Origin of the sequence: Pseudoduganella dura, from assembly GCF_009727155.1 — a bacterium.
GTDB classification, from domain to species: Bacteria; Pseudomonadota; Gammaproteobacteria; order Burkholderiales; family Burkholderiaceae_D; genus Rugamonas; species Rugamonas dura.
The window spans coordinates 5,567,185-6,028,557 of the sequence record NZ_WNWM01000002.1; the positions used below are offsets into that span (position 1 = coordinate 5,567,185).

The 461,373-nt window shown below is 66.0% G+C and carries 390 protein-coding genes, 3 tRNA genes, 2 pseudogenes and 3 riboswitches (2 of these 398 cut by a window edge); of the genes and pseudogenes, 219 read left to right on the forward strand and 176 right to left on the reverse strand.

The window, feature by feature from the left end; genetic code table 11:
• The 3 genes from GJV26_RS24290 to GJV26_RS24300 form a co-directional block, all read right to left on the reverse strand.
• Nucleotides 1-592 carry the 5' portion of a sensor histidine kinase gene (locus tag GJV26_RS24290; protein ID WP_155711230.1) on the reverse strand. The gene continues 494 nt to the left of window position 1, outside the view, so the window shows 592 of its 1,086 coding nt (coding positions 1-592); the start codon lies at nt 590-592; the stop codon falls past the left edge of the window.
• On the reverse strand, nt 592-2,232 hold the full coding sequence (locus GJV26_RS24295) for a Na+/H+ antiporter (RefSeq protein WP_155711231.1): 1,641 nt from the start codon (nt 2,230-2,232) through the stop codon (nt 592-594). The genes GJV26_RS24290 and GJV26_RS24295 overlap by 1 nt, the downstream gene beginning before the upstream one ends.
• A 160-nt stretch (nt 2,233-2,392) precedes the next feature.
• A complete protein-coding gene (locus tag GJV26_RS24300; RefSeq protein WP_155711232.1) occupies nt 2,393-3,331 on the reverse strand; it encodes a PEP-CTERM sorting domain-containing protein in 939 nt (312 codons plus the stop codon).
• Nucleotides 3,332-3,589: 258 nt separating this feature from the next.
• On the opposite strand from GJV26_RS24300, the gene GJV26_RS24305 reads away from it, so the two are divergent.
• The 3 genes from GJV26_RS24305 (at nt 3,590) to GJV26_RS24315 (ending at nt 5,733) form a co-directional block, all read left to right on the forward strand.
• Nucleotides 3,590-3,665 (forward strand) — tRNA-Gly (locus tag GJV26_RS24305).
• A 245-nt stretch (nt 3,666-3,910) separates the two neighbouring features.
• Complete coding sequence (locus tag GJV26_RS24310; RefSeq protein ID WP_155711233.1) at nt 3,911-4,873, forward strand: chemotaxis protein; 963 nt, start codon at nt 3,911-3,913, stop codon at nt 4,871-4,873.
• A 278-nt stretch (nt 4,874-5,151) separates the two neighbouring features.
• Nucleotides 5,152-5,733: a DJ-1/PfpI family protein gene (locus GJV26_RS24315; protein WP_155711234.1), complete on the forward strand. Its 582-nt coding sequence runs from the start codon at nt 5,152-5,154 to the stop codon at nt 5,731-5,733.
• 24 nt (nt 5,734-5,757) lie between these two features.
• On the opposite strand, the gene fghA is transcribed toward GJV26_RS24315, so the two are convergent.
• Nucleotides 5,758-6,600: an S-formylglutathione hydrolase gene (fghA, locus tag GJV26_RS24320; protein WP_155712693.1), complete on the reverse strand. Its 843-nt coding sequence runs from the start codon at nt 6,598-6,600 to the stop codon at nt 5,758-5,760.
• 195 nt (nt 6,601-6,795) lie between these two features.
• Between fghA and GJV26_RS24325 the strand changes: the two genes are divergently transcribed.
• Both GJV26_RS24325 and GJV26_RS24330 read left to right on the forward strand, forming a co-directional pair.
• Complete coding sequence (locus GJV26_RS24325; RefSeq protein ID WP_155711235.1) at nt 6,796-7,977, forward strand: cation:proton antiporter; 1,182 nt, start codon at nt 6,796-6,798, stop codon at nt 7,975-7,977.
• A 2-nt stretch (nt 7,978-7,979) separates the two neighbouring features.
• Nucleotides 7,980-9,101: a YbdK family carboxylate-amine ligase gene (locus GJV26_RS24330; RefSeq protein WP_155711236.1), complete on the forward strand. Its 1,122-nt coding sequence runs from the start codon at nt 7,980-7,982 to the stop codon at nt 9,099-9,101.
• Nucleotides 9,102-9,189: 88 nt separating this feature from the next.
• On the opposite strand, the gene GJV26_RS24335 is transcribed toward GJV26_RS24330, so the two are convergent.
• Together GJV26_RS24335 and GJV26_RS24340 are read right to left on the reverse strand one after the other, a co-directional pair.
• Nucleotides 9,190-10,125 carry a gamma-glutamyl-gamma-aminobutyrate hydrolase family protein gene (locus tag GJV26_RS24335; RefSeq protein WP_155711237.1) on the reverse strand — a complete coding sequence of 312 codons (936 nt, stop codon included), beginning with the start codon at nt 10,123-10,125 and terminating at the stop codon, nt 9,190-9,192.
• Nucleotides 10,126-10,135: 10 nt separating this feature from the next.
• Entirely contained in the window at nt 10,136-10,669 is a 534-nt protein-coding gene (locus tag GJV26_RS24340; RefSeq protein ID WP_155711238.1) for a MarR family winged helix-turn-helix transcriptional regulator, read from the reverse strand.
• 242 nt (nt 10,670-10,911) lie between these two features.
• Here GJV26_RS24340 and GJV26_RS24345 point away from each other — a divergent pair, with 242 nt between their 5' ends.
• Nucleotides 10,912-11,235 carry a hypothetical protein gene (locus GJV26_RS24345; protein ID WP_155711239.1) on the forward strand — a complete coding sequence of 108 codons (324 nt, stop codon included), beginning with the start codon at nt 10,912-10,914 and terminating at the stop codon, nt 11,233-11,235.
• 7 nt (nt 11,236-11,242) lie between these two features.
• Here GJV26_RS24345 and GJV26_RS24350 read toward each other — a convergent pair whose 3' ends face one another.
• Nucleotides 11,243-12,805, reverse strand: coding sequence for a class I adenylate-forming enzyme family protein (locus tag GJV26_RS24350; protein ID WP_189442226.1), 1,563 nt, complete (start codon nt 12,803-12,805; stop codon nt 11,243-11,245).
• 208 nt (nt 12,806-13,013) lie between these two features.
• Here GJV26_RS24350 and GJV26_RS24355 point away from each other — a divergent pair, with 208 nt between their 5' ends.
• The 4 genes from GJV26_RS24355 to GJV26_RS24370 all read left to right on the forward strand — a co-directional run bounded on the left by GJV26_RS24355 (nt 13,014) and on the right by GJV26_RS24370 (nt 20,404).
• The gene (locus tag GJV26_RS24355; RefSeq protein WP_155711241.1) at nt 13,014-17,147 is read left to right on the forward strand and encodes a CheR family methyltransferase; all 4,134 of its coding nucleotides are present in this window, start codon (nt 13,014-13,016) and stop codon (nt 17,145-17,147) included.
• A 119-nt stretch (nt 17,148-17,266) separates the two neighbouring features.
• The gene (locus GJV26_RS24360) at nt 17,267-18,322 is read left to right on the forward strand and encodes a chemotaxis protein CheB (protein WP_155711242.1); all 1,056 of its coding nucleotides are present in this window, start codon (nt 17,267-17,269) and stop codon (nt 18,320-18,322) included.
• Nucleotides 18,323-18,561: 239 nt separating this feature from the next.
• Nucleotides 18,562-19,518, forward strand: coding sequence for a manganese catalase family protein (locus GJV26_RS24365; protein ID WP_155711243.1), 957 nt, complete (start codon nt 18,562-18,564; stop codon nt 19,516-19,518).
• 1 nt (nt 19,519) lies between these two features.
• Nucleotides 19,520-20,404, forward strand: a complete 885-nt coding sequence (locus tag GJV26_RS24370; RefSeq protein WP_155711244.1) for a ZIP family metal transporter — start codon at nt 19,520-19,522, stop codon at nt 20,402-20,404.
• 60 nt (nt 20,405-20,464) lie between these two features.
• Here GJV26_RS24370 and GJV26_RS24375 read toward each other — a convergent pair whose 3' ends face one another.
• Nucleotides 20,465-21,112 (reverse strand): phosphoribosyltransferase, encoded by a 648-nt coding sequence (locus tag GJV26_RS24375; RefSeq protein WP_155711245.1) that lies wholly within the window; start codon nt 21,110-21,112, stop codon nt 20,465-20,467.
• Nucleotides 21,113-21,295: 183 nt separating this feature from the next.
• Here GJV26_RS24375 and GJV26_RS24380 point away from each other — a divergent pair, with 183 nt between their 5' ends.
• Nucleotides 21,296-21,715, forward strand: coding sequence for a response regulator (locus tag GJV26_RS24380; RefSeq protein WP_155711246.1), 420 nt, complete (start codon nt 21,296-21,298; stop codon nt 21,713-21,715).
• 23 nt (nt 21,716-21,738) lie between these two features.
• Here GJV26_RS24380 and GJV26_RS24385 read toward each other — a convergent pair whose 3' ends face one another.
• Nucleotides 21,739-23,442: a histidine kinase famiy protein gene (locus GJV26_RS24385; protein ID WP_155711247.1), complete on the reverse strand. Its 1,704-nt coding sequence runs from the start codon at nt 23,440-23,442 to the stop codon at nt 21,739-21,741.
• A gap of 153 nt (nt 23,443-23,595) precedes the next feature.
• Here GJV26_RS24385 and GJV26_RS24390 point away from each other — a divergent pair, with 153 nt between their 5' ends.
• Nucleotides 23,596-24,462, forward strand: a complete 867-nt coding sequence (locus GJV26_RS24390; RefSeq protein ID WP_155711248.1) for a phytanoyl-CoA dioxygenase family protein — start codon at nt 23,596-23,598, stop codon at nt 24,460-24,462.
• A gap of 25 nt (nt 24,463-24,487) precedes the next feature.
• Here the strand turns inward: GJV26_RS24390 and GJV26_RS24395 are convergent, their stop codons facing one another.
• Nucleotides 24,488-25,225 (reverse strand): HAD-IA family hydrolase, encoded by a 738-nt coding sequence (locus GJV26_RS24395; protein WP_155711249.1) that lies wholly within the window; start codon nt 25,223-25,225, stop codon nt 24,488-24,490.
• Nucleotides 25,226-25,335: 110 nt separating this feature from the next.
• Nucleotides 25,336-25,692, reverse strand: coding sequence for a hypothetical protein (locus GJV26_RS24400; RefSeq protein WP_229419424.1), 357 nt, complete (start codon nt 25,690-25,692; stop codon nt 25,336-25,338).
• A 309-nt stretch (nt 25,693-26,001) separates the two neighbouring features.
• On the opposite strand from GJV26_RS24400, the gene GJV26_RS24405 reads away from it, so the two are divergent.
• The 3 genes from GJV26_RS24405 to uvrA all read left to right on the forward strand — a co-directional run bounded on the left by GJV26_RS24405 (nt 26,002) and on the right by uvrA (nt 30,578).
• On the forward strand, nt 26,002-27,183 hold the full coding sequence (locus tag GJV26_RS24405; protein WP_229427989.1) for a dienelactone hydrolase family protein: 1,182 nt from the start codon (nt 26,002-26,004) through the stop codon (nt 27,181-27,183).
• A gap of 78 nt (nt 27,184-27,261) precedes the next feature.
• Nucleotides 27,262-28,035 carry an SOS response-associated peptidase gene (locus GJV26_RS24410; RefSeq protein ID WP_229427990.1) on the forward strand — a complete coding sequence of 258 codons (774 nt, stop codon included), beginning with the start codon at nt 27,262-27,264 and terminating at the stop codon, nt 28,033-28,035.
• Nucleotides 28,032-30,578, forward strand: coding sequence for an excinuclease ABC subunit UvrA (gene uvrA, locus GJV26_RS24415; RefSeq protein ID WP_155711250.1), 2,547 nt, complete (start codon nt 28,032-28,034; stop codon nt 30,576-30,578). Before GJV26_RS24410 ends, uvrA begins: the two co-directional genes overlap by 4 nt.
• On the opposite strand, the gene GJV26_RS24420 is transcribed toward uvrA, so the two are convergent.
• Nucleotides 30,551-30,982, reverse strand: coding sequence for a hypothetical protein (locus tag GJV26_RS24420; RefSeq protein WP_155711251.1), 432 nt, complete (start codon nt 30,980-30,982; stop codon nt 30,551-30,553). The genes uvrA and GJV26_RS24420 overlap by 28 nt on opposite strands.
• A 211-nt stretch (nt 30,983-31,193) precedes the next feature.
• On the opposite strand from GJV26_RS24420, the gene GJV26_RS24425 reads away from it, so the two are divergent.
• The 5 genes from GJV26_RS24425 to GJV26_RS24445 all read left to right on the forward strand — a co-directional run bounded on the left by GJV26_RS24425 (nt 31,194) and on the right by GJV26_RS24445 (nt 34,135).
• Nucleotides 31,194-31,442, forward strand: a complete 249-nt coding sequence (locus GJV26_RS24425) for a YgjV family protein (RefSeq protein WP_155711252.1) — start codon at nt 31,194-31,196, stop codon at nt 31,440-31,442.
• Nucleotides 31,439-31,879, forward strand: coding sequence for a thioredoxin TrxC (trxC, locus tag GJV26_RS24430; protein ID WP_155711253.1), 441 nt, complete (start codon nt 31,439-31,441; stop codon nt 31,877-31,879). The genes GJV26_RS24425 and trxC overlap by 4 nt, the downstream gene beginning before the upstream one ends.
• Before the next feature lie 64 nt (nt 31,880-31,943).
• Entirely contained in the window at nt 31,944-33,155 is a 1,212-nt protein-coding gene (locus tag GJV26_RS24435) for an MFS transporter (protein WP_155711254.1), read from the forward strand.
• A complete protein-coding gene (locus GJV26_RS24440) occupies nt 33,155-33,775 on the forward strand; it encodes a helix-turn-helix transcriptional regulator (protein ID WP_155711255.1) in 621 nt (206 codons plus the stop codon). Before GJV26_RS24435 ends, GJV26_RS24440 begins: the two co-directional genes overlap by 1 nt.
• Nucleotides 33,776-33,874: 99 nt before the next feature.
• The gene (locus GJV26_RS24445; protein ID WP_155711256.1) at nt 33,875-34,135 is read left to right on the forward strand and encodes a hypothetical protein; all 261 of its coding nucleotides are present in this window, start codon (nt 33,875-33,877) and stop codon (nt 34,133-34,135) included.
• On the opposite strand, the gene GJV26_RS24450 is transcribed toward GJV26_RS24445, so the two are convergent.
• Nucleotides 34,136-35,302, reverse strand: a complete 1,167-nt coding sequence (locus tag GJV26_RS24450) for a multidrug effflux MFS transporter (protein ID WP_155711257.1) — start codon at nt 35,300-35,302, stop codon at nt 34,136-34,138.
• A gap of 195 nt (nt 35,303-35,497) precedes the next feature.
• Here GJV26_RS24450 and epsC point away from each other — a divergent pair, with 195 nt between their 5' ends.
• Nucleotides 35,498-36,418 (forward strand): serine O-acetyltransferase EpsC, encoded by a 921-nt coding sequence (gene epsC / locus GJV26_RS24455; protein ID WP_155711258.1) that lies wholly within the window; start codon nt 35,498-35,500, stop codon nt 36,416-36,418.
• A 12-nt stretch (nt 36,419-36,430) separates the two neighbouring features.
• Here epsC and GJV26_RS24460 read toward each other — a convergent pair whose 3' ends face one another.
• The 8 genes from GJV26_RS24460 to GJV26_RS24495 form a co-directional block, all read right to left on the reverse strand.
• Nucleotides 36,431-36,700, reverse strand: a complete 270-nt coding sequence (locus GJV26_RS24460) for a putative signal transducing protein (protein ID WP_155711259.1) — start codon at nt 36,698-36,700, stop codon at nt 36,431-36,433.
• A gap of 83 nt (nt 36,701-36,783) precedes the next feature.
• Entirely contained in the window at nt 36,784-37,599 is an 816-nt protein-coding gene (locus GJV26_RS24465) for an ABC transporter ATP-binding protein (RefSeq protein ID WP_155711260.1), read from the reverse strand.
• Nucleotides 37,596-38,423, reverse strand: coding sequence for an ABC transporter permease (locus GJV26_RS24470; RefSeq protein WP_371866572.1), 828 nt, complete (start codon nt 38,421-38,423; stop codon nt 37,596-37,598). Before GJV26_RS24470 ends, GJV26_RS24465 begins: the two co-directional genes overlap by 4 nt.
• Before the next feature lie 38 nt (nt 38,424-38,461).
• Complete coding sequence (locus tag GJV26_RS24475; RefSeq protein WP_155711262.1) at nt 38,462-39,445, reverse strand: aliphatic sulfonate ABC transporter substrate-binding protein; 984 nt, start codon at nt 39,443-39,445, stop codon at nt 38,462-38,464.
• Nucleotides 39,446-39,558: 113 nt separating this feature from the next.
• Nucleotides 39,559-40,410: a MetQ/NlpA family ABC transporter substrate-binding protein gene (locus tag GJV26_RS24480; RefSeq protein ID WP_229419426.1), complete on the reverse strand. Its 852-nt coding sequence runs from the start codon at nt 40,408-40,410 to the stop codon at nt 39,559-39,561.
• Nucleotides 40,411-40,418: 8 nt separating this feature from the next.
• The gene (locus GJV26_RS24485; protein WP_155711263.1) at nt 40,419-41,081 is read right to left on the reverse strand and encodes a methionine ABC transporter permease; all 663 of its coding nucleotides are present in this window, start codon (nt 41,079-41,081) and stop codon (nt 40,419-40,421) included.
• Nucleotides 41,074-41,952, reverse strand: coding sequence for a methionine ABC transporter ATP-binding protein (locus GJV26_RS24490; RefSeq protein ID WP_155711264.1), 879 nt, complete (start codon nt 41,950-41,952; stop codon nt 41,074-41,076). The genes GJV26_RS24485 and GJV26_RS24490 overlap by 8 nt, the downstream gene beginning before the upstream one ends.
• A gap of 17 nt (nt 41,953-41,969) precedes the next feature.
• Complete coding sequence (locus GJV26_RS24495) at nt 41,970-43,157, reverse strand: acyl-CoA dehydrogenase family protein (protein ID WP_155711265.1); 1,188 nt, start codon at nt 43,155-43,157, stop codon at nt 41,970-41,972.
• Nucleotides 43,158-43,380: 223 nt separating this feature from the next.
• On the opposite strand from GJV26_RS24495, the gene ssuE reads away from it, so the two are divergent.
• The 8 genes from ssuE (at nt 43,381) to GJV26_RS24535 (ending at nt 51,041) form a co-directional block, all read left to right on the forward strand.
• On the forward strand, nt 43,381-43,983 hold the full coding sequence (gene ssuE, locus GJV26_RS24500; RefSeq protein ID WP_155711266.1) for an NADPH-dependent FMN reductase: 603 nt from the start codon (nt 43,381-43,383) through the stop codon (nt 43,981-43,983).
• A complete protein-coding gene (locus tag GJV26_RS24505; protein ID WP_155711267.1) occupies nt 43,980-44,963 on the forward strand; it encodes a sulfonate ABC transporter substrate-binding protein in 984 nt (327 codons plus the stop codon). The genes ssuE and GJV26_RS24505 overlap by 4 nt, the downstream gene beginning before the upstream one ends.
• Nucleotides 44,964-45,035: 72 nt before the next feature.
• Nucleotides 45,036-46,196: an FMNH2-dependent alkanesulfonate monooxygenase gene (ssuD, locus tag GJV26_RS24510; protein ID WP_155711268.1), complete on the forward strand. Its 1,161-nt coding sequence runs from the start codon at nt 45,036-45,038 to the stop codon at nt 46,194-46,196.
• A gap of 1 nt (nt 46,197) precedes the next feature.
• A complete protein-coding gene (ssuC, locus tag GJV26_RS24515; protein ID WP_155711269.1) occupies nt 46,198-47,019 on the forward strand; it encodes an aliphatic sulfonate ABC transporter permease SsuC in 822 nt (273 codons plus the stop codon).
• Nucleotides 47,020-47,082: 63 nt separating this feature from the next.
• On the forward strand, nt 47,083-47,895 hold the full coding sequence (locus GJV26_RS24520; protein ID WP_155711270.1) for an ATP-binding cassette domain-containing protein: 813 nt from the start codon (nt 47,083-47,085) through the stop codon (nt 47,893-47,895).
• A gap of 311 nt (nt 47,896-48,206) precedes the next feature.
• A complete protein-coding gene (locus GJV26_RS24525; RefSeq protein ID WP_155711271.1) occupies nt 48,207-48,773 on the forward strand; it encodes a YceI family protein in 567 nt (188 codons plus the stop codon).
• A 90-nt stretch (nt 48,774-48,863) separates the two neighbouring features.
• On the forward strand, nt 48,864-50,624 hold the full coding sequence (locus GJV26_RS24530) for an amidohydrolase (protein ID WP_155711272.1): 1,761 nt from the start codon (nt 48,864-48,866) through the stop codon (nt 50,622-50,624).
• Between the two features lie 15 nt (nt 50,625-50,639).
• The gene (locus tag GJV26_RS24535; protein ID WP_155711273.1) at nt 50,640-51,041 is read left to right on the forward strand and encodes a DoxX family protein; all 402 of its coding nucleotides are present in this window, start codon (nt 50,640-50,642) and stop codon (nt 51,039-51,041) included.
• A gap of 3 nt (nt 51,042-51,044) precedes the next feature.
• On the opposite strand, the gene GJV26_RS24540 is transcribed toward GJV26_RS24535, so the two are convergent.
• The 11 genes from GJV26_RS24540 to GJV26_RS24585 all read right to left on the reverse strand — a co-directional run bounded on the left by GJV26_RS24540 (nt 51,045) and on the right by GJV26_RS24585 (nt 68,228).
• A complete protein-coding gene (locus tag GJV26_RS24540; protein WP_155711274.1) occupies nt 51,045-51,644 on the reverse strand; it encodes a chromate transporter in 600 nt (199 codons plus the stop codon).
• Entirely contained in the window at nt 51,641-52,204 is a 564-nt protein-coding gene (locus GJV26_RS24545) for a chromate transporter (RefSeq protein ID WP_155711275.1), read from the reverse strand. The genes GJV26_RS24540 and GJV26_RS24545 overlap by 4 nt, the downstream gene beginning before the upstream one ends.
• A 99-nt stretch (nt 52,205-52,303) precedes the next feature.
• A complete protein-coding gene (locus tag GJV26_RS29830; protein WP_173346262.1) occupies nt 52,304-52,468 on the reverse strand; it encodes a hypothetical protein in 165 nt (54 codons plus the stop codon).
• Nucleotides 52,469-52,880: 412 nt separating this feature from the next.
• A complete protein-coding gene (locus tag GJV26_RS24550) occupies nt 52,881-53,591 on the reverse strand; it encodes a response regulator (RefSeq protein ID WP_229419427.1) in 711 nt (236 codons plus the stop codon).
• Between the two features lie 321 nt (nt 53,592-53,912).
• Entirely contained in the window at nt 53,913-54,506 is a 594-nt protein-coding gene (locus GJV26_RS24555) for a phosphohydrolase (protein WP_155712699.1), read from the reverse strand.
• A 91-nt stretch (nt 54,507-54,597) separates the two neighbouring features.
• On the reverse strand, nt 54,598-55,203 hold the full coding sequence (locus GJV26_RS24560; protein ID WP_229428001.1) for a YceI family protein: 606 nt from the start codon (nt 55,201-55,203) through the stop codon (nt 54,598-54,600).
• Between the two features lie 231 nt (nt 55,204-55,434).
• Nucleotides 55,435-57,441 carry a methyl-accepting chemotaxis protein gene (locus GJV26_RS24565; RefSeq protein ID WP_229419428.1) on the reverse strand — a complete coding sequence of 669 codons (2,007 nt, stop codon included), beginning with the start codon at nt 57,439-57,441 and terminating at the stop codon, nt 55,435-55,437.
• 683 nt (nt 57,442-58,124) lie between these two features.
• On the reverse strand, nt 58,125-59,006 hold the full coding sequence (locus GJV26_RS24570; RefSeq protein WP_155711278.1) for a CheR family methyltransferase: 882 nt from the start codon (nt 59,004-59,006) through the stop codon (nt 58,125-58,127).
• Nucleotides 59,006-63,892, reverse strand: a complete 4,887-nt coding sequence (locus tag GJV26_RS24575; protein ID WP_155711279.1) for a hybrid sensor histidine kinase/response regulator — start codon at nt 63,890-63,892, stop codon at nt 59,006-59,008. The genes GJV26_RS24570 and GJV26_RS24575 overlap by 1 nt, the downstream gene beginning before the upstream one ends.
• A gap of 10 nt (nt 63,893-63,902) precedes the next feature.
• Entirely contained in the window at nt 63,903-65,831 is a 1,929-nt protein-coding gene (locus GJV26_RS30760; RefSeq protein WP_189442327.1) for an EAL domain-containing response regulator, read from the reverse strand.
• A gap of 342 nt (nt 65,832-66,173) precedes the next feature.
• Nucleotides 66,174-68,228 (reverse strand): prolyl oligopeptidase family serine peptidase, encoded by a 2,055-nt coding sequence (locus GJV26_RS24585; protein ID WP_155711280.1) that lies wholly within the window; start codon nt 68,226-68,228, stop codon nt 66,174-66,176.
• 122 nt (nt 68,229-68,350) lie between these two features.
• Here GJV26_RS24585 and xth point away from each other — a divergent pair, with 122 nt between their 5' ends.
• The 4 genes from xth (at nt 68,351) to GJV26_RS24605 (ending at nt 71,730) form a co-directional block, all read left to right on the forward strand.
• The gene (gene xth / locus GJV26_RS24590; protein ID WP_155711281.1) at nt 68,351-69,169 is read left to right on the forward strand and encodes an exodeoxyribonuclease III; all 819 of its coding nucleotides are present in this window, start codon (nt 68,351-68,353) and stop codon (nt 69,167-69,169) included.
• Nucleotides 69,170-69,586: 417 nt separating this feature from the next.
• On the forward strand, nt 69,587-70,153 hold the full coding sequence (locus GJV26_RS24595) for a helix-turn-helix domain-containing protein (RefSeq protein WP_155711282.1): 567 nt from the start codon (nt 69,587-69,589) through the stop codon (nt 70,151-70,153).
• Nucleotides 70,150-71,106, forward strand: a complete 957-nt coding sequence (locus GJV26_RS30350) for a GNAT family N-acetyltransferase (RefSeq protein WP_229419429.1) — start codon at nt 70,150-70,152, stop codon at nt 71,104-71,106. The genes GJV26_RS24595 and GJV26_RS30350 overlap by 4 nt, the downstream gene beginning before the upstream one ends.
• Nucleotides 71,107-71,280: 174 nt before the next feature.
• Nucleotides 71,281-71,730 (forward strand): hypothetical protein, encoded by a 450-nt coding sequence (locus GJV26_RS24605; protein ID WP_155711283.1) that lies wholly within the window; start codon nt 71,281-71,283, stop codon nt 71,728-71,730.
• A gap of 128 nt (nt 71,731-71,858) precedes the next feature.
• Here the strand turns inward: GJV26_RS24605 and udk are convergent, their stop codons facing one another.
• Nucleotides 71,859-72,500, reverse strand: a complete 642-nt coding sequence (gene udk / locus GJV26_RS24610) for a uridine kinase (protein WP_155711284.1) — start codon at nt 72,498-72,500, stop codon at nt 71,859-71,861.
• Nucleotides 72,493-73,128, reverse strand: coding sequence for an MOSC domain-containing protein (locus GJV26_RS24615; protein WP_229419430.1), 636 nt, complete (start codon nt 73,126-73,128; stop codon nt 72,493-72,495). Before GJV26_RS24615 ends, udk begins: the two co-directional genes overlap by 8 nt.
• Between GJV26_RS24615 and GJV26_RS30355 the strand changes: the two genes are divergently transcribed.
• On the forward strand, nt 73,123-73,269 hold the full coding sequence (locus tag GJV26_RS30355) for a hypothetical protein (RefSeq protein ID WP_189442323.1): 147 nt from the start codon (nt 73,123-73,125) through the stop codon (nt 73,267-73,269). The genes GJV26_RS24615 and GJV26_RS30355 overlap by 6 nt on opposite strands.
• 101 nt (nt 73,270-73,370) lie before the next feature.
• Here the strand turns inward: GJV26_RS30355 and GJV26_RS24620 are convergent, their stop codons facing one another.
• Complete coding sequence (locus tag GJV26_RS24620; RefSeq protein ID WP_229419431.1) at nt 73,371-75,092, reverse strand: CehA/McbA family metallohydrolase; 1,722 nt, start codon at nt 75,090-75,092, stop codon at nt 73,371-73,373.
• A gap of 330 nt (nt 75,093-75,422) precedes the next feature.
• Between GJV26_RS24620 and GJV26_RS24625 the strand changes: the two genes are divergently transcribed.
• The 4 genes from GJV26_RS24625 (at nt 75,423) to recD (ending at nt 87,619) form a co-directional block, all read left to right on the forward strand.
• Complete coding sequence (locus tag GJV26_RS24625; RefSeq protein ID WP_229419432.1) at nt 75,423-78,482, forward strand: CHASE domain-containing hybrid sensor histidine kinase/response regulator family protein; 3,060 nt, start codon at nt 75,423-75,425, stop codon at nt 78,480-78,482.
• A gap of 137 nt (nt 78,483-78,619) precedes the next feature.
• Nucleotides 78,620-82,009 carry an exodeoxyribonuclease V subunit gamma gene (gene recC / locus GJV26_RS24630; protein WP_155711287.1) on the forward strand — a complete coding sequence of 1,130 codons (3,390 nt, stop codon included), beginning with the start codon at nt 78,620-78,622 and terminating at the stop codon, nt 82,007-82,009.
• The gene (gene recB, locus GJV26_RS24635; RefSeq protein WP_155711288.1) at nt 82,006-85,650 is read left to right on the forward strand and encodes an exodeoxyribonuclease V subunit beta; all 3,645 of its coding nucleotides are present in this window, start codon (nt 82,006-82,008) and stop codon (nt 85,648-85,650) included. Before recC ends, recB begins: the two co-directional genes overlap by 4 nt.
• On the forward strand, nt 85,640-87,619 hold the full coding sequence (recD, locus tag GJV26_RS24640; protein ID WP_308807640.1) for an exodeoxyribonuclease V subunit alpha: 1,980 nt from the start codon (nt 85,640-85,642) through the stop codon (nt 87,617-87,619). Before recB ends, recD begins: the two co-directional genes overlap by 11 nt.
• A 57-nt stretch (nt 87,620-87,676) precedes the next feature.
• Here recD and GJV26_RS24645 read toward each other — a convergent pair whose 3' ends face one another.
• On the reverse strand, nt 87,677-88,090 hold the full coding sequence (locus GJV26_RS24645) for a BLUF domain-containing protein (RefSeq protein ID WP_155711289.1): 414 nt from the start codon (nt 88,088-88,090) through the stop codon (nt 87,677-87,679).
• A 466-nt stretch (nt 88,091-88,556) separates the two neighbouring features.
• On the opposite strand from GJV26_RS24645, the gene GJV26_RS24650 reads away from it, so the two are divergent.
• Nucleotides 88,557-89,309, forward strand: coding sequence for a carbonic anhydrase (locus tag GJV26_RS24650; RefSeq protein WP_155711290.1), 753 nt, complete (start codon nt 88,557-88,559; stop codon nt 89,307-89,309).
• A gap of 40 nt (nt 89,310-89,349) precedes the next feature.
• Here GJV26_RS24650 and eutC read toward each other — a convergent pair whose 3' ends face one another.
• The 4 genes from eutC to GJV26_RS24670 form a co-directional block, all read right to left on the reverse strand.
• Nucleotides 89,350-90,159, reverse strand: a complete 810-nt coding sequence (gene eutC / locus GJV26_RS24655) for an ethanolamine ammonia-lyase subunit EutC (protein ID WP_155711291.1) — start codon at nt 90,157-90,159, stop codon at nt 89,350-89,352.
• Nucleotides 90,160-90,169: 10 nt separating this feature from the next.
• Complete coding sequence (locus GJV26_RS24660; protein WP_155711292.1) at nt 90,170-91,561, reverse strand: ethanolamine ammonia-lyase subunit EutB; 1,392 nt, start codon at nt 91,559-91,561, stop codon at nt 90,170-90,172.
• A 138-nt stretch (nt 91,562-91,699) separates the two neighbouring features.
• Nucleotides 91,700-93,088, reverse strand: coding sequence for an ethanolamine permease (gene eat, locus GJV26_RS24665; RefSeq protein WP_155711293.1), 1,389 nt, complete (start codon nt 93,086-93,088; stop codon nt 91,700-91,702).
• 274 nt (nt 93,089-93,362) lie between these two features.
• Nucleotides 93,363-94,340, reverse strand: coding sequence for an AraC family transcriptional regulator (locus tag GJV26_RS24670; protein WP_229419433.1), 978 nt, complete (start codon nt 94,338-94,340; stop codon nt 93,363-93,365).
• 204 nt (nt 94,341-94,544) lie between these two features.
• Here GJV26_RS24670 and fabF point away from each other — a divergent pair, with 204 nt between their 5' ends.
• On the forward strand, nt 94,545-95,864 hold the full coding sequence (fabF, locus tag GJV26_RS24675; protein ID WP_155712703.1) for a beta-ketoacyl-ACP synthase II: 1,320 nt from the start codon (nt 94,545-94,547) through the stop codon (nt 95,862-95,864).
• Between the two features lie 48 nt (nt 95,865-95,912).
• On the opposite strand, the gene modA is transcribed toward fabF, so the two are convergent.
• Complete coding sequence (gene modA, locus GJV26_RS24680) at nt 95,913-96,707, reverse strand: molybdate ABC transporter substrate-binding protein (RefSeq protein ID WP_173346263.1); 795 nt, start codon at nt 96,705-96,707, stop codon at nt 95,913-95,915.
• Between the two features lie 288 nt (nt 96,708-96,995).
• Between modA and GJV26_RS24685 the strand changes: the two genes are divergently transcribed.
• Complete coding sequence (locus GJV26_RS24685) at nt 96,996-97,493, forward strand: FxDxF family PEP-CTERM protein (RefSeq protein ID WP_155711295.1); 498 nt, start codon at nt 96,996-96,998, stop codon at nt 97,491-97,493.
• 399 nt (nt 97,494-97,892) lie between these two features.
• On the opposite strand, the gene GJV26_RS24690 is transcribed toward GJV26_RS24685, so the two are convergent.
• Nucleotides 97,893-98,321: a VOC family protein gene (locus GJV26_RS24690; protein WP_155711296.1), complete on the reverse strand. Its 429-nt coding sequence runs from the start codon at nt 98,319-98,321 to the stop codon at nt 97,893-97,895.
• A 252-nt stretch (nt 98,322-98,573) separates the two neighbouring features.
• On the opposite strand from GJV26_RS24690, the gene GJV26_RS24695 reads away from it, so the two are divergent.
• The gene (locus GJV26_RS24695) at nt 98,574-101,375 is read left to right on the forward strand and encodes a glycosyl hydrolase (RefSeq protein ID WP_229419434.1); all 2,802 of its coding nucleotides are present in this window, start codon (nt 98,574-98,576) and stop codon (nt 101,373-101,375) included.
• 80 nt (nt 101,376-101,455) lie between these two features.
• On the opposite strand, the gene GJV26_RS24700 is transcribed toward GJV26_RS24695, so the two are convergent.
• Nucleotides 101,456-102,379 (reverse strand): serine hydrolase, encoded by a 924-nt coding sequence (locus tag GJV26_RS24700; protein WP_155711297.1) that lies wholly within the window; start codon nt 102,377-102,379, stop codon nt 101,456-101,458.
• A 230-nt stretch (nt 102,380-102,609) separates the two neighbouring features.
• Complete coding sequence (locus GJV26_RS24705) at nt 102,610-103,659, reverse strand: sulfate ABC transporter substrate-binding protein (protein WP_155711298.1); 1,050 nt, start codon at nt 103,657-103,659, stop codon at nt 102,610-102,612.
• A gap of 201 nt (nt 103,660-103,860) precedes the next feature.
• On the opposite strand from GJV26_RS24705, the gene GJV26_RS24710 reads away from it, so the two are divergent.
• Nucleotides 103,861-104,382 carry a GNAT family N-acetyltransferase gene (locus GJV26_RS24710; RefSeq protein ID WP_155711299.1) on the forward strand — a complete coding sequence of 174 codons (522 nt, stop codon included), beginning with the start codon at nt 103,861-103,863 and terminating at the stop codon, nt 104,380-104,382.
• A 58-nt stretch (nt 104,383-104,440) separates the two neighbouring features.
• Here GJV26_RS24710 and GJV26_RS24715 read toward each other — a convergent pair whose 3' ends face one another.
• Together GJV26_RS24715 and GJV26_RS24720 are read right to left on the reverse strand one after the other, a co-directional pair.
• Nucleotides 104,441-105,310, reverse strand: coding sequence for a protein phosphatase 2C domain-containing protein (locus GJV26_RS24715; protein ID WP_155711300.1), 870 nt, complete (start codon nt 105,308-105,310; stop codon nt 104,441-104,443).
• A 66-nt stretch (nt 105,311-105,376) separates the two neighbouring features.
• Complete coding sequence (locus tag GJV26_RS24720) at nt 105,377-106,066, reverse strand: class II glutamine amidotransferase (RefSeq protein ID WP_155711301.1); 690 nt, start codon at nt 106,064-106,066, stop codon at nt 105,377-105,379.
• Between the two features lie 250 nt (nt 106,067-106,316).
• Between GJV26_RS24720 and GJV26_RS24725 the strand changes: the two genes are divergently transcribed.
• Nucleotides 106,317-107,138: an EAL domain-containing protein gene (locus GJV26_RS24725; protein ID WP_155711302.1), complete on the forward strand. Its 822-nt coding sequence runs from the start codon at nt 106,317-106,319 to the stop codon at nt 107,136-107,138.
• Between the two features lie 143 nt (nt 107,139-107,281).
• Nucleotides 107,282-107,911 (forward strand): YcbK family protein, encoded by a 630-nt coding sequence (locus tag GJV26_RS24730; protein WP_155711303.1) that lies wholly within the window; start codon nt 107,282-107,284, stop codon nt 107,909-107,911.
• A gap of 300 nt (nt 107,912-108,211) precedes the next feature.
• Here GJV26_RS24730 and GJV26_RS24735 read toward each other — a convergent pair whose 3' ends face one another.
• Nucleotides 108,212-108,400 (reverse strand): DUF3460 family protein, encoded by a 189-nt coding sequence (locus GJV26_RS24735; protein ID WP_155711304.1) that lies wholly within the window; start codon nt 108,398-108,400, stop codon nt 108,212-108,214.
• A 58-nt stretch (nt 108,401-108,458) separates the two neighbouring features.
• On the opposite strand from GJV26_RS24735, the gene GJV26_RS24740 reads away from it, so the two are divergent.
• Entirely contained in the window at nt 108,459-108,863 is a 405-nt protein-coding gene (locus GJV26_RS24740; RefSeq protein ID WP_155711305.1) for a hypothetical protein, read from the forward strand.
• 171 nt (nt 108,864-109,034) lie between these two features.
• On the forward strand, nt 109,035-111,212 hold the full coding sequence (locus tag GJV26_RS24745) for a putative bifunctional diguanylate cyclase/phosphodiesterase (protein WP_155711306.1): 2,178 nt from the start codon (nt 109,035-109,037) through the stop codon (nt 111,210-111,212).
• Nucleotides 111,213-111,293: 81 nt separating this feature from the next.
• Here GJV26_RS24745 and GJV26_RS24750 read toward each other — a convergent pair whose 3' ends face one another.
• The 12 genes from GJV26_RS24750 to flgB form a co-directional block, all read right to left on the reverse strand.
• Nucleotides 111,294-112,124 (reverse strand): hypothetical protein, encoded by an 831-nt coding sequence (locus tag GJV26_RS24750; RefSeq protein WP_229427904.1) that lies wholly within the window; start codon nt 112,122-112,124, stop codon nt 111,294-111,296.
• A gap of 450 nt (nt 112,125-112,574) precedes the next feature.
• On the reverse strand, nt 112,575-113,471 hold the full coding sequence (gene flgL / locus GJV26_RS24755; RefSeq protein WP_155711308.1) for a flagellar hook-associated protein FlgL: 897 nt from the start codon (nt 113,469-113,471) through the stop codon (nt 112,575-112,577).
• 10 nt (nt 113,472-113,481) lie between these two features.
• On the reverse strand, nt 113,482-114,852 hold the full coding sequence (gene flgK, locus GJV26_RS24760) for a flagellar hook-associated protein FlgK (RefSeq protein ID WP_155711309.1): 1,371 nt from the start codon (nt 114,850-114,852) through the stop codon (nt 113,482-113,484).
• Nucleotides 114,853-114,945: 93 nt separating this feature from the next.
• Nucleotides 114,946-115,380 (reverse strand): rod-binding protein, encoded by a 435-nt coding sequence (locus GJV26_RS24765; RefSeq protein ID WP_229419435.1) that lies wholly within the window; start codon nt 115,378-115,380, stop codon nt 114,946-114,948.
• Nucleotides 115,380-116,486, reverse strand: a complete 1,107-nt coding sequence (locus tag GJV26_RS24770) for a flagellar basal body P-ring protein FlgI (RefSeq protein WP_155711310.1) — start codon at nt 116,484-116,486, stop codon at nt 115,380-115,382. The genes GJV26_RS24765 and GJV26_RS24770 overlap by 1 nt, the downstream gene beginning before the upstream one ends.
• Before the next feature lie 7 nt (nt 116,487-116,493).
• Complete coding sequence (gene flgH / locus GJV26_RS24775; RefSeq protein ID WP_155711311.1) at nt 116,494-117,162, reverse strand: flagellar basal body L-ring protein FlgH; 669 nt, start codon at nt 117,160-117,162, stop codon at nt 116,494-116,496.
• Nucleotides 117,163-117,194: 32 nt separating this feature from the next.
• Nucleotides 117,195-117,986, reverse strand: a complete 792-nt coding sequence (gene flgG / locus GJV26_RS24780; protein ID WP_173346264.1) for a flagellar basal-body rod protein FlgG — start codon at nt 117,984-117,986, stop codon at nt 117,195-117,197.
• A 218-nt stretch (nt 117,987-118,204) separates the two neighbouring features.
• A complete protein-coding gene (locus GJV26_RS24785; protein ID WP_155711312.1) occupies nt 118,205-118,936 on the reverse strand; it encodes a flagellar basal body rod protein FlgF in 732 nt (243 codons plus the stop codon).
• A 13-nt stretch (nt 118,937-118,949) separates the two neighbouring features.
• Complete coding sequence (locus GJV26_RS24790) at nt 118,950-120,161, reverse strand: flagellar hook protein FlgE (protein WP_155711313.1); 1,212 nt, start codon at nt 120,159-120,161, stop codon at nt 118,950-118,952.
• Between the two features lie 14 nt (nt 120,162-120,175).
• The gene (locus tag GJV26_RS24795) at nt 120,176-120,880 is read right to left on the reverse strand and encodes a flagellar hook capping FlgD N-terminal domain-containing protein (protein ID WP_155711314.1); all 705 of its coding nucleotides are present in this window, start codon (nt 120,878-120,880) and stop codon (nt 120,176-120,178) included.
• A gap of 2 nt (nt 120,881-120,882) precedes the next feature.
• A complete protein-coding gene (gene flgC, locus GJV26_RS24800) occupies nt 120,883-121,299 on the reverse strand; it encodes a flagellar basal body rod protein FlgC (protein WP_155711315.1) in 417 nt (138 codons plus the stop codon).
• Between the two features lie 145 nt (nt 121,300-121,444).
• Nucleotides 121,445-121,807 carry a flagellar basal body rod protein FlgB gene (flgB, locus tag GJV26_RS24805; RefSeq protein WP_155711316.1) on the reverse strand — a complete coding sequence of 121 codons (363 nt, stop codon included), beginning with the start codon at nt 121,805-121,807 and terminating at the stop codon, nt 121,445-121,447.
• 123 nt (nt 121,808-121,930) lie between these two features.
• Here flgB and flgA point away from each other — a divergent pair, with 123 nt between their 5' ends.
• Complete coding sequence (gene flgA / locus GJV26_RS24810; RefSeq protein WP_155711317.1) at nt 121,931-122,641, forward strand: flagellar basal body P-ring formation chaperone FlgA; 711 nt, start codon at nt 121,931-121,933, stop codon at nt 122,639-122,641.
• A 164-nt stretch (nt 122,642-122,805) separates the two neighbouring features.
• Entirely contained in the window at nt 122,806-123,435 is a 630-nt protein-coding gene (locus tag GJV26_RS24815) for a PEP-CTERM sorting domain-containing protein (protein WP_155711318.1), read from the forward strand.
• 82 nt (nt 123,436-123,517) lie between these two features.
• Here GJV26_RS24815 and GJV26_RS24820 read toward each other — a convergent pair whose 3' ends face one another.
• From GJV26_RS24820 to fliE, 17 genes are all read right to left on the reverse strand, one after another.
• Entirely contained in the window at nt 123,518-124,270 is a 753-nt protein-coding gene (locus tag GJV26_RS24820) for a glycoside hydrolase family 73 protein (protein WP_229419436.1), read from the reverse strand.
• A 15-nt stretch (nt 124,271-124,285) separates the two neighbouring features.
• A complete protein-coding gene (gene flgN / locus GJV26_RS24825) occupies nt 124,286-124,726 on the reverse strand; it encodes a flagellar export chaperone FlgN (protein WP_229427905.1) in 441 nt (146 codons plus the stop codon).
• Nucleotides 124,727-125,026 (reverse strand): flagellar biosynthesis anti-sigma factor FlgM, encoded by a 300-nt coding sequence (gene flgM / locus GJV26_RS24830; protein ID WP_155711319.1) that lies wholly within the window; start codon nt 125,024-125,026, stop codon nt 124,727-124,729.
• Nucleotides 125,027-125,031: 5 nt separating this feature from the next.
• Entirely contained in the window at nt 125,032-126,006 is a 975-nt protein-coding gene (locus GJV26_RS24835) for a flagellar motor protein MotB (protein WP_189441704.1), read from the reverse strand.
• Nucleotides 125,990-126,871, reverse strand: a complete 882-nt coding sequence (gene motA, locus GJV26_RS30765; protein ID WP_503826604.1) for a flagellar motor stator protein MotA — start codon at nt 126,869-126,871, stop codon at nt 125,990-125,992. Before motA ends, GJV26_RS24835 begins: the two co-directional genes overlap by 17 nt.
• A gap of 35 nt (nt 126,872-126,906) precedes the next feature.
• A complete protein-coding gene (locus tag GJV26_RS24850) occupies nt 126,907-127,689 on the reverse strand; it encodes a FliA/WhiG family RNA polymerase sigma factor (RefSeq protein WP_155711321.1) in 783 nt (260 codons plus the stop codon).
• Nucleotides 127,690-127,703: 14 nt separating this feature from the next.
• Nucleotides 127,704-128,195: a flagellar basal body-associated FliL family protein gene (locus tag GJV26_RS24855; protein ID WP_155711322.1), complete on the reverse strand. Its 492-nt coding sequence runs from the start codon at nt 128,193-128,195 to the stop codon at nt 127,704-127,706.
• Between the two features lie 7 nt (nt 128,196-128,202).
• Nucleotides 128,203-129,444, reverse strand: coding sequence for a flagellar hook-length control protein FliK (locus GJV26_RS24860; RefSeq protein ID WP_155711323.1), 1,242 nt, complete (start codon nt 129,442-129,444; stop codon nt 128,203-128,205).
• On the reverse strand, nt 129,441-129,752 hold the full coding sequence (locus GJV26_RS24865) for a hypothetical protein (RefSeq protein WP_155711324.1): 312 nt from the start codon (nt 129,750-129,752) through the stop codon (nt 129,441-129,443). The genes GJV26_RS24860 and GJV26_RS24865 overlap by 4 nt, the downstream gene beginning before the upstream one ends.
• Complete coding sequence (gene fliS / locus GJV26_RS24870) at nt 129,745-130,134, reverse strand: flagellar export chaperone FliS (RefSeq protein WP_155711325.1); 390 nt, start codon at nt 130,132-130,134, stop codon at nt 129,745-129,747. Before fliS ends, GJV26_RS24865 begins: the two co-directional genes overlap by 8 nt.
• 28 nt (nt 130,135-130,162) lie before the next feature.
• Nucleotides 130,163-131,542: a flagellar filament capping protein FliD gene (fliD, locus tag GJV26_RS24875; protein WP_155711326.1), complete on the reverse strand. Its 1,380-nt coding sequence runs from the start codon at nt 131,540-131,542 to the stop codon at nt 130,163-130,165.
• Between the two features lie 87 nt (nt 131,543-131,629).
• Nucleotides 131,630-132,064 carry a flagellar FliJ family protein gene (locus GJV26_RS24880; RefSeq protein WP_155711327.1) on the reverse strand — a complete coding sequence of 145 codons (435 nt, stop codon included), beginning with the start codon at nt 132,062-132,064 and terminating at the stop codon, nt 131,630-131,632.
• Nucleotides 132,061-133,371, reverse strand: a complete 1,311-nt coding sequence (gene fliI, locus GJV26_RS24885) for a flagellar protein export ATPase FliI (protein ID WP_155711328.1) — start codon at nt 133,369-133,371, stop codon at nt 132,061-132,063. The genes GJV26_RS24880 and fliI overlap by 4 nt, the downstream gene beginning before the upstream one ends.
• Nucleotides 133,368-134,066: a flagellar assembly protein FliH gene (fliH, locus tag GJV26_RS24890; protein ID WP_155711329.1), complete on the reverse strand. Its 699-nt coding sequence runs from the start codon at nt 134,064-134,066 to the stop codon at nt 133,368-133,370. Before fliH ends, fliI begins: the two co-directional genes overlap by 4 nt.
• Nucleotides 134,063-135,106 carry a flagellar motor switch protein FliG gene (locus tag GJV26_RS24895; protein WP_155711330.1) on the reverse strand — a complete coding sequence of 348 codons (1,044 nt, stop codon included), beginning with the start codon at nt 135,104-135,106 and terminating at the stop codon, nt 134,063-134,065. Before GJV26_RS24895 ends, fliH begins: the two co-directional genes overlap by 4 nt.
• The gene (fliF, locus tag GJV26_RS24900; protein WP_155711331.1) at nt 135,090-136,805 is read right to left on the reverse strand and encodes a flagellar basal-body MS-ring/collar protein FliF; all 1,716 of its coding nucleotides are present in this window, start codon (nt 136,803-136,805) and stop codon (nt 135,090-135,092) included. Before fliF ends, GJV26_RS24895 begins: the two co-directional genes overlap by 17 nt.
• Before the next feature lie 97 nt (nt 136,806-136,902).
• Entirely contained in the window at nt 136,903-137,271 is a 369-nt protein-coding gene (gene fliE / locus GJV26_RS24905) for a flagellar hook-basal body complex protein FliE (protein ID WP_155711332.1), read from the reverse strand.
• Between the two features lie 539 nt (nt 137,272-137,810).
• Between fliE and GJV26_RS24910 the strand changes: the two genes are divergently transcribed.
• The 7 genes from GJV26_RS24910 (at nt 137,811) to GJV26_RS24940 (ending at nt 144,168) form a co-directional block, all read left to right on the forward strand.
• A complete protein-coding gene (locus tag GJV26_RS24910; RefSeq protein ID WP_155711333.1) occupies nt 137,811-138,653 on the forward strand; it encodes a FliM/FliN family flagellar motor switch protein in 843 nt (280 codons plus the stop codon).
• A 5-nt stretch (nt 138,654-138,658) separates the two neighbouring features.
• Nucleotides 138,659-139,039 (forward strand): FliM/FliN family flagellar motor switch protein, encoded by a 381-nt coding sequence (locus tag GJV26_RS24915; RefSeq protein ID WP_371866573.1) that lies wholly within the window; start codon nt 138,659-138,661, stop codon nt 139,037-139,039.
• An 83-nt stretch (nt 139,040-139,122) separates the two neighbouring features.
• Nucleotides 139,123-139,863: a flagellar type III secretion system pore protein FliP gene (gene fliP, locus GJV26_RS24920; RefSeq protein ID WP_155712710.1), complete on the forward strand. Its 741-nt coding sequence runs from the start codon at nt 139,123-139,125 to the stop codon at nt 139,861-139,863.
• A gap of 15 nt (nt 139,864-139,878) precedes the next feature.
• A complete protein-coding gene (gene fliQ / locus GJV26_RS24925; RefSeq protein WP_155711334.1) occupies nt 139,879-140,151 on the forward strand; it encodes a flagellar biosynthesis protein FliQ in 273 nt (90 codons plus the stop codon).
• Between the two features lie 9 nt (nt 140,152-140,160).
• Entirely contained in the window at nt 140,161-140,955 is a 795-nt protein-coding gene (locus GJV26_RS24930) for a flagellar biosynthetic protein FliR (protein ID WP_155711335.1), read from the forward strand.
• Entirely contained in the window at nt 140,948-142,081 is a 1,134-nt protein-coding gene (locus GJV26_RS24935; protein WP_155711336.1) for an EscU/YscU/HrcU family type III secretion system export apparatus switch protein, read from the forward strand. The genes GJV26_RS24930 and GJV26_RS24935 overlap by 8 nt, the downstream gene beginning before the upstream one ends.
• Nucleotides 142,078-144,168, forward strand: coding sequence for a flagellar biosynthesis protein FlhA (locus GJV26_RS24940; RefSeq protein WP_155711337.1), 2,091 nt, complete (start codon nt 142,078-142,080; stop codon nt 144,166-144,168). Before GJV26_RS24935 ends, GJV26_RS24940 begins: the two co-directional genes overlap by 4 nt.
• Before the next feature lie 169 nt (nt 144,169-144,337).
• On the opposite strand, the gene GJV26_RS24945 is transcribed toward GJV26_RS24940, so the two are convergent.
• The 3 genes from GJV26_RS24945 to GJV26_RS24955 form a co-directional block, all read right to left on the reverse strand.
• Nucleotides 144,338-145,324, reverse strand: coding sequence for a hypothetical protein (locus GJV26_RS24945; protein ID WP_155711338.1), 987 nt, complete (start codon nt 145,322-145,324; stop codon nt 144,338-144,340).
• Nucleotides 145,325-145,420: 96 nt separating this feature from the next.
• Entirely contained in the window at nt 145,421-146,293 is an 873-nt protein-coding gene (locus GJV26_RS24950; RefSeq protein ID WP_155711339.1) for a flagellin N-terminal helical domain-containing protein, read from the reverse strand.
• A gap of 281 nt (nt 146,294-146,574) precedes the next feature.
• A complete protein-coding gene (locus GJV26_RS24955) occupies nt 146,575-148,203 on the reverse strand; it encodes an electron transfer flavoprotein-ubiquinone oxidoreductase (RefSeq protein WP_155712711.1) in 1,629 nt (542 codons plus the stop codon).
• Between the two features lie 319 nt (nt 148,204-148,522).
• Here GJV26_RS24955 and GJV26_RS24960 point away from each other — a divergent pair, with 319 nt between their 5' ends.
• Complete coding sequence (locus GJV26_RS24960) at nt 148,523-149,299, forward strand: SDR family oxidoreductase (RefSeq protein WP_189441709.1); 777 nt, start codon at nt 148,523-148,525, stop codon at nt 149,297-149,299.
• A 12-nt stretch (nt 149,300-149,311) separates the two neighbouring features.
• On the opposite strand, the gene GJV26_RS24965 is transcribed toward GJV26_RS24960, so the two are convergent.
• Entirely contained in the window at nt 149,312-150,244 is a 933-nt protein-coding gene (locus tag GJV26_RS24965) for a LysR family transcriptional regulator (RefSeq protein WP_155711340.1), read from the reverse strand.
• Nucleotides 150,245-150,365: 121 nt separating this feature from the next.
• Between GJV26_RS24965 and GJV26_RS24970 the strand changes: the two genes are divergently transcribed.
• Nucleotides 150,366-150,770: a RidA family protein gene (locus GJV26_RS24970; RefSeq protein WP_155711341.1), complete on the forward strand. Its 405-nt coding sequence runs from the start codon at nt 150,366-150,368 to the stop codon at nt 150,768-150,770.
• Between the two features lie 24 nt (nt 150,771-150,794).
• Here the strand turns inward: GJV26_RS24970 and GJV26_RS24975 are convergent, their stop codons facing one another.
• A complete protein-coding gene (locus GJV26_RS24975; RefSeq protein ID WP_155711342.1) occupies nt 150,795-151,355 on the reverse strand; it encodes a LuxR C-terminal-related transcriptional regulator in 561 nt (186 codons plus the stop codon).
• Between the two features lie 141 nt (nt 151,356-151,496).
• Between GJV26_RS24975 and GJV26_RS24980 the strand changes: the two genes are divergently transcribed.
• Nucleotides 151,497-152,195: a CoA transferase subunit A gene (locus tag GJV26_RS24980; RefSeq protein WP_155711343.1), complete on the forward strand. Its 699-nt coding sequence runs from the start codon at nt 151,497-151,499 to the stop codon at nt 152,193-152,195.
• 10 nt (nt 152,196-152,205) lie between these two features.
• Nucleotides 152,206-152,856, forward strand: coding sequence for a 3-oxoacid CoA-transferase subunit B (locus tag GJV26_RS24985; protein WP_155711344.1), 651 nt, complete (start codon nt 152,206-152,208; stop codon nt 152,854-152,856).
• A 103-nt stretch (nt 152,857-152,959) separates the two neighbouring features.
• Here the strand turns inward: GJV26_RS24985 and GJV26_RS24990 are convergent, their stop codons facing one another.
• The 4 genes from GJV26_RS24990 to GJV26_RS25005 form a co-directional block, all read right to left on the reverse strand.
• Nucleotides 152,960-155,140, reverse strand: a complete 2,181-nt coding sequence (locus tag GJV26_RS24990; RefSeq protein ID WP_155711345.1) for a hypothetical protein — start codon at nt 155,138-155,140, stop codon at nt 152,960-152,962.
• Entirely contained in the window at nt 155,137-155,799 is a 663-nt protein-coding gene (locus GJV26_RS24995; protein WP_155711346.1) for a hypothetical protein, read from the reverse strand. Before GJV26_RS24995 ends, GJV26_RS24990 begins: the two co-directional genes overlap by 4 nt.
• Nucleotides 155,800-155,979: 180 nt before the next feature.
• A complete protein-coding gene (locus GJV26_RS25000) occupies nt 155,980-157,302 on the reverse strand; it encodes a dicarboxylate/amino acid:cation symporter (RefSeq protein ID WP_155711347.1) in 1,323 nt (440 codons plus the stop codon).
• 131 nt (nt 157,303-157,433) lie between these two features.
• Nucleotides 157,434-158,216 carry a 3-hydroxybutyrate dehydrogenase gene (locus tag GJV26_RS25005; RefSeq protein WP_276530008.1) on the reverse strand — a complete coding sequence of 261 codons (783 nt, stop codon included), beginning with the start codon at nt 158,214-158,216 and terminating at the stop codon, nt 157,434-157,436.
• A gap of 177 nt (nt 158,217-158,393) precedes the next feature.
• Here GJV26_RS25005 and GJV26_RS25010 point away from each other — a divergent pair, with 177 nt between their 5' ends.
• The 3 genes from GJV26_RS25010 (at nt 158,394) to GJV26_RS25020 (ending at nt 162,097) form a co-directional block, all read left to right on the forward strand.
• Entirely contained in the window at nt 158,394-159,314 is a 921-nt protein-coding gene (locus GJV26_RS25010; RefSeq protein ID WP_229419440.1) for an alpha/beta fold hydrolase, read from the forward strand.
• A gap of 43 nt (nt 159,315-159,357) precedes the next feature.
• Nucleotides 159,358-159,711: a RidA family protein gene (locus GJV26_RS25015; protein ID WP_155711349.1), complete on the forward strand. Its 354-nt coding sequence runs from the start codon at nt 159,358-159,360 to the stop codon at nt 159,709-159,711.
• Nucleotides 159,712-159,853: 142 nt separating this feature from the next.
• Nucleotides 159,854-162,097 (forward strand): RelA/SpoT family protein, encoded by a 2,244-nt coding sequence (locus GJV26_RS25020; protein ID WP_155711350.1) that lies wholly within the window; start codon nt 159,854-159,856, stop codon nt 162,095-162,097.
• Nucleotides 162,098-162,243: 146 nt separating this feature from the next.
• Here GJV26_RS25020 and GJV26_RS25025 read toward each other — a convergent pair whose 3' ends face one another.
• Nucleotides 162,244-163,149: a cation diffusion facilitator family transporter gene (locus GJV26_RS25025; protein ID WP_155711351.1), complete on the reverse strand. Its 906-nt coding sequence runs from the start codon at nt 163,147-163,149 to the stop codon at nt 162,244-162,246.
• Between the two features lie 166 nt (nt 163,150-163,315).
• Between GJV26_RS25025 and GJV26_RS25030 the strand changes: the two genes are divergently transcribed.
• The 12 genes from GJV26_RS25030 to GJV26_RS25085 all read left to right on the forward strand — a co-directional run bounded on the left by GJV26_RS25030 (nt 163,316) and on the right by GJV26_RS25085 (nt 174,569).
• A tRNA-Val gene (locus GJV26_RS25030) sits at nt 163,316-163,392 on the forward strand.
• 92 nt (nt 163,393-163,484) lie between these two features.
• Nucleotides 163,485-163,561: transfer RNA gene (locus GJV26_RS25035), tRNA-Val, on the forward strand.
• A 242-nt stretch (nt 163,562-163,803) separates the two neighbouring features.
• The gene (thrS, locus tag GJV26_RS25040) at nt 163,804-165,711 is read left to right on the forward strand and encodes a threonine--tRNA ligase (RefSeq protein WP_155712713.1); all 1,908 of its coding nucleotides are present in this window, start codon (nt 163,804-163,806) and stop codon (nt 165,709-165,711) included.
• 37 nt (nt 165,712-165,748) lie between these two features.
• The gene (gene infC, locus GJV26_RS25045; RefSeq protein WP_260117443.1) at nt 165,749-166,306 is read left to right on the forward strand and encodes a translation initiation factor IF-3; all 558 of its coding nucleotides are present in this window, start codon (nt 165,749-165,751) and stop codon (nt 166,304-166,306) included.
• 401 nt (nt 166,307-166,707) lie between these two features.
• A complete protein-coding gene (gene rpmI / locus GJV26_RS25050; protein ID WP_057262756.1) occupies nt 166,708-166,905 on the forward strand; it encodes a 50S ribosomal protein L35 in 198 nt (65 codons plus the stop codon).
• Between the two features lie 24 nt (nt 166,906-166,929).
• A complete protein-coding gene (gene rplT, locus GJV26_RS25055; protein WP_130188793.1) occupies nt 166,930-167,292 on the forward strand; it encodes a 50S ribosomal protein L20 in 363 nt (120 codons plus the stop codon).
• A 119-nt stretch (nt 167,293-167,411) separates the two neighbouring features.
• The gene (gene pheS / locus GJV26_RS25060) at nt 167,412-168,428 is read left to right on the forward strand and encodes a phenylalanine--tRNA ligase subunit alpha (RefSeq protein WP_155711353.1); all 1,017 of its coding nucleotides are present in this window, start codon (nt 167,412-167,414) and stop codon (nt 168,426-168,428) included.
• A 61-nt stretch (nt 168,429-168,489) separates the two neighbouring features.
• Nucleotides 168,490-170,916 (forward strand): phenylalanine--tRNA ligase subunit beta, encoded by a 2,427-nt coding sequence (gene pheT, locus GJV26_RS25065; RefSeq protein WP_155711354.1) that lies wholly within the window; start codon nt 168,490-168,492, stop codon nt 170,914-170,916.
• 344 nt (nt 170,917-171,260) lie between these two features.
• Complete coding sequence (locus GJV26_RS25070) at nt 171,261-171,608, forward strand: integration host factor subunit alpha (RefSeq protein ID WP_155712714.1); 348 nt, start codon at nt 171,261-171,263, stop codon at nt 171,606-171,608.
• Nucleotides 171,609-171,621: 13 nt separating this feature from the next.
• Nucleotides 171,622-172,008, forward strand: a complete 387-nt coding sequence (locus tag GJV26_RS25075; protein ID WP_155711355.1) for a MerR family transcriptional regulator — start codon at nt 171,622-171,624, stop codon at nt 172,006-172,008.
• 193 nt (nt 172,009-172,201) lie between these two features.
• A complete protein-coding gene (locus GJV26_RS25080; RefSeq protein WP_155711356.1) occupies nt 172,202-172,834 on the forward strand; it encodes a response regulator in 633 nt (210 codons plus the stop codon).
• Nucleotides 172,835-173,042: 208 nt separating this feature from the next.
• Nucleotides 173,043-174,569, forward strand: a complete 1,527-nt coding sequence (locus GJV26_RS25085; RefSeq protein ID WP_155711357.1) for a CHASE3 domain-containing protein — start codon at nt 173,043-173,045, stop codon at nt 174,567-174,569.
• On the opposite strand, the gene GJV26_RS25090 is transcribed toward GJV26_RS25085, so the two are convergent.
• A complete protein-coding gene (locus tag GJV26_RS25090; protein ID WP_155711358.1) occupies nt 174,466-175,260 on the reverse strand; it encodes a Crp/Fnr family transcriptional regulator in 795 nt (264 codons plus the stop codon). The two genes, GJV26_RS25085 and GJV26_RS25090, sit on opposite strands and share 104 nt — an antisense overlap.
• Before the next feature lie 712 nt (nt 175,261-175,972).
• Here GJV26_RS25090 and GJV26_RS25095 point away from each other — a divergent pair.
• From GJV26_RS25095 to GJV26_RS25125, 7 genes are all read left to right on the forward strand, one after another.
• The gene (locus tag GJV26_RS25095) at nt 175,973-176,395 is read left to right on the forward strand and encodes a type IV pilin protein (protein WP_155711359.1); all 423 of its coding nucleotides are present in this window, start codon (nt 175,973-175,975) and stop codon (nt 176,393-176,395) included.
• The gene (locus tag GJV26_RS25100; protein ID WP_155711360.1) at nt 176,383-177,015 is read left to right on the forward strand and encodes a pilus assembly FimT family protein; all 633 of its coding nucleotides are present in this window, start codon (nt 176,383-176,385) and stop codon (nt 177,013-177,015) included. The genes GJV26_RS25095 and GJV26_RS25100 overlap by 13 nt, the downstream gene beginning before the upstream one ends.
• Nucleotides 177,012-177,422: a type IV pilus modification PilV family protein gene (locus GJV26_RS25105; RefSeq protein WP_155711361.1), complete on the forward strand. Its 411-nt coding sequence runs from the start codon at nt 177,012-177,014 to the stop codon at nt 177,420-177,422. The genes GJV26_RS25100 and GJV26_RS25105 overlap by 4 nt, the downstream gene beginning before the upstream one ends.
• Nucleotides 177,423-177,430: 8 nt before the next feature.
• Nucleotides 177,431-178,591: a PilW family protein gene (locus tag GJV26_RS25110; protein ID WP_155711362.1), complete on the forward strand. Its 1,161-nt coding sequence runs from the start codon at nt 177,431-177,433 to the stop codon at nt 178,589-178,591.
• Nucleotides 178,588-179,178 (forward strand): pilus assembly PilX family protein, encoded by a 591-nt coding sequence (locus GJV26_RS25115; RefSeq protein WP_155711363.1) that lies wholly within the window; start codon nt 178,588-178,590, stop codon nt 179,176-179,178. The genes GJV26_RS25110 and GJV26_RS25115 overlap by 4 nt, the downstream gene beginning before the upstream one ends.
• Nucleotides 179,179-179,193: 15 nt before the next feature.
• Entirely contained in the window at nt 179,194-183,789 is a 4,596-nt protein-coding gene (locus tag GJV26_RS25120) for a pilus assembly protein (protein WP_229419441.1), read from the forward strand.
• Nucleotides 183,790-184,112: 323 nt separating this feature from the next.
• Nucleotides 184,113-185,756 carry a peptide chain release factor 3 gene (locus GJV26_RS25125; protein WP_155711364.1) on the forward strand — a complete coding sequence of 548 codons (1,644 nt, stop codon included), beginning with the start codon at nt 184,113-184,115 and terminating at the stop codon, nt 185,754-185,756.
• A gap of 79 nt (nt 185,757-185,835) precedes the next feature.
• Here GJV26_RS25125 and GJV26_RS25130 read toward each other — a convergent pair whose 3' ends face one another.
• Nucleotides 185,836-187,032 (reverse strand): IS4 family transposase, encoded by a 1,197-nt coding sequence (locus tag GJV26_RS25130; RefSeq protein ID WP_155709600.1) that lies wholly within the window; start codon nt 187,030-187,032, stop codon nt 185,836-185,838.
• A gap of 242 nt (nt 187,033-187,274) precedes the next feature.
• On the opposite strand from GJV26_RS25130, the gene GJV26_RS25135 reads away from it, so the two are divergent.
• From GJV26_RS25135 to GJV26_RS25145, 3 genes are read left to right on the forward strand one after another with little or no spacing between them, the layout of a single operon-like run.
• Nucleotides 187,275-187,667 (forward strand): GntR family transcriptional regulator, encoded by a 393-nt coding sequence (locus GJV26_RS25135; RefSeq protein ID WP_155711365.1) that lies wholly within the window; start codon nt 187,275-187,277, stop codon nt 187,665-187,667.
• A 17-nt stretch (nt 187,668-187,684) separates the two neighbouring features.
• Complete coding sequence (locus tag GJV26_RS25140) at nt 187,685-188,539, forward strand: ABC transporter ATP-binding protein (RefSeq protein ID WP_229419442.1); 855 nt, start codon at nt 187,685-187,687, stop codon at nt 188,537-188,539.
• A complete protein-coding gene (locus GJV26_RS25145; RefSeq protein WP_155711367.1) occupies nt 188,536-189,915 on the forward strand; it encodes a hypothetical protein in 1,380 nt (459 codons plus the stop codon). The genes GJV26_RS25140 and GJV26_RS25145 overlap by 4 nt, the downstream gene beginning before the upstream one ends.
• On the opposite strand, the gene GJV26_RS25150 is transcribed toward GJV26_RS25145, so the two are convergent.
• The 3 genes from GJV26_RS25150 to GJV26_RS25160 form a co-directional block, all read right to left on the reverse strand.
• Complete coding sequence (locus tag GJV26_RS25150; RefSeq protein WP_173346266.1) at nt 189,916-190,314, reverse strand: cupin domain-containing protein; 399 nt, start codon at nt 190,312-190,314, stop codon at nt 189,916-189,918.
• 145 nt (nt 190,315-190,459) lie between these two features.
• A complete protein-coding gene (locus GJV26_RS25155; RefSeq protein ID WP_155711368.1) occupies nt 190,460-190,804 on the reverse strand; it encodes a hypothetical protein in 345 nt (114 codons plus the stop codon).
• A gap of 26 nt (nt 190,805-190,830) precedes the next feature.
• Nucleotides 190,831-193,704 (reverse strand): nSTAND1 domain-containing NTPase, encoded by a 2,874-nt coding sequence (locus GJV26_RS25160; protein WP_155711369.1) that lies wholly within the window; start codon nt 193,702-193,704, stop codon nt 190,831-190,833.
• A 146-nt stretch (nt 193,705-193,850) separates the two neighbouring features.
• Here GJV26_RS25160 and GJV26_RS25165 point away from each other — a divergent pair, with 146 nt between their 5' ends.
• Both GJV26_RS25165 and GJV26_RS25170 read left to right on the forward strand, forming a co-directional pair.
• Nucleotides 193,851-194,606: a hypothetical protein gene (locus GJV26_RS25165; protein WP_155711370.1), complete on the forward strand. Its 756-nt coding sequence runs from the start codon at nt 193,851-193,853 to the stop codon at nt 194,604-194,606.
• 5 nt (nt 194,607-194,611) lie between these two features.
• Entirely contained in the window at nt 194,612-195,643 is a 1,032-nt protein-coding gene (locus GJV26_RS25170) for a hypothetical protein (protein WP_155711371.1), read from the forward strand.
• A 70-nt stretch (nt 195,644-195,713) separates the two neighbouring features.
• Here the strand turns inward: GJV26_RS25170 and gcvP are convergent, their stop codons facing one another.
• From gcvP to gcvT, 3 genes are read right to left on the reverse strand one after another with little or no spacing between them, the layout of a single operon-like run.
• Nucleotides 195,714-198,608 carry an aminomethyl-transferring glycine dehydrogenase gene (gene gcvP / locus GJV26_RS25175; protein ID WP_155711372.1) on the reverse strand — a complete coding sequence of 965 codons (2,895 nt, stop codon included), beginning with the start codon at nt 198,606-198,608 and terminating at the stop codon, nt 195,714-195,716.
• 59 nt (nt 198,609-198,667) lie between these two features.
• Nucleotides 198,668-199,051, reverse strand: coding sequence for a glycine cleavage system protein GcvH (gene gcvH / locus GJV26_RS25180; RefSeq protein ID WP_155711373.1), 384 nt, complete (start codon nt 199,049-199,051; stop codon nt 198,668-198,670).
• A gap of 34 nt (nt 199,052-199,085) precedes the next feature.
• Nucleotides 199,086-200,216: a glycine cleavage system aminomethyltransferase GcvT gene (gcvT, locus tag GJV26_RS25185; RefSeq protein WP_155711374.1), complete on the reverse strand. Its 1,131-nt coding sequence runs from the start codon at nt 200,214-200,216 to the stop codon at nt 199,086-199,088.
• An 85-nt stretch (nt 200,217-200,301) separates the two neighbouring features.
• Nucleotides 200,302-200,422: riboswitch (glycine riboswitch) on the reverse strand.
• Nucleotides 200,423-200,432: 10 nt separating this feature from the next.
• Nucleotides 200,433-200,519: riboswitch (glycine riboswitch) on the reverse strand.
• A gap of 452 nt (nt 200,520-200,971) precedes the next feature.
• On the opposite strand from gcvT, the gene GJV26_RS25190 reads away from it, so the two are divergent.
• Nucleotides 200,972-201,592 carry a DUF4304 domain-containing protein gene (locus GJV26_RS25190; protein ID WP_155711375.1) on the forward strand — a complete coding sequence of 207 codons (621 nt, stop codon included), beginning with the start codon at nt 200,972-200,974 and terminating at the stop codon, nt 201,590-201,592.
• Nucleotides 201,593-202,131: 539 nt separating this feature from the next.
• Here the strand turns inward: GJV26_RS25190 and GJV26_RS25195 are convergent.
• On the reverse strand, nt 202,132-203,286 hold the full coding sequence (locus tag GJV26_RS25195; protein WP_155711376.1) for an acyltransferase family protein: 1,155 nt from the start codon (nt 203,284-203,286) through the stop codon (nt 202,132-202,134).
• Nucleotides 203,287-203,383: 97 nt separating this feature from the next.
• Entirely contained in the window at nt 203,384-204,343 is a 960-nt protein-coding gene (locus tag GJV26_RS25200) for a LysR family transcriptional regulator (RefSeq protein WP_155711377.1), read from the reverse strand.
• Between the two features lie 133 nt (nt 204,344-204,476).
• On the opposite strand from GJV26_RS25200, the gene GJV26_RS25205 reads away from it, so the two are divergent.
• The 6 genes from GJV26_RS25205 (at nt 204,477) to GJV26_RS25230 (ending at nt 210,020) form a co-directional block, all read left to right on the forward strand.
• Complete coding sequence (locus GJV26_RS25205; protein ID WP_155711378.1) at nt 204,477-205,580, forward strand: porin; 1,104 nt, start codon at nt 204,477-204,479, stop codon at nt 205,578-205,580.
• A gap of 17 nt (nt 205,581-205,597) precedes the next feature.
• A complete protein-coding gene (locus tag GJV26_RS25210; RefSeq protein ID WP_155711379.1) occupies nt 205,598-206,713 on the forward strand; it encodes an aryl-sulfate sulfotransferase in 1,116 nt (371 codons plus the stop codon).
• A 2-nt stretch (nt 206,714-206,715) separates the two neighbouring features.
• Nucleotides 206,716-207,693 carry an ABC transporter substrate-binding protein gene (locus tag GJV26_RS25215; RefSeq protein ID WP_229419443.1) on the forward strand — a complete coding sequence of 326 codons (978 nt, stop codon included), beginning with the start codon at nt 206,716-206,718 and terminating at the stop codon, nt 207,691-207,693.
• A complete protein-coding gene (locus GJV26_RS25220; protein ID WP_155711380.1) occupies nt 207,690-208,445 on the forward strand; it encodes an ABC transporter ATP-binding protein in 756 nt (251 codons plus the stop codon). The genes GJV26_RS25215 and GJV26_RS25220 overlap by 4 nt, the downstream gene beginning before the upstream one ends.
• Nucleotides 208,442-209,248, forward strand: coding sequence for an ABC transporter permease (locus GJV26_RS25225; RefSeq protein WP_229419444.1), 807 nt, complete (start codon nt 208,442-208,444; stop codon nt 209,246-209,248). The genes GJV26_RS25220 and GJV26_RS25225 overlap by 4 nt, the downstream gene beginning before the upstream one ends.
• A 211-nt stretch (nt 209,249-209,459) precedes the next feature.
• The gene (locus tag GJV26_RS25230) at nt 209,460-210,020 is read left to right on the forward strand and encodes an ATP-dependent Clp protease proteolytic subunit (RefSeq protein ID WP_155711381.1); all 561 of its coding nucleotides are present in this window, start codon (nt 209,460-209,462) and stop codon (nt 210,018-210,020) included.
• A gap of 167 nt (nt 210,021-210,187) precedes the next feature.
• On the opposite strand, the gene GJV26_RS25235 is transcribed toward GJV26_RS25230, so the two are convergent.
• Nucleotides 210,188-210,376 (reverse strand): hypothetical protein, encoded by a 189-nt coding sequence (locus tag GJV26_RS25235; RefSeq protein ID WP_155711382.1) that lies wholly within the window; start codon nt 210,374-210,376, stop codon nt 210,188-210,190.
• Nucleotides 210,377-210,691: 315 nt separating this feature from the next.
• On the opposite strand from GJV26_RS25235, the gene GJV26_RS25240 reads away from it, so the two are divergent.
• From GJV26_RS25240 to GJV26_RS25285, 10 genes are all read left to right on the forward strand, one after another.
• Entirely contained in the window at nt 210,692-212,776 is a 2,085-nt protein-coding gene (locus GJV26_RS25240) for a DUF1631 family protein (RefSeq protein ID WP_155711383.1), read from the forward strand.
• Nucleotides 212,777-213,090: 314 nt separating this feature from the next.
• Nucleotides 213,091-213,738, forward strand: a complete 648-nt coding sequence (locus tag GJV26_RS25245) for a phosphatase PAP2 family protein (protein WP_155711384.1) — start codon at nt 213,091-213,093, stop codon at nt 213,736-213,738.
• A 114-nt stretch (nt 213,739-213,852) separates the two neighbouring features.
• A complete protein-coding gene (gene smc, locus GJV26_RS25250; RefSeq protein ID WP_189441810.1) occupies nt 213,853-217,389 on the forward strand; it encodes a chromosome segregation protein SMC in 3,537 nt (1,178 codons plus the stop codon).
• Entirely contained in the window at nt 217,386-218,789 is a 1,404-nt protein-coding gene (locus tag GJV26_RS25255) for a cell division protein ZipA C-terminal FtsZ-binding domain-containing protein (RefSeq protein ID WP_155711386.1), read from the forward strand. Before smc ends, GJV26_RS25255 begins: the two co-directional genes overlap by 4 nt.
• 10 nt (nt 218,790-218,799) lie before the next feature.
• A complete protein-coding gene (gene ligA / locus GJV26_RS25260) occupies nt 218,800-221,157 on the forward strand; it encodes an NAD-dependent DNA ligase LigA (protein ID WP_155711387.1) in 2,358 nt (785 codons plus the stop codon).
• A gap of 186 nt (nt 221,158-221,343) precedes the next feature.
• Nucleotides 221,344-222,228, forward strand: coding sequence for a UTP--glucose-1-phosphate uridylyltransferase GalU (gene galU, locus GJV26_RS25265; protein WP_155711388.1), 885 nt, complete (start codon nt 221,344-221,346; stop codon nt 222,226-222,228).
• Entirely contained in the window at nt 222,225-222,761 is a 537-nt protein-coding gene (gene def / locus GJV26_RS25270) for a peptide deformylase (RefSeq protein ID WP_155711389.1), read from the forward strand. Before galU ends, def begins: the two co-directional genes overlap by 4 nt.
• Before the next feature lie 230 nt (nt 222,762-222,991).
• Nucleotides 222,992-224,983, forward strand: a complete 1,992-nt coding sequence (locus GJV26_RS25275; protein WP_155711390.1) for an OPT family oligopeptide transporter — start codon at nt 222,992-222,994, stop codon at nt 224,981-224,983.
• A 7-nt stretch (nt 224,984-224,990) separates the two neighbouring features.
• Nucleotides 224,991-225,698: a hypothetical protein gene (locus GJV26_RS25280; protein ID WP_155711391.1), complete on the forward strand. Its 708-nt coding sequence runs from the start codon at nt 224,991-224,993 to the stop codon at nt 225,696-225,698.
• A complete protein-coding gene (locus GJV26_RS25285; RefSeq protein WP_155711392.1) occupies nt 225,695-226,525 on the forward strand; it encodes an aldo/keto reductase in 831 nt (276 codons plus the stop codon). Before GJV26_RS25280 ends, GJV26_RS25285 begins: the two co-directional genes overlap by 4 nt.
• Before the next feature lie 185 nt (nt 226,526-226,710).
• Here GJV26_RS25285 and GJV26_RS25290 read toward each other — a convergent pair whose 3' ends face one another.
• From GJV26_RS25290 to GJV26_RS25315, 6 genes and pseudogenes are all read right to left on the reverse strand, one after another.
• Nucleotides 226,711-227,607 (reverse strand): PilZ domain-containing protein, encoded by an 897-nt coding sequence (locus GJV26_RS25290; RefSeq protein WP_229419445.1) that lies wholly within the window; start codon nt 227,605-227,607, stop codon nt 226,711-226,713.
• Between the two features lie 84 nt (nt 227,608-227,691).
• The gene (locus GJV26_RS25295; protein WP_173346267.1) at nt 227,692-228,441 is read right to left on the reverse strand and encodes a pseudouridine synthase; all 750 of its coding nucleotides are present in this window, start codon (nt 228,439-228,441) and stop codon (nt 227,692-227,694) included.
• A 7-nt stretch (nt 228,442-228,448) separates the two neighbouring features.
• A complete protein-coding gene (locus GJV26_RS25300) occupies nt 228,449-231,043 on the reverse strand; it encodes a [protein-PII] uridylyltransferase (protein WP_155711394.1) in 2,595 nt (864 codons plus the stop codon).
• A gap of 4 nt (nt 231,044-231,047) precedes the next feature.
• Nucleotides 231,048-231,953 (reverse strand): annotated as a pseudogene (gene map, locus GJV26_RS25305) (type I methionyl aminopeptidase); the annotation flags it as partial.
• A 72-nt stretch (nt 231,954-232,025) separates the two neighbouring features.
• Complete coding sequence (locus GJV26_RS25310; protein ID WP_229419446.1) at nt 232,026-233,531, reverse strand: extracellular catalytic domain type 1 short-chain-length polyhydroxyalkanoate depolymerase; 1,506 nt, start codon at nt 233,529-233,531, stop codon at nt 232,026-232,028.
• Between the two features lie 83 nt (nt 233,532-233,614).
• Nucleotides 233,615-234,022, reverse strand: a complete 408-nt coding sequence (locus GJV26_RS25315) for a ribbon-helix-helix domain-containing protein (RefSeq protein ID WP_216643160.1) — start codon at nt 234,020-234,022, stop codon at nt 233,615-233,617.
• Between the two features lie 451 nt (nt 234,023-234,473).
• Between GJV26_RS25315 and GJV26_RS25320 the strand changes: the two genes are divergently transcribed.
• Nucleotides 234,474-237,359, forward strand: a complete 2,886-nt coding sequence (locus GJV26_RS25320; protein ID WP_155711396.1) for a TonB-dependent receptor domain-containing protein — start codon at nt 234,474-234,476, stop codon at nt 237,357-237,359.
• Here the strand turns inward: GJV26_RS25320 and GJV26_RS25325 are convergent.
• Nucleotides 237,268-237,957, reverse strand: a complete 690-nt coding sequence (locus GJV26_RS25325; protein ID WP_155711397.1) for a hypothetical protein — start codon at nt 237,955-237,957, stop codon at nt 237,268-237,270. The genes GJV26_RS25320 and GJV26_RS25325 overlap by 92 nt on opposite strands.
• Before the next feature lie 213 nt (nt 237,958-238,170).
• Between GJV26_RS25325 and mrtJ the strand changes: the two genes are divergently transcribed.
• From mrtJ to dsbD, 7 genes are all read left to right on the forward strand, one after another.
• On the forward strand, nt 238,171-238,542 hold the full coding sequence (gene mrtJ, locus GJV26_RS25330) for a JDVT-CTERM system glutamic-type intramembrane protease MrtJ (protein ID WP_155711398.1): 372 nt from the start codon (nt 238,171-238,173) through the stop codon (nt 238,540-238,542).
• An 80-nt stretch (nt 238,543-238,622) separates the two neighbouring features.
• Nucleotides 238,623-240,830 (forward strand): choice-of-anchor D domain-containing protein, encoded by a 2,208-nt coding sequence (locus GJV26_RS25335; protein WP_155711399.1) that lies wholly within the window; start codon nt 238,623-238,625, stop codon nt 240,828-240,830.
• An 8-nt stretch (nt 240,831-240,838) separates the two neighbouring features.
• Nucleotides 240,839-241,354: a TlpA family protein disulfide reductase gene (locus GJV26_RS25340; protein ID WP_155711400.1), complete on the forward strand. Its 516-nt coding sequence runs from the start codon at nt 240,839-240,841 to the stop codon at nt 241,352-241,354.
• A complete protein-coding gene (locus GJV26_RS25345; RefSeq protein WP_155711401.1) occupies nt 241,351-241,572 on the forward strand; it encodes a DUF4266 domain-containing protein in 222 nt (73 codons plus the stop codon). Before GJV26_RS25340 ends, GJV26_RS25345 begins: the two co-directional genes overlap by 4 nt.
• Nucleotides 241,573-241,581: 9 nt before the next feature.
• Nucleotides 241,582-242,739: a DUF3570 domain-containing protein gene (locus GJV26_RS25350; RefSeq protein ID WP_155711402.1), complete on the forward strand. Its 1,158-nt coding sequence runs from the start codon at nt 241,582-241,584 to the stop codon at nt 242,737-242,739.
• Nucleotides 242,733-243,644 (forward strand): FAD:protein FMN transferase, encoded by a 912-nt coding sequence (locus tag GJV26_RS25355; RefSeq protein WP_155711403.1) that lies wholly within the window; start codon nt 242,733-242,735, stop codon nt 243,642-243,644. The genes GJV26_RS25350 and GJV26_RS25355 overlap by 7 nt, the downstream gene beginning before the upstream one ends.
• Nucleotides 243,641-245,470, forward strand: a complete 1,830-nt coding sequence (dsbD, locus tag GJV26_RS25360) for a protein-disulfide reductase DsbD (RefSeq protein ID WP_155711404.1) — start codon at nt 243,641-243,643, stop codon at nt 245,468-245,470. Before GJV26_RS25355 ends, dsbD begins: the two co-directional genes overlap by 4 nt.
• Nucleotides 245,471-245,554: 84 nt before the next feature.
• Here dsbD and GJV26_RS25365 read toward each other — a convergent pair whose 3' ends face one another.
• Nucleotides 245,555-245,878: a hypothetical protein gene (locus GJV26_RS25365; RefSeq protein WP_155711405.1), complete on the reverse strand. Its 324-nt coding sequence runs from the start codon at nt 245,876-245,878 to the stop codon at nt 245,555-245,557.
• A 367-nt stretch (nt 245,879-246,245) separates the two neighbouring features.
• Between GJV26_RS25365 and rpsB the strand changes: the two genes are divergently transcribed.
• The 17 genes from rpsB to GJV26_RS25450 all read left to right on the forward strand — a co-directional run bounded on the left by rpsB (nt 246,246) and on the right by GJV26_RS25450 (nt 263,406).
• Nucleotides 246,246-247,001 (forward strand): 30S ribosomal protein S2, encoded by a 756-nt coding sequence (rpsB, locus tag GJV26_RS25370; protein ID WP_155711406.1) that lies wholly within the window; start codon nt 246,246-246,248, stop codon nt 246,999-247,001.
• A 162-nt stretch (nt 247,002-247,163) separates the two neighbouring features.
• Nucleotides 247,164-248,078: a translation elongation factor Ts gene (gene tsf / locus GJV26_RS25375; protein ID WP_155711407.1), complete on the forward strand. Its 915-nt coding sequence runs from the start codon at nt 247,164-247,166 to the stop codon at nt 248,076-248,078.
• Nucleotides 248,079-248,246: 168 nt separating this feature from the next.
• The gene (pyrH, locus tag GJV26_RS25380) at nt 248,247-248,963 is read left to right on the forward strand and encodes a UMP kinase (RefSeq protein ID WP_155711408.1); all 717 of its coding nucleotides are present in this window, start codon (nt 248,247-248,249) and stop codon (nt 248,961-248,963) included.
• A 191-nt stretch (nt 248,964-249,154) separates the two neighbouring features.
• A complete protein-coding gene (frr, locus tag GJV26_RS25385) occupies nt 249,155-249,715 on the forward strand; it encodes a ribosome recycling factor (protein ID WP_155711409.1) in 561 nt (186 codons plus the stop codon).
• Nucleotides 249,716-249,860: 145 nt separating this feature from the next.
• On the forward strand, nt 249,861-250,604 hold the full coding sequence (uppS, locus tag GJV26_RS25390; RefSeq protein ID WP_155711410.1) for a polyprenyl diphosphate synthase: 744 nt from the start codon (nt 249,861-249,863) through the stop codon (nt 250,602-250,604).
• Nucleotides 250,605-250,620: 16 nt separating this feature from the next.
• The gene (locus tag GJV26_RS25395; protein ID WP_155711411.1) at nt 250,621-251,454 is read left to right on the forward strand and encodes a phosphatidate cytidylyltransferase; all 834 of its coding nucleotides are present in this window, start codon (nt 250,621-250,623) and stop codon (nt 251,452-251,454) included.
• Nucleotides 251,455-251,502: 48 nt separating this feature from the next.
• On the forward strand, nt 251,503-252,705 hold the full coding sequence (gene ispC, locus GJV26_RS25400) for a 1-deoxy-D-xylulose-5-phosphate reductoisomerase (protein WP_155711412.1): 1,203 nt from the start codon (nt 251,503-251,505) through the stop codon (nt 252,703-252,705).
• Between the two features lie 22 nt (nt 252,706-252,727).
• A complete protein-coding gene (gene rseP / locus GJV26_RS25405; protein WP_155711413.1) occupies nt 252,728-254,086 on the forward strand; it encodes an RIP metalloprotease RseP in 1,359 nt (452 codons plus the stop codon).
• A gap of 135 nt (nt 254,087-254,221) precedes the next feature.
• Nucleotides 254,222-256,555 (forward strand): outer membrane protein assembly factor BamA, encoded by a 2,334-nt coding sequence (gene bamA, locus GJV26_RS25410; RefSeq protein WP_155711414.1) that lies wholly within the window; start codon nt 254,222-254,224, stop codon nt 256,553-256,555.
• A gap of 29 nt (nt 256,556-256,584) precedes the next feature.
• Complete coding sequence (locus GJV26_RS25415) at nt 256,585-257,109, forward strand: OmpH/Skp family outer membrane protein (RefSeq protein WP_229419679.1); 525 nt, start codon at nt 256,585-256,587, stop codon at nt 257,107-257,109.
• A gap of 73 nt (nt 257,110-257,182) precedes the next feature.
• Nucleotides 257,183-258,253 carry a UDP-3-O-(3-hydroxymyristoyl)glucosamine N-acyltransferase gene (gene lpxD, locus GJV26_RS25420; protein ID WP_155711416.1) on the forward strand — a complete coding sequence of 357 codons (1,071 nt, stop codon included), beginning with the start codon at nt 257,183-257,185 and terminating at the stop codon, nt 258,251-258,253.
• Nucleotides 258,250-258,720, forward strand: coding sequence for a 3-hydroxyacyl-ACP dehydratase FabZ (gene fabZ, locus GJV26_RS25425; protein ID WP_155711417.1), 471 nt, complete (start codon nt 258,250-258,252; stop codon nt 258,718-258,720). Before lpxD ends, fabZ begins: the two co-directional genes overlap by 4 nt.
• A gap of 13 nt (nt 258,721-258,733) precedes the next feature.
• Nucleotides 258,734-259,534, forward strand: coding sequence for an acyl-ACP--UDP-N-acetylglucosamine O-acyltransferase (gene lpxA, locus GJV26_RS25430; RefSeq protein WP_155711418.1), 801 nt, complete (start codon nt 258,734-258,736; stop codon nt 259,532-259,534).
• Nucleotides 259,518-260,702, forward strand: coding sequence for a lipid-A-disaccharide synthase (gene lpxB, locus GJV26_RS25435; RefSeq protein WP_371866526.1), 1,185 nt, complete (start codon nt 259,518-259,520; stop codon nt 260,700-260,702). Before lpxA ends, lpxB begins: the two co-directional genes overlap by 17 nt.
• 25 nt (nt 260,703-260,727) lie before the next feature.
• Nucleotides 260,728-261,354, forward strand: coding sequence for a ribonuclease HII (gene rnhB, locus GJV26_RS25440; protein WP_155711419.1), 627 nt, complete (start codon nt 260,728-260,730; stop codon nt 261,352-261,354).
• A 36-nt stretch (nt 261,355-261,390) separates the two neighbouring features.
• A complete protein-coding gene (locus tag GJV26_RS25445) occupies nt 261,391-262,185 on the forward strand; it encodes a TrmH family RNA methyltransferase (protein WP_189441812.1) in 795 nt (264 codons plus the stop codon).
• A 9-nt stretch (nt 262,186-262,194) separates the two neighbouring features.
• Nucleotides 262,195-263,406: an EAL domain-containing response regulator gene (locus GJV26_RS25450; RefSeq protein WP_229419447.1), complete on the forward strand. Its 1,212-nt coding sequence runs from the start codon at nt 262,195-262,197 to the stop codon at nt 263,404-263,406.
• Between the two features lie 82 nt (nt 263,407-263,488).
• On the opposite strand, the gene GJV26_RS25455 is transcribed toward GJV26_RS25450, so the two are convergent.
• Both GJV26_RS25455 and sigJ read right to left on the reverse strand, forming a co-directional pair.
• Complete coding sequence (locus tag GJV26_RS25455) at nt 263,489-264,622, reverse strand: mechanosensitive ion channel family protein (protein WP_155711420.1); 1,134 nt, start codon at nt 264,620-264,622, stop codon at nt 263,489-263,491.
• Between the two features lie 164 nt (nt 264,623-264,786).
• Entirely contained in the window at nt 264,787-265,662 is an 876-nt protein-coding gene (gene sigJ / locus GJV26_RS25460) for an RNA polymerase sigma factor SigJ (protein ID WP_155711421.1), read from the reverse strand.
• 159 nt (nt 265,663-265,821) lie between these two features.
• On the opposite strand from sigJ, the gene GJV26_RS25465 reads away from it, so the two are divergent.
• On the forward strand, nt 265,822-266,871 hold the full coding sequence (locus tag GJV26_RS25465) for an SDR family oxidoreductase (RefSeq protein ID WP_155711422.1): 1,050 nt from the start codon (nt 265,822-265,824) through the stop codon (nt 266,869-266,871).
• Between the two features lie 283 nt (nt 266,872-267,154).
• Here the strand turns inward: GJV26_RS25465 and ppsR are convergent, their stop codons facing one another.
• Nucleotides 267,155-267,994 (reverse strand): posphoenolpyruvate synthetase regulatory kinase/phosphorylase PpsR, encoded by an 840-nt coding sequence (gene ppsR, locus GJV26_RS25470; RefSeq protein WP_155711423.1) that lies wholly within the window; start codon nt 267,992-267,994, stop codon nt 267,155-267,157.
• Nucleotides 267,995-268,161: 167 nt separating this feature from the next.
• Here ppsR and ppsA point away from each other — a divergent pair, with 167 nt between their 5' ends.
• From ppsA to GJV26_RS25495, 5 genes are all read left to right on the forward strand, one after another.
• On the forward strand, nt 268,162-270,624 hold the full coding sequence (gene ppsA, locus GJV26_RS25475) for a phosphoenolpyruvate synthase (RefSeq protein WP_155711424.1): 2,463 nt from the start codon (nt 268,162-268,164) through the stop codon (nt 270,622-270,624).
• A gap of 206 nt (nt 270,625-270,830) precedes the next feature.
• Nucleotides 270,831-271,265, forward strand: coding sequence for an NfeD family protein (locus tag GJV26_RS25480; protein ID WP_155711425.1), 435 nt, complete (start codon nt 270,831-270,833; stop codon nt 271,263-271,265).
• A 26-nt stretch (nt 271,266-271,291) separates the two neighbouring features.
• Nucleotides 271,292-272,236: an SPFH domain-containing protein gene (locus GJV26_RS25485; protein WP_155711426.1), complete on the forward strand. Its 945-nt coding sequence runs from the start codon at nt 271,292-271,294 to the stop codon at nt 272,234-272,236.
• 30 nt (nt 272,237-272,266) lie between these two features.
• On the forward strand, nt 272,267-272,689 hold the full coding sequence (locus GJV26_RS25490; protein ID WP_155711427.1) for a DUF4259 domain-containing protein: 423 nt from the start codon (nt 272,267-272,269) through the stop codon (nt 272,687-272,689).
• Between the two features lie 41 nt (nt 272,690-272,730).
• Nucleotides 272,731-273,870 carry a hypothetical protein gene (locus GJV26_RS25495; protein ID WP_155711428.1) on the forward strand — a complete coding sequence of 380 codons (1,140 nt, stop codon included), beginning with the start codon at nt 272,731-272,733 and terminating at the stop codon, nt 273,868-273,870.
• A 69-nt stretch (nt 273,871-273,939) separates the two neighbouring features.
• On the opposite strand, the gene GJV26_RS25500 is transcribed toward GJV26_RS25495, so the two are convergent.
• The 4 genes from GJV26_RS25500 to GJV26_RS25515 form a co-directional block, all read right to left on the reverse strand.
• Nucleotides 273,940-274,614 carry a TorF family putative porin gene (locus GJV26_RS25500; protein ID WP_173346268.1) on the reverse strand — a complete coding sequence of 225 codons (675 nt, stop codon included), beginning with the start codon at nt 274,612-274,614 and terminating at the stop codon, nt 273,940-273,942.
• 65 nt (nt 274,615-274,679) lie between these two features.
• Nucleotides 274,680-275,990 carry a S8 family peptidase gene (locus GJV26_RS25505; RefSeq protein WP_229419448.1) on the reverse strand — a complete coding sequence of 437 codons (1,311 nt, stop codon included), beginning with the start codon at nt 275,988-275,990 and terminating at the stop codon, nt 274,680-274,682.
• The gene (locus GJV26_RS25510; protein WP_173346269.1) at nt 275,987-276,625 is read right to left on the reverse strand and encodes a zf-HC2 domain-containing protein; all 639 of its coding nucleotides are present in this window, start codon (nt 276,623-276,625) and stop codon (nt 275,987-275,989) included. The genes GJV26_RS25505 and GJV26_RS25510 overlap by 4 nt, the downstream gene beginning before the upstream one ends.
• Nucleotides 276,622-277,221: an RNA polymerase sigma factor gene (locus GJV26_RS25515; protein ID WP_155711431.1), complete on the reverse strand. Its 600-nt coding sequence runs from the start codon at nt 277,219-277,221 to the stop codon at nt 276,622-276,624. Before GJV26_RS25515 ends, GJV26_RS25510 begins: the two co-directional genes overlap by 4 nt.
• 88 nt (nt 277,222-277,309) lie before the next feature.
• Between GJV26_RS25515 and GJV26_RS25520 the strand changes: the two genes are divergently transcribed.
• A complete protein-coding gene (locus GJV26_RS25520; protein WP_155711432.1) occupies nt 277,310-278,140 on the forward strand; it encodes an NAD-dependent protein deacetylase in 831 nt (276 codons plus the stop codon).
• A 70-nt stretch (nt 278,141-278,210) separates the two neighbouring features.
• On the opposite strand, the gene GJV26_RS25525 is transcribed toward GJV26_RS25520, so the two are convergent.
• The 3 genes from GJV26_RS25525 to smpB all read right to left on the reverse strand — a co-directional run bounded on the left by GJV26_RS25525 (nt 278,211) and on the right by smpB (nt 280,044).
• Entirely contained in the window at nt 278,211-278,765 is a 555-nt protein-coding gene (locus GJV26_RS25525; RefSeq protein ID WP_155711433.1) for a FlgO family outer membrane protein, read from the reverse strand.
• A complete protein-coding gene (locus tag GJV26_RS25530) occupies nt 278,765-279,454 on the reverse strand; it encodes a hypothetical protein (RefSeq protein ID WP_155711434.1) in 690 nt (229 codons plus the stop codon). The genes GJV26_RS25525 and GJV26_RS25530 overlap by 1 nt, the downstream gene beginning before the upstream one ends.
• Before the next feature lie 140 nt (nt 279,455-279,594).
• Nucleotides 279,595-280,044: an SsrA-binding protein SmpB gene (gene smpB, locus GJV26_RS25535; RefSeq protein WP_155711435.1), complete on the reverse strand. Its 450-nt coding sequence runs from the start codon at nt 280,042-280,044 to the stop codon at nt 279,595-279,597.
• Nucleotides 280,045-280,147: 103 nt separating this feature from the next.
• Here smpB and GJV26_RS25540 point away from each other — a divergent pair, with 103 nt between their 5' ends.
• Both GJV26_RS25540 and GJV26_RS30640 read left to right on the forward strand, forming a co-directional pair.
• Nucleotides 280,148-280,579, forward strand: coding sequence for a type II toxin-antitoxin system RatA family toxin (locus GJV26_RS25540; protein ID WP_155711436.1), 432 nt, complete (start codon nt 280,148-280,150; stop codon nt 280,577-280,579).
• Nucleotides 280,572-280,934, forward strand: a complete 363-nt coding sequence (locus GJV26_RS30640; RefSeq protein WP_155711437.1) for an RnfH family protein — start codon at nt 280,572-280,574, stop codon at nt 280,932-280,934. The genes GJV26_RS25540 and GJV26_RS30640 overlap by 8 nt, the downstream gene beginning before the upstream one ends.
• On the opposite strand, the gene GJV26_RS25550 is transcribed toward GJV26_RS30640, so the two are convergent.
• The 3 genes from GJV26_RS25550 to GJV26_RS25560 all read right to left on the reverse strand — a co-directional run bounded on the left by GJV26_RS25550 (nt 280,865) and on the right by GJV26_RS25560 (nt 282,770).
• Complete coding sequence (locus GJV26_RS25550; protein ID WP_155711438.1) at nt 280,865-281,737, reverse strand: hypothetical protein; 873 nt, start codon at nt 281,735-281,737, stop codon at nt 280,865-280,867. The two genes, GJV26_RS30640 and GJV26_RS25550, sit on opposite strands and share 70 nt — an antisense overlap.
• A gap of 98 nt (nt 281,738-281,835) precedes the next feature.
• The gene (locus GJV26_RS25555; RefSeq protein WP_155711439.1) at nt 281,836-282,168 is read right to left on the reverse strand and encodes a helix-turn-helix domain-containing protein; all 333 of its coding nucleotides are present in this window, start codon (nt 282,166-282,168) and stop codon (nt 281,836-281,838) included.
• Nucleotides 282,169-282,272: 104 nt separating this feature from the next.
• Nucleotides 282,273-282,770, reverse strand: a complete 498-nt coding sequence (locus tag GJV26_RS25560) for a DUF4124 domain-containing protein (protein ID WP_155711440.1) — start codon at nt 282,768-282,770, stop codon at nt 282,273-282,275.
• A gap of 145 nt (nt 282,771-282,915) precedes the next feature.
• Here GJV26_RS25560 and guaB point away from each other — a divergent pair, with 145 nt between their 5' ends.
• Complete coding sequence (guaB, locus tag GJV26_RS25565; protein WP_155711441.1) at nt 282,916-284,376, forward strand: IMP dehydrogenase; 1,461 nt, start codon at nt 282,916-282,918, stop codon at nt 284,374-284,376.
• Between the two features lie 82 nt (nt 284,377-284,458).
• A complete protein-coding gene (gene guaA / locus GJV26_RS25570; protein ID WP_155711442.1) occupies nt 284,459-286,069 on the forward strand; it encodes a glutamine-hydrolyzing GMP synthase in 1,611 nt (536 codons plus the stop codon).
• 437 nt (nt 286,070-286,506) lie between these two features.
• On the opposite strand, the gene GJV26_RS25575 is transcribed toward guaA, so the two are convergent.
• Entirely contained in the window at nt 286,507-286,941 is a 435-nt protein-coding gene (locus GJV26_RS25575) for a winged helix-turn-helix domain-containing protein (RefSeq protein WP_216643161.1), read from the reverse strand.
• Nucleotides 286,942-287,290: 349 nt separating this feature from the next.
• On the opposite strand from GJV26_RS25575, the gene GJV26_RS25580 reads away from it, so the two are divergent.
• Nucleotides 287,291-290,143, forward strand: coding sequence for a sensor histidine kinase (locus GJV26_RS25580; RefSeq protein ID WP_155711443.1), 2,853 nt, complete (start codon nt 287,291-287,293; stop codon nt 290,141-290,143).
• Nucleotides 290,144-290,230: 87 nt separating this feature from the next.
• Complete coding sequence (locus tag GJV26_RS25585; RefSeq protein WP_155711444.1) at nt 290,231-290,872, forward strand: response regulator transcription factor; 642 nt, start codon at nt 290,231-290,233, stop codon at nt 290,870-290,872.
• A gap of 76 nt (nt 290,873-290,948) precedes the next feature.
• On the opposite strand, the gene GJV26_RS25590 is transcribed toward GJV26_RS25585, so the two are convergent.
• The 4 genes from GJV26_RS25590 to GJV26_RS25605 all read right to left on the reverse strand — a co-directional run bounded on the left by GJV26_RS25590 (nt 290,949) and on the right by GJV26_RS25605 (nt 294,828).
• The gene (locus tag GJV26_RS25590; protein ID WP_216643162.1) at nt 290,949-291,911 is read right to left on the reverse strand and encodes a proline iminopeptidase-family hydrolase; all 963 of its coding nucleotides are present in this window, start codon (nt 291,909-291,911) and stop codon (nt 290,949-290,951) included.
• Nucleotides 291,912-292,116: 205 nt separating this feature from the next.
• Nucleotides 292,117-292,743, reverse strand: a complete 627-nt coding sequence (locus tag GJV26_RS25595; RefSeq protein WP_229419449.1) for an isochorismatase family protein — start codon at nt 292,741-292,743, stop codon at nt 292,117-292,119.
• Nucleotides 292,744-292,949: 206 nt separating this feature from the next.
• Entirely contained in the window at nt 292,950-293,801 is an 852-nt protein-coding gene (locus tag GJV26_RS25600; RefSeq protein WP_229427925.1) for an alpha/beta fold hydrolase, read from the reverse strand.
• Nucleotides 293,802-294,036: 235 nt separating this feature from the next.
• Nucleotides 294,037-294,828, reverse strand: a complete 792-nt coding sequence (locus GJV26_RS25605; protein ID WP_155711448.1) for an SDR family NAD(P)-dependent oxidoreductase — start codon at nt 294,826-294,828, stop codon at nt 294,037-294,039.
• A 200-nt stretch (nt 294,829-295,028) separates the two neighbouring features.
• On the opposite strand from GJV26_RS25605, the gene GJV26_RS30770 reads away from it, so the two are divergent.
• Together GJV26_RS30770 and GJV26_RS25615 are read left to right on the forward strand one after the other, a co-directional pair.
• Nucleotides 295,029-297,983, forward strand: coding sequence for a sensor histidine kinase (locus GJV26_RS30770; RefSeq protein WP_155711449.1), 2,955 nt, complete (start codon nt 295,029-295,031; stop codon nt 297,981-297,983).
• A 45-nt stretch (nt 297,984-298,028) separates the two neighbouring features.
• Nucleotides 298,029-298,655, forward strand: coding sequence for a response regulator (locus GJV26_RS25615; RefSeq protein ID WP_229419450.1), 627 nt, complete (start codon nt 298,029-298,031; stop codon nt 298,653-298,655).
• A 75-nt stretch (nt 298,656-298,730) separates the two neighbouring features.
• Here the strand turns inward: GJV26_RS25615 and GJV26_RS25620 are convergent, their stop codons facing one another.
• On the reverse strand, nt 298,731-299,672 hold the full coding sequence (locus GJV26_RS25620; RefSeq protein ID WP_155711450.1) for an alpha/beta fold hydrolase: 942 nt from the start codon (nt 299,670-299,672) through the stop codon (nt 298,731-298,733).
• 303 nt (nt 299,673-299,975) lie between these two features.
• Between GJV26_RS25620 and GJV26_RS25625 the strand changes: the two genes are divergently transcribed.
• The 7 genes from GJV26_RS25625 (at nt 299,976) to GJV26_RS25655 (ending at nt 313,862) form a co-directional block, all read left to right on the forward strand.
• Nucleotides 299,976-302,204, forward strand: coding sequence for an AAA family ATPase (locus tag GJV26_RS25625; RefSeq protein ID WP_155711451.1), 2,229 nt, complete (start codon nt 299,976-299,978; stop codon nt 302,202-302,204).
• 175 nt (nt 302,205-302,379) lie between these two features.
• A complete protein-coding gene (locus GJV26_RS25630; protein ID WP_216643164.1) occupies nt 302,380-306,204 on the forward strand; it encodes an NACHT domain-containing protein in 3,825 nt (1,274 codons plus the stop codon).
• 427 nt (nt 306,205-306,631) lie between these two features.
• Nucleotides 306,632-309,457 carry a TonB-dependent receptor gene (locus tag GJV26_RS25635; RefSeq protein WP_216643165.1) on the forward strand — a complete coding sequence of 942 codons (2,826 nt, stop codon included), beginning with the start codon at nt 306,632-306,634 and terminating at the stop codon, nt 309,455-309,457.
• 93 nt (nt 309,458-309,550) lie between these two features.
• Nucleotides 309,551-311,092, forward strand: a complete 1,542-nt coding sequence (locus GJV26_RS25640) for a tryptophan halogenase family protein (RefSeq protein WP_155711452.1) — start codon at nt 309,551-309,553, stop codon at nt 311,090-311,092.
• 25 nt (nt 311,093-311,117) lie between these two features.
• A complete protein-coding gene (locus tag GJV26_RS25645; protein WP_173346270.1) occupies nt 311,118-311,852 on the forward strand; it encodes a SapC family protein in 735 nt (244 codons plus the stop codon).
• 20 nt (nt 311,853-311,872) lie between these two features.
• Nucleotides 311,873-312,676: a DUF6445 family protein gene (locus GJV26_RS25650; protein ID WP_155711454.1), complete on the forward strand. Its 804-nt coding sequence runs from the start codon at nt 311,873-311,875 to the stop codon at nt 312,674-312,676.
• A 127-nt stretch (nt 312,677-312,803) separates the two neighbouring features.
• Nucleotides 312,804-313,862 carry a glycosyltransferase family 4 protein gene (locus GJV26_RS25655; protein WP_155711455.1) on the forward strand — a complete coding sequence of 353 codons (1,059 nt, stop codon included), beginning with the start codon at nt 312,804-312,806 and terminating at the stop codon, nt 313,860-313,862.
• 81 nt (nt 313,863-313,943) lie between these two features.
• On the opposite strand, the gene GJV26_RS25660 is transcribed toward GJV26_RS25655, so the two are convergent.
• The 3 genes from GJV26_RS25660 to GJV26_RS25670 all read right to left on the reverse strand — a co-directional run bounded on the left by GJV26_RS25660 (nt 313,944) and on the right by GJV26_RS25670 (nt 319,078).
• Nucleotides 313,944-316,568 (reverse strand): TonB-dependent receptor, encoded by a 2,625-nt coding sequence (locus tag GJV26_RS25660; protein WP_173346271.1) that lies wholly within the window; start codon nt 316,566-316,568, stop codon nt 313,944-313,946.
• 570 nt (nt 316,569-317,138) lie between these two features.
• The gene (locus GJV26_RS25665) at nt 317,139-318,455 is read right to left on the reverse strand and encodes a cyanophycinase (RefSeq protein ID WP_155711457.1); all 1,317 of its coding nucleotides are present in this window, start codon (nt 318,453-318,455) and stop codon (nt 317,139-317,141) included.
• The gene (locus GJV26_RS25670) at nt 318,452-319,078 is read right to left on the reverse strand and encodes a hypothetical protein (RefSeq protein WP_155711458.1); all 627 of its coding nucleotides are present in this window, start codon (nt 319,076-319,078) and stop codon (nt 318,452-318,454) included. The genes GJV26_RS25665 and GJV26_RS25670 overlap by 4 nt, the downstream gene beginning before the upstream one ends.
• Nucleotides 319,079-319,835: 757 nt before the next feature.
• Between GJV26_RS25670 and GJV26_RS25675 the strand changes: the two genes are divergently transcribed.
• From GJV26_RS25675 to GJV26_RS25700, 6 genes are all read left to right on the forward strand, one after another.
• Nucleotides 319,836-320,636 (forward strand): DUF8189 domain-containing protein, encoded by an 801-nt coding sequence (locus tag GJV26_RS25675; RefSeq protein WP_155711459.1) that lies wholly within the window; start codon nt 319,836-319,838, stop codon nt 320,634-320,636.
• Between the two features lie 546 nt (nt 320,637-321,182).
• The gene (gene proV, locus GJV26_RS25680) at nt 321,183-322,430 is read left to right on the forward strand and encodes a glycine betaine/L-proline ABC transporter ATP-binding protein ProV (RefSeq protein WP_189441814.1); all 1,248 of its coding nucleotides are present in this window, start codon (nt 321,183-321,185) and stop codon (nt 322,428-322,430) included.
• Entirely contained in the window at nt 322,427-323,539 is a 1,113-nt protein-coding gene (gene proW / locus GJV26_RS25685; RefSeq protein ID WP_155711460.1) for a glycine betaine/L-proline ABC transporter permease ProW, read from the forward strand. The genes proV and proW overlap by 4 nt, the downstream gene beginning before the upstream one ends.
• A 25-nt stretch (nt 323,540-323,564) precedes the next feature.
• Complete coding sequence (gene proX, locus GJV26_RS25690) at nt 323,565-324,614, forward strand: glycine betaine/L-proline ABC transporter substrate-binding protein ProX (RefSeq protein ID WP_155711461.1); 1,050 nt, start codon at nt 323,565-323,567, stop codon at nt 324,612-324,614.
• 61 nt (nt 324,615-324,675) lie between these two features.
• Entirely contained in the window at nt 324,676-325,611 is a 936-nt protein-coding gene (locus GJV26_RS25695; RefSeq protein ID WP_173346272.1) for a porin, read from the forward strand.
• 56 nt (nt 325,612-325,667) lie between these two features.
• Nucleotides 325,668-326,318 carry a TetR family transcriptional regulator gene (locus tag GJV26_RS25700; RefSeq protein WP_155711463.1) on the forward strand — a complete coding sequence of 217 codons (651 nt, stop codon included), beginning with the start codon at nt 325,668-325,670 and terminating at the stop codon, nt 326,316-326,318.
• A 91-nt stretch (nt 326,319-326,409) separates the two neighbouring features.
• Here GJV26_RS25700 and GJV26_RS25705 read toward each other — a convergent pair whose 3' ends face one another.
• Together GJV26_RS25705 and pdxR are read right to left on the reverse strand one after the other, a co-directional pair.
• Complete coding sequence (locus GJV26_RS25705; protein WP_155711464.1) at nt 326,410-328,857, reverse strand: membrane-bound PQQ-dependent dehydrogenase, glucose/quinate/shikimate family; 2,448 nt, start codon at nt 328,855-328,857, stop codon at nt 326,410-326,412.
• A gap of 357 nt (nt 328,858-329,214) precedes the next feature.
• Nucleotides 329,215-330,645 (reverse strand): MocR-like pyridoxine biosynthesis transcription factor PdxR, encoded by a 1,431-nt coding sequence (gene pdxR / locus GJV26_RS25710; RefSeq protein WP_155711465.1) that lies wholly within the window; start codon nt 330,643-330,645, stop codon nt 329,215-329,217.
• A gap of 104 nt (nt 330,646-330,749) precedes the next feature.
• Here pdxR and GJV26_RS25715 point away from each other — a divergent pair, with 104 nt between their 5' ends.
• The 4 genes from GJV26_RS25715 (at nt 330,750) to GJV26_RS25730 (ending at nt 334,638) form a co-directional block, all read left to right on the forward strand.
• Complete coding sequence (locus GJV26_RS25715) at nt 330,750-331,184, forward strand: carboxymuconolactone decarboxylase family protein (RefSeq protein ID WP_155711466.1); 435 nt, start codon at nt 330,750-330,752, stop codon at nt 331,182-331,184.
• A 33-nt stretch (nt 331,185-331,217) separates the two neighbouring features.
• A complete protein-coding gene (locus GJV26_RS25720; RefSeq protein ID WP_155711467.1) occupies nt 331,218-331,835 on the forward strand; it encodes an FMN-dependent NADH-azoreductase in 618 nt (205 codons plus the stop codon).
• A gap of 307 nt (nt 331,836-332,142) precedes the next feature.
• Complete coding sequence (locus tag GJV26_RS25725) at nt 332,143-333,990, forward strand: pectate lyase family protein (RefSeq protein WP_155711468.1); 1,848 nt, start codon at nt 332,143-332,145, stop codon at nt 333,988-333,990.
• Between the two features lie 15 nt (nt 333,991-334,005).
• A complete protein-coding gene (locus GJV26_RS25730; RefSeq protein WP_155711469.1) occupies nt 334,006-334,638 on the forward strand; it encodes an NF038129 family PEP-CTERM protein in 633 nt (210 codons plus the stop codon).
• 74 nt (nt 334,639-334,712) lie between these two features.
• Here GJV26_RS25730 and GJV26_RS25735 read toward each other — a convergent pair whose 3' ends face one another.
• The 7 genes from GJV26_RS25735 to GJV26_RS25765 all read right to left on the reverse strand — a co-directional run bounded on the left by GJV26_RS25735 (nt 334,713) and on the right by GJV26_RS25765 (nt 340,945).
• Nucleotides 334,713-335,282, reverse strand: coding sequence for a hypothetical protein (locus GJV26_RS25735; protein WP_155711470.1), 570 nt, complete (start codon nt 335,280-335,282; stop codon nt 334,713-334,715).
• Nucleotides 335,283-335,422: 140 nt separating this feature from the next.
• A complete protein-coding gene (locus GJV26_RS25740; protein WP_155711471.1) occupies nt 335,423-336,445 on the reverse strand; it encodes a hypothetical protein in 1,023 nt (340 codons plus the stop codon).
• Between the two features lie 280 nt (nt 336,446-336,725).
• Nucleotides 336,726-337,181 (reverse strand): acyl-CoA thioesterase, encoded by a 456-nt coding sequence (locus GJV26_RS25745; protein ID WP_155711472.1) that lies wholly within the window; start codon nt 337,179-337,181, stop codon nt 336,726-336,728.
• Nucleotides 337,182-337,401: 220 nt separating this feature from the next.
• Nucleotides 337,402-338,184, reverse strand: a complete 783-nt coding sequence (locus GJV26_RS25750; protein WP_229419451.1) for a GntR family transcriptional regulator — start codon at nt 338,182-338,184, stop codon at nt 337,402-337,404.
• Between the two features lie 57 nt (nt 338,185-338,241).
• Nucleotides 338,242-339,459 carry an amidase gene (locus GJV26_RS25755; RefSeq protein ID WP_155711474.1) on the reverse strand — a complete coding sequence of 406 codons (1,218 nt, stop codon included), beginning with the start codon at nt 339,457-339,459 and terminating at the stop codon, nt 338,242-338,244.
• On the reverse strand, nt 339,456-340,460 hold the full coding sequence (locus GJV26_RS25760) for a polysaccharide deacetylase family protein (RefSeq protein WP_155711475.1): 1,005 nt from the start codon (nt 340,458-340,460) through the stop codon (nt 339,456-339,458). The genes GJV26_RS25755 and GJV26_RS25760 overlap by 4 nt, the downstream gene beginning before the upstream one ends.
• Before the next feature lie 11 nt (nt 340,461-340,471).
• Complete coding sequence (locus tag GJV26_RS25765) at nt 340,472-340,945, reverse strand: nuclear transport factor 2-like protein (RefSeq protein ID WP_155711476.1); 474 nt, start codon at nt 340,943-340,945, stop codon at nt 340,472-340,474.
• Between the two features lie 205 nt (nt 340,946-341,150).
• On the opposite strand from GJV26_RS25765, the gene GJV26_RS25770 reads away from it, so the two are divergent.
• From GJV26_RS25770 to GJV26_RS25790, 5 genes and pseudogenes are all read left to right on the forward strand, one after another.
• A complete protein-coding gene (locus GJV26_RS25770) occupies nt 341,151-342,332 on the forward strand; it encodes an ABC transporter substrate-binding protein (RefSeq protein ID WP_155711477.1) in 1,182 nt (393 codons plus the stop codon).
• Between the two features lie 58 nt (nt 342,333-342,390).
• A complete protein-coding gene (locus GJV26_RS25775; protein WP_155711478.1) occupies nt 342,391-343,266 on the forward strand; it encodes a branched-chain amino acid ABC transporter permease in 876 nt (291 codons plus the stop codon).
• On the forward strand, nt 343,263-345,851 hold the full coding sequence (locus GJV26_RS25780) for a branched-chain amino acid ABC transporter ATP-binding protein/permease (protein ID WP_229419452.1): 2,589 nt from the start codon (nt 343,263-343,265) through the stop codon (nt 345,849-345,851). Before GJV26_RS25775 ends, GJV26_RS25780 begins: the two co-directional genes overlap by 4 nt.
• A gap of 17 nt (nt 345,852-345,868) precedes the next feature.
• Nucleotides 345,869-346,246: pseudogene (gene hpxZ, locus GJV26_RS25785) on the forward strand (oxalurate catabolism protein HpxZ); the annotation flags it as partial.
• Nucleotides 346,247-346,301: 55 nt separating this feature from the next.
• Nucleotides 346,302-347,885: a gamma-glutamyltransferase family protein gene (locus GJV26_RS25790; RefSeq protein WP_155711480.1), complete on the forward strand. Its 1,584-nt coding sequence runs from the start codon at nt 346,302-346,304 to the stop codon at nt 347,883-347,885.
• Nucleotides 347,886-347,997: 112 nt separating this feature from the next.
• Here GJV26_RS25790 and GJV26_RS25795 read toward each other — a convergent pair whose 3' ends face one another.
• The 3 genes from GJV26_RS25795 to GJV26_RS25805 all read right to left on the reverse strand — a co-directional run bounded on the left by GJV26_RS25795 (nt 347,998) and on the right by GJV26_RS25805 (nt 351,291).
• Entirely contained in the window at nt 347,998-349,677 is a 1,680-nt protein-coding gene (locus tag GJV26_RS25795; protein ID WP_155711481.1) for a cation acetate symporter, read from the reverse strand.
• The gene (locus GJV26_RS25800) at nt 349,674-350,036 is read right to left on the reverse strand and encodes a DUF485 domain-containing protein (RefSeq protein WP_155711482.1); all 363 of its coding nucleotides are present in this window, start codon (nt 350,034-350,036) and stop codon (nt 349,674-349,676) included. The genes GJV26_RS25795 and GJV26_RS25800 overlap by 4 nt, the downstream gene beginning before the upstream one ends.
• Nucleotides 350,037-350,223: 187 nt before the next feature.
• Nucleotides 350,224-351,291 (reverse strand): LacI family DNA-binding transcriptional regulator, encoded by a 1,068-nt coding sequence (locus tag GJV26_RS25805; protein ID WP_155711483.1) that lies wholly within the window; start codon nt 351,289-351,291, stop codon nt 350,224-350,226.
• Nucleotides 351,292-351,980: 689 nt separating this feature from the next.
• On the opposite strand from GJV26_RS25805, the gene GJV26_RS25810 reads away from it, so the two are divergent.
• On the forward strand, nt 351,981-353,207 hold the full coding sequence (locus tag GJV26_RS25810; protein WP_155711484.1) for a maltoporin: 1,227 nt from the start codon (nt 351,981-351,983) through the stop codon (nt 353,205-353,207).
• A 193-nt stretch (nt 353,208-353,400) separates the two neighbouring features.
• On the opposite strand, the gene GJV26_RS25815 is transcribed toward GJV26_RS25810, so the two are convergent.
• The 5 genes from GJV26_RS25815 to GJV26_RS25835 all read right to left on the reverse strand — a co-directional run bounded on the left by GJV26_RS25815 (nt 353,401) and on the right by GJV26_RS25835 (nt 359,429).
• A complete protein-coding gene (locus GJV26_RS25815; protein WP_155711485.1) occupies nt 353,401-353,655 on the reverse strand; it encodes a hypothetical protein in 255 nt (84 codons plus the stop codon).
• Between the two features lie 16 nt (nt 353,656-353,671).
• Nucleotides 353,672-355,045 carry a sigma-54-dependent transcriptional regulator gene (locus tag GJV26_RS25820; RefSeq protein ID WP_155711486.1) on the reverse strand — a complete coding sequence of 458 codons (1,374 nt, stop codon included), beginning with the start codon at nt 355,043-355,045 and terminating at the stop codon, nt 353,672-353,674.
• Complete coding sequence (locus tag GJV26_RS25825; RefSeq protein WP_155711487.1) at nt 355,042-356,943, reverse strand: sensor histidine kinase; 1,902 nt, start codon at nt 356,941-356,943, stop codon at nt 355,042-355,044. Before GJV26_RS25825 ends, GJV26_RS25820 begins: the two co-directional genes overlap by 4 nt.
• 186 nt (nt 356,944-357,129) lie before the next feature.
• Nucleotides 357,130-358,119 (reverse strand): porin, encoded by a 990-nt coding sequence (locus GJV26_RS25830; protein ID WP_155711488.1) that lies wholly within the window; start codon nt 358,117-358,119, stop codon nt 357,130-357,132.
• A gap of 23 nt (nt 358,120-358,142) precedes the next feature.
• Nucleotides 358,143-359,429, reverse strand: coding sequence for a dicarboxylate/amino acid:cation symporter (locus tag GJV26_RS25835; protein WP_155711489.1), 1,287 nt, complete (start codon nt 359,427-359,429; stop codon nt 358,143-358,145).
• A gap of 328 nt (nt 359,430-359,757) precedes the next feature.
• On the opposite strand from GJV26_RS25835, the gene GJV26_RS25840 reads away from it, so the two are divergent.
• From GJV26_RS25840 to GJV26_RS25860, 5 genes are read left to right on the forward strand one after another with little or no spacing between them, the layout of a single operon-like run.
• Entirely contained in the window at nt 359,758-360,807 is a 1,050-nt protein-coding gene (locus GJV26_RS25840; protein ID WP_155711490.1) for an ABC transporter substrate-binding protein, read from the forward strand.
• Nucleotides 360,808-360,838: 31 nt separating this feature from the next.
• Nucleotides 360,839-361,441: an SCO family protein gene (locus tag GJV26_RS25845; RefSeq protein ID WP_229419453.1), complete on the forward strand. Its 603-nt coding sequence runs from the start codon at nt 360,839-360,841 to the stop codon at nt 361,439-361,441.
• A gap of 3 nt (nt 361,442-361,444) precedes the next feature.
• Nucleotides 361,445-361,876 carry a cupredoxin domain-containing protein gene (locus GJV26_RS25850; RefSeq protein ID WP_155711491.1) on the forward strand — a complete coding sequence of 144 codons (432 nt, stop codon included), beginning with the start codon at nt 361,445-361,447 and terminating at the stop codon, nt 361,874-361,876.
• A gap of 18 nt (nt 361,877-361,894) precedes the next feature.
• A complete protein-coding gene (locus GJV26_RS25855; RefSeq protein ID WP_229427924.1) occupies nt 361,895-362,653 on the forward strand; it encodes an ABC transporter permease in 759 nt (252 codons plus the stop codon).
• Complete coding sequence (locus GJV26_RS25860) at nt 362,643-363,389, forward strand: ABC transporter ATP-binding protein (protein ID WP_155711492.1); 747 nt, start codon at nt 362,643-362,645, stop codon at nt 363,387-363,389. The genes GJV26_RS25855 and GJV26_RS25860 overlap by 11 nt, the downstream gene beginning before the upstream one ends.
• Before the next feature lie 30 nt (nt 363,390-363,419).
• Here the strand turns inward: GJV26_RS25860 and GJV26_RS25865 are convergent, their stop codons facing one another.
• A complete protein-coding gene (locus GJV26_RS25865) occupies nt 363,420-364,247 on the reverse strand; it encodes a MipA/OmpV family protein (protein WP_229419454.1) in 828 nt (275 codons plus the stop codon).
• 177 nt (nt 364,248-364,424) lie between these two features.
• Between GJV26_RS25865 and GJV26_RS25870 the strand changes: the two genes are divergently transcribed.
• Entirely contained in the window at nt 364,425-365,432 is a 1,008-nt protein-coding gene (locus GJV26_RS25870; protein WP_216643166.1) for a formylglycine-generating enzyme family protein, read from the forward strand.
• A gap of 52 nt (nt 365,433-365,484) precedes the next feature.
• Here GJV26_RS25870 and GJV26_RS25875 read toward each other — a convergent pair whose 3' ends face one another.
• The 3 genes from GJV26_RS25875 to pulA form a co-directional block, all read right to left on the reverse strand.
• Nucleotides 365,485-366,888 (reverse strand): arylsulfatase, encoded by a 1,404-nt coding sequence (locus tag GJV26_RS25875; RefSeq protein ID WP_155711494.1) that lies wholly within the window; start codon nt 366,886-366,888, stop codon nt 365,485-365,487.
• A gap of 196 nt (nt 366,889-367,084) precedes the next feature.
• On the reverse strand, nt 367,085-368,617 hold the full coding sequence (locus tag GJV26_RS25880) for a CitMHS family transporter (protein ID WP_155712734.1): 1,533 nt from the start codon (nt 368,615-368,617) through the stop codon (nt 367,085-367,087).
• Between the two features lie 246 nt (nt 368,618-368,863).
• Nucleotides 368,864-371,944 carry a pullulanase-type alpha-1,6-glucosidase gene (gene pulA, locus GJV26_RS25885; protein WP_229419455.1) on the reverse strand — a complete coding sequence of 1,027 codons (3,081 nt, stop codon included), beginning with the start codon at nt 371,942-371,944 and terminating at the stop codon, nt 368,864-368,866.
• A gap of 427 nt (nt 371,945-372,371) precedes the next feature.
• Here pulA and GJV26_RS25890 point away from each other — a divergent pair, with 427 nt between their 5' ends.
• The 4 genes from GJV26_RS25890 to GJV26_RS25905 all read left to right on the forward strand — a co-directional run bounded on the left by GJV26_RS25890 (nt 372,372) and on the right by GJV26_RS25905 (nt 378,590).
• Nucleotides 372,372-375,233, forward strand: a complete 2,862-nt coding sequence (locus GJV26_RS25890; RefSeq protein WP_173346273.1) for a sensor domain-containing diguanylate cyclase — start codon at nt 372,372-372,374, stop codon at nt 375,231-375,233.
• 196 nt (nt 375,234-375,429) lie between these two features.
• Entirely contained in the window at nt 375,430-377,256 is a 1,827-nt protein-coding gene (locus GJV26_RS25895; protein WP_173346274.1) for a putative bifunctional diguanylate cyclase/phosphodiesterase, read from the forward strand.
• A 94-nt stretch (nt 377,257-377,350) separates the two neighbouring features.
• Nucleotides 377,351-377,578 carry a hypothetical protein gene (locus GJV26_RS25900; protein ID WP_155711498.1) on the forward strand — a complete coding sequence of 76 codons (228 nt, stop codon included), beginning with the start codon at nt 377,351-377,353 and terminating at the stop codon, nt 377,576-377,578.
• A 49-nt stretch (nt 377,579-377,627) separates the two neighbouring features.
• Entirely contained in the window at nt 377,628-378,590 is a 963-nt protein-coding gene (locus GJV26_RS25905) for an alkaline phosphatase D family protein (protein ID WP_173346275.1), read from the forward strand.
• A 30-nt stretch (nt 378,591-378,620) separates the two neighbouring features.
• Here the strand turns inward: GJV26_RS25905 and GJV26_RS25910 are convergent, their stop codons facing one another.
• Nucleotides 378,621-380,831 carry a glycoside hydrolase family 3 protein gene (locus tag GJV26_RS25910; RefSeq protein WP_155711500.1) on the reverse strand — a complete coding sequence of 737 codons (2,211 nt, stop codon included), beginning with the start codon at nt 380,829-380,831 and terminating at the stop codon, nt 378,621-378,623.
• A gap of 287 nt (nt 380,832-381,118) precedes the next feature.
• Here GJV26_RS25910 and GJV26_RS25915 point away from each other — a divergent pair, with 287 nt between their 5' ends.
• The 7 genes from GJV26_RS25915 to GJV26_RS25945 all read left to right on the forward strand — a co-directional run bounded on the left by GJV26_RS25915 (nt 381,119) and on the right by GJV26_RS25945 (nt 386,158).
• Nucleotides 381,119-381,472: a nuclear transport factor 2 family protein gene (locus GJV26_RS25915; protein ID WP_155711501.1), complete on the forward strand. Its 354-nt coding sequence runs from the start codon at nt 381,119-381,121 to the stop codon at nt 381,470-381,472.
• 215 nt (nt 381,473-381,687) lie between these two features.
• Nucleotides 381,688-382,881, forward strand: coding sequence for an RNA ligase RtcB family protein (locus tag GJV26_RS25920; protein ID WP_155711502.1), 1,194 nt, complete (start codon nt 381,688-381,690; stop codon nt 382,879-382,881).
• Nucleotides 382,881-383,585 carry a peptide chain release factor H gene (gene prfH / locus GJV26_RS25925; protein WP_155711503.1) on the forward strand — a complete coding sequence of 235 codons (705 nt, stop codon included), beginning with the start codon at nt 382,881-382,883 and terminating at the stop codon, nt 383,583-383,585. The genes GJV26_RS25920 and prfH overlap by 1 nt, the downstream gene beginning before the upstream one ends.
• 165 nt (nt 383,586-383,750) lie before the next feature.
• Entirely contained in the window at nt 383,751-384,227 is a 477-nt protein-coding gene (locus GJV26_RS25930; protein WP_155711504.1) for a hypothetical protein, read from the forward strand.
• A 244-nt stretch (nt 384,228-384,471) separates the two neighbouring features.
• On the forward strand, nt 384,472-385,020 hold the full coding sequence (locus tag GJV26_RS25935) for a hypothetical protein (RefSeq protein WP_155711505.1): 549 nt from the start codon (nt 384,472-384,474) through the stop codon (nt 385,018-385,020).
• Nucleotides 385,021-385,091: 71 nt separating this feature from the next.
• A complete protein-coding gene (locus GJV26_RS25940) occupies nt 385,092-385,616 on the forward strand; it encodes a hypothetical protein (protein WP_155711506.1) in 525 nt (174 codons plus the stop codon).
• Between the two features lie 155 nt (nt 385,617-385,771).
• A complete protein-coding gene (locus GJV26_RS25945; RefSeq protein WP_155711507.1) occupies nt 385,772-386,158 on the forward strand; it encodes a GNAT family N-acetyltransferase in 387 nt (128 codons plus the stop codon).
• 248 nt (nt 386,159-386,406) lie between these two features.
• On the opposite strand, the gene gudD is transcribed toward GJV26_RS25945, so the two are convergent.
• From gudD to GJV26_RS25965, 4 genes are all read right to left on the reverse strand, one after another.
• Nucleotides 386,407-387,747 (reverse strand): glucarate dehydratase, encoded by a 1,341-nt coding sequence (gene gudD, locus GJV26_RS25950; protein WP_155711508.1) that lies wholly within the window; start codon nt 387,745-387,747, stop codon nt 386,407-386,409.
• A gap of 48 nt (nt 387,748-387,795) precedes the next feature.
• Nucleotides 387,796-388,872: a porin gene (locus tag GJV26_RS25955; RefSeq protein ID WP_229419457.1), complete on the reverse strand. Its 1,077-nt coding sequence runs from the start codon at nt 388,870-388,872 to the stop codon at nt 387,796-387,798.
• Between the two features lie 192 nt (nt 388,873-389,064).
• Nucleotides 389,065-391,266: an OsmC domain/YcaO domain-containing protein gene (locus tag GJV26_RS25960; RefSeq protein WP_155711510.1), complete on the reverse strand. Its 2,202-nt coding sequence runs from the start codon at nt 391,264-391,266 to the stop codon at nt 389,065-389,067.
• A 145-nt stretch (nt 391,267-391,411) separates the two neighbouring features.
• On the reverse strand, nt 391,412-392,584 hold the full coding sequence (locus GJV26_RS25965) for a pyridoxal phosphate-dependent aminotransferase (RefSeq protein ID WP_155711511.1): 1,173 nt from the start codon (nt 392,582-392,584) through the stop codon (nt 391,412-391,414).
• Nucleotides 392,585-392,948: 364 nt separating this feature from the next.
• Here GJV26_RS25965 and GJV26_RS25970 point away from each other — a divergent pair, with 364 nt between their 5' ends.
• Nucleotides 392,949-394,304, forward strand: coding sequence for an MBL fold metallo-hydrolase (locus GJV26_RS25970; RefSeq protein WP_155711512.1), 1,356 nt, complete (start codon nt 392,949-392,951; stop codon nt 394,302-394,304).
• 30 nt (nt 394,305-394,334) lie between these two features.
• Here GJV26_RS25970 and GJV26_RS25975 read toward each other — a convergent pair whose 3' ends face one another.
• A complete protein-coding gene (locus GJV26_RS25975) occupies nt 394,335-395,045 on the reverse strand; it encodes a hypothetical protein (RefSeq protein ID WP_155711513.1) in 711 nt (236 codons plus the stop codon).
• A 163-nt stretch (nt 395,046-395,208) separates the two neighbouring features.
• On the opposite strand from GJV26_RS25975, the gene GJV26_RS25980 reads away from it, so the two are divergent.
• The 15 genes from GJV26_RS25980 (at nt 395,209) to GJV26_RS26050 (ending at nt 407,342) form a co-directional block, all read left to right on the forward strand.
• Nucleotides 395,209-395,979, forward strand: coding sequence for a hypothetical protein (locus GJV26_RS25980; protein WP_155711514.1), 771 nt, complete (start codon nt 395,209-395,211; stop codon nt 395,977-395,979).
• Nucleotides 395,980-396,037: 58 nt separating this feature from the next.
• Nucleotides 396,038-396,246: riboswitch (cobalamin riboswitch) on the forward strand.
• A 140-nt stretch (nt 396,247-396,386) separates the two neighbouring features.
• On the forward strand, nt 396,387-397,067 hold the full coding sequence (locus tag GJV26_RS25985; RefSeq protein ID WP_155711515.1) for an energy-coupling factor ABC transporter permease: 681 nt from the start codon (nt 396,387-396,389) through the stop codon (nt 397,065-397,067).
• Nucleotides 397,064-397,363 (forward strand): energy-coupling factor ABC transporter substrate-binding protein, encoded by a 300-nt coding sequence (locus tag GJV26_RS25990; protein WP_155711516.1) that lies wholly within the window; start codon nt 397,064-397,066, stop codon nt 397,361-397,363. The genes GJV26_RS25985 and GJV26_RS25990 overlap by 4 nt, the downstream gene beginning before the upstream one ends.
• Nucleotides 397,353-398,087: a cobalt ECF transporter T component CbiQ gene (gene cbiQ, locus GJV26_RS30375; RefSeq protein ID WP_155711517.1), complete on the forward strand. Its 735-nt coding sequence runs from the start codon at nt 397,353-397,355 to the stop codon at nt 398,085-398,087. Before GJV26_RS25990 ends, cbiQ begins: the two co-directional genes overlap by 11 nt.
• The gene (locus GJV26_RS26000) at nt 398,084-398,956 is read left to right on the forward strand and encodes an energy-coupling factor ABC transporter ATP-binding protein (RefSeq protein WP_229427996.1); all 873 of its coding nucleotides are present in this window, start codon (nt 398,084-398,086) and stop codon (nt 398,954-398,956) included. Before cbiQ ends, GJV26_RS26000 begins: the two co-directional genes overlap by 4 nt.
• The gene (gene cobM / locus GJV26_RS26005; RefSeq protein WP_155711518.1) at nt 398,953-399,744 is read left to right on the forward strand and encodes a precorrin-4 C(11)-methyltransferase; all 792 of its coding nucleotides are present in this window, start codon (nt 398,953-398,955) and stop codon (nt 399,742-399,744) included. The genes GJV26_RS26000 and cobM overlap by 4 nt, the downstream gene beginning before the upstream one ends.
• A gap of 14 nt (nt 399,745-399,758) precedes the next feature.
• Entirely contained in the window at nt 399,759-400,766 is a 1,008-nt protein-coding gene (locus GJV26_RS26010; protein ID WP_155712736.1) for a sirohydrochlorin chelatase, read from the forward strand.
• Nucleotides 400,763-401,452 carry a precorrin-8X methylmutase gene (locus tag GJV26_RS26015; protein ID WP_155711519.1) on the forward strand — a complete coding sequence of 230 codons (690 nt, stop codon included), beginning with the start codon at nt 400,763-400,765 and terminating at the stop codon, nt 401,450-401,452. Before GJV26_RS26010 ends, GJV26_RS26015 begins: the two co-directional genes overlap by 4 nt.
• A complete protein-coding gene (locus GJV26_RS26020) occupies nt 401,449-402,645 on the forward strand; it encodes a cobalt-precorrin-5B (C(1))-methyltransferase (RefSeq protein WP_189442275.1) in 1,197 nt (398 codons plus the stop codon). Before GJV26_RS26015 ends, GJV26_RS26020 begins: the two co-directional genes overlap by 4 nt.
• Nucleotides 402,646-402,670: 25 nt before the next feature.
• Nucleotides 402,671-403,996: a precorrin-6y C5,15-methyltransferase (decarboxylating) subunit CbiE gene (gene cbiE / locus GJV26_RS26025; RefSeq protein WP_155711520.1), complete on the forward strand. Its 1,326-nt coding sequence runs from the start codon at nt 402,671-402,673 to the stop codon at nt 403,994-403,996.
• Nucleotides 403,993-404,799 carry a precorrin-2 C(20)-methyltransferase gene (cobI, locus tag GJV26_RS26030; RefSeq protein ID WP_155711521.1) on the forward strand — a complete coding sequence of 269 codons (807 nt, stop codon included), beginning with the start codon at nt 403,993-403,995 and terminating at the stop codon, nt 404,797-404,799. Before cbiE ends, cobI begins: the two co-directional genes overlap by 4 nt.
• The gene (locus tag GJV26_RS26035; RefSeq protein ID WP_155711522.1) at nt 404,796-405,551 is read left to right on the forward strand and encodes a cobalamin biosynthesis central domain-containing protein; all 756 of its coding nucleotides are present in this window, start codon (nt 404,796-404,798) and stop codon (nt 405,549-405,551) included. Before cobI ends, GJV26_RS26035 begins: the two co-directional genes overlap by 4 nt.
• Nucleotides 405,548-405,961 carry a cobalamin biosynthesis protein gene (locus GJV26_RS26040; RefSeq protein ID WP_155711523.1) on the forward strand — a complete coding sequence of 138 codons (414 nt, stop codon included), beginning with the start codon at nt 405,548-405,550 and terminating at the stop codon, nt 405,959-405,961. Before GJV26_RS26035 ends, GJV26_RS26040 begins: the two co-directional genes overlap by 4 nt.
• Entirely contained in the window at nt 405,958-406,971 is a 1,014-nt protein-coding gene (gene cobJ, locus GJV26_RS26045) for a precorrin-3B C(17)-methyltransferase (protein ID WP_155711524.1), read from the forward strand. Before GJV26_RS26040 ends, cobJ begins: the two co-directional genes overlap by 4 nt.
• Entirely contained in the window at nt 406,968-407,342 is a 375-nt protein-coding gene (locus GJV26_RS26050; RefSeq protein ID WP_155711525.1) for a (2Fe-2S) ferredoxin domain-containing protein, read from the forward strand. Before cobJ ends, GJV26_RS26050 begins: the two co-directional genes overlap by 4 nt.
• A 3-nt stretch (nt 407,343-407,345) precedes the next feature.
• Here the strand turns inward: GJV26_RS26050 and bluB are convergent, their stop codons facing one another.
• Nucleotides 407,346-408,014, reverse strand: a complete 669-nt coding sequence (gene bluB, locus GJV26_RS26055; protein WP_155711526.1) for a 5,6-dimethylbenzimidazole synthase — start codon at nt 408,012-408,014, stop codon at nt 407,346-407,348.
• A 186-nt stretch (nt 408,015-408,200) separates the two neighbouring features.
• Here bluB and GJV26_RS26060 point away from each other — a divergent pair, with 186 nt between their 5' ends.
• Nucleotides 408,201-409,820 (forward strand): GGDEF domain-containing protein, encoded by a 1,620-nt coding sequence (locus GJV26_RS26060; protein WP_229419458.1) that lies wholly within the window; start codon nt 408,201-408,203, stop codon nt 409,818-409,820.
• A 50-nt stretch (nt 409,821-409,870) separates the two neighbouring features.
• Here GJV26_RS26060 and GJV26_RS26065 read toward each other — a convergent pair whose 3' ends face one another.
• The gene (locus GJV26_RS26065; RefSeq protein ID WP_173346276.1) at nt 409,871-410,905 is read right to left on the reverse strand and encodes a family 43 glycosylhydrolase; all 1,035 of its coding nucleotides are present in this window, start codon (nt 410,903-410,905) and stop codon (nt 409,871-409,873) included.
• A gap of 403 nt (nt 410,906-411,308) precedes the next feature.
• Here GJV26_RS26065 and GJV26_RS26070 point away from each other — a divergent pair, with 403 nt between their 5' ends.
• Nucleotides 411,309-413,885, forward strand: a complete 2,577-nt coding sequence (locus GJV26_RS26070; protein ID WP_229419459.1) for a family 20 glycosylhydrolase — start codon at nt 411,309-411,311, stop codon at nt 413,883-413,885.
• 21 nt (nt 413,886-413,906) lie between these two features.
• On the opposite strand, the gene GJV26_RS26075 is transcribed toward GJV26_RS26070, so the two are convergent.
• Together GJV26_RS26075 and GJV26_RS26080 are read right to left on the reverse strand one after the other, a co-directional pair.
• The gene (locus GJV26_RS26075; protein ID WP_155711529.1) at nt 413,907-414,323 is read right to left on the reverse strand and encodes a tellurite resistance TerB family protein; all 417 of its coding nucleotides are present in this window, start codon (nt 414,321-414,323) and stop codon (nt 413,907-413,909) included.
• 116 nt (nt 414,324-414,439) lie between these two features.
• A complete protein-coding gene (locus tag GJV26_RS26080; RefSeq protein WP_155711530.1) occupies nt 414,440-415,402 on the reverse strand; it encodes a TerC family protein in 963 nt (320 codons plus the stop codon).
• A 225-nt stretch (nt 415,403-415,627) separates the two neighbouring features.
• Between GJV26_RS26080 and nhaR the strand changes: the two genes are divergently transcribed.
• Nucleotides 415,628-416,524 carry a transcriptional activator NhaR gene (nhaR, locus tag GJV26_RS26085; protein WP_155711531.1) on the forward strand — a complete coding sequence of 299 codons (897 nt, stop codon included), beginning with the start codon at nt 415,628-415,630 and terminating at the stop codon, nt 416,522-416,524.
• A 45-nt stretch (nt 416,525-416,569) separates the two neighbouring features.
• Here the strand turns inward: nhaR and GJV26_RS26090 are convergent, their stop codons facing one another.
• Together GJV26_RS26090 and GJV26_RS26095 are read right to left on the reverse strand one after the other, a co-directional pair.
• Nucleotides 416,570-417,325: a substrate-binding periplasmic protein gene (locus GJV26_RS26090; protein WP_155711532.1), complete on the reverse strand. Its 756-nt coding sequence runs from the start codon at nt 417,323-417,325 to the stop codon at nt 416,570-416,572.
• A 99-nt stretch (nt 417,326-417,424) separates the two neighbouring features.
• Entirely contained in the window at nt 417,425-418,531 is a 1,107-nt protein-coding gene (locus GJV26_RS26095; protein ID WP_155711533.1) for an Lnb N-terminal periplasmic domain-containing protein, read from the reverse strand.
• A 352-nt stretch (nt 418,532-418,883) separates the two neighbouring features.
• Here GJV26_RS26095 and GJV26_RS26100 point away from each other — a divergent pair, with 352 nt between their 5' ends.
• Nucleotides 418,884-420,308, forward strand: coding sequence for a methyl-accepting chemotaxis protein (locus tag GJV26_RS26100; RefSeq protein ID WP_155711534.1), 1,425 nt, complete (start codon nt 418,884-418,886; stop codon nt 420,306-420,308).
• A 43-nt stretch (nt 420,309-420,351) separates the two neighbouring features.
• Here the strand turns inward: GJV26_RS26100 and GJV26_RS26105 are convergent, their stop codons facing one another.
• Both GJV26_RS26105 and GJV26_RS26110 read right to left on the reverse strand, forming a co-directional pair.
• Nucleotides 420,352-422,073 carry a diguanylate cyclase gene (locus GJV26_RS26105; protein ID WP_173346278.1) on the reverse strand — a complete coding sequence of 574 codons (1,722 nt, stop codon included), beginning with the start codon at nt 422,071-422,073 and terminating at the stop codon, nt 420,352-420,354.
• Between the two features lie 72 nt (nt 422,074-422,145).
• Nucleotides 422,146-424,467, reverse strand: coding sequence for a DOMON domain-containing protein (locus tag GJV26_RS26110; protein WP_189441888.1), 2,322 nt, complete (start codon nt 424,465-424,467; stop codon nt 422,146-422,148).
• Nucleotides 424,468-425,337: 870 nt separating this feature from the next.
• Between GJV26_RS26110 and GJV26_RS26115 the strand changes: the two genes are divergently transcribed.
• The 6 genes from GJV26_RS26115 to GJV26_RS26140 all read left to right on the forward strand — a co-directional run bounded on the left by GJV26_RS26115 (nt 425,338) and on the right by GJV26_RS26140 (nt 435,059).
• Nucleotides 425,338-430,410 carry a DUF6531 domain-containing protein gene (locus GJV26_RS26115; protein WP_155711536.1) on the forward strand — a complete coding sequence of 1,691 codons (5,073 nt, stop codon included), beginning with the start codon at nt 425,338-425,340 and terminating at the stop codon, nt 430,408-430,410.
• Nucleotides 430,407-431,273 (forward strand): hypothetical protein, encoded by an 867-nt coding sequence (locus GJV26_RS26120; protein ID WP_155711537.1) that lies wholly within the window; start codon nt 430,407-430,409, stop codon nt 431,271-431,273. The genes GJV26_RS26115 and GJV26_RS26120 overlap by 4 nt, the downstream gene beginning before the upstream one ends.
• Nucleotides 431,274-431,713: 440 nt before the next feature.
• On the forward strand, nt 431,714-432,502 hold the full coding sequence (locus tag GJV26_RS26125) for a hypothetical protein (RefSeq protein WP_155711538.1): 789 nt from the start codon (nt 431,714-431,716) through the stop codon (nt 432,500-432,502).
• A 208-nt stretch (nt 432,503-432,710) separates the two neighbouring features.
• Nucleotides 432,711-432,944 carry a hypothetical protein gene (locus GJV26_RS26130; RefSeq protein ID WP_155711539.1) on the forward strand — a complete coding sequence of 78 codons (234 nt, stop codon included), beginning with the start codon at nt 432,711-432,713 and terminating at the stop codon, nt 432,942-432,944.
• Between the two features lie 190 nt (nt 432,945-433,134).
• Entirely contained in the window at nt 433,135-434,001 is an 867-nt protein-coding gene (locus tag GJV26_RS26135; RefSeq protein ID WP_173346279.1) for a hypothetical protein, read from the forward strand.
• A gap of 203 nt (nt 434,002-434,204) precedes the next feature.
• On the forward strand, nt 434,205-435,059 hold the full coding sequence (locus GJV26_RS26140) for a hypothetical protein (RefSeq protein ID WP_155711541.1): 855 nt from the start codon (nt 434,205-434,207) through the stop codon (nt 435,057-435,059).
• A gap of 89 nt (nt 435,060-435,148) precedes the next feature.
• Here the strand turns inward: GJV26_RS26140 and GJV26_RS26145 are convergent, their stop codons facing one another.
• Nucleotides 435,149-437,098, reverse strand: coding sequence for a methyl-accepting chemotaxis protein (locus tag GJV26_RS26145; protein WP_155711542.1), 1,950 nt, complete (start codon nt 437,096-437,098; stop codon nt 435,149-435,151).
• A gap of 334 nt (nt 437,099-437,432) precedes the next feature.
• Here GJV26_RS26145 and GJV26_RS26150 point away from each other — a divergent pair, with 334 nt between their 5' ends.
• Nucleotides 437,433-438,020: a LysE family translocator gene (locus GJV26_RS26150; protein ID WP_155711543.1), complete on the forward strand. Its 588-nt coding sequence runs from the start codon at nt 437,433-437,435 to the stop codon at nt 438,018-438,020.
• A gap of 72 nt (nt 438,021-438,092) precedes the next feature.
• On the opposite strand, the gene GJV26_RS26155 is transcribed toward GJV26_RS26150, so the two are convergent.
• Nucleotides 438,093-438,905 carry an AraC family transcriptional regulator gene (locus GJV26_RS26155; protein ID WP_155711544.1) on the reverse strand — a complete coding sequence of 271 codons (813 nt, stop codon included), beginning with the start codon at nt 438,903-438,905 and terminating at the stop codon, nt 438,093-438,095.
• A gap of 13 nt (nt 438,906-438,918) precedes the next feature.
• Nucleotides 438,919-440,013: a sensor histidine kinase gene (locus GJV26_RS26160; RefSeq protein WP_155711545.1), complete on the reverse strand. Its 1,095-nt coding sequence runs from the start codon at nt 440,011-440,013 to the stop codon at nt 438,919-438,921.
• 393 nt (nt 440,014-440,406) lie between these two features.
• Between GJV26_RS26160 and GJV26_RS26165 the strand changes: the two genes are divergently transcribed.
• Nucleotides 440,407-441,996 (forward strand): ATPase domain-containing protein, encoded by a 1,590-nt coding sequence (locus GJV26_RS26165; RefSeq protein WP_155711546.1) that lies wholly within the window; start codon nt 440,407-440,409, stop codon nt 441,994-441,996.
• Nucleotides 441,983-443,692 carry an ATP-binding protein gene (locus GJV26_RS26170; protein ID WP_155711547.1) on the forward strand — a complete coding sequence of 570 codons (1,710 nt, stop codon included), beginning with the start codon at nt 441,983-441,985 and terminating at the stop codon, nt 443,690-443,692. Before GJV26_RS26165 ends, GJV26_RS26170 begins: the two co-directional genes overlap by 14 nt.
• A 25-nt stretch (nt 443,693-443,717) precedes the next feature.
• Here GJV26_RS26170 and GJV26_RS26175 read toward each other — a convergent pair whose 3' ends face one another.
• The 6 genes from GJV26_RS26175 to GJV26_RS26200 form a co-directional block, all read right to left on the reverse strand.
• Nucleotides 443,718-445,253 carry a class I SAM-dependent methyltransferase gene (locus GJV26_RS26175; RefSeq protein ID WP_155711548.1) on the reverse strand — a complete coding sequence of 512 codons (1,536 nt, stop codon included), beginning with the start codon at nt 445,251-445,253 and terminating at the stop codon, nt 443,718-443,720.
• Nucleotides 445,254-445,347: 94 nt separating this feature from the next.
• Complete coding sequence (locus GJV26_RS26180; protein WP_155712738.1) at nt 445,348-446,964, reverse strand: phosphoethanolamine transferase; 1,617 nt, start codon at nt 446,962-446,964, stop codon at nt 445,348-445,350.
• Between the two features lie 165 nt (nt 446,965-447,129).
• Nucleotides 447,130-448,452: a sensor histidine kinase gene (locus tag GJV26_RS26185; protein ID WP_155711549.1), complete on the reverse strand. Its 1,323-nt coding sequence runs from the start codon at nt 448,450-448,452 to the stop codon at nt 447,130-447,132.
• Nucleotides 448,445-449,143: a response regulator transcription factor gene (locus tag GJV26_RS26190; RefSeq protein ID WP_155711550.1), complete on the reverse strand. Its 699-nt coding sequence runs from the start codon at nt 449,141-449,143 to the stop codon at nt 448,445-448,447. Before GJV26_RS26190 ends, GJV26_RS26185 begins: the two co-directional genes overlap by 8 nt.
• A gap of 93 nt (nt 449,144-449,236) precedes the next feature.
• Nucleotides 449,237-450,052 (reverse strand): MipA/OmpV family protein, encoded by an 816-nt coding sequence (locus GJV26_RS26195; RefSeq protein ID WP_155711551.1) that lies wholly within the window; start codon nt 450,050-450,052, stop codon nt 449,237-449,239.
• 179 nt (nt 450,053-450,231) lie between these two features.
• The gene (locus GJV26_RS26200; protein WP_155711552.1) at nt 450,232-450,870 is read right to left on the reverse strand and encodes a DUF2306 domain-containing protein; all 639 of its coding nucleotides are present in this window, start codon (nt 450,868-450,870) and stop codon (nt 450,232-450,234) included.
• A 355-nt stretch (nt 450,871-451,225) separates the two neighbouring features.
• Here GJV26_RS26200 and GJV26_RS26205 point away from each other — a divergent pair, with 355 nt between their 5' ends.
• Complete coding sequence (locus GJV26_RS26205) at nt 451,226-451,867, forward strand: hydrolase (protein ID WP_155711553.1); 642 nt, start codon at nt 451,226-451,228, stop codon at nt 451,865-451,867.
• 38 nt (nt 451,868-451,905) lie between these two features.
• Here the strand turns inward: GJV26_RS26205 and GJV26_RS26210 are convergent, their stop codons facing one another.
• The 3 genes from GJV26_RS26210 to GJV26_RS26220 all read right to left on the reverse strand — a co-directional run bounded on the left by GJV26_RS26210 (nt 451,906) and on the right by GJV26_RS26220 (nt 454,266).
• On the reverse strand, nt 451,906-452,778 hold the full coding sequence (locus GJV26_RS26210; protein WP_155711554.1) for an AraC family transcriptional regulator: 873 nt from the start codon (nt 452,776-452,778) through the stop codon (nt 451,906-451,908).
• A gap of 127 nt (nt 452,779-452,905) precedes the next feature.
• On the reverse strand, nt 452,906-453,901 hold the full coding sequence (locus GJV26_RS26215) for a zinc-dependent alcohol dehydrogenase family protein (protein ID WP_155711555.1): 996 nt from the start codon (nt 453,899-453,901) through the stop codon (nt 452,906-452,908).
• A 62-nt stretch (nt 453,902-453,963) separates the two neighbouring features.
• Nucleotides 453,964-454,266 (reverse strand): ArsR/SmtB family transcription factor, encoded by a 303-nt coding sequence (locus GJV26_RS26220; protein ID WP_155711556.1) that lies wholly within the window; start codon nt 454,264-454,266, stop codon nt 453,964-453,966.
• 164 nt (nt 454,267-454,430) lie between these two features.
• Between GJV26_RS26220 and GJV26_RS26225 the strand changes: the two genes are divergently transcribed.
• The 3 genes from GJV26_RS26225 (at nt 454,431) to GJV26_RS26235 (ending at nt 457,609) form a co-directional block, all read left to right on the forward strand.
• Nucleotides 454,431-455,471 (forward strand): hypothetical protein, encoded by a 1,041-nt coding sequence (locus GJV26_RS26225; RefSeq protein ID WP_155711557.1) that lies wholly within the window; start codon nt 454,431-454,433, stop codon nt 455,469-455,471.
• Nucleotides 455,468-456,457, forward strand: a complete 990-nt coding sequence (locus GJV26_RS26230) for a DUF1176 domain-containing protein (protein ID WP_155711558.1) — start codon at nt 455,468-455,470, stop codon at nt 456,455-456,457. The genes GJV26_RS26225 and GJV26_RS26230 overlap by 4 nt, the downstream gene beginning before the upstream one ends.
• Nucleotides 456,458-456,520: 63 nt before the next feature.
• Nucleotides 456,521-457,609, forward strand: a complete 1,089-nt coding sequence (locus tag GJV26_RS26235; protein ID WP_155711559.1) for a DUF1176 domain-containing protein — start codon at nt 456,521-456,523, stop codon at nt 457,607-457,609.
• Between the two features lie 36 nt (nt 457,610-457,645).
• On the opposite strand, the gene GJV26_RS26240 is transcribed toward GJV26_RS26235, so the two are convergent.
• On the reverse strand, nt 457,646-457,858 hold the full coding sequence (locus GJV26_RS26240) for a DMT family transporter (protein ID WP_155711560.1): 213 nt from the start codon (nt 457,856-457,858) through the stop codon (nt 457,646-457,648).
• 94 nt (nt 457,859-457,952) lie between these two features.
• Between GJV26_RS26240 and GJV26_RS26245 the strand changes: the two genes are divergently transcribed.
• A complete protein-coding gene (locus GJV26_RS26245; protein ID WP_155711561.1) occupies nt 457,953-458,870 on the forward strand; it encodes a LysR family transcriptional regulator in 918 nt (305 codons plus the stop codon).
• Here GJV26_RS26245 and GJV26_RS26250 read toward each other — a convergent pair.
• A complete protein-coding gene (locus tag GJV26_RS26250) occupies nt 458,858-459,070 on the reverse strand; it encodes a hypothetical protein (protein WP_155711562.1) in 213 nt (70 codons plus the stop codon). The genes GJV26_RS26245 and GJV26_RS26250 overlap by 13 nt on opposite strands.
• A 217-nt stretch (nt 459,071-459,287) precedes the next feature.
• Between GJV26_RS26250 and GJV26_RS26255 the strand changes: the two genes are divergently transcribed.
• Nucleotides 459,288-461,373, forward strand: the 5' portion of a protein-coding gene (locus tag GJV26_RS26255; RefSeq protein WP_229419460.1) for a PAS domain-containing hybrid sensor histidine kinase/response regulator. 620 nt of this gene lie beyond the right edge of the window; 2,086 of the gene's 2,706 nt are visible here — the first part of the coding sequence; the start codon lies at nt 459,288-459,290; its stop codon lies beyond the right edge, outside the window.

Below are 461,373 nucleotides of genomic sequence, written 5' to 3' on the forward strand. Positions count from 1 at the left end.
CGCGCTCGACGTCTTCATGCATGACGGCGGCGATCGTGTTCAGCGCATTGAACAGGAAATGCGGCTGCATCTGCTGCGTCAGCTGGTGCAGCTGGGCGGAGCGCAGCTGCGTGGCCACCCGCTCGGCGCGCAGCCGTTCGCCCAGCATGAGCTGCCACGACAGCACGCCGAACGTGATGCAGACGAAGATGGCGAAGAAGATCGTCATCTTGATGTTCTCGTAGACCAGTACGCCCGGCCAGGCGCCGTGGGGATAGATCTCGCCCATCATCGCGTAGACGGCGTGGCGGATGCCGAACGCGATCGGCACGAACGCCACCCAGAACAGCAGCAGCCATGGCGCCTGGCGGGCGAACCAGGCGCGCGGGTGCGCCACGAGGCCGTCGTGGCGGCGCGTGAAACGGCGCTGCACCAGCAGCAGGAGCGTGCCGGTGACGGCGGACGAGCTTTCCCACAGCAGCGGGTGCCACAGCGGGCCGTCGTCGTTGCGCAGGAAGTCCTGCACGGCCGTCACGATCATCAGGCTCCAGAACAGGATCCAGGCCGTGGCGATGACGAGGCGCACGCGCCGGGGCAGCCGCGGGTCGTCCATCAGTGCTTGTGCCGCGCCTCGACGAGATCGATCTCGCGCACCAGCTTGCGCGAAATCTCGTCGGAGATGTGTTCATGGCGCGCCAGGCCGAAGATGGTGCGGCGCTCGGCCTGCAGGGCGGCCATCCGCAGCAGGCGCTCGGCCGAGTCGAGCTTGCGGTAGCGCGCCACGTCCTCGTCGTCGACGGCGGCGGTCGTGTCGAGGCGGTGCTGGTACAGCGCGATCACGCGCGCCGCCGCCTCCGGGTACATGTCGCTGTCGGCACCGCTCTGGAGCTGCTCCATCTGGGCCCGCTCCACGGCGGCGATGGCGGCGCTGGCGGCTTCGCGGCGCGCCAGGTCTTCCTCCTTCTGCTCGGCCGGCTCCTCGGGGAAATCCATGCCCGCCAGCAGCCGCGGCAACGCAACGCTGGCCAGCACCAGCGAGATCAGGATCACGGTGGAGGCCAGGAAGATCGTCAGGTCGCGTGCGGGGAACGGCGCGCCGGAAGGCAGCGCCAGCGGCAGCGTCATCACGCCGGCCAGCGTGATCGCGCCGCGCACGCCGGCCAGCGACGTGGCCAGCAGCAGCCGCAGCGGCGGCTTGGGGGCATCCTCGCCGCGCCGGTTGCGCCGGTACAGCGTGATGCGCAGCGCGGCCCATACCCAGATGAAGCGCAGCACGAGCAGGCCGAACGAGATCGAGAACGCGTACAGCACCAACCACCAAGGGTTCAGGTGGCCGCTCTGGTCCAGCGAGACGCGGGCGCCGTGCAGGATATCGGGCAGCTGCTCGCCCAGCAGTACGAACATCACGCCGTTCAGCGCGAACTGCACCGTGTCCCACACGGCCGAGCGCTGGATCCGTGTGGCGGCCATCGCCTGGCCGGACAGTTCCACGTAGCTCATCGTCACGCCAGCGGACACGGCGGCCAGGATGCCCGATGCATTGGTGTGTTCGGCCGCCAGGTAGGCACCGAACGGGATCAGCAGGTTGACGAGAATCGGCGAGCCGGCCGGCTCGCCGAATTGGCGCACCAGCCAGCGCTGCGACCAGGTCACCAGCATCGTGACGCCGACGCCCGCGGCAATGCCGCCGGCTACCAGCCATACGAATGTCAGCGACGCCTGGGTCAGCGAGAACGTGCCCGTCATCGCGGCGGCCACCGCGAAGCGGAAGCACACCAGGCCGCTGGCGTCGTTGAGCAGCGATTCGCCCTCGAGGATGTGCATCAGCCGCTTCGGGATCGGCGCGCGCGAGGCGATCGACCCCACGGCCACCGGATCGGTCGGCGACACGATCGCCGCCAGCGCGAACGCCACCGGCAGCGGCATCGCCGGGATCAGCCAGTGGATCAGGAAGCCCGCGCCGACCACCGTGAAGATGACGAGACCGAACGCCAGTTCGAGAATGATGCCCTTGTCGCGGAACAGGCCGCTTTTCGGGATCCGCCAGCCGTCGAGGAACAGCAGCGGCGGCAGGAACAGCAGGAAGAACAGCCCGGGATCGAGCTGCACGCCGTGGCCGGTATAGCCGGCGATCGCGGCGCCCAGCCCGATCTGCACCAGCGGCAGCGGCAGCGATACCGGCAATACCCGGACGAGATAGGCACTGGCCACCACGGCCAGCAGCATGGCCAGTACGATTTCGATCGAATCCATTGTTGCGTGTTGCCCCTTATTGCGTGATTACCTGTGCGTGCGCTTTGCTTACGCATTTGTTTATTAAGCCATTGCAATTATAGGGGACGGGGCGAAGCCGGCAGGGCGGGCAAAGGCAAAGAGCCCGCGGAGGGGCCGCGGGCAGGCTTGAGGGCAATGCTCAGCTGCGCGGCTGCCGGCGCCGCCCGATACGGGAGTGGCGGCCGGCAACCATGGCGAACAGGCCCGTGCCGAGGATCGCCATCGAGCCGGGCTCGGGGATTTCCTGCTGCAGCGCGCTGACGAGCGTATTTTGCTGCACCGTGATCTGGTAGTCGCGGTTGGCCTTCAGCTGGGCCGAGGTCTCCTTGAGCTGGAACGTCTTGGCGGGGGAGTACAGCGACGTGCCGTTGTAGCCGTGCGTGCGGCTGACCGTTGCCATGCCGTTGATTTCGTTGGGTGCATAGGCCAGCATGGACTCTCCCGTGAGGATGTCGATGATGTTCACGCTCCACGAAATGCGTGCGTTGGCGGTGGTGACGGGCCGGCCTCCCGGCGACGAGTAGGCCATCGCGAACGGCGTGGCGTCGAACGACACGGTCATCGTATCGCTGCTGCCGAGGCGGAACATCATCGTGTTCGAACTGCCGACGGAGGAATTACTGTTCGCAAACTGCATGTTCAGCGACGTTGCCACGTCGGCCCGCGTCTGCGAGTGCGCGCCGGCGGCTCCGCCGTTCATCGAAATGGCGGAGCCCTTGAAATACTGGTCCGCATAGCCGAAGTTGCCGCTCATCGGCAGCAGCGCGTTGTGGGCCGTGAAGTTGTTTTCCCCGAAGGCGGGGCAGGGCGCGCCCACGCACTGGTGCGCCACGTCGGGCGCGGTGCCGATCGCGGACAGGGCTTTGTACTGGTGGTTCAGCGATGCCGTGGCATGCGCGTCGTTCATGCCGATGAGCTTGGAGAAATCCGTGTTCTTGAACACGTTGCCGTTGGAGCGCGTGAGCTTGAAATTGTTGATGTCCAGTATCGCCGAGGCGAATGTGCTGGCCGCAGCGGTCTGCATTCCGAAGGTCGCAATCGCCGCTGCGACGAGAAGACCCTTGTTGATGACGATCATTTTGAACCCCTGGAGTAGATTGGCGTATCTCCGGTCCGTGACCGGCTGCTATCTCAAGAGCATTATTGGTGCCAGGGGAATTTATATTGCAATTTCAACCACTTGGCACTGCAGGGGCCGCTTATAGCAGGAACATGCCAAGAATTCCGACGCTGCCCTCGCGGATCCGGGCTCCGGATCGGTACCCCGCTGTCGTCCAAATAATTGCATTTCACTCTGGTTTTTATCAAAACGGTCTGGCATAATCATGCCTCTTCTGCGGGAGTAGCTCAGTTGGTAGAGCGCAACCTTGCCAAGGTTGAGGTCGAGAGTTCGAGACTCTTCTCCCGCTCCAGGATTCAAAACGGCAGCCTTCGGGCTGCCGTTTTTCGTTGGCGCATTCGTTTCCCGCACGTCGCTTCCCCGCATGCGTGCCGCGCTTCGCGCCGCAGCCGATCCGATCCCGTTCGCACTGTTGTTTCTCGGCACTATTCGGTGTTGATGTAATGTACAGGAACGGCTGTTCCACCGGTTTTCTCCCCTATACTGCGACGAATCGCCTGCTGCAAGCGGGCAGCTCACACCCATGGGGACCCCAGCATGAAAAGCGTGCAACAGGAAATCGACGAACGTACCAATCTGACCAACACGAACAAGTTCGAGCTGCTGCTGTTCCGCCTCGGCGGCGACGAGAACGGCGACCGTTCGGAGCTGTACGGCATCAACGTTTTCAAGATCCGCGAAATCGTGGCGATGCCGCCGGTGACGGCGGTGGCCGGCGCGCAGCCGCACATGCTGGGCGTGGTCAACCTGCGCGGCCAGATCATTCCCGTGATGGACCTGCCGGGCATCATCGGCGTGAAGCCGAAGACGGGCCTGAACATCATGCTGGTCACCGAATTCGCCCGCACCACGCAGGCGTTCGCCGTGGAATCGGTCGAAGAGATCGTGCGCCTGGACTGGAGCCAGGTGCTGACCGCCGAGGGCAGCAACGCCACCGGCATGGTGACGTCGATCGCCCGCCTCGATGGCGACACCAGCGGCACCCGCCTGGCCCAGGTGCTGGACGTGGAAACGATCCTGCGCCGCATGGTGCCCGCCGAAGGCAAGGAAGTGGACCCGGAATCGATCCCCACGATCGCGCTGAAGCAGGGCGCGTTCATCCTCGCGGCCGACGACTCGGTGGTGGCGCGCAACCTGATCGAGCAGGGCCTGCAGGCGATGCACGCGCCGTTCGTGATGACGAAGTCCGGCAAGGAGGCGTGGGACAAGCTCAACAGCATCGCCGTCGGCTGCAAGGCCGAAGGCATCGAGGTGAGCGAGCGCGTGGCGCTGGTGCTGACTGACCTGGAAATGCCGGAAATGGACGGCTTCACGCTGACCCGCAAGATCAAGCAGGACCCGCGCTTCGCCAAGATCCCGGTGGTGATCCACTCTTCGCTGTCCGGCAAGACCAACGAGGATCACGTCAAGGGCGTGGGCGCCGATGCCTACGTGGCGAAGTTCGTGGCCGAGGACCTGGCCGCCACCATCAAGAGCGTGCTGCACAAGAAAGACGCATGAGCCGCGTCCGGCGTGCGCCGGACCGCAGCCGCAAGCCGGGCCGTCGCCCGGCTTTTTTTTCGATGCTATGATTGCCTTTCCGCTAAGGAAGCGCTGATTTAATTCTGGCGGGAGGGAATGGTTCCGAAAAATGTGTCAGGCAAGGCGTAAATCATCGTCAATACCTGGGTATTGACGATGATTTGCAACGCAGCATGGCGCTTTTTCTCGGGACCAGGCCCCCCTCCACGAATAAATCAGCGGTTCCCAATGCAGTAATCCAGCTCAAGGAGGCAAGCATGGCAGCAAAAACCATTCTGTTCCTGACCGGCGACTTCGCCGAAGACTACGAGACCATGGTGCCGTTCCAGGCGCTGCAGGCGGTGGGGCACACGGTGCATGCGGTCTGCCCCGGCAAGGGCGCCGGCGACACGATCAAGACCGCCATCCACGATTTCGAGGGCGACCAGACCTACACCGAAAAGCCCGGCCACCGGTTCACGCTGAACGCGGCGTTCGACGACGTCGACGTGGCGAACTACGAGGCGCTGGCGATCGCCGGCGGCCGTGCTCCCGAATACCTGCGCCTGAATCCCCGCGTGATCGAGATCGTGCGGCAGTTCGCCGAAAGCGGCAAGCCGGTCGCCGCCGTCTGCCACGGCGCGCAATTGCTGGCGGCGGCGGACGTGATCCGCGGCCGCAGGATCTCGTGCTACCCGGCCTGCGCGCCGGAGGTGAAACTGGCCGGCGCGGAGTTCGCCGATATCGCCGTCGATGCCGCCGTCACCGACGGCCAGTTCGTCACCGCGCCCGCCTGGCCCGCGCACCCGCAGTGGATCGCCCAATTTCTGCGCAAGCTGGGCACGGAAATCAGGCTGTAGCCGGGCCCCGCCGGGCCCGGAGCGTCACGCGGCCAGCTGCGGCGCGTGCCAGCGCAGGTGGTCTTCGACGAACGTGGCGATGAAGTAGTACCCGTGGTCGTACCCCGCGTGCCGGCGCAGCGTCAGCGGCTGGCCGGCGCGGGCGCAGGCCGTCTCGAACAGTTCCGGTTTCAGCTGCTCGTGCAGGAACTTGTCGGCCAGCCCCTGGTCGACCAGGATCCCGGCGGGGAAAGGATTGCAGCTCTTCGACATCAGCACGCTCGCATCGTGTTCCGCCCACGCGAATTCGTCGTCGCCCAGGTAGCCGGTGAATGCCTTGCGGCCCCACGGGCACTGCACCGGCGCGGCGATGGGCGCGAATGCCGAGACCGACCTGAACAGGTCCGGCCGGCGCAGCGCCAGCGTCAGCGCGCCGTGGCCGCCCATCGAATGGCCGAAGATGCCGATCCGGCCGCCATCGACGGGCAAGTCGCGCGCGACCAGCTCGCGAAGTTCGTGGATGTAGCTCTCCATCCGGTAATGCCGCGACCAGGGTTCGAGCGTCGCGTCGAGGTAGAAGCCGGCGCCCGCGCCGAAGTCCCACGCGTCGGTTTCGCCGGGCACGCCGGCGCCGCGCGGGCTGGTATCGGGCGCCACCAGCACCAGGCCCAGTTCCGCGGCCACGCGCTGGGCGCCCGCCTTGGTCATGAAGGTCTCTTCGTTGCAGGTCAGTCCGGCAAGGTAGAACAGGGCCGGCAGCCGCGCGCCGTCGGCATGCGGCGGGATGAACACCGAGAAGCGCATCGGCAGGCCGATGGCCGCCGATGCGTGCTTGTAGAAGCGCTGCACGCCGCCATGGCAGGCGTGTTCGCTGACCAGCTCCAGCATGGATTTCCCCTTGGCTCCGTGATAGTTGCCCGCATTGTACTGCACGCCCTTGCAGTGCGACACCATGGTCAATCTTGCTATATAGTCATCTACGGATGAGTTTCCTTGCATCCCCGGTCATTATCAATTACATTCGCGCAAATGTAATTACTGCCGATCCTGCCCGGCTCAAGCATTCATAATAGGAGGAACCTTATGCCAGATTTCCTGGTCATTTCGGCCGAACTCGCGTGGCCGCTCGCTGTACTCCTCGCCTGGCTTGCCGGCGAGTTCATCCACCGCTGGACCAAGCTGCCCCGCATCAGTGTCTATGGCCTGGTGGGCTTCCTGTGCGCCCAGGCGTTTCCCGACCTGTTCGCCACCGAATCGTCCAGCCCCGTCATCGTGCTGGCCAACGTCGCGTTCGGCCTGATCCTGTTCGAACTGGGCTACCGCGTCAACCTGAACTGGCTGCGCGTCAATCCGTGGGTGGCCGTCAGCGGCCTTGCGGAAGCGTTCGCCACGTTCGCCGTGGTCTACCTGATCGCCAGCGCCTGGGGCATGGACACCATGCCGTCACTGCTGCTGGCGTCACTGGCGATGTCCACGTCCCCGGCCGGCGTGCTGCGCGTGGTCAACGAACAGCGCAGTTCCGGGCAGGTCACCGAGCGGGTGCTGCACCTGGTGGCGATGAACTGCGTGCTGGCCGTGCTGACGTTCAAGGTCATCGTCGGCTTCTGGGTATTCAATACGTCGGGCAGCCTGACGCAGGCGATCTCCCTGAGCGCCATCGAACTGGTGGCGTCCGCGCTGCTGGGCGCGGTATGCGGCATGCTGGTGCCGGCCGTGCTGCGCCACCTGGGCAACCTGGCGCGCGAAGGCACGCTGGCGTTCGCGCTGGTGGTGGTGATCCTGGTCGCGATCACGCACGCCTACGATCTGTCGCCGGTGCTGGCCACGCTGGCCTTCGGCCTGACGGCACGCCACCGCCGCGTGGCCTTCACCCGCACGCAGCGCAACTTCGGCGCGATCGGCGAGCTGCTGACGATCCTGCTGTTCGTGTTCGCCGTCTCCACGCTGGACTGGAACAACGTCGTCAACGGCGGCATGCTGGCATTCGTGCTGCTGATCGCCCGCTTCATCGTGAAGACCGCCGGCGTGGCCGCGTTCTCGCAGCTGTCGGGCATCCCGTGGCGCAAGGGCCTGGCGACCGGCATGGCGCTGGCGCCGATGTCCGTGTTCGTCGTGCTGCTGCTGGAGCAGACCAAGAATTCCGGCGTCGTCTTCATCGACGAACTGGCCGCCGTGGCCGCGATGACCGTGTTCATGGAAGTGCTCGGCCCCATCATCACCCAGCGCGCCCTGATCTGGGCCCGCGAAACGCCGAAGGAGGAATAATCATGGCACTGGGACCGTTCACCGCGTCGACTCCGCTGACGATGGGCGTCGAACTCGAGCTGCAGCTCGTGAGTTTTTCCGATTACGACCTGACCGCATCGAGCCCCGATCTGCTGCACCTGCTGGAGCAAAAGCCGTTCCCCGGGCACGTGACGCCGGAGATCACGGAAAGCATGATCGAGATTAACAGCGACATCCACACCCGCCACACCGAGTTGCTGGCGCAGCTGCACGAGGTGCGCGACACGCTGGTGCGGGCCGGCGAGAAGCTCAACATCGGCATCTGCGGCGGCGGCACGCACCCGTTCCAGAAGTGGGTCGAGCGCCGCATCTTCGAAAAGCCGCGCTTCAAGGAAGTGTCGTCGCTGTACGGCTACCTGGCCAAGCAGTTCACCGTGTTCGGCCAGCACGTGCACATCGGCACCGGCAACGGCGACGATGCGCTGTACCTGCTGCACTCGCTGTCGCGCTACCTGCCGCACTTCATCGCGCTGTCGGCCTCGTCGCCGTTCGTACAGGGCGGCGACACGCTGTTCAACTCGGCGCGGCTGAACTCCGTGTTCGCGTTCCCGATGAGCGGCCGGGCGCCGTTCCTGCTGTCGTGGGACGAATTCGCGGACAAGTTCTTCGCCAAGATGGAGCACACCGGCGTCATCAAGAGCATGAAGGACTTCTACTGGGATATCCGCCCCAAGCCGGAATACGGCACCATCGAGCTGCGCGTGTGCGACACGCCGCTGACCGTGGAGCGCGCCGCGGCGCTGGCGGCCTACCTGCAGGCGCTGTGCGCCTACCTGCTGGACCGCAAGGAGGAGCCGCCGGCGGAGGACGACTACCTGGTGTACAACTACAACCGCTTCCAGGCCTGCCGTTTCGGCCTCGACGGCGTCATCGTGCACCCGAAGACCTACGAAAGCCTGTCGCTGCGCGAGGATATCCTGACCACGCTGCGCAAGATGGACCCGTATGCCGAACGGCTCGGCGGCAGCGCCGCGGTGAACCACCTGATGCAGGTGACGCACGTGGGCAGCGATGCGCAATACCTGCGCGACCAGTTCGCTTCCAGCGGCAGTGTCGAGGGGATCGTCGACGCGGCGGTGCAGCGGTTCCGCGGGCGGCGCTGACGAAAATCGGGGACGGACCCTGTTTTTCAGGAAATTTCCTGAAAAACAGGGTCCGTCCCCATTTTTTTGGTCCGTCCCATTTACTATTTTAGAACCGCGTCTCCCGCGCCACCCGCAGGAAGTTGTCGAGAATCCCCGTGCAGTCGAGCAGTTCTTGCCCGCCGGCGCGGTGGAATTCCGGGTGCCACTGCAGGCCCATCACGAACGGCGCCTTGCGGTAGCGGATCGCTTCGATCATCCCGTCCGGCACCGACAGCGCTTCCACGTCCATGTCGCGGCCCAGCGTGCGCACCGCCTGGTGGTGGATCGAGTTGACCACGCCGCCGGCGGTCTCCCTGAACAGCTTCGACAGGGAGGAGCCGGGCGGGAAGGCGATCTCGTGGCGGTGCCGGTCGTAGTCGTCGTGCACGTGCGCCATCGCGGTCGGCACGTCGGTGGCGATGTCCTGGTACAGCGTGCCGCCGAAGGCCACGTTGATCAGCTGGCAGCCGCGGCAGATGCCCAGCACCGGCTTGCCCGCCTCGACGAATTCATGCAGCAGTTCCAGCTCGTACATGTCGCGCGCGCGGTCGCCGCTCCACTCGGGGCGCGTGGGCGCCTCGGAATAGGTTTGCGGCGACACGTCCGCACCGCCCTGCAGCACCAGCCCGTCCAGGTGGCGCGCATAGTCGCGCAGCCGGATGTTCGACGGGTGCAGCAGGCCGCTCGTGTTCACGGTGGGGATCATGAACACCAGCACGTCGCGCGACATGACCCAGTGCGCGATCGACTCTTCCAGGTATTGCAGGTTCTTGCTGCGCAGCCCCGTGGCGCCGGCCTCGGGGTGGAAGATGCGCGCCGAGATGCCGATGCGCAGCGGGCGCTGCATCACATGCCGCGTCAGCGCGGCGGCCACGCGCTGGTAACGCGCGCGGATCACGCGGCCCCACAGCGAGAACACCGAGTCGCCGGGATCGAGGTAGCGCGGTGTGTCGTCCTTCCTTCGCGAGTGTTCGCGGTCCGCGCCGCGCTGCTCGTCTTCCATGCTGTTCCTTCTACATTGTGAATGGCATCGGCTGCAGGCCGAACGTCACATCCAGGTCGTCGATCGATTCCAGCAGGCCCTGCAGGCCCGCGTTCAGGCTGGCCAGTCCGGCCACGTCCAGCTTCGCCAGCGCTTCCGGCAACAGGCCGCGCGCCGGTTTCGGGGCGGCATCCAATAGTGCCTGCCCCGCATCGGACAATGCCAGTTTTACCACACGCGCGTCTTCACGGTCGCGCGTCTTGACGACGTAGCCCTTCCTGGCCAGTCCTTCGAGCAGGTTGCTGGTGGTGGTTTGCGCGATGGCCAGGCGCGCCGTGATCTCGCCCACGCGCAGCCCCGGCACGTCGGCCAGCTCCTGCATGATCCACAACTGCGCGCCGTTGACGCCGCACTGTTTCTCGATCCACAGCGAATGGCGCTGCGCCGCGCGGATCACGATGCGCAGCTTCTGCAGCGCCTCCAGGTTCGGTGCGGGCGCGCGCTCCGGCTCCCCGCCGGTGCCCGGCTGCCTGCCGCGTAGATTGTTCTTGGTGGTGCTGCTCATGGCTGCCCGTCTCCCTTGCTGCATGGCATAAATACATTTTTAGGAATATAATTTCGCTTTCGCCCATCGGGCGTCCGCCCAGCCGGGGTTCGTCGCGGCTGTTCGAAAGGTAGAGAACGCGCGGGCATACCGAATGGTTTACTCAGCCGCACGGATGGCACGCCGGCCCCGGTCCGGTTCCGAGGCCTCGCGTGCGACACCACCCGCGAGTGCACCCGCCGCCGGCCACCAGTAAAGAATCGATGAAGGAGATCAGCCCCGACCTGCGCAGTTTCGTGCTGACGCTGCCATCCGTCCCGTTCCTGGAAGCACTGCTGCTGCTGCACGGGGCGCCCGGCACGATCTGGACCGCCGAAGCGATCGCGCAACGGCTCTACCTGCAATCGGTCGCCCGGGCCGACGCGATCGTTCGCGAGCTCGCCGCGCGCGGCTTCTGCGCCTGCACGGCGGACGGGCTGCTGATCTACCGGCCGGCCGACGACGCGCTGCATGCGCTGATCGCCGAACTGGCGCGGGAGTACCAGCAGCGGCTCATCGAGATCACGCAGCTGGTGCACGCACGATAAGGCGCCGTCACGCCAGCGCGAGCGCCATGTCGCGCAGCGCCGCCTTCAGCACCTTGCCGGTGGCGCCGGCGGGCAGGGCGGGCACCACCACGATGCGCGCCGGCAGCTTGTAGGGTGCCAGCTGCCCGCGCAGGCCGGCCGACAGTTCGCCGGCCAGGGCGGCAGCGTCGCCGGCACCGCTGCCGCCGCCCTCGCCACGGGCCTCGACGAACGCGATCACTTCCTCGTCCCCGTCCGGGCCGGGGCGGCCCACCACGGCGGACTGCACCACCCGCGGATGCGCATTGAGCAGCGTTTCCACTTCCAGCGGGTAGACGTTGAAGCCGGCGCGCACGATCAGTTCCTTCGTGCGGCCAATGATGAACAGCGCGCCGTCCGCGCCCCGGCGTACCACGTCGCCCGTGTTCAGCCAGCCGTCCGGCCGCAGCACGGCGGCGGTTTGCGCCGCATCGCGGTAGTAGCCGAGCATCACGTTCGGCCCGCGCACCCACAGCTCGCCCCCCGTGCCGTCGATGCGGATCGCCACGCCCGGGATGGGAAAACCCACCGAGGTGTCGGCGCGCGGCGCGTCGACGGGGGTCTGGCTGATCGTGGGCGCGGTTTCCGTCATGCCGTAGCCGTTGTGCAGCGGCAGGCCGAACGCCGCTTCGATGCGCGCCTTCAGCGCCGGGGTCAGCGGCGAGCCGCCGGCGTAGATGAAGCGCAGGGTGGAGACGACCGGCCCGGCGGCCGCGTCCAGCAGCCGCGCGTACAGCGCCGGCACGCCCTGCAGGATGGTGATGCCGTCGTCGCGCAGCATGCGCAGCAGGCCCGCCGGCGTGAAGCGCGGCACCAGGTGCAGGCAGGCGCCCGCGTGCAAGGTACCGAGCAGCACGGAGGCCAGGCCGTACACGTGCGACACCGGCAGCACGCCGCAGGCGCGGTCGCCCGGCACCAGCCGGCGCAAGGTGGCGGAGACGGCGGCCACGTGCAGCAGGCTGCGGTGCGACAGCATCACCCCTTTCGGCTGGCCGGTGGTGCCGCTGGTGTACAGCAGCGCCGCGCATTGGCGCGCACCGTCCGCGTGCACCGGCTCGGGCCGCGCATCCGCATTCAGCGGTCCGGCCAGCCAGCGCCCGACGGGCGCCGGCGCGGGCAAGTGCACCGCACCGTGCCGCGCGCCGTGCGCCGCGGCCTCGGGCGACGCGCCGTCCAGGTAAAAGGCGCGCCGTGCGCCGCTATGCGAGGCGATGCCGTCGACCTCGCGCGCCGTCAGCCGTGGATTGACGCACACGAACCACGCGTCGCACAGCCCCGCGGCGAAGATCAGGCACGCCTGCGCCAGCGAGTTCTCGCCCACCACCAGCACGCGGTCGCCGGGCCGCACGCCGAGCGCCGCCAGTTGCCCGGCCGTTTCGCGCACCGCGTCCCACAAGGCGCCATAGCCGATGTCGCGCCCATGTTCGCGCAATGCCGGCGCCAGCGGATGGCGCGCGGCCCGTTCTGCGAGCAGGCCGGCAAGGCGCTCGGGCAGTGCCGGCGGGAGGGCGCCGGCGCTGGTGGCCGGTGCAGGCGTGGCTTGCATCGTGATTGTTCCGGGCATGGTGGCGGGTATGCGAAGGGCGCGCAGTGTGCAGCGGGATGCATGCCGGTGTCAACCCTCGCCTGCCCCGCCAGGAAAGCTTTTCGGAATTTGTGCTCAAACGCTTCTTTCCGCGTAAAGACTCACGGCGATCCTTAAACTTGTAACATGATTGGAGTAGACTTCAGTGCCCTCCAAAACAACTCCACCTCTTTCCATGTCGCACTCCGGCACGCCCCTGGCAGTAGACCCCGCTCCGGCCGTGAGGCCCAGCGACCTGCATTTTCCCATCGTCGGGCTCGGTGCATCGGCCGGCGGCCTGCCGGCGCTGCTGCAGTTTTTCGAGAATATGCCTGCCGGAAATGGCATGGCGTTCGTGGTGATCCTGCACCTGTCGCCAACGCACCAGAGCTCGGCGGACAACGTGCTGCAGCGGGTCACCCCCATGCCGGTGATCCAGGTGACCGAACGGGTGCACATCGAGCGCGAGCACGTGTACGTGATCGCGCCGAACCAGCAGTTGTGGATGGACGACGGCAGCCTGGGCGTTTCCGAGCTCACGCGCAACCCCGGGCAGCACGTGGCGATCGACGTCTTCTTCCGCACGCTGGCCGAGGCGCACCGCGAGCGCGCGTTCGCCGTGGTGCTGTCCGGCACCGGCGCCGATGGCGCCGTCGGCATCGAGCGGGTGAAGGAGCACGGCGGCCTGACGCTGGCGCAGGATCCGCACGATGCCGAACACGACGGCATGCCGCAGGCGGCGATCGGCACCGGCATGATCGACTTCGTGCTGCCCGCCGCCGATATTCCCGCCAAGCTGATCGAACTTTGGGACAACGCGCGCCAGATCCATCTGCCGCCCACAGGCGATGGCGACGGTGCGATCGGTCCGGCGCCCCAGGAGCAGGAAAAGGTGCACGACGAGGAAGCGCTGCAGAGCGTGATCTCGATGCTGTGCGCCCACACCGGGCACGATTTCAGCTATTACAAGCGCGCCACCGTATTGCGCCGGATCGAGCGCCGGCTGCAGGTCAAGGGCGTGGCGACGCTGCCGGATTATGCCCTGCTGCTCGGCCGCGAAGAGGGCGAATTCAAGGCGCTGCTCAACGACATGCTGATCGGCGTGACGAATTTCTTCCGCGACCGCGACGCGTTCGAGGCGCTCGAGCGCGACGTGATCCCGGAACTGTTCCGCGACAAGGCGCGGGGCGAGCAGGTGCGCGTGTGGGTGGCCGCCTGCGCCACGGGGCAGGAAGCCTACTCGGTGGCGATGCTGCTGGCCGACCAGGCTGCGCAGCAGGAGCGGCCGCCGGAAATCCAGGTGTTCGCGTCCGATATCGACGAGCATGCGATCGGCACGGCGCGGGCCGGCGTCTATCCGGCATCGATCGTGATGGATGTGCCGCCCACCCGGGTGCGGCAGTTCTTCACGAAGGAAGACGACCGCTACCGCATCCGCAAGGCGGTGCGCGACCGCATCCTGTTCGCCGCGCACAACCTGCTGCGCGATCCGCCGTTCTCGAAGCTGGACATGATCTCGTGCCGCAACCTGCTGATCTACCTGAACCGCGATGTGCAGCTGCGCGTGATGGAGATGTTCCATTCGGCGCTGAAGCCGGAAGGTTTCCTGTTCCTGGGCTCGTCCGAGTCGGCCGACGCGGCGGCCGAGTTCTTCGTGCCGTTCGACAAGAAGAACCGCATTTACCGGGCGCGGCCGCTGTCGCGCGCGGCGCGTTACCTGCCGGCGCTGTCGAATGCGCAGGCCAGCCGGGCGCAGGAGCAGGTAGCCGTGGGCGGGGTCGTGCGGCGCGAGTTCTCGTACGCCGACGTGCACCAGCGCGCGCTGTCGCGGTTCGCGCCGCCCAGCCTGGTGGTGGACCGGGAAGCGAACATCGTCCACATGTCCGACTCGGCCGGCAGGTTCCTGCGGCACGTGGGCGGCGAACCGTCGCGCAACGCGCTGGCGCTCGTGCTGCCGGAAATGCGGCTCGAACTGCGCACCGCGCTGTACCAGGCGCACCAGAGCGGCAACAGCGTCGAAGCCCAGCGCGTGCTCGTCAGGCGCGACGACAAGGCCTGGTTCGTCAACATCATCGTGCGCCCGTTCAGCGACGAAGTGGCCAACCGGGATTTCACGCTGATCCTGTTCGAGGAGATCGCCCAGTCGCTGAACGACGAACGGCCCGAGGTGCTCAGCCAGCACAAGGACCTGGTGCTGAACCAGCTCGAAGCCGAACTGCAGCGCAGCAAGGAAAAGCTGCAGGAAACCATCGAACATGCCGAGGGGTCGAACGAGGAACTGCGTGCCTCGAACGAGGAGCTGCAGGCGATCAACGAAGAGTTGCGCTCGACCACGGAAGAACTGGAAACGTCGAAGGAAGAGCTGCAGTCCGTGAACGAAGAGCTCATCACCGTCAACTACGAGCTGAAGGTGAAGGTGGAGGAGACCGGCAAGGCCAACGACGACCTGAACAACCTGATCGCCTCCACCGACATCGCCACCATCTTCGTCGACCGGGCGCTGCGCATCAAGCGCTTCACGCCGCGCGCGGCGGACATCTTCTCGATCATCCCCAACGACATCGGCCGCTCGCTGCTCGACATCACGCACCGGCTCGACTACGACGAACTGTCCGGCGACGTGTCGTCCACGTTCGACACGCTGCGCCTGGTCGAGCGCGAGGTGCGCAGCAACGAGGGGCGCTACTACATCGTTCGTCTGTTGCCATACCGCACCACCGAGGACAAGATCGAAGGCGCGGTGATGACGTTCTTCGACATTACCGGCCGCCGCGAAGCCGAGGAAAAGGTGCGCACCGGCGAAGTGTGGATGCGCCTGGTGGCCGAAAGCACCGACGACTACGCGATCGTCACGGTCGATGCGGCCGGCTTCGTCACCGGCTGGAACAAGGGCGCCGAGCGCAACTTCGGCTGGTCGGAAGAGGAAATGATGGGCCGCAGCCTGGACCCGATCTTCACGCCGGAAGACCGCGCGGCCGGCGCGCCGGCGGACGAGCGGCGCCGCGCCGCCGAGGATGGCCGCGCCGAGGACGAGCGCTGGCACCTGCGCAAGGACGGTTCGCGCTTCTTCTGCGCCGGCATTACCACGCCGCTGCAGCACAGCCAGTTCCACGGCTTCGCCAAGATCGCCCGCGACCAGACCACGCGCGCGCAGCATGACAACCGCCGCGAGGCCGCGCTCACATCCGAGCAGGCCGGGCGTAGCCAGGCCGAGAGCGCCAGCGCGATGAAGGATGAATTCCTGGCCGTGATGTCGCACGAGCTGCGCCATCCGCTAAACCTCATCTACATCAATGTGGAACTGCTGTCGCGCCTGCCCGCCGTGCGCCAGTCACCGCCGGCGCTGCGCGCCGCCTCGATCATCCGCAATTCCGTGGCCAGCCAGGCCAAGATCATCGAAGACCTGATGGACATGTCGCGCGTTTCCACCGGCAAGCTGGCCCTGGCGTGCCGCGACGTCGACCTGACCGATATCGCCGTACGGCTGATCGACATGATGCGCGCCGACCCGGTGGTGGCCGGCCTCACGCTGCGCCTGCTGCCGCCGGACGAGCCGCTGGTGGTCTCGGTGGACCCGGTGCGCATCGAGCAGGTGATGCTGAACCTGCTCAGCAACGCGGTGAAATTCACCCCGGCCGGCGGCACCGTGGCGCTGAAGCTGTGGCGCGACGACCGCATGGCGGTGGTGGAGGTGGAAGACAACGGTGCCGGCATCGATCCCGAGCATCTGCCGGACGTCTTCCGCATGTATCGCCAGGGCGGCGCGCAGCCGGTGCGCAGCAAGGCCGGGCTGGGCATCGGGCTGGCACTGGTGCACCAGCTGGTCGAACTGCATGGCGGCAGCGTGGCGGCAGCGTCCGACGGGCCGGGCCGGGGCTGCCGCTTCACCGTGCGGCTGCCCCTGGTGTCGGAGCTGCACCCCGAGGATCCGTCCGGCACCGGCGCCGACGGCGCCCTGGCGGGCCGCCGGATACTGATCCTCGACGACACCGAAGACACGGCGGAAACCTTCCAGGCACTGCTGCAGCTGGAAGGGGCCGAGGTGCTGCTGGCCACCACCGCCCGGCGCGCGCTCGACCTGCTGCGCGAACACGGCGCCGACCTGGTGATTTCCGACCTGTCGATGCCGGACATGGATGGCTTCGAGTTCATGCGGGCGGTGCGGGCCGAGCCGGCCCTGCGGCACGTGCCCGCGATCGCCCTCAGCGGCCTGGGGCGGGAGCAGGACATCCAGCGGGCGCGCGAAGCGGGCTTTTCCGATTTCATGACGAAGCCGGTGACGCTGGAACTGCTCAGCGAGCGCGTGGACCGGTTGTTGCCCCGGGGCTGAGACCCGGCTGAAACTCGGCTGAAACCCGGCTGAAACCCGGCGGCTGATACGTAAACGACGGCGGGGCCTGTGTGTCCTGGCGTACCGACCGGCGGGGCGCGAGCGCGCACGCTTGGTCGATGAGCCCAACTCCCATCTTCGCCGCGGACGACGTGGTCGTCATCGGCACCTCCACCGGAGGCGTCGAGGCATTGCGCATCCTGGTCGGCGGCATGCCCGCGCAATTCCCGGCCGCCGTGCTGATCGTCATGCACGTGGGGCACCACGACAGCATCCTGCCGTCGCTGCTGGCCAACTCGACGCGGCTGCCGGTGCGCCATGCGCGCGCCGGCGATGTGCTCGAGCCGGGGCGGATCCTCGTTGCGCCGCCGGACTTTCACCTGGTGGTGACGCGCGACGAAGGCAGTGCCGACGGCCCTGGCCGGTTCTGCCGCGCCACGCTCACGCGCGGCGCCCGCGAAAACCATGCGCGGCCGGCGGTCGACCCGCTGTTCCGGTCCGCCGCCACGGCTTATGGCCCGCGTGCGATCGGCGTGGTGCTGACGGGGATGATGGACGACGGTACCGCCGGCCTGCAGGCGATCAAGGCCTGCGGCGGCCAGGTAATGGTGCAGTTGCCGGACGAAGCACAGGCGCCGGAGATGCCCGAGAGCGCGTTGCGCAACGTCGAGGTCGACCGCGTGCTGCGGCTGGCCGACATGGGGCGAGCGCTGGAGCAGATGGTGGAGGAGAACATGGTCGCAGCCCGCAACGCATCGCGCGAAGCGCCCGAATGGGTGCGCCTGGAAAACCGCTTCGCACTGGAGGACGGCGGCATGGAAACGCTGGCCCGCATCGCCGCTCCATCGACGTTCACCTGTCCCGAATGCCATGGTACGCTGTGGGAACTGCAAGGCCTCTCGCCGAAGCGCTTCCGCTGCCATACCGGGCACGCGTTCACCGAACGGCACCTGTGCGCACAGCAGAGCGAGGCGGTCGAGGAATCGTTGTGGTCGGCGGTGCGCGCGCTGGCGGAAAAGGAAAAGCTGCTCAGGCAGATGGCCGACAGCGCGATGAACGCGGGCTATCCGCAGACCGCCGGCGAATACCTGGAACAGGCGGGCTCGGCGCAACGCAGTGGCGAAGTGCTGCGCCGCCTGCTGATGACGCCGGGCCCGGAGCCGGCGGCTGCCTAGCCCGCCACGGCGTGCGAGCCGAAGTGTTGCAAAATGGACGGCGGTTATCCTACAAGCGCTGTCGTCGCGTTCCTATACTTGCAAGTTTTCTAAACGTTCATGATGTCCCTGCTGCTGTAACACGAGTACGACATACGCGATTGCATACGAGTACTTCATACACGGGTACGACGTACACGAGTACGACAGGCGAGCACACCGCAATCCGCGGGCGTTCATGAACCGATTAGGAGTGAGTAATGTTTGCACATAACAAGCGATTGCAATATACCGTACGGGTCAGCGAACCGAACCCAGGCCTGGCCAATCTGATGCTGGAACAGTTCGGCGGCCCGCAGGGCGAGCTGGCCGCGGCGATGCGCTATTTCACCCAGGCCGTTGCCGAGGATGATCCAGGCCGCAAGGACATGCTGTTCGATATCGCCACCGAGGAGCTCAGCCACCTCGAGGTGATCGGCAATATCGTCGTCATGCTCAACAAGGGCGCCAAGGGCCGCCTGTCCGAGGCTGTCGACGAGGAAGGCGAGATGTACCGCCAGATCACCGGCGCCGGCAACGACAGCCACATCACCCAGGTGCTGTATGGCGCCGGCGCTCCGCTGACCAACTCGGCCGGCGTGCCGTGGACGGCGGCATACATCGATTCGATCAGCGAACCTACCGCCGACCTGCGCTCGAACATCGCCGCCGAGGCACGTGCCAAGATCGTCTACGAACGCCTGATCGCGTTGACGCCCGATCCGGGCGTGCGTGAAGCGCTGGGCTTCCTGATGACGCGCGAGATCGCCCACCAGAAGTCGTTCGAGAAAGCCCTGTATGCGATCCAGCCGAACTTCCCGCCGGGGAAAACCGCCGGACGTCCGGAATTCGCCAGCGTGTACTACAAGATGTCGCAGGGCGGTCCGGATCTGAGCGGCCCGTGGAACAGCGGCGAAAAATGGCAGGTGGTTACCGACCGTGTCGAGCAGGCCGACGTGGATGGCGGTGGCGGCGATGCCAGCGTCACGCTGGACAAGGCCGATGCGGAACTGCTGAACCAGCTGGCGGCCCGCACCATGTCCGATCCGGGCACGGATCCGCTGACCGGTGCCGAACTGGGCATGATCGCGGACCCGGGACAGATCGCCTCGGCTTCCGCGACCGGCGGCTCGGTACCATCGACGCCGGACGGCTCGGCGCCTAAACCGCTGGCCTGACATGCGGCTGGCGCGCGTTCCTCCCAGCTGGCGTTATGCGCTCGGCGCCGCGATCTGCCTCGGCGGAGCGCTGGCGCTGTTGCAGGATATCGTCGGCGGTGTGCAGGCATTCGACGCCAGCGTGCATGGTGCATTGATGGGCGGCGCCACCGCCGCCCTGGCGACGGCACTCGGCACGCTGCCGGTGCTGCTGTCGCAGAATTTTTCGCAGCGTACCTATGACGGCTTCCTCGGTTTCGGTGCCGGCGTGATGCTGGCCGCCACCGCGTTTTCGCTCGTGATCCCGTCGATCGCGGCGGCGAAGGGCGGCGGGGCGGGCGCGTTCGAAGCGAGCGCGATCGCCGGCGGCGGTATACTTCTGGGCATGGGCCTGGTGCTGCTGCTCGACAGCATGGTGCGCCAGCAGACGATCCTTGAAGGGGTCGATACTGCGCGCAGCGATTCATTGAAGCGGGCGTGGCTGTTCGTGGCCGCGGTCGCCATCCATAATTTGCCGGAAGGTCTCGCCATCGGCGTGGCCTATGCCGGCGTCGATGTGGCCAAGGCGCACAGCCTGGCCACCGGCATCTCGATCCAGGATGTCCCCGAAGGCCTGGTGGTGGCGCTGGCGCTGCGCACGGTCGGCTATGGCCGGCTGTTCTCGTGCGCGCTGGGCATCGCTTCCGGGCTGATCGAGCCGGTCGCCGCCGTCGGCGGCGCCGTGCTGATCGAGTATGCGCGGTGGATGCTGCCATGGGGCCTGGCGCTGGCCGCCGGCGCGATGCTGTTCGTGATCGCGCACGATGTGATTCCCGAAGGGCATCGCAACGGCAACGCGAAGACGGCGTCGTGCGCCGTCGTGGGCGGCTTCATCGTGATGATGGTGCTCGATACGGCGCTGGCCTGAGATTGCCCGGCCGGCCGACGGGCCGGGCCGGACACATGCCGGTTACCTCTTCATGCCTCTTCAGCCTACCTTGTCCAGCAGCCGGATCACTTCCGCTTCCTCGACCTGCTGGAAGACTTCGTAGTGCCGGCTGACGGAAGTGAAATTGTGCGGCGCCGCCAATACCTCGGCATCGTCGCACAACGGCCCGATCACCGACACCGCTTCCGGCGCGGCGACCGGCGCGCAGGCGACCAGCCGCCGCGGCTGGCGGTTGCGCAGCACGCGCAATGCCGCCGCCATCGTCGACCCGGTAGCCAGGCCATCGTCGACCACCAGCACCACGCGGCCGCGCACATCGGCCGACGGGCCGTAGGCGGCCCGGCGGCGCTTCATCAGCGCCATCTGCTCGCGCACCTGCGCCTCCACCCATTCCATCCCGGTGCGGGTGCGGTGGAAGTAGGGCGCCAGTTCCACGGTGCCATGTTCGTCCACCGCGCCCACCGCCAGTTCGGGATCGAACGCGGAGGGAATCTTGCGCACCATGACCACGTCGAGATCGCCTTCGAGGCGGTCGGCAATGATGCGGCCCATCGGCACCGCGCCGCGCGGGATCGAAAGAATCAGCGGCCGGCTGCCGCGCCATCGCAGCAGGTGCTCGGCCAGCAGTTCGGCCGCCTGGGCGCGATCGCGAAAGGGGAGTATGACCGTGTCGTCCGTAACTTCCATGGCTGCCTCGCGGGTTGGCATGACGTGTTTTACCGTCTCGTTCCAGAATAACGCGATCCGCCGATGGCCCGCGCGAGGTTGGTTGCATGATGCGGATCGGCCTGTTCCCACGCGGGTACGAGGCGTGTGCCTACAGCGCGCCCGGCCGCCCGTGCCAGAATCGACGGTGTGGAGGGGGACAAGATGACGAACGCGACACTGATTACACCGTTCCGGCCCGGCGACCGGGTGCTCGTCGCCAGCGACGACCATGCGCTGGCCGAGGCGCTGGCGCGCACCTTCGGCTCCGCCGGCTTTTCCGTGCGTATCGCGTTCGATGGTGTGGCGGCGCTCGACAAGGCGCGCGCCTTCTTTCCGACCGCCGCCGTGCTGGGGCTCGACCTGCGTTACCTGGACGGCTTCCAGCTGGCCCGTGCGCTGCGCACGATACCGGGTTGTGCCCGGATGCGCGTGCTGGCCTTGCTGCCGCCCGCGGTCGGCCTGCTGGACCGTCACCGCTGCTTCGACTACGTGCTGCGTACCCCGCGCACCGCGCGCGGCGCACGGCCGCTGTGGATCGTCGACACCGACAGCCTCGGCATCCGTCCCACGCTGCTGACCTGACAGGCCTGCCAGGCTGACATTCATTACACGCTGGCAGGATGCGGCCTGGCGCCATGGCCCGCCAGCGCATCGGCGATCCGGCCCAGCAGTTCGCTTTCCCTGTAGGGTTTCGGCAGCACGGGAAAGGCCGGGTGCCGCGCATCCGGCAACTGCTCCATGTAGCCCGTGGCCAGCAAGATCGGCAGGCCCGGCCGCTGCCGGCGCGCCTCGTCGGCCAGTTGCAGGCCCGTCATCCCGCCGGGCATGATGACGTCGGAGAACAGCAGGTCCACGTCCGCATGCTGCTCCAGCAGCTGCAGCGCCTCTTCGCCGCTGGCGGCCGTGACGATCGCATAGCCGTGCGCTTCCAGCATCGCCTGCCCCAGCTGCCGTACGTCCTCGTAGTCGTCGACCAGCAGGATCTTCGCCTTGCCCTTGCCGGGCCCGGCGCGGTTCTCCGCCATGGCGGGCGGCGCGGCCGCTTCCTGCTCGGCGACGGGGAAGATCATCCTGACGGTCGTGCCGGCGCCCGGCGCGCTGTCGATTTCCATCTTGCCGTGCGATTGCTGCACGAAGCCGTGCACCATCGCCAGGCCCAGTCCGGTTCCCGGGCCCTTCGTCGTGAAGAACGGCTCGGTCGCGCGCCGCAGTACTTCCGCTGTCATGCCGCTGCCGCGGTCCACGACGCAGATCGCCACGTACTGCCCCGGCGGCAGGTGGTGGCCGGCGACCTTGCGCGGGTCGCCGATCAGCGATGTGCCGACGGTGACCTCGCCGCCGGTGCCCATCGCGTCGCGGGCATTGATCAGCACGTTAAGGAGGGCCATCTCGAGGTGGGTGGGATCCAGCACGCAGGCCGGCAGGCCCGGCCGCAGGTCCAGTTGCAGCCGGATTTCCTGCCCGAGCGTGCGCACCAGCATTTCGGAAAATTCGAGCACCAGCGCGTTCAGGTTGATGCGGCGCGGGTCCAGCCGCTGCTTGCGGGCGAATGTGAGCAGCTGCTGGGTCAGCGCGCCGCCTTTCATCGCGGCGCGCTGCGCGCGGCCGATCGCCTGCAGCGCCTGGGCCTTGTTGTCGAGCAGGCGCTGGGCCAGTTCGAGGTTGCCGTTGACGACCTGCAGCAGGTTGTTGAAGTCGTGCGCCAGGCCGGCCGTCAACTGGCCGATCGCTTCCATCTTCTGTGCCTGCAGGTAGGATTGCTCATGGATGCGGCGCTGCGTGATGTCCATCTGCGAGGCGAAGAAATACAGCAGCTTGCCGGCCTTGTCGAAGATGGGGCCGATGAACAGCGCATTCCAGAACGGCGTGCCGTCGGCCTTGTAGTTCAGGATGTCGACGGCCACCGCGCGCTGCCCGCGCAGCGCGTCGCGCACTTCGGCCACCGTGCGCGGATCGGTGTCGTGCCCCTGCAGCATGCGGCAGTTGCGGCCCACCACCTGCCGTTCCTCATAGCCGGTGAGGTCGAGGAAGGCGCCGTTGACGAACACGATCGGATCGTCCGGCTGGTTGGGATCGGTGATCAGCATCGGCATCCGCGTCATCTCGACGGCGGCAAAGAAGATATTGCCGCGGTCGGCCAGGTCCGCGTGGTCCAGGTAGGTGGCCTGCCAGTGGCGCACGCCGGGATTGCCCAGCGTGGATACCGCATTGCCTTCCAGTTCGCCGCACGCAAGCTTGCCGATGACGCGGCCGTCCGCCTGCAGTTCGGTGGGCACGCTGGCGTCGTTCTTCTCCCGTCCGGTCGACATGGTCTTTCCTCCCGTGCTGTTTCTGGTCCGTACCGGCAAATGCTAACGGGGGAAAAGGGCGACTTGCTGTTCGCGCACGCACACTTCGCGCATGGTCAGGCGTGCCGCGCGCGCCGCGACTTTTGCCTACAATGGCGGCAACGGAGGGACAAGATGAACGATACCCGCACTGATACTGACACCAACGCCGACGGCGCCGGCTACGACGTGGCCACGATCATGGGCGCGCTGTATGGCGATGGTTTCACCGCGCTGAAAGGCGCGTTCCCGCGCGACTGGGTGCAACGGCTGCGCGAAGACATCGACACGCTGTTCGCCGAGGCGCAGCAGAAGCCGGGCGGCGCGCTGCCGCGCGGGCCGAACCGCTTCTATGTGGAGATCCACCCGGAACGGCTGCGCGGCTTTGCCGACATCATCACCCACCCCTGGGTGGTCGCCGTGTGCACCGCGATCCTGGGGCCGGACTACAAGATCGTCGAAGCCGGCTTCGACGTGCCGGGCCCCGGCGCATTGCACCAGCCGTGGCACCGCGATTTCCCGTCTCCCGCGGCCACGCTGACCGGCCGCCGGCTCGATTCGCTGGCGTTCAACATCACCACGGTCGACGTGACCGAGGACATGGGCCCGTTCGAGATCGCGCCCGGCACCCAGTGGGACGATCTGGCGGGCGGCAATCCGATGTTCCCGGAACAGGCGCTGTGGCCCCGCTACGAGGCGCGTGCCCAGCGCAAGCTGGCGCAGATGGGCGACATCTCGGCACGCTCGGCGCTGACGATCCACCGCGGCACGGCGAACCGGTCCGACAAGTCGCGTCCCGTGTTCGTGCTCGGCGTGGACGCGCCGGATGGCACCAACGCCGACAAGCACGACCTGCAGGTCACGCGCGCTTACTGGGACAGCCTGCCGGAAGACGTGCGGCGGCACTTGTCGTGCCGGGTCGTCGACCGGCTCGAAACGGTGGTGCAGGGCCACGCGATCGAGGGCTTGCTGACGGGGGCGCCGGCGCCGACGATGGGGTAGGCCGGCGGGGGGCGCCTGCGTTCGTTCAGCCGGCGTCGCGCAGCCGGGCCACCAGTGCCGGCAACTCCGCCATCGTTCCGAACACGTGGGCGGCGCCTGCGTCGCGCAACAGTTGTGCCTGACCGGCAGGGCTGTGCTCGCCGCCGCCGTAGCCCAGCACCGTGGCGCCGGCCGCCACCGCCGCATGCACGCCGGTGACGCTGTCCTCGATCACGATGCAGCGCGACGGCGCCGCGCCCATGCCCGCCGCGGCCGCCAGGTAGACGGCGGGATCGGGCTTCGGGCGGCCGGCGATGTCGGCCGTGTAAATGCCCCCGTCGAACAGCGGCGCCAGGCCGGTGCGGCCCAGCAGGGCCTGCACCCGCGCATGGCGGCTGTTGCTGGCCACGGCCTTCGACAGGGGAATTGCCGCGTAGGCTTCACGCACCCCCGGGATGGCTTGTGCCTTGCGGTCGCATTCGCCTTCGACCACCGAGCGCATCACGGCCAGGTCCGGCACGGTGGGTTCGGGCAGGCCCAGCTCGGCGCACACGCCCAGCACCAGCGCTTCCAGCTTCAGGCCGAGGCGCGGCCTGATCAGGGCGGTCAATGCCTCGCGGTCCGCATGCAGCGGCGACAGGTAATCGGCCAGTGCCGCCAGCGCCACCGCTTCGCTGTCGATCAGCACGCCGTCGCAGTCGGAAATCAGGTGGGTGAAGGAGGGCGGATTTGCGGTCGAACTCGCGGTCGAACTCGCAGGGAATTGCGTGGGAGGATTCGTCATGCCCGGTCTGCCAGAGTGAAGTCGGGCAATCATGCCATATCGGCATCGAGCAGGTCGTCCCGGTCGATCGCGGACGCATCGAGAGGTCCCGCGCCGCATTGTGCGTGGATCTACGCGCGGATGTCGATCAGCGTGCCGAGGCGCTCGTCGGCTGCCTGGATCAGCCTGGCGGACAGGTCGAAGCCGGCCTTGTACACCAGTGAATTGGTGATCGACGATGCCGGGTCGGTGCCGGACGGTGCGCCGCCGACATTCTCCGCGGCGGACTGGGCGCGCGCCGCGACCGACAGCGTGACGCCGGTACCGACCGGCCGCGCTTCGGTGAAGCTGGCCGATTGCGGGATGAAATTGTCGGTGTTCATGTTGGCGGTGTTATGCGCCTCCATGTCCAGTGCCTTGACATTGGCCTGCAGTCCCGTCAAGCCGATGCCCAATGCCGAAATCGCCACGCGCTGTTCCTTCTGCAAAATTCGTTCCGAAGACAGGCCAGTTTATCGAAGCCGCGCCGCGTGCACGGTTGGCGGCAGGGAAAAACGCGCCCCCATGCAACAGCCGTGTCGCAAAATCGGAACGACCGTGAACACTCCTGCAACGAGTTGGGCGAATGCCATCGCCGCCGGGCTGCCGGCTACCGGATGGACGTTCCGGAAAGCAACAGAATTGACCCATGCGGCGCTTAAAAATTGCCTGGATTAATCATTTGGGATTGCAATGGCTGAGGTTTGACACGAGAATCGGGATATTGCCTAGCGCCAATTATTCCCGAGAGTGCCGCCGTGTCCGCCCTGTCCAGACTCCGCCAGTTCGCCGTTGCCACCGTCATGTCGTGCGCCGTGCTGGCACCGTGCGCCGGCGCCCCGCAACTGCCGCTGGATGCCCGCCTCAACGAACAGATCGTCATGGTGCCGGCCGGACCGCGGATGACCGTGAAGCTGGAAACCACGCTGTACAAGCCGGCCGGCCCCGGTCCGTTTCCGCTGTTGATCATCAATCACGGCAAGTCGCCGGGCGACCCGCGCGCGCAGGGGCGCGACCGCTTCGTCTACATGGCGACGCAGTTCGTACGGCGCGGCTATGCGGTCATGGTGCCGATGCGCACCGGCTTCGCGCAGTCGGGTGGCACCTATTCCGACTTCGGCTGCAACATGAAGGCGAACGGCTACCAGCAGGCCGGCGACATCGCCGACGTGGTGGCCTATGCGCGCGAACAGGCCTTCATCGACCCGGACCATATCGTGATCGCCGGGCAGTCGTACGGCGGGCTGGCCAGCATCGCGCTGTCGACCCAGGACCTGCCGGGCGTACGCGGCATCATGAATTTCGCCGGGGGCCTGAAGGTGCACGGCGGCAGTTGCGACTGGCAGGGGTCGCTGGTCAGCGCGTTCGCCGAATTCGGCCGCAGGAACCGCATCGAAACCCTGTGGATGTACGGCGCCAACGACAGCTATTTCAGCCCGGCGCTGGTGAACCGCATGTACGACGCGTTTTCCGCCAACGGCGGCAAGGTGCAGCTGGTGGCCTACGGCCCGTTCAAGCACGACGCCCACACGATGCTGGGCAGCCGCGACGGCCAGCCGGTATGGCTGCCGGAAGTGGAGCGCTTCCTGCGCCAGGTGGGCATGCCGACCGGGCAGGTGTACGCGGTGGCCGAACCGGCACCGCAGCCGCGCACCAACTTCGCACCGCTCGACGACGTGGCCGCCGTGCCGTTCCTGCCGGAGAAGGGACGCCAGCAATACAAGGCGTTCCTGACGAAGCAGACGCCGCGCGCCTTCGCCGTCTCGTCCAGCGGCGCGTGGGGCTGGGCCGAGGAAGGCGAAATGCCGAACGAACGCGCCCTGGCCGCCTGCCAGGCCGCCAGCCGCGAGCCGTGCAGGCTGTACTCGGTCGACGACTACGTGGTCTGGGGCGACGTGGCCGAGCAGCCGAAGGACACGATGACCGGGCGGACCGACTGAGCTTGATCTTGCTCAGGTTTTGTCCTGGGGCCAGCCCTCAGGGCATTCGTTGATCTCGCACAAATCGTCGGCTGGCCCGTGACCCGGCTGCACCGCGTGCCTGCGGTGCGCGGCGGCCGGGTGGCATGCTGCTACGATGGCAACATGTGTGGACGATTCGATCAAAATGACATCGCGCGGCGCTACGTCGCCGCCTTCGGCTGGGCCGACGCCGTCTATGACAGCGAGGCCCGGCCGACCTTCAACGCGGCGCCCGGCACGTACCGCCCGGTGCTGCATCTCGTGGACGGCAAGCTGCACGTCGACGATCTGCACTGGGGCTACCGGGCCTCGTGGGCGGCCGACAAGCTGCCCGTGTCCGTCAACGCGCGCATCGAGAAGATCACCAACAACTACTGGGGCCGCCTGCTGAAGAGCGGCCGCGCCGTCGTGCCGGCCAATGGCTGGTACGAGTGGACCGGCGCGAAGGGCAAGCGGCAGCCGTGGCACATCCACCGCAAGGATGGGGAGCCGCTGTTCATGCTGGCGCTGGCCAGCTTCGCCCCGCTGCGCGACGACGACCCGGCGCACAAGGCCGAATCCGGCTTCGTGCTGGTGACGGCCGATGCCGAAGGCGGCATGCTCGACGTGCACGACCGCCGCCCCGTGGTGCTGAACGCCGCCGATGCCGCCACCTGGCTCGACCCCGACCTGCCGCGCGAACAGGCCGAAATGCTGGCGCGGCAGATGGCGCTGGAACCGGATGCCTTCGCGTGGTACCGCGTCAGCACCGAGGTCAATTACGCGGGCCGCGACGGCGCGCATCTGGCCGAGGCTCTCGCCGAGCCGCCGGCCGACGAGGACACCCCATGACGGGCAAGGGCAAGGCAGGAACAGTCACCGTCCGGGGCGCGCGCGAACACAACCTGAAGAATGTCGACGTGGACATCCCGCGCGATGCGCTGGTCGTGTTCACCGGCGTGTCCGGCTCCGGCAAATCGTCGCTGGCGTTCGGCACGCTGTATGCCGAGGCACAGCGCCGCTATCTCGAATCGGTGTCGCCGTATGCGCGCCGGCTGTTCCACCAGATGCCGGTGCCGCAGGTCGACGAGATCGACGGCCTGCCGCCCGCGGTGGCCCTGCAGCAGCAGCGCGGCACGCCCACCACCCGGTCTTCGGTCGGCAGCGTGACCACGCTGTCCAATTCCCTGCGCATGCTGTACTCGCGCGCCGGCGATTACCCGCCCGGCCAGGAACTGCTGTATGCGGAATCGTTCTCGCCCAATACGCCGGAAGGCGCCTGCTCGCAATGCCACGGCCTGGGCCGGGTGTACGAAGCGACCGAAGCGTCGATGGTGCCGGACGATGCGCTGACGATCCGCGAGCGCGCGGTGGCCGCCTGGCCCACCGCATGGCATGGCCAGAACCTGCGCGACATCCTCGTCACGCTGGGCTACGACGTCGATACGCCGTGGCGCGACCTGCCGAAAAAAGTGCGCGACTGGATCCTGTTCACCGACGAACAGCCGACGGTGCCCGTGTACGCCGGCCTGTCCCCGGAAGAAACGAAGCGCGCGCTGAAGCGCAAGGAAACGCCGAGCTACCAGGGCACGTTCACCGGCGCGCGCAAGTACGTGCTGCAGACGTTCGCCACCACGGAAAGCGCGTCGATGAAGAAGCGCGTGGCGCGCTACATGGTCAGCACCGAGTGCCCGGCATGCCGCGGCAGGCGGCTGCGGCCCGAGGCGCTGTCCGTCACGTTCGCCGGGCACGACATCACGGAACTGGCGCGCCTGCCCCTGCAGCGGCTGGCGCAGCTGATGGCGCCGCATGCCGAAGGCACGGCGAAAGTCAGCGCGAAGGAGCGGGCGGCGCACCCGGAAAAGCTGATCGTCACCCAGCGCATCGCACAGGACGTGCTGGCGCGGCTCGACGTGCTGCTGGACCTGGGCCTGGGCTACCTGGCGCTCGACCGCGGCACCCCCACGTTGTCCCCCGGCGAGCTGCAGCGCCTGCGCCTGGCCACGCAGGTGCGCTCGAACCTGTTCGGCGTGGTCTACGTGCTCGACGAACCGTCGGCCGGGCTGCACCCGGCCGATACCGTGGCGCTGCTGCGCGCGATGGCGCGGCTGAAGGCGGCGGGCAACTCGCTGTTCGTGGTGGAGCATTCGCTCGACGTGATCCGGCACGCCGACTGGATCGTCGACGTGGGCCCGGCGGCCGGCGAGGGCGGCGGCCATGTGCTGTACAGCGGCGAACCGGCCGGCCTGAAAGTCATCGACGCATCGCAGACGAAGCGTTACCTGTTCCCGGCGGCGCCGCCGCCGGCACGCGAGCCGCGCGCACCGCAGGGCTGGCTGAAGCTGGCGGGCGTTACGCGCAACAACCTGCATCGCCTGTCGTGCCAGTTTCCGCTGGGCGTGATGACCACGGTGACGGGCGTTTCCGGCTCGGGCAAGTCGAGCCTCGTCAGCCAGGTGCTCGTCGAACTGGTCACGCGTGCGCTGGGCCACGAGCCGGCAGCAGAACCGGAAGAAGAAGACGCGCTGGAACAGCAGGGCCCGGCCACGCTGGAGGGCCGGATCACGGCGGGCCTCGAGGACATCCGGCGGCTGGTGCGCGTGGACCAGAAACCCATCGGCCGCACGCCGCGCTCGAACCTGGCCACGTACACCGGCCTGTTCGACCATGTGCGCAAGCTGTTCGCCGCGACGAAGACGGCGAAATCGCGCCGCTACGACGCCGGCCGCTTTTCGTTCAACGTGGCCAAGGGCCGCTGCGACAATTGCGAGGGCGAAGGCTTCGTGATGGTGGAACTGCTGTTCCTGCCAAGCGTGTATGCGCCATGCCCGGTATGCCACGGCGCGCGCTACAACGCCAAGACTCTCGAAGTGCAGTACCGCGACCGCAACGTGGCCGAGGTGCTGGCCATGACGGTCGACGCGGCCCGGGAATTCTTCGCCGACGAGCCGGCGCTGCGCCGCGCGCTGGACATGCTGCACGACGTGGGCCTGGGCTACCTGCGCCTGGGCCAGCCGGCCACGGAACTGTCCGGCGGCGAGGCGCAGCGGATCAAGCTGGCGACCGAACTGCAGCGCGCTGCGCGCGGCAGCATGCTGTACATCCTCGACGAGCCGACCACCGGCCTGCATCCGGCGGACGTGGAGCGGCTGGTGGCCCAGTTGCAGAAACTGGTCGATGCCGGCAATACGGTCATCGCCGTCGAGCACGACATGCGCGTGGTGGCGGCGAGCGACTGGGTGATCGATATCGGCCCCGGCGCCGGCGACGAGGGCGGGCGCATCGTGGCCGCCGGGCCGCCCGCCACAGTGGCGGGCACGGCGGAGAGCCGCACGGCGCCTTACCTGGACGGTTTCCTGCGCGGCCTTCAGAGCCAGCCGCAGATCCAGCCATAGGCCGCCAGCGACAGCGCAGCGCTGGTCCACACCATGGGCTGCACGGCGGCCCGGATGCTGTGCGCGATCACCGCGCTGGCGCGATGCAGGCGCATCAGTGCCGTCACCGCCAGCAGGTTCTGCGCCGCCACGACGATATTGAGCAGCATGGCAACGCCCAGGCACCAGGCCACGGCGTCGCCGCGGCCATGCGGGTCGTCCGGCGCCAGCTCGCCGCCGGCCAGCGCGAGCAGGGCGCCATGTGCCACGGCAAGCACCAGCCCGTTCAGGCTCACGTTCAGGAAACGCGGCTGGTACCAGCCGGCACGGCACTGCGGCACGAGCGCAAGCACGTGCAGCGCGATCGCCAGGATCACGCCGATGCGCAGCACGCCGGCAAATTGGGCAAGCAGGGCAACATTCATCGCAGCACTCCTGGTACCCCGGCCGGCATCGGCGCGGGCCCGCATGCTGCCGGGACCGCCTGGCGCCCGCGGGACGGCGCCCGATACCGGCGTGGGGGCATCCGAACATAGCGGCGTTCGACGCGGATCGGCGCACGATAGCGTCATCATGCGACACCGGAAACGAACCGGCGCTACACTCGTTACTCGACGGATGAGCTTGGAGTGCCGGATGGGTGACTGGATCGATTTTCTGCAATGGCCGGCGATGGCCGCATCGTTGCTGGCGGCATGGCTGGTGGCGTCGCAGCGGGCGCGGCGGCGCCTTTCCGGGTTCGTGGTCTTCCTGGTCAGTAACGCGATGTGGATCACCTGGGGCCTGCATGACGACGCCTGGGCGCTCATCGTATTAAACTGCTGCCTGGCCGCCACGAACGTTCGCGGCATCGTCAAGAACCGCAATTCACAGGATACGCCATGACCACGTCACTGCACATCGTCTGCCCGCATTGCGATGCCGTCAACCGGGTGCCGGACGAACGCCTGGGCGAGGGCCCCACGTGCGGCAAATGCCAGCTCGGGCTGTTCACCGGCCAGCCCGTCGACCTGTCGAACGCGCGTTTCCAGAAGCATATCGAACGCAGCGATATCCCGGTGCTCGTCGACTTCTGGGCGCCCTGGTGCGGCCCGTGCCGGACGATGGCGCCGTTCTATGCGCAGGCCGCGCAGCGGCTCGAGCCGCGCGTGCGCGTGGTCAAGGTGGACACCGAGGCCAACCAGGACCTGGGCGCGCGCTACGCGATCCGCAGCATTCCCACGCTGGCGCTGTTCCGCGGCGGGCGGGAGGTGGCGCGCCAGCCGGGTGCAATGGATGCGGGCAATATACTGGCCTGGGTGCAGCAGCAGTTGAACCGGTAATGCACCCTCGCTATTAGTAAATTAAAAAGTTTACTTATTGTCGGGTTCGCCGTATAGTCGGCCCATGAACCATCTACTCCTCCTTTCGGCGGCCTGCCTCCTGGCGCTGCTGTCCACGGTCGGTGCATCGCTGCCGTACCCGATCCTGCCGCCGCTGTTCGCCTCCGGCACCGTCAATGGCCTGAATACGTTCATGGGCCTGCCGCCGAAGCTGCTGTTCGGCATCGCGCTGACCGTCAATCCACTGGGCCTGCTGATCGGCGCCACCCTGCTGGGTCCGCTCTCGGACCGCTACGGGCGCCGCCGGATCCTGCTCGCCACGGCATACGGCGCCGCGGCGGGGCATGCGCTGACGGCCTGGGCGCTGGTGCTGGAATCCTTCCCGCTGTTCGTGCTGGCGCGCTTCGCGACCGGCCTGCTGGAAGGTAACGGTTCGGTGTGCCGCGCGCTGATCGCGGAAAAGTTTACCGGCGCCGAGCGGGCCCGCGGCCTGTCGCTGGTCAATGGCGCCTTCCACCTGGGCTGGCTGGTGGGCCCGATGCTGGCCGGGCTCACGCTGGGCTTCGGCATCGTGGTGCCGTTCGCCGCCGCGATCGCCGCGCTGGTGCTGGCAGGAGTGCTGGCCGCGCTCGCCCTCCCGCGCGAGGCCGCATCGGCCGAGACCACGTCGCTGTGGCACGTGGCGCGCCATCGCCATTCGCTGAACCTGCTGCGCCACGCCGAGCCGCGTACGCTGTTCTTCATCCAGCTGGCAGGCTTTTGCGGCGTGGCCGCGTTCTACGAGTTCTACCCGTTGTGGCTGGTGGAAGAGGGCCGGTACGATGCCGCGCGGATCGCGCTGATCAACATGACGATGTGCGGCATCATGACGGCCGCTTCCGTCGTGGCCGGGCGCTACGCCGGCGGCGATGCGCTGCGCCGCGCCGGCTGGTTCGCGTGGGGCATCGCGCTGGCGGTAGGCTGCGTCGCCGTCGGCAACCTGTGGACAGGGCTGGCGGCCATCGCCCTGTTCGGCATCCCCAACGCGTTCTTCAATGCGACCGTGCAGCCGTGGGCGGCCGAACGGTTCGCCGCCCACGGGCAGGGCGCCGTGATGGGCCTGATGTCGACCACCTTCTGCCTGGCCACGATCCTGATGGCGCTGCTCGGCTCCGTACTCGTGCTGGTCGATACGCGCCTGGTGCTGGCAGTGGGCGCCGCGGCAAGCCTGTGGGCCGGCTGGCGGCTGCACAACTGGCGGCACGAACTGGCGCCGGCACTGAAAGGAATCGGCTGATGAACACCTCCGACCGCATCCTGTTCCTGCTGAAGACGCGGGGGCCGAAAACGGCGCAGCAGCTGGCCGGCATGGTGGAACTGACCTCGATGGGCGCGCGGCGCCATCTCGAGGCGGCCGAGGAAAAGGGGCTCGTGGCGTTCGAGGACGTGGCCGAGAAGGTGGGGCGGCCATCGCGCCGCTGGCTGCTGACCGATGCCGGCCATGCACGTTTCCCGGACCGCCATGCCGATCTCACCGTGGCGTTGATCGACCAGGTGAAGGCGCTGTTCGGCGACGAGGCGATGGACCGGCTGATCGTTTCGCGCGAGGCCGCCAGCGAAGCGTTCTACCGCGACACGGTCGGCACGGCCGGCGCGCTGCCCGAACGCGTGGCGGCGCTGGCCCAGGCGCGCGACGTGGAAGGCTACATGGCCGAAGTGGAAACGCAGCCGGACGGCAGCCTGCTGCTGGTGGAAAACCATTGCCCGATCTGTGCCGCCGCCCGCGTCTGCCAGAACTTTTGCCGCTCCGAACTGGAAGTGTTCCGGCGCGTGCTGGGCCCGGGCTGCAGCGTGGAACGCACCGAGCACCAGTTATCCGGCGCGCGGCGCTGCGCATACCGGATCGTGCCGGTATAGAGCTGCGAAAGTGCCGGCGGCCGGGAGTCCGGTGTTCCGGACAGGCTGCGCGATTTTCGTCCGTGGTGTACAGTAGCAAAAAACACAACGGAGGATGCCATGGCATTGGAAGACGAAGTACGCCGCAAGTTCGTGGCGGAAGTATGGAAGCGGTATGAAGAAGTGCAGAACTGGGCGATCGCCAACTGGCCCGATGCGGAACACCCGCTATCGACCAGCGATTTTGTCGAAGGCCGCAAGGAAATCCTCAGCCTCGGCCTGCCGCCGGGGCAAAAGCTGACGCAGGAACCGCAGGCGGCACCCGAGCCGGAGCAGGGCGGCCCGCAGTACCTGGACGTGACCCCCGCCCCGTGGCCCTGATCAGCCGCGCCGCGCCGGGATCCAGCACAGCAGGCTGACCACCAGACAGCCAAGCACACCGCACGCCAGCTTGAACGCGCTGTCGAACAGCAGCGGCGCGACGAGGCCGGAGACCAGTGCGAACAACGTCATCTGGATGAACGACTGCAGCGAGGCGGCCAGCCCGCTGTTGTCGGGGAACAGGTTCAGCGCCAGCAGCGACAGCGGCGGCATCGCCAGCGCCAGCGCCAGCGAGTAGAAGAACAGCGGCAGCACGGCCCACGGCACCGCGGCGGTGAACCAGTACGTGTAGGCCACGTTGGCCAGCACCGCCACCGTCATCCCCGCATAACTCAGCCAGATCAGTTGCGCCTGCGAGTACCTGCGGGCCAGCTTGCCGGACAGCGCCGAACCCACCACCATGCCCGCCACGAGCGGGATGAACAGCCAGCCGAACGCCGTTTCCGGCAGGTGCAGGATGTTCATCACGAAATACGCGGCCGAGCCGATATACAGCGCGAAGCCGCCGAACGCCACCCCCAGCGCCGCCGACAGCAGCAGGAACCGGCGGTTGCGCAGCACCTTCAGGTAGTTCGCCGCGATCAGCTTCACCTCGAACGGGTGGCGTTTTTCCTGTGGCAGGCTCTCCGGCAGCCAGCGCCACACGGCGAACAGCATCAGCACGCCGAACAGCGCGAGGAACCAGAAAATCGAACGCCAGCCCAGCGATACCTGCATCCAGCCGCCGATGATCGGCGCCAGCGCCGGCGCCAGGCCGAATACCATCATGATGTGCCCCAGGATCTTTTGCGCATCGGCACCGTCGAACCGGTCCTGCACGATCGCGCGGCCCACCACCGAGCCGGCGCCGGACGACAGGCCCTGCAGCACGCGGCAAGCGAGCAGGAACCCGAGCGAGCCGGCCAGCGCGCCGCCCACCGAGGCGATGATGTAGGCCACCAGCGACCACAGGATCACCGGGCGGCGGCCGAGCGTGTCCGACAGCGTGCCGTAGAACAGCATCATGAAGGCGAAGCAGAACAGGAACAGCGACAGCGTCTGCTGGATCGCGATCGGCGTGGCACCGAACTCGCTGGCAATGGCCGGGAACGACGGCAGGTAAGTGTCGATGGCCAGCGGCCCCACCATCGTCAGGCCGGCCAGGAGCAGCGTCAGCAGGATATTCATGGAAAGAGTATCGTTATTGTTTTTCGGGCGCGTATTTTACGTCAAGGCGGTACGCCGGCCCGGTTCGCCTGTCGGGCCAGCACGTCTGCGGGGAATCCGGTATATCGATATGAAGTTATTGCATGACCGGGACGGCGGGGATTTTGTAGAATGCGCGTGCGCGCAGCCTGCGCGACATATGAGTAAGTGAAGAACATGACAATCGATATCTTCGACGGCACCGGCGTGAAGCCCGCCCATTGGGACCTGGATGCAGTGGTCGCCGCGCTGCGCGTTTCGCGCGAGGCCACGCACAACATCCGCCACCAGCGCCGCGTGCGCGAGCTGCCTTCGCGCGAGGCGCTGTCCACCATCGTCAACGGCCTGTCGGCCGTGCTGTTCCCCACCCATTACGGACGGCCGAACCTGACGGACGAGAGCATCGATTATTTTGTCGGCGATACGCTCAACACCACGCTGAACCGCCTGACCGAACAGGTGCGGCGCGGCCTGCAGTTCGCCGACGATGCCGACATGGCCGAGGACACGCTGACGCAAAAGGCGCACGACATCACCCGCGCCTTCGCCGCCAGCCTGCCGCAGATCCGCGGGCTGCTGGTGTCGGACGTGCAGGCCGCCTACGCGGGCGACCCGGCGGCCACGTCGATCGCCGAGATCATGCTGTGCTATCCCGGCACCATGGCGATCCTGCATTACCGGCTGGCGCACCAGCTGCACAAGCTCGGTTCGCCGTTCCTGGCCCGCATGATCTGCGACATCAGCCATTCGCTGACCGGCGTCGACATCCACCCCGGCGCACAGATCGGCGCCAGTTTCTTCATCGACCACGGCACCGGCGTGGTCATCGGCGAAACGGCGATCCTGGGCGAGCGCGTGCGGCTGTACCAGCACGTGACACTGGGCGCCAAGCGCTTCCCGGCCGATGCCTCGGGCATGCTGATCAAGGGCACGCCGCGCCACCCGATCGTCGAGGACGACGTGGTGGTCTATGCCGGCGCCACCGTGCTGGGCCGCATCACGATCGGCGCCGGTTCCACCATCGGCGGCAATGTGTGGCTGACCCAGAGCGTGCCGCCGAACAGCAACGTGTCGCAGGCGCATACGCGCAGCGACTGAGCTGGCAGCCGGCTACTCCGGCACTTCGTCATCCTTCAGCGCGAAGTCGCCGCGCTCGTACGCCGCCAGCACGTCGCGGGCGGCGGCGAGGTCGCGTTCCAGCACCAGCACGCGGGCGCCGCCGAGGGCCGGCGAGATCAGCTGGTCCACCTGCGAGTGCTGGTCGTCCGTCACCACGGCGGCGATGCCGGCCGCCTCGAGGCAGCCGCGCAGCACGTGCGCCTGCGTGGGCACCAGGCAGCGCGCCGCGATCGTGTAGTCATCCTTTATCTGCTCGGTCATGACGGTCTCCTGTGTTTGCAGCCATTATGGATGGCGCTGGCAAAGGAGGGCGCAGGAATGGCAACTGCGTAACGGCAGCGCGGCTACAGCGCGTGCGTGGCGTACAGTTCGTCGAGGATGCTGCCTTTCAATGCCGCCTGGGCCGGGTCGCCGCGCGTGCGGGCACCGGGCGGCGGCGTGTATTCGGCGCGCAGGCCGCCCGTTTGCCCGTCGAGCAGCACGATGCGGTCGCTGAGGAACAGCGCCTCGTCGAGATCGTGCGTGACCATCAGGATCGTCAGCGCGTGTTCGCGCGCCACGCGCCGCAGCAGGTCCTGCAGGCGGATGCGGGTAAAGGCGTCGACGGCGGAAAACGGTTCGTCGAGCAGCAGCACGCGCGGCCGGTTGAGCAGGCCGCGGGCGATGGCGGCGCGCTGCGCCTGGCCCCCGGAGAGCTGGCGCGGCAGGTAATCGCCCAGCCCCGCCAGGCCCACCTCGGCCAGCAGCGCCGACGGGTCGGCCTCGCCGCCGAACGCCACGTTCTGCGCCACCGTCAGCCACGGGAACAGTCGCGGCTCCTGGAAGATCAGGCCGATGTCCGGCGATACGCCGTCCAGCGGCGTTCCGGCGAGCGTGACGCGGCCCCGCCAGTCGCGGTCGAGCCCGGCCACGATGGACAGCAGGCTGCTCTTGCCGCTGCCGCTGGCGCCGATCAGCGACACGCATTCGCCCTCGATCAGGCGCAGCCGCACGTCGCGCAGCACGGTGCGGTCGCCGAACGCCTTGCGGACGACGTGGATGTCGAGCAGCGGATGATCGGGCGAGGTCGCGTCGTGCAAGGTCGAGTGGGCCAAGGTCGAGTCGTGCAAGGTCGGGTGGGCCAGGTTGGTATCGGGCCGGGTCGTGCCGGGAAGCGTCATGCGGACCTCGCCAAGTCGTCGCGCCAGGCCAGCAGCCGCGTTTCGAAGCGCCGCATCAGCGTGTCGCTCAGCTTGCCCAGCAGCGCCAGCAGCAGGATCGCGGCCAGCACGATGTCGGCACGGCCCGTCTCGCGGCCGTCGCTGAGCAGGTAGCCCAGGCCACGGCTGGCGGCGATCAGCTCGGCCGCCACCATGAACATCCACGCCAGCGACAGGCCGTTGCGCAACCCCGTCATCAGCGACGGCAGCGCGGCCGGCAGCAGCACGCGCCGGGCCAGCGCCACGCCGCTCAGCCGGTACAGCCGGCCCACCTCGACCAGTTTCCGGTCGACGCCGGCGATGCCGGATGCGGCCCCCATGTAGACGGGGAAGAACGCGCCGATCGCGATCAGCACCAGCTTCGGCGCCTCGTCGATGCCCAGCCACAGCAGCAGCAGCGGCACCCAGGCCAGCGACGGCACCGCGCGCAATGCCTGGAACGTGGGATCGAGCAGCGTGGCGATGCGCGCATCCAGGCCGACGGCGGCGCCGACGACGATGCCGAGCAGCGCGCCCGCGGCAAAACCGGCGGCCACGCGCAGGGTGCTGGCGAGCACGTGCCACAGCAGGTCGGCATGAACCAGTTGCGCCAGCGTGGCCGCGATCTCCGAAGGCGGCGGCAGCAGGTGCGCGGGCACGGCGCCGGTGCGCACCAGCACCTCGACGCCCGCCAGGGCCAGCGCCGGCAGCAGCAGGCCCCACGCCGGATGCGGGCGGAAGCGCCCCGGCGCGACGCCGGGCGCCAACGCGGGCGGCAGCGGGCCGGCGGCGGGCGTGTCGCCCACCATCTCGATGCTCGATTGCAGGGTGGGGGGCGCCATGCTCATGCCCTGGCGGTCACCGCCCGGGCGAAGCGGGTATCGACCAGGTCGGCGATGGTCCTGTTCAGGTCCGTGCCGGGCTTGACCAGTGCTTCTTCCTTCAGGATCGGCGCGGCCTGCTTCAGCGCCGCCACGTGTTCGTCGCCCGGCTGCGGCTGCGAGAAATCGCTGCGCAGCTTCACCTGCAGCAGCGCGACCGGCAGCGAGACCTTGGCTTCCTCGGACAGGATGCGCGCCGCTTCGGACGGGTTGGCGATGATCCATTTGCGCGCCCGCTCGTAGGCCGCCAGCACGCGCGTGGTTTCCTCGGGCCGCTGCGCCAGGAATTCCTCGCGCACGTTCAGGAAGCCGTAGGTATTGAACGCCACGTTCCGGTAGACCAGCCGCGAGCCGCCTTCCAGCTCGCTGGCGGCCATGTGCGGATCGAGCCCGGCCCATGCATCCACGCGGCCCTGTTCCAGCGCCGCGCGGCCATCGGCGTGCTGCAGCGCCACGTGTTCGATGTCGCCCCGCTTCAGGCCGGCCTGTTTCAGGGAGCGAAGCAGGAACAGGTAAGGGTCGGTACCCTTCGTGGCCGCGATTTTTTTACCTTTCAGGTCGGCCACCGAGCGGACCGGCGAATCCTTGCGCACCACCAGCGCCGTCCATTCCGGGCGCGAGTAGATGTACGGCGTGCGGATCGGATTGCCGTTGGCGCGCGCCAGCAGGGCCGCCAGGCCGGCCGAGGAGCCGATGTCGATGCTGTTGCCGTTCAGGTATTCGAGCGCCCGGTTGCTGCCGGCGGACAGGACCCACTTGATGTCGGTGCCGGCCGGCTTGAACGCTTCTTCCAGCCAGCCGAAGCGTCGCAGGACGAGGCTGGTCGGCGAGTAATAGGCGTAATCGAGGCGCAGCTCCTTGAGCGGCCCCGCGGCGCGCACCAGCGACGGCACGGCCAGCACCGCGGCGGCACCGGCCACGGATTTCAATAACGTACGGCGTTTCATGGTTCGATCTTCCTTCATGTGATGTATTCGGTGCCTTGCCTGCAGATCAGTTGTGAGTCAATTGCAGATACAGTTGCAGATTCACTTGCAGATTCAGCCGCGACTCTTGCGCTTCACTTGCCCGCTTCGAGCGCGAGCTGGTAATCGGTCTTCGCATAATCGGCGAAATGCTTGTTCGTCACCGCGAGGAATTCCCGCGAGCGGTAGGCGGCGGCGATGTCCTTCGCGAACTGCTTGTCCTTGTCGGCGGCCTTGACGGCCACCAGGTTCACGTAGTTCGGCGAGATCTTTTCCGTCTTCAGCGCGTCGCGCAGCTTCAGGCCGGAGGCGAGCGCATAGTTGCCGTTGACGAACGAGTAGTCGGTATCCTGCAGCGAGCGGGGCAGCTGGGCCGCTTCCAGCGGCACCAGCCTGATTTTCTTCACGTTCTGCGCCACGTCCCGCTCGGAGGCGCGCACCGGGTCGATGCCCGGGCGCAGCCTGATCCAGCCCAGCTGTTCGAGCACCACCAGGGCGCGCGCCCCGTTGGTGGGATCGTTCGGCAGCGCGACGGTGGCGCCTTCCTTCACCTCGTCCAGGCTCCTGTGCTTCTTGCTGTAGATCGCGATCGGGGCAGTCGGCACGGTCACCAGCGGCACGATGGCCAGCTTTTTCTCGGCGGCGAACTTGTTCAGGTAGACGACATGCTGGAACACGTTCGCGTCCAGCGACCCTTCGGCCAGCGCGAAATTGGGCTGGATGTAATCGTTGAATTCGACCAGCTTCACCTTGTAGCCCTGGCGTTCCAGGATCGGCTTGATGCCCAGCTTCACTTGGTCGGCGTAGGGGCCGGCGCTGGTGCCGATCACCAGTTCCTTCGGGTCCTTCGCGTGGACGGGGACATGCGCCGCCAGCGAAGGGAGCAGCAGGGCGAACAGGATCGGCCGGAGATTGAATGCGGGGCGTGGCATGGTCTTGACGGTCATGAAAACTCCTAGCGTTTGTCGAGGCGGCGCGCGAGGCGGGCGCCGGAAAATTGAACCAGCTGCACGATCAGCACCAGCAGCACCACGGTGGCGACCATCATCTCGGTCTCGAAGCGGTAGTAGCCGTAGCGGATGGCCAGGTCACCGATGCCGCCGCCGCCCACCACGCCGGCCACCGCCGAATAGGACAGGAAACTGATCGCCAGCACCGTCAGGGCCAGCACCAGGCCGGAGCGCGCTTCCACCAGCAGCACGCGCAGCACGATCTGCAGTTCGCTGGCCCCCATCGCGTGCGCCGCCTCGATCACGCCGCGCGGCACTTCGCGCAGGTTCTGTTCGACCAGCCGGGCGAAGTAGGGGATTGCCGCGCACGACAGCGGCACGCTGGCCGCCAGCGGGCCGATCGAGGTGCCGGCGATGATCCGCGTGAGCGGCACCAGCGCCACCAGCAGGATGATGAACGGGAACGAGCGCACGGTGTTGACGAACCAGCCCAGCACGGCCGCGGCGAAGCGGTTCTGCAGCGGCTTGCCGCTCGAGACGAGGAACAGCACCACGCCCAGCGGGCCGCCCAGCAGCACCGCCGCCGACAGGCCGATCGACAGCATCGTCAGCGTCTGCCCCAGCGCCGTCCACAGCTCGGGCAGCAGTTCGATCCACTTGTCAGGCATGGTGGACCTCCCGGGCCGGCGAGCGCGAAGGCGCCGAAGACGGGGATGAAGCCAGGGCCGAAGACGGAGCCGAAAACAGCGACACGAGCTCGCGCCCCAGTGCGGTGATGGCGTGCGGCGTTTCCGGGCTCACGATCTCGGCGACTTCGCCACCATCGATCACGGCCACGCGGTGGCATAGCGCGGCCAGCACGTCGAGCTCGTGGCTGACGATCACGATCGTCACGTTCAGCCGCGCGTTCACGTCGCGCAGGGTCGCCAGGATGCTGCGCGTGGTCTCGGCGTCGAGGGCGGAAGTGGGTTCGTCGCACAGCAGCACGGCCGGTCCGCTGGCCAGCGCGCGGGCGATCGCCACGCGCTGGCGCTGGCCGCCGGAAAGCTGGGCCGGATACGCCTGCGGCTTGTCTTCCAGGTGCACCAGGGCCAGGCAATCGGCCACGCGCCGCGCGATCTCCTCGCGCGAGCGGCCGCCGTGGATCTCCAGCGGAAAGGCCACGTTGCCGGCCACGGTGGCGTTCTGCAGCAGGTTGAAGCCCTGGAAGATCATGCCGATGTTCTGGCGCGCCGCGCGCAGCGCGCGCTTGTCCAGACGCGTGAGTTCCTGGCCGTCGACGGTCACGGTGCCGGCGTCGGGCTGTTCGAGCAGGTTGAACAGGCGCAGCAGGGTCGACTTGCCGGCGCCGCTGCGGCCCGCGATGCCGAAGATCTCGCCGGCGCCGATATCGAGCGACACGTCGCGCACGGCGGCCACGCCGCCGTCCCGGTCACCGCTTTTGCCGCCGTTCCGGCCGGCCGTCCTGCCGAACGACTTCGACAGGCCGCGCAGCCGGATCAGCGGTTCCGCCGCCGGCAGGCTGTGTAATGCATTCATGGGATGAGGCTTTCGGATTATGAATAGGGGCTCGGCTCGGGCAGCGCGCCGGTCAGCGCATAGCGCCCCAGGTCGCGGTACTTGTAGTCGACCGGGTCGTGCAGCGTGTGCACGCGCGCGTTGCGCCAGTAGCGGTCGAAGCCGAAGCGGGCGGACGTCGACCGCGCGCCCGTCAGTTCGAACAGCTGGCTGCCGATCTCGATGGCGGCGCGGTGCGCCAGCACTTTCGCCTCGGCGCCGGCCACGGCGAGTTCGCCGCGGTCCCGCGCCGTCACGCCGTCTCCCAGCCGGAATACGCGTTCGAGTTCGCGGCCGGCATGGTCGGCCAGCACGACGGCGGGGCGCAGCAGCGTCCACAATTCGCCGTAGCGGTGCTGCACGAACGGGTCGTCCACCGCGCTGGCCACGCCGGAAGCGAACCAGGGCCGCGCCTCGCCGGCCGTGTAGTCGCGCGCGGCGGCGAACGCGCCCTCGGCGATGCCCAGGTACAGGTTCGTCATGATCAGCTGCGCGACCTGCGAGCGCACGGTGGACAGCGGCGTGGCCGCCTGGCCCGGCTGCTGCAGCACCAGGCCCACCGGCAGCAGCGTGCCGTGGAACTGCACGGTGCCGCTGTCGGTCTGCTTCTGGCCGAACGCATCCCAGTCGGCCCGCACGTCCACGCCGTCGGCGCCGGTCGGCAGCACGCCGATCAGCGACGATTGCGTCGGTTCGTGCCAGGCCGAGATCGTCAGCCAGTCCGAGCCGACCGAGCCCGAGGCGAAACTCTTCGTGCCGTCGAGGATGAAGTCGCCTTTCGCGTCGGTGGCGGCCAGCCGGCGGTCCAGCGGATTCAGGGCATTGCCCCAGAACAGGTTGTCGTCGACGCTGGCATGCAGCAGGTGGCGCTGCTGTTGCTGGGTGCCGTATAACTGGATGCCGGCCAGTTGCAGGTGGTGGAATGCGAAGACATGGGCCAGCGCGCTGTCGGCCCGCGCCAGGATGCGCACCGCCTGCAGGGTGGTGTCCCAGCCGGCGCCCTGGCCGCCGAAGTCGGCCGGGATCGACAGCGTGAGCAGGCCGGATGCGCGGATCAGCTGGCGCTCGTGGCGCGCGTGGCCGCCGGCCGCATCGCGTTCGACCGCCGTGGCGGCCAGTTCGGCGGCCAGCGACGCGGCGACGGCGAGCGGATCGGCATGCTGCAGGGCGGGTTCGGGTGCGTTCATGGGTATACGAAGGAATGACAATGAAAAAAATGACAGCGCGGCCAGTATTGCGCCCGGCCCAAGTGTCAGTCCACGAAGAAAAGCACGCTTCCATATGCGATAAAGTCATGTTGAGAAAATCACATATCGAAGTGCGAAACCATTCGTTCTGTAACCGGTGGCGCTGCCGTAGCCTTGCTGACATTGAATTGTTATATCAACTGGCAAAAGAAGGCGAACATCCATGAGCATCCTCCTGATTTCCGGCAGCCCCGCGGTACCTTCCTCGTCGAGCCGCCTGCTGCACCACATCGGCGACAAGCTGGCCGCCCACGGCTACCGCACCACCCGCCTGAACGTGCGCGACCTGCCGGCGCAGGCACTGCTCGCCGCCGACAACACCGACGCCGTGATCCGCGCGGCGCTGGCGGAAGTGGCCGAGGCGCATGCCGTGATCGTCGCGACGCCTGTCTACAAGGCCGCCTATTCCGGCGTGCTGAAAGCCTTCCTGGACCTGCTGCCGCAGAACGGCCTGGCCGGCAAGATCGTGCTGCCGGTGGCCACCGGCGGCAGCCAGTCGCATCTGCTGGCGCTCGACTACGCGCTGCGCCCGGTGCTGCATGCGCTGGAAGCGGACCAGGTGCTGACCAGCATCTACGCCACCTCGCAGCAGGTGCAGTGGAGCGAGCACGAAGGCGTGCTGCTGGCGCCGGAGATCGCCGTGCGCGTGGCCGCCGGCGTGGCCGTGCTGGACCGTGCGCTCGGCTACCGCACCGCGGCCGAGGAGGCCGAGCGCGCGTCCGTGCGTTCGCTGCAGGATCATCCGTACACGTCGCAGGCCGCATGATGGCGCAACAACATAAACTCCTGGCCCGCCGCCGCACGATCGGCCTGTTGCTGTCCACCGCCTTCGCCGCCGGGTTTTCCGGGCTGGCGCCTGGCCTGGCGCACGCGCAGGCGGCGAAGGTGGTGCGCATCGGTTACCAGAAATACGGCACGCTGACCTTGCTGAAAGGCCGCGGCACGCTGGAAAAGCGCCTGGCGCAGCAGGGCGTGACGGTGCAGTGGACCGAGTTCCCGGCCGGCCCGCAGCTGCTCGAAGGCCTCAATGTCGGCAGCATCGACTTCGGCACGGTGGGCGAGGCGCCGCCGATCTTCGCGCAGGCCGCGGGCGCCGCCCTGGTCTACGTGGGCAACGAGCCGCCGTCGCCGCACAGCGAGGCGATCGTCGTTCCGAAGGATTCGAAGCTCACCAGCGTCGCCCAGCTGAAGGGCAAGCGTGTGGCGCTGAACAAGGGATCGAACGTGCATTACCTGCTGCTGCGGGCGCTGGAACAGGCCGGCGTGGCGTACAAGGATATCCAGCCGGTCTACCTGCCGCCGGCCGACGCCCGCGCCGCGTTCGAGCGCGGTTCGGTGGACGCGTGGGTGATCTGGGATCCGTTCTTCGCCGCCGCGCAGAAGCAGATCGGCGCCCGCGTGCTGGTCGACGGCAAGGGCCTGGTCTCCAACCACCAGTTCTACCTCGCCGCGCGCGACTGGGCGCGCGGCAACCCGGCGCTGCAGCAGATCCTGCTCGAGGAAATCGCCAAGGTCGACGACTGGGGGCGCGACAACGCCAGGGAAGTCTCGGCGATCCTGTCCGCGCAGACCGGGCTCGATCCGGCCGTCGTCGAACTGGCCGCGTCGCGCTACAGCTACGGCGTGAAACCCGTGTCGGACGCGGTGCTGCGCGAACAGCAGAAGATCGCCGATGCCTTCGCCGGTTTGAAGCTGATCCCGAAACCCATCGTCATCAAGGATGCCGTGCTGGCATCGGCAAAGTAAGCGGCGCAGCCAGGCGCTCGCCGCCGGCTGGCCGCGGAAGCAGTCAAGCATAAATATTCAGGAGTTTCATCCATGTCGTTGAATTTGTTCTGGTTCATTCCCACCCACGGCGACAGCCGTTACCTTGGCACGTCGAAAGGCGCCCGCGCCGTCGATGCCGACTACCTCCGGCAGGTGGCCGTGGCGGCCGACACGCTGGGCTACGACGGCGTGCTCCTGCCCACAGGGCGCTCGTGCGAAGATGCCTGGGTAGTCGCATCGTCGCTCATTCACGCGACGAAGAACCTGAAGTTCCTCGTCGCCGTGCGACCGGGGCTCTCCACGCCCGGCCTGGCGGTGCGCATGGCATCCACGTTCGACCGGCTGTCGAACGGCCGGCTCCTGATCAACGTCGTCACCGGTGGCGATCCCACCGAACTGGCAGCCGACGGCCTGACGGCCGATCACGCCGAGCGCTACGAGATCTCGGATGAATTCATCCGTATCTGGCGCGGCGCGCTGTCGGGAGAAGGCGGCGATGCCGGCTTCGACTTCGAGGGCAAGCACCTGCAGGTGAAAGGCGCCAGGACACTGTACCCGCCGGTGCAGAAACCTTACCCGCCGCTGTACTTCGGCGGCTCGTCGGAGGCGGCGCACGAGCTGGCGGCCGAGCAGATGGACGTGTACCTGACGTGGGGCGAACCGCCCGCCGCCGTGGCGGAGAAGATCGCCGATATCCGCCGCCGCGCCGCCGAGCATGGCCGCACCGTGAAGTTCGGCATCCGGCTGCACGTGATCGTGCGCGAAACGAACGAGGAGGCATGGCAGGCGGCCGACAAGCTGATCTCGCACCTGGACGACGACGTGATCGCCAAGGCGCAGGCCTCGTTCGCCCGCATGGATTCGGAAGGCCAGCGCCGCATGGCCGCGCTGCACGGCGGCCGGCGCGACAAGCTGGAAGTGTCGCCGAACCTGTGGGCTGGCGTGGGCCTGGTGCGCGGCGGTGCCGGCACGGCGCTGGTGGGCGATGCCGAAACGGTGGTGGCGCGCATCCGCGAATACGCCGATCTCGGCATCGAGACGTTCATCTTCTCGGGCTATCCGCACCTGGAGGAATCGTATCGCTTCGCCGAGCTGGTGTTCCCGCTGCTGAAGGATGGGAAAGTGCGGGGGAAAGAGCAGGGCGAAGTGTCGATCACCGGGCCGTTCGGCGAAGTGATGGCTACCGATATCGTGCCGAAGAAGGCGGCGTGACATGAATAGCGCCGCTATCGCAAATACACTGGCCGCGGCCGGGCGGGCACCGTCGCGGGCCTGGGCCCGCGTGCGCTCGGCGCTGGCACCCTGGCTGCTGCCGATCGTGCTGCTGCTGGCATGGGAAGTGTCGGCCCGCGCCGGCTGGCTGTCGAGCCGCATCCTGCCCGAGCCGCTGGCCGTGGCCACCGCGTTCTGGACGCTGGCCGCGTCCGGCGAGCTGTGGGAGCATCTGAGCACGAGCCTGTGGCGCGCCGCTTCCGGCTTTGCCGTCGGCGCCGGCCTCGGCCTCGCGCTCGGCCTGCTGACGGGCAGCTTCCGCCAGGCCGAAACGCTGCTCGACACCACGCTGCAGATGGTGCGCAACATTCCGGCGCTGGCGCTGATTCCGCTGGTGATCCTGTGGTTCGGCATCGACGAGACGGCCAAGCTCTTCCTGCTGGCGGTCGGCGTGTTCTTCCCCGTGTACCTGAATACCTTCCACGGCATCCGCGCCACGGACGCGGGCCTGATCGAAATGGCGAAAAGCTACGGCCTGAAGGGCTGGCCGCTGTACCGCGACGTGATCCTGCCGGGCGCGCTGCCGTCGATCCTGGTCGGCGTGCGCTTCTCGCTGGGCCTCGTCTGGGTGCTGCTGATCGTGGCGGAAACGATTTCCGCGCAGGCCGGCATCGGCTACATGACGATGAACGCGCGCGAATTCCTGCAGACCGACGTGGTGCTCGTCGGGATCCTGCTGTACGCGATCCTCGGCAAGCTGGCCGACCTGGTGGCCCGCGCGCTGGAACGCCGGCTGCTCCGCTGGAATCCGGCTTATAGCTGAACTTTAGCTGAACCCAAGCTGAACCCGGCTGAACCATCGCTGAATCATCACTGAAAGAACAATATGCTGCATGCGACCTTACCCCTCGATACCGAACCGTTCGCGTTCACCCCGGAGCCCGTGGAAGCGGCACCGGCACGCCGGCCGCTGCAGCGCCAGGGCGTGGGCGTGCACCTGCAGGGGCTGACCAAATCGTTCGGCGAACGCCGCGTGCTCGATGGCATCGGGCTGGAACTGAAGGCGGGCGAATTCGTCGCCATCGTTGGCCGCAGCGGTTGCGGCAAGAGCACGCTGCTGCGCACGATCGCCGGCCTCGATGCGGTCGACGGCGGCCGCATCACGGTCGGCAACGGTGTCGCCAGGGATGCGCAGCGCGACGGACCGCCGCTGCGGATGATGTTCCAGGAAGCGCGCCTGCTGCCATGGAAGACGGTGCTGGAAAACGTCGCCCTCGGCTTGCCGAACGGCCTGCACGCCGCAGCCGGCGCGCTGGCCGCCGTGGGCCTCGCCGACCGCGCCGACGCCTGGCCGGCGCAGCTTTCCGGCGGCCAGCGGCAGCGCGTGGCCCTGGCCCGTGCACTCGTGCACGAGCCGTCGCTGCTGCTACTCGACGAACCGCTCGGCGCACTCGATGCGCTGACCCGGATCGAGATGCAGCAACTGATCGAATCGCTGTGGCGGCAGCGCGGCTTCACCGCCGTGCTGGTCACGCACGACGTGCAGGAAGCGGTGGCGCTGGCCGACCGCGTGCTGCTGATCGAGGACGGCCGCATCACGCTGGACCTCGCCGTCGACCTGCCACGGCCCCGCACGCGCGGCAACCCGGCGTTCGCCGCGCTGGAAGAAAAGCTGCTGGACCGGCTGCTGGCCCGCTGACCTTCTCGGTACGATACGGTTGAGCCCGTGTCACTTTGGTGCCAGGCACCAAAGTGACACGGGCTCAACCGTAGCCGCAGTGCTCGCAACACGCCACGCTTCACTCCCCAACCCGGTAGCTCCCGCCTTTGCCATTTGGCAGATGTGAATACGGCCGCGCGCCGGCTATCATGCATTCACTTCCGGCGAGTACTGCACTATCGATTAATTCGATAACACAACGGTAAATTTTCCGTTTTACTTCTTCTCCCGGTCGCGGACATAATGCCGCATCGATAACTTGCATCGACAACCACCGGAGAAATACAACCATGAAAAAACTGATCGCCCTCGTACTCGCCGCCGGCTTCTCGACCGCCGCCCTGGCCGCGCCTGAAACCTACGTGATCGACGATTCGCACACGTTCGCGCGCTTCTCGTACAGCCACCTGGGGTTCTCGACGCAGGAAAGTCGTTTCGACAGCACCAAGGGCAAGATCACGCTGGACCGCGCCGCCAAGACCGGTTCCACCGAGATCACGATCGACACCAATTCGGTGAACACCGGTAATGCCACCTTCAACAGCCACCTGAAAGGCGCGGACTTCTTCGACGTGGCGAAATTCCCCACGATCACGTTCAAGTCGACCAAGTTCAATTTCAGCGGCGACGCGCTGGCGTCGGTGGACGGCAACCTGACGATCAAGGGCGTCACCAAGCCGGTGAACCTGAAGATCACGTCGTTCAAGTGCCAGCCGCACCCGATGGCCAAGAAGGATGCCTGCGGCGCCAACGCGACCGCCACGATCAAGCGTTCCGAATTCAACGCCGGCAAATACGCGCCGAACGTGAGCGATGACGTGACGCTGACGTTCTCCGTGGAAGCCATCAAGGAATAAGCGCCAGGCAGTCACCGCCTGGCCCGGCGGGCAGCGGTCGCCCGGCAATTTTTGCTGTAATTGGTACAGCGCCACACAAGGAAAAAAAGCATGAAGCGACTGATGCTCGCTGCCGCCATCGCGGCGGCAGGGACGAACACATCCATGGCGACCGACCTGATCGTCACCAACGCCAAGGTGGCGACGATGGTCAAGGAAGGGCAGTTCGCCCAGGCCGTGGCGATCGACAACGGCAAGATCTCGGCGGTGGGCACCAATGCCCAGGTGCTGAAGAAGAAAACCGCCAACACCCAGGTGATCGACGCCGGCGGGCGCACGGTGATACCCGGCCTGAATGACTCCCACCTGCACATCATCCGCGAAGGCCTGAACTACAACGCCGAGCTGCGCTGGGACGGCGTCACGTCGCTCAAGCGCGCGCTGGAAATGCTCAGGGAGCAGGCCGCCCGCACGCCCGATGGCCAGTGGATCAAGGTGGTCGGCGGCTGGAACGAATACCAGTTCGACGAAAAGCGCCTGCCCACGCTGGCCGAAATCAACGAAGCGGTGCCGGACAAGCCCGTGTTCCTGCTGTACCTGTACGGCCTGGGTTTCCTGAACAAGAAGGGCGTCGAGACGCTCGGCTACGATGCGACAACGCGGTACAAGGAAGGCGTCGTCGAGCTGGGCGCGGACGGCAAGCCCACGGGCCTGCTGGTCGCCAAGCCGAACGCGCTGATCCTGTATTCCACGCTGGCCAGGACGGGCATGTTGCCGCGCGACCAGCAGCTGAACTCCACGCAGCAGTATTATCGCGAGCTCAACCGCCTGGGCATCACCAGCGCGATCGACGCGGGCGGCGGCGGCCAGGCCTATCCGGACGATTACGCCGTCAGCCTGGAGCTGGCCAGGAACGGCAAGCTGACGGTGCGCACCTCGTATTACCTGTTCGCGCAGAAGCCCGGCAAGGAGCTGGAAGACTACCAGCGCTGGCTCACCCAGACGAAACCGGACAGGAACGACCACCTGTTCTACGCCAACGGCTACAACACCGAGGGCGGCGGCGAGAACCTGGTATGGAGCGCGGCCGACTTCGAGAATTTCCTGGAACCGCGGCCGGACATGCCCGAACACATGGAAGGCGAGCTGGAAGCCGTGCTGCGCCTGCTGGTCAAGAACCGCTGGCCATTCCGCATCCACGCCACCTACGGCGAATCGATCGAGCGCGACCTGGCCGTGATCGAGAAGGTGAACAGGGACCAGCCCCTGAACGGCCTGCGCTGGTTCTTCGACCACGCCGAAACGATCTCGGACGACCAGCTGGCGCGGGTGAAGAAGCTGGGCGGCGGCATCGCCGTGCAGAACCGCATGTATTTCCAGGGCGAGGCGTACTGGAAGCGCTATGGCGCGCAGACCCGCCAGATGCCGCCGATCCGCACGATGCTGAAGATGGGCCTTCCCGTGGGCCTGGGCACCGATGGCACGCGCGTTTCCAGCTACGGCCCGTGGCCGTCGGTCTACTGGGCCGTGACCGGCAAGACGGCCGGCGGCCTGCAGATCTGGCAGGAGCAGGACCGCCTGTCGCGCCACGAGGCGCTGCAGCTGATGACCCGCGGCAGCGCGTGGATGAGCGGCGAGGAAAAACTCAAGGGCACGCTCGCCGTGGGCCAGTATGCCGACCTGGTGATCCTGCCGCAGGATTACTTCACCATGCCGGCCGAGGGCATCCGCAACCTCGAAGCGGCGCTGACGGTCGTCAACGGCAAGGTGGTGTACGCCGGCGAGGCCTTCGGCAAGTACGCGCCGCCGGCACCGGCCGTGCTGCCCGAATGGAGCCCCGTGAAGCATTACGGCGGCTACCAGAACAAATAAGCCGGGGAGGGCGGGATGCTGAAAAAACTCATCGGAACCTCCACGCCGGATGCGGGCCTGCTGTTCGCCCGCCTGGCGGGCGCCGCGCTGCTGCTGTGGGTGCACGGCTTGCCGAAGCTGCTGCACTGGCAGGGCGAGCTGGCGCATATCGACGACCCGCTGCACATGGGACGCGGCATCACGCTGGCATGCGCGCTGTTCGCCGAGGTGCTGTGCCCGTTCCTGATCGCCGCCGGCCTGTTCACCCGGCTGGCCTGCCTGCCGGTGCTGTTCCTGCTGGGCGTATCGATGGTGCTGGTGCACCCGGACTGGAGTATCGAGCAGGGCCAGTTCGGCTGGCTGCTGCTGATCGTGTTCGGCACCATCGCGCTGGCCGGCGCTGGGCGCTGGTCCGTCGACCGGCGGCTGGCGGGGTGATCCCTACAGCAGTCCCAGGGCGCCGAGCAGCGCGCCCGCCGCCAGCAGCCACAGCAGGTGGATGCGGGTGCGCCAGATCACCAGCGCGGCCGTCACCGATACCGCGTACAGCGGCCAGTCGGTGGCGAAATCGCTGTTGGCGCTGCCGAGGATGATGCCGGTCGAGACCAGCATCGCGATCACCAGCGGCGCCATGCCCTGCTTGAAGGCGCGCACGGCGCGCCGTTCGCGGTTGCGGTGGCCCCAGTTCGCCGCCAGCAGCATCAGCACGCTCGATGGCAGCAGGGCGCCCACCAGCGTCACCAGCACGCCCAGCGCCGCGGCGGCGTAGCTGCCGGCGTTCAGCCCCACGTTCCACCCCATCAGCGCCACGAACAGCACGTTCGGCCCCGGCGCGGCCTGCGCGATCGCGATCGAGTCGTTGAACTGCGTCTGCGTCAGCCAGCCATGCTGCTCGACGAGGTAGCGGTGCATCTCCGCGGTGGTGGCGATCGTGCCGCCCACCGACATCAGCGAGATCATCAGGTAGTGCGCGAACAGGTCGAGCCAGTCGTGCCACGCCAGCACGATCGCCAGGTCCTGGGCCGGAAGCGCGCCGGTCATGGCTTGAGCCTGCGCCACGTGAGCACGCAGCCGGTGCCGCCCAGCACGAGCAGCGCGGCCAGCATCGGCAGGCGCAGCACCACCAGGCCGAACACGCCCAGAGCCGCCAGCGGCAGCGTGACGGCGAGCGGCAGCGGGTGCCGGCGCAGCGTGGCCGCCAGCTTGATGCCGGTCGCCACGATCATGCCGGCCGCCACGGCGGCCATGCCGCGCAGCGCGCCGGCCACGCGCGGATGATCCGAATAATGGGAATAGATCGAGCCGAGCGCCAGCACGACGAGGGCCGGCACCAGCAGCAGCCCCAGCAGGGCCGTGGCGGCGCCGCGCAGGCCGAAGAACCGGCTGCCGATGACGAGCGACAGGTTGCACACGTTCGGCCCGGGCATCGTCTGCGCGACGGCCCATTCCTCGATGAACTCTTCCTGCGTCATCCAGCGCCGCCGTTCGACGATTTCGCGCTGTACCACCGGCAGCACGCCGCCGAAGCCCTGCAGGGCGAGCACGGTAAAAGCGACGAACAGTTCGGCGAGGGAGCGGGGGCGGGCGGGCGCGTCGGTCATGGGGCGCCATTATCCGCGCCCGACTGCCGCGTGTCCATGCGGCGGCGGATCAGCCGCCGATGGCCTTGCGGATCAGTTGCCGCCCGACCGGCCGGCGGTTCAGCCGCCGCCGATGGCTTCCTGGATCACACCGCTGCCACCGCAGTTGGCGCACGGCTTGCCGTCCGCCAGCTTGCCGCTGCCATGGCAGGCAGGGCAGACATCTTCGCCGCTGCCGGGGGTGCCGGGTGGTACTTCATCGCCAGGATTGAGAGGTTCGGTCATGGTGGTCTCCTTGGAAAGATACTGGAGCTTAGCGCGCTACCGCCCTGCGTACTGCGCGGCACCTAACACTGGGGTGGTGCCAGGATGCCTGCGACCGGTTATGCACAAAGATTGTCGGACAGAATGTCCCGTAAATTTTTTCGACAGCTTGATGCAGAATCACCGATGGGCTCGCAAGTCATTGATTTCATTGAGGGCCGGGGCTGCCTTTTGAATGGGCATTTTAAGGAATCTGGCGTCATTACGGGCTGTTTGCCTTGTCAAGGGCGCCTTATCAACAAAGTTATCCACAACTGATGTGGATATTTAAAAAAGTTCTTTGTAATCCGTAACTTAGCGCCACCGATTGATGCAGCTCAAAGAAAGCTTGTACCTAACGGGCGCTCACCCTGCGCATAAGATGGCTGTATGCCTATACAGCCCGCTGGGGCGGCAGGCAGCCGGTGACGGTGAATTGCCCGGGATCGGCGCCCGGTGCCGCCTGCAGGCGTACCGGCGTGCCCGAGCCGTCGAGCGGCACGTCGCCGCTCCATCCGTGCCCGGTGCGCAGCGCGTCGAGGGCCTGTTCGACCGGTTCGCGCAAGGCACGCAGTTCGGCTTCGGCGCGGCCGATTCTCTGCTGCGCTTCGTACAGACTGTGATAGCCGCGCAGCGAGGCGATCACGGTCGTGAACAGCTTGCGCGTGGTCAGGTCCGTCTTGCACCAGAAATCGTTGATGTCGTAGTCGAGGATGATGCTGTGCTCCAGCGCCTGGCCAGGCTGCCCGGTGCGCAGCACGATGCGTACGAGCGGATTGCGCAACTCGTCGCGGATGCGCCTGGCGACCTTCAGGCCGGCATCGGCCGTTTCCATGATGACGTCCAGCAGCACCAGCGCCACGTCGTCATGGCTGCGCAGCACGGCCAGCGCTTCCTCGCCGCTGTACGCGTGCAGGAACGACAGGCGTTTCCCCATGAAGTGGGCATTACTGAGGGAAAACTTGGTAACCACGTGCACATCGACATCGTCGTCGACGATCAGCACTTTCCACGGCGCCGGCGCGGGGGGAGCCTGGGTTTCCGGCTCCGACATGTCGTCTTCTATCATCCAGCCTTCGCTGGCATCTTCCGTCTTGACTTCCATGATGGTCTCGCTGCAACGGTTAAAAGCCACACTATTCCTCGACAGCATTTTTGTCAAAGGTTCTGGTTGCAGCGGTGCAAGGTGCTGCGCTGCGAATATATTTTGCTGCTGTCCGCCAGGCTGCGACGGTACTGCCGAACTGATCTGTAAGTACTTGATTCTACAGGCCGAAAATTTTGCCTCAAGAACGGGCATTTTGTTGAAACCCGCATCATTACTGGCTCTCCGGCTTGTCAAGGCCCCATTGTCCACATCGTTATCCACAACTGAAGTGGATAAGTGCAAAATTAGCTTTAAAAACTGTCGCTTAGCAAGCCTCTGTCAGTTGCTGCATTCTTTCAGCCGCTGCAACTCTTCGAGGAACCGGACACAGGCCAGCGATGGCGGCCAGGGTTCCCAGGCCGTGCCGCCATACAACGGCAGCAGCGGATCGTCGGCCAGCGGCGGCATGCGGATCTTCAGCGTGCGGCGAACCTCGTCGGCCGACCAGCCGACCGCATGCACCGCTTCGCTGGCGGCCGCCAGCCGGTCCGCGCGCTTGTGCGCCAGGTAGCTCGCCGGCGTCCAGGCCGGCAAACCGTAGCGCAGGAACACGGCCCGCTCCAGGCGCTGCGTCAGTTCGCGAAATGCTCCGCCGAGAAACGGTTTCAATACCGAAATGCAGTCGAAGCCCAGCAAGCCTTCCTCGGCGTCATGCAGCAGTTCGCGTAATTGTGTCACCGGATCGAGCGGCGCCGCCGCCGCGTTGCGCCGCAATTGCAGTACCGTCAACGAATGCTGGGCCACCGACAGCGGCAGCGGCCAGGCCGAATGGCCGCCCCAGCGATAGGTGCGGGCCAGTCCCAGCGCCAGGTCGGCGTCGTCCCAGTCGAACGGTGTCGGGTCGAGCAGGTCGAGGCGCTTGCCGGAAGGCATGCGGACCCAGGCGCGGGTGCCAGGCCTGGCCACCGGCAGCGAGGCCGCCGGGCCGGCGCGCGACCCGCGGTGCGTGTCGGATTCCATGGTGCTATCGTACCGCGTCCGGCGCCGCCGGGCGAGCCGGCAGCACGAAACGGATCTCGAGCGTATCCTGCACGGCCATCGCGCCGCCCAGCACCGAGAACGGCGTAATGCCGAAATCGGTCTGCTTCAGCGTCAGCGTGCCCCGTGCCACCAGGCCGGGCGGGGCCGGCTCGATCGTCACCGGCACGGCGAAGGAGCGCGTTACGCCATGCAGCGTGATGTCGGCCTGCAGCGCTCCGGCGTCCCCTGTCCGCCGCGCCCGCACCTCGACCAGCGGGTAGCGCCCGGCCTCGAGCACCTTGGTCAGCATGTTGACGCGGGTGCCCGCAATCGCGTCCGCCGAAGGCTGCTTCGCCAGCCCGGCCTCCTCGCGCAGCGCGGCCTCGTCGACCGTCATCTCGTCGAGGCGGAAGCGCAGCGCGGCCAGGCCGGCCGCCGGGTCCACATGGCCATCGATACGGCGCGCCGCCACCACGTGATCGTGGCCCAGCCGGGCCAGGGCGCCGCCGCGGCGCACGGTGACGGCGATCAGCGCATCGTCGGCGATGCGCAGCACCGGCCCCGCGGCGCGGCCCTGGAGCAGCGCCGCGAACGGATCGGCCGGTTGCACAGCGGCGGGCTGGGGAGGGAGGGACGGCGGCGCGGACGGCGCAGCCGCCGGCGGCGGCACGGGGGCGGCGCAGGCCGCCAGAAGCAGGCAGGCGGCAATGCAGCACGCCGTCGCGCGGGCGGAAGCAACCGGATAATTGCCGGGAACGCCCGTGCCGGGTGGGTTGGCCGGGTTGGCCGGGTTGGCTGGGGTAGCTATTTCCGGCCTCCTGCGCTCGATGTCATTGCCGTGTCATTTCAACGTGAGAAGATGATCCCGCTCTTTCAAATCTCTCCCGATTTGAATCCTTTCACCCGCGTCCCGGACGCGGGTTTTTTTTGCCCCGGCGTCGTCCAGCCTGAACTGGCGCACCACCTGGGCCAGGCCGGCGGCTTCTTCCTGCATCGCGGCGGCCGCGGCGGCGGCCTGTTCGACCAGCGCCGCGTTCTGCTGCGTCACCTGGTCCATGTGGGTGATCGCCACGTTCACCTGTTCGATGCCGGCGGACTGTTCATCGCTGGCCGTGCGGATCTCGGCCATGATGCTGGTCACGCGCCGCACGCTGTCGACCACTTCCTGCATGGTGGCTCCGGCCTGTTCGACGAGCTTTCCGCCCGCTTCGACCTGCGAGACGGAGTTGCCGATCAATCCCTTGATTTCATGCGCGGCGGCCGCACTGCGTTGCGCCAGCGTGCGCACTTCGCCGGCCACGACGGCGAAACCGCGGCCCTGTTCGCCCGCGCGGGCCGCCTCCACGGCCGCGTTCAGTGCCAGGATGTTGGTCTGGAATGCGATCCCGTCGATGACGGCGATGATGTCGACGATCTTGCGCGCCGAGGCATCGATCGAACCCATCGTGTCCACCACCTGCGAAACCACGGCACCGCCGCGTGCCGCCACGTCGGAAGCGTTTTGCGCCAGCGTGTTGGCCTGGCGCGCGTTCTCGGCGTTCTGGCGCACGGTGGCCGTCAGTTCTTCCATCGAGCTGGCCGTTTCCTCCAGGTTGCCGGCCTGCTGCTCGGTGCGGTTCGACAAGTCCTGGTTGCCGCTGGCGATTTCATTGGACGCGTGGGCGATCTGGTCGGCACCGCTGCGCACCTGGCCCACCACCGCGGACAGGCTGGCGCTGATGCCGTTCATCGCGCGCGTCAGGCCGGCGATCTCGTCCTTGCCGTTCACAACGAGCTGCACGGTCAGGTCGCCGGCGGCGATCTGCGTGGCGGCCTGTTCGACCTGCCGCAGCGGCTGCGTAATGTAGCGGCGCACACCGAAGAACATGATGCACGAGAAGCCGAGCAGCGCGGCAAGGCCGGCAGCGGTATACCAGTTGCGCAGCCGCGCCGCCTCGGCAGTGATTTCCTCACGGTAAGCGCCGCCGGCAATGACCCAGTTCCAGGGTTTGAACGTCGCGTAGGCAACGATTTTTTCCCGCGCCCTGGTCTCGTCCGGGTTGAGCCACGGATAAATGATGGTGCCTTCCTGCTTTTCCAGGATCTCGCGGATGAACAGGCGGCCGTCGGCATCTTTCGAATCGAGGATCACATCGCCTTCGCGTTTCGGATGAACCACCAGTTTGCCGTAGTTGGCGCCCGGCGTGCCGTCGAGCACATAGAAATAGCCGGTGGTGCCGATCTTGATCGACTTGATGCGCTCCTTCAGTGTCAGGATCTCCTGCGATACATCCGCGCCCACGTACAGGACGCCAATCACCTTGCCCGAAGCATCGCGTAGCGGATCGTAACGGGTAATGAACGGCTTGCCGAACAGCGTGGCAAGGCCGATGTAGCTCTTGCCGCTGCGCAGCGGTGCGTAGCCGGGATGCTTGTGATCGAGCGCCGTGCCGACCGCGCGGCTGCCGTCTTCCTTCTTCGTGGTCGTCGATATGCGGATGAAATCCTCGCCCGAGGCGACGAAGACCGTGGCGCCGCCGCCGGTGATCCGGGTGAACTGGTCGGGAAGCGTGAAATTATTGTTCAGTATTGTCTCGCCGATCTTCAGCGTCGGCGTGCTTTTCCCCCCGACCTCCACCGTGGCCGAAGGATCGAGCGTGAAAGCGCCATCGAACGAAGCGGCAAACACCTTGGCAAACGAATTGACTTCGCTCACACCCGCTGTATTGAACAGTTCCACCATGTTCTTCACGCCCGTCAGGTCCTGCTGCAGGCTGGCCATGGCGCGCTGCTCGAGCAGCCGGCTGGTGCTGACGCTGATGAACATGATCAGTCCCGTCAGCGTGAATGCCAGCAAAGCGAAGGACATTGCCGTCGTGCGCGAGCCGACACTCCAGTTACGCGGGTTGAAAGTGGTGTTGTTCATTTTATAGTGAATGAAGTTGAAATATTAATTCAGGCGAATTGCCGGTAATTCGGATCAAACCGGAATCATCCCATTATCGGCATTCCAAGCGGAAACATAAATAAAGAAAGTCACCCGCGAATTCGCCCGTTGTATTACGCCAACGTCACGCATTATCGTTTCTGCAATCGGCAGGATAAAAAAGATAACAAAATTCCTTAATGAAGTCCTAAGCCTGATGGCCGGCAATGATGGCAAAGTATCACCTGTACCGCGCGACGCTGTTGCGCGGCAGGTTGCCGGATTCCTCAATCCGGCACGGATTCACGGTCACGATCTCGGCACGATTCGGCATGCAGCCACGATGCATGGTCGATATTGCGGTAAATGCCATTTAATTCCCCGCGCTCTCGACAGAAAGCGTTTTAACCGGTCCCCTCCTCAGATTGCGGCCGGTTTTTTTTTGTCCGCCAGCTTTATGGCCTGCATATCCTCGAATGGCCTGCATATCCTCGAATGGCCGGCATTTCCGCGGGCCGCGATTCTAAGAGATTCGCCGGCATCCGGCAATACCGCGAGGGGCGATGGCGCATTCGGCCGCGGGCATGCGCATTGCCACGGTGGCATGCCTGCACGGGAAGCCGGCATCAACCGACGCGCTTGTACCAGGACCGGCCCTCCATCAATTCCTGGTACTGTCCCGCCAGTCCGTCGCCCGGAGCGCGGTCGATGCCCAGCACGCCGAGCACGGCCAGGCTGTCGTCGAACAGGTGCAGCACGCGCCGGCGCAGCAGCGGGCCGAAGTCGGGCAGGGCGCGCCGGCAGACGATCAGCTGGAATTCATTGAACGACGCGTCGGTGACGAGGTTGTACTGCGCCCACGTGATGCGGCTCTTCAGTTGCGGCACCGGTACCAGCCGGCCGCCCTCGAGATGGAAATACTCGGACAGCCGGCCGCTGCCGCCGACCTGTTCGTAGCGGCGCTGGTACTCGCCCATCTTCTCGAGCGGCAGGGAAGCTGCCAACGCTTCCTCCAGCAGTTCGTCGCTGGACACGGTCGCATGGATCTCCGTGCGCCACAACAGCTGGCGCTCGGCCAGCATCACGGCAACCGTCCAGGCCTGCTCGGCGCCGGCGCAATCGACCAGCCAGACCTTCGGCAGCGGCGCGCCGGGCAGGCACTTCTCGGCCACCGCCACGAGCTCGAGCGCTTCCTGCGGATCGTCGAACATCGACGCCGGCGCCACGCCCAGCGCAAGCAGCAGCGCGCGCGACGCGGCCGGGTCGTGCAGCACGCGGTTCTGCAATTGCGACAGCGTGCGCAGCCCGCGCCGCGCCATCAGCGCATGCAGCTTGCGCTTCATCGCTGCCCGGTCGTGGCTGCGGAAGTCGAAGCCGAAGCGTTGCGCCACCGCTTCGAGCAGCAGCGACAATTCCAGTTCCTCCACCGCCGGATCGGGCGAGCGCCGGCGCTCGCCGGTTTCCCGGTCCGCCGGTACCCCGGCCCGCGCACCCGTTGGCGCCGCCATCAGTGCAACCAGACCCGCATCAGCGACAGCAGCTGCGCCACGTCCACCGGTTTCGTGATGTAGTCCGAGGCGCCGGCGGCGATGCACTTGTCGCGGTCCCCCTTCATCGCCTTCGCCGTCAGCGTGATGATCGGCAGCGACTTGAACTTGGGGATGCGGCGGATCGCCCGCATCGTGTCATAGCCATCCATCTCGGGCATCATGATGTCCATCAACACGATCTCGATCGTCGGATCGCGCTCCAGCACCTCGATGCCGTCGCGGCCGTTCTCGGCGAACGATACCTGCATCTGCTCGCGTTCGAGCAGCGACGACAGCGCGAAGATGTTGCGCAGGTCGTCGTCGACGATCAGCACCTTGCGCCCCGCCAGCCCGGAGTCGAGCGCGTGCACCTGTTCCAGCATGCGGCGCTGCGGTTCCGGCAGGCTGGCCTGCGAGCGGTGCAGGAACAGCGCCGTCTCGTCCAGCAGCCGCTCGGGCGAGCGGGCATCCTTGATCACGATCGTCTTCGCATAGCGTTTCAGCTTGGCCACCTCGCGGCGGTTCAGCTCCTTGGCCGTGTTGATCACCACCGGCAGGTCGCGCAGCGTCATGTCCTTGCCGATGATGTCGAGCAGGTCGAAGCCGGAAATGTCGGGCAGGGTCAGGTCCAGCACCATGCAGTCGAAATGGCTGGTGCGCAGTGCCGCCAGCGCCTCTTCGCCGGTGCCGACGGCGGCGATGTCGACGTCCGTGGCGCCGATCAGCGCCACGATCGCATCGCGCTGGCTCGCTTCGTCATCGACGACGAGCAGGCTGCGCTTGCCGCCCAGCAGGAATTTCTGGATGCGCGCGAACTGCTCCTGCAGCGCTTCCTTGCTCACGGGCTTGTTCAGGAACGAGATCGCACCCGAACGCAGCGCCCGTTCGCGCTCGCGCGAGGCCGACATCACGTGCACGGGGATGTGGCGCGTGCCGGGATCGCGTTTCAGGCGGTCCAGCACGGTGAAGCCGTCGATGTCCGGCAAGTCCAGGTCGAGCAGGATCGCCGATGGCGCGTAATCGCGCGCCAGCGACAGCGCCGAATCGCCGTGCACCGTGACGATGCCCTTGAAGTTCTTCTCGCGGGCGAAATCGAGCACGATCTTGGCGAAGCGTTCGTCGTCCTCGATGATCAGCACCGACGGATCGCCGGGCGCCGTCAGGCCGCGGTCGTCCAGCGTGGACCCGTACACGGCGCCGTCGGCATCCCCGTCGGTCGACGCATCGCCCGGCTCGTCGGCCAGCGGCGGCGTGTAGATGACCTTCGGCGGCAGCGGCACCGTGCGCAGCGTGGCGGGGCGGGGCTGGTCGTAGTTGATGAAGCCGGCGCGGTTGTACGGCAGGTAAAGGGTGAATGTGGAGCCGCTGCCCACGGTCGACTCGACACGGATCTCGCCGCCCAGCAGCCTGGCCAGCTCGCGCGAGATCGACAGGCCCAGGCCCGTGCCGCCGTACTTGCGGGCGGTGGAACCATCGGCCTGCTGGAATGCCTCGAAGATCAGCTGCAGCTTGTCGGCCGCGATGCCCACGCCGGTGTCGCGCACCGAGAACGCCAGCACCGCGTCGGCATTGGCGAGATTCGGATTGTCCGCGCTCCAGCCGTTTTCGACCAGGCCGATGTCCAGCGATACCTGGCCGTGCGAGGTGAACTTGAAGGCGTTGGACAACAGGTTCTTCAACACCTGCTGCAGGCGCGTGGTGTCCGTCATCAGCGAGGCGGGCAGGTTTTCCTTCAGCGCCACCGTGAAGCCGAGGTGCTTGGCCTCGGCCATGTGGCGGAACGTGCGGTCCACGTAGTTGCGCAGGTTGCCGAAGCGGTATTCGGACACGTCCAGCGTGACGGTGCCCGATTCGATCTTCGACAGGTCGAGGATGTCGTTGATCAGCGTGAGCAGGTCGGAGCCGGAGCCGTGGATCGTCTTGGCGAATTCCACCTGCTTGCCCGACAGGTTGCCGTCCGGGTTGTCGCCCAGCTGCTGCGCCAGGATCAGCAGGGAATTGAGCGGCGTGCGCAGCTCGTGCGACATGTTGGCCAGGAACTCGGACTTGTATTTCGACGACAGCGCCAGCTGCGTGGCCTTTTCCTCCAGCGCCAGCTTGGCCTGTTCCACCTCGCGGTTCTTGCGCTCCACCTCGATGTTCTGCTCCGACAGCAGCCGGGCCTTTTCCGCCAGTTCCTGGTTGGTCTGCTGCAGTTCCTGCGCGAGCGACTGCGATTGCGTCAGCAGCGATTCGGTACGGCTGTTCGCCTCGATCGTGTTGAGCACCACGCCGATCGATTCCATCAGCTGGTCGAGGAAGGAGAGGTGGGTCTCGGTGAAGCGGTCGAGCGAGGCGATCTCGATGACCGCCTTGACCTGCTGCTCGAACAGGATCGGCAGCACGACGATATTGGTCGGCGGCGCCGACCCCAGGCCCGAGGACACCACGATGTAGTCGCGCGGCACGTCCGTCAGCCAGATACGCACCTTTTCCAGCGCGCACTGGCCCACCAGGCCTTCGCCGGGCAGGAACGAGGTGGGCAGCTTGCGGCTGGACCGGTAGCCGTAGCTGGCGATCATGCGCAGCCGCGCATCGTCCATCTGCGAATCCATCATGTAGAACACGCCGTGGTGGGCCGACACCAATGGCGCCAGTTCCGACAGGATCAGCTTCGTTACCGCCTGCAGGTCGCGCTGGCCCTGCAGCAGTCGCGTGAAGCGCGCCAGGTTGGTCTTCAGCCAGTCCTGCTGCGCGTTCTTCTGCGTGGTTTCCTTCAGGTTGCGGATCATCTCGTTGATGTTGTCCTTCAGGTACGAGACTTCGCCGCGCGCTTCCACCTGGATCGAGCGGGACAGGTCGCCCCGCGTGACGGCCGTGGCCACTTCACCGATCGCGCGCATCTGGTTCGTCAGGTTGGCTGCCAGCTGGTTGACGTTTTCCGTCAGGTCCTTCCACGTGCCGGCGACGCCCGGCACGTTGGCTTGCCCGCCCAGTTTGCCCTCGGTGCCCACCTCGCGCGCCACCCGGGTCACTTCGGAGGCGAACGACGACAGCTGGTCGACCATCACGTTGATGGTGTCCTTCAGTTCGAGGATCTCGCCTTTCACGTCCACCGTGATCTTCTTGGACAGGTCGCCGCGCGCCACGGCGGTGGTCACCGCCGCGATGTTGCGCACCTGGCCGGTCAGGTTCGATGCCATGAAGTTCACGTTGTCGGTCAGGTCCTTCCACGTGCCGCCCACGCCCGGCACGTAGGCCTGGCCGCCCAGCTTGCCCTCGGTGCCGACCTCGCGCGCCACGCGCGTCACTTCGGAGGCGAACGAGGAAAGCTGGTCGACCATCACGTTGATGGTGTTCTTCAGTTCGAGGATCTCGCCCTTCACGTCCACCGTGATCTTCTTGGACAGGTCGCCGTTCGCCACCGCGGTGGTCACCTCGGCGATGTTCCTCACTTGGCCGGTCAGGTTGCCGGCCAGCTGGTTGACGTTTTCGGTCAAATCCTTCCACGTGCCGGCAACGCCGGGCACGTTCGCCTGCCCGCCGAGCTTGCCTTCCGTCCCGACTTCCCGCGCCACGCGCGTGACCTCGGAAGCGAAGGAGTTCAACTGGTCGACCATCACGTTGATGGTGTTCTTCAGTTCGAGGATCTCGCCCTTCACGTCCACCGTGATCTTCTTCGACAGGTCGCCGTTGGCCACGGCGGTGGTCACGTCCGCGATGTTCCTCACCTGGCCGGTCAGGTTGCCCGCCATCGAGTTCACCGAGTCGGTCAAGTCCTTCCACGTACCGGCCACGCCCTTCACCTGCGCCTGGCCACCGAGTTTGCCCTCGGTACCGACTTCCCGCGCCACTCGGGTCACTTCGGAAGCGAACGAGGAAAGCTGGTCGACCATTACGTTGATGGTGTTCTTCAGTTCGAGGATCTCGCCCTTCACGTCCACCGTGATCTTTTTCGACAGGTCGCCGTTCGCCACCGCGGTGGTCACCGCCGCGATGTTCCTCACCTGGCCGGTCAGGTTCGACGCCATGAAGTTCACGTTGTCGGTCAGATCCTTCCACGTGCCGCCCACGCCCGGCACGTAGGCCTGCCCGCCGAGCTTGCCTTCCGTGCCCACCTCGCGGGCCACCCGGGTCACCTCCGATGCGAACGAGCGCAGCTGGTCCACCATCACGTTGATCGTGTCCTTCAGCTGCAGGATCTCGCCGCGCACGTCCACCGTGATCTTCTTCGACAGGTCGCCGTTGGCGACCGCCGTCGTCACCTCGGCGATGTTGCGCACCTGCGACGTGAGGTTGCCCGCCATCGAGTTGACCGAGTCGGTCAGATCCTTCCACGTGCCGGCCACGCCCTTCACCTGCGCCTGGCCGCCCAGCTTGCCCTCGGTGCCCACTTCGCGCGCCACGCGCGTCACTTCGGACGAGAACGACAGCAGCTGTTCCACCATCGTGTTGGCGGTGGTGGCGGCGCGCAGGTACTGGCCCTTGAGCGGATGGCCGTCCACTTCCAGCGCCATGGTCTGCGACAGGTCGCCCTTGGCCACCGCGCCGATCACGCGCGCCATCTCGGTGGTGGGGCGCACCAGGTCGTCGATCAGCGTGTTGACGGCGCTGATGATCGTGGCCCAGCCGCCGGACACGTTGGCGACCGGCGCGCGCTGCGTCAGCCGGCCCTCGCGGCCCACCACGCGGCTCACCTCCGTGACCGACTTCACGATGCGCTCGTTGGTCTCGATGATGTCGTTCAGGGTGTCGGCGATCTTGCCTGAAACGCCCGACCAGTCGGACGGCATGCGTGCCGAGAAATCGCCTTTTTTCAGCGCCATCAGGGTTTGCAGGATCAGCTTCAGATCCAATTCCTCGGGCAGTTCGGTCATGTCGTTCATCGACGGGTCCTCAGTGTCTAATAGTATGTGGTTCGAGTACTTCGGGCAGCAGTTCCGCCAGTTCCTGCGCGGTGCGCGGGGCGCTGAACAGCGCGCCCTGCCAGTCGTCGCAGCCCAGCGTGGCCAGCACGGCCAGCTGGTGCGCATGGTCGACGCCGATCGCGGCGACCTCCATCGACAGCGCGCGGGCCAGGTGCACGATGGCGGCCACCAGGTCGGTGCCGCCGGCATTGTCGCCGATATTGCGCACGAAGCCAGGTTCGATCTTCAGGATATCGAGTCCCAGTTTCTTGCAGGCGGCCAGGCTGGTGCCGGAATGGCCGAAGTCGTCCAGCGCCAGCGTCACGCCGCCCCCCTGCAGCTGGCGCAGCAACGGTTCGACCGTGGCATTGTGGGCCGCCAGCAGCGACTCGGAAATCTCCAGCACGATCGCACCGGCGGGCAAGTGATGCCGGCGCACTTCGGCCAGCAGGCGCGCCGGCAGGTCCGGGCCCAGCGCCGGCGCGACCAGGTTCAGCGCCACGCGGGCGCGGGCCAGCGGCGAATCGCCGGTGCGCCAGGCTGCGGCCTGCGCGCATACGGTGGCCATCACCCACGAATCGACGCGCTCGAGCAGGCCGCGATCCTGCACCACCGGCAGGAACGCGGCGGCCCCGATCCGGCCCAGGCGCGGATGCTGCCAGACCAGCTGCGCCTCGACGCCGCGCACCTGGCCGCTGGCCAGCGCCACCTGCGGCTGGTATTGCAGGTCGAGCTGGCCGGCCGCCAATGCATGGCGCAATTCGCCAGTCCACTGTTCGCGCTCGTGTTCGCGGCGGTTCATCTCTTCGTGGAAAAAGCGGATGTTGCCGCCCTGGGTATCCACCTTGCCGCCCGCGTTGCTGCCTGCATTGCCACCCGCATTGCCGCCGACATTGCCGATATTCTGCTTGCGTTCTTCCTTGGCGCGGTACATCGCCAGGTCGGCGCTTTTCATCAGCGCCCTGGCGCTGGCGCCATCGTGCGGATAGACGGCGATGCCGATGCTGGTGGACGTGTGCACCCGGTGCTCGACGATGGTGAACGGGCGCGCATGCGCGCTGGCGATCTTGCGCGCCACCCGCGCCGCGTTCTCGGCGGGCGCCTTGCCCTCGATGAGGACCACGAATTCGTCGCCGCCCAGCCGCGCCACCACGTCCGACGCGCGCACCGCGGCGGACAGGCGCGCCGCCACCTGGCGCAGCAGTTCGTCGCCGACATCGTGGCCGAAGCCGTCGTTGATCTGCTTGAATTCGTCCAGGTCGAGGAACAGCAGCGCGAACTGGCTGCGCCGGCGGTCGCTCGATGCCACCGCGTGTTCCAGGTGCTGGATCAGCGAACGACGGTTGACCAGGCCCGTCAGCGCATCCTTCGTCGACAGCTCGTGGGCGCGCTGTTCGGCCTGCTTGCGCTCGGCCACTTCCAGTTCCAGTTCGCGGTTGGCGCGCTCCAGGTCCTGCAGCCGCTGCGAGCGCAGCTCGGCGTTGACGCGGCGGGTTTCCTCGGCCTGCGCCTGCAATTGCTGGTGCTTGCGGATCAGCTCGACGAAGACCCCCACCTTGGCATGCACCACCTGCGGCACCAGCGGTGCGCTCAGGTAATCGGCGGCACCGTGTTCGTACGCGCGCAGCCGGTGCTGCTCGTCCGCATCGGTGGTGGTGACGAAGATGACCGGCAACGCCGCCGAGCGCGGGTGCGAACGCAGCGCGGCGGCGGTTTCGAAACCGTCCATGCCGGACATGTCCACGTCCAGCAGGATCACGGCGAAATCCTGGCGCAACACCTCGCGCAGCGCCTCGTTCCCCGAGCGGGCCTTGACGAGTTCATAGCCGAACCCGTCGGCATGCGGGGCCAGCAGACTCTCCAGCGCCAGCAGGCTGGCGGGATCGTCGTTCACGAGGAGGACTTTGGGAATATGCACGACGACGTCACCCGGTATTTTTCGTTGTAGAAGATACGCTTGTGCGGGCGCGAGTCAAGAAAAAACGACGGACATGTCCGCTTGCCCGGCTATCAATATAGCAAAAATACAATACCACTGGGAAACGAATTCTCGGTAGCCGCGCGACCGTTACTGCCGGGCTCATGTTGTTCGCCGGGCGTCATGCCGATCCGCCGAGGAAAACCGGTGTCCGACACCTGTTTTCCGGATGACGCCCCGGAAAAAGGTGTCCGACACCAGGTGCATCTGCCGCGAAAAGTGTCCGTCACCAGGTTGAATCTGCCGGGGGAAGCGCCTGGCACCCGGGGACGCCGCTGCCGGCTACCCCAGCTGCTCCAGCAAGAACGTATAGGTCAGCGCCCACATCTTCGCCTGCTGGTCGTTGTTGGCGGCGCCGGCATGGCCGCCCTCGGTGTTTTCCCAGTACAGCACGTCGTGCCCCTGTTCCTGCATCTTCGCCACCATCTTGCGGGCGTGGCCGGGATGGACCCGGTCGTCGCGGGTCGACGTGGTAAACAGCACGCGCGGGTAATGCCGGTCCGGGAACACGTTATGGTAGGGCGAGTACCCGGCGATGACCTGCCACTGCGCCGGATCGTCGGGGTCGCCGTACTCGCCCATCCACGACGCGCCAGCCAGCAGCTTGCTGTAGCGGCGCATGTCGAGCAGCGGCACCTGGCAGACGACCGCGTTGAACAGGTCCGGCCGCTGCGTAAGCGCGGCGCCCACCAGCAGGCCGCCATTGCTGCCGCCCATGATGCCGAGGTGGTCCGGGCTGGTGATCTTCCGCCTGACGAGGTCTTGCGCCACGGCGATGAAGTCGTCGAAGGCGCGCTGGCGGTTCTCCTTCAGCGCGGCCTGGTGCCAGCGCGGCCCGAATTCGCCGCCGCCACGGATGTTGGCCAGCACGTACACGCCGCCGTGCTTCAGCCAGGCTTCGCCGGTCACGCCGCTGTAGGACGGTTTCAGCGACACTTCGAAGCCGCCATAGCCGTACAGCACGGTGGGATTGCCGCCGTCCAGCTTCACATCGCGGCGCTGGACCACGAAGTAGGGCACCAGTGTGCCGTCCTTCGACGCCGCGTGGAACTGTTTCACCTCGTACGGGCTGGCATCGAAAAAGCCCGGCAGCGATTTGAGGGCGGTGCGCTCGTCGCTGCCGGCATGGGCCAGGTGGACCGTGGTCGGCGTCAGGAAATCCGTCACGACGAGGAAGTAGTCGTCGGAAGCGATGGCGTCCAGCGGCATCACCTCCAGGGTGCCGAAGGCCGGCGCATCGACATCGCGCCGCTGCCAGCGGCCATCCACGTGGCGCAGTTCGACGAGCCGGTTCTTCACGTTGTCGAGCACGTTCAGCAGCAGCGCCGAACGGGTCGAAGCCACGCCGTCGAGCGATGCCGTCGCCGTCGGCGTGAACAGCACCTCGAAGGCGCGCTCGCCCGCCATGAAGCGGCGGAAGTCGGTGGCCAGCAGCGCACCCTGCGGGTACGCCTGGCCGTCGACCGTCCATTCGGAGCGCAAATCGATGACCAGCTGGTCGCGCACCGTGTAGGCATTGGCGTCGAGCGGCTTGTCGACTTTCGTCAGCCGGTCGCCTTCGCGCAGGAACAGCTCGCTGCTGTAGAAGCCGATCTGGCGCGACACGAACTGGAACTCGTGGCCCGGCGTGAAGTCGCGCCAGGCGCCCACGCCCAGGTCTTCCGGCAGGGCTTCGTAGACGGTGCGCGCCGCGGCCAGCGGCGTGCCGCGCTTCCATTCCTTCACGATCCGGGCGTAGCCGGAGGTCGTCATCGACCCGGGGCCGAAATCGGTGGCCACGAACAGCGTGTCGGCATCGATCCACGCGATGTCGCTCTTCGCCTCGGGCAGGTTGAAACCGTCGGCGACGAAGCTGCGCGACGGCATGTCGAATTCGCGCACGACGACCGCGTCGCCGCCGCCGCGCGACAGCGACAGCAGGAAACGCTCGCCGCGCGGGTACAGCGAGGAAACGCCGCTCCACACCCAGTTCTCTCCTTCGTCGGCGGCCAGCCTGTCGATGTCGAGCACGGTTTCCCAGCGCGGTTCGGGCAGCCGGTACTGGTCGAGCGTGGTGCGGCGCCAGATGCCGCGCACGTGCTGCGCGTCGCGCCAGAAGTTGTACAGGTAATCGCCATGCTGGCGCACGAAGGGAATGCGTTCGTGCGAGTTGAGGATGGTTTTCAGGCGATCGTGGATCGCGCCGTACTGCGGCCGGGCCTCCAGTTCGTCCAACGCCACGCCGTTCTGTTGCCGTACCCAGTCCAGCGGCCGTTCGCCGCCCACGTCTTCCAGCCACTGGTGGGGGTCTTCCGGGGTGGCGGCTTGCAGGCCGGGCTGCTGGGGGGACGAACGCATGCGTGCTCCTGTATTGGTGGAACGCGTACTCTACACCAACGTTGCCGCAGCGGCATTCGTGTGGCAATCGACGCGCCGTGCTGTCACAATCGCAACTCGTCAAGTCAACCGTGGAGTCTCCCATGCGCATCGCTACCTTCAACATCAACGGCATCGGCGCCCGCCTGCCGGCCCTGCTGCAATGGCTCGAGGAAGCCCGGCCGGACGTGGCCTGCCTGCAGGAGTTGAAGGCGCCGCAGGAAAAGTTTCCCGCGGCGGCGATCGAGGCGGCCGGCTACGGCGTGATCTGGCATGGCCAGAAAAGCTGGAACGGCGTGGCGATCCTGGCGCGCGGCACCCAGCCGGTCGAAGTGGGGCGGGGCCTGGCGGGCGATCCGTCGGACGAGCAGAGCCGCTACATCGAGGCGGTGGTGGGCGACGTGGTCATCGCCGGCCTGTATCTGCCGAACGGCAACCCGGCGCCGGGGCCGAAGTTCGATTACAAGCTGAGCTGGATGGAGCGGCTGATCCTGCGCGGCGAGCAGTTGATCGCCACCGGCGCGCCGGTCGTGATGGCCGGCGACTACAACGTGATCCCGACCGACCTGGATGTCTACAAGCCGGAACGCTGGGTCGACGACGCGCTGTTCCGGCCCGAGACGCGCGAGGCGTTCGAGCGGCTGATGGCGCAGGGCTGGACCGATTCGCTGCGCGCCATGTACCCGGGCGAGAAGATCTACACGTTCTGGGACTATTTCCGCAACGCGTACGGCCGCGACGCGGGCATCCGCATCGACCACCTGCTTCTGAGCCCGTCCCTGGCGCCGGCACTGAAGGCTGCCGGAGTCGACCGCGATGTGCGCGGACGGGAAAAGCCCAGCGATCATGCGCCGACGTGGATCGAGCTGGATGCGAAGAAGATCCCGAAGGTAGCCAAGGTGAAGGCGAAGGAGGTGCCGTAGAACGCTGGTGACTGGGTGACACCGCATCTGCCGGATCGCGTGGCAGGCGTCCCGTTTCCGGGCCCTTGCCCGCCTGGCCCGGAGCGAAATGGCTGCTCCGCGCAGGGCGGCGGCTGCCCCGGTCTCGCCGGGATGGTTACTGCTGCCGCTTTTTCTCCTCCTTCTTCACCTTCTTGATTTCCTTTTTTTCCTTCACGGTCTTGGCCGGTTCTTTTTTGGTGGATTTCTTGGCATCCTGGCTTTTACTCATTGCATTGCTCCTGCGGTGGGTTGGGGAGGGCCCGGGCATCGTGCAACATTGCCGGGCGCGCTATGACACAGCTATGAAGCAGGTTACATGGTTTGACCGCTTACGTCCGTCCGCGTGGTTGCCGGCGCCCTTGCGTTTCATCTCAAGTATGAGATACATTCCCATATATGGGAAATGAACACACATTCGACGCAAAACTCGTTGCCCGGCTCGCCGCGTTGCGCGAAGCCCGTGGCTGGTCGCTGGAACAACTCGCGCAGTTTTCCGGCATCAGCCGCGCCACGCTGTCACGCCTGGAGCGCGGCGAGTCGAGTCCCACGGCCGCGCTGCTCGGCAAGCTGTGCAGCGCCTATGGCATGCCGATGTCGCGCCTGATCGCCGAGGTCGAGGAGGGCGGGGCGCAGCTGATCAGGGCAGCCGACCAGCCCGTGTGGACCGATCCCGCCAGCGGCTTCACGCGCCGCATGGTATCGCCGCCGGCCAGGGGCCTGCGCGGCGAACTGATCGAAGGCCGGCTGCCGGCCGGCGCCGTCATCGACTACGAACAGCCGTCGCAGCCGGGCCTGGAGCAGCACATCTGGCTGCTGGACGGCCTGCTCGACTATACGCTCGACGGCGTCACGCACCGGCTGCAGCCGGGCGACTGCCTGCGCTTCCGCCTGTTCGGTGCCACGCGCTTCGCCTGCCCCGGCGCCACCGGGGCCCACTACCTGATCGCCATCTGCGAACCATGATCACCATCGAAGAACTGTCCGGCGACGCCATCCGCGCGGTCGCGCATGAACTGGCCGACGTGCTGCACGACTGCGTGGCCGATGGCGCCAGTGTCGGTTTCCTGCAGCCTTTCACGGCGGCCGATGCGCGGCGCTTCTGGGAGGATGTGGCGGCCCAGGCCGATGCCGGTGCGCGCACGCTGTTCGCCGCACGCGGCGACGATGGCGTGGTCTGCGGCACCGTGCAGCTGGCGCTGGCCACGCCTGCCAACGGTGCCCACCGTGCCGAAGTGAACAAGATGCTGGTGCACACGCGCCATCGCCGGCAGGGCATCGGCCGGCTGCTGCTGCGGGCCGCCGAAGCGCGCGCCCGGGCGCTGGGCCGCACGCTGCTGGTGCTCGACACGTGGGTGGGCAGCGGCGCCCAGCACCTGTATGCGGGCCTCGGCTACCGCACCGCGGGCGATATTGCGCAGTACGCGATCCTGGAAGGGAGCACGCTGGGTGCCACGCGCGTGATGTACAAGGTGCTTGGGCCGGTCATCGACGTGGCGGCCGCCGATCCCGCGTCGGGCGATGCCGTGTCGCTGATGCGCGAACTGTCCGAGGTACTGCGCGGCATCGCCGGCGACGACGGCACGGGCTCGTTCGATCCGGCGATGTGTGTCGCGTTCGCCATCGCGCGCGATGACCGGGGCAGGGCGGTCGGCTGCGGCGCACTGCGCGCCATAGACGGCGAGATCGCCGAGATCAAGCGCATGTATGCCCGGCCCGGCAGCGGTGCGGGGGCCGCCGTGCTGGCGTTCCTGGAAGCGCAGGCCGGTGCGCTGGGGTACCGGGGCCTGTGGCTGGAAACGCGCAAGGTCAATACGCGGGCGGTGCGCTTCTATGATGCCCAGGGTTACCTGCGGATTCCGAATTTCGGCAAATACATTGGGAACGATGGCGCGGTATGCTTCGGCAAGCGGCTTTGATCATCTGACAGTACCTTCCGCCCCGGCGCCGGCAGACGAGCGAGCACGCTGGCGCAAGAAAGACCTGTTGAATGCCATCGCTGCATTCATACGCTTCCACTTGGCGTCGACGTCCGGCTCGGCCACTCCATATCGCTGAACGTCGACCCGCCGGGCGAATGGACGGAAGCGGCCGTGGCCGCCGCCTGCCTCGACGATGCCCGTCGGCGATTCGGCATCGAGCGCAATCCCGATGAATCGGGCAAGAGCTGGGAACTGGGCGCCGAATGGCTGGAGGAGGCGATCGAGTTCGCCCTGTCGGACGAACGGTGGCCCAGGCAGAAGGCGGGGCCGCTCAGTCTGTTTGCAGCATATCACTTCAATTGGCGCGATCTCTCGAACGAGTTCCCCGAGCCGTTGGCCAGCCGGGATCGCGGCACGTGCAGCGTGATGTTGAACTTGCACCGTCGTGCATTATCGGTCGCGCCATTCTTTATCTTCCCGATGGCGTACGAGAGCCCGGCGTTCCAGCCATTCGTCGACCGGCTCGCGGCGGCGCTCCCGTTCGAGATCAAGAGCAGGCACCTGCGCCGCATGCTGGTCAATCCGAAAAACGGCGCCACGCGTTACCTGCGTCTCGCATAACGTTTCTGGTCAGTTGTTCGGGAGCGAACGCAGCGGCTCCAGCCACGCGCGAGGATCGTGGCCGATGCCATGCAGGTCCGGCATTATCCGGCGCCTGGCAGGAAGCGATAACCCTGCCGGCGGCAGGATCACGACCGCTTCACCTGCCCGATCACGCTCGCCACCTTGGTCGTGATGACATCGACCGCCGGCACATTCGCGCCGTGAGGAAGGATGACATCGGCATGGCGCTTGGTCGGTTCGATGAACTGCTTGTGCATCGGGCGTACCGTTTCCATGTACTGGCCGACGATGCTCTCGACCGAGCGGCCGCGTTCGGTGATATCGCGCTGCATGCGGCGGATGAAGCGCACGTCGGGCGCGGTGTCGACAAAGATCTTCAGCGACATCATCTCGCGCAAGTCCGCGTCATACAGGGCGAACAGGCCTTCGATCACGATGACCGGGGCCGGCTTGACCAGGATGGTCCTGCTGGAGCGGTTGTCGATCGTGAAATCGTACTCCGGCATCTCGATCGCCTCGCCATTGCGCAATGCCTGCACGTGCCGGACCAGCAGCGGCCAGTCGAACGCTTGCGGATGGTCGTAATTCTGCCTGCGGCGCACGTCCGGAGGCAAGTCGGACTGGTCGTTGTAGTAATCGTCCTGCATGACGACCGACACCATATCGGCGCCGAACGACGCAAGCACCTGCTGGGAAACCGTCGACTTGCCGCTGCCGCTGCCGCCGGCAACCCCGATGACAAACGGGTGGTAATTAATTTCATTCATCCCGGAATGATACCGGAGCGGCGGCCGGACCGACAGGGTCCGCATCGAACAGGCCGTGTCCTTCCCAGCGCGCAATGCCCGGCTGGCCGCCCGCTGCAACGGCCGCGTGGCCGAAGCCAAGGCTGCGGGCGAGCCGCGGAAAGGCGCGGCAATACACGGGCTGCACGCCGGCCAGCCGCGCCAGTTGCCGGTATTCGACCACCATGCCCGGCGGTATCCGCGCGAGGATCGCGGCGACCCGTTCGCGCCAGTCGTCGGACCACGCCGTTGGCCGGCCCGGCAGGGAGCCGGCCAACGGCGTGGCCGGCAGGTCCGGCAACCGGACGACCGGATCGCCCGTGCGGATGGCGCCGCCGTGCAGCACCCGCGCCAGCATGCCGCGCTCGCGGCCGATCGCCGCCGCGATGCCCGGGCGGCGCGCATCGAGGTAGCCGCAAGCCTCGCACCCGAACGTCAGCCACAGCACCGCTTGCGTGCCCACCCGCAGCAGCGTGCCGGATGAAAAGTGCGAGGTGTCGATATCGAGCAGCAGGTTTTCCCGCAGGGTGTTCGGCGCCAGGCCGTGCCGGCCATACGCGGGCGCGCCTGCCAGCAATACCTGGCGTGGCGACAGCGCATCGGCATGCATGTCGCCCGCCAGGCCGACGCCGGCATCCGCGGCGACGGCGTCGACGGCGCGGATGGCTTCACGTGCATGGGAGCGCAAGGCGATGGCCTGCACGCGGCCGATGGCGGCGCCGGGCAATTGACCGGAGAATGGATCGGCTGATGGATGGGCTGGCTCGTCGGACGGAGCAGCCGATCCGGCGGAGGGCGGTAGTATGGACAAGGCGGCGGGCAGGGCAGGCACGGAAGACCCGGCCGAGTGTATCAGGGATGCCGCATGCCGGACTGCCGGGCCAGTGGGTCCGGTTCCCGCGCGCCCGTGTTCCCCATGCCTGGTCCCGGCATGCCGCCTTCCTGCATGACCGCCTGCTGCGTGACCCAGACCGGCGCGGACCACAGCAGGCTGCCGTCGTCCTGGGTCACCCGCGCATAGTAATAATGTTCGCCGGGCGCCGGGGCGATCGTGACGGCGCCGGCAAGCAGCGTCATCGTCTCCGGGGTGCCGTTGCGGCCGGGTATGCCGGAAACGATGACGAGTTCGCCGAGACCGCGGTCCGCATTGCCGCGGTATTGCACGGCCAGCGTCAGCGTGCCCCGGTTGACGATGCGTTCCCCCATCATTGCGCCGTTCGCGGTCAGCACCACGGATGCGGCCTTGTCCGTCGTGGCGAATACGCGCCGGGCCCGGATCGCGTCGAGCAGGCTGGCCGTCGTCAGCGGCGTGCCGCGCGGCAGCAGCACGCCGGTGCGGTTGGGGGCCGAGGCACCCCAGTTGGCGCAGTGGTTGTCCTGGTTGCTGCTGAAGGCCACGTGCCAGCCCGCTTCGAGCGCCCGCTGGCAGGTGCGTTCGTAGCTGCTCATCCGGGTTTCGCCTTCGTCGGTGCGGTTCGAGAACGCGGCGCTGTTCATCACTTCGCACAGCGCCATCGCCGCATCGCCCTCGGCGCTGTGGCCGAAAGGCTGGCCGTTGGCGTGGAACTGCTGCCGGCCCGGATGGTTGAACTGCCCGAGCCAGCCGCGGCGGCCCAGCAGCGAATACAGCGCGCCGTAGTCGTTCTTCGCGGTAAACGTGTCGCCGATTACCTCGCCTTCGGCATTGCGCTCCCAGCCGAGCAATTCCGGGTTGTCCAGGATGTTCAGGTGGCCGCCGTTGGCGATCACGCCCCATTCGAGCCCGTACAGCGCCACGAAACCGGGATGCGCGGCGGTGAACGCCGCCGCCTGCGCGAGTCCGCCACGATACAGCTGGCGGGCCCGTTCCGGGTCCGCCTGGGGGTCGCTGCCGTCGGAACCGTCATACATGTGGTTGTGTTCGGACACCAGCAGGAAGTCCAGGCCATGTTCCCGCGCGAATGCGTACGCCTGCGCCGGCCCGGCCGGCATGCTGCCGGGATGGCTGCCGCCGCGGCAGTCGGCCACCGGCACGCCGCCATCGCTGTGGCCGGACTGGCTGTGCAGGTTACCCAGGTAAATGTCCCAGGCTTGCCGGGTTTCCGGTACCGGGGCTGCCGCCGACCGCATCCGCTGCGGCGCGGCCGGCGCGGGGCCGATCCGGACGGTGCGCTCTTCTTCGACGGCGGCGGCGGGTTCGCCGCGCGGCGATGCCGTCATCCGCAAGCGGTAGATGCCGGGCGCCATGCCACGCGGACGCCAGGCCACGACGTGCCGACCCGTGCCATCTAGCAACTTTACTCTGCCGCGCCAGCGTTCGACGGGGCGGCCGTCGGCCGCGAACAGTTCCAGCCGCCAGTCCACGCGTTGCGCGGGCGCCGCAGTGGGATTGTTGAAGGTCAATATAAAACGGTGCCCGCCGGCCGTTTCCGATGGCGAGGCGGCCACGCGCCAGGGGGCTTCCAGCCATGCCGAAAATGCATCGTGGTCGGCCGGTCCACCAGGCTGCGCCGCGGCGGGAGACACGATTGCGGCCGCCGCCAGCAGCAGTGCGGACCATCCGGACAGGCATTCGTGCGCGCGCGCCGTTACCATTGCCAGGAGCGGCGCGGTGTGCCGTACGGGAGAGCGGACACACCCGGGCCGCAGGCGGACGAACCCGGATAACGCACTGGACAAGAATCGGACGAATTCCGATGGCAAACTGCCAATGGACGCGCGCATGAAAGCCTCCTGCTCTTCCGTTGGAAACGGATTTTGCCAGTTGGTTCCATCATAATAGTTATCGGGATTTGCGCAACGCCAGGCGCGCGGCCGCGGTGACTGGCCGGGTCTTTCAAGGTATGCTGCCGTATTGCAATAAATTCTCAGTGGATTCACTCGATATCAATGCGCAAGACAGGCGAATACAGGAAGGCACCCGCGATGTCCCGGCTCCTGCAATGGGGTATCGGGCTGATGCTGGCCGCGGCGGTGGGACTGACGCTGTATGTGGCCACCGTCAAGTCGGTGCACGACAATGCGCGGCTGCGCTTCGACAATGCCGCACGTGCCACGCAATACAGCATCGGCACCAGCGTGAAGGCCTATTCGGATGTGCTGCGCGGGCTGGTGGCGCTGTTTCAGGCATCGGACGACCTGTCGCGCGCCGGATTCCGCAGCTATGTCGCCAGCCTGGACGTGCCGCGGCATTTCCCCGCGATCGAACTGATCAACTATGCGCCCGATGTGCGCGCCGAAGAGCGCAAGGCGTTCGTGGCCGTCGTTCGTGGCGACCGCAGCGTGGATCCGGCCGGCTATCCCGCCTTCGACATCCGCCCGCCGGGCCAGCGGGGCCGATATGCGCCGCTGACCTGGCTGGAACCGATGCTGAAGGAAAAGATGGGGGTCGACATCGCCGCCAACCCGGCGATCGCGCGGGCCATGGACCTGTCGCGCGATACCGGCCAGATGAGCGCATCCGGCCAGCCCGTCCGGGTGCAGGGGCCGGTGCCGCACATCGGCCTCGGCATGCGCCTGCCCGTGTACCGGCGGGGCATGCCGGTCGATGACGTGGCCGGCCGCCGCGCCGCGTACCTGGGCTCGGTGGGGATCGGCTTTTCCGTGTCGGCGCTGGTGCAGGGCGCGATCGACGAGATGGCCGACCGCAAGGTGCGCCTGATCCTGTATTCCGATGGCAACACCGCGCCCGACCAGCGGCGCCTCGAAATCGAAAGCGACGACCGGCTCCTGTACAACGATACGGGCGTGCTCGACGCGCCGCCGCGCCTGCCAGGCGACCTGGACGACTATTTCATCGCCGTGCTGCCGATCGATTTCAACGGCTCGCTGTGGAAGGCCCGTTTCTACACGCGCAAGGTGGACATGATCAGCGGCTTCGACCGCCACCTGCCATGGATCGCGCTGCTGACGGGGGGCGCCGGCACGATGCTGTTGTACAGCTACGTGTTCATGCTGACCTCGCAGCGCCGCAACGCGCAGGAGCAGCGGCGCCTGCTCGACAGCGTGCTCGACAACGTGGATGCGCACGTGTACATGAAGGATGGCGAACGCCGCTACATCTACGTCAATGCCCGCATGGCGCAGGTGATGGGGCGCCCGGTCGAGCAGATCGTGGGCCGGACGGACCGCGAACTGCTGCCCGCCCGCGAGGCAATCCGCGCCTGGGCGGAAGACCGGCTGGTGCTGGAAGACGGCATCAAGCGCAGCAGCGAAGGCCAGTTCGTCGACGCGCAGGGCAACACCCGGCACCTGTGGACGGTGAAGGCCGCCGTCGACCTGGAGCGGGGCGCGGCGGTGATCGCGCTGTCCACCGACGTGACCGAGCTGCACGAACTGAAGGAGGCCGCGCAGGCCGCCAGTCGCGCGAAGAGCGACTTCCTGTCGAACATGAGCCACGAAATCCGCACGCCGATGAACAGCGTGATCGGCATGGCGCACCTGGCGCTGAAATCGGTGGCCGATCCGAAGCAGCGCGACTACCTGCAAAAGATCTACCACTCCGGCCAGCACCTGCTGGGCATCATCAACAACATCCTCGATTTCTCGAAGATCGAGGCCGGCAAGCTCGATCTCGAGCTGCTCGACTTCCCGCTCGACGCGCTGTTCGGCAACGTGCTGACCCAGCTCGGCGACGCGGCGACGCGCCGCGGGCTCGAACTGGTGTTCGAAGCGTGGCCCAACGTGCCGGCGCAGCTGCGCGGCGATCCGTTGCGGCTGGAACAGGTGCTGCTGAACTTCACCAGCAACGCGATCAAGTTCTCGGAAAACGGCCGCATCTGGCTGCGCGCCCGCGTCGTCGAGGAACGCGACAACCGGCTCACCGTGCGCTTCGAAGTGCAGGACGGCGGCATCGGCATGACGCCGGCCCAGGTGGACAGCCTGTTCCAGTCGTTCCACCAGGCCGACACGTCGACCACGCGCAAGTACGGCGGCACCGGCCTCGGCCTGGTGATCAGCAAGCAGATCGCCGAGCTGATGGGCGGCACGGTCGGCGTCGAGAGCACGCCGGGCCTGGGCAGCACGTTCTGGTTCACCGCGCAGCTGGAAAAGGGCACCGAGCTGCCCGCCGCGGCGCCCGCCGGCCTGCGGGAGGAACTGCTGGCGCCGCTACGCGGCGCCGCCATCCTGCTGGTGGAAGACAATGTGTTCAGCCAGCAGGTGGGGCAGGAGCTGATCGAGGATGCCGGCGCCACCGTGGTGATCGCCAATAATGGGCAGGAAGCGATCGACCTGCTGCAGAAGGGCCATTTCGACTGCGTGCTGATGGACGTGCAGATGCCGGTGATGGATGGCTACGAGGCCACGCGGCGCATCCGCGGCCACGCCACGCTGTCGGGCATGCCGGTGATCGCGATGACGGCCAATGCCGGCCGCGACGACCAGGTGCGCTGCCAGGAAGCCGGCATGGACGATTTCCTGACCAAGCCGGTCGTGCCGAACCTGCTGCTCGCCACGCTGTCCAAGTGGCTGAGCCTGCGCGCGGCGGACGGGCGCACGGCGCAGGTGCGCACCGTGACCGCCACGCCGGCGGCCGGGCAGGGCGCCGGGCCGGTACCGGCGCGCCGGTCGACCGACATGATGCCGCACCCCGTGCCGCAACCCCTGCCGGTGGAAGCGGCACTGTTCGACTTGAGCGTGCTGGGCCAGACCTTCGGCAACCGGCAGGACAAGATGCGCAAGTATACGGCGATGTTCCTGACTTCCGCGCGCGACGGCCTGGCCGAGATCGACGCGGCGCTGGCGGCTGGCGACCTGAAGCGCCTGTCCGAGCTGGGCCACCGCATCAAGTCGTCGGCACGTGCCGTCGGCGCGCTCGGCTTCGGCGAGCTGTGCCTGGCGCTCGAACGGCTGGAGCCGGACGACGACCCGGCGCGCGCGGCGCAGATCGTCGCGCACATGGGAACGATGCTGCAGCGGCTGCAATGCTTCGTCGAAGTCGACCTCGAACCGCTGCTGCAGGAGCTCGGCGACCAGCCTGGCTGAGGGGCACCTGCCGGAACAGCCGATGCCGGCACGAACCCGGCGCCGCGCCGCGTTGTCCGTGCCGCTACCAACGCCTGTGCCAATTCTTAAGTCGCATGACTGAGCGATAATAGCGAACCGTTCTTCAATTGAAAACCATGGCAACTGGCATCGCCCCCGGCTTACTGATCCTGCATGGCAACCAGCTCGAACAGCTGCGTGCCGCCGTCTTCCAATGGCTGCACAGCCACCCGCTCGCCCCGCTCGAGACGGACGTGCTGCTGGTGCAGTCGAACGGCGTGGCCGAATGGCTGAAGATCGCGCTGGCCGAAGAGGCCGGCGTATGCGCCGCCACCCGCGTGGCGCTGCCGGCGCGCTTCCTGTGGGAAGCCTACCGCACGATGCTGGGCCGCGACCGCGTGCCGCGCATGTCGGCCTTCGACAAGGGCCCGCTGACGTGGCGCCTGATGCGCCTGCTGCCCGACCTGCTGCGCGACGACGCGTTCGAGCCGTTGCGCCATTTCCTCAAGGGCGGCTGCCCGGAACGGCGCATGCAGCTGGCCGAGCGGCTGTCCGACCTGTTCGACGGGTACCAGGTCTATCGCGCCGACTGGCTGGCCGACTGGGCGGCGGGCCGGGACCGGATGTGCTGCCCGCGCGGCGTGCATTACCCGCTGCCGGAAGGCCAGCGCTGGCAGGCCGCGCTGTGGCGCGCCATCATCGCCAGCGTGCCGCAGGAAGAGCGCACCCTGGGCCGCGCCGGCGTGCACACGGAATTCATCCACGCCGTCGAGAGCGGCGCCTTGCCGACACGGCCGCTGCCCCGCCGCGTCGTGCTGTTCGGCGTCTCGGCGCTGCCCTACCAGACCCTGCAGGCACTGGCCGCGCTCGCCCGTTTCACGCAGGTGATCGTGGCCGTGCCGAACCCGTGCCGTTTCTACTGGGGCGACATCATCGACGGCCGCGACCTGCTGCGCGCCGCCCGGCGCCGCCAGCCGCAGCGCAACGGCGTGGATCTGGCGCAGGTGCCGATCGAGGCGCTGCATGCGCACAGCCACCCGCTGCTGGCGAGCTGGGGCCGGCAGGGCCGCGACTACATCCGAATGCTCGACGAGTTCGACGAGGCGTCCGGCGAGGGCGCGGAGCACCTGCGCGTGGACCTGTTCGGCGACGACGAAGGCGACACGCTGCTGGCGCAGATGCAGGGCGCGGTGCGCGACATGCTGCCGCTGTCCGAGCATCATTTCCCGGTGCCGGATGCGCATGACCGCTCGGTGGTGTTCCACATCACCCACAGCGTGCAGCGCGAGGTGGAAGTGCTGCACGACCAGCTGCTGGCGCGGTTCGCGCAGGATCCCACGCTGCGCCCGCGCGACATCGTGGTGATGGTGCCGGATATCGGCGTGTTCACGCCGGCCATCCACGCCGTGTTCGGCCAGTACGGGAAGAGCCGGGGCCGGGGCGATGCCCGCTACATCCCATTCGAGATCGGCGACGTCAACGACCGCAGCGTCAACCCGCTGCTGGTGGCGCTGGAGTGGCTGCTGCGGCTGCCGCAGCAGCGTTGCCGGCAAAGCGAAGTGCGCGACCTGCTTGACGTGCCGGCGGTGGCGGCCCGCTTCGGCCTCGTCGAGGACGACCTGCCCACGCTGGGCCGCTGGATCGAGGGGGCCGGCGTGCGCTGGGGCCTGGACCGCGACCATCGCACCGGCCTGGGCCTGGGGCCGACAGGCGAGCAGAACGCGTGGATCTTCGGCATCCGCCGCATGCTGCTCGGTTATGCGAGCGGCGCCGGCGGCGCGTTCGGCGACATCGAGCCGTACGGCGAAGTGGGCGGCCTCGATGCCGCGCTGGCCGGTTCGCTGGCGCAACTGGTCGAGGCGCTGCTGGCCTGGCGCGAGCGGCTGGCGCAGCCCCGCACGCCGTTCGAATGGGGCGAACTGGCGCGCGCGCTGCTCGTCACGTTCTTCGACGCCAGCGAAGAGGGCGACAGGCTCACGCTGAACGCGCTGGGCGAAGCGCTCGATGCCTGGCTGGAAACCTGCGACGGCGCCGGCTTCGACGAGCCGGTGCCGCTGTCGGTGCTGCGAGAAACATGGCTGGGCGCGCTGGACGAACCGTCGCTGGAACACCAGTTCGTTTCCGGTGGCGTCACGTTCTGCACGCTGATGCCGATGCGCGCGGTGCCGTTCCGCGTGGTGTGCCTGCTGGGCATGAACGACGGCGATTTCCCGCGCCGCACCAGCCGCGCCGACTTCGACCTGCTGGCGCTGCCCGGCATGGCGCGCCCGGGCGACCGCTCGCGCCGCGACGACGACCGCTACCTGATGCTCGAGGCGGTGCTGGCCGCGCGCGACGTGCTGTACGTGAGCTGGTGCGGCCGCAACGCCCGCGACAACAGCGAACAGCCGCCATCGGTGCTGGTGTCGCAACTGCTCGACTACCTGAAGGCCGGCTGGCACATCGACTTGCACGACCGCACCACCGAGCATGCGCTGCAGCCGTTCTCGCGCCGCTATTTCGAGGAAGGCGGCCTGTTCACCTATGCCGCCGAATGGCGTACCGCGCACGCGGAAGGAACGGCGCCCGGGCTGCCCGCCGGCCTGCCGCCGTATGAACTGGACGAGCGCTTCCGCCTGAAGCTGGCCGGCCTGGCCGCGTTCCTGCGGCAGCCGGTGAAGTACTTTTTCCAGCAGCGGCTGGGCGTGCGCTTCGCCGACTCGGCCCTCGTCGGCGAAGACGAGGAACCGTTCACGCTCGATGCGCTGGAGCGCTATTTCCTCGAAGATGAAATGCTCGACGACGACGGCGCCGAAGAAGAGGACGACGTGCGCGCCAGCCTCGCGGAACGGGCGGCCCGGCTGCAGCGCGAAGGCGTGCTGCCGATCGGCCTGCTCGGCGACCGGGTGCGCGACGGCCTGATCGAGGCGCTGCTGCCGGTGCGGCGCGCGTGGCTGCAGCTGCGCGGCGCCTTCCCGGAAGCGGCGCCGAAGCTGCCGATCGGCCTGGAACTGAACGGCGTGGTGCTGGAAGACTGGATCGACGGCCTGCGCGCGGACGGCAGTGCCAAGGTGTGGCTGGGGCAGATGTCGTCCAAGGCGCTGGACAAGGCCGGCCAGCCGCGCGGCGACAAGCTGGCCGGCGCCTGGCTGCGCCAGCTGGCCGCCGCCGCGCAGGGCGTGCCCGTGACCGGGCTGCTGGTGGCGCGCGATGCCGTGCTCTCGATGGCCCCGCTCGACACCGAAGCGGCCCGCGCCACGCTGGCCGACCTGGTCGCATTGTGGCGCCGCGGCATGGACGGGCCGCTGCCGGTGGCCAGCAAGACGGCGCTGGCGCTGGTGTCGGAAGGCGACCCGCGCGAGATCTACGAGCACGGGTTCGACCGGCGCGGCGAGAAGGACGACCTGTGCCTGTACCGGCTGTGGCCCGAATACGGCGACCTGGCCGCCGAGCCGGACTTCAGGGCCACCGCCGAGGCGCTGTACGGCCCGCTCGTGGCATGGCTGGCGAACGTGGAAGTGCAGCCGATCGAAGGCGGTGCGGCATGAGCCGCCTGCTCGAACCGATGACGTTCCCGCTGCACGGCACCCGGCTGATCGAGGCCAGCGCCGGCACGGGCAAGACGTGGACGATCGCCGCGCTGTACCTGCGCCTCGTCCTGGGCCATGGCGGCGACGACGCCTATGCGCGCCCGCTGCTGCCGGCCGACATCCTGGTAATGACGTTCACCCGGGCGGCCACGCGCGAGCTGTCGAACCGCATCCGCGAACGGCTGGTCGAGGCGGCCGCCTGCTTCCGCGGCCAGGTCGAGAGCTGCGACCCGTACCTGGAGGGCCTGCTGGAAGCGTATCCCGACGACACGGGGCGCCAGCAGGCCGCGCACCGGCTGATGCTGGCCGCAGAAACGATGGACGAAGCGGCGATCTTCACGATCGACGCCTGGTGCCAGCGCATGCTGCGCGAGCACGCGTTCGACAGCGGCAGCCTGTTCGACGAGGAATTGATCACCGACGAGGCGGCGCTGTTCGAGGATGCCGCGCACGATTACTGGCGCCAGCAGGTGTACCCGCTGCGCGACCCGGCCCTCGGCGCGCTGCTGGAATGCTGGCCCGACGTGGAGCGGCTCAAACGCAGCCTGCGCGAACTGGTCCGGCGGGCCGACGAGACTTGGAACTCGCGGGAACCGCTGGGCGTGCTGATCGCCCGTTCGCTGCGCGAACGGCAGCAGCTGGCCGCGCTGAAGGAAGGCTGGAGCGGACGGCTCGAACGGATGGAACTGTGGCTGGAGCGGCAGAAGGCCGCGAAGCAGCTCGACGGCAAGCTGATGAAGTCGAACTGGCTGGCCGGCTGGTTCGGCAGCCTGAAGGCATGGGCCCTCGACCCGGAGATGGTGGATCCCGGCATGTCGGCATCCGGCTGGAAGCGCCTGGTGCCATCGGGGATCGAGGAAGCGTACAAGGGCTCCGGCATTCCGGACGATTTCGAAGCGCTGGCGCAGCTGAAGGAAGCGCTGGACGCCTGCGAACCGCTGGCGCACCGCCTGTACCGCCATGCGGCCGGCGTCATCGCCGCCCGCATGGCCGAGCTGAAGGCGCGCGACCGGCAGTTCGGCTTTGCCGACATGCTGGTACGCCTGCAGCATGCGCTCGAAGGCGAGAACGGCCCGGCGCTGCGCCAGCGCATCACCGAACAGTATCCGGTGGCGATGGTGGACGAATTCCAGGATACCGCGCCGTCGCAGTACCGCATCTTCGATCTGCTGTACCGCGTGGCGGACAACGACCCGGCACTGGGGCTGTTCCTGATCGGCGACCCGAAGCAGTCGATCTACGGCTTCCGCGGCGCCGACATCCACAGCTATCTCGCCGCGCGAAGCGCCACCGAAGGCCGCCACTACCAGCTGGGCACCAACTACCGTTCCACGCGCGACGTGGTCGACGCCGTCAACCGCATCTTCCTGCACGCGGAAAACGCGGCCGGCGGCAGCGGCTTCGCGCAGGGCGCATTCCGCTTCCGCCGCGGCGCCGAGAACCCGCTGCCGTTCGATGCCGTCGACGCCAGGGGGCGCGGCGAACGGCTGGTCGGCGTCGACGGGCAGCTGCAGGCGCTCACCGTGTCGTGCAGCGAAGTGCCGGACCTGAAGGCGGACGGCTACCGCGACTTCTTCGCGCAGCACTGCGCCGAACACATCGTGGGGTTGCTGAACGATCCGAAGACCGGCTTCGACGGGCCGGAACGATTCCACCGGCTCAAGCCGGCCGATATCGCGATCCTGGTGCGCGACAGGAAAGAGGCCGCGGCCATACGGCGCGCGCTGCAGCAGCGGCGCGTGCCGAGCGTCTACCTGTCCGACAAGGATTCGGTGCTGGAAAGCGACGAGGCGAAGGATGTGCTGCGCTGGCTGGCGGCATTGGCCAATCCACTCGACGGCGCGCTGGCCCGCGCCGCGCTGGCCACCCGCACCGCCAACATTCCGCTGGCCGAGCTGGCGCGGTTGTCGATGGACGAGCTGGCGTGGGAAAGCCGTGTCGAGCAGCTGAAGAACCTGCACGCGATCTGGCAGCGGCAGGGCGTGCTGGCGATGCTGCGGCGCTTCATCCACGAACTGGGCCTTCCGGCCGCGCTGCTGGCGCCCGGAAACGTGGGCGGCGAGCGCAGCCTGACGAACCTGCTGCACCTGGCCGAGCTGCTGCAGACGGCCAGCCGCCAGCTCGACGGCGAACAGGCGCTGATCCGCTGGATGGCCGAGCAGGTCGAAGGCGAGGGGGCGATGGGCGACGAACAGGTGCTGCGGCTGGAATCGGACGCGGAACTGGTCAAGGTCGTCACCGTGCACAAGTCCAAGGGCCTGGAATACCCGCTGGTCTACCTGCCATTCGCGGTCACCGCCCGCAAGGTCGACAGGCGCAACCGCAGCTTCTTCGAGTACACCGACGGCGGGGGGACGCGCCGCATCGACATGGCGCTGTCCGAGGAGGCGCAGGCGGCCGTGGAGGCGGCCCGCATCGAGGAAGACCTGCGCCTGCTGTACGTGGCGCTCACGCGCGCCCGCCACTTCCTGTGGCTCGGCGTGGCCGCGCTGCCGGCCAGGAAGGAGGGCACCAACGTGCTGCACGAGTCGGCGCTCGGCTACCTGCTCACGGGCGGCGCGCAACTGCCCGCCGAAACGTTGCAGGAGCGCTGGCGGGAAGTGGCCGGCGACTGCGGCGCGATCGGCATTGCCCCGCTGCGCCATCCGGAGCGGGTAACGCGCCTCGACCGCGTCGAGGAACGCGCGGCGCTGGTGGACCCGCGGCCATACGGCGCGCAGTTCGAACGCAACTGGTCGGTCGGCAGTTTCACGTCGCTGGCGCGCGGCACGCTGGCCGCGCCGCGCCATGCGCAGGAAGAAACGCTGCTCGAAGGCGAGGGCGCGGACGTGACGCCCGGCCGCGTGGACGATGCGCCATGGCACCGCTTCCCGCGCGGCTCCGTGCCCGGCAACTTCCTGCACGACCAGCTGGAATGGCTGGCGCAGGAAGGCTTCGGCTGCATGGACGATGCCGCGTGCGAGCAGCGCATGGCGCGCCGCATCGAGCGGGCCGGCTGGGGCCACCGTTCGGCCGATACGATCGCCTGGCTGCGGGCGGCGGTGACGACGGCGCTGCCGCCGCTCGGCGCGTCGCTGTGCGACATCGGTACCTTGATGCCAGAAATGGAATTCTGGTTCCCCAGCGAGCACCTGGCGACCGGCGCGCTCGATGCGCTGTGCCGTCGGCACCTGCTGGGCGGCATTTCGCGGCCGGCGCTGCCGCAGCGGGCCCTGCACGGCATGCTGAAAGGCTTCTCGGACCTGGTGTTCGAGCATGAAGGGCGCTACTGGGTGCTGGACTACAAATCCAACATGCTGGGCGGCACCGATGCCGCCTACCATGCGAAGGCGCTGGCGCAGGGCATGGCGGAACACCGCTACGACGTGCAGGGGGCGATCTACCTGCTGGCGCTGCACCGGCTGCTGGCGAGCCGGCTGGGCGACGCGTACGACCCGGCGGAACAGCTGGGCGGCGCTGTGTTCTTCTTCCTGCGCGGAATCGGCAACGCCGCCACGCACGGCTGCCACCTGCTGAAACCGGACCCGCAACTGCTGGACGAACTCGATGAACTGCTGCGCAGGGGCGCCGCCGAAACCCTGGGAACCGATGATGACTGACCATACGGCGCTGTTCGAGACGATCGGCGCGCTGACCGAAAACGGCAAGCTGCGGCGGCTGGCGGGCGCGTTCGCCCGCTTCGTGGCCACGCTGGGCAACACGCCGCCGCCGCTGCTGCTGGCCAGCGTGCTGCTGTCCGAACTGGAAGGGCGGGGGCACAGCTGCCTGGTGCTCGCCGACCTGGCGGGCGATCCGTCGCCGCAGCTGGGCTGGCTCGATGGCGAGTGGGCGGCATTGCGCGCCGCCGCGGCCCGGGAAGGCGCCGCGTTGCCGAAGAACGCCAACGGCTGGCGCAAGGCCCTGCACGACTGCGAGCAGGTCTGGTCGGTGGGCACCTTCGACTTCAACCAGCCGCTGGTGCTCGACGGCGAACGCCTGTACCTGCGCCGCTACTGGCGCGACGAGGCGACAGTGGCCGCTTCGGTGCGCTCGCGCGCGCAGGCCGGCACCGAAGCCGGTGCGAGTACCGCTGCCGACACCGGCGCCATTCGCGGCTGGCTCGACAAATTGTTCCATCATCCGGTGCGCGACGGCGGGCCGGACTGGCAGAAGATCGCCTGCGCCGCCGCGCTGCGCGGCCGGCTGGCCATCATCACGGGCGGTCCGGGCACCGGCAAGACGTACACCGTGGCGCGGCTGCTGGCGCTGCTGCTGGCGATGGCCGGCGACGAGGCGCATGGCCTGCGCATCGCCCTGGCCGCGCCCACCGGCAAGGCCGCCGCGCGGCTGAAGCAGTCGATCGACTCGGCGCTCGACGAGCTGGCGGGCAGGCTCGGGTCGGCGCTGCCGCTGCGCGAACTGGCGGCGCGGATGGGGGCCGCGCGCACCCTGCACAGCCTGCTGGGCGCGCGTCCGGATACCCGCAGCTTCGCCTACAACGCCGGCAATCCGCTGGAAGTCGATGTGCTGATCGTCGACGAGGCGTCGATGGTGCACCTCGAGATGATGGCGGCCCTGCTGGCGGCACTGCCGCCGCATGCGCGGCTGATCCTGCTCGGCGACAAGGACCAGCTCGCGTCCGTGGAAGCCGGCGCCGTGCTGGGCGACCTGTGCGCCCAGGCCGAAAGCGGCAACTACGATGGCGCCACCTGCGACTACGTGCTGGCCGCCGCCGGCGAGACGATTCCCGCCGCGTTCCGCGAACGCGATGGCGGTCCGCTGGCGCAGCGCATCGTGATGCTGCGCCAGAGCCGCCGCTTCGGCGGCCCGATCGGCCAGCTGGCCATGGCCGTCAACCGCGGCGACAGCGATGCGGCGCGCGATGTCCTGCGCGGCGACAGCGGCGGCCGGCTGCGCTGGATCGAAGGCGCGCGTCCGGGCGACGTCCTCGCCCTGGCGCTGCAGGGCCGTCCCGGCACCGGCGCCGGCTACCGCGATTACCTGGAACGGATACAGGCCGGCCCCGGCGACGATCACGAAGCCTGGGTGCGCGACGTGCTGAAGCGCTTCGAGCAGTTCCGCCTGCTGTGCGCGGTGCGCGTCGGCGAGTGGGGCGTCGCCGGCCTGAACGAGGCGATCGAGCAGAAACTGGACAGCGCAAGGCTGATCCGCCGCCGCGGCGAATGGTACGTGGGGCGCCCCGTGATGGTGACCCGCAACGATTACGCGACGGGCGTCTACAACGGCGACATCGGCCTCACGCTGCCCGACCCGCTGCGCCCCGGCTCGCTGCGCGTGTGGTTCTCGGACGGCGAGGCGGTGCGCAGCGTGCTGGCGACCCGGCTGCGCAACGTGGAAACGGCGTTCGCGATGACGGTGCACAAGTCGCAGGGCTCCGAGTTCACGCACACGGTGATGGTGCTGCCGCCGCAGGCCAATGCCGTGCTGGCACGGGAGCTGGTCTATACGGGCATCACGCGGGCGCGGGAGTTCTTTACCCTGGTGTCGCCCAACGCGGCGGTGCTGGCCGAGGCCATCGGCGAGCGCACGCAGCGTGCGAGCGGGCTGCGGGAGGCGCTGGGAACGTGACGTCGGGGCCGGTCGCGGCGAAGTGCGAACGCGCGACGGCCCCGTGCCGCCATGGGGTCAGCTCTTGAAGATGTTCAGCAGCGTCACCGCGGCGGACAGGGCATGGATCTTGCGGCCCGCCTTCGCGGCCTCGATCACTTCCACCAGTTCCTCGTACCTGTCCGCCTGCCGGTCTTCCAGGTTCGTCATGTTCATGGTCCAGCGCACGAAGGTGCGGTAGGCCGCCGGCTCGTTGTAGAGAAGGCGCAGATCGCGGTGACGGGGATCCTTCGCGATCTTGTCATACAGGGAAGCGAGGGTCGGCGCCGGGCCTTCGAGCACCTGCATGAACCAGCCGCCGTTGTAGAACAGGCTGCCCGTGACGTCGATGGTTCCGTTGTTGGCCTTGGCCTGTTTCCAGAGTGCGAACAATTCCTCCTTGTCCAGCTTGCGGGTGGATTGACTCAGGTAGACGAGTTGGTAGAGTGACATGTCGGATGGCCGCGAAAAGTTAAGGTGATGTTGCCGTGTGGAATATAACTTACCTTGGGGCCGACGGTATGGACTATCGACGGCGTTGTTGGTTCCACGCGACTGTGCCTACGCCATGAAGGCCGGCAACCCGGCAGCAGCCTCATTCAACGCATTGACCCTTGCCGATCCTGCAGAATTGTATACAATATTTGTATTCGATTTATGAAACGACCACGTGATCCGGCCGGCGCCTGCTTGCCGGAACACGCCATCCGCTGCAGCCCGGCATCCCAAACGGAGCAGGGCCACCGAGCGCGATGATGGGTGGCCATCGCCACTTTCCCGGAATCGCCCATGTGCCGGCCACCGCCGGACACGACACCGTCGCGTTTCAGGCAACCCTCGCGCCATGGGCGGCGATGGGTTGCCGTCGCGCCCGGTCGGCGAACCGGCAAGCAGGCGTCATCCATTGAACAAGGTTTCCATGAAAGCGACAGTAAAGCTGGTGACGGCGGCATTGGCGGCGTTGGCCGTCACGACAGGTGCGGGGGCCGCCGGTACAGGGGCCCGCTGGGAATACCAGGGCAAGGCGGGTGCCGCGCACTGGGGCGAACTGGCGCCGGATTTTTCAGCCTGCCGGCAGGGCAGGGCGCAATCGCCCGTCAATATACGCGCGGCCAGGACGGGCACGCACGCGCCGATCGGCTTCGGCTACCGTGCGAGCAGCGCCGATATCGTCAACAACGGCCACACGGTGCAGGTCGACCTGGCCGATGCCGGCGGCATCGACGTGGGCGGCACTACCTACCGGCTCGTGCAGTTCCACTTCCACACTCCGAGCGAGGAAATCGTCAACGACCGGCGCTATCCGCTGGTTGCCCACCTGGTGCACAAGAGCGACGCGGGCGAACTGGCCGTGGTGGCCGTCCTGTTCCGGCAGGGACGGGACAATGCCGCGCTGGCATCGGTGTTCGCCAACATGCCGGCAACGGCCGGCGGCAGGCACGCGGCCGGTGCCGATTTCGATCCCGCCGCGCTGCTGCCGGCACGGCGCGGCTACTACGGCTACACCGGTTCGTTGACGACGCCGCCCTGCAGCGAAGGCGTGCGCTGGCATATCCTGAAGCAGCCGGTGGAAGTCTCGCCCGTGCAACTGGCGGCATTTCGCAAGCTGTACCGGATGAACGCGCGTCCGGTGCAGCCGCTGAACGGCCGCGTGGTGGTGGTCAATCCATAGGACCATCGCTTTCGCGGCCCCCTCCAGGGAAACCCCGGGCTCACAGCAGGAACTTTCTGCCTCCGGCCTGCGGCAGCGCGGCCAGCCCGCCCGACTCGTCCTTCAGGCCCACGCCGGTCAGCTGCCGCGTGCGCGCTTCGGCCAGCAGGTAATGCAGCCTGGCCGCCGCGTCCTCGTAGCGCAGCCCGGCCGGCCGCACGTTGGAAATGCAGTTGCGCCGTTCGTCCGTGAGGCCCACGGCGGGCGCCCATGTGATGTACAGGCCCATGCTGTCCGGCGAGCTCAGGCCCGGCCGCTCGCCGATCAGCACGACGACGATCTTCGCGCCAAGCAGCTCGCCCACCTCGTCGCCGACCGCCACGCGCCCCTGGAGCACGACCGATGGCGGTGCCAGCGACCAGTGTTCGCCCTGCAGCCGGTCGCGCATCGCCGCCAGGAACGGCGCGGCGTTCTGCGCCACGGCAAGCGCGGAGAGGCCGTCGGCGGCGACGAACGCCACGTCGTGGGGGCGCGGCCCGGCGCCGGAGCGTGCGCCCGCCGCCAGGGCGCGGGAAGGCTCGTCCAGCCGGCGGCCGAGGTCGGGCCGCTGCAGGTATTCGTGACGGCTCGCCGCCGCACTGTGCAGCGTGAGGCAGGGGCCCGCTTCCGGCCATGCCGCCCCGATGGACCGTGCCAGGGCCTCGCTGTCCAGCGCGAGATGGACGGCATCGCGCGCCCGCGCATGGGCGAGCTGGAAATCGAGCTGCGCGGCGGTGGGCTGGCTGATGCCCGTGCGGCCGAGCGCGATGCGCGCGGCGGTAAACTGGCGCAGCGCGTGCCACGGGTCGCGGTTGTCGATGGGTTCCGTCATGGCGGCTCCTTCACGATAGCTGCAGCAGGGCACGCTGGAACGGCGCCGGCAGCGTGCGGCCCAGGCGCACTTCGCCGTTGCCCGCGAAGATGCCCATGTCGCGCAGCCAGCGCTCGAACTCCGGCGCCGGACGCAGCCCGAGCACGCGGCGCGCATAGAGCGCATCGTGGAACGACGTGGTCTGGTAGTTCAGCATGATGTCGTCCGACCCGGGAATGCCCATCACGAACGTGCAGCCGGCGGCGCCGAGCATCGTCAGCAGCACGTCCATGTCGTCCTGGTCGGCCTCGGCATGATTCGTGTAGCAGACGTCGCAGCCCATCGGCAAACCCAGCAGCTTGCCGCAGAAGTGGTCTTCCAGGCCGGCGCGCGTGATCTGCTTGCCGTCGTACAGGTACTCCGGGCCCATGAAGCCGACCACCGTATTGACCAGCAGCGGCTTGAATGCGCGGGCCACGGCGTAGGCGCGCGCTTCGCACGTCTGCTGGTCGAGCCCGTGGTTTGCGTTGGCCGACAGGGCGCTGCCCTGGCCCGTCTCGAAGTACATCACGTTGTCGCCCACGGTGCCGCGCCCGAGCGACAGGGCGGCGGCGCGGGCTTCGCCGAGGATCGCCAGGTCGATGCCGAAGCTGGCGTTGGCGGCCTGCGTGCCCGCGATCGACTGGAACACCAGGTCGACCGGCGCGCCCCGTTCGATGGCGGCGATCGTGTTCGTCACGTGGGTCAGCACGCACGACTGGGTGGGAATGTCGTAGCGGGCGATGATTTCGTCGAGCATGCTGACGATGTGGATCACCTGGGGCACGTTGTCGGTGGCCGGATTGATGCCGATGACGGCATCGCCGCTGCCGTACAGCAGGCCGTCGAACAGGCTGGCGGCGATGCCCGACGCGTCGTCCGTCGGATGGTTCGGCTGCAGGCGCGTCGACAGCGTGCCCGGCAGGCCGATCGTGTTGCGGAACCGGGTCACCGGCCGGCACTTGCGCGCCACCAGCACCAGGTCCTGGATGCGCATGATCTTCGAGACGGCGGCGGCCATTTCCGGCGTGATGCCCGGTGCGGCCCGCGCCAGCGCCGCCGTATCGGCCTCGTCGCTCAATAGCCAGTCGCGGAAGTCGCCCACCGTCAGGTGACGGATGGGCCCGAAGGCGGCGGCGTCGTGCCCGTCGACGATCAGGCGCGTGACCTCGTCCGTTTCGTAGGGCACCACGGCCTCGTTCAGGAACGTGGCGAGGGGCAGGGCGGCCAGGGCCATCTGGGCCGCCACGCGCTCCTCGGCGCTGCCGGCCGCCACGCCGGCCAGGTGGTCGCCCGAGCGGGCCGGCGTGGCCCTGGCCATCAGCTCGCGCAGGCCGGCGAAGGCGTAGGTCCTGGCGCCGACGGTATGGGAATATTCAGGCATGGTTCATCAGGCTCCCGTTGCAGGATGAGATCAGAAAAGCCGCGCGGCGCTGATCACCAGCGACGATCCTGCCACATGTTTGCCGTGGCCGTGCGTCTGGCGTGGCGGTGGCGAGGGCAGGGGCACCGGCACGGCGCATCAGATGGTCTCCACGGTGGGTGCGGCGGGGTGCTTGTCACGGCTCAGCAGAAATACGGCGTAACCGCCGGCCATCAGGCCCAGGTAGACGCAGAAGATCAGGAAGTTGTAGTACACCATGGTCACCAGGCAGACGCATGCGGCAGCGACGGCGAATGCCGGGAACCATGGATAGCACGGCGCGCGCCACGGGCGCACCATGTCGGGCGCCGTACGGCGCAGCTTGAACAGGCTGAGCATGCTGACGATATACATCGTGATGGCGCCGAACACCGACATGGTGACGATGTTCGCCGTCAGCGTCTGGCCGCCGAAGCTCACCAGCTGGTCGCTGAAGATAGCGGTCATGCCGACCGCGCCGCCGGCCAGCACGGCCAGGTGCGGCGTGCGGAAACGCGGGTGGATGCGTGCCAGCGAGCGTGGCAGGAAGCCTTCGCGCGCCAGGGCGAAGATCTGGCGCGAGTAACCCAGGATGATGGCGTGGAACGAGGCGATCAGGCCGAACAGGCCCAGCCATACCAGCATGTGCAGCCAGCCGCTGTCGGCACCGACGATGGCTTTCATCGCCTGCGGCAGCGGGTCGTTGATGTTCGCGAGCTTCGTCCAGTCGCCCACGCCGCCGGCGAACACCATCACGCCGATCGCCAGGGCCACGAGCGTGAGGATGCCGGCGATGTAGGCGATCGGGATCGAGCGGCGCGGGTCCTTCGCTTCCTCGGCCGCCATCGCCACGCCCTCGATCGCCAGGAAGAACCAGATCGCGAACGGGATCGCCGCCAGCATGCCCGGCACGGCCGCCATGCTGAACCCGTCCTGCCCGGCCCACCCGCCGCGCACGAAGTTGTCCATCGAGAATCCGGGCGAGACCACGCCCATGAAGATCAGCAGTTCGCCGATCGCCACGATGGTGATCAGCAGCTCGAACGTGGCGGCCAGCTGCACGCCGACGATGTTGAGCGTCATGAAGACGAGGTAGGCGCCGGCCGCGATCCACTTCGGATTCAGGTCGGGGAACTGCACGTTCAGGTAGGAGCCGATGGCCAGGGCGATCGCCGGCGGGGCGAACACGAATTCGATCAGCGTGGCGGCGCCGGCGATGTAGCCGCCCGTCGCGCCGAACGCCCTCTTGCTGTAGGCGAAGGGACCGCCCGCCTGGGGGATCGCGGTCGTCAGTTCCGTGAAGCTGAAGATGAAACAGGTGTACATCAGCGCCACGAAGATCGCCGTCACCGCGAAGCCCAGCGTGCCGGCCGATGCCCATCCATAGCTCCAGCCGAAATACTCGCCGGAGATCACCAGCCCCACGGCGATCCCCCAGAGCTGGACAGTGCCGAGTGTCTGCCTGAGCGCCGGTGCGCCCGCTATTGCGTTGCCCTTCGCTGCGGTCATGTGCTTCCCCTTTCCGGTGGCTCGCGCAAGCCCGATTCTCCCATCGAAATGCGTGCTGGCGCTGTCGTGTTACGCGATCGCCCGACCGAATGCAGAAAATCCGGGCTCGAAGTGCTGGAAGAGTTCTGCAAAGTTCATGCCAACACGTCTGATGCCACTTCGTCGCCGCGTCGCACCGGAACCGTGAATTTGTTCGGGATAAAAACGCTCGTGCACCAGATCGATACCCCATCGCGCGCCTCGCGCCGGCGCGCGAGCCTGCGATGGCGGGGGCTCACTCGCCATGGCGGGTGCCCTTCCGGTAGTCGGAAGGGCTGCTGCCGGTCCACTGCCTGAACGCGCGGCAGAATCCGGTGGCGTCGGCGAAGCCGAGGTCGGATGCCAGCGCCGCCACGGCCGTGTTCGAATTGGTCAGCCGGTGCACGGCGATATCCCGCCGCAGCCCGTCCTTCACCGCCTGGAAGTGCGTTCCTTCTTCCGCGAACCGGCGGTTGAGCGTGCGGACGGAGATATGTAACGCCTGCGCGAGATCCCGGACCGTCACCGCCTGTGCGACGTTCCGCCCGAGATACTCGCGCGTTCTGGCTGCAATCGAAGCGTGGTGGAACGCGCTGAAGGTCCAGTCTTCCGGCGCGCGTTTCAGGAAGGCCCACAGCTCGTGTTTTTCGCGCTTGAACCGCTCCGCGCAGTCCGTGTAGGCGAAGTGAATGCTCGTCGTGCCCGTATCAAAGCGCAGCTCGCCGGGATACAGGAACGCATAGTCTTCCACGTGCCTGGGCCTGGCGAAGCCGAACTCGACACGGTGCAGGCCGATTTCCCTGCCGAGCAGCCAGGAGGCGATGCCATGGATCAGCTTCATCATCAGCTCGTGCGCGAGCGGCGTGACGTGGGTGCCGGGCGTTCTTTCCACGAGCGCCAGCCGGACCAGGTTGTTCTTCGTTGAAATCTGCAGCCGGTAATCGTCGAGCAGCAGGTTCCAGAAACGCACGAAACGATTCAGGGCAACCAGTACGGTCGGCGCATCCAGCAGGCTGAGCATCAGGTATTTCAGGGTGCCGGTGCGGATCGGCCGCGACCACAGGCCCAGCATTTCATCATCGAGTGCCGCCGCGACGGTCCGGTACAGCGCGACATATTGCTGGCGCGTCAGCCGGGCATCGGGCTGGTCGAGAAGGGACTGGGGAATCGCGGCGCCGGCGAGTACCTGCGCCGCCGCCTTTTCGCCGCGATGGGTGCGGACGAAGTGGAGCATCCCGTGCAGGAAGTGAGCCGAAACGGTGAAAGCGCTTTGCCAGGGTAGCTGCATGGTGCCGTCATTATGGCGCATTTTGCATATTCGTTGGCGCGATGTGCCAGCCTTTGCAATGCAGCTTCCCTATACTGGCGCCTGATTTCGATAGCGCCTGGCGGGTGCAACAGCCGCCGCATGGCGCAATTTGCCTATCGCTATCCTTCAATGGTCGAAAAGGAGCATCACTTGAGTACGAGCACGAGTACTAGCACAAGCACGAGCACGAGACGAATCGTCGTGACGGGCATGGGCGTGGTGTCGCCCCTGGGTTGCGGGGTCGAGGCCGTATGGCGCCGCCTGCTGGATGGTCATTCGGGACTGACGGTGCTGCCCGACGACGTCACGGAAGGGATTGCATCGAAGGTTGCGGGCGTCGTGCCGGGCCTGGCGCCGGACCGGCCATGGGGATTCGATCCCGCGCTTGTCGTGGAACCGAAGGACCACAAGAAAATGGACCGGTTCAGCGTGTTTGCCCTGGCCGCGGCACAGGAGGCCTTGACCCAGGCCGGCTGGCAGCCCGGCACCGACAGCGCGCGCGAAAGGACGGCCACCATCGTGGGCTCGGGCGTGGGCGGTTTTGGCGCGATCGTGGAGGCCGTGCGAACCACCGATGGCCGCGGGCCGAGACGGCTTTCTCCGTTCACGGTCCCCGGTTTCCTGGCCAACATGGCCGCCGGGCACATCTCCATTCGCCACGGCTTTCGCGGCCCGCTCGGCGCGCCCGTCACCGCATGCGCCGCCAGCGCACAGGCCATCGGCGATGCGGCGCGCCTGATCCGTGCCGGCGAAGCCGATGTCGCCGTGTGCGGCGGCGCCGAGGCCTGCATCGATCGCGTCAGCTTCGGCGCCTTCGCCGCCGCACGGACGATGTCCACCGGCTTCAACGAGCATCCCGCGCAGGCATCCCGCCCGTTCGATGCCGGACGGGATGGCTTCGTCATGGGGGAGGGTGCCGGCATGCTGGTCATCGAGGAGCTGGAGCACGCATTGCGCCGCGGCGCCACGCCGATCGCGGAGCTGCTGGGGTATGGCACGAGCGCCGACGCGTATCACATGACGTCGCCGCCCGACGACGGCGCCGGCGGACGGCGCGCCATGGAGCTGGCGATCCGTCAGGCCGGCCTGGCACCCGGACAGATCGGGCACCTGAACGCCCATGCGACGTCCACGCCGGTCGGCGACGCCAGCGAGCTGGCCGCGATCCGGGCGATCTTCGGCGCGGGCCGCGGACCGGCCGTGTCGGCCACCAAGTCGGCGACGGGACATTTGCTCGGGGCGGCCGGCGGCGTGGAAGCGATCTTCACCGTGCTGGCCCTGCGCGACCAGGTTGCGCCGCCGACGCTGAACCTGGCACAGCCCGATCCGGCTGCCGAAGGCGTCGACATCGTCATCGGCTCGGCCCGGAACTTGGCGACCGATTACGCCATCTCCAACGGCTTCGGTTTCGGCGGGGTCAACGCCAGCCTCGTGTTCCGGCGGCTTTGACGTGGGTTGAGGAAAAGGCCATGTGCCGGGCGCCAGGCGCAGTGACAGCTACCTGATGTCCACGCTTTCCGGCGGCGGCTTCATGAAGCCGCCGGGTAGCAGAATCGCTTGTGCCCTGGCGGTTCTCAGAAAGCGGATGAACCGGTGTGCCAGGGGATTCTGCCTGCCGTGCAAGGTCACCACCGCGGCGTGGCCGGGAATATCGTCCTTGTATTCGTTCTCGGGGATAAGGTAATACCGGCCAACGCCTTTCATTGACGGCGCGAGAACCGTGTCATAGGACAGTATGGCCAGCTCGGCCTTGCCGGCCCTGACCGACTTGACCATCTCCTGCATGCTGTGGCTGTCGAGCAGGCGCGGCTGCAGTTTTTCCAGCAGGCCGGCGTGATGGAGCGCGGCCAGCGAGGGAGCCATGTAGGGACTGCCTCCATCGGCGACGGCCACTTTTTTCACGGCCGGATCGGCGAGCAGCCGGAGGCCCTTCGCGACATCGAAGCGTTTGTCCATCGACCACAGCACGATGCGCCCGGCCGCATACATGGTCCAGGTATCGTAGACCATTTTTCCGTCGGCCAGCAGCTGCCCCTGCAACCGCAAATCGTCCGACATGTAGACGTCGAGCGGCTCACCCGCCGACACCTTTTCATACAGGTTGCCGCTGGTATCGAGGACAAAGCGCAGGCGGGCGCCTTTCTCCCCGGCGATAAAAGCGGACGACAGGGCGTCGACATATCCGGCAAGCTCGGACGGGGCGCCCACCACCAGCTCGGCGCAGTGCACCTTCGCGGTGGAAAATGCCATGGCCAGCAATGCCAGCGTCAGGGAAGAGAATAATTTCATCATGTTCGTGAATCGTGTAAGCAACGGTGTCATCGAATGATACCTTGATTGGCATCAAGGTTAATAAAAAAGCATTTCTCAGTGCCCTTGTCAGTACAGGATTCGGCAGCTTTATGACAGCGCCCATGGGCCTGAAGACATGTGCATCGATGCGAGAGCACCCGTCCTGCGCCGGCGGCGGGATTCCGACATCATGAAATTGCTATTTATTACTTAAAATTAGATATTGACAACTTCTTAAAGGTAGCTTAACTTAGCGGCACGACAATTCTTGTTTAAGAAAATCAACACATGAAACTGCAATCACTGGTACTCGCGGCCGCACTGACCGGCACCTTCGGCGGCGCTTCGGCCGCGACCATCGACATCGAACTGAAGGGCGGTCCGGTCTTCTGGACGACGCACGAGATCGGCGCTACCCATACCGCAGGCGCCTTCAGCGATACGTTCACGTTCTCGGATTACAGTGCCGCGGCCAGCTACGTAACGGGCGGCCTGGTCAACACGGCCACCTTCGTCAGCGACATCACCTTCACGGGCGCGACGCTGAACGGCATCAACGTCTCGTACGGCAACCTGTTTGCCTGGTCGGGCGTCGGCTTTGCCGAAAAAGTGACGGGACCGTTGACGCTCACCATCGAAGGCTTCGTCAAGGCCAAGGGCAGCAACACGGCCAGCTACGGTGGCGTGTTCACCGCCATCAGCGCGGTACCGGAGCCGTCCACGTATGGCATGCTGATCGGTGGCATGGGCGTGCTGGCGTTCGCCGCGCGTCGCCGCAAGCAGTAAGTAAGCCCGGCGGTTCGGCAGTGATGGAGGCGCTTCGGCGCCTTTTTTGCGTCGCTCGCGACAACGGGGGCGGACGACAGGCACGCATGCCCGCGGCGGCATATCGGTGTGCAGCGTTACGGAAAGAACAGGAATGGGAACGGCAGGAGGCTGTGCGGAAGACAAAGCGCCCGGCCGGACCGCGCACACGGTCCGGCCGGGCCTCGAGTCACCGTAACGGTGAACGGGCGGGGCCTTGCATCCTTCGACGGGATGGATGTATTCTACCGCGCGGCAATAAATAATTCAATTTAGAAATTTCCTGTTCTTACTTTTATTGCCTGGGCGTCGCGCCGAAGATACGCTGCGGCGTGTCGTCATCCCGCGGCGACCGCGTCGTCGGCAACGCCCGCTGCACGGTCACCACGTGATGTGCACCGATGGCGCGCTGCGCTTCGATTCGCCGTGGTATACGGCCTCGATGTTGTTGCCATCCGGGTCGAGCACGAACGCGGCGTAGTACCCGGGGTGGTAGGGCCGTTCGCCGGGAGCGCCATTGTCCTTGCCGCCGTTGTTCAGTGCCGCCTTGTGGAACGCATCGACCATGTCGCGGCCGCGCGCCTGGAAGGCGAGGTGATGGCGGCCGGTCAGCTTGCCCTGGGCCGCTTCGCTGTCCCGGCTCGAGACGAACAGCTCGTCTGCCCAGAAGTAATCCCCGGCGCTGCCGCCGATCGGGATGTTGAGCACTTCGAAGATTGCGGTATAAAACTTCTGCGATGCCGGCAGATCCTGCACGACCAGCTGCAGGTGATCGATCAGACGACCGCGGTGGACTTCCTGGGCTTCCATGATGGGCTCCTCGACGGGGTTCATGAGCCTTGCAGTATCCCGGATTTTGCCACCGGCGGTCGCGCGCCGCGCCTCTTGCTGCTAACGGCAAACGATCAATTCCCTGAGTATTCGGGCTTGCAAGGCACATGCGCGTAGGAAAATTGGCGCAAGGTCATCATCATGACTGCGGGCGGGGCGTGCTTCGCCGCTACCGCCGTCACGCATACCCCGTCACGCATACCTTTACGCAGACACCAAGGAGACCGTTTCATGCCCCAGCGCCACGCCAGCCGATCCCCCGCTACCGCTTTCACGGGGGCATCGCCCGGCCGCCTGCGCCGGGGTGCGCTGGCCGCCGCGCTCGCTGCCGGTATGGCCCAGGCGGCTGCGCAGGAGCCGGTCGCGCAGGAGCCGGTCATTTTCCAGCGCATCGGCGAGGTCGCCAGCCACCTGGCCCATCCGCCGGCCGATGCCCGGCCGATGATGCGCTGGTGGTGGTTCGGCCCCGCGGTCGAGAAAAAACAGCTGGCTTTTGAAATCGACCGGATGAAGGAAGGCGGCATCGGCGGCGTGGAAATCCAGGCCGTATACCCGATGGCGCTGGACGATCCGTCGCGCGGCGTGAAGAACCTGCCGTTCCTGTCGACGGAACACCTGGACGCGGTGCGCTTCGCCAACGAGAAAGGGCGCGAAGCAGGCCTGCGTGTCGACGTGACGCTGGGCAGCGGCTGGCCGTTCGGCGGCCCGCACATCGGCATCGCGGACGCGATCGGCAAGATGCGCGTGGTGGCGGTCGACGTGCCGGCCGGCGCGACGGGCTATGCGGCACCGGTGGTATCGGAAGGGGAGAAGATCGAAGCGGTCTTCGTCGGCGGCGGCACGGCGAAGGAGCATGACGCCACGCGGCTGCAGCCCTTGAAAAGCGATCACGCGCAGAACGGGCGCGGCAGCCTGGCAGCGCTTGCCGCGCCGCGCGTGGTGGTGTACTACATCGCCAGCCGCTCCGGCATGCAGGTGAAGCGCCCGGCGGTGGGCGGCGAAGGTTTCGTGCTCGACCACATGAGCCGCCGCGCCATCGACAACCACCTGAAGAACGTGGGCGAGCCGCTGCTCAAGGCGTTCGGCGACAAGCCCCCGTATGCGATCTTCTCGGACAGCCTGGAAGCCTACGGCAGCGACTGGACCGACAATTTCCTGGAAGAGTTCCAGCGCCGCCGCGGCTACGACCTGCGGCCGTACCTGCCGGTGGTTTTCAGCGGCCAGGGCGCCAACGCGCCGGCCCTGCGGCACGACTGGGCGCTGACCCAGACCGAGCTTGTTGAAGACAATTACCTGAAGCCCGTCACGGCCTGGGCGCGCCGGCACGGTACGCGGTTCCGCTCGCAGACCTATGGCGAACCGCCGGCATCGCTGTCGAGCTTCCGCCACCTCGACCTGATGGAAGGCGAGGGCGCCCAGTACCGGCAATTCTCGTTTACCCGGCTGGCCTCGTCGGCCGCGCACCTGTATGGCCGGCCGGTGGTGTCGGCCGAAACGTGGACCTGGCTGCGCTCCCCGGCGCATACGGCCAGCCCGCTGGACATGAAGGCCGAGGCCGACCGCATGTTCGTGCAGGGCGTCACGCAGATCATCGGCCATGGCTGGCCGTACACGCCGCCGGACGCGCCGGAACCGGGCTACCAGCTGTACGCGGCGGCGGTGTTCAACCACCACCAGCCATGGTACATGGTGATGCCGGAAGTGAGCGGCTACCTCACGCGCGTCAGCTACCTGCTGCGCCAGGGCGAACCGGCCAACCAGGTCGCCGTGCTGCTGCCGAACGACGATGTCTACGCGGTCAACCGGCCCGGCAAGACGTCGCTGTCGGCGGAGCTGCCGCATTTCATCACGCCCGAGCTGGTGCAGCAGATCATGGACAGCGGCCACAACCTCGACTACATCGATCCGGAAGCGGTACTGCGCGTGGGCCTGGCGCGGTATCCGGTGCTGGTGATGCCGAACGTGACGCGCCTCGCGCCGGAAGTGCTGGCGAAGCTGGAGGCATACGTCGAAGGGGGCGGGCGCATCATCACGATCGGCGCCACGCCGTCGCTGGCGCCAGGCTTCAAGGACGCGCAGCGCATCACCGCCGAAGTGAAGCGTGCCGCCGCCGCGCTGTTGGCCCGCGGCCGCAACGTGACCGGCGTCGGGACGGACACGGAGCTCGGCCGCGCCTTGCAGGCCGTGCTGCCCGGCGACGTGCGCCTTTCCGCGGCGCAGAACCGCGTCAGCTTCGTGCGGCGCAAGCTGGCCGATGCCGACATTTACTTCATCGCCAACACCAGCAACGAACCGGTATCCGCCAGCGCGACGTTCCGCCAGCCGCGGCGCCATGCGGCGCTGCTCGATCCCGATACCGGCAAGCTGGCGCAATCGCCGCTGGCGCCCGAGCTCAGGCTGGCGCCGTATGAATCGGTGGTGGTCGTGATGAGCGATGCGCCGCTGCAGGCCGCCGCGCCGGCCGCGAACACGGGGGAAGCGAGCGTGCTGGCCGACCTGTCGTCCGGCTGGCAGGTGCGTTTCCCCGGCGGGGCACCGGTCGCCATGGACAGGCTGGCCTCGTGGACCGACAGCGCGGCAACCCGGTACTTCTCGGGGCAGGCCACCTACGGCAAGCAGGTCACCGTCACGGCGGACCAGCTGCGGGGCCGGCGCGTGTCGCTCGATTTCGGTACCGGCACGCCGTTGCCGGACAGCGGCGTGCACGCCCACCACTCGGGCATGCGCGCGATGTACGAGCCGGCGCTGCGCGATGCCGCGATCGTGACCGTGAACGGCCGGCGCGCCGGCACGTTGTGGCATCCGCCGTACCGCCTCGATGTCACGCCGTTCCTGAAGCCCGGCGCCAACCAGGTCGAGGTCAGGGTGGCGAACCTGGGCGTGAACACGCTGGCCGGCCGGGAACTGCCGGACTTCAAGCTGCTGCGGCTGCGCTACGGCAACCGCTTCGAGCTGCAGGATACCGCGAAGATCGCGCCGCAGCCGGCCGGCCTGCTGGGGCCCGTGACGCTGGTGGGGGAAGTGCTGGAATGAGCATGCCGCGGTGAGGCCGCGCGTTCGTGCCCATGAAAAAAGCCGGCACAAGGCCGGCTTCCGGTGCGAACGGGCTACGCTCAGGCGTCGGCGCGGCGCCGGCGCGGCTTCTTCTTGATCACGGCCTTCTTGCGGCCGTTGTCCTTGGCGACGCGCATCTCCCGTGCCTTGGTGGCCTTGGCCCGCATGACCCTGGCCGGCATCACGCGCGGTTCGTCGTTGCCCGTCATGAGGCGGCGAATGTTGAGCGCGTCGGCGATGCGGGCGGAGGAGCCGCTGGCGTTCAGCAGCACCATGGTCGCGTTCTTGCCGGCGGCCGTGATGCGCATGATCAGGCAGCGGCCCGCTTCCTCGGTGTAGCCGGTCTTCGACAGGCCGATATCCCAGCCCTTGGCGCCGACCAGGCGGTTGGTGTTGTGGTACTCGACCTGGCGGCCCTTGATCTGCATGATGTCGCTCTTGTCGGTCGTCATGCTGGTGATCGTCGGATAGCGCGCGGCGGCGGTGGCCATCTTGACGAGATCCGCGGCGGTCGACATGTTGTTCGGCGACAGGCCGGTCGGCTCGTCGATGCGCGTCTGAGTCATGCCCAGCGCGCGGATCTTGGCGTTGACGGCGGCCTTGAATGCCGCCGGGCCGCCCGGATAGGTGCGGGCCAGCGAGGCGGCGGCGCGGTTATCCGACGACATCAGCGCCAGGTGCAGCACGTCGGCGCGGGACAGCGTGGTGCCGACCGGCACGCGCGAGGTGCTGTGCTTGAGCGTATCGACATCCTGCTTGTCGATACTGATCTGCTCTTCCATGTCCAGCCTGGAATCGAGCACGACCATCGCGGTCATCAGTTTGGTCAGCGATGCGATCGGCACGATGGCATCGGCGTTCTTTTCTACGAGGATTTTCCCGGTGCCGTCTTCCACGACCAGCACGGATTGCGAGCCCAGGGGCACGGCGATCGCGGCTGCGGAAAACGATACCAGCAGGGCGGCTGCGAGTTTCTTGATCATCTTGTTGTTGGCGGGGTGGCAATGGAATGGGTGGACGTGCACCGGCACCAGTGTGTGTGCCGTGCAGCAATATTCCAGAAGGCGAAACGATAGCATGCGCTCGACGGCACAGTCCAGACTATCCCAGCCGTGCGGGACGAATTGACGTGAAAAAGGGGCCAAGTGGCCCCTTTGTCGGGTTACTACTGTCTATATGAACAGTACTTCTGCTGCGGCCTGGCGTCTGGCGCTTATTTGGCGCCGTAGATCTTGTCGAACTCGCCGCCATCGTCGAAGTGGCGTTTCTGCGCTGCGCGCCAGCCGCCGAACACGTCGTCGACGGTGAACAGCTTGATCGGCTTGAACTGCGCCGCGTATTTCTTGGCGACGGCGGCCGAGCGGGGGCGCAGGTAGTGCTTCGCGATGATTTCCTGGCCGGCTTCGGAATACAGGAAGTTCAGGTAAGCCGTGGCCTCCTTGCGCACGCCGCGCTTGTCGACCACCTTGTCGACCACCGCCACCGGCGATTCGGCCAGCACGGAGGTGGACGGATAGACGATGTCGAAGTTGTCGCCGAATTCGCTGCGCACCAGGTTGACCTCGTTCTCGAACGTCACCAGCACGTCGCCGATCTGGCGCTGCGTGAAGGTGGTGGTGGCCGCGCGGCCGCCGCCGTCCAGCACCGGCACGTTGCGGAAGATCTTCGTCACCAGGTCGCGCGCCTGCGCGTCGTTGCCGCCGGCCTGCGTCACCGAGCCCCAGGCAGCCAGGTAGCTGTAGCGGCCGTTGCCGGAGGTTTTCGGGTTCGGAATCACCACCTTCACGCCGGGCTTGGCCAGGTCGGCCCATTCCTTGATGCCTTTCGGATTGCCCTTGCGCACCAGATAGATCAGCGTGGAATACATCGGCGCCGCGTTGTTCGGGAACCGCTTGGCCCAGTCCTTCACCACGAGTCCGCGGTCGGCCAGCATGTCGATGTCGTTGGCCTGGTTCATCGTGACGACCGACGCTTCGAGGCCGTCAGCCACCGAGCGCGCCTGTTTCGACGAACCGCCGTGCGACTGTTTGACTTCGATGCTCTTGCCGGTCTGCTGCTTGTACTGGGCTTCGAACACGGGGTTGACGTCCTTGTACAGCTCGCGCGCCACGTCGTACGACACGTTCAGCAGCGTGACGTCGGCCGCGTGGGCCGGCGCCATGCCCAGCGCCGAGGCGGCAACGGCGGATGCCAGCAGCAGCCTGCGGGAGCGGCTGAATGTTGCACTGAATGCTGCGCTTAATGCGGTTTTTTTATTTGCCATGGTTTGCTCGTGTAAGAAACAGATATCAATAGTCCGTCAAATCCCATCGGGAGAGAAACGATATTTTTGTAATTTGCTTAGATCCGGGCATCGCGACCGGTGCCGGCGGCTTCTTGCCGACTGGTGTATAGTCCGCCTAATCCGTCCGCCCGACCAGCCCTTTGCAATGCGCCCGCCTGCCACAAGTTGCTACGAGTTTTCATGAGTTTCGAGATCCGTCCTGCCGCCCCTCCCGACGCCGCCGCCGTTTGCCAGGTGCTGCGCCGCTCGATCGCCGAATGCTGCGTGCTCGATCATCACAACGATCCCGACATCCTCGCGGCATGGCTCGGCAACAAGCATCCCGCGATGGTCAATTCGTGGTTCGAATCATCCACCAATTACTCGCTGGTCGCCGTGCTGGGCGGTGAAGTCGTCGGCGTGGCGCTGCTGACGGGCGCGGGCAAGCTGGCGCTGTGCTACCTGCTGCCGGAAGCGCAGCGGCAGGGCGCCGGCACGGCGCTGCTGCTGGGCATGGAAGAGCGGGCGCTGGCGCTGGGCATGAAGGCGCTGTACCTGCACAGCACCGCCACCGCGGAGGGGTTTTTCGACGCGAGCGGCTACCGGCGCGACGGCAACGTGCGTTCGCCGTATGGCGTGGAGACGATCCTGTTCTGGAAGCCGCTGGTGCAGAACGCCGAGCCCGATGCGCGCAAGCGGTTCTGCAACTGCAATTCGGCCTGAAGGCCGGGGCCGGCGCCGGAACCAGGGCCCGACTACGCCAGGCCGTGGCCGGCGGGAGCTACCGCGCGGGCCGGGACACCGGCCAAAGCACCGCCGAAGCATCGTCGGCGCGCTTCACCGAGTTGCCGGCGGTCATCAACGCCTCATGCTCGCGCAATTGCACCAATAGCGGCTCCAGCCCGCGGTGTGCACATGCTTCCGCCAGCGATGCGGGCGTGTGCAATGCATACGGGTCCACCAGCCTGTAAAAGCCATCGGTCATGCAAAGGAGCATTGCGCCCGCCGGTGCCGGCACCGCGCGCCGCCGCGCGGCAAAAGCGCCGTTCGGCTGCAGGCACAGGATCGATGGCCCCGCCATGCCGTTCTGCTGTTCGCGCCGTGCGCGCAGCATCGGCAGCAGGCGCGCGTGGCGCGTGGCCGGGTCGTCCAGGCCCGCCGCGCGCAGCTTCGCTATTTCCGCCCGCAGCACCGCTTCCTGGGGATTCTTGTACGGGTCCAGGTCGACAACGCCGCCATCGGGCAGCCGCATCAGCGTGATGCAGTCCCCCAGGCAGTAGAGGTGCAGCATGCCGTCGGAGCCGGCGCGGATCCACGTCAGCGCGGCGATGGGCCAGGCGTATACCGGAATATCGGCCCCGTGCGAGCGGGTCAGGCAGGCGTCGCGTACCGTGTCGATCGCGTGGCGCACCGCCTCCGGCTGGTCGAAACCGGCGCGGATCGCCGGTTCCAGCGCGGCGGCGAAACGGTGGACGAACCAGGCAACGTCGCCGCGGGCGTCAATGTAATCGCGCTCGGCAACGGATGTGGCGCCGTCCAGCACGATCAGGTCGGTGGCGTCGGCGGATTCGAAGACGGCAACGTAATCTTCGTTATGACCGGCGGTGGCGCCGTGGGAGATGGTCTGGAGGCGGGGTTGGCAAGCATTCATGGCGCCCGATTATACGGGTGCCAGGATACCGGGCGGCAGGCTCGGGCATCGAACGCAGCCGGCGGTTCAGGGGTGCAATGTGCCGCTGCCGAACGCCTTCAGCTCGCCGGACGAGAAGGCCACCCAGCCTTCGCGCGTGTCGACCGGCTGGGTGGCCACCATCGCGCGGCCGGCATCCAGGCGGTAGTGCAGGTGCGTCGAGCAGTGCGCGAACAGCGTTTCGCCGTTGGACAGGATGAAATTGAACGTACCGTGCGAAGCGATCTCGGCAGCTACCTCGGACAACGCGTCGCGCAGCACGTGTGCCGCGGGCTGGCCATGCGGGAAACGCGAAGCCAGGCGCGACAGCAGCAGGCAGAAAGCCGCTTCGCTGTCCGTGTCGCCCTGCGGGGCGAAGCGGCCCGGCGCCGGTGCGAATTCCTTCAGGTCGCCGTTGTGGGCGAAGCACCAGGTGCGGCCCCACAACTGGCGGGCGAACGGATGGACGTTCTCGATCGCGATGCGGCCCTGGGTGGCCTTGCGGATGTGGGCCAGGATATTGCGGGCGCGCAGTGCCCCGCGGCGCACGCGCACCGCCAGCGGCGAGTCGATCGCCGCGCGGTGGTCCGTATAAAGCCGGCAACGCTTGCCGCTGTGGAAGGCGATGCCCCAGCCATCCTTGTGCTCGTCGGTACGGCCGCCGCGTTCGGCGAATACGTCGAAGAACGGTCCGAGGCCGGCGGGTACGCTGCTGTTCAATCCGAGGAGCTGGCACATGATGGAATGGGAAATCGTTGAGGTTGGAAAGACGATACCTGCGCACGCCTGGCGATAGAACGAATCTTTTTCAATATGCTTATATGCCAGCGCGATGCTCTTGGGAAATTGTCATGGTTTCCGCCGCTTCGCCGCAACCCGTCGGCGCGGTGATATGCACGGGCCGCATAACAATCGGTAAAACGATTCGTTCTGAAATTCCATCGCCGGCCTTAGCCTTGGCGGATCGCTTCCGCTTCAGAAAGGCTGTATGAGCTTTCCCGTCCTGCAACAATATCTCGCCCGGCTGGCCGATCCGGCCACCGCGTCGTCGTCGTTATGGCTCGATGCCACGGGCCGTGCGCATGGCCGCTTCTTCAATTGCACGATGACGAGCGTGTTCCACCCGATCCGCGAACTCGGTAGCGGTGCCGCCGTCGCCTGCGAAGGGCTGGCGCGCGGGATTTCCGCCGAGGACGAGGGCCTGTCGTTGTGGCGCCTGCTGGAAAACGCCGCCAGCGACGATGAATCGGTCGAGCTCGACCGATTGTGCCGGATGCTGCACGCGATTAATTTCTTCCGCCAGCCGGATTGCGAAACGCTGGAATTGCACCTGAACGTGCATGGGCGCCTGCTGTCGGCCGTCAGCAGCAACCACGGCCACGCTTTCCGCCGCATCCTCGATTCACTGGAGCTGCCGCTGGACCGTATCCTGCTGCAGCTGCCGCCGACCACGCCGCAGCAGGGCTGGCTGCTGGGCTACGTGGCCGACAATTACCGCCGCAACGGGTTCCGTTTCGCGGTGCATGCCGGCAGCGTGCAGGAAGGCCTGGCCCTGCTGGAGCGCGTACGGCCCGACGTGATCCGCTACGACGCCCGCGATGCGCGCGACTGGGAAGGGCTGGCGCGCCTGCTGACCGCCGCTGCCGGGAAAGGCGCGCGCGTGTTGTTCCATCATGCGGAAGGCGCCGCCGCGCTGTCGGCGCTGCAGGGCATTGCCGACCTGGCCGGAGTGCAGCCGCTGGCGCAGGGCCATGCCCTCGACATGCCGCGCGCGCTGCTGCCGGCCCAGCCGGTGCGGGCAGCTGCCTGATACTGATCACGTGGCTTAATCGAGGCTTAAATGTTGAGCCATAATTGATACAATTTAGGCCACACAGTTAAAGAGCTTTCTCAACTCTTCGTCTCATCGGCTATTATCGCTCGCATCCGCTTTACGAGCATCAAGGGATGGCCATGGCAACACGCAGAGATTTTCTACACAAGACACTGGGGGCGGGTGCCGCCAGCCTCATCGGGGCGCCGCTGGTGGGACTGGCGCCGGCACGGGCGCAGGCCCTGCAGCCGCCGCCCGATATTTTCGACGCCCAGGCACTCGACCTGGAATTCTGGATCAAGCCCCGCACGCTGACGGTGACACGGCCGCAAAGCGGCGAAAAGGCGTCGGTGCTGTACTGGAAAGATGGCGAGCTGATCGATTCGGCCTACCAGCAACTGTGCCACCTGCTGCGCGACGTGAACGGCAAGTCCACCGCGCCGATGGACCCGAAACTGCTGGAAACGCTGTGGGGCGCGCAAGCCTTCGTGGCGCGCTACGGCATCGAGAGTCCGATCGAGATCCTGTCCGGCTACCGCACGCCGGCATCGAACCAGCGCCTGCGCGAGCAGGGCATCCCCGCCGCGCGCCAGTCGCTGCACCTCGAAGGCAAGGCGGCCGACATCCGCATCGCGAACCTGAACGAAGAGGTGGTCGGCGGGCTGATCAAGAGCTTCCAGCAGGGCGGCGTGGGCTTCTACTACCGCGGCGGCCCGCGCGGCGGGTGGATCCATGCCGACACGGGCCTGAAGCGAACATGGAAGGGGTGAGACAGGACGTGGAGCCATGGCTCCACGCCTGTCGAACGGCTCTGCCTTGCAAGGCAGAGACTGGGGAAGGGCAGGACATGGAGCTATAGCTCCATGCCTGCCGAACGGCTCTGCCTTGTAAGGCAGAGACTGGGGAAGGACAGGACATGGAGCTATAGCTCCATGCCTGTCGAACGGCTCTGCCTTGCAAGGCAGAGACTGGGGGAAGGACAGGACGTGGAGCCATGGCTCCACGCCTGTCGAACGGCTCCGCCTTTCAAGGCAGAGCCGCCAAACCACCGCTAACCAGCGCAGCCCCGCTCAACTGTAGTAATAAGGCCTGGTCCGCACCGAGTCCCGTTTCTCCCGGGCGGCCGCGTCCGGATCCTGCCGGTGATCCCACCAGATCTTCCAGCCGCGCCGCTGTTCGGCTTCCATGTCCGGGTGCTCTTCCTTGTACTGGCTCAGGAACTGCTCGAATTCCGATACGTATCCGGTAAGTTTCATCATCCCTCCGGTGATTCGGTTACACTGCCGGGCCGATACCGATACCGAATATTGAACACCCATGCAGCAAGAAAATGACGATGGGGCGAAACCGCGGTTCCGCCCCGTGCCGTGGACGGCACTGGAAACGCCGGCCGATGCCGAACTGTGGATCGCCGAACACGACCTGGCCTTGCAGGAACATATCCGCAAGAACGAGACCGGCTATGGCGTGTGCTTCACGCTTGCCCCGGGGGGCGACATCTACATGCAGACGTCGGATGACGCCGTGATCCTCGATGTTACGCCGGATGCCGAATGGGTAGCGCCGCTGATCGCCGCGGTCGCGCAGGCGGAGCCGCCGAAAGGGTCGATGTGGATCCTGCCCGACGACAAGCTGGTGCAGCTGATCCTTGGCCTGTCCACCCTGGTTGCCAGCACCACGCTCGTGGTCGGCCACAACTTCGGCCGCCGGCGCCACCCCTGACGCGGCACACCGCGCGCGCGTGCGGCGTGTGCTCGACTTGCCAAGGCGTGCATGCTAGGCTGTTTTGCATTCTCGACAGCCGCCACCTTAGCGAGGGTCTCATCAGCCATGGTCAACCTCAGGGATAGTGCCAACGACGACAACGCTCGGAACGATCCCGGGGATGACGCCATGCCCGCACTCGATCGGACGCAGCTGATGCCCGCGGCGCTCGCCCAGTTGCCCGGCCTGGCCACCGGCCTGTCGCACGAAGGCTTGCTGGCAGCGCTGGGCGGCAGCGACGCCTTCCCGCAGGTGCCGCCCGGCGCTGCGGCCGGGCCCGAGCGGTTCGACGACCTGTACCTGCTGGCGCCGGTCGGTGTCTTCCTTCTCGACACCGATTCCACCATCCTGCAGGCGAACCTGGTCGGCGCCGACCTGCTGGGCCTCGACCGCGCCGCTCAAGTGCGTCAGCGTTTTCGCGGCTATGTCGCGCAGCGCTTCCTGGCCGATTTCGATGCCTTCGTCACGCGTGCCCTGAACAGCCGGGAGCCACTGCGCTGCAGCCTTCAGTTGCAGCGCAGCCGCGGCGAGCGCGGCGTGCCGGTCACGCTGCTCGGTTGCGAGGCGGCCGGCGTGCTGCGGCTCACGGTGGAACCGGCCGAGGGCCGCCTGGCCTTGCTGGAAAAGAGCGAAGAGCGTTTCCGGCGCATCGTGCAGACCGCGCGCGAAGGCATCTGGGAATTCGACGCCGAGGCCCGCACCAGTTTCGTCAACCCGCGGATGGCCGAGTTGCTGGGCTATCCGGTCGAGGAAATGGCGGGCCGGCCGCTGCTCTCGTTCCTCGACGCGGAAGGGCGCTCGGTGCTCGAGCGTAACCTCGCGCGCCAGCAGGAAGGCATGCCGGGCCGGCACGAGTTCAAGTTCATCCGCAAGGATGGCGCCGCGCTGTGGGTGCACCTGGCGGCCAATCCGCTGTTCGACGCGGGCGGCGGCTTCCTTGGCGCGCTGGCGCTGGCCTCGGACATCACCGAGCATCGCGAGTCGGCGGAGCTGGCCTGGCAGCAGGCCAACTTCGATGCGCTGACGGGGCTGCCGAACCGGAACATGTTCCAGGAGCGGCTGCGCCACGAGATGAAAAAGGCGCGCCGCGAGCGCAGCTTCCTGGCGCTGCTGTTCATCGACCTCGACCAGTTCAAGCAGATCAACGACCGCTTCGGCCACCAGCAGGGCGACTCGGTGCTGGTGCAGGCCGCCGCCCGGCTGGGTGCCTGCATGCGCGCGAGCGATACGCTGGCCCGCATCGGCGGCGACGAGTTCGTGGCGATCCTGCCCGGCCTGGCCCACGTCGAGGATGCCGAGCGGGTGGCGCAGGACATTATCGCCATACTGAACCGCCCGTTCGAGCTGGCCGGCGGCCAGCAGGGGCTCATTTCCGGCAGCGTGGGCCTCGCGCTGTATCCGTCCGACGCGGCCGATGCCGAGGAACTGCTGCGCCATGCGGACCAGGCGATGTACGCGGCCAAGAATGGCGGCCGCAACCGCTACAGCTACTTCACCGACGACATGCAGTCGGCGGCCCAGCAGCGCGCCCGGCTGGCCACCGACCTGCGCCGCGCCGCCGCCGGACACGAGTTCGAGCTGCATTACCAGCCGATCGTGAACCTGAAGACGGGCGAGGTCGCGCGCGCCGAGGCGCTGCTGCGCTGGCGCCACCCGGAGCGGGGGCTGCTCAACCCGGCCGAGTTCATCGCCGGCGCCGAATCGTCCGGCGTGCTGCTCGATATCGGCGACCGCGCATTCCGCCAGGCCGCCGACCAGGTGCTGGCCTGGCAGCGCGCGCTGGGCCGCCCGTTCCAGGTCAGCATCAACCTGTCGTCGGCGCAATTGCGCGACGACGCGCACGGCTGGCTGAGCTACGTGGAAAGCCTGCAGCTGCCGCCGAAAAGCCTGGTGGTTGACGTGTCGGAAGATTTATTGAGCGAACCGGCCGGCCAAGTGTTCGAACGCCTGGGCCGGCTGCATGCGATGGGCATGCAGGTTGCACTGGACGACTTCGGTACCGGCCATTCGGCGCTGGCGCAACTGCAGCGGTTCGATATCGATTTCCTCAAGATCGACCGCAGTTTCGTCGCCGGACTCACCGGCAACTCCGGCGACCTGGCGCTGTGCGAGGCCATGATCCTGCTGGCCCACAAGCTGGGACTCGAAGTGGTGGCGGAAGGCGTGGAAACACAGGCGCAGCTGGCGCTGCTGAAGGCGGCCGGCTGCGATCATGCGCAAGGCTATGTATTCGCCCGGCCAGCGCCGGCGGAGGAACTGCTGGCGCTGGCGCGGCAGGGGACGCTGGAGGCGCTCGGGTCGGGCTGAGCGGGCGCAGCGGCTGAAAACCGGTGTCAGACACCATTTTCCGGGAAATTCACCCGGGTAATAGTGTCTGACACCGGACCATCAGCGCAGGCTGAGCAGCGATACGACCCGGTCGCGGTTGATGCCGACCAGCGCCGATGTCAGCGCCATCAGCGACTGGTAGCCCGGTTCGCCGGCGATCTTGGCGAAGCGCGTGGCCAGGTCTTCGACGCCGGCCGTTTCGAGTTGCGGCATGGCGCTTTGCGCGCGCTGCGTGGCGACGTTGAGTTCCTGCCGCACTTTCGACAGCGCCGCTTCCACGTGCGACAACGCGCCCATCACCTGCTGCAGCGTATCGCGCATCGATTCGATGTCCTCGACACCCCAGTTCTCCGGCATCACCGCGGGCTGTTCCGGTTCCGCCCGCAGGCGGTTCAGCTGCCCGGTGGGAAAGCGCACGCCGCTGCCCTGCACGGCGATCGAGTCACGCACCGCCGGCCAGTCGCTTTCGCCGGTCGAGAAGACCAGTTCACCATCGTCGTTCGACGATACGCGCACGCCGGCCGGCGCCAGCGCGCCATCGAAACGGGCGACGATTTCCCCGTCCGACAAGCCGGGCGAGAGGTGCACCGAGCGCAGCCCCTGCACGCCGCCGCCGACCGAGATCGCCAGCGTTTCGCGCGCGCCGCTGCGCAGGTTCGCCAGCGACATGCCGCGCACCGTGAAGCGCTGGCTGGACGGTTCGCCACCGCTGAAGTTCAGCCGTGCGTCGAGCGAGCCGCCGGACGCCTCGCGGCGCGTGCGCCACGTGTCGCTGAACTGCCGCACCTGCTGTTCGAGCTGGCCGTCGCGCAGCTGGCGGGCGGCCAGCTTGGTGGCCAGGTCGGTCTTCAGCGTGCGCAGTTGCGCGGCGCTTTGTTCAAGAAAATCCACCGCCTGTTGGGCGCTGGAAATATCGTTCTGCAGGGGCTGATCCCAGTTGCTCAGCCCGCGCCGCAGTGGCGCGGCTCCAGCTGGAGGCGCAGCTGACGCCCCCGGCGCCGGCCCATTGGCCGACGTGCTTCCCTGGGCAGCGCCTGCCAGGCCAGCCTGGTCCAGCCCGGTCGCCGAAGCCGACGAATCCTTGCTGATACCGGCACTGCTGGAGCGCTGTATGATTTGCATTGCGATGATGGGGTTGGTTTAGGACCCGTGAAAAAGGATTTAACTGCGAAGGTCTGACTGTAAACAACGAACCGCGATTTCACCGGGGGAAGATGGCTTCCGCGCTACAGCGTCGAGACTATAACTTCCAGGCTGCAACATCGGGGCAAGACTTCCAGCTTTGAACCGCGTGAAAAATTTGCTAACTGGTTTGACAAAAAAAACCGGCCGCGAGGTCGATTAAAGCACATTGAACAGCGACAGGGCGCTGATCTTGGAATACGACTGGTACGTGGCTTGCAAGGCCATATTGTAGCCTGACAGTTGCGTGGAGGCGATACCGTAATCGAGCTGCCCCAGTTCGGTCATCGCCGTCTTGTTCGACAGGCTCACGTTGGCATGGTTGCTGTCCAGCGTGGCCAGCACGTTCTGCGCGCCGCCCAGCTTGGCCACCTTGCCGGACAGGCCGTCCTGCGTCGACTGCACGAGCGACATCGTTTCGGCGATCAGCGATTTCATCGGTTCGACCGACGAATCGGTGGTCGTGTTCGCCAGCGCGTCGATGGCCTCGTTCATCTTGTTCAGCAGCACGTCGAGGCCGCCCACGTTGACGTTGACGGTCTGCGTGATGCCGTTGCCGACCACCACCTTCTGCTCGCCGGCGTTGCCCGCATAGCTGTACGTCGCACCGTCGAACGCGAGCGGCGGCGTATCGGTCTGCGTGCCGGAGAACAGGTACTTGCCTTCCTGGTCGCGGGTATTGGCCGTGTAGGCCATGCTGTCGCGCAGTGCCACCAGGCTGTCGACCATCGACTTCAGGTCGTCGGGCGTGTTGCTGCCGTCGGCGGCCCACACGAGCAGGTCGCTCGCCTGGCTCAGGTCGCCGATCATGCCGGACAGGTAGCTTTCGTTCTTCGACAGGCGGATCTTCACCGCGCTGATATTCTCGCGATACTGGTCGATGATGGCTTCCTCGCGCGTCAGGCGCGAGAGCCGCACGTTGGTGACCGGATCGTCGGACGGGACCATGACGCGCTTGCCGCTCGCCATCTGCTGGGTCAGGCGGGTTACGGCGGTCTGGTTCAGCTCGAGCGAGCGGTTCAGCGTGGCGTGAAACTGGGTGGTGGCGATACGCATCGCTGCTCCTCTAGCCGAACATCGCCAGCGTGGAGTCGAACAGCGTGTTCGCCACCGCGATGACCTTCATGTTGGCCTGGTACATGTTCTGGAATTCGACGAGGTTCATGGCTTCCTCGTCCCGGTTGACGCCCGACGTGGCCGCCCAGTCGTCTTCCGCCTGGTAGCGGATCGTGGAGGCGGTGTTGAGCAGGGATTTGTTCTGCTGGCTGTCGATGCCCAGCTTGCCCACCAGCTGGGTGTCCGCGTCGCCAATGATCACGCTGCCCACCGAGGGCAGGGTGATGGCCTGGTTCTTGATGTCCACCAGTGCCTGCAGGTTGCCGGAATCGCCCGGCGTGCCGTCCGACGACAGGGCCAGGTCGTTGGCGTTGTAGCCTTCGGTCACCGCCATGATGCCGCCGGCGCCGCCGCCGTTCACCTGGAACATCGGCTGGCCCGGGTTGCCGGCGCTGTCCGTGCCGGCCGCCAGCTGGGCGTTGACCATGGTGCCCAGCTGCGTGGCCATCGACACGATCGATTCCTGCAGCGGCTTGAGCGTGTTCTTTTCGAACGTGGCCAGGCCGCCGAGCTGGCCGCCCAGCGCCGTGTCGTCCACCGCGTACACGGAGCGGGCGAACGTGACCTGCATCTGCGGCGTGCCGCCGCTGGTATCGATGCCGATTGACGCCGCCACGTTGCCGGCCACCAGCGGCTGGCCCGATTTCAGCGACACCGAGCGGCTGCCGTCGGGCTGTTCCAGCACTTCGATCGCCGTCAGCTGCGACAGGCTGTCGATCGCCATGTCGCGCTCGTCGACCAGGCCCGACACGTTGGTGCCGGTGGCGCCCGCCGCCACGATGCGCTGGTTCAGCGAAGCGATGTTCTGCGTCAGCGTGTTGAAATTGGGCAGGATCGCATCGCGCTGCTGCTGCACCGAAAGCTGCTGGTTGCGCGTGACCTGGTAGATGCTGTTGAAGCTTTCCGCCAGCGCGCCGGCCTGCGCCACCACCTGGCCGCGCAGCGGCGCAGACGTGGGCTCTTCGCCCACCGCGTTCAGCGCCTTGAAGAAATTGTCCACGCCGTTCGACAGGCTCGACTTGTCGTCGCCCATCACCTGCTCCAGCTGCGACAGGTAAGGCTGCTGCGTCGTGTAGCGGCCCAGTTCGGAATTGGCGCGCCACAATTGCTGCGTCTTGTAGGAATCGGCAAAGCGCAGCAGCGAGCTCACTTCCACGCCATTGCCGGCCTGTTTCGTGCCGAGGCCGGGGGCCACGGCCGTCAGCAGCACGCCCTGGCGCGTATAGCCCTTCGTCTGCAGGTTGGCGACGTTCTGGCTGGTGGCGTTCAGCGCGGCCTGGGCAGCGATGGCGCCGGACAATGCGTTGTTGATGATAGGCATGGACGGATCCGGTTGAAGTGCATCCGCCAGGGCACAGCCTGGCGGACGTTTACATTCTCTTAACTGAACAAGGCGACGATAAGCCGCCGCGCATTAAGTCTTTGAGGAAATATTTTGCTGAGGAGCATCAGCAGCGGCGGTCACCGGTGTCGTCATCGGCTTCGCCGGCGGCGCGGCCGGGGCGGGCAGCAGCTGGCGCAGGATCGCGTCGGCGATGCCGAACGCGCGCTGGTGCGCCATCTGGTCGGCCACCATGTTGTCGGCCATGTCGAGCATGTCGCTGTTGACCGAATCCTTGTAGATGCTGTCGTCGCCGGCCAGCTCCTTGGTCGAGCTGCGCATCTGTTTGAGCATGTGGCCGATGAAGAAGCTTTCGAACTTGACGGCCGCTTCGCTGGCTTTCTTCTTGTACGCGGCGGCGGCGGGGTCGGCATCGACCGGCGCGGCCACCTTCGGCAGCGTGGAGCTGGCCTCGTTCAGGCCCAGCGCGCCGCCCGCCGGCATGGTCGAAGTGAAGCGCGGGTCCATCAGATCACCACCAGTTCGCCTTCGATCGCGCCGGCCTGGTCGAGCGCCTGCAGGATCGCCATGATGTCGTCCGGCGTCGCGCCCAGGCTGTTGACCACGTCGATGATCGACTGCAGCTTGGCGCCGGCCGGCCACTTGAACATCTGGCCCGACCCCTGGTCCACCGACACGTTCGACTGCGGCGTGACAGCCGTCTGGCCGCCGGCGAACGCGTTCGGCTGGCTGACCTTCGAGCTTTCCGAGATCACCACCTTCAGCGAGCCATGGGTGACCGCGGCCGCCTTGACCCGCAGGCCGTCGGCGATGACCACGGTGCCGGTGCGCGAGTTGAACACCACTTTCGGGTTTTCCAGCCCGGCCTCGATCGCCAGGCCTTCCAGCTTGGCCATGAAGGCCACGCGCTGGGTCGGATTTTCAGGCGCCACGACGGCCACGCTGGTGGCGTCGTCGGTGCTGGCGATGCCGCCGAATTTCCTGTTGATCGACTCGACGATATTGGTGGCCGTCTCGAAGCTGGGGCGCTTCAGCGACAGGCGCACCGTGTTGTTGGTCGAGAAATCGGTGGCGATCTCGCGCTCGATCATCGCGCCGTTCGGGATCCGGCCCGTGGTGGGGGTGTTGACGGTGACCGACGAGCCGCTCTTGCCGGCGGCGGACAGGCCGCCGACCACCAGGTTGCCCTGTGCCAGCGCGTAGACTTCATTGTCGGCCGCGCGCAGCGGCGTGAGCAGCAGCGAGCCGCCGCGCAGCGACTTCGCATCGCCGAGCGACGAGACGGTCACGTCGATCGGCTGGCCGCGGCGATAGCCGGGCGGGAACACGGCCGACACCATCACGGCCGCCACGTTCTTGCTTTTCGCATCGGCGCCATCCGGCATCTTCACGCCGAACTGCTTGAGCATGTTGACCACGGACTGGCTGGCGAATTTCACCTGGGTCGAGTCGCCGCTGCCGTTCAGGCCCACGACGAGGCCGTAGCCGACCAGCGGGTTTTCCCGCACGCCTTCGATCGATACGAGGTTGCGCAGCGGCTGGGCGGCCTGCGCGGGCATGACGCCCAGGAGAAGGGATGCGGCGGCCAGCAGGGAAGTGATCAGTTTTTTCATGGTCGCGTCAGAACGGCATCAGGGGGCCAAGGAAGAAACGCTGCAGCCAGCCGGGCTGGTTGGTATCGGCCAGCGTGCCCTGCGCCGAGTAGGCGATGCGGGCATTGGCGATGCGCTGCGACGACACCTGGTTGTTGGCGTCGATGTCGGCCGCGCGCAGGTAGCCGCGCAGGCGCAGGAACTCCTCGCCCTGGTTCAGCGTCACGCCCTTTTCGCCGGCCACTTTCAGCAGGCCGTTCGGCATCACTTCCTGGACCACGACGGTGATCGCGCCGGTCAGCGCGTTCTGCTGCGTGGCGGTGGCGTCGCCCTGGAACGAGTGCCCGGCCGACAGGTCCACGCCCGCCTTGCCGAACGTCTTGCCCAGCAGGTTGGGCGCGGCGACGGCAATGCCGGAATCCTTGCCCAGCTTGGTGCCGGCGCTTTTCGATGCCTGGGTGGTTTCCTGCAGCAGCACGGTGACGACGTCGCCGACGCGGAACGCGCGGCTGTCCGACGTCAGCGACAGGCCGGCGTCGCCGGAGAACACGCCGCCGGACGTACCGCGCGGCGCGGCCGAACGCAGCACCTGCGGCGGTTCGTCGAACGGACCGGGACGCACGGCGGGAGGAGCCAGGGAGGAAGCGCAACCGGCCAGCAGCATCGCGGCCATTGCGCACAGTTGCGCTTTGATCATCGGTTTGAAACCCTCGGTAGCGTGAAGGTGAATCAGCGGGCGGCCTGGGCCAGGTACTGCAGCATGTTGTCGGCGGCCGACAGCACTTTCGTGTTCATCTCGTAGGTACGCTGCGCGGCGATCATGTCGACCATCTCTTCGACCACCTGCACGTTCGATGCTTCCAGCGCGCCCTGCTTGATCTTGCCGAACTGGGCATCGCCCGGGCGGCCTTCGGTCGGCGCGCCGGACGACGCGGTTTCCTGGAACAGGTTTTCGCCCAGCGCCTGCAGGCCGGCCGGGTTGATGAACGAGGTCAGCGTCAGCTGGCCCAGTTCCGTCGGCGTGGTATTGCCGGGGATCGTGGCGGTCACGGTGCCGTTCTCGCCGATCGTGATCGACGTGGCGTTGTCGGGCACGGTGATCTGGGGCACGACCGGCAGGCCCTGTGCATTGATCAGCACGCCGTTCGCGTCCAGGCCGAGCTGGCCGGCGCGGGTGAAGGCGGCTTCGCCGTTCGGGCGGCGCACCTGCAGGAAGCCGTTGCCGACCACGGCCACGTCGTACTGGTTGCTGGTGATCTGGGTGCTGCCGGTGGTGAACACCTTCTGGGTGCCGACCATGTGGGTACCGTTACCCAGCTGCACACCGGTCGGGGACAGCGTGTTGTTGTCCGCGCGCTGCGCGCCCGGCTGGCCTTCGACCGAATAGAACAGGTCTTCGAAGACCACGCGGTCCTTCTTGAAGCCGACCGTGTTGGCGTTCGCCAGGTTGTTGGCGATGGCTTGCAGCTTGGCATCCTGCGCTTGCACGCCGGTCTTGCTGATCCACATTGCTGGATTCATACGATACTCCTGGAGATGTTCTGTGAGCTGGGAAACTTGAACCGGTTACGACAATCCGTACGGCAACTTTAGTGCTGTCTGGAAAAATAGGACGCACGATACGCACAAAGCGTTGCTGCCCGGCCACGGCTGGGCCGTGCGGGGCGGGCGCTTGTTCCATTACTTGTGCAGTACGGCCCAGCATGTGAGTGGCCACCGGGTTGCCGCTTGGTTACCGCTTAGTTACCACTTACCAGCCGGTTGCCGGCCTGCGTCATGTCGTCGGCGGCCTTGAACAGTTTCATCTGCACTTCGAACGTGCGGTTCAGGCTCATCGTGGCGACCATTTCTTCCACGGCGGAAACGTTGGAACCTTCCAGGTGGCCGGAGCGCACCTGCACCGTGTTATCGGTCATCAAGGGCTGGCCGTCGCGCGCGACGATCAGGCCCGCTTCGTTCTTGGTCAGCTCGCTGCCTTCGGCATTGACGAGCTTGAGCTTGTCGATGACCTGCATCTCGCCGCGGCCGCCCGGGCTCTGGATCGACACGGTGCCGTCCTGGCCGATCTCGACCTTGCTGTGGATCGGCAGCGTGATCGGACCGCCTTCGCCCAGCAGCGCCATGCCGTTGACCGTCATCGTGCCATCCTGGTTCAGCGTGATCGCGCCGGCGCGGGTGTACGCCTCGCCGGTCGGGCCTTCCACGGCCAGGTAGCCGGCGCCGGAGATCGCCACGTCGAGGTCGCGGCCGGTCGGGCGCAGCGTGCCCTGCTTGGTCGAGATCGCGTTGGCCTGCAGCGTGGCCATGTGGCGGTCGTCGTAGCCGTAGCCGGGCGCCGCCTGGGCGGTCGCCAGCTCCAGGTTGGCCCGGAAGCCCCCCGTGTCCATGTTGGCCAGGTTGTTGGCGTGCACCTGCTGGCCCCGCAGGGCCCGCTCGGCACCGCTCATTGCGGTATAGATCAGTGCGTCCATGGCGGTCCGGCCCTTACAGTGCCTGCATCAGCGATTGCAACATCTGGTTCTCGGTCGTGATGACCTTCGAGTTCGCCTGGTAGTTGCGCTGCGAACCCATCAGGTTGACCAGTTCGGCCGTGATATCCACGTTCGAGCCTTCCAGCGACGACGTCGCCAGGCTGCCGGCCACGCTCGTGCCGGGGTTGTCCAGGCTGATCGTGCCGACGTCGCCGTTGGCCGTCCAGCTGGTGTCGCTCACGGGAATCAGCGCATCTTCGTTGGAGAACGTGGCCAGCTTGATCTGGCCCACGGCCTGCTGTTCGCCGTTCGAATACTTGGCGATCACCTTGCCGTCGCCGGCCAGTTCCACGCCGACGAACTGGCCGGTGGTGTAGCCGTCCGCCACGTTGACGGACGTGGTGGCTTCGCCGGCCTGGAACGTGGTGCCCAGGTAGTCGAGCGTGATGGCCATTTCCGCCGCCGGGGCCGGGTTGTATGCCAGCTCCAGCGTGGTCGGCGTGGTGGTCAGCTTGCCGTTCGCGTCGAACGTCAGCTTGACGTTCTCGCCCGCGGAAGGCTGCTTGCCATCGACCAGCGTGTGCACGGTCACCGAGTTCAGGTTGTCGTCGTCGCGCACGAAGTACTGGCTGATCGTGTGGCTCTTGCCCTGGCTGTCGAACGCCAGCGTGACCTTGGTCATGTTGTAGCTGGAAGCGTCCGGCGGCACGGCCGGGTCGGACGAATCGAATGCCACGATGGGCTTTTTCCAGTCGGCCGACAGGTTGGCCGCGAAATCGATCGACGACGTCGCCTTGGCTTCCAGCGTCTGGGTCGGCACCTTGATGTCGCCCGGCACGCCTTCGGATGCCGAGCCCGGCGTCAGCTGGTTGCCCTGCACGCGGCGGCCGGCGCTGTCCACCAGGAAGTCGGAGCCATCCTTGGTAAAGATGCCGACGCGGCTGTACACGCTCTCGCCCGAGACGGTCTTGCTGACGAAGAAGCCGCGGCCGTTGATCGACGCATCCAGTGCGCGGCCGGTGGACAGCACGCCGCCGGTCAGGCCGATGTTCTGCGTGGTGGAACCGATCTGCGTGCCGGTCGCCTGGGTGCCCGCGTACATCGACGAGAAGTTGGCGCGCTGGGCCTTGTAGCCATAGGTGCCGGCGTTGGCGATGTTGTTCGAAATGCTGGTCAGCTGCTCGGTGATCGACTGCAGGCCGGACATTGCAATATTGAAGCTCATGGGAGATTCCCTGCTTAAAGAGTGGTGTTGGCAGCGCCGGCAGCGGCGACAGCGGTGGTGGATTTACCGTTGAAGGCGGTAACTGCGCTCGGTGCCACTTCGCCCACGTTGGCGATGTTCAGCACAATGCTGCCGGTCGAGCTGAGGCGCACACTGTTCAGGCGGCCGGCGATATCGACCGGCGGGTTTTCGCCCGAAGAGGTAACGACCTGCATCTTGTAAGTCCCCGCCGGCAGGCCCATCGCCGTCGGATCGATCGAGAAGGGCGTGGTGCCCGCGGTCATCGGGCCCAGCGCCAGTTCATGGGCAACGCCATCGGTGCCGGTCAGCACGAGCTGCGTCTTGCTGCTGTTCGAACCGAGCGTCAGCGCGCCGCCCACCTTGGCGCCGTCGAGCTGCACGGCGGTGGCGGAGGCCATCACGTCCGACCCGACCTGGGCACCGAGGCCCAGCACCTGCATGCTCTGCAGGATACTGGCGTTGTTGCTGGTCAGCGAAGCCAGGCTCTGCATGGCTTCGGTCTGCGACAGCTGGGTCAGCTGCTGGACGAACTGCGACGGGTCGGACGGCGCCAGCGGATCCTGGTTCTTGATCTGCGCCACCAGCAGCTTGGTGAACATTTCCTGGGTTTCGCTGGCACCGTTCGTTTTCGGCGTGCCGCCGGAAGCGGTGGAAGCGGACGCCGCGCTGGCGGAATTGGTAAAGAGATTGGTTTCCATGATCAGCTTTCGCCCAGTTTCAGCAGGGATTGCTGCATGCCGCGGATACGGCCCAGCACTTCGACATTCGTTTCAAAGGCCCGCGAGGCGGACATCATGTCCGTCATCTCGGCCACCTGGTTGACGTTCGGGTAGAACACCATGCCATCGGCGTTCGCCATCGGGTTGTCCGGTTCGAATACCTTGCGCAGCGGCTCGGCGCTCTCGACCACGTCCAGCACCTGCACGCGGCCACCGGAGGCGGCGTTCGGGCCTTCGTTCATTACCGTGGCGAACACGGGTTTGCGCGCGCGGTACGTGTCGTTTTCATTGGGGGCCACCGAATCGGCGTTCGCCAGGTTCGATGCCACCGTATTGAGGCGCACTGTCTGCGCCGCCATCGCGGAACCCGCGATCTGGGAAATGTCCTTGAAGCTCATTGATACTCCTGCTGGGCTGACTTGACGGTTATCGACATGCTGCCGGCTTTCTGAATGGCAAATTCACCATGACTGGTGGAAATATTTTGCCATCGAATGCTGGCCGGCCTGTCATCCACGGGCGGCCGGTACCGATAGCAAACGCTTACTGGCCGGCGATCGCCTTGGCCAGCCCGCGCAGCTTCATGTTGATGAATGTGAGGCTGGTCTGGAAGTCGGTGGCATTCTGCGAGAACGCGGCCTGCTCGACACCGATCTCGACGGTATTGCCGTCGGCGGTAGGGTGGAATGGCACGCGGTACAGGGGATCGCTGTCGCTCAGCAGCGAGAGGCCGCCCGCGTCCTGGGACTGCTGCTGCGCCATCGAAGCGGCAAAGTCGATGTCCTGGGCCTGGAAGCCCGGCGTATTTTCATTGGCGATATTCGATGCCAGGACGCGGGTCCGTTCGGCCCGCAGGTGGAGCGCATCGGCATGCGCGCCCATCGCTTCCTTGAAATTGATTGCCATTGTTTCTCCTGTGAGATCGACCGCCTTCCATGGCGGGCAGCCCATGTAAAATGGCCGCCGGCAAGCGCAGAAACATGCATGCCGTCCAGTCATCCGTATTGAGCCAAGTCTAAGGTGTTGCCCATGTTCAACAAACGAATTGTACCCCGGATCGTCACGCTGTTGCTCGTCGGCACCACCAAGTTTTCGATGGCGGCGCCGGTGACGCCCGAGCAGCTTGTCGCCCAGGTACAACAGGCGGCGCAGGACCAGCTGCAAAGGCATGCCGGATTGGCAAACTGGAGCGAGCCGCGCTTCACCGTGGAAGTTGTCCGTAATACCAGGCCGATCGGCGCATGTACGCAGCCGCCCAGAGTGGAACCGGCCGATGTTCGCACACCGGCGCGGATGCGCTTCGTGGCAATCTGTCCAGACCAGGGCGGCTGGCGCCACGAATTCGTCACACGCTCGAAAATTTCCGCGAAGGTGGCAGTTGCGGCAACAGACTTGGCAACAGGGAAAACCTTGTCTGCAGAAGATGTGTTGCTGGAGCGCCACGACATCAGTGGAATGCCGGACAGTTTCTCGGATTTGACGGTCGTGCAGGAGATGGCGACGCGCCGTACCATCCGCGCCGGCGATGTATTGCGGCAGAACATGCTGGTGGCGCCCACCCTGGTGAAGCGTGGCGATGCGATACGGATCGTGGCGAAGAAAGACCAGATCGAGGTCAGCATGGCCGGCGAAGCGCTCGATGGGGGAGGGCGCGGCGCCGCGGTCCGGGTCAAGAATGCCAGCGGCGTCGTCATCCGGGCCCGGGTCACGGAACAGGGGCAGGTCGAACCGTTGGAATGATTTCGCAGTAGAAACCAAGTTTCCTTTGTAAAACAACGACTTGGAGTTTTGTCAAACCTCGGTCCGGTTGAGGTGTCGCCCCTGGCGCTGCCTGCTAAGTTGAATGCGTATGCCGTAGCGATCGCAACCGCGATTCCGGCGTTCAACTTTCGGGGAGCACCACCATGACAAAATTGAGACAGCGCCTGGCCATGGCCGCGGCCATTTTCGCCTTCGCACTGAACGCCCATGCCGCGATCGGCAGTGCCAGTGCCGCCGACGTGACGCTCGACGGCCAGCAGGCCGACGCGTTCGTCTATCAGCAAGGCTGGAATCCGCATGCGGGGCCACAAGGCGACCCGAGCGGCATCGGCACGGCGTTCGACGCATTCGGCTCCGGCAGCTACAACCTGCTCGACAAGTACGACAGCAACCAGGGTTTCTCGAATACGGGAACGCTGACGTTCACGTTCACGGAAACCACCGGTACCAACGGCCTGTGGACGGTCACCAATACCAGTGCGACGTCGATCGTCACGCTCGACCTGGTGTTCGCGATCCATGCCGGCAACCAGGGCGGCGCGTGGCTGTTCGACGATGAAACGATCCAGCCGGGCGAGACGCTGCAGGGCGATTGGCAGATCCTGTGGACGGTAGGCAACAACAACGCCCACCCGGACTTCTCGAACCTGACGCTGTTCGAGCGCAATATGGTCACGACGCCGATTCCGGAACCGGGCACTTATGCGATGCTGCTGGCCGGGCTGATGGTGACGGGGGTGGCATACCGAAAGCGCCGCGGCAAGCAAGGCTGAGCAGGAGGGGGCGATTTTTGTGCCGACATGAAAACGGCGGACCACTGGTCCGCCGTTTTCATTGCTGGCCGGCTTTCGCCAGTCAGTAGTCGGTGCGCGCGATCCTGGCCGCCAGCTTCGACAACTTCTGCACGTAGGCCGGGTCGGTGGCATAGCCGCCGCGCGCCAGCCCGCTGGCGAACGCATGCGCGTCGTTGCCGGCGTTGAGCGCCTTCTGGTAGCGCGGGTTGGAGGCCAGCATGTCGGCGTAATCGCGGAACGCGGTGGCCTGGTCCGGGTAGCTGCGGAATTTCTCGACTTTCTTCACCGCCGCGCCATGCTCGTATTCGGTGGTCATGTTGGCGGCCACGTCGCCCTGCCACTGGCTGCCGGCCTTGATGCCGAACAGGTTGTTGGTGTCGGCGGTGCCGTTGCGCAGCGGGCGCTGGCCCCAGCCGGATTCGAGGGCGGCGTGGGCCGCCACGATGTCCGGCGATACGCCGAGCTTGGCCGCGGCCGCCTCGGCATGCGGCCGGATCGATGCCAGGAACTGCTGCTGGGCATCGCCATCGATGCCGGCCCCCGCGTCGGCCGCCCCGGTGCCGTCGAGCGGCAGGCCCGCCAGGCGGGCACGCAGCGCGGCGCCGTCCGCAGACAGCGGGGTGTCCGGCCCGGCGATCGATGCGCCGCCGCCTTCGGCGATGAACGTCGCCACGTCGGCCTGGACCGACTGGAAGGCCGCCGAGAAGGCGCTACCGCCGCCGCCGGCGAACGAGGCCGGCAGGGCAGGGCGGGCGGAAGTCATGTTCGACGCGGTGGCCTGCGTGGCCTGCGTTGGCAGCGTGGGAAAGGTCATGGCGGTAACGTCCGATCAGGCCGGTTCGTAGGTCTGGTTTTCACCGTGCAGCACGCGCTGCATGATCGTGAATTGCTCGGCGAGCAACTCACCGTTGCGCTTGCCGGCCGCCTTCGCCGCCAGCACCATCTGTTCGAGCGCGTGCCAGTCGGCTTCGAGCCGCGCGCGCGGTTCCGGGCGCAGCAGCGAAAACACCTGCGCCATCGAAGGATTCGGCCCCGTCAGCCGCGTTGCCAGTTCGACCCGCAGCGCGCGCCGCACTTCCAGCGTGTCGACCAGGCCGGCGATCTCGGCCGCGATGCGGCCCAGGCGCTCCTGGTGGTGGCGGATCGCCGCATCGAATTGCTCTTCGAGCAGGCCGAGCAAGGTGCGGTAAGCCGCGCTGTCGTCGGCGACCCCCTGCAGCAATCCCGTCATCGCTTCCTGGCGGGTGGTATTACGTACCGCTGCGTTCACTCACTGGCCTCCGTGGAACCGCTGGATCATGCCGGCCAGCTTGCCGGCGTCGAACGGCAGTTCGCCCTTCGCCAGCGCGTCGCGCAGCATGCTCACCTTGGCCTGGTCGAAGTCGGGCATGTCCTTCATGGCGGCCATCGCCGGCTGCAGCACGGCCGATTGCAGGGTTGCGGCGGCCGGGGCGGCAGCCCGCGGCTTTTCCGCCGGCGCGGTATCGGTAACGGTCTGCACCGTCGCCACGCCTGGCATTCCACTGGAAATTCGCATACGTTGGCCTCTTGTCTTGGATTCGATTGCCATGTCCGTTACCTTCCACCCGGCAGCATCTTGTCGCGCAGCTGCTGCAAATCGTTCGCATCCGGCAGTTCCGTGTCGACACCCGGTGCAATCTCTTCCCTGTTGCCCGGCATGCCGAACATGTTGGCGATCGCGCTGGCCTGGCTGCTGGTCAGGATCAGCAGTTCGATCCGGCGGTTCACGCCGGCCCGGGCATTCCTCGTGTCGAGCGGCGCGCGGTCGGCCATGCCGACCACCTGCAGCACGCTGTCGGCCGGCATGCTGCCGGCAAGCAGTTGCGCCCGCGCGGACATGGCGCGGTTCGACGACAGGTTCCAGTTGGAAAACGCGGCGTGGCTCGTATCTTCGTACTGCAACGAGTCCGTGTGGCCGACGATCAGCATCTGGTTTTTCATGCGTGCAAACAAGGGTCCCATTTTACGCATCAATGCCAGGAATTTGCCCGTAGGCACTGCACTACCCCGCACAAACATGCCTTGCTTGTCGGTATCATGCAACATGACACGAAGGCCATATGGCGTGATCACCGACTGCAGGTTGCTCTTCAGGCCAGCATCCTGGCTCATCTGTTGTAGGGCCTTGGCCAGCAGTTGCAGGTCATCCTTTGTTTCATAGGCAACCTTCGACGGCGCCTGCTGGGGATTCTGCTCGGTGCTGCGCTCTTCTTTCCCCTGCACGTCCGAATTGCCGGTACGCGGCATCGGGAATCGTTCGATCAGGCTGCCGCGTGGCCCGCCGACGGCTTCCGGCATCACGCCCTTGCCCTGGTCGGTCTTGTTGCCGTCCGATTCCGTGAGGATCTGCTGCAGGCTTTCGGTATTGCGCGCCGCCATCAGCCACAACACCAGGAACAGGCACATCAGTGCCAGGCAGAAGTCCGCGAAGGCCACCTTCCACGCGCCACCGTGATCGTCGTGCGCATGCTTGCCGCCGCTGCGCTTGACGATCGTGGTCTCATGATGTTTCTCATGCGGCTTTTGCACTGCCGCCTCCTTCCATCGCGTTGATCCAGCTTTCCAGCTGCGCGAAGCTCGGCTTGGTATTGAGCTGCACCAGCCGGCGGCCGGAGTCGATCGCCAGCAGCGCAGGCTTGCCCGCCACGTGCGTTACCAGCACGACCTTCACCGATTCCAGCGCGCCGGCTTCCTCGGTCACCAGCTGCTTCAGCATGTTGCAGATCGGATCGATCAGGCCATAGCACAGGAAAATGCCGATGAACGTACCGACCATCGCGGCGCCGACTTTCTCGGCGATCTCGCCGGACGAGGCGCCGCCGCCCACGGTGCCCATCGTGATCACGATGCCGAGCACGGCCGCCAGAATGCCGAAACCGGGCATCGCTTCGCCGATCTTGCCCAGCGACTTGGCCGGCTGCGTCAGTTCTTCGTGGATCAGTTCCAGTTCCTGCTCGAGCACGCCTTCGAGTTCGTGCGCGTTGATCTTGCCCATTGCCATCAGGCGGAAGTTGTCGACGATGAATGCCAGCAGCTTCTGTTCTTCCAGCACGGAAGGGTAGCGCTGGAAGATCGCGCTGTCCTTGGGCGCCTCGACGTGGGCATCGAGGGCCTTCAGGCCGCCGGCGGCCAGCTGCAGCAGCTCGTACATCAGCAGCAGCAGCTGGCGCTGGAATTCCGAGTCGTACTTCTTGCGCACGATGATTTTCTTCAGCTGGTGCGCCAGCTCGTGGAGGATGTGCCCGGGATTGCCCAGCACGAGCGCGCCGACGCCCGCGCCGGCGATCACGAGCACCTCGACCGGGTGCCAGATCGCCGCGAACGTGCCGCCCATCAGCACGTACCCGCCGAAGACGCTGCCGAAAATAATGAGAAGGCCAACGATTTGCTGCATGGTAATTCCTTTTTATTGTGTGCCGGGAGCGTGGGTCACGCCTGCAGCACGGCTTTCATCTTGCCCAGCGCGGCCTTGTTCAGCTGGCATACGCGGGCATCCGTCAGGTCCAGCACGGCAGCAATTTCCTTGTAGCTGAGCTCGAACTCGTAGTACATCTGCACCACGCGCTGCTCGCGTTCGTTCAGGCCGGTCAGCGCCTGTTCCAGGCTGCGCCGGACCGTGTACAGCTCTTCCGGGCTCGGCGCGCTGCCGGCGCTGCCATCGGCGGCGCCATCCTGCAGCAGGTCGTCGAAACTGGCCATCGTCTCGGCGTTTTCATCGAGCTGGTACGCCATGTATTCGTCGGCGGTGATGCCCAGGCCGGCGGCTGCTTCCTGTTCGGTCGGCTCGCGGCCCAGCTTGCGCGTCAATGCGCGCACGCCGTCGCGCAGCTTGTGGCTCTGCTGGCGCACGGCACGCGGGCGCCAGTCCTGCCGGCGCAGCTCGTCAAGTATCGCGCCGCGGATGCGCAGGCTGGCAAAGCTGCCGAACGCGGCATCCGGTTCGCCGTAGCGCCGCAGCGCCTCGAGCAGGCCCATCAGCCCGATCTGTTCCATGTCTTCGCGGTCGATCGCGCCGCCGACCTGCGAATTGAGCTGCCGCACGATCTTCTTTACCAGCGGTGCATACGACAGCAGGTGTTTCTGCTCGGCTGCCGGCGACAACGCCTGCGCGGCCGCGCGCACTTCATAACTTTCGCCATAGCTTTCGCCGTAGCTTTCGGCATGGCCGCCGCCGTAATTCCCGGCGGAGGATTCGGTTGCTGCATAGACCATGTGGGCTCCGCTTCCTATTCGAGGATCAGCTTGCCGATCATGACTTCCCTGAACGGCTGCTCGCGTTCGTCCTTTTCGTACTGTTCCTCGAACGCTTTGTTCAGCGTTTCGGCGAAGTCATCGATCGTCATGCTCTGTGCCTTGTCCATCGGCAGCCCCGACAGCGTGCGAACGGCCACGCTGCGCAGCAGCGGCAGGTGTTCCTTGGCTTCCTTTTCCAGCTTGACCGGCGTGGTCACCACCAGGTCGGCGGACAGGTAGTGCGCCACGCCCTCGTTCGGCGAACGGCGCAGCATGACGATGACCTTGTCCACGGTCAGGTACTTGACCGGGCCGGCTTCCTCTTCGTCGTGTTTCTTTTTCTTCTTCTTCGGTTTCTTTTCCTCGTCGTGGTGGTCCGACTCGGCGGCTTCGGCCTTCGGGGCCAGGAACCACACGGCCGCGCCGGCGCCGCCGCCGCAGACCAGGGCCACGGCAAGGATGATGATGATGAGCTTCTTGTTCATTTAAGTCTTACTCCCGCGCCATCGCGAAGGTGGTGGTAGGGTGGTCATCGCCTTCGCTCAGCGCGCGGCCGGGGCCGCGCTGCTGTTCGCGCTGTTGCTCGGCTTCCCGCTCTTGCTGGCGGCCGCGGCCTTCGCTGTCGGCCAGCGAACGCGACGGCGTCTGCGTGACCGTCACGGCCACGTCGCCGCCCTGGCGCTGCGACAGGTCTTGCCGCATCGAGTCGCCTACGGCGTTCAGCTGGCGCACCACTTCGCCGTGCGTGGCCGACATGCTGACATGCAGCGCACCGGCCGACTGGCGGATCGAAATCTCGATGGTGCCGAGGTTGGGCGGCTCCAGACGGATAACGGCTTGATCGTTCCCTTTCTGAAGGGTAACTTGCAGACGATCGCCGAGCGCGGCGCGCAGCGGCTGTTGCCACGTGTCTGGATTGCCGGCCAGTTTCACCGTGTCGGCGGGCGCGGCGGTGCCGGCGGCCGGTGCCGCCGATGCCATCACGCCACGGAAGCCGCTTTCCCCCTGCGGCTGGCCGGATTGGCCGGACTGGCCATCCTGGCCGGATGGCGCAGCGCCGTCCTGCGCCGCCAGTACGGCGGCCGCCGTCGAGGTGGCCGCGCCGGCAGCTGCACCGTTGCCGGCGGTAGCGGGCTGGCGCGCTTCGGCGCCGGCCTTCGGTGCCGCCGTTTCGCCGGTGGCGGGCAGGGACCCCTGCAGCAGCCGCGCCGCAAGCGGCGAGGTTGCCACGCCGCTGGCGGCGGTGATCGCATCCGCGGCGGCCTGGCGGGCACTGTCGGACATGCCGGCGAGCAGCGTGGCGCCGCGCGCCTGGCCGCCGGCGGCCAGCAGCGAGCGGTCCGCCGTGAACGCCGCCGCGGCCTGCGCCTGCGGTTGCGCGGTGGGCAGCATGGCAAAGTGCAGCGCCGGCATCATGGCCGCCAGCGGCATGTCGGCCGGCGTTTCTTCCGTTGCCTGCGCGGTTTCCCCGTCCTGGCCGTCGACCTTCCCGCCGGGCTGCGTCCCGGCCGCGCCGGTCATGCCGGCAGGCAGCGCCAGGCTGGCGAAGTCGAACAGCTGGGCGAACAGCGGCAGCGCGGCGGGCCCTTCGGCCGTTTCCGCGGTTGCCACGTCGGCCGCCCCCGCGGAAGTCGCGGCGGAGGGAGCAATGGCGGCGCCGCCAATGGCAGCGCCTGGCAGCGTGGTGTTCGCTGCCGCCGCGCCACCCGGCGCGGAAGGGGTTGGGATCATCATGCGTCGGTTCCGGCTAGGTCATTGTCGAGGGCGTAAGCGAGCCAGCCCTCTTTGTGGGAATTCATCTGTTGCAGGTGCTTGGCCAGCTCGCTGCTGGCGGTGCTGGCGGCCTGGACAGCCGCCTCGTGCCGCCCCCGCAGGGCGGCCAGCGCGGCGCGCTCGGCCGGCGTCCACGCGCCTTGCGCGGCCATGGCCGGCAGGGCGGACGCCATCAGCGTGTTCAGCGCCGCCAGCGCCTTCCAGTCGGCGGCGGCGGTGGCGGCGGCGACCTGCTGCGCCAGCCGCACCAGCTCCTGTTGCCTAACCATGCTTGGCCTGCACGCCGAGCCAGCCTTGCTTGATCGTCGTCAACAGGCCAACCACCTCGTCGATGATGGCCGGCTCCATGTCGATGCCGGCGCGGTACAGGCGGGCGGCGCAGTAGTCATACAGGCGGCCCAGGTTGGCGACCACTTCGCCGCCGTTGTCGAAGTCGAGCGAGCTCGACAGGCCGTTGATGATCTGCGTGCACTTGTCCAGGCTGATTGCCTTCTGCTCGTAGCGGCGCGCGGCGAGGTGGCCGCGCGCGCGCGCCAGTTCTTCCAGCAGGCCGTCGGTCAGCACGAGCACCAGTTCGACCGGCGAGGCGCGCGCGGTCTGCGCGTCCAGGTTGGTTGCGTGGTATTCGCCGTAGGCATCGAGATTCATCATGTGGTCACCGTTTGACTGGGAAGCCCCGTCAGTCGTCTTTCGCGAACAGGGCGTCGAAAATTGAGGTGTTGCTTTCCATCTGCGCCTGCAGGGTCTGCAACGTCGTAAACTGGTTCAGGTAGCGGATATAGGCCGTCTCGTATTGCTGGTCGAGGCGCGACTGCCGGTCCAGCAGCGTGCTCTGCAGCTTCGAATTGACGTCGCGGCGCTTGCCGATCTGGCCCTCGGTCGTGTCGGTCCACTGGTCGGTCAGCTTGTCCAGGTCGCCCATCAGGCCGGACGGCGTCGTCATGCTGTTGCTGCCCATCAGCTTGTCGAGCGTTTCCGGGTTCAGGGCCACGGCCTTGTTCAGGCGCGCCGTATCGAGCGTCAGCGTACCGTCGCGCTGGCCCGAGATGCCGAAATTGACCAGCGACAGGCCGTCGACCTTCTGGCGCAGCACCGTCTGCATGCGGGTCTGCAGCGCCTTGATGCCGGCATCCGCGTGGAACACGCCGGCCGACGTGCCGCTGGCGGCATCGCCGGCATCGGTCAGCGTCTTCAGGGTGCTCACCAGCTTGTTCCAGCCGTCGACGAAGCTCTGCATGTTGGCGGCCGTGCCGCTGTTGTCGGTTGCCACCGTCAGGGTCACCGGGTCCGTGGATACCTTGGTGAACGTCATCGACACGCCGTCGATCACGTCGAAGGTATTCGAGGCCTGCGTGATCTCGAGGCCGCCGGCGCCGCCGAGGAACACCACCGCGTCCTTCGCCGCGACCAGTTCCTTGCGGTTGGTCGCCGTGTCGGACAACGCGTCCTGCAGCGCGCCAGGGGGCAGGGCGCTGGCATCGATCGACACGACGTTCGCCGCGCCCGTGTCGCTGGCCGTCATTACCAGCGTCGGCACGCCGCCCACCGATACCGTCGAGGCGGTGACTTTCGAGCCGTTGCTGCCGGCCGCCGCATTGATGGCCGCCGCCATTTCCTTCACCGACAGCTCGGTATCGCCGCTGGTGTTGGCCGTTGCCAGGTCCACTTCGAACGAGGTGTCGCCGACGGTCACGGTGATCTTGCCGGCCTCGGTCATCGGCGTCGCATCGGACAGGCCGCTGTACTGGGCCTGGTTGGCCGTGGCGAGATCCTGCACCACGAACGAATACGTGCCGGCCACGGCCGCGGAGGTCGCGGTGGCGGTGCCCACGGTGGAACTGAACGTGGCCGACGTCGACACCATCGATTTCTTCAGCGACAGGCTCGACATCGCCGACTCGAAGGCCGACATCGCCGATTTCAGCGTGGTCAGGCCCTTCTCGGTTGCCGTGGCAACGGTGTTCTGGTTCGTCAGGATCGATTGCCGGCCCGAAATGTATGCCGTGGCCAGCTGGGTCGCGGTGCTCTTCGGATCGTACGTGGGGGAATTCAGTGCCATTTTCGTGCTCCGCGGAAATTATTTAAGAGTGTACCGTGGTAAGGAGCGACGGAGGCACGTTCCCTATGAAATTATTTCTCTGCGGATCTATTTTTGGGACCGAAGCCACACTTGCGTTGCCAGGTCGTCATGCACTTTCCGTTCCTGCACTGCTTCCTTGCCGGCCAGCGCCTTTTCGTTCTTGTCCAGCACCTGGGTCAGCACTTCGCATTTCACGTACGCGCGGTTGACGGCCAGTTGCGATAACGCCATGTCGGCCTCGTGCATCGTCAGGTCGAGGCGGTGGCTGTCCGCCATCGCCAGCACGGCCTGCTTGTAGTTGCCGCAATTGGCAGCCAGCGCCAGCGGCAGGCTGCCCGACGCGCCGCTGGCCACGGCCAGTTCGTGCAGGCGTTCGAGATTCTTCCTGTAGCGCTCGGCGGTGGCCGCCTTGGCGGCCTGCTCGGTCTGCAGCTTTTCCAGCTCGGTATTGCGCAGCGCGACCAGCGTGGTCAGGTTCTGGATCAGGTGGCGGTCGGTCATTTCATCAACCTTTCAATACCTTCGACACAACCGGTGTAGGGCGCGTCTTCCTTGGTGCCCTGGCACAGGAAATTCTCGATGTGCGGATTGAGCTGCACCGCGCGGTCGGTCACCGGATCGGCGCCCGGCACATAGGCACCCAGCGGGATCAGGTCGCGCACGCGGTCGTGCCTGGCCATGGCCGCCTTCAGCGCGCGCGCCGCCAGCATGTGTTCCTTGCTGATGATGCCGTTCATGCAGCGGCTGATCGACTGGCCCACGTCGATCGCCGGGTAATGGCCGCGCTCGGCGAGCGAGCGGGTCAGCACAATGTGGCCGTCCAGGATCGCCCGCGCGGTGTCCACGATCGGGTCCTGCTGGTCGTCGCCTTCGGCCAGCACCGTGTAGATCGCGCTCATCGAGCCATTCTGGTTTTCGCCGTTGCCGGCCGATTCGACCAGCTGCGGCAGGTTCGAGAACACCGAAGGCGGGTAGCCCTTGGTGGCCGGCGGTTCGCCCAGCGCCAGCGCCACTTCGCGCAGCGCCATCGCGTAACGCGTCAGCGAATCGACCAGCAGCAGCACGTTCTTGCCCTGGTCGCGGTAATGCGCCGCGATCGAGTGGCACAGTTCGGTGGCCATCACGCGCATCATCGGCGATTCGTCGGCCGGCGCGATCACCAGCACGGCCTTCTTGAGGCCTTCCGGGCCGAGCGACATGTCGACGAATTCGCGCACCTCGCGCGAGCGTTCGCCGATCAGGCCCACGATCACCACGTCGGCCACGGTCTGGCGCGTGATGATGCCCAGCAGCACCGATTTGCCGACGCCGGAGCCGGCCATCAGGCCCACGCGCTGGCCCTTGCCCAGCGTGAGCATGGCATTGATCGCGCGCACGCCCACGTCGAGCGGCTCGTGCACCGGTTTCTTCCTCAGGGGATTGACCCGCGGCGGCTGCATTTCCAGCTCGTGTTCGCCGGTCAGCCTGCCCAGGCCGTCGATCGGCTCGCCCAGGCCGTTGACCATGCGGCCCAGCCAGCCCTGGCCGATCCGGAGCACGGTTTTCTCGGCCGCCGGGAGCACGCGGGCGCCGGTCTGCAGGCCGATCGCCTTCTTGAACGGCATCAGGTACGACACCTTGTCGCGAAAGCCCACCACCTGCGCCTCCAGCCAGTCGCCTTCGACCGTCTCGATCTGGGCGCGCTGGCCGGTGTGCAGCGGGCAACCGACCGCTTCGAGCAGCAGGCCGGACGCGCCGACCAGCCGGCCGGTCGGCGTGGCCATCGGCACGGCATCGAGTTCCAGGTTGCGCAGCGCGTCGGCAATCATTCTTCGTCGTCTTCCTCATTGCCGCCATCGGCGGCCTGCAACTGCCGATCCACCTGTTCCATCACGGCGGCCAGGCGCTGGGTGCAGCCGGCATCGACTTCGTTGTCGCCGGCGCGGATGCGGCACTCGCCCGGTTCCAGCCGCGCATCGGCGATCAGGTTCCAGCGCTTGGCGCGCTTCGGGTCCAGTTCGGACACCCGCTTCAGTTCTTCGGGGTTCAGGTAGACATCGATGTCTTCCCGGGTCGGCGGCATCGACGCGAGCGTTTCGTCGACCAGCGCCATGATCTGCACCGGCTGCAGCGCCAGTTCGGCGCGGATCACCGAGCGGGCCACCTTGGCCACCAGGTCCACCACTTCCTTGCGCTGCGCCGCGCGGTAGTCGCTGCGCAGCTTCTTCAGGCTTTTCAGCATCGCGTCGATGGGGCGGGCCAGCCCGTCGAGCGCGACCACGGTCTCGGCCCGGCCTTCCTCGCGTCCGGTGGCGGTGCCGTGCACGCGGCCGGCCTCGTAGCCTTCTTCCTGGCCGCGCTGCAGCCCGATTTCGTAGCCGTCGCGCTGCCCCTGCTCGAATCCCTCGCTGATCGATGCCTGCCACGCGGCAGGATCGGGCACCGAGCCCGTGCCGCTACCCTGCGCCGCGGGCGGCGTGTGGTGCGACAGCGGCGGAAAACGGTAGGGGCGGAACTGCTTCATTCGACCACCGTCTCGGCGAACAGCTGCACCTCGACTTCGCCGGAATCGGCCAGCGCTTTCACGGTGGTCATGATTTCCGAGCGGGCCGCGTCGATGCGCGATTTCGGCACCGGGCCGGCGCGGCGCATCATGTCTTCGAATGCCTGCGCCTGGCGCTTGGGCATCGTGCGCAGGACCGCGTCGCGGATCGACGGCTCGGCGCCCTTCAGGGCGATGGCCCACTGCTCCAGCGGCACTTCCTCGATAATGCGCACCAGCACGGCTTCGGTCTGGGTCGACAGGATCAGGAAGTCGTACATCGACAGCTCGATCTGTTCCACGATCGCCGGGTCATGGGCACGCAGCAGTTCCACGACCTGCGCGCGGTTGCCCGGCAGGCGGTTGAGGATCTCGGCAACCTGCTTGACGCCTTCCACGCTGGTGCTCTGCATGTCGAACGAGGACAGGCAGCGGTCGACCAGCTCGTCGAGCTCGGCCAGCAGGTCACGGTCGATCTCGTCCAGGCGAGCCAAGCTCAGCAACACGAGGTCGCGGCCGTCGACCGGCAGGCCGTCGATGATCTGGCCGGCCAGCGCCGGCGGCACGAACGACAGGAACACTGCCTGGATGCGCACGTGCTCGTTGGCGATGTAGTCGGCCAGCCACTTCGGCGATGCCCACTGCAGGCGCGCCATCTTGGGACGCAGCTCGTCGCCGTAGATGTTGTTGAGCACGGTGTTGGCGATGTCGCCGCCCAGCGCCAGGTCCAGCGAGCGCTTCAGGTAGGAGCGCGAGGCGCCATGCACGCCGGACTGCTGGCGGTAATCGTCGAAGAAGGTCTGGATCGCGTTTTTCACGGCCTCGACCTTGATGCCGCTCATCCGCGACATGACTTGCGTCACTTCCAGCAATTCCTCGCGCGACAGGCAGCGCAGCACCGCCGCCGCCTGTTCCTCGCCGATCGACAGCAGCACGATGGCGGCCTGCTCGACGGGCGACAGTACGGCGCCTTCCATCTGCGGGTCGTTCGGATTCGCGTTTACGTTATTGAGCTCGGCCATTTTTCTGCATCCACTGTTTGACGACTTCGGCAACACGCTCCGGCTCTTTCTCGGCCAGAACCTTCAGGTGATCGACCATCACATCGACCGGCGAGCCGGCGGGCGGCAGATCATAGTTTTCCAGCAGCGGCTGGACCGCGATACCGGCGGTGCCGGACTCGGCGTTCGCCGCCATGCCCGCCGTCGGCGTATTGCCCAGTGCTGCCGGCGTGACCGCATCGGTGGCCAGCGCCTCGGCCGTACCCGGCAGGGCGGCGGCATCGCCGGCGCGTCGTTCGCTGGCGCCGCGGGTGCCGATCGCGGCCGGTACCGGCGCGGCCGGGGCCAGGCTGTTCGTCAGCAGCTTCAGCAGCGGACGCAGGATCAGGAAGTAGCCCAGCAGCGCAGCCAGTGCATAGGCCAGCCAGCCGCTCATGTCGACGATATTGTCGCGCTCTTCCCACCACTGCACCGGCACCGCCTTCGCCGGGAAGCGCATGGCCGATACCACCAGCGAATCGCCGCGTTCTGCGTTGATCCCCAGGCCGTTGCGCAGCACCTTGTCGATGTTGGCCAGCTCGGCGGCGGTCCAGCCCGTTTTCGGGTCTGCCGCGGCGGCCTGTGCCAGCACGATCGCCACGTTCTGGCGTTCGATGCGGCCTCGGGCACGCTTCGTTTGTACGATACTGCGATCGTAAGCGTACTGGCGCGTGGTTGCGTTCTTGCGGGCGCTGCCGTCCGGCTGCTGGCCCGGCGCACCGGCGGCGGCGGGATCGGTGCCGGCCGCGCCGGGCGCCGGGGCGCCGGCCGCCGGAGGCGGGCGGTTCGACAGCGTGCCCGGCACGCCCATCACCATGCGGTTGCGGTCCTGCTCTTCGCGCGTCGCTTCGCTGGTGACCTTCGGCGCTTCGCCGTATTTCTCGACCGTTTCCTCGACCTTGTCGTTGTCGACCGACGCCGTGACGCTGATCTTGAAGTTGTCGTCGCCCACGATCGGGCCCAGCAGGCCGCGGATATTGCCCTTGATCTCGTCCTGGACGCGTTTCTGGCTGTCGTTGCCGGCGGCGCTGGCATCGAAGCCGTCCGTCAGGTCCACATGCGAGCTCAGCAGGTTACCGGCCCCGTCCACCAGGCTGACACGGGCCGGCGCCAGGCTGGCCACGCTGCCGGATACCATGTTGACCACGGCGGCGATCTGTTCCGGTGCCAGGGTGCGGCCCGGCTTCAGGCCGATCACGACGGCGGCCGACGATTTCTCGCCATCGGACGACACGAACGAAGTCGACTTGGCGATCGACAGGTGGACCCGGGCGCTGGCGATGGCGTCGATCGTCATGATGCTTTGCGCCAGCTCGCCTTCCAGGCCGCGGCGGAAGCGCACGTCCTGCACGAACTGCGACACGCCCAGCGGATCGTTCTTGTCCATCAGCTCCAGGCCGGCGGGCAACTGCGCGGTCACGCCCTTGGCCGCCAGCAGCATGCGCACGCGCCCCAGTTCCGATTCGGGCACCAGTACCTGGCCGCTGTCCGGGTGGATGCGGTAAGGCACTTTTTCGGTGTCGAGCACGGTCATCATGTCGGCCGTGGCGACTTTCTCGCGGGCGCCGAACACGGCCTTGTAGCCGGACTGGTCCTTCCACAGGAACATCAGCACGATGGCCGTCACGCCGACCGCCAGCAGCAGCATCGGATAGAGGTTCTTGACGAGGGCAGGGGGCATGGCGGGAACGCCATTGCCACGCCAGCGCCCAAAAGCGGACTTAAGGGTGTTGATCACGTCGGACTTTCAGCAGTGAAGATGGGGTGATGCGGCAAAATTACAGCGGCAGCTTGATGAGCTCGTCGACAGCGCCCATCACCTTGTTGCGCACCTGCATCAGCATCGAGAAGGACAGGCTCGCTTCCTGGCTGGCCAGCATGGCCCCGACCAGGTCGTCGCTGCGGCCGGCGTCGACATCGGCCATCTTTTCGCCCGCGGCCCGGTCGGCCGCGTTCACGCCCGAGACCGCGCTCATCATGGCCTGGGCGAATGAACCGCCGGATTGCCCGGCGGCGGTGTGGGCGCCGAATTCGGCGCCGAATTGCGCGGCAGGCGCGATCGAGCCAGCCTGATGCGCCAGGTCGGAAGCGGCATTGGTCAGTGCCGCGAGGTCCGCCTTGATCATGCCGGCGATTTCATTTGCCATGTGCCATCTCCACTTTCATGCAACGTTGAATGTCGTCCTGCCGGCGGCTGCGAGCGATCACGAATTTCCGTGATTCAATAAAGCTTGCTGCCGGCTTGCTTATGGGTATCGGTTACCAGCGCTGCAACTTGATACTCACACGTAAAAACTTCCGATTTTTTCCGATTCCCGTCGAGGGAATGGAAAGGGTGGCCGTTAAATATGGTCACACGGTCGTTATTGGCCAGGTACGAATGGTTGCGCTGCATTGTTTCTTATGTAAGAAACTTGAATTCGTGGCAAAACTCGTTAAAAATCATGCACTAAGCGCCGATGGAGTAATTGCTGCCCATTTACTGGATTATTGCTGAGAAACAGCAGTAATTGGCGCCCGATAGAAAGAAGCTTACTGGGTGGCAACACCTCTGTAAAGGGGAATTTCAATCGTGTGCGGTATTGTTGCATGGCAATAGCTACGGAATTCGGGTATCCTGTGACGCCTGAACCGCTCCCTCGTACCGTTTGCGTTACGATGTGGCGTGCAGAGGGAAAACAACACAATGACCATGCTAACCACCACCGCACCGCACCAGGTACTGGACCCGAGCCTGCTGGGCCGCCCGGTCCACCGGCTGCCGCAGTTCGCGGCGCAGCTGCGCGACGATCTCGTTGCCGCGCTGCGCCTGCCTGCGAGCCGGCGTTACTGGGGCGGTTCCGAGCTTGAACAGGTAGGCTTCTCGCAGCTGAGCGGCAACGAGGCCCGCATGCGCTGGCAACATTTCGCCGCCGCCGGCGGCACGATCGGTTTCGCGATCGAGCGCCGGATGCTGCTGGCGGTACTGGACCAGCGCTACGGCGCCACCAAGCCCGCCGAACCGGCCGCCGACGAGAGCACGGTGCGTGTCACCGCCACGGAAGAGCGGTTGAGTGTTGCGTTGGGACAACAGCTGGCGGCGATCGTGGCTTCCCGCATCGCCGTCAACCTGGGCGGCCAGGCGGTGAGCGGGCCGCTGCCGGCCGTGCCCGGAACCCAGCCGGGCAAGGGCACCTGGATCGTCACGATGAATGTGCGCGCCGGAGATACCGCAGGCAAGGTATTGTTTGCACTGGATAAGGATTTGATATCCGAGGTGCTGCGCGCGCTGGCGCCGGAGCGCGACGTGCGCCCGAAGGGGCACAAGCCGGCGGCGCCGCTGGCGCAACGGCTGCAGGTCGCGCTGAACGGCCGGCTGGTGAGCAAGGAAGTCACGCTCGGCACGCTGTTCGACCTGAGGATAGGAGACGTGATACCGATCAGCCTGCACAGGGCGGATGTAATGCTCGAAGATTCCCGGCTGTACACCGCCGTGGTCACGGAGCACAACGGAAAACTGTGCCTGACCTCTTTTGAAGACATCGAATGACTATGATGAACGTGAACGCAAACGGCACCAGCGATGCGCTGCTCGACGAAATGACGGACGAGATGATCATCGAGCCGGTGGCCAGCGACCTGGCCGGCGACTTTGCCAATGCGCCGCGCGCCCCGCGCCGCGATTTGCCGCAGATGATGCGCAAGATTCCCGTGACCCTGACGCTGGAAGTGGGTTCGGCCCGCATCTCGCTGCAGGACCTGATGAATATCGGCCCCGACAGCGTGGTGGAGCTCGATGCGCTGGCTGGCGAACCGCTGGTGATCAAGGTGAACGGTACCGCGATCGGCCGCGCCGAAGTGGTGGTGGCGGGCGAGAACTACGGCTTGAAGGTGATCGACCTGGACGGACTCAATCTCGACATGATGACGTCATGATGCCGGGCTGTGCGGCAGTGGCCGGTGCCTGCGCCGGAACATCGCGCCGGCTGGCCGCAGTGAAGCCGGTGCCGTTCGCCGGCATGGTTGCCGCCGTGGTTGCCACATTGCTCCTGCCTGCGCTGGCGTTCGCCCAGCAGCAAACCAATTCTCCCGACCTGCTGGCCGGCGTGGTACCCGGCGCCAGCACCGACCTGTCGGTGAAGATGCAGATCCTCGTCATCATGACCCTGCTGGGCCTGCTGCCCGTGATGGTCATGATGATGACGAGCTTTACCCGCTTCGTCATCGTGCTGTCGCTGCTGCGTTCCGCGCTGGGCCTGCAGCAGGGCCTACCGAACCGCATCATCACCGGCATCGCGCTGATCCTCACGCTGCTGGTCATGAAGCCGGTCGGCGACCAGATCTGGCGCGACGCCTTCGTGCCCTACGACCAGGACCGGATCGGCCTGCAGGATGCGTTGCGCATCGCCGAGCAGCCGGTATCGCGCTTCATGCTGGCGCAGACCAGCAAGGCGGCGCTGCGCCAGATCGCCACGCTGGCCGGCGAGCAGAACGTGGCCAATCCGATGCAGCACGGCTTTCCTGTGAAACTGGCGGCGTTCGTGCTGTCCGAACTGAAGACGGCCTTCCAGATCGGCTGCATGCTGTTCATTCCGTTCCTGATCATCGACCTGGTGGTGTCGTCGGTGCTGATGGCGATGGGCATGATGATGCTGTCGCCGCTGGTGATCTCGCTGCCCTTCAAGTTGCTGCTGTTCGTGCTGGTGGATGGCTGGACGCTGACCGTGAATACCCTGGTCACCAGCATCCAGGCGTATTAGGTATCGAGTAAACACATGCTGACTCCCGACGTGGCCGTCGACCTCGTGGTCGAGGCCCTCAATATCGTGATGGTCCTGGTACTGGTGCTGGTCGTGCCGGGGCTGGCCATGGGCCTGGTGGTGGCCCTGTTCCAGGCCGCCACGCAGATCAACGAACAGACGCTGTCATTCCTGCCGCGCCTGCTGATCACGCTGCTGGCGATCATCATCACCGGGCGCTGGATGGCCGGCTACCTGATGGACTATTGCGTGTCGATCTTTACCCGCGCGGCCACGCTGGTCGGCTGACCGAGCCGGATGGAACAGGTCCTCGCCAACCTGCTGCCGATGCTCAATGCGTTATGGTGGCCGTTCGTGCGCGCGATGGCGCTGCTGTCGGCCGCGCCGGTGCTGGGCGAGGCGATGGTGCCGGTGACGATCCGCGTGCTCGTGTCGGTGACGATCGCCGTGCTGATGCTGCCGGTGACCGGGCAGGCGCAACTTGTCCAGGATCCGTTTTCGCTGGCGATGGCGGTGGCCACGGCCGAGCAGGCGATCATCGGCTTCGTGCTGGGGCTGGCGTTCTATTTCGCCATGTCCGTGATCGGCGTGCTGGGTTTCGTCGTCTCGTCGCAGGTGGGTTTCTCGATGGCGGTGATGAACGATCCGCTGAACGGTTCGTCGTCCGACGTGATCTCCACGCTGTTGTCGATGCTGTCGATCATCGTCTTCTTCGCCATCGACGGGCACCTGGTGCTCGTCAATGTGATCGGCGCCAGCTTCAAGGCCTGGCCGCCCGGCGAGGGCCTCGGGCTGCTGCTGCTGCAGACCGTGGCATGGAACGTGGCGTGGATCTTTTCGGCGGCGATGCTGCTGGCGATTCCGGTGGTGTTCTCGACGGTCGTCGTGCAGATCGGCTTCGGCTTCCTGAACCGCGTGGCGCCGTCGCTGAACCTGTTTTCGCTGGGCTTCTCGGTGATCACGCTGTTCGGCCTGTTGATGCTGGGGCAGCTGGTGCGGTTTATTCCCGACCATTACACGCGGATGTCGGGGCAGGTGCTGGAAATGATCCGGCAGCAGATGGAGGCGGAAGGGGTGCGGCGCAATGGCTGAAGGCGGCGATAAAACCGAAAAGGCCTCGCAGCAGAAGCTGCGCAAGGCGCGCGAGGAAGGCCAGGTCACCCGCTCGAAGGACCTGGCGACCGCGATCGGCATCCTGGTCAGCCTGAAGCTGCTCGTGTTCCTGCTGCCCGATTACCTGGTGCACTTCCGCACGATCTTCGCCGCCAGCTTCATTCCGCTGGAGGGCGGCGATGTGCTGATGAACGCGATGTCCGACGTGTTCTACGAAGCCAGCATCCTGCTGGTGAAGATGGTGGCGCCGCTGTTCGTGGTGCCCTTCTTTATCGTGCTGACCTCGATGGTGCCGGGCGGCTGGCTGTTCAGCGGCAAGAACCTGATGCCCAAGTTCTCCAAGATGAATCCGGTATCGAACCTGGGCCGGCTGTTCTCCGGCAAGCACCTGTTCGAGCTGGTGGTATCGATCGCCAAGGCGTCGGTGCTGATCGCGGTGCTGGTGCACATGGCCCGCTCGACGCTGAACCAATATACGCATTTGCAATCGATGCCGCTGTCGCTGGCGATGGCCGACGGCGCCGCGCTGATGCTCGATGGCATCATGTCGCTGGTGATGATCTTCGTGCTGTTCGCCGTGATCGACGTGCCGGCGCAGGCGTTCTTCTATGCCCGCAACCAGCGCATGAGCAAGCAGGACCTGAAGGAAGAGCACAAGAGCAGCGAAGGGCGGCCCGAAGTGAAGGGCCGGATCCGGCAGCTGCAGCGCGCGATGTCGCAGCGCGCAGCCCGCAAGACGGTGCCCACCGCGGACGTGGTGGTCGTCAACCCCGAACACTATGCCGTGGCCCTGAAGTACGACGACAAGCGCGCCGAGGCGCCGTTCGTGGTGGCCAAGGGGGTCGACGAACTGGCCCTGTACATCCGGCAGATCGCCGAGGAGCACGATATCGAGGTGCTGCGCCTGGCCCCGCTGGCACGCGCCATCTACAATACCGCGCAGGTCAACCAGCAGATTCCGGTGCCGCTTTACCAGGCGGTCTCCCAGGTGCTGCACTACGTGCTGCAGATGAAGGCGTTCCGTACCGGTGGCCGGTCCGCGCAACCGCCGTTCCCCGACCAGATTGTGGTACCAACTTCGATGAGTGAGGCTTCGACGACATGAATTTCCTGAACTCCCTGGTGGCCGAACTGCGCCGCCACAAGTTCGCCACGCCGCTGTTCGTGATGTCCATCCTCGCGATGATCATCCTGCCGCTGCCGCCGATCCTGCTCGACGTGCTGTTCACGTTCAACATCGTGCTGTCTCTGATCGTGATCCTGGTGTCGGTGGGCGCCAAGCGCCCGCTGGACTTCTCCGTGTTCCCCACGGTGATCCTCACCACGACGATGCTCAGGCTGACGCTGAACGTGGCGTCCACCCGGGTGGTGCTGCTGCACGGGCACGAAGGCACGCATGCCGCGGGGCAGGTGATCGAATCGTTCGGTAACGTCGTCATCGGCGGCAACTTCGTCGTCGGCCTCGTGGTGTTCGTGATCCTGATGATCATCAACTTCGCCGTCGTGACCAAGGGCGCGGAGCGCATCGCGGAAGTCTCGGCGCGGTTCACGCTCGATGCGCTGCCCGGCAAGCAGATGGCGATCGATGCCGACCTCAACGCGGGCCTGATCAACCAGGAAAAGGCCCAGTTGCGCCGCAAGGAAGTGGCGACGGAGGCGGACTTCTACGGCGCCATGGACGGCGCCTCGAAGTTCGTGCGCGGCGATGCGATCGCCTCGATCCTGATCCTGATCATCAACCTGGTCGGCGGCGTGGCGATCGGTTCGATCATGCAGGACATGAACTTCGGCGACGCGTTCCGCCAGTACGCGCTGCTGACGATCGGCGATGGCCTGGTGGCGCAGATCCCGGCGCTGCTGCTGTCGGCGGCGGCGGCGATCATCGTCACGCGCGTGTCCGATTCGGGCGACTTCGAGAACCAGATCAGCGACCAGATGCTGGCCAATCCGAGCGTGCTGTATTCGGCCGCCGGCCTGATGGTGATCATGGGGCTGGTGCCGGGCATGCCGTGGCTGCCTTTCCTGTCGTTCGGCGGCGCGCTCGCCTATGTGGGCTGGCGCATGCAGCAGCGCGGCGTGGCGCCGCCCGACACGCGGCAGATCGAAGCCATCGAGGCCGTGCTGCGCGACGAGAAGGCGCCGGAACTGGAGTGGCAGAGCCTGCCGGTGGTGCATCCGCTGCAGATCCTGCTGGGGTACAAGCTGGTCGGCCTGGTCGACAAGGCGCATGGCGAGGTGCTGACCAAGCGCGTGCGCGGTGTGCGGCAAAGCCTGTCCGAGGCGATGGGCCTGGTGCTGCCGCCGATCGGCGTGCGCGACGACCTGGGGTTGAAGCCGTCGCAGTATTCGGTGGTGCTGGGCGGCGCGGTGATCGCCCAGGCCGAAGTGTTCGCCGACCGCCTGATGGCGATCCCGTCGCCGAACCTGTATGGCCAGATCGACGGCATTCCCGGCGTCGAACCGGCCTATGGCATGCCGGTGGTGTGGATCGAACCGGGCGACAAGGCGCAGGCGCTGGGCCTGGGCTACCAGGTGATCGAGGCGCCGAGCGCGATCGCCACGCACCTGTCGAAACTGATTCGCGAATATTTGCCGGAGCTGTTCCGGCACGACGACGTGGCCGCATTGATGGAACGCCTGAATGCGCTGGCGCCGAAGCTGGCCTCGTCGCTGGACAAGTCGCTGTCGCACACCCAGCTGCTGCGCGTGTTCCGCGTGCTGCTGGCGGAGAACGTGTCGCTGAAGGACATCGTGCCGATCGCCACCACGCTGCTCGACAGCTCGGAAACCACCAAGGACCCGATCCTGCTGGCGGCCGAGGTGCGCTGCGCGCTGCGGCGCCAGATCGTGGCCGGCCTGTTCGGGCAGCGCAAGGAAATGCTGGCGTTTAACCTGGGCGGCGAACTGGAGAATATGCTGCTGGGCTCGCTGAACCAGGCGCGGCAGTCCGGCAAGGTGGTACTCGACAACTACCCGATCGACCCGCACCTGCTGGCCCAGCTGCAGGTGAACATGCCGGTCGCGCGCGAGCAGATGAAACAGCAGGCCACGCCGCCGCTGCTGCTCGTGCTGCCGCAGATCCGGCCGCTGCTGGCCCGCTACGCCCGGCTGTTCGCTCCCGGGCTGCATGTGCTGTCGTATAACGAAGTGCCCGAAAACCGCGAAGTCTCGATCATCGGCACGGTGGGGTGACACAGGGGTTTCGCGAAGCACTGCTTCGCGCCTGTGTCACGGTCCTGGCCTGCAGGCCAGGACCTGGGGTGCTTGCGTACCCGCTCGCAATGGTAGTTTCGCGAAGCACTGCTTCGCGCCCGCGTTACGGTCCCGGCTTGCAAGCCGGACCTGGGGCTCGCGTACCCGCTTACTCCACTGGGGCCGGCTGCGACAGCCGCACCGCCACTTCGGCCATCGCCTTGAACAGCGGCGGCGTCAGCATGGCGACCTGGATGCGGGTCGGCTGGCCCGTGCCCGGAGCGGGCAGCTCGCGCATCAGCCGCACGCGCAGGATGCGCACGCCGCAGCGCCGAGCGATATCGCCGATCTCCGGCAGCACGGCGCGCATGTGCTGCATGGCGCCTGCCTGCGCGGCGCCGATTTCCAGCACCGCGCCGCCTTCGGCCGCCTCCAGTTGCAGCACCACCTTGCCCAGGCCGGGCAGGTGGATCTCGAGCCGCAACGCGACGTGCGGCAGCCGGCGGCCGGACGAAGCGCCTTCCTGTCCTTCATCGGCATCGCGCGCAGGGTCGCGCACTACAACGCGCAACACGAGTTTTTCGGCGCCCCATGCATACACGGCGAAGCGCCACGCATCGAGTTCGGAAACCAGTTGCGGCGGCACGCGGCCGTCGCGCAGCACGTGCCGCGCCCCGTCGGAAAGGAATACGCTGGCCGGCACGTGCCGCCCTTGCGCCTGCGCGAGCAACGCGGTGCGTTGTTCGGCATAGGTACGCACCATCGCCATCCACGATGCCGCCATCGCCGATGGCTCGGGCGGGTGCCAGGCCAGCTGGCGCGACATGAACAGCTGGTTCGGCTGCATCGATGCGGCGTCCGCGAGCAGCGCTTCGGCCGCGAGCGCGCCCGCCAGAGTGGCGGACGGGCGCGGTCCGCCCGGCAACGGGCCTTCCATCGCCTCCAGCAGGGCGCCGACGGCGCCGTGTACGCCGGGTTCGGCTGCCAGCTGCCCGGCGACGGATTGCTCCGCGACGAATCTGGGGGGTGTGAACTGCGTGCCGTCCTGCGGCCTGGCAGGCAACAGCATCGTTTGCGACTGGCCCGGGCGTTCGCGCACGAACCGTTCCGGGATGGTCAGCGCCGCACTGGACGGCGTCACTCGGTCAATGGCCATGGCACCAGCTTATCATGCGTGGATAAAAAAAAGCCAACCGGGAAGTACGGTTGGCTCCATCGTTGCCGGCCGCGGGCGGCCGGCTTGCTGCGAAGATTACTGCAGCAGGGACATGACGAGCGACGACTGGCTGTTCGACTGCTTCAGCATCGCGGTGCCGGCTTGCAGCAGCATCTGGTTCGAGGTCATCGAAGCCGATTCCGTCGCGAAGTCGACGTCCATGATACGGCCGGTAGCGGCCTTGGTGTTGGTCGAGATGTTCGACAGGTTGCTGTTGACGTGATCCAGGCGGTTCGACACGGCACCCAGTTGCGAACGCAGTGCGGCGACATCGTTGATCGCGGTCGTCAGGTTGTCGATCGCCGTGTTGGCCGTGCCGTCGGCGGTCAGTTCCGTGCCGGCCACGCCAGCCGAACCGTCGTCCTTGAACATCGCGGTTGCGGTCGTGATCGAGGTGCTTGCGGTGCTTTGCTTGGTGCTGAAATCGGCGCCCAGGGTTTCCGACTTGTCGGCACCGATCTGGAACGTGATTTCCTTGCTCAGCTTGCCATCTTTGCTCAGCAGTGCGGTACCGCCGAACTTGGTGTTGCTGAAGATGTTGCCCAGTTCAGCGCCCAGCGAGTCGAATTCGGCTTGCATTGCCGTCTTGTCTTCGTCGGTCGAGGAGCCGTCGGCTGCCTGGGTTGCCAGATCCTTCATGCGGTTCAGGATGTTGCTCGATTCGTCCAGCGCGCCTTCGGCGGTCTGCAGCATGGAGATCGAGTTCTGCGTGTTGCGCATGGCGACTTGCATGCCGCTGGTCTGGGTCTTCAGACGGGTTGCGATCTGCAGGCCGGCGGAGTCGTCCATTGCGGAATTGATGCGATAGCCGGTCGACAGGCGGGTCATCGAGGTCGACAGGGTCGACTGGGTGTTCGACAGCGATTTTTGTGCGGACAGGGCAGCGACGTTGGTGTGAAGGCTCAGCATGTTAGTTACTCCAGTTGGGTTTGTCGGTTAGAGCAGCTTTCTGCGCTCTCATAGGTACAAGACGACCGTTCCCGCACGGACATTAAATTCCACATGGAAATTTTTAAGATTTTTTTGAAGTTTTTTTTCGAGGTCAAAAAGCCTAGATTTTTTGTCTTCATGTCCAGGCCATGATGGCGGCACGATTCCGTACGTGAAGAAACTGCAGCTTGCGCGAACGGCGCCCATGAAAAAGCCGGGACGAGCCCGGCTTCGGTGTTGCGCTTGTTTGCGGTTGCTGATTACATGTTCGGATAGTTCGGCCCGCCGCCGCCCTCCGGCGTGACCCACACGATGTTCTGCGTGGGATCCTTGATGTCGCACGTCTTGCAGTGCACGCAGTTCTGCGCGTTGATCTGCAGGCGGTCGGCGCCATCGTCGTTCTTCACGAACTCGTATACACCGGCCGGGCAGTAGCGCTGCTCGGGGCCGGCGTACTGGGCCAGGTTCACGTCCACCGGCACCGACGGGTTCTTCAGCGTCAGGTGGATCGGCTGGTCTTCGGCGTGGTTCGTGTTGGAGATGAATACCGACGACAGCTTGTCGAACGTGAGCTTGCCGTCCGGTTTTGGATAGACGATCGGCCGGTAGTTCGCGGCCGGCTTCAGGCATTCATGGTCGGCGTGGGAATGGTGCAGCGTCCACGGCGCCTTGCCGCGGAACACGATCTGGTCGATGCCGGTCATGATCGAGCCGAACACCAGCCCCTTGTTCAGGTACTGCTTGACGTTGCGCGCCACGTGCAGTTCCTCGTGCAGCCAGGAATTCTCGAACGCGGCGGGGTAGGCCGCCAGTTCGTCGTGCTGCCGATTCGACGCCAGCGCGTCGACCAGCGCTTCGGCGGCCAGCATGCCGGACTTGATCGCCGTGTGGCTGCCCTTGATGCGGCTCATGTTCAGGAAGCCGGCATCGCAGCCGATCAGCGCGCCGCCCGGGAAGACCAGCTTCGGCAGCGACTGCAGGCCGCCCGCCGTGATCGCGCGCGCGCCGTACGAAATGCGCTTGCCGCCTTCGAAGAAGGTGCGGATGGCCGGATGCGTCTTGTAGCGCTGGAACTCTTCGAAGGGCGACAGGTACGGGTTCTGGTAATTGAGTCCCACCACGTAGCCGACGACGACCTGGTTGTTTTCCAGGTGATACAGGAACGAGCCGCCGTACACATCGTGCGCCAGCGGCCAGCCGGATGTGTGGATCACCAGGCCTGGCTGGTGCTTCGCCGGATCGATTTCCCACAGTTCCTTGATGCCGATGCCGTACGCCTGCGGGTCCTTGCCCTTGTTCAGGTCGTATTTCGCCATCAGCGTCTTGCCCAGGTGGCCGCGCGAGCCTTCGGCGAACAGCGTGTATTTGCCGTGCAGTTCCATGCCGAGCTGGAAATCGGCGCCCGGCTCGCCATCCCGCTTCACGCCCATGTTGCCGGTGGCCACGCCCTTGACGGAACCGTCCTCGTTGTACAGCACTTCGGCGGCGGGGAAGCCGGGGAAGATCTCGACTCCCAGCGCTTCGGCCTGCTGACCCAGCCAGCGCACCACGTTGCCGAGCGAAATGACGTAGTTGCCGTGGTTTTCCAGGCATTTCGGGATCGCGAAATTCGGCGTCCTGTAGGCACGGGTTTCGGACAGGAACAGCACCCGGTCCTCGGTCACGGGCGTATTGAGCGGCGCGCCGAGCGCTTTCCAGTCGGGAATCAGCTCGGTCAGCGCGCGCGGGTCCATCACGGCGCCCGACAGGATGTGCGCGCCGAGCTCGCCGCCTTTTTCCAGCACGACCACCGAAATCTCCTGGCCTTTCGCCTGGGCCAGCTGCTTGATGCGGATCGCGGCGGACAGGCCGGCCGGGCCGCCGCCGACGATCACCACGTCATACTCCATCGCTTCGCGTGGGCCGTACTGTTCAACGAGATTCGTCATAAGATTTTTATAGGAATTTGAAAACGGGAAAAATTAGCACGAGTGTGCTCTTTTTCCGCCGCAAATGCAACGGCATTGTAGTAGATGTTCCCGTCTAATATGGGCGAATTGTGTAAGATACGAGCAACACCGGAGCAACACCGGAGCAACACCGGAGCAACACCGGAGCAACACCGGAGCAACACCATAGCAACGCCGAAGCGAACCTGGAACCGTCCCGAAGCGGGCGGGCCGTGAATGGCAATCGAGCGCGCAGTCGAACGAGAACAAGGAGCAAGCCGTGGGTATCGAAGTCAATTTTGAAGGCAAGATCGCACTCGTGACGGGCGCTTCCAGCGGCCTGGGGGCACGCTTCGCGAAGGTGCTGGCCAGCGCCGGCGCGCAGGTGGTACTGGCCTCGCGCCGCACCGAGCGCCTGAAGGAATTGCGCGCCGAGATCGAGGCCGATGGCGGCGCCGCCCACGTGGTGGCACTGGATGTGACGGACTACGCCAGCATCAAGTCGGCGATCGCGCACGCGGAGACGGAGGCGGGGCCGATCGACATCCTCGTCAACAACTCCGGCGTATCGACTACCCAGCGGCTGGTGGACGTGACGCCGGAAGACTACAACTTCGTCATGGACACCAACCTGCGCGGCGCGTTCTTCGTGGCCCAGGAGGCGGCAAAGCGGATGATCGCGCGCGCCAAGGGCGACCCGAAAAAGCAGCACCGGATCATCAACATCGCCTCCGTGGCCGGGCAGCGCGTGCTGCCGCAGATCGGCGTGTATTGCATGAGCAAGGCCGGCGTGATCCACATGACGAAGGCGATGGCGGTCGAATGGGGCCGCTACGGCATCAATACCAACGCGATCTGCCCCGGCTACATCTCCACGGAGATCAACGAGGATTATTTCGCCAGCGAGCAGGGCAGGCGGCTGATCGAAATGCTGCCCCGCAAGCGGCCGGGCAAGCCGGAAGACCTCGATGGCCTGCTGCTGCTGCTGGCCGGCGAGGATGCGCACTTCATCAACGGCGCGGTGATATCGGCCGATGACGGGATGACGGCGCAGTGACGGGCCGGCAGCCTACGGCTGCCCCGGGGCTTGCGCGCTTCGTGAAGAGTGCCGGGCCATCACGTCGACGATCCAGTCGATGAATACCCGCAGTTTCCGGCTCACGTGCCGGTTCGGCGGCCAGGCGACATAGAGCGGCATCGGGTCGATGTGCCAGGCTTCGAGCAGCGGCACCAGTTCGCCACGGGCCTGGTGCGCGCGCGCCATGTAGTCCGGCAGCCACAGCACTCCCAGCCCCGCCACGCCGGCCGCAAGGTAGGCATTGCCGTCGTCGATCCTCAGCATGTGGCGGCCCGCCACGCGCGCGGTCTCGCCGCCGTTGCGCATGAGGTAGGGAAGGGTGCCGCTGTCGGCGGACCAGCGGAACGCAACGATGCGGTGATGCGGCGCGCACAGTTCTTCCGGGTGCGCGGGCGTGCCCGCGCGTGCCAGGTAGGACGGGGCGGCATACACGCCAAGGCGCAGGTCGGCCACGCGGCGGGCCGTCAGCGAGCCATCCGCCAGTTCGCCGCCGCGCACCACGCAATCGACGCTTTCGCCGATCAGGTCGACCTTGCGGTCGCTGGCGCCCATGTCGATCTCGATGTCGGGATACATGGCGTAGAAGCGTGGCAGTTCCGGCACCAGGACCAGCGTCGCCAGCGGGCTGGGCACATCCACGCGCAGGCGGCCTTTCGGCACCGCGGCCGCGCCGGGCAAGCCGTTTTCGATGTCGTCGAGTTCGGCGAGCAGGCGCACGGCGCGCTCGTAATAGGCCGCGCCGTCGGCCGTCACGTTGACCTGGCGGGTGGTGCGGTTCAGCAGCCGCACGCGCAGCCGCGCCTCGAGCTGCTGTACCAGTTGCGTCACCGTGGCCCGGCTCATGTGCAGTGTCTGCGCCGCTTTCGTGAAGCTGCCCGCCTCGACCACGCGCACGAAGGCCGTCATCGCATCAAACCGGTCCATCCATTCTCCTCGACATTGTTTGGATTATACAAACAGACTTGTGTGAACCAGCCTGTTTATCCGCCCCGCGCGCGGCGGTACAGTCCCGTTGTCCCAAGCCGGGATTTCCAGGAGAGTCGTGATGACTGTACGTGATGTCGTGTTTCCAGCGGGCCGCCAGGCCCTGTATGAAAAAAACCGCTATTCGCCGGCGGTCCGTTCGGGCGGATTCCTGTTCGTGTCGGGGCAGGTGGGCAGCCGCGAGGACGGTTCGCCCGAACCCGATCCGGACGCGCAGGTGCGCCGCGCGTTCGACAACCTGAACGCGGTGCTGCATGCGGCCGGGTGCGCGTTCGAGGACGTGGTGGACGTGACGTTGTTCATCGTCGATCCCGAAACGCATTTCGAGCGCATCTGGGGCGTGGCGCAGCAATACTGGGGCGCGGCGCCGTATCCCAACGCGACCGCCGTGGGCGTCACCTGGCTGTATGGTTTCCAGTTCGAGATCAAGGTGATCGCCAGGATTCCCGGCGATACCCCGGACTGACGCGGGCGCGCTGCGGCAAGCGGATCAGCGCGTCATGCCTACCAGCTTGTGCACCAGCTCCGACGAGGTCGCGGCCGCGAACTTGCGCATCAGCTTCGCGCGGTGCATCTCCACCGTGCGCGGCGACAGCCCCGTTTCGCGGGCGATCATCTTGCTCGTCTTGCCCTCGACGAGGAAGGCGGCGATCTCGCGTTCGCGCGGCGTGAGTTCGGCCGAGACGGGGCGCTTTTCGGACACATCCTCGAACGTCCACACGCCGGCGCCGAGCGGGTCGGCGCAGTCGAGCGCGCGGCCGGTGACGTGGCACCAGAACAGCTCGCCGCTGGCGCGGCGCATGATGCGTTCGTCGGAGTAGCGGCCACGCGCGTTCATGATCGGAATGATGCGGTGGCCCGTGCGCAGGAATTCATCCATCGTGGGGTACAGCACGCAGAAGGACTGGCCGTCGAGCGTGCCGTGGGCATAGCCGAACATCTGCGTCAGCGCGTCGTTGCTGGACTGGATCACGCGGTTCACGGAAATGCACATACCCACCGGCGCGAACCGGAAGATGGTTTCATAATCGATCTCGTACGGGGCATTCATCGGGCTGTCTCGTGTCTTTTCTTGTGTGCAGGCGGTTACGTTACGGCCGTATTTCTACTGTATTGTACTTTCCTTGCTGGTAACCTATTCTGGAACGCCACGTAGGCGGATGCCTAGCTTATCAAATATGGAGGGGGCACAATGAACAAAGTATATCCGGACGCGCAGTCCGCCTTGGCCGGCGTCGTGCAGGACGGGCAGACGATCGCCGTCGGCGGCTTCGGCCTGTGCGGCATTCCCGAGGCGCTGATCCTCGCGCTGCGCGACTCCGGCGTCAAGGGCCTGACCGCGATCTCGAACAATGCCGGCGTCGACGGCTTCGGCCTCGGCCAGCTGCTCGAAACGCGCCAGATCAGGAAGATGATCGCCTCGTACGTCGGCGAGAACAAGGAATTCGCGCGCCAGTACCTGGCCGGCGAACTGGAACTGGAATTCACGCCGCAGGGCACGCTGGCCGAGAAGCTGCGCGCCGGCGGCGCCGGCATTCCGGCGTTCTTCACGAAGACCGGCGTGGGCACCATCGTTGCCGACGGCAAGGAAATCCGTGAATTCGACGGCGAGCAGTATGTGATGGAACGCAGCCTGGTGGCCGACGTGGCGCTGGTGAAGGCGTGGAAGGCCGACAAGGCGGGCAACCTCATCTTCCGCAAGACGGCCCGCAACTTCAATCCGAACGTGGCCGCCTCCGGCAAGATCACGATCGTCGAAGTGGAGGAACTGGTGGAAATTGGCGAGATCGATCCGGACGCCGTGCATACCCCCGGCATCTTCGTGCACCGCATCGTGCACAACCCCCATCCGGAAAAACGCATCGAACAGCGCACCGTGCGCACCGCCTGAGGAGAAGAACATGGCATGGACTCGTGATCAAATGGCCGCGCGCGCGGCCAAGGAGCTGCAGGACGGCTTCTACGTCAACCTGGGCATCGGCCTGCCCACGCTGGTGGCCAACTATGTGCCCACCGATATCGAAGTATTCCTGCAATCGGAAAACGGCCTGCTCGGCATCGGCCCGTTCCCGACGGACGATGAAGTGGACGCCGACCTGATCAACGCCGGCAAGCAGACCGTGACGGCGCTGCCCGGCTCGGCGTATTTCAGCTCGGCCGATTCGTTCGGCATGATCCGCGGCGGCAAGATCAATCTCGCCATCCTGGGCGCGATGCAGGTGTCCGAGAAGGGCGACCTGGCGAACTGGATGATCCCCGGGAAGATGGTCAAGGGCATGGGCGGCGCGATGGACCTGGTGGCCGGCGTGAAGAAAGTGGTGGTGCTGATGGAACACGTGGCCACCGCGAAGGACGGCACCACGTCCCACAAGCTGCTCAAGCAGTGCGACCTGCCGCTGACGGGCGTGGGTGTCGTGGACCTGGTCATCACCGATCTGGGCGTGCTGGCGGTGACGGATACGGGCCTGAAGGTCATCGAACTGGCGCCGGACGTGACGAAGGAGCAGATCGCCGCGGCCACCGGCGTGGAGCTGGACCTGTCGGCCGTTTGACGGCGCGCCCGCCGCGCAGCGGCGGTCGATGAGGGGGCGATAAAACAGCCTTCCGGGTACATGCCCGGGAGGCTTTTTCATTGGCGCCGGGGTTGGCGCCGGGCTAGTAGAAATACGGCGTCCGCCTGGCCCATTCGCTGTCCGGATAACGTCGGTGCAGCACCGTGAATGCCTTGCGCGACAACCGCTTCGCATCCGCGTCGAGGCAACCGCCGCGGGTGGACATCACCACGACATGCAGCAGCCATGGCAGTTCCGGATCGTCCGGATGGCTGGCCGCCCGTTCGATGATGTCGTCGCCGAGCATGCCCGTGGCGGTCTTGAGCGGCGCCAGGCGCTCCGCCTCCTTGCGTTGCGCCGGCGTGCCGCCCGGCGCAGGCGGTCCGGGCAGGCGCCATGGGAAGGCCACGGCCGCGGTGCGCGCCGGCCGGAACGAGCACCAGCCGGAAGCCGTGACGTCGCCCGGCGCGACGGCGGCGACCGGTTCCGCTGTCATCGTCAGCTGTGCGCCGAGGCCGAAGCGCATGGCTTCGACCAGCATGACGTGGCGCGCCTGGCCGGCCGGTGCGGCGGACGCCGCGCGGGTGTAGCGCGCCACCGCCTGCGCCATCGGCGGCGCCAGTTGCGCCAGCAGCGCGGCCGCCCGCTTGCCGTCTTGCACGTTGCCGAGCAGGCCGGCACGGATCCACGCCGCGCCGGCGATGCGGGCCCGCAATCCGGCCGGCAATGCGTCGTCGCCCGCCAGCCCGACCAGGTCCGCCACCGCCAGGCGCTCGTTGAGCCAGCGCAGGCCATCGTCGTTGATGGCATCTTCCCGCACGACGCCCCGTTCGCCCCAGTCGATGTTGGTGCGCAGCAGGTACCGGGCCGCGTCGCGTACCGACGTGGCGGTGGCGAAGCGCTCTTCGCGCAGCAGGTTGCGGGTGCCTGGCGAAAGCTGGCGCCGCAGTACGCCGTCGGCCACCGCGCGGGCTTCGGCACGCCGCCCGGCCAGGCGCAGCAGGCGCGCCAGGTGATAGCGCACCGTCAGGTACGCAGGCTCGCCCGGTGCCACCACCATGGCGGCGCGCTCCAGCTCCGGCGGCATGGCGGTGGCCAGCATCAGTGCCGCTACGAGCCACGGCCGGCCCGAAGTGGCGCGCCAGCGTTCCAGCGCATGCGCGGCTTGCGCGGCGCAGTCCTTCCTGCCGGCGCATTCCCGCACGGTTTCGATCCAGTCGATGAAATCGTGCCGGGACCGCAGCGCGGCGGCCTGGCCGCCGTCCGCCAGCAGGCCCCAGTCGCCCAGCCGGTCCAGCGCGAAGGGATCGGCGGCCGGATCGGCAAGGTGGCGGCTCAATGCCGCGAGGCGGCTCTCCGGCGTGAGTGCCACGCGCATCGCGCGCAATGCCGCCCGCGTCGCTTCGTGCATCGGCGCCAGCGACGTATCGGCGACGATCCGTGCGCCCCGGCCCTCGAGCTGCAGTGCCAGCTGTTCGCGCCGCGCCGGCTCCGCGCCTTTCGCCGTGGCGACGGCGTCGCGGATCGCCGCGCGCAGGGCCAGGTACTGGCCGAGCTGGCGCATCGCATGGCCGAGCGTGGCGCCGATGCGGTCGAACAGGGCTGCGCTGTCGGCATGGCGTTCGACGTGGAAGTACCATGCCGCGCGCTGGTATTCGCGGGCGTGCCGCCAGAATGCCGGTTCGCCGTCGGGCAGCGGTGGCGGCGGGGCGCCGGCATGCACGGCCTTGCCGTCGCCGAACCGGTAGCGTGCATCCTGCGCCGCCTGGCACGCCGCGCCGACCTGCTGCTGCGCGACCACCCAGGCATCGAGCCGGGCCGGCGTGGCGTCCGGCCGCGCAGAGGCAAGGTCCAGCGTGCGCACCGCGAAGGTGGTCGCCGTGGCGGGGCAGGCGGCGATCGTGCGCACCTGCTCGTCGTCGCCGTCCAGGTGCAGCGCGGCGGCAAGGCGGCTGATCAGCGGGTACGGTGCCGTTTCATCCGGTTCGGACCAGCCGTAGCCGAACGCGCTGCCGTCGGCGCGCGCCAGGCCGCCATCCAGGCCGGGCAGTTGCGCCGCCCGCGGGCCCAGCGCGATCGCGCGCCAGGCGGTGTACAGGTAGACGCGCCGCATGCCGGGCTGCACGATGCCCAGTTCGCCGGCCTGGAAGCGCGGCAGCGCGATGTCCGGCGCCGTCCAGGCGCGGAACTGCGTGTAGCTGGGGCCATGGTCGCCGCTGGCGCCGGCCAGCGGCGGCACCATGCACAGCATCGCGGCCAGTACCCGCTCGAGCACTCGTTTCACTGATGATCCTTCCATGCCGTTTCATCGAACCAGTAAGTGCGCCGGTAACGCACGGTCACGTGGCGGGGGTAGGGCTCCTGGCGGGAGAACCCGGCCGCGGACGCGCGGCACGCCGGATGCAGCACCGCCGGCCGCGTGGCGACGATGTCGCGCAGCGCCGCGTTGTCGCGCCCCATCCGGAAGAACATCGGCACCACTTCGTCGGCGGCCAGGCCGTCGAGCCAGGCGCCGGAGCGGCACCACCAGCCGAGCGCGGTCACGCTGAGCCTGATGTCGGCCGGCAGCGCGGCGCGCACGTGCCGGACCAGCGCGCGGTAGTCGGCGCGGTGCGACGGCCGTGCTTCCAGGTCCAGCTGCACCCAGCCCGACGTGGTGGCGCGCGCGGCCGAACGCATCGCATCGAGCACGGCAGCCTCGGCGTGGCGCAACGCGCGGGGCGGCCGCAGCGGGTCGATCTCCACGTGCACCACGGGAATCACGGCCGTTGAGGCAGGCAGTTGCCGGGGCCGCGCGCCGGGCCGCACCAGCACCTTGTCCCCGGCGAGCCAGATGTGGCGGTCGACGACGGCGACGGTGGCCTGCGACCAGGCCGGCACGGGCGCGTCGCGCCACAGCCAGACGATGGCGGCGGGCGGCGGATCGGGCGGTACGAAGAACATGGAATGGCTGGGTCGGGGCGGGCCCGCAGCATAGCAGGCCGGCGCCTGTGGAAAACTCACACTTTGTCACGGGCGCCGCACCACGGCTCCCGCATTGCAACGCCGCATGACAGTCCGTAAACGAACGACGGCCCCGCGATGCGGGGCCGTTGTCATTCAAACGCCAGGGTCAGGGTTGATTCAGGCCTGTTTCGGCTGCGCCGGCATGTCTTCGCCGTGCTTGGTTTCTTCCAGCGGCTCGTGCGGAGCGGACGGATGGGCCAGTTCGCGCTTCATGGTATCCATGTTCAGCTCGCCTTCCCATTTGGCCACCACCAGGGCGGCCACGCCGTTGCCGATGAAGTTCGTCAGGGCGCGCGCTTCGCTCATGAAGCGGTCGATGCCCAGGATCAGCGCCATGCCGGCCACCGGGATCGTCGGCACCACGGCCAGTGTCGCGGCCAGCGTGATGAAGCCGGCGCCGGTGATGCCCGACGCGCCCTTCGAGGTCAGCATCGCCACGCCGAGGATCGTCAATTCCTGCATCAGCGTCAGCTCGGTGTTGGTGGCCTGCGCCACGAACAGGGCCGCCATCGTCATGTAGATGTTGGTGCCGTCCAGGTTGAACGAGTAGCCGGTCGGGACAACCAGGCCGACGACGGGCTTCGACGCGCCCAGCTTCTCGAGTTTCTTCATCAGCGACGGCAGCGCGCTTTCCGACGAACTGGTGCCCAGCACGATCAGCAGCTCTTCCTTGATATATCCGATGAAGCGCGCGATCGAGAAGCCGGTGAAGCGGGCGATCGAACCGAGGATGATGAAGATGAACAGCAGGCAGGTCAGGTAAAACGAACCCATCAGCTTGGCCAGCGGCAGCAGCGAATCGATGCCGTACTTGCCGATGGTGAACGCCATCGCGCCGAACGCGCCGATCGGGGCGACCTTCATGACGATGTTGACCATGCCGAAGATGACGCCGCCCACCTCTTCGATGATGTGGACCAGCGGCTTGCCGCGTTCACCCAGCAGCGACAGGGCGAAACCGAACAGGATGGAGATCAGCAGCACCTGCAGGATGTCGCCCTTGGCGAAGGCATCGACCATCGTGTTCGGGATGATGTGCAGCAGGAAGTCGGTGGTCGTCTGGTGCGAGGCCTTCTCGGTGTACTGCGCGATCGCCTTGGTGTCGAGCGTGGCCGGATCGGCATTGAAGCCGGCGCCGGGCTTGACGATATTGGCAACGAACAGGCCGATCACCAGTGCGAACGTGGAAACCACCTCGAAGTACAGCAGCGCCTTGCCGCCCACGCGGCCGATTTTCTTGATGTCCTGCATGCCGGCGATACCGGCGACGATGGTACAGAAGATCACCGGTGCGATGATCATCTTGATCAGCTTGATGAAGCCGTCGCCCAGCGGCTTCATCGCCACGGCGTCGGCCGGCAGGAAAATGCCCAGCATTACGCCAACGAAGATGGCGAACAGTACCTGCACGTACAAGATTTTGTAAAACGGTTTTTTCATGATGGAGTCTCCGTGGCTTCCCAAGGCTTCCATCATCGCAAACCATCTCAGATATCACCATTGTGATTATCCGCATTGTGGTTTCCCCTATCAGGGATAACCACAATGTGGCTACTACGTAGAGCCGGGCCTTATTGGGCGACCCAGCCGCCGTCCACGTTCCACGCCGCGCCGCGCACCTGGATGGCCAGGTCGCTGCACAGGAACACCGCCAGGGCGCCCAGCTGCTCGGGTGTGACGAAGTCGCCGGACGGCTGCTTGTCGGCCAGCAGCGCCCGCTTGGCATCATCGTTGGCCAGGCCGTCGCGCGCGGCGCGGTCGTCGACCTGCTTCTGGACCAGCGGCGTCAGTACGAAGCCGGGGCAGATCGCGTTGGCGGTGATGCCGGTCTGCGCGGTTTCCAGCGCCGTCACCTTGGTGAAGCCCACCAGGCCGTGCTTGGCGGCCACGTAGGCCGACTTGCCGGCCGAGCCCACCAGGCCGTGTGCCGAGGCCAGGTTGATGATGCGACCCCAGTTTTGCTGCCGCATCCGCGGCAGCGCCAGGCGCGTGGTATGGAAGGCCGACGTCAGGTTGATGGCGATGATGGCATCCCATTTCTCGACCGGGAAATCTTCCACGTTGGCCACGAACTGGATGCCGGCATTGTTGACCAGCACGTCGATGCCGCCGAACTGCTGGGCGGCGTAAGCGAACAGCGCCTCGATTTCGGCCGGCTTGCTCATGTCGGCATTGTGGTGTACGGTCTGCACGCCGAATTCCTGCGCGGTCGAGGACAGCAGGGCGCTGATGTCGTCGGCGTTGCCGAACCCGTTGAACACGATGTTGGCGCCCTCCGCGGCCAGCGCGCGGGCGATGCCCAGGCCGATGCCGGAGGTCGATCCCGTTACCAGGGCCGTTTTGCCGGACAGGATCTGCCCGTTCGATGGTGTGCTGCTCATGGTCTGCTCCATAGTTGATGACGGCTCGCCGCCGCCGATGCAAGTTGCGATTCCCGGCTGCTTTCTTCGCTGCGCTACACTTGCAGGGGATTTTAGCGGCAACGCACGGTAGAATGTAGCCCAAAAACCAATATCCGGCAGGAGGCCAGGATGGTCCAAGCAGCGAGCATGGCGTCGAACAAGCCGGCGATCAGGTCCGTGATCAAGTCCGTGCAGTGCATCTCCCCGGCGGGTTTGCACCGGATGGCGTACCAGGAATGGGGCGATCCGGCCAACCCGAGGGTGCTGGTGTGCGTGCACGGCGTGACGCGGGTTTCCGACGATTTCGACGACCTGGCGCGCGCGCTGGCCGATACCTACCGGGTGGTGTGCCCCGACGTGGTGGGCCGCGGCCGTTCCGGCCGGCTGCGCAATCCGGACCTGTACCGGGTGCCGCAATACGTCAGCGACATGGTCACGCTGCTGGCGCGGGTATGCGCCGGTGGCGGCGCAGACACGCGGGTGGCCTGGTTCGGCACGTCCATGGGCGGGCTGATCGGCATGGGCCTGGCATCGCTGCCGGACAGCCCGATCGGCCGCCTGGTATTGAACGACATCGGCCCGGTGCTGGACCCGGCGGCGCTGCGCCGCATCGGCGACTACATCGGCCAGGATGTGCGCTTTGCCAGCTTCGCGGAAGGCGCGCGCTTCGTGCGCGACGTTTCCGCATCGTTCGGGCCGCACACCGAAGCGCAATGGGAAAAGATGGCGCGCGACGTGCTGCGCCAGGAGGCCGACGGCAGCTGGGTGCGGCACTACGACCTGGCCCTGGCGCAGCCGTTCCGCGCGGCCACGCCGGAATCGGTGGCCGCCGACGAGCACGTGCTGTGGGCCGCGTACGATGCGATCCGCTGTCCGACGCTGCTGGTGCGCGGCGCGGCCTCCGACCTGCTGTCGCACGCGACGGCGCAGGCGATGACGCAGCGCGGGCCGCGCGCGCGGCTGGTGGAGATCGCCGGCGTGGGCCATGCGCCCACGTTCGTGCACGACGACCAGATCGCGATCGCAAGGGAATTCTTGCTGGAGCTGTAAATTTGTTGAACCCGTTTTGTTGAACCTGTAGAAAAGAGAAGAAATGGAAATCAAACGACTATATGTAGGCAAGCGGATGTCCGAAGTGGCGATCCATAACAACACCGTGTACCTGGCTGGCCAGGTCGCCGCCAGTGACCCGGGCGCCGATATCCAGGGCCAGACCCGCGAAGTGCTGGCGGCGATCGACAAGCTGCTGGCCGAAGCCGGCAGCGACAAGAGCTGCATCCTGTCCACCCAGATCTTCATCGCCGACATCGCGCTGTTCCCGGCCATGAACGAAGTGTGGGACGAGTGGGTGGCGCAGGGCCACACCCCGCCGCGCGCCACCGTCGAGGCCAAGCTGGCCAACCCGGCCTGGCTGGTCGAGATCGTCGTCGTCGCCGCCCAGCGTTGATCGCGGCATCGCCGGCTCGATGAGCCGGCGTATCGGCCGGCGTATCCAGCCGCCGTATTCAGCTGGCCATGCGCGGGTAACCGGCGTTCCGGCTTCCGCTTTCCCCGGCAGTTTGCAGAACACGCAGTAAATAAGGTTTGTCATGGTCTCCATCGCGGCGCTGAACAGCGCAACGTCCGAACAGCTGGTGATGGGCTTGTCCGCCGAAGACGGCGCACGGGTTCTCGCCGCGCTCGATTTCGCCGGCACGGCCTACACCGGCAAGCAATGCACCAGCGGCCAGCCGGCCTTCGATTTCGCCGTTGGCGCAGCCGGCACGCTGGCGCTGCTCAACACCGACGCGGCCACCCGCATCGCCGCGCTGCTGTTCGAGCTGTGCCTGCTCGATCCGGCGCAGGGCATCGCGATCGAGCCGAAGTTCGGCAGGGAAGTGGCGGACCTCGTCACCGGCGTGCACCAGCTGATCCGGCTGCGCGAGCTCACGCAGGGTTCGCCCGCCGCCACCCGCGGCAAGAACGCGGCCCAGCAGGCGGTGGCGCAGATGGAAACGCTGCGCAAGATGCTGCTGGCCATGGCCACCGACATGCGCGTGGTGCTGGTGCGGCTGGCCTCGTGCTGCAGCACGCTGCGCTGGTTCGCCGACCAGAAGATCTTCAACGACATGACGCGCGCCTACGGCCGCGAAACGCTCGACCTGTATGCGCCGCTGGCCAATCGCCTCGGCATCTGGCAGATCAAGTGGGAGCTGGAAGACCTGTCGTTCCGCTTCATCGAACCCGAGAACTACAAGCGCATCGCCAAGATGCTCGAAGAAAAGCGCATGATGCGCGAAAGCTTCGTCACCCAGTCGATCACGCGGCTGCAGTCGGAGCTGGCCGCGGCCGGCATCGGCGCCGAGGTGTTCGGCCGGCCGAAGCATATCTACAGCATCTGGAACAAGATGCGCGGCAAGGAGCTCGATTTCACCGAGCTGTACGACGTGCGCGCGTTCCGCGTGATCGTCGCCGATGTGAAGACCTGCTACGCGGTGCTCGGCCTGGTGCACAACATCTGGACGCCGATCCCGAAGGAATTCGACGATTACATCTCGCGCCCCAAGCCGAACGGCTACCAGTCGCTGCACACGGTGGTGATGGCGGACGACGGCCGGCCGCTCGAGGTGCAGATCCGCACGCAGGAAATGCACAACTTCGCCGAATACGGCGTGGCGGCGCACTGGCGCTACAAGGAAGAGGGCAATTCCAGCTTCCAGGGCCAGAAATACGACGAGAAGATCGCCTGGCTGCGCCAGCTGCTGGCGTGGAAGACCGACGTGGCCGATGCCGTCGTCGGCCAGGAAGAGCTGCAGCGCGAATGGGTGGAGAAGCTCAAGGAAGCAACGCTCGACGACCGCATCTTCGTGCTCACGCCGCAGGCGCGCGTGCTCGAACTGCCGGTCGGCGCGACGCCGATCGATTTCGCCTACCACCTGCACAGCGACGTGGGCCACCGCTGCCGCGGCGCCCGCGTGGACGGCGTGATGGTGCCGCTCAACACGCAGTTGAAAAGCGGGCAGACGTGCGAGATCATCACGGCGAAAGGGGCGCCCGGCACGGCCGGCCCGTCGCGCGACTGGCTGAGCGCCGGCTATGCGGTGAGCGCGCGCACGCGCGCCAAGGTGCGTGCCTGGTTCCATGCGATCGACGTGCAGGAAACGCTGTCCCATGGCCGCTCCCTGGTGGAAAAAACGCTGCAGCGCGAGGGCAAGACCGCCGTCAACCTGGAAGCGCTCGCGCAGAAGCTGGGCTTCCCGAAGGTGGACGACCTGTTCCTGGCGGTGGGCAAGGATGAATTCAGCCTGCGCCACGTGGAGCATGCGCTGCACGAAAGTGCCGAACCGGCGGCGCCCGAAGAAGAAATGGTGGCCAACAAGAGCCGCGCTTCGTCGACCGAGCAGGGCGCCAAGTCCGGCGTGCTGGTGGTGGGCACCGAAGGCCTGATGACGCAGCTGGCCAGGTGCTGCAAGCCGGCACCGCCGGACCCGATCGTGGGTTTCGTCACCCGCGGCAAGGGTGTGTCGATCCACCGGCTCTCCTGCAAGAACTTCGCCGAGATGCGCGCCAAGGCGCCGGAACGCGTGATCGTCACCGACTGGGGCGACGGCCGCGGCGACACCGTCTACCCGGTCGACCTGTTCGTGCTGGCGGGCGACCGCCAGGGCCTGTTGCGCGATATCTCGGAAGTGTTCTCGCGCGAAAAGATCAATGTGATCGGCGTGAACACGCAAAGCGCGAAAGGACAGGCGCGCATGACATTCACGGCGGAGATCGGCGCCACGGCGCAATTGCACAAGGCACTGGTGGCGATCGGCGAAGTGCCCGGCGTGCTGGAAGCGCGGCGGGCGTGATGCCGCAGCAGCAGGAATGCCGTTCATTGGAAAGCCGCTGATTTAGAGCCGCGAACAAGGGCCTCAGGGCAAGGCGCATCGTCGAAGACAGTACTTTAGTACGGCGAGACGAATGCAACGCCGCCATGGGGCCTGTGTTCGCGGCTCTACTGTCGGCCCGCGAGCTCGGCCTGAAGCGTGACGTGGTCGATGCCGTGCCTTTCCAGCAGCATCGCGCGGATCGCCTTCAGTACGGCGGGCCAGTGCTGCAGGTCGTGCACTTCCACGTGGCCGATCAGCGCCGGCTGCCCCGGCGCCATGTCCCATACATGCAGGTCGTGCACCGAGGCCACGCCGTCGACGCCTTCGAGGTCGTTGCCCACCTTTTCATATTCGATATCGTCGGGCACGCCTTCCATCAGGTGGTGGCCCGATTCGCGCAGGATGCCGACGGTGGATTTCAGCAGCAGCAGCGACACCAGCAGCGACAGCAGCGGGTCGATCTGCATCCAGCCCGTGTAGTAGATGACGATACCGGCGGCCAGCGCGGCCACCGAGCCGAGCATGTCGCCCAGTACATGCACCAGCGCCGCGCGCGTATTCATGCTTTCGCGGTCCCGCGACAGCACGAACGCGACGAGCACGTTCACCACCAGCCCGATGGCGGCAACGCCGGCAACCGTGCCGCCCTGCACGGCCTGGGGCTGGGCGAACCGGTGCACGGCTTCGAACACGATCCAGCCGATCACCAGCAGCATGACCAGCCCGTTGACGAAGGCGGCCAGCGCCTCCGCGCGGCCAAAACCGAACGAATAGCGCGACGACGGCGGCCGCTTGGCGATCAGCTGCGCGAACAGCGCCAGCCCGAGCGACGCGGCATCGGTGACCATGTGGCCGGCATCGGAAATCAGCGCAAGGGAATTGGCCATGAAGCCGGCCACAACTTCGACACAGGCAAACACCAGCGTCAGGCCCACGGCCCAGGCAAGGATCGACTGGCTGCGGTCGGCGCGCTGGTGCTTGTACTTGGCGTCGCCCTTCAGGTGGGCGTGCAGGTGGCTGGTGGCGTTCATTATTGTCCGGTCGGGTGTGTCGCAAAAATATAGCACGCGTGCCGGGCGCGCATGATTTCGCATGGACGGCAGAGGGCGGTCCGGATGACGCCTCGCATGCCGGCAGTGAACGGATCAAATTTGACCCTTGTCATATTCGCGAGTCGTCCCTATAATGCTCGGCATTGGGCGGTTAGTTCAGCTGGTTAGAATACTTGGTCGACATCCAAGGGGTCGGGGATTCGAATTCCTCACCGCCCACCAGAATGCGAAGAGGTGCTCCACGGTGTGGGGCGGCCTCATCGAATTCAGGACAGCAAGGCAGTATGGTAGTGGAAGTGCAACGCAGTACAAGAGGGCGGTTAGTTCAGCTGGTTAGAATACTTGGTCGACATCCAAGGGGTCGGGGATTCGAATTCCTCACCGCCCACCAGAATTCGGTAGCAACTTGGCCGGCGCGGCAGTGCTGGCACATCAATATAAGAGCGAGAAAGGCAATCCGGTTATGACACCGCGAACTACAACCGTAAGGTTTGGTGAGTGACGCTAGTCGATCGGCTTTCTTTTGCTTTTTCAAATTGAAAGATAACGCGGCTAGTCCGCGTTTTTTTTCGTCCCCGTTTTCCCTTATTTTCAGTTGCGTTATTACGGCCCCGTGCCGATTGGAGATCAATGATGGTATCAGTCCGACTTCCCGATGGGTCCGTGCGCCAGTTCGACGCACCGGTTACTGTGGCCCAGGTGGCCTCCAACATCAGCACGAGCCTGGCCAAGGTCGCGCTCGCAGGCAAGGTCGACGGCAAGGTCGTCGATACCTCGTTCCTGATCGAGCAGGATGCGGACGTGGCGATCGTCACCGACAAGGATCCCGAGGGCCTGGACGTGATTCGCCACTCGGCCGCCCACCTGCTGGCCTACGCCGTCAAGGAGCTGTTCCCCGACGCGCAGGTGACGATCGGCCCGACGATCGAAAACGGTTTCTATTACGACTTCTCGTACAAGCGCCCGTTCACGCCGGATGACCTGGTGGCGATCGAGAAAAAGATGGCCGAGCTGGCCAAGAAGGACGAGCCGGTCACCCGCAAGGTGCTGCCGCGCGACGAGGCCGTGGCGTACTTCAAGTCGATCGGCGAACACTACAAGGCTGAAATCATCAGCTCGATCCCGGCCGGCGAAGACGTGTCGCTGTACAGCGAAGGCAAGTTCACCGACCTGTGCCGCGGCCCGCACGTGCCCTCGACCGGCAAGCTGAAAGTGTTCAAGCTGATGAAGCTGGCCGGCGCGTACTGGCGCGGCGACTCGAAGAACGAGATGCTGCAGCGCGTGTACGGCACCGCGTGGGCGAAAAAGGAAGACCAGGAGCAGTACCTGCACATGCTGGAGGAGGCGGAAAAGCGCGACCACCGGAAGCTGGGCAAGCAGCTGGACTTCTTCCACTTCCAGGACGAGGCGCCGGGCCTGGTGTTCTGGCACCCGAAGGGCTGGACGATCTGGCAGCAGGTCGAGCAGTACATGCGCAAGAAATACCAGGACAACGGCTACCAGGAAGTGAAGGCGCCGCAGATCCTGGATGCGAGCCTGTGGGCCAAGACCGGTCACTGGGATAACTACCGCGAAAACATGTTCGTCACGGAATCGGAAAACCGTTCGTATGCGCTCAAGCCGATGAACTGCCCGGGCCACGTGCAGATCTTCAATTCGGGCATGCGCTCGTACCGCGACCTGCCGCTGCGCTACGGCGAATTCGGCCAGTGCCACCGCAACGAACCGTCCGGCGCGCTGCACGGCATCATGCGCGTGCGCGGCTTTACCCAGGACGATGGCCACATCTTCTGCACGCACGAGCAGATCGAGCCGGAAGTGGTGGCGTTCCACCAGCAGGCGATGGAAGTCTACGAGGATTTCGACTTCACCAACATCGAGGTCAAGCTGGCGCTGCGTCCGGATAACCGGATCGGCACCGACGAAGTCTGGAACGATGCCGAGGAAGCGCTGCGCCAGGGCCTGCGCGCCTGCGGCGTGACGTGGACGGAGCTGCCGGGCGAGGGCGCGTTCTACGGTCCGAAGATCGAGTACCACCTGAAGGATTCGCTGGGCCGCCCATGGCAGGTCGGCACGATGCAGGTCGACTTCTTCATGCCGGAGCGCCTGGGCGCCGAGTACGTGGCGGTCGACAACTCGCGCAAGGTGCCGGTGATGCTGCACCGCGCGATCGTCGGTTCGATGGAGCGCTTCATCGGCATCCTGATCGAAAACTATGCCGGCGCGTTGCCGATGTGGCTGGCGCCGGTGCAGGTCGCCATCCTGAACATCTCCGACGGACAGGCCGAATATGCGACAGAACTGGCCGCCAGGCTGCGCAAGCTGGGCTACCGCGTCACGGCTGATTTGCGCAACGAGAAGATCACGTATAAAATACGTGAACATTCCGTCCAAAAATTGCCTTACATCCTGGTTATCGGGGATAAGGAGCGGGATGCCAATACCGTGGCCGTGCGTGCGCGGGGCAATGTCGATCTGGGTGTAATGTCCATCGATGCCCTGGTAGAGCGACTCTCTGATGATGTCGCCAACAAAGCCTGACGGGGCTTTCTAACGAAGCTCCGTAACCGGCCACCACATCAAATTTTTAAAGGAAACTGCAATAGCTACTGACAAGTCGCAGCATCGCATCAATGGCGAAATCACGGCACCGGAAATGCGTCTTTCCGGTGTCAATAATGAGCCGCTGGGCATCGTGAGCCTGGCCGAAGCCTTCCGCCTTGCGGAAGAAGCGAACGTGGACCTCGTGGAAATTGCGCCGACCGCGCAGCCACCGGTTTGCCGTCTGATGGATTACGGTAAGTTCAAGTACTCCGAGCAGAAGAAGGCGCACGAAGCCAAATTGAAGCAGAAAGTCATTTCGGTGAAGGAAGTCAAATTCCGCCCCGGTACTGACGATGGCGACTACAGCATCAAGCTGCGTAACCTGATCAAGTTCCTGGAGGATGGTGACAAGACGAAGATCACCCTCCGTTACCGTGGGCGCGAGATGGCCCACCAGGATATCGGCATGCGCATGCTGGAACGCCTGAAGGTGGATCTGGAGGAATTCGGCCAGGTCGAGCAGTTCCCCAAGATGGAAGGGCGTCAAATGATCATGATCATTGCCCCCAAGAAAAAAAATCCGCCGCGGTAATCCTGCAAAGCGGGCGCATTTCGGGTCCACCGTGCTCCGCATCGGCGGACCGACCGTACTCAAGTACGGTTCCGCGCGCTAGACCCGAACTGCATCCCGCTGCAGGTTACCGGGGCGGATTTCAACTATGCATCCGGCAATGATGGTGCGCAGTTGAAAAATTCGGTATAATTGCCGGCTGCCGATCAGCTGGTGTCGGACGCCTCGGGTCGGTCCGCCGCCGCGGTCGGACACCGGTTTTTGCTTCCGAAGCCGGCGAAAAGAATTTGCGGGATCAAATCCGCAACATGTAGTGGCCCCGCAGCCGCTGCATCAACAAGTGAAAGCAGGCACCCAAGCGCAACGTGTTGTTGCCACCTGCGATCCTGTTATTTGGAGCTGTCCGCGAGGACAGATGTGTTATGCCAAAAATGAAGACCAAAAGCTCTGCGAAGAAGCGTTTTCGCGTGCGTCCGGGTGGTACCGTCAAATCGGGTATGGCGTTCAAGCGTCACATCCTGACCAAGAAAACCACCAAAAACAAGCGTCAGCTGCGTGGCACCCGTAACATCAATGCGTCCGACGTCACCAGCGTCCTGCGCATGATGCCGTCCGCTTAATCTCACACTCATTAAGGAGCTACTATGCCTCGAGTAAAACGTGGGGTTACCGCGCGTGCCCGTCATAAAAAAGTATTAAACCAGGCCAAGGGTTACCGCGGTCGTCGCAGCAAGGTTTACCGTATTGCCAAGCAAGCAGTCATGCGCGCTGGCCAGTACGCCTACCGCGATCGTCGTAACAAGAAGCGCGTCTTCCGCGCACTGTGGATCACCCGTATCAACGCGGCTTCGCGCGAACACGGCCTGACCTACAGCGTCTTCATGAACGGCCTGAAGAAAGCTGCTATCGAACTGGACCGTAAGGTCCTGGCCGATATGGCTGTGATGGACAAGCCGGCGTTTGCCGCGATTGTCAACGCCGTGAAAGCAAAGATCGCTGCTGCTTAATTATCACTAAGCAATAGCAATCGATTGTTGCGTGCCGCCCGATGGGTGGTGCGAAGAGCGGGGCACGGGATAACGACCGGTGCCCCGTTTTACATTTCCAGCATAGGAAAATCAGTCGGATGAACTCCCTCGAACAAATCGTTTCCGTCGCGCAGGCTGACTTCCTCGCCGCCGCGGATGCCGCCGCACTTGAAAACGCCAAAGCCAGGTACCTTGGCAAGACTGGCCAGATTACCGAACTGATGAAGGGCCTCGGCAAGCTCGCACCCGAGGAAAAGAAAGCGCAAGGCGCGCTGATCAACGCCGCCAAAGGGCAGATCGAAGCCGCGCTGACCGCGCGCCGCGATGCCCTGGCCGATGCGCAGCTGCAGCAGCGCCTGAACGCCGAAGCGATCGACGTGACCCTGCCCGGCCGCGGCCGCGCTCCCGGTGGCATCCATCCGGTGATGCGCACGTGGGAACGGGTGGAGGCGATCTTCCGCTCGATCGGCTTCGACGTGGCCGGCGGCCCCGAAATCGAAACCGACTGGACCAACTTCACGGCGCTCAACAGCCCGGAAAACCACCCGGCCCGCTCGATGCAGGACACGTTCTACATCGAAGGCAACGACAGTACCGGCAAGCCGCTGCTGCTGCGCACGCACACCAGCCCGATGCAGGTGCGCTACGCCCGCAGCCACCAGCCGCCGATCAAGGTGATCGCGCCGGGCCGCACCTACCGCGTCGACAGCGACGCCACCCACTCGCCGATGTTCCACCAGGTCGAAGGCCTGTGGATCGCCGAGAACATCAGCTTTGCCGACCTGAAGGGCGTCTACCTGAACTTCGTGAAGGCCTTCTTCGAGACGGATGACCTGGAAGTGCGGTTCCGCCCGTCCTACTTCCCGTTCACCGAACCTTCGGCCGAGATCGATATCGCCTTCGGTTCCGGTCCGCTGAAGGGGCGCTGGCTGGAAGTATCCGGTTCGGGCCAGGTGCACCCGAGCGTGGTGCGCAATTTCGGGCTGGACCCGGAAAAATACATCGGCTTCGCGTTCGGCTCCGGCCTCGAGCGCCTGACGATGCTGCGCTATGGCGTCAACGACCTGCGCCTGTTCTACGAAGGCGACCTGCGCTTCCTGAAGCAGTTCAATTAATCGGCTCGATCCGTTCAAGCTGTCATTAATTTCGTTAACAAGAATTCAAGGCTGATCGATAATGCAATTCTCCGAAAACTGGCTCCGTACGATGGTCGATCCGAAGATGACTTCGGACGAGCTGTCCCACCTGCTGACGATGTCCGGCCTCGAAGTGGAAGAAGTGGAACCCGTCGCGCCGCCGTTCACCAACGTGGTGGTCGGCCACGTGCGCGAAGTGCAGAAGCACCCGAACGCGGATCGCCTGAACGTGTGCCAGGTCGACGTGGGCACCGGCACGCTGCTCAACATCGTGTGCGGCGCGCCGAACGTGCGCGAAGGCCTGCGCGTGGCATGCGCCACGGCCGGCGCCGTCCTGCCGCCGGGCGCGGACGGCAAGCCGTTCGAAATCAAGGTCGGGAAACTGCGCGGCGTCGAATCGCAAGGCATGCTGTGCTCGGCACGCGAACTGAAGCTCTCCGAAGACCATGGCGGCTTGCTGGAACTGCCGGACGATGCGCCGGTGGGCACCAATTTCCGCGATTACTACGCGCTGAACGACCTGAAATTCACCATCAAGCTGACGCCGAACAAGGCCGACTGCCTGTCCGTGCTGGGTGTGGCGCGCGAAGTGTCGGCGCTGACCGGCACGCCGCTCAACGCCCCGCAAAGTGCCCCCGTGGCCGTGACGCTCGATGAAACGCTGCCGGTGAAAATCGGCGCGCCGGACCTGTGTGGCCGCTTTGCCGGCCGCGTCATCCGCAACCTGGATGCGAAAGCCGCCACGCCGGACTGGATGAAGCAGCGCCTCGAGCGCAGCGGGCAGCGTTCGCTGTCTGCGCTGGTCGACATCTCGAACTACGTGATGCTGGAGCTGGGCCGCCCGTCGCACGTGTTCGACCTGGACAAGATCCACGGCGGCCTCGAGGTGCGCTGGGGCAGGGCAGGCGAATCGCTGAAGCTGCTGAACGGCAATACGGTCTCCGTCGACGAGTGGGTCGGCGTGGTGGCCGACGAGCAGAATGTGGAATCGCTGGCCGGCATCATGGGCGGCGACGCCACCGCCGTGTCGCTCGACACGACCAACGTCTACGTCGAAGCGGCGTTCTGGTGGCCGAACGCCATCCAGGGCCGCGCCCGCAAGTACAATTTCTCCACCGACGCGGCGCACCGCTTCGAGCGTGGCGTCGACTATGCCACGATCCCCGAGCACATCGAGCGCATCACCGCGCTGATCCTCGAAATCTGCGGCACGGCGGAGACGAAGGTGGGTCCGGTCGACGACCAGGTCGTCAACCTGCCGCAGCGCCGGCCCGTGCAGCTGCGCACCGCGCGCGCCCAGAAAGTGATCGGCGTGCCGCTGACCGACGAGGTCATCGGCGACATCTTCACGCGCCTGGCGCTGCCGTTCACCGTTGAAAACGGCGTGTTCTCGGTAACGGCGCCCAGCTACCGTTTCGACATCGAGATCGAGGAAGACCTGATCGAGGAAGTGGCGCGCGTCTACGGCTTCGAGAATATCCCGACCCGCGCGCCGGTCGCCGAGAACACGATGCATATCGCGCCGGAAAATACCCGCTCGATCTTCGCCGTGCGGCACCAGCTGGCCGACCTGGGCTACCAGGAAGTGGTCAACATGAGTTTCGTGGAAGCACAATGGGAACTGGACTTCAACGGCAACGCGGAACCGATCAGGCTGCAAAACCCGATCGCCAGCCAGTTGTCCGTGATGCGCTCGTCGCTGATCGGCAGCCTGGTGGCCAACGTGCGCTACAACGTCAACCGCAAGGCGCCGCGTGTGCGCGCGTTCGAGGTGGGCGCCGTGTACAGGCGCGATGCGACCGTCCAGGACGGCCCGCTGACGGTGGCCGGCTACGACCAGCCGCAGCGCGTGGGCGCGATCGCCTACGGTCCGCAGGCCGACGAGCAATGGGGCCTGCCAACCCGCGACGCCGATTTCTTCGATGCCAAGGCCGACCTGGAGGCGCTGTTTGCGCCCGCCCAGTTGCGCTTCGCCAGGCTGGAGCACCCGGCCCTGCACCCGGGCCGTGCCGCTTCGGTGTCGCTGGACGGCAAGGTGATCGGCTTCATTGGCGAGCTGCACCCGCGTTGGCTGCAGAAATACGACCTGCCGAAAGCGCCGGTCGTGTTCGAGGTTGATGTCGCTGCTTTGCAGCAACGCAAAGTTCCCGTGCATACCGAGATTTCGAAGTTCCCGGGCACCAGTCGCGACCTTGCTCTGGTGGTGCCGAACACCGTGGCGGTGCAGGAACTGCTCGATGTCTTCCATGCCGCCGCGACCGCGAGCGAACATGGGCGCATCGTGCAAGCCATTGTTTTGTTTGATGAATACCGTGGCGTCGGCCTCGCGTCGGACGAGAAATCGCTTGCTTTCCGCTTTAGCTTGCAAGATACTCAAACAACCCTGCAGGACGAAATCGTCGATGCGTTGATGGGTTCGTTGGCCGATGCGGCAACGCAAAAGCTTGGCGCCCGGCTCCGCAAATAACCGGAGCGCCGTGCGTCGAAGCGTTCGATTCGGTAGCGCCAGGCCGTGAACCGCTGCGTTAACACGGTGGTAACGCTGTTGTAACGTTGTGGTAACTTAGCGACAGCTTAAGCGCGGCAGTAATTACCGGTGCGAGCCTTCCGCGCACTGCAGTATTGATTCAGAATAGTCAACATTCAGGTTGTACTCAGCTTGTACTCAGCTTGTACTCAGTTTGTATTCAGTTCACATCAAGCGGGTCCGGCATGCCGGACCCACGTACTTTGTAAAGGCAGGGCAGCAAAATTAACAACAACGACACCGCGGTTATGCAATCTGCGCTGGATGCCGAGTTGCACAGCGCCATGCAGGTTGCAAAGGTACGCAAGGAAGCCGAACTGAGCTTGCCAACGCTGACGAAGGCCGAACTGGCCGAGCTGCTGTTCGAACAGGTCGGCCTGAACAAGCGCGAAGCCAAAGACATGGTCGAAACGTTTTTCGACGAAATTCGCAATGCGCTCGAGCGGGGCGAAGCTGTCAAGCTCTCCGGTTTCGGCAACTTCCAGCTGCGCGACAAGCCGCAGCGGCCGGGCCGTAACCCGAAAACGGGCGAAGAGATTCCGATCACGGCGCGCCGCGTCGTGACCTTCCATGCCAGCCAGAAGCTGAAGGGCATGGTGGAAGAAAGTGCCGCGCTGGCACGCGCAGCCTGATTAAAGGGAAGGCATGAACGATCGCCTCAGCAAGACCGAACTGGTCAGCTTGCCGCCGATTCCGGCCAAGCGTTATTTCACGATCGGCGAGGTCAGCGAACTGTGCGGTGTGAAGCCGCACGTGCTGCGCTATTGGGAGCAGGAATTTACCCAACTCAAGCCAGTCAAGCGTCGCGGCAACCGCCGTTATTACCAGCACCACGAAGTACTGTTGATCCGCCGTATCCGCGAACTGCTGTACGAGCAGGGCTTCACGATCAGTGGCGCGCGCAACAAGCTCGACAGTCGCGGCAGCGCCGGCCAGGAAGCGTATGATGACAACACGCCGCCGCCGCCGCCGCCGCTCGACCGGGAAATGATCCGCAGCGAACTGCTTGCGATCCTCAGCCTGTTGAAGTAAACGCAGCGCCGCCGGGCGCCGCCGGGGTCTATTATTTTGCAATCATTGTCTCTCCGTGTAGGCGCGACAATGGGTCAGAACGTTAAATGTTTGGTGTTACAATATCAACGTTAAAATTCTGTTAGTGAAAATACAGACGCTCGGCGAGCGATCCAGTGCTAATTTCCCAAGCTAGGGATATACGAGGGAAACAATGATACGCGTTGCCATTTGTGACGATCACCAGATAGTACGAGCAGGCTTCAAACAGATCTTTTCGCAATCGGACGAGTTTTCGGTTGTGGCCGAAGGCAGTACCGGGCGCGAGGCACTGGACTTTGCGCGCCGTGAAATCTGCGACGTCCTGCTGCTCGATATCGCCATGCCCGACCAGAGTGGTATCGATACGCTGCGCACGATTCGCCAGGGCCAGCCGGACTTGCCGGTGCTGATCCTGTCCGGCTACCCGGCACAGCAATATGCACTCAATCTGTTCAAGATGGGCGCCAACGGCTACCTGAACAAGGAATGCGAGGCGGACGAGCTGATCACCGCCGTGCGCACCGTGTTCCAGGGCCGTCGCTATGTGAGCTCCCAGGTCGGCGAACTGCTGGCGCAGAGCTTCGACCGCGATCCCAACACGGCCCTGCATACGGAACTTTCCGACCGCGAGTTCCAGGTATTCCTGCGGCTGGCGCGCGGCGCCACGGTGTCCGATATCGGTACCGCGCTCTCGCTCAGCATCAAGACCGTGAGCACCTACCGCACCCGGATCATGGAAAAGATGGGCTTGCAGTCGAACAGTGACCTGACCTACTATGCAATGAAGAACAACCTGCTGGACTGACAGCGGTCCGCATTCATCGTCACCGCCAGCACCGGTCCTTGCGGACCGGGTCTGGCGGTTTGTTTTTATGGGCGCTGCCGCCGCGGGTAGCATATTTGTTGTTCCTGAGAGCAATATTCCTGCGCTGCAGCATTTCCATGAGGCATTAAAGACGTGGCCCGGCTATAATGACCTGCCCGCCATCCGCGTCAGCGAAGGATGCTTCAGGATGTATTTCACAGCCAAGGCAGCGCCGCAACACCGGCTGCCCCTCTACAAGACCGTTCTGTGCGTCACGTGCGCACTGATCCTCATCGTCAACGGCCTGTTCCTGTTCCACAATCTCGAGGCGTTGAAAAGCGCCAATGCGCAGGTGCTGCAAAGCTCGCGCGTGGCCGAACGCCTGCAGTACCTCGATGTGCTGGTGCAGGATGCCGAAAGCAGCATGCGCGGCTATTTCATTTCCGGTAACGAGGTGTACCTGGGCCCCACGCGCACGGTCCTGAACCAGACCGAAGCCGAAGTGCGCCAGCTGCAAAAGCTGCTGGCCGACAATCCCGCGCAGTTGAAGAACCTGGCGCAGCTGAACACGCTGGTGCGCCGCAAGCTGACGATGCTGAACCAGGCAGTCGAGGTCTACCACCATGGCGGGCTTGCCGAGATCGTCAATATCTCTCGCTACGGCGACGAGCGCAGCGGCATGGACGAGATCCGGCTGCAGACGGTCATCATGATCCAGGAGCAGAACGAAACGCTCGATGCCCGCAGTGCGCGTTTCTACGACGAGTACCACAAGGCGCTGATGCTGGGCATGGTGATCAATGCGGGCGCGATCATCGTGCTGGTGATGTTCTACCAGCTGGTGCGCCGCAGCTACGTGCGGCAGGCCGCCGTGGAACATGCGCTCCAGCAATCGAATGAAAACCTCGAAGCCATGGTGGCGCAGCGTACCGAGCAGCTGTCGGTGCTGTCGCGCCACCTGATCACCATCAGCGAGGATGAAAAGTCGCGCCTGTCGCGCGAATTGCACGATGAAATGGGTGCCAACCTCACGTCGATCAGCATGGATATCGGCGCCGTCACCCAGCAATTGCAGAAAACGCACCCGGAACTGGCGGCCCAGCTGAAGCGGGCGCGCGGCACGCTGGTCGAAACGGTGGAGCTGAAACGGCGCATCATCGAGGATCTGCGGCCGAGCCTGCTGGACAACCTGGGCCTGTGCGCCGCCCTCGACAGCTACACGGACGATTTCACCCGGATGACCAAGCTGCCGTGCGACACCGAAATCGGCGCAGAAGTGGATGGCATCGTGCGCGCCGGCGACGCCAGCCTGTCGATCGCACTGTTCCGCATCGTGCAGGAATCGCTGACCAATATCCGCAAATACGCGCAGGCCAGCGAAGTGTCGGTCACGTTGAAGCAAACGGAGGAGGGGCTGGTGCTGCGCATCATCGACGACGGCATCGGCATCGCATCGGATACGCTTGCCAAGCCGATGTCGCATGGCATCCTGGGCATGCGCGAACGGGCATTGCTGCTGGGGGGTACGCTGACGATCCGCCGCGGGCGCGGCGACAGGGGAACGTGCATCGAAGCGCGCATTCCGCTGGGGAATGGCGCCTCGGTGGAAGGAAGTCCGGTGAAACTGTCGCTCAGCAACCCGCTACGTCAACGAGCAGACGATCATATTCCGTCTTCGCCACCTTGTAGCACTCGCCGGCATAGCGTTCCAGTCCAGCACGATCCAGTACAGTGATATTGCCGCGGCGGTAGGTGATCAGGCCATCGTCCTGCAGCTTGCCGGCGGCGGCGGTGATGCTCTCGCGGCGTACGCCCAGCATGATGGAGATCATTTCCTGCGTCACTTTCAGCTCGTTCGATGGCGAACGGTCCAGGCGATCGAGCAGCCAGCGGCACAGTTTCTGTTCGATCGAGCTGTGGCGGCCGCCCACGGCGTTCTGCGCCATCTGGGCGAACAGCGCGGTGTTGTAGCGCATCAACAGCTGCGGCAGGGCGCCGCCCTGGTTGAAGGCGTCGCGCAGCGCCTGCGCCTTCAGGCGGTAACCGTAACCGGCGCTTTGCACGACAGCCGTGCACATGGCCCGTTCGCCCGGGAACATTGACACGCCGACCACGCCTTCATGGCCGACGACCGCGATTTCCGTGGTGGCACCGTCTTCCATCACATACAGCAGCGACACGATGGCGGTGGTGGGGAAGTACACGTTTTCGAGCTTGCTGCCGTATTCGAACAGCTCCTTGCCGAACGGCAGCTGCACCAGTTCCAGGTGTTCGAACAACGACTCCAGCACGTCGCGCGGCAAGGCGGCCAGCAATTCGTTTTGCTGGGTACCGCTATAGCTGATGACAGGCCTGGTGGCTTCCCGCGCGCCGCCGACGAGCGGCATCGTGGATTTTTCGGAAATGCCAAATTGAGTGTTGTTCATTTTATCCTCACGAGCTTAAGTACAGGAGTGCGTGCCGGTCGCTTCATTTATCGTTTGCGGTCATCGGTTAGATGCCGCACGGCGCCGATCGCGTTGGTAGTACTTTAAGTTCTTATGTAGGTAACGAACATAAGACGGGTTTCCGCCGGGGTGTAGGCTCGTGTGATCACCCCATGTCAGCCTAGTCCTACGGCAACTATCTATTTTCATACCAAAATGCGCAACAGCCCGGCGCACGATTGCGAGGCACCCCCGTCTTGCTGGCTGGAGAGCGAGGCCCAGCCTTGGTTCCCCTGTATTTCCAGCTATCCGTACGGCAGCGAACATTGCTGTGGGAAATAGACAGCCTGACAGGCGAAAACGGTCGAGCAGAGCATCACGGATGAGCGATTCGTCCTGGACGAGGTGTCCTCCTACAGGGGCTTGAAGTCGTGGCTCGACAGTAGGCGTGTTCATATGGCCGGGAAGAAAATGGCATCGACGCCAATACACATGCAATACAAATAAGACCCTCTTGCCCTGGACTAGTTCAATCCGATGATGGACGGCCGGATTTCGTCATGTGTTTCCACTATTACCTGTTTCATTTAAGTAATTAATACCGCTGCGTTCCCACAACAAACATTTGGCGAACCTGATTTCAGTGACATTTCCCGGTGGAAAATCTCTTCAAAACGCACTAAACTTGCCGTACATCAATACGAGGTTCCCCATGACGCGTTCGCAAGCCGGTTTCACCCTGATCGAAGTGCTGGTCACCGTCGTGATCGTCGGCATACTGTCCGCCGTGGCGATCCCGGCATATTCGGGCCACGTCACGCGCTCGCGCACCGCCGAGGCGTTCACGGCGCTGGGTGCGGCGCAGGCGAATGCGGAACAGTTCTGGGGCAACAACCGCACGTATGCCGGGTACGACGGCGCCAGTGCCTTTCCCGCTGCTACGCCCAATTTCACCTACGCGCTGAGCAACGCCACCGCGTCCACGTTCACGATCACCGCGACCGGCCGTGCCAGGATGACCGGTTTTACGTACACGATCGACCAGAACGGCACCCGCGCCACCACGGCCACGGCGGGCTGGGGCACCAACACGGCGTGCTGGGTCGACAAGAAGGGCGGTCAATGCTCCAGCTGAAGCCCCGGCTGCGCAAAGGCGGCTACACGCTGATCGAGGTGATGGTGGGTGTCGCCATCCTCGGCATCCTGCTGGCCGTGGGCATTCCCAACATGACGGACTGGATCGCCGCCAACAAGGCCCGCGCGGCCTCCGGGTTCTACCTGGACGGCCTGTCGATGGCCCGCCGCCAGGCCGTCGTACACAATGCGCGCAGCCGTTTCATACTCACGCCGGGCACCAACGGCCAATTCGACTGGCAGGTGGACCTGTGCTTCCCGGTGCCGGGCACCCCGTGCGCGGACGACGAGGGCAACTGGTCGACCACGGCCGCCGCATCGGCCGGCGATCCCGAGGGGACCGCCGGCTTCCGCTCGGTGTTCCGCTCCGCCGCATCGCTGCCGCCGTCGAGCGTGCTGGTGCCATCCGTGGCGCCGGCCGGGGCCAGCGCGGTGTATTTCACGGAGCTGGGCTGGGTCGATACGACGATCGCCGGCCGCCTGGCGCGGCTGCGCCTGGACCCGTCGGGCGCGCTGGCCGGCGATGTGCGCGCCGCCGCGGTGGCCGTCACGCTGGCCGGCATGGCCGCCCAGTGCAATCCGGCCGCAGCCGTACCCGATTCGCGGGCCTGTCCGCCATGAACCGCATGATCCGCCGCCAGCAGGGCGTGGCGCTGCTCGAAGCGCTGGTCGCCGTCGTCATCCTGGCGCTCGGCCTGCTGGGCACGATCGGGCTGCAGGCGCGTTCGTACTCGGCCCTGGCCGATTCGGCGATGCGGGCCGAAGCCACGCTGGCGGCCGACCGCCTGGTCGGCATCATGAACAACGACGTGGCCAACCTTGCCGCCTACCAGGTGGCGCTCGACGCCACCGCGCCGGCGGCGCTGGCCGCGTGGGCAAGCGAAACGTCCGCCGCGATGCCCGGCGCGCGCTACAGTGTCGCCGTGGTGCCCGAGGCGGACCGCACCCGTGTCGAAGTCGCGCTCCACTGGCGCCGCAAGCAGGGCGATGCGGACAGCCGGCATCTCGTCACCGCCTACATAAGATGAAGCGGCCGATGCACACAGCACGGCCACGGCAGCGCGGCTTTTCGATCGTCGAGCTGATGGTCTCCGTCGTCATCGGGCTGCTGGCGGTGATGTTCGCCACGCGGCTGATGGTCAACGGCGAGCAGAGCAAGGCCGCCTCGGTCGGCGGCTCGGATGCCATGCAGAACGGCATGCTGGCGCTGTTCTCGATCACCACCGATGCATCCCAGGCCGGCTGGGGCCTGAACGACGACCTGCTCAACGGCTGCAACACGCGCATGACGGATACACAAGGTTTCGCGCTGGCCGCCGCCATGCGCGACGGCGCCGCGATCACGCCGCTGGCGCCGGCGGTGATCGCCGACGGCGGCCAGGGCTCCGATTCCCTGACACTGTATTCCGGCACCGGCCTGGCCGGCGTCGGCTCCACGCGCGTCTGGCAGAACTACATCGGCGGCACATCGATCGGCGTCGACAGCGTCGCGCCCTTCGGCTTCAACCAGGGCGACGTCATCGTCGTCGCGCCGGAGCCGGCCGGCGCCGGCTGCACGCTGGCGCAGATCTCGGCGGCGCCCGCCGCCAGCACGCTGCAGATCGCCGCCGGCGCCGCATACCGCTACAACACGGGCAACCTGGGCACCAACTACAACGGCGGGCAGGCGCGCGTGTTCAACCTCGGCGCGGCGGGCAAGCTGTCGTTCCACACCTGGTCGGTGGCGAACGGCGTGCTGCAACTGCGCGCCACCGACCTGGCGGGCACCGGCGGCCAGCCGCAGGCCGTGGTCGGCAACGTGGTCGCGCTGAAGGCGCAATATGGTTTCGACACCCGCGCCGGCACCGCCTTCGCGCCGAAAGGCGGCATGAAGGTCGGGCGCTGGAGCGCGGCGATGATCGATGCGGACGGCGACGGCAGCACCGGCGCGGCCGGCGACTGGCAGCGCATCGCCGCCCTGCGGATCGCCGTGATCGCCCGCAGCGCGGTGCCCGAGCGCCCCGCGACGCGGCAGGCCACCTGCACGGCCACCACCGCGCCGCTGACGGTGTTCGGCAGCGCCGTGCCGGCAGGCGTGAACGCCAGCCCGGCCCAGGTGGCGCTGGCGGTGCCGAACGATACCGTGAGCTGGACCTGTTACCGTTACCGCGTGTTCGAAACGATCGTGCCGATCCGTAACGCCGGGTGGCGGCCATGAGGCATGCGCACATCCAGCGCGGCATCGCGCTCCCGGTCATGCTGATCATGCTCGTGGTGATGATGGTCAGCAGCATCTACCTGCTGCGCTCCACCAACTCGACGGCGCTGACGGCATCGAACCTGGCCTACGAGGATGCGCTGTCGAAAGCTGCCGACCTGGGCATCCATACGGCGTACAACTGGCTGAACAGCCTGCCGAACAAGAACGTGCTGTACAACGACGTACCCGCCGCCGGCTACGTAGCCACGGTCAACCCGGGGGCGGGGCAGGGCGTGTCCAATCCGGCATTCTGGAACGGCGCCGTCACCGTGTGGGATGCCGGCCGGCGCAACCAGGTGCAGTACGTGATCCACCGCATGTGCCAGTTCACCGGCGCCTACAATGCGGTCAATCCGGCCAACAACTGCACGCTCACGGCGGCGCGCCAGAACCTGCAGGCCAGAACACGGGCCGGCGACAGCCTGTCTTCCGATGCGCCGGCCTACCAGGGCAAGCCGCAGCTGCACTACCTGATCACCGCGCGGATCACCGGCGCGCGCGGCGGCAATGTGATGAACCAGGCCGTGGTCATGATGGGCCCGTAGCAGGGATACGAAGCGATGATGAATTATTTGACCCGACTGCTGTTGCTCGCGCTGGCGTGCCTGCCCGGCCTGCCGCAGGCCGCCACCACGAATATCGCCCAGGTGCCGCTGCTGAACATCGCCGGCACCGGCACCGTCAAGCCGAACCTGATGCTGCTGTTCGATAACTCCGGCTCGATGGACCAGACCTACACGCCGGACTACGTGAACGACAACCTGTGCCGCTCGCGCCTCACGCTGTCCGCCGGCATCACCTCGTGCAACGTCGGCCATCCGCCGTTCATGAGCCCGGACTTCAACCGCCAGTACTACAACCCGCGCATCCGCTACCAGGCGCCGATCCAGTGGGACGGCACGTATTACCCGGACATGACGGCCGCGCAGACGGCCAGCTGGACCAGCGTGCCCAGCGACGGCTTCGGCCGCAGCAACACCAACCTGTATGGCGTTTCCGACAACGCCATCAACCTGGTCACGGGCTTTCCCGACCTGAAGTGGTGCAACGCCAGCGACGAAACGGATTGCCGCGTCAACACCGCCACCTACACTTACCCGGACAACAGCTTCTACAACGCGGCCGCCATCAGCGGCGGCCCGTACTACTACAACATCACCGTGTCCGAATACTGCCGCGACGAGCGGCTCACCTCGTGCACGTCGGTGGCGGCCGGTGCCGCCGCGCCGGCCGGCTACCCGGTGGCGGCCACCGTGCGCTGGTGCAGCAACCGCGCGCTGACCACGTGCCAGGCCAAGCGGGTGGGCAGCTACGTGTATCCCAAGTATTCGACGCCGCCGTCGTCGGCCATCGCGCACGGCACGATCACGCTCGGTACCACGCTTTCCACGTCGGCGATGCAGATCGCCTCGGTCACCGTCATCAACCCGGCGGCGCCGGATTCGCCGATCACGATCAGCAACGGCACCGTCAACGCGGCGAACGGCACCACCACGGCGGCGCGCCAGCAGGCACTGGCCATCCAAGTCGCGGCCGGCATCATCGCGCGTACCGGCCTGGGTGCCAACTCCTACTGGGCCTGCGTGCGCACGCCGACCGGCGCGCCGTCCGTGCCAGCCTGTTCATCGCTCGGCATCGCGCTCACATCGGACAACGTGGTGGCCGTCATCCCCGTCAATTGCGCGGGCAGCACCAAGTCGCTGACGAACTGCAGCACCATCCGCGAAGACTCCGCGCTGAACACGCGGCAGGGCTGGGGGCTGGAAGTGGATGCGCCTTCGGTGCAGACCACGCCGGCCACCACCGGCCAGCCGCCCACCGCGCTGCTGCGCATCGGCGGCAGCGGCTCGATGCGCAACAACGGCAGCATCACCAATATCAAGCTGGGTTCCACGCAAATCACAGGTACCGTGGCGCTGAAGAACATGTCGGCGGCGCAGTCGGCGGTGGCGATCGTGCAGGCGATCAATGCCTATGCCACACGCGCCACGCACCGCGCCTACCTGGGCGGCGACGCCACCACCGGCGTGTGCGCCAACGAGCCGTCCACCACGGTGTGCGTGGTGAACATCAACGCCACGGCGAATGGCGCGGCGCTGACCGGCAGCGTGGCGAACAACAACAACGTGGCGTTCAGCACCGTCGCCGCCACCAGTATCGTCGAAGGCATTCCGGTCACGGCCACCGCGCTGTCGTCGGCCCCGAATGCGTTCTCGCGCGTCAACATCGTGGCGGGCCGCACCTATCCGAAGGCGGCCGCGCGCGGCGACTGCGTGGCGCAGACCTCGGTCTGCACCTACGACGAGGAAATGACCAACTTCGCCAACTGGTATGCGTATTACAAGAACCGGCTGCAGATGATGAAGACATCGGTCGGCATCGCCTTCGCCGCGATCAACGCCAACTACCGGGTCGGCTTCGTGCGGCTGTCGCAGGCGGGCGCCGGCAGCGCGATCGACCTGAAGCCGGCCGACTTCACCGGCACCGCGCGCAGCACCTGGTACAGCACGCTGTACAACGTGACCAGCAGCGGCTCCACGCCGATCCGCACCGCGCTGGACAACGTGGGCCGCATGTTTTCCAACAAGACTCCCTACAACTACGGCTCGGGGCAGGAAGTGGTGCAGTTCCCCTGCCAGCAGAATTTCACCATCCTCACCACCGACGGCTACTGGAACGGCAGCTCCACCGACAACGTGGAAAGCAACGACAACCAGGAAAACGCGGCGCGCTTCTGCACCTGGGGGCGGGGCTGCGTCGATACGCGCAGCCAGTCGCAGCCGTCGATCTCCGACGTGGCGCTGCACTGGTATAACGGCGGATCGTCGACGACGACCGTTTCGCTCCGCCCGGACCTGGAGCCGGACATGACGAAGCCCGGCCAGGTGCCGGCCGCCGAAGGCGAGAACACGCACCTGCACATGAACACCTACACGCTGGGCCTGGGCATGGATGGCGTGATGACCTACGAGGCGAACTACGACACGGCGCCGAAGGCCGGCGGCGACTTCTACAACCTGATCACGCGCGTGCAGACCGGCTGTCCGTGGAACAACAACGGCCCGTACGTATGGCCGAACCCGGACGTGACGAACGCCGGCAACACCGTGCAGGAGCGGGTGGACGACCTGTGGCACGCGGCCATCAACGGCCACGGCAAGTACTTCAGCGCCAACGAGCCGCGCGAGGTGGTGGACGGCCTGTCGTCCGCGCTGGCGAACATGCAGGTCACGCTGGGCGCCGCCTCGGCCGCCGCCACGTCCACGCCAAACATCTCGCTGCAGGACAACGACATTTTCTCGGACACCTTCACCACCGTGAAATGGTATGGCGAGCTGTCGGACCGGAAGATCGATCCCACCACCGGGATCGTCGGCACCGGCACGGTGTGGACGACGACGGACACGGTCGGCGAGAAGGTCGCCGCCGCCAGCGACACGCGCAGCATCTTCATGGCCGGCACCGGCGCCCTGAAGGCATTCCGCTACGACGGCATGACGGCGCAGGAAAAGGCGTGGTTCAACGGCCAGTGCCCGGACCTGCCGCAGTGCACGCTGCTGTCCACCGCCGACCGCGCGCTCGTCAACAGCGGCGACAACATGGTGAACTGGCTGCGCGGCCAGCAGCAGCACGCCAACGACCGCATCTTCCGCGCCTACTCGATGAGCAGCGACACGCCGTCGATTCCCATCGTGCTGGGCGACATCGCCTCGTCGAAGCCGGCCTACGTGCGCGATCCCCGCAAGGCCTACACCGACAACGACTACAGCGCCTTCCGCGATGCGCAGACGGCGGCGCGTCCGGTGGCGACCGTGTACACCGCCGCCAACGACGGCATGCTGCATGCGTTTTCCGCCGCCGACGGCGAGGAAGTATGGGCCTACGTGCCGCGCATCACGATGAAGAAGCTGCCGGCATTGTCCAGCACCACGTATGCGACGAACCACCAGTTCACCACGGACGGCTCGCCGGAGGTGGCGGACGTGTACTTCAACGGCGCCTGGCGCACGGTGCTGGTGGCCGGCCTGAACGCCGGCGGCCGCGGCTACTATGCGCTGGACATCACCGATCCGCGCCAGCCGAAGCAGCTGTGGGAGCTGTGCGCCGATGCGGACGTGTGCGCCAACGCGGTGCCGAACCTGGGCCTGTCGTTCGGCAACCCGCAGTTCGGCACGTGGAAGGACGGCTCGGGCGCCGCGCGCTGGGTGGTGTTCCTCACCTCCGGCTACAACAACGTGCCGGGCGTGGACGGCGTCGACACCGGCGACGGCAAGGGCTACCTGTTCATCGTCGACATCGCCACAGGCGCCGTGCTCAAGACCGTGACCACCAACAGCGGCGACACCGCCACGCCCTCGGGCCTGGCGAAGATCACCGCGATCACGCCCGACCCGAACGGCGACCCGCTCGTCTCGTATATCTACGGCGGCGACAACCAGGGGCAGATGTGGCGCTTCGACCTGACCGCCACGAACGGCAGCGTGGGCGTGCTGAAGATGGGCGACGCGGGCGCCGCCCAGCCGGTGACCACGCGGCCCGACGTCACGCTGTGCGCCGTGGACGGCAGCACGGAGCCGCAGCGCGTGGTGCTGTTCGGTACCGGACGCCTGCTCGACGTGCCCGATACCACCAGCACCGACGTGCAGAGCCTGTACGCGCTGAAGGATACCGGCACCGCCGTCAACGTGCGCGGCGCGGCGATGGAACAGCAAACGCTGAGCAACGCCGGCGCGGGTACCAACACCAGTTCCTACCAGATCACCGACGACGCGGCCGACCTGAAGCAGAAAAGCGGCTGGTTCTTCGACTGGCGGCTGAACCCTGGCGAGCGGATGAACATCGACCCGAAGATCGTCAGCGGCGTGGCCAACGTGGTCACGAACCTGCCGACGTCGTCGTCGTCCTGCTCGGTGGGCGGCACCAGCAATGCGTACGCGGTGGACGTGTGCCGCGGCGTGGGCATCAACGGCCTGGTCGTCGGCAGCACGCTGTCGAACACTTCCGCGGCGGTCGGCTTCATCATCGTGCGGCTGCCGAGCGGCCAGCTGAAGATGATCGCCACCACGGCCAAGGGCGAAACGCTGACCCGGCCGATCGTCGAACTCGACTCCGAAGGCGCCCACCCGGTCGGCTGGCGCCGCGTCAAGGGCGATTGAATGGCTGAGCCTGTGTCACTTTGGTGCCAGGCACCAAAGTGACACAGGCTCAGCCATGAACGGATGTTCTCCTGACGGCGTTCTCTCCGTGTCACGGGAGTCTGCGGATCGATCTGCATTGCCGAGTTCGTGTCACATCGGTGCCTGTCACATCGGTGCCTGGCACCAATGTGACACGGGCTCGGCTGTACTGGCCTTGACACATCGGTGCCTGGCACCAATGTGACACGGGCTCGGCTGTACTGGCCTTAAAATCGCCCGGTGCAGGCCAAAAAACGGTAAAATCTCCGGTTTTCCGTCGAGCCGAACCGTTGGCCGCCACCATGTCCGAAGAAATCGAAGTTACCAGTCAAGAAACCGCCGCCAAGGCACCGTCGCTGATCGCCCGCGAGGTGCAGCGCCGCCGCACGTTCGGCATCATTTCCCACCCCGATGCGGGCAAGACGACGCTGACCGAGAAGCTGCTGCTGTTCTCGGGCGCGATCCAGATGGCCGGCACCGTGAAGGCGCGCAAGAGCGCGCGCCACGCCACGTCGGACTGGATGGAAATCGAGAAGCAGCGCGGCATTTCGGTGGCGTCGTCGGTGATGCAGTTCGATTTCCGCGACCACATCATCAACCTGCTCGACACGCCCGGCCACCAGGACTTCTCGGAAGACACTTACCGCGTGCTGACCGCGGTCGACTCGGCGCTGATGGTGATCGATGCCGCGAAAGGCGTCGAGGCGCAGACGATCAAGCTGCTCGACGTTTGCCGCATGCGCAACACGCCGATCGTCACGTTCATGAACAAGATGGACCGCGAGACCCGCGATCCGCTCGAACTGCTCGACGAGCTGGAATCGGTGCTGAAGATCCAGTGCGCGCCGGTCACGTGGCCGATCGGCATGGGCAAGAACTTCCGTGGCGTGTATCACCTGCTGCGTGACGAGGTGCTGCTGTTCCGCGCCGGCCTGGAAAGCGCCAGCCAGACCTTCGAAGTCATCAAGGGCATCGACAACCCGAAACTGCAGGAGATGTTCCCGCTCGAGATGGACCAGCTGCGCATGGAAGTGGAGCTCGTCCACGGCGCATCGCATCCGTTCGACCTGCAGGAATTCCTGGCCGGCATCCAGACGCCCGTGTTCTTCGGGTCCGCGATCAACAACTTCGGCGTGCGCGAGATCCTGTCGGCGCTGGTCGACTGGGCGCCGCCGCCGCGCGAGCGCGATGCCACCGTGCGTTCGGTCGAGCCGACCGAGCAGCCGTTCTCCGGCTTCGTGTTCAAGATCCAGGCCAACATGGACCCGGCGCACCGCGACCGCATCGCCTTCCTGCGCGTGTGCTCAGGCCGCTTCGAGCGGGGCATGAAGGTCAAGCACCTGCGGCTCGGCCGCGAAGTGAAGGTGTCGTCCGTCGTCACGTTCATGGCCTCGTCGCGCGAACAGGTGGAAGAGGCCTTCGCCGGCGACATCATCGGCCTGCCGAACCACGGCAACATGCAGATCGGCGACAGCTTCTCCGAAGGCGAGCAGCTGCAGTTCACCGGCATTCCGTACTTCGCGCCGGACTTCTTCCGCCAGGTGCGCATCCGCAATCCGCTGAAGATCAAGCAGCTCCACAAGGGCCTGCAGCAGCTGGGCGAAGAGGGCGCCGTGCAGGTGTTCAAGCCGGTGCAGGGCGGCGAGCTGGTGCTGGGCGCGGTCGGCGTGCTGCAGTTCGAAGTGGTCGCCAGCCGGCTGATGAACGAATACGGCGTCGATGCCGTGTTCGAAGGCACCAGCATCAGCAGCGCGCGCTGGGTCTCGTCGGACGACAAGAAGGCCCTGGCCGACTTCGAAGCGGCCCTGGGCCACAACGTCGCCTACGATGCGGCCGGCAACCTGGCCTACCTCGCCACCTCCGGCGTCAACCTGCGCCTCACGCAGGAGCGCTGGCCGAAGCTGACGTTCCACGCCACCCGCGAGCACGCCACCAAGCTGTCGTAGCCAGCCCGAAACACCATCCCGAACCGCGCCCAGTGCGCGGTTTTTCGTTGTAATCCCCCAACGGGGACAGTCCCTGAGCCTACCCCTCGAATTCCCAAGTGCGGACCATCGAAACGAGTTCGATAAATGCATATTTGATGGCCGATGGGGAGAGCCTGGGTCGACGATAGTCGTCGACCCAGTGCATTGCCAACGAGAAGATTGAAAGGCAGCTGCCTGCCTTGGGATGGCTGCCGTAGTGGACTTCATAGCCAGCCGCTCGTGCCGCTAAGCCGATCAGCCATAAGGCATAAGTGAGCAATGCACCGATTAGTAAAAGTGCCGCCAGACGAAGCAGGCTTGTAGTCTGGCTATGTCGCAGTGCCATTCCCCATTTGGCATTCTTCAGGTCGCGGAAAGTCTGCTCGATTTGCATGCGCCCAGAGTAAATTTTGATGATGTCGTCTGCACGAAGCTGTGCCAGTGCTGGCGAAACGGCGAGTAGCCAAGGCTCACATTGGGCAGCGCTGTTTTTCTTGCTGTGGTGCGCGCGCGCAGGTTGACCGGATTTCGTCAAGCAATGCCGTCCTTTCGATTTGGACTTGTACAGCACTAATCGGCAGTCGACAGGGTTGGAGCGGACATGAAAAAAATAGCCCAAATCGCGCGCTTTTGCGGTAGCTCTTGAGTACAAGCTTTTGCAGCCGAACCAGTCGTTGCCGTTCTGTTGGCACACCAAATCACGGTTGCGTATCCGTCCGACCCAGCCAAAGCCGAGCTGATTGAGCGTTTTAAACCACGTAGCACGAAATCCTGCATCGGTGATGATGATGGCGCGACAGTGCGCTGGCAGGATGGTTTTCAGGGTCTTCATGAAGCACTTATGGACCAAAGATGCCGCGAGCCTCTCCTGAGGGTGGACCTCCTCGTAGAGCGTAAAGGCGCGTCCTTCGATGATGGCTGCTGCACGCAGCAATTGAGCACTGCCATCTGCGCGAATTTCTGACCAATCTACTGCTACCTGCACGTATTGCCTGGATTGAAGAAGGCGTTGGCTCATTGCTCGGTATATCTGCACCCGCTCTTTGGCCAGATGGGGATTGCTCAGCAAACGGTCACAGCACTTGATGCGATGCCGAAGACTTGTTTGTGACCTGAGCTGCTTACCGATGCGTACAACGCCCAGCCCGGCACGAGCTGCAGCTTGCACAATTTGAGCTAGGCAAGCTCGGCGTTTAGCGTGAATTGATGGGCACTCCTGCCCCAACAATCGTTGTATGATTTGGCGTGCATGCATGGTCCGTGCCTTTCATTTGCAGTTTGGTCGCTACGAATGAAAGGGCTAACACGGCCATGCATGTGCCGTTTTTGGGATTGAAGTTAACAGCTTCCCATATGGTTTACAACAAAAATTTGAGGGGTAGGCTCAGGGACAGTCCCCGATTTTTTTCAACAGTGGCGTTGCCGCCAGTATTCCCTGTTGACAGGTCCGGTGTCTATGTATACTGTATTAGTCACTTAATACAGTTATACACAACCATGACCGGGCATACCGCACTGCTTTTTTCCATCACCACCGGATCGCCGGAGCCGATCTATCGCCAGCTCATGGAGCAGGTCAGGCGGCTCGCCGCGGCCGGGGTGCTGGCGCCGGGCGACACGCTGCCGTCCGTGCGCGAAGTGGCGGGCGCACTTGCCGTCAATCCGATGACGGTCTCCAAGGCATACAACCTGCTGGAAATGGAAGGCGTGCTGGAGCGCATCCGCGGCCAGGGCATGCAGGTGGCGCAACGCCCGGCCGCCGGTCGAGGCGGGCGCGAAGCACTGCTGCGGCCGGCGCTGGAGCGCGCCGCCCGCGAAGCACGCCAGCTGGAGCTGGACGATCACACGATCCTCGAACTGTTCAAACAAGTCCTGAAGGAAGCGAAATGACAACACCGGTGGTGGCAATGAAGGGAATCACACGCACGTTCGGCAGCCGTTCCGTGCTGCGCGGCGTCGACTGGCAGATCGACAGCGGCGAAGTGATCGGCCTGCTGGGCCGCAACGGCGCCGGCAAGTCCACGCTGATCGAGTGCATGCTGGGGCTGCGTGAAATGGATCCCGGCACCGTCATGCTGTTCGGCGAGCCGGCCGGCGACCTGTCCGAGGCGGCACGCGCCCGCATCGGCTACGTGCCGCAAAAATCCGACCTGTTCGACTGGCTCACGCCCGACCAGCTGCTGGCATACTTCCGCACGCTGTACCCGCGCTGGAACGAGCACAAGGTGGAACACCTGCTGGGGCGCTGGGGCTTCGATGCGCAGGCGCGGCGGCAGCGCATCGCCGACCTGTCCGGCGGCCAGCAGCAGCGCCTGTCGATCATCCGCGCGCTGGCGCCGGAGCCGGACCTGCTGGTGCTGGACGAGCCGGTGGCCAGCCTCGACCCGGTCGGCCGGCGCGACTTCCTGCGCGAGCTGGTCGACGACGTGATCGAGCGCGGCACCACGGTGCTGTTCTCGACGCACATCCTGTCCGATCTCGAAAGGATCGCGGTGGACGTGGCATTCCTGAAGGAGGGCCGCATCGCGCTGCAGGCACCGCTCGACGACCTGCTCGAAAGCACCCGCCGCGTCACCGGAGACCCGGACGCACTGGCCACGCTGCGGCTCGACCAGGAACTGGGCCGCGTGCGCCACCAGGATGGCGCGTTCAGCATCGTGGCGCGGCTGACCCCGCAGGAATCGGCGAGGCTGCATGCGGCGCCCGGCGTGCGCATCGATCCCGTATCGCTGGAAGACCTGTTCGAAGAGGTGACGCGATGAACGCCTGGCGCCAGTTGCTGGTCCAGACAGTATTGCGCCACCGGGCGCAGGGCCCGCTGTGGCAGACGTGGAGCCTGCTGGGGGCGCTGCTGCTGACGCTGGCAGGACTGTTGTCGGGCGTTTTGCCGCCGCAGGTTGCGGCAATCCTGGCGGGCGTGCTGGTGTTTGCCGTCACGCTGTGGTGGTGGGCCCTGTTCCTGCAGACGGCGATGCGCCTGAACACGCCGGCGGCGGCCTGCCTGGTGCCGGGCATGCGCCGCCGGCTGATGACGCTGACAGCGGCGCTCTGGATCATCGGCAGCCTGCCGCAGGCTGCGCTGTTCGGCGCCGCGAGCGGCCATTTCGGTTACGGATGGCTGCTTTCCACCGCACTACTGCTGTTCATTGCGATCTGCTGCCGTTACCTGTGGCTCGCGTTCCTGCCGTCGCCGCTGTGGCTGGTCAACCAGGCAAGCGGCAACCCGGCGATGGTGATGGTTGCCTCGCTCAGGAGCGCGGGTGAAGCGGTCGTGGTGTCCGCCGGCATGCTGCTGCTCGTGGTGCTGGGTGGCATGGTGCTGCGCCTCGTATTTCCGCGCGGCGGCGACGCCCACCACCGGATCGGCGAATGCATCGAGCGGCGCACGCGCAACCTGAAGCAGGGCGGCCTGGTGCCGGCCGATGGCGGGATGTCGCGGATGCTTGGCATTGTCTATCGCGCACGGCTGACGGCCCGGGGCAGCGCCGGCGCACGCCTGCTCGATGCGCTGGGCGCGCGTGCCCATTGGGGCTGGCCGGTGATGGGCATCGCCGCGATCGCTGCCGCCGCGCTGGCGTGGCGCGCCCTGGCCGAGCCGGCCACGATGCGGATCTTCATGCCGATGGTGCTGATGGCCATGCTGCTGCTGGTTATCACGCATGTCGAGGCGGTGCTCGCCGCCCTGAAAGGTTCGGCGGTCGAGCAGGGCATCCTGCGGCTCGTACCTGCCGCACCGCCAGTGCGCGACCTGAACCGGCAACTGGCGCTGGCGCTGCTGGCGCGCTTCGGTATCGTCTGGTGTGCCTACCTGGCCTGCAGCATCGTGGTGGTCGTCACCACCACGCAACCCTGGGGCGCATGGCTGTGCTGCACCGCGATGTCGGTGGCGATCGCGCCGGCGCTATTGCGCGACCATGCACGGCATCCCGGCTGGCCTTTGTCGCAATGGACGGCCGGTGCCGTGATGCTCGTGATGCTGTCGTTGGGCGGCATGGTGGAGCATGGGGCAATAGCCATCGGATTGGTGACTGCGGTTGCTACGGCGCTGCTGGCAGGTACCGCCATCGCGCTGGCCTGGCGCTGGCGCCGCGCCATCGCCGCCGCGCCGGCGTTCCCGGCCGGGCGGCTCGCTGCCTGATCACCTGGCCGGCGTGGCCAGCGGCTGCCCCTTCTCGACGACATACACGCCCACCAGCTTCGTGGTGGTGCTGCCCGGATTGCGCGCATCGTGCACGACGCCGGCGGGGATGATGATGGCCTCGCCGGCCTTGACCCGGCGCGGCGGCGCGCCGTCGACCAGCAGTTCGCCTTCGCCATCGAGGAAATAGGTGATCTCGTCGCCGGGATGCGTGTGGCGGCCGGCGGTGGCGCCCGGCGCCAGTTCGACATGGGCGACGACGGCTTCGCGATTGGGCACCGACACATCACCGCGGGTAATGACGGTGCGCTTGATGCCGCCCGGCTGGGCGAGGGCGCCGGCGGCGGCCGCCAGGCAGATCAGGAACATGGCCGCGCGGGCCCGGTCAGGAAATTTCATTCGCTACTCCCCAGTCTCGATCCACACCGGGCCGGACGGCCGGCGCACGCCGCGAGGCGCAAGCCATGTTACCGCGTCCGGATGCGCGACAGGGAAGATCGATGGCATGCCGGCGCAAGCTTTCCCGCCATGCCATCGCGCCGCATCAGCGCTTGGGCCGGCTTACCTGGTCGGCTACGCTGCGCATCATTTGCGCCGCTTCCGGTTCGGTATCGAACTGCGGTGTCGCCTCGAAGTCGGCCTGCGCGGCATTCACGTCATCCGCACTGACGGCCGGCGGGTCGTTTGGCGTTCCGGCCGCCGCGCCGGCGGATTCCGGTTCGGCAGGAGGCTGGTCGGCCAGCTCGTAACCGGCGCTCGCGTCCTGATCGGTTACCGTCGGCGGCGACTGATCGGGCGTGCCGCCGGTGCCGGCTTCGCCGGATACCGGGTCCGCTTGCGGCATCGAGGTGACGTCGCTGTTCTTCAAGGAGTTCGTTTCGTTGGACATGGACTATCTTTCTTATTTATAGGAATTCAGCGGGATGACACTGCCGCCCGGACGCCCGCCATGCCGTCCCGGAGCTGTCCGACGAGCTCGCGAAGCTCCGGATTGTCCGGATCGGCCGTGCTCATCGCGGTGCCTTGCCTTTGCAGGTCTTCGAGCACCCGCACGACTTGCGGCGTTGCCGGCTGGGCTTCGAGCTCGCGCAGCCGCAGCCGCATCAGGTCCACCTGCCACTGCTGGTTAGTGGGGTCGCGCGTGGTCAGGTCGGCTGCCAGTTCCCGTGCACGGGTGTAGGCAGCCAGCGCGGCCGGCCGCCTGCCTTCGTCGAGCCGCGCATTGCCCTGATGCCATAACGCATAAACGAGCCGGCTACGCCACAGCAATTCGTCCGGCGCGGATCGGTGCAATGCTTCGAGCAGCGTGCCTTCCTCGGCATGGCAGCGTGCCGCATCGGCGTGGCGTCCCGAGCCCGTCATCGCCTCGCCCAGCCACTGCAGGCTGTTTGCCAGTCCGCCGGCATATTTCCGCTCGTCGGGCCGGCTTGCCGCCGCGCGCCGGTTCAGCGCCACCGACTTCTCGAAGTGTCCCGCTGCCTTGTCATATTCCTTGCGCGCCATTGCCACGGCGCCCAGGCTGTTGTGCAGGTTCGCCACCTGGTTCCAGTGGTTCGCGTCGTCGAACCGTTTCGCCAGCAGGGTGACGAGCGCCAGGCTTTGCCGGAAATGACGTTCGGCGGAATCATGCTCCCCGCGCTCCAGGTGCAGCTTGCCGAGGTCTGACGCGGTGACGCTCATCGTTTCCAGCGCGCCCGGATCGTCGGTGCTGCCCGCATGTGGAGCCAGCGACACTTGCGCAGCCTCCAGCGCCTGCCTGGCCTTGTCCGGCTGGCCGCGCGCCGTCGCGACTTCGGCGATCAGGTTCAGCGTGCCGGCCCGCTGTACCCGCGCGGTCAGGCTGTCGCGTTCGCCCGCCGCGGCCAGGTACGCCAGCGCCTTGCCGCTCACGCTGTCGAGCAGGTCGAGCCGGCCCAGCGGCCGCAGCCTGTCGGCAAAGTCGCCGAGCATGAAGCCCATCAGGCTCTCGGCCTCGGTACGGTGCCGCTCGGCCTCGTGCTGCGCGGTGCGCGCACGCAGGCCCAGCACGCCGGCCAGCACCGCCAGCAGCATGAACAGCATCATGACGACGATCACGATGCGCTGGCCCAGCTTCACGCGGTTCACCGACCGCTGCACGAATTCGCGCGCCACCGGCGTGAGCGTGACTTCGCCGGCCGCCAGCAGGCCGCGACCGCCGTTCACCTGGCTGCCGCGCGGCAGCAGCAGGTCTTTCGGCTTGCCGCCCGCGGCCCAGCGCTCGGCCTGCGCCGTCACGCGCGTGCGCACCTGCAGGTCTTGCCGGTGCCGTTCGATCCAGTCCGCCACGCGCGGCCAGCGCCGCAGCAGGGCTTCATGGGCCACGCCGAAGCAGGGCACTTCGCCGCTCAGTTCACTGACGAGCAGCCGTGCGTCCACCAGCGCCCGCACCAGTTCGCGCTGCGGTTCCGTCGCCAGGGCTTCCCAGGCGGGGCGCCGCGCGGTCACGGCATGCTGCTCGTCGCCCACGGCCACCAGCAGCGACAGCACGTGCGGCAGCGCGGCCTGCTGCGCGGCGGGGAGCGCGGCCACCACCTGTTCGGCGCGCACGCCCAGCGCGCCTTCGATGCCGCCCAGCCGGCGGAACACATCGAAGCGCAGCAGGCCATCGTCGCCGCGCTGGCGATACAGCTCGTCCAGGCAGTACTGCAGCAGCGGCAGCACGTCCGGGCTGGCGCGGGCGGCGTCGCACAGCACATCGTCCAGCGCGGCGCCGGTGCCGGCATCGCGCTCGAACGTCAGGCGGGCGGCGCGGGCCGGTTCGCGCACCATCTGGGCGATGCCGGCGCCATCCGGCGGGTCGATGTCGAAATGGCCGCCGCGCGTCTTCAGCGCCATCATTTCCGGCACGGCCATCAATTGCGGATAAAAATCGTTGCGGCAGGCCAGCAGCACCAGCACGTTGGCACGCGCCAGGCGGTCCAGCGCGTGGAAGAACGCCGCGCGTTCGGCATCGCCGGCAGCGGCGCGGAACACCGCTTCGAGCCGGTCGACGAACACGGCCAGCCGGGTGGGGCCTGGCGGAGACAGCGCCGCGGCGACGGCGGCCGGCTCGTCGCGCAGCCGCCGGCCCAGCGACACGGCATCCACGCCGTCGAACAGCGGCGCGCCATCGCGTTCGGCATCGAGCAATACCGCCGCCAGGGCACCGAGCAGGCCACTGCCGCCCAGGTCCGCGCAATCCATGTGCAGCGGGCAGTCGACGGCGACCAGGCCGCCGTTCGCGACCATCAGCTGAGGCAGCAGGCCGGCACGCACCAGCGAAGTCTTGCCGGAGCCGGAAGCGCCCAGCACGAGCGCCATCGCGCAGCCGCCGCTGACCTGGTCGAGCACCGTCTGGCGCAGGCGCGTGGCCGCCTGCACGCGCCCGAAGAAGATCGCCGCGTGGCTTTCCTCGAACGCGGCCAGGCCGCGGAACGGCGAGCCGCCGTCCCAGGCATCGGGGCGCGGCGCTTCTTCCACCACCTCGGCGATGGCCCGGTAACCCCGCTTGCGCACCGTTTCGATATAGCGCGGGTCTGTGCTGGAATCGCCGAGCGCCTTGCGCAATTGCGCGATCGCCTTGTGCACCGGGTTGTCGCCCAGCTCGGTGGAACCCCAGCACTTTTCCAGCAGTTCCTCGGCAGGAACCACCGCGTGCGGATGGCGGCACAGATAGCGCAACACGTCCATCGCGCGCGGTTCCAATGCCACGCGCGTCTCGCCCATGCGCAAGGCGTTGCCTGCCACTTCCACATGCCACTCGCCGAAGCGAAACCCGCGGTGATTCATCCGATCGCCAACCCTGAAAATTATTTTCTTTTTAAATCAGTAACTTGGCTATTCCGGAAGGTTTCCGGAAGGCGCCGGAAGGCGGCCCTGAGTAAAGTGCACTTGACTGATCAACATCAATCTTAACATTTCTTCAAATCAAATAGATGCCGAACCATATTGCTTTTGCCGACCTCGAGGAATTCTCGCGGCACTACCTGAAACCGCTGCTGATCGATGCGCTGCAGGTCCGGCTGGACGCATGGCCGGTCGCGCTGGCATTGCCGCCGGATGCCATCGTCGACCGTGCCGGTAGCGCTGGGCAACGCTCCGGCGTACCTGACGGAACGATCGGCGACCCATGCTTCGTCCGCACGGCGCGTGGCTGGACGTGGCGCGATCATGCTTTGCTGCAATGGCGAACGGGCGGGACGGTGGCCCATCGCCGCATTTCCGAACAGGAACACCGGTATGACGTGTTCCTGTCCGAGCAGCCGGACATGGCCGGCGTGCCGCGCCCGACCGTCGACCTGCACGCGGTGCGTACCCGTTACGAGCGCGACGCCGTTATCCAGCTCGGCGCGGACAACGCCGCCTGCGACCTCGGCGCCGGCTGGGCCAGGCTGACGCTGCGCTGGTCGCTGCGGCTGCAACTGGTGGCAACGGCCGTCGGCCGGGTCAATGTGGTGACACGCGCAAAACGCCCGGCACCGCATTCCGACGCTGGCCGTACCGGGCCCTATGTCACCGCCGATCCGCTGGCGCACCTGCTGAACGTGCGCCGGCTGGCGCGCGACTGGGAGCGGGGCGGCGCGAGCCTCGGCGCCGTGCAGGACCAGCTGGTGAGCCGGCTGGCCGCGGCGATCGAGCCGCCGCTGGCGCAGCATGCCGCATCCCATGCCGCACTCCGGGCCTGGGGCTGAACACGATGGTCAACCTGATCCTGCATCCAGGGGCGGCGCGCCGCCCGCTGTTCATCGTCCGCGACGGCAATCTTCCGCTCTTGTTCGGCGTGGACGGCGCCGGACGCCTGCGCATGCTGCAGCACATGGGCGCCGGCGCCTGGTCGGATACCGATCTTTCGGCAGCGCTGCCCGCCGCGGCGAGGGTGTGTTGCGCCGATGTGCGGCAGGCGCCCGACGGCACGATCGGCATCGCGCTGGCCATACGGCACGGCGCCGGCGACTGCACGCTGCATATCGCGACCGGGCTCGCGGCCGGGCAGGACGAAGCCGGCTGGCTGGAAGCGATGCGGCAACTGGCGCCCGTGCCGGGCCTGCCCGCCGGCACGCAGGTGACCCGCCTGGCATTCGGGCCGCTGCAGGCCGGGGCGCCGCCGCTGCTCCTGATTACCGCGGGCTCCGCCTCCTGGTACTGCAATGCCGCCGCACCGATGCACACCCTGCGTACGCTCCATTTGCCGGCGGCGCAGGCCTACGCCATCGGCAACTACCGGCAGCCGGGGATCTGGGCGCTGCACCCGTACGGGAAGGGCAGCGCACTGCGCTTCACGCCGTTGCGCGACCCGTTCGGCTGGTATGTGGCGCTCGATTATCCCGAGGTGCCGGCGCACACGCATAGCGTGCTGCTGGCACCGGGCTCGATGCCGAACGTGCCGGACCTGTACGCGGCGGGCGACCGCATCGTGGTCTACCGCGGCGGCAACACGCAGCCGCAAACGGTGGCCCAGGTGGCGGGCGCGCGCCTGGTATGGAGCCATGCACGCGAAGGCGCCGAATACCTGGCCTTCGCGGATGCGGATGGCGCCTTGTGGATGGTGATCCGGCCGTACCGTGGCACCTGGAACCCGCCGTTCCTGCTGACGCGCCGGCGCGCGGTGCTGGCGGTGGCGGGCCAGTTCATCCATGCGGCCGTGATCGAGGAGGGCCGCCTCCAGGTGCAGCGCTTCACGATGGACGGGCTTCTGTACAGCAGCGAGATCGTGACGGTGGACTGGTGATATCCGCATAAAAAAACGCCGCCAGCCTTGCGGCGGACGGCGTTTCCGGTCAACACGGAGCGCTTGCGGATTACTCGTAGGCGCTGATCGGTGCGCAGCCGCACATCAGGTTGCGGTCGCCGTACACGTTGTCGGCGCGGCCGACCGGCGGCCAGTACTTGTGCTTGCGCAGCGACGCCAGCGGGTAGGCGGCCACTTCGCGGCTGTACTTGCGGTCCCAGTTGTCGGCGATCAGCACCTCGGCGGTGTGCGGCGCGAACTTCAGCGGGTTGCTCGCCTTGTCGAATTCGCCGCTTTCCACCTTGGCGATTTCCTGGCGGATCGCGATCATCGCCTCGATGAAGCGATCCAGTTCGGCCTTGGCTTCCGATTCGGTCGGCTCGATCATCAGCGTGCCCGGCACCGGGAAACTCATCGTCGGCGCGTGGAAACCGAAGTCCATCAGGCGCTTGGCAACGTCCTCGTTGCTGATGCCGGTGGCATCGGTGAGCGGGCGCAGGTCCAGGATGCATTCGTGGGCGACCAGGCCGTCATGGCCCGAGTACAGCACCGGGTAGTGCGGCGCCAGGCGGCGGGCGATGTAGTTGGCGTTCAGGATCGCCGTTTCCGTCGCGGCGGTCAGGCCTTCGGCGCCCATCATCGCGATGTACATCCACGAGATCGGCAGGATCGACGCGGAACCGTAGGCGGCGGCCGACACGGCGCCGATGCCTTGTTCGTTACGCTGGTAGCCGGTGGAACGCTGGTTCGGCAGGAACTCCGCCAGGTGCGCGCCCACGCCGATCGGGCCCACGCCCGGTCCGCCGCCGCCGTGCGGGATGCAGAAGGTCTTGTGCAGGTTCAGGTGCGACACGTCGCCGCCGAACGCGCCCGGTGCGGCCACGCCGACCAGCGCGTTCATGTTGGCGCCGTCGATGTACACCTGGCCGCCGTGCGAATGCACGATTTCGCACAGTTCCTTGATGCCTTCCTCGAACACGCCGTGCGTGGAAGGGTAGGTGACCATCACGCAGGCCAGGTTCCTGCTGTGCTGCTCGGCCTTGGCCTTCAGGTCGGCCAGGTCCACGTTGCCGTTCTCGTCGCAGGCGGTGACCACGACCTGCATGTTGACCATGCTGGCCGATGCCGGGTTGGTGCCGTGCGCGGAAGACGGGATCAGGCAGATGTTGCGATGGCCTTCGCCGCGCGACTGGTGGTACTTCTGGATCACCAGCAGGCCGGCGTATTCGCCCTGCGAGCCGGCGTTCGGCTGCAGCGACACGGCGGCATAGCCGGTCACGGCGCACAGCATTTCTTCCAGCTGGCCGATCATTTCGCGGTAGCCCACGGTCTGGTCTTCCGGCGCGAACGGGTGGATGTTCGAGAACTCGGGCCACGTGACCGGGATCATCTCGCTGGTGGCGTTCAGCTTCATCGTGCACGAACCCAGCGGGATCATCGTGCGGTCCAGCGCCAGGTCCTTGTCGGCCAGGCCGCGCAGGTAGCGCAGCATTTCCGTTTCGCTGTGGTAGCGGTTGAAGACCGGGTGGGTCAGGTAGGCGCTCGAGCGTGCCAGTGCGGCGGGGAAGGCATCCTCGCCGTTTTCCTCGACGGCGGCGAAGTCCGGCGCGGCCGGCGCATCCTGCACGCCGGTGGAGAACACCGTCCACAGCGCGGCCAGCGTGTCGCGGTCGCTCGTTTCATCCAGCGACACGCCCACGTGGTGCGCATCGATGCGGCGCAGGTTCACGCCGTTGGCCACGGCCGCGGCGTGCAGCGCATCGGCACGGTCGGTGGCGATCGTCAGCGTGTCGAAGAACGTTTCGTTTGTCAGGCGGTAGCCGAGCGTGCGCAGGTTGCCGGCCAGGATGCCGGTGTAGCGGTGCACGCGGGTAGCGATCTGTGCCAGGCCCTGTGGGCCGTGGTACACGGCGTACATCGACGCGATCACGGCCAGCAGCACCTGCGCGGTACAGATGTTGGAGGTGGCTTTCTCGCGGCGGATGTGCTGCTCGCGGGTTTGCAGCGCCAGGCGGTAAGCCGTGTTGCCCTGCTGGTCGACGGTGACACCGACCAGGCGCCCCGGCATCGAGCGCTTGTATTCGTCGCGGGTGGCCATGTAGCCGGCGTGCGGGCCGCCGAAGCCCAGCGGCACGCCGAAGCGCTGGCTGTTGCCCACGACCACGTCCGCGCCCCATTCGCCCGGCGGCGTGAGCAGGGTCAGCGCCAGCAGGTCGGCCGCCACGACGATCATCGCGCCGGTGGCCTTCACTGTTTCGACGTCGGCGCGGTAGTCGCGCACGGCGCCGTCCACGCCCGGGTATTGCAGCAGCACGCCGAAGGCGTCCGTCACGCCGGCCAGTTCCGCCGGGTCGAACGTGCGCACCTCGATGCCAAGCGGCTCGGCGCGCGTGGCGATCACTTCCAGCGTTTGCGGCAGCACGTCCTTCGCCACGTAGAACACTTTCGATTTCGATTTGCCGACGCGCAGGATCAGCGTCATCGCCTCGGCGGCGGAGGTGCCTTCGTCGAGCATCGACGCATTGGCGATGCCCATGCCGGTCAGGTCGGTGATCGCCTGCTGGAAGTTCAGGATCGCTTCCAGGCGGCCCTGCGAGATCTCCGGCTGGTACGGCGTGTAGGCCGTGTACCAGGCCGGGTTTTCAAAGATGTTGCGCAGCACCACGCCCGGCGTGAACGTGCCGTAGTAACCCTGGCCGATCAGCGACTTGACAACCTTGTTCTGGCCTGCGATGGCCTTCAGCTTCGCCAGCGCGGCCTGTTCCGGCAGCGGCTCGGCGAACTGGCCGAGGGGCAGGGTGCTGCGGTTGCGGATATTTTCCGGAACGATCGCATCGATCAGCGCGGCGCGCGTGGCATAGCCGAGCGTGTCGAGCATCTGCTGCTGCTCGGTGGCGTCCGGGCCGATATGGCGGGCGATGAAGGCGTCGCGGGCTTCGAGGGTGGTCAGGCTGGTACGGGTCATGAAGGATCTCTTGGGCCAAAAGGAAAAGGGCCGGCGCGCCGGCCCTGGTGCGGCATGAATTACGAGGCGGTGTTCTTGCCGTACGTATCGGCGTCCAGCAGGCCGTCGATGGCGGCGACGTCGGCCGGCTTCATCTTGAACAGCCAGGCGTCATAGGCGTTGGCGTTGATCGATTCCGGGGAACCGGCCACCGCGTCGTTGACGGCGGTGATTTCGCCCGACACCGGCGCATAGATGTCGGAGGCGGCTTTCACCGATTCCACCACGGCCGCATCGTCGCCGGCGGTGTAGGTATTGCCGACCTTCGGCAGTTCGACGAACACGATGTCGCCCAGCGCGTCCTGTGCGAATTCGGTGATGCCGACCGTGATCGTGCCGTCGGCTTCCTTGCGGATCCACTCGTGGGATTCGGTGTACTTCAGCTCTGCCGGGATATTGCTCATGTGTTGCTCCAGATTGGTGATGTTATTGGGGAGGTCAGGCGACCAGGATTTTACCGTTGCGCACGAAAGGCAGCTTCACGACCGTGGCGGCCAGCTTCTTGTCGCGGATTTCCACGTGCACGGTGTCGCCCACCTGCACGCCCATCGGCACGCGCGCCAGGGCGATCGCCTGCTGCATCGTCGGGCTGAAGGTGCCGGACGTGATCTCGCCGGTGGCGCCATCCGCGGCGATGACTTTCTGGTGCGCGCGCAGCACGCCGCCTTTTTCGCGCAGGATCAGGCCCACGAACTGGGCATTCTGCCCGGCGGCCTGCAGGGCGGCCTTGCCGACGAAATCGCGCTCGGCGACCAGGTCGATCGTCCATGCCAGGCCCGCGTCCAGCGGGTTCACGGTTTCGTCCATGTCCTGGCCGTACAGGTTCATGCCCGCTTCCAGGCGCAGCGTATCGCGCGCGCCGAGGCCGGCCGGCTTCACGCCGCTTGCCGCCAGCGCGTTCCACAGCGCCTCGGCCTGCGTGGCGGCCACGCCGATCTCGAAGCCGTCTTCGCCGGTGTAGCCGGTACGCGCCACCATGGCTTCGCCGAACGCGGTGTCCTTGACGATGGCGACGTTGAACGGCTTCATGTCGGCCGTGGCTTCCTTTGCCTGCGGAATCAGTTCCCACACCTTGGCGCGGGCGTTCGGGCCCTGCACGGCGATCAGGGCCATGGCATCGTTGTTGTCGCGACGCTCCGTGATCGTCAGGCCGGCGTTCCACTCGGCGTTCTTCGCCTGCATCCATGCCACGTCCTTCTCCGCGGTACCGGCGTTCACGACCAGGCGGAACCAGTTCTCGGTGAAGAAGTAGACGATCAGGTCGTCGATGACGGTGCCTTCGGGATTGAGCATGCACGAGTACAGCGCCTTGCCGGAAACCTGCAGCTTGTCGACGTTGTTGGCCAGCAGGCGGCGCAGGAAATCACGTACATTCGCGCGCCCATCCGTGCTTTTGATGTCGACGACGCACATATGGGCCACGTCGAACATGCCGGCATCGCTGCGCACGGCGTGGTGTTCCTCGATCTGCGAACCGTAGTTGACGGGCATGTCCCAGCCGCCGAAATCGACCATGCGGGCGCCGAGGGCGCGGTGGGCTGCGTTGAGTGGGGTGGCTTTGAGCGTCATGGGACCTTGGACTTCGGTTGGGGTTAACAGCACAACAGCCAAGCACAGGCACGGAAGGCGCGGACAGCACTTTTCCACTGTTGTTCGTTACCCCTCTGTCCTCGGTACCTGAGAGATAGCGGTTCGATGGTTCGACTCCGCACGCCCCTTCGGTGGGCAAGCTTACCGGTTACCGTATAAGCGTGCCGCTCTCCAGAGTTTCGGCCACCTGCTGGCGGCCCCTGACCGGTCCTTTGTGCCTGAGAGTTTTTGGGTGATGCCCCTTCGGCGGCAGCTGGCGCTGCGCTCTCCCGGTCGAGGATCGGGACTATATGTTAAGTGGAAGGGGGTGTCAATCTTGTAGGGGTAGAGGTGCGGCAGGGGGCTGGCAGGATGCGCAAAGCTGGGGCACTCCGTTTGCTGTCTCATTTGGCTGACCCGTGATGAGAAGCGAGTTTTCAATAAAAAGGCAAGTGTCAAAAAATATAAAGTGACAATGCGTGAATATTTCTGATGCATGGTTATGCTATATTGCTTAATTGCAATACAAATTTATTTGCAGTGGCTGATATGGTCATGCAATCAAAACTATCAAGGCGATCTATGTTGTTGGAATTGAATTCATTTTCTAAGTTACGGGTCAAGGCGGAATTGAATTAGGTGAAGGCATAGTCAAGGCTGACAGAAGTCGATATAGTGTTGAGCAGCGCTCGAAAGATGATTGGCTTCGCCAAAATGGCTATCCGGTTGATCTTGTGCGAAAGAAGTAGGTCATTATGAATGCAGCAAAAAACTACAAGAGCTTTAAGCGTTATCTCGCGAAACGCTTAGCACCCGAGGGTTACGTGGGAAACGGGAATGCGTTGACTTTGAAAGTCTCGGAAGCCGTGATCGTTTTTGAACTTCAGCAAGATCTGAAAAACAGCTCAAAAGAGATGGTTCGGTTCACCGTCAATACTGGGATTTCGCTCCATGCCTTGCGTGAATTTTTTAGCGACGATTCCTCGGAATCAGTTTTTTCTGCAGAGCAGTGTCATTGGAGATCTCGCTTGGGACGATTGATGGATTCTCCCAGCGACGTGTGGTGGACGATAAGTAATGACGAAGATGTCGAGTCTCGTTGCGATGAGATCGTGTCGATAATAAGAGATATTGCGCTTCCGCAAATCAAAACGTTGGCTGTCGCAGAGACATTCGTGCAGCTCTGGAAAAATGGTAAAGGTCAAGGGTTGACAGAGTATGAGCGGCGTATCAGTCTTGCTAGATTGTTGTGGGCATTGGGCCGTGAGACGGAGGCACAGGGGGCTCTGGAAGCATTCGAGACTGCGAGTATTGGAAAAGGGTGGGCGGCATCGGCAAAAGTCGATGCACGAGAGTTGAAAAAGCACTTTGAATAGTGCCGGGAATCGAAATTTGGATATGGCCTGACGGTAGCCGAGTTGCGGCCAAAAGTCGGATCGTACCCTGATTCTATTTCGCCTGTCTTAAATTCGTATAAGAGCCGTGCTGTTCGTATCCGGCTAAAAATGCCTACAGGTGTTGTTGCAGTCCCTGATGGCGGCTGCGTTGGGCCGTGCGGGAGGGCCTAATACCCCGCCGGTTTTTCACATAACACGCAATTCTCGCTGGCGGCGCTAAACCGCCCCGTCCTTGACTAAGCGTGTCAAAAACATCCGTTTTCAAGATTTAACGCTTCGACCGGCAGGCGTAGGCCCGTGGTCCGCTATGAATAGGCACACGCAACCGGTTCACGACCACATCAATGTCGCCAAGCTGAACACGACCGGCGCCAGCTACCTATTCCGCCACATAATGACGACTCTGATGCTGGAGAATGGCGCCGAGAGACTGTATGGGCGGCGCCCAAGCTTGAAGCTACCTATTACCCGACGACACGCAATAGAAACATGCCTGACTACTGCACGATGCAATTGGCCTACCGCCCGCCCCGGATCGTCACATGCTTGCCATGCTCAATCGCATCACCGGCATCCGACCCCCTGCGCATGCACGCGCGTGCCAGCCCTTCGAGCCCCCTCCCGAACGAGCGCTTCAACACCGGCTTGAACCGGTCGCTGAGGGAACCGAGCGCGGCGATCATGCCCAGCGTCGCCACGACGACGACAGGCACCTGCAGCATGCCGAGCCCGGCCGGCGCAATGGCCACGGCGAAAAACTTCAGGATCGGATAATGAAACAGGTAGATCGCGAAGGTATATGCCGACATGATGCGGACCGGGTGCTCGCACGCGTGCCAGACCCTGCCGAGCACCGGCGCCAGTGCCATCATCCCGACGACGTGCAGCGTCGCCAGCAGCCCGAAAGCGCAGCTGTACAGGACGTGGCTCGAAGGACCGAGCGCTGGCGCCACCGGACCGAGCGCGGCAATGGTCAGTTCCCGCCACGCGGCCTTGGCGCCCGATGTGGCCAGCAGGTACAGGCCGCCCGTGGTTGCCGCGGCGAGCACCAGTGCGGCGGGCTGCCCCAGTCTTCTTCTGCACGTGACCGCGTAGGCGGCAACGCCGAACAGCCAGACCGGCATCAGCAGCAGTATTTTGGGGCCGCATATCATGCAAAGCACGAGCACGGCGATGCATTTGCTGCGTCGGCCGGGCACGTAGCGCGCCGCCGCGTAGATCATGTAGTACCAGAATTCGTAGCCCAGCGACCAGAAGGGGGTGTTCGACAGCGGCCGGATCGCGGCGAACCACAGCTCGTTGGCGAACAGCAGGCTGGCGCCGATGCCCCAGGCGCCATGTTCCATCGAGGCGGCATACTCGCCCGGCGCCAGCGCCGCGCCGGCGCAGTCCAGCACCACCGTCACCAGCAATGCCGGCAGCACCACGCTGTACAGGCGCGCGAACCGCGAGGCGAGATAGTCGGCCGCGCGGAACTCCCGCGTGCGGACGACGTGGGCAATGACAAATCCGGACAGCACGAAGAACACCGTCACCGCCTCGCCGCCCAGCCCGGACACGAACCACAATGCCGGCATCCCGCCGGGCAGCAGGTAACTGGCGTGGACGATGAAGACGACGAGGGCCGCGGCGAGTCGCAGTACGTCGAGATAGAGGGAGGCTGCCTTGTTCATCGCCGCGCAGGGAAGGGGAAGTTCGCCTCACCTTACTGGCGCGACCATCTCCCGGCCTTGCGCCGGCGCAGATGGCGGGCTGGCTGGTTCGCGCTCGTCAGACCGCGAAATTTGCCGCGTCCATCGGCGCGGCGTGCGTCATGTCGAACCGGGTGCGGATGGCGTCGATCGCCTCGTCCATCGCGGCAAGGAACACGCCCATGACGGCCGTCGTGCTGTACCCGGTGCGCTGGTACAGGCACGTGTGCAACTGCGCGCCGGCGTCGAGCAGCGGCGTCCATGCCAGCGTGCCTGCGGCCACGGCCTGCGCCACGTTTTCCGGGATCAGGAAGGCCACGGCCTGGCCTCGTTCTACCAGCGTGCGCGCCATCGGCACCGAACCCGTTTCCACCAGCGGCCGCACTTCGCCATGCAGGCGCGGTTCGATCAGGCGCGCCATGCCGCTCAATTCCATGTCCTGCGCCATCAGCACCAAAGGGTAGCCGAGGCAGTCGCGCAGGCGCACTGTCCTGCCGGACCGCGGCAGCGGATGACCCGGTACCGTGACCGCGCCGAGCCGCTGCGGCCAGGCGCGCACTTCTTCCACGCCGGGCGGCGGCAGGGCCCGGCGCAGGCAGTAAGCCACGTCCACCTCGCCGTTGGCGACCCAGCGCAGCAGGGTGGCGCCGTTGCCGGAACGCACGTTGTACGTCACGCCCGGATGACTGTCCATCAGCCTGCCGATCACGTGCGGGACCAGGTGTTCCGCCGATGAATGCGAAACGCCCAGGTTCACGTGCCCGCGGCGCAGTTCGCGGAATTCTTCCACCTGCGCCAGCGCATTGTCGAAATCGCGCTGGCTGCGGCGCACGGCGGCCAGCATGATGTCGCCGGCGGTGGTGAGCTGCATGCCGCGGGGCAGGCGGTCGAACAGCGGCGCTCCCACGGTCCGTTCCAGGTTCAGGATCTGCTGGTTGACGGCGGCGGCGGTGAGGTGGAGGGTCTCGGCCGCCTTGCGGACGGAGCCGCGCTGGGCCACCTCATCGAAGCAGCGGAACGCCTGGGAAATCGACGGCATGGTTTCACAATGGAGTGTAAGGAATTTCTTTACACTCTATCATAAATTATCAGCTATTCCACACGCTCATCCATTCCTACAATGCCTCATCCGCCGGCACCGAGCCGGCCGGCAATCGACATGAGGGGAAGACGTGAGCGCATTTCGAAGGACGATCGCCGCGGCCGTGGCCGCCACCGTGCTGGCGCTGCCGGCCGCGGCGCAATCGCAGGTCGCGGTGTTCGGGCTGGTCGACGCCGGCCTGGCGGTCAACAAGCTGGCCGGCAGCGGCGCCAGGAAAGTCTATGTCACCAGCGGTTCGATGACGACCTCCACCTTCGGCGTGCGCGGCACGGAAAGCCTGGGCGGCGGCTGGAACGCTTACTTCGAAGCCAGCCCCTTCTTCAGCCTGAAAACCGGCGCCATCGTCGGCGGAACGAACCAGCAGAACCTGTTCGGGCGCAGCGCCTTCGTCGGCATCTCGTCGCCGGTGCTGGGCGCCATCGACATCGGGCGCGGCAACAATCCGTCGTTCCTGCCCACGCTGCGGTTCAACGCGTTCGGCAATTCGGGCGGCTGGGGGCCGCTGTGGCACGCCACCTATTTCAACTTCACGCAATACCCGTCGTTCGCCGGCGTCGATGGCCTGATCCACGACACGGCCTGGGATGGCCAGGTGCACTACACGTCGCCGAACCTGGCCGGCGCCACCGTCAACCTGCATTACGCGCCCGGCGAGATCGCCGGCCGGCGCGGCGTGGCGAACCGGGGTGCGAACATCCTGTACCAGAACGGCGCACTGGGCCTGGCCGCGTATTACCAGCACACCGCCGTGGAAAGCTCGGGCGGCGCGACGGCCGACTGGTACACCAGGCCCTTCGATGCCGGCGCCGTGCGCGTGCCGACCAATTCAGCCACCACCAGCCATTTCGCCGGCGCCAGCTACGACTTCGGCCCGCTGAAAGCGTTCGCGACATGGCAGCGCAGCCGCCAGGAAATCTCGCATATCCGCGCCCGCACGGCGCAGGCCAGCGTGGCGATTCCCGCGCGCGGCGGCCGCGTCCTGGCCGAGGTTGCGCGCACCCGCTATGCGGGCCCGGCGGCGGCTGCCGAAACGCTGCTGCAGGAAGCCGCGATCGGCTACGACTATCCCCTGTCACGCCGCACCGATGTCTACGCCAACTACCTGCGCAGCCGTAATTCACACGCCCGGCCGGACGGCTACACGGCCGGCGCCGGCATCCGCCACCAATTCTGAACCACAGGAGCAACCGCATGACCACCACAGTCGACCAGATCACCCAGCGCCGCCGCGGCGTCGGCCTGATCGCCCACGATCCCGCGCTGAGCGCGGGCGGCTACACGCTGATCGCCCCGCAAACGGCCGGCGGCTATGTCTACCTCATCGATATCGACGGGGAGGTGGCGCACCAGTGGAAGCTGCCGGTGCGCCCCGGCCGCGCCGCGGTGATCCTGCCGAACGGTAACCTGGGGTACAACGGCAACCACGCCGGCTCGCCGGAGCGCTATGGCGCCTGGTCGCTGTGGCATGGCGGCGATTTCTACGAAGTGACGCCGGCCGGCGAGGTGGTCTGGCGCTTCGAGGACGACAGCCACCACCACGACGCGCGCTGGCTCGCCAACGGCAATTTGCTGTATGCGGGATGCGTACCCCTGCCTGCGCAATTCGCGCAACGCATCCCGGGCGGCACGGCGAAAAATGCCGGCGAAACCACGTATGGCGATGTGATCCGCGAAGTGAACCGCGCCGGCGAGATCGTGTGGGAGTGGAAGGCCTGGGAACACCTGGAACCCGAGGCGTTCCCGATCGCCGCCGGCTTCGGCCGCAACCACTGGCCGCTGGTGAACGGCCTCGACGTGACGGCCGACGGCCTCGTGCTGATGAGCTTGCGCACGACCAGCGGCATCATCGGCGTGGACAAAGCCAGCGGCAAGGTGCAACTGCACATCCCGCCGTCGGTGGTGTCGCACCAGCATGCGCCGGTGGCGCTGGAGAACGGCAATATCCTCGCTTTCGACAACGGCAATTTCCGCAAGGGCCAGCACGTGGTTTATTCGCGCGTGCTGGAAATCGATCCGCGCACCGGCGAGGTGGTGTGGTCGTACCAGGACGAACTCGTCAACGCGTTCTACACGGCCTACATGGGCAGCGCCCAGCGCCTGCCGAACGGGAACACGCACGTCACCGAATCGGCCACGGGGCGGCTGTTCGAAGTCACGCCGGCCGGCGAAGTGGTGTGGGAGTACATCATTCCGTGGTTCGCCGAGTATCCGGACGAAGCCGCGCGCAGCTACGTGCCCGGCCGCCAGAACAGCGTGTTCCAGACGTTCCGCTACAGCCGCGAACAGCTGCCGTGGCTGAAGGACTGACCATGCGCATGCTTCGTTTTACCAGGCGCGCATGCGCCGCGGTCCTGTCGAGCCTTGCCGTGCACGCCGCGGCCTGCGCCGCGCCAGCCGCGGAACCCGTCCCGGTGCGCATCCTGCTGAACTGGTTCGCCCAGCCCGACCAGGCCGGCTACTGGCAGGCGCAGCAGGACAAGCTGGGCCGCGATGCCGGCATCGCCATCACCGTGCGGCAGGGCGGCCCGCGCATCCAGACGATTCCGCAGGTGGCATCGGGCCAGGCCGAATTCGGCATCGCCAACGCGGACGACCTGCTGCTGGCGCGGGCCCGCGGCGCACCGGTGCGCGCCGTGCTGGCGCACCTCGACCACGTTCCCTACACGCTGGTCTACCACCGCAACCCGGCCGTGAAATCGATCCGCGACCTGCGCGACCGCACCTTCGCAGTCAACCTGGGCAGCGCGTACTGGGAGTGGCTGCGGCATCGCTACGGGCTCGACGGGGCGCGGTCGATTCCCGTCAGCGGCGACCTGAGCCTGTTCCGCAACGATCCCCGCATGGTGCAGCAGGGTTATTCGCTGTACCTGCCGGCGCGCATGGCACAGGCCGGAGTGGCCGTGCAGCAGGTCACGCTGGCGTCGCTGGGCTACCGTTCCTATGGCGTGCTGTTCACCACGGACGAGATGATCCGCGACAGGCCGGCACTGGTGCGCGCCACCGTGGCCGCCGTGCGACAGGGCTGGCGCAATTACGCGGCCAACCCGGCGGCATTGCGGCCGCTGCTGACCGGCCTGAACCAGCAGATCCCGCCCGCGTTGTACGACTCGGCCAGCCGCGAGCTGATCGACACGCAACTGGCGGGCGATCCGGCGAAATTCGGCTGCATGAGCGCAGCGCGCTGGCGCGAACTGGCGGCCCAGCTGGCCGCCGTGAAATTCCTGCCGGCCGGATTCGATGCCGGCAGCGCGTTCGACCGCACGCTGGTTCCCGGTTGCGATTCATGAGCGGCATCGGCGGCATCACGCTCGACGGCATCTCGAAGCGCTACGACAATGGCCTGCAGGCGATCGATACCGTCGACCTGGCGTTGCCGGCCGGGTCGTTCACCTCGATCGTCGGGCCGTCGGGCTGCGGCAAATCGACGCTGCTGCGCATCATCGCCGGCTTGGTCGAACCCAGCACCGGCCGCTGCCTGCGCGGCGCGGGCACGCCGGCCTTCGTGTTCCAGGAGCCCGCGCTGCTGCCCTGGCGCACGGTCGAGGGCAACGTCCGGTTGCTGATGGAACTGGAAGACTGGGCGACAAGCGATTGCCGGGCGCGCGCCGCGGAAGTGCAGCGGCAGGTCGGCCTGGGCGGCTTCGAGCGCGCCTATCCGCACGAACTGTCGGGCGGCATGCGCATGCGCCTGTCGCTGGCCCGCGCGCTGGCATTGCGGCCCGACCTGCTGCTGCTCGACGAGCCGCTGGCCGCCGTGGACGAACTCACCCGCGACCTGCTGCAGGAACAGCTGTCGCAGCTGTGGCAGGGGGCGGGATTTACCGCCGTGCTGGTCACCCACAACGTGCACGAGGCGCTGTTCCTGTCCGAGCGGGTCGTGGTGATGGCGCCACGCCCGGGGCGCGTGGTGCGGGTATTCGACGTGCCGTTCGCATTCCCGCGCGCGCCGGAGCTGCGCGCCAGCCCCGCCTTCGCCGCGCTGGCCGGGCAGGTCAGCGCCACACTGCGCGCATCCACCACCATCCAGGGGCAGTCATGACCGACATTGCTTTCCGTTCTTCTGCCGCCGGGCGCATGGCGGCGCAATGGCTGCCCGCCCCGGCGCTGGCGGTGCTGGCGCTGGGCGCCTGGCAGGCGCTGTGCATGACCGTCTACCGGGGCAAGGGTTACCTGCTGCCGTCGCCGCTGGACGTGGCCGGCGCGGCCGCGAACAACGCCACACTGCTGGCCGGCGCCGCGTCGACCACGCTGCGCGAAGCGGTGCTCGGGTATGTGCTGGCGGCGCTGCTCGGCATCGCGCTGGCGGCGGCCATGAGTCAGGCGCGCCTGCTGGAACGCTGCCTGTATCCATATGCGGTGCTGCTGCAGACGGTGCCAGTGGTCGCGGTGGCGCCGCTGATCGTGCTGTGGAGCGGCTACAACGAACGCTCGGTGGTGCTGATCGCGCTGATCATGGCGCTGTTTCCGATCGTGAACAACACGCTGCTGGGCCTGCGTTCCACGCCGGTGCAGCTGCTCGAACTGTTCGCGCTGCACCGCACCGGGCGCTGGCGTACCTTCATCCGGCTGCGGCTGCCGGCGGCGCTGCCGCACACGCTGGCCGGCCTGCGCATTTCCGCCGGGCTGTCGGTGATCGGCGCCATCGTCGGCGAATTCATCATCGGCGCAGGCAACGCCGCCGGCGGGCTCGGCGTGCAGATCGTGTTCGCGCAGGGGCGCATGGATACGGCGCTGCTGTTTGCCGAAGTGATCGCCGCGACCATGCTGGGCTTTGCCCTGTTCGCCGCGGCAAGCGGGGCGGGGCGCCTGCTGCTGCGCCACTGGCATGAATCGGTGCGGTAGATCAAGCAGGAAGCAAAGCAGGAAATGAGGCAGGAAACAAGGCAGGAAACCTCGGGCCGCGAAGCCCCGAAGACGGTGTTGGATATTGTTGAACCGCAGGTCGCTGTAACCCGCGGCAACACTCGACCATTCCTCCAGCGTACGGTCGTGCGGCCCCAAAAACAGGTCGTGCGCTAGAATGCGGGAAACCGTTCTTTGAGGGTAAAAAAATATGAGCGAGGATAAGCAAAAGCTCGATGGCGCCGCATGGTTCACGTTGTCGGGCGACGTCAACAGCGATATGGTCCATCGTGTATTCGAAGCGGTGGCGGACATGACGGAGGACGGCGTCGAGACTGCCCACATCCTGCTGCAATCGAATGGCGGCTATGTCAGCGATGGCCTGTGCCTGTACAACTACCTGTCCAACCTGCCGATCAAGGTGGTCATGTACAACGGCGGCGCAGTGGCGTCGATTGCCGTGATCCTGTTCCTGGCCGGGCGCGAGCGCTATGCCAGCGAAACCGGCCGCTTCATGGTGCACAAGTCGCATGCCAGCGCGCCTTCGGGGGCGCGGCCCGATGCCCTGCGCATCATCGTCGAGGGTTTGCAGGCGGACGATGCGCGCACCGAGTCGATCCTGCGCCAGCACGTGCACCTGAGCGAGGAACACTGGCTCGTCCATGCCCATGCCGACCTGCACCTGACCGCGCGCGATGCCGCCAAGGTCGACCTCATCAACGAAATCCGCGATTTCCGCCCCCCGAAAGGCAAGCGGGTGACGAATATTTAAACCAGGAATATCCGGGTCCGGATTCCAGGTTCGCCGCGCATCGCAGTCCAGGTTGCGCTGCAGCTCGCACGGACGAGAAAAAAGCCTGGTACGACACTGCTGTTCCAGGCTTTTCTCGTGGTGAAGCATCCGGCCGCGAATATCGGCTGCACGCTGGTCCGGCGTTGTTACTTGCCGCGCGAGCTGGATTTCTTGGTGTCGTTCTTGTGGCTTTGACGGCCGGCTTCGGCATGCTGCTCCGGCGTGCCGCCCTGGGTGCCGCCCGAAGCGGAGCCTTTGTTGCCGGACTGTTTCGAGCCGCTGCTGGAGGAGGAAGAGCCCTGCTTGTTGCCACCGCTTTTCTGATTCGAGGCCATTTTGCGTTCCTTTATCAAGTGAAGTAGACAATGCGCGCCGTTGCTCATCAGTGACCGTGCCGCTTTGGCGCGACCGTGTCACGAACTCGTTTCCGGTAGCGAAATGATGCGTTTTCGATCAGACGCCGGATATCGGAGTTTACCGTTAGCCCCTGTAGGACAAGGCCCCGCAGCACAAGCATTAAGCTCGACAATACAAGGACTTACGCGAGCACAGCGGCAATACGACGCGGATTTTGTCGATAATTTCCACCTTGATATTGCTTTGTGGAAATGGTGTGGCAGAATGAGACCATCGATCATCCGTCCGTAATCATGCTTTCCACTTCCACCCATCCAGAGCTGCCACCGGGGGCCGTCAGCCCGCGGCACGCGGTGCTGGAAGAACTGGTCGCGATCGCGCTGCGCCACGTGGCCGAAGGCTTCGGCGCTGTCTGTTCGCAGCTGGCCGGCATCCTGGAGGACGGCGCCGCGCCCGCAGGGGCGCGCACCCGCGCCGCCGGCCTGCTGCGCGGCCGTTGCCATGCGTTGCTCCCGGTCGTGAGCCGGGTGCTCGAACGGGCATTGCGAGAAGAGCTGGCCCGGCTGGCACCACGGCCGCGCGGGGCGGAGCAGCCGCTGGAACTGGTGCCCTACGAAGAAATGGACCAGCGCGTGACCTTCGGCGCCATTGCCAGGCCGTTCGATACCGCCCATGCCGATGCCCTCGCGGTGCTCAATGCCCGCCTGGCACGCCTGCTGGAACGCGAAACTCTCCGCACCAATCCATTCCGGCCCGAGGTCTTCGTCGCCGCGCTGCACCAGGCGTGGACGGAGTTCGACGGCGAGCCGGACAGTGCCGCCGCCGTGCTGGCGCTGTTGCAGCCGGACCGGTTCCACGACCTCGGCAGGATCTATGCCGCGCTCGATCTCGCGCTGGAGCGCCGTGGCGTGCCGTCCGGCATCCACCGCCGGCCATGGGCGGAGCAGGCCGCGCATGACGGCCGGCGCCAGGCCGGACTGTCCCGCCGGCTCCATGCGTACTTCGCGCGCACCGGCGCGGAAGGCGCGCCGGCCGATAGCGATGCGCCACCGCCCGCCGGCGCCGTCGGTGCGCACCTGCAGGCATGGCTGGCCAGCCTGCAGGTACGGCCTGGCGATGCCTCCAACGTGGTCCGGTTGCCGGCGCTGCGGCGCAACGCGCCCCCCGGCATGCTGTCGCGCGCCGACGAAGGCACGATCGACCTGCTGTCCGCCGTGTTCGATACCGTGTCCGGCGACCAGGCGATTTCGCCGGAAAGCCGCGAGCTGCTCGGCTTGCTGCAGCTGCCGCTGCTGAAGGCGGCACTGGCGGACCGCGATTTCTTCTTCCAGGAACAGCACCCGGCGCGCCGCCTGCTGGAGCTGCTGTCGCACCTGGGCTGGGAGCGCACGCTGCGCGGCGGCGGGCGGCGCGACGATCCCCAGTTCCAGGCCATGCGCCGCAGTGTCGACCGTGCCGCGCGCGACGGCGATGAGGCGGCGGCGGCCTTTGACCAGGCTGTTCGCGAACTCGAGGCGGCGCTGAAGGCGGAAGAAGCGGAAGCGGCCGGCGCCATCGCGGCACCGATCGCCGCCGCGCTGAAGCAGGAGAAAACCGCGGCGGCCCGCCGCTGCGCGCGGGATGCAGTGGCGATGCGCGTCGGCACCGGCGAAGTGGTGGCCGTGGTCGAAGCGTTCCTGGAAAACAAATGGACCGACGTGCTCACAGTTGCCTACAGCATCGATGACGACAGGCCCGGCGCGGTACGCCACGCCACGCAGGCGATGGACGACCTGCTGTGGAGCGTGCGGCCAAAGCTCGACGCCGGCGAGCGCCGGGACTTCATCGCGAAACTCCCGTCCCTGCTGGCCACGTTGAACCGGTGGCTGGACGTCGTCCGGTGGCACGATGCCGACCGGCTGCGCTTCTTCGCCGAACTGGCCGATTGCCACGCGTCGATCGTGCGCGCGCCGCTGGACATGCCGGCCGAACGGAGGCTGGAGCTTGCCGTGCAGGCCACCCGGCTGGCGGCCGAACGCCGCGCGGCGCGTGCGGCGCAGGAATCCCGGGCGGCGACGGTGCCGCCTGCGCCGGCGCCGGAAGAAGAACTGGCCGGCCTGGCGCGCGGCACGTGGTTCGACCTCGATGGCGACGGCGGCCCGCGCAAGGTCCGGCTGGCATGGATCAGCCCCCTGCGCACCCTGTTTATCTTTTCCAACGGCGCGCGCGAGGAAGCGTTCTCGCTGGCGGCAACCGAACTGGCGCAGCGCCTGCGCGCCGGCACGGCCACCGTGCTGCATGCCGAAGGCGTGGTGGTGCGCGCGCTGTCGCAGGCGCTGGCGGTGAATGATGCCGGCGCGACGGATCCGGCCGGGCATGCCGGCGTGGCCGCCGCCTGAGCGGCGGAACAACGCGGACAACGCCCGTTCCAGGCCCGTCCGGCCGCCGCGTGCCACGTCACGCATGCCGGCAAATGCCGCGCGGGAAGTACCGCGGCCGTGATCGAAGCGGCAAGTTTAAGAAGAACTTAATATATAGTCACTACCCTGCCACCTCCGCGGTCGCCTGGGCGTGGTCGACCGGCTATGCCGGGAACCGCTGTCGGCAGGGGCCTTGTTGCACGATGTGGCATACACGTGGCATTAAGATGAAGTTGCTAATTCGCAACTTTTCGTGTATAAACCGGTGCAGGCAATCACGAGGAATCGAACCGATGATGATGTTGTGGATGGCGCTGTCGGCGCTGGGCAGTATGGGTGTGACGGGGCCGCTGGGCGTTGCCGTCGCCGTATGGCTGCTGGCCGGGCGCACCTGGCGCCTGTCGCTGTCATGGTGCCTGCTGTTCGGTATCGGCCTGCTGCTCGTGGTGGCCACCAAGGTGGCCTGGTACGGCTGGGGCATCGGCATCCCCGAGTGGAAGTTCGCCGGCCTGTCGGGGCACGCGATGCGCGCGTGCGCCGTGTACCCGGTGGTGCTTTACCTGATGTTCCTGAAGGCGCGGCCGCTTGTCCGCCACGCGGCGCTGGCCGGCGGCGTGCTGCTGTCCGTGCTGATCAGCCTCTCCCGCGTGCCGGTGCTGGCGCATTCGATGTCTGAAGTGGTGCTCGGCGGCGGCGTGGGCCTGGCCGTGGCCGCGGCATTCATCGCCATGGCGCGCAGCGAGCGGCCGGCGGCCGTCGGCCGCATCCTGGTCGCGCTGTGCGTGCCGCTGGTGCTGGTGATGCCGTTCACGAAACCTGTGCCGGGCGAAAGGTGGGTGCGGCAGGTGGCGGTGTACCTGTCGGGCAACGAGCCGGTCCAGCGCGCCTGGAAGCTGGGCCCCGACCGCAAGCCGTACAGGAAAGCGCAGGGGCCGGTCTGAGGCTTGCCGGCGCACCGGTGGACGCAATAGTGCGATTTTGTCCAGAGCCGTTGCGCGCGATGGTATGATAACCACCTCTGCAACCAGCCTGCCGGGCGAAGAACATTTACCTACGTGCGTCTATCTTCCATTAAATTGTCGGGATTTAAGTCGTTCGTCGATCCCACCAATTTCCAGGTGCCGGGGCAGCTGGTAGGTGTGGTGGGCCCGAACGGCTGCGGCAAGTCCAACATCATCGATGCGGTGCGCTGGGTGCTGGGCGAATCGAAGGCATCCGAGCTGCGCGGCGAGTCGATGCAGGATGTGATCTTCAACGGTTCCACGCACCGCAAGCCGGCCGGCCGCGCATCCGTCGAGCTGGTGTTCGACAACCATGACGGCAAGGCGTCCGGCCAGTGGGGCCAGTATGCCGAGATCGCCGTCAAGCGCACGCTCACGCGCGACGGCACTTCCACCTACTACATCAACGGCCAGCCGGTGCGCCGGCGCGACATCCAGGATATCTTCCTCGGCACCGGCCTCGGTCCGCGCGCGTACGCGATCATCGGCCAGGGCATGATCGCCCGCATCATCGAATCCCGTCCGGAAGAATTGCGCGTATTCCTCGAGGAAGCCGCCGGCGTCTCGAAGTACAAGGAGCGCCGGCGCGAAACGGAAAACCGGCTGCACGACACGCGCGACAACCTGCTGCGCGTGGAAGACATCCTGCGCGAACTGAACGGCAACCTGGAAAAACTCGAGGGGCAGGCCGCGGTCGCGACCCGCTTCCACCAGCTCCAGGCGGACCAGGACGAAAAGCAGAAGCTGCTCTGGCTGCTGCGCCGCAACGAGGCGCAGGCCGAGCAGGCGCGCTGGTTCGCCGAGGTGCTGCAGGCGCAGACGGACCTGGAGCAGCAGACGGCGCAACTGCGCGGCGTGGAACTGTCGCTGGAACAGATGCGGCAGGCCCACTTCGCCGTCGGCGACCGGCTGCACAGCGCGCAGGGCGCCCTGTACCAGACCAATGCCGAAATCGGCAGCCTCGAGGCGCAGATCAAGTTCGTGGTCGAATCGCGCACCCGCCTGCAGCAGCAGCTCGGCACGCTGGCGGCGCAGCGCGATCAATGGCAGCAACAGGCCAGCGAGTACGGCGGGCAGGTCGAGGAAGCGGAATTCAACCTCGAGGAGCTGGCCGCGAAGGTCGAGGAATCGCGCATGCTGGCCGAGCAGAAGGGCGAACTGCTGCCGCTGCTGGAGGGCGAATGGCGCACGGCACAGGAGAAAGCGACGCAGTCGCGTGCCCGCATCATGGGCGCGCAGCAGCAGCTCGAACTCGAATCGGCGCACCAGAGAAATGCCTCGAACATCCTCTCCGGCCTCGTCGCGCGCCGCGAGCGGCTGCAGCAGGAAAGGAACGGGCTGGCGATGCCGGATGCCGCGCACCTGGAAAACCTGCGTTATCAACTGCAAGAAAAGCAGCAGGCGCTGGAAGAAACCGGCATGCAGCTCGAGGAGGCGCTCGAACAGCAGCCGCGCCTGGAAGAGGAACGCCGCGCCGCGCAGGCCGCCGTGCAAGGCGAAACCGCCACCAGCGCGCAGCTCGATGCGCGCCTGACCGCGCTGCGCCAGTTGCAGGAGCGCGTGCAGACGCAGGGCAAGGTCACGCCGTGGCTGCAGAAGCACGGGCTGGACGAGCTGCCGCGGCTGTGGCAAAAGCTCGCCATCGAGCCGGGCTGGGAACCGGCGCTGGAATCGGTGCTGCGCGAGCGCGCCGGCGCCTTGCAGGTATCGAACCTCGACTGGGCCAAGCACTTCCTCGGCGATGCGCCGCCCGCCAAGCTGGCCCTGTTCGCGCCCGTGACCGCCGCGCCGGCCGCGGCCGCGCCGGTCGGCTTCAAACCGCTGCTCGACCTGCTGAAACTGAACGATCCCGGCCTGCGCGGCGTGCTGCAGGACTGGCTGCACAACGTCTTCGTGGCCGAGGACACGGCGCAGGCCTTCTCGAACCGGGTGCACCTGCCGGCCGGCGCCTGCTTCGTCACGCGCCAGGGGCACGTGGTCACGCAGTCCAGCGTGCGCTTCCATGCCGCCGATTCCGAGCAGGAAGGCATGCTGGGCCGCCAGCAGGAAATCGACAACATCGCCAAGCAGCTGCGCGCCCAGGCGATGCTGGCCGACGAGGCCCGCGCCCGCGCGGTGCGCGCCGAAGCGGCCCTCGCGCAGCACACCCGCGTGGTAACCGAACTGCGCCAGCGCAACGGGGCGCTGACGACGGCCGTGCACGCGCTGCAGCTCGACGTGGTAAAGCTGTCCGAAGTCGAGGCGCGCTTCGCCCAGCGCAGCACGCAGATCGAAAGCGACCTCGCCGAGATCGCCGCGCAGGAAGCGGAACAGATGGCGGTGAAGCTCGAATCGGAAGAGAAATTCGAACAGCTCGACTACGAACTGGCCGAACTGCAGGGCGCGCACGAAGAGGGCCAGGAAGCGTTCCTGCGCATCGAAGCCCGGCTGGCCGATGCCCGCGAGGCGCTGCGCGACCTGGAGCGACGCGCGCAGGAAGCGGAATTTGCCGAGAAATCCGCGCGCCATCGCATCGACGAGCTGCGCCGCAACATCGCCACCGCCACCACGCAGGCCGCCCAGGTGGCCGACAGCCTGCGCGCCGGCGAGCAGGAACTGGCCGGCCTCGAAGCGGGCAGCGCCAGCGAAGGCCTGCAGGACCTGCTCGACCGCCGCTCGCAGCAGGAACGCGCGCTGGCCGATGCGCGGCACGAGCTGGACCAGGTTTCGCAGCAGATGCGCCATGCCGAGGAAGCGCGCACGAACAACGAGCGCAGCCTGCAGCCGCAACGCGACCGCATCATGGAAATGCAACTGAAGGAACAGGCCGCGCGGCTGAACCAGGAACAGTTCGCGCAGCAGCTCGCCGAGGCGCAGGCCGTCGCGCAGTTCGACGAAGCGGCGCTGGCGGCACGGCTGCAGCCGGACATGAAGGCGCAATACCTGCAGGGCGAGGTGACGCGGCTGTCCAATGCGATCGCCGCACTGGGCGCCGTCAACCTGGCCGCGCTCGACGAACTGGCGCAGGCGTCCGAGCGCAAGAACTACCTGGACGCGCAAAACCGCGATCTCACGGAAGCCATCGACACGCTCGAGGATGCGATCCAGAAGATCGACAAGGAAACGCGCGACCTGTTGCAGGAGACCTTCGATCGCGTCAACGGGCACTTTTCCGAACTGTTCCCGATCCTGTTCGGCGGCGGACAGGCTAAACTGACCATGACGGGCGACGAGATCCTCGACTCCGGCGTGCAGGTGATGGCCCAGCCGCCGGGCAAGAAGAACGCGACGATCCACCTGCTGTCCGGCGGCGAAAAGGCGCTGACGGCGACGGCCCTCGTGTTTTCGATGTTCCGCCTGAACCCGGCGCCGTTCTGCCTGCTCGACGAAGTCGATGCACCGCTGGACGACGCCAACACGGAACGTTTCTGCCGGATGGTGAAACGCATGTCCGACCAGACCCAATTCCTCTTCATCTCGCACAACAAGATCGCGATGGAGATGGCCACTCAACTGATCGGTGTGACGATGCAGGAGCAGGGCGTATCGCGCATCGTGGCGGTGGATATGGAAGCCGCCGCCAACTTCGCTACCGAGGCACAAGCAGCATGACAGATTTTCAGACCAGTTTGATCGCAGCCGCCGGCGTCTTCGTTGCCGGCGTATTCGTCTACAACAAGTGGCAGGAGCACAAGGCCAAGAAAAGCGTCGAGCGGGCCTTTGCGTCCGAGCATGACGACGTGCTGATGCGCACCGAGGAGCCGGGCTTCGACACCGCCGCCGCGGAACCCGGGCCTGCCCATGCGCCCGCCCATGGAACCTCGGCGGCGCGCGCCGAACCGAGCTTCACGCTGGGCGACGTGCCGATCGTCGACGGCGGCTCCGGCGCCTACGGCCGGCCGCCGCACGAGGATACCGTGGCGCCGAGCGTCGTGGCGGACGACGTGCAGCATCCCGAGTTCACGATCGACGAGCCGATTGCCGCGGCGCCCGCGGCGACACCTGTGCCGGCCGCTGCCGCGGCTGCCTCGCCCGAGTTCACGAGCGAGCCCGTTTCCGCGGAGCCCGTCGTTGCCGTTGCTCCCGCCGTTGCCTCCGCTTCGGTGCCCGCGCCCGCTCCCGCTCCCGCCGCCGCAGCCGCGCACGCAGCCGCGCCGGCCCCGGAAGCGGCTGCACCGAACCCCGTGGCCGATGCCGCGGTACTGCGTGCCGAGCAGGCCACGTCGCTGGTCGATCCGCTGATCGACTGCCTGCTGCCGCTGGACATGGAAACGGCGCAGCGCGGCGAGAAGCTGCTGCCGGCGCTGCAAAAGCTGCGCCTGGTCGGCAACAAGCCGGTGCACTACATCGGCCTGGCCGTTTCCGGCGACTGGGAACCGATCCGCCACGGCATCGTCTACACGAAGGTGCAGGGCGGCGTGCAGCTGGCCAGCCGCACCACGGCGTTGAACGAACTCGAATATTCCGAGCTGGTGACGCGCCTGCGCGGCGTGGCCGACGAAATCGGCGCCGAGCCGCAGATCCCGGACATGATCGAGGTGATGGCCGAGGCGAAGAACCTGCACCGCTTCGTGGCCGCGCACGATGCGCAGCTGGGCGTGAACCTGGCCGCCAACGGCGCGCCATGGGATGTGACCACGCTGGTCGGCGCGCTGGAAAAGCAGGGCTACGACCTGCGCCCGGACGGCCGTTTCGTGATGGGCGACGGCGAAGGCGGCCAGCTGTTCACGCTGTCCACCAACGTGTCGCCGGCGGAGGAAACCACCGCGCGCCTGACACTGCTGCTGGACGTGCCGTGCGTGGCGCCGGCGCGCGACGGCTTCGGCACGATGATCGCGTGCGCCAGGTCGCTGGTGCAGCGCCTCGATGCGATCATCGTCGACGACTACAACCAGCCGCTGTCCGACGCGTCGATCGCCGAGATCGCCGGCCAGGTCAAGGAATTCTATGCCGACATGGAAGCTTCCGACATCCCGGCCGGCTCCACCCGCGCACTGCGGCTGTTCAACTGATTCCCGAGCAATGAACAAAGAGTTATCAAGCCCGGCGCCGCATGGGCCGGCCGAGCGCGCCGCCTGGCTGACCGCCGAACTTAACCGGCACCTGCATGCCTATCACGTGCTCGACGCGCCGACGATTCCGGACGCCGAATACGACAAGCTGTTCGTCGAGCTGCAGCAGCTCGAGGCGCGGCATCCCGAGCTGGCGCAGTCCGATTCGCCAACGCAGCGCGTGGGCGCCGCGCCGCTGGGGCAGTTCGCCGCCGTCACGCATGCGGTGCCGATGCTGTCGCTGAACAACGGCTTTACCGACGACGACATCGAGAACTTCGACCGCCGCGTGCGCGAAGGCCTCGATGCCGTGCAGGTCGACTATGCCGCCGAGCTGAAGTTCGACGGGCTGGCGATCAACCTGCGCTACGAGAACGGCGTGTTCGTGCAGGCCGCCACGCGCGGCGACGGCTACACCGGCGAGGATGTGACGGCGAATATCCGCACGATCAAGTCGATCCCGCTGCGCCTGCATGGAAAGGATCTCCCTGAAGTTGTCGAGGTGCGCGGCGAAGTGCTGATGTTCAAGGCCGATTTCGCGGCGATGAACGAACGTCAGCGCGCGGCCGGGCAGAAGGAATTCGTCAATCCCCGCAACGCCGCGGCGGGCGCGCTGCGCCAGCTCGATTCGCGCATCACCGCGCAGCGCAACCTGCGCTTCTTCGCGTACGGCATCGGCGAGCTGGCCGGCATGGACATGCCGGCCACCCACGCCGGCCTGCTGGACTGGTACGAGCAGCTGGGCCTGCCGGTGGCGAAGGAACGCGCCGTGGTGCGCGGCAAGGATGGCCTGCTGGAGTTCTACGCGCGGGTGGGCAAGGCCCGGCCGGCCATGGCCTACGAGATCGATGGCGTGGTCTACAAGGTGAACAATACCGAAGACCAGCAGGCGCTGGGCTTCCGGTCGCGCGCGCCGCGCTTCGCGCTGGCCCACAAGTTCGCGGCCGAGGAGGCGTTGACCACGGTGCAGGCGATCGAGGTGCAGGTGGGCCGCACCGGCGCCATCACGCCGGTTGCGCGCCTCGTGCCGGTATTCGTCGGCGGCGTGACCGTCACCAACGCCACGCTGCACAACGAGGATGAGGTGCGCCGCAAGGACGTGCGCGTGGGCGATACCGTCATCGTGCGCCGCGCCGGCGACGTGATCCCCGAAGTGCTGGCCGTTGTGCTGGACAGGCGCCCGACGCCCGAACCGGCGGCCTATGTTCTGCCCAATACATGCCCCGTGTGCGGTTCGCACGTGGTGCGGGAAGAAGGAGAAGCAATAGCCCGCTGTTCCGGCGGCCTCACGTGCGCCGCGCAGCGCAAGGAAGCGATCCGTCACTTCGCCGGCCGCCGCATGATGGATATCGAAGGCCTGGGCGACCGCTACATCGACAGCCTGGTCGAATGCAGCCTGGTGCACGGCGTGGCGGACCTGTACAGGCTCACGCTGGACGACCTGCTGCAAATGAAGCGCGCCGCCGACGAGCGCGACGGCACCACGCCGGAAACCGTCCGGCAGGGCAAGGTGCCCACCAAGTGGGCGGACAACCTGCTGGCCGCGATCGATGCCAGCAAGAAGCCGCCGCTGGAGCGCCTGCTGTTCGCGCTGGGCATCCGGCACGTGGGCGAATCGACCGGGAAAACGCTGGCCGACTGGCTGGGCAGGTTCGAGCTGGTGCGCCGCGCGCCGGCCGCGCTGCTGCGGGTGCTGCCCGATATCGGCGGCACCGTGGCCGAGTCGATCGCCGACTTCTTTGCCGAAGAGAAGAACCAGCAGGCCATCGATGCGCTGCTGGCCGCGGGCGTCACGCCGCAGGGCGAACATCCGCCCAAGGCGCAGCTGCGGGAAAAGCTCGACGAGGTCAAGCTGCTCGCCGCGCTGGGCATCCCGAAATTGACCGAGCCCCGTGCGAAGCAGTTGCTGGCGGACGGCATGACGCTGGAATCGCTGGCGTTCCTGCAGGTGTTCAACGCGTTCGGCCTGCCGGCGACCGTGAGCGCGTCGCTCGACGAGTGGATGGCGTCCGAGGCGAACCGGCAGGTGCTGATGGACCTTTCGGCGTTGCGCACGGAACTGCTGGCGCAGTTGCCGGAAGCGGCCGCCGCCGACGAAGGCCCGATGAGCGGCAAGTCGTTCGTGCTGACCGGCACGCTGCCCACGCTGTCCCGCGACGAGGCCGGCGCGATGATCGAAGCGGCCGGCGGCAAGGTCTCCGGCTCCGTATCGAAGCGCACTTCGTACGTGGTCGCCGGCGCCGAAGCCGGCAGCAAGCTCGCGAAAGCCGAGGAACTGGGCGTGACGATCCTGGACGAAGCGGGATTGCTGTCGCTGCTGGGCAAGTAACCAGCCAGCGCCTCGATTTCACGGTTGGCATGCGAACATCGGTGCCTGACACCTTTTCCGGATGAATCACCTGGAAAAGGTGTCAGGCACCGGTTATCCAGCGCTGACCGTGTTGACGGCGCCAGTCGCAGGCACCGGTTTCCAACAGCATCCTGGTCAAGAAACATTCTGAACGAGAACAAGCAGATGAATAAAATTCGCAAGGCCGTCTTCCCCGTCGCAGGCCTCGGCAGCCGCTTCCTTCCCGCCACCAAGGCGCAGCCGAAGGAAATGCTGCCCATCGTCGACAAGCCGTTGATCCAGTACGCGGTCGAGGAGGCCGTGGCGGCCGGCATCACCGACCTGGTGTTCATCACCGGCCGCAACAAGCGGGCGATCGAGGATCACTTCGACACCGCCTACGAGCTGGAGGCGGAGCTGGAAGCGGCGCAGAAGCAGCAATTGCTGGAACTCGTGCAGAACGTGATCCCGAAGAACGTCAACTGCATCTACATCCGCCAGTCGGCGCCGCTGGGCCTGGGCCACGCGGTGCTGTGCGCGCGGCCGGTTGTCGGCAACGATCCGTTCGCCGTGCTGCTGGCGGACGACTTCATGGACACGCCGGAAGGCGTGCGCCCCGTGCTGGCGCAGATGACCGAGCGCTACGACTTCGAGCGCGCCAGCCTGCTGGCGGTGCAGGAAGTGCCGCGCGAGAACACGCGCCAGTACGGTATCGTCAGCGCCACCCCGTACCGCGACCGGCTCGAACTGGTCTCCGGCATCGTCGAGAAGCCGACGCCCGAAAAGGCGCCGTCGACGCTGGCCGTGGTGGGCCGCTACGTGCTGTCGGCGCGCATCTTCGATTTCCTCGAGCAGGTGGGCAAGGGCGCCGGCGGCGAGATCCAGCTGACGGACGGCATCGCCGCGCTGCTGCAGCACGAGCGCGTGCTGGCCTTCCGCTACGATGGCCAGCGCTACGACTGCGGCTCCAAGCTGGGCTACCTGAAGGCCACCGTGGCGATGGGCCTGAAGCACCCGGAAACGGGCGCGGACTTCGCCGAGTTCGTGAAGCAGACGAAGGAGCTGCTATGACCGTCCGCGACATCCTGAAGATGGGCGATCCGCGCCTGCTGCGGCAGGCCGACCCCGTGCGGGACTTCGACACGCCCGCGCTGCACGCGCTGATCGCCGACATGTTCGATACGATGCACGCCGCGAACGGCGCCGGCCTCGCCGCCCCGCAGATCGGCGTCAACCTGCAGGTGGTGATCTTCGGCTTCAAGTCCAACGCGCGCTACCCGGATGCGCCGCAGGTGCCGGAAACGGTGCTGATCAACCCGGTGCTCACGCCGCTCTCCGAAGAGAAGGAAGAAGGCTTCGAAGGCTGCCTGTCGGTACCCGGCCTGCGCGGCAGCGTGCCCCGCTACGTGCGGCTGCGCTACGAAGGCTTCGACCAGCACGGCAGGCCGATCGTGCGCGACGCCGAGGATTTCCATGCGCGCGTGGTGCAGCACGAAGTGGATCACCTGCATGGCATCCTGTACCCGAGCCGCATCGAGGATTTCAGCAAGTTTGGTTTTACCAGCGTGATGTTCCCGGAGCTCGATCCGAACGACGACGATTGAGCAATGGTGTCGGACACTTTTTCCGGGTGGGTTATCCGGAAAAGGTGTCCGACACCGGCAGCTCCATGGTCCCGGGCAGCCCGGCGATGCCGCTGCACCGGTAAGCACTGCATTTCAATATGCGCCATCGATCATTGGCGCCACGATGAATCTGTCGTAATATCCCGCCCAGCATTGAATACCCAATAACAATCCTGGATCACAAATCCGGGCCACCGGGAGAAACCAGGATGAGCCAACCCTCTTCGTCCAATCCACTCGAATTTTCGGCGCGGGGGATCATCCTCGGCGTCCTCATCACGCTGGTCTTCACGGCCGCGCAAGTCTACCTCGGCCTGAAAGTCGGCCTCACGTTCGCCACGTCGATCCCCGCCGCCGTCATCTCGATGGCGCTGCTGTCGGCGTTCAAGGATGCGACGATCCAGGAAAACAATATCGTGCAGACGATCGCCTCCGCCGCCGGCACGCTGGCGTCGGTGATCTTCGTGTTGCCGGGCCTGCTGATGATCGGCTGGTGGGCCAAGATCCCGTTCTGGCCCACGTTCGGCGCCTGTGCGATCGGCGGCGTGCTCGGCGTGATGTACACGATCCCGCTGCGCCGCGCGCTGGTGTCGCAATCGAAGCTGCCGTACCCGGAGGGCGTGGCCGCCGCGGAGGTGCTGAAGGTGGGCACCCAGTCGCGTGCCGGCGCGCAGGAAGGCAAGGCCGGCCTGAAGGCGGTGATCTGGGGCACGCTGGCCTCGGCGTTCTTCGCGCTGCTGGCCGGCGCCAAGGTGATCGCCGGCGAAGTGTCGCATTACTTCCGCTTCGGCGCCGGCAGCGGCGCCACGGGCCTGGGCGCGGCGAGCTCGCTGGCGCTGATCGGCGCCGGCCACCTGATGGGCATCACGGTCGGCATCGCGATGCTGGTCGGACTGGTCATCGCGTGGGGCATCCTGGTGCCGGTGCTGACGTCGCTCACGCCGATGGCGGCTGGCGCGTCCGTGGCCGACCACGCGCTCGGCGTGTGGAGCACCCAGGTGCGCATGATGGGCGCGGGCACGATCGGCGCGGCGGCGATCGTCACGCTGGCCACGCTGGCCAAGCCCGTGTTCGGCGGCCTGAAGTCGGCACTGGACGCCTCGCGCGCGGCGAAGCATGGTGGCGCCGCGGTGCCGCGCGAGGAACGCGACATGCCGATCTTCATCGTCGGCCTGGTTACGCTGATCGCGATGGTGCCGGCCGGCTGGCTGCTGTCGGCCTTCCTCGAAGGCGGCGTGCTGGCGTCGATCGCCACGCCGCTGGTGGTGGTCGGCATCGGCTACATCCTGGTGGCCGGCCTGCTGGCGGCGGCCGTGTGCGGCTACATGGCGGGCCTGATCGGTTCGTCGAACTCGCCGGTCTCCGGCATCGCCATCCTGACGATCCTCGGCGCCGCCACGTCGGTCGGCTTCGTGGGCCGCGAAGTGATGGGGCCGGAAACCACGCAGGCACTGATCGCCTTTGCACTGTTCGTCACCACCGTCGTGCTGGCGGTGGCCGTGATCGGCAACGACAACCTGCAGGACCTGAAGACCGGCCAGCTGGTCGGCGCCACGCCGTGGAAGCAGCAGGTCGCGCTGATCATCGGCGTGTTCGCCGGTTCGTGCGTGGTGCCGCCGGTGCTGGAGCTGCTGAACCAGGCGTACGGCTTTGCCGGCGCGCCGAACAACCAGGCGATCTCGGACCAGCCGCTGGCCGCGCCGCAGGCCACGCTGATCTCCACGCTGGCACGCGGCGTGATCGGCGGCGACCTGCCGTGGCACCTGATCGGCTGGGGCGCCGCCATCGGCCTGATCCTCGTGGCGATCGATTTCGTGCTGAAGAAAACCAGCCACGGCAAGTACAGCCTGCCGCCGCTGGGCGTGGGCCTGGCCGTCTACCTGCCCTCGGCCGTGACGGCACCGGTGGTGGTGGGCGCGGTGGCCGGCTACTACTTCGAGAAGTCGTTGCGCGGCAAGAGCTATGGCGAGGCGGCGTCCCGCGTGGGCGTGCTCGTGATGTCCGGCTTCATCGTCGGCGAGAGCCTGTTCAACGTGGGGCTGGCGGCATTGATCGTCCTCTCCGGCAAGGCCGAGCCGCTGGCGTTCGGCGCCGGTATCGAGGAATCGGTCGGCATGCTGATTGCGCTGGCAGTGGCCGCCGCGATCCTCGTCACGCTGTACCGCTGGGCCGCCAATTCGGCCCGCAGGATCGAGGTGTAATGGCCCGATGACGGTCCAGGACATCCTGCAAGGCGCCGCGGCGGCCATCGCGCTGCTCGGCGCCGCGCCCTGGCGCCTGCTGCTGGCCACTGTGCTGTTCCTCGTGGTGGCCGAGGGCCTGATGTTCATTCCCCGTGCCGGCTTCGTGCTGAAGCTGTGCGTGGCCGCCGTGCTGGCAGTGCAGGTGCTGGCGATGCTGCGGGTGGCCGCGCTGGGCGAACCGCCGCCGCTGGCCATCCTCCTCGACGTTTCCTGGCTGGCGCCTGCATCGATGCTGGTGCTGTGGCTGTGTGCGCTCGTACCGTTCGCGCTGGGTCTCGCCGCGCTGGCCGCTGCCGGGGGGCGCAACGATGTACACTACTTCTTCGGCAACGTGCTGCGCGATGCGCCGCCGTCGCCGCGCGCGTTCCTGCTGTTCAAGATGGCAATGCACGCGGCCGCGGCCGCGTTCACGTTCGTGGCGCCCGGTATCGTGCTGAAGGGGTATATCGGCTGGAACGCGCTGGAACAGGGGCTCGTGGCGGCGCTGCTGTACTGGCAGGCGCCGCTGGCGCTGATGCTGCTGTCGATGGCGTTCGACGCCTTTGCCACGTGGCTGCCGAAGGTCGTGCCGCGCCGGACCGGCGGGTTCGTCACGCTGGCGCTGCTGCTGTTCTTCGTGCTGTTCATGTTTGCATTCACTTACACACTTTCCGCGAAAGCATTCGGCATATGAATCCGATCGACAGGCACAGGCTGGGGCAGGGCACGTGGTACATGGGCGAAGACAGCGCCCGCGCGAGCGACGAGGTGCGCGCGCTGCAACTGGGCGTGGATCTCGGCATCACGCTGATCGACACGGCCGAGATGTACGGCGAAGGCGGCGCCGAGCGTGTCGTGGGCGCGGCGATCGCGGGGCGGCGCGACGCGGTTACCCTCGTCAGCAAGGTCTACCCGCACAACGCCGGCCGCGCCGAAGTGCAGCGCGCCTGCGAGCGCAGCCTGGGCCGGCTGGGCACCGACCGCATCGACCTGTACCTGCTGCACTGGCGCGGCGGGGTGCCGCTGGCGGAAACGCTGGAGGGCTTCGAAGCGCTGCGCCGGGCCGGCAAGATCCTCGCGTACGGCGTCAGCAACTTCGATACGCCGGACATGGAAGAAGCGCTGCGCGCCCCGGGCGGCACCGCGATCGCCGCCAACCAGGTGATGTACAACCTGCGCCGGCGCGGCGTCGAGTTCAGCCTGCTGCCGTGGTGCCGCGAGCGCGGCATTCCCGTGATGGCCTATTCGCCGCTCGAATCCGGCCGGCGCGAGCAGCAGCGCCTGTTCGGCGACCCCGTGCTGGCGCAGGTCGCCGCGCGGCACGGCGCCACGCCGGCGCAGATCGCTCTGGCGTGGCTGTTCGCGCAGGAGGGCGTGACGGCGATCCCGAAAGCCGTGCACCCCGACCACGTGCGCGCCAACCGCGCCGCGCTCGATATCGTGCTCACGCCGGAAGACCTGGCCGCGCTCGACGGCGCATTCCCGCCGCCGCGGCGGAAGGTGCCGCTGGATATTCTCTAGATTGGAAGCCGATCGGCCGGTATCGTTCGACCGGAGGCATTCGGGCACTGGTGTCGGACACCGGTTTTCGTCAGCCGGTTGCCAGCCCATGAGAAAACCGGTGTCAGACACCATTTCCGGATAAAGCGCCCGGAAATGGTGTCTGACACCTGCCCCCGGGTCTGTCCTGTTTTTCGTCGCGGATTCTACCGCCGCCCCAGCGTCATCTTGCCGATCGCCTTTTCGACGGCGACCTGCATCAGCGGCGACAGGTTGACGAAGCGGCAGCCGATCTGCACCTGCTCGCCCAGCAGGAACGAGCGGAAGCGCCGCGACAGCCGCACTTCCAGGTCGCAGATGACCACCGTTTCGTTCAGCTCCAGGCGCACGCGCTGCAGCTTGCGGCCGATGTGCAGGCCTGGCGAATCGCGCGGCGCGCAGCGCATGCCGATGCCGCCGGTGGCCACGTCGTACAGCTGCAGCTCGTACGGGGTGCCGAACAGCACGAACGAAGCGGTGTAGTTGCCGGCCAGCGGGGTTTCCAGGCGCGCCGTGGCGCGCCGGTTCAGCACCAGGCCATGGGATGGAAACGCCACCCGCACGCGTGCGGGCGCGCCGGGCAGCGCTGCCCGGTCGTCCGTGAGTTCGAACTGGAACCGGGCCGAATCGAGCCGCGTGACGAACGTGCAGCTGCCTGCCGGCAGAGTGCTGCCCTCGTTGAGCAGCAGCGTGAACTCCGGCTCCGTCTCGTGCACGGAAAGAATGCAGGCCAGTACCGGTTCGATCGCACCGGCAGGGTAGATCGTCACCGCCTCGCCGCGGTCGGCCAGCATCTGCAGCGATTCACGGATCGCCAGCGGATCGGCGATCTCGTGCGGCTGGGCGTTAAGGGGAATCCGCGCGACGATCTCCGCGGCGCAAGGTTCGGCCCTGCGTTGCGGATGGCCGCCGGCGGATGGCGAGCCGGCCGCCTCCGTCTTGACATAGCCTTTCGCGCTGCCGCGGAATACCTGCAGCGCGGTCCATTTCGGCCGCAATTGCGCGCTGAAGCGGCGCACGGCCGGCGAATCCAGCCAGCGAAGGTGTTTGGTAGTCGAAGTCATGGCGTAATAGGCTGATCTGCGTCAAGGATACCAGTAATCTTTTAATCGCAGACAACTTTATTGCCGTATGGCTAGTCCCTGTCGCTAAAACCGCTCATCCGGTGCAAGGTAGCGCCACTGGCCCACCGGCAGGTCGCCCAGCTTGACCTTGCCGATGCGCACGCGCTTCAGGCCCACCACTTTCAGGCCCACCATGTCGCACATGCGGCGGATCTGGCGCTTCTTGCCTTCGCGCAGGGTGAAGGACAGCTGGTCCTCGTTTTGCCAGCGCACCTTGGCCGGCAGCAGGGGCTTGCCATCCATCCACAGGCCGTGGTTCAACTTGCGCAATTCCGTGTCCGGCAACGTGCCCGGCTTGGTGTATTCCACGCGTACCAGGTATTCCTTGTCGATATCGGTGTCCTGGCCGATCAGGTGCTTGGCCACGCGGCCGTCCTGCGTGAGCACCAGCAGGCCCACCGAATCGATGTCCAGGCGGCCGGCCGGCACGAGGCTGCGCAGCTGCGTGGGGTGGAACTGCTCGGGGGACGGATCGTCCGGCCAGCGGTTTTCCGGCTTGATCAGCGCCACGGCGGGGGTATAGCCATCCTCGGCCTGGCCGCTGACATAGCCCATCGGCTTGTTGATCAGGATCGTCACGCGCTTGCTCTGCTCGGCGGCGGCCTGCCGCTCCACGGTGACTTTCTGGCTCGGGTAGACTTTCACGCCCAGTTCGGACACGACCTGGCCGTCCACGCGCACCCAGCCCTTGGCAATCCATTCGTCGGCTTCGCGGCGCGAGCACAACCCCAGTTCGGACATGCGTTTCGATAAACGCAAAAGTTCTTCAGACATTACAGAATCAGACTTTCAAGGCTTCCAGTAAATCGGTTTCAAGCTGGATCTGCGTGCGCGCCGAGGACAGCGACTGGCCGTCCACGATGAACACGTCTTCCACGCGCTCGCCAAGGGTCATCACCTTGGCGGTGTGCAGGTTCACACGGTATTTCGTCAGCACGTTGGCGATCGAATAGAGCAGGCCGGTGCGGTCGTTCGCCGTCACCGACAGCAGGTAGTACTGGCCACGCTCGTCGGGGCGCAGGTCCACGGTCGGCTGGATCGGGAACGTGCGTGACAGGCGCGACAGCCGGCCGCGCACCGGCGGCTGCATCGGCGCCTGCGTCTGCAGCAGGTCGCACAGTTCGTGCTCGATCAGGCTGATGATGTCGCGGTAGCTCTTGGCGAAGCTCTGCTCGGTAACCAGGAACGTGTCGAGCGCGTAGCCGTGCTTCGTGGTGTGGATCTTCGCATCCAGGATGGAGAAATTCTTGCGGTCGAAGTAGCCGCAGATGCGGGCGAACAGGTCCGGCTGGTCCTTGACGTAGACGGCGATCTGCAGCCCTTCGCCGATCGGCGCCAGCCGGCACTTCACCACCGGCTTCTCGCTGCCCAGCCGGTCGTACAGCGCGCGCGTCTGCCAGGCGATGTCGGAGGCGTCGTGGCGCAGGAAATACGCCATGTCGAGCTGCTTCCACAGTTCCTCGTGCGCCGACGGCGGCAGGCCATACAGCCGCAGCGTGGCCAGCGCCTCGTGCTGGCGGTTCTTCAGCTCGCGGTCGGCCGAATGCGGTTCGCCGCCCAGCACGCGCAGCGTCATCCTGTACAGGTCTTCCAGCAGCTTGGCCTTCCAGGCGTTCCACACCTTCGGGCTGGTACCGCGGATGTCGCACACGGTCAGCAGGTACAGGCCCGTCAGGTGCCGTTCGTCGCGCACCGCCTTGGCGAACGCTTCGATCACGTCCGGATCGGACAGGTCCTGCTTCTGCGCCACCGTCGACATCAGCAGGTGCTGCTCGACGAGGAAGGCCACCAGCTCCGTCTCGTCGGCGCTCATGCCGTGGTCCTGGCAGAACTGCACCGCGTCGGCCACGCCGAGCTTCGAGTGGTCGCCGCCGCGGCCCTTGGCGATGTCGTGGAACAGCGCGGCCACGTACAGCAGCCAGTGCTGCGGGTAGTTCGCCATCAGCTGGCTGCAGTACGGGTATTCGTGCGCGTGCTCCGTCATCGTGAAGCGGCGCATGTTGCGCACCACCATCAGGATATGCTGGTCCACCGTGTAGACGTGGAACAGGTCGTGCTGCATCTGGCCCACGATCTTGCGGAAGTTCGGCAGGTAGCGGCCCAGGATCGACAGCTCGTTCATCCGGCGCAGCGCGTGGATGATGCCGGAAGGCGCCTGCAGGATGCGCAGGAAGTAGGCGCGGTTGACGGGATCGGCGCGGAACGCCGCGTCGATCTTGAAACGCTCGTGCCACAGCGCGCGCGTGGCGCGGGCCGTGATGCCTTTCAGGGCCGGGCGTTCCGTCATCAGCACGAACACCTCGAGGATCGCCGAAGGCGTGGTTTCGAACACATCGTCGCTGGCGATGTCGATGAAGCCGTTCACTTCGTTGAAGCGCTCGTTGATCGGGTGCGTGTCGCAACCCTGCGGGAACAGCATCGCCTCGATGTTCTGCAGCAGGATCGTGTTCAGCTGCACCACCGTCTTGGCGGCCCAGTAGTAGCGCTGCATCAGGTATTCGCTGGCGCGGCGCATGTGCACGCCGGTGCCGGTGGTCTGCAGGCCGAGGCTTTCGGCGATCGCCGTCTGCACGTCGAACACCAGGCGGTCTTCGCGCCGGCCGGCATGCAGGTGCAGGCGCACGCGGATATCCTTGAAGGCGCGCTCCTTTTCCATCAGCTGGCGCGCCTCGGTCTGCGTGATCAGGCCGCGCGTGGCCAGCGTGCGCCACGAGCTGGCCAGGCCCGCCGCCTTGGCCACCCACAGGATCACCTGCAGGTCGCGCAGGCCGCCGGGGCTTTCCTTGCAGTTCGGTTCCAGGCTGAAGGCCGTGTCTTCATACTTGGCGTGGCGCTGCCGCATCTCGCTGGTCTTCGCATGGAAGAACGCCTGCGGGTCCATCGCCGCGTCGTATTCGCGTTCCAGGCGGGCGAACAGGTCGGCGTTGCCGGTGACGAGGCGCGCTTCCAGCAGGCTGGTCTGCACCGTGATGTCGGCCTTCGATTCGGTCAGGCATTCCTCCACCGTGCGGATCGCGGAGCCGATTTCCAGGCCCAGGTCCCACAGCAGCTGCACCAGTTCCTCGAGGCGGTGGCGGGTATCCTCGTCCGGCGCCTGGTGCAGCAGGATCAGCACATCGACGTCGGAATACGGGAACAGTTCGCCGCGGCCATAGCCGCCCACGGCCACCAGCGCGCTCTGCGCCGGCAGGCCGGCGGCGTTCCACGCCTGCGTGAGCACCTCGTCCACGCTGTGGCGCAGGTTGCGCAGCAGTTTTTCCGGCATGCCGTCCTCGCGGAACCGGGCGATCACCAGCTGGCGGTCGGACTTCAACCGCAGCTTGAGGGAACCGCGCAGCTGTTCGCGGGGATCGCTGTTCATCGCGAGGGAAGACATCGTGTCAGGCCGCGGCCTTGGCGCCGCTGCCGTTGTTGGCAACGAATGCCGGCGGCGGCGGCGAACCGGCCGACAGCGTCAGCACTTCGTAGCCGGTTTCGGTCACGAGCACCATGTGCTCCCACTGGGCGGAGAGGCTGCGGTCCTTCGTCTTGATCGTCCAGCCGTCGCCCATTTCGCGGATTTCGCGCCGGCCGGCGTTGATCATCGGTTCGATCGTGAAGATCATGCCCGGTTTCAGTTCCTCGCCGCTGCCCGGCTTGCCGTAGTGAAGCACCTGCGGCTCCTCATGGAACACCTTGCCGATGCCGTGGCCACAGAACTCGCGCACCACGCTGTAGCCGGCCTTCTCGGCGTGCACCTGGATCGCATGGCCGATATCGCCGAAGAACGCGCCGGGGCGCACCTTCTCGATGCCCAGCCACATGCATTCATAGGTGACGTCGGTCAGGCGCCGCGCCAGGATCGACGGCTCGCCGATGTAGAACATGCGGCTGTTGTCGCCGTGGTAGCCATCCTTGGTGATGATGGTGATATCCAGGTTCACCACGTCGCCGCTCTTCAGCACCTTGTCGCCGGGAATGCCGTGGCAGATCACGTCGTTGACGGACGTGCAGATCGCCTTCGGGTAGGGCGTGTAGCCGGGCGGCGCGTAGTTCAGCGGCGCGGGCACGGTGCCTTGCACATTCGTCATGTACTCGTGGCACAGGCGGTCGAGCTCGCCGGTGGTGACGCCGGGCTTGACGAACGGGGTGATGTAGTCGAGGACTTCGGAGCCGAGGCGGCCGGCGATGCGCATGCCTTCGATGTCTTCGGGGGTCTTGATCGTGATTGCCATATTTCTTGTGGAGGACGGGCGACAAACCACGATTATAGACGACGAAGCCGCCGGAGGTTGCCCCGGCGGCTCGCACTGTTGCCAGCAGGTTACTACGCGGCCACTGCGGGCTTATCCCGTCGCCGCCGCGCGGTTATTTCACGGTCATGCCGCCTGCACCGTGCCCGTTTTCGCCACCGACTCGAAGAATTGCACCATCGCGCGGCTGGCATCGGGCCCGGTCGGGTCCGTGTAGCTGCCGCTGGCGCTGCCGCCGGCCCAGGCATGGCCGCCGCCGTGCAGTTCCCAGTGTTCGGCCAGCACCCGGCCGTCCGCGTGGCGGTGGATCGAGCGGGTGTACTTGCGCCCGCCCGGCGCCTTGGTCCGTTCGACCTCGGGCGAGCCGGCGTCATGGCCCGCCAGTCCGTGTTGCAGCACGTCGGTACCGTTCTTCGGATTGACGGTGTGATCCTTGTCGCCATGGAACACGATCAATGGCGGGCTCGATACCGGCTGGCCGCCTCCCTTCGCGCCCTGCTGCATGGCCTGCAATGCCGAGGGCAGGTCGCTGGCGCTGCCGATCGGCAGGCCGGAGTGCACGCCGGCCGCGTTGAACAGGTCCGGGTACAGTGCCGCGACGATGACCGCCATCGCGCCGCCCGCCGACAGGCCGGCGATGCTGACACGCGCCGGATCGATCCTGTGGTCGGCCATCACCTGCCGGGCGATGCCGGCGATGATCGCCGGTTCGCCGCGGTCGCGCTGCTGGTCGGCGGCGCTGAACCAGTTCCAGCATTTCGAGCTGTTGGCCTGCATGGACTGGCACGGGTAAGCGACGATGCAGCCCGTTTCCTCCGCCACCGCGTTCATGCGCGTGCCGGCGGCGAAGTCGTCCGGGTCCTGGGTGCAGCCGTGCAGCATCACAACCAGCGGCACCGGCGCTCCGGTTTCCTTGTAATTGCTCGGCACATACAGCTTGTAGCCGCGGGTGCCCGCCTGGCAGGTGAAGCTGGCGCTGTCGAAACGGGCGCCTTCCGGCAGCGGGGCGGCCGGCGTGCGCTTGCGGGCACCGGGCAGCTTGCCGCTTTTCAGTTTTTCAAGCAGTCCTTCAGGCAAGCCATTCTGCAGGCCGTCCAGCAGGCCTTCGGGAAGGCCGCCCTGCAGGCCCTGCAGTCCTTTCAGGCCGTCGGGCATGCCGCCCTTGAACCCTTCCGGCAGCGCGATGCCGGCCTTGGCCAGCAGCTCGGCGATGCCGGGCATGGCCGTGGCGCCGCCTTTGCCGTTGAACGGCGTGTCTCCGGCGGCCTGCGCCGAGGCATTGGCCGTGTACGGCTTGGCCTCGGGTTTGGCCCCGGCGGAAGACGGGGAGCCGGCGGCACGCTTCGGCGCGGCCTTGCGCATGCGCGGTGCCGTGCCGGCACGGGCAGGCTCGGGTGGCGCGTTCAGGTCTTTCATCGTGGCGCCCGGCGGGTGCGCGGCAGGGGCTGCGTGCACATTGTCGGCGCGCACATTTTCGGTGTGCACATTTTCGGTGTGCACATCGGCGGCCGGCGCTTCCCCGCCGGCCAGGGCACGCTGGATCGCGGCGGTGGCGGCCACGGGGCCGTCCTTCATCATCAGTTGCGTGGCTGCCTGCAGGCGGGCCATCAGTTGGGCATCGAATTTCATCATTTCACCTTCCATCAAGGGTGGTGCGTGGGACGGCCGGAGCCGTCGAAGAATTGGTAATTCTGGTAGCAAACAGGCCTGGCCGGTCAGCTGATGCGGCCAGCCAGTGCCGCTTTCACGGCCGGGCTCGCATGCAGCGCGCCCAGCACGGCGATCGACTGAATGGTGGCCACGGCCAGTTCGGGCGAGACATCCGGCGCGATCGTCGCCAGGCCCAGCACACGGATATTGAGCATCTCTCCCGTGGCGCGAACGGCTTCCAGGTCGGCGGCCGCGAACTGCTGCAGGCCGAGCACGAACTGGTTGCGCTCCACCGTTTGCCGTACCACGTCCGCATGCTGGTTCAGCTGGTTGCGGATCGCGGTGCGGATCAGGTCCGAGCGGTTCGCATAGAACCCCTGCTGCACCAGCAGGTCGATCTGTCCCAGATCGACAGGGAACAGGTTGATCGTGATCTTTTCCGAATCGGCGGGGCGAAGCTTCAGGTCCGGCATATGCACTCCATAACATCTATGAGCCATCCAAGTGGATGGTATATGGAAGGAGTTTGCGCTATTTCAAGGGCTCATTCAAGAGAATTCTTTTTGTTGGCGTTCCGGCAATACGCAGTTTCCCCTATCGATTTTTTGCCGGTGCCTGATTTGTAACTGGTTACGTATGTTGCTTTACGCCGTCTTACATGGCTTGCCTTGAACCTGTTGGCTTCCACTGCCGGATAACGCGTCTCGTAACGCTTGAGGAGTACCCCGGCTACCCGGCTTGCCGCCGGGGTTACAGGTGTAAAAGTACGTCGTGTGGCGTGGACAGCGAAAGCGCGTTTGGACCGCGTTGACGCTATCGATGTGCAAGTGATCTGATGGCAATCCTGTTGGCAGGGCAACAATCTTGTCGGCAGGGTTTCACAAGGCACCCATAAGGGACAACAAGCACTCATCGGAGAAGTCCATGCATCAACCCACCAAGATTGCCGCGGCCGTCGCGCTGGCCTTGCCGGCACTGGCCGCGTTCGCGCAGCAGGCTGCCGGCGACACACCGGCTCGCGTCGAAGTCACCGGCTCGCGTATCCGCCAGGTCGACCTGGAAACCGCGCAACCCGTGCTGAAAGTGACGGCCGAGCAGATCCAGGCCACCGGCCTCGTCACCGTCGGCGATATCCTGAACCAGCTCACGGCCGCCGCGCCGCCGGCCTTCAGCAAGGGCGCCACGCTGACGTCGAACCGCGAAATGGGCGGCCAGTTCATCGACATGCGCAATCTCGGTTCGGAACGCCTGCTGGTGCTGGTCGACGGCAAGCGCTGGACGCAGACGGTGGATGGCTACACCGACCTTTCCACCGTGCCCAGCTCGATGATCGAGCGCATCGAGGTACTGAAGGATGGCGCCTCGGCGATCTACGGCTCCGATGCGATCGCCGGCGTGGTCAACATCATCCTGAAAAAGCGCCTGGAAGGCGGCCAGCTGTCGATCTACAAGGGGCAGAACAAGGCCGGCGACGGCGACAACGAGGACTTTTCGCTGTCCTACGGCGTGAACGGCGACAAGGGCTCGCTGATGTTCGGCCTGACGCACAGCAGCCAGGGCACGGTATGGGCGAAGGATCGCGCGATCACGTCCACCAGCTACGGGCCGGCGCACGCCACGGATGGCCTGGGCGTCGGCGAATTCGGCCGCATCGCCGCGGTGGGGCCGACCGGCGCCGCCGTCACATCGGCCGCGGCAGGGGGCTTCAACAAGTACCTGGACCATACCGGCTCGTGGACGAATCCCGGCACGGGCAGCGCGTCGAACGATATCGCCAGCTACCACGACTACGTGTCCACCAATGCCGACGACAAGTACAACTCCACGCAGCAGATGATGTTCCAGTCGCCGGTGCGGCTGACGTCGATCTTCACGAAGGGTACGCTCGAGCTGCCGTACGACATGCACTTCTCGACGACGGCGATGTTCGCCGAGCGCACATCCAGCACGCAGAACGCCGGCTATCCGTTGAACAGCCTGACGAAATCGAACTACCCGGTCTACGTGGATGCGGACAGCTACTACAACCCCTACGGCAACGCGGCGCTCGGCGAAGGCAACGGCCAGGACCTGTTCTTCTACCGCCGCCTGACCGAAGTGCCGCGCGTCACGGAAAACAGGAACCAGACGCTGCACATCGATTCCACGCTGGCCGGCGCGTTCAACGCCATGGGGCGCAAGTGGAACTGGGACGTGGGCTACAACCACAGCCAGGTGCGCGGCACCACGCGCAGCACCGGCAACATCAACCTGATCAACCTGAAGAACGCGCTGGGCGCATCGTTCATGAATGCGTCCGGCGTGGTGCAATGCGGCACCGCGGCCAATCCGATCCCGCTGTCGCAATGCGTGCCGTTCGACATTCTCGGCGGGCCGGGCGCCTCGACGCAGGCGGGGCTGGACTACATCATGTCCGTGGGGCAGGGCACCTACGGCAGCACCACCAACAGCGCCACCGCCAACCTCACCGGCGAACTGTTCACGCTGCCGGCGGGCGTGGTGGCCGTGGCGGCGGGGCTGGAGCACCGTTCCGTGAGCGGCTACGACGAGCCGGGCCAGTTCGAGCAATCGGGCTATTCGACGGACCTGGCGTCGTACACCACGACGGGCAAGTACACGGTGCGCGAAGCCTATGTGGAGGCCAATGTGCCGCTGCTGAAAGACGTCTTCCTGGTGAAGTCGCTGTCGCTGGACCTGGCGTCGCGCTACTCGGATTACAGCAACTTCGGCAGCACCACCAACAGCAAGGCGTCGTTCACGTGGAAGCCGGTGGACGACGTGCTGGCGCGCGGCACCTACGCGCAAGGCTTCCGCGCGCCGGCGCTGGGCGACACGTTCGGCGGCGGCTCGCAGTCGTACGACACCTACCTGGACATCTGCGACAGCCGCTACGGCCAGGCCGCCACGAACGGCGGCGTGGCGGCCAGTTGCGCCGCGGCCGGCGTGCCGTCGGGCTTCCGCCAGGTGAACGCCACCGGCGCCTTCGTCACCAGCACGGGCGGCTCGCAGACGCCATACGCGTTCGACACCGGCGTGGGCAACACCAGCCTGCGCCCGGAAACCGCGACGACGAAGACGCTGGGCCTGGTGTGGAGCCCGTCCTTCGTAAAAGGGCTGACCACGTCGCTGGACTGGTTCAGGATCCACGTGGACGACCGCATCACCGCCGTCACCGTGAAATACACGCTGGAGCAGTGCTACCTGTACGGCGTGCAATCGTTCTGCGACAACATCAAGCGGGATTCGACCGGACAGATCACTTCGCTCTCGCGGGGCAACCTGAACCTGGGCGCGCTGGAGACTTCCGGGCTGGACTTCGGCGTGCAGTACCGCTTCCCGCGCTCCGCGCTCGGGCAAGTCAACCTGCGCTCCGATACCACGTGGGTGCACTCGTACAAGATCAAGAGCACCACGGAATCCGACTGGGTCAGCTACGTGGGCGAGTATGGCTACAACCGGCTGAAGTCGAACCTTTCGCTGGACTGGGCACGCGGCAACTGGAATGCCACCTACACGATGCGGTACCAGAGCGGCGTGAAGGACGAGTGCTGGGATACGGACGTGGAATGCTCGCATCCCGACGGCGTGGCGTCGTTCGGCACCGGCTACAACAAGCTCGGCTCGCTGACCTACAGCGACCTGTCGGTGGGCTATGCCACGGCGTGGAAGGGCAAGATCGTACTGGGCGTGAACAACCTGTACGACAAGGCGCCGCGCATCACTTACTCGGGCGATTCTTCCGGATCTTCCGTCGATCCGAACCTGCCACTGGAACGGTATTTTTACGTCCGGTATAACCAGGCGTTCTGATGCGCGCTTTGGCGGGGGACGACCTGCCGTCCCCCTGAACTTTACCGGGTTCGGCTTTTGCCGCCGGCCGCTTTGCGGCTGGCGGTTTTTTTTGCCCGGACAGGGGTTGCTTGTGCCGGGCCGCGGCAACGATCCGGATCGCGTCGAACATCACGCCGCCCCACAGCAGCACCAGCTGGTTCGGGTTGCGGACATACACATCCGTGCAGCCGAGTTCGATCATGGTGGCGGGATTCGGCAGCCGCAGGCGTTCGGCACTCGCATGCAGCTTTTCCTGGATGTGGGGTTCCGGCACGATCCGCTCCGCCCAGAATTCCGGCGAGCCGCAGGTTTCCTCGTCCACCTGCACGGCGGCCTCGCTGATCGTCAGGATTTTCCCGAGCAGCGTCCTGGCATCTTCCTCGTCGAGCGACGCGATCGAGGCGAGATCGAGCACCGAAACGAGCTTCCATTTGCCGATCACACTGCGGTCGCGGAATTCGTTGCCGGCCAGCGCGGGTTTTCCCAGCGACAGGAAGAGGGTGGCGGCCAGCGCGAGCAGCCGGGCCGGCGCGTGCCACCGGCGTGCCCAGGATTTCTGGAGGGATGCGGTTGCCATGATTGCTCCTGGGAATGGTCTTGATGAGCACGGTAGCGAATCGGGCGGGCGAGGGCGTTGAGGTGGGATAAGAAAGGCCCGGAAGGGGAGCACGGATTTTTCTCCACTTTTTCTCCCATCGCATTGAACCGATGCGCCCCGGCCAGGGATTTACTGCCGTATTTCACCGCAGCCACCGCTGCCGGTAGCCGTTGCACTCGCTTTGGACCGCCCATGCCGTTCCACGATTTCCTTGACGGTCAGCTTGCCTGCACCGGACAGCTCGCCGCACCCGATGCCGCCGCCGTGGTGCGCCTGTTGCTGCTGGCGCCGTTGCTGGAGGAGTGGGTGGTGCGGGCCGGACTGCAGGAATGGCTGATCCGGCGCGGGCGGCTGCATGGGGGGCAGGGCGGTGCGGTGCCTGTCGCATTGTCGACCGCCGCGTTCGGCATGCTGCATCTCGGTTCCGGCTGGCACGCGGTACTGCCGGTGCTGGCGCCGGGACTGGCGATGGCGGTGCTTTACCAGTGCCGCCGCGACTGGCGCCTGTGCGCGCTGCTGCACTGCGGTTTCAATGCGCTGGCCCTGTGGGGCTGTGTTCGTTAACATCGGGGAGTCCTATGAACGGCTTGTATGGCAGTCTCAATGCCTTGTGCAGTCTCATTGCCTTGCGCAGTCCCGCTCGCATGCCCGGCCGCTCCCATGGCCGCGCCTTCGCTCCTGCTCGTCTGTTGATATCCCTGCTGGTATCGCTGCTGCTTTCGCTGCTTGCCGGAGCGCCGCATGCGCATGCGGCCGATGCCCTGAACGGCAGGAACCTGTACCTGAACGGCCCGGCCGGCGGCGGCACGGCCTGCGCGTCCTGTCACGGGCCCACGCCCGCGAACAACGTCAGCGGCATCCTCGCGGCGGCGAACAACCCCGGCGTCATCACCAGGGCCTTCGCGGCCAACCGGGGCGGCATGGGAGCCCTGTACAACGGCCGCTTCACCCCTGCCGAGATCGAGGACCTGGCCGCGTTCATCGGCAACCCCGGCGTGACTCCCGCCCCCGTCGCCTCGGTCAGCCCGGCTTCGCTGAGCTTCGCGGCCACGCCCCTCGGCCAGTCGGCCGGCCCGCTCGCCGCCACGCTCGCCAACAGCGGCAGCGGGCCGCTGAACGTGGCCGCGCTGTCGCTCACCGGCGCGGCCGCGGGCGACTATGCGATCAGCGGCGGCAGCTGCGCCAATGGCGCCGTGGTGGCGGCGGGCGCGAGCTGCACCGTGCAGATCGGTTTCCGGCCTTCCGCCGCCGGCACGCGCGATGCGTCGCTGGTCATCGCCCACAACGCCACCGGCGGTTCCAGCACGGTGGGGCTGAGCGGCACGGGCAACGCGGTGCCGCAGGCAACCATCGCGCTGTCGGCCAATGCCATCGACTTCGGGGCGCTGGTCGCCGGTGTCGCTTCGCCCGCGCGGGCGATCACGGTCAACAACACCGGGCAGGCGGCGCTCGCTTTCACCGGTATCGCCGTCGGCGGCGCCGACCCCGGCTTGTTCACGCTGGGCGGCAGTTGCGGCACCGCCTCGCCGGTGCCGGCCGGCGGCAGCTGCACGGTGACCGTGACCGCCAGCGCGTCCGCCGGCGGCGCCTTCAGCGGCAGCCTTTCGCTGGTTTCCAATGCTTCCAACGGCACGGTGTCGGTAGCGCTGGGCGGCACGGTCGCCGCGGCCGCCCCGGCGATCGCCGCCAGTCCGTCGGCGGTGGCATTTGGTTCCCAGACCGTCGGCGGCGCGCCCGCCAGCCAGGCCGTCACGCTCGCCAACACCGGCAACGTGGCGCTCGCCATGGGCAACATCGGCGTATCGGGCTCGGCCGCCATCACGATCGCGGGCAACACGTGCGGCACGACGCTGGCCGTGGGCGCCGGCTGCACCGTGACGCTGGCTTTCGCGCCACAGGCGGAAGGCCCGGCGGCGGCAACGCTGGCAGTGGCATCGAACGCCGCGGCGCTGCAGGTGACGGTCAGCGGCAGCGGCACGACCGCGCCGGTGGCCAGGCCCGCGCTATCCGAACCGGGGCCGGTGGCATTCGCCGACACGCGGGTCGGGCAGGGCGCCGCCGCCCGCACGATCACGCTGGCGAACAACGGCACGGCGGCGCTGAAGATCGCTTCGCTGGTGCTGGACGGCGCGGCGGTTGCCGATTTCAGGTTGGCGGGTACCTGCGCCGCCAACGTCACCGTCAGCCCGGGCGGCAACTGCACCATCGACATCGGCTTCCATCCCGCGGCGCCCGGGCAGCGTGCAGCGACGATGCTGCTGGTCACCGACGGGGGCAGCCAGTTCACGGTTGCCCTGGCCGGAACCGGGGTGGCCGTGCCGGTGCCGATGCTGGCGGTGTCCCCGCAATCCTTCGACTTCGGCAGCACGGACGTGAACGGCACCGCGCCGACGCGCCGCTTTGCCGTGACCAATGGCGGCGGCAATCCCGCCGTGCTGACAGGTGCCTCCTTTGCGGGACCGTTCTCCCTGCAGGCCGACAGCGGTGCTTGCGCGGCGTTCCCGTTCACGTTGCAGCCGGGTGCCGCCTGCGACCTGGTGGTGCGCTTCGCGCCCACGGTCGGCGGCGACGCCAGCGGCAGCATGGTGCTGGCCGCCGAAGGCGGCAGCCCGTTGACGGTGGCGCTGAGCGGCAGGGGCGCGGTGCCCGCGGTGCAGGTGCCGGCGGCACCGCAGAACAACGGCGGCAGCGGGTGCTCCGCCGCCACCAGCGGCAACGATCCGGTGCTGGCCCTGCTGGTGGCCCTGTCAGTCGCCGTGCTGGCATGGCGCCGGGCCATGGACAAATCCGCACAAGAATCCGTACAAGAGTCCGTACAAGAATCAGTAAACAAGCAAGGGAGGCAGGCATGAGGATCCGAATGGCATGGAGTGCAGGCGTTCCGCGCCTGCCGGCAACACTGGCGGGAGTGGCGATGGTGCTGGGCGCGTCCACCGCATCGGCGCTCGACCGCGGCGCCGCGGCCCCGCAGTTCGAGTTGCCCGGCAAGGAGGGCGCGGTGCAACTGGCGCAGTTCCGGGGCAAGCTGGTGTACGTGGATTTCTGGGCCTCGTGGTGCGGCCCGTGCCGCCAGTCGTTCCCGTGGATGAACGAGATGCAGGCGCGCTACGGCGCGCGCGGGCTGCAGGTCGTCGGCGTGAACCTCGACGCGAAAGCCGGCGATGCCCACCTGTTCCTGGCGGAGAACCCGGCGCGGTTCACGATCGCGTTCGATCCGGCCGGGGCCACGCCGCGCGCCTACGGCATCAAGGGCATGCCGAGCAGCGTGCTGGTGGGGCCGGACGGCAAGGTGCTGTTCGAACACGCCGGCTTCAAGCCGGCCGATCGCGCCGGCCTGGAACAACAGATCCGGCAGGCACTGGGAGAGCCGAAATGACGGCACGCATAACGATTGCGCTCGGATGGCTCGCCCTTGCCGCGCTGCTGGCGGGCTGCGCCGGCGTGCAACCCTGGGAGAAGGGAAAGCTGGCCAGGCCCGAAATGACCTTCGGCGCGGACACGCTCGAGACGCGCTTCGCCGAGCATATCTATACCAGCCGCGAAGGCGCTGCGGGCGGCGCCGGGGTGGGTGGCGGCGGCTGCGGCTGCAATTGAGGAGACCACATGACGATACCCATCCAGCCAGACGGTGACACCGATGCGTTCGCCCTGCCTGCCTCGCTGCTCGCCGCCGCGCTGCTGCTCCCCGGCGTGGAGGCCTGCGCGCAGACACCGCCCGAGCATGGCAGCATCAGCCTGCGCTACCTCGATTATGCGGACCGCCAGCCCGGCCTGGACCGTATCCGCGTGCACTCGCCGTCCATTGCCGTGGTCGCGCCGATCGCGGGAGAATGGTCGCTGGAAGGCACGCTGACGGCCGACGACGTGTCCGGCGCCACGCCGCGCTACCACACCGCCGTTTCCGGCGCCTCGCGCATGGCGGACGACCGCAAGGCGGGGGGCGCCAGCGTGACCCGCTACTTCCGGCGCGGCACGCTGACCGCCAGCGCGGCGTATTCGACCGAGCACGATTACGTGTCGCGCGCGCTGTCGGTCAACGGCACGGTGTCCAGCGAGGATAACAACACCACGTGGGCCTTCGGCCTGGCCGGCAGCAGGGACCGCATCGACCCGGTCAACCATATCGTCGAGAACGAGCGCCGGCGCACGGTGAGCGTGCTGGCCGGCGTGACCCGGGTGCTGACGCCGAACGACATCGGCCAGGTCACGCTGACGCGCACCAACGGCAGCGGTTACTACGACGATCCCTACAAACTGTTCGACAACCGGCCCCGCTCGCGGTGGCAGAACACCGTGCTGCTGCGCTGGAACCACCACCTGGACGGCACGGGCGGCACCAGCCGCCTGGGTTACCGCTATTACAGCGATTCGTACGGCATACGCGCGCACACGCTGTCCGGCGAATACGTGCACCCGGTCGGCGAGGGCTGGAGCGTGGTGCCGGAACTGCGCCTGTACACGCAGCGCGCCGCCCGCTTCTATTACGACCCCGTGTACGACAGCGCGCTGGGCGAGCCGTTCCCGCCGGGCTTTGCCGGCGGCGGCGGCCGGTTCTCGTCGGCGGACCAGCGCCTGTCCGGCTTCGGCGCCGTGACGGTGGGCATCAAGGTGGCGGGCCGCATCAACAGGTGGTGGACCGTCGATTTCAAGGTGGAGGCCTACGAACAGCGCGGCAGCTGGCGCCTGTTCGGCGACGGCAGCCCCGGGCTGGCGCCGCTGCGCGCCCGCATGTTCCAGTTCGGGGTGACACGGCAATGGTAGAACGGGTTTACCGGTTTCCGTTCCGCGCGATGGCCAGCCCCTGCGAGATCCGGCTGGCCGCGCCGGATGCGCGCATCGCGGCGCAGGCGGCGCTGGACGCCATCGCCGACGTGCAGCGCATCGAAGCGGGCTATTCGCGCTATCGGCGGGACAGCATCGTCGGCCGTATCAATGCCGCCGCGGGGCGCGATTTCGTGGAGTGCGACGAGGAGACCTGCCAGCTGCTCGGCTATGCGGACCACCTTTACCACGCCAGCGGCGGGCTGTTCGACATCACCTCCGGCGTGCTGCGCCGCGCCTGGGATTTTCGCCAGCCCCGCTTGCCCGACCCCGCGCTGCTCGCGGCGGCGCTGGCGCTGGTGGACTGGCGGGCCGTGCGCCGCGAAGGCAACCGCATCATGCTGCCGCGCCCGGGCATGGAAATCGACTTCGGCGGCTTCGGCAAGGAATACGCGGCCGACCGCGCCGCCACGCTGCTGATGCGCCACGGGGTGCGGCACGGCTACGTGAACCTGGGCGGCGACATGCGCTTCGCCGGGCCGCAGCCGGACGGCCAGCCCTGGCTGATCGGCATCCAGGACCCGCGCGACGAGGAGGGTACCGTGGCCGGCATCGAAGTCAGCCAGGGCGCGCTGACCACCAGCGGCGACTACGAACGCTTCGTCGAGATCGACGGCCGGCGCTACTGCCACGTGCTGAACCCGCGCACGGGCATGCCGGTATCGTACTGGCGCTCGGTGAGCGTGCTCGCGCCGCTGGCCGTGCTGGGCGGCAGCGTGTCGACCATCGCCATGCTGAAGGAAGAGGAGGGCCTGCCCTTCCTCGCCGCCAGCGGCGTCAGCTACCTGGCCATCGACAGCGCGGGCCGCACGCATCATCACAAGGTATCGGGAGAATACGCATGAAACACATCATCCGGTGGCTGGCCGTGCTGCTGTTGCTCGCAGCCGGCATTTCGCGGGCGGCGCATGCCGCCGACGATTTCCTGGCGCCCGAACAGGCGTTCCAGGTGGGCGCCGAGCTGCGCGGCGACCGCACCGTGCGCCTGGCATGGGCCATCGCGCCCGGCTACCACCTCTATCGCGAACGCCTCGTCTTCGGCAGCCCGCAGACCGGGCAGCCTGCCTTGCCGGACGGGCTGCGCAAGTTCGACGCCAACTTCAACAAGGAGATGGAAACCCATGCGGGCCGGCTGGTGGCGGACCTGCCGTTGAAGGCGGGCGCGAAGGCGCCGTTCCTGCTGAAAGTCGGCTACCAGGGCTGCGCCGACGAGGGCCTGTGCTATCCGCCCGCCGAGGTGGCGTTCCAGGTCGATCCGTCCACGCCCGGCGCGCTGCGGCCGGTGGCCCTGCCGGCCGGCGCCGCGCCGGTGGCGGCGGCGTCCGCCGCTGTCGGCAAGGTGCCGGATGCGCCCGTACCCGAGGACGACAGCTCGCTGGCGCAGCGCACGCTGCGAAGTGGCAGCGCGTGGCGCATCGGCCTGGCCTTCCTGGCGTTCGGGCTGCTGCTGTCGTTCACGCCCTGCGTGCTGCCGATGGTGCCGATCCTGTCGTCGATCATCGTCGGCGGCGGCCAGGTGTCGCGCGGCAAGGGCTTTGCGCTGGCGCTGGTGTACAGCCTGGGCATGGCTGCCGTCTACACGGCGCTCGGCGTGGCGGCGGGGCTGGCGGGCGAGGGCCTGGCCGGCGCCCTGCAGAAGCCCTGGGTGCTGCTGCTGTTCGGCGCCTTGCTCGTGGCGCTGGCGCTTTCCATGTTCGACGTCTACCAGCTGCAGTTGCCCGGCAGCCTGCAGAGCCGGGTGAGCGAGACCAGCGGCCGCATGAGCGGCGGGCGCGCCGCCGGCGTGTTCGGCATGGGGGCGCTGTCGGCGCTGATCGTCGGCCCCTGCGTGGCCGCGCCGCTGGCGGGCGCGCTGCTCTACATCAGCCAGACCCGCGACGTGTGGACGGGCGGCTGGGCGCTGTTCTCGATGGCGGCCGGCATGAGCGTGCCGCTGCTGGTGACGGGCATCTCGGCCGGCAGCCTGCTGCCGCGCGCCGGTGCCTGGATGGACCAGGTCAAGCGGGTGTTCGGGCTGCTGCTGATCGCGGTGGCGATCTGGATGGTGATGCCGGTGTTTCCTGTTCCTGTCGCCATGCTGCTGTGGGGAGCGTTTGCCGTGCTCTGCGCGGTGTTCCTGCGCGTGTTCGAGCCGGTTGCTTCCGGGGCCGGGTTGCGCGGTTATGCGGGACGGACGCTGGGGGTCGTGCTGCTGGCGTGCGGGCTGTTCGAACTGTTCGGTGCCGCGAGCGGGGGGCGGGATGTGCTGCAGCCGCTGGCGCATCTGCGCGGCGGGCCCGTTTCGGCCACCGCATCCACGGCGCACGAGGGCGGAGAAGTACGGTTCCAGCGTATCCGCAACGTGGCCGAGCTGGAACAGACGCTGGCGGCGCACGATGGTCCCGTGATGCTGGATTTTTATGCCGACTGGTGCGTTTCGTGCAAGGAAATGGAGCGTTTCACGTTTTCCAGGCCCGAAGTGGCGGCGCGGATGAAGGGCGTGCGGCTGTTGCAGGCCGATGTGACCGCCAATAACGAGCACGACCGCGCGCTGATGAAGAAGTTCGGGCTGTTCGGGCCGCCCGGCATCATCCTGTTCAGGCAGGGCAGGGAGGTGCCGGACAGCCGCGTCATCGGGTTCATGGGTGCGGAGCAGTTTGCCCGTCACCTGGCACGGTCTTTCGAGTCGTGACCCGGAAAGCACCGTATTTTTGATACCAGGTTGCCAGGGAGGCTGTTACCGGGGCCTCCCCGGATCGTTACGCCGTTTCCGGCATTACGCACTTGGCCGGTCTTCCGGCGCCTCGTCGGTTCCCGTCAGATATCCCTCGTCGGCAGCCAGTTGCGCATCCGGCGGCAGCTTCTCGTGCGCCCGCGCCCGGTCGAGCAGCACATGCACGGTCTCGATCTTGTTGCGGATGGCCTCACCCAGCGAAGCCAGCGTCAGCGGTTCCGGCAGCATCAGCTCGCAGGATTCTGCCGCGCGGGCCGCCGGGTGGCCCGTTTCGATTTCGCCCTGCGCGCCCGTCTCGTCGCGTTCGACCAGTTGCAATGCGTGACGTAATCCCTGTTCCAGCTGTTCAAGTTTGCTTGATTCCATCCTGCACCTCCGACTAAGTAAGTAGCGTCAGGATACGCCGCTGAGCAACGCGAGGTCGCGCGGTATCGGGCAGCAGTCGCCGGCAATGCGATACGGTAACCGATGGAATCATGACAGTGGATACATTCTCATTTGTTCCAAAGGGCGGGAGTTCTCCAGTGAATGGCGCAAATCAAGCGAAGACCCCGAATTTGTTGACTCACGTCCAACTTGCCCATCAAACGCGACTAGGCTACAATCTCGGGTTGCTCGAACTCACTCCGAGTAATGTTGTAAAAATCCTACTTTTTTATAAACTCGAACCCGCTCGACAAGGGTGCCCGCAAGGGTGACTGAGCAGGTTCCAGACCCAACCCTGGAGTAAAACATGTCTGTAACGATGCGTGAAATGCTGGAAGCCGGCGTCCACTTCGGTCACCAAACCCGATTCTGGAACCCAAAGATGGCTCCGTTCATCTTCGGCCACCGCAACAAGATTCACATCATCAACCTGGAAAAGACCATGGATCTGTACCAGGAGGCGATGAAGACTGTTCGCCAACTGTCCGCAAACCGTGGCACCATCCTGATGGTGGGCACCAAGCGCCAGGCGCGCGACATCATCGCCGCTGAAGCACAGCGTGCCGGTGTTCCTTATGTCGACCAGCGTTGGCTGGGCGGCATGCTGACCAACTTCAAGACCATCAAGACCTCGATCAAGCGCCTGAAAGACATGGAAGCCCAGATCGAAGACGGTTCGGTCGAGAAGCTGACCAAGAAGGATGCACTGCTGTTCTCGCGCGAAATGGAAAAGCTGCAGAAGTCCATCGGCGGCATCAAGGAAATGGGCGGCGTGCCTGACGCGATCTTCGTGGTCGACGTCGGCTACCACAAAGGCGCGATCACCGAAGCCCAGAAGCTGGGTATCCCGGTCATCGGCGTGGTTGACACCAACCACTCGCCAGAAGGCGTGACCCACGTTATCCCTGGTAACGACGATTCGTCCAAAGCGATCACCCTGTACGCCCGCGGCGTGGCAGATGCGATCCTGGAAGGCCGTGCCAATGCTTCCGCCGATGTGCTGGAGCAGATCAAGACGGCAGCCGGCGACGAGTTCGTTGAAGTGAACGAACAGGCTCAATAAGCAGGCCTGGTGCCGGTGTCCGCCTCGGCTGACATCGGCACTACACAATTTGCTGTTAAAAGGGGGTGGCTTCCGGCTCCCCTTTTTTTTAACGACATGCCGGCTGAGCAGGCTGCCGCAAGGCGCCGCCCTGGCACCCCCACCGAATACAGGAGAAAACATATGGCAGCGATTACCGCAGCAATGGTCGGCGAACTGCGCGCGAAGACCGACGCACCGATGATGGAATGCAAGAAGGCCCTGACCGAAGCGGCCGGGGACATGGACAAGGCAGAAGAGATCCTGCGCGTCAAGCTGGGCGGCAAGGCATCGAAAGCATCGGCACGCGTGACCGCCGAAGGCGTCGTGGCAACCTACATCGCCGGCAACGTGGGCGCCCTGATCGAAGTGAACTCCGAAACCGACTTCGTCGCCAAGAACGACGATTTCCTGAACCTGGCGAACACCGCCGCCAAGCTGGTTGCCGAAAACAACCCGGCCGACGTGGCTGCCCTGCTGGCCCTGCCAGCCGGCGACGGCAAGACGCTGGACGAAGTGCGTTCCGCCCTGATCGGCAAGATCGGCGAAAACATGTCGATCCGTCGCTTCCAGCGCTTTGAAACCACCGGCAAGCTGGCTTCGTACCTGCACGGCACCCGTATCGGCGTGATCGTCGACTTCGAAGGCGCCGAAGACCAGGTGGGCAAAGACGTGGCGATGCACATCGCCGCGATGAAGCCGGTGTCGCTGTCGTCCGACCAGGTGCCTGCAGAGCTGATCGAAAAAGAGCGCTCGGTTGCTCAGGCCAAGGCCGACGAAGATGCAGCCCAGGCCGCCGCTGCCGGCAAGCCGGCCCAGTCGCCGGAAATCGTGGCCAAGCGCCTCGAAGGCTCGGTGCAGAAGTACCTGAAAGAAGTTTCGCTGCTGAACCAGGCATTCGTGAAGAACGACAAGCAGTCGGTCGAGCAGATGCTGAAGGCCGCCAATGCGACCGTCAAGGGCTTCACCATGTACGTGGTGGGCGAGGGCATCGAGAAGAAAGTAGACGATTTCGCAGCCGAAGTAGCAGCCCAGATGGCTGCTTCCAAGGGAGCGTAATTAATAAACGGGCCGCAAGGCCCGTTTTTTTAGGAAGCGCCCATAAAATCCAAAACCAATCGTCCCCACGCGGGTAGCACGGTTGGAGTATCACCCGGCGCAATCGGCTTTGACGCTATCATTGCCGCCGGAATGTGACCGAATATATTTACTTAGGAGCCCCAGCTCATGTCAAAACCAGCCTACAAGCGCGTCCTCCTCAAACTGTCCGGTGAAGCCCTGATGGGCGACGACGCGTATGGCATCAACCGCGCCACGATCGACCGGATGGTCGCCGACGTGGCCGAGGTCGCGAAACTGGGCGTGGAACTGGCAGTCGTGATCGGCGGCGGCAACATCTTCCGTGGCGTGGCGCCTGGCGCCCAGGGCATGGACCGTGCCACCGCCGACTACATGGGCATGCTGGCCACCGTCATGAACGCACTGGCACTGGCCGATGCGATGCGCCACGTGGGCGTGGTCGCCCGCGTGATGTCGGCGATCGGCATCGAGCAGGTCGTCGAGCCGTATGTGCGCCCGAAAGCGCTGCAGTACCTGGAAGAAGGCAAGGTCGTGATCTTCGCGGCCGGCACCGGCAACCCGTTCTTTACCACCGATACCGCCGCCGCGCTGCGCGGTTCGGAAATGTCGGCCGAGATCGTGCTGAAAGCCACCAAGGTCGACGGCGTCTACAGTGCCGATCCGAAGAAGGACCCGAACGCCACGCTGTACCACACCATCAGCTTCGACGAAGCGATCGCCGGCCAGCTGCAGGTGATGGACGCCACCGCGTTCGCGCTGTGCCGCGACCAGAAGCTGCCGATCAAGGTCTTCTCCATCACCAAGCCGGGCGCAATGATGCGCGTGATTATGGGTGAGGAAGAGGGAACCCTGGTTCACGTCTGATGAAGGGTCGCGCTGAACCTGCTGCGCGTTGCATTTGCGGTCTCCGGTGCTCCGCTACGGCGGACCGATCGTACATAAAGTACGATTCCGCTCCTCGACCACAACTGCTGCCGCTCGCGACGGTTCAGCACTGACCCGAAGCGCTATCATAGATCAAGCAGAATTCCGTAAAAACGAAACAGGAGAGCAGCATGTCTACCGCTGACATCAAGAAAAACGCCCAGGAAAAAATGGCGAAGTCGCTGGAAACGCTGAAGAGCGATCTGGCCAAGGTGCGTACCGGCCGTGCCCACGTGGGCATTCTCGACCACGTGATGGTCGATTACTACGGCAATCCGACGGCGATCAACCAGGTGGCCAACCTGACGCTGATCGATGCGCGCACGATCGGCGTGACGCCGTTCGAAAAGAAACTGGGCAGCACGATCGAGAAGGCGATCCGCGACGCGGACCTGGGCCTGAATCCATCGTCGCAGGGCGACACGATCCGCGTGCCGACCCCGCCGCTGACCGAAGAGCGCCGCAAGGAAATGGTCAAGCTGTGCAAGAGCGAAGCCGAAGATGCGAAGATCGCCGTCCGTAACATCCGCCGCGATGCCAACGAACAGTTGAAGAAGCTGACGAAGGACAAGGCGATCTCGGAAGACGACGAGCGCCGCGCTTCCGACGACGTGCAAAAGCTGACCGACAAGGCAATCCTCGATATCGACAAGATCGTTGCCGAGAAAGAAAAGGAAGTCTTGACCGTCTAGAGCCGGCGCGGGTCCCGGTTAGCACCGGGGCCAGGCCGGCCAAAACCCGGGACAGTCCCTATTATCAGGAAAATATTTCTTGAAAATAGGTGCCTGTCCCCGGTTTTTTTTGTACAGTTCATCTTTTGGCATTAAAGCGTTACTAATGAGATATACGAGTTCGACGACCGCGGTGCCCGAAGTGCCGAATGTGCCGCGCCATCTGGCGATCATCATGGACGGCAACGGCCGCTGGGCCACCAAGCGTTTCCTGCCCCGCGTGGCGGGCCACGTCAAGGGCGTGGACGCGGTGCGTACCGTCGTCGAGGCGTGCGTCAACCGCGGCATCGAGTACCTGACCGTGTTCGCGTTCAGCTCCGAGAACTGGCGGCGGCCCGAAGAGGAAGTATCGCTGCTGATGCGCCTGTTCATGACCGCGCTGGAGCGCGAAGTGGCGAAGATGCATGCCAATAACATTCGCCTGAAAATCGTCGGCGACCTGTCCCGTTTCGACCAGAAACTGCGCGACATGATCGCCACCGCGGAACGCAAGACGGCCAACAACACCCGCCTCACCGTGACCGTGTGCGCCAACTATGGCGGCCGCTGGGATATCATGCAGGCGATCGGCAAGATGGTGGCCGCGCATCCGGGCGCCACCGATTTCTCCGAAGCGCAGCTCGCCCCGCACCTGGCCATGGCCTATGCGCCGGAGCCGGACCTGTTCATCCGCACCGGCGGCGAGGAACGCATCTCGAATTTCCTGCTGTGGCAGCTGGCTTACACCGAGCTGTATTTCACGGATACGTACTGGCCCGACTTTACCGCCGAGAAGCTCGACGAGGCGATCGCGTCGTACCAGCACCGGGAACGCCGCTTCGGCCGTACCGGCGAACAACTGAAAAAATAACAAACACAATCAAAGCATGCTGAAGACCCGGATCATTACCGCAGTCATCCTGTTCGTCGTGCTGGTGGCCGTGCTGTTCTCCGGCTCGCTGCCGGCGGTGCAGGCGGTCGTTGCCATCGCGTTTGGCGCGGCCACGTGGGAAACCTTCCGGCTGTTCAAGCTGCGCGCGGCGGTCGTCGTGGCCGTGTGCTGGACGGCGGCGTTCGCCTACACCTTCTTCTTCAACCACGGCCTGGAGCAGGCCCGCTTCTGGCTGGCGCTCGGCGTGGCCATCTGGCTGCTGCGCTTCTTCCCGTCGCTGAAAGTCGGCCTGCCGCCGATGGAAGGGTTCGGCAACACGCTGCTGGCGATGGTGTACGCGGCCACGCTGGTGTCGTGCTTCGTGGCGATCCTGCTGCTGTTCCAGCGCTCGGCCCTGTACCTGGTTTCCGTGATGGCGCTCGTGTTCATCGCCGATATCGGCGCCTACTTCTCCGGCAAGAAATTCGGCCGGCGCAAGCTGGCGCCCACGATTTCCCCGGGCAAATCCGTCGAAGGCGCCGTCGGCGGCTGGATCGCCGTGCTGGTCCTGTCGATCGCCACGATCCTCGCCGCCCCGTACCAGCCGTGGCTGCAGGATACCTTCGCCGTGCGCATGCAGGCGAAACTGGGCTGGGGCATTGCCCTGGCCGCGCTCACGGTCATCGTCGGCGCGTCGATCGTCGGCGACCTGTTCGAATCCCAGCTCAAGCGCCGCGCCGGCATGAAGGACAGCAGCAACCTGCTGCCCGGCCACGGCGGGGTGCTCGATCGCATCGACGCGCTGGTGCCAGTGCTGCCCATTGCAGCACTCATCGGCGGCTGGCTGTAAAAGAAACATGCCAGGCCTTACCTCCGGCAAGTTTCAAAGGAAATGAAAATGCAAAGCATCACTATCCTCGGCGCCACCGGCTCCATCGGCGTCTCCACGCTCGACGTCATCGCGCGTCATCCCGACCGTTACACCGTGCATGCGCTGTCGGCGCACAGCCGTGTCGAGGAACTGGCCGCGCAGTGCCGGCAGTTCGAGCCGCGGGTCGCCGTGGTCGGCAACGCGCATGCCGCGGACCAGCTCGCCGCGCTGCTGCGCTCGATGAACCTGAAAACCGAGGTGGCGTGGGGCGAGGACGCGCTGTGCGCTATCGCGTCGGCCCCCGAGGTGGGCGCGGTGATGGCCGCGATCGTCGGCGCCGCCGGCCTGGCGCCCACGCTGGCGGCGGCCCGCGCGGGCAAGAAGGTGCTGCTGGCGAACAAGGAAGCCCTGGTCATGAGCGGCCAGCTGTTCATGGATGCCGTGGAAGCTTCCGGCGCCACGCTGCTGCCGATCGATTCCGAGCACAACGCGATCTTCCAGTGCCTGCCGGCGAATTACCGCCGCGTGCCCGAAGCGGCCGGGGTCACGAAGATCCTGCTGACCGCCTCCGGCGGGCCGTTCCTGAAGCGCGCCGTGGAAACGCTCGACGCCGTCACGCCGGACGAGGCGTGCAAGCATCCGAAGTGGGTGATGGGCCGCAAGATCTCGGTCGATTCCGCCACGATGATGAACAAGGGTCTCGAAGTGATCGAGGCACACTGGCTGTTCGGCGCGCCGGCGGAGAAGATCGAGGTGGTGATCCACCCGCAATCGGTGATCCACTCGATGGTGTCGTATGCCGACGGTTCCGTGCTCGCCGAGCTGGGCAACCCGGACATGCGCACGCCGATCGCCAATGCGCTGGCCTATCCGGAGCGGATCGAGTCGGGCGTCGCCCAGCTCGATCTGACGCAGGTGGGAACGCTGCAGTTCGAAAAGCCCGACTTGAAGCGCTTCCCGTGCCTGGCGCTGGCGTTCGATGCGCTCAAGGCCGGCGGCACGGCGCCCGCGCTGCTCAATGCTGCCAACGAGGTCGCCGTGCAGGCGTTCCTCGACGGTCGCATCGGCTTCCGCCAGATCGACCGCGTGATCGCCGCCGTGATGGACGCGCTGCCGCATGGTCGCGCGTCTTCCATCGAGGCGGTGATGGCGCAGGATGCCGCGGCACGCGCCGCCGCCGAACGCATCGTCGCCGCGCCGGGCCAGCCGCTGAAGGCGGCCAGCGCCTGACACCCTGACCGAGGCCAGTGCCATGAACCTGCTGCAGACACTCCTAGCCTTCATCGTTGCGCTGGGCACGCTGGTGATCATCCACGAACTGGGCCATTACCTGGTGGCCCGCTGGTGCGGCGTGAAAGTGCTGCGCTTCTCGGTGGGCATGGGCCGCGTGGTCTGGTCGCGCCGCGTGGGGCCGGACCAGACGGAATGGGCCGTCTCCGCGCTGCCGCTGGGCGGCTACGTGAAGATGCTCGATGCGCGCGAACAGGATGTGAAGACGATCGCGGATGCCGACCTGCCGCGCGAGTTCACGCGCCAGAACGTTTGGAAGCGCATCGCCATCGTGGCCGCCGGGCCGATCGCCAATTTCCTGCTGGCGATCGTGCTGTTCGCCGGCCTGTACATGCACGGCATCGAGGAGCCGGCCACGCGCATTGCCGCGCCGGCCGCGCAGACGCCGGCGGCCATGGCCGGCCTGCAGCGCGACGACCGGATTCGCGCCGTCAACGGCACCGGAGTGGCCGGCTGGTCCGAGCTGCGCTGGCAGCTGATCCAGGCGGCGGTGGATGCCAAGGATGGCGGCGGCGCCAGCATCGAGGCCGAGCGGCCGGGCCGCGGCCGTTTCACCTTCGTGGTGCCCGCGGCCACGCTGCGCGGCCTCGATCTCGATGGCGATGTGCTGGGCGAGCTTGGGCTGAATATCTGGCTGCCGGCGCCCGTGCTGGGCAAGGTCGATCCGGCCGGAGCGGGTGCCCGCGCGGGCCTGCGAACCGGCGACCAGGTGGTGGCGATGGACGGTAAGCCGGTGGTCGATATCGGCGCGTTCAGCGCCGCGATCCGGCAGGCGGCGGATCGCCCCGTGCAGCTGGACGTGCGGCGCGCCGGCGCGCTGGTGCGGGTGCCGGTGGTGCCGGAGGCCGCCTCGGGTAAAGACGGTGTAACAGTCGGTAAGATCAAGGTCGAGCTGCTGGGCCGGCCGGATATGATCGTCGTGGCCGACGGCCCGTTCGGCGCGGTCGCGAAGGCGACGCGCAAGGTGTGGGACACCAGCGTGCTGACGGTGCGCATGATCGGCCGCATGATCATCGGCGAGGTCTCGTGGAAGAACGTGACCGGCCCGATCACGATCGCCGACTACGCGGGCCAGAGTTCGCGCATCGGCCTGGCGAGCTACCTGTCGTTCATGGCGGTCGTCAGCATCAGCCTGGGAGTGATGAATTTGCTCCCGATACCGGTTCTGGATGGCGGTCATTTGCTGTATTATTCGCTGGAAGTTTTGACTGGGCGCCCGGTGCCGGAGCGTTTTGGGGAGATTGCACAGCGTCTGGGTGTCGGGTTGTTGGTGACCTTGATGGCGCTCGCTGTGTTCAACGATGTCGCGCGGTTGTTATGATCCGCCCGGTCGCGTGTGCGGTCTCGTATTTGGGAAGCTGGTTCGGAATGATCGAGGGCGCAAGTGCCCTCCGGGTTTAACCGCCGCGGTTATACCGATCATCGCGAAACGGCTTTCACGCCATTTAAATTGCCAATGAAATTCAATTCTGACCGCTTTGCCTTGCCTCTGTTTCGCCGCTCGCTGATCGGTGCCGCCGTACTGGCCTTCTGCTCCGGCAGCGCCTTCGCCGTCCAACCCTTCGTCGTCAAGGACATCCGCGTCGAGGGCATCCAGCGTACCGAAGCGGGCACCGTGTTCAGCTACCTGCCGGTGCGCGTGGGCGAGACGTTCAGCGACGACAAGTCCGTCACGACGATCAAGGCGCTGTACGCGACCGGGATCTTCAAGGACGTGCGGCTGGAAAAGGATGGCGACGTGCTGGTGGTGATCGTCGAGGAACGCCCCGCGATCGCCAAGGTGGATTTCACCGGCACCAAGGAATTCGAGAAGGACATGCTCGTCACCGCGCTGAAGGATATCGGCGTGGGCGAGGCCAAGACCTTCGACAAGGCGACCGCCGACCGCGCCGAGCAGGAACTCAAGCGCCAGTACCTGTCGCGCGGCCTGTATGGCGTGAAGATCACCACCACCGTCACGCCGATGGAGCGCAACCGCGTTTCCATCATGTTCAATGTCGACGAAGGCGAAATCGCCCGCATCAAGCAGATCAATATTGTCGGCAACAAGGTGTTCTCGGACAAGGATCTGCGCAAGGAACTCGCGCTGAACACCTCCGGCTGGCTGAGCTGGTACACCAAGGCCGACCAGTATTCGAAGACGAAGCTGACCGGCGACCTGGAAGCGCTGAAATCGTTCTACCTGGACCGCGGCTACGTGGAGATGAACGTCGACTCCACGCAGGTGTCGATCACGCCGGACAAGAAGGACATCTACCTCACCATCAACATCACCGAAGGCGAGAAGTACAACGTCTCCGATATCAAGTTCGAAGGCGAGATGTTCGGCCGCGAGGAAGAACTGCGCTCGCTGGTGCTGCTCAAGCGCGGCGAAACGTATTCCGGTGCGCGCCTGACCGCCACCAACAAGCTGATCACCGACCGCCTGGGCACCTTCGGCTACGCGTTCGCCAACGTGAACGCCAACCCGGAAGTGGACCGCGAAAAGCGCGAAGTGGCCTTCACGTTCTTCATCGACCCGGGCAAGCGCGCCTATGTGCGCCACATGAATATCCAGGGCAACACCACCACGCGCGACGAAGTGATCCGCCGCGAGTTCCGCCAGTTCGAATCGAGCTGGTACGACGCCAACAAGATCAAGCTCTCGCGCGACCGCGTCGACCGCCTCGGCTACTTCAAGGATGTAACGGTGGACACGCCGGAAGCGCAGGGCACGTCCGACCAGGTGGACGTGAACCTGACCGTGGTCGAAAAACCGACCGGCAACTTCCAGATCGGCGGCGCGTTCTCGCAGGCCGAGAAGTTCAGCCTGTCCGCCTCGATCCAGCAGGCCAACTTCGCCGGCTCTGGCAACACCGTGGGCATCGAGCTGAACACCAGCAAGTACAGCCGCACGATCGCCTTCTCGCAGACCAATCCGTACTTCACGGACGACGGCGTATCGCAGAGCTACGAGCTGTACCTGCGTACCTTCGAACCGCCGGCGGTCAACATCGGCGCCTATTCGATCAAGCAGAAGGGCGGCCGCGTCAGCTGGGGCGTGCCGTTCTCCGAAGTCGATACGGTGTTCTTCGGCATCGGCCTGGAGCATGCCACCGTCGAAACCGACTCGACGTCGCCGACGTACTTCAAGAAATACGTGCGCGACCTGGGCGGCCCGGCGAGCGGCGAGGGTTCCGTGTCGTCGAACTCGGTGCCGCTGACGCTGGCCTGGGGCCGCGACAGCCGCGACAGCGCGGTGACGCCGACGATCGGCCGCTACCAGCGCGCCAACCTGGAGCTGGACCTGATCGGCGATTCGAAGTACTTCCGCGCCGTGTACGAGCAGCAGTGGTACCGCCCGATCACCTCGTGGGCCACGCTGGCGCTGAAGGGCGAGTTCGACTACGGCCACGGCATCGGCGACCGTCCGTATCCGGTGTTCAAGAACTTCTATGCCGGCGGCATCGGCTCGGTGCGCGGCTACTACAGCTCGTCGCTGGGTTACCTCGACACCAACGGCGACGCGCTGGGCGGCGCCTCGCGCCTGATCGGCAATGCCGAACTGCAATTCCCGTTCCCCGGCCAGGGCAAGGACCGCAGCCTGCGCTGGTTCGCGTTCTTCGATGGCGGCCAGGTCTACCAGGAGGGCGACAAGATGCGCCTGGCCGAGCTGCGCTTCTCGACCGGCCTGGGTGTGAGCTGGATTTCTCCGGTGGGCCCGCTGAAGTTGAGTTATGCTAAGCCTATCAATCCGATTACCGGCGACCGCCTGGAACGCTTCCAGTTCCAGATGGGTACCGGTTTCTGATCCGGACGAGTTAATTCAGGAGAAACATGTTGAAGACTGCATCCGCTACGCTTGGCAAGCTGTTTGCCGTGATGGCGCTGGGCTGGCTCGTGCTGGGCACTGCCCATGCCCAGTCCGCGCCGCAGTCATCGCGCATTGCCTGGCTGAGCCCCGAGCGCATCTATAACGAGTCGAAGCTGGCCAAGCTGGCGGGAGACAAGCTGAAGGAAGAGTTCTCGCCGCGCGAAAAGGCGATGAACGAACTGGGTGCGCGGCTGAAGACCGCCACCGAAAAATACACGAAGGAAGAAGCCACGCTGGGCGAGGTCGATCGTGCCCGGCGCCAGCGCGAGGTGGTGGAACTGGACAAGGATTTCCAGCGCCGCCAGCGCGAATTCCGCGAAGATCTCTCCCAGCGCACCAACGAGGAGCGCGCCGCCATTGCCGAGAAGGCCACGCGGATCATCAAGCAGCTCGCGCTGACCGAAGGCTTCGACATCGTGCTGCAGGATGCGGTGTGGGCCAACCCGCGCATCGACATCACCGACAAGGTGCTCTCGGCACTCGACAAGTAATCACGGAAATGCCGGCCGAAACTGCCGCGTCGCGGCAGCTCGGCCGGCTTTTCAACTTTTGATTGGATAGTTCATGAGCATTCGACTGGGAGACCTGGTCGAGCGCTTCGGCGGAGAGTTGATCGGCGACCCCAATACGCAGGTGGTGGGGATCGCGCCATTGACGGACGCCGGCGTTTCACACATCAGTTTCCTCTCCAACAGCAAGTTTCGCGCGCAGGCCGGGCAAAGCCGGGCGGCGGCGCTGATCCTGTCGCCGAACGACGATGCGCTGGTGGCGCAGACCTATGCCGGCGCGCGCATCGTCACGAAGAACCCCTACGCGTACTTCGCCCGCGCAGCCCAGCATTTCGAGGCGCTGACGGCGCTCGTGCCGGCGCCGGGCGTCCACCCGACCGCCTGGGTCGACCCCACCGCGCAGGTCGATGCCACGGCCCACATCGGCCCGCAGGCGACCGTCGAGGCGGGCGCGGTGGTCAAGGCCGGCGCGGTGATCGGCGCCGGCTGCTTCATCGGCCGCGAGGCGGTGGTGGGCGAGGGCACGCAGTTTTTCGCCAACGTGACGTTTCACGCGCGCTGCGTGATCGGCGCGCGCGGTATCCTGCATTCCGGTGCCGTGATCGGCACCGACGGCTTCGGCTTCGCCAACGAAGGCGGCGTCTACATCAAGATCCCGCAGGTCGGCCGCGTGGTGATCGGCGACGACGTCGACATCGGCGCGAACACGACCGTGGACCGCGGCGCGCTGGCGGACACGGTCATCGAGGATGGCGTGAAACTCGACAACCAGATCCAGATCGGCCATAACTGCCACATCGGCGCGCACACGGCGATGGCCGGCTGCGTGGGCGTGGCCGGCAGCGCGAAGATCGGCAAGTACTGCACCTTCGGCGGCGCGGCGATGGTGCTGGGGCACCTGACCATCGTCGACCACGTGCACGTGTCGTCGGCCAGCATGGTGTCGCGCTCGATCCTGGAGCCCGGCCAGTACACCGGCTTCTACCCGCTGGCGAAAAACAGCGAATGGGAAAAATCCGCCGCCATCGTGCGGAACCTGGGTGCCATGCGCGAGAAGATCCGCGCACTCGAGAAATCGATCAAAAATATAACTAGTCAAGCCAACGAGCAAGAAGACGAATCATGACCACTGCTGAAAACAAAACCCTGTGCATCAACCAGATCAAGGAACTGCTGCCGCACCGCTACCCGCTGCTGCTGGTGGACCGCGTGCTGACCTGGGAGGCGAACAAGTCGATCACCGCGATCAAGAACGTGACCATCAACGAGGAATTCTTCAATGGCCACTTCCCGCACAAGCCGGTGATGCCGGGCGTGCTGATGATCGAGGCGATGGCGCAGACCGCGGCCATCCTGTCGTTCCTGACGATGGGCATCAAGCCCGACGAGAACTCGGTGGTGTACTTCGTGGGCATCGACAACGCGCGCTTCAAGCGCCCGGTCGGCCCCGGCGACCAGCTGAAGATGGATGTCGAGATCGTGCGCGTGTCGCGCGGCATCTGGAAATACAAGGCCGTGGGCAGCGTCGACGGCCAGGTCGCCGTCGAGGCGGACCTGATGTGCACCATCCGTAACACGGCTGAAGCAGCGTAGAACCGGAGAGAGCATGGCGACCATTCATCCTACCGCGATCGTCGACCCGAAGGCACAGCTGGGCGAGGGCGTGACGATCGGCGCCTATTCGCTCGTCGGCCCCGACGTGGTCATCGGCGACCGCACATGGGTCGGCCCGCACGTGGTGATCGAGGGGCACACGACGATCGGCAGCGACAACAAGTTCTTCCAGTTCTCGTCGATCGGCGCGCCGCCGCAGGACAAGAAATGGAACGGCGAACCGACCCGCCTGGAAGTGGGCGACCGCAACACGATCCGCGAGTTCTGCACGTTCAACCTGGGCACGGTGCAGGACAAGGGCGTGACGAAGCTGGGCAACGACAACTGGATCTCGGCCTATGTGCACCTGGCGCATGACTGCGTGGTGGGCAGCAACACGATCTTCTCGAACAACGCGCAGATGGCGGGGCACGTGGAGATCGGCGACTGGGTGATCATGAGCGGCTATGCCAACGTGCACCAGTTCTGCAAGATCGGCGCGCATGCGTTCGTGGGCATGAGCACCAGCCTCACGCAGGATGTGCCACCGTTCGTGCTGCTCAACGGTAACCCGGCGCAGGCCCACGGCATCAATATCGAGGGCCTGAAGCGCCGCGGTTTCACGCGCGAGCAGATCAACGCGCTGCGCGCCGCCTACAAGACGCTGTACCGCTCCGGGCTCACGCTGGAAGAGGCCAAGGCGGCGCTGCTGGAACAGGAACAGCAGTCGGAGGAAAGCGCGCCCGGGGCGGCGGAGCACCTGCATTCCTTCCGCACCTTCCTCGATACCGCCAGCCGTGGCATCGTCCGCTGACGGGCCGGCGGGCGGCACGCCGGCAACGGATGTGTCGATCGCCATGGTCGCGGGCGAGCCGTCCGGCGACATGCTGGCCGCGCGCCTGCTGGCCGGCCTGCGGCCGCACCTGCCCGATGCGCGCTTCCACGGCATCGGCGGGCCGGCCATGATCGCCCAGGGTTTCCAGTCCGCCGTGCCGCTCGAGACGATGACGGTGCGCGGTCTGTTCGAGATCATTCCCCGCTACCGCGAGCTGAAAGCCATCCAGAAGCGCCTGCGGGATCAACTGCTCGCCGAGCGCCCGGCCGTGTTCATCGGCGCCGACTATCCCGGGTTCAACCTCGGCCTTGAAGGCGAGCTGAAGGCGGCCGGCATCCCGACGATGCACTACATCGGCCCGCAGATCTGGGCGTGGCGCGGCGGCCGGATCAGGAAGATCGTCAGGAATGTGTCGCACATGCTGGTGATCTTCCCGTTCGAGGAAGAAATCTATAAAAAGGCCGGCGTGCCCGTCACCTACGTCGGGCACCCGCTGGCGGAGCTGATCCCTTTGGTGCCGGACGTGACGGCCGCGCGCCGCCACCTCGGCCTGGCCGACGACGCGCGCGTGGTCACCGTCATGCCGGGCAGCCGGATGGGCGAGCTGAAGTACAACACGGCGGCCTTCATCGGCGCCGCGAAACTGCTGCTGCAACGCGACCCGGGCCTGCATTTCGTGGCGCCGATGGCAGGCGACCGGCAGAAGGAATATTTTACGAAGCTGGTGCGGGAAGCCGGGCTGCAGGACGTGCAGGTACAGCTGCTCGATGGCGAAAGCCATGCGGCGATCTGCGCGGCCGATGCCGTGCTGGTCGCGTCCGGCACGGCGTCGCTGGAAGTGGCGCTGTACAAGAAGCCGATGGTCATCGCCTACAGGATGATGCGGGCTTCATGGGAGATCATGCGGCACATGGGGTACCAGCCATGGATCGGCTTGCCCAACATCCTGGCGCGCGAGTTCCTCGTGCCCGAGATGCTGCAGCACCATGCCAGCCCCGAAGGCCTGGCCGATGCGATGTGGAAGCAATTGACGGACGCGCCCCACCGTGCGAACCTGATCCGGCGTTTCACGGACATGCACCACAGCCTGCTGCGCAACTCCGCCGAGGAAAGCGCGGCGGCCGTCTTACGAGTAATGGGAAGATAGCGTGGACACAATGCGGAGCAGCACAATGGAGATCGCTTCAATGCAGGGCGGCCTGTTCGACGACCTGCCGTATTCGCTGGAAGAGATCATCTGCGGCGTTGACGAAGCCGGCCGCGGCCCGCTGGCCGGGCCCGTGTACGCGGCGGCCGTGATCCTGCACCGCGAACGGCCGATCGCCGGCCTGCGCGATTCGAAGAAGCTGACGGAAGCCCGGCGCGAGGCGCTGGCGCCGCTGATCAAGCGCGACTGCATCGCCTGGGCGATCGCCAAGGCATCGGAAGCGGAAATCGACAGGCTCAATATCCTGCAGGCCTCGCTGCTGGCGATGAAGCGGGCCGTGCATGCGCTGGAGACGATCCCCACGCTGGCGCTCATCGACGGCAACAAGTGCCCGGTGATGAAGATCCAGACCATCGCCATCGTCGACGGCGACGACAAGATCGAATCGATCTCCGCCGCCTCCATCCTGGCCAAGACGGCGCGCGACGATGCGCTGCGCAAGCTGCACAGGAAATATCCGCAGTACGGCTTCGACCAGCACAAGGGCTACGGCACGGCGCAGCACCTGGAAGCGCTGCGGCTGCACGGCGTGACGCCGGTGCACCGGCGCTCGTTCGCCCCGGTGCGCCAGCTGCTGGAGCTCGCGTTTTAAGATTCAGGCAATAAAGCTCAGTAAAGAATATTTTCAGTGAAGACCATCACGTCGCGCGACAACGCGCAGTACAAGGAACTCAAGCACCTGGCCACTAGTGCGCACGCATTGCGCAAGGCGGGCCGCACGCTGCTCGACGGCGTGCATCTGTGCGAAACATGGCTGCAGATGCGCGGACTGCCGGAGCAGTGCATCGTCAGCGACAGCGGCCTGCGGCATCCCGAGGTGGTGGCGCTCGTCGCCAGGCTGGAAGCCGCCCATGCGCATTGCCTGCAGCTGCCCGATGCGCTGTACGCCGCGCTGTCGCAGGTGGAGCATGGCGTGGGCATCATGTTCCTGGTCGAGATGCCGCGGCCCGCCGCGACGGGCGCGCTCGCCGCCAACGCCGTGCTGCTGGACAACGTGCAGGATCCCGGCAACGTGGGCTCGATCCTGCGCAGCGCGGCCGCCGCCGGCATCCGCGAAGTGTACTGCGGCCCCGGCACGGCATTCTGCTGGTCGCCCAAGGTGCTGCGCGCCGCGATGGGTGCGCACTTCGTTCTCGATATCCACGAGAATGTGGAACTGGCGCAGCTGGTGGCCGGCGCGAAGATCGCCACGCTGGCCACCAGCGGCTATGCGACGCAGAAGCTGTACGACGTCGACCTGGACCGGCCGGTGGCGTGGGTGTTCGGCCATGAAGGGCAGGGCGTCTCGGACGAGCTGCTGTCGCTGGCGCGGCATAAGGTCGTCATCCCGCACCTGGGCCAGGTGGAATCGCTGAATGTGGCGGCCTGCGCGGCCGTCTGTTTCTTCGAACAGGTAAGGCAACGCCAGGCAAGCGCCGGCTGACACGGAGGAATGATGGAGATCGCCGCATTGCAGTTCCTGGTGGCCGAGAGCGAACCGGTGCAGCGCGAAGTGCTGGCCGGCGTCCTGCGCAGCGCCGGCGCCCGCAACATCCAGGTGGCGCCCGACGGCCATGCCGCGCTGCGCGCCATCGGCGGCGCGCCGCCAGCCATCGATACGCAGTCCATCGACATCATCATGCTGGACCTGGAACTGGCCGGCATGGACGGGCTGGAGCTGATCCGGCGGCTGGCTGACGAAAAGTGCCGGGCCGGCCTCATCGTCGTGGGCGCGCAGAGCGGCGATATCCTGTTTTCCGTCGAGACGATGGCGCTGGCGTATGGCGTGGACCTGCTGGGCGCCGTCGCCAAGCCCGTGTCGGCGCAGCGGCTGGAATCACTGATCGCCAACTACACGCGGCCGGCCGACGTGGCGGGCCAGCCCGCCGTGCCGTCGTTTTCGTTCGCCGAAGTCGGCAAGGGCCTGCAGGCGCGCGAATTCGATCCGTTCTTCCAGCCGAAGATCGAGCTGGAGACCGGGCAGGTCAAGGGGCTGGAAATGTTCGCCCGCTGGCGGCATCCGCAGCATGGCGTGCTCGGTCCCGCGGCCTTCATGCCGGCGCTGGAAGCGGCCGGCCGCATCGATTTCCTCGACTGGAGCATGATCGAGAAATCGGTGGCCGCGTGCCGCACGCTGCACGACCAGGGCATCCCGATCTCGTTCTCGATCAATGTCGATCCCGGCACGCTGTCGCACCCGCAGTTCATCGCCCAGATCGGCGCCTGCCTGGAACGCCACCGCATCCTGCCCGGCTACATCACGTTCGAGATCACCGAATCGTCGGTGCTGCAGACCGATCCGCACTTCCTCGAACGGCTGCTGCGGCTGCGGATGACGGGCTTCGGCCTGGCCATCGACGACTACGGCACCGGGCGCTCGAACCTGCAGCTGCTGGCGTCGATCCCGTTCTCCGAGCTGAAGATCGACCGCAGCTTCGTCGACGGCGCGTCGCGCAAGCGCGCCATCGGCACCGTGCTCAAATCCTGCCTCGGGCTCGCGCTGAGCCTGGACCGGATGTCGTGCGCCGTTGGCGTGGAAACCAAGCAGGACTGGGATTTCCTGCAGGGTCTCGGCTGCACCTATGCCCAAGGCTACTATATCGCCAGCCCGATGCCGGTGGAGGATGTGCCGAAGTGGCTGGTGGAGTGGCGGCAGTTTTTTTGAGCGCGACCGGGACTGGCGAGCAGTCACCGGTTTTCCTACGATGCGGATATGGCGCAGGCGAACACCGGTGTCCGATACCAGGTCATCGCGGCCGCGGCAGCGGTTCCGGCCGGCGCCGCTCTTCCGTGCGCGGCGCGCCGTCGAAGGTTTCGTTGGCGGCTTCGCCGCGCAGCGCTTCCGGGTTCGACAGCTTGACGGTCTGCGTGGGGTAGGCGAACTCGATACGTTCGCGGTTGAACCGCCGGAACATCTCGAAGTTGATCGCCTGCTGCACATCCATGAACATGCCGTAGTCCGCGGTGGTCATCGTATACACCACCTCGAAGTCCAGCGACGACGCGCCGTACGACTTGAAGTGGGCGCGGTCGAATTTCACGTTTTCCTTGCTCGACACGATGTCCTTCAGCATGCCCGGGATCATTTCCAGCTGCTGCTCGGTGACGTCGTACGTGACACCCACGCTGAACACGATACGGCGCGTTTCCTGCCGGCGGTTGTTATGGATGCGGCTTTTCAGCAGGTCGCTGTTCGAGATCACGATTTCCTCGCCGGTCAGGCTGCGGATGCGCGTGGTCTTCAGGCCCACGTACTGCACGGTGCCGGAGATGCCGTCGACGGTGATGAAGTCGCCCACCACGAACGGCTTGTCGAGCAGGATCGACAGCGACGAGAACAGGTCGCCCAGGATGTTCTGCACGGCCAGCGCCACCGCGATGCCGCCGATGCCGAGGCTTGCCACCAGCGTGGTGATGTTGACGCCGAAGTTATCCAGGATCATCAGGATGATGATCAGCCACAGCGCCGCGCGCACCACGAACGTGAGCGCCGCGGTCGAGGTGGTGGCGGCCACGTCGGTCGCGCCGCGTTTCTTGCGGTAGAAATCGATCCAGCCGCGCACGCCGATGTCGAGCCAGCGGGCGATCTGCAGCAGCAGGATGCCGACCGCGAGGTTGCGCAGCAGCGTTTCCGCCTTCGGTGACAGCAGCAGCCACTGGCTGCCGGCATAGATGCCCATCGTGACGATGAAAGCCGTGCTGGTCTTCGACAGCACGCGCACGGCCATGTCGTCGAGGTGCGTGGCGGTGTGCTCGGCGAACGCGCCGATGCGGCGTACCAGCATGCGGTTGGCCGTGTACAGCGCCATGCTGACGGCGGCGGCGATGCCGATGGCGATCGCCCAGGTGCTCAGGTCGTTACCCAGTAAAACATAATCCATGCATCCTCCTGTGTTGCGGGAAGGCGCGCGAGCGCGCTTGCCCCTGTGGAAGTTGCCTAGTGTAATTTCATTGTACGGCCGGGTTTGTTCGCGCACGCACACTATGAACCACAGGCAAGAAGCGATGAACTGATTGCCAGGGCCGCCGGAGCGCAGTCCAGCCCTCAATACAGCGGCGCGATGGCGGCCAGCTTGTCCGGATTGCGGATCGCATAGACGGCCACGATCCTGCTGCCGTCGATGATGAAGGCCTGCGCGGATTCCACCACGCCGCCCACGTAGCGCACCAGCCCCGGCTCGCCGTTGACGCGGGCCATGCGGTACGCGACCTTGCCCGGATTGGCATGTTCGACGGACCAGTAGACGCCGGCGATGCGGGCGGCGCCCACGAGGATCTTGCCGAACGAGGGCACCTTGCCGCCGCCATCGGACACCAGCCGCACATCGTCCGCCAGAAACGCCTTCATCGCCTCGCGGTCGTTGCTGGCGGCGGCGTGCATGAAGCCCGCCAGCACATCGCGGTGCACATCCTTCGAAACGGCAAAGCGCGGCTTTTCCTGCTGCACGCGGGCTTGCGCGCGATGCACCAGCTGGCGGCACGCGGCCTCGCTCTTGCCCAGCGTGGCGGCCAGGTCGGCATAGTCCTGGTCGAACACCTGCCGCATCAGGAACGCGGCGCGCTCCTCGGGCGCCAGCCGTTCCAGCACCCACAGCATGGCCACCGACACGTCGCTCGCCAGCTCGGCCGCGCTCTCGGGCGTGCGTTCGTCCATTTCCACCAGCGGCTCGGGCAGCCACCAGCCCACGTAGGCTTCGCGCTCGGCCTTGCGGCCGCGCAGCCGGTCGATCGACAGGCGCGTGGTGACCGTCACCAGCCACGCCTCGGCGGACTGCACAGCGCCATGGTCGCTGCCCGCCCAGCGCAGCCACGCATCCTGCACCACGTCCTCGGCATCGGCCCGGGTGCCGAGCATGCGGTAGGCGATCGAGAACAGGCGGGGGCGCAAGGCATCGAAGGGGGTGGTGGTGTGGTCGTTCATGTGGGCATGCGAAAAGTGACGGGTCTTCACCAGACGCGCAGGGCGGCCGTGTTGTGACAGCTTTCCCAGCGCAAAGGTGTGGGCAGCGACTTTTGATCTTGACTACATTGTGACCCCGGCAGTCTACCAACCTTTACAACAGCTTCAGGGGAGTCTTCGATGGACCATAACGACAAGCAGGTGGAACAGGGCAGTGCGGATACCGCGGACAATACGGTCGCGCCGTCGCGCCGCCGCTTCGTGGGCGCCGTGGCGACCACCATCGCGGCGGCCGGCACGGCGGCGGCGGCGGGCGGCGCGATGGCGCAGGCGTCCGGAGCAGGGCAGGGCAGCGGTGCAAAACGCAAGCCGAATCATCCGAAACCGCCGTTCAAGCGCCAGCAGCAGGAGTGGCCGGCGCTGGCCGGCAAGATGACGCCGCGGCCCGATCATGGCGAGACCACGTACCGCGGCAGCGGGCGCCTCGCCGGCCGCAAGGCCCTGATCACCGGCGGCGACTCCGGCATGGGCCGCGCCGCGGCGATCGCCTATGCCCGCGAAGGCGCGGACGTGGCGATCAGCTACCTGCCGTTCGAGGAGCCGGATGCGCAGGAGGTGAAGGCCCTGATCGAAAAGGCCGGCCGCAAGGCCGTGCTGCTGCCGGGCGATATCCGCGACGAGGCGTTCTGCAAGAAGCTGGTCGACAATGCCGCCCAGCAACTGGGCGGCCTCGACATCGTGGTCAGCAACGCCGCCAAGCAGCATTCGGTGGATTCGATCCTCGACCTGACCACCGAGCAGTTCGACTGGACGATGAAGACCAACCTGTACGCCAACTTCTGGATCTGCAAGGCCGCCGTGCCGCATATGACCAACGGTGGCGCGATCATCGTCACCGCGTCGGTGCAGGCCTATGACCCGTCGCCGAACCTGCTCGACTATGCGCAGACGAAAGCGGCGCAGGTGGCCTTCGTGAAATCGCTGGCCAAGCAGCTGGCGGAAAAGAACATCCGGGTCAATGCCGTGGCCCCGGGCCCGGTATGGACGCCGCTGCAGGTGTGTGGCGGCCAGCCGCCGGAAGCGCTGGAAACCTTCGGTGGCGACACGCCGATGAAGCGCCCCGGCCAGCCGGGCGAGCTGGCGCTGGCGTATGTGACGCTGGCTTCGGACGATTCCAGCTACACCACAGGGCACGTGTACGGGATCGCGGGCGGCAGCGGGCAACCATAATCTCCGGCAGTTGAGGTGCCGGGCCAGCCGCCTGGTGCCGGACATCGGTTCTCGCCAACATCGGCCGCCTTGTGTCGGACACTTTTCCCGTTTTTTCGGGAAAAGCTGTCGGACACCGGTTTTCGCTGGCGTGGCACGGATTTTGCGCCGGAAAACCGGTGTCCGACACCAGGAAGCCGGTGTCCGGCACCAGCGATGCAAACAGCATCGCCGCCAGGGATGGCCTTCGAACAGCGAAAATACCCTGATTGCCGGCGGCGCCGGCGTTCAAGTGCTCGCCGCGTCAATACTCCCTGCGGTTCGGCTTGATCTCCTGCAGGATCGTCGTCGAGATCTCCTCGATCGACTTGGTGGTCGACGACAGCCAGCGGATGCCTTCGCGCTTCATCATCTTTTCCGCCTCGTTGACCTCGTAGCGGCAATTCTCCATCGATGCATACTTGCTGCCGGCGCGCCGTTCGTTGCGGATCTCGGTCAGCCGTTCCGGCGTGATCGTCAAGCCGAAGATCTTCGGCTTGTAGGCGTACAGCGCCGAGGGCAGCTTGCCGCGCTCGAAATCGTCCGGGATCAGCGGGTAGTTGGCCGCCTTGATGCCGTACTGCATGGCCAGGTACAGCGATGTCGGCGTCTTGCCGGAGCGGGAAACGCCGACCAGGATCACATCCGCGTCGGCCAGGTTCTTGTGCGACTGGCCGTCGTCGTGCGCCAGCGAGAAATTGATCGCCTCGATGCGGTTGCGGTATTCCTCGCTGTCGACGATGTTGTGCGAGCGGCCGATCGTGTGGGTCGATTTCATGCCCAGCTCTTCTTCCAGCGGCGCCACGAAACTCTGGAACAGGTCCATGTGCAGCCCGCTGCATTGCCGGATCACCGAGGACAGTTCGGCCTGCACGAGCGTGCTGAAGATGATGGGGCGCTGGCCGTCCGCGATCGCCGCCTCGTTGATCTTGCGGGCCGCGGCGCGCGCCTTGTCCACCGTGTCGATGAACGGCAGGCGGATCTGCCGGAAGCGCATCTCGAACTGGGTCAGCACGGAATGGCCGAATGTCTCGGCGGTGATGCCGGTGCCGTCGGAGACGAAAAACACGGTACGGGCGGAGGTCGGGCGTTGTTCGGATGTCATTGAAATCAACTTTAGATTGTGAACTGTCAATTTTCGCCACAGGCTGTAAAATGGCCGGCAACGGTCGGATTGTGCTGCACGACGCCAAGAATAACAACAACATGTCGGCATGCCCGGGGCAAACCCACTGAAGACCAACAGATTCCCATCATCAGTAAGGTGTCATCATGACCAACTTGTCCAACGCAGCACTTGCACTACCCGACCAGGAGAATCAGCGGAAAACAGGCGATGAAGCCACGTATGTAGCCTCGTTCGAGCACCTGCGCATGACCGACGTGGAATCCGTCGGCGGCAAGAACGCCTCGCTCGGCGAGATGATCAGCCAGCTCGCGGAAGCGGGTGTGCGCGTACCGGGCGGCTTCGCCACCACCGCGCAGGCGTTCCGCGACTTCCTGACGCACAGCATCGACGGCGGCAAGCCGCTGGCCGAGCGCATCGCCGACCGCCTGGCCGACCTGAACATCGACGACGTGCGTTCGCTGGCCCAGGCCGGCGCCGAGATCCGCCAGTGGATCGTCGAAACGCCGTTCCAGCCGCGCCTGGAAGCGGAAATCCGCACGTTCTACGACAGGCTCGTGGCCGATTCGGAAGCCGAGATTTCGTTCGCCGTGCGTTCTTCCGCCACCGCGGAAGACTTGCCGGATGCATCGTTCGCCGGCCAGCAGGAATCGTTCCTGAACGTGGTCGGCATCGACAACGTGCTCGAAGCCATGAAGCACGTGTTCGCCTCGCTGTACAACGACCGCGCCATTTCCTACCGCGTGCACAAGGGTTTCACGCATGCCGAGGTAGCGCTCTCTGCCGGTGTGCAGCGCATGGTGCGCTCCGATACCGGCGCGGCCGGCGTGATGTTCACGATCGATACCGAATCGGGCTTCAAGGACGTGGTGTTCATCACGTCGAGTTACGGCCTCGGTGAGACCGTGGTGCAGGGCGCCGTCAACCCCGACGAATTCTACGTGCACAAGCCGATGCTGGAACTGGGCAAGTCGCCGGTCATCCGCCGCAACATCGGCTCGAAGCTGATCAAGATGGAATTCACCAACGAAGCCAAGGCCGGCCGCTCGGTGAAAACCGTCGACGTGCCGATCGAATTGCGCAACCGTTACTCGCTGACGGACGCCGAAGTGGTCGAGCTGGCGAAATACGCCGTGATCATCGAGCGCCACTATGGCCGCCCGATGGACATCGAGTGGGGCAAGGACGGCCGCGACGGCAAGCTGTTCATCCTGCAGGCGCGCCCGGAAACGGTGAAGTCGCAGCAAAAGGCCACCGACGCGCAGCAGCGCTTCAAGCTGAAGTCGACCGGCACGGTGCTCACGTCCGGCCGCGCGATCGGCCAGAAGATCGGCGCCGGCCCAGTGCGCGTGATCAGCGATCCATCCGAGATGGAACGCGTGCAGCCCGGCGACGTGCTGGTGGCGGACATGACCGACCCGAACTGGGAGCCGGTGATGAAGCGCGCCTCGGCGATCGTGACGAACCGCGGCGGCCGTACCTGCCACGCGGCGATCATCGCCCGTGAACTGGGCGTGCCCGCCGTGGTCGGCTGCGGCGATGCGACCGAGCTGCTGAAGGATGGCACGTTCGTGACCGTGTCGTGCGCCGAAGGCGACGAAGGCAAGATCTACGACGGCCTGCTGGAAACGGAAATCTCCGAAGTCCTGCGCGGCGAACTGCCCGAGCTGCCGGTGAAGATCATGCTGAACGTGGGCAACCCGCAGCTGGCCTTCGACTTCCAGCAGGTGCCGAACGCCGGCGTGGGCCTGGCCCGCCTGGAGTTCATCATCAACAACAACATCGGCGTGCACCCGAAGGCGATCCTGGAATACCCGAACATCGATCCGGACCTGAAGAAGGCCGTGGAATCGGTGGCGCGCGGCCATGCTTCGCCGAAGGCGTTCTATGTAGACAAGCTGGCCGAAGGCGTGGCCACCATCGCCGCCGCGTTCTGGCCGAAGAAGGTGATCGTGCGCCTGTCCGACTTCAAGTCGAACGAGTACAAGAAGCTGATCGGCGGTTCGCGCTACGAGCCGGACGAGGAAAACCCGATGCTGGGCTTCCGCGGCGCCTCGCGCTACATCTCCGACGATTTCGCCGAATCGTTCAACATGGAATGCCAGGCGATGAAGCGCGTGCGCGAAGAGATGGGCCTGACCAACGTCGAGCTGATGGTACCGTTCGTGCGCACCGTGAACCAGGCGAAGAAGGTCGTCGACCTGCTGGCGAAGAACGGCCTGAAGCGCGGCGAGAACGGCCTGCGGCTGATCATGATGTGCGAGATCCCGTCGAACGCCGTGCTGGCCGACGAGTTCCTCGAACACTTCGACGGCTTCTCGATCGGTTCGAACGATCTGACCCAGCTCACGCTGGGCCTGGACCGCGACTCCGGCATGGAACTGCTGGCCGCCGACTTCGACGAGCGCGACCCGGCCGTGAAGGCGCTGCTGTCGATGGCGATCTCCGCCTGCCGCAAGCAGGGCAAGTACATCGGCATCTGCGGCCAGGGGCCTTCGGACCACCCGGACCTGGCCGAATGGCTGATGGAGCAGGGCATCGAATCGATGTCGCTGAACCCGGACTCGGTCGTGGATACGTGGCAGAAGCTGGCTGAATTGCGCAAGTAATCCGCCAGCGGGCCGACGGCGCGGAACGTTGCCCCGGAAGCGAATCCCGGGGCCGGACCCACAAGTCCGGCCCCGGCCTTCGCCTCGGTGTGAACGGTAGCGATTGTCGAGATCTACCCAACACCGTTGAATTGCTCTATCGTTACGCCAACCCTCGTCGCTCTTTCCGGGCCACGAGGGTTTCATCTTTATAGGAGACCGACAAGATGGCTGACTGGATCATGTGGCTCATCGCCGCCGGGGTACTGGTGGCGCTGGAACTGTTCAGCGGCACGTTCTACCTGCTGATGATCGCGCTGGGCGCGCTGGCCGGGGCGCTGGTGGCTTCGCTGCGCATCGACCTGCCGGGCCAGATGCTGGCGGCCGCGCTGGTGGCCGTGGCCGCAACGGTGCTGCTGCGCCGCCGCCGCCGCAACGAGCCGGCGAAGGTGGACGCCGCGCGCGACCCGAACGTGAACCAGGATATCGGCCAGCCGGTGCATGTTCCGCAATGGCATGGCAACGCGGCCCGCGTGATGTACCGCGGCGCCTTGTGGGACGTGGAACTCGAAGGGAAGCCTGCACCCGGCACGGCGCCGGAGGCGGGAACGTTCACGATCCGCGAAGTGCGCGGCAGCACGCTGATCGTCGGCGTGCCCTGACTATCCCTGACAATAACGGAGAACACATGGAAATCACTTTTGGCGGCGTGGCGCTGGTCGTGCTGCTCGTGGCGCTGGTATTCGTCTTCAAGACCATCAACGTGGTGCCGCAGCAGCATGCATGGGTGGTGGAGCGGCTCGGCAAGTACCATGCGACGCTGGCCCCGGGCCTGAACATCGTGGTGCCGTTCGTCGACCGCATCGCCTACAAGCACATCCTGAAGGAGATCCCGCTCGACGTGCCGTCGCAGGTCTGCATCACGCGGGACAACACGCAGCTGCAGGTGGACGGCATCCTGTATTTCCAGGTCACCGACCCGATGCGGGCCTCGTACGGCTCGTCGAACTACGTTTCGGCGATCACGCAGCTGGCGCAGACCACGCTGCGTTCCGTGATCGGCCGCATGGAGCTCGACAAGACGTTCGAGGAGCGCGATCACATCAATACCACGGTGGTCAACGCGATCGACGAATCGGCGGCGAACTGGGGCGTGAAGGTGCTGCGCTACGAGATCAAGGACCTGACGCCGCCGGCCGATATCCTGCACGCGATGCAGGCGCAGATCACGGCCGAGCGGGGCAAGCGGGCGCTGATCGCCGCTTCCGAAGGGCGCAAGCAGGAACAGATCAACATCGCCACCGGCGAACGCGAAGCCTCCATCGCCCGGTCCGAAGGCGAGAAGCAGGCCGCCATCAACCGTGCGCAGGGCGAGGCCTCGGCCATCGTCGCGATCGCCGAGGCCACCGCCTCGGCGCTGCGCCAGGTGGGCTCGGCGATCGAACAGCCGGGCGGCGAGGAGGCGGTCAACCTCAAGGTTGCCGAGCAGTACGTGGAGGCGTTCCGCGAGCTGGCCAGGACCAACAACACGCTGATCGTGCCCGCCAACCTGGGCGACATGAGCAGCCTGATCGCCACGGCGATGCAGGTCGTGAAGACGCAAACCGCGTCGCGCGTCGTGCGCACGCCATAATGACGCATTGACTGGACAAACGGAGGAAGCATGGGCACGTGGGCAGCAGGACCATTCGGCAATGATTTCGCGCAGGACTGGGCGGAAGACCTGCACGAATCGAACGACCTGTACTTCATCGGCGACACGCTGGACAACGTGCTGTCGCCCGACAACGGCGATTACCTGGAAGCGCCGTTCGGGGCCGAAGGGCTGGCGGCCGTGGAAACGCTGCTGCGGCTGGAAGGCCGCGGCGGCGTGGAGGACGACGACTCGGCCGCCATCGACGAGTGGGTGGACATCGTGAAGGACAAGTACAAGTCGCGGCCCGACCTGCTGGAAAAGGCCGGCCGCGTGCTCGACCTGGTGCTTGCCGAGCGCTCGGAATTGCGCGAGTTGTGGCAGGATAGCGAGCATTTCGACGCATGGCGCGCGACGGTCGACGGGCAGAGGGCGCGGCTGCAGGGCGGTTGAACGGCACCCGGGAAGCAACTGAAGGGCAAGCGAGGAATTTCATGGCGGTAGTGAAGAAGACCGTGGCGGCGGCGATGCTGGCCATGGCGGCGGTGGCATCCGCGGCGGGCGGGGCGGTTACCCCGGAGCAGGAAACGATGGACCGCCTGGCACGGATGCGCGCGTTGCCTGCTGCGGCGGCCGGCCAGGATGGCCAGTCGCAGCGCCGCGACCTCGACGCCGCATGGCGCTGGTTCGGCAACCACAAGTCCGCCGCGCTGCCGGTGCTGCGGCGCGAACTGGCCGCCGAGCTGAACAAGGCCGCGCCGAACCAGCTGGTGCTGCTCGACGTGGGCTATTTCCTGCGCGCGCTCGGGGAGCCGGCCGACCGCGCCCTGTCGCTGCGGGCGCTGCTCGCGATCGACCCGGCCGGCATCGCGCCGCGGTCGCAAGGCCCGCAACTGTTCCGCTTCGTGCACGCCAGCGCGGCGGACCGCGATCCCCGGCTGTTGCCGCTGATCGACAAGGTGTTCCTGCGCGGCGACGTCGCCGTGCCCGTCCCGCAGCAAGGGTACACGGTCGACGCGACGTCGGTCTGCATCTACCTGTACGGGCAGTATGGCGAGCTCGCCGAGCGGCACCTGCGCGGCCTGCTGAACGACCCGGCCGTGGTCAACCGCGCGCTCGAAGTACTGATGTGGGTGGGTTCGCCGGACAGCGTGCCGGCCGTGGCCGCGCTGCTGGACACGCCCGATGCCGAAACGTTCGCGCGCGCCGTCACGTTCATGCTGCGCGCCGGCGGCCCGCAGGGCAGGGATGCGCTGCAGGCGTTCGACCCGCGCCGCCTGGAAGGCAAGGCGCGCGACTTTTACCAGCAGACGCGCCCGCAACTGGCAGCGATGCACTTCGATGCGCTCGTGCAGCAGCTGTCCGATGCGCCGCCGTCCGGCAAGGCGCCGCCGCCGCGGCGGCTGGACGAGGCGGCGACCCGGCAGGTGCTCGCCGACCTGTTCGCCAGCCATGGCAGCTACGAGGGAGTCCAGCCGATCGAGATCGCGCTCTCGGCGATGCCGGCGCAGCAGCTCATCGACGAGCTGCTGCGCCTGCGCGGCCGCAGCCTGCTGCGCATCTCCGGCGAAGCGCTGGCCGACATCGACACCACCAACACGCTGGTCAACACATTGCGTTATCGAAGCCAATAACTGTCGGACGGAAGTGCCGGCCGCAGCAGGAGGCCCGTGCCGGCGCACCTGTCGAATTCCCGGCGTTCCTTAAAACCCCTGGCTGACCGACACGATCACCGCATGCGGCGACGGTGCCGGCGCGTAGCGGTACGCAGGCCGGTGATTGTTGCGCACGTAGGCCACCTGCAGGCCGAATGCGCCGAAGCGCGCCGCGACACCGGCGCGCAGGTCGGCACGCTGCGGCGGGCGCGGGCCGGACAGCGTGCGCAGCGTGCCCGCGTGGAAGAACGCATCCACCTTGCCGGACAGCGCGGTGCTGGCATCGAGTTCGCAGTACAGCGTGCGCGCCTCGCCGCCGGCATAGCGGGGCGACCACGACATGCGCGCCGAGACGCCGCCATTGGCGCCGCCGCGCGACAGGCCGGCATACAGCTCCTGGTAGCTGCCGTATTCGTCCTGCGTGACCTGTACCGTGCTGATGCCGGCATCCCAGGCCAGGCCGTTGGCCAGGCGCCGCGCGTAACCGCCATACGCCAGCAGTTGCGTGCCGCCTCGATCGGCCAGGCGGGTCGAAGCGCCAAAGCCGCCGGCATACCAGCCGCTGCCGGCATCGTAGGCCACGCCGGCCTGAAGCGATGGCTTGCCGTCGCTGAAATCCGTGCCGCGGTAGCGGTATTCGGACGCGGCGGTGATGCTGCCGGACCATTGCGCGAAGGCCGTGGCGGGGTAGAAGAAAAATGCGAGGGAACATGCGAGGGGCAATCCGATAGCCGATGCGCGTGTCGACGCGCGTGCCGCAGCGAATGCCGCGGCGCAGTGTCGGGGGATCAGGGTGCGGAGGCGGTGGCTGGCATGCATGAACAGGCGCAGGCACCCGTGACGCGCGCGATGGTGGCACATGCGTCGATGGTAGCAGGGTTCGGCGCCGTGGTGGCCAGCGTGCGGCGCAGGGTGGCCGGCCCTTCGCGCGGCCGCAGTTCGGCGAGCAGGGCGGCCAGGCCCGATACGTGGGCGGCGGCGAACGAGCTGCCGGAGACGAAGGCCCAGCGCGCGCCAGGCACGGTCGCCGGAATGTCGCGCCCCGGTGCGCGCAGGGTGCCGGATGCGTGGGCCGGCGAACGGCCCGGGGCGGAGGCGGGCGCGTACAGCGGCTCTTCCAGGCTCGCCACCGCGAGCACGCCGGGGTGTGCGGCGGGGAACGCGGGGCCGCGCGGATCGGCCGCGCCGACGATGGCGATATCCTTCGCCAGTGCCGCATCGAGCAGCATGGAGAGCAGCTTGTCCGGCGGGCCGCCGACCGACAGGTTGATCACGCGCGGCGGATGCAGCAGCGCATAGTTCAGCGCCTTGCCGAGGGTGAACGTGTCGCAGCGGGTATCGGCCGCCTGTTGCCAGCAGGCGCGCAGCGCCATCAGCCGCGCGCCGGGCGCCACGCCGAGGATGCCGGCGCCGTTGCCGCCGCGCGCCGCGATGATGCCGGCCACCGCGGTGCCGTGCGCTTCGGCGCGATAGGGGCTGTCGGCGAAATTGCGCACCTCCGCGACCTGGCCGGCCAGGTCGGGGTGCGACGGGTCGACACCGCTGTCGATCACCGCCACCGTCACGCCGCGGCCGGTGGCGCTGCGGTGCAGCTCGGCCACATGCCAGTAGCGCCCGCCCGGCTGCGCCGGATACAGCGGATCGCCGGCCGCCACCGCCATGCCGGAAAACCGCTGCACGCGCTGCACCCATGCCACGCGGGGATCCTGTTCCAGCAGCGCGGCCGCCGCATCGGGCGAGCCGCCGGCCGGCACCTCCAGCACGTAGCAGTCGATGCCGATGGCCGGCATGGCCCAGCCATCGCGCAGCACCAGGCCGTGGCGCCGCGCCAGCTCGGCGGCGATGCGGCGGCGCGCCATGCTGCCGGCATCGTCGCCGTAGCGGCCGCCATACGCGACATCGGGACGGAAGTGCGGCGGCGGCAGGCGCAGCATCAGCAGCAGGCGCGGCGCGGCGTCCGGCGGCGCTGCGCCGGCCGCGTCTTCCGCTCGCACGTCCGCGTCGGCGGCCTGCGGCAGGGATGGCAGGCACAGCAGGCATAGGCACAGCGCCGCGCGAAGCGACAGAGAAGGAATAAGGCGGGCCCGCAGCGCGTTCAAGGCGCCTCCCCCGCATCGAGCGGCTCCGCCATCAGCACGGCGGGCTCGGCGCGCAGCCGTGCCAGCGCTTCGTCGCGCCGCGCCACGCCGATCTCCAGCACGTAGGCGCCGGCCACCGTGGGGCCGTGCACCGCTTGCGCGCCGGCGGCGGCCAGGATGCGGCGCACGTCGCCGGCGCCGGTGTCGGGACGGAATACCACGGTCGCGTTGCCCGCCGCTGCCGGCACCGGGCCGAGTCCAAGGTAGGGGGGCTGGGCGGACGGCAGCGCCACGGCCAGCACCACCAGGGCCGCCGCCAGCGCGGCCGGCAGCGTCGGCATGCGGCCCAGCCAGGCCATCAGCGCGGCCAGCGCGCCGGCGGCCTTTTCACGGCGCCCGGCCGGCGCGGCACCGTCGTCGAGGCGTGGCAGCAGGCGCGCGAACGCGGCATCCACGTCGGGCATGGGCGCGGCATGGCCGGCGCTGTCCGCCGCCACATGCAGCTGCCGCTGCCAGGCCAGCTCGGCGCGGCAGGCTTCGCACGTGCGCAAGTGTTCCGCGACCAGCGCCTCGTCGGCGCCTTCGAGCCGGCCCGCGGCGTGCCAGGGCAGCAGCGGCCAGGCCGTGGCGTGCTGTTGCGTGTCATGTGCATTCATCGGCCTTCCTCCTCGCCGGCCAGCAATTCCTTCAGCCGCCGCCGGGCATGAAACATGCGTGTTTTCACTGTATTCACAGGGCATTCCGCGATGGCGGCGATTTCCGCATAGTCCATGCCGTGGAAATAGGTCAGCACCACGGCCAGCCTCTGCGGCCACGGCAGGCGCGCGACGGCGCCGGCCAGACGGCGCGCCAGCTGCTCGGCCTGCGCGTGCTGCTCGGGCGACTGCTCCTCGGCGGGATAGCCGCCGCCGTCCGATTCCACCGGCTCGTCCACCATCGACAGCGCCTTCTTCGCCTTGCGCCAGGCGATGCCGAACACCCAGGTCGACACCTTGCTGGTGCCATCGTAGCTGCTGGCGCGCCGCCACACCACGAGCATCGTGTCGTTGATGATTTCCTCGATCAGCGGCGCGCTGTGCGTCATGCGCCCCAGAAAGCGTGCCAGCCGGTGGAAATAGCCGCGATACAGGCGTTCGAACGCCTGCCGGTCGCCGGCCGCCACCTGGGCCAGCAATCGCGCCTCTTCCGCATCCGCCCTGGCGGCCGGCGCGGCGGCCGGCGGCGCCAGGGCGCCTGTGATGGTCTGCTGCATGGAGCTCCTGTTGTGTGCCGCGGTCTACCGTATATTCCCGCTTCCGGCCGAACGGTTCAAGTTTTCGGCACGGTGTACGATACGGGCCATGAACGAACAGATCGACCAGCTGGCGGCGTTTCTCGATCGCCACCGCAACGTGCTCGTGCTGACCGGCGCCGGGCTTTCGACCGCTTCCGGCATTCCGGGATACCGCGACGAGGAGGGCGTGCGGCACGGCAAGGCGCCCGTGCAGGGGCCGGAATTCCGGAGCAACGATGCGCTGCGCCGCCGCTACTGGGCGCGCAGCATGGTGGGCTGGCCGACGCTGGCGCGGGCCGAACCGAACGCGGGGCACGGCGCGCTGGCGCGGCTGGAGCTGGCAGGCCGGGTCGGCGCGGTGATCACGCAGAACGTGGACGGCCTGCACCAGCGCGCCGGCAGCGCCCGCCTGATCGAGCTGCACGGCAATATCCACACGGTGCGTTGCCTGGCCTGCCAGCGCCGCCAGCCCCGCGCCGCGCTGCAGCAGCGGTTGCTGCGCGACAATCCCGCCCTCGGCGAGGTGCTGGCCCAGCCGCTGCCGGACGGCGATGCGCAGCTGGAGCCGGAATCGCTCGAACACTTCGTCGTGCCCGCATGCGAGGCATGCGGCGGCGTGCTGCAGCCGGATGTGGTCTTCTTCGGCGACAACATTCCGCCGGAACGCACGCGACAGGCGCTGGCATGGATGGACGAGGCGGACGCGCTGCTCGTCGTCGGTTCGTCGCTGATGGTGTTTTCGGGCTACCGCTTCTGCAAGCTGGCGGCCGCAACCGGCAAGCCGATCGCCGCCGTCAACGCCGGCAAGACGCGGGCGGACGAGCTGATTTCACTGAAACTGGCGCTGCCGGCCCAGGAGGTATTGCCGGCGGTGGCGGCGTTGCTGACGGTCGCCTGAGCGCCCGTGCAGTGGGGCCGGAACAGGGGGGCGGCGCCGGCCAGGCCGGTTCCCAGGCAACTTTCAGCGTTCAGCGCTGCAGCAGCATCGACCGGACGATGCCTTCCTTCTGCAGCACATAGTCGTGCCCGGCCAGCACGAAGTTGCTCTGTGGTTGCACGACCTTGATGTTGATGAAGACCATGTCGCTCGTTTCCGCATACGACCCCACGACGACCGCCTGCGCATTGTGGTTTTGCGCCACTTCGCCGATCTCGCGGGTGAGCATCAGCTCGCCCTGGTTGCGCTTCAGGTAGACCGAATTGCGCAGCTTCATCTCCAGCATCTTCAGGCCGCCCTGCGCCATCCGCGTGGAAACCTGTTCGGAGACCAGCCGGCCCAGCGTGGAGGTCTGGTCGAGCGCATCGATGTTGACGACGGTGGCCATGATCAGCGGCTTGTCCGCCGCCAGCTTGCCGCTCAGCTGGGCCAGCAGCGCATCGGCGGCCTTGTAGTTGGCGTTGACGAACTGGTTCGACGACAGCGTGGCGTAATTCGCTTCTTCCTTCGGCGGCGCGCTCGCGCACCCGGCCAGCAGGGCGGCGGAACAGGCGGCGGCCAGTGCCGCGCGGGCAACGGCGCGCATCAGCGGCCTCCCTGCACTTGGAATACCTTGGTCAATTGCCGGTCCTCTTCCTTGATGCCGTACAGCGCGCGGTCGGTATCGGCCACGTAGTAGGCCGAAGTGGTACGCGCATGGTAGCGGAACTGGTCGCCCACGGATACGGTGACGATCAGCTCGGTCTTCGGCGTGGCGCCCGGCGCGAACTGGCTGTGGAACCAGTGGTACGCGTCGCCGCCGCCGGCCAGCGCCACGATGCCGACCGTGGGGTTGATGTCGGACAGCACCCAGGCACCGGTGGCGATCGCCGCATGCGCGCCGGAGTAGCGGTATTGCGGACGGTCCGGCGCGAACGTGACGGCCTGGATATCGAGTTCCAGCTTCCATGCGCCGGCCGGCGCGCGCGACACGACGAAGCCATCCTTCACCAGCGACGTGACGATCTGGTTCGTGACGGCGCGCTTGAACGGCGACGCCTCCTTGTCTTCGGCGATGAAGAACGGCCGCTGCGGGTGCTTTTTCATCTCGGCCACCACACGCTGCTCGATGTGGTCGGCGATCGCGTTCCAGTGCGACGCGGCCTGCAGCTTTTCCTGGCGCGCGGTCGGGAAATTGGTGGCGAGCGGCGCCGGGGAGTATGGTACGGCGCAGCCGGCCAGTGAGGCGGCAATGGCGATGGCAAAAGCGGTGGCGGTGGCGACTTTGAAGGGCATGGCGGGAACCGGAGTGATTAGCCGGAAGAGTGTAGCACGCGCCCATTGCCACACGGAAACGATAGCTGGCGCGGCGTGGCACCGGCGCGACGGCTCCGCCGGCCACGAGGCCGGTTCTTTTACCCTTCGAGCAACCTTGCTTAACGCTTGTGCTGCTTCATTGCCGCCTGCACCTCGCGGCTGGCATCGCGGTCCTTCTCGGTGGCGCGCTTGTCATGCTGCTTCTTGCCCTTGGCCAGGCCGATCTCGCACTTCACGCGGCCGCCCTTGTAGTGCAGGTTGAGCGGCACCAGCGTATAGCCGGAGCGTTCGACCTTGCCGATCAGCTTGTCGATTTCCTGGCGGTGCAGGAGGAGCTTGCGGGTGCGCACGGCTTCCGGGTGGATGTGGGTGGAAGCGGTGGGCAGTGCGCTGATGTGCGCGCCAAACAGGTACAGTTCGTTGTTACGGATCGTAACGTAAGCTTCCTTGATCTGGACGCGCGCATCGCGGATTGCCTTCACTTCCCATCCCTCGAGCACAATGCCCGCTTCGTAGCGGTCTTCGATGAAATAGTCGTGAAAGGCTTTGCGGTTATCAGCGATGGTCATGTGAATTTCTTATGGAGCGTGCATCGAGCGCGGGTCGGTTAAACTACGGTCTTCATTCGCGCCGGAGCGCGATTTGTCCAACATGATATCAAACGGTTAAAAAATGGCGGTAGTGCACAAATCGGTATTCCTTGGATACAGCGCGAAGCAGATGTTCGACCTGGTGGACCGGGTGGAGGATTATCCCAAATTCCTGCCATGGTGTGGCGGCGTGGACGTGCGCGAGCGGGGCGAGAACTCGGTGGTGGCGTCGGTGGGCATCAATTTCCATGGTGTCAAGCAAAGCTTTACCACGTCGAACGTGAACACGCCGCCCTCGTGCATCAAGATGAACCTTGTCGACGGCCCGTTCAAGACATTGCACGGCACCTGGACGTTCAAGGCGCTGCGCGACGATGCCTGCAAGGTGGAACTGGACCTGCAATACGAATTTTCCAGCCGCCTGCTGGAACAGGTGATCGGCCCGGTGTTCGGCATGATCGCCAACAGCATGGTCGATTCGTTCTGCAAGCGCGCCGAAACCGTGTATGGGTGACGGCGTGGCCGAGCGCATCAAGGTTTCGCTGAGCTACGCGCGCGGCCCGCAGGCCGGGGTCGTTAGTGATTCCGGTAGCGATGCCATCGGCGAAGCCGCTGGCGGCGGACTGCCGATCCTGCGCGTGATGGACGTGGAGGCCGGCACCACGATCGGCCAGGCCATCGAAATGTCCGGCATCCTGCAGGAAGCGCCGGAAATCAACCTCGTCACGATGCCGGTCGGTATCTACGGCAAGAAGAAAACCCTGGACACGGTGCTGCAGCCGCGCGACCGCATCGAGATCTACCGCCCGCTGATCGCGGACCCGAAGGATGCGCGGCGGCGCCGTGCGAAGCGCGACAGCGCGGCATAGGTGCCGGCGCGCCGGCCCGCCAGGCCAGCGAGCAGCGCCAGGCCGGCGCCGAGCATCGGCACCATGCCGGGCTCGGGAACCGGCGTGATGGACACCACCCGCAGTTCCGCCCCATAGCTGAACGTGCCGCCCTGGTCGAAGCCGGTCTGGTTCCGCAATGCCAGCGACAGGAATCCCGTGCCATCCGGCACGTGGTTCAGCCAGCGCACTTCGTCATAGGCGCCCCCGAGCCCGGTGGCACGCAGCCACACGGCCGCCGCTCCCGCTTCGAGCCGCTCGCCGGCGCCGGGCGGCGGTTCGGTGGCAAGGCTCACGTCGTATTCGACGCTGAAGAAGGCTCCCGTGTTGGGCGACAGCGTGAATGCCGTCTCGCCGGTGTCGCCGGTCATGCGGCTTTCGGCACGCAGGCCGGGCGCCGGCGCCAGCACCTGCGTGCTCACCGCGCCCGCCAGCATTGCGCCCGTGGGGGATGCGCGGCCGGACAGGCTCAATTGCGCGGCGGCGGCGAGTTCCGCCGTGCTCCGGTCGATCGCGTGGCCGATCGGCGCGGGGTGCGTCCAGGTGGGGACATGCGTTTCCAGCGCGGCGCCGCCGAGGGCCAGGTAGCTGGCCGCGCCCGGCGCGGATGCGCTGCCCGATGTGCCGATGAACGTCATGGACGGGGAGACGCCGTCCGTGAGGTCGAGATCGACAAGGATGAAGGTGAGGGGCCCCAGCGTTGCGCCGGCTTCGGCCGCCGGGGCCGCGGCGGGCGCAGCGCCCAGCAGTGTGGCGACGGAGCAGAGCAGTGGAACGGTCTTCATTGCGGCCTCGCTGCAAGCTGGTGCGGTCATTCCAGCTTAGCACGCGTTCCGCGGGCCGCACGGATTTGTGGCGGCACCGTTGCGCGAACAGGTCAGCCTTAGAGATCGAGCATCCTTGGCGCGATGCCCAGCGCCGCGGCGATGCGTTCGCGGGTCGAGCGCCTCGGCCGCAGGCCCACTTCCTGCTGCGCGTAGGCCGGCTGGCTGATGCCGATGCGCGTGGCCACTTCCAGTTGCGTGAGGCCCAGGTATTCGCGCCATGCGCGCGCCGGGGTCCACGCGTTATCGGCGATCATTCCCACGACCTGGTGCGGCACGTCCGTATCCTTCTGGCGCGATTGCGTCTGCATGTAGGTGGAGTAGGGGATGACGACATACACGGGCTCCCCGTTGGGCCCGTTGATGATCTGTACATGGGAAAATGCATTCATGGATTGGCTCGCTGGTCGGTTCAAAAATATAGGCTTCGCGTAGTTTGGCTTATATTCTTGAGACGACCACGGCTATGACGGTCGCCCTTGCGCGTGGTCAAACTTTATTGCCTGCAATGCGTGGCAACCGTGGCGCGGTTGCGCCGCGCCTGTTCGGTTTTCTGCGTGTCGTCGAGGAAGGCCGGCTCGCCGTTCCGGTCCGTCGTTGCGATGCGCACGCCCGACTCCAGCACGCGCAGGTTGCCGCGCGCGCTGTCGCATGCCGCCGCGCTGGCGGCCCTGTTCTGCGCTTCCACGGCGGCCTTGCGCGCGGCTTCGGCGGCTTCTTCCTTGCGCTGCGTGGCCGCTGCATCGCCCTCGGCCGCCGCCGGCCGCGCCCTGGCCGGGGCCGCCGGCGCGGTTGCCGGCGGCGCCGCCAGCTCCTTGCGCAGGTCCGGCAACTGGCCGCGCGGCGCCTTCAGGATGCGCGACGGCGGGATCGAGGCGGGCGGCGGCTGGTCCGAGAAATGGCGCACATTGTTGGCATCCTTCCATTCCCACTGGGCATGGACCAGCGGGCAGCATGCCAGCAGCAAGCTGCACAGTAGAAGTCGATTATTCATAAGTTTTGTTTCCCCATTGAATCACCGCGATTGGACCGCGATCCGCCGCAAGAGTCAATCGTGAAACAGCTAACTTTTCCATAATGCAAGGACTTATTGCGCGAACTTCTGTATAATTCACTTTTGCGCCGATAGGAAATCTACCATGCGTCTTCTTCAAAAAGCACTCACGTTCGATGACGTGCTCCTCGTTCCAGCCTACTCGAACGTTCTGCCTGCCAATACGTCCCTCCGCACCAAGCTGACCCGCAATATTTCGCTGAATATCCCGCTGCTGTCCGCCGCGATGGATACCGTCACCGAAGGCCGCCTGGCGATCGCGATGGCGCAGGAAGGTGGCATCGGCATCATCCACAAGAACCTGCGCCCGGCCGACCAGGCCCGCGAGGTGTCGAAGGTCAAGCGTTTCGAAGCCGGCGTGCTGCGCGACCCGATCACGATTCCGCCGGACATGAAGATCCGCGACGTGATCACGCTGACCGAACAGCATGGCATCAGCGGTTTCCCGGTGGTGGAAGGCAAGCAGGTGGTCGGCATCATCACCAACCGCGACCTGCGTTTCGAGGAAGAGCTGGACGCCGAAGTGCGCGCCAAGATGACGCCGCGCGAAAAGCTGGTGACCGTCAGCGAGACGGCCGACACGGCCGAAGCCAAGCGCCTGATGAACAAGCACCGCCTGGAGCGCGTGATCGTCGTCAACGAAGCGTTCGAGCTGCGCGGCCTGATCACCGTGAAGGATATCCAGAAGTCCACCGAACACCCGAACGCCTCGAAAGACCAGCACGGCAAGCTGCTGGTGGGCGCGGCCGTGGGCGTGGGCGCGAAGGACGAGGAACGCATCGACCTGCTGGTGGCTGCCGGCGTGGACGTACTGGTGGTGGATACGGCGCATGGCCACTCGCAGGGCATCCTCGACCGCGTGAAGTACATCAAGACGAAATACCCGCACGTGGACGTCATCGGCGGCAACATCGCCACGGCGGCCGCGGCCAAGGCGCTGGTCGAATACGGCGCGGACGCTGTGAAGGTCGGCATCGGCCCCGGCTCGATCTGCACGACGCGTATCGTGGCCGGCGTGGGCGTGCCGCAGATCACCGCGATCTCGAACGTGTCGCAGGCGCTGGAAGGCACCGGCGTGCCGTGCATCGCCGACGGCGGCATCCGCTTCTCGGGCGACATCTCGAAAGCGCTGGCGGCCGGCGCCTCGACCGTGATGATGGGTTCCATGTTCGCCGGCACCGAAGAAGCGCCGGGCGAAGTGATCCTGTTCCAGGGCCGTTCGTACAAGTCCTACCGCGGCATGGGTTCGCTGGGCGCGATGGCCGAAGGCTCGGCCGACCGCTACTTCCAGGAAGCGTCGGCCAAGGCCGACAAGTTCGTCCCCGAAGGCATCGAAGGCCGCGTGGCCTACAAGGGCTCGGTACTGGCGATCATCTTCCAGCTCGTGGGCGGCGTGCGCCAGTCGATGGGCTACTGCGGCTGCGCCACGATCGACGAACTGCGCGAGAAGGCGGAATTCGTCGAGATCACGTCGGCCGGCATGCGCGAATCGCATGTGCACGACGTGCAGATCACGAAGGAAGCGCCGAACTACCGTTCGGAATAAGCATTCCACGAACGCCGGCGAGTTTTGAACCGCCGGCGTTTCTCTTTATCGTCCCGGTTTTCCCAGTTCATCAAGCACATCAATGCACTCTAAAATCCTCATCATCGATTTCGGCTCCCAGGTAACCCAGCTGATCGCGCGCCGCGTGCGCGACGCCGGCGTGTTCTCGGAAGTCTACCCGTACGACGTTTCGGAAGAATTCGTCCGCAACTACGGCGCCTCCGGCGTGATCCTGTCCGGCAGCCACAACTCCACGCTGGAAGGCGATTCGCCGCGCGCGCCGCAGGCCGTGTTCGAACTGGGCGTGCCCGTGCTGGGTATCTGCTACGGCATGCAGACGATGGCCGCGCAGCTGGGCGGCAAGGTCGAAAACGGCCTGGTGCGCGAATTCGGCTACGCCGAAGTGCGCGCCCGCAACCACACGTCGCTGCTGAACGGCATCAACGACTTCGTCACGCACGAAGGCCACGGCATGCTGAAGGTGTGGATGAGCCACGGCGACAAGGTGCTGGAAATGCCGGAAGGCTTCAAGCTGATGGCGTCCACCGAGAGCTGCCCGATCGCCGGCATGGCCGACGAGGACCGCAAGTTCTACGCGGTGCAGTGGCACCCGGAAGTGACGCACACGGTGCAGGGCAAGGCCATGCTGGGCCGCTTCGTGCACGAGATCTGCGGCTGCAAGTCCGACTGGAACATGCCGGACTACATTTCCGAAGCCGTGGAAAAGATCCGCGAGCAGGTGGGCACCGATGAAGTGATCCTGGGCCTGTCCGGCGGCGTCGATTCTTCGGTGGCGGCCGCGCTGATCCACCGCGCGATCGGCGACCAGCTGACCTGCGTGTTCGTCGACCATGGCCTCTTGCGCCTGAACGAAGGCGAAATGGTGATGGACATGTTCGCCAAGAACCTGGGCGTGAAGGTGATCCGCGTGGATGCCACCGACCAGTTCATGGGCCACCTGGCCGGCGTGACGGACCCGGAACAGAAGCGCAAGATCATCGGCCGCGAATTCGTCGAGGTGTTCCAGGCCGAGTCGGCCAGGCTGCCGAGCGCGAAATGGCTGGCGCAGGGCACGATCTACCCGGACGTGATCGAATCGGCCGGCAAGGGTAAAAAGGGCCAGACGATCAAGAGCCACCACAACGTGGGCGGCCTGCCGGAAACGATGAAGCTGCAGCTGCTGGAGCCGCTGCGCGAACTGTTCAAGGACGAAGTGCGCAAGCTGGGCGTGGCGCTCGGCCTGCCGTACGAGATGGTATACCGTCACCCATTCCCGGGCCCGGGCCTGGGCGTGCGCATCCTCGGCGAAGTGAAGAAGGAATACGCCGACCTGCTGCGCCGCGCCGATGCCATCTTCATCGAGGAACTGCGCAACACGCCGTACGAGGCGGTCGTGGTGCCGGGCTTCGACCAGGATGGCGTGCCGCGCAACTGGTACGAAGCCACGTCGCAGGCATTCGCCGTGTTCCTGCCGGTGAAATCGGTGGGCGTGATGGGCGACGGCCGCACGTACGACTACGTGGTGGCGCTGCGCGCCGTGCAGACCCAGGACTTCATGACGGCGCACTGGGCGCACCTGCCGCACGCGTTGCTGGGGAAGGTGTCGAACCGGATCATCAACGAGGTGCGGGGGTTGAATCGCGTCGTGTACGACATTTCGGGGAAGCCTCCGGCGACCATTGAATGGGAATGATGAGCTAGCCTGGAGGCTCAGGCATTAGCACGCGGTAGAGTAATTCCAAGCCCCTGAATTCAGGGGCTTTTTTTATGCCCGTGCTCGGCAGATCAAGCAATTACCCGCAGCCCGGAGCAAGCACGATCATGCTGGTATCGGCTTTTTTAAACATTACCAGTGGGCACGCAGTGCCGTCGCTGAGTACTCAACTGAACAAGGGACAATGGTGCAGTTTACAAATGCGCTTGGAAGCCTTGGAATGTGGACGATTTTTCTGCCGCAACGGCTGTCGGCTCGGAGCGATTGTATAAGGTTGGCCAAACCCGGTATCCCATGCGTCGTCGAATCAAACCGGAAATCGCCGGCTCGGGACGCCCGACTCTGCTACGGCAAAGTCGAGGAAGTTTTATCGCCACTGTCCAGGCCAATGAGAACGATCAGCCGATGCGTCGAAGTCAATCGGGATGGATTAATCGAAGCTGGCGCTCCGCAGCGATTTTATTGGCCTGAACCGGCCCGACAAAGCAGTAACCGCGACCGATGATCGTCGCGATGTAATTCGACCCTTCCTCGAACTCGCCAAGCGTACGCCGTAATGCCGACACATGAACTTTCAGGTTGCCATCCTCGACAACCGTGGTGGGCCAGACCCGGTTGATCAGCTCGCGCTTGCTGACCGGCTCGCTCGGACGCTCGACCAGGACGGTCAGGATGTCGAAGGCACGGCTGCCGATACGCTGTGGCACGTCTCCACAATGTAATGTGCGGCGCGCGGGAATGAAGCGAAATGGTCCGAACAGATATTCCATCGTTTTCTTCATGTTATCGACCTCGGCATTCGCTTCGTATTCTCCGGCAGCCTCGGGCACCTTTGTCTTGGATGTTTCCATCGACTCACCTCCGGGATTGTTTGATAGCGCTACATCCATCACGTCATGCTGACCGATGAATCAGGCCGGGTGGCTTTATTTTCCGATCATTTCAGCGCCGTCGCATCCCTAGTTCTAGGTACTTTCGAGGTATTTTTTGCAATACCCCGGTTGACGCGTTAATGTTGTCCGATACAATCAAAACGCCCAAACTTCGCCATTAACCGTGAGCACTCAGCGTCTCTTTCGTTCCATACTGCTCATCTGCCTGTTCTTGAGCCACGCGACTGCCTGGCCCGCTCCACCGGCGCCTTTGCTCTCGGATTTCACGCATACGGCTTGGAAACGCCTGCAGCACGCACCGGTCGACGTGTTGAAGATCACCCAGACCACCGATGGCTGGATGTGGGTGGCCACGGCAACAGGCCTGTTTCGTTTCGACGGCATGCGTTTCGAGCGCGTCGACAGCGTGTATGGGGAACGCCTTGATTCCAGCAATGTGATCGGCCTGGTGGCCGATCCCCGCGAAGGCGTGTGGGTGGGTTATCGGCTCGGCGGGGTGACGCTGCTGCGCCCGGGAAGCAGCCGAAAATTCGGTGAGGCGGAGGGGCTTCCCGTCGGCGGCGTCATTCATATCGAGGCGGTTGCCGACGGCTCGGTATGGGTCGGTACGCGCGACGGTGTTGCATGGCTGGCGCCGGGTGCGAACCGCTTCAAGGTGTTGGGCAACGAAGTGGGCTTGCCGGAAAAGTTCGTCTACCAGATCCTGATCGCAAAAGATGGTACGCAATGGATCGGTTCCTTGCAGGGCCTGTTTTTCCGCAAGCCGGGCCAGCAGCGCTTTACGCAGGCATGGCCAAGAGTCCAGTTGCTGGCGATCGTCGAGGCACCCGACGGCACGATCTGGGCCAGGGATTCGAAGTACCGTTATTTCAAGGTGCAGACGACCGCTCCGGCCGGGGGCCGTATCCTCGCGCCGGACTTTCCCGGCATGGGCATGCGCTTCGGTACCGACGGGACGATGTGGGTCCTGCATCCGGATGGCGTGGAGCGGCGTTTCGGCAGCGCGGGTATCGGCTATCCGCATCAGCGGCTCACGCAAGCTGCGGGCATGAGCGGACCACAGGCGCAGAGCTTCTTCGAGGATCGCGAGGGAGACATCTGGATCGGCACGGCGACCGGGATCGATCGCCTGCGCCGCAACCGGCTCACCCCGGTCGTGTTCGACAAACCGCTGGAAGAGCCCGGGATCGCACTGGGACCGCGTGGCTCGGTCCTCATCGGTGATCGTGCCAACGGCGCCATCTACCGCCAGACCGATCGGCAGCGCGACAGGATCCGCGCGGAAGGCTCGATCACGGCGAGCTATCGCGCGCCGGACGATACCGCGTTCTTCGGAACCGATCACGGCATCTATGAGCTTGGCCGCGACGGCAGGTTATCGGTCACGCCGGCGCCCGAGGAGACACGGGGGTTCTATCCCCAGGCGATGATCCGTGATGGCAACGGCATTCTGTGGGTGTCGTATTCGAGCGGCCCGTTATACCGCCTGGCCGGCGCGCCCTGGACACGCGCCGACGAGGTGGCGAACCATGCGCGTGCGCTGACGCTGGCGATCGCCAGCGATAACAAGGGCGCGCTCTGGTTTGCGCATCCCAACAATGCGGTAACCATTACCGACAGCCGGGGGCGGCCCATGCGCCGGCTCGATACGGCGGCGGGACTGGACCTCGGCCCCGTATTGCAGATCGTGCCGGACCAGGATGTGATGTGGCTAAGCGGTGAGCGGGGCGTGATGCTGCATCGCGAAGGGCGAATTGTCGCGTTGCGCGGACGTGGCAAGGAAAGCTTCAGGGGCGTGTCCGGCCTGGTGCGGACACCGGAGGGCGACCTGTGGATGCATGGCGCCGACGGGGTCTTTCACATCGTCGCGGCGGAGCTGACGGAGTGGCTGCGCAGACCCGATTACCTGCCATCGTTCGAACGGTTCGATGCGCAGGACGGCCTGGTGGGACATGCGATGCAGATGCGCCCCATTCCATCGCTTGTCCGCGCCGATGACGGCACGCTCTGGTTCATCACCAGCAGCGCCGCGTTCACGCTCGACCCCGGGAACATTCCACGCAACCGCATCGCGCCGCCGGTGCTGATACGCAGCGTCTCCAGCGCCGGAAGCAAGGTGCCCGTGAACGCCGGCGTCGCTCGCCTGCAAGAAGGTGCCACCGACCTGCACATCGAATTCACCGCCCTGAGTCTGAAGATGCCGGAACGGACGCGGTTTCGCTACCGGTTGACGGGAGTCGATCCCGACTGGCAGGAACCCAATGAGCGACGGGAAGCGTTCTACACCAACGTCAAGCCCGGGACCTACCGTTTCGAGGTCGGCGCGGCCAATGAGGATAATGTCTGGCATCCCGATCTCGCGGCCGTGGAAATCCGGTTGCCGCCGACGTTCGTGCAAACCGTCTGGTTCAAGCTGCTGCTCGCGACCTTTGCCGTGCTGTTGTTGTATGGAGGGCACGTGCCGCGCCTGCGTGTCGTGACGCAGCAGATTCAGGGGCGTTTGGCCGAGCGATCGAGGATCGCCCGCTCGCTTCACGACACCTTGCTGCAGAGCGTGCAGGGCCTCATTCTGGCGTTCGGGTCGCATTACCATACAATGCCCAGGGAGGCTGCCGGCCGCGAGCGCCTGCAGAATGCCTTGAAGCTGGCCGAGCAGTTGCTGGTCGAGGGGCGCAACGAGATCATGGATCTGCGCGTCCCGGCGACCAGCAGCACGCTCTTCGACGTCCTGTCCGAATTCGGCCACACCTTGACTGCGATGGGTTCGCACACGTTCAAGCCGCGCCTGACCGGCACGCCACGCCCTTTGAAAGCGGGCATCTATGAGGACATCTACGCGATCGGCAGGGAGGCCCTGTTCAATGCCGCCCGTTACGCCGAGGCGGACCTGATCACGCTGCAGGTCGACTATACCCGCCAGGAGTTCCATCTGACGGTGAGGGACAATGGGCGTGGATTTTCCAGGAACAGGACGGCAGACGATCGGGAAGAAGGGCACTGGGGCATACAAGGTATCCTGGAACGTGCAAAGCTCATCGGCGCGGACCTTCATGTCACCAGCGAGACGGATCGTGGAACGACGATATCCCTGCGTATCAATAAAGTGCTCGCTTACGAGACCCGCGCAACGGTTCGCCAGGGCAGGCACGAGCATGCCTGATTGCCCTGGCGCCTGGTCGCCGCCTCCGGTGCAATGAACGGTAACCCTGCTTCGAACGCTGACGAAACAACTGATGGACGGTCCGCCATGAACGAAAAAACTTCACATCGAATACGCGTTCTCCTTGCGGACGACCATCACCTCATGCGGGAAGGGGTCCGCTACATGCTGGACAGCGCACCGGACATACAGCTGGTCGCCAGCGTGGGCGACGGTGCCTCGGCTGTCGAAGCGTTCAAGCAGACGATCCCGGACGTGACCCTGATGGACTTGCGCATGCCCGGCGGCGACGGCTTCTCGGCAATTGCGAGCATTCGACGCCACTCGCCATCGGCAAGGATCGTTGTACTCAGCACCTATGACGGCGACGCGCTGATGAAGCAGGCACGCAAGGCAGGTGCATCGGCCTATCTGCTCAAGAGCATGCTGCTGGAAAACATGCTTGGCGTGATTCGCTCGGTGCATGCGGGTCTTCAGTTCTGGCCACCGGAACTCGGAACGCACAACGGCACTTTCAAGGCAGATCTGACGCCGCGGGAATGCGACATCATTCGCCTGGTCGCCTGCGGCAGCTCGAACCGGGAAATCGCCCAGGAGCTGCGGATCGGGGAAGAAACGGTGAAAACGTACATGCGCAACATTTTGCCGAAACTGGGTGCCAACGATCGGGCGCATGCGGTAGCGATCTGCATGCGTCGCGGTTATCTCGATCTTCTGGATTTGCCTTGACGCGACGCCGGGTTTCCGTGGCTCGCAGCGGGCGCCGAAACGCGGTTGTGCATGCTGCTGCCTCGGACCACTGCGTTCACACCTTGCGCAGGAACGTCATCAGGTAGGAAAAATAGTCGGCCTGTGCGTCCCACATCGACAGGTGACTTCCGGTTGCGCAGATTTCCGCCTGGCCTTGGGGCAGCAGCGACGCCATCTTGCGGATATCGGCGGGGTCCATTTCGTCGTGGACCGCGCCAAGCGCCAACGTGGGAACCTTGATCTCCGGCAGGCGGTCCCATCGCTCCCAGTCCTTCAGGTTGCCGTTGATTACGAATTCGCTCGCTCCCTGCATCTGGTTGTAGATTTTCTTGTTGACCCTGCCGAATGCGCGCATCACCGCCTCCGGCCACGGCTGAATCCGGCAGATCGCCTGCGGATACAAATAGGTCATCATGATTTCCTCGTAGGCCGGCGTGTCGTACGCGCCGCGCGTCTCCAGTTCTTCGAGCTGCGCGAGCACGTTGGCGGGCAACTGTCTCTTGATCGTTTCGAGGCGGCGAAGCACTGACTGGATGCCAGCCGTCATGTTCGAGATCACGAGGCCCCGCAGGTGCTGCTGATGCCGCAGCGCATATTCGATGGCGAGCAGCCCGCCCCAGGAGTGGCCATACAATACGAACCTGTCCAGGCCCAGGCCCTTGCGGACTTCCTCCAGCTCCGTCATGTACCGGGGCAGCGTCCACAGTGAGGAATCCTCCGGGCGGTCGGAATTGCCGCAACCCAGCTGGTCGTAGTGGTACATTTCGATGCCTGCCTGCGGCAGGAACGATTCCATCGCCTCCAGGTAGTCGTGCGAGAACCCAGGGCCGCCATGTAGCAGCAGGACCTTGACGGCGCCGTTGCCGATCTTCTTGGTCCATACCTTGTACTTGCCCCCAACGACCGGCACCAGCTTTACGCCGCCGGTGCGGATTCCGGGCGGATTGAGTCCGTCGGGCACCGGGGCCGTGATGACGGAGGCATCGGGCCTGCCACGGGTAGCGGCTTGCGCGGGCATCGCGGCTGCAGCGGTTGCTACGCTGGAAGCAAGAAAATTTCTACGGTTCATACGTCACATCTCTGGTTGAACAAGTGGGAAACACTGCGCATGTGCGGCACGGCGGCCGCAAAATCTCCGGTTGCATCCCGCACGCGAAGGAAGCGGGGAAGGCCGTCAGAGGTCTCGAAACAGCAATGGATCGGCCCTTGCATGCTCAATTGCGCTAACGCGTTTCGCGCACTGCCTGCTGGGCCCGGAAATAACTTTCCGCTACGGCCGCATAGTTGGGGGCGACCAATCCATACAGCTTGTCCAGCTCGGCCGCTTCCGGACGCGCCCATGTCCGGTGCAGTTCGGACAGCAGCGCATTCGTCGTCGTGGGGCGCACGCCGCCCTGGACGAATCGCGCCAGCGAAACGCGGGAGGCCATCTCGCTTGGGTCGCCGGACGCGTCGATCACGGCATAAACCTCATGGCCAGCCGCGCGCGCATTGAGCGCCGGGAACATCACGCACACGCTCGTCCACACGCCAGCCATCACCAGCGTGTTGCGGCCGGTGGCGCGGACCTGGGCAACGAAATCGTCGTTGTCCCAGGCGTTGACTTCGCCCTTGCGCGGCACATAGACGGCATGAGGCGCAAGCTCGTGGATTTCCGGCATGAGTGGACCATTGGTGCCGGCCGGTTCCGATGCCGTGGTAATCACGGGAATCCCGAGCAGCGTGCACAGTCTGGCGATCGTCTCGACATTGCGTCGCAGGTCGGCCACCGGGATATCCTTGACGGTCTGGAACAGGCCCGACTGATGATCGAGCAGCAGCACGAGCGTGTCGGCGGGGTCAAGCAGCATTGCGCCTCCGCCGGAGGCCAGTATGCTGGTTTTAGGCTGCATGGTGGTTTGCATTGTCGTTCTCCTTGGCGTCCAGCGTCCGTATGACGTGCCGGCCGGGTAAATGTCGTCCTAAGAATTGGCGCATCAACGGCGCTACGGGTCGAAGCCAGGCAGGTCTGGTGCGATGACCCGGTAGCGGTCGGCAAGCGCTTTCCTGTTTCGCTCTACAGCGTACGGTCGAGGAAATCCCGGATCAGCGGTGCCATCACGTCGAGCTTGTCTTCGAGCGCGAAGTGCCCGGAATCGAGGATATGCAGTTCCGCCGCCGGAAGGTCGCGCAGGTATGGGTGCGCGCCCGGCTCCGGGAATATCACGTCGTTCTTGCCCCACACGATCAAGGTCGGCGGCTGATACTGGCGGAAAAACGCTTGAAAGTCAGGATAGAGAGGGACGTTCGACCCATAGTCACCGAACAGGTCGAGCTGGATCTCGCGATTGCCGGGCCGGTCGAGCAATGCCTGGTCGACCACCCAATTGTCGGGACTGATCCGGCTGATATCGCCAACACCGTCCGTGTACTGGAACTTCGTCAGATCGAGCGTAACGAGATGCGCAAGCGCCTCGCGCTTGGCCAGGGACTTGTCGGCCCAGTAAGCCTTGATCGGATCCCAGAATGCGGCGAGTCCTTCCGTATAGGCATTACCGTTCTGGACAATTAGTGCCTGTACCCGCTCGGGGTGTTTCAGCGCCAGCCGATAACCGATCGGCGCGCCGTAGTCCATCACATACATGCTGTATCTCGTCACTTCCAGAACAACCGTAAGCTTCTCGATCAGGGTCGCCAGGTTGGCGAACGTATACTCGAACCCGGACCGGTCGGGTGCATCGCTCTGGCCATAACCGGGATAATCCGGCGCGATCACATGGTATCGGTCGGCCAGCAGGGGGATGAGATTGCGGAACATGTGGGATGACGTGGGGAAGCCGTGCAACAACAGCAGCACCGGAGCGTCGGCAGGGCCTGCTTCGCGGTAGAACACGTTAACGCCGTCGATGTTCACCTTTTTGTAGTGGATAACGGGTACTACGAGGGCGTGCCGCTCGGATGGGCGTTGGCGTTCAATCTGGTCAATCGAATCGGGTCGGTTCACGGTTTTCTCCAACAGGTCAGGGATTATCAGGGCACACCGAAACGGCGTCTGACTGGTACTGTATCCCCCGGAACAAGCATTGCCTCGTTAATCGAGGTTAATAGGGGTTAAGCAGAAAACGTCGGTTCCGTGACAGGAGAATCCACGACCCGACCGCGTATCAGAAGGCACTCCTGATGACCCCGCCATCCACGCGCAACGCTGCCCCCGTGGTCGCGGCCGACAGCGGGCTCGCCACATAAGTCACGAGCGAAGCGACCTCCTGCGGCGTTCCAAAGCGCTTGATGAGCGATGTCGGCCGCACGCTCTCGAAGAACTCCGCTTCGATCTGCTCGAAACTCTTGTCGTTCGCGCGGGCCATGTCCTGTACGAAGGTGCTGACGCCACGCGATTTCGTCGGGCCGGGCAGCACGCTGTTGACCGTGATACCGGTGCCCGCGACCGCTTCCGCCAGCCGGCGCGAGACCGCAAGCTGCGCGGTCTTGCTCATGCCGTAGTGGATCATCTCGGTCGGTATCTGCACCGCGCTTTCGCTGGAGATGAAAACGATCCGCCCCCAGTTCGCCCGCTTCATCCCCGGGAGTACCAGGCGCGCCAGCCGCACGCCGCTGAGCACGTTGACGTCGAAAAAGCGCTGCCAATCCTCGTCCGGAATGTCTTCGAAGGCCTTCGGCTCGAAGATGCCCAGGTTGTTGACGAGAATGTCGATGCCGGGATGACGTTGCACCACGCTCATGGCGGCTTCGGGCTGGCTCAGGTCCGCGGCATGGCCGAAGACCGTACCGTTCGTCTCTGCCCGAATGCGATCGACGGCATCGTCGACGCCCGATCGCGTCCTGCCGCTGACGATGACGCTGGCGCCTTCCCGGGCCAGCGTTGCCGCGATCGCGTAGCCGATGCCAGCGGTACTGCCGCTGACCAGTGCCAGTTTCCCGCCAAGCTGCAAGTCCATATGACTCTCCTTCGATGCGCGCAGCTGTCGTTGCGCAGTGCATGGGTGGCCGGGATCGATGGAAGATCGTATCCGGTCGTCGAACACACAGGATAAGCAGCCGTTGTCGACCACTGAATACACTATCGGGTAACAAATTTCTATACAATCGCCGGTAGATTTATTGCCGAATTGATAAATACAGGGATGGGGGAACGCTCGTGCTCGGCTATTGCCGCGCAGGCCTGGCCTGCTGGCTTGTTCTGCTCTGTGTCGCGCTGCCCCGGGGTTGCCTGGCGCTGGACGCTTTCACACCGGTCATCGACCTGCATCACACCAGCTGGAGCACGCGCGACGGTGCGCCCGAGTCGATCATTTCGATCACACAAACCGCGGATGGCTGGTTATGGCTGGGCGGCGCGGCCGGATTGTTCCGCTTCGACGGCACCCGGTTCGAACCGTTCGTGCCCGCGAATGCCGCATTGCCGACCAAATACGTCAGCATCGTCAACGCGGCGCCGGACGGCGGGCTGTGGGTGGGTTACCGCACCGGAGGGGCCAGCTATCTGCGGCAGGGGCTGATACGTAATTACGGCGTACGGGACGGACTGCCGAACCGCACGGTATGGGGGCTGGAACAGGATGGTACTGGCCGCATGTGGGCCGCGACGGTGGTCGGCCTGTATTACCTCGAACGCGGCCGCTGGCACAAGCCTGCGAGCTCATGGCAACTGCCGGACGGCGCTTACAAGACACTGATGCGGGACCGGTCCGGCATCCTGTGGGCGCAGGGAGACGCGGGCGTCTGCCTGCTCAAGCCGGGCGCGGAAAGGTTTGACCGGGTGGCCGTCGAACGCGGTACCGGCGTGCTGTTCGAGCTCCCGGACGGCAATGTCGTCAGCTGGGATGCCATTCATGCCCGTCTCCGCCTGCTGACAGGCGCACGGCCCGGGGTGCGCTATGCGAAATGGGGCAGCCTGGGCGATCCCAGCAGCCTGCTGGTCGATCGGCGCGGAAACATGTGGGTCGGGCTGCTGGAGGGCCTTGAATATCGTACCGCCAGGGGCATCTCACGCGCGATGCCGCCGCAGGGCTTGAGCGGGCGGGCAGTGGGCGCGATCTTCGAAGATCGCGAGGGAAATATCTGGACGTCCACCTCCACCGGCATCGACCGGTTCCGTTCCAGGCGCGTGACCAGGCTGGATCTTCCCGCCCAGGCCATCGGTGGCGCGATGCTTGCCGATGACCGTGGCGGGGTCTGGGTCGGCGCCTATCATGTACTCGCCGATGAGGCAGGCAAGGTGAAGGTGGCACCCCGCCGCGAGATGGCCGGGGGCGGCTTGAAAAACCTGCTGACCAGCCTGGCCCATACCAGCGATGGCGCGATGTGGGGCGCCTCGCTGTGGACGTTGCGCAGGTTCCAGGGTTCGGACAGCCGGCCGGTGGCGCTGCCAGCCGCCCTCGAAGGGGCAATGATCAACGCCGTGCTGGAAGAGCGTGACGGCAGCGTGCTGGTGGCGCTCGACCGCGAGGGCCTGTATCGCCGCACGATGGCGGGGCAATGGGAAATGGCGGGGCCGCAGGTCGAAGTCAATGTCATGAGCCGCTCGGACGCCACCGGGCTGTGGACCGGATTTCATCCAGGGCTCGTGGCACAGGCACAAGGCCGGACCTGGCGCACCTACGGTCCGGCCGAAGGGCTGACGCTGGGCATGGTCATGGCGCTGCACCCGCACGGCCGGCACCTGTGGGCGGGGGGCGAGAGAGGGGTGGCATTTTTTGCGGCAGACCGGTTTACCCGGCTCATCGGCATCGATGGCGAGACGTTCCATGGCGTCTCCGGCATCGTCGAACTGGAAAATGGCGACCTGTGGCTGAACGCCTTTGCCGCCCTGTTCCACGTCCCGGCCGCCGAGGTACGCAAGTTCATCGCGTTGCCCGAATACCGTGTCCAGTATGAGCGGCTCGACCAGCTGGATGGACTGGAGGGCAGTGCGCCCTATCTGAGACCGTCGCCTTCGCTGGTGTCCGCATCCGACGGGCGGCTCTGGATCGCCCGCTCCACCGGGGTATTCCGCCTGGATCCGGCCGCGCCGCCGCCCGCCACGCCGGGCCAGTCCGTCACGATCAAGGCGCTCGGCCTGCCCGGCGCTCCCAGCCTGCCGCACCCGCACCTGCGCTTCGCGCCGGGCAGCTCGGCGCTGCAGATCGATTACACGCGCCTGGCGCTGGCCATGCCGGAACGCCTGCGCTTCCGGTATCGCCTCGAGGAAGTCGACGATGCCTGGCGGGATGCGGGGACCCGCCGCAGCGCCTACTACAGCAACCTCGCGCCGGGTGATTACCACTTCAGTGTCGCGGCGACGGACTACGACGGCAAGTGGTCGGGCACGCCTGCCACGGTGCGGTTTTCGATCGCACCGAAGGCAACCCAGACCTGGTGGTTCAGGGCGCTGTGCGGGCTCGTGGTGCTCTCGCTGGCAGTGGTCGCCTATCGACTGCGGATTGCCCGCCTGGGCAGGCAGATGGCGGCCCGCTTGCACGAACGCATCAACGAACGCGAACGCATCGCCCGCGAGCTGCACGACACCCTGCTGCAGTCCGTGCAGGGGCTGGTGTTCCACGTGCATGCGGCGGTATTGAAACTCCCGGCCGGAACGGCCGCGCGGCTGCAGATCGAAAGCGCACTGCGGCGTGCCGACGAGGTGCTCAGCGAGGGGCGCAGCCGGATTTGCGAGTTGCGCGGGGAGGACGTCGGCAAGCTCGGTTTCGGGGACGCGGTGCTGGCCGCGGCGGCGCGACTGCAGCAAGGCGACGGCTGTCCCGTGCGCCTGGCGATATCCGGCGACGTTCGCCAGCTCGAGGCATTGATCCACAGGGAAGCGCTGGCGATCGTTACCGAGGCGCTGGCCAACGCATGCCTGCATGCGAGGGCTGGCGCGATCGCCATCGAACTTCATTACGGCAGGCGCGAATTCCGCTGTATTCTCTCGGACGACGGCATCGGCATCTCCGCCACGGTCCTGCATGACGGCGGCCGCGAGAACCACTGGGGCATGCGCGGGATGTACGAGTGCGCCGCCAGGATCGATGCCAGGTTGGCAGTGCGCAGCAGCGAAGGGTCCGGCACCACGTGGCAGCTGGACGTTCCCGCCGCATTGGCATACGCCAGGTAGTGAATACGCCGCGCCGCCGGTGCCGCGCAAAGGAGAACTCTAGTCATGGAGAGCGACCACATCAGCGTCATGATCGCCGACGATCATCCCCTGCTGCGCAGCGGGATTACGGCGGTGTTGACGGCCAACCCCAGGTTCTCGGTGGTGTGCCAGGCGGAAGATGGCATCAGCGCCGTCGAGCTGCATCGCCGCTGGCGCCCCGATGTCACCCTGATGGATTTGCAGATGCCGGGAATGAACGGCATCGAGGCGACGCGCACGATCCGCCAACTCGACCCCGAGGCCCGCGTGGTCATCCTGACGACGTTCGCCGGCGACGTGCAGGTGACGCGTGCGCTGAAGGCCGGTGCGGTGGGCTACCTGCTGAAGAACACGGCACCCGAGGCCCTGGGCGACTGCATCGTCTCCGTCCACGCCGGCCGGCGGGCGTTGCCGCCGGTCGTGGCAGCCAGCCTGGTGGACAGCTTCCAGCTCGACGCGTTGAGCAAGCGCGAGGTCGAAGTGCTGCGCCTGGTCAGCGGTGGCAATTCGAACCAGCGCGTGGCGGCCCAGCTGGGCTTGCGCGAGGATACGATCAAGGCCCATATGAAGGCGATCCTGCAGAAGCTCGATGCGCGCGACCGTACCCATGCCGTGATGATCGCGATACGGCGCGGGTATTGGGAAAACTGAAGGGAAAACCGACGGGAAAACCGATGGGAGAACCGAGGCGGCGACCGGGAGACGGGCCGGCGCCCCGACGCTGCCTTACCGGATGAACGCCAGCAGGGCAGGGATCGTCCGGTCGGTCGCTTCTTCCATCAGCCAGTGGCCGGACCCTTGCAAGACCTGGCCGTCGACGTTCTCCGCCACCAGTTTCACCTGGTTGACGAGAAAATCGCTGCCGGACTTTTCGCCGGCCAGCACGAGGACGGGCATCGTCAGCTTCGTCTTGCCCAGCTCGGCGAACTGCTCGGCATCCCTGGGAAACGCCTTGAAGTACTCGAAGCCCGCATGCACGCCGCCGGGCTGTGCATATGCCGCGGCGTACAGCTTGCGGTCCCCTTCCGGAATCGAGCGTTTCGGGTCGGCCGCGAAATCGTTCCAGAAGTGCTCGAAGTAGATCCGTTCGCGGCCTTGCACGAGGCGCTCCGGCGTCGTGCCGTAGAAGTGGAAGTGCCACAGGTCGCGCAGCAGGAACATGTCCTTCCAGTTGCCGATGCCGGGCAGGAAAGCGTCCATCAGGGCCACCTTGCGGGTGTCGGCCGGGTACTGCGCGGCATACGCATAGGCGACCATCATGCCGATGTCGTGGCCAACGACGACAGCCGGTTCGTTCGTCACGCCTTTCACGAGATCGTGGATATCCTTCGCCAAGTTCGTCTTTTCGTAGCCGCCCGCCGCCTTGGCCGAGGCGCCGGTGCCGCGCAGGTCGGGCACGATCACGGTGTGGCTTTGCGCCAGCCGGGCCATGATGGGCGTCCACATGTGGCCCGTCTGCGTGTAGCCGTGCAGCAGCACGACGGGCGTTCCCTTGCCGCCGATGCGGTAGTGGATGGTCGTGCCGTTGACCTGCGCGGTCTTGCCGGCGAACCCGGGCGGATTGCCGGCAGGAGCCGCGCTGGCCTGCACGGCCACGGCCAGGAGGCCGGCGAAGCACCATTGAAACAGGCGCCGCGCGATCGTGTGGGGAATTCTTGCTGTGCTCATGGTTCTGCTCCTGGTGTAGGGGGAGCCACCAGCTTAGGATGCAATGCCCACGGTTCGCATGCCCTCCGGGGGGTATCCGTAGTCTTTCGAAAGGAGGAGACGATATCGCACTAAATTGAAGCGGAGCCTATTAGCAAGTTGCATCTCTATAGCATGTCCCTGCGGTCATGCCGCCGTGCAGCCCTGGGTCGGCCCTTCTAATTGTTGCAAACGTGCAGCAACCAAAAAGGCCAATAACTAATAAAATACTTGTGGCAAAAATTTCAATGTAGGATTTACCTTTTCCTCAATGACACATGTGCGATGATTGACACACTCGAAATTGACCAAGTGGCAATTTATGCCAGTCGCCAGACCATGTCTAGGCTCAAGGAGGTTAACTTTATCTTCGGAGCTAACGGCGCCGGCAAGACAACCATTGGGAGAGTGGTGGCAGATAGGTCCCTGCATGAGCACGAGAACTGTTCGATCGTCTGGCGCGATGGAATCGAGATGCAGCCGCTTGTGTACAACCGAGACTTCGTGGACGCAAACTTCAACACGGAAGGCAGTTTAAAGGGCATCTTCACCCTTGGCGAAAAGGACATCGCTAACGAGCTTGCAGTCAAGACGAAAAAGGAAGAGGTTGACCGCTACGCCAACGAAATTGCCCAGCGCACGAGCACTCTCGGCGACCCGGCACATAGATCTGGAAAATTCGGTGAGCTGGCCGCATTGGAGGCCGATTTTAAGGAGCGGTGCTGGGCGCAAAAACGCAAACACGATGAGGCCTTTTCGGAGGCGTTCACTGGCGTCAGAAATGACGCGGCCAAGTTCAAGGAGCGTCTTCTTCAACAACTCCAATCAAACGTTGCCGATGCGCAGACACTTGAATACCTGACTAAGCGCGCGGCCACGGTGTTGGGCGTGAAGCCGCAGCTGCAGGCCAAACTCCCTACGTTGGATTTCGCCGACATCGTCGCTTTGGAGGCAGCTCCTATCCTCATGAAAAGAGTAGTTGGCAAAGAGGACGTGGACATCGCCGAGATGATTTACCGGCTAGGACACAGCGATTGGGTCAAAGCTGGACAAGCGCACTATGAAACCAGCGCCCCTAAGTGCCCGTTCTGCCAGCAGACGGCGCCTGAAGGGCTGACTGCAAGCCTTACGAGCTATTTCGACGAGACCTTTGAGCAGGACACCAAAGCAGTCGCGGACCTGCAGGCGACATACGGCCGCGAAGACAAGTCGCTTTTGTTGGCCTTGAATGCGATTAAGGAATCAACGTCAATTTTCTTGGACAAGGCAACGTTCATGCGCGAGCAGATCACGATCGAGGCCAAGCTTCGTACTAACTCCCTCATTTTAGCCAACAAGCGCAAAGAGCCAAGTGCGCCTCAAAAGCTTGAATCGCTCGCGGAACCATTGGCGCTAGTCCTTGACCTGGTCAAAGCGGCTAACACGAAAGTGGCGGAGCATAATCGCATTGTAGACAGCATTAGCGCAGAGAGGACGAAGCTTGTCGCACAAATATGGCGCTACATTCTCGACGACGTGAAAGTCGATCTCGAGGTTTATCAGCGCAAAAAAGCAGGCCTTTCGGCAGCGATCGAAAGCCTGAAAAGCCAGATTAAAACAGCCGAGGGGGCCAAGGCGAGTGCGGAGCGCGAATTGCGCGAGCTTGAAAAAAAGATTTCCACTGTCCAGCCTACGGTCGACGCCATCAACGACCTGCTCAAATCGTTTGGGTTCAAGACGTTTGCGCTGGCGAAGGCTGGCGACCAACCCCATTATAAACTCGTGCGTGACGACGGAAAGGACGCGAGGCATTCTTTGAGCGAGGGCGAAAGGTCTTTCGTCACTTTTCTCTACTTTTACCACCTGATCAAGGGCAGCGACAACGATAGCGGCGCGGCGCGGGACCGCGTCGTCGTGTTCGACGATCCCGTGTCAAGCATGGATAGCGATGTGCTCTTCATTGTGAGCAGTCTCATTCGTGCGCTTTTCGACGATATGAAGAACGGTCAAGGCTACGTCAAGCAGGTGTTTGTCTTGACCCACAACGTCTATTTTCACAAGGAGGTTTGCTTCATGAGCCCTCAGCGCAAGGTCGGAGCGAAAGGCGACAAACGCGCCGAGCGCAATCTCGGCCGTAGCTACTGGGTCGTGCGCAAATCGCCGACCGGGCCGCTGCTCGAACGCTTTGACGATAATCCTATCAAGACATCATACGAGCTGCTGTGGGACGAGGTACGTAGGGACCAGCGGAATCCCTTGACGATCCAGAACACTATGAGGAGGATCTTGGAACACTACTTCAGGATTCTTGGCGGTGTAGACTTCGACGACCTCTGCGAGAAGTTTGATGGCAGAGAAAAGCTGGTGTGCCGTTCGCTGCTTTCGTGGGTGAACGATGGCTCCCATTTCTCCCACGACGACGCGCACTTCGCGTTTGGCCCGAACGCAATTGACGACCAAGTGGCCATATTTAAAAAGATCTTCGAGCGGGCTGAGCATTTGCCGCATTACGAGATGATGATGGCTAAGAAGTGAAGTTCAGAGCCACTGCACCTGCAGTCCAGCCAAGAAACCGTGATAGGCCTGGCGGACAGGATCGCGATTCGAAAGAGATGAAATGATGGGTAGCGATAAGAGCGCAAAACGGATGACGGGTGGCAGCGCTGCAGAACGCGGGCTAGATTTCCAAGCGCGAGTAAGTGCAATCGTAATGGCAAACCTGCTGACAGAACGGCCCATAGGCTGGCTTGAAGGGGTACTGGACGACACGCCGCTGGAGCTGCACGCTGAAACGGGCGGGCCTGGCGACGATGTACGCTTCTCGACTAAGGGCGGAAGGCATGTGGAACTGCAGGCCAAGCGGGGGTTGCAACGTGGGGATGACCTCTGGTGCGCTCTGACGGATCTGTCAAAAGGCATTTCTGACGGCACGATCGACGCGGGGATCTTAGCTGTGTGCCCGAACAGTAGTGGCACGATCCGTGAAAACTTGGCTGAGGACATTGTGCGGCTGGGCACTGGGCGAGCTGACGGGCTGCGCGAGATTGGCGACGCTTGGGTGAGGTTGCTTTCGTCATTGTCCTTGGACGCGACCCTGGTATGCAGACACTTGCGTATCGTCGTCGTCAGCGCAGTTGATGGGAACCGTGAAGCGGAGGTCACGGCTAGCGAGCGCCTTAGCCGCGTCATCGAGGATCCGGGAACTGCGTGGCCGGTGCTTGTGGAGTATGGGCGACTTCTGATACGCAGGAGAGAACGGTCGAGACCAGAAGACATCTACCAAACCTTGTCGCTCGCCCACGTTAAGTTAAAGACGACCGAAGTTGATACGCGCGTGCAGTTAACCGCAGCAATGCACCAATGGCTGCGTCGAACCTACGCCAACATGACTGTCATCGGCGTACATAGCCAAGTTTCCTTCGATAAGTGTTGGATCGAGCTGGACGCACAAGCGATGGACGAGGCCTCGACCGAACAGGAAGACCTTGACAAGGCGCTTCGCCGTTACCATGAATATGGTGGTGGCCGCAGCAGCGCATCTTCTTTCGATTCCGCGACCATCGCCCGTTTCGTCAGAAAATGCGTGGTCGTCGGCGGCCCCGGGATGGGCAAGTCTACGCTCCTCAAGAAGCTAGCCTTGGACTACTCAGCTGACGGATTTCTGACGCTCCTCGTGCGCCTGCCGCAGGTGGTTGCGCTTCTCATTCGCGAAGGGCGCCGCTTTGAGGAATGCTTAATGGAGGTCGCGCTCAGCGGCTCGGGCTTCCGAATACCAGTCGTTTCGCTGGAAGGGTCCGTCATCCTGTGCGATGCATTGGACGAGTGCGGGAGTCAGCAGCCGCTGGTGACCGCTAAGTTGCACGCTTTCACTGTTGCACATCCACGCGCCCGCGTCGTGGTAACGAGTCGGCCCATCGGATATCGCCCAGGCGAACTGGCAGGATGGCGACACTATGAGCTTCAACCGCTGAACGACATGGCGGCCGAGAAGGCAGTCTCCAAAGTAATCGAGGCGATTCCGTTTTCTGATGGAGCGCTACGGTCACGCGCTACGAAGCAAGCCATCGCCCAACTTGGCGCGAAGACCATCAAGGGAGCTGCGGCAAGGAGTCCTCTGATGATTACGCTGGTTGCTGCACTTTCGATCAAGGGCGTTGATCCAGGGCTTGGCAAGGGGACCATGTATCGCAATTTTTTTCAGTTGCTGCAGAATCATCCGCCGACCCGTCTTACCGAACGATCACCAAGCGAGCCGGAAAGGAACAGATTTTTGGATATGCTCGGCTGGTGTCTTCTATCACAAGGCAATGAACCGGCCGAACGGATCCTTTCGCAATGCGCGCGTTGGTGGAGTGAAGAGACGGGGCAATCCGCCTTCGTTAGCGAAACAAAAATTGCTGAGTGCCTGGAATATTGGGAGTGTCTAGGCGTCGTCGAACGCGTACGTACACACACACTGGAGGCGATCACTTTCGTTCACAAGACCTTCGGGGAGTTTGCGGCCGCGCGACACATCTCCAAGGGCTTTCTTGAAGTGCAACGGGAGAACATTGCGCGCGCGATCCAGACACCAGACTGGAAGGAAACCTTATCGTTCGCGAGCCACCTCGGCCTTACGTCGCTGATCCTCAAAGTCTGGACCGAGCTGGCGGAGAGTGGTGAAACCAAGGCTATCAGCAGCCTCGACGACGCGGTCGAGTTAGTGATCCAGGCGGGAATGCCGCTGGCGAGCGATGCCCTTGCGAGCTTTGCGCAATGTTGTTGGCGCGCCGTTGAGAATACAGCGTCGCGAGTGCGTTACGTCGCAGGAGAAGCTCTTTGCCTGGTGTCCAAAGACCATTGGAGCGTAATAGAGGAAGCGACGCTGGCAAGGCTGGAGTCATCCGACGGGTGGAGCCGACTAGTCGCTTGGGCATCCTTATGCGTCAGCAACGACCAAAAAATGGCGATTACCACGCTCACTGAAGCAATACCGAGGCTTGTCGATTCTCGACCAACCGATTCTCACCTAGGCGGCTTCTCCCTTCAGCCGAGCGGGAACGGCGTGTGGCAGCACTTAGTGCTTGGTGCGGCTCGGCGCGTCCTCATCGCTCTACCAGATCCAAAGGCGGTGCAGATACTCAATGAGCTCATTGGCGATGCTAAAGGCCTGAGTGTAAGTACCGTCGGCAAGTTGAGAACTCTGTTCAAGCATGCCGGACTGGAGCTTAGCAGATTGTTAGACGAAACATTTTCAGGAACCATGACTCACTGGGCGTCGGACCGCGAAGCCTTGAACCGTGAGGCCGCCTATTTGCTTGAGCTCATCGACGATCCTTTGATCGCGAGCGATGAAGCAGACCTCTGCGAACCAAGTCTCAGCCTTGAACTTGGCGCGTGCATGACGGTAATTTGCTATCGAGAAATGCCACTCGAGGACAACCCTAGTAGTACATCGTCGGCAAAGATAACTGCGGCTAGACGTCGCGTCATCCACGCGCTCGCTCGGAGCGCTGGCCTAGACCACGCCCAGCTAGTAAGACAGGCACGTTCGATGAAGAGAATGGTCCTCGACGACGTAGAGAACGAAAGATTTGGGCTATTCGACCTTCTGAGGGTCGACGCGGAGGTTGACCAAGACCATTCCCTTGTCGACAGCGCATTTATCCATGAACTGGAGGACCTTGTTCTTGGCCCAAGCGAGCTTTTTGCGTGGAATGCGGCTCAAGTGCTATATACAACGCACAACTGTCGGGAATTTCCAGATGCAGTCAAACGCCTAATCAGCCGCGGGCAGGGCAAGTCGCTCCGGATATCCGCCGCACTGGCTAGTCATTTGCCGGATGGAGGGGGACAACGACTTATGCTGGATCGCCTACTATACGGTGAAATTACTCCAGGCTGCCGCTATTTATACCAAAGTCTGACGGCCCCCTACGGTGCCGATCACCTTGAAGTTGTTCGAAGGGGCCTCACCGGGAACTCCGTCCATGCTGCCACGGCAGCTGCCGAATTGAGTAAAGAGTTTTGCTTGGACAGCGCATTGGCAAACGAGTTGAGGAACTATTTTGAGCAATGGAAGGGCAAAGAAGAGCCGTATTCTAAAGGCGGTCGTGTCGTCCCGGAGAGCCCTCGCGACGAGCTAGCTAAGATTCTGGCTCCAGCGTTCGCGCAGGACCACGACTTCCTCATTGCACTTCTGGCCGACGATCGATCCAGCGTACAAGGTGCGGCACGTGAACATGCTCTAGCTGAAGCGGCGAGCTCAGCTCTCTTGCGTTCAAGACTTTTGGAAGGCGTCGAAATGAAACGGTTGCCGGCAGGGCTTCTCCGCACAGCTGTTCTCAGAGGCCTATATATGGGGGACGAGGCACCCGCAATCGTCCGCTTTCTCTACAGTGAAGATGCTCGCTTGCGGTACGCGGCGTTGCCAATCCTTGACGTGAAATATCTCAAGCAAGAGCAGGTGCGTGATGAGTCCAAGCGACTTCTGACGGACAACGAGTTGGACATTAGGGAGGGAGCAAGCCGAGCTCTGCATTGCCTGACGTTGTAAGGCTTCCTCGTAGGAGTTATTCTCAAATCGCACTAACAGCGCTCCCTTCTATGTAGTAAAACTAAGCCCATGACCCTCGGGGCCTAGTTTTTTGCCTATAGAAGACATGTGAACGTTATCCCGAAGCATACCTTTCATGACTATGACACGGCCAGTAAAGCATAGCTTGCCATGGAGTCATGTATTGCGGGGCGTTACTCAGGTGGTATTTAACACAACACGCAACAAAAAGAAATGTGCTGTACCAAAACTACATCACGCATCATATTTCCGTTTCTTAAATTCTCAGCATTGACATACCATCGTTGTCACCGGCAGCAGGCGTGCACACGCCTGCGGAGACAACCGTCGGCCTGCTCTGCTCGCGCTTCCACAGCGCGAGAGCCTTCCCCCATACAACATAACAATCAAGGAGTAGAGGAGCACAATGAGAAAAAATAGAAACGTTTCCAATATCGTGTTGGCCTTCACGGCGATGCTGACCGCCGCGCAGAACAGCGCAGCCCAGGAAGCCCCGCCCGCGGGGCCCGGCGATGGCGCAAATGCCAGCGCAACGGCCAGCACCAGCACCGTGGTGGTCAAGGGCATCCGGCGCAGCCTGATCAACTCGCTCGACACCAAGCGTGAAGGCAACGGCATCGTCGACGCCATTTCGGCGGAAGACATCGGCAAGTTCCCCGACCAGAACCTGGCCGAATCCCTGCAGCGCATCACCGGTGTCTCGATCGACCGCTCTGGCGGCGAGGGGAAACAGGTCACGGTGCGCGGCTTCGGACCCGACTTCAATACCGTGCTGGTCAACGGCCGCCAGGTGGCCTCCGAGAACGAGAACCGCGCCTTCAATTTCGATACCGTCTCGGCCGACCTGGTCAACAGCATCAACGTCTTCAAGACTGGCACGGCGACCCAGCAGTCGGGTGGCATTGGCTCGACCATCAACATCACCACCGCCCGGCCCTTGAGCCTGGGCGGATTCAAGGTGGCCGGCTCGGTCAAGGCGCTGCACGACGATAATCGCGGCGAGACCACGCCCGAATACTCGCTGCTGGTCAGCGATACCTTCGCCCAGGGCAAGTTCGGCGCGCTGCTGGCGGTCTCGCGCAAGAAGGCGAAGACGCGCCTGAACCAGGCGCAAACCGATGGCTGGCTGACCAATGCGGGCATTCCGGGCGCCGAACTGAATGGCGGAGCGGGATTCGCGGGCCCGGTATTCTCACCTCGCAACTACGACACCAAGGTAACGTTCGAAGAGCGCACCCGCACCAATGCCAACCTGGTCCTGCAATACCGGCCATCGAGCGCCCTGACGCTGACGGCCGACGCGCTGTATTCCGACTTCGATATCAAGACCGATGCAACGTCATACGGCCACTGGTTCACCGCGCCGAACGTGCAGCGCGCCCGCACCGATGCCAACGGCACCATCACCGACCTGTACCAGGAGGTGGGGCTGGCAACGGACTTCCATGCCAAGAAATTCGACCGTCTCACCAACACGAAGTCGTTCGGCCTGCAGGCCGACTGGAAGATCTCGAACAAGCTCAATGTCGTCTTCGACGCGTGGAAATCGGATGCGACGCGCGAGCCCAACAACGGCGGCGGCGACCAGCTTTCACTGATCGGCTACAAGAACCGCGCAAGGTTCCAGTCCGATGCGGCCACGCTGCCCTGGGTGAGCGAATTCGCCGGGCCGGCAACCGGGCTGGTGTACGAAAACGATGCGCAGGGCCGGCCGGTCACCCATTCCGTGTCGAATTATCTCGACCCGGCCAACGCCCGGGCGCACGTGATGCTGCGCCGTGGCTGGGCCGTCGACGACGCGGTGCGCCAGTACAAGGTCGATGGCGTCTGGAAGGAGGGCAGCGGCGACGGACTGGTCTCCGCCCGCTTCGGCCTGCAGCGCTCGCAGGAGACCAAGGCACTGACCCGGTGGGACAACGAAGGCGTCGGTATTCACTGCACGTATTGCGGCTACGGGGACTTCCCGGCCATTCCGGCCGGCACCCTCAGCGTGTTCAACGCCGGCAGCGACTTCCTGAGTGGCGTCAGCGGCAGTGGCCGCACGCCGGCTTCCTGGCTGCGCCATGACGGGGAAAAGCAGTTCGCTTTCGTCGAGCAGCAGAGCGGGAAGAACTTCGACGCCGTGGTGCGTGACAACTCCTATGCGGTCGAGGAGAAAACCACCTCGGCCTATCTGGAACTGGCGTTCGCCGGCACGCTGGCCGACAGACCGGTGCGGGTTACCACGGGCGCGCGGCTGGAACACACCGACATCAACGTCTCGGGTACCCAGGGCAATATCGAGCGGCTGAACGTGCTCGATGCCACGGAGCTCAGCGCCGTGTACGGCGCCAAGTCGGCCATCAACGTCAGCAACTCGTACTATTCGGTGTTGCCCAACCTCAGCGCGACCATCGAATTGACGGACACGCTGGTGGCGCGCGTGGCGGCCTACCGCTCGCTGACGCGACCGCGCCTGGACGATTTGTCGCCCGCCACCAACATCGTCACGACGCGCCCCGGCACGCTGACCGCTTCCTCCGGCGATCCCACGCTGAAGCCCTTCGAGTCGAACAACCTCGACCTGTCGCTGGAGTGGTATTACAAGCCGGCCAGCTATGTCTCGGGCGGATTCTTCTGGAAAGACGTCAGCAATTTCATCGTTTCCAGCAACACCACGCGTCAGTTCGACACCAGTACCGGCGTGCTGACCGACCCCAGCACGGGTAGCGACAGGCTCAAGCCCGATCCGGCCGATGGCCCGGCCGTGTTCACGTTGACCCGGCCCAGCAATGGGCCATCCGCAGTGGTGCATGGCTTCGAACTGGCCGTGCAGCACACGTTCGACAACGGCCTGGGCTTCATCGTCAACGGCACCATCGTGCGTAGCGACTCCAACCTGAATCCGGGCGACATCAACCAGAAGTTCGCCGTGACCGGCATCAGCGATTCGGCCAACGTCGTCGGCTTCTATGAACGGGGGCCTTACCAGCTGCGCCTGGCCTACAACTGGCGCGACAAGTTCCTGCAATCGCTCACCCAGCAGAACGGCGACGGCGTGACCCAGGTGGCGGCCTATGGCCAGTGGGACCTGAGCGGCAGCTACGAGGTGTCGAAGAACCTGTCAGTGGTGTTCGAAGCAACCAACCTGAACGAAGCGGTGGTCAAGAAATATGGCCGCTACACCAACCAGTTCCTGCTGGCGGAGGATTCCGGCCGCCGATTCGCGCTCGGACTGATCGCCAAGTTCTAGGTAGAGAGGAGGGGCGCCGGAAGCAGGCCAAAAGCGCGCCGGCGCCCTTCGGTATGCAACCGTCTCATTGCCAATCATTGATAACAGGCAGACATGAACCAGCAAATCAAAAACATCGTCATCGTCGGCGGCGGCGCGGCCGGCTGGATCACGGCGGGGCGCATCGCGGCCCGGCATGCCGGGGAGGACAGCGGCATCACCGTCACCCTCGTCGAGTCGCCGTCCATCGGTCCGATCGGGGTGGGCGAGGGCACCTGGCCCACCATGCGCAGCACGCTGATGAAAATGGGAATTTCGGAAACGGACTTCATGCGCGAATGCGAGGCGACGTTCAAGCAGGGCGCCAAGTTCGCACGCTGGGTCGACGGCAGTGCCGACGACTATTACTACCATCCGCTGATGCTGCCGCAGGGCTTTGGCCAGCTGGACCTGGCACCTTACTGGCAAACGGCCTGCTCCGGCCGCTCGTTCTCCGATACCGTGTGCGCGCAGGAGCAGGTCTGCGAACACGGGCTGGCGCCGAAGATGATCACCACGCCGGAATACGCTTCGGTGGCCAACTACGCCTACCACCTCGACGCCGGCAAATTCGTCGCCTTCCTGACGCGCCATTGCACGGCCAGGCTGGGGGTGACGCAGATCCTGGGCGATGTGACCACCGTCAGGAGCGCGCCCAATGGCGATATCGCGGCCATCGTCACCGCGCAGCAGGGCGAGATCGCGGGCGACCTGTTCATCGACTGCACCGGTTTTTCCTCCCTCCTGCTGGGCAAGCACCTGGAAGTGCCTTTCGTCGACCGGGGCGACGTGCTGTTCATCGACAAGGCCATCGCCGCCCAGGTGCCGTACGAGCGCGAGGACGCGCCGATCGCCTCGCACACCATCTCCACGGGCCAGGCGGCCGGCTGGATCTGGGATATCGGGCTGGTGACACGGCGCGGGATCGGTTACGTGTATTCCAGCCGGCACACGAGCGACGACGAGGCGGAAGCCGCGCTGCGCGCGTATATCGGGCCGGCCGGCAAGACGGTCGGCACGCGCAGCATTCCGATCCGCTCCGGCCATCGCCGGCTGTTCTGGAAAAACAACTGCGTGGCCGTCGGCCTGGCGGCCGGATTCCTGGAGCCGCTGGAAGCGTCGGCGCTGGTGCTGGTCGAACTGTCGGCGGACATGCTTGCCGAGCAGTTGCCCGCCACCCGCGACACCATGGACATCACCGCCCGCCGCTTCAACGACACCTTCTTATATCGCTGGGACAGGATCATCGATTTCCTGAAGCTGCATTACATCCTCAGCAAGCGCACCGACAATGCCTTCTGGACGGACAACCGGGCGCCCGAAACCATTCCGGACAGCCTGAAGGACCTGATGCGGCTGTGGCGCTACCGCCCGCCCGGCAATTGCGACTTCACCAGCAATAACGAGGTATTCCCGGCCGCCAGTTACCAGTATGTGCTGTATGGCATGGGCTTCAGGACGGACCCGGACTTCCTGCGGCCGTCGGCCAGCGAGCGGCACGCGGCGCAGGAACACCTGTCGCAGAACAGCGCGGCCGTCAGGAAGGCGCTGAAAATGCTGCCGGCCCATCGCGACCTGATCGCCAGGATTCATGCCTACGGCCTGCCGACGGTGTAGGCCCACAAGAACAGAGGACACACGCATGGCACATCTTGTTTCACTGGATAATACGGCGCATCGGCAGATCCGCGTCGACAAAGGGCGGGTGGAAGCGGCGGGCGCGGCACTGAACATGGTGCCGGTGGTGTTGAGCGAGTTCCTGAAACTCGTCGTCCAGTACCCGATCGCATTCACCAAGGACAAGGACACCGGCCGCTTCGCCTGCGTCGCGCTGTTCGGCTTTCACGACAGCGAAAACCTGTTCGTCGACGATGGACGGTGGGACGCCATCTATGTGCCGCTGCAGGTCTCGCGCCAGCCGTTTTTCCTCGCGCAGGCCGGCAACCCGGCTACCGAGGACGAGCACTTCGTCGTGTGCATCGACATCGAGCACGCCAGCATCGGTGCCGGCGGCGAGCGCATCTTCGACACCGATGGCCAGGAAACGCCCTGCCTGGAAGAGGCCAATGGGCGCCTGGCCGAACTGCTGAACGGCGAGGAACCCACACGGCAATTCATCGACGCGCTGGTCCACCTCAAGCTGCTGGTGCCAATGCAGCTCGAGATCACGTTCGGGAATGGGGAAACGACCCAGGTCCAGGGCCTGTACACGATCGACGATGCCCGCCTGAAGCAGCTCGATGGGGGTGCGATTGCCAGGCTGCACGCACAGGGCTTTCTCGGCCCGCTCCACACCATGCTGGCGTCGCTCGGCCACGTCTACGCGATGATCGACCGGCGCAACAAGCGCCTGGCGCGCGCGGAGGTGCGCCCATGAATGCGCCCATGAATGCGCCCATGAATGCGGCCCTGGATGCGGCCCTGGATGCGGGGCCGATGGCACCGATATTCGCGCTGCGCCCGTCCCCCGTACATCAGGTACTTCTCGTCGGGGCCGAGCGGGAGCCCGTGCTGGTCGTCGACGACCTGTTGCTCGATCCCGAAGCGATCGTGCGCTGGGCGGAAACCGGCGCGGCGTTCCAGCGCCGGGAAGGGGATTTTTATCCGGGCGTGCGCAAGCCCCTGGACATGGCGTATGCGAGCGCGCTGCATATGCACTTGCGCAAGCTCCTGCTTGCCACCTTCGGCGCGGCGGGCGATGCCGCATCGACTCCGCCAATCACGCCGCTGTCGTGCGTGCTGTCGCTGGCGACGACGCCGCAGGAAGCGCTGCGCCCGATCCAGAGCGTGCCCCATTTCGACAGTGTCGAGCGCAACCGGATCGCCAGCGTGCATTACCTGTGCGATCAACGGTTCGGCGGCACCTCGTTCTACCGCCATCGCAGTACAGGTTTCGAAAGCATGGACGCGCAGCGTATCGTCGACTATGCGCCATGCCTGAAGCAGGAAGTGATGCGGGAAGCAAAGCGCGATCCTGCGCGTGGCTTCACCTACATCCGCGGGGATACGGCACTCTTCGAGCGCACGGCAAGGGTCGACGCCAAGTTCAACCGCGCCGTCTTCTACCGCAGCAGCCTGCTGCACTCCGGCGACATCGCGGTCGACGCTGGGCTGTCGTCCGAGCCGCGCAGGGGGCGCCTGACCGCCAACACGCTGCTGGAGATCGGCGCAGCCGGGTCGCTTGCGCAACCGGCGCCCTGAGATGACATCAGCAAGTCATCGCCTTCTTCGTAAAGCCGGGTAAGTCCAGGTAAAGTTGCCGGTCCCGGCGGCCACGGACCCGGTTGCATCGCGTACATTCGCCCGATCGAATCAATGGTTGCCGCGAATGCCCCCACGCCTGCTGATCACCCTGGACTCCATGCGCCACGAAAATACCGGCCTGCACGCCTTCGGCCGCAGCCTCGGACTCGAGCTTGTCCGGCAGGGCGCGCGTGATTTCGACCTGGCTGCCTACCTGCACCCGAAGAAGGTTGGCTGCCTCGGCAAGGAAATCGCCTACCTGCGCCGCCGCAAGTACCACAGCTGGTACTTCCCGCGCAAAAGCCAGTACGACATCGTTCACTTCTCCGACCAGTACTGCCGCTTCGGCCCGGAGCGCGTGCATGGCCGCACGGTGCTGACCGTGCACGACCTGAACCAGGTGCATGAACTGCCGGCCGGCCACCCCAGGCGCGAACGCCGCATGGCTAACATGGCGCGCAAGATCGCCGGCGCCGATCGCGTGGTGGCGATCTCCAGCTTCGTGCAGGGCGATATCCTGCGCTTCTTCCCGCAGGCGCGGGAAAAGATCTCGGTCATCCACAACGGCGCCGATGCCGGCTGCGTGCCCGAGGGGCACCGGCCATCCCACGTGCCACCGGGCCCCTTTCTCTTCACATTGGGGCGGGTCTGCCCGAAAAAGAATTTCCACGTGCTGGTGCCGCTGCTGCGTGGCAGCGACCGCACGCTCGTGATATCGGGACCCGTCGAGGAAGACTACCGCCGCAAGATCCTCGCCGACGCCGCCCGCTTCGGCGTTGCCGGCCGCGTCGCGATCACCGGACCGGTAAGCCAAGCCGACAAGGACTGGTACTACGCGCACTGCGAGGCGTTCCTGTTCCCGTCGCTGGCGGAGGGTTTCGGGCTACCCGTGATCGAAGCCATGCACCACGGCCGCCCCGTGTTCCTGTCGCGTTTCACCAGCCTGCCCGAAGTGGGCGGTGCCGCCGCCTGCTACTTCGATCATTTCGACCCGGAGCACATGGAGCAGGTGCTTGCCACCGGCCTGGCACATTTCGCCCGCGCGGGCGGCGCGGAACGGGCACGCACGCACGCGGCGCGGTTTACCTGGCAACGGTCGGCCGCCGCCTACCTCGACCTGTACCGTATGTGCCTGGAGCGATGAACCCTGCAACGATGCCCGCTCGAATGCGCAGGTGTCGCGCCTGCTGTCCTGCGAAGCGACAGCCCGGCCGGCCCGGTGCGGCTATTTGAACGCGTAAGCCAGCGCAGTATAGAACTGGCGCCCGCGCGGATCGGTATAACTGGGATCGTAACCGACCGAAAAACTGAACAACTGGTTCGAGCGCGGGGGATTCTTGTCGAGCAGGTTCCGGATGCCGGCACGCAGTTTCAGTCCGGCCGAGATCTGATACCCGCCGGTCAGGTCGAGCAGGGAGTAGTCATCGACGCGATGGATCGACCCGTCGGCCAGCAGGTTCTGGTCGCGATAACCGCTCAGGTAGGTTTGCTGCAAGGTCAGGCTGAGCGGGCCGCGGTCGTAGTCCAGGCTCACCGTATGGCGCCAGCGCTGGACGATCTGGTCGTTGGTGTAGACGCCCAGCGCGCTGAGCTCGGGGCCGTCGGCCGTCTCGCGCGTCTTGTAGTCGAACACATAGGTGCCGTTGAGTGTCACGGCAAACTTGCCCAGGCCGGTGGCCGGCAGGCGCCAGTTGATGCCCAGGTCGGCGCCCGAGGTTTCCAGCGCGCCGATATTGCGCAGCCGCGAATCGATGGACAGGATCGGTCCCGGGATGCCAGGCAGGGCAGGGTCGGGCTCGCCGCGGATGATGTAGGCGGCGTTGCGCACCGGGTCGGTGAAGTACGAGCCTTCCGGCGAGACGATCACATCGGTTTTCTTGATGCGCCAGTAGTCCAGTGTCGCGGTCATGTCGCGATGCGGTTCGAGCACCAGGCCCAGGGAAAACTGCTTCGACTCCTCCGGACGCAGCGACGGCGAGCCGCCCCTGAGCTTGTCCGGTTGCAGGCCGCAGTAGTCCGGATTCTCGGTGTTGTCGATCGCACCGACCCTTATGCAGCCGAGCGGGTCGTTGTAGATGCCGTTGGCCTGGCCCAGCCGCACCGGGCTGTACAGGTCGGCTAGGGACGGCGCGCGAAAGCCCGTGCCATACGAGCCGCGCACCACCACCTGCTTCATCGGATTCCAGCGCACGCCGATCTTGGGATTGGTTGTCGAGCCCACGTCGTTGTAGCGGTCATGGCGCAGCGCCAGTTGCGCCTCCAGGCTCGCCAGCAACGGCAGGTTGAACTCGGCATACACGGCCTTGACGTTGCGTCCGCCCGAAAACGGCGTCGCCGTGCCTTCGCCGCGGATTTCCCCTGCGGCCAGCAGCGCCGACGGCGTGAACGCCATCTTTTCGCGCCGGTATTCGGCGCCGAGCGCAATGGCGGCATTGCCGCCAGCCATCCCGAACAGGTCGCGCGTGGCCTTGATGTCGAACGAGTCGGTGGTGCCGCGCGAGTGGCGCGCCAGGTCGTTGACTTTGGCCGCGGCCAGCAATGCCAGCCCTTCCGGACCGGACGGCCCGAAAGGATTGATCTTGCCGGACGCGAAGGCATCATCGAACAGCGTGGTCTCGACATAGCCATCGGCATACCTGTCGTCGACCTTGTTGACGCTGTGATTGAGCGCCACGTCGTAGTCCCAGCCCAGCGAGATGCCCTTGGCGCCAAGCACCATGCGCGTGGCCGTCGCCTCGATCTCGTTGGTGCGCGGTCCACCTTCGGTCAGGCGCATATTGACGTTGAGCGGGGTTATATTGTCCGTCACCAGCGCATGCGGATAGTACTGCCCGGTCAGCGGATAAATCGAACCGGAGATCGTCAATGCACTGATGCGGTAAGTGGTCGACGTTTCGTTGACGAGCAGTTCGCCGTACAAGGTCGTGTCCTTGTCGAGCGCAAACTGGCCCCGGGTGAGCAGTGACACGCGCTTCGAATCCGGGAAGAGTTCGGTGTCCTGCATGTAGTCGTACATGCAGGCAGCGGGGCCGACGAAGCTCTCCGGCGCGTAGACGGTTGCCGGCGGATTGCAGGCCGGTGCGCTCGGATTCATCCGGGGGCCGGTGGCCGTGGTGCCATTGGCGCGCGTGCGGCGGAAATTGGCGGGAAACGTATTCGAACTGCCCGAATCGAGGTTGATATCGGGCTGGAACGCCGAACCGATCCAGCTGCGCTGCGACGAGCGCAGGCTGCTTGTATCCTGGTAATCGAGCACGCCCAGTACGTTGTAGCGATCGGTCGCCAGGTTGCCGATGCCGCCCGATAAGGTTGCCATTGCCTTGCGCGCGCCGCCATGCTGGGTGTCGGCGTAGTAGGCGCTGGCGTCGGCGCCTTCGTAATTGCGGCGCGTAATGAAGTTGATCACGCCGCCGATCGCATCGGTGCCATAAATGGCCGAAGCGCCGTCCTTGAGCACTTCGACCCGGTCGATCGCCGCCGACGGGATCGCGTTCAGGTCGACGCCGGCGTTGCCGCCTGGCGAGGCAAAGTTGGCCAGGCGCCGGCCATTGAGCAATACCAGCGTCGACGAAACGCCGATGCCGCGCAGGTTGGCGCCGTTGAAACCGCGCTGTCCGGCAATGTCGCTGAAACTGGCGCCATCGGTCAGCGCGGCCGTGTTGGCGGACACTTTCGACAGCAGTTCGGCTGCCGTGGTGACGCCGCTTTTCTCGATCTCGGCACGGGTAATCAATTGCACCGGCAACGCCGTTTCGGCATTGAGGCGCTTGATCGAAGACCCGGTGATTTCGACTTTCTGGATCGGTTGTGTTTCCTGCGCGGCGGCCGGGAAGGCCGGCAAGGCCAGCAAGCCGGCAGTGGCCGTGATACAAAAGGCGCGCGATACATGGATGGCGATACGCGTGGGAACCGGACGGTTCCCGTGCTGATATGGTATGCAATTTCCCCAGGTGACTTGGTTCGTCAATTTTTTACGGTTCTTTTCAGTGCCCGAATGACACGGCGTCGCCGTCGAATGTCGTGAAGGTTGGCGCCATGCCGCTCTCGTGATCGCGTTTCGAGCCGAAGAATTAAAATTGACAAGGCTGTTACGCGTATCTTGCTTTCACACTAACGCGGGCTTGCCCATCGATCAATGAATTCTGTATCAGCTCTTGCATATCGCCTGCAATGTGTAAAAAATCATACGTTTTTCGGAGCAATACGATCCTGGGCGTGGGGGCAGACCGCCGGCTCTGGGCAGCCCCTAAATGGTTTGGCGCTTCGATTGGTGGCGCACGGCTGCTGCCTCCGGAATTCCAGCCGCCAGCGGTGTGACAGCAGGTTTCGCCAGCGACGAGGTCGGAAGCGCGTTCATTTGCGATACGAATGCTGCAGGCGGTATAGTGCACCGCTTCCAATTCGGTCGCGCCTGCGGCTCTCAGTACCAGTCTGCGGGGAATAACATGCCCGATGTGACGTCCATGTATTTGTACAGCGGCACGCCTGTCCAGTCGGTAATATTGAAAACCCGATTCGAATCCGCCAGCTTTCTTACCTCAACCGTGGAGACTGTCAGGGGGGTCTTGGGTCTGCATACACTCGGCGGGACCGAAGGACGAACAAAATAGACAGCGCTTTCCGTCGTGGTGGACGCGTTGGTGACTCGTCTTGCCGTGACCGGTTTCCCATTGCCGTTTCCCTGAACCAGCAATGCGGTCTCGACACCGATACCTATGCCGCGCGCGGTCGCATTGCCGCTGGACGATGCGGGAAGTACCCCGCCGATGCAGCCGAAGGTCCCGCCCGGTGTTGCGGTCGGCGCCACGATCCTCGACAGGAATGCGATAAAGCGGCCCATCCGGTCGCGACTGTCGAAATGCGAATCGAAAATCATGCTTGCCAATGCCGGCGGTGCGATGAAGCCGCCCTGCAAGCTCAACGGGTTTGGATCGAAAGTTATATCCTTGTAATAAGGATCGAGCATCGAATCTTCCGACGTGGCGGATTTGTACAGGGCGGAGTAATCGAACTGACCGAGCACTGCCAGGCCGGCGCTGGTCCCGCCGACTGGCACGTTTCTCTTCATCAAGGCCAGTAAAGTCTGTTCAAGCGCCGTGCCTTTCCAGAACCGGATGTAATGGCTCTGGTCGCCACCTGCGATGAACACGACATTGGCCCTGGCCAGGATGGCATTGACGGCTTTATTGTTGGCCGCTTTTACACTTGGAATCACGAGTGTTTCCACCGACGTGAGGCCCAGCGAGGCGCCGCCCACCCACAAATCGGCGATCGTGCTGGATGTCGACAACGTCTCGTCGCTGTAGAAAATATAGGGATTATAGGCCTCCGTTCCGGTTGCCCGGATGACGACGAATCGCCCTCCCGTACCTGGTCCGATGCCGGCCCGCTGGATCAGCCATCGAAAAGCGGGATCCACGTCGGGGCCACCACCCATCAGTACGAACGATGGCGAGGGAAGGGTGGTTGGTGCGGTTACCGTGGCATTGACATCGCCCGTTGAAAAATAAGAATAGAGCGGTATCGGTTGCGCCGGTTCGAATGTTGCCTCCGCAAATACCGGAGCTGCAAGAAAAGCCGATGCCACGGCAAGCACGGCCTTTGCATGGTATGAAAAAAGCCGGGTCAGCAACAGGTAGAAAAATCGTGCATTCATTTTCCAGGCTCCAGTAACGATCGCTTGATGATTGGCTATTCTTCGGGAATAACTGCTGGAGAAACCACGTCCGGCAATCATGAAAATACCCGTTGTTGTGAACGGCGCGGCATGCTGGAGCTCGCCAAAAGGAGCAAACCGCCCAGCACCATCGCAATGGCAGGCGGCTCGGGCACTTGGGCAATGCCGAAAGTCAGCGTGCCGTGATTCCACATACCCTCGGGTTCATCGAAAGCGAGATCCTTGAAGCCATCGTGAAATTCGAGGCGCAGGATACCGTCGGCACCCACTGTAAAAACCTGTCCCAGTACGCGCAAATCCTGGAATCCGGCGTAATCCACCGTGCCGTCGAAATCGTCGCCATTACCGGGCGTAAAGGTAACTCCCCTGCCCAGGATATCGGTGAACGTAATTTTCATTTCGGACAGGTAGCTGCCGGCGTAAGCCGTGGCATTGACGTCCCACGCGAGACTCGTTATCGACGCTCCGGCCCCCACGTGGAAATCCTGGATAACATTACTCGCGGCGCCTCTCTCGTCATAATTCGGGATGCCCGAAATATCCACCATTAGCTGGGACATTGCAGCTTGCTGGGCGGCCGGATAATCCGTGCCGACTGGCGCAGCTTGCGCCGTCCCAAAAATTATTGCTGTACCGACCATCAAGAGAACAGGGGTGCGCCGCGCATAATGTGCGTTCTTCATGATAATTTTTCCCTTAAAAAATACTACTGTATGCAGGAAAACTGGCCGATGGGAACAATCATTTCGGGATCCGAAGAGCCTGGTGACTACCCGTCAAACGGTACGAAGCGATTGTATAACCAACTCCTGGCTTGAAATCATTAACTGACAAGAAATTTAGGTGTTGGATTACTGGCGAGAAAACAATATGTTGAAGTCGATAAAAAATGTTTTGACAAGAGATAAATCGTTGCCGATGGCATGCTGGTGGGTCGACACTGGCGTACGGCGTTGCCGATTCGGTTTGGGTCGATAAAATTCGTCGTGAAAGATTGATCGGCAAGGCGGTTTGCAACGCAGTCCGGTTCACGAAGAGGAAGGGCAGGGCAAAATCGCGGCCATTTGGATATTGGCATATCGGCTACCGCGAGATGACCGGCGTCGGTCCACGACAGGACAGTCTTCGCCGCCTCGAGCGCTGCGGAAAACGATCGGTTGGTTAGAAATGAGTCACACAGCATATCCCGGTGTTGCAGACAGCCTACTCGGCAGGCCGCCCTCTTCATGTAAGATTTGCAACACGACTGCGTCGAGGTGTACATTCCACGTTACGGGTCGCACCTCGCATCTACCTTAGACGATCCGGCGAACACTCCCTGCACTGCAACCCGATGGCCTGGCCGAAGCTTGCATCATCGGCCTGCCTCGACGGCAAATCGCTTTTACTGCAAGCCCGGCCGCATGGCCGGTTTCACTGCAACGAACGGGAGATATCGACATGGCAAGCTGGCAAGGCTGGACACAAGTCCCTGGGGGTGGGAGGACGATCGACGCACCTGGCGCTACCGGTGCGGTGGACGTATTCGTGCGAGGCACGGACAACCGCGTCCATCACAACCATTTTTTCCAGGCCGACCATTGGAGCGGCTGGCAGCCGCTCGACGGGTTGACGGCGCATTCGGCGCCCGCCACCGCGTCGCTGAACGGTAGCGTGTACGTGTTCGCACGCGGAGCGGATAACCTCATCCATTTCAACCGCAATGCCGGACATTGGGAAGGGTGGCAGCCGGTGCCGGGCGGAGAACAGACGGACTCCGCGCCGGCCGTGGCACCGGGTGTGCTCGCCGTACGAAGAGGGGACGGTGCGATCCGCTTCAACACGTTCGACGGACCCGGTGCCTGGCATGGATGGCGGGACGTCCCGGACAACGGGCGGACGCCCTCCGCGCCGGCCCTCACCCAATTCGGCGCGGGCTTTTTCCTGTTCGTGCGGGGAACGGACGATGGCATCCACTACAAGAGCCTGGGTTCCAATCGCCAGTCATGGGGCGTCTGGCAACGCATACCCGACGGCGCAACGCCCTCGGCACCCGCCATCGCGAACGGCTTGCTGGTCGTGCGCGGGACGGATGACGGCCTTCACCACAATAACTTCGACGGCGCCTCCGGCTGGACGGGATGGCAGCGCGTTCCCGGCGGATTGACGCGCGATGCACCCACGCTGGCGCATTCGCCTGGTTTCTTCACGCTCGTGGTACGCGGAACGGACGACGGCATCCATTTCAATTTCAACGCATGAAACGACCTGCCGTATGGAGCTTCCAGGGCCGTATGGAGCTTGCCTGCGCAACTCGGACATACCATCAGACCTGTCATCAGGCATATCACGATCTGTGCGCTGGCGAACATTACTAGCACATTTCAGGCCGGAAAGTACCTAGACTCCTACGTATTTTTGCGTTATACTTGACGTAAATTTACAACAGATTGTCTCTGCGGCATCCCTGCTGCACAGTGCACCTCACGCAACGCGTGGGGTGCTTTCATCGGGCCTTGCGCCCGCATCGTTAATCATTCGACGCACTTGCGTCGAATACCCCGGTGCCATCCTTGCATGGCACCCGCGTGGTCAAGAGTCCTGTAGCCCAGCTTCTTTTGACACGCACATGACACCCCGGCGTACAGGCATGAAGCCCGCCGGCTACGCGTGTCTCGCCCTGTTCCGTCGCTTGCGTGCGCTGTTGCGCACCGTTGCATCGCCGTCGGCCCGGGGTTTACCGATTCCCGTTCGCGGCCACTGGCCGCAGGGTTTCATTCATTCGCGAAATCGAAGGAGAACCACAAAGTGGCAAAGCAAATCATCATCGACCACGTCTTCAAAGTCTTCGGCGACCAGCCCGAAGAGGCACTGGCCCTGGTCCGCCAGGGGGCGGGCAAGCAGGATATCCTCGCCAGGACCGGATGCACGATCGGTGTGTTCGACGCCACCTTCACCATCGAAGCGGGCGAGATCTTCGTCATCATGGGCCTGTCCGGCTCGGGCAAGTCGACGCTGGTACGCATGCTCAATCGCCTGATTGAGCCGACCGACGGCCGCATCCTGGTCGACGGCAACGATATCAATACCTTGCCGGACGCGCAGTTGCGCGCACTACGCCGCAAGGACATCAGCATGGTGTTCCAGTCGTTCGCGCTGCTGCCGCAAATCAGCGTGCTCGACAACACGGCGTTCGGCATGGAACTGGCCGGCATGCCCAAGGCCGAGCGCCATGCGCTGGCCCGGCAGGCGCTGGAACAGGTCGGCCTGGCCGGCTATGCCGCCAGTTATCCGGACGAACTGTCCGGCGGCATGCAGCAGCGCGTGGGACTGGCCCGCGCGCTGGCCTGCGATCCGTCGATCCTGCTGATGGACGAGGCCTTCTCCGCGCTCGACCCGATCATGCGCACGGAAATGCAGTCGGAGCTGCTGCGCCTGCAGCAGATCAAGCGCCGCACCATCGTCTTCATTTCTCACGACCTCGACGAAGCCATGCGCATCGGCGACCGCGTCGCCATCATGAAGGATGGCCACGTGGTGCAGGTGGGCACGCCGGAAGAGATCCTGCGCAAGCCTGCCAACGATTACGTGCGCAACTTCGTGCGCGGCGTCGACGCGGCGGCCGTCTTCAAGGCCGGCGATATCGCCCGCAAGAGCCAGATCGTGGTGTCGGAATCGCCGACCCGCGGTTCGCGCGCGGCGCTGTCCATGCTGGAAGAGCAGGACCGGGCATATGCCTACGTCGTCAACCCCAGGCGCGAATTCCTCGGCGTGGTGTCGGCCGATTCGCTGCGCAGCGCGCTCGAAGGCCACGTCGGTCCGCTGGGCCTGTCGCATGCCTACCTGCCGGATGTGCAGACCATCGATGCCGACGAACCCGTTGCCGGCCTGTTCGGCCAGGTCGCGCAGCTGCCTTACGCGGTTCCGGTGGTCGCCAGCGACGGCGGCTTTCGCGGCGCCATCAGCAAGACCACCTTGCTGAAGTTCCTCGACCGCGATACGCCGCCCATTGCCGAGCCACGAACTGAATCACGCGTAGAGAAAGGACAAGCATGAACCCGAATACCTCAATGCCACCGGAACTGGCCGCCGAGCAAGCCGCGCAGGCAAACCCGTGGCTGCCCACCCCGCCCGGCGACACGTCCTGGCTCGACGCCGCGGGGCCGGCTGCAACGCCGGAGCATGCCGGCGGCTCTCACCTGGCGCAGCTGTTCGACGGTTCGCTGCCGCTGCAATCCTGGATCAACGACGGCCTGGGCTGGGTCGTCGAGCATTGCCGGCCGTTTTTCCAGGCCGTGCGCGCGCCCATCGACGCGACGCTGACAGGCGCAAGCGACGTGCTGCTGGCCGCGCCGTCGCCCGTGGTGATCGCCATTATTGGCCTGCTGGCCTGGCAGTTCACCAGCCGCGCGCTGGCCATCGGCACCGTGCTGGCGCTGCTGGTCGTGGCGATGCTGGGCGTCTGGCCGGAGGCGATGATCACCCTGTCGCTGGTGCTGACATCGCTGGCCTTCTGCCTGGCGATCGGTCTGCCGCTGGGGATCTTCCTCGCCAGCAGCGACCGCGCGCAAAACATCCTGCGCCCGCTGCTCGATGCCATGCAGACCACGCCGGCCTTCGTGTACCTGGTGCCGGTGGTCATGCTGTTCGGTATCGGCAATGCGCCCGGCGTGATCGTGACCATCGTCTTCGCGCTGCCGCCGCTGGTGCGCCTGACCAATCTCGGCATCCGCCAGGTGCGGCCCGACCTGATCGAAGCGGCGCGTGCCTATGGCGCCTCGCCCTGGCAGCTGCTGACGCGCGTGCAGTTCCCGCTGGCCATGCCGTCCATCATGGCCGGCATCAACCAGTCGCTGATGCTGTCGCTGTCGATGGTGGTGATCGCGTCGATGATCGCGGTCGGCGGCCTGGGCCAGATGGTGTTGCGCGGCATCGGCCGCCTGGACATGGGCCTGGCCACCGTGGGCGGGCTCGGCATCGTGCTTCTGGCCATCACGCTGGACCGGCTGACGCAGGCGATGGGGCAGCCGCGCCGCGGCGTGCGTCACTGGTATCAAACGGGCCCGGCCGGTTTCATCCTGCGCCTGGCAGGCGGCAGCACGGTACAGGGCAGTCCGGCACGCGGCGAAGCGGCCGCGCCGGCCACGGCCAGTGCCGCGCACTAAGCAAGTAAAAGAAGAAAGGATCGCCATGCATCACATCGAACACTTCAACGTCACCTGTAAAACGCAGCGCAGGTTCAAATGGTTTTCGGCGCTGGCGCTTGCCGCGCTCGCCTTGACCACCAGCCTGGCCATGGCGCAAACGCCCGATGCCGGCCTGCCCGGCAAGGGCATCAAGGTGCAGGCGCTGCAAAGTTCGATCGCCGAGGAAACGTTCCAGACCATGCTGGTCGACCGCGCCCTGGAAAAGCTGGGCTACGAGCCGCAGCCGATCCAGGAAGTCGACTATCCGACCGCGCATATCGCCATCGCCAACGGCGATGCGACATTCCTCGCGGTGCACTGGGATCCTTTGCACCAGGACTACTACGACAATGCCGGCGGCGACGGCAAGCTGCTGCGCACGGGCCGGTATGCCGGTCCGGCCGCGCAGGGCTACCTGATCGACAAGGCCTCCGCCGACAAGTACCGCATCACCAGTATCGACCAGCTGCGCAATCCGGAAGTGGCCAAACTGTTCGACCAGGACGGCGACGGCAAGGCCGACCTGACCGGCTGCAATCCGGGTTGGGGCTGCGAGGCGATGATCGAGAATCACATGGATGCCTACAAGCTGCGCGCGACGGTCAAGCATGTGCAGGGCAGCTACTCGGCACTGATCGCCGATACCATCGGCCGCTACAAGCGCGGCGAACCGATCCTGTACTACACGTGGACGCCATACTGGGTGAGCGGGGTGCTGGTGCCGGGCAAGGATGTGGTGTGGCTGCAGGTGCCGTTCTCGTCGAATCCCGGCAAGACCAATACCCGTCTCGACGATGGCAGCGATTATGGATTCGCCGTCAACACCACGCGCATCGTCGTGAACCGCGCCTGGGCGGAGAAAAATCCGGCGGCCGTCAAGCTGTTCGAAGTGATGCGCCTGCCGATTGCGGATATCAATGCGCAGAACGAGCGCATGCGCAGTGGCGAAAACACGCAGGCCGATATCGCGCGCCACACCGCGGGCTGGATCGAATTCCACCAGCAGCTGTTCGACAGCTGGATCGCGCAGGCGCTGGCGGCGGCGAAATCCTGATTCGACAGCGGAATTGACAGCGAAAGCAACCCGGCGATCGCGCTCTGCGCTCGCCCTTGCCTTGCCTCTTTGCCTGCTTGCATCGCCGGCGGCATGGTCGCAGGGCGGCATCCTGGTGTCGGGCTTCATCGATGCCGGTGTGTACCGCGACAACGGCGATACCTGGCGGGTCGGGCCGATCCAGCGCAGCAATCTCGCCTTCGAGGCAAGGGAAGCGCTGGGGGACGGTGCCATCGTCACATTCAGGCTGAGCACGCGTTTCGAGCCGGACAGCGGCGCCTTCGAAGAGGCGGGCAAGCCGTTCTGGCACGACGAAGCCACCATTGGCCTGACGGGAAAATTCGGCTCGCTGCGGATCGGGCGGCACATGGATGCGCTCTATGCGAACGACTGGATCTTCGATCCGTGGGACTACTACGACCGCATTGCCTCGCCGGCGTATGACCTGTGGCGCCGCAATTTCGCGTCCGACCCGATTGCGAACCTGGGCGGCACGCCGGACTGGGGGCGCGTCAACAACGGGGTTTTCTACGATTCGCCCGACATGAATGGCTTCACGCTTCACGTCAGCGGCTCGCCCGAATCCTCCGCGGGAAGCCGCCGCAAGGCGCTGATGACGGCCGTGCGATACCGGCACCCGCATGGCGCCGCGATGATCGCGCATGGTCGCAACAGCGCGGGCGATACCGACAGCTTCATCGGGCTGAAGCTCATCGGGACCGCCGTGAGCTTGATGGGCGGCTATGACATCAGCCGGTCCGGTGCTTCGACCGCGAAGGGGCTGTCGGTGGGCGCCAGCCACGTTGCCGGCCGCACCACCTACCGGATCGGCGCCGGCCGTGTCGACGTCGACGGCGTTCGACAGGAACGGATGCTGGGGCTGGGCGTCAGGCAGGCGCTTTCCGCACGCACCAGCGTCTACGCCGATTTTGCCCGCAAGGCGTACCCGGCGCGCATTGCTTCCACATACGGCGTGGGCATCACCCATAGCTTCTAGGGAGGCGCTGCCGGCCGGCGCAATCCCTGCATGGCGGCATCGTTTAAAATGCCGCGATGACCAGAGCCAGCAGATCGAAGACCGCATCCCCCAAGGCCGACGAAGACGGCACCCGCGACAGGATCCTGAACGTGGCGCTGCAGGAGTTTTCCAGGCACGGCCTGAGCGGCGCCCGCATCGATACGATCGCCGCTGAAAGCGGGCTCAACAAGGGAATGATCTACTACCACTTCGGCAGCAAGGAAGACCTGTACGTGGCCGCGCTGGAGGAGAGCTACCGCCGCTTCCGCCAGGTCGAGAGCGAATTCCATATCGACACGTTGCCGCCGGAACCAGCGCTGCGCAAGCTGGTCGGCGCCACCTTCGACTTCCATTCCGCGCACCCCGAGTTCATCCGGATGGTCATGAGCGAGAACATCAACCAGGGCGAATACATCCGCAAGATCCCGGACCTGCGCGCGATCAACCGTTCGGCCATCACCTTGCTGGACCGCCTGTGCCAGCGCGGCATCGCCGAGGGCGTGTTCCGCGCGGACATCGATACCGTCGACCTGCACATGTCGATCAGCGCGCTGTCGTTCTACAACGTGTCGAACCGCCATACGGCCGGCTTCATTTTCGACCGCGACCTCGGCGCGGCCGACGTGCATGCCGCGCGGCGCGACACCGTGGTCGATACAATCCTGCGCTACGTACGGGCACCCTGAGAGGGCGCGAAAACTGATGACGACGCGGCGGCCTGCACGGATGGTGCCGCCGCCGTTTGTCTTGCAAGTCGGTTGTCGTGCTTGCGCGCGGTCAGCGGTCCAGCGCGTAGGCGATCACGTAGTCGCCGCGGTCCGGCGACTGCCGTGCGCCGCCCGCCGAGACGAGCACATACTGCTTGCCGGTCTTCGGCGACACGTAGCTCATCGGTCCACCCTGGCTGCCCACCGGCAGGCGCGCTTTCCACACTTCCTTGCCCGTCGCGCTGTCGAATGCGCGCAGGTAGTAGTCCTGCGTCCCCGCGATGAACACGAGGCCGCCCTGCGTCGCCAGCGTGCCGCCGAGCGTCGGCATCCCGACCGGCATCGGCATGCGCATCTTGACGCCGAACGGACCGGTATCCTGCACGGTGCCGATCGGCACCTGCCACAGGACTTTGCGGGTCTTCAGGTCGACGGCCGAAAGCGAGCCGAACGGCGGCTTCTGGCAGGGAATGCCGAGCGGCGACATGAAGCGGTTCTTGTTGACCGCGTAGGGCGTGCCCTTCAACGGCACCGCGCCCATGCCCGCGTTGACCGCTTCGCCGCCGTTGCCGGCGGGGCCGCTGTCGCCGGGTCCACTGCCCGTATCCTGCGGAATCATCTGCACCCACAGGCCGAGGCGCATGTCGTTGACGAAGACCACACGGTGGTTGGGATCGATGGACAGGCCGCCCCAGTTCATGCCGCCGAGCGAGCCGGGGAAGCTCAGCGACACGTCCGTGCCCGGCGCCGTGTACAGGCCCTCGTAGCGCATCGACCTGAAGCCGATACGGCAGGCCAGCTGGTCGAACGGCGTGGCGCCCCACATGTCCGACTCCTTCAGGGTTTGCGCGCCGATCTGCGGCATGCCCACCGAGAATGGCTGCGTGGTCGAATATTGCTCCTTGCTGATCCCCGCGGTCTTTACGGGCCGTTCCTCGACGCGCGTGAGCGGCTTGCCGGTCATGCGGTCGAGCACGAAGATCTGGCCGGCCTTCGTGCCGAACACGACGGCGGGCGTGGTCGAACCGTCCCTGTTCGGGAAGTCGACCAGGCTCGGCTGCATCGGCACGTCGAAATCCCACAGGTCGTTGTGCACCGTCTGATACACCCATTTTTCCTTGCCCGTGGTCGCATCCAGCGCGAGGACGGACGTCGCATAGCGGTGGTCCAGCGGCGTGCGGTTGCCGCCCCACAGGTCGACCGACGAACTGCCCATCGGGATGAAGACCGTGTTCATCGCCGGGTCGTAAGACATCGCGGCCCACGCATTCGGCGTGCTGCGCGCATACGTCTGGCCAGGAGACAGGCGGGCGTTCGGATCGTCGCGGCCGGGATCGAATGCCCAGCGCATCCGGCCCGTGATGACATCGAAGCCCCGCAGCACGCCGCCGGGCATGTCGGTCTGCACATTGTCCGCTACGCGGCCGCCCACCACGACGGTCGTTCCCGCGACGGTCGGCGCGGAAGTGAGCTGGTATTTCGGATCGTCCGCATTGCCCAGGCCCGCCTTCAGGTCGACGATGCCGCCATCGCCGAAGCCTTCGCACATTGCACCGGTGTCGGCGTCGATCGCGACGAGGCGTGCGTCGATCGTGTTCATCAGCAGGCGGCGCCGGCAGTTCGCCCCGGCCGGCAGCGACACCGGCGCAACCGGCGTCGCATTGGCCGCGGTGGGCTGCGGGATCGGCCGGGTTGCATCGAACCAGGCGAGGCCGCGGCAGCGGTTCCACACCTGCGCCTGCACGTTGAAGGCGCGTTCCCAGATCTTCCTGCCGCTGTCGGCGTCGACGGCGATCACATTGTTATGCGGCGTGCACAGGTAGATGCGATCGCCGATCTGCAGCGGTGTCTGCTGGTCTTCCGCGCCATTGCCCGTCGGGCTCACGGGGATGTCGCCGGTGCGGAAGGTCCACGCGACCTTCAGGTCTTTCACGTTGTCCCGTGTGATCTTGTCGAGCGCGACGAAGCGGCTGCCGCCCGGCGTGTTGCCGTAGCTGCTCCAGTCCTTCTGCTCCTGGCCGGGCGCGACCGGCACCAGTGGCGTGGGCGTGCCCTGGAACGCGACGGTCGGGTGTGGCTGGAACATCGCCGCGAACGTGACGCCCATGCCGGCCACAAGCAGGGCGGCCAGGCCGTAGGCGGCCCTGGCGGCAGGTGGCCGGTTGTCGATCCTGCGCAGCGACGGCCATGCAAGCAGTGCCAGCACCATCAGGCCGGCCGGCAGCATCAGGCGCGACACGAGCGGCCAGAAATCGGGCCCGGCATCGGCCAGTGCCCAGGCCAGCGTGCCGGCGAACGCCGTGCCATACACGATGACCGCGGACCATTTCAGCCGCATGAACTGCACGGCGGACGCCACGATGACCACGCCGGCGATCAGGAAATACCAGCTGCCGTGCAGCGTGGCGAGCCTGGCGCCGCCGACGGCGAAGAACAGGCCGGTGGCGAGCATTACGAGCCCGAGCATTATGCACCCGGCCTTCAGCGCGGCCGATGCAGGGGTTTTACTTTTAGTCATGAAAATTCTCCAGGAAATAACCAGGCGATGATGCGTTTCGTGCCGCCTAGCCAGGGCATGCCGATGCGTATCGCCTGGTCGGCGATCTCCATCCGATCCGACGGTACCGCCGGATCATCATGTGGCACACGAATTAACTAACCAGTTAGTTAATTCGTGTGCCAATGTTGTCGACCATGCCCTGCTGCGGGGCTGGCTGAAGTACCGGATGATGGAGGAGCGGCATGCAACCATGGCAGGATGCCAAGCGGGATGCAAAGGTGATCATTCGTCGATCAGACCTTGCAGCGATGGTTTGAACGACGGCATGAAGTTTAACACGCTCGTCCATCCACTGTTCGATCGCGCATGCCCGGGTCACTGCACATTGGGCGCGATGATGGCCCGCAGCCGCGCGACCGCCTCGCCGGCTTCCGCCGGCGTCGCGAAGTTGGCGAATCCCATTAACAAGCCGCCGGCATCCGACCCACACAGGCGCCAGTCGCTCAGCGCATTGACCGCCAGTCCCGCGGCGGCGGCCGCCGCCGCCAGAACCGTGTCATCCTGCCGGGGCGGCAGGTGGGCCAGCACGTGGATACCGCCGGCCTGCGGCTGCACGTGCAGGCGATCGCCGAGCATCCGCGCCAGCGCATCGACCAGGTAGCCGCGTCGCGTCGCATACACGGAGCGCATTTTCCGCAAGTGCCGGGAAAAATGACCCTGTTCGATGAAATCGGCGACCGTTGCCTGCGGCAGGACGGCACCCGGGCCCGGAATGTGCTGCAGCGCCGCCTCGAACGCTCCCACCTGGGAGACGGGCACCACGAGATAAGCCAGCCGCAGGCCGGGGAACAGCACCTTGCTGAACGTGCCGGTGTAAAGCACCCGGCCTTCGGCATCCAGGCTTTTCAGGGCCGGCAGAGGCCGGCCGTGATAACGGAATTCGCTGTCGTAGTCATCCTCGATGATCCATGCGCGGCGGCGGTTCGCCCAGTCCAGCATGGCCAGGCGCCGCGGCAGCGACAGCGCCATGCCCATCGGGCTCTGGTGCGTGGGCGTGACCACGGCGAAGCGTGCATCGCCTGCCAGTTCGATGCCCCTGGCCACGTCCACGCCCTCGCCATCGACGGGTACCGGTGCCAGACGCATGCCGGCAAATTCGAGATAGCGCCGGGCAAGGATATAGCCCGGGTCTTCGTACCAGCCCAGGTCGCCTGCCTGGAGCACGGTGCGGCATATGAGATCGAGGGCACCCCGGTAGCCCCCGGTCACGAATACCTGCTCGTGCGAACACGCGATGCCGCGCGAAATGCCCAGGTAGCCGGCGATGGCGCGCCGCAGCGGTTCATGGCCGGCGGGATGCGGGTAGGTCATTGCGGCGGCGTCCAGCCTGCGCACGTTGTGTCCCGCCAGCCGGGCCCAGGTCTTTCGCGGGAAAACATCCAGCGCCGGCAAGCCGAGCTGGAACGGGTGGATCTGGCCGGGCAGCGTATCGGGGCGCGACGAGGCTACCGGAAGATTTTCGGCTGGCCGCGCCGCGCCTGGCCCGGACAGGCTGGCGAGGCGAGGGGACACGACGGTTCCCGCGGCGCCGCGCGCCACGACATAGCCTTCGCTTGCCAACATCTGGTAGGCCAGTTCGACCGTGCCGCGTGCCAGGTTCAGTTCGCTGGCCAGGCTACGAACGGACGGCACGCGATCGCCGGGCTTGAGCCTTCCTGCCGCGATGGCATCGCGGTAGCGCCGGTACAGTTGCAGGTATATCGGCACGTCCTGGTCCCGCTCGGGCTTCAGTTCTTGCAGGTCCATTTGGCATGCCTCGTTCTTGTCCTGGTTATCCAGGCGTTTCTTGTCCCTGTTCGGTAGGTCATGATTGTCTTAAATTAACGGCTTCGACACAAGGAGCAAGACTCATGAGCACAACACAACGACTGCCGTATTACACGCTGTCCCCGGAAGCCTATCGGGGTTTTGGCGCGACGAAAGCGGCGCTGGAAAATAGCAGCCTCGGCAAGGATTTGATCGAACTGGCGTGGCTGCGGATGTCGCAGATCAACGGATGCGCGTTTTGCCTCGAAATGCATGCGAAGGCACTGCGCGCAGGCGGCGTGCCGGAAGCCAAGCTGGACAGCCTGGCCGGCTGGCGCGTCGGTGAACGCTTCACGGAACGCGAGCGCGCCGCGCTGGCCTGGACCGAGGCATTGACGCACGTGGACCGGACGCATGCGCCGGACGAGGACTATGAACCATTGAAGCGGCATTTCAGCGATGCCGAAATCTCCGACCTCACCTTCGCCATCGCGCTGATGAGCGCGTTCAACCGGCTGGCCATCGGCATGCGGCAGTAACGCCGGTCAATACCGAACTCTTGAAAGGATCGCATGCACATCCTGCATATCGACTGCAGCCCGAGGGAACAATCGCACAGCCGGAACCTGTCGGCCGCCATCGTGGCACGGCTTTTCGCCGCGCATCCGGGCGCGTCCGTCACCCGGCGCGACCTGGGGCGGCATCCCATACCTCATGCGGAAGCGGCATACGCCGGTGCGCTGGCCGCGCCTGGCAACCCGGACGCCGGCGCGGCCACGCGCCTGTCCGATGAACTGATCGGCGAGATCGAAGCGGCCGGCACCCTGGTGATCGGTACGCCGATGAACAACTTCACCGTGCCTTCGGTGCTGAAGGCCTGGATCGACCAGGTGCTGCGGATCGGGCGAACGATCGGTACGACGCCGACCGGTGAAAAGACCGGCCTGCTGCGCGACAAGCCTGTTTTCATCGGCATCGCCTCCGGCGGCGTCTTCGCCGGCGAACACGCCAGGCAGCCGGACTTCCTCATTCCCTACCTCACCGCGGCGTTTGCGTGTGTGGGATTGACGTCGCTGCGGTTCTATCCTCTGCAGGCGACCGCGTTCCTGGACGAGGCCCGGCTGGCGGCCAACCAGAAAGCGTTGCTTGCGGCACTGGACGTGACAGGGATTGGCGCCCCGGAGCGGTAAGCCATGCGGGACACGACCTGTCGTGTATCCACGCCGATCGCCTGTCGTCCACCTGCCCGCCGCGGGCGGGCAGGCGAAATCCGTCCGAATCGATAAGGGAAAATTCCACGTTGGCACAAAACCACACTGAAAACGTTTGCAATCTACTTCATGATTTTTTTATATAAAAAACATTATTAATTCCACCAGAGCGGAGTGCGTTTTTAGCTGGCCGATCCATTTTTGGTCGAGCCAAATCTATACTGGCCTGACCAATATGACCTTGAAGGAGGCGAAAATGGAGACAGGAAGCAGTGCGGGCACCGGAATGAAACGGCCATGCCGGACGGCGTTCGGCATCGCCGTCGCGGCGCTGGTCATGCAGGGATGCGGCGGCGAGGCGGGCGTCGACTCCGCCGCCGGGCCGGCCGGCAATGTAACGATGGCGGCGGCGGTCCAGTCGCAGGATGCGTCGGCAAGGGCCGCGGCAGCGCCGAACGCCGCCAGCGGCTGGGCGTCGCAGGGCGACGGCACCACGGGCGGCGCGGGCGCCCCGGCCAGCAATATCTACGTGGTGCGCAACTGGGCCGAACTCAATGCGGCGCTGGCGAACGCCAACAGCCCCACTTATGCGGGCAATCCCGCCGCGGCCAGGCGGGAACCGAAGATCATCCGGGTCGTCGGCACCATCTACGGCACCGACCTGGGCAACGGCAAGCTGGCCGACGAGGCGTACTACAAGTCCCTCAATGCCACCGCCGCCAGGTGGGACTTCAACCTGTACCTGCAGAGCCTGGACACGGCCTTCATGGCCGATCTGAATGCCCTGGTGGCGCAGGGTGACCCGGCCGCGATCGCGCTGCGCGCGCGCATCTCGGCACTGAGCTCCGCGCGCAGCACGCTGCGCAACCTGCAGAAAGCGCAGATCCAGTTCATCGTTCCGTCCAACACCACCATCGTCGGCGTGGGCCGCGACGCCAGGGTGGTCGACGGCTATTTCTCGATCAACGCCACGCCCAACATCATCATCCGCAACCTGGAACTGCAGGCACCGCAGGACCTCACGCCCAGCTGGGACGGCAAGGGCGCCTGGGATTCCCGGTACAAGGCCATCTCGGTGGTGACCGGCAAGCAGCTGTGGATCGACCACTGCACGCTGAGCGACGGCGAACCCGCCGAGGAAACCGTCACCATCAACGGCGTCACCTCGCACGTCAACCGCTTCGACGGCCTGATCGACATCGAGGACAGCAGCGACTACGTCACGCTGTCGTACAACGTCTTCAAGAACCACGACAAGACCAACATGGTGGGCGGTTCCGGCGACGGGAACGGCGCCAAGGAGCGCAATTTCAACCGCATCACCTTCCATAACAACGTGTGGGACAACATCACCCAGCGCGCGCCGCGCGCCCGCTTCGGCCGCATCCACGTCTACAACAACTACTACCGGGGCGCCACGGACGCCGGCCGGTACCGCCTCGGCTACTACATCGGCATGGGGGCGGAATCGAAGATCCTGTCCGAGTCGAACGCGTTCGAGATCGCCGGCCCGGGCGCCAACGCCGCGAAAGTGGTGTCGAACCTGAACGGCTACCAGTTCAAGGATGTGGGCTCGTGGATCAATGGCGTGCCCGCTTCCGCCGAACTCGAGGCGGCGGCGAAAGCGGCGCTGGACAAGAACTGGACCAGCGTGGTGGCCGCCGCCGCCAACAGCGGCTTCACGGTCGGGCCGTACACCAACGAGCTGGGCTGGACGCCCACGTATGACTACCGGCCCGGTAAATCGTTCCAGGAGGTCAAGATGCACAACCTGGCCACGGCCGGCGCGGGCAGGGTGGCGATCGACGGCGCGACGCTGGACGTGACGGCCGGTTTCTCGCTGCGGCGGTCGGGCCTGGCCTGGAACCGTATCACCGGCAAGTACGGGGCGTCGATCACGCTGACCAACAACAGCGGTGCCCCGCTGGGCGGGCCGCTGCAGCTGGTGCTTGCGCGGCTGCCGGACGGTGTCGCGCTCGACAATGCCAGCGGCCTGCACGACGGCGCACCGTACATCACGTTCGGCGCCGGCGGCCTCGCCGCCGGCGCCTCGGTCACGGTGCCGCTGGTGTACAGCAATCCCGGCAAGGTGGCCATCAGCTACACCAATTCCGTCCATGTCGGACTTTTTTGAGATCGAGGGAACCCCATGATGCAAAACCTGAAGAATCGTCTCGCCTTGTGCCTGGCCGCGCTGGCGCTGCTGGCCAGTCACGCCGTCCATGCACTGCCGACGTACCATGTCAGCGTCGATACCCGCGGCTTTGCCGGTGAAGCCCTGCTGGACTTGACCTTCCTGGCCAACGCCGGGGCGACGCCGGCCAGCGCCGTGCTGGACAACTTCAGCGGTGCTTTCGGCGCCACGTTCGATGCCTCGCCGTACGTCGCCGGTACGATCCCGGCCGGGGTCGTGCTGGGCAACCGGAACGGCGGCGACTACCTGACCCAGTATGTCCGGCTGGGCGGCTGGCTCAGCTTCGATATCCGATTCGGCGGCGCCTTCGCCACCACGGAGAACATCGATGCCTCGCTGTTCGCGGCAACGCTGTACAACACCGGACTGACCGGCCATATCGGCGATGCCGGCAGCCTCGTCGAGTTCGCGCTGTTGCCCCAGGTCGATGGCATTCCGGGCGGGATCGACGTGACGGCGAGCGCGCTGGCGAGCGTCACCGAGGTGTCGCCGGTCCCCGAACCGTCCATGCTGCCGATGGCATTGACCGGCCTGGGCCTGCTGGGACTGCACCGGCGCAGGCAATCGAAGACAGTTCGCAAGCGGTAGGCGGCATCGGCACCGGCGAACGCGCGAAGCGGCCGTATTTCCTTGTTTCCGGCCGCACCCCATACCGACCTTCGTCAATTGAAAGAAGGGGCGGCGGAAGCGGCATCGAGCTGCGCGCGCAGTTTCGCCATCAGCGCGGTTTGTGCTGCCTTGTCCATTGCATCGAGCCGCGCCGCATGCATGCTGCCCGCCGAATCGTGCAGTCCGATCCGCACCGTGGTCGCGGCACCGGGCGAGCCAACGCTGGCCGGGCAGGTGGCCACGACCACGGCATCGCCGCGCCGCCACACGAGCGCTACCTCGGCCGCGCCGGATTCGGCGCGGCCGAGGCCGATACTGTCCGGCAGGCCCCATTTTTTCACAACGGCGGCGCGAAACGCCGCCAGCGCGTGCGTCATTGCCCGCGCCGGCGGCTGCCTGACGAAAATCACGCCCACCAGCACGGGCCTTGCGTCGTCGAACAGGTAGATCGCCTGGTCGATGAATGGCGTGCCCGTCTTTTCGAACATCACCTTGGCATGCCCGCTGTTGTCGTCCCGGAAGCCAGCCTTCGCCGCGGGACGCGCCCGCTGCAGTTCCTCCTGCGTCATGCCCAGTACCACGGTCCGGAATGCGTCCGGCATCAGGCCATTGGTAGCGGGCATTTGTCCCGCGGCTGTATCGCTATGCCGGCCCGCAAGCGGGAGCGCCGCGCCGACGGCAAGAATTGCCCGCAGCGCGAGGCGCCGGGACATGAAGCAGCGATGGATGTTGGCGTGCATTGCGGTCATTCCGGGAAGCGCGTTCAGCGCGCCTGGGCCTTGATGGCAGCCCGCACCCGGTCACCGTTCAGCGCCATGTCCACCGAACCCGATTTCATCGGGTTGTCCAGTGCGAAGGTGCCAGGGCCGGTCTGGTGCACCACGTCGCGCCAATGACGGCTGGACGCGGTTTCGGTAAAGAAGATCACCGCCCGGGAGCCGTCGACCAGCACGTAGTCGACACTGCGCGCCGCGGTCAGGCTGTTGTAGGTCGCGATCTTCCTGTGGGCCGGCGCGGCTTCATGGGAGGCCTTCAGCAGCGCCTGCGCGTCGGGCCGCAGGCAGGCCAGGTAACGCCCCAGTGCGCCCGGCTCGAGGCCTTCGCGCGATGTGCAGGCGGCGTAGAACGACATCAGCGCTGCTGTCGGGCCGCTGTCGGCGGGACCCGGCACGATGCGCGCGCGCAGCGCCAGCCGCCCTTGCGTGCCCTGGTCGTCCAGCACCACGGTGCGAGACGGAACGTTCGCCAGCGGCTGCGCTTTCTGTACGTCCCGGTTCGCGTTGCGGAAGGCGGACAGCACCAGCGGCACCAGCGATCCGGCTTCCTGTTGTTCCGAAAACAGCCAGCGATCACCGGTCTTCCTGAAGGTCAGCACGCGCCATTCGGCGGGAGGCGGCGGCTTGAGCGGTACCAGCATCGCGCCCGACACCGCCAGCGGCGGCTCCGCGGTGAAGGCGCCGAAACGCTCGAACGAGGCGAACATGCGCAGGCAGTGGGCCGGCCGGTCGCCCGGGCCCAGCCTGTAGGCGCCCGCATCGACATGGTTCATCGCCCTATTGCAGTCGCGCGACTTGACGGCGCCCAGGAAGGCTGCGCTGGCATCGGCTGCCGCCCGGCTGTCGACAGGGCTGCCGGGCAGCGCGGTGCGCGCCAGCAGCACGGTATCGCCGCTGGCCGGTGCGCCCGGCGCCGGCGCCAGCACCAGCGCGCGCTCCGCCGCCGCGCCGGACGCGCCTTGCGCCGTGGCTCCAGCGGCCAGGAGAGCAATGTACAGCATTGATTGCATGACGTGATCCTCGGTCGACGATGGGGAGTGGGCCCGCTATGCCTGTCTGCGATTGCCGGCGGGGCAGAAACCGGCGGACCCGGCATGTGCTACGGAGCGCCGGCAGGGCCTGCTCGTAATCCAGTGCGGCCTCGGCGCCTGCGCGATGAAGAAGCGGCAAGCGCGGAACGGAAAGTGCAAAATGGCAGAGCAATATTGATGCCAATCTACCAAGTTATTGATTTAGATCATTGCCTTGGCACGTCGGATCGTTGTTTGTAAGATTTTTCGACACTTCCTTTTACATCGAAACCGTCTCCCGCCCTGTCGGCAAGACCGCGGGCAGGTAAGCAGCACGGAACTCGGGCGGCATGCGGCGCGGCTTGCCGCTGGCGATCTCGATGCAGACGAGTTGCCAGCGCCCGCGCATGACCGTGGCGCCGTCCGCGGCGCGCACGAGCTGGAAACGGCGCTCCATCGTCAGGCGGCCATCCGTCGCGTACAGCCAGGTGCCCACCAGCAGGTCGTCGCCGAGGCCCGTCGGCAGCAGGTAATCGTAGGCCGCGCTGCCGATCGCCATCGCGCGGTTCAGCCGGCGGTATGCGGCCAGGTCCAGGCCCAGCGCCTCCGAATGCGACCAGCCGGCCTGCTCGCACCAGCGCACGTAGACGGCGTTGTTGGTATGGTCCAGGCCATCGATATCCGCCGCGGCGGGCGAGACGGGGCAGATGTGCGGATCGGGATGGTCCCAGTTCAATGGTGGCTCCAGCAGGCAAGGACGGCCATTGTAGCGTCATGGCGTTGCCCCGCCGCGTGGCGGCATGGCGGGCAGCGCCGCGCGCCAAGAAACGGTCATGCGGTACCGGTGACGCTGCGGCGGCAAGCACCTGTACAGGCCCGATCGCGAGGGCGGCGACGGCAGTCCGGCGTACGCGCGTGACTGGTTCCTCCCCACCTCCCGGAGACGGCCCGCCGCCTCAGCGCAGCCCCAGCATGCGCGCCAGGCTGTGCTCTTCGTCCGAGCGGTCCAGGCAGATGTTGCGCTCCAGCGTGGCCAGGTGGGCCTGCATCAGCGCGACGGCGCCTTCCGCGTCGCCCCGTTCCAGGCAATCGACGATCTGGCCGTGTTCGTCGTGCTCGCAGCTGGCATTGCCGGGCGGCTCGTACAGCGCCACGATCAGCGAACAGCGCGACACCAGTTCGGCAAGGTAGCCGGCCAGCACGGGGTTATGGGCCAGTTCGGCGATCTTCAGGTGGAAGCTGCTGGCCAGCCGGGCCCAGGCCGGCTGGTCGTAGCGGTGCATGGCCGCGTGTTCTTCCGCCAGCTGCGCCCGCAGCGCGGCGATGTCGCCGGCCGTCACGCGCCGGGCCGCCAGCCGCACGATCGCCGCTTCCAATGCCTGGCGCGCCTCGAAGATGGCCCGGGTCTCCTCCGGCGTCGGGGTGGCGACCACCGCGCTCTGGTTCGGGCGCAATGCCACGATGTGGTCGTGGGCCAGCTGCTGCAATGCCTTGCGCACGTTCGCGCGGCTCACCTTGAACAGCTTGCTGAGCACCGCTTCCGGAAGCCGGGTGCCGGGGGCGAGGCGCTGGTTCATCACGCCTTCGTAGACGGACTGGTAGATCCGCGTTTCGATATCGCCGCTGCCGCGGCGGCCGCCGGCGGGAACGTCGTCCGGTTCCGGCAATGATGTATCGATGCCGCGATGCAGCGGATTGTCGGGGTCCGCGTCGGCGTCGGCGTCGGGGAATGGGGGCATGTGCTTCATCGTGTAGGTTGGACAGGCCGCCCGGCACGCTGGCCGGACGGCGATTCGTCAGAGCGCCGCGGCGACCTGGATCGCCAATTTTACCAATGCGGCATCGCTGCCGGCGGGCCCCACCAGCGAGATGCCGAGCGGCAGGCCGTCGTCGCCGGCAAACGGAATGCTCACCTGGCACAGGCCGCCGATGCCGGCGATGCAGGTGATCTGCAATGTGCGCATGCGCAGCGCGTCCACCGCGCTGCCGCTTGCGTCCAGTGCCGGTGCCACGCCCGCCGCGGACGGAATGACCGCGACGGCGTCGTCGCCGAACAGGCCGCGCACATGGGCGCGGATCTCGTGCACGCGGGCCCATGCCGCGCGCGCCGCGTCGTCGCCGATCCCGGCCGCGCCTTGCCAGCGCGCGGCGATGGCCGGGGAAAACACGGGTTGGCTGGCCGTGATCCACGCACCGTGGGTTTGCCAGGCTTCGTGACCGCCGGCGGTGGCATAGGCCTGGCGCCAGTCGTCCAGCGTTTCGTCGCCGCGTGGCAGCGTCAGGAGCGCCGGTGCGGCCTCCAGCAGGCGCGTGGCGATGGCCAGCACTCGCGCCAGCGGCGCCGCGAAGGCGGGGTCCGCCAGTCCGCACACCGCCTCGGGATACAGCACGCGGCGGAAACGGTGCGGGGACGGCGGCAGCAGCACGGCGGCCACGCGGGCGAACGTTTCCGGGTCGTGCGCCAGCCAGGTGGCGGTATCGAACGACGGGTGCAGCGGCACCATGCCTTCGCGCGGCAGCAGGCCGTGCGTGGTGCGCAGGCCCCAGAGCCCGCAGTAGCTGGCCGGCACCCGGGTGGAGCCGCCGGTGTCGCTGGCCAGTGCGAAATCGCACAGCCGAGCGGCGACCGCCGCGGCCGAACCGCTGGACGAGCCGCCGGGCACGCGGCCGGGGGCGCGCACATTGAGCGGCGTGCCGTAATGGACATTGTCGCCGTTGATGCTGTAGGCGATCTCGTCGGTCAGCACCTTGCCCACCAGCGTCGCGCCGGCGGCGAGCAGCGTGTCGACGAGCGGGGCGCTGGAGGCGGGTACCGGATTGCCGGCCAGCCAGGCCGGATTGCCCGCGCCGGTCGGGTATCCGGCGACATCGAAAATGTCCTTCACCGCGAAGCGCAGGCCGTCGAGCGGGCCGCTGGCGGTGGGGGGGATGGTGAAGCGGCCGTGCGCCACCCAGGCGTTGACGGTATCGTCGATGGGGAAAACGGCCGCGAGGGGGGCTGTCGTCATGGTCATGCGGATTCCTTGGTGGAGTGGAGCGGGGTGTGGCAGAGATCGGGACCGGAGCCGACGCGGCCGTCGGCGGCCAGCGTGTCGAGGTGCCGGCAGATCGCGCCCGGCGTGGTGAACCAGATCTCGCCCCGGTCGCGCGCGGCGGCGATGTGCGCCAGCGCGCGCCGCAGGTGGCGCAGGCGGTAGGGCTGGCCCACCAGGTAGGGGTGCAGCGCGATGCCCATCACCAGCGGCTGCCGGCGGGCCTGGTCGCGCATCTCGTCGAAGTTATCGATGATCATGTCGGCAAACGGCGCGGCATCCATCTGCCGGCCGACGAGCATCGGGATATCGTTCAGTTCCTGCGGGTAGGGGATCGACCAGAGGCGGCGGCCGGAACGGGTGCGCATCGGCAGCGGCTGGTCGTCGTGGCACCAGTTCAGCGTGTAGCTGTAGCCGGCCTCGGCGAGCAGGTCGGGCGTCAGCCGGCTTTCCGAGATCCAGGGCGACAGCCAGCCGGCGGGCGCGATGCCGCTGCCGGCCGCGATGCGGTCGCGGCAGCCGGCCAGCAGCGCCGCCTCGGCGTGCTCGCCGAATTCGGACTGGCGCGCCGCGTTGGTGTGGCCGTGGCCGATCAGTTCGTCGCCGCGCGCCGCGAACGCGGCCACCAGTTCCGGGCAATGGTCGTACAGCGCGGTGTTGACCAGCGCGCCGGTGGGCAGCGCTAGCTGGTCGAACAGTTCCAGGCAGCGCCAGGCGCCGACCCGGTTGCCGTATTCCCGCCAGCTGAAATTGAGCACGTCCGGCTCGGGCGAGGCGGGGCCGAGGCGCGCGCCGAGCCCCTCGCCGAAGGCGAAGTGCTCCAGGTTGAAACCGATATAGACGGCCAGGCCCTGACCGGCGGGCCAACGGTAGCCGGGGCGGCGGGTGATGGGGTCGTAGCCGAAGCGGCCATGGCAGGCAAGGGCGGCGAACGGTGCGGCGTCGGTTGCGAAGCCGGTGGTCGGGTCGGGGGCGCGGGTCATGGCCATGCCGCTCACGTGCCTGCTTCGCTGCCCGTTTCGCCGCCCGCGCCGGCGTCGCGCTCCAGCCGGGTCAGGAGCAATTCCGCGCTGTCGTTCCACACCTGCATCTCGGCGATCAGGCCGTGGCGCACGACGTAGCGGTCCACGTAGCGGTTGCCCTCGAAGGCGCTGCCGTCCGGCCATGCGCCATGCAGCGTGCCCAGGCTGTAGACGATGGCTTCCTCCGCGGTGGCGCCGCCGACCACCTCGATGCGTTCGAAGCGCTTCTGCACCCATGCATAGCGGCCGGCGTTGAAGGCCGCGCATTCGGCCGGGTCGCGCATGTGGCGTCCGCCGGTGAACCGTATCCGCAATTGCGGCGAGATGAAGCGCCGCGCACCGTCCGGGTCGGGAATCATCAGCGTGCGCAGATAAGTGTCGACAAGATTTGCGGCATCTCTTGCGCAGTTGGTGTCGGCGATGACTTGAATTGGTGCGTCCTGCATCGGGAATCCTCCGTTTTGCACCCACACGGGGCGGGTTGGGTTGAATGGCTCGTTCAGGATCTACTGTACGCAAGATGGATGCCAGAGTGTCGACACTTTGTATTTAATGGTGCCGACACGATATTTGAAGAAATGCCATCACCTGGCATGGCGATTGCATTGTCCTGTGGCGAACGCACTTTTTCTCTCACAGGAGTTTTCCAGCATGAACATGTCACGCAGGGTCTTCATCGCCACCGTCTCCGCTGTCGCGGCCTTCAACCTGGCAGGGCCCGCACAGGCGGCCGAGACGATCAAGATCGGGCTGGTGACCGCCCTGTCGGGACAGTCCGCGCGCTCGGGCGAAGCCATCACCCGCGGGCTCGCGGTCGCGATCGACGAGATCAACGCCGGCGGCGGTCTGCTGGGCGGGCGCAAGCTGGAACTGGTGCGCCGCGACGACGAATCGAATCCGGCCAAGGGCGTGATGGCGGCGCGCGAGCTGATCTTCCGCGAGAAGGTGGCCGTGCTGTTCGGCGGCCTGGATACGCCGGTCTCGCTGGCGGTGGTGCCGCTGGCCAACGGGGCGAAGGTGCCGTTCATGGGGGCCTGGGCGGCGGGCACGGCCATCACGAGGAACGGCGCCGAGCCCAATTTCGTGTTCCGCGTGTCGGCGGTGGACGAGATCGTCGACCAGGGCATGCTGGAGTACGGCATCAAGGCCTTCAACGGCAAGAAGTTCGGCATGATCCTCGTGAACAACCCGTGGGGCGAATCGAACGAGAAGGGCTTGCGCGCCGCGCTGCGGCAGAAGGGCCTGGCGCCGGCCGGGGTCGAGAAATTCGAGGGCAGCGACGTCGACGTGGTGCCGCAGCTGTCGCGCCTGAAGGCGGCCGGCGCCGATACGCTGTTCCTGGTCGGGAACGTGGGGCCGTCGGCGCTGGTGGTGCGCTCGCTGGAGCGCATGGGCTGGAACGTGCCCGTTGTGTCGCACTGGGGCCCGCTGGGCGGCCGCTTCACCGAGCTGGCCGGGACCGGCGCGAAGAACGTGCACTTCGTGCAGACCTACAGCTTCTTCGGCAAGCAGTCGCCGGTGGGTACCCGCGTGATCAAGGCGTTGATGGCCAAGTACCCCGACGTGAAGGGGCCGGAAAACATCACGCCGGCGGTCGGCGTCGCCAACGCCTACGACGGCATGCAGCTGGTGGCCAGGGCGATTGCCAGGGCCGGCACCGCCAATGGCGACGCGGTGCGCAAGGCCATGTACGGCATCGACGAATACGCGGGCCTGATCAAGACCTACCGCAAGCCGTTCGCGCCGGGCGTGCACGACGCGCTCACCAAGGACGACTACGTGTGGGCCCGCTTCGTGGGCGAGCGCATCCTGCCCGTGGGCGAAACCGACTGAACGCGCCACCCGGCCGGCCGCGGAGCCGGTTCCGACTCATTCTTGCAAGGAGATCTCCATGCTTTTGTCAACTTTGATCACCGGCTTCGGGCTGGGCAGCATCTACGGGCTGATGGCGCTGGGCTTTTATCTGACCTACGCCGTGTCCGGCACGGTGAACTTCGCCCAGGGCAGTTCGATGATGCTGGGCGCGGTGCTCACTTTTACCTTCGCCCAGACGCTGGGCTGGCCGCTAGTGCCCGCAGTCGTGCTGGCGCTGGCGCTGTGCGCGCTGTACGGCCTGCTGGTGGAATACATCGCGGTGCGGCCGTTCGTCAGCCGCGGCTCAGATGCCTGGCTGATGGGCACCGTGGCGCTCGGCATCGTGCTCGACAACGTGGTGATGGTCGCCTTCGGGAAGGAGCCGCGCAACCTGCCGTCGCCGCTGGCCGAAACGCCCTTGGCACTGGGCAGCGCCGGCCTGGGGGTGTATCCGCTGCAGGTCTTGATTCCCGTCGTGGGCCTGGCGCTGGCGGCGCTGCTGCACGCCGTATCCCGCCGCACGCGCTGGGGCACGGCCATGCTGGCCGTCACGCAGAACCGCGATGCGGCGCGGCTGATGGGCATCCCGGTGCGGGCCGTGGTCGCGGCGGCGTTCGCGCTCTCCACGCTGCTCGCGGGCGTGGCGGGCGTGCTGGTGGCGCCGCTGTTCAACGTGCATGCCGACATGGGCACGCTGTTCGGGCTGAAGGCCTTCGCGGTCGCCATCCTGGGCGGCATCACCAGCGCGTGGGGCGTGATGATCGCCGGCCTGCTGTTCGGCATCGCCGAGGCGCTGGTGGCCGCCACGCTGGGCTCGGGCTACACCCAGATCCTGATGTTTACGCTGGTGATCGTGGTGCTGGCGGTCCGCCCCAACGGCCTGTTCGGCCGCGCCCAGGTGAGGAAAGTATGAAGCGCGATGCGATGTTCAACCCGAGGGCCCGCCCGAAGAGCGCGACCGGCGCGCCGTCGCGGGTGGTCGCGCTCTTGCCCACGCTCCTGCCCGGGTCACCGACGCGGGCGGCGGCGGCGCTGGCCGTGCTGGGCGCCGGCCTGGTGCTGGCGCTGACCCTCAACGCCTACCACGTGTTCGTGCTGGCCAACGTGGCGCTGCTGGCGACCGTGGGCTTCGGCCTGAACGCGCTGATCGGGCTGACCGGCATGATGTCGTTCGGCCACGTCGGCTTCTATGCGCTGGGCGCCTACACGGTGGCGCTGCTCACCACCGGCGCGGGCTGGAGCTTCTGGCAGGCCTGGCCGCTGGGGGCCCTGGTTGCCGCCGTGTCCGGCGGGCTGCTGGCCCTGCCGGCGCTGCGCGTGCGCGGGCCCTACCTGGCCATGCTGACCATCGCGTTCGCCTTCATCGTCGAACACGGCATCGTCGAGCTGCGCGACCTGACGGGCGGGCAGAACGGCATCATGGGCATCGCCGCGCCCACGCTCGGCGGCCTGGCCGAAGGCGAGCGCGCGGTGGCCGTGCTGGCCCTGGTCACGGCGGCGGCGTCGCTGTGGGCGTATGCGCTGCTGTCGCGCGGCACCTGGGGCACCGCCATGCGGGCGGTGCGCGACAGCGAAACGGCGGCCGAGTCGCTCGGCATCGATCCGCTGCGCGTCAAGATGGCGGCCTTCGTTTTCTCCGCCGCGCTGGCCGGCTTGGCGGGCGGCCTGTTCGCGCCGCTGTCGGGCTTCGTCACGCCCGGCAGCTTCAATTTTTCGCTGTCCATCCTGTTCGTGCTGGTGGTGATGATCGGCGGCGCCGGTTCCGTCGCAGGGCCACTGATCGGCGCGGCCGTCGTCGGGCTGCTGCCGGAATGGCTGGCCAGCCTGGAGGAATACCGGCTGCTGTGCTTCGGCGCCTTGTTGCTGGTGGTGCTGCTGGTCGCGCCGGGCGGTGCCGTGGGCATGCTGGCCGCGCTGGCGCGCCGCGTGCGTCCCGCCGCCGGCGCGGCACGGCTCCCCGCCGATATGCCGGACACTGCAAACGCGGTGGCGGCGCGCGAACGCCAGCCCCTGCACGCCGACCAGCTGGTCATGGTGTTCGGCGGCCTGCGCGCGGCGTCCGGTGTCAGCCTGACCGTGCAACCCGGCATGCTTGCCAGCCTGATCGGCCCGAACGGGGCGGGCAAGTCGACCGTCATCAACATGCTCACCGGCTTCTACCGTCCCACCGAAGGCACGATCACGGTCGGCGGCGTGGCGGCCGGCGGCCTCCCGGCCTTCCGCATCGCCCGCGCCGGCGTGGCGCGCACCTACCAGACGTCGCTGCTGTTCGGTTCCCTGAGCGTGCTCGACAACGTGGCGCTGGGCATGACGCGAGGGCGGCTCGGCGGCTTCCTGGGCCGCGCGCCGTCCGCGGCGCCGGCCGCGCGCGAGCAGGCCGTGCGGCTACTGGCTTTCTGCGGCTACCGCGGCGGCCTCGACACCCCGGCGGCTGGCCTGGCGCACGTGGACCGCCGGCTGGTGGAAATCGCCCGCGCGCTGGCCACCGATCCGGACATCCTGCTGCTGGACGAACCGGCCGCCGGCCTGTCGCGCGAGGACAAGGACCGGCTGGCCGACCTGCTGACCCGCGTGGCGCGTGCCGGCGTCGGCGTGCTGGTGGTCGAACACGACATGCCGCTGGTGATGGGCATCTCGGACCGGATCGTGGTGATCGATGCCGGCAAGCCGCTGGCCGAGGGCACGCCCGCCGAGATCCGGGAAAACCCGGAAGTACGGCGCGCCTACCTGGGCCAGGGCGAGGGCGGGCCCGCCCTGGTGGCGGCCGGCGGACCCCGCGCCGCCGTGGGTGCCGAATTGCTGGGCATCGGTGCGCTGAGCGCGGGCTATGGCGCGGCGCCGGTGCTGCAGCAGGTCGATATCCAAGTGCGCAAGGGCGAACTGGTGGCGCTGCTGGGCGCCAACGGTGCCGGCAAGTCCACGCTGATGCGCGCGCTGGCCGGGCTGCACCGGCCGGTGCTGGGCGGCATGCACCTCGACGGCGTGGCGCTGGAAGACCTGAACGCCGAGCAGGTGGTGCGGCAGGGGCTGATCCTTGTGCCGGAAGGGCGCCAGGTGTTTCCCGAGCTGTCCGTGCTGGACAACATCCGGCTCGGCGCCTTCCGTTGTCCCGACGGGGCGGGGGGCCGGCTGCAGGCCATGCTGGAGCGCTTTCCCCGGCTGCGCGAGCGCGCTCACCAGCGCGCCGGGCTGCTGTCCGGCGGCGAGCAGCAGATGCTGGCGATCGCCCGGGGGCTGATGGCGCAGCCGCGCTTGCTGCTGCTGGACGAACCGTCGCTCGGCCTGGCGCCGAAGGTGATCGAGGACCTGTTCGCGGTGCTGGACCGCCTGCGCGGCGAGTCGCTGACCATCCTGCTGGTGGACCAGATGGCGTCGCTCGCGCTGGCGCTGGCCGACCGCGCGTACGTGCTGGAAGGCGGCAAGGTCGTCGCGCAAGGCACGGCGGCCGACATCGCCGCGGACAGCGCGCTGGCCAGGGCCTACCTCGGCGGACACTGATTTTTACAGGGAGCCCAATGAAGCACCACATCAACCTGCCGGCGGTGCACGCCGAAGTGGCGGCGGCGTTCGCCCGCTACGAGCGCGCGCTGACCGGCAACGACACCGCCGTGCTGGACGAACTGTTCTGGCACAGCGGCCACACCATCCGCTATGGCGCCACGGAGAACCTGCACGGCTACGCCGCCATCCAGGCCTTCCGCAAGCTGCGCCCCTCGACGGGGCTCGAACGCAGCTTGCGCAACACCGTCATCACCACCTATGGCAGCGACTACGCGACGGCCAACACCGAGTTCACCCGCCCCGGCTCGCAGGCGGTCGGCCGGCAGAGCCACACCTGGCTGCGCACGGCGCAGGGCTGGCGCATCGTCGCCGCCCACGTGTCCCTGCTCAATCCGCGGCCCGGGTTGCCGCCTGAACCGTTGCCCGAGCCGGCGCCGGAGGCACCCGATGCCGCGTAGCCGCACCTGCACCGGCGGCATGGTCAGCGCGCCGCACCACCTGGCCGCGCAGGCCGGCGCCGGCATCCTGCGCGAAGGCGGCAACGCCATCGAGGCCATGGTGGCGGCCGCCGCGGCCATCGCGGTGGTCTACCCCCACATGAACGGCATCGGCGGCGACGGGTTCTGGCTGATCGCCGAACCGGGCCGGGAACCCGTGGCGATCCGCGCCTGCGGCCCCGCCGCCGGCCTGGCCAACGCCCGCTTCTACACGGACCATGGCGACACGGCCATCCCGACGCGCGGGCCGCGCGCCGCGCTGACGGTGGCCGGCGCGATCGGCGGCTGGGACGAGGCGCTGCGCCATGCCCGCGCCGCGGGCGGCCGCATGCCGCTGGCGCGCCTGCTGGCCGACGCCATCGGCCACGCCCGCGCGGGCGTTCCCGTCACGGAATCGCAGGCGGCGTTGACGGCCTCCAAATGGAGCGAGCTGTCGGCGCAGCCCGGCTTTGCCGCCACCTATGCGCCGGCCGGCCCTCCCGCGCTGCACGCCATCCTGCGCCAGGGCGCGCTGGCCGCCACGCTGGCTTACCTGGCCGAAGCGGGGCTGGACGACTTCTACCGGGGCGACGTGGCGCGCGCGCTGGCTACGGGCCTTGAATGTGCGGGCAGCCCGCTGCGCCTTGACGACCTGGCCGCGTTCCGCGCACGCACGCTCGCGCCGCTGGGCGTACAGCTGCGCTCCGGCCGGGTCTACAACCTGCCACCGCCAACGCAGGGCGTGTCGTCGCTGATGATCCTGGCGCTGTTCGACCGGCTTGGGGTGACGCGGGCCGACGGGCACGCGCACGTGCATGGCCTGGTGGAGGCGACCAAGCGCGCCTTCATCCTGCGCAACGCCCACGTGGGCGACCCCGGGCGCATGCCGTTCGATCCGGCGGACTGGCTGCGCGAACCCGTGCTGGCGCGCGAGGCGGCGTCGATCGACATGGCGCGCGCCGCGCCGTGGCCGCACCCGGCCCGGCCGGGCGATACCGTCTGGCTGGGCGCGGCCGACCGCGAGGGCCGCGTGGTCAGCTACATCCAGAGCATTTTCTGGGAATTCGGCAGCGGCGTGGTGGCCGGCGATACCGGCGTGCTGTGGCAGAACCGCGGCGCCAGTTTTACCCTGGAGGAGGGCCCCAACGCGCTGGCGCCCGGCCGCCTGCCGTTCCATACCCTCAACCCGGCGCTGGCGCGGCTGGCCGACGGCCGCACGCTGGCCTACGGCACCATGGGCGGCGAGGGCCAGCCGCAAACCCAGGCGGCGCTGTTCACGCGCCACGTGCTGTACGGGCAGGACATGCAGGCCGCCATCGACGCGCCGCGCTGGCTGCTGGGCCGCACGTGGGGCGCGGCTTCCACCAACCTGAAGGTGGAAGCGCGCATGGCGCCGGACGTGGTCGAGCAGCTGGTCCGGGGCGGGCACGACGTGGAACTGGTGGGCGACTGGGAAGACATGATGGGCCACGCCGGCGCCGTCGCCTTCCATCCCGGCGGCGTGATCGAGGCGGCCACCGATCCGCGCGCCGACGGCGCCTGCGCCGGAGCATGAGAATGCAGCGGCGCTGTACGGCGCTGCAGCAGCAGTAAACGACTGGCCGATAACGAAAAAAAGCCCCCGGACCTGAGTCCGGGGGCTTTTCGCATGCAGCGGGGAATGCGGCTCAGTGCGCGTGCGCGCCCGATGCGCCGATGCCCGTTTCCGAACGTACTTCCTGCGCCTCGAAGCCGGCCTTGTCGATGGCGGCGCGGGCGCTCTTGTCGGTCACCGAGAACAGCCAGATGCCGACGAAGCCGACGGTCATCGAGAACAGCGCCGGCGACGTGTACGGGAAGATCGCTTCGGCGTTGTGGAACACATCGACCCACACCGATTTCGACAGCACGGTCAGGCCGACGGCGGTGATCAGGCCGAGGAAGCCGCCGACGGTGGCGCCGCGGGTGGTGCACTTGCTCCACAGGACCGACATGAACAGCACCGGGAAGTTGGCCGAGGCGGCGATGGCAAAGGCCAGCGACACCATGAAGGCCACGTTCTGCTTCTCGAACACGATGCCCAGCAGCACGGCGATGACGCCGAGCACGATCGTGGTGAACTTCGACACGCGCAGTTCGCTGCCCGGCGCAGGCTTGCCCTTCTTGATCACGGTGGCATACAGGTCGTGCGACACGGCCGAGGCACCGGACAGCGTGAGGCCGGCCACCACCGCCAGGATGGTCGCGAAGGCCACGGCCGAGATGAAGCCGAGGAAGACGTCGCCGCCGACGGCGCTTGCCAGGTGCACGGCCGCCATGTTGTTACCGCCCAGCAGTGCGCCGGCGGCATCCTTGAACACCGGGTTGGTGCCGACCAGTACGATCGCGCCGAAGCCGATGATGAAGACCAGCACATAGAAGTAGCCGATCCACGTGGTGGCCCACAGCACCGACTTGCGCGCTTCCTTAGCGCTCGGCACGGTGAAGAAGCGCATCAGGATGTGCGGCAGCCCGGCGGTGCCGAACATCAGCGCCATGCCGAACGAAATGCCGGAGATCGGATCCTTGATGAAGCCCCCCGGACCCATGATCGCGTCGCCCTTGGCGTGCACTTCCACGGCCTTGCCGAACAGCTTCGACGGGCTGAAGTCGTACAGCGCCAGCACGGCGAACGCCATGTAGCTGGTGGCGCCGAGCAGCAGCACGGCCTTGATGATCTGCACCCACGTGGTGGCGGTCATGCCGCCGAACAGCACGTACACCATCATCAGCACGCCCACCAGCACCACGGCGATCCAGTAATCGAGGCCGAACAGCAGCTTGATCAGCTGGCCGGCGCCGACCATCTGGGCGATCAGGTAGAACAGCACCACGACCAGCGTGCCGGACGCGGCGAACATGCGCACCGGCTTCTGGGCGAAGCGGTAGGCCGCCACGTCGGCGAAGGTGAACCTGCCCAGGTTGCGCAGGCGTTCGGCCATCAGGAACGTGAGCACGGGCCAGCCGACCAGGAAGCCGATCGCATAGATCAGGCCATCGAAGCCGCTGGCGAAGACGGCGGCGGAAATGCCCAGGAAGGACGCGGCCGACATGAAGTCGCCGGCGATCGCCAGGCCGTTCTGGAAACCGGTGATGCCGCCGCCGGCCGTGTAGAAGTCGGAGGCCGAGCGGGTGCGCTTGGCGGCCCATTTGGTGATGAAGAGGGTGCCCAGCACGAATGCCGCGAACATCGAGATCGCGGTCCAGTTGGTGGCCTGCTTGGTGGACTGGCCGAGGTCCGGCGCGGCCAGCGCGGCGCCGGCGAAGGCCAGGAACGCCAGCGCGGCGGCGGCATGGAGAACCGGGCGGGATTGCAGGCGGGCGATCATGCGCGCACCTTCGTCGGCTCTGGCGCCTGGCCGGGAGCAGTGGGCTGCTGGCCGGCTGCCGCGTTCCGGTGGATCGCATCGGTCAGCGCATCGAATTCCCGGTTGGCGCGGCGCACGTAGATCGCCGTGACCGCGACAGTGAACAGGATCACGAACAGGCCGAGCGGCACGCCGCGCGACATGACCCCGTCGCCGATCTTGGCGGCCATGAATTCCTTGTCGAATGCGTTCAGGGCGGTGAAGCCGTAGTAGGCGATCATCACGGCCCAGGTCAGCTTCCAGCCGTAGGCGGAACGGGTCTTGACCAGCTTCTGGTAATTGGGGTCGCTCTTGACCCGCCGTACAACATCTTGTTCCATCTTTGTCTCCAGTCGTTTTATTGGATGCGGCTTTTCCAAAGCAGCTGATGGAGATCCTAAGCGCCGTTACTTACCATATGCTTACGCTGAACAAGTTACGGCCTGGGCGCGGCGCCCGGGCTGGGGGCCGGTCGGCATGGTGCACGTGCTCTGCATCCGGGTACGACGCCGGCACTGCCGGCACCCCTCATGCCGAGTCGCGCGGCACCAGCCCTCCGGTGAACCGCTTGCGGTACGGCGCCGCACCGGCGCCGTCGAGCTGGGCCTGCAGGCACTCCATGGCGGCCACGCCGATCGCGGCGACGTCCTGCCTGAACGTGGTCAGCGGGGGATGGAGGTAGGCGGAAATCGGCAGGTCGTCGTGGCCGACGATGGCCAGGTCCTTTCCCGGCTCCAGGCCGAAACGGCGGCACGCCGACATCGCGCCGATCGCGAGCCTGTCGGTGCCGCAAGCCAGCGCGGTGACGCCGGCGCGCTTCCACGCGCCGCCGGCGAGCCAGTCGAGCACATGACGGAACCCGAATGCTTCGAAATCCCAGGATGGCTGCGCGCCGGCAGGCACGAAATGCGGCGCCATGCCGGCTTCCGCCATCGCTTCCAGGTAACCGGCACGCCGTTCTTCCGGCGACGGATGGGCGACCGGCGGCGCGCCCAGGTAGGCGGGCGTGTGGCCGCGGCCGAGCAGGTAGCGCGTCAGCATCGCCATGCTCTGCCGGTTGTCGTTCATCACGTAATTGCAGTCTTCATGCACGTAGCTGTCCAGGTAGACGATGCGCATTTCCTGTTCCAGCCGCAGCAGCAGGTCCAGGTTGTTCCGGGAGGCGACCGCGGTCAGCACTACGCCCGCCACCTTCATCGAGCGCATCGTCATCAGCGCGGCCGCCTCCGCGGCAGGATCGTTGTAGGAACACTGGATGATCACCTCCATGCCCAGTGCCCTGGCCTTTTCTTCGATCGCGCGCAGGGCTTCGGCGAAGAACGGCTCGCTGATCACCGGAAGAATCACGCCGACGATCCGCGATCGCCCCCTGACCAGGCTGACCGCATGGGGGTCGGGCACATAGTCGAGTTCGCGGCATGCGCGCTCGATACGGGCCAGGGTGTCCGCCTTCAGGCCCTCGCGGTCGTTGAAATACTTCGATACCGTGGCGCGCGATACCCCGGCCAGCGCGGCGACATCGTGCATCGTTACCGGTCCACGGGACTCCTGGCTGCGCGGAGCGGGTGCGGCACTGGCCTTCTTGACAGTCTTCATCAGTAAGTTTACTCGTGTAAAGTTCTCGCTCGGGCAGCGCCCCGAAAGACTTCTGCACGCGCATGGGCGGGCCAAGCGGCGCCGCGAGCGCGCCTCATCATAGCAAAAATACCCGGCTGCAATAAGAGTGCCTGTCGTCCGGGCGTCGGTGCGACCAGGCGCCTTCCAATCGGCGTCGTTGCCTGCCGTCTGCTGCACTTTTCGCACGACGTTGCAAGCGAAATCCTCCCGGGATTGTTGTTAAAAAATCTGTTGACGCTGAAAAGTCGACACGTGTAAAGTTTGTGTGTGACGACAGATCACGACAAGAGCAGCGTGCCGCTCAGCGGTACCGAAAGCCGGCAGCACATCGACGTGCCTGCCGCTCGCACTCAATACAACCGGAGACATCCCGATGACCAGAAACCACGTGTTCGCCCGTAGCGCACCGATCGACGTATCCCTCGTCAGGCAGGCATGGGCGGCGCGGCCGCCCGAGCCCGCCGGCGCCATGCCCGGCTAGGCCCCGGCCTGCCTGTGCCCGCGACAGAGCCTTCCGGCTTGCCGCAGGGCAGGGCACATAACCAGTCCCGATACAGGCAACCTGCCGCGTCCGTCAAGGCGCGGCAGGACGGGACCCGCTTTTGCCGCACGTTCGCGAGCCGCCAAAGAATGCGGGCCTTGCGCAGACACAACAATCAGGAGACATCATGCTCATGAAGCACACCGCGCTGGCGCTGCTCGCGCTCGCATCGGCTTTTCCCGCCGCCGCCCTGGAACACACGGAGTATTTGCGCGCCAACGCCGCGGTCAATTCGGAGGAAGGCGGCCAGACCTGCTTTGGCCTGGCCGGCGCGGGTTCGAAGTACCGGCTCGGCAACGAATGCGGCGTCTACGGCGAACTGCTGCTCGGCCAGCGCCTGCATCGCGGCGGCGACGGCATGGAGGTCAAGGGATATGCGATGCTAAACCTGGGCAACAACGCCGCGTCCAGCAATGCACGGCGGCCGCAGGGTGGCTGGACCGTCGGCTTGCCACAGGCCTACCTCGCGATGGAGAACGTGTCCCGTCTCGGCGGTGCGACGCTGTGGGCCGGGCGGCGCTATTACAAGCGCGAATCGACGAACATCACCGACTTCATGTACTGGAATCCGTCCGGCCTGGGGGCCGGCATCGAGAACGTGCCGGTCGGCGAAATGCGGTTCAGCTATGCTTTCCTGAACGACGACCGGCAGACCATGCCGAACATGCGGGACGGCGATACCGCCAGCCGGCACGACTTGCAGTTGCGCGGCTGGAAGGTCAACCCGGGCGGAGCGCTGGAGTTCGGCCTGGCGCTGATTCGCGGCAACGGCCAGGGCGACCGCCATGGCGGCTCGATGCTCACCGTGCAGCACCGGCAGCGCGCCCTGGCCGGCGATGGCGAAAACCGCCTCGTACTCCAATGGGGAACGGGGGCCGGCGCGGACAACGGCGCGACCGGCGATACCGGCAACGGCAGCGATGTGCATCGCCTGCGCATCGTCGAAGGCTGGCATGCGCAGGTGACCAGGCGGCTCGGCGGCGAATTCGTCGCGGTGTGGCAACGCGACACGGCGCACGATTCCGCGAAGGCCAGGACGTGGGCCAGCGTGGGCGGGCGCGTGTCGTATGGCCTGTCCGACCATGTGAAGCTGCTGACCGACATCGGCCATGACCGGGTGGCGCCGGAACGGGGCGCTGCGCGGCGGCTGACCAAGTTCACCGGCGCCGTCGCGATGTCTGCCGGCCCCGGCTACTTCGAGCGCCCCGAACTGCGGCTGTTCTTCACGCACGCGCGCTGGAACGACCCGGCGCGCGCCGCGGCGGCCGAAGGCGATCCGCTGTCCGCGACCGGGATCTTCGGCAAGGCCCTGAGCGGCTTCACCGTCGGCGTCACGTACGAAAACTGCTGGTAAGGGATGGCCGGCGGCGATTGCGTGCCGCAGGCGAGGGGGTTCGCCTTCACGCCGCCGGGTGCCGCCGCCTCGACGCGGCTTTCAGTGAGCCGCTTTCAGGAAGGCGCCTTCGAGAGGCAGCTTGCAGGGAGCAGCTTTCAGGGAGCAGCTTTCAGGACGCAGCTTTCAGGAAGCAGCTTTCAACGAGCGCCTTTCACTGACCTTTCGGCCGGCGCGGAATGCGCGGGAAGTGCTGGACGTCGTTGAGGCTGGACGTCGTTGAGGCTGGAACGTTGTTGGTGCCGGTATATTTCCCGACCGCCGGCGCCGGTAGTAACGCCTCTGTGGGCATTATTTTGCTTGTCTCCTCGTTCTCCACAAGCAGACAAACATTGTAGATTTTCAGGGCAAATGAGGTTTGATTTAGCTCAATAACTTCAAAACGAAGCCCGGCAAGTCCAGTTTGCAATGTTCCTTTCCCGGCGCTAGCGGAAATCCTCCGCCACCAGGCCGTACTTTTGCATCTTGTGATACATGGTCTGCTTGGGCAGGCCGAGTACCGCGCAGGCGGCGCCGACGTTGCCGCCCGCGTTGCGCAGCTCCAGTTCGATCAGCGCGCGTTCGAACGCGCCGACCTGGTCCGCCAGCGAGGCTGGCGCGGTGCCGGCGGCATCGGCGTTGCCCGCGGCGGGAACGCCGGGCAGGGCGCCGCCCAGGCCCAGCACGTAGCGGTCGGCCGCGTTGCGCAGTTCGCGCACATTGCCCGGCCAGTCGTGCCGCATCAGCGCATGCATGTCCGCCGCGGGCACGGGCGGGACGGGGCGCCGGTAGCGGCGGGCCGCATCGAGCATGAAGTGCTCGAACAGCAGCGCGATATCCTCGCGCCGCTCGCGCAGCGGCGGAATCCGCAGCACGATCAGGTTCAGGCGATAGTACAGGTCGGCGCGGAACTGGCCTGCGTCAGACAACTCCTTCAGGTCCGCCTTCGACGCGGCGATCACGCGCACGTCCACCGGCAGCGGCTGGACCGAGCCCAGGCGTTCGATATAGCGCTCCTGCAGCACGCGCAGCAGCTTGACCTGCATGGCCGGCGGCAGGCTCTCGATCTCGTCCAGGAACAGCGTGCCGCCAGTTGCGTGTTCGATCTTGCCCACCTGGCGTTTCGCCGCCCCCGTGAACGCGCCGGCCTCATGGCCGAACAGTTCGCTCTCGAAGATCGTCTCCGGGATCGCGCCGCAGTTGACGGCAACGTAATGGTGGCCGGCGCGTTCGCTGAACTCGTGCAGGCAGCGCGCCACCAGTTCCTTGCCGGTGCCCGTCTCGCCATAGATCAGCACATCGGCTGGCTGGCTGGCCACCGCCAGGATCGTGCGGCGCAATTCCCGCATCGCGGGCGCGTTGCCGAGCAGCGCGGCGTCGATGCCCTGGCTGTGCGCCAGGCGCTTGCGCAGCGCGTGCACTTCGAGCTGCAGGCGGCGCTTGTCGGCCGCGCGCCGCACCACGTCGGCCAGCTGTTCGGACGAATAGGGCTTTTCGATGAAGTCGTAGGCGCCGTCGTGCATCGCCTGTACCGCCATCGCGATGTCACCATGCCCCGTGACCAGGATGACCGGCAGCTCCGGATCGATGGCGCGCGCGGCCGCCAGCAACTCCAGCCCGCTCATGCCCGGCAGCCGCACATCGCTCACCAGTACGGCGCGGCAGTGCGCGTGCAGCAGGTCGCGGGCCGGTTCGGCGCTGTCGAAACCGCGCACGGCGAATCCGGCCAGGTCCAGCGCCTGTACGCTGCCTTCGCGCACGGCCGCGTCGTCCTCGACCAGCATGATTTCTATCGCATTGATTTCTGTCTCGTCCATCATGTGTCCACCGATGCGGTCTTGAGTTCGATTATGAAGCAGGCGCCCGTATCGCTTTGTTCGGCGCGCAGGCTGCCGCCGAAGTCCCGGATGATCTGCTCCGAAATGGCAAGGCCCAGGCCGAGGCCTTCGCCCTGCGGCTTGGTGGTGAAGAAGGGCTCGAACAGGCGGGCGCGCGCCTCGTCCGACAGGCCGGGGCCGCCGTCGCGCACGCGGATCTGCACCGACCCGGGCACTTCCGTCACGCTTACCGACAGTTCGCGCCGCGCGCCGCGCTCCAGCGTGCCCAGCGCGTCGAGCGCGTTGGTCATCAGGTTGAGCAGAACCTGTTCGAGCCGGTTGATGTCGCACAGCGCGTAAATGTCGCCCTGGCTGATGTCGAGCGTGAACGCCACCTTGTCCAGTTCCAGGCGGCGCTCCACCAGTACCAGCGCGTTCGCGATCGCGGTGTGGATGGAGGCGGGCGCCAGCGCGGCGTTCGACTTGCGCGCGAAGCTTTTCAGCTTGCCCGTGATGCCGCCCATGCGCGCCACGATCTGCGAGATCTTCGCCAGGTTCTGCCTGGCTTCGTCCATGCGGCCGCGCTCGAGCAGCAGCACGGCGTTGTCGGACATGGTGCGTAGCGCCGTCAGCGGCTGGTTCAGTTCATGCGTGATGCTGGCCGACATCTGGCCCAGCACGGCCATCTTGCCGGCCTGGTACAGCTCGTTCTGCGTGCGGTGCAGCTGCTGCTCGGCCTGACGTCGCACCTCCACCTCGTCGCTCAGGCTTTGCGTCGTGCGCGCCAGCCGCGCGGTGCGTTCGGCCACCATCAGTTCCAGGTTGTCGTAGGCCTCCTGCAACTGCTCCCTGGCCTGCAGGCGCTGGAGGATGCCGCGCTGGCGCTGGCGCAGGTACAGGAACAGCAGCAGCAGGAAGCTGTACGCCATGCAGGCGAACAGCGCGGCCGCGCGGGCGTTGGCGCGCGCCTGGCTCAGGTCCGACAGGTAGGTGTATGTCCAGTTGCGCGGCGCCATCGAGCGCGTTTGCGCCAGCAGCGGCGGCGCGCCGTCGCCGATGGCGACCACGCGCGTGCCGTCGGCGCGCGCTTCGTCACGGCGCAGGGGCAGGGCGGGCAGCGGCAGGCGGTGATACTGGCGTGTCTGTTCCAGATGGGCGCGCACGCTGCCGGACAAGGGGCGCAGCGTGTGGTATTTCCAGGCCGGTGCGGAGGACAGGAACACCACGCCGTTGGCGTCGGCCAGCATCACCTTGTCCGCGCCCTGCACCCAGCCGCGTTCCTGCTCCTCGATGTTCACCTTCACCACCGCCACGCCCAGCATGCGGCCGTCGCGGTGGACGCCGCGAGCGTAGAAGTAGCCCGGCTCGCCGCTGGTGGTACCCACGCCGTAGAAGCCGCTCGGGCGGCCGCGCAGCGCGTCCCGCAGGTACGGCCTGAAGCCGATGCTGTCGCCGACGAAGCTGTCCTTCTGCCGCCAGTTGCTGGCCGCCAGCGTGCGGCCCCGCAGGTCGACGATATAGATGATGCGCGAACCGGCCTGCCTGCTCAGCCGCTCCAGGTAGCCGTTCACTTCCTGCCGGCGCGCGCTGTCCCCGGGATGCTCCAGCAGGGCCAGCACATCCTTGTCCAGCTCCAGCATGTGCGGCAGGAAGTCGTATTTGTCGAGCAGGTTTTCCAGGCTGGCCGCGTACACTTCGAGGCGCTGCGCGCCTGCGGCGCGCAGGCGTTCCGTGCTGATCTTCTCCGTCCACCAGTACGCGGCGCAGGCGAATGCCACGCCCACCGCCAGCGCCACGCACCATGCCAGGTGCGCAGGCCGCAGGTGTGCCAGGCGCGCGAAAGGCGGCGAGGCGGCCGCCTGTGTGGCCGGGCTGGCAATGTTGTCGAACGGGGCTGGCATCCTGGCCACTATAGCAAAGCGCGGGCAAGTGTCCTGAATCAGAAATTCGTTGATTACCAAATTTGACGAAATCGTCTTGAGGCAAGGCGGAAATGCCCGGTAAGGCCGGGGCCTTTCCGGGTATTTTCAACGCAGCATCGGGGCGATTCTCGTTGAATTTGTTCAACGAATCTCTGATTCGGGACACTAGAACACGTGGCGCAATCCCAGGTTCAGTGCGGCGTTGCCGGTACCATCGTCGGTGGCGTTGCCCACCTTGAAGTCCGCGCCGTTGTCGTTGCCGATATGGCCGTAGGCCGTGTACAGGTCGGTGCGGCGCGACAGCGCGTACGTGTAGCCGACGGCGAACTGCCGCGCATCGCGCCGTGCGGCCGTGCGGTCGTCGTGCCGGATGGCGGACAGCATCACGTGGTGCGCGCCCGTCGCATAGCCCATGCCGAGCAGTGCATCGCGGCTGTCCGCGCCGCCCAGGCCGCGGGTGCGCACGTGGGCCGCGTGCGCCGTGAACGCGCCCAGCGTGTAGCGCATCGCCAGCAGCGCGTTGCTGACGTGGTCCGGCAGCAGCGCATCCTCGCGGCGATGGTGGGCCAGCACCACGGCCAGCGCGCCGGGCGCATAGCTCAGCGCGCCGCTGGTCACGCGCTTGCGACCGGCGTCTCCGGCCACCTCCCCGGCGCCGTATGCCACCTCGGCCGACCACCCGGCCACCTTCGGCGTGCCGTAAACCACGGCATTGTCCATGCGGCGGTTGCCGGCGATGATGTTCATCGCCTGGCCGGCGAATCCGTCGCAGAACGGATCGGCCACGTCGCGCAGGGCCTTGTAGTAGGGAGACAGCTGGCGGCCCGCGCTCAGGCTGCCGAACGCGCCGCTCAGGCCCACCCAGGCCTGGCGGCCGAAGAAGGTGCCGCCCTGGCCCGATGTGCCGGTGTCGATGTTGAAGCCGCTCTCCAGCACGAAGTTGGCGGACAGGCCGCCGCCCAGGGCCTCGGTGCCCTTGAAGCCCACGCGCGAGCCCGAGGCCACGCCGCTGCTGAGCATCGTGCGGTTGCCGTCGGGGGTGCCGTACTCGGCCACCAGGCCGGCGTCCACCACGCCGTAGACCTTGACCTGGGTTTGTTGTGCGTGGGCGGCCGCGCAGGCCAGTGCCAGCGCGGCGGTTGCTGCATGTTTCATGGTGTCTCCGTATTATTCTTGATTCAGGCTGCGTGGATGTGGCTGTGCTGCGCGTCATGCCCGGCGCGCGCGGGATCGGGCTCTTCCAGCGCGCCTTCCCACTTGGCCACCACGGCGGTCGCCACGGCGTTGCCGACGGCGTTCGTGGCCGAGCGGCCCATGTCGAGGAACTGGTCGACACCCATCAGCAGCAGCAGGCCCGCTTCAGGGATGTGGAACTGGGTCAGCGTGGCGGCGATCACCACCAGCGATGCGCGCGGCACGCCCGCCATGCCCTTGGAAGTCAGCATCAGCAGCAGCAGCATGGTGATCTGCGTGCCCACCGACAGGTCGATGCCGTACGCCTGGGCGATGAACAGCACGGCGAAGGTGCAGTACATCATCGAGCCGTCCAGGTTGAACGAATAGCCCATCGGCAGCACGAAGCTGGAGATGCGCCGCTGCACGCCGAACTTGTCGAGCGCCACCAGTAACTTGGGATACGCCGCTTCCGAGCTGGCGGTGGAGAAGGCCAGCAGGAACGGTTCGCGGATCAGGCCGACCAGGCGGAACACGCGCGGCCCCAGCACCAGGAAACCCGCGCCGATCAGCAGCGCCCACAGGCAGAACAGGCCCAGGTAGAAGCCGCCCATGAACTTGGCGAACGTGGCCAGGATGCCCAGGCCGTTGGTGGTAACGACCGACGCCATGGCGGCGAACACCGCCAGCGGCGCCATGTTCATGATCGCGCCGGTAATGCGCAACATCACCTGCGCCAGCTCGTCCACCACGCCCAGCAGGCGTTTGCCGGAGTCGCCCAGCGCGCCGAGCGCGGAGCCGAAGAAGATCGAGAACACCAGCACCTGCAGGATCTCGTTGTTGGCCATCGCCTCGATCGGCGACTTCGGCACCACGTGCGTGACAAAGTCCTTCAGCGTGAATGCCGCGGTTTTCAGGCCGGTGGTGGCGTCCGCGGCCGGCAGCGGCAAGCCGAGGTTCGTGCCGAGCTGGAGCAGGTTGGACAGCACCATGCCCAGTGCCAGCGATACCAGCGACGCCGCCAGGAACCAGGCGAACGCCTTCGCGCCGATGCGGCCGGCGGCCTTGCCGTCCGCCAGGTTGGCGATGCCGACGGTCAGCGTGGAAAACACCAGCAGCGCGATGATCATCTTGATCAGGCGCAGGAAGATATCCGTCACCAGCGAGATGTGGGCGGAAATGTCGCCCGTGACCTGTTTATCGGGGAACAGGGTATGACAGGCATAGCCGACCGCGATGCCGAGCAGCATCGCGATCAGGATATAGAGTGTAAGGGGGCGCTTTTTCTGCATTGCAGTCTCCGTTTTTTTAGAAACCGCGGTGGCCACCGCGGAAGGTGGCTCCTAATTAGCAAGCGCTGTGCCTGACCAGATCGAATGGCTAAGTTGCTGATTTGATTACGAAGTTTCTGGCGCCTGGGGCAAAAACGTATGAGGAATTGGACTGGCGCGCCGTGACGGGTCCGATAAATCGGACGGGGCTGTGGGAGGTTGCCGGAAATGCCGGGAACGGCGCATTGCGATGGGAAACGTTTCCGGTCAAACGGTCCCGGCCATTCCGCCGGCAGCGAGGTGATGTACAATCCGGCAACAATTCATTACAACGAGACCGGCCGAAACCATGAGGCGAGAGACTACCCATGTCGTGCATCAGGCGCGCCGCCGCCAGCTGCTGAAAGGCGCGGTGGCCGCGGCGCTGCCTGGCGCGCTGCCGGTAGCCGCCGGCGCTGCCAGGGACACCGCCGCGCCGCTGGCCGTCGGCGGCCTGCCCGTGACGTGCAACCTGACGCTGCCGATCGCCTGCGTGGCCAGGTCGAACGCCAATGCGCGCCTCGGTCTCGGTCCCGCGCCGTTCGCCTACCATAAGTTCAGCGGCTGGCCGGAGATCAAGGAATCGCTGATGACCGGCCGCATCCAGGCGGCTTACATGCTGGCGCCGCTCGTGATGGACCTGGTCGACAGCCGTATCCCGATGAAGATCGTTTCGCTCGGCCACCGCTCCGGCGCGGTGATCATGGTGCGCACCGACTCGGCGTTCCGGAACTTCCGCGACCTGCGCGGCAAGAGCGTGGCCGTGCCGAGCCGCTTCGCGGTGGACTACCTGTTCCTGCGCAAGATGCTGGCACGCGAGAACATGGTGCTGAAGGATATCCAGGTGATCGAGATGGCCCCGCCCGACATGCCTGCCGCGCTGTACGCGAAGGCGGTCGACGCCTACTGCACCGGCGAGCCGTTCGGCGCCTCCGCCCAGCGTGCCGGCTATGCCCGGCCGCTGGCCATGACGCGCGACGAATGGCGCAACTACATCTGCTGCGTGCTGACCGTGCGCGAAGACGTGATCCGCACCGAACGCCCGCTGGTGCAGGACCTGGTCGATCACATCCAGGCTTCCGGCACCTGGCTGGACCAGGGCCCGGCCAACCGCGACCGGGCGGCGCAACTTGCCGGCGGCAGGAAGTTCTTCAACCAGGATCCGAAGATCATCAAGTTCGTCATGGATAACCCGCACGACCGCGTGACCTACGGCGACCTGCGCATGATCCGCGCCGAGTTCGACGAACTGATGCAGCTCTCGGTCGAGGCGCGTACCCTGAAGCGCCCGATCGCCTTCGACCGCTATGTGGACGAAAGCTTCGTCAAGGCGGTCCGTCCGCTGAAATTGATCCTGTGAGAGCCTTGCCGTGAACCCAGCGTTGAAACGATTGATCGCATCCTTGCTGCTGTGCGCGGCCGCGGCCCAGGTCCAGGCCGGGGAGCAGGCCCGGGCACAAATCCAGGCGGGGACCCGGACCCTCAAGGCCGGCGTGTTCGACCCGCCGCGCGCCGCGCCCGACATCGCGCTGCCCGCTTCGACCGGCAAGCCGTTCCGGCTGTCCGGTTTACGCGGCAAGGTCGTGGTGCTGGAATTCGGCTTTTCCCATTGCGAGTCGGTATGCCCGGTGTCGCTGGCATCGCTCGCGCAGGCGCGCAAGCTGCTGGGCGCCGCCGCGGAGGATGTGCAGGTGCTGTTCATCACCGTCGATCCGGCGCGCGATACCGCCGCGCGGCTGCGCACGTACCTGGCGCAGTTCGACGCAAGCTTCATCGGCATCACCGGCAGCGAGGCGCAGGTCGCGCAATTGCTGAAGAACTACGGCATCAGCGCCGCCAGGCGCCCGATCGGCGGCAGCACGACGGACTACTCGATGAGCCATTCGTCCTACCTGTACTTCATCGATCGCCAAGGCATGCAGCGCGCAATGATGCCGTTCGGGCGGCCCGCCGCCGACATCGCCCACGACCTGGCGATCCTGCTCGAGCGCTGAACGATGGAACGCGTGCGAGTCTGTGGGCGGTGGTGGCTGCTGAACGCCGCCGCGGCCGTCGTCGCCGGCGCGCCGCTGCTTGCCGCCTGGGCGCCGCTGCCGGCCGGTAGCCGCGACGAGCTGTTCGAGATTCCCGCGGGTACGTGGGCACGCCGCATGGCGGGCGACAAGGTCGATATCCTGCCGTCCACCATCACCCTGACGGCCGGTGTCCGGGACATTCTCCTGCTGCGCAACAGCGATACGGTGCCGCAGGTGTTCGGCCCCGTGCTGGTCATGCCGGGCCAGGATTTCCGGCTGCCGTTCGAAACGGTGTCGGTCAACGAATTCAACTGCACCGCGCACAGCAGCGGCTCGATGAAGGTCATCGTCGAGCCGTGGCCCGCGCCGGGTATCGCGCGCCTGCGGTGGCGCATGACCCGCCTGTCCCGTTAAGAAAGGAACCCGCGACCCGTGGAAAAGTTCAACAAGGCCTGGCCTCCGATCCTGCTGATGGCGCTGCTGACGGGCGCCTGGCACTACGCCGTCGTCGCGACGCACAGCGTGATTTTCCCCACGCCGCAGCAGGTGCTGGAAGGCACTCTCGAACTGGCTCGCGACGGTACCCTGTGGCAGCACATCGGCGCTTCGCTCGGGCGCGTGGCCACCGGCTTCATCCTGGCGGTGCTGGTTGCCGTGCCCCTCGGCCTGTGGATGGGCCGCGTGAACACGGTGTACACCACGCTCAACCCGGTATTCCAGATCCTGCGGCCGATCTCGCCGATCGCCTGGATTCCGCTGGCCATCCTGTGGTTCGGCGTGGGCGACGTGTCGCCCGTGTTCCTGATTTTCCTTGCGGCCGTGTTCCCGATGATCGTGCAGACCGCGAACGGCGTGCACACGATCGAACAGCGCTACCTGCATGCGGCACTGAACTTCGGTGTTTCACGCCGCAAGATGTTCCGGCAGGTGGTGATCCCGGCGGTGCTGCCGGATATCGTGGTGGGCATGCGCATCAGCCTGGGCGTGGCGTGGCTGGTGGTGGTGGCGGCCGAGATGATCGTGCGCGGCTCGGGGCTGGGCTTCATGATCATCGACGCGCGCAATGCCGGCAACCGCTACGACCTGGTCATCGCCGCGATGGCCATCATCGGCATCATCGGCCTGCTGCTGGACGTGGCGATGCGCCGGCTGGAAGGGTTGAACTCGGTAAGGTGGCGCTATGGAAAATAAAATCGTGATCGACGATATCCGCAAGGGCTTCGCCAAGGGCGGCGCGACCTTGCCGGTGATCGATGGCCTGGACCTGGCGGTGGGCGATGGCGAGTTCGTCGCCATCGTCGGCCCGTCGGGGTGCGGCAAGTCGACCCTGATGAAGATCATCTCGGGCTTCGAGCCGCCCGACACGGGCAGCGTGCGCATCGATGGCACGGCGCTGCGCGGGCCGGGGCCGACGGGCATCGTGATCTCGCAGCATGGTTCGGTGTTCCCGTGGCTGACGGTGCAGGAAAACCTGATGTTCGGGCTGAACACGGGCGGCGCGGCCGAAAAACGCCGGCTGGCCGACCACTATGCCGACATGGTGGGCCTGAAGGGCTTCGAGCAGGCCTACCCGCGCGAACTGTCCGGCGGCATGCTCAAGCGCGTGGAGATCGCGCGTGCACTGGTCGTCAAGCCCCAGATCCTGTACATGGACGAGCCGTTTTCAGCACTCGACGCCCTGATGAACCTGCATATGCGTAACGAACTGCTGCGCATCCTGCAGGAAGAACGCCACACGGTCGTGCTGATCACCCATGACGTGGAAGAGGCGTTGTACCTGGCCGACCGCATCATGGTGCTGTCGCCGCGGCCGGCGAGGATCCGCAGGAGCTTCACTGTCGGCGAGCCGCACCCCCGCAAGCTGTCCAACCCCGGCCTGCAGCGGATGAAGGACGACATCCTCGCCGAACTGGGCCTGACGACCTGACGGCGCCAACGCCGCCGGCCGATCCAGCGCTCATTCCCAGGCCCGCGCCGCCGACCGGTGGATGGTCCACGTAAAGCCGGCCCCCACCGACACGCCGCCGCGCTTGCGGAACAGCGGGCTGTCGCGGTTGGCCGCGTGGCTGTGGTTGTCGTAGCGGGTGAACCCGAACACGCGCCAGTCCGGCGTCAGCCGCCGCGACAGGCTCAGCCCGAGCCGCGTCATCATCAGCCCGCCATCGGCCGCGTAGGCCGGGCGTGCGGCGGTCGCATACCGCGGCGCCACCTCGTAGAAGTAGGCATTCAGGCGGGCATTGCCGAACACAGCGCCCACGCTGGCATCGGCCTGCCACTTGCCGGTGCCGTCGCCGGTCTCGAAGACCACGCGCGGCTCGAAAACCAGGCCCTGCCGCCTGAATCCGTTGCCCAGTTCGAGCGGCATGCGCAGCGGCAGTTCCAGCCTCGCGCGGCTGGTGGCGGACGGTTCGGCGAGCAGCACCTTCAGGCGCGGGCCGAATTCCAGCAGCGAGTGCAGGTCCGGCATGCCCTCGCGCGCGGCCACGTCGTCGGAGCGGGCGGGCAGCGACAGCGCGAAGCCGAGGTCGAGCTCGACCCGCTCGCTGTTGAACAGGCGCGCGCTCACGCCGGACCGGTCGGCGCGGATGATCCTGCCCCGGTAGATCACCAGCGGCAGCACCAGCGCGCGCGAGGAGCGGTCGTCCGCGCCGGGATAGGCGGGGGTGGAAGCCGCGCCGCCGAAGACGCCGACTTCCCACAGCGGCAGCCCGGGTGCCTGCACCGGCGCCTGCTGTTGTGCGATGGCCGGTGCCATCGCGGCCAGCATGGCGATGGCGGTCAACATGCGCGGCTTCATGCGCGGGTTCATGCACACGCGAGGGCGATATCGAAGCATGGGTTCCTTTCTTTCGGATGTTGTGCAGGGCGAAGATGCTGCGGAGATGCCGGAACGATACCATGCACCGCGCGGCCGCCGGCCTCCGGCCTTATACTTTGCTCTGGCTCCCGCAACCGACCGCGCATGAACACTTCTTCCAGCTCCGACATGCCCCTTCCGCACGAGGCGGCGCCGACGAAACCCTGCTGCGCCGCCTCGCGCGCCGGCGCCGGCGCTTCGCCGGCGCTGCCGTCTCCACCGGCATCGGGGCCGGCGCAAGCCCTCGCGCCCGAACCGCGCCCCACGGTGTTCCTGCCGGCGGCCACATTCCTGATGGGCACCGACTACGCGCACGCCAATCCGGGCGACGGTGAGGGACCGGTGCGGCCCGTTTCGCTGTCGGCGTTCTCGATCGACGCCAGCCCGGTGACGAATGCCGATTTCGCCCGCTTCGTGCACGCCACCGGCCATGTGACCGAGGCGGAGCGCTACGGCACATCGTTTGTGTTCCAGGGGCAGATTCCCGAAGACCGCTACGACGAGCTGGTCGAGGATACGCTGGCGGCGGCGCCTTGGTGGTGCCTGGTGCGCGGCGCGTGCTGGCATGCGCCGCAAGGGCCCGGTTCGAGCATCGATGCCCGTCTCGCGCACCCGGTGGTCCATGTTTCCTGGAACGATGCGATGGCCTACGCGGCGTGGAGCGGGGCGACGCTGCCGACCGAGGCGCAGTGGGAATACGCCGCGCGCGGCGGCCTCGAACAGAAACTGTATCCGTGGGGAGATGAACTGGCGCCGCACGGGCGCTTCCTGTGCAATGTGTGGCAGGGAGAATTCCCTTTCCTGAATACGGCCGCCGATGGCTACGCCGCCACCAGTCCCGTCGACGCGTTCCCGCCCAACGGCCACGGCCTCCTTTCCGTTACCGGCAACACGTGGGAGTGGTGCGCCGATTTCTGGAGCACGGATTTCAGCAGGGCCCCGGCCCGCGATCCGCAGGGGCCGCCGGCCGGCGATGCGCGCGTGATGAAGGGCGGTTCCTTCCTGTGCCACGCGTCGTACTGCAACCGCTACCGGCCGGCGGCGCGCACGATGAACACGCCCGACAGCTCGGCATCGAACATCGGCTTTCGCTGCGCCGGGCCGGCGCGCTAAGCAACCCGCTCAGTCAGCCCGCCAAGCCTGCCCGCTAGGTCAGCCCGCTGCCTCAGCCCTTGGGCGGCGGGTCGGGGTACTCGGCCGAAGCCACGTGTTCGCGCGCCATGCCTTCGGCCATCCGGGCCACGATGTCCGGATGGTCGGCGGCCACGTTCCGGCTTTCCTTCGGATCGCGCGACAGGTCGTACAGTTCGAGCGCGCCGTCGCGCTTCATCCGCAGCGCTTTCCATTTGCCCCAGCGCGCCACCTGGCGGAACTCCGGATCGTAGAACTCCCAGTACAGGAAGCGGTCGGCGGCCTTGCGCCGCGCATCGACCAGGAACGGCCGCAGGCTCACGCCATCGGACCTGGCCACCGGCGCGCCGGCCAGGTCGAGCGCGGTGGGCAGGAAATCCGGGAAATACACGGGCACGTCGCTGACGGCGCCGGCAGGGATCTTTTCCGGCCAGCGCACGATCCACGGCGTGCGGATGCCGCCTTCGTACATGTCGCGCTTGTAGCCCGTGAGGCCGCCGTTGGAATCGAAGAAATCGGTTATCCGGGTCTGCTGCGCGGTCGGTTCCGAGCGCGGCCCGTTGTCCGACGCGAAGAAGATCACCGTGTCCTTGTCGAGCCCCGCGCCGGCCAGCTTGTCGAGCAGCCGGCCGATGCCGAGATCGAGATAGTGGATCATCGCCGCGTAGGTCTTTTCGTCGTCCGACCAGCCGGCCCGGTCGGCGTACGGCCCGAAATCGGGCGCCGTGAACGGCGAATGGGGGCTGTTGTAGGCCGCGTACAGGAAGAAAGGCCGGCTCCTGTGACGCTCGACGAAGTCGATCGCATCGTCGGTGATCATGTCCGTGTCGTAGCGGCCATGTTTCCCGTTCGCGTTTTCGGGAATGTCGACCAGCGTGGCATCGTGCACGCGCTGCGCCGGCCAGTAACCCTGGGTGCTTTCGTACTGGATCAGCCAGCCCTTGAATTCGTCGAACCCGAAGTTGGGCGGCGTGGCCTTCGTCTCGAAGCCGTCGAGGTGCCACTTGCCCATCAGGCCGGTGCGATAGCCGGCTCCCTGCAGGTACTGCGCCACGGTGCGGTCGTCCGGCAGCAGGTTCGGGCGCCGCCACAGCTGCTTGCCGTTGCCCTTGGTGCCCAGCTTGCCGGCGGCGAGCGCCGTGTTGTCGCGGATGCGCGCGTGGCCGGTGTGCATGCCCGTCATCAGCGCGCAGCGCGACGGCCCGCAGACCGGCGCGCCCGCATAGGCCTGGGTGAACCGCATGCCGTCGCGCGCCAGGCGGTCGATGTTGGGCGTTGCGATCCGGCGCTGGCCATACACGGCCGTGTCGCCATAGCCCATGTCGTCGGCCAGGATGAAGATGATGTTGGGACGGCGCGCGCCGGGCTGCGGCGCGGCGAAGGCGGGCGCCGCGGCGATGGCTGCCAGGGCGCTGGCGATGAATTCTCGACGGATCATGTGGGCTCTTCCGGTGGGGCGGCATGTCGGACGAGTACGCGGCGCGGGATGGCGCTGCGCGCACGTACGCGCCGCGCCAGCTTACCATCCCGGCGCTCCGCAGCCTGCTCAAGCCGTTGAGTATTCGCACAGGCCGGTGAGCGGCCCGGCGCCACTCCCCGTCATTGCCGGCTGCGGCCCGCCATCGCCGGAGCGGTCAGGGGATGCTGCCCATCAGCGGAATCACGCCGAACAGCACGGCGGAGACCAGCATCACCAGCGCCGCGCTGATCGACCAGATCAGCGTATAGCGCTGGTGGTCGCCGAATTCCACCTCCGACATGCCGACCAGCAGGTAGGTCGATGCCACCAGTGGACTGAGCAGGTGCACCGGCTGGCCGATCAGCGAAGCGCGGCCGATCTCGGCCGGCGAGATGCCATAGACGGCGGCCGCCTCGGCGAGGATCGGCACGATGCCGAAGTAGAAGGCATCGTTGGAGATGAAGAAGGTGAATGGAATGCTGAGCACTCCCGTGACGATGGCGAGGTAAGGCCCCATCCAGCCGGGCACGCCCGCGATCACGCTCGCGGCGATCGCATCGACCATCTTCGTTCCCTGCAGGATGCCGACGAAGATGCCCGCGGCGAAGATCAGCGAAACGACGGGAAGCACGTTGGGCGCGTGCGCCGCGACGCGTTCCTTCTGTTCCTGCAGCGTGGGGTAGTTGATCGTGATCGCGACGGCAAAGAAGATCATGAACAGCACGGGCAGCGGCAGGGCGCCCAGGATCAGCAGCACCATCAGGGCCGCGGTCAGGGCGAAGTTCACCCAGATCAGCCGGGGGCGCGCGGTATGGGAGGACGACACGGTGATTTCCGGTTCGGCATGGCCGGCGGCGTCTGTCGAACCGGCGTGGCCGGCGCTGGACCCGGATACTTCATGGCGCGAACCGGGGTGCGCAGGGCTGTGCACCGCCGCGGCGACCGGGCTGGCCGTCCACTGTCCCGTGGTGCCGTTCATCCTGCCCGGGATGTCGTCCGCGGCCTTGCCCGGTACCGAAAGCCCGGCTTCGGCCGGCTGCAGGCTGGCCGCGTTCGCCGTATTGCGTGCCCTGGCCTGGTCCGCCAGGGTGACCACGCCGATGCGCTTGCGCTCCTTCATGCCGAGCACATAGGCAACGAACAGCACCCATACGGCGGCCACGGCCATCGGCAGGATCATCGGCACGAAGATGTCGCGCACATCCACGCCCAGCGCGCTCGCCGCCCGGGCGGTGGGGCCGCCCCACGGCAGGATATTGAACACCCCGCCGGCCAGCATGATCACGCACGCCAGCACGAGCCGGCTCATGCCGAGCCGCTTGTACAGCGGCAGCATCGCCGATACCGTGATCATGTACGAGGTGGCGCCATCGCCGTCGAGCGAGATGAACATCGCCAGCGCCGCCGTGCCGACGACGATCTTCATCGGGTCGCCCTGCACCAGCTTCAGGATCCTGCGGACGACCGGGTCGAACAGGCCGGCATCGATCATCACGCCGAAATACAGGATCGCGAACATCAGCATGACGCCGGTGGGGGCCAGGTTCTTGATCCCGGTAAGCATCATCGGCCCGAGTTCGGCGCCGAATCCGCCGATGATGCCGAAGGCGATCGGCACTATGATCAGCGCGACCAGCGCCGGCAGGCGCTTGGTCATGATCAGGAACATGAATACAACGACCATCGAATAGGCCAGTACTGTCAACATCATCTATCTCCTCCAGGTACTGTGACCTGTCATATCCGGGGCCGGTGGGGCCCAACGTTCTTGTTTTCATCACTATAGGAGCGTCCACCTTTCAATTTGCTTTCATTGCATGCAATGCGCGCGCGGAAATGAAAACGCCCGCAGGTGGATTCCTGCGGGCGTTCCGGGCATTCGGCGGGGGAATTTGCCCGAATGCGGGAGGGAGGGCAGGGCGCCCCGGGGGGCACCGGTGCCCCCCGGCTGCGGTCAGTCGTTCGCCACCTGCACGAACACGGCCGTCGTGCGCGCCGGGATCGTGAAGTTGCCGGTGGCCGCGTCATACGCGGAAGCCTTCACCACGTCGTCCCTGCCGAAGCGCTGGATCTCGTGCAGTTTCAGCTTGCGGCCCTTCAGTTCGGGGATGGCGACGGTATTGGCCGCCTTGTCCGCGTTGAACACCACGACCACCTTCTTGTACTTCGCGTCCGGGTAGGCGGACGGCTCGGTGCCCGAAATGCTCATCGCCACCACGCCGGGCACCTGGCCGGGGCCGGTGTTATGGAACTTCAGGCGGTCGATCACGTCCTGCGCCGTGCGCAGGCGGAACAGCGAGCTGTCCTTGCGGATCGCCAGCAGTTCCTCGAATCCGGCCTTCGCCGCCAGGATGGCGCGCGTGTCCGGGTTGATCAGCGGATTGGCCAGCACCGGCGCCATGATCGGCCAGCTGCTCTCGTTCTTTTCCGCCAGCGGCAGGCCCACGCCGAAGTTGTTCGACGCATAGCCGTAGTCCAGCCGGTTGAACCAGTCGCCCGCGTTGTAGCTGTCGCGGTCGAGCGACTTCGAGCGCAGGATCTCCTGGCCGGCATGGAAGAACGGCACGCCCTGGGCCAGCGTATTGATGGCATTGCCCAGCGTCTGCATGCGCACGCGGTCGGCCAGGCGCGTCGCCTGCGGCAGCTTCAGCGCGTTGACGTCGAACAGCGTCTGGTTGTCGTGCGCCTCGACATAGTTGATCGTCTCCGCCGGGCTGCCGGCGAATCCGGCCTGCTGGCCGAAGTAGTCGATCTCGGCGTTGCTGCGCACGTTGCCGAAGCGGTCCGTGAAGCGGTAGTCGCGCAGCGTGCCGGACAGGGCCACGCGCACCAGGTCGGCCAGGCGCAGCGCATCGTCGCGCGTCTGCGCCGACTGGCCGTTCGGATCGGACCACACGCCGTTGGCGAAGCCCTGCTGGTCGACCAGCGAGGCGCCGGTGTCGCAGCAGCCGCCGCCGCGCACGGTGTCGCGGATGCGGTCGTTGAACGAGCCGATGCCGGTGCCGAACATGTTGGCCTGGCGCGCCTGCACGAAGCGCGCGTCGTTGGCGACCGCGCCGAAGTTCCATGCCTCGCCGTACAGGTAGACCGGGCGGCCGGCCGCCTTGTCGGCGGCGGCCTGCAGGCGCTTCATCAGGTCGAGCGGCGTGAAGCCCATGATGTCGAAGCGGAAGCTGTCGATCTTGTACTGCTTCGCCCACAGCGCCACCGAGTCGGTCATCAGCTTGGCCATCATGGCGTTTTCCTGGGCCGTGTCGGCGCAGCAGCTGTCGTTGAGGATGTTGCCTTCGGCGCCCAGGCGGTAGTAGTAGGCCGGCACGATGCGGTCCAGTACCGACAGCGGGCCCTGCTGCGACTGGCTCGTGTGGTTGTATACCATGTCCAGCGTGACGCGCAGCCCGGCCTCGTGCAGCGCCTGCACCATCGCGCGGAACTCGCGCACGCGCACGGTGCCGTCCGTGGCATCGGTGGCGTAGCTGCCTTCCGGAGTGTTGTAGTGCACCGGGTCATAGCCCCAGTTGAAGCAGTCGCTGTCGCGCGTGGCGGCCACGGCGGCCTGCTGCGTGCCGGCATCCGCGGCGCCGCCCGGAATGGCGGGCGTCACGCAGCCCGTTTCGTCGACGCTCGAGAAGTCGTAGCTGGGCAGCAGGTGCACGTGGGTCATGCCGGCCTTCTGCAGAGACTTCAGGTGGCGCATCGGCGCCGCTTCGCTGTCCGTGAAGGCCAGGTACTTGCCGCGGTGCGCGGCCGGCACGGTATTGTCCGATACGGAAAAGTCGCGGATGTGCAGTTCGTACAGGGCGATGTCGGTGGGGGCGGCGAGTTTCGGAATGCGCTGCTCGTCCCATCCCGCCGGCTTCAGGCGCGGGCTGTCCAGGTTGGCCACGAAGCTGCGCCTGCTGTTGGCGGACACGCTCAGCGAATACGGGTCGGTCACCGTGTTCGTCACCAGGGTGTTGTTCACCCAGCGCGACAGCACCTGCACGGAGTACGTGTAGTAGGCATTGTTGGTCCACGAGGCATCCGGTGCCGTGTACGACCAGACGCCGCTGGCGGCATCGCGCGTCATGGCCACCGACGTGGCGTTCGCGGCGCTGGCGCTGGCATAGACGTCGAGCCGCACGGCCTTGGCCGTCGGCGCCCACACGCGGAAGGTCGGCACGCCCAGGCGGTCGAATGTCAGGCCCAGCTGCGCCGTGCCGGCGTGCGCGGCGAACAGGTCGTCGAGCATGCCGGCCTGCTGCAGCGAGGTCACCTGGACCAGCGTGCCGTCCGCGCCGTATTGCGCGATGGCGAACTGGGCGCTGGCGAGTCCGGCGATCCGGGCGGCGTCGGCGTCCGACAGGCGCAGGCCGGTGGCGCCGGCCAGGTGCGGGTATTTCTGCCGCAGGGCGTCCGGCAACGCGGCCGGCTGGAGCGCCAGGCTGCCGTTGGCGCCGGCCAGGCCGGTGGCCGCGTCGGGGCTGGCCGACATGCCGCCGTTCAGCGCGTAGTACAGCTTGTAGGTGCCGCCCGCCGGCACGCCGGGCCAGGCCAGCGTCGTGGCGGACAGCCAGTGCGCCCTGGCACCGGCCAGGTTGCCGTAGCTGAGCGCGGGCTGGTTCGCGTACACCGTGCAGTCGCCTTCCAGCAGCCACACTTCCTGGCCGTTCGTCATCACGTCGGCCGCCAGGTCGGCATGCTGGTCGGCGCCGCAATTCTTGGTGCCGTTGCCGTCCGTGACGAGGAACGAAATGACGCTCTTGCCGGCGGCCAGCGGAATGTCGACATAGCCGCCGAAGCTGTCGGCGCCAGTGAACATGAAGCGGCCGGTGATCCAGGCGGCGCTCGCTTGCTGCGGACCGTCCCAGGAATACACGCCCCACTGGGCCTCGTCGCCCTGGGTGCGGTGGAAATGCATGCGGATGGTGCCGGGCGCAACCGCGGCGGCGCTGCCGGCGCCTTGCGCCACGCTGGCAAGGCGGACCGGGGCGGCGGCTTGCTGTCCTTCTCCGCCATCCCCGCCGCAGGCCGCCAGCAAGCCGCCAACTATCAACGCAAGTCCAAATCGTGAAGCCAAACTACGTCCGATATTCATTCTGTCTCCTTTGTTTTTGTAGGCGTCCCAAGGTTTTAAGGGGGTTTGCGCACTGGAAAGCGCCTTGGTTGTAATAATACTACTGCTTTAGTCGCGTTCGGCAGTGAGTTATCGGACGTTGTTTTATTTTCACTACAGCCGGTCTTCCGGCGAAAACGACGCTGTATGGACGGCGTGGCCCGTCCTTCTGCCAGGTAGTGCCCTGCTACCGGTGTACGCATTGGCGTGCCGGGCCAGCCGGCATCCGGTAACCACGCAGCCGTGACCGTTCCGCCACGTCGTCCGGTGCTCCTTCAGTAGCGGCACAGGGCTTGTCCGGGCTCGCATGACAGCTATCCGCTCTGTTATCATGCCGCATAGAAATTTATTTCCACGGTTCAATATCATGTTCACGCATCGGTTTTTTGGCCGCATTCCCCTGGCCCCCTCGCTGGCGGCGGTATCGGCGCTGGTCATGCTGCTGTTGACAGTGGTGACACTGCAGCTGGTGGGGCACACGATGACCCGGCAGGCCGAGCTGGACATCGGCCGTGACCTGGCGGAACTGGCGTTCCAGACGACCGACAAGCTCGACCGGGGCATGTACGAGCGGTACCGGGAAGTCAAGCTGATGGCCGAGCGCACCGAGATCACCGATCCGAAAGTGACGGGCGCGGCAAAGCGCGCGGCGATCGAGAGCATGCAGGAGACCCATCCGTATTACGCCTGGATCGGCCTGACCAATCTGCGGGGTAACGTCGATATCGCAACGAAGCGCATGTTGGAAGGCAAGGACGTCTCGCGCCGGCCATGGTATTCCGCGGCATTCCGCGGCGTCCACTTGCACGACGTCCACGAGGCGGTGCTGCTTGCCAAGCTCCTGCCGAACCCGGGCGGAGAACCGAAACGCTTCTTCGACATTGCCTTTCCCTACCGGGGCGCGGATGGCCGCATCGCCGGCATTCTCGGAACACACCTGAGCTGGCAATGGGCGCAGGACGTGGAGCGTTCAGTGCTGCGTCCGCTTGCCGAGCGCAAGGCCGTGGACACGCTCATCCTCAGCAAGGGGGGCGTGGTCCTGCTGGGCCCGAAAGCTTACCAGGACAACCTGCTCGACCTGGACAGCGTCAGGCGCGCGCAGCGCGGTGCCAATGCCGCAGTCATCGAGACCTGGCCCGACGGTCGCCGTTACCTGGTTGGCTACAGCCAGAGCCACGGTCACCAGTCCTACCCGGGCCTGGGCTGGACGGTCGTGGTTCGCCAGCCCGTCGAGCAGGCATTCGCGCCCGTCGAGGCGTTGCGCGGCAAGATATTCCGGTTCGGCCTGTGCGCGGCCGCGATCGTCTCGCTGCTCGTGTGGATTGTGTCGAGGAACATCATCAAGCCGCTGGAAACCATCACGGGCCATGCCGAGGCGCTGCATGCGGGCAATGTGGGCAGCATACCGCCGGTGCGCAGCCGCCTGCGGGAGGTGCAGATCCTGCAGGGGGCACTGAACGGCCTGCTGTCGAAGCTGCTGGCCAACGAGAACCGGTTGCGCGAACTCAATGCGACGCTCGAGGCGCGCGTGGCGCACAGGACCGTGGAACTGCACGCCGCCGTCGAGGAAACCCGGAAAGGCGAGCGCAGGGTGAGGGCGATCATCGACTCCGCGCTGGACGCTTTCGTGGGGGTCGACGCGCAAGGCCGGATCACCGACTGGAACCCGCGTGCCGAGGAAATATTCGGGTGGCGCCGCGCCGAGGCGATGGGGCGGACGGTCACCGAGACCATCATCCCGCACCGGCTTCGCGAGGCGCACGAGGCAGGCATGCAACGTTATTCGGTCGCGGGCAGTTCCGGCGTCGTCGGCAGGCGCATCCAGCTTTCCGCACTGCGCCGGGACGGCGAGGAATTCCCGATCGAGATGACGATCGGCCTGATCAACGCCGGCGACTCCCATTTCTTCGGTACATTCATCCAGGATATTTCGGTACGCAAGCGCATCGAGGACGAGCTAGCCCGCGAGCGCGAGCTGCTCGATGCCGTCCTGGAGTCCATCGACGTCGGCATCATGGTCTGTTCGCCCGGGGGGGAGGTGACGATGTTCAACCGCGCGGCGAAGGAGATCCATGGCTTGCCAACCGGCGCGGTCTCGCCCGGGCAGTGGCAGGATTACAGGATGTCCGCCGCGGACGGCGCAACGCCGGTTCCTCTTGAACAGACCCCGCTGTACCGGGCGCTCCGTGGCGAGTTGGTCGAGAATATGGAGCTGACGATCACGCCGCCGGGCGCGGGAACACGTGTCGTGCTCGTCAGCGGGCGGGCACTCCATGCAGGCGATGGCAAGAACATCGGCGCCGTCATTGCACTGAAGGACGTGACTTCGCTGCACGCGGCGGCCCGCCGCCTGGCAGCCGGCGAAAGGCGCCTGCGTACGATCACGGACAATGTGCCGGTCCTGATCGGCTATGTCGACAGCACGGAAAGGTACCAGTTTGCCAACGCGACCTACGCAGCGTGGTTCGGTGTTCCCGCCAATGACATCGTCGGCAAGTCGGTGCAGGAAGTCTTCGGCGACGATCTGTATGGCCGCCACCGGCAGCATCTCGGCATGACCCCGGGCGAGACGGCCCGCTTCGAAATGACGCTCGCCATGCGCGAAGGCCATCGAACCATCGAGGTCACGCGCATCCCCGATATCCAGGATGGCGTCTGCAACGGTGTCTACGTGCTGGGCGCGGACATCTCCGCGGCCAAGCGCCACGAGGAAGAGCTGAACCAGCTCGCGCGCATCGACACATTGACAGGCCTGCCGAACCGCCGCGCCTACCAGGAACGGCTGCATGAAGCGCTACAGCGGGCCCGCCGCAGCGGCCACGCCGTCGCGCTGATGTATCTCGACGTCGATCATTTCAAGCACGTCAACGACACTCTCGGCCATGCCGCCGGCGATCTCGTCCTGCACGAGTTCGCCCAGCGGGTAAAGGCTTCGGTGCGCGCCACCGATACCGTTTGCCGGCTGGCGGGCGACGAATTCACGGTGATCCTCGAGGGATTGAAAACATCCGGCGAGGCCGCGCTCGTCGCGGGGAAAATCGTTGCCGCGTTCGAACGGCCGTTTGCGCTGGAGCGGGAGGAGCGGCTGATATCGACCAGTATCGGCGTCGCCTTTGCCGGCATGTTCCCTGTCGACGCCGCCGTGCTGGAGGCACATGCGGACAAGGCGCTGTACCAGGCGAAAGACCAGGGCCGCGGCCGCTTTGCGATGATGCCGGTCGGTGCCTGACACGGTGCGTCATGTCCGGCCGGCCCCGGCCGGTCGAATGATATTCATGCCTTCGGCAGTTATTAACGATGATAAGCCGGGATAACAGCATCCCTCAATCAAACGACGGAAAGTCATTTGCACGCTATCATACTGCTCTACGGAACAGATGCCGTGGTTGCCGTTATTGCCCATGATTGGCGTGAATATGAATCATATGTCTCCACCACTGCCGCCTGACGAAAGTGTCAGGCTGCATGCGCTGCATGCGACGCAGCTCCTGGATACGCCTCCCGAGGAAGTATTCGACCGGATTACCCGTATTGTCTGTACCGTGCTGGCTGTTCCAATCAGTCTCATTTCGCTGATCGACAAAGACCGCCAGTGGTTCAAATCGAGCTGCGGCCTGCGGGCTGCCGAAACTGGCCGGGATATTTCTTTTTGTGGCCATGCGATACTTGCCGACGCCCCCTTTATTGTCGAGGACGCGATCGAGGATTGCCGTTTCAGCGAAAATCCGCTGGTGCTGGGCGAGCCGGGTATCCGGTTTTACGCCGGCATACCGATACATGCGGGCAATTGCCGTATCGGCACGCTCTGCGTGATCGATACGGTGCCGCGCAAGCTCGAGATGCAGGAAGTCGTTTTATTACGAACCCTGGCCCGCGCGGTCGAAGATCTTTTATATCTGAGGCAGGCGTCGTTCGATTCCATCGGGCAGATCAACAGCTGGTCCGATAACGTCGCGGTGGAAGATCTCGTCGATATCCAGGCGCTGAAGAATTTGCTGTTGCGTGATCATCTGACGGGCTTGCCGATGCGTCATGCCGTCGACAAGGCGATCGAAGACTGGGCGGCGCGCCGCGGCGACGGCAAGGAAGGCGGCTTGCTGGCGGTCATCGACATCGACAATCTCTCCGCGGTCAACGAAAGGCTGGGACACGGCATCGGCGATCACCTGATCGCAGCCATCGCCGGCCGGCTGAAGGAGTTTTGCGGATCGGCTCAACTTCCGGCAAGAATTGGCGGCGGAATGTTCGCTTTGCTGTTGCGCGGCCTGCCCGATTTTCCTGCCGCGGTAACGCGGCTGAAGGAAATCCATGAAGCCCTCAATACGCCGATCGTCACTGGAAACTTCATTATCCACAGCAGTTTGACCACCGGCTATGTGCCGCTGCACGGTCATGATGCCGCCGCCAGGTCGCTCCTCGATGCCGCCCATGATGCGGTGCGCCAGGCAAAAGCGCTCGGTCACGGCCTGATATGCGCCTACAATCGCGCATTGGGCAACCTCAACCATCGCTCGCTGGAACACGATCTTCGCAGTGCGCTCGCCAATAACGAGCTGTTTCTCGTCTATCAGCAGAAGATGAATATCGAAACCGGCGGCGCGACCGGAGTCGAAGCCCTGCTGAGATGGGCGCATCCGCAACTGGGATTGATTTCGCCAGCCGAATTCATTCCCATCGCCGAGGAAAGCGCGCTCATTGTCCAGATCGGACGGTGGACGCTGGACAAGGCTTGCAGGCAAGCCCGCGACTGGGTCGATGCGGGAAGAACCAGGTTCACCGTCGCAGTAAACCTTTCGCCTCGACAGTTTCTGCACGGTGATATCGTGGACTCCGTGCGCATGGCCCTGGCCCGGAGCGGCCTCCCTGCGCACCTGCTGGAACTGGAGCTGACGGAATCGGTCGCGATCGATGACGTGGACCGCACCATCGCCATCATGCATGAGCTGAAGAGCATGCAGGTGGCCCTCAGCATCGATGATTTCGGTACCGGATTTTCGAGCCTGTCCTACCTGATCCGGCTTCCGGTCGACAAGTTGAAGATCGATCGTTCGTTCATCGCCGGCATCGGCGACAGCAGCCGGTCCCGGGCGATCGTGAAAGGCATCATCGATATCAGCGCGGGACTGGGCATCTGCGTCATCGCGGAAGGGGTCGAGACGTCCGTGCAGGCGGATATCCTGTTCGATCTTGGTTGCACGGAAATGCAGGGCTATTTCTTTGGACGACCGGTCGCGCCCGAAAAAATCGGCTGAATGCCGGCCCGCCCGCGACCGGCGCCTTGTCGCCATCGGGCGGGCGCGCAAATGCTAGGATAGCGGTCCATCAAGCATAATCCCGGAGGTAGCCATGACCGTATTTGCAATGCCAGTTTTCGACGCCACCGTCATCTACGACGGCAAGGAACTCTTCAAGGGCAAGGGCGCCGCCGGCATGTGGGCCGAGAAGCTGGCCAGCGAACTCGGCACCGGCATCACGGTGGAGAAGATCGGCACGGGCTGGGCCTTGTGCGGCAACGTCGATGGTGCCGACCGCCAGTGGGGCATCCACGGCCAGCGCCTCAAGCGGCTGGATTGACCGACCGTGCCGAAACGGCGGTTCACGCGTACATGAAAGAGGGCTCGTCGTGAATATCGCCTTCACCTCATGCATCGACGCCGTGGATGACCACGAACAGGAAGTCTGGACCACGATCGCCCAACACGCACCGGATGTCCTCGTGCTGCTGGGCGACATCATGTACATGGACTATGGCCTGGGATTCCTGGGCAGCCAGCGGCCGGTGGGGTGGCCGCGCAAGGTCACGAACGATGTCTTCGCCACCACGATGCACGAGCGCTATGCGCGCCAGTGGTCGGTGGCGTCGTTTCGCGCGTTGCTGGCGACCGGGATCCCGCTGGGGATGACGTGGGACGACCACGATTTCGCCTGGAACAATTCACGGGGACGCGGCCGGCAAAAATATTTTGCCGTTTCCCGGGACAAGCGCCTGATCGCACAGGGCCTGTTCCGCCAGTTCCGCGGTGCCTGCAACGATATCGGCCTGTCCGCCTATCCGGCAATGCCGTCGCTGACGGAATTGCTCGAAGGCCCGGAGGAGGGCATCCAGGCCCGCTTCGACCATGAAGACGTGCGCTTCATCATGATCGACGGGCGCAGTTTCCGGGAAGACCCCAGGATCAGGCCCGACGCCGACATGCTCGGCCAGCCCCAGCGCGAGTGGATCCGGCAGGAACTGAGCGGCTGGCACGGCATGGTGGTCATCGGCTCCGGCAGCGTGCTGACCGGCACGGGGGAAAGCTGGGCCGAATACAGCGACTATGAATGGCTGCTCGGGCTGCACAACCGGCAGGTGGTCGTGCTGACGGGCGACATCCACAGGAACGTGCTGCCGGTGCGGCACAGTCCATTCCTCTACGAGGTGACGTCGTCGGGAGCCGCCCACCCCGGGCTGGGCGGCGGCCTCGGCAACTTCGGCGGCGCGCGCGGCAACTTCGGCATCCTGACCATCGGCGACATCGTCAGCGCCACGCTGTATTCGCCGGATAACCCGAACGGCGCCAGCGCGACGATCCGTTTCGGCGAATAGACGCGCCGGCCCGGCCGCGCCGGCGGCATCTCAATAGCCCAGGCCGAACCCGTACGGATACAGGGTGTCGGCGGCCGGATAACCCGGCGCGTCCGGTTCGTTGCGCAGCACGGCGTCGAGCTCCCTGGCGAGCGCGAACGGCAGCTTGCCCTGTGGCTTGAACCCGCCGCCGAGCACGTCCATCAGCGCCGCGTCGCTGACGCCGAACGTGGCCAGGATCGCGCCGGCGCTTCGCACGCCGCTTGCCGCGTCGAGCACGTAGGGCTGCCTGAAGTAGATCGCCAGCACGGTGCGCGCCGCGCCCACCTCGTTCATCACGGCCCGGATGTCGGCCAGCGAAGGCGTCATCCGCCACGATGCCGATGCCGCCATGGTGGTGAACGAGATGTTGTTCACTTCCCACGGCAGCGCGCCGCCGAACAGCAGGCCCAGGTCGTCCACGCAGCGCGGGTTCACGGCCGGCGCCAGGCTGCACGGGTCCTCGGCGCCCCAGGGCTGTCCGGTGCGCGGGTTGCGCTTCGCCGGATCGGCGCCGGTGTCGGCGCCCTTCGTGCGGTAGGCCAGGGTCACGTCCATCGGGTTCGTCACCTGCACGCGGATGATGGCCAGGTCATGGCCGGCCGCGCTCGGGCGCGTGCCGGGCTGTGTGTAATTGCCGTCCGTGACGGTGTGGCCATGGCGCTCCACATCGGCCTTGCCCATTCCCATCGTGTAGATGCGTTGGCCCGGCGCCAGGGGCAGCAGCCTGCGCCCTGTTTCCAGGGCGGCGTTTTGCAGCAGCACGATCGACTGCTTCTGCACCGTCATGCCGGCCGCGCGGTGCGCCGCGCTGCCCAGCGTGCCGTCGGCCCTGGCCGCATCCACGTAAGGGTTGTCGAACAGGCCCATCGCGAACTGTTCCAGCAGCAGCCGGCCGGCCGCTTCGTCCACGCGCGTCTGGCGCACGAGGCCCGCCGCGACCAGGTCGGTAATGACCTTGTTGCTGCTGAAGCCGGACAGCACGTCGACCCCGGCGTTGATCGACGCGGCGGCCCGCTCCGCGACGGTTTTTCCTTCCAGGCCCCACGCGCGCTCGTTGATGATGCCCGTATCGGAATTGACGTAGCCCCGGAAGCCGAGTTTATTGCGCAGCAGGTCGGTCACGATCTGCCGGTTGAAGGCGAAGCCCGTCTGGTCGTAGGTCACGCCTTCGTGCGTCACGCTGACCGGCACGCCGTAGTAGGGCATCACCGACGCGACGCCGGCATCGATCGCGGCCTGGAACGGTTTCAGGTGCCAGGCGAAGTTCCCCGCCGGGTAGACCTGCTGCTTGCCGAAGCTGTAGTGGGGATCGAGCCCCTGTTCCTGCGGCCCGCCGCCGGGGAAGTGCTTCAGCGTCAGCGCCACGGCGCTGTGCGGGTTCAGCGGACCGCCCTGCAGCCCCAGCACCAGCGCGCGCATGATACCGGCGCCCAGGCCGGCGTTCTCGGTGAAGCTTTCCGATACACGCGACCAGCGCGGCTCGGTGGCCAGGTCCGCCATGTAGCCGTACACGCCGCGCAGGCCGACAGCCGGGAACTCCGCGCCCATCACGGCGGCCAGCGACGCGACGGGCGACATGTCGCCCGTGCCCAGCGCGGCCGCGGCGATGCCGGCCTCGCGCGGGAACTCGGTAAACGCGCCGGCGCTGCCGGAAATGCCGAAGCGCGGATCGCTGTTGTAGTGGTTGCGCGGGTTGTCCTTGAACAGTACCGGAATGCCGAGCGGTTCGGCTTCCGCCAGGGCCTGCACGGCGTTGTGGAATTCGGCCAGCTGCCGCGGCGTGACGGCCAGGCCGCCGCGCCCGGGCTTGACGCTGCCGTCGCACGGGTCGGCAGCGGCCCGTGCCACGTTGCGCAGGATGAAGCGCGACATCTTCTGCGCCTGTACGAAGTCGCGCGCCGGCGTGCCGTCGAGGCTGCCGGCGCAGCCGGCATTGAGCGTGTCGATCAGCATCATGCCCGCCTTCTGTTCGGTCGTCATGCGCGGCAGCAGGTCGGCCACCCGCGCCGCCGCGGGCAGGCGCCAGTCCTCGTAGGCATCGAGGCGCCCGTTGCCGTTCGCATCGCGGAACCGGTAGCCGTCCACGTCGAGGACCGCCTTGCTGCGTACGCCGATGTCGGCCTGGCTGGCGGGCTTGTCTGCTGCTGTGGCAGGACCCGCGATCGTGCCCAGCGTTGCCGCCAGCACGCCTGTGGAAACGATAAAACGATAATCCGGCATCTGTGCTCCATGTATTGTTCTTTGACCGGTCTTCCGGCCACACTGATATATCAGTGCTCCCATGGTAGGGACGATACGGCATGCCGGTCAAAGCCATTCATGCGATAGGTGCTATCGCCAAAAGCGAACGGTCGGCAAGCCGCCCATTCCGGGCGTTCCGGCAGTGCTCGCCGACGGCGCGTCCGCTGGTATTCTTCGGGGCGGGGTAAACGCGGCCTGGTTGGCCCGGGGCCGCTTCGCGCCCGCGACCATGTCCCGACAAGAACCTTCAGCAAAGGAGAACGCAGATGTCCGAATCGAACAAAACCGTTTTACGCAACGCGAATGCGGCAGTGAGCGCCGGCGACAACGAAGGCTTCCTGTCGTTCTGCACGGACGATATCGTGTGGTCCACGGTGGGCGGCGAAACGCTGCATGGCAAGGAGGCGGTCCGCGCGTGGATGAAGAAGGAATACGTGGCGCCGCCGCAGTTCACGGTGCATAACCTGATCGCGGAAGGAGAATTCGTGGCGGCACTCGGCGACATCACGTCGAAGGATGAAAACGGCAAGCTGGTGCCGAACGCGTACTGCGACGTCTGGCGCATTCGCGACGGCAAGCTGGCCGAGCTGAAGGCATATGTCGTCGAGACCGGCGGGTAGGCCGCATCGCTGCCGCCGTTCCGGCACTTGTATTGCCGATGCAATTCCGCTACGATTCGTTTCCCATCAACCCGTCGATCACGAGGAGGCAACCATGCAATACACGATCACCCGCAACGCCTTCAATATCCGGGTCGGTGCCGTCGCGCAGGCAAGCATCAGCTAGTCCGCTCGTCCCCCTCCCGGCATTCAGCAGATATGAATACGGGAAAGTAATGGGAAATTTCATCTCATCGGTTGCGGACCGCGCAACCATCGTCGCCTCTCCACGCCTGTGGCTGGAGGGTGCGGCAATACAGCAACTCATCAAGACATCGCAACTGCCGGGCATGATCCGGGCCGTCGGCATGCCGGATCTCCATCCCGGCCGCGGCTATCCGGTCGGTGCCACGTTCTTCAGCGCCGGGCGTTTTTATCCGGCACTGGTCGGCAGCGATATCGGTTGCGGCGTGTCGGTCTGGAGCACCGACCTGCCGGCGGCCAAGTACAAGCTCGACAAGCTGGACCGGCTGATCGGCAATCTCGACGGCCCGATGGCGGACGCTGAACTGGACAGGATCGCCGACGCGTTTCCCGCCCTGGCGGCCCGACTGGAAGCGGTGCGGGCATGCCTGGCCGCCGCCGGACTGGACGCGAAGCACATGCGCTCGGCCGGCACCATCGGCCGCGGCAATCACTTCGCGGAAATCCAGCGTGTCGAGAGCGTGGTGGACGGGGCAGGGCCGCCGGCCGCGCTGGTCGACCCGAAACGCCTGAACCTCGTGGTGCACAGCGGCTCGCGCGGGCTGGGGGAGAGCATCCTGCGCGAACATGTCGATGCGTTCGGACACGGCGGCCTGATCGACGGGAGCGACGAGTCCACCGCGTACCTGGCGCGCCACGAGGCCGCGGTGGCCTTCGCCGAAGTCAACCGCTGGCTGATCGCCGCGAGGATCTGCGTGCGGCTCGGGGCGGAAGCGGAGCGCCGGATCGACGTCAACCACAACACCGTCACGCAGGAGTGCTTCGATGGCATGCGCGGCTGGATCCACCGGAAAGGCGCGACCCCGATGGCCGGCGAAGCGATCCTGATACCCGGCTCGCGCGATGCGCTGAGTTATCTCGTCGCGCCGGTCGCCGGCGCGGCGGAGTCGAGCCTGGGCTCGCTCGCCCACGGCGCCGGCAGGAAGTGGCAGCGGTCCGATTGCAGGGGGCGCCTCGAAAAAACGGGCGTGCTGAAAGAACCCGGCAAAGGTGCCCTGGGCAGCCGGGTCATCTGCGACGACCGCAACCTGGTGTTCGAGGAAGCGGGCGCGGCCTACAAGCCGATCGACACGGTCATCGACAGCCTGGTCGGCGCGGGGCTGGTCCGGGTCATGGCGCAGTTTCGGCCGGTACTGACGTACAAGACGCGCGGGGAGTGCTGCTGATGACGATCCTTCTTCAGATCTCCGCCAATACCGGGCCGGACGAATGCTGCCTCGGCGTCGTCAAGATGCTGGCGCATGTCGACGCGGCGGCGGCGCGGGCCGGCCTGGCGCTGCATGTCGTCGAGGAAGTGCCGGCCGGGCGGCGCGGCACGCTGCGATCGGTATTGCTTTGCGTCGAAGGCGACGGCGAATCGCGCCGCCTATTCGCCGAACGCCAGGCCGGCACCGTGCTGTGGCGTTGCCCCAGCCCGTATCGCCCCCGTCACCCGCGCAGGAACTGGTTTCTCGATGTCGCCGTGTTCGCACCGCCCGAACGGGAATTCGAGCGGGAAGTCGTGTTCGAGACGATGCGTTCGTCGGGCCCCGGCGGGCAGCATGTGAACAGGACGGAGACCGCCGTGCGGGCCACGCACGTGGCCACCGGGCTGTCGGTCAAGGTGGAGGGATCGCGCAGCCAGGTGGCGAACAAGGCCGCGGCGCTGGCGCTGCTCGATGCGAAGCTGCAGGCCCATGTCGACGGCGGCATGGCCCGCGACAAGGCCGCGCGCCGGGCGCGGCATGCCGCGCGGCCGGGCGGGGCGGTGGTACGGCGCTTTATCGGCCCGGCATTCAGTGGGCCGGAATTCAGCGAACCGGGATTGAGTGAGGTGTGGCCTGCTAATAAAGTTGGCCACAAGCTAACAAAGTCCGCCACAAAACAATAAAGTTCGCCACAACGGCCGCCGGTACCTAGGGTGCCAGGCCTGGGGTCGTGCGCCCATCGTCTTGTCCTGTCAGCACCAAGCTTGTAGGCTGAGCCATACCTACCGGCTGCTTTAGCCTAGAAGCGGTCTTAACTACCCACGAGTGGGGCATATTGCTTGAAGGTAATGGAACGTATTGCGACTTTGGAAAATTTAGAAAAGTTCCTTGAGGTGGACTTGGGACGGTATGAACCGAAACCAAGGATTAACCATTCTAGCATCCGCATATCTCAAGCATGCGGTAATATTGCCCGGTCCATTAAAAGTGGTGACAGAGACGCAGCAAAAGTTGGATATAAAATAATCGTGAGGGACCCGCACCTTCCTTTCGGGAAGCTTATAAAAAGTGGAATTGCGCGCGCATTGAAGCAACGTGTCAATCTGATGTCTCCGATGGAAAAAGCCGGATTTGTTGAGAAAACTTCAAGTCTTCTGAATCTCCCGTTCTGCCCACGCGAGACTGAGGACTACTGCAAGGTGGTAAGGAAGCTTGGATCGGCGGCCATGCAACTCGTTATAGAAAATACGCACGCAAGAAATGAAAAATCCATTCGACTTTTGACATATCTGATTCAATCAAATACATTGCGGGAAGACCTGTAATTTTGGAAGTAAGGTCCGCTTTTACAAGACGTGAAGGTCTGTCCTTAATCGTTATGAAATGTGATTCAATGGTAGCTCGCGACGAGCTGCGCACGAATTGTCCTGGAGCGGCTGTGGACGTAGGATCAGACCAGAGTCCGCTTGCAGGCGCTTCTGAGCCTAATGTCCACTTGGTTTCTATGCTCCAACTTCCAAGCAGATTTCGCCCCAGGTCGCGCGAACCAGAATTTCGACTGATCATCACATGAACATCAAGCCATTCGCATCAATACGCAGTCTCTCATACCACTTCAGCATGGCATGGCCGGCTGGAGCCGTGCGCACTGCGGCAATGGCGCTTCTTCTTGTCACGACAAGCGCATGGGCAACTGGCGATGCCCCGCTGCCCACGCCCGCCAACGCACTGAAAGCGTCCAGAGCGGTCTTCGATCTGTGCATCCAGGCACAGGACTGCGACCGAAACGCGTGCGCGAGCAATGGCGGCCTGTCGTACTGTTACTACGAAGCTCAACTTCATTGGGATAAGAATCTTCATGCCGCCGAGCGGTCGCTCCGCGAACAGGGCGGATGGTGTGCGCGCCACTGGAGGAGCCTAGCAAAGGAGCATGCGGCTTTTCGCCGTCGTGCCATGGCGGCGAAGTCCCTCGCTGATGGCCCGTATGGTTCCGATCATGACCTTGGCTTGCTGCTGGCTCAACAGCAGTACGAACTTGCGTATCATTTGCTGAGCAATAGTGCGTGCAACAAGATTGCATCGGTTCCCAGAAATTCCACGATGAGTAGTCGCCGCTGATCGCATAGAAGCGGTTGCATGCAGCAAAAATCCGACTTTTAACCTAAAAACCAAATTCTGAAGCTACCTTTATGGCTCAAAAAATAGCTGTCTTTTTAATCACGGTACTGTTCGCGGCTGGAATCAGTCCGAACATGGCACATGCGGCGAGCAACCATGCCCATATGGCGGAATGTAGAGAATTGTTCCTTTCATCATTTCCAATTGAAAAACTCGATGCTTTGCTCGGCACTAAACTGCAACTTCAAGTAGAACATTCACACAACAATTGTGTATTCAGCTTTGCTAGCGAAGGCGGCAACGAGAATGTGCTTTTAATAGATTTCTCTCCACGCGAGGAATCGATTGCTATTTACGAATGGAGCCGCAAGAATGTCACCCATCCACTTGTTGCAGCCGAGCACTTCCCGGGCGTGATCTACGGATTTTCTTATAAAAAATTTGGAATGAATGTTGTCGAAGTCCTGACGGCCGACTACGACTGGATTACCGTTTGCGTGTCGACCAAGAAACCGGAAGATGTGTCGTATCAGGTTGCAAAGCTTTCCATGGATTTTGTTCAGACGCCACAAATGAGGGCATGGGTTGTGCGGTAATAAAGGCGACGGACCATGCTTTTTCCAGCCAAGGGAAACCTCCCGTGAAAAGGTATCATGAACAACGATAAAATCGTCAAAATCCAAATCCAGGTCTTCATGTACAAAACTACGGTTTACTGCTCAGGCGCGCTACCAGTACAGACATCCCATCCATGATACGGCAGTCTGTGGTAGAAAATATCCTCTCGGAGCCGACGCATGTCACAAACCAAATGTACGAGGATTTTCTGGATGAGATGAGCTGTGGCTGGGTTGTAGAAATTGACGACAAGATCGTCGCTTTTTGCTATGCGGATAAAGCAAACGCTTTTATTTTGGCGCTCTTTGTGCGTCCGGGCTATGAAGGGAGAGGCTTTGGACAATCACTGCTCAAGCAATCAGTCGACTGGCTGTTCGGGATAGGTCATAAGTGTGCGTACCTCACTACCGGCCTCAATACCAGAGCAGATCGCTTTTATTCGGAACAAGGAAGGGTGCGTGCGCCCGTTAGCTCTATGGAAGTCGGATACTCGCTGACCAAGCCGCGAACAGTTGAGTAAGCTTTTAAAGCCAATGTCCGCAATGGGGCGGGAGCAGACTGTCGGGCAACGCACATGGCTAGCAGGCTGTGGCAAACTTTATTGTCGCAAACTGCCTATCTGGAACGGATTTTCGCGCAGTTGTGGCAAACATTGTTTGCGCCGACAACCTGCCTAAATCGTCCTGCCTCGTAGAGGAACTTGTGGCAGGCTTTATTGTTCGACTACATGAGGCTTGAACCGGGCCTCTTCGAATGCTCCGCCCGCGTTCAGCGCACCAGGCAAGGCTTCTTGTTGTCGAACTGCCAGTTCGGCACCAGGAACTGCATCGCGGCGGCGTCGTCGCGCGCGCCCAGGCCCATGTTTTTGTAGGCCTGGTGCGCCTTGTCCAGTTCCGCCGGATCGAGCTCGATGCCCAGGCCCGGCTTTTGCGGAATGCGGATGAAGCCGCCTTCGATCTTCAGCGGGTCCTTCGTCAGGCGCTGGCCGTCCTGCCAGATCCAGTGCGTGTCGATCGCCGTCACCTTGCCCGGCGCGGCGGCGCCCACGTGCGTGAACATCGCCAGCGAGATGTCGAAGTGGTTGTTCGAATGCGAACCCCACGTGAGGCCGAACATCTGGCATAGCTGCGCCACGCGCACCGAACCCTGCATGGTCCAGAAGTGCGGGTCGGCCAGCGGAATGTCCACCGATTGCAGCTGGATCGAATGGGCCATCTGGCGCCAGTCGGTGGCGATCATGTTGGTCGCCGTCGGCAGGCCGGTGGCGCGGCGGAACTCGGCCATCACTTCGCGGCCGGAGAAGCCGTTCTCGGCGCCGCACGGGTCTTCCGCATACGCCAGGATGCCGTGCTTGTCGCGGCACACGCGGATCGCTTCCTGCAGCGACCAGGCGCCGTTCGGATCGAGCGTCACGCGCGCTTCGGGGAAGCGTTCGTGCAGCGCGACGATCGCTTCCATTTCCGCGTCGGCGCTGAGCACGCCGCCCTTGAGCTTGAAGTCGTTGAAGCCGTAGCGCTCGCGCGTGGCCTCGGCCAGGCGCACCACGCTTTCCGGCGTCAGCGCTTCCTCGTTGCGCAGGCGGAACCACGCGTCGCCCGCGTCGGGTTCGGCGCGGTAGTCCAGTGCCGTCCTGTTGCGGTCGCCGATGTAGAACAGGTAGCCCAGCATCTCGACCTTTTCGCGCTGCTGGCCTTCGCCCAGCAGGGCCGCCACCGGCACGTTCATGAACTGGCCCAGCAGGTCGAGCAGCGCCGATTCCACCGCCGTCACGGCATGGATCGTGATGCGCAGGTCGAAGGTCTGCAGGCCGCGGCCTGCGGAATCGCGTTCCGCGAACGTGGCGCGCATCGCGTTCAGGACGTTGTTGTATTCGCCCAGGCTCTTGCCGATCACCAACTGGCGGGCGTCTTCCAGCGTTTGCCGGATCTTTTCGCCGCCGGGCACCTCGCCCAGGCCGGTGTTGCCGGCACTGTCGGTGATGATCACGATGTTCCGCGTGAACCACGGGCCATGGGCGCCAGAGAGGTTCATCAGCATGCTGTCCTGCCCCGCGACCGGGACGATGCGCATGTCGGTGACGACGGGGGCGCCGGAAACGTTGTTGTTCATTGTGATCTCCATATGGTCGGTGTCGGGGCGATGCGGTGTCGGTGAAATTCAGAAGGTGTGGCGGATGCCCAGATTCCAGCCGGTGCTGCCGGTGCCCGCCTCGGTGTTGTTCGCCACCGTGTAGCCGGCGCCGTTGCGGTTGCGGATGTGCGCGTAGGCGCGATACAGGCCGGTGCGCTTCGACAGCGCGTGCAGGTAGCCGACGCCCCACGAAGCGGCATCCTGGTTCAGGCCCGTGCGGTCATCCTTGTGCATCGCCGAGAACATCAGCGTGCCGCCGCGTACCGGCGCGGTCAGGCCGAGCAGGGCGCTGCGGCCGTCGGTCGACGCGGTCGGGCGCACGCCGCCGTAGGGATTGTTGGCGTTGCCCAGCGGCGCGCTGTTGTCGCCCTTGTCCACGCCGTAGCCGGCATGCAGCTTGATCCGGCCGAAGTCGTAGTTCGCGCCCAGCAGCGTATTGCGGCCGGGGCTGCGGTTGACCGCCGCCGTGGCGCCGGCCGCGGGTACATCGGTGTTCTTGCTGTTGTAGGCCAGCCGCACGGTCAGCGGGCCCTTCGCATAGCCCACGGCGCCGCCGAACTGGCGCCCCGCGGAAGCGTCGCTCTGCTCGCCCATGCCGTAGGCTAGTTCGACGTCGAAGCCATGGGTGCGCGGCGCTGCATACGTGATCGTATTGCTGGTGCGGATGTTGGTGCCGAAATCCGGGAACAGGTTCTTGGCGGTACCCGCGTAGCCGGTGCCGAACGGGTCCACGACCTGCACGAGGGTGGTGTGATACGGCGTGTACTGGCGGCCCAAGGCCACCGCGCCGAGCTTGCCCTTCAGGCCCACCAGCGCCTGGCGGTTGAAGATCGTGCCGGCGGCATCGATCTCGCCCGTGTCGATCTTCGAGCCCGCCTCCAGGATGAAATAGGCACTCAGGCCGTTGCCCAGGTCTTCGGTGCCCCGGAACCCGATGCGCGAGGCCGATGCCGCGCCGCTCGTCACCTTGGCGACATTGCCGGCGCTGCCGCCCCGTTCGCCGACGATGGCGGCATCGACGATGCCGTAGATGGATACCGTGCTCTGCGCATTTGCGATGGTCGCGCCGCCAAGGGCCAGGATGAGGGCTGCCGTGTTCTTCAATGTCGTCTCCGTGATCGGTCTTCGGGAGAAACCGTTGCGGATCTCCCTGGCTGGCCGTGCGACTGCATCAGGAAACCTTCCCTGGGCAGTTCGCCGGCTGATACCGATCATAGGTCGTCAACGATACAAGAACAAACCAAATACTGACTCCATCGATTCAGGAATTGAACTAATGGAGCCAGGCAGGGGTGCTTATTGCGCGGCCACGGCCTTCGCGCGGGCAGCATGCAATTTTTTGTAACTGTCGATCTGGCGCTCGTGACGGTCGAGCCCCTCCAGCTTCATGCTGGTCGGCGTCAGGCCGAAGAAGCGCACGCTGCCGTCAACCGAGCCCAGCACCGCATCCATCCGCTCGTTGCCGTACATCCGGCGGAAATTGCCGACGTAGTCGTCCAGCTCCAGCTCATCGTCGAGCTCCACTTCCAGCACCACGTTCAGGGCCTGGAAGAACAGGCCGCGCTCGAGCGTGTTGTCGTTGTACTGCAGCAGCGTTTCCACCAGCTCCAGTGCCGGTTCGAACTGCTCCAGCGCGAGATGGATCAGCAGCTTGAGCTCGATGATCGTCAACTGGCCCCACACCGTGTTCTCGTCGAACCGGATGCCGATCAGCGTGGCGATTTCCGTGTAGTCGTCCAGCTCGCATTCCTCCAGGCGCTCCAGCAGCGCCTCCAGGGCATCGTCGTCCAGGCGGTGCAGGTTCAGGATATCCTCGCGGAACAGCAGCGCCTTGTTGGTGTTGTCCCAGATCAGGTCTTCCACCAGGTAGATTTCCGAGTAGCCGGGAACCAGGATGCGGCAGGCGGTGGCGCCCAGGTCGTCGTACACGGCCATGTACGCCTCCTTGCCCATGTCCGCGAGGATGCCGAACAGGGTCGCGGCTTCCTCGGCATTGGAGTCTTCGCCCTGGCCCGAGAAATCCCATTCCACGAAATCGAAATCGGACTTCGCGCTGAAGAAGCGCCACGACACCACGCCGCTGGAATCGATGAAGTGCTCGACGAAGTTGTTCGGTTCGGTCACGGCGTTGCTGGCGAAGGTTGGCCGCGGCAGGTCGTTCAGGCCTTCGAAGCTGCGGCCCTGCAGCAGTTCCGTCAGGCTGCGTTCCAGCGCCACTTCCAGGCTCGGGTGCGCGCCGAACGAGGCGAACACGCCGCCCGTGCGCGGATTCATCAGGGTCACGCACATCACCGGGTACACGCCGCCCAGCGACGCATCCTTCACGAGCACCGGGAAGCCTTGCTCTTCCAGTCCGGCGATGCCGGCCAGGACGCCCGGGTATTTCGCCAGCACTTCCTGCGGCACGTCGGGCAGGGTGATTTCGCCTTCGAGGATTTCGCGCTTCACCGCCCGTTCGAAAATCTCGGACAGGCATTGCACCTGCGCCTCGGCGAGCGTGTTCCCGGCGCTCATGCCATTGCTCACGAACAGGTTTTCCACCAGGTTGGACGGGAAGTACACCACCTTGCCGTCCGACTGGCGCACGTACGGCAGCGAGCAGATGCCGCGCTCCACGTTGCCCGAGTTGGTGTCGATCAGGTGCGAGCCGCACAGTTCGCCGTCGGGGTTGTAGATTTCCAGGCAATACTCATCCAGGATTTCCGCCGGCAGCGCATCCTTCGGGCCGGGCTTGAACCAGCGTTCGTTCGGGTAATGGACGAACGGCGCGTTGGCGATCTCCTCGCCCCAGAACTGGCCCGCATAGAAGTGGTTGCAGTTGATGCGCTCGATATACTCGCCCAGTGCCGACGCCAGCGCGCTTTCCTTGGTCGACCCCTTGCCGTTGGTGAAGCACATCGGCGAATGCGCATCGCGGATATGCAGCGACCATACGTTGGGAACGATATTGCGCCACGACGCGATCTCGATCCGGATGCCCAGGTTCGCCAGCACGCCCGACATGTTGGCGATGGTCTGCTCCAGCGGCAGGTCCTTGCCCGGAATATAGGTGGCCGCTTCGGTGGACGGATTCAGCACCAGCAGGGCCTGCGCATCGGCATCGAGGTTTTCCACCTCTTCGATCACGAACTCGGGCCCGGCCTGCACCACCTTTTTCACCGTGCAGCGGTCGATGGAGCGCAGGATGCCCTGGCGGTCTTTTTCGGAAATATCCGCCGGCAACTCGACCTGGATCTTGAAGATCTGCTGGTAACGGTTTTCGGGATCGACGATATTGTTCTGCGACAAGCGGATATTCTCGGTCGGGATATCGCGGGTCACGCAATACAGCTTCACGAAATAGGCCGCGCACAGGGCCGACGAGGCCAGGAAGTAATCGAACGGGCCGGGGGCGGAGCCATCGCCCTTGTAGCGGATCGGCTGGTCGGCGATGACCGTGAAATCATCGAACTTGGCTTCGAGGCGAAGCTTGTCGAGAAAGTTGACCTTGATTTCCATGAAAAATTCCAAAAAGTGTTCTTAAAATGACCGGTCTTGCGCGCCGATGCCGCCGGCCTGGATGAAAGGCGCGAGGCGGGAATGGATGCGTTCGCGGCCTTTGCTCAAGCAATGGCCGTGCGATGGATGCGGGTTGGATGCGGCATTATAGGCGCCCCATGAATTGGCCGAGCCGCCGCAGCGCTTCTTCCAGGTGCGCGGTACTGGCCGAATAGGAAAGCCGCACGTACGTATCGGCACCGCATTGCCCGAAATCCTTGCCCGGCGTGAGGGCCACATGGGCTTCCTGCAGCACGCGCTCGCAGAACTGCCAGGACGTGAGCCCGGTGCCGCCGACGTCGAAATACACGTAGAACGCGCCATCCGGCGGCACCGGCACCGGCAGGCCGATACGCGCCAGGCCATCGAGCACCAGCGCGCGGCGGCGCGCGAATCCCAGCCGGCGCTCCTCGCACACGGCCAGCGACGCCGGCGTGAAGCACGCCAGCGCCGCCTGCTGGGCGATGGTCGACGGGCAGATGTAGTAGTTCTGCGCCAGCCGTTCCATCGTCGGCACGAGCTCTTCCGGCACCACGCACCAGCCGAGGCGCCAGCCCGTCATGCCGAAGTATTTCGAGAAGCTGTTGATGACGATGGCGCCGTCGTCGAACGCGAGCACGGTTTGCGGCGGCCGGCCCTGGCTGTCGCGGTCGCCCAGGTTCAGGTAGATCTCGTCAACGATGCGCCACGCATCGTGGCTGCGGGCCAGCGCGCAGATCGCGGCCAGCTCGTCCGGCGGCACCGAGGTGCCCGTCGGGTTCGACGGGGTGGCCACCATCACGCCCTGCGTCCGTTCCGTCCAGTTGGCCCGCACGCTGGCCGCGTCGAGCTGGAAGCGCGATTCGGGGCCGGTGGCCACGAGCTTCACCTGCGCGCCGAAGCTGCCGAGGAACTGGCGGTTGCACGGATAGGACGGGTCGCCCACGATCACTTCGTCGCCCGGATCGACGAGGGCCGCCGTGACCAGCAGCAGCGCGGCGGACGCGCCGGCGGTGACGATGATCCGCTCCGGCGAAACGGCAACGCCGTGCTCGCGCAGGTAGAACCCGGCCAGGGCTTCGCGCAGGGCCGGCATGCCCAGTGCCGCCGTGTAGGGCAGGGCGCCCGCCTGCGCCGCCGCTGCCGCGGCCTCGAGCACGGCGGGCGGGGCGCCGAAATCGGGCTCGCCCAGGCTGAGCCGGATGACGTCGTGCCCGAGCCCGGCGAGGGCGGCGGCACGCTTGCCGAATTCTATCGCGAAGAACGGGTCGATGGATTGGGCGCGTTGTGAAATCTTCATGGATGGGTTCGGGGCAGGCTGTCGGAACCCGCCAGTGTACCGGGGATGGGCGCAATGATGAAGTTGCCGGGGCGATATGCCGGGATCGCGCGGCGGGCTCGGCGGCGCGGGTGCACCGTGGCCGGCGGGTACGGCACCATCGGAGTTCGGGAAATTTGCAACTAACCGAATATCTCAGGGGCTTGTGCCGCTTCGCACGGCATGGTCGATCATACGCCGGGCCGGCAGGGGACGGAGTTGGTGGAAGGAAGCGGGCCCCGATACGCGGGATTGGCGTTTTCCCGTTTTCTGTGTACGATCCCGCGACCGGCAAGCGCCGTCTCTCCACCGCAGCCATCCAGACAGACCCTTCCAGCGAGCCTTCATGACCGAGCCAGCCCTGACGATCTCCAGAATCCTGCACGCCGGCTACGTGTTCGAGCATGAAGGCACGCGCATCGCCTTCGATACCATCTTCGAGAACCCGTTCAGCCGCAACTGCCACGCGTTCCCGGACGTGCGCTTCGACCATGACGAGATCCGCCGCCAGCACTTCGACGCGGTGTTCATCTCGCACTTCCACGACGACCACTGCTCGCTCGAAAGCCTGGACCTGCTGGACCGCGCCACGCCGCTGCATATCTACTGCATCTTCGACGAGCTGTTCGACATGGTGCGCCGGCTCGGCTTCACGCAGGTGCACCGGCTGCGCCTGAACGTGCCGGTGCAGGTCGGCCCGTTCCAGGTGATTCCCCGCGAAGCGATGGATGCGGATGTCGACTCGATGTTCCAGGTCAAGGCGGGCGGGCTGAACGTGCTCAACGTCGTCGATTCGTGGATCGACGACGGCACACTGGCCCAGCTGGTGCAGGAGGGGCCGTGGGACATGGTGCTGTGGCCGTTCCAGACCATGCGCGAGATCGAGGTGCTGGCGCCGTCGCGCGCCGCTGCCGCGCCGCCGGCGCTGCCGGACGAATGGATTCCCCAGTTGCGGGCGCTGGCGCCGCGCTACGTGGTGCCCAGTTCGTGCCAGTTCGTGCAGGAGCCGTGGTCGTGGTACAACCGCGCGTTCTTCCCGATCTCGTATGCCCGGTTCACGGAGGAGGTCACCAAGGCGTTGCCGGTGGCACGGGTGATCCGCCTCGATCCTTCCGTGTCGGTACGGCTCGACGCCACGTCGCTGCGGCCGGCGCCGCCGTTGGACTGGGTGGTGCCCGTCGGCGAGCAGGATGTGGATTACGCCTACGAAGGCAACGCGGCCGCGCCGCGAACCGCCGACATCGCACGCCGTTTTCCGCCGCTCACGGCGCCGCAGCAGGCGCGCGTGCTCGACTACTGCCGCGCAGAGCTGCCGGCGAAATACGGCGCGGTGGAAGCGGCGTCGGAGTATTTCGACCAGCCCCGCACCTGGCAACTGTCGGTCTACGATCACGCGGGCGATGCGACGCATTTCCGCTACCGGCTGGAACCGGGCGGCCCGGCCGTTGCCGATGACGGCACCGTGCCGCTCGGCTGGGCTACCGAGATCCCGGCCGCCAAGCTGTATGCCGCGCTGGAAGAGGGCGAATCGCTGACGTCGATGTACCTGCGCATCAACGACACCGTCTTCGATGCCGGTACCGAGCGCGATCTCGCAGACGCCGACGTGGTCGACGATCCGCTGATCCGCTGCCTGTTCAGCGATACGTTCGGCGCCTACCAGGCCGCGCAGTTGCGCCGGCTGCTGGCGCGAACGGCCTAGCGTCCGCCTGCCCGCCAGCGCATTGCCGACTTACTTGCCCAGCAAATACAGCGACTGGTTCCAGTCGTCCTGCCACGCATGCAGGAAGTCATGCGACTGGAACGCCCGCTTCAGGGGGCCGAGCGGCGCGCCGTACACATCGTGCAGTCCCAGCGCCAGCGTCACCGGGTTCCACACGGCGTTGCGCTTCGATTTTTTGGCGCTCGCCTTCACGCGGGCCCCATCGTCGCCGAAGATGCCGATGGCATCGTCGAGCGCCTTGTCCATGTCCAGCCGCGCCAGGCGCCCGAATGCCGCCAGCACCTCCGCCTTGCCGATGCCGTACTGCGATTCGGCCGGCGCCGCCGGCGGGCGCGCCGCCGCCTCGGCCTCGTGTTTCAGCTTGCCGGCGAGGCGTTCGACGTCCTTTTTCTGGAAGCGCAGCCCGTCGAGCGGCCGCACGAAGCCCGGTGCGGGCAGCTTCGCGACGATCTTGTAGGCATCTTTCGTCATCGTGATCAGCACGTCCTCGCTGCCGCCTGCCAGCCGGGCGATGTCGGCCTCGAAGAAGATCGGCGCCGCGTAGCCTCCGTTGGCGTCGCCGAACAGCTCCGGATAGGCGGCGTCGTAATCCAGCCAGACATACGGCGTCAGGCCGTGTTCGAGCAGGCGCGCGAGCGTCCAGGTCGAGGCGGTCTGCTGTTCGAGCCAGGCGCAGGCCTCGGCAGTGGTGGCGCGGAAGGGCAGGTCGGTGGTGCTCATGATGGTTTCGGCAGTGAAGGGACCGTTACGGCGGACCGTTATTGTAGTGCACGGCGAAGAACCGCCCGCCGCCGATCCCGGCGATAATGCCTGTCCCGGAAAATCGCGGAACGCCGCGAAACGCCGCGCATCGCCGGCAGCCGGCCGCAACCCAAGGAACGCCATGCACGAACTGATATCGCAATTGATCCGCCTTTACCTGCCCGTCGGCGGCGCGCCGGACGGGCTGCAACAGCATCTCGACGGGCGCGCGACCCGCGCCTTCGATCTGGTGAAGGATGGGGCGGTTCGCGCCATCGTGCTGCCGTTCGAGCGGCCGGCCGGCGCCGGTGCCGATGGGTGGGAGCGGCTGTGCGCGGCGGCCAATGCGCTGCAGGGCGAGCTGGGCTTGCCGGCACCGGCGGTGAGCGTTTCCGGCGCCACCGGTTTCCGGCTGTGGCTGTCGTTCGAGGAGCCGTTGCCGGTCGCCGGGGCGCAGCGGTTCCTCGATCTGCTGCGAGCGGCTTACCGCGCCGATGCGATGCCGGCAGCGGCAGGCGTGCAGGCGCCGGTCGAGCTGCCGCCGTGCCGCAATCCGTCGACCGGCAAATGGGCCGCGTTCATCCATCCCGGCATGGGCGCGTCGTTCGCGGATGAGCCGGCGCTGGAAATTGCGCCGCCGCTCGCCGCGCAGGCGGCATTCTTGCAAGGGCTGCAATCGATCAGCAATGACCAGCTCCGGCACGCGCTGGACATTTTGCAGCGCGCGCCCGAACAGCCGGCGGCACCCGTTGCGCCAGCTGCAAAGGCCGGCCCGAAAGCGCAAGCGGTGGCGCATGGCGGCGCGGTACCACCCGACCTGCTGCTGAAAGACGCCACGCTGGAAGACATCGTGCGGTTCCTGCATGCGAAGAACATCGAGCCCACCTTCCGGCATGTGCTGCCGCCGCGCTGACGGCAGCCGCCCGCGCGGCGGCTTTCGCCTGAAACACTATCCCATCGCCTCCCTTATCGGTTACTATGCGCGCTTGGGTGCGCTCCTTCCTTTCCAGGGAGGACGTTAAACGGGAAACCGGTGAAGCCGCCATGCGGCCATTCCGGTGCAGCCCCCGCTGCTGTAAGCCTGACGGACTCCGTAATCAAGCCACTGCGAGAAATCGCGGGAAGGCACGGAAGAAGAATGACGGCGAGCCAGAATACCGGCCCATGCAAGTCAGCACCGATTCCCCGGGGTGATGGGAAGCCGCTGTCGATCCGGCTTCCGTCTGCGGCTTTCCGTTCACGGCCCGTCTCGACCGTCTTTCCACGCATTTTTTCGATCCCCGCCGGTGCTCGTTTCGACCATTCGACGGGAGGTTTCGAATGCATATCATGGAAGGTTTCCTGCCGCCCGCGCACGCGCTGGGCTGGTCGGCCGTATCGGCCTGTTTCCTGGCCTGGGGCCTGCGCTCGATGGGCCGCGGCCTGCGCCGGCATCCGGAACAGCGCATGCTGTTCGGCGTCGCCGCCGCATTCGCATTCCTGCTGTCCGCGCTGAAGCTGCCGTCCGTGACGGGCAGTTGCTCGCATCCCACCGGCGTGGGGCTCGGCGCACTGCTGTTCGGCCCCGCCCCGATGGTGCCGGTCGGCTTTGTCGTGCTGCTGTTCCAGGCGCTGCTGCTGGCCCACGGCGGCATCACCACGCTCGGCGCCAACGTGTTCTCGATGGCCGTGGTCGGCCCCTTCGTTGCCTATGGCGTGTTCCGCGCGGTCGCCGCGCTGGGCATGTCGCGCTCCCTCGCCGTGTTCGCAGCCGCCTGCCTGGGCGACCTGGCCACCTATGCCACCACGTCGCTGCAGCTGGCCTGGGCCTTTCCCGACCCGGTCGGCGGCATGGCCGCTTCGCTGGCCAGGTTCGCCGGCATCTTCGCGCTGACCCAGGTGCCCATCGCCATCAGCGAAGGCATATTGACGGTGCTGGTGGTGAACGCCATCGCCCGCTTCAATGCCGCCGAGCTTCGGTCCGCGCCGGTCTTCGTCCATGCTGCCAGGGGGGCCGCATGAAAGCGCGTTCCTGGATGGCGTGGGTGCTGATCGTGCTGCTGACGGTGCTGCCCCTGTGGCTGGCGGGCGGCGCGGCATTCGGCGGCGCCGACGACCTGGCGCGGCAGGCGGTGGGCACGATCGCGCCCGGCTACGAGCCGTGGTTCTCGCCCGTGTTCGAGCCGGCCAGCGGCGAAATCGCCTCGCTGCTGTTCGCGCTGCAGGCCGCGCTGGGCGCCGGCGTGATCGGCTACTGGCTCGGCCTGTCGACCGGGCGCGAACGCGCCCGCGACGCAAGGGAACCGGATGTTGATTGAAACGACCGCGTGCGCCAGCCGTTGGCGCGGCGTGGCCCCCTCGGCCAAGGCGCTGTTCGCACTGTCCGGCGCGGCCGCCGCATGGCTGGCGCGCAGTCCCGACACGCTGGCCGTGCTCGCGGCCGTACCGGTGCTGGCCGCGTTGCTGGGTGCGCGCGTGCCGCCGCGCGCCTGGCTGGGCGCCGCGCTGGCACCGCTCGGCTTCCTGCTGCTGGCATGCATGACGCTGCTGTTCGGCCCCGACCCGCACGGCACCTGGCACTGGAACGGCGCGCTGCTGCCGGCGGTCCAACGTACCGCCTTGCGTTCGCTGGCCGTGCTGGCCGCGCTGCTGGGCTTCGCATTGACCACGCCGCTGCCGGACCTGCTGGCATTGCTGCGCCGCCTGCGTACCCCGGAACTGCTGCTCGACCTGATGGCGCTGTGCTACCGCATGCTGTTCGTGCTGCGCCAGGCATGGGACGAAGGCGTCGAGGCCCAGCGCGCGCGCCTGGGCCATCGCGGCTGGCGCCAGCGCTGGCGTTCGACAGGCATGCTGGCCGGCCACATGGCGCAACAGGTATGGCAGCGCGCCGCGGCGCTGCAGATGGCGGCCGACGCGCGTTCGTATGCCGGTACGCTGCGTTTCCTGCCGGCGGCGTTTCCCCACGCGCGGCGCCAGAATGCGCTGGCCGCGCTGGCCGGTGCGCTGCTGCTGGCGCTGGCCGCGGGAGACCGCTGGTGAGCGCGCCACCGGTCCTCGAACTGGCCGGCGTCGACCACGTCTACCCGGACGGTTCCACCGGGCTGCGAGACTGCAGCCTGGCGCTGGCGCGCGGCCGGCGCCACGCGCTGCTGGGCGCGAACGGCGCCGGCAAATCCACCGTGCTGCTGCACCTGAACGGCCTGCTGCGCCCGGGCGCCGGCCAGCTGCGCCATGACGGCCAGCCGGTCGATCACGGGCGCGCCGGCCTGGCCGCGCTGCGGCGCCGGGTCGGCCTGGTGTTCCAGGACCCCGACCGCCAGCTGTTCGCGGCGCATGTCGAAGAGGATGTGTCATTCGGCCCGCTCAACCTCGGTTTCGATGCCGGCACCGTGCGCGCAAGGGTGGCCGCCGCGCTGGATGCCGTCGGCCTGCGCGAGCACGCCGGCCGCGCGGTGCACCGCCTCAGCTTCGGCCAGAAGAAACGCGTGTGCATCGCCGGCGTGCTGGCGATGGAGCCGGAGGTGCTGTTGCTGGACGAGCCGATGGCCGGACTCGATGCCGCCATGCAGGCCGGGCTGGCCGCACTGCTCGACCGGCTTGCCGCGCGCGGCGTCACGGTGCTGCTGTCCACCCACGATGCCGATTTCGCGTTCGGCTGGGCCGACGACATCCACCTGCTGGCGGCGGGCCGCTGCATCGCGTCCGGCCGGGCGGCAACGCTGGCCGCGCGCCCGGACCTGCTGCACGCCGCCGGCCACCGCGTGCCGCTGGCCATCGCGCTGCATGCGGAACTGGCGGCGCGCGGCGTGCTGCCGCAAAGTCCCGCGCCGCGCAGCGTGCCGGCCCTGCTCGATGCGCTGCGCGCATTGCCCCGACAGTTTGAACATCCAGGAGAAACAACCGCATGACGATCGCAAACGCCGGCAAGGTATGGTTCGTGGGCGCCGGCCCGGGCGACCCGGAACTGATCACCGTCAAGGGCCGCAGGCTGCTTTCCGAGGCCGGTGCCGTGCTGTACGCGGGATCGCTGGTCGACCGCGCCGCCACGCTCTACGCGCCGCCGGGCTGCGCGATCCGCGATTCGAAGGACATGACGCTCGAGGACATGACCGCGTGGCTGATCGGGCAGGCCGCCGTGCACGGCACGGTGGTGCGCCTGCAGACCGGCGACCCCGGCCTGTACGGCGCGCTGATCGAACTGGCCCGCCCGCTCACCGCCGCCGACATCGAATGGGCCGTGGTGCCGGGCGTGTCGTCGGCGATGGCGTCGATGGCCGCGGCCGGCGAATCGCTGACGCTGCCCGAAGTGACCCAGAGCGTGATCTTCACTCGTGTCGAGGGGCGCACGCCGATGCCGGACGGCGAGGACCTCGCCAGCCTGGCCGCGCATCGCACGACCCTGTGCATCTTCCTGTCGATCACGCTGATGCACAAGGTTGAAACGGCCTTGCGCGCGGCCGGCTGGCCCGAGGATGCGCCAATGCTGGTGGTGCACAAGGCCAGCTGGCCCGGCGAGGAAAAGATCATCCGCGGCACGCTGGCAGACATCAAGGCGCGCTGCCGCGCCGCCGGCGTGGCCAGCCAGGCGATGATCGTGGCCAGTCCCACGCTCGGCGCGCTGCATTGGGAAACGCTGGCCCGCTCGAAACTGTACGACCCCACCTTTACCCATCGATTCAGAAAGGCAAGCGCATGAACGCTCCCATCATGATGCAGGCGGCCGCCGTGCCGGCACGCGACAATACCGACGCGAATGGCCAGGACGTCATCCTCGTCGTCGGCCATGGGTCGCGCGAGGACTCGGGCAACCGCGAGATCCGCGAATTCACCGACGCGTGGCGCGCGCGGCGGCCCGGCTGGCGCATCGAGCTGTGCTTCATCGAGTTCGCGCCGCCCGAGCTGAACGCCGCGCTGCTGGCCGCGGCGCGTGGCGCCCGCCGCGTGCTGGTGGTACCGCTGATCCTCAATGCCGCCGGCCACGTCAAGATGGAAATTCCCGAGGCGGTGGAGGGCGCGCGTGCGGCCTGCCCGCAAACGGAAATCCTGCTGGCGCCGCACTTGAGCGCCTGCGACCCGGTGCTCGCCGTGCTGCGGCGCAAGCTGCGCGGCGCGATGGGCACGCTCGACATGCCCGATCCCACGACCACCGGCGTCGTGCTGCTGGGCCGCGGCTCTTCCGACCGCGGCGCCAACGGCGAGATGGCGAAGATGGCGCGCTGGCTGCTGGAAGAGGGCGACCACGAGCTGGTCGACCTGGCCTTCACGGGGATCACCTGGCCGCGCCTGGAAAAAGTGGTGCAGCGCCAGGTCCTGCTGGGCATGCGGCAGATCGTCGTGCTGCCGTATTACCTGTATACCGGCACGCTGATGCAGCGCATCCACCGGCAGGTGGAGCACCTGCGCGGCCAGTATCCGCAGGTGCGTTTCGCCTGTACCGGACATTTCGGCTTCGAGCCGGAGATCTTCGCGCTGATGGACGCGCGCGTGGAAGACCTGCGCGCGGGCGTGCCGGACAGCCGGCTGCCGTGCGACGGCTGCAGCTACCGCGAGATCGCCCATGACCTCGGGCACGGCCATTCGCATGCTCATACGCACGACCATGGCCAGACCCACGGCCAGGAGGATGCACATGAGCACGGCCATGCCCACGCGCATGACCACGCACACGCCCATGCGCATCATGGCCACGATCATCCGAAGGCGGGGGAGCCGGCATGAGCACGATCAACACCGTCACCGAACAGCTGACGCGCGCCGGCCAGGCCATCGAGCACGACAGCTTCGCCGTCATCGATGCCGAAGTCGAGTCGCACACCTACACCGCCGCGCAGTGGCCGATCGTGCGCCGCATGATCCATGCGAACGCCGACTTCGATTTCAACGGCCTGACGGACTTCCATCCCGAAGCGGTGGAAGCGGGCATCCGCGCCATGCTGGCCGGCGCCACGCCGGTGGTGGCGGACGTCGAGATGATCTGTTCGGGCCTGTCGCAGCCGCGCCTGGCCCACTTCGGCATGCGCACGCACCAGTTCATCAGCGATGCGGATGTGATCGAGGCCGCCCGGCTCGAGGACACCACGCGCGCCGTGCAGGCGATGCGCAAGGCCCACCGCCTTGGATTGCTCGATGGCGCGATCGTCGGCATCGGCAACGCGCCCACCGCGCTGATCGAACTGGTGAGACTGATCCGCGAGGAGGGCGTGCGACCCGCCCTGGTGGTCGGCATGCCGGTCGGTTTCGTGTCGGCGGCCGAATCGAAGGACCTGATGGCAGAAGTGAGCGAGGTGCCGTGGATCGTGATTCTCGGCCGCAAGGGCGGTTCGACGCTGGTGGTGGCGGCCCTGCATGCGCTGCTGGCGCTGGCCGAGGCGCGCCAGAACGCCGCGCCGGCGGAGCGCGCGTGAAGGAAAAGACGGCCGCGGAACGGGGCACGCGCACCGGTTTCACGACCGGGGCTTGCGCCGCCGCGGCCGCGCGCGCGGCGATGCTGGGCCTGGCCACCGGGCGCGTGCCGGAGACGATCGAATCGCTGCTGCCGAACGGCAGCCGGGTATCCTTCGCCGTGCACGATGGCCGCTGCGAGGAAGGCCGCGCCCACGCGATGGTCGTCAAGTTCGCCGGCGACGATCCGGACTGCACCGACGGCGCGCACCTGACGGTCGACCTGCGCCTGCTGCCGGGCCAGGCCGGCGCGGTGACCTGGGTCGCCGGCGACGGCGTCGGCACCGTGACGATGAAGGGCCTGGGCCTGGAAGTGGGCGGCCCGGCGATCAACCCGGTGCCGCGCCGGAATATCGCCGACAACCTGCGCGAGGCCGCGCCCGGCCTGCTGGCCGAACACGGCGTGGAAGTGACGATCAGCGTGCCGGACGGCCAGGCGATGGCGAAGAAAACCACCAATGCGCGGCTGGGCATCCTGGGCGGCATCAGCATCCTTGGCACCACCGGCATCGTCAAGCCGTATTCGACGGCGGCCTGGCGTGCCAGCGTGGTGCAGGGCGTGCAGGTGGCGGCCACCGCCGGCCATGGCATGGTGGCGCTGACGACCGGCGGGCGCACCGAGACGTTCGCGATCGCCACGCTGCGCGCCGGGCGGCCGGAACTGCCGGCCGCCTGCTTCGTGCAGATGGGCGACTTCCTGCGCTATGCGCTCGATGAGGTGGTGGCGCAGGGCATCGGCCTGGTGGTGCTGGCGGTCATGGTGGGCAAGCTCACCAAGATCGCGCAGGGCGAAACCATCACCCACGCGAACCGCAGCGAAGTCGATACCGACCTGGTGGCGGCGATCGGCCGGCGCATCGGCGCCAGCGACGAGGATTGCGCCGCCATGGCCGCCGCGGAAACGGCGCGCTTCGGGGCCGAGCTGATGGTCGAGCGCGGCCTGGGCGATGCCTTCCACCATGCGCTGGCGCAGGCCGCCATCGATACCTTGACCGCGCCGGACCGCTATGGCCGGGCGTTCCGCCTGCGCGTACTGGTGTGCGACTTCAGCGGCCAGCAGGTGGCCGACGTGTGGACCGACCCGGTGCCGCCGCCGGCATTGCCTGCCAGCGCCGGGCGCACCGGCATCGACCACATCCTCGACGCCGACGCGTGAACCGATTTTCTCTTTCAGCCCATCCATGAACATCAGTCTCCAAGACCCCAACCCCTGCCGCGTGATCGGCGTGCTCGACGACGGCGCCGCCAGCCTGGGCCCCACTGCGCTGGCATACCTGCGCAGCGCCGACGTGGTGATCGGCGGCGCCCGCACGCTGGCACTGCTGGCGCGCGAGCTGAAAGCCGGCGCCGTGTGCCACGATCTCACCGGGCGCCTGAAGGACGTGCCGGCCTGGGTGCGCGCGGCGCGTGCCGACCACCTCGCGTGCGTCGTGCTGGCCACCGGCGACCCGCTTTGCCACGGCATCGCGCCGTACCTGGCGCAACACCTGTGCGTGCAGGCGCTCGACATCCTGCCCAACCTGTCGACCCTGCAGCTGGCGTGCGCGCGCATCGGCCTGGCCTGGCAGGATGCCCGCATCGTCTCCGTGCACGCTCGCGATGCCGGCGAATGGCGGCGCGGCGCCACGCCCGACCACGGGCTGTATGCGCTCGCGCAGGCGCTGCGCGCCCACTCGCGGCTGCTGGTGCTGACCAGTCCCGACAACAGCCCGGACCGTATCGCGCGCCTGCTGCTGGCCGAGGGGCTGGGCGACGATTTCCTGATGGCGGTGGCGGAAAACCTGCTGCAGCCTGAGGAGCGCGTGCTGGCCGAACTGGGCATGCGCGAAGCGGCGGACATGCGCTTCGCCGCGCTGAACGTGGTGCTGCTGTGGCGCGTGACGCCGGCGCCGCGGCCGGTTCGCTTCGGCCTGGCGGATGCCGGATTTGTACAGCGCCAGCCCGACAAGGGCCTGATCACCAAGCAGGAAGTGCGCGCCGTGAGCCTGGCTCGCCTGCAGCTGCGCGACGACAGCGTGGTGTGGGATATCGGCGCCGGTTCCGGCTCGGTGGGCCTGGAAGCGGCGCGGCTGTGTCCGCTCGGCCACGTCTACGCCATCGAGAAGAACGAAGCCGATCACGCGATCGCGGGGCAGAACCACGCGGCCTTCGGCGTCGGCAACTACAGCCTGTATCACGGCAAGGCGCCGGACGGCCTGGATGCCTGGCCCGATCCGGATGCCGTGTTCATCGGCGGCTCGGGCGGCGAACTGGCCGCGCTGGTGGCCGGCATCGTGGCGCGCCTGCGCCCTGGCGGCACGCTGGTGATGAATTTCGTCACGCTGGAAAACCTGGCCACGGCGACCGCCGCGCTGCAAGAGCTGGAAGTGCATGGCGTGAGCTGGGACGTGGTGCAGCTGCAGGCCGCGCGCAGCAAGCCGATCCTGCACATGCACCGGATGGCGGCCGAGAATCCCGTCTGGATCGTGTGCGCCCAGCGCGCCCGGCGTGCCGGGAGCGCGGCATGAACGGCACCACGACCCGCGGTACGCTGTGGGGCGTTTCGCTGGGCCCCGGCGACCCCGGCCTGATCACGCGCGCCGCGTGGGCGGCGCTGCAGCGGCGCGATGCCGTCTGGGTCTACCCGGCCCGCAGCGGCAAGACACCCAGCTATGCGCTCGACATCGTCCACCGCGCCGGCCTGGCGCCGCCGGAGGACCATGCGCTGCTGCTGTTCCCGATGACGCACGACGGCGAGAAGCTGGCGCGCGCCTGGCTGCGCGCGGCGGAAGCCGTGCTGCCGTGGCTGCGCGCGGGGCGCGATGTACTGTTCCTCGTCGAAGGCGATGCCAGCACGTATGCCACCTTCGGCCACCTGGCCCGCACCGTGCGCGCGCTCGATGCGCGCGTGCCGGTGGAAATCATCCCCGGCGTGAATGCCTTCACCGCCGCCTGCGCGATGGCCGATGTGCCGTTCGCCGAGCAGGACGACACGGTGGCGATCGTGCCGGCCGCCTATGGCGTCGGCGCCGTCGACCGGCTGCTGCCCGACTTCGACACGCTGGTGCTGATGAAGGTAAAACCCATCCTCGACGAACTGGTCGACTGGCTGGAACGGCGCGACCTGCTGGCCGGCGCCCATTTCATCGAACGGGTCGGCGCGCCGGACGAACGGCGCGTCAGCGGCGCCGCGATCCCGGCGCTGCGCGGCACGAAGGTCAGCTACCTGTCGCTGCTGATCGTCAAGCACCCGCACCGCATCCGCGGCGAACGCATCAAGGGCTGCCTGCGCAAGAGCGGCCCCACACCAACCATCACGGAGAACGCATGACCCAACCCGCCGACACCCCGCCACGCGTGTGCCTCGTGGCGATCACGAAGCACGGCGCCGCGCAAGCCGCGCGCCTGGCTGCCAGGCTTCCCGAAGCCGATATCTGCGCGGCCGCGAAGTTCGCGCCCGCCTTCGAGGGCCTGCCGAACCGTGTGCACGCCTACCAGGGCGCCATGCGCGACGAGATCGGCCCGCTGTTCGCCGGCTACGACCAGCTCGTGTTCTTCGTGTCGCTGGGCGCCGTGGTGCGCCTGATCGCGCCGCACCTGCGCAGCAAGGATGAGGACCCGGGCGTGATCGTGGTCGACGATGCCGGGCAATACGTGATCCCGGTATTGTCCGGCCACGCCGGCGGCGCCAACGAGTGGAGCGAGCGCATCGCCGTGCTGCTCGGCGCGGCGCCGGTGCTGACCACGGCGTCCGACGTCGGCCGCACGATCCCGGTCGATATCCTGGGCCGCCACCTGGGCTGGCGCGTGGAGGCGCCGAAGATCAACGTCACGCGCGTGTCCGCCCACGTGGTCAACGGCGAGCCGATCGCCTTCGTCCAGGAAGCCGGCAGCCCGGACTGGTGGACCCGGCCCACGCCGCTGCCGGACAACATCCACCGCTTTGCCAGCTTTGCCGACGTGCCGCTGGACCGCTACGCGGCGCTGCTGTGGGTCACGCATGCCGATGTGCCGGCCGAGCGCTGGGATGCGCTGCGCGAACGCCTGGTGGTCTACCGCCCGCCGGCGGAGAGCGCGTCTTGAGCGCGGAAAGCACATACGCCATCGGGCTCGGTTGCGACCGGGGCGTGGCATTGCAGACGGTGCGCGAAGCCGTGCGGGCGGCGCTGGCCGAGGCGGGCGCGTCGCCCGGCCAGGTCCGTGCCGCGGCCAGCATCACGCTCAAGCGGGACGAAGCCGCGCTGCTCGCGCTGGCGGAGGAATACGGCTGGCCGCTGCGCTTCTACGAAGCCGGCGAACTGGCCGCCGTGCCCGTGCCGCATCCGTCCGCCACGGTGCTGCACCACACGGGCACGCCGTCGGTCAGCGAGGCCGCCGCGCTGCTGGCCGCCGGGCCGGGAACGCCGATGACCGCGCTGGTCGTCGAAAAACACAAACACCGGGGCGCCGATGGCCGCCATGCCACCGTCTCGATCGCAAGGAAGGAACCATGAACGATTCATTTGAACCGCAGCCAGCGCTGCAGCCACCATTTGCCGGCAAGATCATGCTGGTGGGGATCGGCCCCGGCAGCGTGGAACACATGACGGGCCGCGCCCGCGCCGCCATCGCCGAAGCCGACGTGGTGATCGGCTACGTCACCTACATCAAGCTGGTGGCCGACCTCATCGAAGGCAAGGAGATCATCCGCAAGTCGATGACCGAGGAGCTGGACCGCGCCGTCAGCGCGCTGGAAGCGGCGCGCGCCGGCAAGAAGGTGGCGCTGATCTCGTCCGGCGATGCCGGCGTGTACGGCATGGCCGGTCCCACGTACGAAGTGCTGTTCCAGTCCGGCTGGACGCCCGACGAAGCGGTGCAGGTCGAAATCATCCCCGGCGCCTCCGCGCTCAACAGCTGCGCGGCGCTGGTCGGCGCACCGCTGACGCACGATTTCTGCGCCATTTCGCTGTCCGACCTGCTCACGCCATGGCCGACCATCGCGCGCCGCCTCGATGCGGTGGCGATGGCCGACTTCGTGGTGGCGCTGTACAACCCCAAGAGCGGCCGGCGCACGCGCCAGATCGTCGAGGCGCAGCGGCTGTTCCTGCGCCACCGCCGCGCCGATACGCCGGTGGCGATCGTCAAGAGCGCCTACCGGCGGCGCGAGAACATCGTGTTCACCACGCTCGACCGCATGGCCGATGCCGAGATCGGCATGCTGAGCACCGTCCTGATCGGCAACAGCAACACCTTCGTGCGCAATGGCCTGATGGTGACGCCGCGCGGCTATGCCAACAAGTACGACATGGAAGAGGGCGGTGCGACCCGCGACGGCGAACGTGCCGGCCGTTCGCTGTCCACGGGCCTGCTGGGCTGGCTGGAGACGCTGCAGGCCGAACGTGCGGCCGGCGCCAGCGTGGACATTCTCGCAGCGCGCCACCGGCTGCCCGCGGACTACATCCGCGACACGCTGGCCGAACCGTGGAACGACGAGGTGGCCACGGAAGGGGAGGGCGAGGCATGAGCGATACCGACCTGACCGTGGTGACCCCGGCCGCGGGCGAACCGGTGAAACCGAAGATCGGCAGCTACCGCCGGCACCTGCTGGTGTGCACCGGCCCGCGCTGCAGCGCCGACGGCGCGTCGCAGGCGCTGTTCGACAGCCTGGGCGACAAGCTCAAGGCGGCCGGCCTGGCGACCGGGGACCTGCGCGTCAAGCGCAGCCGGGTCGGTTGTTTCGCGGCCTGCAAGGGCGGCCCGATCGTGTGCGTGCAGCCGGACGGTACCTGGTATTACAACGTCACGCCGGACAACATGGACCGCATCATCGGCGAACACCTGTGCCACGGCCGGCACGTGGAGGAGCTGGTGTTCCACCAGGCCGGCGAGGAGTAACCGTCAATCCGCCGCCGGCGCGGCGGGAACGCCCCAGGCGTTCTCGTACACGATGTCGCCGAGGCCGCGCCGGCTGTCCCAGCGTTCGGTCTGCAGCATCGGTTCCGGATAAAAAGCGTCCACGTGGCCCACGCACAGCAGCGCGATCGGCCGGCTGCCTTCCGGCATCCCGCAGAGCACGCGCACGTGTTCGGGATCGAACAGCGATACCCAGCCCACGCCGATGCCTTCGGCACGGGCGGCCAGCCAGAAATTCTGGATCGCGCACGATGCCGAGGCCAGGTCCATTTCCGGCATCGTGCGGCGGCCGAACACGTATTTTTCCCGTCCTTCGACGAGGCCCACCACGAGCAGCTCGCCGCAGGCGAGAATGCCTTCCACTTTCAGGCGCATGAATTCCCCGGCGCGCTCGCCCATCGCTTCGGCGGTGAGCATGCGCTCGGCATCGACGTGCGCGTGCAGCGCCCGGCGCAACGCCGCATCGGTGACGCGCAGGAACCGCCAGGGCTGCATGTAGCCCACGCTGGGCGCGCAATGCGCGGCTTCGATGAAGCGCGCCAGTTGCGCGGCATCGACGGGATCGGGAATGAAGTGGCGCATGTCGCGGCGCTCGCGGATCGCGCGGTAGACCGCGTCGACGCCGTGCCGGTCGTACCGGTGGGGATTGTTCATCTGTTCATGTTTGTCGAGCTGGCCGCGCGCGGCGCGGCCGGTAACGCTACTTTACCGGATCGCGCACGTTTCCAGTCTCCCAATGTTGTTATCGAACGCAAGTTTCACTGCGTTCACACGCCGCCGGCCCCCTGGTGGCACAATCTGGGCAACGCACACGCCGCCGCTTCACAAAGGACGTTTTTCTTGAGCTTGCATACCGACCAGCCGCCGCCCGCGCACCATGTGGACAACCACCCGGACGACCACCTGGACAGTCGGACCGGCCGCCTCGGCGCCTCGCGTCACCCGGTCATACGGCTGGTGATCCTGACGACCACGCTGGCTTGCTCGCTGCTGATCGGTTTTTCCGCCTGGTTCATCTGGTCGGCCAGGCAAACCCAGATCCACCAGGCCGATGTGGCGATTTCGAACGTGGCGCGCATGGTCGGGGCACAGGTCGAATCGGCGATGAAGGCGGCGACCATCGCGCTGGCCGATGTGGCGGAACGGGCGCGATACGATACCGCGGAGCCCGGCGCGCGCGAGCGCCTGCAACGCCACCTCGCGGAGCTGGACAGGACCACGCCCGAACTGCATGGCCTGTTCGTGTACGGGGCCGACGGCAGCTGGCTGGCCACGTCGCTGGACAGGCAGGTGGACGGGAACAACTACGATCGGGCCTACTTCCAGCATCACCGCCGCCAGGCCGGCAGCGCGGTGCATGTCGGGGCGCCCGTGAAGAGCCGCTCGACCGGCGTCTGGATCATTCCGGTATCGCGCGGTATCTACCGGGCCGATGGCACCTTTGCCGGCGTGGCGCTCGTCACGCTGCAGATCAATTTCTTCGAGCGCATCTATGACGAACTCGACATCGGGCGCACCGGTACCGTGCTGCTGATGCTGTCGGACGGCACCGTCGTCTACCGCCGTCCGTTCGACGAGAAGCTGATCGGCACCGACCTGTCGAAGGGGAACATTTTCAAGGAACTGCAAAAGACGCGCGCCGGCTCGGCCTTCCTCCACGCCAGGGTCGACAAGGTGGTGCGGCTGTACAGTTTCCGCCATCTCGACACCTTCCCGTTCCTCGTGGCGGTGGGACGCACGAAGGATGAACTGTTGAGCAGCTGGCTGCGCTCGAGCATCCTGATCGGTTCCGCAGCGGTGCTCATCAGCGCGGTCTTCATCCTGTTTGCCAACCGGCTGGTCCGGCAGATCAGGATCAGGGATGCGCTGGACCACAGGCTGCGCATGTACTCCGAGGAACTGGAGAGCCACAACGTCGGCTTGCGCGTGCTCGCCCACACGGACAAGCTCACCGGGCTGGCCAACCGGCGCCGCTTCGACGAACTGCTCGAACTGGAACTGAAACGCGCGCAGCGCGGCCGGACGCCGATTTCGCTGCTGCTGCTGGACCTGGATTATTTCAAGCAGTTCAACGACAGTTACGGCCACCTGGCCGGGGATGCGTGCCTGCAACGCGCGGCAAGCGTGCTGTCCGGGCAGGTCGCCCGTGCGGGCGACGTCGCGGCGCGGTATGGCGGCGAAGAGTTCGCCGTCATCATGCCGAACACGGACCAGGCCGGGGCCTTTGCCGTCGCCGAACGGATCCGCGCCGGCATCCAGGCGCTGCGCATTCCCCACCGGCATTCGCCGGCGCAGGTCGTTACCGCCAGCTTTGGCGTGGCAACGCTGCAGCCCGGCGGCGACGGGCCTGTCACGGCCGGCGACATCATCGAGTGCGCGGACAGGCACCTGTACTCCGCCAAGCAGAACGGCCGGAACCAGGTCAGCACCGGCACGCACGACGATGCCACGTTGCCGTGAGCCGCATCGGGCCTGCACGCGATCGTCAGAGCTTCGCCCCCGTGCGCCTTTCAGCGCCCAGGGGCCGGAACGCTCACGCCCGCCTCGGTCTGTACGACGGGCTTCATCGTGCCGTCGGGGTTGTATTGCAGGTGTTCGACCGTGACGGCGCGGCGCCCGATGGCGCCGTTCATGTCGCCGACCGCCAGCGTGGCGTTATGCAGGAACACGTACCAGTTGTCCTTGAACTGGACGATGCCCGGATGGATCGTGAAGCTGTATTTTCCCGAACCGGTCAGCAGGCCCCGATAGGTCCAGGGGCCCGTGATGGCGGGCGCGGTGGAGTACGAGACGTGTTCGTCGCGCTGGGTCTTGCGGTCGAGCGAGGCGTAGGTCAGGTAATACAGCTTGCCGCGCTTGTGCAGCCACGGGCCTTCCTCGAAATGCGGCGGCGTGATCTCGCGGATCGGCCCGTCGATCTCCGTCATGTTCGGCTTCAGCTTCGCGATGTAGCACTGGCGGTTGCCCCACGCGAGCCAGCTCGTGCCGTCGTCGTCGGTGAACACGGTGGGGTCGATGTCTTCCCAGCTGTGCGTGCCTTTCGGCGTCATGTCGTTGGTCACCAGCGCGGACCCGCGCGCGTCCACGAACGGGCCGGTCGGTTTGTCCGACACCGCCACGGCGATGGCCTTGCCCGGATGCGTGCCGTCGTGTTCCACGGCCGCATAGAAATAGAACTTGCCGTTCTTCGCGATCGTCTGCGCCGCCCAGGCATCCGCCTTGGCCCACTTGAAGTCCTTCACGTTCATGATCGGGCCGTGCCCGGTCCATGTCTTCATGTCCTTCGTCGAGTAAACCAGCCATTCGCGCATGTTGAACATCTCGTCGCGCTGGGCTTCGTCGTGGCCGACATACAGGTACAGCGTGTCGCCGACGGCGAGCGGCGCGGGATCGGCGGTGAACCTGTCGCGGATGATCGGGTTCGATCCGGCCACGGGGGCGGATGTTGTCTGCGCCGCCGCGGGCATGGCGAGCGCCGCCGCCAGCAGGGCGAGCCACGCCGGCGCGGTGCGCGCGCCGTGGCCGTTGCCTGAAAATTCGTACATTCGAGTCTCCTTTATTATGCGGTGCCGGTTGCCGTTTCGTATAAGTCGCCAGCATGCCGGGCGCGATCGCAACACCGCAAACCCGCAAATCCCTTGACCTGTTGCCGATACCGTAGCCATTCCCGGTTTCCGATTTCATTCCGAGTTCATTCCAATATCAGGCAGCTTGACCAGGAGCGACCGGGCCAACTATGCCAAATAAATTTGATAGCGCAAACATTTTTTGTTCGGGGACGCGGAACAGCCGTCCCGCCGCTGCTGGATCGATGTATTTTCGCTACATCCCGGCGGCGCCGCTGGGGCTGGCCAGGAAACGCTTCCACTGCTAGCATGAGCCACCGGCAGCTGCCACGGCGCTGGCGTCCACATGACATGTAACGCATCACAACGACCGGAGACATCTTTGGGGAATCGAACCTTGGTGCGCCGCTGCGCCCTGTCCGCGCTGCTGTTGTTCGCCGCATCGGTGACGGCGGTAGCGGCGGCTCCCGAAAAACGGCAGGCCGCACAGGAAACGCCCGCCGCGATCGGCGGCTTCGCCGGCGGCGCGAAATTGCAGCTGCGCTGGGAACTGCAGCGCAATGTCTTCACGGAGCAGGCGCCGCACGGGCGCACGCAGGCGCGCTTCATCCTCGTCAACGGCGACAGCAGGCCGTTGCCGCCGCGCGGCTGGTCGCTGTACTTCAATTCGATGGACGGCATGCCGTCGGGGGCGCTGCCGGGCGGCCTGCTCCTGGAGGAGGTGGCCGGGGGGTACTTCCGCCTGCGTCCCGGACCCGGTTTTGCCGGCCTGGCGCCGGGCGGCACGCTCGATATCGGCTACCAGTACCCGCATCTGCTGGTCAAGCTGGCCCATGCCCCGGCCGGCCCCTACCTGGTGTACGACGCCGCGCCCGATGCCGCCATGGCCATCGCCGATTTCCAGTTGCTGCCGGTCACGCGGCTGGAACAGCTAGACCGCGGTGGCAGCGGCGCCCATGCACTGGCGACGCCCGCCGATACGTATCGCCGCAACCTGCGGGCCGACGTGCTCCCGGCGGACGCCGTGCCGCCGGTATTGCCGACGCCGCTGCAGTTCGAAGCCGGCGCCGGCCGGCTCGTGCTGTCCGGGCGTCCCACGATCGTCGCGGCGCCGTCCCTGGGCACCGAGGCGGCACTGGCACGCTCGCTGTTTCCGGCCAGCCTGCCGGCAGGCGGCCCGGCGTTGCGCCTCGGTGTGGGGACGGTGCCCGGCCAGGCCTCGCCCGAAGCCTACCGCCTGACGATCCGCGCCGCCAGCGGCATCGATATCGTCGGCAACAGCGCAGCGGGCGTGGCTTACGGCCTGCAGACGCTGCGCGACCTGTTGCCGCTGCCCGGCGCCGCCGAAGCGGCGCTGGCGGAGGTGGCGATCATCGACGCGCCGCGCTTCGGCTACCGCGGCTTCCAGCTGGACGTGGGCCGCAATTTCCACGGCAAGGAAACGGTGTTCAAGTGGCTCGACCTGATGGCGCGCTACAAGCTGAACAAGTTCCACTTCCACCTGACCGAGGACGAGGGCTGGCGCCTGGAAATCGCCGGCCTGCCGGAGCTGACGGCGATCGGCGCGGTGCGCGGCCACAGCGCGAAGCCGGGCGTGCGCCTGCAGCCCGCCTACGGCTCGGGGCCCGACCCGCGGGATGCCCGCGGCAGCGGCTACTACAGCCGCGCCGACTATATCGAGATCGTGCGCTACGCGGCGGCCCGGCATATCGAGGTGATACCGGAAATCGAAATGCCCGGCCACGCACGCGCCGCCGTGCAGGCGATGGAAGCGCGCTACCATCGCCTGAAAGCGGCCGGCAGCAAGGACGCCGACAGGTTCCTTCTCAACGACCTGGGGGACCGCTCGGTCTACAAGTCAGCGCAGTTCTATGACGACAACGTGATCAATCCCGGCCTCGAATCGAGTTTCACGTTCATCGACCACGTGGTCGCGCAGGTGGCGGCACTGCACCGCGAAGCCGGAGCGCCGCTGCGCACGATCCACATGGGCGGCGACGAACTGCCCGAGGGGGCCTGGGAACAATCGCCGGCCAGCCGCGCGCTGATGACGAAAATAGGACTGGAAACCACCGCCGACCTGTGGGATTACTTTTACGACCGGGTCGACGGCATCGTGCGCAGGCACGGGCTGTTCGCCTCCGGCTGGGAAGAAATGGCATCGCGCAAGACCCGGCTGGGTGGCCGGAACAAGCTGATACCGAATCCGCGCTTCACGGGGCGCGGCTTTTCCGCCTACGTGTGGAACAACGTCGGCGGGGCCGAGGACCTGGCCTACCGGCTGGCCAACGGCGGCTACGATGTCGTGCTGGCGCCGGTCACGAAGATGTACCTGGACATGGCCCACAACGCCAATCCCGAGGAACCGGGCGTGAACTGGGGCGCCTACGTGGAACTGGACAACGTGTACGACTTCATTCCGTTCGATTACCTGAAGAACGCCGGCGATGCCGCGCGGCTCGGGAAGGATGGCCTGACCGACTACGGCAAGCGCCGCGTGCGCGGCATCGAGGCGACGCTGTTCACGGAAACCGTGCGCGACGCGGGCCTGATCGATTACCTTGTCATGCCGCGCCTGCTGGCGGTGGCGGAACGGGCCTGGGCGCCCGATCCCGCCTGGGCCACCGAGCCCGATGCGGCCAGGGCCGCCACGCTGCACCGCGCCGCGTGGTCAGGTTTCGTCAATGCGCTGGGCCGGCGCGTGCTGCCCCGCCTCGACCTGGAACGCACCGGCGTGGCTTACCGCATCGCGCCGCCCGGCCTGCTGGTCGACGGCGGGCGCGTGCTGGTCAATCACGTGCTGCCCGGGATGACGTTGCGCTACACCAGCGATGGCACTGTGCCCACCGCCGCCAGCAGGCTGGTCGCCGGGCCGATCGCGGAGCGGGGCACGATCCGCGTGGCCGCGTTCGACCGCAACGGCAGGGCGGGGCTGGCGGCGAGCGTCGAGCATCGCTAGCCCCGGCGCTGCGGCACTTCGTCACGCCGCCAGCGCGGCGGGCAGGTCCGACTTCGGATAGTCCGGCCACCACAGTCTGCAGGCACGCGCGAGCAGGATGCTTTCGGCGTCGGCCAGCTGCTCGTCGGCGTGGACGATCTTCCACATCGCGCCCAGCATCCTGCCCTGCAGCTCGGGGTCGGTGATGTCCGCCAGCAGGCTGTCCAGCAGCGGGGTGCCGATTTCCACCGCGCCGTCGCGCACCGCGGTGCGCAGCATGTCGCTGCACAGTTCGTCGAGCACGTCGCGGAACAGCGGGACGTCCAGCTGCAGGCCGTGCAGCACGGGAGCATCGTCCAGCACCTTCAGTTCGGCGGCGTCGACGTGGCCGTCGACCACCATCGACAGGGCCAGCAGGCGGGCGCGGGCCCGGGGACTGTTCGGTTCATATTTACGCATGACTGATTCCTTTGAATGGTTTCTATTGAACGGCACAGCCGCCGTTCATGGCTTCATCTTGTCCGGCTCGGCAGGCCCGAAGGCCTGCCGCATTGCTCCTTGCCCCCTTCGGTTGCTTACTTTTCCGTCTTCGGCGGCAGCAGCAGGCTGGCCACCACGCTGGCACCGATCAGCACCGCCACGATGGCCAGCGACGCTTGCACCGGGATGTGGTACCAAGGCATGATCAGCATCTTGCTGCCGATGAACGCCAGCACCATCGCCAGGCCGTACTTGAGCATGTGGAAGCGGTCGGCAATGTCGGCCAGCAGGAAATACAGCGCACGCAGGCCCAGGATCGCGAACAGGTTCGACGTGAACACGATGAACGGGTCGGTCGTGATCGCGAAGATCGCCGGGATCGAGTCCACCGCGAACACCAGGTCGGTCACCTCGATCAGCACCAGCACCAGGAACAGCGGCGTCACGTACAGCAGGCCGTTCTTCCTGACCGTGAACTTCTCGCCGTGCTCGTCGTCAGCCACGCGCAGGTGGCGGCGGGCAAAGCGCAGCACCGGGTTTTTCGTCACGTCCGGCTCCTGCTCGGACATCATCAGCATGCGGATACCGGTGTACAGCAGGAACGCGCCGAACAGGTACAGCACCCAGCTGAACTCCTTCACCACCCAGGCGCCCGCCAGGATCATCACGGCACGCATCACGATGGCACCGAGCACGCCGTAGATCAGCACGCGGCGCTGGTACTGCGGCGGCACCTGGAACGCGGCGAAGATCAGCAGGAAGACGAACACGTTGTCGACCGACAGCGCCTTCTCGATCAGGTATCCCGACAGGAATTCGAGCGCCTTCTGGTCGGCGATCTCGGGGCCGACGGTGCCCTTCAGGTGCCACCACAGCCCGGCATTGAACAGCAGCGCCAGCGTTACCCACACGCCCGACCACGTGGCGGCCTCGCGCACGCTCACCTTGTGCGCCTTGTTGCCGCCGAAGACGAACAGGTCCAGCGCCAGCATCACCAGCACGAACGCCACGAAGCCGGCCCACATACCGGGTGTGGCAATATTCTCGATTCCAGTCATGTCGACCACCCTTATCAATTATCAATACGGGCAGGATAGCGGTGCACGATTCAATAGACAAATCGAATATACTTGCAAAATACATCGAAAAAATCGATGTGTTGCAGGGAAGTTAACCAAAAAGCCGAGTCCGGCGTCGGAACGCCGGGCCTGGATATCCGGTCTCCGGCAGCCGAACCGCGCTGCGAACCCGAATCCGAACCCGACCTCGACGAGCGAATAACGATGAGCCTGAACTACAAGCACCTGCGCTACTTCTGGATGGTGGCGCGCACCGGCACGATCGCCCGCGCGGCCGAGCAGCTGCACCTCACGCCGCAATCGATTTCCGGGCAGCTGAGCGAATTCGGCGAATCGCTCGGCGTGGAACTGTTCCGCAAATCCGGGCGCACGCTCGAATTGACCGAAGCCGGCTCGCGCGTGCTGACCTATGCCGACACCATCTTCCGCACCGGCGACGAACTGCTCGAAGCGTTGCACGACGAATCGGCGCATGCCACCCGGTTCCTGGTCGGCTGCGCCGACTCGGTGTCCAAGCTGGTCGCCAGCCAGGTGATCACCCCGGCGCTAACCTTGCCGCAGCCGGTGCGCCTGGTGTGCCGGGAAGGGCGGCTTGCCACGCTGCTGGGCGAGCTCGCGGTGCACCGGCTGGACCTGATCATCGCGGACCGCCCCATGCCGCCGCACCTGAGCGTGCGGGGCTACAACCACCTGCTCGGCGAAAGCGCGCTGAAGGTGTTCGGCGCGCCGGCCTTCCGGTCGCGGCTGAAAGGCCCGTTCCCGCAGTGCCTCGACAAGATGCCGATGCTGCTGCCGGGCGAGGATTACGCCTCGCGGCCGCGTGTACTCAAGTGGCTGGAAGACCACGGCGTGCGGCCCCGAATCGTCGGCGAATTCGATGACAGCGCGATGATGAAGGCGTTCGGGCAGGCCGGCGTGGGCCTGTTCTTCGCGCCCGCGGTGCTTGCCGACCATATCTGCAGGCAGTACGAGGTCGAGGCATTCGGCGAAGCCAGCGACGTGATGGACCAGGTGTATGCGATCACCACCGAGCGCCGCCTGAGCCATCCGGCGACGATCGCGATCAGCCAGGAAGCGCGCAAGCACCTGTTCGCCGCCTGATCCCTGCAGCGCCGGCCGGGCGCGGCGAAAGGGGCCGTGCCGCGCTCAGCGGGGCCGGCCCGGTCCGCCCGCGGCATACCGTTCCAGGAAATCGCGAAAACGGCGCCCGGCAAACGCGGCCTTCGCCACGCGGTCGAAGCGGGCGACGGCGGCCTTGTCGGCCTTGAGCGAATAGATCATGAACACGGCGCGCGGCGGCATCGGCAGGCGGATCAGGCGCACCGGAATGCTGGCGGAGAGCGCGAGATAACGCGGCGAGTACTCGTTCTCGAAATAGGCGGCGTCGATCGTGCCGGCCTGCAGCCGGCGCAGGTTTTCGGCCTGCCAGTCGGGAACCTTCACCAGGTGCCAGCGCGCGCCCGACTTCATCAGCCCGGGCGACAGGGTGGGGCCGGCGAGCCAGCCGATGTCCAGGCCGGCCAGCTGGTCCAGCGACTGCACGGCCTGCAGCGGCGAATCGCTCCGCACCGCCAGGTGCGGCCGGGTGTGCAGGTAAGTCCAGTCGAACGCGGCGGTGCCGGGCAGGCGCCCGGCTTCGCCGGTGGCGATCAGCAGCACATCGAGCGAACCGTCCTGCAGGCTTTCAAGTGAATCGGGAACCGTCGTGGGCGGCATCCACTGCAGCGGTACGCCGGCCGGCACCACGTCCCGTTCGAGAAAATCGCGCAGGGCGCCGCGCAGCGGCTTGCCCGGCTCGCCGACGATCAGCGGGGTCACGACAAAGCCTCCGACGCGGAGCGGCGCGGCAACGGCGCCGGCACAGGCGGCGGCCAGCAGGAGGGCTGAAAGCAAACGCAACATGAAAGCATTGTAGCCCGGCGCAAGCGGAGCGGCCGCACGCGCGAATCGCCGGTTCGCCCGTTAGCACGCGTGGCGAAACAACGAATGATCCGTCGCCCGTTACCGGGTGACCGGTGCGCGGCTTTCCCCGGCGGACGTTGAAGCACGCCCGGCACCGAGTGGCTGCGTCTCGCCGGCCGGCACCCCGGGGATGCCCACCCGGATGGCGCGCGAAAAACCGGCCGCGTCGCCGGCATCCGTCTTCAGCGCGCGTGGATTGATGTAGCCCCGTTGCCGCAGCACCGCATACGTGTACCCCGCCGTCAGCGCGCCCTGGTCGTGGGCATACTCCGCGAAATGGCCGGAAGCGAGCAGCCGCCAGTCGAGCGGCAGGCCGGGCGCGATCTGGCGGGCCAGGTCGAAGATGACGGTGGTGCAGTTGCTGGTCAGCGTGTTGTAGAAGGTCGGCTCGTCGTGCAGTTGCGCCGCCTGCCGCAAGTAGGCCAGGAACACGGCGCGCAATTGCGCGTGCGTGGCACGCAGCCGGTACAGGTAGACCTGCTCGCCGCGCGCGTTGCTGCGCGTGCGGACGATGTCGTGTTCGTCCGCCGCGATCAGCACTTCCTCGAACTTGCGGAAGAATCCGCCCAGCGCGGAAAAGGCCTCGTGCCGTTCCTTGCGGATCTCCAGCGAGAACACCAGCTTGCGGCCATCGGCGAAACCGAAGGACACCAGCGTGTGCGCGATGTGCGGCCCCATCCAGTAGGAAAGGATCAGGTCGGCCGATTCCAGCTGGCCCAGGTCGTACTGCCGGGTCTCCCAGCGCGGCGTGTAGCGCGTTTCGCTCTGCCAGTCGAAATTGCGCACATTGTGCAGCGTGACGCGGTCGCCGTCGACTTCCGATGCGAGCAGGCGCGCCACGTCGTCGGCCCAGGCGCGTTCGTGCGATGGCACGATCGACCGCCACCATGCGAACATCAGCATGGCGGCCACGGCGCAGGCGAGGGCGACACCCTTGCCATGAGCGGTGCCGGCCTTGCGCCAGGGCGCCACCGCCGCCGCGATGCCGATGACACACCATGCGCCCGCCGCTGCGGCCGCGGGCCAGCGCGGCAACTGGTACCACAGCGCCAGCGCACCCCAGGCCGTGGCCAGCACGGCCGCCAGGGTCGCGACTGCCTTGATCGCGCCGCGTGCGGCGGTTGCGGCACCGTGTGGCCAGCGCATGGTCAGGCGATTCCGGGGAGGTGAACGGGGCGGTGCTGGATGGCCATCGTGTGTTGTCGAAAGGAAAAGCGCGGCATCGGGGCGTGGCATCGGGTGTGGTGGATGGAAGGACAATGCGCTTGCAAGCCATTCCGGCGTGGGCGGATTATACGCAGCAGGGTGCTCACGGCCGCGTTCGCCTGCGGCTTGTGCACCTGATGCGTGCACGCCACGCTTTCAAAAGTTGTCGCATGGAATTTTATTGGGCGATGCTATCATCGTAAAGGCCGTCACCGCCGAAGCCACGCGGTGCGGCCCGACACCTCCAGGCCGCAACCCCGCCTTCCCGGAACCCTGCAATACGGAAGGCAGCATGATGGCCCACGATCATTCCCTCAACAATACCCATGTGGCGGCCGACCGGCTGATGCTCGGCATCGTCTGGGCGCTGATGGCGCTCGCGCTGGCGCTGGCCGGCAGCCGCGGCACCTTCGGCATCGCGCTGGCGGCCGGCTTGCCGGCCGCGCTGCTGGCCACGGCGCTCGTGGCCGTGGCGCCCGGCACCAGGCCGACGCGCATGCTGATCGGCGTGATCACGATGGGGTTCGCCGCGCTGCACATCCACCAGATGGCCGGCGAGACGGAATTCCACTTCGGCATCTTCGTGCTGCTGGCATTCCTGCTGTGCTATCGCGACTGGACGGTGATCATCGCCGCCGCGGCCGTCATCGCCATCCACCACGCCTCGTTCAACCTGCTGCAGCAGATGGGCTATGGCGCCATCTGCCTGACCGAACCTTCGTGGTCGCGGGTATTCGTGCATGCCGGCTACGTGGTCGCCGAGGCCGCGGTGCTGTGCTTCCTGTCCGTGCGGCTGCAGCGCGATGCGATGCGCGCCGCCGAACTCACGGGAATCGTGGCCCGGTTTACCGAAGGCCCGGCCGGCACGCTGGACCTGCGCGGCGGCGGTGCGCAGGCGGTCAGCCAGTCCGGCCAGGCACTGGACGCCGGCATGCGCACGCTGCATGCCGGGATCGTCGCCGTGACGGACGGCGTGGAGCGCATGACGGCCGCCACGGACGAGATCGGCGCCGCCAATCGCGCCGCCGTGAGCCGCGTCGGCGAGCAGGCGGACGCGCTGCGGCTGACGGCACAGGCGATGGACGCGCTGACGGCCACCGTCGACACGAACCGCGACAAGGCCGACGGCGCCAACGAACTGGCCGCCTCGGCGGCGGCGGTGGCGCAGCGCGGCGGCACGGTCGTCACGGAAATGGTGCGCACGATGGACCGGATCAACGGCTCGTCGGAAAAGATCGTCGACATCATCGGCGCCATCGATTCCATCGCGTTCCAGACCAATATCCTGGCCCTGAACGCCGCCGTGGAGGCGGCCCGTGCCGGCGAGCAGGGGCGCGGCTTCGCCGTGGTGGCGTCGGAAGTGCGCACGCTGGCCCAGCGCTCGGCCGCGGCGGCGCGCGAGATCAAGGCGCTGATCGAATCGTCCGTTGCGGAAATCGGCGCCGGGCACCGCCTGGCCGGCGATGCCGGCCGCACGATGGCCGAGATCGTCGAACGCATCGGCGAAGTGCACGGCATCATGGGCGGCATCGCCGATGCGTCGCGCACGCAGGCCGAGCAGATCGGCACCGTGCACGCGGTGCAGGCGCAGATGCGGCGCGTGACCGAGGATTGCGCCGGCCTGGTGGCCGGCGCCGCCAGCGCAGCGGACCAGCTGCAGCAGGAAACCGCCGCGCTGGGCGACGCCATGCTGCGCTTTACCACCGCGCGCGGCTGAACATCCGGCACATGCCGCCGCGCGGCCGGCCACGCGGCGTGCGTCAGCCGCCGGCCCGGCCCGGCTCCGCGGCCACCGCAGCCGCGGCCACTTCGACCCGGTCGCGGCCGGCGCGCTTGGCGGCGTACATCGCCAGGTCCGCCGCCTGCAGCAGCGCTTCGGGGGTATCGCCATGCAGCGGGTACGCCGCCACGCCGAACGATGCCGAAACGGCCAGCATGTCCTTGTTCACGGTCGGCTTGAGCGCGCGGATTTCCTGCCGCATCCGTTCGGCGCGTGCGGTGGCGATGTCCAGCGGGCATTCGGGCAGCAGCACCACCATTTCCTCGCCGCCGAAGCGGCAGGCCACGTCGCTGCCGCGCACCGCCCCCTGCAGCACGTGCGCCACGTTACGCAGCAGCAGGTCGCCGGCTTCGTGGCCGAACGTGTCGTTGACGCGCTTGAAATGGTCGAGGTCGAGCATGATCACGGCCAGCGGCGCGCCGCGCCGCGTGGCGCGGGCGAGCTCCCGTTTCAGCGTCTCGTCCAGGTAGCGCCGGTTGTAGAGCTGGGTCAGCGGATCGATCACCGACTGGTGACGCAGCGACACGCGCAGCTGCACGTTCGACAGCGCCAGGGCCACCTGTTCGCCCAGCTGCAGGATCCAGGTGCGCTCGGCAGCGCCGTCGTCATGGCCCAGCGCCATGCCCTCGGCGGTGATGAAACCGATCACATTGCCCTGCGTGACCAGCGGCAGGCAGATGCGCGGAGCGGCCGAGGGTGGCGGCCGGGTGGCGGACTGCACCGCATGGCGGCAGGCCAGCGTGCCCTCGTCCCCGACGGTGAAATGCTGGGTGCCCTTGCGCAGGGCCCAGCAGTCGAGCGGCTCGACGAATTCGGGATCGCTGGCGCCGCCCCATGTGGCCTTGCGTTCCAGTACGTCGCGCGAGTGCCGGTACAGGTACATCGAGCCCGACAGGTCGGGCAGCAGCTGGCCGAAATACAGCGCCACGATTTCCGCGCCTTCTTCCAGCGTTTCGGCCAGTTCGAGCGCATGCAGCATTTCGCCGCCGCGCTGCAGCTGGGCATTGCGCCGCTCGGCCATGTCGGCCGTGATGCGCAGCTGGCGCGACACGTCGTTGGCCCGTTGCTCCGCCTTGCGGCGCTGCGCCAGCGCGTTGCTGCCGGCCAGCGCCGCGGCGATCAGCAGGACGATGTCGATGCCGGTGGCGATGCTGGTAACGTTCGCGGCCAGGCTGGAACGCGCGTCGAGCCGCTCGCGCAGTGTCGCGCGATAGGCGGCGTACGCGGTCTCCTGCTCGCCGATCCGCACCCGCAAGGCATCCATGAACCGCTTGCCGCGGCCGGAATCGACCAGCGCGCGGGCGGCCTCGGCGCCCTGGTCCGCGCGCACGCGGACCACTTCCTTCATGTAGGCCACCTTGGCGTCGGTCAGCTGCATGATGTCGCGCAGCGCCTGGCGTTCGGCGGCCGATATCGGGTTGGTACCGAGCGTCTTCCTTACCCCGGGCAGTTCCCTGAGCGCTTCGTGGTAGGGTTCGAGGAACTCCTGGCGGCCGGTGATCACGTACCCGCGCTGCGCCGCCTCCGCGTCGCTCAGGTAGTTGAGCAGCAGGCCGTACTCGCGTTCCCGCAGGATCGTGGTATCGAGCGCCTTCATGACGCCGGCAACGCGGGTGTTGAGAACGTGGGGCACCAGGGCGATCGCCGACATCACGGCGATGATGCACGCGGCGGCCAGCTTGAGCTTGGTTTCGACTTTCATGGGCACAGCCATTATGCCGCTGCCGGGACAGGAAAAGGTTTCATTTCTACCAGGAAATGAATCGGTGCCGTTTCAGACCTCCCACTGCATTTTCACCGTCAGCGATTTGTTGACGGTATGGGCCGCGCTGGCCCGGTCGCGCGAATATCCGACCGACAGCGAGCGGCCATGCCGCCACAGGTGCCGGTACAGCAGCGAGCGGTGCGAGCCCCGTTCGGCCCATGGCGCCAGCCCGGACACGCCATCGTCGCGCCGCGACGACGACGTGTTCTGCGCCAGCAGGCGCAGCGAATCGGCGGCGGTGAAGTGCAGCATGCCTAGCCAGCGCCAGCCGTTGTCGGCGAAGGCGGGGCGGCCCAGCGTACCCTGGATCCACGCGCGGTTCACGCGCACGTCCGATTCCATCGCCCAGCCGGCGGCCAGCACGTCGAGCGGAAAGCGCAAGCCGGCATCGATCACCACGTTGCCGCCGCTGCCTACCCGGTCGGCCTCGGCATCGAGCTGCCTGCCGAGGGTGACCTCGGCCTTCAGCACCGGCATCCACGGCAGCGGCGACGAGGCGAAGCCGAAGTGCAGCGCAGGGGTGTCATGCAGCTTGCCGTCGCGGCGTGCGCGCTGCCGGTCGAAACCGAGGTTGGCCCACAGGTCCGTCTGCCGGCCCGTGCGGAACCAGATGCCCGGCTGGATCTTGCGTTCGACCACCTGGTTCGCTTGCTGGCCCAGCGCGGCGTCGGACAGCGTGCGGATCTCGTGCAGGCCCAGGTGCGCCTCCAGTTCGTACAGCTTCAGCGGCGCCGCGCCCGTCGGCACGGTGCGTTCGCCGAGCCGGCGATTGAGGTTGATGTCCGTCTTCACCACGCCGGTCTGCGGCACGAAGCCGTTGTCGTTGACGAAGCCGGGGCCGACCGCTTCGAGTTTCAGCTCGTTCCACCAGTGGTCGCTGATGTGCACGTAGCGGCCCTGCGCATAACTGCCGCTGCGCACGGGGACGCGCACGGTGGCCGGGGGAACATCCTGCCCGCCGTCACTGAAAGCGACGCTGTTCTGCGAGTGCATCAGCAGCCACGATGCCTGGTCGCCGCCGGTGCGCCACTGGCCGTCGAACCCGGCGACCGCGTTGCTGCCGGCGTCGCCGTAGTCGCGCCGGGACACGAACGCCCCCAGCAGGGCGCCGTCGGCGTGCCAGCGGGCGCGTGCCAGGCTGGCCAGCGTGCGGCGGGTCTGTTCGTGTTCGGCCGTTTCATACACGCTGCCACGCTGCACCACGCCGCCTTCCTCGTCGCGCAGGCTCATCGCGGTGGCATCGGCGCGGGCATTGCGCCAGGTGCCCCGCAGGCCCCATTGCGGGCTGGCGATCGTGCGCGAGTAGAAGGCCGAGAGGGGCAGGCCGAGCACGTCGGCGCTCTCCAGGAAGAAGCCGCGCTTTTCCGGCAGGCTCAGGGCGATGCGGCTGGCGCCGGTGGGCATCGGCTCGTCGATCTCCACCTGCGAGAAATCGGGGTTGAGCGTGGCGTTGAACACCCAGTCGGCACGGGGGCGGGCGTTGATTTCCAGCCCGGCGCCGGCCTGGTTGCCATGGCGGCGGCCGGCGTCGTCGCGGTCGCGGTTGGCGCGCACGGTCAGCTCCGGCTTCAGTTCGAGGAAGGCGCGGTCGCGCACGGCCTGCACGGTGCCGCCCATGCCGCCGATCTCCTGCAGCGCATCGATGTAGCTGAGCGAGCCGGTCTTCAACGGCGTGCTGGTCAGCCGCAGCCCGCCCGCATGGGGCACGCTGCGCTCGACCATCAGGCGCCACGCCTTGCCGTCCTCATACGGAAAGCGCAGGTTCGACATCGGCCAGCGGATTTCCATCGTGTAGCCGTCCGGCAGCCGGCGCACGGCCGCGTCGATGGGAAAGTCGGGACCGAGATCGTCCTCGTCCTCGTCGGCGCGGTACATGCCGTCGGTCAGCACGCCGTGGGTGTTGACGCGCACGAACTGCGCCGCGCGGCCGTGGCCGGTGGGGTCGAGCCAGATGCCGATGTAGTCCTGGTCGTTGGCCACCTTGTCGCGGCGCGCCAGCGAACCGCGCAGGTTGCCGGGCGCGTCGTCCCACGCGCGGATGCCGAAGATCAGCGCATCGCCGTCGATCAGCAGGCGCACCGCGGTGCGCAGGCCGGCCGGGGCGGGCTTGCCGTTTTCAGGCAGGAACTGGTGAAAGGTGCCGAACTCGGGCGCGGCCTGCCACGGCGCCTCGTCCAGGTTGCCGTCGATCGCGATGCGCTGGTGCCGCTCGAGGAGCAGGGCGGGAAGCGACGCCAGCACCGCGCCTTCGTCGGCATTCACGGCGATCGGCAGGGCAAGCAGGCAGGCAAGAAAAGAGATATTCCTGGAACGTTTTTTGATGAAACCCATGGACCTGCCGGAAATGAAATCGCGGTAGCGCCGCGCTGGCGAAAGGCGGCAAGTCTAGCATTGATTATATTTCTGTCAATGCCAATGGTTTTACGGGCGCTGGCATGTCCGCAGGGAGGGATTGCACGTTGTCAATGCCTCGACGCCGGCGATCGATCCTGCATTCAAATCAGCACGGCGCTTCGGCCGCTGCGAGGAAAATTCATTTTCGTGACATTTCGTGAGTTTTATCCCGAAAAAACGGTAGTAAAATCTACACGAAATTTTTTCGCCTCACAATACATCGCTTGCGTCGCAATTTCCTATTATCAATAATTTTATTGCGGTTGTCAAAGCCCCGTCGCCATGCGGCATGGCGACTGGCTTCGACCGGCGCATCGCCGAATCCGGCGCACGAGGGGTTTTAAATAATATGACTCGGATCACCATGCACTTCATCGCCGCCCTGTTTCCAGACATGCCTCGCCCACTGGTTGCGATTGCGGATTAAGCAGCCGAACTGGCTGAAACGGAACCGTCAGGGTTCGATACGCGGGCAACTCTGACAGATTTTCCCTGAATAAACTGCGCTCTGGCTCACTGCCGGACCAATGCCGCCTTTTGGCCGGCGGTGGACTGTTGCAGCGTCCATATTCCATTTTTGTAAAGGTGGGAACTCGATCGCATCCGGGTATGGCAAATGCGCGCATTCGGGAAAATATATGTTTGCCGTGGTAATTGGATGGTTATCCCGATTTAAAAATTCCTGTGCAAGGATTATTGCAAAGGAAAGAAATAGCCGAATCAAACAGGTGAATCCGGACGGCAGGAATTTCCGGCGTGTGCGGGAAATTGCGGCTTAACGCATCAACGAGTTTTACAGGAGCGCACTTGAACGTCATCCCTCGATATCTGATCGCGCTGGTTTTGGCCGGCGCCATGCTGGCCGCCACCACGGGCGCGGCGCTCGCCTGTCCCGGCGACGGTGGTCCGACGTGCGGCGCCGACGCGCCGACCGGCCAGGATCCCGGTGCGACCAGTGTCCAGATCGGCGTCGGCAATCCGATCAATGTGATGACCGGCAACAAGTACCAGCGCGAAGAGGACATGGCCGCGCTGCCGGGCGTGCTGGGACTGGAGATCGTGCGCCACTACAACAGCGTCCAGAGCGGCAGCAGCGCGGTGCCGGGACTGCTCGGGCGGGGCTGGAAGCTGTCCTACGAGACCACGCTGGCAATCGGCGCCCGGACGCTGCAGGTGTTTCAGGCCGATGGCAGCAGCCTGATCTTCAGCCGCGACCTGGTCAACCCAGCGCGGGCCGTGGCCGAGGATCCGGCCCGGGGCAGCATCGCCGTGCGGCGCACCCGGCAGGGCGGCGACGAGTATGTGTGGCGCTGGACCGACGGGCGCGAGCTGAGCTTCGACCACCGCGGCAAGCTGGTACAGATCAAGGCCGCCACCGGCGAAATCCTCAGCCTGCTGTACGACACCAAGGGCTTGCTGGTCAAGGTAACCGACCCGCAGGGGCGCAGCCTGCGGCTGATGTATCCGGAGCGCCGGGAGGCCGCCGGTGCGCGGTTCCGCGGCGTGCGCGGCATCGACAGCCCGGTCGGCCGCTTCGAGTACGAGCATGGCGATGGGGCCGGGGCTGCAGGGGCGATCGTCGCGGCCGGCGCCGCGCAGCGCCTGCGCATCGCCAACCTGGTGCGCGTGCGTTACCCGGGCGGCACCGGGGGCCGCCAGTATCACTACGAGGATGCCGCCCACCCGTCCTTCCTGACCGGCATCAGCATCGCGGCTGCCGCGACCAATGGCAAGCCCGCCATGCGGCGCTACGCCACGTACGGCTACCAGGCGGACGGCAAGGCGATCCTGTCGACGCACGCCAACGATATCGACAAGGTGACAGTGCGCTACGACCGGCCCGGCCTCACCACCGTGACCAACGCCGAGGGCGGGCGGACCGTCTACCGCTATGCGACGATGGCCGACGATTATCGCCTGCTGGAAGTGCGCGGCGCCGGCTGCGCGCTGTGCGGGCCGCCCAACCAGCGCTACGGCTACGACGAGCACGGCCGCCTGGTGGAAACGGCGCTGCTCGATGCGCAAGGCGTGCCGCAGCAGATACAGAAGTCCGAGCTGGATCGCTACGGCCGTCCGCTGCGGGTCAGCCGGATCGATTACGTCAACGGCAAGCCGCAGCCGGCCCAGTTGCAGGTGCGGTACGAATACGCCGCGGGCGGCGTTGCCGGGCCGACGCTGATTGCGCGCCCGAGCGTGGTCGCCGGCCGCGAAGCGGTGACGCGCATCGTCTACAACGACCGGGGGCAGCCGGCCAGCGTGAGCGTCAGTGGCTGGTCGCCGCGGCCGGAAGGCATGGGCGCGCCGGTGGCGCTGTCGCGCACTACGCGCTACGACTATCGCGCGATCAATGGCCGGAGCGTGCTGGCGCAGGTCGACGGGCCGCTCCCCAACGGCAAGTCCGGCAGCCCGGCCGACTCCGACATCACGCGTTTCGAGTACGACGCGGGCGGCCGCCATGTCGAGCGCATCGTCGCTCCCGGCGGCATCGTCACCGAAGTGCGCGAGCGCGATGCCGCGCTGCGGGCCGTGGCGATGCGCCGCGCCGGAGGCGATGTCGAGCAGATTGCCATCAATCGCCTGAACTGGCGCGGGCAGGCCGAAGCGAGCAGCGTGGAAGCGGTGCGCCGCGATGCGGGCCAGGGCGGCAAGCAGACCCGCACGCTGCGCTACGCCTACGACGCCTTCGGCAATCTGACCGGCGTGACGCAGTCCGGCGGCCTGACCACCACTTTTGTCTACGATGAAGCCGCGCGGCCGGTCGAGCAGGTGCTGCCGGACGGCAGCCGCATCGCGATGCGGCCGGCCGCCGGCGAACGCAAGCCGGGCGCGCCGGCGCCGGCGGGCATCGAGACCGATCCGTTCGGCCGTCCCGTCGCCTGGCGCGACACGAACGGCGCGCAACTGCTGCAGGCGCAGTGGGGCCCGATGGGAACCGCCGCGCAAGGCGATATTCTCGCGCTGAGCACGCGCAACGCGCAGGCGCAGCGCCTGGTGGACGACGACGGCCGCGTGGTCGCCATCCGCAACCCCGGCCAGGGCTGGCAAACCGCGCTGTACGACGCGGCCGGCCGCATCGAGGAAAGCACCGACCCGCGCGGCGCCCGCCAGCGCGCCACCCGGGATACAGCCGGCCGCCTGCTGCGAATCGAGCGCTTCGCGCCCGGCGCGCGCACGGCCGAACAGGTGCTGACCTATCGCTACGCCGGCGCTTGGGTGGGCGAGGAAACCATCGCCGACGCCGACGGCACCCGCACCACCGTCACCGAACGCGACGCGCAGGGAAGGGTCGTGCGCGAAACGCTGCGCATCGCCGCCGCCGGTCCGCTGGCCGCCACGCTGGCGCAAACCGTGGAGATCAGCCAGGCCTGGCGCTACGATGCGCACGGCCGGGTGGTGGGCAAGACGCTGACCGACAACACCGGCCGCACGCTGGAACTGGCGACCACACTCGACGCGCAGGGCCTGCCGGCGAAGATCGCCACGGTGGGCATGCTGCCGTCCTGGCTGGGCGGACGCAAGCCGCTGATCGACCGTATCGCCTGGCAGCGGCTGGCCTCCGGCCCGTATGCGACCGAGATCGCGCACGGCGACGGCAGCGTCGACCGCTTCGAGCGGATCGATACCGGTACGGCGCTGGCCGACGATGACCTGGCCGCGCAGGCCGGGACGGCGGACGGCACGCAACCCGCGACGCCAGCCGTGCCGGCGGAAACCGGCGGCGATGCCGCCCAGGACCATGCGCCGTTGACCGGCCCGGGCCAGGGGCCGGACATCGCCGGCCTGCCGTCGTCCGTGACGACGCCGCAGGGAGAGCAGCGGCTGCGCTGGAACGCCGCCGGGCAGTTGAGCGCGACGCAGCGGGGGAAAGGCAGTAGCCGCTACGTGTACGACGCGCGCGGACGCCGCGTGGTCAAGCTGGTCACCGATGCGCAGGGCGCTGTGCAGGCGGCGCTGAGCGTGTACGAGGAACACAGCCTGGTTGCCGAGGCCGACGCGCAGGGCAAGGCCAGCTTCGCCTACGTACACCTGGGCTGGCGCCCGGTGGCGCAGATCGACCTGCGCGCGGACAGCTGGTGGAAAACCCTGCAGGCACGCCTGTTCGGGGCGGCGCCGCGCCATCTGCACACCAGCCGCGCGGGCAGGGTGCTGACGATGTCCGAAGGCGGCAAGGTCGTCTGGCAGGATGCGCCAGCGCGCCGCGATGACGGCGTGCACCAGCCGCTGCGCTACGTGGGCCAGTACCACGATGCCGACAGCGGGCTCGATTACCACGGCGCGCGCTATTTCGATGCCCGCAGCGGCCGCTTCATCAGCCCCGATCCAGAGGGTGTGGCGGATGCCGTCAACGAGCTGGCCGGCCACCTGCTTCTGGATCTGTATGCTTATGCGGGCGGCGAGCCGGAGGATTACTTCGATCCGGATGGTGCGGCGCGGATACGGTATTTTGCGATTACGGCCAAGGCGAATGGCAACTCGATGGGTACGAACCCCCAGGGATACGCCAACGCGCGTTGGGCGTTCATCGTTGACGATATCAAGACTGGTTTCGGCACGGACGCATTGGGGAAAAAACGCAATGAATACGCCCAGAACAAGACTGGCCTGCTGGTCGATATCGATGGCAAGCCTCTCGATGGAGGAAAGTCATTCGCCACATGGAACGGTGCCAGCAACATTCCCGCTCAGTTCATCTCATCGTACGGAGATAAACTGATCGAACTTCCCGAGTTCACCGTGACCATGAGCGACGATGACGCCACCAAACTGATTGCGAGCTACATACCTGCCGATGGGCAGGCGTTAGGCGCATGTCCTGACAAGTCGGCACTTCTGCCGCCGATCAAGTTCGGTACGGGAGACGCCGATATCAATGTCGCGAAGGCGGATGCGAACGGAGCCACCAAGCAGCGCATTATCCCCTGCGGTGCAGGATCGAAGACGGATATCACGCTGCGCCGTATTGCCAAGTACGAGGCGGCGGCGGAGGTCAACGAGACTATGAAAATCAACCGGAATTGTTCCGCACACGGTTGCCCGGGCGCTGGATACTATTGCACTGCGACGGAATGCAAGGCTCGGAATCAACTCCTCTTCGGTCCTGCCACGGTCGACCTGCCGGTGTATACGCCCTCTTACGGTCGCTCCCAGTTTATCGGTAGCACCCTCGTAGAGGAGTTACTGCTTTCGTACAACTTGTTCAGCCCCGATGTCAAGACGCAGTTGGGGTTGACCGCGCCGGTGAAAACGGCACTCCAGGATGCCGATGCCAGGGGAAGAAAAGTGGTCGAATGGTTCGGCAGAATTGCAGCTGCAGGGAACTACGCAGCTGCGGGCCAATCCTGGACCAATCTTTCTCAAGCTGAGCAGACCAAGTTCAAAAATGAAACGGGACTAGACAAAGAAGCCTATGTCGACATGGCTCGCCTGAAGACTGTACCCATCATCGTCGGCGGGGATGATTTAACGAAAGACGCCTTACAGGGAATCGTTACCACTGCCATTATGGACGATGAAACTGTCAAGTCCCTGTTAATGGGGATTTTCAAAGACTTCGACAAATTTACGATCATGACCCACGCATTGATGCGTAAGAACCTTGAGGCCGCGCTGCAATACCGACCGAACGCATCTGAAGAATACCTTGCCGCCATGGTCGCGCGTGCACATAATGGCGGCAAATGGGATAGAACCTATCAACAATTAACTAGCTCTGACCAAAACAAATATGTGAAAAGGTTCTTGGGAAATCCAGGTTACACGGACGAAGGCGATTGGCGATCGCTGCGCTGCACTGAAAGCCTTGGTCCTTCCACTATCAAGCCTGGCACGAACGGTGTCGGGATAGGCGGCCTCGAATTTAAACCTTTGAAACTGAAATGAGAATCCGCATGAGGATAAGCACCCACGCATTATTGCCGGTGTTCCTGGCCAGTATCTCGACTTTGGCAGTAAGTGCGTCCCCACAATTAACGACGCGTATCCCTGAGTGCCGTATGCCGTCGAGCACAGTTCTTCCCGGTAAATATTACAAACTGAACAAGAGCAGAAATGCGTTCGACTGGGTCCACAAGGCTACCGCCAACGAGCGTGTCGTATCCGGCAACGGCTGGGAGCGACCTGACAGCCGGAATATGAGCAACTGGTATGGCTTCTACCGCGTCGACCTGAACAACGATGGCATCTGCGACTGGTACCTGAATGCGCTCTCGCCCATTTCCACCGGTGGCGATCGCGATACGATCAACACGCTGTACATTGGCGGTCCCACTGGCTGGGCGCGCATTGGTGCCGATATTCCCATGGACAAGCCGGATGCGCTAAGTTTCGGCAAAGCCTTCGATCAGCAGTGGCGCTTCACCTTTGGCGAAGAGCCGTCGGTTATTCACGATATGACAACCAAGACCAATTATGTCATTACCGCACTGTACAATCGCCATGTTCGCCGCGCCTTTCAGCCAGGCTATCGCATCTACGAGTGGGATGCCGGCAAGAAGACCTTGATACTCCTGGATAAATGGGAACCTGGCTCCAAGGCGGCAGCGGTGTACGCTTTCTTCAAGGCAAATGGTGCGCGCATGCTTGAAGAGCCGACGATGGCAGATAGCGACACCATTAGCACATTCGATCCTCAAATCGAGGCTTACGAACTGATGCGATCATGCGATCCGAAAGGGTCACAGCGTACTTCCCCGGATTTGTTTGGTGCCGTGTCTAAATATCTATTGACGCGCTGCACGCCCTAATCAACCTGGCGCCGAATTGAACGATAATTGATGCCAATTAATACACGTCCATCATTTGTCGCGGCTTCATCGGGTCCACTGTTGCTCAACATTGGAGCCCAGACCTTTACTCGTATTGCTAGCTTTGCTGACTTCCTGCCGGATTTCAGTTGGGCCGATCTCTCGGCTTGCAGGAGTCGCAGGAATCCCAGCCGCCGGCAGTATAAGAATCCCGTACCTATAACTTGCAACGCAGGTATGTTGACCTTGATCAGGATGGCACACGCGAAGCGATAGATGTTTGAACACAACGGGTGGGTGGAGCCCGACGCCGCCGGCCCCGTGTAAGGTTTTGGACGATCTGCACATAATGCGAAAGAAACGATCCGTGCAGGGAACATGGGTACCTGCAACTATGTTTCTGACGGCGGGCTGGAGATGAAACCATTGAGGTTGGATTAATGAAATCCGAAATTTCTGTTAATTTTTTACGCTCCATCGCTATATCCATGATTGTTCTCATGGTGAGTGCGACAGTGCTCAATTTTGCATTTGCATCTTCTTCGGCAGACGTCGCTAAAGAATTCCAGTGGATCGATCTGTCATCCTGTAAAAAACCATCGAAATCCCCGCCTCGAGCGCAAAAAGAATCCTACGAAACGTATAATATTCAACGTCGGTATGTGGATCTGGATCAGGATGGTGCCTGTGAAGTGATGGATCTCTGGATCGAACGATTGGGTGGAAACCCATCTCCCGGCATGCGTGTTTTGGAACAAAGCCATTTCAGATACAAGGGGGGTAATTGGCAGAAATATTCCACCTCTCCCACACTGAAATTCTATCCATATTTATTGCGTTTGTTGAAAACGGGTGAGACGGTTTATGTCGAGGCGCCTAGCGATTCTGATGTCAGTGACAATATCGTGTTGGGTATGCAAGAGATAAGAATATTCTTCCCGCCCGTATGGGACGAAACGCCAGGTTTCCTTGATGATCTTATCCTGAAGCCCTATCAGGGCAGGCCCGGCCCGATCCTGCAGGCATTAGCTGTTTTGTTGACCGAACGTTTTGCCCGTCAGGAGGCTGAGCCTGGTAAAAGGTTGGCTGGAAATCCGCGATTCCCATGGAGTCCGGACGAGGAGCAGAAGAAAATTCAGTGGATACTGAAGGAGGCGAACCAGACTCTGCGTCCGGAGGAAAGGATAGCGGTTGATTCATCCGGGCTTCCGCTACTGCAGGAAAAATAGTTCCCTAAAAGGATGGGCAGTTTTATCTCGAATAATAATCACTATATTCATCAGTATGCTATCAGCCCGACGATACCACTCCTAGGGAAGCGCTGATTTATTGCTGGTGGATGAGATTAGTCTTGAAAAACGTGTCCAGCAAGACGCAAATGCCCTGTCATACCTAGGTATGGCAGGGCATTTGCGACGCAGTTGGGCGCGTTTTCTCATGGCTAAGATCGCCGCCATGAATAAATCAGCGGTTCCCAAGGGTGCAATAAGGAGCAAGAGCGTAATCCAGACTACTGGCAAGCGTGCGTCTTCGATCGGCTGGAACTCGTCAGCTAGCAAGACCAACTGCATCATTGCAGCGCTTTATAATCAGCATGTCAAATGCAGCTTTCAGCCAGGTTGCCGGGTTTTAGACTGGCACGGTGGCAAGAAATTGGTGCAGGACAAGTGATTATCGGCGGTAAGGATAGCTCGGGAAAATTCAGATGTTGTCAGTCCATCCAGCGATTGTTTTTCTGTTAGCGCTATTGCGGCAGCTGCGGTCGTTGAATCAGACCTGAGCCTGAAACCATCGGCAACTGGGTTGCCAATACTGCCTGCATCGGGCCTGACGGACTGAACTCGGAGCACCAATACCACAAATGAATTCTACCGTGAAAATATTCTTGCGCCCGCTGATGGCGCTACTGCTGGCCGGTACCTGTGCGGCAGCTGCCAGCGCGCCGATGCATTTGACGAACAGCATACCCAGATGCCACATGCCGCCGGGGAAGGTGCTGCCAGACAAATACTACAAACTAGAAAAAGGCAAGAATGCGTTCGGCTGGGTAGCGGGGGCCACGCGGGCCGATCCCGTTGTCGGCGGCGCGGGGTATGAACGCGTCGACGGCTCCGATATGCACGATTGGTTGACGTTTTATCGCATCGACTTGAACGGCGATCGCATCTGCGACTGGTATCTGGAGGCATCGGCACCGTTTTCTACAGGTGGTGATCGCGGCGTAATCAATACGCTCTATATCGGTACTTCATCCGGTTGGACGCGCATCGGGGCAGAGGTGCCTCGTGATAAACCGGATTCGCCAGGCTTTGAGGTAAGCGGTGAGCAGGCGGAGGATTTCGTCTTCGGTGAAGATCCATCGGTCATCATGGACTCTTCCACCAGGATCAGTTACATAATTGCCGCCTTGAACAATCGAAATGCGGACCGGTATTCCAGGCCGGGGTACCGGATTTTTGCCTGGGATGCCGATAAAAAATCACTGCGACTGCTGGATAAATGGGAGCCCGGTTCTAGGGCGGCCGAGGTATATGCGTTCTTCAAGGTGCATGGCGCAGCCACACCTTCCAGGCGTTCGACAGGGAAAGCGGTTATCCATGACTACGAACCTGAGGTCGAAACCTTCGAGCTGGAGTTGATTTGCGAACCCGATGGCACTTCGGGATCTTCCGACGAACTGGAAGGGCGCATATCCAAATATTTGCTCGCTCGCTGCAAAAAGCACTAGTATTTCAGAAACCGCCCGGGCGCCAGGCCGATACATCGGCATCGGGGCTGTTGGAGAATCCCAGCGGCCTTCGATGCCGGTTTTTGCAGGCTGCGTTGTTCGCCAGTCGCGATGCTGCTCGTGGCGGTTCTGTCGACCGCCAGCCTGCGCAATACCTCGCCTACGCCACGATAGGGCACTCCCGATCCTCTCCATAATCCCCGATGAAGACCATTTTTTTCGTAGTAACCGCCGCTATCGCGGCAATTTCCTGCCCTGCGGCATTCGCCCGGGCAAGCAGACTGACGCTCGACATTCCCGAATGCCAGATGCCACCGGGCAGGGTCATGCCTGCCAGATATTACAAGCCGGGGAAGAACAAGGGCATGTTCCACTGGGTAAGGAAAGTCACTGCCAGGGATTACGTCATCTCGGAAGGCGGATCGGAACGCGTCGAGGGATCAGGCATGGACGACTGGTATAGCCTCTACCGCATCGACGTGAATAACGACGGCACCTGCGACTGGTATCTCAACGCGTCGGCCCCCATTTCCACCGGCGGCGACCGCGACTCGATCAACACCTTGTATCTTGGCGGCGCGTCCGGGTGGTCGCGCGTCGGTGCCGAAGTGCCGCTCAACAAGCCGGACGGACTTGGCTATGGCAAAAGCGCAGCGCAGCAGCACCGGTTCCTGTTTGGCGAAGAGCCATCGGTCATTCATGATGCCGGCAGCAAGACCAACTACATCATCGCCGCGCTGTACAGCCGTCATGTCCTGCGCGGTTTTTATCCGGGCTACCGCATCTTCGATTGGGATGCCGGCAAGAAAACGCTAAGGCTGCTCGATAAATGGGAGCCCGGTTCAAGGGCAGCGGAAGTCTATGCGTTCTTCAAGGCACACGGTTCGCGCGCGCCTGCGGCGCCATCGGCCGCGCCGGAGGACAGCATGAACACCTTCGATCCGGATGTCGAAGCTCATGAACTGGAGATGTCCTGCGATCCGGAGGGGCCTCAACGGTCTTCCCCCGACCAGTATGGCGCCGTGTCAAAACACCTGCTGGCGCGGTGCAAGCAGTAAAGGACGTGCAGGGCACTTGAGGGAAAACGGGGCATGGCGTAAATCCGGGCTGCCGCCTGGTGGCCGTTAGCCCGTACCTTGCTGAAGGGTCAGGCCCCGATCCGGAACTCGCCCACCAGCGCCACCAGCGTGGCGGCCTGCTGCTGCAGGCTTTCCGCGGCGGCGGCCGCTTCTTCCACGAGCGCGGCGTTCTGCTGCGTCACGCCGTCCATCTGCACGATGGCCTGGTTGACCTGGCCGATGCCGCCGCTCTGCTCGGCGCCGGCGGCGGCGATCTCGGCGATGATGTCGGCCACCTGGCGCACGCTGGCCACCACTTCGTCCATCGTGGCGCCGGCGCTCTTGACCAGTGCGCTGCCGCGCTCCACCTGGGCCGCCGAGTCGCCGATCAACGCCTTGATTTCCCTGGCCGCGCTGGCGCTGCGCTGCGCCAGCGTGCGCACTTCGCTGGCCACCACCGCGAAGCCGCGGCCCTGTTCGCCGGCCCGCGCCGCTTCCACGGCCGCGTTGAGCGCCAGGATATTGGTCTGGAACGCGAGGCTGTCGATCACGGCGATGATGTCCACCACCTTGCTGGACGACGCATCGATCGCCGCCATCGTGTCCACCACCTGGGCCACCACGGCGCCGCCGCGCAGCGCCACGTCCGATGCGCCGGCCGCCAGCTTGCGCGCCTGCGCCGCGTTGTCGGAATTCTGGCGCACGCTGCTGGTCAGCTGTTCCATCGACGCGGCGGTTTCCTCCAGCGCGCTGGCCTGCTGCTCGGTGCGCGCCGACAGGTCGGCGTTGCCCTGGCTGATCTCGGTGCTGGCGGTCGCCACGCTGCCGGAAGTGTCGCGCACTTTCGCCAGCACGCGCTCGATCTTGGCGGCGAAGCCGTTGAAGCCGCCGGCGATCACGGCCAGCTCGTCGCTGCCCTTGACGGCGAGGCGCGTCGACAGGTCGGCGTTGCCGCCGGCCAGTTGCGTCATCGTGCCGGCCAGCTCGCGCAGCGGCCGCGTCAGGCGCCGCAGCACGGCGACCATGGCGATGGCGGCGATCAATGCGCACAGGGCCGAGGCGGCCAGCGTGTACATCAGCTGCGAGCGCGCCGGCGCCGTGGCCACGCTTTCCGGGAACGACAGGCGCACGGCCCATGGCGCGATGTCGTCATGCAGGCGCAGCGGGTGCAGCAGGTGAATAATGCCGCCCGCACTGTATTCGTGGGGCTTGCCGGAGCGGACGGCTTCCAGCGCCGCGGCCGGCATGTCGTCGGCCTTCTTGCCGTTGCGGTCGGCGATCGGGTGGCTGGCATACAGGCCGCCGTTCGATACGAGCGCCAGTTCGGCGCCGTCGAGCGTTTGCAGGCCGGCCAGGATATCGGACAGCTTGGTCAGCATGAAGTCGCCGGTGACCACGCCGCGCACCTGGCCCTTGACGTCGACCGGAACCACCAGCGACGCGATCAGCACGTCCTTGCCATTGACGGGGTAGGCGTACGGCTCGGAGAAATAGCGCTTGCCCGTTTTCTTCGGCACGTCGTACCAGTCGTTCGCGCCCGGCGCGGTGCCGAACACGATCGGCTCGACGCGCACGCCGCCGCCGTCGCCGCGGGTGAAGTAGGGCATGTGGCGGCCGCTGGCGTCGAAGCGCGGTCCCTGGCCGGCGAACTCGGCATCCTTGCCGTCGAGCGCATTCGGCTCCATCGCGGCGGAAGCGCCGACCAGATCCACCGTACCCAGCAGCACGGCCCTGGTGAGATTGTCGACCTGGTCGCGGTTCAGCGCGGGACCGTCCGCCAGCGTGTTGCGCAGGCCGCCAGCCAGCGTGGCCACGGCGGCAAGGTTGGCGCCCAGGCGCCCCTGCACGGCACTGGCGGCTTCCGCCGCGCTGGTGCGCGCCAGGCGCATCGCCGCCTCGTGTGCCGTGTCGCTGCCGCGAATGCCGGTCACCGTGGCGGTGATCGCCAGGCTGACGATGACGAGCGTGGACGCCGCCAGGCTGATCCGCGCGTTCAGTGACAACCCGCCTCGTGCGGGGTTGATTCGTGCCAGGTTCATTGATTCTCCGAAGCCGCGCGGGCCAGTTCTATCCAATCGGCAATAGTAGCCCCGGGCCGGCGTGGATTCGACGGATCTTGAAAAGCTGGCCATGCATTTCGCTATCGAGTGCGTCGCCACTACAACACAGTGGTAAAGCGTCATTGATAGCGTGCCAACGTGTTGTCAGTGCGGCAGCGGTTTGTCGCGGATGGGCTCGGCTATAGCCGAGTCGCATGGCGCGGCGCCGCGCGCGCGCCGAGCCGGTCCGTTCCTCCCGACGGGTAATTTTCTTCAATACAGCCCGTGCGCCGGTCCGTATCGTCGTGCTTTCAACCTTGCCGGAGCACGATGCATGACCCTCTACCTGTCGATGGCCGCCTTTGCGCTGGCCTCATCCATTTCACCGGGCCCGGTCAACATCGTGGCGCTGGGTGCCGGCGCGCAGCATGGCCTGGCGGCCAGCATGCGCCATGTGACCGGCGCCACGATCGGGTTCACCGTCCTGCTGCTGCTCACGGGCCTGGGACTGTACGAGTTGATGGCCGGCCGGCCGCAACTGGTCGACGCGATCCGGTGGTGCGGCATCGCCTTCCTGTTGTACCTGGCGTGGCGGCTGGCCGCCGACGACGGCGAACTGTCGTTCGAGGCGGCCGCGCGAGGGCCGTCGCTGCTGGCCGGCGCGGCGATGCAGTGGCTGAACCCGAAGGCGTGGCTGGCCGCCGTGTCCGGCATGGGCGCGTTCGCGGCCAGCGGGGATGCCATCCTCGTCTGGCGCTTTGCCGCGATCTACTTCGTGGTCTGCTACCTGTCGATCGCTTGCTGGGCATGGGCCGGCGCGGTGCTGCGCGGGTATCTGTCGGATCCGGCACGCATGCGCCTGTTCAACCGCGCGATGGCCCTGCTGCTCGCGGCGAGCGCGGCCTGGCTGATGCTGCAATAGGAGGCCCGGCCGGCGTGGCCGCTTCGGTCCGGCTGCACCGGTCCGGCGACCGCATGCCGCAGGCGGGCCGGTTCAGGCCCGTTTCCTGTACTGCCCCGGCGTGGCCGCCACGTGCCGCTTGAAGGCGCGTTGCAGGTGCGCCTGGTCGGCGAAGCCGGCGGCCAGCGCCACGTCGGCGATGGCGTGGCCGCGCCGCAGCCGCTCGCGGCAATACTGGATACGGCAATCGACCAGGTAGGCATGGGGCGTCATGCCGTAGCGCGCCTTGAACGCGCGGATCAGGTAGGACGGCGACAGCTCCGCGGCCGCGCAGATGTCGCCGAGTGTCGGCGCGCCGGTGCGGTTGTCGCGCAGGTACTCGGCGGCGCGCGACACCCGGTGGTCGGGACGCTGCCGCACGGCGGACGCCGGCTGCAGCGTATCGTGCATGTATGCGAAGAAGTCCAGCGCGCTGCCCTGTTTTTCCAGCGCCCCGGCGGCCGGGTCCACGCACAGCGCATACAGACCTTCGAGCCGCGCGTACAGGCCGGCGGACACGCTCGCGATGGCGGAGTAGGGCTGGAACGGCGTGCCACCGCCATGTTCCGGATCGCCCTGCAGCCCGGCCAGCCAGCGGCTGTCCACATGGAACATCCGGTACGACCATGGCTCGTCGCCCAGCGGATTGCAGGCATGCACATCGCCGGGGTTCATCAGCACTACCGTACCGGCCCGCACGCGCTCGTGCGCGCGGCCATTCTGGTACACGCTTTCGCCACCGGTGACCGGGCCGATCGAAAACGTTTCGTGCGAATGTTTCACATAGCAGATGTCGCGCCCATCGTCGATGGCCCGCGCTTCGAGGAAAGGGAGCGCATCGTCGCGCCAGAATGTCGGTGTGCTCATGGAATCAGGTTGTCTACATGCCGTAACGGGCCGCCAGGATCGGCCGCGGGTCCAGCGGCGTGTCCAGGATGAACGTCGTGCGGCCATTGCGGCATTCGACGGCGATGCTGCCGGCATGCTGCTCCGCCACGCTGCGCACGAAGGGCAGGCCGATTTCCCAGCCACCTTCGCCTTTCGAGGCCGTGCGCTTGTACAGCTGGAAGATCGCTTCGAGCCGTTCCGGCGGGATCGGCGGTCCGGCATTGGTGACCGACAGCGCTACCCGGCCGCCGTACGAGCGCAGAACGACGTCGATCGGCGATCCCGGGTCGCTGTATTCGACGGCGTTGGCCAGCAGGTTGTCGATCGCCCTGCGCAGCGAGTCGCGATGCCAGTAGCCGTGCACCGGGCTGTCCGGCACCGCGATCCGGCGCGAGGCGGCAACCGAGCAGCGGATCACATCGCGCAGCAGGGCGCACAGGTCGAGCGCCTGCAATTCCGGCACGTCGTGCGCCGGCGGGCTGGCCATCGCCATGTCCAGCATCTCCGACAGCATCGCGCCGATGCGGCCGTGCTGCCGCGAGGCCAGTTCGGCCAGCTTGCGCACCGTCGCCATGTCGCCGGCCTGGGCGATGTGATCGACCGCCATCGACGCGGTGGACAGCTGCGTGCGGATGTCATGCGCCACGGCGGAGATGAACTGCTCGCGCGCGGTGGCCTTGGTCAGCACGAAGCCGGTGATCGACTCGCGGATCGCCTCGTCGATCAGCGAATTGAGCCGGGCGGTCTGGTCGGCGGAGAGGGCGGTGCCGGCGTCGTTCCATGCCTTGAACATGGCGGCACGGAACAGCTGCAGCTCGTGCGCGACCGTTTCCACGTCGTAGCGCGTCAGCCTGGCGCGCTCGCCGCCGTGCTCGGAAGCCAGCGTCGACTGGCTGTAGTCGTAGCGCGCGCCGGACGCCACGGCGCACAGGTGTTCGTAGAACACCGGGAGCGTGTCCACCAGCAGCGCTGTCGGCAATTTCTGCGCGTGGGACACGCGCGTGCGCACCGCGTTGAGCCATTCCTGGAACACCGTGTCGCGTAATGCCAGCAGGCGCTGGTGCAGGTCGGTGGACTGTATGGTCATGGCGGTCGGCAGATGATCCCGGCAAAGATGTTGGCAAATAAGGTCGCCGGATACTGTTGGCGAATGGTTATCGAACAGGGCGCGCCGCCGGTTGCGCTGGGGCGGGATCGGCCGCCAGGGCACCGGATCAGCGCGGTATGTCCATTATGCCGCTGCCGCGCCCGGAACGGGTTCCGATTTCCATTGAAATTGCACAAGGCCCGGCTGGCCGTGCACCTGGCGCCGTCCGGGACAACTGCTGTGTGAGCGGTGGGCAACATTCCAGTCTATAATCGGAGCCCAGGCGTTGCATGGCAGCGCAAGTTCTCAATCGCCTCCGGCGCACGTCCGGCCTGTCCTGCGCAAACCCCGTTATGCACGGACACGGCCGTGTGCCGAATCTTGGACATCACCATGGATCACGCAGTCACTCCGCCAGCCCCTTCGCCAGCCAATCCGCCAGCCGGGGTATCAGCCGCGTCATCGGCCGCACCATCGGCCGGTTCGCGCCGTGCCGCGCGCAAGCCGGCACGGCGGATTTCCACCGGCATTCCCGGCCTGGACGACATCCTGTGCGGCGGCCTCACGGCCGAGCGCGTGTACCTGGTCGAAGGGTCGCCGGGCTCCGGCAAGACCACGCTCGGGCTGCAGTTCCTCCTCGATGGCGTGGCCAGGGGCGAGCCGGGCCTGTATGTGACGCTGTCCGAGACGGCCGACGAACTCGATGCGGTCGCCGAGAGCCACGGCTGGTCGATCGACGCGATCGATATCTTCGAACTGGCCAGCGACGAGGTGCTCGATCCCGACGCGCAGCAATCCGTGCTGCACCCGGCCGAGGTGGAACTGGGCGAGACCACGCGGGGCGTCATGGAGCACGTGGACCGGGCCAGGCCGGTGCGGGTGGTGTTCGACAGCCTGTCCGAACTGCGCCTGCTGGCACAGAATCCGTTGCGCTACCGGCGCCAGATCCTGGCGCTGAAGCAGTTCTTCGCGGCGCGCGCCTGCACCGTGCTGCTGCTGGACGACAAGACCAACCAGGCCGACCAGCACCTGCACAGCATCGCGCACGGCGTGATCAGCCTCGAGCAGATCGCCCAGGAATTCGGCAAGGAGCGCCGCCGCGTCAACATCCTGAAATTGCGGGGGGTGAAATACCGCGGCGGCTACCACGATTACGCGCTGGAAACGGGCGGCCTGCGCATGTTCCCGCGGCTGGTATCGGCGGAACATGCCACCTTTCTCACGCCCGTGGCGCGCTCCACCGGCAACGCCGGCCTGGACGAGCTGCTGGGCGGCGGCCTGGTGGCCGGCACCAACACGCTGATCGTCGGCCCTTCCGGCGTCGGCAAGACCAGCGTCACGGTGCGCTGCATGCTCGCCGCGCTGGAGCGCGGCGAAAAGGCGGCCTTCTACCTGTTCGACGAGGGCATGGGCACCTTCTTCGCCCGCAGCCAGTCGCTGGGCATGGACCTGCATCCGTATCTCGACAGCGGCCAGCTGGCGGTGCGGCACGTCGATCCCGCCGAGCTGTCGCCGGGCGAGTTCGCGCAGATGCTGCGCGACGCGGTGGAAAGCGACGGCGTGGCCTTCATCGTCATCGACAGCCTGAATGCCTACATGCAGGCAATGCCGGGCGAGCAGTACCTCACCTTGCAGATGCACGAGCTGCTGGCTTACCTGAACCAGAAAGGCGTGACCACCGCGCTGGTGCTCGGCGAGCACGGCACGGTGGGCCAGGAGCAGCGCGATGTCGATCTCAGCTACCTGAGCGATTCGACGGTGCTGCTGCGCTTCTTCGAGGCTGGCGGCAAGCTGCGCCGCGCCATCACGGTCATCAAGAGCCGCACCGCCGACCATGCGCAGACGATCCACGAAATGCTGCTGCAGAGCCACGGCATCGAGATCGGCGCCCCGCTGCTGGGCTTCGAGGGAATCCTCACGGGTTTGCCGAGCTACCGCGGCGACACCAAGATGATGGTGTCAGCGGACAATGCCGCGCGCTGACCACCGCGAGGAACGCGTCCTGGTCCTGGCCCCCCGGGGCCGGGATGCGGACGTCATCGCCGGGGTGGTCGGGCGTCACGCGGTGCCGTGCGAAACGATGGCGAGTTTCCGCGAACTGACCGAAGCGGTCATGGCCGGCGCGGCCGCGGCCGTGGTGGCCGACGAGGCGCTGCACGGTGCGGACATGGCACCGCTGCACGCCTGGCTGGCGGCACAGGAACCGTGGTCGGACTTTCCCATCATCGTGCTGCTTTCGCGCCGCATCGGACCGGGCGCCGCGGCGTCGAAGACGCTGCTCGAGGCGCTGGGCAACGTGATCCTGCTGGAGCGGCCGCTGAGTGCGGAAGCGCTGGGCAGCACGATCGGTTCCGCGCTGCGCGCCCGGCACCGGCAATACCAGGCGCGCGCCGTGCTGGCCGACCGCCAGGCGGTATCGGACCAGCTGGCCGCGCTCAATGCCACCCTCGAATCGCGCGTGGAGGAGCGCACACGCGCGCTGGCGCAGGCGAACGACCGGCTGACCGCCGAGGTGATCGAGCGGGAGAAGGCCCAGCAGGCCATGGTGCAGGCCCAGAAGATGGAGTCGCTCGGCCGGCTCACCGGCGGCGTGGCGCACGATTTCAACAACCTGCTCAACGTGGTACAGGGCAGCATGGAACTGATCCTGGCGACGACGGCCGACGCGGCGGTGCGGCGCCGGGCCGAAACCGCCAAGGCCGCGTGCGAGCGGGGCGGCAAGCTCACGGCGCAGCTTCTGGCGTTCGCGCGCAACCAGACGCTCGACCTGCGCCCGCTGCGCGTCGAACCGCTGTTCGAGTCGGTGCTGCAGATGGCGCGGCCGTTGCTGGGCGATGCGTTCGAGATCGTCGTCGGCGTGGGACCGCACGTGGCGGGCGTGCTGGCCGACGCCAGCCAGATGGAAATGGCGCTGCTGAACCTGGCGATCAACGCGCGCGATGCGATGCCGGAGGGCGGGCGCATCGTGCTGCGCGCCTCCACGCCGCGCGTGCCGGCCGGGCTGCTGCCGGAGGGCGATTACGTGCGCATCGCCGTGTCGGACAACGGCCCCGGCATGAGCGCCGACGTGGCGGCCCGCGTGTTCGAACCGTTCTTCACCACCAAGGCCGTCGGCAAGGGCACGGGCCTGGGCCTGTCGCAGGTGTATGGCATGGCCCGCCAGTCGGGCGGGCTGGCCCGTATCGAGAGCCTGCCGGGGCAGGGCACCACGGTGGAAATCTGGCTGCCGGCCGCCCGCGCCGAGGATGTGCAGGATGCCGCAGACCCCGACGAGGAACAGCCGCTCTCCGGCCTCAAGGCGCTGATCGTCGAGGACGACGATTTCGTGCGCGCCTGCATGACCGACGCGCTCGTCACGCTGGGCTGCGAGGTGGCGCAGGCCGCCGATGGCACCACGGGGTTCGACACGCTGCTGCAGGCGCGGCCCGACCTGCTGGTGACGGATTACCTGATGCCCGGCATGACCGGCGCGGAACTGGCGGGGCGGGCGCGGGAGAGATTCCCGGGCCTGCCGGTCATCGTGGCGACCGGCTACGCGGACATGGATGCGATCCGCCACGCGGTGGGCGACGTGACGATCCTGCGCAAGCCGTTCCGGATCGCCGAGCTGGGCGCCGCGGTGCGCAAGGCGCTGCGCGCCGCGGTCGCGACCACGGCGCGCACGCCGGCTGGCACGTGACCGCCGTACCGAAGCCCGGGGCGGCCTAAGGGATCACCGCCAGCGCCTGCAGCACGGCCATCCTGCGCTGCAGGAAGTCGGTGGCGTGCCGTTCCAGCAGCGCGGCCTGCTCGCCGGGCGGCGCCGGCTGGTCGCCCTGGTGGAGGCGCACATTCTGCCGGCCGGCCAGCGCCATCACGAAAGCGACCAGCTCGCCGATGCTGCGGTGGCCCCGCATCAGGCCCAGCAGGAACAGCTGGTGGATGCGCGGCACCGGAATGCCGCCGCCCGTCACGGGGGATGCCAGGTAGCTGATGTCGCCGCCGTGTTCGGCCAGGCCGATCAGGTGCTCGTTGAGCCGGAAGCAGGCCGCCTTCGCGCCCTCGGCCGGTGCCGCGTCCTGCGCCGGCTGTACCTGCTGCGTACCGGCCAGCAGGAACACCGCCTGCAGCGTCTGGAACGCGGTCAGGCCCGCACCCGCGCAGGCGGTTTCCAGCTCGCCGATCGTGTGCGGCCGGTGATCGGCCAGCGCCTCGATCACCGGGCGGTGCTTGGCTTCGTTCAGGCCCACTTCGATCTGCCCGGCCTTGACGGTGTACACCACGTCGTCCGGCGAAATCACCAGCACCACGCGCTGCTCGCGCAGCAACCGCGCGCGTTCCAGCGTGCCGAGCCTGCGCGCGCCGCGCACCCAGTAATCGCGCCGGAACTGCTGGTTGATCATGAAATCGAACGCGAGCTGCTTCAGTGCCGGGTCGCCGACCGTCTTCAGGAATTGCGCCTGTTCGGGCGTGACGAGCACGGTGTCGATATGCTCGACATACGTGGCCGGGCAGGCAAAGTCCACCTTGGCCGGTTCGAGCCATTCGGCCAGCATCGGGAACGACATCGGATGCCAGTCGCGGTTGAAGTATTCATGCGCGAGATACGACCTGTCCGCCGCCTTCAGCAGCTCCATGCGCGCCGGCACCATCGGGTTCGCCTGAACGAAGCCGGGATTGGTGGCCAGCAGGCGGCCGGCGAAATCGAGCGACTGGCCGATCCGCTCGCCGGTACCCGCGCTGGGCACCGTCATCGATGCATAGTGGCGCGTCATCAGTTCGCGCACCGGCGCCAGCGCCGCCCAGCCGGGCTGCGTGTTGTAGCTCACGTACAGCACGCCGCCCACCTTCAGCTTGCGGCCGATGAAATCCACCAGCACGCGGCGGTTGTCGTCCGAGATCCAGCTCCACACGCCGTGCAGGCAGATGAAATCGAAGTCCGGCAGGTCGGCGCGGGCGCAGAACCGGTGGAACGATTCGTCGGTGAGGTGCGCGTTCGCGCCGGAAGCGGCGGCCAGTTCGCGGGCAAAGCCGGCCTGCGCGGGGTTGAAATCGGTGCCGTGCCATTCGCTGCCCGAGGCGGCCGCGTGCACGTTCACGCTGACACCCTGGCCGAAGCCGAGCTCGCAGGAGCAGGCGTTGTCCGGGAAGACCAGCCCCGCGTTCAGGAAGGCGAGGCGCACCCGCAGCGGGTTCAGTTCCGGGTACACCCCATAGGTGTAGCCGATATCGGACACGTAGCCTGCGGACCAGTCGGACATGCTGTTCTTTCGCTGTGGATATTGCTTCCCAGTGTAGAACAGCGGGGTGCCCGGCTGCGGCACGATTGGCCGGCTGCCTGCTCGCCGGGCGTGTTCAGGCCGGCATGTGCGCAGGCGCCGGTTTGCACGATGCAAAAATGTCCAGGTCGCGGTCGCGCACGCTGGTGTCGACCGCGAGCATTCCCAGCGTCGAGTGGAAAATGAAGTCATGGGTCAGGGCGTGCCGCGTGCGCTGGCGCAGGCAAGCCTCGTCCAGTGCAAACCGCTCGCTGAAACCATCGGACAGCCAGAGCATGAAAGGCACCTGGCGCTGTTCTTTCGGAGAAATCGCGAAGGGTGCGCCGTGCAGGTAGATGTTGTCTTCCCCGAGCGACTCGCCATGGTCCGAAAAGTACATGAACGCGGTATCGATGCCGTGCCGCGCGTCCAGGTTCTTCAGCAGGTCGATGGTCGCGCTCAGGAAAAAATCGGTGTACAGGATGGTGTTGTCGTAGGTTGCCACGATCGCTTCGCGGCTGCATGTCGACAGCGAGCCGGTGTCGCAGATCGGGCCGAATTGTCCGAAACGGCGCGGATAGCGCTTCCAGTAGGCGGGGCCGTGGCTGCCTTGCTGGTGCAGCACGATCACCATGTCGCGTTTCGAGCCGAGGATCCGCTCGCCCAGGCCTTCCAGCAGGCGGCCGTCGTGGCATCCGTCGGCATCGCAGTGTTGCGACACCGTGCCCGTGCGCGAGACGTCCTCGTAGGTCACCCTGTCGCAGACGCCCTTGCAGCCGGAATTGTTGTTGCGCCACAGGACTTCGAAGCCCGCGTATTGCAGCACATCGAGGAGACCTTCGCGCGACCTGGCTTTTTCCGCCGTGTAGTGTTCCCGTCCGAGACCCGAAAACACGCACGGTACCGAGACGGCGGTCGCGGTCCCGCACGATTCCATGTGCGGGAAGTTGATCAGCCGCTGCTGCCTGGCCAGCCTGGGATTGGTGTCGCGCCCGTAGCCGTTGAGCGAGAAATTGGCGGCACGCGCGGTTTCGCCGAGGACAATGACCGTCACCGTGCGCCTCGTGCCCGCGCCCCAGGACCGGTTCCTGCGTGCATCGACGCCGAAGGGCGAGACGACGACGGGTATGGCCCACCTGCGTTTCAGGTAGCCATTGACGGCGTGGATATAGTTGGTGGGCGCCAGCAGGAACCGCAGGTCCCTGTTTTCACGCACGACCGGCGCCAGCGCTCTGAACATGACCAGCACCAGGGCGATGGCCAGCGCCAGCGATATGCCGGCGGCGATCAGGTTGCGCGGCAGCTGGCGCCGCAACGGCGGGAAGCGAATGTCGAGGCGACCGATCAGGTACGCGGGGAGGATACCGAACACGGCGACGCTTGCGGCCAGCCTGAACGTCAGCAGTTCGCCGGCTTCGGCGACGTCGGTTTCGGCCATGTTCTGCACCATCGCCCAATCGATACCGACGCCATAGTGGTTCGTAAAGTGGCTCACGACGCTGGTCGCGACGAGCAATGCGATCGACAGCGGCTTCAGCACCGGCCTGAAATTGAACAGGTGCAGCGGGCCGGCGAACGCCAGCGACAACGCCAGCGCGGCACCGATCCGGAGCGGCGCCGCCAGCCACCCGAGGCCTTCGGTGGCCGCGAAGAAGCGGTTCCAGAACGCCATGTTGAATACGGCGACCGTGTACACCGATACCGCGATCGGCATTGTCACCGCCCTGACTCCCATCGACTGCCTTGCCTTCACCTTGATCCCCGCATGAACTTGCGTCGGTGGACCTCCACCGTATTCGCGGGCCCAGACTAGCGGGGGGATGTCGAGGAAAAGTCGTTGGAAGGAAAAGCCCGGCGCCGGCGATGGCGCCGTGCCGCTTCAGCGGCGGGCGGGTGGGAACCGCAGCTCGGCGAGGGTGCCGCTGCCGGGATTGGACGATATCGTGAGAGTCCATCCGAAGCGCTCGCAGATACGGCGCGTCAGGAACAGCCCCAGGCCCTGGCCGCCGCCCTGTTTCGTCGAATCGCGCAAGGCCTGCGTATAGCGGCGCGCGGCCGCGACCGTGTCGAAGCCGGCGCCATTGTCCTGGATGCTCAGGCAGTGGTCGGCCAGCGTGACTGTGATGGCGCCTTCGTGGCTGTTCTCCGCCGCGTTGCGCAGCAGGTTGCCGACCACGATGCGGGCGATCGCTTCGGGACATTCCACCCATAGCGGCTGCAGCTCCGCGACGACGAAGCTCGCCTGCGCGCCTTGTAGCAGGTGTTCGTGGTCATCGACGAGAACCGCGGCAAGCGAGTCCAGGCGGATTGCCTCGACCGGCGCCCTGGCCTCCGCTTCGCGCGACAGGAAGAGCAGCGCCGCCATGATCTCGGTCAGGTTCCTCGTGGTGGACTCGATCCGTTCCAGGGGACGCCGGGCACCGGGCGGCAGCTCGTACAGCTTCAGCACATCGACGGCGCCGGCGATGACCGCGATCGGGGTGCGGAATTCGTGGCTCGCCTGATCCAGCAGGCTGCGCTCGCGTTCGATGAAGCGTTCCACGCGCTCGAGGTGGCGATTGACCAGGACGGCGATATCGTGCAGCTCGCGCAGCGCGAAATCGGTTTGCAGCCGCTGGGATGGCTGCTCCGGATCGAGCCCCTCCATCCGTCGCGCCAGCGACTGGATCGGCTGGTTCATGCTGTGGTAAAGCCACAGGACGGAGCACAGGATCATCAGGCCGCTCAGTATCGCGATCAGGACGCTGACCATCGCCGTCATGTTCTGATAGTCCTCCAGCTCGGTGATGTCGACGGCCATGACGATGCGCCCGTCGCCGGCGGGCGTGACAAGGACCGCATGGCTGCGGTCGCTGTCGTAGGCGTCCATGTCGTGCTCGTCGTAATAACCGGGTTCGAGACTGGCGAAGTAGGGCGGCATATCGCCCGGCAGCGTCGTGCCGCGCAGGTTCCAGCCCCGCACCAGTCCGCTGGTGGGGAGATGGTGCCCGGCGGGACGCGAGTCGCCGTCGGCCAGGTACTGGTTGGTGCTGGACTGCAGGAGATCGCGCCAGATCGGATGGACGATCAGCTGCTGGCTCAGGTTTCCCTGGATGGTCAGTCCGGCGCCCAGTACCAGGCCGAACAGCAGGAACAGCATGGCGATCTTGCGGCGCAGGCCGGGTGTGCGCCGGCCGCTCCCGCGCGGCGCGCGCTCAGTCATTGGAGCCGGCCAGCCGATAGCCGCTGCCGGCGATCGTCCTGATCAGCTTGGACGCTGACCCGCCGTCGACCGCCTTGCGCAGCATGTGCATATGCGAGCGCAGCACGTCGTGATCCGGCACGTTGTCGTTCCAGACCAGGGCCTCGAGTTCTTCGCGCCGTACCAAGTTGGGGGACTTGCGCATCAGGTATTCGAGCAGCCGCCGCCGTACCGGCGTCATCGGGATGCTTTTGCCGGCGCGCGTCACCGCCAGCGTCTCGAGATTGAAGCACAGGTCGGCAACTTCCAGTGTCCGGGCTTCGGCGTGCGCGCCGCGCGAGCGCTGCACCAGCACCTGCAGGCGTATTTCGAGCTCCGGCAGCGCCACCGGCTTGACGACATAGTCGTCTGCGCCGGTGACGAACCCCAGCATCTTGTCTTCGAGCTGGTCCTTCGCCGTCACGAGGATGACCGGAATCCGCGATTTCTCGTGCTTGCGCAACCGTTCCAGCATCGTGATGCCGTCCATCCGGGGCATCATCCAGTCGAGAACGATCGCGTCGTAATGGTTGATGGCGAGCAGGCCGAGCGCGGACTCGCCGTCGGGCGCGGCATCCGGATCGTGGCCGCAGGCTTCCAGGTAATCGTAGAAGTTGGCAGCCAGTGCGGTGTTGTCCTCGATGATGAGAATGCTCAGTGCCTGCTTGACCATAGCGTCCGGCGCCAGCGCGCGGTTGGGTTTTTCGAAGTGGGCCAGTATCGCATCAAATCCCTGCGGGAAGTGTGCTCGACCGGCCCGGCGGCATCAGAAGCCGCGTGACACGCCGATGAATGCCGACACGGCACCATCCTTGTCCTTTTCGACCAGCGGGCTGTCCGAGATCTTTCCAGGCAGTTTCTTGTACGAGATATTGCCGATGAACGCCCAGCGTCCCGCGAAGGGGTGCATGACATCGACGCCGATGCGCGGCACGGTTGCGCTGCCGGGCTTGTAGTCGACCACGCCGCGCGCAACTTCCTCCGGCAGGGTGCCGTAGTAATAATTGGCGAGCTTTTTCGAAAGATGGGCGATACCGACATGCGGCGAGATGCGGGTTTTTCCCCATTGGTAGGGATAGGCGTACTTCACCCCGGCTTCATGGCCCTTGCTGGCGCCGGTGACATCGCCCTTGATCTCCAGTTCGAGCTCGCCCATGGCGCCGCGCCAGGTCGCCGCCAGGCCCACGTCCAGGCCGTCGTCGCGGTCTTCGAGGAGCGCCTGGTTGACGCCCCGCTCGGCAAGTTCGGCTCGGGCGAAATCGTCCCGGTCGATGCCGTCCATGCGCGCCGAGAGGAGCGCGTCGAGCGAGAATCCGCTGCCCTGCAGCAGGTGCGCGCCGCCGCTGATGCCGCGCCAGAAAAAACGCTCGCCCTGGTAGCTCACCAGCGGGAACGGGGTGATGCGCGTGTCTTCGCCTGCGTACACGCTGCTGGAAACGGCCGTGCCGATGCCCAGGCCCCAGCGCGGGCCCTGGGCCTGCTGGGATGGGCCGGTGGCGCCCGTGGGCGAACCGGACTGCTGGGCATTGGCGCCGCTGGCTACAGCCAGCAGGAAGATGAACGAAAAAGAGCAACGCTTCATTGAGTGACCTATTGTATGGAAGGTTATTGGTGACGTGGGCAGTCTGCATCCAACAAAGACAAGCACCACCCGCATGCGTACTATGGCGCGATGCATGTCGTTGGAATGTCGCCGGACCGACATGGCGGGAGCGCACACCGATCCGGAACCGGCAGCGGCAGGCGCCGCGGAACGGGGCATCAAGCCCTGGCCCGCCTGCGACGGATCAGCCACTCGGCCAGCATCAGGTTGGGCATCCAGCACAGGAACGAGATGGCCTGGTAGCCCGTGATGAAGGGCAGTTCGAATATGCCGAGGATCGCCAGGTAGACCCGTAGCGTGACGGCGGCGAGGGTCAGCGCGAACGAGCGGACCATCCATGCCCGGTGTTCGCCGATGTCGCCGTGCACTGCGCGGTACCATGCCAGCCCCGTGGAGCCGAGCCAGGCAAGCGCCAGGCTTCCGAATCCCATCACCGTCGGGATGCCTGTCGAAGCCCCCGCTGCCAGTACGAGGCCCGAGACGCCCCCGGCCATGCAGCCCAGGACATAGACCCTGCCCATCCAGCGGTGCAGGGCGGCACGGCGCGCGCGCAGCTTCCTTGAAAACTGGGTGGGCCCCAGCAGCAGCGCGGTGGCGGCCGATCCGGCATGCACCACCAGCCATGGGCTGACAAAGCGGTTCGCCCCGATTTGCTCCGGTATTTCCGGAGCCGCGCCGAGATACCTGTACGAGACCAGGGCAACCGCCACGGACAGCAGGGTCGTGAGGGCGAACAGCCAGGCGGGTACCAGGCTGGTTCGGTGGGTTGTCGCTGGCGGTCTTGCAATATGCGTCATGAAGATTCCCTTCGTTGTTGGCTGTTGGTTGCGTTCAGGGGAGCGCCGCGCCAGTCAAGGGCCGCGGCACGTCTCACGCAGGCGCACTGTAGGCCGGTGCTGTCGTCGGAATGTTGCCGGGGGTGGTGCCCCTGCGAAAAGCCTCCCCCTGGAAGACAAGCCGGTTATTCGATGCGGAACTGCCGATACGCATCGGCGAGGCCCGGCGATCAGTTCGGACTGTCCGGCGCAAGACGGGTCAGTGCCATGCGCGACCTGCCATGGCACCATCTTTTCACGGGGGACAGGCGGCGTTGCCGCCCGCTCCCGGTCTTTCCCCAACGCGCACGAGCGCCACATCCACGAGGAGTCCTACATGCCCAAGACCGGTCTTTCCGCACTGCTTCGCCCCGAAGACAGCATCGTCGTGCTCATCGACCACCAGCCCTACCAGTTCGCGAACCTGCACAGCCACGAACCCACCATGATCGTCAATAACGTGGTCGGGCTGGCCAAGGCCGCGAAGGTGTTTGGCGTCCCGACCATTCTTACCACGGTGATCGAAGACCGTGGCGGCAACCTGATCAAGGGGCTGCAGGACGTGTTCCCCGACCAGAAGCCGATCGACCGTACCTTCATCAACACCTGGCAAGACCCGAATGTGACCGACCTCGTGAAAAGGAGCGGCCGCAAACAGCTCATCCTGGCGGCGCTGTGGACCGAGATCTGCCTGGCCATGCCCGCGATCCAGGCGCTGGACGAAGGCTACGACGTGTTCATCGTGACCGATGCGTCGGGCGGCGTTTCGGCCGAAGCGCACGACATGGCGGTGCGCCGGCTGGTGCAGGCCGGCGCGGTGCCGATCACCTGGATGGCAGTGATCTCCGAATGGCAGCGCGACTGGGCGCGCGTGGAGTCGGCAGCCGAGCTTTCGGGCGTCGTCCTGGAACACGGCGGCGCGAGTGGCGTCGCGCTGGCCTGGGAGCTGCAGCTGCTGCAATCGGCGGCCCGGGCCTAGCCCCTGTGCCGGACGCAGCATGCTTGCCCCGCGCCCGCCTAGCCGAGGCGATCCCTGCGCCAGGCCGACGGGGTCGCGCCCGTCAGCTTGCGAAAGGTCCTGCCGAAATGGACGGCGTCCGCGAAGCCGGTCGCTTCGGCCACGTCCTCGAGGGAACCGCGGGTGCCGAGCAACAGCGCCTTGGCGCGCTCGATGCGCGCCTGCAGCTGCCATTTGTAGGGCGCCAGGCCGGTCGACGCCTTGAATGCCCGGTGATAGTGGGATTGGGACAGGCCGGCCAGGTTCGCCAGCGTCGCCAGGTCCACCCTGGAGGGCAGGCTTGCTTCCAGGAAGTCCAGCGCGTCGCTCAACTGCAACGGCGACAGCCTGGCCGGGCCCCTGACTGGGGTTCGGTTGCCGCGAAACAGCCGGATCGCGATCGAGGTCACGAGCGCGTCGCCGTACAACTGCGTGGACGGATCCGGATCGCTCACCGCCTCCGCAAGCAAGCCGATGAGTGCGCAGATCCCCTCGTCGGTGAACCGCAGCCGGGGCGTGTTCGCAAGGTCGTGCTGTACCCCGATCGCGCAGCGCTCGCCGAGCGCACCGATATCGAAGCACAGGTTGACGTCGCGCGCGTAGCGAACGTCGTCGCTGTATCCCCACAGTTCCATCCCCGCGGGTGTGAAGTGCATCTGGCGCGGCCGGTAGTCGATCGGGCAGGGCGCATCGCCGCGCAGCCGCGGCTCGCAGCGGCCTTCGCCCACTTCGTCCAGGAGCATGCCCAGCCGCGACTGGTCATCGTGCGCCAGCTGGTGCAGCACCCGGCCGGTACCGAAAAACTCGGTGATCACGACGGCGACCCCATTCCAGGTGCGGTCGATGCTCGTCACATTGAACAGGTTCTCCGGAAGTGCAATCTGGTTTGCCATGGGAAGGACCGGGAAGTGGGTTGATAACGATTGTAGGTGCGCTGTTGCCGGGAAGGCAATAAGGCATTCGAAAGGGCCGGGCCGCCCGAACGGCGGCGTTCGGCCAGGCAAACACGTTTCGACGCGTTCATGCCCGAGGCTGTCGAGCATCCGCATGCGCCGGCGGAACGACGGCGATGGCGATTTTTCCACGTAGCCCGCTGTCACGACTTTCGAGTCGCGCATGTGCAAGAGGAATGTCGGCCAACGAATACGTCGCGCCGACATGGGGGCGAAGCTGGCCGCGTTCGACCAGCGCGCCGAGTTCATCGAGCTTGCCGCGATTCTGTCGTGTGAACACGAAGTGATAACTCGCGTTCTTGCCCCAGGCTTGCACGAGGTTCTGTGGCTGCGCCGTGTCGACGATCGTGACGACCCGGCCCAGCTGGGCAAGCACGTCGGGCGCACGGGAAAGGGTGTCGCCACCGATGGTGTCGAAGATGACGTCGACGCCTTCGCCTGCTGTCTCACGCATGACGACTTCGACATGGTCTTCGTTCCGGTAGTCGATGACGACATCGGCGCCGAGGCCGCGCACGAATTCGAACTGCTCCGAACGGGCAGTCGTGAATACCCTCGCGCCGATGGCCTTCGCAACCTGGATCGCCACGTGGCCCACGCCACCCGCGCCGCCGTGTATGAGAATGCTTTCTCCTGCGCGAAGTTGCGCCCGCACGGCGAGCGCTTCCCATGCCGTTCCTCCAACCAGGGTCAGGCTCGCGGCTTCGAGATGGCTCAGCGAAGCGGGCTTCTTCCCGACGATGCTTTCGTCGGCGACGTGGTACTCGGCATAGCTTCCCGGACCATCGAAAATCCGGGGCGTGTACCAGACCTCGTCGCCCGGGACGAAGGCCGTCACGCCCGCGCCGACTTCCTCGACCACACCGGAAACATCGTGTCCGGTAATGGCGGGGAGGGGCACATGGTCCCGGTAATCCCCGCGGCGTACCTGGTAGTCCAGGGGGTTGATGGACGTGGCATGCACCCGGACGAGAACCTGTCCTGCGCCAGGTGCCGGCCTGGGCACGTCGCGAAGCTCGAATGCGTCCGGACCGCCGAAACTGTTGAGTGTGATCGCTTTCATTCCATCCTCATTTCGTTAAAAAGGTATATCGAGAATTCTCGATATTATGGGGCAAAAAAAATTTACAAGTCTTTGCCGATGAGTTCGGCCAACGCACCGAGCGCTTCCTCGTTCCGCTTGTAGTAGGTCCACTGGCCGATGCGTTGTACTTCGACCAGGCCAGCTCTCTGCAAGGTTGCAAGATAGCCGGAGACTGTCGACTGCGACAATCCGACACCCTCCTGGATACTGCTGACGCAGACGCCCACCGTGTGCACATCCCCTTCGTCCTGTGGGGGAAAATTGTTCACCGGATCCTTCAACCGTTTCAGGATGTCGAGACGGGTACGGTTCGAGAGCGCCTTGAATACTTCGAGTAAGTCCATCAGTCAATTATATCGAGATTTCGCGATATGTCAAGCTGACGTCCGACCGGGCAATACCGATATATGAACGTTCCACGTATTTCGACAAGGTGACATTTGGCGAGTTTTGCCATGCGAGTCGTCCTGTAAAGTGCGGGTTTCACGTTATTGGAAGGCGCTTGCGGATGATGAAAGCCGATGAGCTCGAACGCTTCGGGGCATGCCTGCGTACACGGCTGTCGGATCAGGCCGGGCGGCTGTTCGACTTCAGGCTGGAACTCATGGAGCGGGAAATCGCCGAGGGCTGGCGGTGCATGTATGCCCAGGCAGTCCTGTTCAGGAAACTGCTGCCGGAGCCGCTGATCAACGAACAGGGCCGGGCGTATGAACTGGAGCAGCTGCGGCAGGAGATCTGGCGCCCGTTCGGGCAATGGGAGTCGGGCTACCGCTCCGCACTGCTGTGCGACTGGTACGAGCACCCTGAACGCCGTGCCGGCTACCGCAATTACCTGGACGTGGGATCGTTCGACAGCCCTTCGGGCGATCCACCCGATCCGCTCGACCGTACGGCGTACGATGTGCTGACCCGGCGGATCGAGGCAGACAATGCGCACTGGTGGTATGAAACCATGACCAATGCCCGTGACTGGTTCGTGGACGAGTCGTTCCGCTGCACGCTGACGCCGCTGTTCCTCGGCCTGCCGGTCGAGGACGCGCCGCCGGACCCGGCGCTGCGTGGCGAACACCCCGGGCGGTACTGGCGGGCCGTGCACCGCAGCAGGTATCGGCTGGTGTTCGACGCCGCCGATTATCCGGCGTTCACGAAGCCGGACTGGAACCTGCGGCTGATGGCGGCGATGGCGCCGGATTTTCCGTACGACCCTGCACTGAGCAAGCCGTCGCGCCTGGCGTTCGTCCAGGAAGGCGATGGCCCGCTGGCGTGGGCGCTGTTGATCGACAAGACGGACCGCTCGCCGGATTACCGCTATCCGCCGCAGCTGATCCTCGTCGACCGTGCGCGAAAGAACAAGTTAAAGGATGAACACATCCTGTTCGCCAATCCCGTCAAGCCGCGTTTTTTCACGCATGGAAAAGGGCCGCGCAGCCTGGAAACGGAGTTGCTGTTCCACTTGCCGCGCAGCCGCCGGCTGATCGAATTCTTCGAACCGTTCGTGACGGAGGCCCTGGCTGCCGCCCAGAATCCGGAAGACCAGTTTGCCCGATGAAGATATCCACACTGTTGCGTGCCGCCATCCCAGCGGCAGCGCTGTTCGCGCCGCTCGTTTGCGCCGCGCAGGAATACCGGTCCTGGAACGTGCAGTGCGATAACGTCAACCGCTGCGAAGCGGTCGGCTACGGACCGGATCGCGAGACGGCGCGGCAGATTGCCGTTCAACTGGTGCGCGAGGCTGGGCCCGATACGGCAGTCATGGTAAAAGTCATCCTGACCGGGGACGGGCCGCGCGAGCCGGACGCCGTCACCATCACGGTGGGCCGTCACCGGCCAATCCCGGTCCGCGCCAACCGGCCGATGCCGCGCGAGGCCGCGCGCGAACTGCTGGACATGATGATCGACGGCAGGACGGGCCGAGCCAGCGACGGCGCACAGCAATTGACCCTGCCGCTCGATGGCATGAAGGCAGCGCTGTTGCGGATGGATGCGGTGCAGGGAAGGATCGGCACCCCGGGGGCGCTGGTACGGCGCGGCCGGCGGCCGGAAGCTTCCGTGCCGCCGGCGCCGGCCATGCCGGTCCTGCATGCCGCGCCACGTGCGCAGCGCGTTGAAGATATCGAACTCATCAAGGCCGTGTCCGCGGAAGCCGGCCTGGATGCGGCGGAGGGGATCGACAAGCATAGCCTGTACCGCTTTGCGGATGACCGGCTGTTATTGTTGTTTGAATCGGCGCGTGGCTCATACAGGAGTTTTTTCGAAGCCTGGCTGGCCAACGGGCGACCTCCTTACCAGCCCCGGCGTCTCAGCCTGCCAAACATCGGTCCGGAAGAAGGTTTCCTGGAGAGCGCCAGTTTCAATGGCCAGGTGCTGGAGTCTTACTACCGGGGGACCTACAGCGATTGTCTCGAGACCATCGAATGGCTGTGGACCGGGAACAAGTTCGAACTGCTGACAATGTACCGGGCCGATAGCTGCCGCGGCATGACGGGTCTGATTGAACACCGCAAGTGGGTGGCGCGGAAAGCTCCCGCAAATTAAGTGCTGCGGCATTTCATACGGCTCCGCATTGCGGCTTGCGCCGTGATCCCGTGGACGTCTTCCATGAAAAAACTTCTCTGCGCGGCTGTTCCTTCGCTGGCACTGGCCAGCGCCGTATTTGCAGGCGAGCTGCGCGGCATCGAGTTCGCCGATAGCGACTGGGAAATCGTCTGCGACAACACACGCACCTGCCGTGCCGCCGGCTATCACCCCCTGTCGAACGATGACGACGATGGCAGTGACGACGACGGCGACACCGACGCAGCGGACAAGACGCTGCCGGTGTCGGTACTCCTGACCCGGAAGGCCGGACCGGGCCAGCCTGTCGCGGGCGAGCTCCAGATCGGCCATGGCGCGGGGGCGTTAACGGATATCCATCCCGGCAATGTGTCGTTGACGATGCTGATCGACGCCGCGCCCGTTGGACTGGTCGCGCTCGCGGACGAAGACTGGACCGCACGGCTGACGCCTGCACAGGTTGAGGCTCTGCTTGTTGCTCTTCTCCATCACGGCAAGATCGAATGGACGGATGGCAAGTCGAAATGGCGGCTGTCGGACAAGGGCGCAACCGCCGTCATGCTGAAGATGGACGAATTCCAGGGGCGCCCCGGCACGCCGGGAGCGCTGGTGGCCAAGGGCGACAGGGCCGAGCGCCATGCGTTGCCGGCCGTGCCGGCGCCCGTTGTCGTCGCACCGCGCGTGCCGGCCGACGGTCGCGTCCAGTTGTCCAGGGCCAGCCGGAAAGCCTTGCGAGACGCCTTGATCGCGTCCGCCGGCGACGAATGTCCGGCCCTCGAGAACAGTTTACGAGCGTCTGATTACATCCATGTGCAACGGCTGTCGGGTACCAGGCTGGTCGCCTCCGCCACTTGCTGGATGGGCGCATCCGGCGTCGGAGAGGCTTACTGGGTGATCAATGCGTCGCCACCGTTCGCGCCGAGGATCGTCACGACCGACGGCATGTATTCGAATGGAACGATCCGTACCGCGGGACGGGCCAGCATGGCCGGCTGCGCGGATTTCGAAGAATGGACATGGAACGGCAAACGCTTCGTGCAGACCCGCAAGGGCACGACGGGGATGTGCCGGGGCATCTCCCTGGGCGGCGCCTGGCCGTTACCGGTTCTCGTGACCGACGTGCGCCGGCGATAGCCGGCCGGCCCGGTTCCAGTCCGGCGATCGCGCGATTTACCGCCTGCGCCTGGCGAACGCACGGATCAGCAGCACGCCCGCCACGGTGATGATGCCGCTCAGGACGAGGGACGCCAGCCCGTTCCACAGCGGATCGCCCAGCCCGTGGTCGGTGGCGGCGTTGCCGATGGCCTGGAACGGCAGCGCCGCGCCGGCCAGCAGGGCGATGCAGACGGGAATCAGGACGAGGAGGGCGGTCTTGCTGGTCATGGGAGTCTCCGGCTTGGTTTTAGTTGTAGCCGCGAATATCCGATATCCGCGCGATCGATGGAAATCGTTTATACGCACGTGTACTATTCATCCCATGGATGAACTTCGCCGCATCGACCTCAATCTCCTGCTGACGCTGCACGCGCTGCTGGCCGAAAAACACGTCACGCGCGCCGCGCTGCGGCTGCACAAGAGCCAGCCCGCCGTCAGCCACGCGCTGGCGCAGCTGCGCGTGCAGTTCGACGATCCGCTGCTGGTACGGCGCGAAGGCCGCATGGCGCTGACGCCGCGTGCCATGGCGCTGATCGATCCGCTGGGCGAGGCGCTGGGCACGCTGAACGGTTTGCTGCGCGAACAGCAGTTCGATCCGGCCGCGGCGCGCCGCCGATTCCGGCTGACGCTGTCCGATTATTCGTCGCGCATCATCCTGCCGCCGCTGGTGCGGCACGTGCGCCGGCATGCGCCGGGCATCGACCTGGCGATCAGCCAGGCCAGCCGCGACGCGATGCTGGCGCAGCTCGTCGACGGCGAGGTGGACCTGGCGCTGGGCATCTTCCCGGACCGGCCAGAAGCCATCCAGGTGCAGGACCTGTTCCCGGAAGAATTCATCAGCCTGGCCGATAAAAACACGCTGTCGGCGAAGGGCGGCCTGACGCTGGACGAATTCCTGCAGCGCCCGCACGTGAAGCTGGCGCTGCGGCCGGACGCCTACGATGAAATCGAAAAGGCCCTTGGCGAACTGGGCCTGCAGCGGCACATCGCCGTGGCATTGCCGCACTGGGGCGCGGCCGTGGAACTGATCGCCGGCACCGACCTGATCCTGACGGCGGCCAGCCGCACGGTGGGCGCCATGCAGCCGCACAAGGCGCTGCGGCGCTTCAAGCCGCCGTTCGCGTTACCGAGCTTTTCGTACCAGCAGGCGTGGCACGTGCGGCGGGAAGACGATCCGGGCCACCGCTGGCTGCGCCAGGCGGTATTCGACTGCAGCCAGCCGGGTGTTCACTTGCCCTGACCGGTGCCGTGCTTGCCGGGTGGCGCAGGCGGGGCTGCCCTGCCGGGATCGACCGACGTGATCGAGACGGCGACCGGGTCGCTGGCCGGGAAGGATTCGTCCAGTGCCTCGTCGAGGACGTCGGACGCCGTATCGGCGGCAGGGGCCACGGCGGGCCTGCCGGTGCCGTCGGGTTTCGGTGACTGCTGGGTGGTATTCATTGCGCGCTCCGCCATGTCCGGATTTCCTATTCTAGACCGCCGGCCGGCGCGGCGCCCATGCCGAAAGCGATAGGCGATGGCGGTGCGCCGCCGCTTCGGCCTGTTGTGTTTCCCATCGAACATTGCCCAGGACAACACCGTGATATAACGGTAACTTTCAATGAACGATCTTTCGGTACGGCCGCTTTCGGTATCGGATGATGCAATTAAAGGTCTTATGTCCGACGATGCGCCCTCCGGCCTGCCGCTCCCGACGCTGGCGACACAACTGTTCGAAAGCAGTCCCGACTGTGTAAAGCTGCTCAGCAGCGACGGCCGCGTATTGTCCATGAACGTCAACGGCCAGTGCGCCATGGAGATCGACGATTTTGCCGCGGTGGCCGGTGCGACGTGGAAATCGTTCTGGCCGCTGGAGGCCCAGGCGTCCATCGATGCGGCGCTCGCTGCCGCGATCGGCGGTGGCACGGGCCACTTCCAGGCAATGTGCCCGACCGCGAAGGGCACCCCGAAGTGGTGGGACGTGCTGGTCACCGTGGCCGCCAATCCTTTCGACGGCAGCCGCAACCTGCTGGTCGTCTCGCGCGACATCACGGCAAGCGAGCTGGCCGCGCGGGAACTGCGTGCGGCCAACGAACGGCTGGCCGAAGTGTTCCGGCAGGCACCCGCGTTCATGTGCGTGCTGCGGGGCCCCGATCACGTGTTCGACATGGTCAACGACCGCTACCTGCAACTGGTGGGCAACCGCGACCTGGTCGGCCGGCCGGTCCGCGCGGCGCTGCCGGAAGTCGGCGGCCAGGGCTTCTTCGAGCTGCTCGACGCCGTGTACCGCAGCGGCGAACCGTTCGTCGGCCACGACATGCCGGTGATGCTGCAGCGGCAGCCGGGAACGCCGCTGGAACAATGCTTCATCGATATCGTCCATTCGGCGCTGCGCGACGCGGACGGCCGCATCACCGGAGTGCTGGTCCATGGCGTCGACCAGACGCACCGGCGGCTGGCCGAAATGGCGCTGTATCAAAGCCGCGAACGGTTCGAAAAGATCGTCAGCCAGGCGGCCACGGGCGTTGTCGAGATGGACATGGCGGGCCGCATCACGTTCGCCAACCGCCGCTATTACGACATGCTGGGCTATGCCGGCGACGAGCTGATCGGTGCCACCGCGGCCGACGTGACGGCGCCCGATTCGCTGCAAGCAACGCTCGACGCGGTGTCGCGGCTGATGGCCGACGGCGAAGGCTTCGTGATCGACAAGCATTACCTGCGCAAGGATGGTTCGCTGATGCCGGCCACGAGCAGCGTCAACGCGCTGCGCGGGCCCGCGGGCGAGTTCCAGGGCCTGGTGGCGATCGTGCTGGACACCACCGCGAGCGAGCGGGCCGACCGGGACCTGCGCGCCAGCGAGGATCGTTACCGTACCCTATTCGATTCGATGGACCAGGGCTTTTGTGTGATCGAAATGATCGCCGACGATACGGGCAGGCCCGTCGATTACCGCTTTGTCGAAATGAACCGCATGTTCGAGCAGCACACGGGCCTGGCGAATGCGACGGGCCGCACGGCGAAGGAGCTGGTGCCCACGCTCGACGACTTCTGGGTCGATACGTACGGGCGTGTGGCGCTGACCGGCGTTGCCGCCCGCTTCGAGAACGAGGCGCCGGCCCTGGGCCGCTGGTTCGACGTCTATGCGACGCCGTTCGACGCCCCCGGCAGCCGGCGCGTAGGCCTGCTGTTTACGGATATCACCGCGCGCAAGGCGGCCAACCAGCGGCTGCGCCGGCTGGCCGCCGACTTGTCCGAGGCCGACCGGCGCAAGACCGAATTTCTTGCCACGCTGGCACACGAACTGCGCAACCCGCTGGCGCCGATCCGCAGCGGCCTTGCCGTGATGCGCATGGGCGGCGACCGGGTCGTGCCGAAAGTGCGCGAAGTGATGGAGCGGCAGGTGGAGCACATGGTCCACCTGATCGACGACCTGCTCGATATCGCCCGCATCAGCGGCGGCAAGCTCGAGCTGAGAAAGGGGCGTGCCGACCTGCGGAAGGTGCTGTCGAGCGCCGTGGAAACCAGCCAGCCGTCGATCGAGGCGGGCCGCCATGTGCTGGCCGTCGACATGGCGGAAGAAGCCATGTTCGCCGACGTGGACGCGGTGCGGATCGCCCAGGTGGTCTCCAACCTGCTGAACAATGCGGCGAAGTACACGCCGCCCGGCGGCCTGATCCGGCTGGCCATGGACCGTGAGGGCGGCGAGGCGGTGATCTCCGTGACAGATACGGGCGTGGGCATTCCGGCCGAGTCGATCGGCG

Bases quoted from the DNA above. Each gene is read 5' to 3' on its own strand.
- GJV26_RS24295 (WP_155711231.1), bottom strand. From the start codon at position 2,232: ATGGATTCGATCGAAATCGTACTGGCCATGCTGCTGGCCGTGGTGGCC.
- GJV26_RS24300 (WP_155711232.1), bottom strand. From the start codon at position 3,331: ATGATCGTCATCAACAAGGGTCTTCTCGTCGCAGCGGCGATTGCGACC.
- GJV26_RS24310 (WP_155711233.1), top strand. From the start codon at position 3,911: ATGAAAAGCGTGCAACAGGAAATCGACGAACGTACCAATCTGACCAAC.
- GJV26_RS24315 (WP_155711234.1), top strand. From the start codon at position 5,152: ATGGCAGCAAAAACCATTCTGTTCCTGACCGGCGACTTCGCCGAAGAC.
- fghA (WP_155712693.1), bottom strand. From the start codon at position 6,600: ATGCTGGAGCTGGTCAGCGAACACGCCTGCCATGGCGGCGTGCAGCGC.
- GJV26_RS24325 (WP_155711235.1), top strand. From the start codon at position 6,796: ATGCCAGATTTCCTGGTCATTTCGGCCGAACTCGCGTGGCCGCTCGCT.
- GJV26_RS24330 (WP_155711236.1), top strand. From the start codon at position 7,980: ATGGCACTGGGACCGTTCACCGCGTCGACTCCGCTGACGATGGGCGTC.
- GJV26_RS24335 (WP_155711237.1), bottom strand. From the start codon at position 10,125: ATGGAAGACGAGCAGCGCGGCGCGGACCGCGAACACTCGCGAAGGAAG.
- GJV26_RS24340 (WP_155711238.1), bottom strand. From the start codon at position 10,669: ATGAGCAGCACCACCAAGAACAATCTACGCGGCAGGCAGCCGGGCACC.
- GJV26_RS24345 (WP_155711239.1), top strand. From the start codon at position 10,912: ATGAAGGAGATCAGCCCCGACCTGCGCAGTTTCGTGCTGACGCTGCCA.
- GJV26_RS24355 (WP_155711241.1), top strand. From the start codon at position 13,014: ATGTCGCACTCCGGCACGCCCCTGGCAGTAGACCCCGCTCCGGCCGTG.
- GJV26_RS24360 (WP_155711242.1), top strand. From the start codon at position 17,267: ATGAGCCCAACTCCCATCTTCGCCGCGGACGACGTGGTCGTCATCGGC.
- GJV26_RS24365 (WP_155711243.1), top strand. From the start codon at position 18,562: ATGTTTGCACATAACAAGCGATTGCAATATACCGTACGGGTCAGCGAA.
- GJV26_RS24370 (WP_155711244.1), top strand. From the start codon at position 19,520: ATGCGGCTGGCGCGCGTTCCTCCCAGCTGGCGTTATGCGCTCGGCGCC.
- GJV26_RS24375 (WP_155711245.1), bottom strand. From the start codon at position 21,112: ATGGAAGTTACGGACGACACGGTCATACTCCCCTTTCGCGATCGCGCC.
- GJV26_RS24380 (WP_155711246.1), top strand. From the start codon at position 21,296: ATGACGAACGCGACACTGATTACACCGTTCCGGCCCGGCGACCGGGTG.
- GJV26_RS24385 (WP_155711247.1), bottom strand. From the start codon at position 23,442: ATGTCGACCGGACGGGAGAAGAACGACGCCAGCGTGCCCACCGAACTG.
- GJV26_RS24390 (WP_155711248.1), top strand. From the start codon at position 23,596: ATGAACGATACCCGCACTGATACTGACACCAACGCCGACGGCGCCGGC.
- GJV26_RS24395 (WP_155711249.1), bottom strand. From the start codon at position 25,225: ATGACGAATCCTCCCACGCAATTCCCTGCGAGTTCGACCGCGAGTTCG.
- uvrA (WP_155711250.1), top strand. From the start codon at position 28,032: ATGACGGGCAAGGGCAAGGCAGGAACAGTCACCGTCCGGGGCGCGCGC.
- GJV26_RS24420 (WP_155711251.1), bottom strand. From the start codon at position 30,982: ATGAATGTTGCCCTGCTTGCCCAATTTGCCGGCGTGCTGCGCATCGGC.
- GJV26_RS24425 (WP_155711252.1), top strand. From the start codon at position 31,194: ATGGGTGACTGGATCGATTTTCTGCAATGGCCGGCGATGGCCGCATCG.
- trxC (WP_155711253.1), top strand. From the start codon at position 31,439: ATGACCACGTCACTGCACATCGTCTGCCCGCATTGCGATGCCGTCAAC.
- GJV26_RS24435 (WP_155711254.1), top strand. From the start codon at position 31,944: ATGAACCATCTACTCCTCCTTTCGGCGGCCTGCCTCCTGGCGCTGCTG.
- GJV26_RS24440 (WP_155711255.1), top strand. From the start codon at position 33,155: ATGAACACCTCCGACCGCATCCTGTTCCTGCTGAAGACGCGGGGGCCG.
- GJV26_RS24445 (WP_155711256.1), top strand. From the start codon at position 33,875: ATGGCATTGGAAGACGAAGTACGCCGCAAGTTCGTGGCGGAAGTATGG.
- GJV26_RS24450 (WP_155711257.1), bottom strand. From the start codon at position 35,302: ATGAATATCCTGCTGACGCTGCTCCTGGCCGGCCTGACGATGGTGGGG.
- epsC (WP_155711258.1), top strand. From the start codon at position 35,498: ATGACAATCGATATCTTCGACGGCACCGGCGTGAAGCCCGCCCATTGG.
- GJV26_RS24460 (WP_155711259.1), bottom strand. From the start codon at position 36,700: ATGACCGAGCAGATAAAGGATGACTACACGATCGCGGCGCGCTGCCTG.
- GJV26_RS24465 (WP_155711260.1), bottom strand. From the start codon at position 37,599: ATGACGCTTCCCGGCACGACCCGGCCCGATACCAACCTGGCCCACCCG.
- GJV26_RS24475 (WP_155711262.1), bottom strand. From the start codon at position 39,445: ATGAAACGCCGTACGTTATTGAAATCCGTGGCCGGTGCCGCCGCGGTG.
- GJV26_RS24480 (WP_229419426.1), bottom strand. From the start codon at position 40,410: ATGACCGTCAAGACCATGCCACGCCCCGCATTCAATCTCCGGCCGATC.
- GJV26_RS24485 (WP_155711263.1), bottom strand. From the start codon at position 41,081: ATGCCTGACAAGTGGATCGAACTGCTGCCCGAGCTGTGGACGGCGCTG.
- GJV26_RS24490 (WP_155711264.1), bottom strand. From the start codon at position 41,952: ATGAATGCATTACACAGCCTGCCGGCGGCGGAACCGCTGATCCGGCTG.
- GJV26_RS24495 (WP_155711265.1), bottom strand. From the start codon at position 43,157: ATGAACGCACCCGAACCCGCCCTGCAGCATGCCGATCCGCTCGCCGTC.
- ssuE (WP_155711266.1), top strand. From the start codon at position 43,381: ATGAGCATCCTCCTGATTTCCGGCAGCCCCGCGGTACCTTCCTCGTCG.
- GJV26_RS24505 (WP_155711267.1), top strand. From the start codon at position 43,980: ATGATGGCGCAACAACATAAACTCCTGGCCCGCCGCCGCACGATCGGC.
- ssuD (WP_155711268.1), top strand. From the start codon at position 45,036: ATGTCGTTGAATTTGTTCTGGTTCATTCCCACCCACGGCGACAGCCGT.
- ssuC (WP_155711269.1), top strand. From the start codon at position 46,198: ATGAATAGCGCCGCTATCGCAAATACACTGGCCGCGGCCGGGCGGGCA.
- GJV26_RS24520 (WP_155711270.1), top strand. From the start codon at position 47,083: ATGCTGCATGCGACCTTACCCCTCGATACCGAACCGTTCGCGTTCACC.
- GJV26_RS24525 (WP_155711271.1), top strand. From the start codon at position 48,207: ATGAAAAAACTGATCGCCCTCGTACTCGCCGCCGGCTTCTCGACCGCC.
- GJV26_RS24530 (WP_155711272.1), top strand. From the start codon at position 48,864: ATGAAGCGACTGATGCTCGCTGCCGCCATCGCGGCGGCAGGGACGAAC.
- GJV26_RS24535 (WP_155711273.1), top strand. From the start codon at position 50,640: ATGCTGAAAAAACTCATCGGAACCTCCACGCCGGATGCGGGCCTGCTG.
- GJV26_RS24540 (WP_155711274.1), bottom strand. From the start codon at position 51,644: ATGACCGGCGCGCTTCCGGCCCAGGACCTGGCGATCGTGCTGGCGTGG.
- GJV26_RS24545 (WP_155711275.1), bottom strand. From the start codon at position 52,204: ATGACCGACGCGCCCGCCCGCCCCCGCTCCCTCGCCGAACTGTTCGTC.
- GJV26_RS29830 (WP_173346262.1), bottom strand. From the start codon at position 52,468: ATGACCGAACCTCTCAATCCTGGCGATGAAGTACCACCCGGCACCCCC.
- GJV26_RS24550 (WP_229419427.1), bottom strand. From the start codon at position 53,591: ATGGAAGTCAAGACGGAAGATGCCAGCGAAGGCTGGATGATAGAAGAC.
- GJV26_RS24555 (WP_155712699.1), bottom strand. From the start codon at position 54,506: ATGCCTTCCGGCAAGCGCCTCGACCTGCTCGACCCGACACCGTTCGAC.
- GJV26_RS24565 (WP_229419428.1), bottom strand. From the start codon at position 57,441: ATGTCCTTCGCTTTGCTGGCATTCACGCTGACGGGACTGATCATGTTC.
- GJV26_RS24570 (WP_155711278.1), bottom strand. From the start codon at position 59,006: ATGGCGGCGCCAACGGGTGCGCGGGCCGGGGTACCGGCGGACCGGGAA.
- GJV26_RS24575 (WP_155711279.1), bottom strand. From the start codon at position 63,892: ATGAACGACATGACCGAACTGCCCGAGGAATTGGATCTGAAGCTGATC.
- GJV26_RS24585 (WP_155711280.1), bottom strand. From the start codon at position 68,228: ATGCGTTCGTCCCCCCAGCAGCCCGGCCTGCAAGCCGCCACCCCGGAA.
- xth (WP_155711281.1), top strand. From the start codon at position 68,351: ATGCGCATCGCTACCTTCAACATCAACGGCATCGGCGCCCGCCTGCCG.
- GJV26_RS24595 (WP_155711282.1), top strand. From the start codon at position 69,587: ATGGGAAATGAACACACATTCGACGCAAAACTCGTTGCCCGGCTCGCC.
- GJV26_RS30350 (WP_229419429.1), top strand. From the start codon at position 70,150: ATGATCACCATCGAAGAACTGTCCGGCGACGCCATCCGCGCGGTCGCG.
- udk (WP_155711284.1), bottom strand. From the start codon at position 72,500: ATGAATGAAATTAATTACCACCCGTTTGTCATCGGGGTTGCCGGCGGC.
- GJV26_RS30355 (WP_189442323.1), top strand. From the start codon at position 73,123: ATGCATGTCGCCCGCCAGGCCGACGCCGGCATCCGCGGCGACGGCGTC.
- GJV26_RS24615 (WP_229419430.1), bottom strand. From the start codon at position 73,128: ATGCATGCCGATGCGCTGTCGCCACGCCAGGTATTGCTGGCAGGCGCG.
- GJV26_RS24620 (WP_229419431.1), bottom strand. From the start codon at position 75,092: ATGGTAACGGCGCGCGCGCACGAATGCCTGTCCGGATGGTCCGCACTG.
- GJV26_RS24625 (WP_229419432.1), top strand. From the start codon at position 75,423: ATGTCCCGGCTCCTGCAATGGGGTATCGGGCTGATGCTGGCCGCGGCG.
- recC (WP_155711287.1), top strand. From the start codon at position 78,620: ATGGCAACTGGCATCGCCCCCGGCTTACTGATCCTGCATGGCAACCAG.
- recB (WP_155711288.1), top strand. From the start codon at position 82,006: ATGAGCCGCCTGCTCGAACCGATGACGTTCCCGCTGCACGGCACCCGG.
- recD (WP_308807640.1), top strand. From the start codon at position 85,640: ATGATGACTGACCATACGGCGCTGTTCGAGACGATCGGCGCGCTGACC.
- GJV26_RS24645 (WP_155711289.1), bottom strand. From the start codon at position 88,090: ATGTCACTCTACCAACTCGTCTACCTGAGTCAATCCACCCGCAAGCTG.
- GJV26_RS24650 (WP_155711290.1), top strand. From the start codon at position 88,557: ATGAAAGCGACAGTAAAGCTGGTGACGGCGGCATTGGCGGCGTTGGCC.
- eutC (WP_155711291.1), bottom strand. From the start codon at position 90,159: ATGACGGAACCCATCGACAACCGCGACCCGTGGCACGCGCTGCGCCAG.
- GJV26_RS24660 (WP_155711292.1), bottom strand. From the start codon at position 91,561: ATGCCTGAATATTCCCATACCGTCGGCGCCAGGACCTACGCCTTCGCC.
- eat (WP_155711293.1), bottom strand. From the start codon at position 93,088: ATGACCGCAGCGAAGGGCAACGCAATAGCGGGCGCACCGGCGCTCAGG.
- GJV26_RS24670 (WP_229419433.1), bottom strand. From the start codon at position 94,340: ATGCTCCACTTCGTCCGCACCCATCGCGGCGAAAAGGCGGCGGCGCAG.
- fabF (WP_155712703.1), top strand. From the start codon at position 94,545: ATGGTCGAAAAGGAGCATCACTTGAGTACGAGCACGAGTACTAGCACA.
- modA (WP_173346263.1), bottom strand. From the start codon at position 96,707: ATGATGAAATTATTCTCTTCCCTGACGCTGGCATTGCTGGCCATGGCA.
- GJV26_RS24685 (WP_155711295.1), top strand. From the start codon at position 96,996: ATGAAACTGCAATCACTGGTACTCGCGGCCGCACTGACCGGCACCTTC.
- GJV26_RS24690 (WP_155711296.1), bottom strand. From the start codon at position 98,321: ATGGAAGCCCAGGAAGTCCACCGCGGTCGTCTGATCGATCACCTGCAG.
- GJV26_RS24695 (WP_229419434.1), top strand. From the start codon at position 98,574: ATGCCCCAGCGCCACGCCAGCCGATCCCCCGCTACCGCTTTCACGGGG.
- GJV26_RS24700 (WP_155711297.1), bottom strand. From the start codon at position 102,379: ATGATCAAGAAACTCGCAGCCGCCCTGCTGGTATCGTTTTCCGCAGCC.
- GJV26_RS24705 (WP_155711298.1), bottom strand. From the start codon at position 103,659: ATGGCAAATAAAAAAACCGCATTAAGCGCAGCATTCAGTGCAACATTC.
- GJV26_RS24710 (WP_155711299.1), top strand. From the start codon at position 103,861: ATGAGTTTCGAGATCCGTCCTGCCGCCCCTCCCGACGCCGCCGCCGTT.
- GJV26_RS24715 (WP_155711300.1), bottom strand. From the start codon at position 105,310: ATGAATGCTTGCCAACCCCGCCTCCAGACCATCTCCCACGGCGCCACC.
- GJV26_RS24720 (WP_155711301.1), bottom strand. From the start codon at position 106,066: ATGTGCCAGCTCCTCGGATTGAACAGCAGCGTACCCGCCGGCCTCGGA.
- GJV26_RS24725 (WP_155711302.1), top strand. From the start codon at position 106,317: ATGAGCTTTCCCGTCCTGCAACAATATCTCGCCCGGCTGGCCGATCCG.
- GJV26_RS24730 (WP_155711303.1), top strand. From the start codon at position 107,282: ATGGCAACACGCAGAGATTTTCTACACAAGACACTGGGGGCGGGTGCC.
- GJV26_RS24735 (WP_155711304.1), bottom strand. From the start codon at position 108,400: ATGATGAAACTTACCGGATACGTATCGGAATTCGAGCAGTTCCTGAGC.
- GJV26_RS24740 (WP_155711305.1), top strand. From the start codon at position 108,459: ATGCAGCAAGAAAATGACGATGGGGCGAAACCGCGGTTCCGCCCCGTG.
- GJV26_RS24745 (WP_155711306.1), top strand. From the start codon at position 109,035: ATGCCCGCACTCGATCGGACGCAGCTGATGCCCGCGGCGCTCGCCCAG.
- flgL (WP_155711308.1), bottom strand. From the start codon at position 113,471: ATGCGTATCGCCACCACCCAGTTTCACGCCACGCTGAACCGCTCGCTC.
- flgK (WP_155711309.1), bottom strand. From the start codon at position 114,852: ATGCCTATCATCAACAACGCATTGTCCGGCGCCATCGCTGCCCAGGCC.
- GJV26_RS24765 (WP_229419435.1), bottom strand. From the start codon at position 115,380: ATGGACCCGCGCTTCACTTCGACCATGCCGGCGGGCGGCGCGCTGGGC.
- GJV26_RS24770 (WP_155711310.1), bottom strand. From the start codon at position 116,486: ATGAAAAAACTGATCACTTCCCTGCTGGCCGCCGCATCCCTTCTCCTG.
- flgH (WP_155711311.1), bottom strand. From the start codon at position 117,162: ATGATCAAAGCGCAACTGTGCGCAATGGCCGCGATGCTGCTGGCCGGT.
- flgG (WP_173346264.1), bottom strand. From the start codon at position 117,986: ATGAATCCAGCAATGTGGATCAGCAAGACCGGCGTGCAAGCGCAGGAT.
- GJV26_RS24785 (WP_155711312.1), bottom strand. From the start codon at position 118,936: ATGGACGCACTGATCTATACCGCAATGAGCGGTGCCGAGCGGGCCCTG.
- GJV26_RS24790 (WP_155711313.1), bottom strand. From the start codon at position 120,161: ATGAGCTTCAATATTGCAATGTCCGGCCTGCAGTCGATCACCGAGCAG.
- GJV26_RS24795 (WP_155711314.1), bottom strand. From the start codon at position 120,880: ATGGAAACCAATCTCTTTACCAATTCCGCCAGCGCGGCGTCCGCTTCC.
- flgC (WP_155711315.1), bottom strand. From the start codon at position 121,299: ATGAGCTTCAAGGACATTTCCCAGATCGCGGGTTCCGCGATGGCGGCG.
- flgB (WP_155711316.1), bottom strand. From the start codon at position 121,807: ATGGCAATCAATTTCAAGGAAGCGATGGGCGCGCATGCCGATGCGCTC.
- flgA (WP_155711317.1), top strand. From the start codon at position 121,931: ATGTTCAACAAACGAATTGTACCCCGGATCGTCACGCTGTTGCTCGTC.
- GJV26_RS24815 (WP_155711318.1), top strand. From the start codon at position 122,806: ATGACAAAATTGAGACAGCGCCTGGCCATGGCCGCGGCCATTTTCGCC.
- GJV26_RS24820 (WP_229419436.1), bottom strand. From the start codon at position 124,270: ATGACCTTTCCCACGCTGCCAACGCAGGCCACGCAGGCCACCGCGTCG.
- flgM (WP_155711319.1), bottom strand. From the start codon at position 125,026: ATGGCAATCGAATCCAAGACAAGAGGCCAACGTATGCGAATTTCCAGT.
- motA (WP_503826604.1), bottom strand. From the start codon at position 126,871: ATGCAGCAAATCGTTGGCCTTCTCATTATTTTCGGCAGCGTCTTCGGC.
- GJV26_RS24850 (WP_155711321.1), bottom strand. From the start codon at position 127,689: ATGGTCTATGCAGCAACCGAATCCTCCGCCGGGAATTACGGCGGCGGC.
- GJV26_RS24855 (WP_155711322.1), bottom strand. From the start codon at position 128,195: ATGAACAAGAAGCTCATCATCATCATCCTTGCCGTGGCCCTGGTCTGC.
- GJV26_RS24860 (WP_155711323.1), bottom strand. From the start codon at position 129,444: ATGATGATCCCAACCCCTTCCGCGCCGGGTGGCGCGGCGGCAGCGAAC.
- GJV26_RS24865 (WP_155711324.1), bottom strand. From the start codon at position 129,752: ATGGTTAGGCAACAGGAGCTGGTGCGGCTGGCGCAGCAGGTCGCCGCC.
- fliS (WP_155711325.1), bottom strand. From the start codon at position 130,134: ATGATGAATCTCGATGCCTACGGCGAATACCACGCAACCAACCTGGAC.
- fliD (WP_155711326.1), bottom strand. From the start codon at position 131,542: ATGGCACTGAATTCCCCCACGTACGATCCGAAGAGCACCGCGACCCAG.
- GJV26_RS24880 (WP_155711327.1), bottom strand. From the start codon at position 132,064: ATGACCGACCGCCACCTGATCCAGAACCTGACCACGCTGGTCGCGCTG.
- fliI (WP_155711328.1), bottom strand. From the start codon at position 133,371: ATGATTGCCGACGCGCTGCGCAACCTGGAACTCGATGCCGTGCCGATG.
- fliH (WP_155711329.1), bottom strand. From the start codon at position 134,066: ATGAAGCAGTTCCGCCCCTACCGTTTTCCGCCGCTGTCGCACCACACG.
- GJV26_RS24895 (WP_155711330.1), bottom strand. From the start codon at position 135,106: ATGGCCGAGCTCAATAACGTAAACGCGAATCCGAACGACCCGCAGATG.
- fliF (WP_155711331.1), bottom strand. From the start codon at position 136,805: ATGCCCCCTGCCCTCGTCAAGAACCTCTATCCGATGCTGCTGCTGGCG.
- fliE (WP_155711332.1), bottom strand. From the start codon at position 137,271: ATGGCAAATGAAATCGCCGGCATGATCAAGGCGGACCTCGCGGCACTG.
- GJV26_RS24910 (WP_155711333.1), top strand. From the start codon at position 137,811: ATGACCATGCTAACCACCACCGCACCGCACCAGGTACTGGACCCGAGC.
- GJV26_RS24915 (WP_371866573.1), top strand. From the start codon at position 138,659: ATGAACGTGAACGCAAACGGCACCAGCGATGCGCTGCTCGACGAAATG.
- fliP (WP_155712710.1), top strand. From the start codon at position 139,123: ATGGTTGCCGCCGTGGTTGCCACATTGCTCCTGCCTGCGCTGGCGTTC.
- fliQ (WP_155711334.1), top strand. From the start codon at position 139,879: ATGCTGACTCCCGACGTGGCCGTCGACCTCGTGGTCGAGGCCCTCAAT.
- GJV26_RS24930 (WP_155711335.1), top strand. From the start codon at position 140,161: ATGGAACAGGTCCTCGCCAACCTGCTGCCGATGCTCAATGCGTTATGG.
- GJV26_RS24935 (WP_155711336.1), top strand. From the start codon at position 140,948: ATGGCTGAAGGCGGCGATAAAACCGAAAAGGCCTCGCAGCAGAAGCTG.
- GJV26_RS24940 (WP_155711337.1), top strand. From the start codon at position 142,078: ATGAATTTCCTGAACTCCCTGGTGGCCGAACTGCGCCGCCACAAGTTC.
- GJV26_RS24945 (WP_155711338.1), bottom strand. From the start codon at position 145,324: ATGGCCATTGACCGAGTGACGCCGTCCAGTGCGGCGCTGACCATCCCG.
- GJV26_RS24950 (WP_155711339.1), bottom strand. From the start codon at position 146,293: ATGCTGAGCCTTCACACCAACGTCGCTGCCCTGTCCGCACAAAAATCG.
- GJV26_RS24955 (WP_155712711.1), bottom strand. From the start codon at position 148,203: ATGGAGTATGACGTGGTGATCGTCGGCGGCGGCCCGGCCGGCCTGTCC.
- GJV26_RS24965 (WP_155711340.1), bottom strand. From the start codon at position 150,244: ATGGACCGGTTTGATGCGATGACGGCCTTCGTGCGCGTGGTCGAGGCG.
- GJV26_RS24970 (WP_155711341.1), top strand. From the start codon at position 150,366: ATGACTGTACGTGATGTCGTGTTTCCAGCGGGCCGCCAGGCCCTGTAT.
- GJV26_RS24975 (WP_155711342.1), bottom strand. From the start codon at position 151,355: ATGAATGCCCCGTACGAGATCGATTATGAAACCATCTTCCGGTTCGCG.
- GJV26_RS24980 (WP_155711343.1), top strand. From the start codon at position 151,497: ATGAACAAAGTATATCCGGACGCGCAGTCCGCCTTGGCCGGCGTCGTG.
- GJV26_RS24985 (WP_155711344.1), top strand. From the start codon at position 152,206: ATGGCATGGACTCGTGATCAAATGGCCGCGCGCGCGGCCAAGGAGCTG.
- GJV26_RS24995 (WP_155711346.1), bottom strand. From the start codon at position 155,799: ATGTTCTTCGTACCGCCCGATCCGCCGCCCGCCGCCATCGTCTGGCTG.
- GJV26_RS25000 (WP_155711347.1), bottom strand. From the start codon at position 157,302: ATGAAAAAACCGTTTTACAAAATCTTGTACGTGCAGGTACTGTTCGCC.
- GJV26_RS25010 (WP_229419440.1), top strand. From the start codon at position 158,394: ATGGTCCAAGCAGCGAGCATGGCGTCGAACAAGCCGGCGATCAGGTCC.
- GJV26_RS25015 (WP_155711349.1), top strand. From the start codon at position 159,358: ATGGAAATCAAACGACTATATGTAGGCAAGCGGATGTCCGAAGTGGCG.
- GJV26_RS25020 (WP_155711350.1), top strand. From the start codon at position 159,854: ATGGTCTCCATCGCGGCGCTGAACAGCGCAACGTCCGAACAGCTGGTG.
- GJV26_RS25025 (WP_155711351.1), bottom strand. From the start codon at position 163,149: ATGAACGCCACCAGCCACCTGCACGCCCACCTGAAGGGCGACGCCAAG.
- thrS (WP_155712713.1), top strand. From the start codon at position 163,804: ATGGTATCAGTCCGACTTCCCGATGGGTCCGTGCGCCAGTTCGACGCA.
- rpmI (WP_057262756.1), top strand. From the start codon at position 166,708: ATGCCAAAAATGAAGACCAAAAGCTCTGCGAAGAAGCGTTTTCGCGTG.
- rplT (WP_130188793.1), top strand. From the start codon at position 166,930: ATGCCTCGAGTAAAACGTGGGGTTACCGCGCGTGCCCGTCATAAAAAA.
- pheS (WP_155711353.1), top strand. From the start codon at position 167,412: ATGAACTCCCTCGAACAAATCGTTTCCGTCGCGCAGGCTGACTTCCTC.
- pheT (WP_155711354.1), top strand. From the start codon at position 168,490: ATGCAATTCTCCGAAAACTGGCTCCGTACGATGGTCGATCCGAAGATG.
- GJV26_RS25070 (WP_155712714.1), top strand. From the start codon at position 171,261: ATGCAGGTTGCAAAGGTACGCAAGGAAGCCGAACTGAGCTTGCCAACG.
- GJV26_RS25075 (WP_155711355.1), top strand. From the start codon at position 171,622: ATGAACGATCGCCTCAGCAAGACCGAACTGGTCAGCTTGCCGCCGATT.
- GJV26_RS25080 (WP_155711356.1), top strand. From the start codon at position 172,202: ATGATACGCGTTGCCATTTGTGACGATCACCAGATAGTACGAGCAGGC.
- GJV26_RS25085 (WP_155711357.1), top strand. From the start codon at position 173,043: ATGTATTTCACAGCCAAGGCAGCGCCGCAACACCGGCTGCCCCTCTAC.
- GJV26_RS25090 (WP_155711358.1), bottom strand. From the start codon at position 175,260: ATGAACAACACTCAATTTGGCATTTCCGAAAAATCCACGATGCCGCTC.
- GJV26_RS25095 (WP_155711359.1), top strand. From the start codon at position 175,973: ATGACGCGTTCGCAAGCCGGTTTCACCCTGATCGAAGTGCTGGTCACC.
- GJV26_RS25100 (WP_155711360.1), top strand. From the start codon at position 176,383: ATGCTCCAGCTGAAGCCCCGGCTGCGCAAAGGCGGCTACACGCTGATC.
- GJV26_RS25105 (WP_155711361.1), top strand. From the start codon at position 177,012: ATGAACCGCATGATCCGCCGCCAGCAGGGCGTGGCGCTGCTCGAAGCG.
- GJV26_RS25110 (WP_155711362.1), top strand. From the start codon at position 177,431: ATGCACACAGCACGGCCACGGCAGCGCGGCTTTTCGATCGTCGAGCTG.
- GJV26_RS25115 (WP_155711363.1), top strand. From the start codon at position 178,588: ATGAGGCATGCGCACATCCAGCGCGGCATCGCGCTCCCGGTCATGCTG.
- GJV26_RS25120 (WP_229419441.1), top strand. From the start codon at position 179,194: ATGATGAATTATTTGACCCGACTGCTGTTGCTCGCGCTGGCGTGCCTG.
- GJV26_RS25125 (WP_155711364.1), top strand. From the start codon at position 184,113: ATGTCCGAAGAAATCGAAGTTACCAGTCAAGAAACCGCCGCCAAGGCA.
- GJV26_RS25130 (WP_155709600.1), bottom strand. From the start codon at position 187,032: ATGCATGCACGCCAAATCATACAACGATTGTTGGGGCAGGAGTGCCCA.
- GJV26_RS25135 (WP_155711365.1), top strand. From the start codon at position 187,275: ATGACCGGGCATACCGCACTGCTTTTTTCCATCACCACCGGATCGCCG.
- GJV26_RS25140 (WP_229419442.1), top strand. From the start codon at position 187,685: ATGAAGGGAATCACACGCACGTTCGGCAGCCGTTCCGTGCTGCGCGGC.
- GJV26_RS25145 (WP_155711367.1), top strand. From the start codon at position 188,536: ATGAACGCCTGGCGCCAGTTGCTGGTCCAGACAGTATTGCGCCACCGG.
- GJV26_RS25150 (WP_173346266.1), bottom strand. From the start codon at position 190,314: ATGAAATTTCCTGACCGGGCCCGCGCGGCCATGTTCCTGATCTGCCTG.
- GJV26_RS25155 (WP_155711368.1), bottom strand. From the start codon at position 190,804: ATGTCCAACGAAACGAACTCCTTGAAGAACAGCGACGTCACCTCGATG.
- GJV26_RS25160 (WP_155711369.1), bottom strand. From the start codon at position 193,704: ATGAATCACCGCGGGTTTCGCTTCGGCGAGTGGCATGTGGAAGTGGCA.
- GJV26_RS25165 (WP_155711370.1), top strand. From the start codon at position 193,851: ATGCCGAACCATATTGCTTTTGCCGACCTCGAGGAATTCTCGCGGCAC.
- GJV26_RS25170 (WP_155711371.1), top strand. From the start codon at position 194,612: ATGGTCAACCTGATCCTGCATCCAGGGGCGGCGCGCCGCCCGCTGTTC.
- gcvP (WP_155711372.1), bottom strand. From the start codon at position 198,608: ATGACCCGTACCAGCCTGACCACCCTCGAAGCCCGCGACGCCTTCATC.
- gcvH (WP_155711373.1), bottom strand. From the start codon at position 199,051: ATGAGCAATATCCCGGCAGAGCTGAAGTACACCGAATCCCACGAGTGG.
- gcvT (WP_155711374.1), bottom strand. From the start codon at position 200,216: ATGACGCTCAAAGCCACCCCACTCAACGCAGCCCACCGCGCCCTCGGC.
- GJV26_RS25190 (WP_155711375.1), top strand. From the start codon at position 200,972: ATGAATGCAGCAAAAAACTACAAGAGCTTTAAGCGTTATCTCGCGAAA.
- GJV26_RS25195 (WP_155711376.1), bottom strand. From the start codon at position 203,286: ATGAACAAGGCAGCCTCCCTCTATCTCGACGTACTGCGACTCGCCGCG.
- GJV26_RS25200 (WP_155711377.1), bottom strand. From the start codon at position 204,343: ATGCCGTCGATTTCCCAGGCGTTCCGCTGCTTCGATGAGGTGGCCCAG.
- GJV26_RS25210 (WP_155711379.1), top strand. From the start codon at position 205,598: ATGACCACCACAGTCGACCAGATCACCCAGCGCCGCCGCGGCGTCGGC.
- GJV26_RS25215 (WP_229419443.1), top strand. From the start codon at position 206,716: ATGCGCATGCTTCGTTTTACCAGGCGCGCATGCGCCGCGGTCCTGTCG.
- GJV26_RS25220 (WP_155711380.1), top strand. From the start codon at position 207,690: ATGAGCGGCATCGGCGGCATCACGCTCGACGGCATCTCGAAGCGCTAC.
- GJV26_RS25225 (WP_229419444.1), top strand. From the start codon at position 208,442: ATGACCGACATTGCTTTCCGTTCTTCTGCCGCCGGGCGCATGGCGGCG.
- GJV26_RS25230 (WP_155711381.1), top strand. From the start codon at position 209,460: ATGAGCGAGGATAAGCAAAAGCTCGATGGCGCCGCATGGTTCACGTTG.
- GJV26_RS25235 (WP_155711382.1), bottom strand. From the start codon at position 210,376: ATGGCCTCGAATCAGAAAAGCGGTGGCAACAAGCAGGGCTCTTCCTCC.
- GJV26_RS25240 (WP_155711383.1), top strand. From the start codon at position 210,692: ATGCTTTCCACTTCCACCCATCCAGAGCTGCCACCGGGGGCCGTCAGC.
- GJV26_RS25245 (WP_155711384.1), top strand. From the start codon at position 213,091: ATGATGATGTTGTGGATGGCGCTGTCGGCGCTGGGCAGTATGGGTGTG.
- GJV26_RS25255 (WP_155711386.1), top strand. From the start codon at position 217,386: ATGACAGATTTTCAGACCAGTTTGATCGCAGCCGCCGGCGTCTTCGTT.
- ligA (WP_155711387.1), top strand. From the start codon at position 218,800: ATGAACAAAGAGTTATCAAGCCCGGCGCCGCATGGGCCGGCCGAGCGC.
- galU (WP_155711388.1), top strand. From the start codon at position 221,344: ATGAATAAAATTCGCAAGGCCGTCTTCCCCGTCGCAGGCCTCGGCAGC.
- def (WP_155711389.1), top strand. From the start codon at position 222,225: ATGACCGTCCGCGACATCCTGAAGATGGGCGATCCGCGCCTGCTGCGG.
- GJV26_RS25275 (WP_155711390.1), top strand. From the start codon at position 222,992: ATGAGCCAACCCTCTTCGTCCAATCCACTCGAATTTTCGGCGCGGGGG.
- GJV26_RS25280 (WP_155711391.1), top strand. From the start codon at position 224,991: ATGACGGTCCAGGACATCCTGCAAGGCGCCGCGGCGGCCATCGCGCTG.
- GJV26_RS25285 (WP_155711392.1), top strand. From the start codon at position 225,695: ATGAATCCGATCGACAGGCACAGGCTGGGGCAGGGCACGTGGTACATG.
- GJV26_RS25290 (WP_229419445.1), bottom strand. From the start codon at position 227,607: ATGACTTCGACTACCAAACACCTTCGCTGGCTGGATTCGCCGGCCGTG.
- GJV26_RS25295 (WP_173346267.1), bottom strand. From the start codon at position 228,441: ATGTCTGAAGAACTTTTGCGTTTATCGAAACGCATGTCCGAACTGGGG.
- GJV26_RS25300 (WP_155711394.1), bottom strand. From the start codon at position 231,043: ATGTCTTCCCTCGCGATGAACAGCGATCCCCGCGAACAGCTGCGCGGT.
- GJV26_RS25310 (WP_229419446.1), bottom strand. From the start codon at position 233,531: ATGATGAAATTCGATGCCCAACTGATGGCCCGCCTGCAGGCAGCCACG.
- GJV26_RS25315 (WP_216643160.1), bottom strand. From the start codon at position 234,022: ATGCCGGACCTGAAGCTTCGCCCCGCCGATTCGGAAAAGATCACGATC.
- GJV26_RS25320 (WP_155711396.1), top strand. From the start codon at position 234,474: ATGCATCAACCCACCAAGATTGCCGCGGCCGTCGCGCTGGCCTTGCCG.
- GJV26_RS25325 (WP_155711397.1), bottom strand. From the start codon at position 237,957: ATGGCAACCGCATCCCTCCAGAAATCCTGGGCACGCCGGTGGCACGCG.
- mrtJ (WP_155711398.1), top strand. From the start codon at position 238,171: ATGCCGTTCCACGATTTCCTTGACGGTCAGCTTGCCTGCACCGGACAG.
- GJV26_RS25335 (WP_155711399.1), top strand. From the start codon at position 238,623: ATGCCCGGCCGCTCCCATGGCCGCGCCTTCGCTCCTGCTCGTCTGTTG.
- GJV26_RS25340 (WP_155711400.1), top strand. From the start codon at position 240,839: ATGGCATGGAGTGCAGGCGTTCCGCGCCTGCCGGCAACACTGGCGGGA.
- GJV26_RS25345 (WP_155711401.1), top strand. From the start codon at position 241,351: ATGACGGCACGCATAACGATTGCGCTCGGATGGCTCGCCCTTGCCGCG.
- GJV26_RS25350 (WP_155711402.1), top strand. From the start codon at position 241,582: ATGACGATACCCATCCAGCCAGACGGTGACACCGATGCGTTCGCCCTG.
- GJV26_RS25355 (WP_155711403.1), top strand. From the start codon at position 242,733: ATGGTAGAACGGGTTTACCGGTTTCCGTTCCGCGCGATGGCCAGCCCC.
- dsbD (WP_155711404.1), top strand. From the start codon at position 243,641: ATGAAACACATCATCCGGTGGCTGGCCGTGCTGCTGTTGCTCGCAGCC.
- GJV26_RS25365 (WP_155711405.1), bottom strand. From the start codon at position 245,878: ATGGAATCAAGCAAACTTGAACAGCTGGAACAGGGATTACGTCACGCA.
- rpsB (WP_155711406.1), top strand. From the start codon at position 246,246: ATGTCTGTAACGATGCGTGAAATGCTGGAAGCCGGCGTCCACTTCGGT.
- tsf (WP_155711407.1), top strand. From the start codon at position 247,164: ATGGCAGCGATTACCGCAGCAATGGTCGGCGAACTGCGCGCGAAGACC.
- pyrH (WP_155711408.1), top strand. From the start codon at position 248,247: ATGTCAAAACCAGCCTACAAGCGCGTCCTCCTCAAACTGTCCGGTGAA.
- frr (WP_155711409.1), top strand. From the start codon at position 249,155: ATGTCTACCGCTGACATCAAGAAAAACGCCCAGGAAAAAATGGCGAAG.
- uppS (WP_155711410.1), top strand. From the start codon at position 249,861: ATGAGATATACGAGTTCGACGACCGCGGTGCCCGAAGTGCCGAATGTG.
- GJV26_RS25395 (WP_155711411.1), top strand. From the start codon at position 250,621: ATGCTGAAGACCCGGATCATTACCGCAGTCATCCTGTTCGTCGTGCTG.
- ispC (WP_155711412.1), top strand. From the start codon at position 251,503: ATGCAAAGCATCACTATCCTCGGCGCCACCGGCTCCATCGGCGTCTCC.
- rseP (WP_155711413.1), top strand. From the start codon at position 252,728: ATGAACCTGCTGCAGACACTCCTAGCCTTCATCGTTGCGCTGGGCACG.
- bamA (WP_155711414.1), top strand. From the start codon at position 254,222: ATGAAATTCAATTCTGACCGCTTTGCCTTGCCTCTGTTTCGCCGCTCG.
- lpxD (WP_155711416.1), top strand. From the start codon at position 257,183: ATGAGCATTCGACTGGGAGACCTGGTCGAGCGCTTCGGCGGAGAGTTG.
- fabZ (WP_155711417.1), top strand. From the start codon at position 258,250: ATGACCACTGCTGAAAACAAAACCCTGTGCATCAACCAGATCAAGGAA.
- lpxA (WP_155711418.1), top strand. From the start codon at position 258,734: ATGGCGACCATTCATCCTACCGCGATCGTCGACCCGAAGGCACAGCTG.
- rnhB (WP_155711419.1), top strand. From the start codon at position 260,728: ATGGAGATCGCTTCAATGCAGGGCGGCCTGTTCGACGACCTGCCGTAT.
- GJV26_RS25450 (WP_229419447.1), top strand. From the start codon at position 262,195: ATGATGGAGATCGCCGCATTGCAGTTCCTGGTGGCCGAGAGCGAACCG.
- GJV26_RS25455 (WP_155711420.1), bottom strand. From the start codon at position 264,622: ATGGATTATGTTTTACTGGGTAACGACCTGAGCACCTGGGCGATCGCC.
- sigJ (WP_155711421.1), bottom strand. From the start codon at position 265,662: ATGAACGACCACACCACCACCCCCTTCGATGCCTTGCGCCCCCGCCTG.
- GJV26_RS25465 (WP_155711422.1), top strand. From the start codon at position 265,822: ATGGACCATAACGACAAGCAGGTGGAACAGGGCAGTGCGGATACCGCG.
- ppsR (WP_155711423.1), bottom strand. From the start codon at position 267,994: ATGACATCCGAACAACGCCCGACCTCCGCCCGTACCGTGTTTTTCGTC.
- ppsA (WP_155711424.1), top strand. From the start codon at position 268,162: ATGACCAACTTGTCCAACGCAGCACTTGCACTACCCGACCAGGAGAAT.
- GJV26_RS25480 (WP_155711425.1), top strand. From the start codon at position 270,831: ATGGCTGACTGGATCATGTGGCTCATCGCCGCCGGGGTACTGGTGGCG.
- GJV26_RS25485 (WP_155711426.1), top strand. From the start codon at position 271,292: ATGGAAATCACTTTTGGCGGCGTGGCGCTGGTCGTGCTGCTCGTGGCG.
- GJV26_RS25490 (WP_155711427.1), top strand. From the start codon at position 272,267: ATGGGCACGTGGGCAGCAGGACCATTCGGCAATGATTTCGCGCAGGAC.
- GJV26_RS25495 (WP_155711428.1), top strand. From the start codon at position 272,731: ATGGCGGTAGTGAAGAAGACCGTGGCGGCGGCGATGCTGGCCATGGCG.
- GJV26_RS25510 (WP_173346269.1), bottom strand. From the start codon at position 276,625: ATGAATGCACATGACACGCAACAGCACGCCACGGCCTGGCCGCTGCTG.
- GJV26_RS25515 (WP_155711431.1), bottom strand. From the start codon at position 277,221: ATGCAGCAGACCATCACAGGCGCCCTGGCGCCGCCGGCCGCCGCGCCG.
- GJV26_RS25520 (WP_155711432.1), top strand. From the start codon at position 277,310: ATGAACGAACAGATCGACCAGCTGGCGGCGTTTCTCGATCGCCACCGC.
- GJV26_RS25525 (WP_155711433.1), bottom strand. From the start codon at position 278,765: ATGCGCGCCGTTGCCCGCGCGGCACTGGCCGCCGCCTGTTCCGCCGCC.
- GJV26_RS25530 (WP_155711434.1), bottom strand. From the start codon at position 279,454: ATGCCCTTCAAAGTCGCCACCGCCACCGCTTTTGCCATCGCCATTGCC.
- smpB (WP_155711435.1), bottom strand. From the start codon at position 280,044: ATGACCATCGCTGATAACCGCAAAGCCTTTCACGACTATTTCATCGAA.
- GJV26_RS25540 (WP_155711436.1), top strand. From the start codon at position 280,148: ATGGCGGTAGTGCACAAATCGGTATTCCTTGGATACAGCGCGAAGCAG.
- GJV26_RS30640 (WP_155711437.1), top strand. From the start codon at position 280,572: ATGGGTGACGGCGTGGCCGAGCGCATCAAGGTTTCGCTGAGCTACGCG.
- GJV26_RS25550 (WP_155711438.1), bottom strand. From the start codon at position 281,737: ATGAAGACCGTTCCACTGCTCTGCTCCGTCGCCACACTGCTGGGCGCT.
- GJV26_RS25555 (WP_155711439.1), bottom strand. From the start codon at position 282,168: ATGAATGCATTTTCCCATGTACAGATCATCAACGGGCCCAACGGGGAG.
- GJV26_RS25560 (WP_155711440.1), bottom strand. From the start codon at position 282,770: ATGAATAATCGACTTCTACTGTGCAGCTTGCTGCTGGCATGCTGCCCG.
- guaB (WP_155711441.1), top strand. From the start codon at position 282,916: ATGCGTCTTCTTCAAAAAGCACTCACGTTCGATGACGTGCTCCTCGTT.
- guaA (WP_155711442.1), top strand. From the start codon at position 284,459: ATGCACTCTAAAATCCTCATCATCGATTTCGGCTCCCAGGTAACCCAG.
- GJV26_RS25575 (WP_216643161.1), bottom strand. From the start codon at position 286,941: ATGGAAACATCCAAGACAAAGGTGCCCGAGGCTGCCGGAGAATACGAA.
- GJV26_RS25585 (WP_155711444.1), top strand. From the start codon at position 290,231: ATGAACGAAAAAACTTCACATCGAATACGCGTTCTCCTTGCGGACGAC.
- GJV26_RS25590 (WP_216643162.1), bottom strand. From the start codon at position 291,911: ATGCCCGCGCAAGCCGCTACCCGTGGCAGGCCCGATGCCTCCGTCATC.
- GJV26_RS25595 (WP_229419449.1), bottom strand. From the start codon at position 292,743: ATGCTGCTTGACCCCGCCGACACGCTCGTGCTGCTGCTCGATCATCAG.
- GJV26_RS25605 (WP_155711448.1), bottom strand. From the start codon at position 294,828: ATGGACTTGCAGCTTGGCGGGAAACTGGCACTGGTCAGCGGCAGTACC.
- GJV26_RS25615 (WP_229419450.1), top strand. From the start codon at position 298,029: ATGGAGAGCGACCACATCAGCGTCATGATCGCCGACGATCATCCCCTG.
- GJV26_RS25620 (WP_155711450.1), bottom strand. From the start codon at position 299,672: ATGAGCACAGCAAGAATTCCCCACACGATCGCGCGGCGCCTGTTTCAA.
- GJV26_RS25625 (WP_155711451.1), top strand. From the start codon at position 299,976: ATGATTGACACACTCGAAATTGACCAAGTGGCAATTTATGCCAGTCGC.
- GJV26_RS25630 (WP_216643164.1), top strand. From the start codon at position 302,380: ATGGCAAACCTGCTGACAGAACGGCCCATAGGCTGGCTTGAAGGGGTA.
- GJV26_RS25635 (WP_216643165.1), top strand. From the start codon at position 306,632: ATGAGAAAAAATAGAAACGTTTCCAATATCGTGTTGGCCTTCACGGCG.
- GJV26_RS25640 (WP_155711452.1), top strand. From the start codon at position 309,551: ATGAACCAGCAAATCAAAAACATCGTCATCGTCGGCGGCGGCGCGGCC.
- GJV26_RS25645 (WP_173346270.1), top strand. From the start codon at position 311,118: ATGGCACATCTTGTTTCACTGGATAATACGGCGCATCGGCAGATCCGC.
- GJV26_RS25650 (WP_155711454.1), top strand. From the start codon at position 311,873: ATGAATGCGGCCCTGGATGCGGCCCTGGATGCGGGGCCGATGGCACCG.
- GJV26_RS25655 (WP_155711455.1), top strand. From the start codon at position 312,804: ATGCCCCCACGCCTGCTGATCACCCTGGACTCCATGCGCCACGAAAAT.
- GJV26_RS25665 (WP_155711457.1), bottom strand. From the start codon at position 318,455: ATGATTGCCGGACGTGGTTTCTCCAGCAGTTATTCCCGAAGAATAGCC.
- GJV26_RS25670 (WP_155711458.1), bottom strand. From the start codon at position 319,078: ATGAAGAACGCACATTATGCGCGGCGCACCCCTGTTCTCTTGATGGTC.
- GJV26_RS25675 (WP_155711459.1), top strand. From the start codon at position 319,836: ATGGCAAGCTGGCAAGGCTGGACACAAGTCCCTGGGGGTGGGAGGACG.
- proW (WP_155711460.1), top strand. From the start codon at position 322,427: ATGAACCCGAATACCTCAATGCCACCGGAACTGGCCGCCGAGCAAGCC.
- proX (WP_155711461.1), top strand. From the start codon at position 323,565: ATGCATCACATCGAACACTTCAACGTCACCTGTAAAACGCAGCGCAGG.
- GJV26_RS25700 (WP_155711463.1), top strand. From the start codon at position 325,668: ATGACCAGAGCCAGCAGATCGAAGACCGCATCCCCCAAGGCCGACGAA.
- GJV26_RS25705 (WP_155711464.1), bottom strand. From the start codon at position 328,857: ATGACTAAAAGTAAAACCCCTGCATCGGCCGCGCTGAAGGCCGGGTGC.
- pdxR (WP_155711465.1), bottom strand. From the start codon at position 330,645: ATGGACCTGCAAGAACTGAAGCCCGAGCGGGACCAGGACGTGCCGATA.
- GJV26_RS25715 (WP_155711466.1), top strand. From the start codon at position 330,750: ATGAGCACAACACAACGACTGCCGTATTACACGCTGTCCCCGGAAGCC.
- GJV26_RS25720 (WP_155711467.1), top strand. From the start codon at position 331,218: ATGCACATCCTGCATATCGACTGCAGCCCGAGGGAACAATCGCACAGC.
- GJV26_RS25725 (WP_155711468.1), top strand. From the start codon at position 332,143: ATGAAACGGCCATGCCGGACGGCGTTCGGCATCGCCGTCGCGGCGCTG.
- GJV26_RS25730 (WP_155711469.1), top strand. From the start codon at position 334,006: ATGATGCAAAACCTGAAGAATCGTCTCGCCTTGTGCCTGGCCGCGCTG.
- GJV26_RS25735 (WP_155711470.1), bottom strand. From the start codon at position 335,282: ATGCCCGCTACCAATGGCCTGATGCCGGACGCATTCCGGACCGTGGTA.
- GJV26_RS25740 (WP_155711471.1), bottom strand. From the start codon at position 336,445: ATGCAATCAATGCTGTACATTGCTCTCCTGGCCGCTGGAGCCACGGCG.
- GJV26_RS25750 (WP_229419451.1), bottom strand. From the start codon at position 338,184: ATGCCCCCATTCCCCGACGCCGACGCCGACGCGGACCCCGACAATCCG.
- GJV26_RS25755 (WP_155711474.1), bottom strand. From the start codon at position 339,459: ATGACCATGACGACAGCCCCCCTCGCGGCCGTTTTCCCCATCGACGAT.
- GJV26_RS25760 (WP_155711475.1), bottom strand. From the start codon at position 340,460: ATGACCCGCGCCCCCGACCCGACCACCGGCTTCGCAACCGACGCCGCA.
- GJV26_RS25765 (WP_155711476.1), bottom strand. From the start codon at position 340,945: ATGCAGGACGCACCAATTCAAGTCATCGCCGACACCAACTGCGCAAGA.
- GJV26_RS25770 (WP_155711477.1), top strand. From the start codon at position 341,151: ATGAACATGTCACGCAGGGTCTTCATCGCCACCGTCTCCGCTGTCGCG.
- GJV26_RS25775 (WP_155711478.1), top strand. From the start codon at position 342,391: ATGCTTTTGTCAACTTTGATCACCGGCTTCGGGCTGGGCAGCATCTAC.
- GJV26_RS25780 (WP_229419452.1), top strand. From the start codon at position 343,263: ATGAAGCGCGATGCGATGTTCAACCCGAGGGCCCGCCCGAAGAGCGCG.
- GJV26_RS25790 (WP_155711480.1), top strand. From the start codon at position 346,302: ATGCCGCGTAGCCGCACCTGCACCGGCGGCATGGTCAGCGCGCCGCAC.
- GJV26_RS25795 (WP_155711481.1), bottom strand. From the start codon at position 349,677: ATGATCGCCCGCCTGCAATCCCGCCCGGTTCTCCATGCCGCCGCCGCG.
- GJV26_RS25800 (WP_155711482.1), bottom strand. From the start codon at position 350,036: ATGGAACAAGATGTTGTACGGCGGGTCAAGAGCGACCCCAATTACCAG.
- GJV26_RS25805 (WP_155711483.1), bottom strand. From the start codon at position 351,291: ATGAAGACTGTCAAGAAGGCCAGTGCCGCACCCGCTCCGCGCAGCCAG.
- GJV26_RS25810 (WP_155711484.1), top strand. From the start codon at position 351,981: ATGCTCATGAAGCACACCGCGCTGGCGCTGCTCGCGCTCGCATCGGCT.
- GJV26_RS25820 (WP_155711486.1), bottom strand. From the start codon at position 355,045: ATGATGGACGAGACAGAAATCAATGCGATAGAAATCATGCTGGTCGAG.
- GJV26_RS25825 (WP_155711487.1), bottom strand. From the start codon at position 356,943: ATGCCAGCCCCGTTCGACAACATTGCCAGCCCGGCCACACAGGCGGCC.
- GJV26_RS25830 (WP_155711488.1), bottom strand. From the start codon at position 358,119: ATGAAACATGCAGCAACCGCCGCGCTGGCACTGGCCTGCGCGGCCGCC.
- GJV26_RS25835 (WP_155711489.1), bottom strand. From the start codon at position 359,429: ATGCAGAAAAAGCGCCCCCTTACACTCTATATCCTGATCGCGATGCTG.
- GJV26_RS25840 (WP_155711490.1), top strand. From the start codon at position 359,758: ATGAGGCGAGAGACTACCCATGTCGTGCATCAGGCGCGCCGCCGCCAG.
- GJV26_RS25850 (WP_155711491.1), top strand. From the start codon at position 361,445: ATGGAACGCGTGCGAGTCTGTGGGCGGTGGTGGCTGCTGAACGCCGCC.
- GJV26_RS25860 (WP_155711492.1), top strand. From the start codon at position 362,643: ATGGAAAATAAAATCGTGATCGACGATATCCGCAAGGGCTTCGCCAAG.
- GJV26_RS25865 (WP_229419454.1), bottom strand. From the start codon at position 364,247: ATGTTGACCGCCATCGCCATGCTGGCCGCGATGGCACCGGCCATCGCA.
- GJV26_RS25870 (WP_216643166.1), top strand. From the start codon at position 364,425: ATGAACACTTCTTCCAGCTCCGACATGCCCCTTCCGCACGAGGCGGCG.
- GJV26_RS25875 (WP_155711494.1), bottom strand. From the start codon at position 366,888: ATGATCCGTCGAGAATTCATCGCCAGCGCCCTGGCAGCCATCGCCGCG.
- GJV26_RS25880 (WP_155712734.1), bottom strand. From the start codon at position 368,617: ATGTTGACAGTACTGGCCTATTCGATGGTCGTTGTATTCATGTTCCTG.
- GJV26_RS25890 (WP_173346273.1), top strand. From the start codon at position 372,372: ATGTTCACGCATCGGTTTTTTGGCCGCATTCCCCTGGCCCCCTCGCTG.
- GJV26_RS25895 (WP_173346274.1), top strand. From the start codon at position 375,430: ATGTCTCCACCACTGCCGCCTGACGAAAGTGTCAGGCTGCATGCGCTG.
- GJV26_RS25900 (WP_155711498.1), top strand. From the start codon at position 377,351: ATGACCGTATTTGCAATGCCAGTTTTCGACGCCACCGTCATCTACGAC.
- GJV26_RS25910 (WP_155711500.1), bottom strand. From the start codon at position 380,831: ATGCCGGATTATCGTTTTATCGTTTCCACAGGCGTGCTGGCGGCAACG.
- GJV26_RS25915 (WP_155711501.1), top strand. From the start codon at position 381,119: ATGTCCGAATCGAACAAAACCGTTTTACGCAACGCGAATGCGGCAGTG.
- GJV26_RS25920 (WP_155711502.1), top strand. From the start codon at position 381,688: ATGGGAAATTTCATCTCATCGGTTGCGGACCGCGCAACCATCGTCGCC.
- prfH (WP_155711503.1), top strand. From the start codon at position 382,881: ATGACGATCCTTCTTCAGATCTCCGCCAATACCGGGCCGGACGAATGC.
- GJV26_RS25930 (WP_155711504.1), top strand. From the start codon at position 383,751: ATGGAACGTATTGCGACTTTGGAAAATTTAGAAAAGTTCCTTGAGGTG.
- GJV26_RS25935 (WP_155711505.1), top strand. From the start codon at position 384,472: ATGAACATCAAGCCATTCGCATCAATACGCAGTCTCTCATACCACTTC.
- GJV26_RS25940 (WP_155711506.1), top strand. From the start codon at position 385,092: ATGGCTCAAAAAATAGCTGTCTTTTTAATCACGGTACTGTTCGCGGCT.
- GJV26_RS25945 (WP_155711507.1), top strand. From the start codon at position 385,772: ATGATACGGCAGTCTGTGGTAGAAAATATCCTCTCGGAGCCGACGCAT.
- gudD (WP_155711508.1), bottom strand. From the start codon at position 387,747: ATGAACAACAACGTTTCCGGCGCCCCCGTCGTCACCGACATGCGCATC.
- GJV26_RS25960 (WP_155711510.1), bottom strand. From the start codon at position 391,266: ATGGAAATCAAGGTCAACTTTCTCGACAAGCTTCGCCTCGAAGCCAAG.
- GJV26_RS25965 (WP_155711511.1), bottom strand. From the start codon at position 392,584: ATGAAGATTTCACAACGCGCCCAATCCATCGACCCGTTCTTCGCGATA.
- GJV26_RS25970 (WP_155711512.1), top strand. From the start codon at position 392,949: ATGACCGAGCCAGCCCTGACGATCTCCAGAATCCTGCACGCCGGCTAC.
- GJV26_RS25975 (WP_155711513.1), bottom strand. From the start codon at position 395,045: ATGAGCACCACCGACCTGCCCTTCCGCGCCACCACTGCCGAGGCCTGC.
- GJV26_RS25980 (WP_155711514.1), top strand. From the start codon at position 395,209: ATGCACGAACTGATATCGCAATTGATCCGCCTTTACCTGCCCGTCGGC.
- GJV26_RS25985 (WP_155711515.1), top strand. From the start codon at position 396,387: ATGCATATCATGGAAGGTTTCCTGCCGCCCGCGCACGCGCTGGGCTGG.
- GJV26_RS25990 (WP_155711516.1), top strand. From the start codon at position 397,064: ATGAAAGCGCGTTCCTGGATGGCGTGGGTGCTGATCGTGCTGCTGACG.
- cbiQ (WP_155711517.1), top strand. From the start codon at position 397,353: ATGTTGATTGAAACGACCGCGTGCGCCAGCCGTTGGCGCGGCGTGGCC.
- cobM (WP_155711518.1), top strand. From the start codon at position 398,953: ATGACGATCGCAAACGCCGGCAAGGTATGGTTCGTGGGCGCCGGCCCG.
- GJV26_RS26010 (WP_155712736.1), top strand. From the start codon at position 399,759: ATGCAGGCGGCCGCCGTGCCGGCACGCGACAATACCGACGCGAATGGC.
- GJV26_RS26015 (WP_155711519.1), top strand. From the start codon at position 400,763: ATGAGCACGATCAACACCGTCACCGAACAGCTGACGCGCGCCGGCCAG.
- cbiE (WP_155711520.1), top strand. From the start codon at position 402,671: ATGAACATCAGTCTCCAAGACCCCAACCCCTGCCGCGTGATCGGCGTG.
- cobI (WP_155711521.1), top strand. From the start codon at position 403,993: ATGAACGGCACCACGACCCGCGGTACGCTGTGGGGCGTTTCGCTGGGC.
- GJV26_RS26035 (WP_155711522.1), top strand. From the start codon at position 404,796: ATGACCCAACCCGCCGACACCCCGCCACGCGTGTGCCTCGTGGCGATC.
- cobJ (WP_155711524.1), top strand. From the start codon at position 405,958: ATGAACGATTCATTTGAACCGCAGCCAGCGCTGCAGCCACCATTTGCC.
- GJV26_RS26050 (WP_155711525.1), top strand. From the start codon at position 406,968: ATGAGCGATACCGACCTGACCGTGGTGACCCCGGCCGCGGGCGAACCG.
- bluB (WP_155711526.1), bottom strand. From the start codon at position 408,014: ATGAACAATCCCCACCGGTACGACCGGCACGGCGTCGACGCGGTCTAC.
- GJV26_RS26065 (WP_173346276.1), bottom strand. From the start codon at position 410,905: ATGTACGAATTTTCAGGCAACGGCCACGGCGCGCGCACCGCGCCGGCG.
- GJV26_RS26075 (WP_155711529.1), bottom strand. From the start codon at position 414,323: ATGCGTAAATATGAACCGAACAGTCCCCGGGCCCGCGCCCGCCTGCTG.
- GJV26_RS26080 (WP_155711530.1), bottom strand. From the start codon at position 415,402: ATGACTGGAATCGAGAATATTGCCACACCCGGTATGTGGGCCGGCTTC.
- nhaR (WP_155711531.1), top strand. From the start codon at position 415,628: ATGAGCCTGAACTACAAGCACCTGCGCTACTTCTGGATGGTGGCGCGC.
- GJV26_RS26090 (WP_155711532.1), bottom strand. From the start codon at position 417,325: ATGTTGCGTTTGCTTTCAGCCCTCCTGCTGGCCGCCGCCTGTGCCGGC.
- GJV26_RS26095 (WP_155711533.1), bottom strand. From the start codon at position 418,531: ATGCGCTGGCCACACGGTGCCGCAACCGCCGCACGCGGCGCGATCAAG.
- GJV26_RS26100 (WP_155711534.1), top strand. From the start codon at position 418,884: ATGATGGCCCACGATCATTCCCTCAACAATACCCATGTGGCGGCCGAC.
- GJV26_RS26105 (WP_173346278.1), bottom strand. From the start codon at position 422,073: ATGAAAGTCGAAACCAAGCTCAAGCTGGCCGCCGCGTGCATCATCGCC.
- GJV26_RS26110 (WP_189441888.1), bottom strand. From the start codon at position 424,467: ATGGGTTTCATCAAAAAACGTTCCAGGAATATCTCTTTTCTTGCCTGC.
- GJV26_RS26120 (WP_155711537.1), top strand. From the start codon at position 430,407: ATGAGAATCCGCATGAGGATAAGCACCCACGCATTATTGCCGGTGTTC.
- GJV26_RS26125 (WP_155711538.1), top strand. From the start codon at position 431,714: ATGAAATCCGAAATTTCTGTTAATTTTTTACGCTCCATCGCTATATCC.
- GJV26_RS26130 (WP_155711539.1), top strand. From the start codon at position 432,711: ATGGCTAAGATCGCCGCCATGAATAAATCAGCGGTTCCCAAGGGTGCA.
- GJV26_RS26135 (WP_173346279.1), top strand. From the start codon at position 433,135: ATGAATTCTACCGTGAAAATATTCTTGCGCCCGCTGATGGCGCTACTG.
- GJV26_RS26140 (WP_155711541.1), top strand. From the start codon at position 434,205: ATGAAGACCATTTTTTTCGTAGTAACCGCCGCTATCGCGGCAATTTCC.
- GJV26_RS26145 (WP_155711542.1), bottom strand. From the start codon at position 437,098: ATGAACCTGGCACGAATCAACCCCGCACGAGGCGGGTTGTCACTGAAC.
- GJV26_RS26150 (WP_155711543.1), top strand. From the start codon at position 437,433: ATGACCCTCTACCTGTCGATGGCCGCCTTTGCGCTGGCCTCATCCATT.
- GJV26_RS26155 (WP_155711544.1), bottom strand. From the start codon at position 438,905: ATGAGCACACCGACATTCTGGCGCGACGATGCGCTCCCTTTCCTCGAA.
- GJV26_RS26160 (WP_155711545.1), bottom strand. From the start codon at position 440,013: ATGACCATACAGTCCACCGACCTGCACCAGCGCCTGCTGGCATTACGC.
- GJV26_RS26165 (WP_155711546.1), top strand. From the start codon at position 440,407: ATGGATCACGCAGTCACTCCGCCAGCCCCTTCGCCAGCCAATCCGCCA.
- GJV26_RS26170 (WP_155711547.1), top strand. From the start codon at position 441,983: ATGCCGCGCGCTGACCACCGCGAGGAACGCGTCCTGGTCCTGGCCCCC.
- GJV26_RS26175 (WP_155711548.1), bottom strand. From the start codon at position 445,253: ATGTCCGACTGGTCCGCAGGCTACGTGTCCGATATCGGCTACACCTAT.
- GJV26_RS26180 (WP_155712738.1), bottom strand. From the start codon at position 446,964: ATGCCGATCGCGGTATCGGTGTACACGGTCGCCGTATTCAACATGGCG.
- GJV26_RS26185 (WP_155711549.1), bottom strand. From the start codon at position 448,452: ATGACTGAGCGCGCGCCGCGCGGGAGCGGCCGGCGCACACCCGGCCTG.
- GJV26_RS26190 (WP_155711550.1), bottom strand. From the start codon at position 449,143: ATGGTCAAGCAGGCACTGAGCATTCTCATCATCGAGGACAACACCGCA.
- GJV26_RS26195 (WP_155711551.1), bottom strand. From the start codon at position 450,052: ATGAAGCGTTGCTCTTTTTCGTTCATCTTCCTGCTGGCTGTAGCCAGC.
- GJV26_RS26200 (WP_155711552.1), bottom strand. From the start codon at position 450,870: ATGACGCATATTGCAAGACCGCCAGCGACAACCCACCGAACCAGCCTG.
- GJV26_RS26205 (WP_155711553.1), top strand. From the start codon at position 451,226: ATGCCCAAGACCGGTCTTTCCGCACTGCTTCGCCCCGAAGACAGCATC.
- GJV26_RS26210 (WP_155711554.1), bottom strand. From the start codon at position 452,778: ATGGCAAACCAGATTGCACTTCCGGAGAACCTGTTCAATGTGACGAGC.
- GJV26_RS26215 (WP_155711555.1), bottom strand. From the start codon at position 453,901: ATGAAAGCGATCACACTCAACAGTTTCGGCGGTCCGGACGCATTCGAG.
- GJV26_RS26220 (WP_155711556.1), bottom strand. From the start codon at position 454,266: ATGGACTTACTCGAAGTATTCAAGGCGCTCTCGAACCGTACCCGTCTC.
- GJV26_RS26225 (WP_155711557.1), top strand. From the start codon at position 454,431: ATGATGAAAGCCGATGAGCTCGAACGCTTCGGGGCATGCCTGCGTACA.
- GJV26_RS26230 (WP_155711558.1), top strand. From the start codon at position 455,468: ATGAAGATATCCACACTGTTGCGTGCCGCCATCCCAGCGGCAGCGCTG.
- GJV26_RS26235 (WP_155711559.1), top strand. From the start codon at position 456,521: ATGAAAAAACTTCTCTGCGCGGCTGTTCCTTCGCTGGCACTGGCCAGC.
- GJV26_RS26240 (WP_155711560.1), bottom strand. From the start codon at position 457,858: ATGACCAGCAAGACCGCCCTCCTCGTCCTGATTCCCGTCTGCATCGCC.
- GJV26_RS26245 (WP_155711561.1), top strand. From the start codon at position 457,953: ATGGATGAACTTCGCCGCATCGACCTCAATCTCCTGCTGACGCTGCAC.
- GJV26_RS26250 (WP_155711562.1), bottom strand. From the start codon at position 459,070: ATGAATACCACCCAGCAGTCACCGAAACCCGACGGCACCGGCAGGCCC.